Source organism: Bradyrhizobium sp. AZCC 1721 (genome assembly GCF_036924715.1).
GTDB lineage: Bacteria > Pseudomonadota > Alphaproteobacteria > Rhizobiales > Xanthobacteraceae > Bradyrhizobium.
The window spans coordinates 4,711,906-5,166,437 of the sequence record NZ_JAZHSB010000001.1; the positions used below are offsets into that span (position 1 = coordinate 4,711,906).

At 62.3% G+C, this 454,532-nt stretch carries 419 protein-coding genes, 12 pseudogenes and 2 riboswitches (2 of these 433 only partly in view); of the genes and pseudogenes, 187 read left to right on the plus strand and 244 right to left on the minus strand.

What is annotated here, in order from left to right; all coding sequences use genetic code 11:
* The 6 genes from V1273_RS22845 to V1273_RS34110 all read left to right on the plus strand — a co-directional run.
* A protein-coding gene (locus V1273_RS22845; RefSeq protein ID WP_334363495.1) for an ABC transporter ATP-binding protein crosses the window boundary here: on the plus strand, positions 1-344 show its end. Its footprint begins 1,297 nt before the window's first position; the window shows 344 of its 1,641 coding nt (coding positions 1,298-1,641); the start codon falls outside the window, past its left edge; it ends in the stop codon at positions 342-344.
* 230 nt (positions 345-574) lie between these two features.
* Complete coding sequence (locus tag V1273_RS22850) at positions 575-2,110, plus strand: M81 family metallopeptidase (protein WP_334410907.1); 1,536 nt, start codon at positions 575-577, stop codon at positions 2,108-2,110.
* Positions 2,111-2,115: 5 nt separating this feature from the next.
* The gene (locus V1273_RS22855) at positions 2,116-3,279 is read left to right on the plus strand and encodes a M20 aminoacylase family protein (protein ID WP_334410909.1); all 1,164 of its coding nucleotides are present in this window, start codon (positions 2,116-2,118) and stop codon (positions 3,277-3,279) included.
* A gap of 1 nt (position 3,280) precedes the next feature.
* Positions 3,281-4,705, plus strand: a complete 1,425-nt coding sequence (locus V1273_RS22860; RefSeq protein ID WP_334410910.1) for an amidase — start codon at positions 3,281-3,283, stop codon at positions 4,703-4,705.
* Positions 4,706-4,840: 135 nt separating this feature from the next.
* Positions 4,841-5,731, plus strand: a complete 891-nt coding sequence (locus tag V1273_RS22865; protein ID WP_334410911.1) for a crotonase/enoyl-CoA hydratase family protein — start codon at positions 4,841-4,843, stop codon at positions 5,729-5,731.
* Between the two features lie 86 nt (positions 5,732-5,817).
* Entirely contained in the window at positions 5,818-6,258 is a 441-nt protein-coding gene (locus V1273_RS34110; protein WP_442894166.1) for an esterase/lipase family protein, read from the plus strand.
* Positions 6,259-6,437: 179 nt separating this feature from the next.
* On the opposite strand, the gene V1273_RS22875 is transcribed toward V1273_RS34110, so the two are convergent.
* Positions 6,438-7,412: an NADPH:quinone oxidoreductase family protein gene (locus V1273_RS22875; protein ID WP_334410914.1), complete on the minus strand. Its 975-nt coding sequence runs from the start codon at positions 7,410-7,412 to the stop codon at positions 6,438-6,440.
* Complete coding sequence (locus tag V1273_RS22880) at positions 7,412-8,032, minus strand: 2-hydroxychromene-2-carboxylate isomerase (RefSeq protein ID WP_334410915.1); 621 nt, start codon at positions 8,030-8,032, stop codon at positions 7,412-7,414. Before V1273_RS22880 ends, V1273_RS22875 begins: the two co-directional genes overlap by 1 nt.
* A gap of 237 nt (positions 8,033-8,269) precedes the next feature.
* Here V1273_RS22880 and V1273_RS22885 point away from each other — a divergent pair, with 237 nt between their 5' ends.
* The gene (locus V1273_RS22885; RefSeq protein WP_334410917.1) at positions 8,270-9,292 is read left to right on the plus strand and encodes a methionine synthase; all 1,023 of its coding nucleotides are present in this window, start codon (positions 8,270-8,272) and stop codon (positions 9,290-9,292) included.
* A 97-nt stretch (positions 9,293-9,389) separates the two neighbouring features.
* On the opposite strand, the gene V1273_RS22890 is transcribed toward V1273_RS22885, so the two are convergent.
* The 3 genes from V1273_RS22890 to V1273_RS22900 all read right to left on the minus strand — a co-directional run bounded on the left by V1273_RS22890 (position 9,390) and on the right by V1273_RS22900 (position 11,449).
* Positions 9,390-10,007, minus strand: coding sequence for a hypothetical protein (locus V1273_RS22890; protein WP_334363507.1), 618 nt, complete (start codon positions 10,005-10,007; stop codon positions 9,390-9,392).
* 128 nt (positions 10,008-10,135) lie between these two features.
* Complete coding sequence (gene gpt, locus V1273_RS22895) at positions 10,136-10,654, minus strand: xanthine phosphoribosyltransferase (protein WP_334363508.1); 519 nt, start codon at positions 10,652-10,654, stop codon at positions 10,136-10,138.
* Between the two features lie 54 nt (positions 10,655-10,708).
* Positions 10,709-11,449, minus strand: coding sequence for a competence/damage-inducible protein A (locus V1273_RS22900; protein WP_334363509.1), 741 nt, complete (start codon positions 11,447-11,449; stop codon positions 10,709-10,711).
* Between the two features lie 219 nt (positions 11,450-11,668).
* Between V1273_RS22900 and V1273_RS22905 the strand changes: the two are divergent.
* The 3 genes and pseudogenes from V1273_RS22905 (at position 11,669) to V1273_RS22915 (ending at position 15,020) form a co-directional block, all read left to right on the plus strand.
* A pseudogene (locus V1273_RS22905) lies at positions 11,669-13,088 on the plus strand (circularly permuted type 2 ATP-grasp protein).
* 16 nt (positions 13,089-13,104) lie between these two features.
* A complete protein-coding gene (locus V1273_RS22910; protein WP_028349886.1) occupies positions 13,105-14,049 on the plus strand; it encodes an alpha-E domain-containing protein in 945 nt (314 codons plus the stop codon).
* Positions 14,050-14,180: 131 nt separating this feature from the next.
* Positions 14,181-15,020, plus strand: a complete 840-nt coding sequence (locus tag V1273_RS22915; protein WP_334410918.1) for a transglutaminase family protein — start codon at positions 14,181-14,183, stop codon at positions 15,018-15,020.
* Between the two features lie 115 nt (positions 15,021-15,135).
* Here V1273_RS22915 and V1273_RS22920 read toward each other — a convergent pair whose 3' ends face one another.
* Complete coding sequence (locus tag V1273_RS22920; protein WP_334410919.1) at positions 15,136-16,575, minus strand: ABC transporter substrate-binding protein; 1,440 nt, start codon at positions 16,573-16,575, stop codon at positions 15,136-15,138.
* Positions 16,576-16,746 carry a hypothetical protein gene (locus tag V1273_RS22925; protein ID WP_334410920.1) on the minus strand — a complete coding sequence of 57 codons (171 nt, stop codon included), beginning with the start codon at positions 16,744-16,746 and terminating at the stop codon, positions 16,576-16,578.
* A gap of 279 nt (positions 16,747-17,025) precedes the next feature.
* Between V1273_RS22925 and V1273_RS22930 the strand changes: the two genes are divergently transcribed.
* From V1273_RS22930 to V1273_RS22940, 3 genes are all read left to right on the plus strand, one after another.
* Positions 17,026-17,784: a proteasome-type protease gene (locus V1273_RS22930; RefSeq protein WP_028349888.1), complete on the plus strand. Its 759-nt coding sequence runs from the start codon at positions 17,026-17,028 to the stop codon at positions 17,782-17,784.
* A 13-nt stretch (positions 17,785-17,797) separates the two neighbouring features.
* Positions 17,798-18,562, plus strand: coding sequence for an SDR family oxidoreductase (locus V1273_RS22935; RefSeq protein ID WP_065747999.1), 765 nt, complete (start codon positions 17,798-17,800; stop codon positions 18,560-18,562).
* 103 nt (positions 18,563-18,665) lie between these two features.
* Positions 18,666-19,916 carry a NupC/NupG family nucleoside CNT transporter gene (locus V1273_RS22940; RefSeq protein ID WP_334381677.1) on the plus strand — a complete coding sequence of 417 codons (1,251 nt, stop codon included), beginning with the start codon at positions 18,666-18,668 and terminating at the stop codon, positions 19,914-19,916.
* Between the two features lie 51 nt (positions 19,917-19,967).
* Here the strand turns inward: V1273_RS22940 and V1273_RS22945 are convergent, their stop codons facing one another.
* Positions 19,968-20,513 carry a cupin domain-containing protein gene (locus tag V1273_RS22945; protein ID WP_334410921.1) on the minus strand — a complete coding sequence of 182 codons (546 nt, stop codon included), beginning with the start codon at positions 20,511-20,513 and terminating at the stop codon, positions 19,968-19,970.
* A gap of 154 nt (positions 20,514-20,667) precedes the next feature.
* Positions 20,668-20,955 carry an usg protein gene (locus tag V1273_RS22950; RefSeq protein WP_212422107.1) on the minus strand — a complete coding sequence of 96 codons (288 nt, stop codon included), beginning with the start codon at positions 20,953-20,955 and terminating at the stop codon, positions 20,668-20,670.
* Between the two features lie 381 nt (positions 20,956-21,336).
* Here V1273_RS22950 and V1273_RS22955 point away from each other — a divergent pair, with 381 nt between their 5' ends.
* The 4 genes from V1273_RS22955 (at position 21,337) to V1273_RS22970 (ending at position 24,915) form a co-directional block, all read left to right on the plus strand.
* Positions 21,337-21,651, plus strand: a complete 315-nt coding sequence (locus V1273_RS22955; RefSeq protein ID WP_334363520.1) for a co-chaperone GroES — start codon at positions 21,337-21,339, stop codon at positions 21,649-21,651.
* A gap of 90 nt (positions 21,652-21,741) precedes the next feature.
* A complete protein-coding gene (gene groL / locus V1273_RS22960) occupies positions 21,742-23,385 on the plus strand; it encodes a chaperonin GroEL (RefSeq protein ID WP_334363521.1) in 1,644 nt (547 codons plus the stop codon).
* A 401-nt stretch (positions 23,386-23,786) separates the two neighbouring features.
* Positions 23,787-24,254: a phasin family protein gene (locus V1273_RS22965; RefSeq protein WP_334410923.1), complete on the plus strand. Its 468-nt coding sequence runs from the start codon at positions 23,787-23,789 to the stop codon at positions 24,252-24,254.
* Between the two features lie 463 nt (positions 24,255-24,717).
* Positions 24,718-24,915, plus strand: coding sequence for a hypothetical protein (locus tag V1273_RS22970; RefSeq protein WP_334363526.1), 198 nt, complete (start codon positions 24,718-24,720; stop codon positions 24,913-24,915).
* A gap of 92 nt (positions 24,916-25,007) precedes the next feature.
* Here V1273_RS22970 and V1273_RS22975 read toward each other — a convergent pair whose 3' ends face one another.
* The 4 genes from V1273_RS22975 to V1273_RS22990 form a co-directional block, all read right to left on the minus strand.
* Positions 25,008-25,769, minus strand: a complete 762-nt coding sequence (locus tag V1273_RS22975; protein WP_334410925.1) for a Crp/Fnr family transcriptional regulator — start codon at positions 25,767-25,769, stop codon at positions 25,008-25,010.
* A gap of 610 nt (positions 25,770-26,379) precedes the next feature.
* Positions 26,380-27,537: a DUF2778 domain-containing protein gene (locus V1273_RS22980; protein WP_334363528.1), complete on the minus strand. Its 1,158-nt coding sequence runs from the start codon at positions 27,535-27,537 to the stop codon at positions 26,380-26,382.
* Positions 27,538-27,802: 265 nt separating this feature from the next.
* Positions 27,803-29,143, minus strand: a complete 1,341-nt coding sequence (locus V1273_RS22985) for an RtcB family protein (protein WP_334410927.1) — start codon at positions 29,141-29,143, stop codon at positions 27,803-27,805.
* Between the two features lie 401 nt (positions 29,144-29,544).
* Complete coding sequence (locus tag V1273_RS22990) at positions 29,545-30,240, minus strand: DUF899 family protein (protein WP_334363530.1); 696 nt, start codon at positions 30,238-30,240, stop codon at positions 29,545-29,547.
* A 288-nt stretch (positions 30,241-30,528) separates the two neighbouring features.
* On the opposite strand from V1273_RS22990, the gene V1273_RS22995 reads away from it, so the two are divergent.
* Both V1273_RS22995 and V1273_RS23000 read left to right on the plus strand, forming a co-directional pair.
* A complete protein-coding gene (locus V1273_RS22995) occupies positions 30,529-31,050 on the plus strand; it encodes a FecR domain-containing protein (protein WP_334410929.1) in 522 nt (173 codons plus the stop codon).
* Positions 31,051-31,061: 11 nt separating this feature from the next.
* Positions 31,062-32,957 (plus strand): CHASE2 domain-containing protein, encoded by a 1,896-nt coding sequence (locus tag V1273_RS23000; RefSeq protein ID WP_334410930.1) that lies wholly within the window; start codon positions 31,062-31,064, stop codon positions 32,955-32,957.
* A gap of 14 nt (positions 32,958-32,971) precedes the next feature.
* On the opposite strand, the gene V1273_RS23005 is transcribed toward V1273_RS23000, so the two are convergent.
* From V1273_RS23005 to V1273_RS23015, 3 genes are all read right to left on the minus strand, one after another.
* Complete coding sequence (locus tag V1273_RS23005) at positions 32,972-34,471, minus strand: glycosyltransferase family 39 protein (protein WP_334410932.1); 1,500 nt, start codon at positions 34,469-34,471, stop codon at positions 32,972-32,974.
* Positions 34,472-34,478: 7 nt separating this feature from the next.
* Complete coding sequence (locus tag V1273_RS23010) at positions 34,479-35,609, minus strand: glycosyltransferase family 2 protein (RefSeq protein ID WP_334363534.1); 1,131 nt, start codon at positions 35,607-35,609, stop codon at positions 34,479-34,481.
* Positions 35,610-35,853: 244 nt separating this feature from the next.
* The gene (locus V1273_RS23015) at positions 35,854-36,051 is read right to left on the minus strand and encodes a hypothetical protein (RefSeq protein ID WP_334410934.1); all 198 of its coding nucleotides are present in this window, start codon (positions 36,049-36,051) and stop codon (positions 35,854-35,856) included.
* Between the two features lie 216 nt (positions 36,052-36,267).
* On the opposite strand from V1273_RS23015, the gene V1273_RS23020 reads away from it, so the two are divergent.
* Positions 36,268-36,891 (plus strand): phasin family protein, encoded by a 624-nt coding sequence (locus V1273_RS23020; protein ID WP_334363536.1) that lies wholly within the window; start codon positions 36,268-36,270, stop codon positions 36,889-36,891.
* 204 nt (positions 36,892-37,095) lie between these two features.
* Positions 37,096-37,920, plus strand: coding sequence for a DUF72 domain-containing protein (locus V1273_RS23025; RefSeq protein ID WP_334410935.1), 825 nt, complete (start codon positions 37,096-37,098; stop codon positions 37,918-37,920).
* Between the two features lie 8 nt (positions 37,921-37,928).
* On the opposite strand, the gene V1273_RS23030 is transcribed toward V1273_RS23025, so the two are convergent.
* Complete coding sequence (locus V1273_RS23030) at positions 37,929-38,894, minus strand: Bug family tripartite tricarboxylate transporter substrate binding protein (protein WP_334410936.1); 966 nt, start codon at positions 38,892-38,894, stop codon at positions 37,929-37,931.
* Positions 38,895-39,037: 143 nt separating this feature from the next.
* Between V1273_RS23030 and V1273_RS23035 the strand changes: the two genes are divergently transcribed.
* Positions 39,038-39,502 carry a DUF488 domain-containing protein gene (locus V1273_RS23035; RefSeq protein ID WP_057843701.1) on the plus strand — a complete coding sequence of 155 codons (465 nt, stop codon included), beginning with the start codon at positions 39,038-39,040 and terminating at the stop codon, positions 39,500-39,502.
* Positions 39,503-39,681: 179 nt separating this feature from the next.
* Here the strand turns inward: V1273_RS23035 and V1273_RS23040 are convergent, their stop codons facing one another.
* From V1273_RS23040 to V1273_RS23065, 6 genes are read right to left on the minus strand one after another with little or no spacing between them, the layout of a single operon-like run.
* Positions 39,682-40,596: a PhzF family phenazine biosynthesis protein gene (locus V1273_RS23040; protein WP_334410937.1), complete on the minus strand. Its 915-nt coding sequence runs from the start codon at positions 40,594-40,596 to the stop codon at positions 39,682-39,684.
* A gap of 11 nt (positions 40,597-40,607) precedes the next feature.
* Positions 40,608-41,945, minus strand: coding sequence for an adenylate/guanylate cyclase domain-containing protein (locus tag V1273_RS23045; protein WP_334410938.1), 1,338 nt, complete (start codon positions 41,943-41,945; stop codon positions 40,608-40,610).
* 6 nt (positions 41,946-41,951) lie between these two features.
* The gene (locus tag V1273_RS23050) at positions 41,952-43,118 is read right to left on the minus strand and encodes an ABC transporter permease (RefSeq protein ID WP_334363543.1); all 1,167 of its coding nucleotides are present in this window, start codon (positions 43,116-43,118) and stop codon (positions 41,952-41,954) included.
* The gene (locus V1273_RS23055) at positions 43,115-44,059 is read right to left on the minus strand and encodes an ABC transporter ATP-binding protein (protein WP_334363544.1); all 945 of its coding nucleotides are present in this window, start codon (positions 44,057-44,059) and stop codon (positions 43,115-43,117) included. The genes V1273_RS23050 and V1273_RS23055 overlap by 4 nt, the downstream gene beginning before the upstream one ends.
* Positions 44,056-44,841: an HlyD family secretion protein gene (locus V1273_RS23060; RefSeq protein WP_334363545.1), complete on the minus strand. Its 786-nt coding sequence runs from the start codon at positions 44,839-44,841 to the stop codon at positions 44,056-44,058. Before V1273_RS23060 ends, V1273_RS23055 begins: the two co-directional genes overlap by 4 nt.
* Positions 44,838-45,545, minus strand: a complete 708-nt coding sequence (locus V1273_RS23065) for a TetR/AcrR family transcriptional regulator (protein WP_334363547.1) — start codon at positions 45,543-45,545, stop codon at positions 44,838-44,840. The genes V1273_RS23060 and V1273_RS23065 overlap by 4 nt, the downstream gene beginning before the upstream one ends.
* Before the next feature lie 618 nt (positions 45,546-46,163).
* On the opposite strand from V1273_RS23065, the gene V1273_RS23070 reads away from it, so the two are divergent.
* Positions 46,164-47,459 (plus strand): Spy/CpxP family protein refolding chaperone, encoded by a 1,296-nt coding sequence (locus tag V1273_RS23070; RefSeq protein ID WP_334363548.1) that lies wholly within the window; start codon positions 46,164-46,166, stop codon positions 47,457-47,459.
* Between the two features lie 60 nt (positions 47,460-47,519).
* On the opposite strand, the gene V1273_RS23075 is transcribed toward V1273_RS23070, so the two are convergent.
* Complete coding sequence (locus tag V1273_RS23075; RefSeq protein ID WP_334363549.1) at positions 47,520-48,608, minus strand: TRAP transporter substrate-binding protein; 1,089 nt, start codon at positions 48,606-48,608, stop codon at positions 47,520-47,522.
* 206 nt (positions 48,609-48,814) lie between these two features.
* Between V1273_RS23075 and V1273_RS23080 the strand changes: the two genes are divergently transcribed.
* Positions 48,815-49,768: a cyclase family protein gene (locus V1273_RS23080; protein ID WP_334410939.1), complete on the plus strand. Its 954-nt coding sequence runs from the start codon at positions 48,815-48,817 to the stop codon at positions 49,766-49,768.
* A 204-nt stretch (positions 49,769-49,972) separates the two neighbouring features.
* Here V1273_RS23080 and V1273_RS23085 read toward each other — a convergent pair whose 3' ends face one another.
* The 3 genes from V1273_RS23085 to V1273_RS23095 form a co-directional block, all read right to left on the minus strand.
* Positions 49,973-50,179 (minus strand): hypothetical protein, encoded by a 207-nt coding sequence (locus tag V1273_RS23085; protein WP_334410940.1) that lies wholly within the window; start codon positions 50,177-50,179, stop codon positions 49,973-49,975.
* A 237-nt stretch (positions 50,180-50,416) separates the two neighbouring features.
* On the minus strand, positions 50,417-50,767 hold the full coding sequence (locus tag V1273_RS23090; RefSeq protein ID WP_334410942.1) for a hypothetical protein: 351 nt from the start codon (positions 50,765-50,767) through the stop codon (positions 50,417-50,419).
* Entirely contained in the window at positions 50,764-52,080 is a 1,317-nt protein-coding gene (locus V1273_RS23095) for a sulfite oxidase (RefSeq protein ID WP_334410943.1), read from the minus strand. The genes V1273_RS23090 and V1273_RS23095 overlap by 4 nt, the downstream gene beginning before the upstream one ends.
* 387 nt (positions 52,081-52,467) lie before the next feature.
* On the opposite strand from V1273_RS23095, the gene V1273_RS23100 reads away from it, so the two are divergent.
* Complete coding sequence (locus V1273_RS23100) at positions 52,468-52,785, plus strand: hypothetical protein (RefSeq protein ID WP_334363554.1); 318 nt, start codon at positions 52,468-52,470, stop codon at positions 52,783-52,785.
* A 231-nt stretch (positions 52,786-53,016) separates the two neighbouring features.
* Positions 53,017-53,211 (plus strand): hypothetical protein, encoded by a 195-nt coding sequence (locus tag V1273_RS23105; RefSeq protein ID WP_334410944.1) that lies wholly within the window; start codon positions 53,017-53,019, stop codon positions 53,209-53,211.
* Positions 53,212-53,274: 63 nt separating this feature from the next.
* Here V1273_RS23105 and V1273_RS23110 read toward each other — a convergent pair.
* The 12 genes and pseudogenes from V1273_RS23110 to V1273_RS23165 form a co-directional block, all read right to left on the minus strand.
* Positions 53,275-53,409, minus strand: a pseudogene (locus V1273_RS23110) (DUF2000 family protein); the annotation flags it as partial.
* A gap of 65 nt (positions 53,410-53,474) precedes the next feature.
* On the minus strand, positions 53,475-54,341 hold the full coding sequence (locus V1273_RS23115) for an SMP-30/gluconolactonase/LRE family protein (protein WP_334363556.1): 867 nt from the start codon (positions 54,339-54,341) through the stop codon (positions 53,475-53,477).
* Positions 54,342-54,562: 221 nt separating this feature from the next.
* Positions 54,563-54,973, minus strand: a complete 411-nt coding sequence (locus V1273_RS23120) for a DUF2000 family protein (protein ID WP_334381653.1) — start codon at positions 54,971-54,973, stop codon at positions 54,563-54,565.
* 114 nt (positions 54,974-55,087) lie between these two features.
* Complete coding sequence (locus V1273_RS23125) at positions 55,088-55,477, minus strand: DUF4189 domain-containing protein (RefSeq protein ID WP_334368946.1); 390 nt, start codon at positions 55,475-55,477, stop codon at positions 55,088-55,090.
* Positions 55,478-55,715: 238 nt separating this feature from the next.
* Positions 55,716-57,320, minus strand: coding sequence for a molybdopterin-binding/glycosyltransferase family 2 protein (locus tag V1273_RS23130; RefSeq protein WP_334381651.1), 1,605 nt, complete (start codon positions 57,318-57,320; stop codon positions 55,716-55,718).
* Entirely contained in the window at positions 57,317-58,021 is a 705-nt protein-coding gene (locus V1273_RS23135; RefSeq protein ID WP_334381650.1) for an XdhC family protein, read from the minus strand. The genes V1273_RS23130 and V1273_RS23135 overlap by 4 nt, the downstream gene beginning before the upstream one ends.
* Positions 58,018-58,347 carry an XdhC family protein gene (locus tag V1273_RS23140; RefSeq protein ID WP_025589337.1) on the minus strand — a complete coding sequence of 110 codons (330 nt, stop codon included), beginning with the start codon at positions 58,345-58,347 and terminating at the stop codon, positions 58,018-58,020. Before V1273_RS23140 ends, V1273_RS23135 begins: the two co-directional genes overlap by 4 nt.
* 11 nt (positions 58,348-58,358) lie before the next feature.
* Positions 58,359-59,588, minus strand: coding sequence for a vWA domain-containing protein (locus V1273_RS23145; protein ID WP_442894103.1), 1,230 nt, complete (start codon positions 59,586-59,588; stop codon positions 58,359-58,361).
* A gap of 38 nt (positions 59,589-59,626) precedes the next feature.
* Positions 59,627-60,532, minus strand: a complete 906-nt coding sequence (locus V1273_RS23150; RefSeq protein WP_334381649.1) for an AAA family ATPase — start codon at positions 60,530-60,532, stop codon at positions 59,627-59,629.
* A 49-nt stretch (positions 60,533-60,581) separates the two neighbouring features.
* Positions 60,582-61,385: an FAD binding domain-containing protein gene (locus tag V1273_RS23155; protein ID WP_334363561.1), complete on the minus strand. Its 804-nt coding sequence runs from the start codon at positions 61,383-61,385 to the stop codon at positions 60,582-60,584.
* Positions 61,386-61,454: 69 nt separating this feature from the next.
* A complete protein-coding gene (locus V1273_RS23160) occupies positions 61,455-61,934 on the minus strand; it encodes a (2Fe-2S)-binding protein (RefSeq protein WP_028349934.1) in 480 nt (159 codons plus the stop codon).
* Between the two features lie 203 nt (positions 61,935-62,137).
* Positions 62,138-62,584: a CoxG family protein gene (locus tag V1273_RS23165; protein ID WP_334363563.1), complete on the minus strand. Its 447-nt coding sequence runs from the start codon at positions 62,582-62,584 to the stop codon at positions 62,138-62,140.
* 167 nt (positions 62,585-62,751) lie between these two features.
* On the opposite strand from V1273_RS23165, the gene V1273_RS23170 reads away from it, so the two are divergent.
* From V1273_RS23170 to V1273_RS23180, 3 genes are all read left to right on the plus strand, one after another.
* Complete coding sequence (locus tag V1273_RS23170) at positions 62,752-64,107, plus strand: 3-carboxy-cis,cis-muconate cycloisomerase (RefSeq protein ID WP_334410945.1); 1,356 nt, start codon at positions 62,752-62,754, stop codon at positions 64,105-64,107.
* Between the two features lie 17 nt (positions 64,108-64,124).
* Positions 64,125-64,907 carry a 3-oxoadipate enol-lactonase gene (pcaD, locus tag V1273_RS23175; RefSeq protein WP_334410946.1) on the plus strand — a complete coding sequence of 261 codons (783 nt, stop codon included), beginning with the start codon at positions 64,125-64,127 and terminating at the stop codon, positions 64,905-64,907.
* A gap of 111 nt (positions 64,908-65,018) precedes the next feature.
* Positions 65,019-65,411 carry a carboxymuconolactone decarboxylase family protein gene (locus V1273_RS23180; protein ID WP_334363568.1) on the plus strand — a complete coding sequence of 131 codons (393 nt, stop codon included), beginning with the start codon at positions 65,019-65,021 and terminating at the stop codon, positions 65,409-65,411.
* A gap of 202 nt (positions 65,412-65,613) precedes the next feature.
* Here V1273_RS23180 and V1273_RS23185 read toward each other — a convergent pair whose 3' ends face one another.
* Positions 65,614-65,775, minus strand: coding sequence for a hypothetical protein (locus V1273_RS23185; protein WP_171578229.1), 162 nt, complete (start codon positions 65,773-65,775; stop codon positions 65,614-65,616).
* A 276-nt stretch (positions 65,776-66,051) separates the two neighbouring features.
* Between V1273_RS23185 and V1273_RS23190 the strand changes: the two genes are divergently transcribed.
* The 7 genes and pseudogenes from V1273_RS23190 (at position 66,052) to V1273_RS23220 (ending at position 79,479) form a co-directional block, all read left to right on the plus strand.
* Positions 66,052-66,969 (plus strand): ABC transporter permease subunit, encoded by a 918-nt coding sequence (locus V1273_RS23190; protein WP_028349939.1) that lies wholly within the window; start codon positions 66,052-66,054, stop codon positions 66,967-66,969.
* Positions 66,969-68,301, plus strand: a pseudogene (gene livM / locus V1273_RS23195) (high-affinity branched-chain amino acid ABC transporter permease LivM). Before V1273_RS23190 ends, livM begins: the two are co-directional and overlap by 1 nt.
* A complete protein-coding gene (locus V1273_RS23200; RefSeq protein ID WP_334410948.1) occupies positions 68,298-69,131 on the plus strand; it encodes an ABC transporter ATP-binding protein in 834 nt (277 codons plus the stop codon). The pseudogene livM and the gene V1273_RS23200 overlap by 4 nt, the downstream one beginning before the upstream one ends.
* Before the next feature lie 148 nt (positions 69,132-69,279).
* Complete coding sequence (locus V1273_RS23205; RefSeq protein ID WP_334363571.1) at positions 69,280-70,014, plus strand: ABC transporter ATP-binding protein; 735 nt, start codon at positions 69,280-69,282, stop codon at positions 70,012-70,014.
* 291 nt (positions 70,015-70,305) lie between these two features.
* Positions 70,306-71,424 (plus strand): branched-chain amino acid ABC transporter substrate-binding protein, encoded by a 1,119-nt coding sequence (locus V1273_RS23210; RefSeq protein WP_334381644.1) that lies wholly within the window; start codon positions 70,306-70,308, stop codon positions 71,422-71,424.
* A gap of 260 nt (positions 71,425-71,684) precedes the next feature.
* A complete protein-coding gene (locus V1273_RS23215; RefSeq protein WP_334410950.1) occupies positions 71,685-77,969 on the plus strand; it encodes a HAMP domain-containing protein in 6,285 nt (2,094 codons plus the stop codon).
* A 16-nt stretch (positions 77,970-77,985) separates the two neighbouring features.
* Positions 77,986-79,479, plus strand: a complete 1,494-nt coding sequence (locus tag V1273_RS23220; RefSeq protein ID WP_334412254.1) for an HWE histidine kinase domain-containing protein — start codon at positions 77,986-77,988, stop codon at positions 79,477-79,479.
* A gap of 67 nt (positions 79,480-79,546) precedes the next feature.
* On the opposite strand, the pseudogene V1273_RS23225 reads toward V1273_RS23220, so the two are convergent.
* A pseudogene (locus V1273_RS23225) lies at positions 79,547-79,825 on the minus strand (response regulator); the annotation flags it as partial.
* A 290-nt stretch (positions 79,826-80,115) separates the two neighbouring features.
* On the opposite strand from V1273_RS23225, the gene V1273_RS23230 reads away from it, so the two are divergent.
* Both V1273_RS23230 and V1273_RS23235 read left to right on the plus strand, forming a co-directional pair.
* On the plus strand, positions 80,116-82,509 hold the full coding sequence (locus V1273_RS23230; RefSeq protein ID WP_334410951.1) for an MASE4 domain-containing protein: 2,394 nt from the start codon (positions 80,116-80,118) through the stop codon (positions 82,507-82,509).
* A gap of 69 nt (positions 82,510-82,578) precedes the next feature.
* Entirely contained in the window at positions 82,579-83,574 is a 996-nt protein-coding gene (locus V1273_RS23235; protein WP_334410952.1) for a P1 family peptidase, read from the plus strand.
* 12 nt (positions 83,575-83,586) lie between these two features.
* Here V1273_RS23235 and V1273_RS23240 read toward each other — a convergent pair whose 3' ends face one another.
* Positions 83,587-84,333: an EF-hand domain-containing protein gene (locus V1273_RS23240; protein ID WP_334410953.1), complete on the minus strand. Its 747-nt coding sequence runs from the start codon at positions 84,331-84,333 to the stop codon at positions 83,587-83,589.
* A gap of 261 nt (positions 84,334-84,594) precedes the next feature.
* Between V1273_RS23240 and rpe the strand changes: the two genes are divergently transcribed.
* Positions 84,595-85,296, plus strand: a complete 702-nt coding sequence (gene rpe / locus V1273_RS23245; RefSeq protein ID WP_334363579.1) for a ribulose-phosphate 3-epimerase — start codon at positions 84,595-84,597, stop codon at positions 85,294-85,296.
* Positions 85,297-85,578: 282 nt separating this feature from the next.
* A complete protein-coding gene (locus V1273_RS23250; protein WP_334410954.1) occupies positions 85,579-85,959 on the plus strand; it encodes a hypothetical protein in 381 nt (126 codons plus the stop codon).
* Between the two features lie 30 nt (positions 85,960-85,989).
* Here the strand turns inward: V1273_RS23250 and V1273_RS23255 are convergent, their stop codons facing one another.
* Positions 85,990-87,189: an NAD(P)/FAD-dependent oxidoreductase gene (locus tag V1273_RS23255; protein ID WP_334410956.1), complete on the minus strand. Its 1,200-nt coding sequence runs from the start codon at positions 87,187-87,189 to the stop codon at positions 85,990-85,992.
* A gap of 230 nt (positions 87,190-87,419) precedes the next feature.
* Between V1273_RS23255 and V1273_RS34115 the strand changes: the two genes are divergently transcribed.
* The gene (locus tag V1273_RS34115) at positions 87,420-87,809 is read left to right on the plus strand and encodes a GFA family protein (RefSeq protein WP_442894104.1); all 390 of its coding nucleotides are present in this window, start codon (positions 87,420-87,422) and stop codon (positions 87,807-87,809) included.
* A 42-nt stretch (positions 87,810-87,851) separates the two neighbouring features.
* On the opposite strand, the gene V1273_RS23260 is transcribed toward V1273_RS34115, so the two are convergent.
* The 5 genes from V1273_RS23260 to V1273_RS23280 form a co-directional block, all read right to left on the minus strand.
* On the minus strand, positions 87,852-89,522 hold the full coding sequence (locus V1273_RS23260) for a LuxR C-terminal-related transcriptional regulator (RefSeq protein WP_334410958.1): 1,671 nt from the start codon (positions 89,520-89,522) through the stop codon (positions 87,852-87,854).
* A gap of 155 nt (positions 89,523-89,677) precedes the next feature.
* A complete protein-coding gene (locus V1273_RS23265; RefSeq protein WP_334363585.1) occupies positions 89,678-90,274 on the minus strand; it encodes a TetR family transcriptional regulator in 597 nt (198 codons plus the stop codon).
* A gap of 346 nt (positions 90,275-90,620) precedes the next feature.
* Positions 90,621-91,229 (minus strand): hypothetical protein, encoded by a 609-nt coding sequence (locus tag V1273_RS23270; RefSeq protein WP_334410960.1) that lies wholly within the window; start codon positions 91,227-91,229, stop codon positions 90,621-90,623.
* Positions 91,222-91,896 (minus strand): hypothetical protein, encoded by a 675-nt coding sequence (locus V1273_RS23275; protein ID WP_334410961.1) that lies wholly within the window; start codon positions 91,894-91,896, stop codon positions 91,222-91,224. Before V1273_RS23275 ends, V1273_RS23270 begins: the two co-directional genes overlap by 8 nt.
* Positions 91,893-92,660, minus strand: a complete 768-nt coding sequence (locus V1273_RS23280) for a MotA/TolQ/ExbB proton channel family protein (protein WP_334410962.1) — start codon at positions 92,658-92,660, stop codon at positions 91,893-91,895. Before V1273_RS23280 ends, V1273_RS23275 begins: the two co-directional genes overlap by 4 nt.
* Before the next feature lie 204 nt (positions 92,661-92,864).
* Between V1273_RS23280 and V1273_RS23285 the strand changes: the two genes are divergently transcribed.
* From V1273_RS23285 to purB, 3 genes are all read left to right on the plus strand, one after another.
* Positions 92,865-94,235 carry a histidine kinase gene (locus tag V1273_RS23285; protein WP_334410963.1) on the plus strand — a complete coding sequence of 457 codons (1,371 nt, stop codon included), beginning with the start codon at positions 92,865-92,867 and terminating at the stop codon, positions 94,233-94,235.
* Positions 94,235-94,888 carry a response regulator transcription factor gene (locus V1273_RS23290; RefSeq protein WP_334410964.1) on the plus strand — a complete coding sequence of 218 codons (654 nt, stop codon included), beginning with the start codon at positions 94,235-94,237 and terminating at the stop codon, positions 94,886-94,888. Before V1273_RS23285 ends, V1273_RS23290 begins: the two co-directional genes overlap by 1 nt.
* Positions 94,889-95,022: 134 nt before the next feature.
* Positions 95,023-96,330, plus strand: a complete 1,308-nt coding sequence (gene purB / locus V1273_RS23295; protein ID WP_334381631.1) for an adenylosuccinate lyase — start codon at positions 95,023-95,025, stop codon at positions 96,328-96,330.
* 28 nt (positions 96,331-96,358) lie between these two features.
* Here the strand turns inward: purB and V1273_RS23300 are convergent, their stop codons facing one another.
* Complete coding sequence (locus V1273_RS23300) at positions 96,359-96,952, minus strand: TetR/AcrR family transcriptional regulator (protein WP_334363592.1); 594 nt, start codon at positions 96,950-96,952, stop codon at positions 96,359-96,361.
* Positions 96,953-97,104: 152 nt separating this feature from the next.
* On the opposite strand from V1273_RS23300, the gene V1273_RS23305 reads away from it, so the two are divergent.
* Together V1273_RS23305 and murI are read left to right on the plus strand one after the other, a co-directional pair.
* Positions 97,105-97,503, plus strand: a complete 399-nt coding sequence (locus V1273_RS23305) for a RidA family protein (protein WP_065728638.1) — start codon at positions 97,105-97,107, stop codon at positions 97,501-97,503.
* 172 nt (positions 97,504-97,675) lie between these two features.
* Positions 97,676-98,464, plus strand: a complete 789-nt coding sequence (gene murI, locus V1273_RS23310) for a glutamate racemase (protein WP_334363594.1) — start codon at positions 97,676-97,678, stop codon at positions 98,462-98,464.
* Between the two features lie 92 nt (positions 98,465-98,556).
* Here the strand turns inward: murI and V1273_RS23315 are convergent, their stop codons facing one another.
* Complete coding sequence (locus V1273_RS23315; RefSeq protein ID WP_334410965.1) at positions 98,557-101,397, minus strand: ATP-binding protein; 2,841 nt, start codon at positions 101,395-101,397, stop codon at positions 98,557-98,559.
* A gap of 307 nt (positions 101,398-101,704) precedes the next feature.
* Between V1273_RS23315 and V1273_RS23320 the strand changes: the two genes are divergently transcribed.
* The 3 genes from V1273_RS23320 (at position 101,705) to V1273_RS23330 (ending at position 103,874) form a co-directional block, all read left to right on the plus strand.
* A complete protein-coding gene (locus V1273_RS23320) occupies positions 101,705-102,124 on the plus strand; it encodes an organic hydroperoxide resistance protein (RefSeq protein ID WP_334363597.1) in 420 nt (139 codons plus the stop codon).
* 70 nt (positions 102,125-102,194) lie between these two features.
* Entirely contained in the window at positions 102,195-103,232 is a 1,038-nt protein-coding gene (locus V1273_RS23325; RefSeq protein WP_334368949.1) for an alpha/beta fold hydrolase, read from the plus strand.
* Between the two features lie 81 nt (positions 103,233-103,313).
* A complete protein-coding gene (locus tag V1273_RS23330) occupies positions 103,314-103,874 on the plus strand; it encodes a cytochrome P460 family protein (RefSeq protein ID WP_334410966.1) in 561 nt (186 codons plus the stop codon).
* Between the two features lie 111 nt (positions 103,875-103,985).
* Here V1273_RS23330 and V1273_RS23335 read toward each other — a convergent pair whose 3' ends face one another.
* Both V1273_RS23335 and V1273_RS23340 read right to left on the minus strand, forming a co-directional pair.
* Positions 103,986-104,456, minus strand: a complete 471-nt coding sequence (locus tag V1273_RS23335) for a GlcG/HbpS family heme-binding protein (protein ID WP_334363599.1) — start codon at positions 104,454-104,456, stop codon at positions 103,986-103,988.
* A 171-nt stretch (positions 104,457-104,627) separates the two neighbouring features.
* A complete protein-coding gene (locus tag V1273_RS23340; RefSeq protein WP_334381628.1) occupies positions 104,628-105,791 on the minus strand; it encodes a mandelate racemase/muconate lactonizing enzyme family protein in 1,164 nt (387 codons plus the stop codon).
* Between the two features lie 98 nt (positions 105,792-105,889).
* Here V1273_RS23340 and V1273_RS23345 point away from each other — a divergent pair, with 98 nt between their 5' ends.
* The gene (locus tag V1273_RS23345; RefSeq protein WP_334410967.1) at positions 105,890-106,786 is read left to right on the plus strand and encodes a LysR family transcriptional regulator; all 897 of its coding nucleotides are present in this window, start codon (positions 105,890-105,892) and stop codon (positions 106,784-106,786) included.
* Positions 106,787-106,821: 35 nt separating this feature from the next.
* Here V1273_RS23345 and V1273_RS23350 read toward each other — a convergent pair.
* Positions 106,822-107,600, minus strand: a pseudogene (locus V1273_RS23350) (ThuA domain-containing protein).
* A gap of 168 nt (positions 107,601-107,768) precedes the next feature.
* Here V1273_RS23350 and V1273_RS23355 point away from each other — a divergent pair.
* The 5 genes and pseudogenes from V1273_RS23355 (at position 107,769) to V1273_RS23375 (ending at position 112,721) form a co-directional block, all read left to right on the plus strand.
* Positions 107,769-108,548 carry an HpcH/HpaI aldolase family protein gene (locus tag V1273_RS23355; protein WP_334410968.1) on the plus strand — a complete coding sequence of 260 codons (780 nt, stop codon included), beginning with the start codon at positions 107,769-107,771 and terminating at the stop codon, positions 108,546-108,548.
* A gap of 190 nt (positions 108,549-108,738) precedes the next feature.
* Positions 108,739-109,518, plus strand: a complete 780-nt coding sequence (locus V1273_RS23360; protein WP_334410970.1) for an acyltransferase — start codon at positions 108,739-108,741, stop codon at positions 109,516-109,518.
* A gap of 212 nt (positions 109,519-109,730) precedes the next feature.
* Positions 109,731-110,350, plus strand: a pseudogene (gene rpsD / locus V1273_RS23365) (30S ribosomal protein S4).
* Between the two features lie 116 nt (positions 110,351-110,466).
* Complete coding sequence (locus V1273_RS23370; RefSeq protein ID WP_334381623.1) at positions 110,467-111,612, plus strand: alpha-hydroxy acid oxidase; 1,146 nt, start codon at positions 110,467-110,469, stop codon at positions 111,610-111,612.
* Positions 111,613-111,653: 41 nt separating this feature from the next.
* The gene (locus tag V1273_RS23375; protein ID WP_334410971.1) at positions 111,654-112,721 is read left to right on the plus strand and encodes a threonine aldolase family protein; all 1,068 of its coding nucleotides are present in this window, start codon (positions 111,654-111,656) and stop codon (positions 112,719-112,721) included.
* Positions 112,722-112,746: 25 nt separating this feature from the next.
* Here the strand turns inward: V1273_RS23375 and V1273_RS23380 are convergent, their stop codons facing one another.
* A complete protein-coding gene (locus V1273_RS23380) occupies positions 112,747-114,333 on the minus strand; it encodes a glycoside hydrolase family 17 protein (RefSeq protein ID WP_334410972.1) in 1,587 nt (528 codons plus the stop codon).
* A 268-nt stretch (positions 114,334-114,601) separates the two neighbouring features.
* Here V1273_RS23380 and V1273_RS23385 point away from each other — a divergent pair, with 268 nt between their 5' ends.
* Entirely contained in the window at positions 114,602-116,020 is a 1,419-nt protein-coding gene (locus tag V1273_RS23385) for a GH1 family beta-glucosidase (RefSeq protein ID WP_442894105.1), read from the plus strand.
* An 11-nt stretch (positions 116,021-116,031) separates the two neighbouring features.
* Here V1273_RS23385 and V1273_RS23390 read toward each other — a convergent pair whose 3' ends face one another.
* From V1273_RS23390 to grxD, 4 genes are read right to left on the minus strand one after another with little or no spacing between them, the layout of a single operon-like run.
* Complete coding sequence (locus V1273_RS23390; RefSeq protein WP_334410974.1) at positions 116,032-117,339, minus strand: serine hydrolase domain-containing protein; 1,308 nt, start codon at positions 117,337-117,339, stop codon at positions 116,032-116,034.
* Positions 117,320-118,603: a serine hydrolase domain-containing protein gene (locus tag V1273_RS23395; RefSeq protein ID WP_334410975.1), complete on the minus strand. Its 1,284-nt coding sequence runs from the start codon at positions 118,601-118,603 to the stop codon at positions 117,320-117,322. The genes V1273_RS23390 and V1273_RS23395 overlap by 20 nt, the downstream gene beginning before the upstream one ends.
* A gap of 42 nt (positions 118,604-118,645) precedes the next feature.
* Positions 118,646-119,200 carry an O-acetyl-ADP-ribose deacetylase gene (locus V1273_RS23400; protein WP_334384197.1) on the minus strand — a complete coding sequence of 185 codons (555 nt, stop codon included), beginning with the start codon at positions 119,198-119,200 and terminating at the stop codon, positions 118,646-118,648.
* Positions 119,197-119,535 carry a Grx4 family monothiol glutaredoxin gene (grxD, locus tag V1273_RS23405; protein WP_028349976.1) on the minus strand — a complete coding sequence of 113 codons (339 nt, stop codon included), beginning with the start codon at positions 119,533-119,535 and terminating at the stop codon, positions 119,197-119,199. The genes V1273_RS23400 and grxD overlap by 4 nt, the downstream gene beginning before the upstream one ends.
* Positions 119,536-119,837: 302 nt before the next feature.
* Here grxD and egtB point away from each other — a divergent pair, with 302 nt between their 5' ends.
* The gene (egtB, locus tag V1273_RS23410; RefSeq protein ID WP_334410976.1) at positions 119,838-121,088 is read left to right on the plus strand and encodes an ergothioneine biosynthesis protein EgtB; all 1,251 of its coding nucleotides are present in this window, start codon (positions 119,838-119,840) and stop codon (positions 121,086-121,088) included.
* 48 nt (positions 121,089-121,136) lie between these two features.
* The gene (gene egtD / locus V1273_RS23415) at positions 121,137-122,108 is read left to right on the plus strand and encodes an L-histidine N(alpha)-methyltransferase (RefSeq protein ID WP_334410977.1); all 972 of its coding nucleotides are present in this window, start codon (positions 121,137-121,139) and stop codon (positions 122,106-122,108) included.
* A 969-nt stretch (positions 122,109-123,077) separates the two neighbouring features.
* On the opposite strand, the gene V1273_RS23420 is transcribed toward egtD, so the two are convergent.
* Both V1273_RS23420 and V1273_RS23425 read right to left on the minus strand, forming a co-directional pair.
* Positions 123,078-124,256, minus strand: coding sequence for a low temperature requirement protein A (locus tag V1273_RS23420; protein ID WP_334410978.1), 1,179 nt, complete (start codon positions 124,254-124,256; stop codon positions 123,078-123,080).
* A 22-nt stretch (positions 124,257-124,278) separates the two neighbouring features.
* Positions 124,279-124,533 carry a BolA family protein gene (locus V1273_RS23425; RefSeq protein WP_025590827.1) on the minus strand — a complete coding sequence of 85 codons (255 nt, stop codon included), beginning with the start codon at positions 124,531-124,533 and terminating at the stop codon, positions 124,279-124,281.
* A gap of 185 nt (positions 124,534-124,718) precedes the next feature.
* On the opposite strand from V1273_RS23425, the gene V1273_RS23430 reads away from it, so the two are divergent.
* The gene (locus V1273_RS23430; RefSeq protein ID WP_334410979.1) at positions 124,719-125,078 is read left to right on the plus strand and encodes a DUF427 domain-containing protein; all 360 of its coding nucleotides are present in this window, start codon (positions 124,719-124,721) and stop codon (positions 125,076-125,078) included.
* Between the two features lie 142 nt (positions 125,079-125,220).
* Here the strand turns inward: V1273_RS23430 and V1273_RS23435 are convergent, their stop codons facing one another.
* Positions 125,221-125,394 carry a DUF1328 domain-containing protein gene (locus tag V1273_RS23435; RefSeq protein WP_028349982.1) on the minus strand — a complete coding sequence of 58 codons (174 nt, stop codon included), beginning with the start codon at positions 125,392-125,394 and terminating at the stop codon, positions 125,221-125,223.
* A 186-nt stretch (positions 125,395-125,580) separates the two neighbouring features.
* Here V1273_RS23435 and V1273_RS23440 point away from each other — a divergent pair, with 186 nt between their 5' ends.
* Positions 125,581-126,765, plus strand: a complete 1,185-nt coding sequence (locus tag V1273_RS23440) for an acyltransferase family protein (protein WP_334410980.1) — start codon at positions 125,581-125,583, stop codon at positions 126,763-126,765.
* Positions 126,766-126,920: 155 nt separating this feature from the next.
* Here V1273_RS23440 and purL read toward each other — a convergent pair whose 3' ends face one another.
* Complete coding sequence (purL, locus tag V1273_RS23445; protein ID WP_334410981.1) at positions 126,921-129,128, minus strand: phosphoribosylformylglycinamidine synthase subunit PurL; 2,208 nt, start codon at positions 129,126-129,128, stop codon at positions 126,921-126,923.
* Between the two features lie 161 nt (positions 129,129-129,289).
* On the opposite strand from purL, the gene V1273_RS23450 reads away from it, so the two are divergent.
* The 3 genes from V1273_RS23450 (at position 129,290) to V1273_RS23460 (ending at position 131,200) form a co-directional block, all read left to right on the plus strand.
* A complete protein-coding gene (locus V1273_RS23450; RefSeq protein ID WP_334410982.1) occupies positions 129,290-129,778 on the plus strand; it encodes a PaaI family thioesterase in 489 nt (162 codons plus the stop codon).
* Positions 129,768-130,709 (plus strand): DMT family transporter, encoded by a 942-nt coding sequence (locus V1273_RS23455; protein WP_334410984.1) that lies wholly within the window; start codon positions 129,768-129,770, stop codon positions 130,707-130,709. The genes V1273_RS23450 and V1273_RS23455 overlap by 11 nt, the downstream gene beginning before the upstream one ends.
* A 167-nt stretch (positions 130,710-130,876) precedes the next feature.
* On the plus strand, positions 130,877-131,200 hold the full coding sequence (locus V1273_RS23460; protein WP_334410985.1) for a hypothetical protein: 324 nt from the start codon (positions 130,877-130,879) through the stop codon (positions 131,198-131,200).
* Positions 131,201-131,247: 47 nt separating this feature from the next.
* Here V1273_RS23460 and V1273_RS23465 read toward each other — a convergent pair whose 3' ends face one another.
* Positions 131,248-132,201, minus strand: coding sequence for a tripartite tricarboxylate transporter substrate-binding protein (locus V1273_RS23465; RefSeq protein WP_334410986.1), 954 nt, complete (start codon positions 132,199-132,201; stop codon positions 131,248-131,250).
* An 8-nt stretch (positions 132,202-132,209) separates the two neighbouring features.
* Complete coding sequence (gene purQ, locus V1273_RS23470; RefSeq protein WP_334410988.1) at positions 132,210-132,911, minus strand: phosphoribosylformylglycinamidine synthase subunit PurQ; 702 nt, start codon at positions 132,909-132,911, stop codon at positions 132,210-132,212.
* Between the two features lie 150 nt (positions 132,912-133,061).
* Here purQ and V1273_RS23475 point away from each other — a divergent pair, with 150 nt between their 5' ends.
* Positions 133,062-134,078 (plus strand): magnesium and cobalt transport protein CorA, encoded by a 1,017-nt coding sequence (locus V1273_RS23475; protein WP_334381604.1) that lies wholly within the window; start codon positions 133,062-133,064, stop codon positions 134,076-134,078.
* Positions 134,079-134,102: 24 nt separating this feature from the next.
* Here V1273_RS23475 and purS read toward each other — a convergent pair whose 3' ends face one another.
* Together purS and purC are read right to left on the minus strand one after the other, a co-directional pair.
* Positions 134,103-134,345, minus strand: coding sequence for a phosphoribosylformylglycinamidine synthase subunit PurS (gene purS, locus V1273_RS23480; protein ID WP_334363627.1), 243 nt, complete (start codon positions 134,343-134,345; stop codon positions 134,103-134,105).
* 21 nt (positions 134,346-134,366) lie between these two features.
* Positions 134,367-135,134 carry a phosphoribosylaminoimidazolesuccinocarboxamide synthase gene (gene purC / locus V1273_RS23485; RefSeq protein WP_008974302.1) on the minus strand — a complete coding sequence of 256 codons (768 nt, stop codon included), beginning with the start codon at positions 135,132-135,134 and terminating at the stop codon, positions 134,367-134,369.
* A gap of 318 nt (positions 135,135-135,452) precedes the next feature.
* Here purC and V1273_RS23490 point away from each other — a divergent pair, with 318 nt between their 5' ends.
* Positions 135,453-135,776 (plus strand): DUF1476 domain-containing protein, encoded by a 324-nt coding sequence (locus V1273_RS23490; protein ID WP_334363628.1) that lies wholly within the window; start codon positions 135,453-135,455, stop codon positions 135,774-135,776.
* A 41-nt stretch (positions 135,777-135,817) separates the two neighbouring features.
* On the opposite strand, the gene V1273_RS23495 is transcribed toward V1273_RS23490, so the two are convergent.
* A complete protein-coding gene (locus V1273_RS23495; protein WP_334410991.1) occupies positions 135,818-136,738 on the minus strand; it encodes a LysR family transcriptional regulator in 921 nt (306 codons plus the stop codon).
* Positions 136,739-136,856: 118 nt separating this feature from the next.
* Here V1273_RS23495 and V1273_RS23500 point away from each other — a divergent pair, with 118 nt between their 5' ends.
* Positions 136,857-137,669 (plus strand): isocitrate lyase/PEP mutase family protein, encoded by an 813-nt coding sequence (locus tag V1273_RS23500; RefSeq protein WP_334410992.1) that lies wholly within the window; start codon positions 136,857-136,859, stop codon positions 137,667-137,669.
* Between the two features lie 144 nt (positions 137,670-137,813).
* Here V1273_RS23500 and cynS read toward each other — a convergent pair whose 3' ends face one another.
* The 4 genes from cynS to V1273_RS23520 all read right to left on the minus strand — a co-directional run bounded on the left by cynS (position 137,814) and on the right by V1273_RS23520 (position 141,692).
* A complete protein-coding gene (gene cynS / locus V1273_RS23505; protein ID WP_213285820.1) occupies positions 137,814-138,302 on the minus strand; it encodes a cyanase in 489 nt (162 codons plus the stop codon).
* A gap of 69 nt (positions 138,303-138,371) precedes the next feature.
* Complete coding sequence (locus tag V1273_RS23510; RefSeq protein WP_334410994.1) at positions 138,372-139,298, minus strand: ABC transporter ATP-binding protein; 927 nt, start codon at positions 139,296-139,298, stop codon at positions 138,372-138,374.
* Between the two features lie 5 nt (positions 139,299-139,303).
* Positions 139,304-140,143 carry a nitrate ABC transporter permease gene (ntrB, locus tag V1273_RS23515; protein WP_334410995.1) on the minus strand — a complete coding sequence of 280 codons (840 nt, stop codon included), beginning with the start codon at positions 140,141-140,143 and terminating at the stop codon, positions 139,304-139,306.
* 166 nt (positions 140,144-140,309) lie between these two features.
* Positions 140,310-141,692, minus strand: a complete 1,383-nt coding sequence (locus V1273_RS23520; protein ID WP_334363634.1) for a CmpA/NrtA family ABC transporter substrate-binding protein — start codon at positions 141,690-141,692, stop codon at positions 140,310-140,312.
* 167 nt (positions 141,693-141,859) lie between these two features.
* Between V1273_RS23520 and V1273_RS23525 the strand changes: the two genes are divergently transcribed.
* Positions 141,860-143,782 (plus strand): sigma 54-interacting transcriptional regulator, encoded by a 1,923-nt coding sequence (locus V1273_RS23525; RefSeq protein WP_334410996.1) that lies wholly within the window; start codon positions 141,860-141,862, stop codon positions 143,780-143,782.
* Between the two features lie 350 nt (positions 143,783-144,132).
* Entirely contained in the window at positions 144,133-144,594 is a 462-nt protein-coding gene (locus V1273_RS23530; protein ID WP_334410997.1) for a globin family protein, read from the plus strand.
* Between the two features lie 121 nt (positions 144,595-144,715).
* Here V1273_RS23530 and V1273_RS23535 read toward each other — a convergent pair whose 3' ends face one another.
* From V1273_RS23535 to V1273_RS23550, 4 genes are all read right to left on the minus strand, one after another.
* Positions 144,716-145,327 (minus strand): hypothetical protein, encoded by a 612-nt coding sequence (locus tag V1273_RS23535; protein ID WP_334410998.1) that lies wholly within the window; start codon positions 145,325-145,327, stop codon positions 144,716-144,718.
* A 141-nt stretch (positions 145,328-145,468) separates the two neighbouring features.
* On the minus strand, positions 145,469-146,347 hold the full coding sequence (locus V1273_RS23540) for a sulfurtransferase (protein WP_334410999.1): 879 nt from the start codon (positions 146,345-146,347) through the stop codon (positions 145,469-145,471).
* Positions 146,348-146,397: 50 nt separating this feature from the next.
* Complete coding sequence (locus V1273_RS23545; protein WP_334411000.1) at positions 146,398-147,522, minus strand: acyl-CoA dehydrogenase family protein; 1,125 nt, start codon at positions 147,520-147,522, stop codon at positions 146,398-146,400.
* A gap of 39 nt (positions 147,523-147,561) precedes the next feature.
* The gene (locus V1273_RS23550) at positions 147,562-148,104 is read right to left on the minus strand and encodes an OsmC family protein (RefSeq protein ID WP_065728603.1); all 543 of its coding nucleotides are present in this window, start codon (positions 148,102-148,104) and stop codon (positions 147,562-147,564) included.
* 227 nt (positions 148,105-148,331) lie between these two features.
* Between V1273_RS23550 and V1273_RS23555 the strand changes: the two genes are divergently transcribed.
* Both V1273_RS23555 and V1273_RS23560 read left to right on the plus strand, forming a co-directional pair.
* Positions 148,332-148,991: a TetR/AcrR family transcriptional regulator gene (locus V1273_RS23555; protein WP_334411001.1), complete on the plus strand. Its 660-nt coding sequence runs from the start codon at positions 148,332-148,334 to the stop codon at positions 148,989-148,991.
* 301 nt (positions 148,992-149,292) lie between these two features.
* Positions 149,293-149,697, plus strand: a complete 405-nt coding sequence (locus tag V1273_RS23560; RefSeq protein WP_334411002.1) for a DUF1330 domain-containing protein — start codon at positions 149,293-149,295, stop codon at positions 149,695-149,697.
* A 259-nt stretch (positions 149,698-149,956) separates the two neighbouring features.
* Here V1273_RS23560 and V1273_RS23565 read toward each other — a convergent pair whose 3' ends face one another.
* The 3 genes from V1273_RS23565 to V1273_RS23575 form a co-directional block, all read right to left on the minus strand.
* Positions 149,957-150,760 (minus strand): DUF2182 domain-containing protein, encoded by an 804-nt coding sequence (locus V1273_RS23565; protein WP_334411003.1) that lies wholly within the window; start codon positions 150,758-150,760, stop codon positions 149,957-149,959.
* 49 nt (positions 150,761-150,809) lie between these two features.
* Positions 150,810-151,442, minus strand: a complete 633-nt coding sequence (locus tag V1273_RS23570; RefSeq protein WP_334411004.1) for a DUF1326 domain-containing protein — start codon at positions 151,440-151,442, stop codon at positions 150,810-150,812.
* 212 nt (positions 151,443-151,654) lie between these two features.
* Positions 151,655-152,866, minus strand: coding sequence for a TrmJ/YjtD family RNA methyltransferase (locus V1273_RS23575; RefSeq protein ID WP_334411006.1), 1,212 nt, complete (start codon positions 152,864-152,866; stop codon positions 151,655-151,657).
* A 406-nt stretch (positions 152,867-153,272) separates the two neighbouring features.
* Here V1273_RS23575 and V1273_RS23580 point away from each other — a divergent pair, with 406 nt between their 5' ends.
* Positions 153,273-154,487: an NADP-dependent isocitrate dehydrogenase gene (locus V1273_RS23580; RefSeq protein WP_334363647.1), complete on the plus strand. Its 1,215-nt coding sequence runs from the start codon at positions 153,273-153,275 to the stop codon at positions 154,485-154,487.
* A gap of 49 nt (positions 154,488-154,536) precedes the next feature.
* Complete coding sequence (locus V1273_RS23585; protein ID WP_334363648.1) at positions 154,537-155,043, plus strand: DUF3455 domain-containing protein; 507 nt, start codon at positions 154,537-154,539, stop codon at positions 155,041-155,043.
* 150 nt (positions 155,044-155,193) lie between these two features.
* On the opposite strand, the gene V1273_RS23590 is transcribed toward V1273_RS23585, so the two are convergent.
* From V1273_RS23590 to alaS, 9 genes and pseudogenes are all read right to left on the minus strand, one after another.
* Positions 155,194-155,868 (minus strand): DUF2270 domain-containing protein, encoded by a 675-nt coding sequence (locus V1273_RS23590; protein WP_334363649.1) that lies wholly within the window; start codon positions 155,866-155,868, stop codon positions 155,194-155,196.
* A gap of 274 nt (positions 155,869-156,142) precedes the next feature.
* A complete protein-coding gene (locus V1273_RS23595; protein WP_334363650.1) occupies positions 156,143-156,466 on the minus strand; it encodes a septal ring lytic transglycosylase RlpA family protein in 324 nt (107 codons plus the stop codon).
* 822 nt (positions 156,467-157,288) lie between these two features.
* Positions 157,289-157,606 (minus strand): annotated as a pseudogene (locus tag V1273_RS23600) (DHHA1 domain-containing protein); the annotation flags it as partial.
* Positions 157,607-157,634: 28 nt separating this feature from the next.
* Complete coding sequence (locus V1273_RS23605) at positions 157,635-158,159, minus strand: hypothetical protein (RefSeq protein WP_334411007.1); 525 nt, start codon at positions 158,157-158,159, stop codon at positions 157,635-157,637.
* 49 nt (positions 158,160-158,208) lie between these two features.
* Entirely contained in the window at positions 158,209-158,925 is a 717-nt protein-coding gene (socB, locus tag V1273_RS23610; RefSeq protein ID WP_334411008.1) for a type VI toxin-antitoxin system SocB family DNA replication inhibitor toxin, read from the minus strand.
* Positions 158,903-159,451, minus strand: a complete 549-nt coding sequence (gene socA / locus V1273_RS23615; protein ID WP_334411009.1) for a type VI toxin-antitoxin system SocA family antitoxin — start codon at positions 159,449-159,451, stop codon at positions 158,903-158,905. The genes socB and socA overlap by 23 nt, the downstream gene beginning before the upstream one ends.
* Positions 159,452-159,469: 18 nt before the next feature.
* Positions 159,470-160,558, minus strand: coding sequence for a type II toxin-antitoxin system antitoxin DNA ADP-ribosyl glycohydrolase DarG (gene darG, locus V1273_RS23620; protein WP_442894106.1), 1,089 nt, complete (start codon positions 160,556-160,558; stop codon positions 159,470-159,472).
* 1 nt (position 160,559) lies between these two features.
* Positions 160,560-161,195 (minus strand): type II toxin-antitoxin system toxin DNA ADP-ribosyl transferase DarT, encoded by a 636-nt coding sequence (gene darT, locus V1273_RS23625; protein ID WP_334411011.1) that lies wholly within the window; start codon positions 161,193-161,195, stop codon positions 160,560-160,562.
* Between the two features lie 216 nt (positions 161,196-161,411).
* Positions 161,412-164,084, minus strand: coding sequence for an alanine--tRNA ligase (gene alaS / locus V1273_RS23630; RefSeq protein WP_334411012.1), 2,673 nt, complete (start codon positions 164,082-164,084; stop codon positions 161,412-161,414).
* 214 nt (positions 164,085-164,298) lie between these two features.
* A riboswitch (glycine riboswitch) is annotated at positions 164,299-164,389 on the plus strand.
* Between the two features lie 3 nt (positions 164,390-164,392).
* Positions 164,393-164,471, plus strand: a riboswitch (glycine riboswitch).
* A gap of 55 nt (positions 164,472-164,526) precedes the next feature.
* Between alaS and gcvT the strand changes: the two genes are divergently transcribed.
* The 3 genes from gcvT to gcvP are packed head-to-tail and all read left to right on the plus strand — an operon-like array spanning position 164,527 to position 168,965.
* A complete protein-coding gene (gene gcvT, locus V1273_RS23635; protein WP_334412255.1) occupies positions 164,527-165,672 on the plus strand; it encodes a glycine cleavage system aminomethyltransferase GcvT in 1,146 nt (381 codons plus the stop codon).
* A gap of 27 nt (positions 165,673-165,699) precedes the next feature.
* Entirely contained in the window at positions 165,700-166,065 is a 366-nt protein-coding gene (gene gcvH, locus V1273_RS23640) for a glycine cleavage system protein GcvH (RefSeq protein ID WP_334381582.1), read from the plus strand.
* Positions 166,066-166,076: 11 nt separating this feature from the next.
* Positions 166,077-168,965, plus strand: coding sequence for an aminomethyl-transferring glycine dehydrogenase (gcvP, locus tag V1273_RS23645; RefSeq protein WP_334411013.1), 2,889 nt, complete (start codon positions 166,077-166,079; stop codon positions 168,963-168,965).
* Between the two features lie 239 nt (positions 168,966-169,204).
* Here gcvP and recA read toward each other — a convergent pair whose 3' ends face one another.
* Entirely contained in the window at positions 169,205-170,296 is a 1,092-nt protein-coding gene (gene recA / locus V1273_RS23650) for a recombinase RecA (RefSeq protein WP_334381580.1), read from the minus strand.
* Between the two features lie 1,436 nt (positions 170,297-171,732).
* Between recA and V1273_RS23655 the strand changes: the two genes are divergently transcribed.
* The 3 genes from V1273_RS23655 to V1273_RS23665 all read left to right on the plus strand — a co-directional run bounded on the left by V1273_RS23655 (position 171,733) and on the right by V1273_RS23665 (position 173,292).
* Positions 171,733-171,912 carry a hypothetical protein gene (locus V1273_RS23655; protein WP_156434032.1) on the plus strand — a complete coding sequence of 60 codons (180 nt, stop codon included), beginning with the start codon at positions 171,733-171,735 and terminating at the stop codon, positions 171,910-171,912.
* 739 nt (positions 171,913-172,651) lie between these two features.
* Entirely contained in the window at positions 172,652-172,831 is a 180-nt protein-coding gene (locus V1273_RS23660) for a hypothetical protein (protein ID WP_213285841.1), read from the plus strand.
* A 218-nt stretch (positions 172,832-173,049) separates the two neighbouring features.
* The gene (locus tag V1273_RS23665; RefSeq protein WP_334363657.1) at positions 173,050-173,292 is read left to right on the plus strand and encodes a DUF6894 family protein; all 243 of its coding nucleotides are present in this window, start codon (positions 173,050-173,052) and stop codon (positions 173,290-173,292) included.
* Positions 173,293-173,304: 12 nt separating this feature from the next.
* On the opposite strand, the gene V1273_RS23670 is transcribed toward V1273_RS23665, so the two are convergent.
* From V1273_RS23670 to V1273_RS23680, 3 genes are all read right to left on the minus strand, one after another.
* Positions 173,305-173,640: a PilZ domain-containing protein gene (locus V1273_RS23670; RefSeq protein ID WP_334411014.1), complete on the minus strand. Its 336-nt coding sequence runs from the start codon at positions 173,638-173,640 to the stop codon at positions 173,305-173,307.
* Between the two features lie 211 nt (positions 173,641-173,851).
* On the minus strand, positions 173,852-174,082 hold the full coding sequence (locus V1273_RS23675) for a hypothetical protein (protein ID WP_334363660.1): 231 nt from the start codon (positions 174,080-174,082) through the stop codon (positions 173,852-173,854).
* Between the two features lie 82 nt (positions 174,083-174,164).
* Positions 174,165-174,440, minus strand: a complete 276-nt coding sequence (locus V1273_RS23680; RefSeq protein ID WP_334411015.1) for a hypothetical protein — start codon at positions 174,438-174,440, stop codon at positions 174,165-174,167.
* A 233-nt stretch (positions 174,441-174,673) separates the two neighbouring features.
* Here V1273_RS23680 and V1273_RS23685 point away from each other — a divergent pair, with 233 nt between their 5' ends.
* Both V1273_RS23685 and V1273_RS23690 read left to right on the plus strand, forming a co-directional pair.
* Positions 174,674-175,135 carry a PaaI family thioesterase gene (locus V1273_RS23685; protein ID WP_334411016.1) on the plus strand — a complete coding sequence of 154 codons (462 nt, stop codon included), beginning with the start codon at positions 174,674-174,676 and terminating at the stop codon, positions 175,133-175,135.
* Positions 175,136-175,325: 190 nt separating this feature from the next.
* Positions 175,326-176,354 (plus strand): IS110 family transposase, encoded by a 1,029-nt coding sequence (locus V1273_RS23690; RefSeq protein ID WP_334411018.1) that lies wholly within the window; start codon positions 175,326-175,328, stop codon positions 176,352-176,354.
* 456 nt (positions 176,355-176,810) lie between these two features.
* Here V1273_RS23690 and V1273_RS23695 read toward each other — a convergent pair whose 3' ends face one another.
* The 3 genes from V1273_RS23695 to V1273_RS23705 all read right to left on the minus strand — a co-directional run bounded on the left by V1273_RS23695 (position 176,811) and on the right by V1273_RS23705 (position 181,961).
* Positions 176,811-178,094, minus strand: coding sequence for an IS4 family transposase (locus V1273_RS23695; RefSeq protein ID WP_334411019.1), 1,284 nt, complete (start codon positions 178,092-178,094; stop codon positions 176,811-176,813).
* 330 nt (positions 178,095-178,424) lie between these two features.
* Positions 178,425-180,461, minus strand: a complete 2,037-nt coding sequence (locus V1273_RS23700; RefSeq protein WP_334411020.1) for a pyrroloquinoline quinone-dependent dehydrogenase — start codon at positions 180,459-180,461, stop codon at positions 178,425-178,427.
* 54 nt (positions 180,462-180,515) lie between these two features.
* Positions 180,516-181,961: a caspase family protein gene (locus V1273_RS23705; RefSeq protein ID WP_334411021.1), complete on the minus strand. Its 1,446-nt coding sequence runs from the start codon at positions 181,959-181,961 to the stop codon at positions 180,516-180,518.
* 232 nt (positions 181,962-182,193) lie between these two features.
* On the opposite strand from V1273_RS23705, the gene V1273_RS23710 reads away from it, so the two are divergent.
* Positions 182,194-182,589, plus strand: coding sequence for a hypothetical protein (locus V1273_RS23710; RefSeq protein WP_334411023.1), 396 nt, complete (start codon positions 182,194-182,196; stop codon positions 182,587-182,589).
* Between the two features lie 2 nt (positions 182,590-182,591).
* Here V1273_RS23710 and V1273_RS23715 read toward each other — a convergent pair whose 3' ends face one another.
* A complete protein-coding gene (locus V1273_RS23715) occupies positions 182,592-184,295 on the minus strand; it encodes a ShlB/FhaC/HecB family hemolysin secretion/activation protein (protein WP_334411025.1) in 1,704 nt (567 codons plus the stop codon).
* Between the two features lie 213 nt (positions 184,296-184,508).
* Here V1273_RS23715 and V1273_RS23720 point away from each other — a divergent pair, with 213 nt between their 5' ends.
* The 4 genes from V1273_RS23720 to V1273_RS23735 all read left to right on the plus strand — a co-directional run bounded on the left by V1273_RS23720 (position 184,509) and on the right by V1273_RS23735 (position 190,728).
* A complete protein-coding gene (locus V1273_RS23720; protein WP_334411026.1) occupies positions 184,509-185,627 on the plus strand; it encodes a FecR family protein in 1,119 nt (372 codons plus the stop codon).
* A 65-nt stretch (positions 185,628-185,692) separates the two neighbouring features.
* Entirely contained in the window at positions 185,693-188,419 is a 2,727-nt protein-coding gene (locus tag V1273_RS23725; protein ID WP_334411027.1) for an EAL domain-containing protein, read from the plus strand.
* Between the two features lie 173 nt (positions 188,420-188,592).
* Positions 188,593-189,783 (plus strand): GNAT family N-acetyltransferase, encoded by a 1,191-nt coding sequence (locus tag V1273_RS23730; RefSeq protein WP_334411028.1) that lies wholly within the window; start codon positions 188,593-188,595, stop codon positions 189,781-189,783.
* The gene (locus tag V1273_RS23735) at positions 189,784-190,728 is read left to right on the plus strand and encodes a cupin-like domain-containing protein (RefSeq protein ID WP_334411030.1); all 945 of its coding nucleotides are present in this window, start codon (positions 189,784-189,786) and stop codon (positions 190,726-190,728) included.
* A 6-nt stretch (positions 190,729-190,734) separates the two neighbouring features.
* On the opposite strand, the gene V1273_RS23740 is transcribed toward V1273_RS23735, so the two are convergent.
* From V1273_RS23740 to V1273_RS23750, 3 genes are all read right to left on the minus strand, one after another.
* Positions 190,735-191,373: an NIPSNAP family protein gene (locus V1273_RS23740; protein ID WP_334363669.1), complete on the minus strand. Its 639-nt coding sequence runs from the start codon at positions 191,371-191,373 to the stop codon at positions 190,735-190,737.
* Positions 191,374-191,527: 154 nt separating this feature from the next.
* Positions 191,528-192,193, minus strand: a complete 666-nt coding sequence (locus V1273_RS23745) for a DsbA family oxidoreductase (protein ID WP_334381570.1) — start codon at positions 192,191-192,193, stop codon at positions 191,528-191,530.
* Between the two features lie 257 nt (positions 192,194-192,450).
* Positions 192,451-193,272 (minus strand): helix-turn-helix domain-containing protein, encoded by an 822-nt coding sequence (locus V1273_RS23750; protein ID WP_334363671.1) that lies wholly within the window; start codon positions 193,270-193,272, stop codon positions 192,451-192,453.
* A gap of 100 nt (positions 193,273-193,372) precedes the next feature.
* Here V1273_RS23750 and V1273_RS23755 point away from each other — a divergent pair, with 100 nt between their 5' ends.
* On the plus strand, positions 193,373-193,594 hold the full coding sequence (locus V1273_RS23755; protein ID WP_334411031.1) for a hypothetical protein: 222 nt from the start codon (positions 193,373-193,375) through the stop codon (positions 193,592-193,594).
* 38 nt (positions 193,595-193,632) lie between these two features.
* Complete coding sequence (locus V1273_RS23760; RefSeq protein ID WP_334411032.1) at positions 193,633-194,031, plus strand: hypothetical protein; 399 nt, start codon at positions 193,633-193,635, stop codon at positions 194,029-194,031.
* Positions 194,032-194,153: 122 nt separating this feature from the next.
* Here the strand turns inward: V1273_RS23760 and V1273_RS23765 are convergent, their stop codons facing one another.
* On the minus strand, positions 194,154-194,288 hold the full coding sequence (locus tag V1273_RS23765; protein WP_334411033.1) for a hypothetical protein: 135 nt from the start codon (positions 194,286-194,288) through the stop codon (positions 194,154-194,156).
* The gene (locus tag V1273_RS23770; RefSeq protein WP_334411034.1) at positions 194,288-194,746 is read right to left on the minus strand and encodes a group III truncated hemoglobin; all 459 of its coding nucleotides are present in this window, start codon (positions 194,744-194,746) and stop codon (positions 194,288-194,290) included. Before V1273_RS23770 ends, V1273_RS23765 begins: the two co-directional genes overlap by 1 nt.
* Positions 194,747-194,842: 96 nt before the next feature.
* Between V1273_RS23770 and V1273_RS23775 the strand changes: the two genes are divergently transcribed.
* From V1273_RS23775 to V1273_RS23785, 3 genes are all read left to right on the plus strand, one after another.
* A complete protein-coding gene (locus V1273_RS23775) occupies positions 194,843-195,271 on the plus strand; it encodes an RrF2 family transcriptional regulator (RefSeq protein WP_334411035.1) in 429 nt (142 codons plus the stop codon).
* 28 nt (positions 195,272-195,299) lie between these two features.
* Positions 195,300-195,590, plus strand: coding sequence for a DUF6522 family protein (locus V1273_RS23780; protein ID WP_334411036.1), 291 nt, complete (start codon positions 195,300-195,302; stop codon positions 195,588-195,590).
* 89 nt (positions 195,591-195,679) lie between these two features.
* Positions 195,680-196,267, plus strand: a complete 588-nt coding sequence (locus V1273_RS23785; RefSeq protein ID WP_334411037.1) for a class I SAM-dependent methyltransferase — start codon at positions 195,680-195,682, stop codon at positions 196,265-196,267.
* A gap of 79 nt (positions 196,268-196,346) precedes the next feature.
* Here the strand turns inward: V1273_RS23785 and V1273_RS23790 are convergent, their stop codons facing one another.
* Positions 196,347-197,054 carry an SET domain-containing protein gene (locus V1273_RS23790; RefSeq protein WP_334411038.1) on the minus strand — a complete coding sequence of 236 codons (708 nt, stop codon included), beginning with the start codon at positions 197,052-197,054 and terminating at the stop codon, positions 196,347-196,349.
* A 156-nt stretch (positions 197,055-197,210) separates the two neighbouring features.
* Between V1273_RS23790 and V1273_RS23795 the strand changes: the two genes are divergently transcribed.
* On the plus strand, positions 197,211-197,813 hold the full coding sequence (locus V1273_RS23795; RefSeq protein ID WP_442894107.1) for a hypothetical protein: 603 nt from the start codon (positions 197,211-197,213) through the stop codon (positions 197,811-197,813).
* 526 nt (positions 197,814-198,339) lie between these two features.
* On the opposite strand, the gene V1273_RS23800 is transcribed toward V1273_RS23795, so the two are convergent.
* On the minus strand, positions 198,340-199,074 hold the full coding sequence (locus V1273_RS23800) for a TetR/AcrR family transcriptional regulator (protein WP_334363685.1): 735 nt from the start codon (positions 199,072-199,074) through the stop codon (positions 198,340-198,342).
* Positions 199,075-199,184: 110 nt separating this feature from the next.
* On the opposite strand from V1273_RS23800, the gene V1273_RS23805 reads away from it, so the two are divergent.
* The 4 genes from V1273_RS23805 to V1273_RS23820 all read left to right on the plus strand — a co-directional run bounded on the left by V1273_RS23805 (position 199,185) and on the right by V1273_RS23820 (position 202,477).
* On the plus strand, positions 199,185-200,588 hold the full coding sequence (locus V1273_RS23805) for a carotenoid oxygenase family protein (protein ID WP_334411040.1): 1,404 nt from the start codon (positions 199,185-199,187) through the stop codon (positions 200,586-200,588).
* Positions 200,589-200,874: 286 nt separating this feature from the next.
* Positions 200,875-201,453 (plus strand): hypothetical protein, encoded by a 579-nt coding sequence (locus V1273_RS23810; RefSeq protein WP_334411041.1) that lies wholly within the window; start codon positions 200,875-200,877, stop codon positions 201,451-201,453.
* A gap of 43 nt (positions 201,454-201,496) precedes the next feature.
* Positions 201,497-202,054: an inner membrane-spanning protein YciB gene (locus V1273_RS23815; protein WP_334411042.1), complete on the plus strand. Its 558-nt coding sequence runs from the start codon at positions 201,497-201,499 to the stop codon at positions 202,052-202,054.
* A gap of 126 nt (positions 202,055-202,180) precedes the next feature.
* Positions 202,181-202,477 carry a hypothetical protein gene (locus tag V1273_RS23820; protein ID WP_334411043.1) on the plus strand — a complete coding sequence of 99 codons (297 nt, stop codon included), beginning with the start codon at positions 202,181-202,183 and terminating at the stop codon, positions 202,475-202,477.
* Positions 202,478-202,627: 150 nt separating this feature from the next.
* On the opposite strand, the gene V1273_RS23825 is transcribed toward V1273_RS23820, so the two are convergent.
* The gene (locus V1273_RS23825; protein ID WP_334411044.1) at positions 202,628-203,302 is read right to left on the minus strand and encodes a DUF429 domain-containing protein; all 675 of its coding nucleotides are present in this window, start codon (positions 203,300-203,302) and stop codon (positions 202,628-202,630) included.
* Positions 203,299-204,966 carry a fumarate hydratase gene (locus tag V1273_RS23830; RefSeq protein WP_334411045.1) on the minus strand — a complete coding sequence of 556 codons (1,668 nt, stop codon included), beginning with the start codon at positions 204,964-204,966 and terminating at the stop codon, positions 203,299-203,301. The genes V1273_RS23825 and V1273_RS23830 overlap by 4 nt, the downstream gene beginning before the upstream one ends.
* Positions 204,967-205,180: 214 nt before the next feature.
* Here V1273_RS23830 and V1273_RS23835 point away from each other — a divergent pair, with 214 nt between their 5' ends.
* The 5 genes from V1273_RS23835 (at position 205,181) to V1273_RS23855 (ending at position 207,906) form a co-directional block, all read left to right on the plus strand.
* The gene (locus V1273_RS23835) at positions 205,181-205,711 is read left to right on the plus strand and encodes a hypothetical protein (protein WP_334363696.1); all 531 of its coding nucleotides are present in this window, start codon (positions 205,181-205,183) and stop codon (positions 205,709-205,711) included.
* Between the two features lie 79 nt (positions 205,712-205,790).
* Positions 205,791-206,267: a hypothetical protein gene (locus tag V1273_RS23840; RefSeq protein ID WP_334363697.1), complete on the plus strand. Its 477-nt coding sequence runs from the start codon at positions 205,791-205,793 to the stop codon at positions 206,265-206,267.
* Between the two features lie 160 nt (positions 206,268-206,427).
* The gene (locus V1273_RS23845; protein ID WP_334411046.1) at positions 206,428-206,613 is read left to right on the plus strand and encodes a hypothetical protein; all 186 of its coding nucleotides are present in this window, start codon (positions 206,428-206,430) and stop codon (positions 206,611-206,613) included.
* Between the two features lie 242 nt (positions 206,614-206,855).
* A complete protein-coding gene (locus V1273_RS23850) occupies positions 206,856-207,530 on the plus strand; it encodes an isoprenylcysteine carboxylmethyltransferase family protein (protein WP_334411047.1) in 675 nt (224 codons plus the stop codon).
* Between the two features lie 16 nt (positions 207,531-207,546).
* On the plus strand, positions 207,547-207,906 hold the full coding sequence (locus V1273_RS23855; protein WP_028348664.1) for a GFA family protein: 360 nt from the start codon (positions 207,547-207,549) through the stop codon (positions 207,904-207,906).
* A 52-nt stretch (positions 207,907-207,958) separates the two neighbouring features.
* On the opposite strand, the gene V1273_RS23860 is transcribed toward V1273_RS23855, so the two are convergent.
* The 11 genes from V1273_RS23860 to flgB form a co-directional block, all read right to left on the minus strand.
* Positions 207,959-208,666 (minus strand): glutathione S-transferase, encoded by a 708-nt coding sequence (locus V1273_RS23860; RefSeq protein ID WP_334411049.1) that lies wholly within the window; start codon positions 208,664-208,666, stop codon positions 207,959-207,961.
* A gap of 250 nt (positions 208,667-208,916) precedes the next feature.
* Positions 208,917-209,192: a hypothetical protein gene (locus tag V1273_RS23865; protein WP_334363701.1), complete on the minus strand. Its 276-nt coding sequence runs from the start codon at positions 209,190-209,192 to the stop codon at positions 208,917-208,919.
* A 229-nt stretch (positions 209,193-209,421) separates the two neighbouring features.
* Positions 209,422-210,051, minus strand: a complete 630-nt coding sequence (locus V1273_RS23870) for a lectin (protein WP_334412257.1) — start codon at positions 210,049-210,051, stop codon at positions 209,422-209,424.
* A gap of 202 nt (positions 210,052-210,253) precedes the next feature.
* Positions 210,254-211,258: a Tim44 domain-containing protein gene (locus V1273_RS23875; RefSeq protein ID WP_334363702.1), complete on the minus strand. Its 1,005-nt coding sequence runs from the start codon at positions 211,256-211,258 to the stop codon at positions 210,254-210,256.
* Positions 211,259-211,402: 144 nt separating this feature from the next.
* On the minus strand, positions 211,403-213,967 hold the full coding sequence (gene cckA / locus V1273_RS23880) for a cell cycle histidine kinase CckA (protein ID WP_334411051.1): 2,565 nt from the start codon (positions 213,965-213,967) through the stop codon (positions 211,403-211,405).
* Between the two features lie 148 nt (positions 213,968-214,115).
* Positions 214,116-215,189, minus strand: a complete 1,074-nt coding sequence (gene flhB, locus V1273_RS23885) for a flagellar biosynthesis protein FlhB (RefSeq protein WP_334363704.1) — start codon at positions 215,187-215,189, stop codon at positions 214,116-214,118.
* Positions 215,190-215,287: 98 nt separating this feature from the next.
* Entirely contained in the window at positions 215,288-216,058 is a 771-nt protein-coding gene (gene fliR, locus V1273_RS23890) for a flagellar biosynthetic protein FliR (protein WP_334363705.1), read from the minus strand.
* A 14-nt stretch (positions 216,059-216,072) separates the two neighbouring features.
* A complete protein-coding gene (gene fliQ / locus V1273_RS23895) occupies positions 216,073-216,336 on the minus strand; it encodes a flagellar biosynthesis protein FliQ (protein WP_057860162.1) in 264 nt (87 codons plus the stop codon).
* A gap of 142 nt (positions 216,337-216,478) precedes the next feature.
* The gene (gene fliE, locus V1273_RS23900) at positions 216,479-216,790 is read right to left on the minus strand and encodes a flagellar hook-basal body complex protein FliE (RefSeq protein ID WP_028348650.1); all 312 of its coding nucleotides are present in this window, start codon (positions 216,788-216,790) and stop codon (positions 216,479-216,481) included.
* A 16-nt stretch (positions 216,791-216,806) separates the two neighbouring features.
* Positions 216,807-217,232, minus strand: coding sequence for a flagellar basal body rod protein FlgC (gene flgC / locus V1273_RS23905; RefSeq protein ID WP_028348649.1), 426 nt, complete (start codon positions 217,230-217,232; stop codon positions 216,807-216,809).
* A gap of 26 nt (positions 217,233-217,258) precedes the next feature.
* The gene (gene flgB, locus V1273_RS23910; protein WP_334411053.1) at positions 217,259-217,669 is read right to left on the minus strand and encodes a flagellar basal body rod protein FlgB; all 411 of its coding nucleotides are present in this window, start codon (positions 217,667-217,669) and stop codon (positions 217,259-217,261) included.
* A gap of 435 nt (positions 217,670-218,104) precedes the next feature.
* On the opposite strand from flgB, the gene V1273_RS23915 reads away from it, so the two are divergent.
* From V1273_RS23915 to V1273_RS23930, 4 genes are all read left to right on the plus strand, one after another.
* The gene (locus V1273_RS23915; RefSeq protein ID WP_334411055.1) at positions 218,105-219,148 is read left to right on the plus strand and encodes a flagellar biosynthetic protein FliO; all 1,044 of its coding nucleotides are present in this window, start codon (positions 218,105-218,107) and stop codon (positions 219,146-219,148) included.
* Positions 219,145-219,900, plus strand: a complete 756-nt coding sequence (fliP, locus tag V1273_RS23920; protein ID WP_334363709.1) for a flagellar type III secretion system pore protein FliP — start codon at positions 219,145-219,147, stop codon at positions 219,898-219,900. The genes V1273_RS23915 and fliP overlap by 4 nt, the downstream gene beginning before the upstream one ends.
* Before the next feature lie 221 nt (positions 219,901-220,121).
* On the plus strand, positions 220,122-221,102 hold the full coding sequence (locus V1273_RS23925) for a GGDEF domain-containing protein (protein WP_334384194.1): 981 nt from the start codon (positions 220,122-220,124) through the stop codon (positions 221,100-221,102).
* 161 nt (positions 221,103-221,263) lie between these two features.
* Complete coding sequence (locus tag V1273_RS23930; protein WP_334363710.1) at positions 221,264-221,587, plus strand: copper-binding protein; 324 nt, start codon at positions 221,264-221,266, stop codon at positions 221,585-221,587.
* A 221-nt stretch (positions 221,588-221,808) separates the two neighbouring features.
* Here the strand turns inward: V1273_RS23930 and V1273_RS23935 are convergent, their stop codons facing one another.
* Positions 221,809-222,036 (minus strand): hypothetical protein, encoded by a 228-nt coding sequence (locus V1273_RS23935; RefSeq protein ID WP_334411056.1) that lies wholly within the window; start codon positions 222,034-222,036, stop codon positions 221,809-221,811.
* Positions 222,037-222,699: 663 nt separating this feature from the next.
* Between V1273_RS23935 and V1273_RS23940 the strand changes: the two genes are divergently transcribed.
* On the plus strand, positions 222,700-224,094 hold the full coding sequence (locus tag V1273_RS23940) for an FAD-binding oxidoreductase (protein WP_334411057.1): 1,395 nt from the start codon (positions 222,700-222,702) through the stop codon (positions 224,092-224,094).
* Positions 224,095-224,130: 36 nt separating this feature from the next.
* On the opposite strand, the gene V1273_RS23945 is transcribed toward V1273_RS23940, so the two are convergent.
* The 3 genes from V1273_RS23945 to V1273_RS23955 form a co-directional block, all read right to left on the minus strand.
* Positions 224,131-224,478, minus strand: coding sequence for a DUF1488 family protein (locus V1273_RS23945; RefSeq protein WP_334411058.1), 348 nt, complete (start codon positions 224,476-224,478; stop codon positions 224,131-224,133).
* 132 nt (positions 224,479-224,610) lie between these two features.
* Positions 224,611-225,927: a hypothetical protein gene (locus V1273_RS23950; RefSeq protein ID WP_334411059.1), complete on the minus strand. Its 1,317-nt coding sequence runs from the start codon at positions 225,925-225,927 to the stop codon at positions 224,611-224,613.
* A 142-nt stretch (positions 225,928-226,069) separates the two neighbouring features.
* Entirely contained in the window at positions 226,070-229,828 is a 3,759-nt protein-coding gene (locus tag V1273_RS23955; protein ID WP_334411061.1) for a tetratricopeptide repeat protein, read from the minus strand.
* Between the two features lie 397 nt (positions 229,829-230,225).
* Between V1273_RS23955 and V1273_RS23960 the strand changes: the two genes are divergently transcribed.
* Positions 230,226-230,447, plus strand: coding sequence for a hypothetical protein (locus tag V1273_RS23960; RefSeq protein WP_028348639.1), 222 nt, complete (start codon positions 230,226-230,228; stop codon positions 230,445-230,447).
* 5 nt (positions 230,448-230,452) lie between these two features.
* Positions 230,453-230,896, plus strand: coding sequence for a hypothetical protein (locus tag V1273_RS23965; protein ID WP_442893648.1), 444 nt, complete (start codon positions 230,453-230,455; stop codon positions 230,894-230,896).
* Positions 230,897-230,936: 40 nt separating this feature from the next.
* Here V1273_RS23965 and V1273_RS23970 read toward each other — a convergent pair whose 3' ends face one another.
* Genes V1273_RS23970 through fliL form a run of 4 tightly spaced genes read right to left on the minus strand, consistent with a single transcriptional unit; the run spans position 230,937 to position 233,865 of the window.
* On the minus strand, positions 230,937-231,722 hold the full coding sequence (locus V1273_RS23970; RefSeq protein WP_334381545.1) for a MotE family protein: 786 nt from the start codon (positions 231,720-231,722) through the stop codon (positions 230,937-230,939).
* A complete protein-coding gene (locus tag V1273_RS23975; RefSeq protein ID WP_028348637.1) occupies positions 231,719-232,156 on the minus strand; it encodes a DUF6468 domain-containing protein in 438 nt (145 codons plus the stop codon). Before V1273_RS23975 ends, V1273_RS23970 begins: the two co-directional genes overlap by 4 nt.
* Complete coding sequence (fliM, locus tag V1273_RS23980; RefSeq protein ID WP_028348636.1) at positions 232,153-233,355, minus strand: flagellar motor switch protein FliM; 1,203 nt, start codon at positions 233,353-233,355, stop codon at positions 232,153-232,155. The genes V1273_RS23975 and fliM overlap by 4 nt, the downstream gene beginning before the upstream one ends.
* Before the next feature lie 18 nt (positions 233,356-233,373).
* On the minus strand, positions 233,374-233,865 hold the full coding sequence (gene fliL, locus V1273_RS23985) for a flagellar basal body-associated protein FliL (protein ID WP_334363717.1): 492 nt from the start codon (positions 233,863-233,865) through the stop codon (positions 233,374-233,376).
* Between the two features lie 388 nt (positions 233,866-234,253).
* On the opposite strand from fliL, the gene flgF reads away from it, so the two are divergent.
* From flgF to V1273_RS24035, 10 genes and pseudogenes are all read left to right on the plus strand, one after another.
* On the plus strand, positions 234,254-235,018 hold the full coding sequence (gene flgF, locus V1273_RS23990) for a flagellar basal-body rod protein FlgF (protein ID WP_028348634.1): 765 nt from the start codon (positions 234,254-234,256) through the stop codon (positions 235,016-235,018).
* An 18-nt stretch (positions 235,019-235,036) separates the two neighbouring features.
* Positions 235,037-235,825: a flagellar basal-body rod protein FlgG gene (flgG, locus tag V1273_RS23995; RefSeq protein WP_065749261.1), complete on the plus strand. Its 789-nt coding sequence runs from the start codon at positions 235,037-235,039 to the stop codon at positions 235,823-235,825.
* Between the two features lie 10 nt (positions 235,826-235,835).
* Positions 235,836-236,918: a flagellar basal body P-ring formation chaperone FlgA gene (gene flgA / locus V1273_RS24000; protein WP_334381544.1), complete on the plus strand. Its 1,083-nt coding sequence runs from the start codon at positions 235,836-235,838 to the stop codon at positions 236,916-236,918.
* Positions 236,919-236,923: 5 nt separating this feature from the next.
* On the plus strand, positions 236,924-237,676 hold the full coding sequence (gene flgH / locus V1273_RS24005; RefSeq protein WP_334381543.1) for a flagellar basal body L-ring protein FlgH: 753 nt from the start codon (positions 236,924-236,926) through the stop codon (positions 237,674-237,676).
* 217 nt (positions 237,677-237,893) lie between these two features.
* Entirely contained in the window at positions 237,894-238,346 is a 453-nt protein-coding gene (locus V1273_RS24010) for a YidB family protein (protein WP_334381542.1), read from the plus strand.
* A 43-nt stretch (positions 238,347-238,389) separates the two neighbouring features.
* Positions 238,390-238,653 carry a GlsB/YeaQ/YmgE family stress response membrane protein gene (locus V1273_RS24015; RefSeq protein ID WP_334368958.1) on the plus strand — a complete coding sequence of 88 codons (264 nt, stop codon included), beginning with the start codon at positions 238,390-238,392 and terminating at the stop codon, positions 238,651-238,653.
* Between the two features lie 719 nt (positions 238,654-239,372).
* A complete protein-coding gene (gene amrS / locus V1273_RS24020) occupies positions 239,373-239,894 on the plus strand; it encodes an AmmeMemoRadiSam system radical SAM enzyme (RefSeq protein ID WP_334411062.1) in 522 nt (173 codons plus the stop codon).
* Positions 239,895-240,025: 131 nt separating this feature from the next.
* Positions 240,026-240,475, plus strand: a pseudogene (gene amrS / locus V1273_RS24025) (AmmeMemoRadiSam system radical SAM enzyme); the annotation flags it as partial.
* Positions 240,476-240,544: 69 nt separating this feature from the next.
* Positions 240,545-240,901: an Mth938-like domain-containing protein gene (locus V1273_RS24030; protein WP_334363725.1), complete on the plus strand. Its 357-nt coding sequence runs from the start codon at positions 240,545-240,547 to the stop codon at positions 240,899-240,901.
* Entirely contained in the window at positions 240,898-241,665 is a 768-nt protein-coding gene (locus tag V1273_RS24035; protein ID WP_334411064.1) for a C13 family peptidase, read from the plus strand. The genes V1273_RS24030 and V1273_RS24035 overlap by 4 nt, the downstream gene beginning before the upstream one ends.
* 173 nt (positions 241,666-241,838) lie before the next feature.
* On the opposite strand, the gene V1273_RS24040 is transcribed toward V1273_RS24035, so the two are convergent.
* Positions 241,839-243,434 (minus strand): ATP-binding protein, encoded by a 1,596-nt coding sequence (locus tag V1273_RS24040; RefSeq protein ID WP_334363727.1) that lies wholly within the window; start codon positions 243,432-243,434, stop codon positions 241,839-241,841.
* Positions 243,435-243,871: 437 nt separating this feature from the next.
* Between V1273_RS24040 and V1273_RS24045 the strand changes: the two genes are divergently transcribed.
* A complete protein-coding gene (locus tag V1273_RS24045; RefSeq protein WP_334363728.1) occupies positions 243,872-244,231 on the plus strand; it encodes a PRC-barrel domain-containing protein in 360 nt (119 codons plus the stop codon).
* A 108-nt stretch (positions 244,232-244,339) separates the two neighbouring features.
* Here the strand turns inward: V1273_RS24045 and V1273_RS24050 are convergent, their stop codons facing one another.
* A complete protein-coding gene (locus V1273_RS24050) occupies positions 244,340-244,789 on the minus strand; it encodes a hypothetical protein (protein WP_334411065.1) in 450 nt (149 codons plus the stop codon).
* 428 nt (positions 244,790-245,217) lie between these two features.
* Between V1273_RS24050 and V1273_RS24055 the strand changes: the two genes are divergently transcribed.
* Positions 245,218-245,646, plus strand: coding sequence for a ClpXP protease specificity-enhancing factor SspB (locus V1273_RS24055; protein WP_334381538.1), 429 nt, complete (start codon positions 245,218-245,220; stop codon positions 245,644-245,646).
* 4 nt (positions 245,647-245,650) lie between these two features.
* Here the strand turns inward: V1273_RS24055 and V1273_RS24060 are convergent, their stop codons facing one another.
* The 4 genes from V1273_RS24060 to V1273_RS24075 form a co-directional block, all read right to left on the minus strand.
* Positions 245,651-246,463, minus strand: a complete 813-nt coding sequence (locus V1273_RS24060; protein ID WP_334411067.1) for a hypothetical protein — start codon at positions 246,461-246,463, stop codon at positions 245,651-245,653.
* 131 nt (positions 246,464-246,594) lie between these two features.
* On the minus strand, positions 246,595-247,380 hold the full coding sequence (locus V1273_RS24065; protein WP_334381537.1) for a 2-keto-4-pentenoate hydratase: 786 nt from the start codon (positions 247,378-247,380) through the stop codon (positions 246,595-246,597).
* A gap of 68 nt (positions 247,381-247,448) precedes the next feature.
* Positions 247,449-247,814: an RNA polymerase-binding protein DksA gene (gene dksA, locus V1273_RS24070; RefSeq protein WP_141686941.1), complete on the minus strand. Its 366-nt coding sequence runs from the start codon at positions 247,812-247,814 to the stop codon at positions 247,449-247,451.
* A gap of 199 nt (positions 247,815-248,013) precedes the next feature.
* A complete protein-coding gene (locus tag V1273_RS24075; RefSeq protein ID WP_334411069.1) occupies positions 248,014-248,625 on the minus strand; it encodes an NAD(P)-dependent oxidoreductase in 612 nt (203 codons plus the stop codon).
* Positions 248,626-248,739: 114 nt separating this feature from the next.
* On the opposite strand from V1273_RS24075, the gene V1273_RS24080 reads away from it, so the two are divergent.
* The gene (locus tag V1273_RS24080) at positions 248,740-249,126 is read left to right on the plus strand and encodes a winged helix-turn-helix transcriptional regulator (protein WP_334411071.1); all 387 of its coding nucleotides are present in this window, start codon (positions 248,740-248,742) and stop codon (positions 249,124-249,126) included.
* Positions 249,127-249,316: 190 nt separating this feature from the next.
* On the opposite strand, the gene V1273_RS24085 is transcribed toward V1273_RS24080, so the two are convergent.
* On the minus strand, positions 249,317-249,730 hold the full coding sequence (locus V1273_RS24085; protein ID WP_028348621.1) for a flagellar assembly protein FliX: 414 nt from the start codon (positions 249,728-249,730) through the stop codon (positions 249,317-249,319).
* Positions 249,731-249,996: 266 nt separating this feature from the next.
* On the opposite strand from V1273_RS24085, the gene V1273_RS24090 reads away from it, so the two are divergent.
* The 4 genes from V1273_RS24090 to V1273_RS24105 all read left to right on the plus strand — a co-directional run bounded on the left by V1273_RS24090 (position 249,997) and on the right by V1273_RS24105 (position 252,515).
* Complete coding sequence (locus V1273_RS24090) at positions 249,997-251,121, plus strand: flagellar basal body P-ring protein FlgI (RefSeq protein ID WP_334374237.1); 1,125 nt, start codon at positions 249,997-249,999, stop codon at positions 251,119-251,121.
* On the plus strand, positions 251,121-251,459 hold the full coding sequence (flgJ, locus tag V1273_RS24095; protein WP_334381533.1) for a flagellar assembly peptidoglycan hydrolase FlgJ: 339 nt from the start codon (positions 251,121-251,123) through the stop codon (positions 251,457-251,459). Before V1273_RS24090 ends, flgJ begins: the two co-directional genes overlap by 1 nt.
* 19 nt (positions 251,460-251,478) lie before the next feature.
* Complete coding sequence (locus tag V1273_RS24100; RefSeq protein ID WP_334363738.1) at positions 251,479-251,976, plus strand: hypothetical protein; 498 nt, start codon at positions 251,479-251,481, stop codon at positions 251,974-251,976.
* Positions 251,977-252,134: 158 nt separating this feature from the next.
* Positions 252,135-252,515, plus strand: a complete 381-nt coding sequence (locus V1273_RS24105; RefSeq protein ID WP_334381531.1) for a hypothetical protein — start codon at positions 252,135-252,137, stop codon at positions 252,513-252,515.
* Between the two features lie 10 nt (positions 252,516-252,525).
* On the opposite strand, the gene V1273_RS24110 is transcribed toward V1273_RS24105, so the two are convergent.
* The 3 genes from V1273_RS24110 to V1273_RS24120 form a co-directional block, all read right to left on the minus strand.
* Entirely contained in the window at positions 252,526-252,891 is a 366-nt protein-coding gene (locus V1273_RS24110; RefSeq protein ID WP_334363741.1) for a hypothetical protein, read from the minus strand.
* A gap of 17 nt (positions 252,892-252,908) precedes the next feature.
* A complete protein-coding gene (gene flaF / locus V1273_RS24115) occupies positions 252,909-253,274 on the minus strand; it encodes a flagellar biosynthesis regulator FlaF (protein ID WP_057843972.1) in 366 nt (121 codons plus the stop codon).
* Positions 253,275-253,424: 150 nt separating this feature from the next.
* Positions 253,425-253,730 carry a hypothetical protein gene (locus V1273_RS24120; RefSeq protein ID WP_334381530.1) on the minus strand — a complete coding sequence of 102 codons (306 nt, stop codon included), beginning with the start codon at positions 253,728-253,730 and terminating at the stop codon, positions 253,425-253,427.
* 119 nt (positions 253,731-253,849) lie between these two features.
* Between V1273_RS24120 and flbT the strand changes: the two are divergent.
* A pseudogene (flbT, locus tag V1273_RS24125) lies at positions 253,850-254,279 on the plus strand (flagellar biosynthesis repressor FlbT).
* A 72-nt stretch (positions 254,280-254,351) separates the two neighbouring features.
* Here the strand turns inward: flbT and V1273_RS24130 are convergent.
* The 5 genes from V1273_RS24130 to V1273_RS24150 all read right to left on the minus strand — a co-directional run bounded on the left by V1273_RS24130 (position 254,352) and on the right by V1273_RS24150 (position 262,210).
* The gene (locus V1273_RS24130; protein WP_334411073.1) at positions 254,352-256,229 is read right to left on the minus strand and encodes a flagellar protein; all 1,878 of its coding nucleotides are present in this window, start codon (positions 256,227-256,229) and stop codon (positions 254,352-254,354) included.
* A gap of 7 nt (positions 256,230-256,236) precedes the next feature.
* Positions 256,237-258,117, minus strand: coding sequence for a flagellar hook-associated protein FlgK (gene flgK / locus V1273_RS24135; protein ID WP_334411074.1), 1,881 nt, complete (start codon positions 258,115-258,117; stop codon positions 256,237-256,239).
* Between the two features lie 44 nt (positions 258,118-258,161).
* Positions 258,162-259,973, minus strand: coding sequence for a flagellar hook-basal body complex protein (locus tag V1273_RS24140; RefSeq protein ID WP_334411075.1), 1,812 nt, complete (start codon positions 259,971-259,973; stop codon positions 258,162-258,164).
* Between the two features lie 188 nt (positions 259,974-260,161).
* Positions 260,162-260,662, minus strand: coding sequence for a peptide-methionine (R)-S-oxide reductase MsrB (gene msrB / locus V1273_RS24145; RefSeq protein WP_334363748.1), 501 nt, complete (start codon positions 260,660-260,662; stop codon positions 260,162-260,164).
* A gap of 63 nt (positions 260,663-260,725) precedes the next feature.
* Positions 260,726-262,210, minus strand: coding sequence for an NAD(P)/FAD-dependent oxidoreductase (locus tag V1273_RS24150; protein ID WP_334363749.1), 1,485 nt, complete (start codon positions 262,208-262,210; stop codon positions 260,726-260,728).
* Between the two features lie 94 nt (positions 262,211-262,304).
* Between V1273_RS24150 and V1273_RS24155 the strand changes: the two genes are divergently transcribed.
* The gene (locus V1273_RS24155; RefSeq protein WP_334363750.1) at positions 262,305-262,859 is read left to right on the plus strand and encodes a SixA phosphatase family protein; all 555 of its coding nucleotides are present in this window, start codon (positions 262,305-262,307) and stop codon (positions 262,857-262,859) included.
* A 158-nt stretch (positions 262,860-263,017) separates the two neighbouring features.
* Positions 263,018-263,443, plus strand: coding sequence for a universal stress protein (locus V1273_RS24160; RefSeq protein ID WP_334363751.1), 426 nt, complete (start codon positions 263,018-263,020; stop codon positions 263,441-263,443).
* 67 nt (positions 263,444-263,510) lie between these two features.
* Here V1273_RS24160 and V1273_RS24165 read toward each other — a convergent pair.
* From V1273_RS24165 to V1273_RS24190, 6 genes and pseudogenes are all read right to left on the minus strand, one after another.
* Positions 263,511-264,680: pseudogene (locus V1273_RS24165) on the minus strand (Bcr/CflA family efflux MFS transporter); the annotation flags it as partial.
* Between the two features lie 121 nt (positions 264,681-264,801).
* A complete protein-coding gene (locus tag V1273_RS24170) occupies positions 264,802-265,968 on the minus strand; it encodes a helix-turn-helix transcriptional regulator (RefSeq protein ID WP_334411076.1) in 1,167 nt (388 codons plus the stop codon).
* Positions 265,969-266,178: 210 nt separating this feature from the next.
* Positions 266,179-269,268 (minus strand): autotransporter outer membrane beta-barrel domain-containing protein, encoded by a 3,090-nt coding sequence (locus V1273_RS24175; protein ID WP_334411077.1) that lies wholly within the window; start codon positions 269,266-269,268, stop codon positions 266,179-266,181.
* Positions 269,269-269,501: 233 nt separating this feature from the next.
* Positions 269,502-269,696 carry a DUF1127 domain-containing protein gene (locus V1273_RS24180; protein ID WP_442894108.1) on the minus strand — a complete coding sequence of 65 codons (195 nt, stop codon included), beginning with the start codon at positions 269,694-269,696 and terminating at the stop codon, positions 269,502-269,504.
* A complete protein-coding gene (locus tag V1273_RS24185) occupies positions 269,683-272,760 on the minus strand; it encodes an autotransporter outer membrane beta-barrel domain-containing protein (RefSeq protein WP_334411078.1) in 3,078 nt (1,025 codons plus the stop codon). Before V1273_RS24185 ends, V1273_RS24180 begins: the two co-directional genes overlap by 14 nt.
* A 257-nt stretch (positions 272,761-273,017) precedes the next feature.
* The gene (locus V1273_RS24190; RefSeq protein WP_334381521.1) at positions 273,018-273,254 is read right to left on the minus strand and encodes a DUF1127 domain-containing protein; all 237 of its coding nucleotides are present in this window, start codon (positions 273,252-273,254) and stop codon (positions 273,018-273,020) included.
* Positions 273,255-273,433: 179 nt separating this feature from the next.
* Here V1273_RS24190 and V1273_RS24195 point away from each other — a divergent pair, with 179 nt between their 5' ends.
* Positions 273,434-274,774, plus strand: coding sequence for an aminotransferase-like domain-containing protein (locus V1273_RS24195; RefSeq protein ID WP_334411079.1), 1,341 nt, complete (start codon positions 273,434-273,436; stop codon positions 274,772-274,774).
* A gap of 2 nt (positions 274,775-274,776) precedes the next feature.
* On the opposite strand, the gene V1273_RS24200 is transcribed toward V1273_RS24195, so the two are convergent.
* Together V1273_RS24200 and V1273_RS24205 are read right to left on the minus strand one after the other, a co-directional pair.
* A complete protein-coding gene (locus V1273_RS24200) occupies positions 274,777-275,385 on the minus strand; it encodes a YdcF family protein (RefSeq protein WP_334411080.1) in 609 nt (202 codons plus the stop codon).
* Positions 275,386-275,455: 70 nt separating this feature from the next.
* Positions 275,456-276,088, minus strand: a complete 633-nt coding sequence (locus tag V1273_RS24205; protein ID WP_334411081.1) for a hypothetical protein — start codon at positions 276,086-276,088, stop codon at positions 275,456-275,458.
* Positions 276,089-276,159: 71 nt separating this feature from the next.
* Here V1273_RS24205 and V1273_RS24210 point away from each other — a divergent pair, with 71 nt between their 5' ends.
* Positions 276,160-276,594, plus strand: coding sequence for a hypothetical protein (locus V1273_RS24210; protein WP_028348602.1), 435 nt, complete (start codon positions 276,160-276,162; stop codon positions 276,592-276,594).
* Between the two features lie 19 nt (positions 276,595-276,613).
* Here V1273_RS24210 and V1273_RS24215 read toward each other — a convergent pair whose 3' ends face one another.
* Both V1273_RS24215 and V1273_RS24220 read right to left on the minus strand, forming a co-directional pair.
* Positions 276,614-279,016 (minus strand): EAL domain-containing protein, encoded by a 2,403-nt coding sequence (locus tag V1273_RS24215; protein ID WP_334411082.1) that lies wholly within the window; start codon positions 279,014-279,016, stop codon positions 276,614-276,616.
* Between the two features lie 171 nt (positions 279,017-279,187).
* Entirely contained in the window at positions 279,188-279,694 is a 507-nt protein-coding gene (locus tag V1273_RS24220; RefSeq protein ID WP_334363765.1) for a YciE/YciF ferroxidase family protein, read from the minus strand.
* A 386-nt stretch (positions 279,695-280,080) separates the two neighbouring features.
* Between V1273_RS24220 and V1273_RS24225 the strand changes: the two genes are divergently transcribed.
* Positions 280,081-281,136 (plus strand): lysylphosphatidylglycerol synthase transmembrane domain-containing protein, encoded by a 1,056-nt coding sequence (locus V1273_RS24225; RefSeq protein WP_334363766.1) that lies wholly within the window; start codon positions 280,081-280,083, stop codon positions 281,134-281,136.
* A 97-nt stretch (positions 281,137-281,233) separates the two neighbouring features.
* Positions 281,234-283,222 carry a hypothetical protein gene (locus tag V1273_RS24230; RefSeq protein WP_334363767.1) on the plus strand — a complete coding sequence of 663 codons (1,989 nt, stop codon included), beginning with the start codon at positions 281,234-281,236 and terminating at the stop codon, positions 283,220-283,222.
* Here V1273_RS24230 and V1273_RS24235 read toward each other — a convergent pair.
* Both V1273_RS24235 and V1273_RS24240 read right to left on the minus strand, forming a co-directional pair.
* Positions 283,219-283,827 carry a DUF2147 domain-containing protein gene (locus V1273_RS24235; RefSeq protein ID WP_334411083.1) on the minus strand — a complete coding sequence of 203 codons (609 nt, stop codon included), beginning with the start codon at positions 283,825-283,827 and terminating at the stop codon, positions 283,219-283,221. The genes V1273_RS24230 and V1273_RS24235 overlap by 4 nt on opposite strands.
* A 125-nt stretch (positions 283,828-283,952) precedes the next feature.
* Positions 283,953-284,981 carry an NAD(P)/FAD-dependent oxidoreductase gene (locus V1273_RS24240; protein ID WP_334363769.1) on the minus strand — a complete coding sequence of 343 codons (1,029 nt, stop codon included), beginning with the start codon at positions 284,979-284,981 and terminating at the stop codon, positions 283,953-283,955.
* A gap of 157 nt (positions 284,982-285,138) precedes the next feature.
* Here V1273_RS24240 and V1273_RS24245 point away from each other — a divergent pair, with 157 nt between their 5' ends.
* Positions 285,139-285,594, plus strand: a complete 456-nt coding sequence (locus V1273_RS24245; protein WP_334411084.1) for an acyl-CoA thioesterase — start codon at positions 285,139-285,141, stop codon at positions 285,592-285,594.
* 25 nt (positions 285,595-285,619) lie between these two features.
* Here the strand turns inward: V1273_RS24245 and V1273_RS24250 are convergent, their stop codons facing one another.
* Positions 285,620-285,940: a 2Fe-2S iron-sulfur cluster-binding protein gene (locus tag V1273_RS24250; protein WP_028348595.1), complete on the minus strand. Its 321-nt coding sequence runs from the start codon at positions 285,938-285,940 to the stop codon at positions 285,620-285,622.
* Between the two features lie 135 nt (positions 285,941-286,075).
* The gene (locus V1273_RS24255) at positions 286,076-286,453 is read right to left on the minus strand and encodes an Hpt domain-containing protein (protein WP_334363771.1); all 378 of its coding nucleotides are present in this window, start codon (positions 286,451-286,453) and stop codon (positions 286,076-286,078) included.
* A gap of 385 nt (positions 286,454-286,838) precedes the next feature.
* Here V1273_RS24255 and V1273_RS24260 point away from each other — a divergent pair.
* The 3 genes and pseudogenes from V1273_RS24260 to V1273_RS24270 all read left to right on the plus strand — a co-directional run bounded on the left by V1273_RS24260 (position 286,839) and on the right by V1273_RS24270 (position 293,170).
* Positions 286,839-292,239 (plus strand): annotated as a pseudogene (locus tag V1273_RS24260) (hypothetical protein).
* A 257-nt stretch (positions 292,240-292,496) separates the two neighbouring features.
* Positions 292,497-292,736 carry a hypothetical protein gene (locus tag V1273_RS24265; RefSeq protein ID WP_334384191.1) on the plus strand — a complete coding sequence of 80 codons (240 nt, stop codon included), beginning with the start codon at positions 292,497-292,499 and terminating at the stop codon, positions 292,734-292,736.
* Positions 292,733-293,170, plus strand: a complete 438-nt coding sequence (locus V1273_RS24270) for a PIN domain-containing protein (RefSeq protein ID WP_334411085.1) — start codon at positions 292,733-292,735, stop codon at positions 293,168-293,170. The genes V1273_RS24265 and V1273_RS24270 overlap by 4 nt, the downstream gene beginning before the upstream one ends.
* Before the next feature lie 53 nt (positions 293,171-293,223).
* Here V1273_RS24270 and V1273_RS24275 read toward each other — a convergent pair whose 3' ends face one another.
* The 3 genes from V1273_RS24275 to V1273_RS24285 form a co-directional block, all read right to left on the minus strand.
* Complete coding sequence (locus tag V1273_RS24275; protein ID WP_334411087.1) at positions 293,224-294,111, minus strand: MlaD family protein; 888 nt, start codon at positions 294,109-294,111, stop codon at positions 293,224-293,226.
* Positions 294,112-294,220: 109 nt separating this feature from the next.
* Positions 294,221-294,991: an ABC transporter ATP-binding protein gene (locus tag V1273_RS24280; protein WP_334381508.1), complete on the minus strand. Its 771-nt coding sequence runs from the start codon at positions 294,989-294,991 to the stop codon at positions 294,221-294,223.
* Positions 294,992-294,993: 2 nt separating this feature from the next.
* On the minus strand, positions 294,994-296,127 hold the full coding sequence (locus tag V1273_RS24285; RefSeq protein ID WP_334411089.1) for an MlaE family ABC transporter permease: 1,134 nt from the start codon (positions 296,125-296,127) through the stop codon (positions 294,994-294,996).
* A gap of 139 nt (positions 296,128-296,266) precedes the next feature.
* On the opposite strand from V1273_RS24285, the gene dgcA reads away from it, so the two are divergent.
* The gene (dgcA, locus tag V1273_RS24290; RefSeq protein WP_334411091.1) at positions 296,267-297,262 is read left to right on the plus strand and encodes an N-acetyl-D-Glu racemase DgcA; all 996 of its coding nucleotides are present in this window, start codon (positions 296,267-296,269) and stop codon (positions 297,260-297,262) included.
* Here the strand turns inward: dgcA and V1273_RS24295 are convergent.
* The gene (locus tag V1273_RS24295) at positions 297,232-298,431 is read right to left on the minus strand and encodes an MFS transporter (protein ID WP_334411093.1); all 1,200 of its coding nucleotides are present in this window, start codon (positions 298,429-298,431) and stop codon (positions 297,232-297,234) included. The genes dgcA and V1273_RS24295 overlap by 31 nt on opposite strands.
* A 76-nt stretch (positions 298,432-298,507) precedes the next feature.
* Here V1273_RS24295 and V1273_RS24300 point away from each other — a divergent pair, with 76 nt between their 5' ends.
* On the plus strand, positions 298,508-299,815 hold the full coding sequence (locus V1273_RS24300) for a hypothetical protein (RefSeq protein WP_334411094.1): 1,308 nt from the start codon (positions 298,508-298,510) through the stop codon (positions 299,813-299,815).
* A gap of 151 nt (positions 299,816-299,966) precedes the next feature.
* Here V1273_RS24300 and V1273_RS24305 read toward each other — a convergent pair whose 3' ends face one another.
* Positions 299,967-300,530, minus strand: coding sequence for an HdeD family acid-resistance protein (locus V1273_RS24305; protein ID WP_334411095.1), 564 nt, complete (start codon positions 300,528-300,530; stop codon positions 299,967-299,969).
* A 42-nt stretch (positions 300,531-300,572) separates the two neighbouring features.
* Here V1273_RS24305 and V1273_RS24310 point away from each other — a divergent pair, with 42 nt between their 5' ends.
* A complete protein-coding gene (locus tag V1273_RS24310) occupies positions 300,573-300,770 on the plus strand; it encodes a hypothetical protein (RefSeq protein WP_334411096.1) in 198 nt (65 codons plus the stop codon).
* A 193-nt stretch (positions 300,771-300,963) separates the two neighbouring features.
* Here the strand turns inward: V1273_RS24310 and V1273_RS24315 are convergent, their stop codons facing one another.
* Entirely contained in the window at positions 300,964-302,613 is a 1,650-nt protein-coding gene (locus tag V1273_RS24315; RefSeq protein WP_334411098.1) for an MFS transporter, read from the minus strand.
* Between the two features lie 73 nt (positions 302,614-302,686).
* Positions 302,687-303,685 carry a glutaminase A gene (gene glsA, locus V1273_RS24320; RefSeq protein WP_334411099.1) on the minus strand — a complete coding sequence of 333 codons (999 nt, stop codon included), beginning with the start codon at positions 303,683-303,685 and terminating at the stop codon, positions 302,687-302,689.
* Between the two features lie 290 nt (positions 303,686-303,975).
* Between glsA and V1273_RS24325 the strand changes: the two genes are divergently transcribed.
* Positions 303,976-305,754: a metallophosphoesterase family protein gene (locus tag V1273_RS24325; RefSeq protein ID WP_334411100.1), complete on the plus strand. Its 1,779-nt coding sequence runs from the start codon at positions 303,976-303,978 to the stop codon at positions 305,752-305,754.
* Here the strand turns inward: V1273_RS24325 and V1273_RS24330 are convergent.
* Entirely contained in the window at positions 305,751-306,785 is a 1,035-nt protein-coding gene (locus V1273_RS24330; RefSeq protein ID WP_334411101.1) for an AI-2E family transporter, read from the minus strand. The two genes, V1273_RS24325 and V1273_RS24330, sit on opposite strands and share 4 nt — an antisense overlap.
* Before the next feature lie 169 nt (positions 306,786-306,954).
* Here V1273_RS24330 and V1273_RS24335 point away from each other — a divergent pair, with 169 nt between their 5' ends.
* Positions 306,955-308,625: a caspase family protein gene (locus V1273_RS24335; RefSeq protein WP_334411102.1), complete on the plus strand. Its 1,671-nt coding sequence runs from the start codon at positions 306,955-306,957 to the stop codon at positions 308,623-308,625.
* Between the two features lie 69 nt (positions 308,626-308,694).
* Here the strand turns inward: V1273_RS24335 and V1273_RS24340 are convergent, their stop codons facing one another.
* The 4 genes from V1273_RS24340 to thiD all read right to left on the minus strand — a co-directional run bounded on the left by V1273_RS24340 (position 308,695) and on the right by thiD (position 312,694).
* Positions 308,695-309,684: a threonine ammonia-lyase gene (locus V1273_RS24340; protein WP_028348579.1), complete on the minus strand. Its 990-nt coding sequence runs from the start codon at positions 309,682-309,684 to the stop codon at positions 308,695-308,697.
* A gap of 53 nt (positions 309,685-309,737) precedes the next feature.
* Complete coding sequence (locus V1273_RS24345; RefSeq protein ID WP_334363787.1) at positions 309,738-310,796, minus strand: glycosyltransferase family 4 protein; 1,059 nt, start codon at positions 310,794-310,796, stop codon at positions 309,738-309,740.
* A complete protein-coding gene (locus tag V1273_RS24350; RefSeq protein ID WP_334363788.1) occupies positions 310,793-311,605 on the minus strand; it encodes a UDP-2,3-diacylglucosamine diphosphatase in 813 nt (270 codons plus the stop codon). Before V1273_RS24350 ends, V1273_RS24345 begins: the two co-directional genes overlap by 4 nt.
* A gap of 288 nt (positions 311,606-311,893) precedes the next feature.
* Positions 311,894-312,694, minus strand: coding sequence for a bifunctional hydroxymethylpyrimidine kinase/phosphomethylpyrimidine kinase (thiD, locus tag V1273_RS24355; protein ID WP_334411103.1), 801 nt, complete (start codon positions 312,692-312,694; stop codon positions 311,894-311,896).
* A gap of 132 nt (positions 312,695-312,826) precedes the next feature.
* Between thiD and V1273_RS24360 the strand changes: the two genes are divergently transcribed.
* Both V1273_RS24360 and V1273_RS24365 read left to right on the plus strand, forming a co-directional pair.
* Complete coding sequence (locus V1273_RS24360; RefSeq protein ID WP_334363790.1) at positions 312,827-313,072, plus strand: Lrp/AsnC ligand binding domain-containing protein; 246 nt, start codon at positions 312,827-312,829, stop codon at positions 313,070-313,072.
* Positions 313,073-313,331: 259 nt separating this feature from the next.
* Positions 313,332-314,120 carry a J domain-containing protein gene (locus V1273_RS24365; protein WP_334363791.1) on the plus strand — a complete coding sequence of 263 codons (789 nt, stop codon included), beginning with the start codon at positions 313,332-313,334 and terminating at the stop codon, positions 314,118-314,120.
* A gap of 33 nt (positions 314,121-314,153) precedes the next feature.
* On the opposite strand, the gene V1273_RS24370 is transcribed toward V1273_RS24365, so the two are convergent.
* Positions 314,154-315,080, minus strand: a complete 927-nt coding sequence (locus V1273_RS24370) for a c-type cytochrome (RefSeq protein ID WP_334411104.1) — start codon at positions 315,078-315,080, stop codon at positions 314,154-314,156.
* A 168-nt stretch (positions 315,081-315,248) separates the two neighbouring features.
* On the opposite strand from V1273_RS24370, the gene V1273_RS24375 reads away from it, so the two are divergent.
* Positions 315,249-315,671 (plus strand): CHRD domain-containing protein, encoded by a 423-nt coding sequence (locus V1273_RS24375; protein ID WP_334363794.1) that lies wholly within the window; start codon positions 315,249-315,251, stop codon positions 315,669-315,671.
* Positions 315,672-315,852: 181 nt separating this feature from the next.
* On the opposite strand, the gene V1273_RS24380 is transcribed toward V1273_RS24375, so the two are convergent.
* The 7 genes from V1273_RS24380 to V1273_RS24410 form a co-directional block, all read right to left on the minus strand.
* Positions 315,853-316,299 (minus strand): c-type cytochrome, encoded by a 447-nt coding sequence (locus V1273_RS24380; RefSeq protein WP_334381491.1) that lies wholly within the window; start codon positions 316,297-316,299, stop codon positions 315,853-315,855.
* A 104-nt stretch (positions 316,300-316,403) separates the two neighbouring features.
* Positions 316,404-318,713 (minus strand): xanthine dehydrogenase family protein molybdopterin-binding subunit, encoded by a 2,310-nt coding sequence (locus V1273_RS24385; protein WP_334411105.1) that lies wholly within the window; start codon positions 318,711-318,713, stop codon positions 316,404-316,406.
* A 164-nt stretch (positions 318,714-318,877) separates the two neighbouring features.
* Entirely contained in the window at positions 318,878-320,419 is a 1,542-nt protein-coding gene (gene murJ, locus V1273_RS24390) for a murein biosynthesis integral membrane protein MurJ (protein ID WP_334411106.1), read from the minus strand.
* 113 nt (positions 320,420-320,532) lie between these two features.
* The gene (locus V1273_RS24395) at positions 320,533-321,684 is read right to left on the minus strand and encodes a DegT/DnrJ/EryC1/StrS family aminotransferase (protein ID WP_334363798.1); all 1,152 of its coding nucleotides are present in this window, start codon (positions 321,682-321,684) and stop codon (positions 320,533-320,535) included.
* A 27-nt stretch (positions 321,685-321,711) separates the two neighbouring features.
* Entirely contained in the window at positions 321,712-322,728 is a 1,017-nt protein-coding gene (locus V1273_RS24400; RefSeq protein ID WP_334411108.1) for a Gfo/Idh/MocA family oxidoreductase, read from the minus strand.
* 172 nt (positions 322,729-322,900) lie between these two features.
* Positions 322,901-324,313: a mannose-1-phosphate guanylyltransferase/mannose-6-phosphate isomerase gene (locus tag V1273_RS24405; RefSeq protein WP_334411109.1), complete on the minus strand. Its 1,413-nt coding sequence runs from the start codon at positions 324,311-324,313 to the stop codon at positions 322,901-322,903.
* Between the two features lie 12 nt (positions 324,314-324,325).
* Positions 324,326-325,315 (minus strand): NAD-dependent epimerase, encoded by a 990-nt coding sequence (locus V1273_RS24410; protein ID WP_334411111.1) that lies wholly within the window; start codon positions 325,313-325,315, stop codon positions 324,326-324,328.
* Between the two features lie 182 nt (positions 325,316-325,497).
* Between V1273_RS24410 and V1273_RS24415 the strand changes: the two genes are divergently transcribed.
* Positions 325,498-326,457 (plus strand): lysylphosphatidylglycerol synthase transmembrane domain-containing protein, encoded by a 960-nt coding sequence (locus V1273_RS24415; RefSeq protein ID WP_334411113.1) that lies wholly within the window; start codon positions 325,498-325,500, stop codon positions 326,455-326,457.
* Between the two features lie 28 nt (positions 326,458-326,485).
* The gene (locus V1273_RS24420; protein ID WP_334411115.1) at positions 326,486-327,508 is read left to right on the plus strand and encodes a glycosyl transferase; all 1,023 of its coding nucleotides are present in this window, start codon (positions 326,486-326,488) and stop codon (positions 327,506-327,508) included.
* Positions 327,509-327,513: 5 nt separating this feature from the next.
* Here V1273_RS24420 and V1273_RS24425 read toward each other — a convergent pair whose 3' ends face one another.
* From V1273_RS24425 to rfaD, 5 genes are all read right to left on the minus strand, one after another.
* Entirely contained in the window at positions 327,514-328,707 is a 1,194-nt protein-coding gene (locus V1273_RS24425; protein WP_334411116.1) for a glycosyltransferase family 4 protein, read from the minus strand.
* A 57-nt stretch (positions 328,708-328,764) separates the two neighbouring features.
* A complete protein-coding gene (locus V1273_RS24430; protein WP_334363805.1) occupies positions 328,765-330,681 on the minus strand; it encodes an SDR family NAD(P)-dependent oxidoreductase in 1,917 nt (638 codons plus the stop codon).
* Positions 330,682-330,766: 85 nt separating this feature from the next.
* Positions 330,767-331,987 (minus strand): O-antigen ligase family protein, encoded by a 1,221-nt coding sequence (locus V1273_RS24435; protein ID WP_334412259.1) that lies wholly within the window; start codon positions 331,985-331,987, stop codon positions 330,767-330,769.
* A 65-nt stretch (positions 331,988-332,052) separates the two neighbouring features.
* Positions 332,053-333,525: a D-glycero-beta-D-manno-heptose-7-phosphate kinase gene (rfaE1, locus tag V1273_RS24440; protein ID WP_334411118.1), complete on the minus strand. Its 1,473-nt coding sequence runs from the start codon at positions 333,523-333,525 to the stop codon at positions 332,053-332,055.
* An 18-nt stretch (positions 333,526-333,543) separates the two neighbouring features.
* Positions 333,544-334,521: an ADP-glyceromanno-heptose 6-epimerase gene (gene rfaD, locus V1273_RS24445; RefSeq protein ID WP_334411119.1), complete on the minus strand. Its 978-nt coding sequence runs from the start codon at positions 334,519-334,521 to the stop codon at positions 333,544-333,546.
* 165 nt (positions 334,522-334,686) lie between these two features.
* Between rfaD and waaF the strand changes: the two genes are divergently transcribed.
* Positions 334,687-335,751, plus strand: coding sequence for a lipopolysaccharide heptosyltransferase II (waaF, locus tag V1273_RS24450; RefSeq protein ID WP_442894109.1), 1,065 nt, complete (start codon positions 334,687-334,689; stop codon positions 335,749-335,751).
* Here the strand turns inward: waaF and V1273_RS24455 are convergent.
* Positions 335,733-336,779 (minus strand): glycosyltransferase family 4 protein, encoded by a 1,047-nt coding sequence (locus V1273_RS24455; RefSeq protein WP_334411121.1) that lies wholly within the window; start codon positions 336,777-336,779, stop codon positions 335,733-335,735. The genes waaF and V1273_RS24455 overlap by 19 nt on opposite strands.
* Positions 336,780-336,906: 127 nt before the next feature.
* On the opposite strand from V1273_RS24455, the gene galE (V1273_RS24460) reads away from it, so the two are divergent.
* From galE (V1273_RS24460) to V1273_RS24470, 3 genes are all read left to right on the plus strand, one after another.
* A complete protein-coding gene (gene galE, locus V1273_RS24460) occupies positions 336,907-337,920 on the plus strand; it encodes a UDP-glucose 4-epimerase GalE (RefSeq protein ID WP_334411123.1) in 1,014 nt (337 codons plus the stop codon).
* Positions 337,921-338,024: 104 nt separating this feature from the next.
* Positions 338,025-339,845, plus strand: a complete 1,821-nt coding sequence (locus V1273_RS24465; RefSeq protein ID WP_334411124.1) for an ABC transporter ATP-binding protein — start codon at positions 338,025-338,027, stop codon at positions 339,843-339,845.
* A gap of 99 nt (positions 339,846-339,944) precedes the next feature.
* The gene (locus tag V1273_RS24470; protein ID WP_028348554.1) at positions 339,945-340,646 is read left to right on the plus strand and encodes a fumarylacetoacetate hydrolase family protein; all 702 of its coding nucleotides are present in this window, start codon (positions 339,945-339,947) and stop codon (positions 340,644-340,646) included.
* A 64-nt stretch (positions 340,647-340,710) separates the two neighbouring features.
* On the opposite strand, the gene fcl (V1273_RS24475) is transcribed toward V1273_RS24470, so the two are convergent.
* The 3 genes from fcl (V1273_RS24475) to V1273_RS24485 form a co-directional block, all read right to left on the minus strand.
* Positions 340,711-341,667 carry a GDP-L-fucose synthase gene (gene fcl, locus V1273_RS24475; protein WP_334411125.1) on the minus strand — a complete coding sequence of 319 codons (957 nt, stop codon included), beginning with the start codon at positions 341,665-341,667 and terminating at the stop codon, positions 340,711-340,713.
* The gene (gene gmd / locus V1273_RS24480; protein WP_334411127.1) at positions 341,648-342,733 is read right to left on the minus strand and encodes a GDP-mannose 4,6-dehydratase; all 1,086 of its coding nucleotides are present in this window, start codon (positions 342,731-342,733) and stop codon (positions 341,648-341,650) included. The genes fcl (V1273_RS24475) and gmd (V1273_RS24480) overlap by 20 nt, the downstream gene beginning before the upstream one ends.
* A gap of 92 nt (positions 342,734-342,825) precedes the next feature.
* Complete coding sequence (locus tag V1273_RS24485) at positions 342,826-343,500, minus strand: Crp/Fnr family transcriptional regulator (RefSeq protein WP_334363816.1); 675 nt, start codon at positions 343,498-343,500, stop codon at positions 342,826-342,828.
* Between the two features lie 303 nt (positions 343,501-343,803).
* Here V1273_RS24485 and V1273_RS24490 point away from each other — a divergent pair, with 303 nt between their 5' ends.
* The 7 genes from V1273_RS24490 (at position 343,804) to V1273_RS24520 (ending at position 351,040) form a co-directional block, all read left to right on the plus strand.
* Entirely contained in the window at positions 343,804-344,625 is an 822-nt protein-coding gene (locus V1273_RS24490; protein ID WP_028351612.1) for an ABC transporter ATP-binding protein, read from the plus strand.
* The gene (locus tag V1273_RS24495; protein ID WP_334411128.1) at positions 344,622-346,553 is read left to right on the plus strand and encodes a long-chain fatty acid--CoA ligase; all 1,932 of its coding nucleotides are present in this window, start codon (positions 344,622-344,624) and stop codon (positions 346,551-346,553) included. The genes V1273_RS24490 and V1273_RS24495 overlap by 4 nt, the downstream gene beginning before the upstream one ends.
* Positions 346,550-346,705 (plus strand): hypothetical protein, encoded by a 156-nt coding sequence (locus V1273_RS24500; protein ID WP_334411129.1) that lies wholly within the window; start codon positions 346,550-346,552, stop codon positions 346,703-346,705. Before V1273_RS24495 ends, V1273_RS24500 begins: the two co-directional genes overlap by 4 nt.
* On the plus strand, positions 346,702-347,595 hold the full coding sequence (locus V1273_RS24505) for a branched-chain amino acid ABC transporter permease (protein WP_028351614.1): 894 nt from the start codon (positions 346,702-346,704) through the stop codon (positions 347,593-347,595). The genes V1273_RS24500 and V1273_RS24505 overlap by 4 nt, the downstream gene beginning before the upstream one ends.
* A 6-nt stretch (positions 347,596-347,601) precedes the next feature.
* Positions 347,602-348,675, plus strand: a complete 1,074-nt coding sequence (locus tag V1273_RS24510) for a branched-chain amino acid ABC transporter permease (RefSeq protein ID WP_334411130.1) — start codon at positions 347,602-347,604, stop codon at positions 348,673-348,675.
* 58 nt (positions 348,676-348,733) lie between these two features.
* The gene (locus tag V1273_RS24515) at positions 348,734-350,014 is read left to right on the plus strand and encodes an ABC transporter substrate-binding protein (RefSeq protein ID WP_334411132.1); all 1,281 of its coding nucleotides are present in this window, start codon (positions 348,734-348,736) and stop codon (positions 350,012-350,014) included.
* 183 nt (positions 350,015-350,197) lie between these two features.
* Positions 350,198-351,040 carry an ABC transporter ATP-binding protein gene (locus V1273_RS24520; RefSeq protein ID WP_334411133.1) on the plus strand — a complete coding sequence of 281 codons (843 nt, stop codon included), beginning with the start codon at positions 350,198-350,200 and terminating at the stop codon, positions 351,038-351,040.
* A gap of 14 nt (positions 351,041-351,054) precedes the next feature.
* Here V1273_RS24520 and V1273_RS24525 read toward each other — a convergent pair whose 3' ends face one another.
* Positions 351,055-352,215 (minus strand): AGE family epimerase/isomerase, encoded by a 1,161-nt coding sequence (locus tag V1273_RS24525; RefSeq protein ID WP_334411134.1) that lies wholly within the window; start codon positions 352,213-352,215, stop codon positions 351,055-351,057.
* 89 nt (positions 352,216-352,304) lie between these two features.
* On the opposite strand from V1273_RS24525, the gene V1273_RS24530 reads away from it, so the two are divergent.
* A complete protein-coding gene (locus V1273_RS24530) occupies positions 352,305-353,528 on the plus strand; it encodes a phenylacetate--CoA ligase family protein (protein ID WP_334411135.1) in 1,224 nt (407 codons plus the stop codon).
* 4 nt (positions 353,529-353,532) lie between these two features.
* Here V1273_RS24530 and V1273_RS24535 read toward each other — a convergent pair whose 3' ends face one another.
* The 3 genes from V1273_RS24535 to V1273_RS24545 are packed head-to-tail and all read right to left on the minus strand — an operon-like array spanning position 353,533 to position 356,167.
* A complete protein-coding gene (locus V1273_RS24535; protein ID WP_334411137.1) occupies positions 353,533-354,630 on the minus strand; it encodes a DegT/DnrJ/EryC1/StrS family aminotransferase in 1,098 nt (365 codons plus the stop codon).
* An 11-nt stretch (positions 354,631-354,641) separates the two neighbouring features.
* Positions 354,642-355,109 carry an acyltransferase gene (locus V1273_RS24540; protein WP_334411138.1) on the minus strand — a complete coding sequence of 156 codons (468 nt, stop codon included), beginning with the start codon at positions 355,107-355,109 and terminating at the stop codon, positions 354,642-354,644.
* Positions 355,106-356,167 (minus strand): Gfo/Idh/MocA family protein, encoded by a 1,062-nt coding sequence (locus tag V1273_RS24545; RefSeq protein WP_334411139.1) that lies wholly within the window; start codon positions 356,165-356,167, stop codon positions 355,106-355,108. The genes V1273_RS24540 and V1273_RS24545 overlap by 4 nt, the downstream gene beginning before the upstream one ends.
* Before the next feature lie 307 nt (positions 356,168-356,474).
* On the opposite strand from V1273_RS24545, the gene gmd (V1273_RS24550) reads away from it, so the two are divergent.
* Both gmd (V1273_RS24550) and fcl (V1273_RS24555) read left to right on the plus strand, forming a co-directional pair.
* Positions 356,475-357,554 (plus strand): GDP-mannose 4,6-dehydratase, encoded by a 1,080-nt coding sequence (gene gmd, locus V1273_RS24550; protein ID WP_334411140.1) that lies wholly within the window; start codon positions 356,475-356,477, stop codon positions 357,552-357,554.
* Positions 357,535-358,491, plus strand: coding sequence for a GDP-L-fucose synthase (fcl, locus tag V1273_RS24555; RefSeq protein WP_334411141.1), 957 nt, complete (start codon positions 357,535-357,537; stop codon positions 358,489-358,491). The genes gmd (V1273_RS24550) and fcl (V1273_RS24555) overlap by 20 nt, the downstream gene beginning before the upstream one ends.
* Positions 358,492-358,913: 422 nt before the next feature.
* On the opposite strand, the gene V1273_RS24560 is transcribed toward fcl (V1273_RS24555), so the two are convergent.
* The 21 genes from V1273_RS24560 to V1273_RS24660 all read right to left on the minus strand — a co-directional run bounded on the left by V1273_RS24560 (position 358,914) and on the right by V1273_RS24660 (position 378,293).
* On the minus strand, positions 358,914-359,750 hold the full coding sequence (locus tag V1273_RS24560; RefSeq protein WP_334412260.1) for a glycosyltransferase family 2 protein: 837 nt from the start codon (positions 359,748-359,750) through the stop codon (positions 358,914-358,916).
* A 119-nt stretch (positions 359,751-359,869) separates the two neighbouring features.
* Positions 359,870-360,613, minus strand: a complete 744-nt coding sequence (locus V1273_RS24565) for a class I SAM-dependent methyltransferase (protein ID WP_334411142.1) — start codon at positions 360,611-360,613, stop codon at positions 359,870-359,872.
* Positions 360,614-360,658: 45 nt separating this feature from the next.
* Positions 360,659-361,432 (minus strand): alpha-1,2-fucosyltransferase, encoded by a 774-nt coding sequence (locus tag V1273_RS24570; protein WP_334411143.1) that lies wholly within the window; start codon positions 361,430-361,432, stop codon positions 360,659-360,661.
* A gap of 149 nt (positions 361,433-361,581) precedes the next feature.
* A complete protein-coding gene (locus tag V1273_RS24575; RefSeq protein ID WP_334411144.1) occupies positions 361,582-362,523 on the minus strand; it encodes an NAD-dependent epimerase/dehydratase family protein in 942 nt (313 codons plus the stop codon).
* On the minus strand, positions 362,510-363,646 hold the full coding sequence (gene rfbG, locus V1273_RS24580) for a CDP-glucose 4,6-dehydratase (RefSeq protein ID WP_334411145.1): 1,137 nt from the start codon (positions 363,644-363,646) through the stop codon (positions 362,510-362,512). Before rfbG ends, V1273_RS24575 begins: the two co-directional genes overlap by 14 nt.
* A 40-nt stretch (positions 363,647-363,686) precedes the next feature.
* Positions 363,687-365,081 (minus strand): glycosyltransferase family 4 protein, encoded by a 1,395-nt coding sequence (locus V1273_RS24585; protein WP_334411146.1) that lies wholly within the window; start codon positions 365,079-365,081, stop codon positions 363,687-363,689.
* Positions 365,082-365,093: 12 nt separating this feature from the next.
* Entirely contained in the window at positions 365,094-366,104 is a 1,011-nt protein-coding gene (locus V1273_RS24590) for a glycosyltransferase family 2 protein (protein WP_334411147.1), read from the minus strand.
* A complete protein-coding gene (locus tag V1273_RS24595; RefSeq protein WP_334363840.1) occupies positions 366,094-367,359 on the minus strand; it encodes a class I SAM-dependent methyltransferase in 1,266 nt (421 codons plus the stop codon). The genes V1273_RS24590 and V1273_RS24595 overlap by 11 nt, the downstream gene beginning before the upstream one ends.
* A gap of 5 nt (positions 367,360-367,364) precedes the next feature.
* A complete protein-coding gene (gene rfbF / locus V1273_RS24600; protein ID WP_334411148.1) occupies positions 367,365-368,138 on the minus strand; it encodes a glucose-1-phosphate cytidylyltransferase in 774 nt (257 codons plus the stop codon).
* A gap of 38 nt (positions 368,139-368,176) precedes the next feature.
* Entirely contained in the window at positions 368,177-369,013 is an 837-nt protein-coding gene (locus V1273_RS24605) for a methyltransferase domain-containing protein (RefSeq protein ID WP_334411149.1), read from the minus strand.
* Positions 369,014-369,071: 58 nt separating this feature from the next.
* On the minus strand, positions 369,072-369,821 hold the full coding sequence (locus tag V1273_RS24610; protein ID WP_334411150.1) for a cephalosporin hydroxylase family protein: 750 nt from the start codon (positions 369,819-369,821) through the stop codon (positions 369,072-369,074).
* Entirely contained in the window at positions 369,818-370,561 is a 744-nt protein-coding gene (locus V1273_RS24615; protein WP_334411152.1) for a formyltransferase family protein, read from the minus strand. The genes V1273_RS24610 and V1273_RS24615 overlap by 4 nt, the downstream gene beginning before the upstream one ends.
* Before the next feature lie 6 nt (positions 370,562-370,567).
* Positions 370,568-371,692: a DegT/DnrJ/EryC1/StrS family aminotransferase gene (locus V1273_RS24620; protein WP_334411153.1), complete on the minus strand. Its 1,125-nt coding sequence runs from the start codon at positions 371,690-371,692 to the stop codon at positions 370,568-370,570.
* Positions 371,693-371,718: 26 nt separating this feature from the next.
* Positions 371,719-372,279 carry a dTDP-4-dehydrorhamnose 3,5-epimerase gene (gene rfbC, locus V1273_RS24625; protein ID WP_334411154.1) on the minus strand — a complete coding sequence of 187 codons (561 nt, stop codon included), beginning with the start codon at positions 372,277-372,279 and terminating at the stop codon, positions 371,719-371,721.
* The gene (locus tag V1273_RS24630; RefSeq protein WP_334363847.1) at positions 372,276-372,977 is read right to left on the minus strand and encodes an FkbM family methyltransferase; all 702 of its coding nucleotides are present in this window, start codon (positions 372,975-372,977) and stop codon (positions 372,276-372,278) included. Before V1273_RS24630 ends, rfbC begins: the two co-directional genes overlap by 4 nt.
* 54 nt (positions 372,978-373,031) lie before the next feature.
* A complete protein-coding gene (locus V1273_RS24635) occupies positions 373,032-373,898 on the minus strand; it encodes a glycosyltransferase family 2 protein (protein WP_334411155.1) in 867 nt (288 codons plus the stop codon).
* Positions 373,899-375,158, minus strand: coding sequence for an ABC transporter ATP-binding protein (locus V1273_RS24640; protein WP_334411156.1), 1,260 nt, complete (start codon positions 375,156-375,158; stop codon positions 373,899-373,901). It lies immediately after the preceding gene.
* A 54-nt stretch (positions 375,159-375,212) separates the two neighbouring features.
* Positions 375,213-376,043 (minus strand): ABC transporter permease, encoded by an 831-nt coding sequence (locus tag V1273_RS24645; protein ID WP_334363850.1) that lies wholly within the window; start codon positions 376,041-376,043, stop codon positions 375,213-375,215.
* The gene (gene galE, locus V1273_RS24650) at positions 376,040-377,020 is read right to left on the minus strand and encodes a UDP-glucose 4-epimerase GalE (protein WP_334411157.1); all 981 of its coding nucleotides are present in this window, start codon (positions 377,018-377,020) and stop codon (positions 376,040-376,042) included. Before galE (V1273_RS24650) ends, V1273_RS24645 begins: the two co-directional genes overlap by 4 nt.
* Before the next feature lie 116 nt (positions 377,021-377,136).
* Complete coding sequence (nusG, locus tag V1273_RS24655; protein ID WP_334411158.1) at positions 377,137-377,655, minus strand: transcription termination/antitermination protein NusG; 519 nt, start codon at positions 377,653-377,655, stop codon at positions 377,137-377,139.
* Positions 377,652-378,293 carry a winged helix-turn-helix transcriptional regulator gene (locus tag V1273_RS24660; RefSeq protein ID WP_334363855.1) on the minus strand — a complete coding sequence of 214 codons (642 nt, stop codon included), beginning with the start codon at positions 378,291-378,293 and terminating at the stop codon, positions 377,652-377,654. Before V1273_RS24660 ends, nusG begins: the two co-directional genes overlap by 4 nt.
* A 543-nt stretch (positions 378,294-378,836) precedes the next feature.
* On the opposite strand from V1273_RS24660, the gene V1273_RS24665 reads away from it, so the two are divergent.
* On the plus strand, positions 378,837-379,988 hold the full coding sequence (locus V1273_RS24665; RefSeq protein ID WP_334368963.1) for a glycosyltransferase family 4 protein: 1,152 nt from the start codon (positions 378,837-378,839) through the stop codon (positions 379,986-379,988).
* A gap of 215 nt (positions 379,989-380,203) precedes the next feature.
* Here the strand turns inward: V1273_RS24665 and V1273_RS24670 are convergent, their stop codons facing one another.
* The 9 genes from V1273_RS24670 to V1273_RS24710 form a co-directional block, all read right to left on the minus strand.
* The gene (locus tag V1273_RS24670; protein WP_334411160.1) at positions 380,204-381,388 is read right to left on the minus strand and encodes an O-antigen ligase family protein; all 1,185 of its coding nucleotides are present in this window, start codon (positions 381,386-381,388) and stop codon (positions 380,204-380,206) included.
* A 663-nt stretch (positions 381,389-382,051) separates the two neighbouring features.
* Positions 382,052-382,990, minus strand: a complete 939-nt coding sequence (locus V1273_RS24675) for a glycosyltransferase family 4 protein (protein ID WP_334411161.1) — start codon at positions 382,988-382,990, stop codon at positions 382,052-382,054.
* A 230-nt stretch (positions 382,991-383,220) separates the two neighbouring features.
* Positions 383,221-384,150 (minus strand): NAD-dependent epimerase/dehydratase family protein, encoded by a 930-nt coding sequence (locus V1273_RS24680; protein WP_334411162.1) that lies wholly within the window; start codon positions 384,148-384,150, stop codon positions 383,221-383,223.
* Entirely contained in the window at positions 384,147-384,965 is an 819-nt protein-coding gene (locus V1273_RS24685) for a class I SAM-dependent methyltransferase (protein ID WP_334411163.1), read from the minus strand. The genes V1273_RS24680 and V1273_RS24685 overlap by 4 nt, the downstream gene beginning before the upstream one ends.
* 60 nt (positions 384,966-385,025) lie before the next feature.
* Positions 385,026-386,093: a glycosyltransferase gene (locus tag V1273_RS24690; protein WP_334411165.1), complete on the minus strand. Its 1,068-nt coding sequence runs from the start codon at positions 386,091-386,093 to the stop codon at positions 385,026-385,028.
* Between the two features lie 5 nt (positions 386,094-386,098).
* Positions 386,099-386,689, minus strand: a complete 591-nt coding sequence (locus tag V1273_RS24695; protein WP_334363862.1) for an acyltransferase — start codon at positions 386,687-386,689, stop codon at positions 386,099-386,101.
* A gap of 1 nt (position 386,690) precedes the next feature.
* Positions 386,691-388,526, minus strand: a complete 1,836-nt coding sequence (gene asnB / locus V1273_RS24700; RefSeq protein ID WP_334411166.1) for an asparagine synthase (glutamine-hydrolyzing) — start codon at positions 388,524-388,526, stop codon at positions 386,691-386,693.
* Positions 388,527-388,529: 3 nt separating this feature from the next.
* On the minus strand, positions 388,530-390,083 hold the full coding sequence (locus V1273_RS24705; RefSeq protein WP_334411168.1) for a lipopolysaccharide biosynthesis protein: 1,554 nt from the start codon (positions 390,081-390,083) through the stop codon (positions 388,530-388,532).
* Positions 390,084-390,555: 472 nt separating this feature from the next.
* Positions 390,556-391,584, minus strand: a complete 1,029-nt coding sequence (locus V1273_RS24710) for an acyltransferase family protein (protein WP_334411170.1) — start codon at positions 391,582-391,584, stop codon at positions 390,556-390,558.
* Positions 391,585-391,652: 68 nt separating this feature from the next.
* On the opposite strand from V1273_RS24710, the gene V1273_RS24715 reads away from it, so the two are divergent.
* Positions 391,653-391,973 (plus strand): peptidoglycan-binding domain-containing protein, encoded by a 321-nt coding sequence (locus tag V1273_RS24715; RefSeq protein ID WP_334411171.1) that lies wholly within the window; start codon positions 391,653-391,655, stop codon positions 391,971-391,973.
* A 290-nt stretch (positions 391,974-392,263) separates the two neighbouring features.
* On the opposite strand, the gene V1273_RS24720 is transcribed toward V1273_RS24715, so the two are convergent.
* On the minus strand, positions 392,264-393,205 hold the full coding sequence (locus V1273_RS24720) for an NAD-dependent epimerase/dehydratase family protein (protein WP_334411172.1): 942 nt from the start codon (positions 393,203-393,205) through the stop codon (positions 392,264-392,266).
* Positions 393,206-393,472: 267 nt separating this feature from the next.
* Between V1273_RS24720 and V1273_RS24725 the strand changes: the two genes are divergently transcribed.
* Both V1273_RS24725 and V1273_RS24730 read left to right on the plus strand, forming a co-directional pair.
* Positions 393,473-393,598 (plus strand): hypothetical protein, encoded by a 126-nt coding sequence (locus V1273_RS24725; protein ID WP_334411173.1) that lies wholly within the window; start codon positions 393,473-393,475, stop codon positions 393,596-393,598.
* Between the two features lie 180 nt (positions 393,599-393,778).
* Positions 393,779-394,720, plus strand: coding sequence for a class I SAM-dependent methyltransferase (locus V1273_RS24730; protein ID WP_334363867.1), 942 nt, complete (start codon positions 393,779-393,781; stop codon positions 394,718-394,720).
* A 173-nt stretch (positions 394,721-394,893) separates the two neighbouring features.
* Here V1273_RS24730 and V1273_RS24735 read toward each other — a convergent pair whose 3' ends face one another.
* On the minus strand, positions 394,894-398,100 hold the full coding sequence (locus V1273_RS24735; protein WP_334411174.1) for a M10 family metallopeptidase C-terminal domain-containing protein: 3,207 nt from the start codon (positions 398,098-398,100) through the stop codon (positions 394,894-394,896).
* 345 nt (positions 398,101-398,445) lie between these two features.
* Between V1273_RS24735 and V1273_RS24740 the strand changes: the two genes are divergently transcribed.
* Positions 398,446-399,639 (plus strand): CaiB/BaiF CoA transferase family protein, encoded by a 1,194-nt coding sequence (locus V1273_RS24740; RefSeq protein ID WP_334363869.1) that lies wholly within the window; start codon positions 398,446-398,448, stop codon positions 399,637-399,639.
* A 13-nt stretch (positions 399,640-399,652) separates the two neighbouring features.
* Here the strand turns inward: V1273_RS24740 and V1273_RS24745 are convergent, their stop codons facing one another.
* A complete protein-coding gene (locus V1273_RS24745; protein WP_334411175.1) occupies positions 399,653-400,327 on the minus strand; it encodes a GntR family transcriptional regulator in 675 nt (224 codons plus the stop codon).
* Between the two features lie 189 nt (positions 400,328-400,516).
* Between V1273_RS24745 and V1273_RS24750 the strand changes: the two genes are divergently transcribed.
* The 6 genes from V1273_RS24750 to V1273_RS24775 all read left to right on the plus strand — a co-directional run bounded on the left by V1273_RS24750 (position 400,517) and on the right by V1273_RS24775 (position 406,327).
* Complete coding sequence (locus tag V1273_RS24750) at positions 400,517-401,524, plus strand: TRAP transporter substrate-binding protein (protein ID WP_334411176.1); 1,008 nt, start codon at positions 400,517-400,519, stop codon at positions 401,522-401,524.
* Between the two features lie 16 nt (positions 401,525-401,540).
* Positions 401,541-402,056 carry a TRAP transporter small permease gene (locus V1273_RS24755; protein WP_442894167.1) on the plus strand — a complete coding sequence of 172 codons (516 nt, stop codon included), beginning with the start codon at positions 401,541-401,543 and terminating at the stop codon, positions 402,054-402,056.
* A gap of 27 nt (positions 402,057-402,083) precedes the next feature.
* The gene (locus tag V1273_RS24760; protein ID WP_334411179.1) at positions 402,084-403,364 is read left to right on the plus strand and encodes a TRAP transporter large permease subunit; all 1,281 of its coding nucleotides are present in this window, start codon (positions 402,084-402,086) and stop codon (positions 403,362-403,364) included.
* 54 nt (positions 403,365-403,418) lie between these two features.
* Complete coding sequence (locus V1273_RS24765; protein WP_334411181.1) at positions 403,419-403,895, plus strand: type II 3-dehydroquinate dehydratase; 477 nt, start codon at positions 403,419-403,421, stop codon at positions 403,893-403,895.
* A 12-nt stretch (positions 403,896-403,907) separates the two neighbouring features.
* A complete protein-coding gene (locus V1273_RS24770) occupies positions 403,908-404,567 on the plus strand; it encodes a hypothetical protein (protein WP_334411182.1) in 660 nt (219 codons plus the stop codon).
* A 575-nt stretch (positions 404,568-405,142) separates the two neighbouring features.
* Positions 405,143-406,327: a radical SAM protein gene (locus V1273_RS24775; RefSeq protein WP_334411183.1), complete on the plus strand. Its 1,185-nt coding sequence runs from the start codon at positions 405,143-405,145 to the stop codon at positions 406,325-406,327.
* Between the two features lie 46 nt (positions 406,328-406,373).
* Here the strand turns inward: V1273_RS24775 and V1273_RS24780 are convergent, their stop codons facing one another.
* From V1273_RS24780 to V1273_RS24795, 4 genes are all read right to left on the minus strand, one after another.
* On the minus strand, positions 406,374-407,885 hold the full coding sequence (locus V1273_RS24780; RefSeq protein ID WP_334411184.1) for a tripartite tricarboxylate transporter permease: 1,512 nt from the start codon (positions 407,883-407,885) through the stop codon (positions 406,374-406,376).
* A 36-nt stretch (positions 407,886-407,921) separates the two neighbouring features.
* Entirely contained in the window at positions 407,922-408,464 is a 543-nt protein-coding gene (locus tag V1273_RS24785; RefSeq protein WP_334411185.1) for a tripartite tricarboxylate transporter TctB family protein, read from the minus strand.
* Between the two features lie 61 nt (positions 408,465-408,525).
* Positions 408,526-409,629, minus strand: coding sequence for an S-methyl-5-thioribose-1-phosphate isomerase (gene mtnA / locus V1273_RS24790; RefSeq protein WP_334411186.1), 1,104 nt, complete (start codon positions 409,627-409,629; stop codon positions 408,526-408,528).
* Between the two features lie 41 nt (positions 409,630-409,670).
* A complete protein-coding gene (locus V1273_RS24795) occupies positions 409,671-410,546 on the minus strand; it encodes an S-methyl-5'-thioadenosine phosphorylase (protein ID WP_028347262.1) in 876 nt (291 codons plus the stop codon).
* Positions 410,547-410,637: 91 nt separating this feature from the next.
* On the opposite strand from V1273_RS24795, the gene V1273_RS24800 reads away from it, so the two are divergent.
* Entirely contained in the window at positions 410,638-411,288 is a 651-nt protein-coding gene (locus V1273_RS24800) for a class II aldolase/adducin family protein (RefSeq protein ID WP_213284853.1), read from the plus strand.
* A 5-nt stretch (positions 411,289-411,293) separates the two neighbouring features.
* Here V1273_RS24800 and V1273_RS24805 read toward each other — a convergent pair whose 3' ends face one another.
* On the minus strand, positions 411,294-412,280 hold the full coding sequence (locus V1273_RS24805; RefSeq protein WP_334411187.1) for a Bug family tripartite tricarboxylate transporter substrate binding protein: 987 nt from the start codon (positions 412,278-412,280) through the stop codon (positions 411,294-411,296).
* A gap of 253 nt (positions 412,281-412,533) precedes the next feature.
* Between V1273_RS24805 and V1273_RS24810 the strand changes: the two genes are divergently transcribed.
* Both V1273_RS24810 and V1273_RS24815 read left to right on the plus strand, forming a co-directional pair.
* On the plus strand, positions 412,534-412,905 hold the full coding sequence (locus tag V1273_RS24810; protein WP_334411188.1) for a hypothetical protein: 372 nt from the start codon (positions 412,534-412,536) through the stop codon (positions 412,903-412,905).
* Between the two features lie 46 nt (positions 412,906-412,951).
* Complete coding sequence (locus V1273_RS24815; RefSeq protein WP_213253380.1) at positions 412,952-413,281, plus strand: hypothetical protein; 330 nt, start codon at positions 412,952-412,954, stop codon at positions 413,279-413,281.
* A gap of 26 nt (positions 413,282-413,307) precedes the next feature.
* Here V1273_RS24815 and V1273_RS24820 read toward each other — a convergent pair whose 3' ends face one another.
* From V1273_RS24820 to V1273_RS24830, 3 genes are all read right to left on the minus strand, one after another.
* A complete protein-coding gene (locus tag V1273_RS24820; protein ID WP_334411189.1) occupies positions 413,308-414,105 on the minus strand; it encodes an enoyl-CoA hydratase/isomerase family protein in 798 nt (265 codons plus the stop codon).
* 36 nt (positions 414,106-414,141) lie between these two features.
* On the minus strand, positions 414,142-415,341 hold the full coding sequence (locus V1273_RS24825) for a pyridoxal-phosphate-dependent aminotransferase family protein (RefSeq protein WP_334411190.1): 1,200 nt from the start codon (positions 415,339-415,341) through the stop codon (positions 414,142-414,144).
* Positions 415,342-415,482: 141 nt separating this feature from the next.
* Positions 415,483-416,685: a pyridoxal-phosphate-dependent aminotransferase family protein gene (locus V1273_RS24830; RefSeq protein ID WP_334363886.1), complete on the minus strand. Its 1,203-nt coding sequence runs from the start codon at positions 416,683-416,685 to the stop codon at positions 415,483-415,485.
* Positions 416,686-416,819: 134 nt separating this feature from the next.
* Here V1273_RS24830 and V1273_RS24835 point away from each other — a divergent pair, with 134 nt between their 5' ends.
* The 3 genes and pseudogenes from V1273_RS24835 to V1273_RS24845 all read left to right on the plus strand — a co-directional run bounded on the left by V1273_RS24835 (position 416,820) and on the right by V1273_RS24845 (position 421,067).
* Complete coding sequence (locus V1273_RS24835; RefSeq protein ID WP_334411191.1) at positions 416,820-417,569, plus strand: GntR family transcriptional regulator; 750 nt, start codon at positions 416,820-416,822, stop codon at positions 417,567-417,569.
* A gap of 97 nt (positions 417,570-417,666) precedes the next feature.
* A pseudogene (locus tag V1273_RS24840) lies at positions 417,667-420,610 on the plus strand (FAD-binding and (Fe-S)-binding domain-containing protein).
* Between the two features lie 28 nt (positions 420,611-420,638).
* The gene (locus V1273_RS24845) at positions 420,639-421,067 is read left to right on the plus strand and encodes a GlcG/HbpS family heme-binding protein (protein WP_334411192.1); all 429 of its coding nucleotides are present in this window, start codon (positions 420,639-420,641) and stop codon (positions 421,065-421,067) included.
* Positions 421,068-421,273: 206 nt separating this feature from the next.
* Here V1273_RS24845 and V1273_RS24850 read toward each other — a convergent pair whose 3' ends face one another.
* The 6 genes from V1273_RS24850 to V1273_RS24875 form a co-directional block, all read right to left on the minus strand.
* Complete coding sequence (locus tag V1273_RS24850; protein WP_334411193.1) at positions 421,274-421,798, minus strand: D-glycero-alpha-D-manno-heptose-1,7-bisphosphate 7-phosphatase; 525 nt, start codon at positions 421,796-421,798, stop codon at positions 421,274-421,276.
* Between the two features lie 680 nt (positions 421,799-422,478).
* Positions 422,479-423,261, minus strand: a complete 783-nt coding sequence (locus V1273_RS24855) for an enoyl-CoA hydratase/isomerase family protein (protein ID WP_334411194.1) — start codon at positions 423,259-423,261, stop codon at positions 422,479-422,481.
* 66 nt (positions 423,262-423,327) lie between these two features.
* Complete coding sequence (locus V1273_RS24860) at positions 423,328-425,436, minus strand: molybdopterin oxidoreductase family protein (RefSeq protein WP_334411196.1); 2,109 nt, start codon at positions 425,434-425,436, stop codon at positions 423,328-423,330.
* An 84-nt stretch (positions 425,437-425,520) separates the two neighbouring features.
* Positions 425,521-426,273 carry a 3-oxoacyl-ACP reductase family protein gene (locus V1273_RS24865; protein WP_334411198.1) on the minus strand — a complete coding sequence of 251 codons (753 nt, stop codon included), beginning with the start codon at positions 426,271-426,273 and terminating at the stop codon, positions 425,521-425,523.
* Positions 426,274-426,279: 6 nt separating this feature from the next.
* Positions 426,280-427,653 (minus strand): MmgE/PrpD family protein, encoded by a 1,374-nt coding sequence (locus tag V1273_RS24870; protein WP_334411199.1) that lies wholly within the window; start codon positions 427,651-427,653, stop codon positions 426,280-426,282.
* Positions 427,654-427,658: 5 nt separating this feature from the next.
* Positions 427,659-428,720, minus strand: coding sequence for an ABC transporter substrate-binding protein (locus tag V1273_RS24875; protein WP_334411201.1), 1,062 nt, complete (start codon positions 428,718-428,720; stop codon positions 427,659-427,661).
* A 188-nt stretch (positions 428,721-428,908) separates the two neighbouring features.
* On the opposite strand from V1273_RS24875, the gene V1273_RS24880 reads away from it, so the two are divergent.
* From V1273_RS24880 to V1273_RS24920, 9 genes are all read left to right on the plus strand, one after another.
* Entirely contained in the window at positions 428,909-429,886 is a 978-nt protein-coding gene (locus V1273_RS24880) for a Bug family tripartite tricarboxylate transporter substrate binding protein (protein ID WP_334411203.1), read from the plus strand.
* Positions 429,887-429,906: 20 nt separating this feature from the next.
* Positions 429,907-430,377 (plus strand): (2Fe-2S)-binding protein, encoded by a 471-nt coding sequence (locus V1273_RS24885; RefSeq protein WP_334411204.1) that lies wholly within the window; start codon positions 429,907-429,909, stop codon positions 430,375-430,377.
* Positions 430,374-432,515 carry a xanthine dehydrogenase family protein molybdopterin-binding subunit gene (locus tag V1273_RS24890; RefSeq protein ID WP_334411205.1) on the plus strand — a complete coding sequence of 714 codons (2,142 nt, stop codon included), beginning with the start codon at positions 430,374-430,376 and terminating at the stop codon, positions 432,513-432,515. Before V1273_RS24885 ends, V1273_RS24890 begins: the two co-directional genes overlap by 4 nt.
* On the plus strand, positions 432,512-433,246 hold the full coding sequence (locus tag V1273_RS24895) for a molybdate ABC transporter substrate-binding protein (protein ID WP_334411206.1): 735 nt from the start codon (positions 432,512-432,514) through the stop codon (positions 433,244-433,246). Before V1273_RS24890 ends, V1273_RS24895 begins: the two co-directional genes overlap by 4 nt.
* Positions 433,247-433,348: 102 nt before the next feature.
* A complete protein-coding gene (locus V1273_RS24900; RefSeq protein ID WP_334411207.1) occupies positions 433,349-434,092 on the plus strand; it encodes a GntR family transcriptional regulator in 744 nt (247 codons plus the stop codon).
* Positions 434,093-434,139: 47 nt separating this feature from the next.
* The gene (gene dctP / locus V1273_RS24905; RefSeq protein WP_334411209.1) at positions 434,140-435,141 is read left to right on the plus strand and encodes a TRAP transporter substrate-binding protein DctP; all 1,002 of its coding nucleotides are present in this window, start codon (positions 434,140-434,142) and stop codon (positions 435,139-435,141) included.
* Positions 435,142-435,240: 99 nt separating this feature from the next.
* Positions 435,241-435,762 (plus strand): TRAP transporter small permease, encoded by a 522-nt coding sequence (locus V1273_RS24910; RefSeq protein WP_334411211.1) that lies wholly within the window; start codon positions 435,241-435,243, stop codon positions 435,760-435,762.
* A gap of 5 nt (positions 435,763-435,767) precedes the next feature.
* Complete coding sequence (locus tag V1273_RS24915; RefSeq protein ID WP_334363903.1) at positions 435,768-437,057, plus strand: TRAP transporter large permease; 1,290 nt, start codon at positions 435,768-435,770, stop codon at positions 437,055-437,057.
* A gap of 32 nt (positions 437,058-437,089) precedes the next feature.
* Positions 437,090-437,776 (plus strand): cyclase family protein, encoded by a 687-nt coding sequence (locus tag V1273_RS24920; protein WP_334363904.1) that lies wholly within the window; start codon positions 437,090-437,092, stop codon positions 437,774-437,776.
* Between the two features lie 15 nt (positions 437,777-437,791).
* Here V1273_RS24920 and V1273_RS24925 read toward each other — a convergent pair whose 3' ends face one another.
* From V1273_RS24925 to V1273_RS24980, 12 genes are all read right to left on the minus strand, one after another.
* Positions 437,792-438,526 carry a Crp/Fnr family transcriptional regulator gene (locus V1273_RS24925; protein ID WP_334368964.1) on the minus strand — a complete coding sequence of 245 codons (735 nt, stop codon included), beginning with the start codon at positions 438,524-438,526 and terminating at the stop codon, positions 437,792-437,794.
* A gap of 239 nt (positions 438,527-438,765) precedes the next feature.
* The gene (locus tag V1273_RS24930) at positions 438,766-439,185 is read right to left on the minus strand and encodes a hypothetical protein (protein WP_334363905.1); all 420 of its coding nucleotides are present in this window, start codon (positions 439,183-439,185) and stop codon (positions 438,766-438,768) included.
* A 58-nt stretch (positions 439,186-439,243) separates the two neighbouring features.
* Positions 439,244-442,438 (minus strand): ATP-binding protein, encoded by a 3,195-nt coding sequence (locus V1273_RS24935; RefSeq protein ID WP_334411213.1) that lies wholly within the window; start codon positions 442,436-442,438, stop codon positions 439,244-439,246.
* Between the two features lie 664 nt (positions 442,439-443,102).
* On the minus strand, positions 443,103-444,071 hold the full coding sequence (locus V1273_RS24940) for a Bug family tripartite tricarboxylate transporter substrate binding protein (protein WP_334411215.1): 969 nt from the start codon (positions 444,069-444,071) through the stop codon (positions 443,103-443,105).
* A gap of 112 nt (positions 444,072-444,183) precedes the next feature.
* Positions 444,184-445,023: a phosphodiesterase gene (locus V1273_RS24945; RefSeq protein ID WP_334411216.1), complete on the minus strand. Its 840-nt coding sequence runs from the start codon at positions 445,021-445,023 to the stop codon at positions 444,184-444,186.
* A gap of 8 nt (positions 445,024-445,031) precedes the next feature.
* Positions 445,032-446,093, minus strand: coding sequence for an ABC transporter ATP-binding protein (locus V1273_RS24950; RefSeq protein ID WP_334411217.1), 1,062 nt, complete (start codon positions 446,091-446,093; stop codon positions 445,032-445,034).
* Positions 446,090-446,875 (minus strand): ABC transporter permease, encoded by a 786-nt coding sequence (locus tag V1273_RS24955; RefSeq protein WP_334363909.1) that lies wholly within the window; start codon positions 446,873-446,875, stop codon positions 446,090-446,092. The genes V1273_RS24950 and V1273_RS24955 overlap by 4 nt, the downstream gene beginning before the upstream one ends.
* A gap of 4 nt (positions 446,876-446,879) precedes the next feature.
* Entirely contained in the window at positions 446,880-447,695 is an 816-nt protein-coding gene (locus tag V1273_RS24960) for an ABC transporter permease (RefSeq protein WP_334411218.1), read from the minus strand.
* A 37-nt stretch (positions 447,696-447,732) separates the two neighbouring features.
* On the minus strand, positions 447,733-448,740 hold the full coding sequence (locus V1273_RS24965) for an ABC transporter substrate-binding protein (protein WP_334411219.1): 1,008 nt from the start codon (positions 448,738-448,740) through the stop codon (positions 447,733-447,735).
* 169 nt (positions 448,741-448,909) lie between these two features.
* A complete protein-coding gene (locus tag V1273_RS24970) occupies positions 448,910-451,303 on the minus strand; it encodes a xanthine dehydrogenase family protein molybdopterin-binding subunit (RefSeq protein ID WP_334411221.1) in 2,394 nt (797 codons plus the stop codon).
* Positions 451,300-451,785 (minus strand): (2Fe-2S)-binding protein, encoded by a 486-nt coding sequence (locus tag V1273_RS24975; protein WP_334381340.1) that lies wholly within the window; start codon positions 451,783-451,785, stop codon positions 451,300-451,302. Before V1273_RS24975 ends, V1273_RS24970 begins: the two co-directional genes overlap by 4 nt.
* Positions 451,782-452,663, minus strand: a complete 882-nt coding sequence (locus tag V1273_RS24980; protein WP_334411222.1) for an FAD binding domain-containing protein — start codon at positions 452,661-452,663, stop codon at positions 451,782-451,784. The genes V1273_RS24975 and V1273_RS24980 overlap by 4 nt, the downstream gene beginning before the upstream one ends.
* A gap of 171 nt (positions 452,664-452,834) precedes the next feature.
* Between V1273_RS24980 and V1273_RS24985 the strand changes: the two genes are divergently transcribed.
* Positions 452,835-453,941, plus strand: coding sequence for an LLM class flavin-dependent oxidoreductase (locus tag V1273_RS24985; protein WP_334411223.1), 1,107 nt, complete (start codon positions 452,835-452,837; stop codon positions 453,939-453,941).
* A gap of 17 nt (positions 453,942-453,958) precedes the next feature.
* A protein-coding gene (locus tag V1273_RS24990; RefSeq protein ID WP_334411224.1) for a polysaccharide deacetylase family protein crosses the window boundary here: on the plus strand, positions 453,959-454,532 show its 5' portion. Its footprint extends 302 nt past the window's final position; the window shows 574 of its 876 coding nt (coding positions 1-574); the start codon lies at positions 453,959-453,961; its stop codon lies beyond the right edge, outside the window.

Sequence of the window (454,532 nt, forward strand, 5' to 3'; positions counted from 1 at the left end):
TCGCGATTGCGCGCGCGCTCGCGCTCGACCCCGACGTGCTGGTTGCGGACGAAGCGGTCTCGGCGCTCGACGTCTCCGTGCAGGCGCAGGTGCTCGAACTGCTCGACGAGATCCAGAAGCGGCTCGGCATTGCGTTGTTGTTCATCACCCATGATCTTCGCGTCGCGGCGCAAATCTGCGACGACGTCGCTGTGATGCAGCATGGCCGGATCGTCGAACAGGGCCCGGCCGCGCAGGTGCTGACCCACCCGCAGCAGGCCTATACCAGGGCATTGCTCGATGCCGCCCCCGGCCGCGGCTGGGATTTTGCCAATTTCCGGCCTGTGGAAGTGGCGGCGGAGTAGCGACGGCCCCTCCCCGTCATTGCGAGGAGCGAAAGCGACGACTTGTCCGCCGTAGCTCGAAGAGCGAAGGCGGAAGCAATCCATCCCTCCGCACGCGGTGAAATGGATTGCTTCCGCCCTTCGCTCGCAATGACGGTGGGGCGGCATGCAAAACGGAATTGCTTCACTCCTTGCGCTTGCCACGATGTCCCGCTTAACGTCCCCCAACCAAAAACACTTGCTGAGGCACTATGACACGCATCGCCGTCGGCGGCTTTCTGCACGAGACCAACACTTTCGCGCCGACCAAGGCGACCTATGCTGATTTTGTTCATGGCGGCGGTTGGCCGGCGATGGCGCATGGGCCTGATGTCCTCAAGGTCATGCGCAAGATCAATGTCGGCCTTGCCGGCTTCGTCGAAGCGGCCGAGGCCAATGGCTGGGAGCTGGTCCCGACCATCTCCGCAGCCGCCAGCCCGTCGGCGCATGTCACGACCGATGCCTTCGAGCGCGTCATGAAGGAGATGGTCGACGGCATCGCCAAAGCCGGGCCGATCGATGCCGTCTATCTCGATCTGCACGGCGCCATGGTGACCGAGCAGCATGACGATGGCGAAGGTGAAATCCTCGCGCGCGTGCGCAAGGTGATCGGCCCCGATCTACCGCTGGTCGCAAGCCTCGATCTCCATGCCAACGTCTCGCCTGAGATGATCGCGCATGCCGATGCGCTGATCGCCTACCGCACCTATCCCCACGTCGATATGGCCGCCACCGGCCGCGCCTGTGCCAAACACCTCGCGCTGCTGCTGAAGACCGGGCAGCGCCTTGCAAAAGCGTTCCGGCAACTGCCATTCCTGATTCCGATCTCCTGGCAATGCACCAACGACCAGCCGACCAGGAGTATTTACGAGCAGCTCGCAGCGTTCGAAAGCGACGCGGTGCCGACGCTGTCCTTTGCACCGGGTTTCCCGGCTGCGGATTTTCCCCATTGCGGGCCGAGCGTGTTCGCCTATGGAAGGACGCAGGCCGACGCGGACGCCGCCGCCGACAAGATCGTCGCGCTCGTCGAGAGCCATGAAGACGATTTCGACGGCCGCATCTATTCGCCCGATGATGGTGTGCGCCTCGCCATCGAGCTTGCGAAAACGGCGAAGAAGCCGATCATCATCGCCGACACCCAGGACAATCCCGGCGCCGGCGGCGATTCCGACACCACCGGCATGCTGCGCGCCCTGGTGCGCAACAACGCGTCCCGCGCGGCCACCGGCGTGATCTACGATCCGGAGTCGGCCAAGGCGGCGCATGCGGCGGGCGTCGGCGCCACCGTGATGCTGGCGCTCGGCGGCAAATCGGGCATCCCGGACGATGCGCCATACAAGGAAACGTTCGTCGTCGAAAAATTGTCGGACGGAAAATTCGTGGCGCCAGGCCCCTATTACGGCGGCCGCGACATGGACATGGGCCCCTCGGCCTGCCTGCGCATCGGCGATGTCAGGGTCGTCGTCGGCTCCTACAAGGCGCAGCTCGCCGATCAAGCGATGTATCGCTATGTCGGCATCGAGCCGACCGAACAGAAAATCCTCGTCAACAAGAGTTCGGTGCATTTCCGCGCCGATTTCGAACCGATCGCCGAAAAGCTCTTGATCTGCGCCGCCCCAGGCGCGATGCCGGCGGACACCGCAGCGCTGCCCTGGACGCGGCTGCGTCCGGGCATCCGCCTCAAGCCGAACGGCCCCGCCTTTGTCCCATTCGCTCCCTCACGCTCAAAATCCTCAGTCACGGGATAACCGACATGCCCATCATCGAACGCATCGGCGGCTATGCCGAGGAACTCACCGCCATCCGCCGCGATCTGCATGCCCATCCCGAGATCGGCTTCGAGGAAGTGCGCACCTCGGGCATCGTCGCCGAGAAGCTGAAGGGTTGGGGCATCGAGGTCCATCGCGGCCTCGGCGGTACCGGCGTGATCGGCGTGCTCAAGGGCAAGGGCGATGGCGGCAAGCGCATCGGCCTGCGCGCCGACATGGACGCGCTGCCGATGGAAGAAAATACCAACCTGAAATGGCGCTCGACCATTCCGGGCCGCTTTCATGGCTGCGGCCATGACGGTCATACCACGATACTGCTCGGCACCGCGCGCTATCTGGCCGAGACGAAGAATTTTGACGGCACCGTGCATTTCATCTTCCAGCCCGCCGAGGAAGGCCTCGGCGGCGCGCGCGCCATGATCAAGGATGGGCTGTTCGAAAAGTTTCCCTGCGACGAGGTCTATGGCCTGCACAACGCGCCGGATCTCAATCACGGCGAGATCGCGATCCTGCCCGGACCGGCGATGGCAGGCGCCGATTTCTTCGACATCACGATTCAGGGCTATGGCGCGCATGGCGCGATGCCGGAGCGCTCCAAGGATGCGGTGGTGATCGCGACCACGCTGGCGCAGGCCCTGCAGACCATCGTCAGCCGCAACGTCGATCCCTTGAAGTCTGCGGTGCTGTCGGTCACGCAGATCCATGCCGGCTCCGCCAACAACGTGATCCCCGGCGAGGCGAAGCTCGGCGGCACGGTGCGCGCCTTCGACGACGGCGTGCGCGCGCTGATCCGCGATCGCATGCGCAAGATCTGCGCCGGCGTTGCCGCCACGTTCGAGTGCGAGATCACGGTCGACATTCGCGACACGTTCAGCGTCCTCGTCAACGAGGAAGAACAATCCAGGGTCGTCGAAGCGGTGGCGAAGACCGTGGTCGATCCGTCCAAGGTGCTCACGCGCTCGCAGCCGAAGATGGGGAGCGAGGATTTCGCCGACATGATGCAGGTGGTGCCCGGCGCCTATTTCTGGATCGGCCACGACGGCTCGGTGCCCGTGCACAATGCCGGCTACGTCCTCGACGACAAGATCCTGCCGATCGGCGCCAGCATGTTCGCCCGCATCATCGAAACCCGACTCCCGGTAGGTTAGCATGCATAAACCAGCCCCCGAGGAAGAGGTCACCTCGCTGCACGACCTCTCCGCCACCGACCTGATCGCCGGCTATCGCGCCAGGCAGTTCTCGCCGTCGGAAGTGCTGGACGAAGTGATCGAGCATGTCGCGGCGTGGGAGCCGCACATCAAGGCGCTCTATTTGTTCGATCCCGACGGCGCCCGCGCTGCCGCGAAGGCTTCGACCGACCGCTGGCAGAGGGAAGAGCCCGCAGGCGCGCTCGACGGCGTGCCTGTTACCATCAAGGACAATATCGCGACCAAGGGCCAGCCGATCCCGCTGGGCGCCGCCAGTGTCAGGTTGGTACCGGCAGAGAAGGATGCGCCGCCCGCCGCGCGGTTGCGTGAATCCGGCGCCATCATATTCTCCAAGACGACGATGCCGGACTACGGCATGCTGTCGTCGGGCCTCTCCAGCTTCCACCCCCTCACCCGCAACCCCTGGGATCTCAGCAAGAACCCGGGCGGCTCTTCTTCCGGCGCGGGCGCGGCGGGCGCGGCCGGCTACGGCCCGCTGCATCTGGGCACCGACATTGGCGGCTCGGTGCGGCTGCCGGCCTGTTGGTGCGGTCTTGTCGCGCTGAAGCCGAGCCTCGGGCGCGTTCCGATCGATCCACCCTATGTCGGCCGGGTCGCAGGTCCCATCACCCGCACCGTCGATGACGCCGCGCTGATGATGTGCGTGTTGGCGAAGCCGGATCGCCGCGACGGCATGAGTCTGCCGGCTGACAGCAGCATCCACTGGAAGACGCTCGACAAGTCGCCGCGCAAGCTGCGCATCGGCCTGATGCTCGATCCCGGCGCCGGCCAGCCGCTTGAGAAGGAAGTGCGTGACGCAGCCGTCAACGCCGCCAAGGCGTTCGAATCCGCCGGCGCGATCGTCACCGAAGTCAACGGCATCCTGACGCGCGAGATGGTCGACGGGCTCGATAATTTCTGGCGGGCCCGGCTGTGGGACGATCTCTCAAAGCTTTCGCCCGAGGAGCGCGGCAAGACGCTGCCTTACATCCAAAAATGGGCAGAAGCCGGCGCAAAGCTTTCCGGCGTCGACGTCGTCAGGGGTTTTAACGCCACCATGGCGATCCGCGCCGCGGCAGCTAAGCTATTTCACGAACTCGACTACGTGATCTCCCCGGTGTCGCCGGTGGTGAACTTCCCGGCCGAGTTCGCAGCACCGATCAACGACCCCGACAGACCGTTCGAGCACATCTGCTTTACCGTGCCGTGGAATATGGCGGAAAACCCGGCGCTCTCGATCAATGGCGGATATGACGCCAAGGGCTTCCCGATCGGCGTGCAGATCATCGGCCGCCGCTTCGACGATCTCGGCGTGCTCGGCCTGGCCAAGGCATTCGAGGGCCTGCGCGGTGCGCAGCGGCCGTGGCCGTCGCCGCCGGGCAAGTAACTTGCCGCCGCGCGCCGATCGTCATGCGCGGGCCTGACCCGCGCATCCATCTTCTTCAAGAGGATGGATTGCCGGGTCAAGCCCGGCAATGACGAGATGGAATTCAAGAACAAGCATTACAGGAAGGAACACCCAATGGCGTATGAGACCATCAAGTACGAGGTCGACGATCAGATTCTCACCATCACGCTGAACCGGCCCGACAAGCTCAACGCCTTCAACGGCACCATGCAGCAGGAGCTGATCGACGCCTTCGACGCCGCCGACAAGGACGACAATGTCCGCGCTATCATCGTCACCGGCGCAGGCCGCGGCTTCTGCGCCGGTGCCGATCTTTCTTCCGGCGCCAACACGTTCGACCGCGACGCGCGGCGTGGCCCGGTGAAGCGGCTAGCGGGCGGCGCGGTCGATTACAGCGATCCCATGGTGCGCGATGGTGGCGGCCAGGTGACGCTGCGCATCTTCAAGTGCTTAAAACCGGTGATCGCGGCGGTGAACGGGCCCGCGGTCGGCATCGGCGTCACCATGCAGGTCGCGATGGACATTCGCATCGCGTCGGAGGCCGCGCGCTTCGGCTTTGTGTTCTCCCAACGCGGCATCGTGCCGGAGGCGGCCTCAAGCTGGTTCCTGCCGCGCATCGTCGGCATCTCGCAGGCGCTGGAATGGTGCTACTCGGGACGCGTGTTCCCAGCACAGGAAGCGCTCGCCGGCCGTCTCGTCAGCAAGGTGGTGCCCCCGGACGATCTATTGCCGACCGCACGCGCGCTCGCCAAGGAGTTCGCCGCCAAGACCGCGCCGGTCTCGGTGGCGCTGATCCGGCAGATGATGTGGCGCATGCTGGGCGCCGACGATCCGATGGAAGCCCACAAGGTCGACAGCCGCGGCATCTACGCCCGCGGCCGCTCGGAAGACGTCAAGGAAGGCGTCGTGTCATTCTTGGAAAAGCGCCCAGCGCAATTCAAGAACAAGGTATCGAGCGACATGCCCGACTATTTCCCGTGGTGGCAGGAGCGCGAATATAAGTGAGCGACCGGCCGGCTTCGGTCGACGCGACGCGAGACGGCGTCATCCTGCTGCATGGCATCAGCAGGACGGCGCGATCGTTTCGAAGAATGCAGACGGCAATCGAGGCTGCCGGGCTGACGGCGCTTAACCTGGACTATGCGAGCCGCCGAAGGGCGCTGGACGCGCTGGCGGAGGACATCCATCCTTCCATCCAGCGCTTTGCCGATTGCGTCGCCGGTTCCGTCCATTTCGTCTGCCATTCCATGGGTGGACTGCTGGCACGCGTCTACATCGCCCGTCACCGGCCGCAACGTCTGGGCCGCGTTGTAAATGATCGGCACGCCGAACAGCGGCAGCGAGATCGCCGACCGCCTGAAGAACTTCGGACCCTACCGCTCCTTCTTCGGACCGGCAGGACAGCAACTCGGCACCCAGCGCGACGCCGCCATCGAAGCGCTGTTTCCGCCGGTCGATTATCCCGTCGGCATCATCGCCGGAAACCGCTCGATCTATCCGATCGCCTCGGCATTCTTGCCGAAGCCGCATGACGGACGGGTGTCGGTGGCGAATACCAGGCTCGACGGCATGACAGGTCACATCGTGATCGGTGCGTCGCATCCCTGGCTGGTGGTGCGACCGATATCGGCAACGCACAGGATGCAGCCTGCGGTCAGATCGAAGGAACGTGCTTGCGATATGCCGAAGCGCGGTGAGAAAACCTCCGTTGTCATCCCATGGTGAGCGCCACCCTGCCGATCGCCTTGCGGTCGATCAACAGCCGCATCGCTTTCGCGTACTCCTCCAGCGGCAGCCGATGCGAGACGTTGGGGCGGATTTTTCCGGCCTCCGCCCATTCCGTAAGCGCCTTGATCCTGATCTCGCCAAGCGCAGGATTTCGCCGCACTGCTTCGCCGGCACGGATGCCGAGCACGCTCGCGCCCTTGATCATCAACAGATTGGTCTTGGCAAGCCCGATGCCGCCGGTAAAGCCGATGACCAACAGCCGCGCACCCCAGTTGATGCAGCGCATCGAGTTCTCGAACACCTCGCCGCCGACGGGATCGAACACCACGTCGGCGCCCTGCCCGTCGGTGATGCGCTTGACGGCATCGCGGAACGGCTCCTGGTCGTAGCGCACGAGATGATCGGCGCCCCTCGCTTTGGCGATCGCGAGTTTCTCGTCGCTTGACGCGGTCGCAATCACGGTGGCACCGAGCATCTTGCCGATTTCGACGGCGGCAAGGCCAACGCCGCCGCCGGCGCCGTGCACCAGCAGTACCTCACCCGGTTGAAGCCGGCCGCGATCGATCAGCGCGTGATAGGCAGTACCATGGCCGGCCAGGAACGTCGCGCCTTCGGCGTAGTCGAACGTCGATGGCAGCGGCACGAGCTGCGAGGGTGTGGCGATCGCTTCATCGGAATAAGCACCGTGCCGCATCTTCACGATCACCCGGTCGCCCACCGCAACTCCCGTAGCGCCGTTGATCTCGACGATATCGCCGGCGGCTTCGACGCCCGGCGTGAACGGCAGTGGCGGCTTGAGCTGATATTCGCCCGCCGCCATCAAAATATCCGGGAAATTGATCCCGGCGGCACGAATAGCGACGCGTATCTGTCCCGGCGCCAGCGGTGCAGAGGCAAAGGTTTCCAGGCGCAGCTTCTCGGGCGGGCCGAGCTCACGGCAGACGACGGCTTTCGGCATCAGGCGGCCCGCGCTTTCAGGCGCTCCAGCGCCTCGCGGATCAGCGGCATCCGGTCGTTGCCGAAATACATGTCGGTCTTGCCGACGAAGATCGTCGGTGAACCGAATCCGCCGCGCGCCATCACCTCGTCCGTGTTGGCCTTGAGCTGTTCCTTGATCGCCTGCTGGCCGATACACTCGAAGAATCTGACGGGATCGACGCCGACGCTCTCGCAGATATCCGTCAGCACCGAATCCTTTGAGATGTCCCTGTCATCGCCCCAATAGGCCTCGAACACGGCGCGCGCGAACGGCACCATGCGTTCGCCAGATTCCTGTGCAACCCAGATACAGCCGCGCATCGCCTTGACGCTGTTCACCGGAAACACCGTCGGCGGCATCTTGATCGCAAGGCCTGCGGAGCGCGCCCAGTCGGCGAGATCCTTCTTCATATAGCGCGCCTTCAACGGCACCGGCGTCTCGCGGGAGGCATAGACACTCGGATTGACGGTGTTGAAGATGCCGCCGACCAGGATCGGCCGCCAGGTGATCTCGACGCCGAGCTCCTTGGCGAGCGGCTGGATGTTATGAAAGGCGAGATAGGTCCAGGGGCTGGAGCAATCGAAGAAGAATTCGAGCATGGGGTTTCCTTTTGTTGATTCTCGAGCCTCATCCTGAGGAGCGCGGAACGCGCGTCTCGAAGGAAGGGCGCTGGAGGGGCCTCTACTCCGCGGCGGCTGCCTCGCGGCCGACCGGAAGCCCCAGTTCCTCTCCAGTATGATCGAGATTTTCCAGGCAATGGCGACTTTTGTTGTTCTGTACCTCGACCATAAGTCATGGCAGACAGGCGCTCAATCAGAACCCATCGGGAGGCTCCCATGCTGTTTCCAACCACGATCGCAGGCTCCTTGCCGAAGCCGGAATGGCTGGCCGAGCCCAACACGCTGTGGGCACCCTGGAAATCGAGGGGTGACGAGCTCGCCCGCGCCAAGCGCGATGCCACCATGCTGGCGGTGAAGCTGCAGGAGGATGCTGGCGTTGATATCGTCACCGAGGGCGAGCAGGCCCGCCAGCACTTCGTCCACGGCTTTTTGGAGAAGGTCGAGGGCATTGATTTCGCCCACAAGGTCGAAATGGGCATCCGCAAGGACCGCTACAAGGCGATGGTGCCGCAGGTGACAGCACCGCTCACGCTCAAGGGGCGTGTCCATGCGGACGAGGCCCGAGTCGCCCGCACCCATACCACGCGCAAGCTGAAATTCACCCTGCCCGGTCCGATGACCATCGCAGACACCGTCGCCGACCGGTATTACGGCGACAAGGTCAAGATGGCGTTCGCCTTTGCCGAGCTGCTCAACAGCGAGGCCAAGGCGTTGCAGGCGGATGGCGTCGACGTGATCCAGTTTGACGAGCCCGCCTTCAACGTCTTCATGGACGAGGTCTCCGACTGGGGCATCAAGGCATTGGAGCGGGCGGCCGAAGGGCTGACCTGCACCACCGCCGTTCACATCTGCTACGGCTATGGCATCAAGGCCAACACCGACTGGAAGCAGACGCTGGGCAGCGAGTGGCGGCAGTACGGGGATATTTTCCCGGCGATCGCCAAGAGCCCGATCCAGCAGGTCGCGATCGAGTGCCGCAACTCGAAAGTGCCGCTGGATCTGCTGGCGCTGCTGCCCGGCAAGGTCATCCAGGCCGGCGTGATCGACGTCGCCAGCGACACGGTGGAGACCGCGGAAGACGTCGTTCAGGTGATCGAGGCGGTGTCGAAATTCGTGCCGCTCAGCAACATCGTCGCTACCACCAATTGCGGCATGGCGCCGATGCGGAGAGATATCGCGGAGGCGAAGCTCGCGGCGCTCGGCGCGGGCGCAAGGCTGGCGCGGGAACGGTTGGGCTAACCCCGTCATTGCGAGCGAAGCGAAGCAATCCACCTCTCTACACGGGGATAGATGGATTGCTTCGTCGCTTCGCTCCTCGCAATGACGGGGATAGTCTTTATCCCATCGCGCTCGGATGCAGCACCGGTCGATATCCGGCGCCGAATGCACGCAACGTCGACGGCGGCGTCAATAGCATCGCGACGTCGAGCGCATCGACCGCCTCGCGATATCCCGCCATCGACCATTGCAGCGCCCTGCCCTGCACGATCAATAAAGACTCTTCGCCCCGCTGCACCATCGCGCCGTCAGGCAACTGCGCCACCGGCACTGGCGGCGGATGCAGCCGCTTTTTGCCGCGCTCCAGCCGCTCACCATGCAGCGCGGCATCGATCTCCCGCGCACGAATGTCCTTCGCACCATTGCCCACTTCCCACGCCGCGCGAAAGCGGTTGGCGTCGTCGCGGCGGCAGAAGAAGCATGGGCGGTGCCCGGCGGCGAAGGCGGTCGCCTCGTCGAGAAAGAACAACTCGGTCCAGCTCCGCCGGCCCATCACGGGCCGCCGCCACCCTCTGAACTCGCAGACGCAGGTGATCCAGGCCGGGCTCGACCAGCGCTTCTTCAATAAAGTTTTGGTCGCGGGATCGTGGATGATGCCGCGGTTACCGGTGAACATGCCGCGATACGGGGTCGCGATGATGTCGCCTGTGGGCGTGACGCGGTTTTGAAGGGGCATGTGACGCTCAAAAGCCTATCACCGTCATTGCGAGCGCAGCGAAGCAATCCATCTCTCCTCGCGCGCGGAAGCATGGATTGCTTCGTCGCTATCGCTCCTCGCAATGACGGCCAGACCACGGCATGCCATCACGGACGGATCGGCGGCTGGAACGACAGCGCAGTGTCCCAGGGAAAATGGATCCAGGTATCCTGCGATACTTCAGTGATGAAAGTATCGACCAGCGGCTTGCCTTTCGGCTTGGCGTAGACGGTGGCGAAATGTGCATCGGGGAGCATCTGGCGCACCAGCCGTCCGGTGGTACCGGTATCGACGAGGTCGTCGACGATCAACAGCCCCTTGCCGGTGCCGCCGCCAAGTTTGGCGACATCGGGCGAGACGCCCTTCAGCACCTGCAGATCGCCCTGCTTGTCGTGGTCGTAGCTCGCGACACAGACCGTATCGATCACCCGCAAGCCCAGCTCGCGGGCCACGATCGCAGCCGGCACCAGGCCGCCGCGGGTGATCGCGATCACGGCGTGAAACGGCCCGACCTCGTTGAGCCGCCAGGTCAGCGCCCGGCAATCCCGGTGAAACTGGTCCCAGGACACCGGAAAGGGCCGGCCGGCCTTCGCCTCGGCGCTCGGTTCGTAATTGTTGTCTGCCACGCTGCTTCGCCTTGTCGCTTCGTCTTGTCGCTTCGTCTTGTCCTGGCCTGTCTGCTACCGGGTGGTGACGTTCAATGCCGCCAGCATCTCCTTCACCGCGGCCATCGCGGCGTTGAGCTTGTCGGGATCGCGCGAGCGAACGACGAGGTTGGTGTTCGGCTTCTTGTCCTCGTCCATGAACGGATAGCTGCCGATGATGGTGTCGGGATGGGCGTTGGCGATCTCCCGCAACGGCCCGCCGATGTCGCCTTCGCGCGCATTGGCGCGTACCGAGTCCGACAGCATCCGCACGCCCGATTTCAGCTTGGGCGCGACGATGTCCATCATCGCCTGCATGATCGAGGGGATGCCGGCCATGACTATTACATTGCCGAGCTTGAAACCGGGCGCCAGGATGGTCGCGCTCTGGATCAGTTCGGCGCCGTCGGGCACACGCGCCATGCGCAGCCGCGCCTCGTTCAGATCCTGCTCGCTCCAGCGCTCGCGGAAGCGCGCCACCACCTCCGGATGATGACCGATCCCGACACTGAAGGCCTTAGCGACGCTGTCAGCGGTGATGTCGTCATGGGTCGGTCCGATGCCGCCGGTGGTGAAGACGTAGGTGTAGCGATTCCGCAGTGCATTAAGGGCGTCGACAATGTCGGTCTCGTCGTCGGCGACGATGCGGACCTCCTTGAGGTCGATCCCGATATTGGTCAGGTATTCGGCGATGAACCCGATATTCTTGTCCTTGGTACGGCCGGACAAGATCTCGTCGCCGATGACCAGAATACCCGCCGTGACGATCTCGCTCATGACTTCTCCCCACCTGCCCCGTACTTTGCGCAAGCAACGCATTGAAGTCACGGGGGTTTGCTGCCGAAATAAGCACCCGGCAGCCATTTTTTAGGGCAGCGCGGCCGGCTACCCACACGAAATGCCGCAAGCCAATGCATATCGCGCTGGCCCGAGCCTTGCTACCATCCTGTGAACTCATGCACCGTGCCGCATGGCTTCGAGAGATAGTCAGGATTTATGGCAGTTGCCTTCGATGAAATGAACGGGCCCGGCGGCGACCTCCGCCCGGCCTACCAGGAGCTCTCCCGCTGGCTGAAGGAGACGCCTCCGGATGCCCTGGAATATCGCCGCCAGGAGGCGGAACTGTTGTTCCGCCGGATCGGCATCACCTTCGCCGTCTATGGCGACGCCGAGGCGCAGGAGCGGCTGATCCCCTTCGACGTGATCCCGCGAATCATGTCGGCGAAGGAATGGGCCGTTCTGGAGAAGGGCCTGAAGCAGCGGGTCCGCGCGCTCAACATGTTCCTGCGCGATATCTATCACGGCCGCGACATCCTGCGCGCCAACATCATTCCCGACGACCTGATCTTCCAAAACCCGGTCTTCCGCCCTGAGATGAACGGCCAGAGCGTGCCGCATGACGTCTACGTGCACATCGCAGGGATCGATATCGTCCGGGTCGACGCCGACAATTTCATCGTGCTGGAGGATAACGCGCGGACGCCCTCGGGCGTCTCCTACATGCTCGAAAACCGCGAAATCATGATGCGGCTGTTTCCCGACCTGTTCGCCCGCCACCGCGTTGCACCTGTAGAGCGATACCCGGACGAATTGTTGTCGGCGCTGCGCTCGGTGGCGCCGCTCTCCGCCTCGGCCGAGCCGACGGTCGCGCTGATGACGCCGGGCGTCTACAATTCCGCCTATTACGAACACTCTTTCCTCGCCGACAAGCTCGGCATCGAGCTGGTCGAGGGCCGCGACCTCATCGTCAAGAACGACGAGGTGTTCATGCGCACCACAGAGGGGCTGAAACGCGTCGACGTGATCTACCGCCGCGTCGACGACGATTTCCTCGACCCCCTCACCTTCCGGCCGGATTCGGCGCTCGGCGTGCCCGGGCTGATGTCGGCCTATGCGGCCGGCAATATCACGCTGGCGAACGCAGTCGGCACCGGGATTGCCGACGACAAGGCGATCTATTCCTACATGCCGGAGGTGGTAAAGTTCTATCTCGGCGAAGAGCCGATTCTGAAGAACGTGCCGACCTGGCGCTGCCGCGAGCCAAAAGACCTGTCCTATGTGCTCGACAATTTGAGCGAGCTGGTGGTGAAGGAAGTGCACGGCTCCGGCGGCTACGGCATGCTGATCGGCCCGGCCGCGACGAAGGCGACGATCGAGGCGTTCCGCGACAAGCTCAAGCGCGAGCCGGAGGGTTTTATCGCCCAGCCGACGCTGGCGCTCTCGACCTGCCCGACCTGCACCGCCTCCGGCCTCGCCCCGCGCCATGTCGATTTGCGCCCGTTCGTGCTGACGCGGCAGCAAGCACGTCACCATCGTGCCGGGCGGACTGACTCGCGTGGCGCTGAAGGAAGGCTCCCTGGTGGTCAATTCCAGCCAGGGCGGCGGCACCAAGGACACCTGGATACTGGACGAATAGAGAGCGAAATCTTCGTATGCTGTCGCGCACTGCCGAAAACCTGTACTGGCTGGCCCGCTATGTCGAGCGCGCCGAATATATCGCGCGCACCATCGATGCGACCTTGCGAGTCACCGCGCTTCCCGCCGCCTATATCGGCAAGACCAATGAGTGGGAATCGGCGCTGCTGACGGCCGGGGTCAGCGCAAGCTTCTACGAGGCCTATCCGGAAGCCACCGAGCAGAACGTCGTCGAATATCTGGCATTCTCGCCTTCCAATCCTTCCTCGATCAAGAACTGCATCGAGGCCGCGCGGCTCAATTCGCGCTCGGTGCGCACCGCGCTGACATCGGAGATGTGGGACACCATCAACTCGGCGTGGATCGAATTGCAGGAAGTCTGGGGCAAGGGCACCTCCAGCCGCGAGGAACTGGCGCGATTCCTCCGCTTCGTGCAGGAGACCTCGCTGCGGTTCGACGGCTCGGCCTACCGGACCATGCTGCGCAACGACGCCTATTGGTTCTCGCGGCTCGGGCTGCACCTGGAGCGCGCCGACAACACCGCGCGCATTCTCGACGTGAAATATCACGTGCTGCTGCCCGAGGAAGAGCACGTCGGTGGTCCCCTGGACTACTACCAGTGGACCTCGATCCTGCGCTCGGTCTCCGCGCTAACCGCCTATCACTGGGTCTACCGCGAGACGCTAAAGCCGTGGCTGATCGCCGACCTCCTGATCCTCAACGACACGCTGCCACGCTCGCTGGCGAGCTGCTACAGCAATCTGGTGCGCAATCTCGACCAGATCGGCGTCGCCTACGGTCGCCAGGGCGCCGCCCAGCGCCACGCCCGCGGCGTCCGCAACCGGCTTGAACACAGCCATATGGACGATATCTTCCAGCACGGCGTCCATGAGTTCATCCAGGAGTTCATCGCGGACAATGCGCGGCTCGGTGAGATCATCACCAAGCAGTATTTGATTTGAGATTTCGGACGAACAAAACCAACCGCCGTCATGGCCGGGCTTGTCCCGGCCATCCACGTCTTGCTATGCCAACCGAAGAACGTGGATGCCCGGGACAAGCCCGGGCATGACGATCCGAACCTGGTCAAGCCATGCGCCTGCGAATTGCCCACTCCACCAGCTATCTATACGAGCCGCCGGCCACGGGCGTGATCCAGATCCTGCGGATGACGCCCGGCAGCCATGACGGGCAGTATGTCGCCGAATGGCAGATCGACGTCTCGACCGACTCTCGCCTCGACATGCACCAGGATGCATTCGGCAACGTCACGCATGTGCTCACCCAGGGGCCGATCGCCGACCTCACCATCCATGTCGAGGGCCTGATCGAGACCCATGACACCGGCGGCGTGCTGCGCGGTACCGACGAGCGCTTTCCGCCGAGCCTGTTCCTGCGCCAGACCGCGCTGACCGAAGTCAATCCGGCGATGGCGATCTTTGCCCGCGAGCTGCGGTCGGAGTCCGATGGCGACGTGCTCGGTTTCCTGCATGCGCTGATGGTGCAGATCAACGAGCACATGACATTCGACGAAGACCCCACCCACTCGGGCACCTCGGCGGCGGAGGCGTTCGCGCTCAGGCGCGGCGTCTGCCAGGACTATGCGCACATCTTCATCGCCTGCGCCCGATCCGGCGGCGTGCCGGCGCGCTTCGTCTCCGGCCATTTCCTGCGCTCCGACGGAATGGTGCACCAGCCGGCGGGCCACGCCTGGGCGGAAGCCTACGTGCCCGATCTCGGCTGGGTCGGCTTCGATGCCGCCAACGGCATCTGCACCACCGACGCCCACGCTCGTGTCGCAATCGGGCTCGACTATCTCGGCGCCGCCCCGGTACGCGGCACCCGCTATGGCGGCGGCACGGAAACGCTAACGGTGGCGGTCAAGGTCGATCGGGCCGGCCGGCCGGGGCAGTGGCAAAGCCAGTCGCAGTGACGGCCCCGGACCTTCCCCACCGTCATTGCGAGCGCAGCGAAGCAATCCATCTCGCCGCTTGCTGAAGCGTGGATTGCTTCGTCGCTTCGCTCCTCGCAATGACGGTGGAGGGATGTCACTTATCCAACCACACATCCTCGAACCGCAGGTTGTTGTACTGGCTATTATCATGCGGCCGGAAATTCTTCACGTAAGGCTGCCAGCAATTGCCGGCCGAGGAGTGCAGGATGATCGGCCGCGCGGCGTCCTCGACCAGTAGCCGCTCGATATCCCAGACGAACTTCCTGCGCTTTTCCTTGTCGAGCTCGCGCGATTGCGCCGCCAGCAATCTGTCGACCTCGGCATTGCAGTACTGGGTATAGTTGCGCTCCGACTTGCAGGAATAGTTCTCGACGATATTGCCATCGGGATCGTCGACGCTGACGCCGGTCAAGTTCAGCCCAATCGTGTAGTCTTTCTTCGCCAGCCGCGCGTACCAGCGCGGCGTATCGAGGATGTCGAGCTCGCCCGTGATGTAGATCTTCTTCAACTGGTCGATCAGGATCACGGCGGGATCGCGATAGGTCGGCAGGTTCCTGGTCTGGATCTTGATCTGCAGCGGTTTGGCGTCGCTATAGCCGAGCTTCTGCATGATCGCTTGCGCCTCGGCGATGTCCTTCTCGGTATCGGGGCCGTAGCCGGTCAGCGACGACACCATGTCCGGCGGCATGCCCCACTCGCCCGCGGGCTTGGCCAGCATTGCCCCGCCCATCCGCGCCAGTCCTTCCGTCAGGATCGTGTTGAAGGGTTTTCGGTCCAGCGCCAGCGACATCGCTTTGCGGATCTCCGGATTGTCGAACGGCGCATTGACGCGGTTGACCATCAGGTTGATCTGCACTCCCGTTGTCGTCATCTCGCAGATCGCGTGCGGCGCGCGTGCCTTCACATCCTTCATCAGGGGAATGCTGACGTCGGACGGAAAGGTGATGTCGTAATCGCCGGTGGCAAAGGCCAGCATCCGCGTTGCGCGGCTGTCGATCATCCGGAACGTGATCTCGTCGAGATATGGACGATCCTTCTTCCAGTAGTCGGGATTGCGTACCAGGCGAATCGACTCACCGCGCCTGAACTCAACGAATTTGAACGGCCCGGTGCCGATCGGCTTGGTGCGCATCACCTGCTGCGATACATGGCAGGGATAGACCGGCGAGAACGCGCTCGCCAGCAGCACCGGCAAGCTCGGCTGCGGCTCGCTCAACTCGAAGGTCGTCTCATGATCGCCGTTGATCGAGACGTCCTGCAGCTTCGTGTACCAGACCTTGCGCGGGTTGCGCTTGAAGTCCTGGGTCTCGGCCTTGCCGATCAGCATCCGCCAGGTGCACTGCACGTCCTTGGCCGTAAACGGCTGGCCGTCGTGCCATTTCACGCCCTGCCGTAGCTTGAACGTCAATTTCGTATTGGTGGAATCCCACGACCAGGTTTCGGCGAGTTCCGGAATGACCGTATCGATGCTTTCGTGGACCTTGGCGGGATCAAACACCACGAGGTTGTTGAAGATGGCGGCGAACGGCGTCACCTAGGCGATGGTCGCTTCCTCGTGCAGCGAGGTCGAGGGCGGATTGTCGTTGTGATAGAGCCTGAGCGTGCCGCCCTTTTTCTGCGCTGAGGCGGGAACCGCCGTGAGCAATGCGATGCAAAGCATCGCCACAGAGATGGTGAGTTCGCCCGACAGCCGGCTGGCGCGCATGATGGCCTCCCAATGCTTTTTGTTCTTGTGGGAGAGCCAGCGTGCCGGAGGCCGCGGACATAATCAATATTCGCAGGCTCGATAGTTGGAGGCGGCGCAGGCCTCAGCCAAGCCTCAGTCATGGCTTAGGCCTGCGACATCGTCCCGATCTGGGTTTGCGCCTTCGGATTGCCCGCTTCCGCCAGCGGGCGGATCAGCCGGATCGAATTGGGGTTGGATGGCCCCTCGAAATTGGCTACTAGTTGGCGCCGAAAAATCAGGCGCGTTCGGGGATCTGGAATGACCTATTGCTGCGGAATTCTGGTGCGGGACGGTCTCGTCATGATCGCGGATACGCGCACCAATGCCGGCCTCGACAACGTCTCGACCTTCCGCAAACTCCATATTTTCTCAAAACCCGGCGAGCGCATCATGGCGGTCGCCAGCGCCGGCAATCTGGCGATCAGCCAGTCGGTGCTGTCGACGCTCACCGAGGGCATGGAAGATCCGCACACCGGCGAGCTCGAAACGCTGATCAACGCGCCGACCATGTTCCAGGCCGCGCAACGCATCGGCCGCGCCATCCGCGCCGTGCACGCCACCGAAGGCGAGGCGCTGCGATCCGAAGACGTCTCCTTCGATGTCTCCTTCCTGTTCGGCGGCCAGATCAAGGGCTCGCGGATGCGGCTGTTCATGGTCTACACCGCCGGCAATTTCATCGAATGCACCACCGACACGCCTTACCTGCAGATCGGCGAGCACAAATACGGCAAGCCGGTGCTGGATCGCGCGATGCATTACGACGTCGAACTGTATGAGGCGCTGAAGACCGGCCTGATCTCGATGGATTCAACCATGCGCTCCAATCTCGGCGTCGGCTTGCCGATCGACGTGCTGGTGGTGCGCGCAGATGCTTGCGAGGCCGACCTCAACCACCGCATCGAGGCCGGCGAGCCATATTTCCACGACCTGCGTTCGCGCTGGTCGGCGGCCTTGCGGGCTGCACACCAGAATATTCCGAGACCACCCTACAAATCCGAAACAGAAACCAAGAACTGAAGGCGAGGAAACAATGGCCGAAGCAACCAACAAGATCGCGCTCGTGACCGGTGCCGGCACCGGCGTCGGACGCGCGGCATCGCTGGCGCTGATGAATGCCGGCTTCACCGTGGTGCTCGCCGGGCGTCGCATGGAGATGCTGGAAGAAACCAAGAAGCTCGGCGACAATGTCGGCAAGAGCCTGTGCGTTTCTGCTGACATGACCAAGCCCGAGTCGATTGCGGCCCTGTTTCAAAAGGTCAAGGACACCTACGGCCGGCTCGATGTTCTCTTCAACAACGCCGGCATGGGCGCGCCGCCGGTCAATTTCGAGGATCTCAGCCTCGAGCAGTGGCAGGCGGTGGTGAACACCAACCTCACCGGCCCGTTCCTGTGCACCCAGCATGCCTTCCGCATCATGAAGGACCAGACCCCGCGCGGCGGCCGCATCATCAATAACGGCTCGATCTCGGCGCACGCGCCGCGGCCCTTCTCTGCGGCCTATACGTCGACCAAGCACGCGATCACCGGCCTCACCAAGGCTTCCAACCTCGACGGCCGCATGTACGACATCGCAGTCGGCCAAGTCGACATCGGCAATGCCGCAACCCCAATGACCGACCGCATGGTCGCCGGCCCCGGTGTGATGCAGCCCGATGGCACGATGAAACACGAGCCGCGCATGGACGCGAAGGCGGTCGGCGATGCGGTGGCCTATATGGCGGGCCTGCCGCTAGATGCCAACGTGCTGTTCATGACCGTCATGGCGACCAAGATGCCGTTCGTGGGACGGGGCTGACTTTCGTGCCCCGGGCGCGGCACACCGCGTCCGGGATACGAGTTGGGCTTTCACAAATCGACAAGGTTGGCATAATCGCTCCCCAGGGGTTTCGGGGGGATTCATGCTGCAACTGCAATCGGCGTTTGGCGTGCTGGCGTTGCTGGCGATCGCATGGGCGTGCGGCGAGAACCGCCGCGCCGTGTCGCTCCGTCAGGTGGCGATCGGGCTGGCCGTCACCATCGTTACTGCGCTGGTGCTGCTCAAGCTGCCGCCGGTGGCAAAAGCCTTTGGCGCCATCAACGACGCCGTCGGCACGATCGCGGCGGCGACGCGCGCCGGCACTTCCTTCGTGTTCGGCTATCTCGGCGGCGGCGCGCTGCCGTTCGATCTCAAGGCGCCGGGCGCGGATTTCATCCTGGCATTTCAGGCGCTGCCGATCGTGCTGGTCATGAGCGTTCTGACCACGCTGCTGTTCTACTGGCGCGTACTGCCCCCGATCGTGCGCGGCATGGCGTGGCTGTTGGAGCGCACGCTCGGCGTCGGCGGCGCGGTCGGGCTATCGGCCGCGGCCAATATCTTTCTCGGCATGGTCGAGGCACCGCTGTTCATCCGCCCCTATTTGGCGCAACTCACGCGCAGCGAGTTGTTCCTGGTGATGACCGGCGGCATGGCCGGCATCGCCGGCACCGTGCTGGTGCTCTACGCCACATTCCTGGCACCGCTGATCCCGGACGCGGCGGCGCATTTTGTCATTGCGTCCGTGTTGGGCGCGCCGGCCGCGATACTGATCAGCCTGATCATGGTGCCGGAGACTTCCGACAAGCGCACTGGCGGTTCGCTCAGTGATCCCGACATGCATGCGTCCTCGACCATGGATGCAATCACCAAGGGCACTGCGGCCGGGCTCGAACTGCTGCTCAACATCGTCGCGATGCTCTTGGTGCTGGTGGCGCTGGTTTATCTCGTCAATGCGATCCTCGGGCTGTTGCCCGAGATCGGCGGCGCCAAAATTTCGCTGCAGCGGCTGCTGGGGCTCGTGATGGCTCCGGTGTGCTGGCTGATGGGCCTGCCCTGGCCGCAAGCCGTCACGGCCGGAAGCCTGATGGGCACCAAGACCGTGCTCAACGAGCTGATCGCCTATCTCGACCTCTCGAAACTCGGCACGGACGCGCTCGATCCGCGCTCGCGGCTGATCATGCTCTACGCGATGTGCGGCTTTGCCAACTTCGCCAGCCTCGGCATCATGATCGGCGGCCTCGGCACCATGGCACCGGATCGGCGCGAGGAGATCAATGCGCTGGGATTGAAGTCGATCGTGTCGGGTACGCTGGCGACGTGTTTGATGGGGGCAGTGGTGGGGGTGATGACCTAGCGGTCATTTCGGGGCGATGCGAAGCATCGCCCGGAATGACGACCGCGAGAGTCAACTCGCTAATTCCACCGTCTTGAACTCCGCCGGTAGGATCACCTCCAGCAACTCGACATCATCGGAATAATCCATGATCAGATGCTTGATGCGCGGCGGCTGGGTCCAGGCGCTGCCTTCCTTCATCAGCGTCTCGCCCTGCCCTTCCATATAGGTCTTCACCCAGCCCTTGAGCACATAGACCATCTGGAACTCGACGTCGTGGTAATGCAGTTTTGAAACTTCCGCCGGGTTGCACGGGCCGACCAAGCGGATGACATGCGCCTGCGCCAGGCCGTGGGTCGCGTCGGCAATCCCGAGGTCGCGGTACTTTGCATAAGTGCGCAGGCCGTCGGCCTTGAAATCTTCTTCGCGGTGATGGCTGATGGCGATGCGCTGCTTCGGCCGGGCTTTGGTCGTCGTCTTTTTCGCAGCGGAAATGCGTCCCTTGGACTTGATGGTCTTGCGCGCGGAGGACCTGGCAGCGCCTTTGTACCCCGCCCATTTCTTCCTGACGGCGGTTTTGGCTGCGGCTCTTGAAGTCGCCTTCTTCGGCTTGGACATTGCCTACCTCCCTCATTCGTTTGATGTCGGAGGCTAACACAAAACCTTTTTGTAGGGTGGGCAAAGCGCAAGCGTGCCCACCGTAGCGGGCGGAGTCAGATGGTGGGCACGGCGCAAGCGCACCTTTGCCCACCCTACGGCGCCGACCACAAAATCAATGCAGCCTGAATACCCCGTCGACTGCACGCAGCTCAGCCGGCTTGATCAGCCTGGAATGCGCCACCGTCACGGAATACAGCGGGCCATCAAGCTTTTCCTGCCAGAACGCGAGGAAGTCCTTCAGCGCCGGGAATTTCGGAAACAGATCGTAGTTCTGCCAGACATAGGTCTGCAGCAATGAAGGATGATCCGGCATCCGATACAGAATTTGCGCCGTCGTCAGCCCGTAACCCAGCACCTGCTTCCGGAAGTCGTCGGAAGCAACTCCAACCCGCGAGACCATGCCAAACCTCCATTGCTGGAAGCGCATTTCACGTGGTGGCCACACACCGAGCCACGCCGGCGGAGATGCGCTCACATGAGAGAAATGTGACGCACGATACCAACCCATCACAAGCCTAAATGTTTAATGAATTGTTGAAAATTCACGCGTTAGCAGCAGCTTACCGCACGTGCTAATACGGGTCCGGAGGCTTCCGCCGCCGCGTTAATCATGCCGAACAAAATTGGCAGACGACATATTTGAGTGCCAATTTTTCTGCTAGAAGCCCTTGTCCCCCGAAGAATACTGGCCTAAATCAGCCGCAGCCGGGTTGGCACTCGCTGGCCCGGACTGCCAAAATTCCAGAATTCTACAACATTCCCAGACGTTTAGGAGGACTGCATGAACTTCCGTCCGCTTCACGACCGCGTCGTGGTCAAACGCATCGACGCCGAAGAGAAGACCGCTGGCGGCATCATCATTCCGGACAGTGCCAAGGAAAAGCCCTCCCAGGGCGAAGTCATTGCCGTCGGCCCGGGTGGCCGTGACGAAGCCGGCAAGCTGATCCCGATCGACCTCAAGGTCGGCGACCGCGTGCTGTTCGGCAAGTGGTCGGGCACCGAGGTCAAGATCGACGGCCAGGAACTCCTGATCATGAAGGAGTCCGACATCATGGGCGTGCTCGACGCCACCTCGGCCAAGAAGAAGGCCGCCTAAGACATCGCCTGCCACGCTCACCCTGAGGAGCGCCCGCAAGGCGCCTCCCCGACAGGGTGAGAAACAAAGACTAACTCAGGGAAACCAAATATGTCAGCCAAAGAAGTCAAATTCGGCGTCGACGCCCGCGACCGCATGCTGCGCGGCGTCGACATTCTCGCCAACGCCGTGAAGGTGACGCTCGGCCCGAAGGGCCGCAACGTCGTGCTCGACAAGTCGTTCGGCGCTCCCCGTATCACCAAGGACGGCGTCACCGTCGCCAAGGAGATCGAGCTCGACGACAAGTTCGAGAACATGGGCGCGCAGATGGTGCGCGAAGTCGCCTCCAAGTCCGCTGACGCGGCCGGCGACGGCACCACCACCGCGACCGTGCTCGCGGCTGCGATCGTCCGTGAAGGCGCCAAGTCGGTTGCCGCCGGCATGAACCCGATGGACCTGAAGCGCGGTATCGACCTGGCGGTGGAAGCCGTGGTCGCCGACCTCGTCAAGAACTCCAAGAAGGTCACCTCGAACGAGGAAATCGCCCAGGTCGGCACCATCTCCGCCAACGGCGACGCCGAAATCGGCAAGTTCCTGGCTGACGCCATGAAGAAGGTCGGCAACGAGGGCGTGATCACGGTTGAGGAAGCCAAGTCGCTCGAAACCGAACTCGACGTCGTCGAAGGCATGCAGTTCGACCGCGGCTACATCTCGCCCTACTTCGTCACCAACGCCGACAAGATGCGCGTTGAAATGGACGACGCCTACATCCTGATCAACGAGAAGAAGCTCTCCTCGCTGAACGAGCTGCTGCCGCTGCTCGAAGCCGTGGTGCAGACCGGCAAGCCGCTGGTCATCGTCGCCGAAGACGTCGAAGGCGAAGCCCTCGCCACCCTCGTCGTCAACCGCCTGCGTGGTGGTCTGAAGGTCGCGGCCGTCAAGGCTCCGGGCTTCGGCGATCGCCGCAAGGCCATGCTGCAGGACATCGCGGTGCTGACCGGAGGTCAGGCGATCTCGGAAGATCTCGGTATCAAGCTCGAGAACGTCACGCTGCAGATGCTCGGCCGCGCCAAGAAGGTGATGATCGACAAGGAAAACACCACGATCGTCAACGGCGCCGGCAAGAAGGCCGACATCGAGGCGCGCGTGCAGCAGATCAAGGCGCAGATCGAGGAAACCACCTCGGACTACGACCGTGAGAAGCTGCAGGAGCGTCTGGCCAAGCTCGCGGGCGGCGTCGCCGTGATCCGCGTCGGCGGCGCGACCGAAGTCGAGGTGAAGGAGCGCAAGGATCGCGTGGATGACGCGATGCATGCGACCCGCGCGGCGGTTGAAGAAGGCATCGTGCCGGGCGGCGGCGTCGCCCTGCTCCGTGCCACCGAGCAGCTCAAGCGCCTCAAGACCCAGAACGACGACCAGAAGACCGGCGTCGAGATCGTGCGCAAGGCGCTCTCCGCGCCGGCCCGCCAGATCGCGATCAACGCCGGCGAAGACGGCTCCGTCATCGTCGGCAAGATCCTCGAGAAGGAGCAGTACAATTACGGCTTCGACTCGCAGACCGGCGAATACGGCAATCTGGTCTCCAAGGGCATCATCGACCCGACCAAGGTGGTCCGTGCGGCGATCCAGAACGCAGCTTCCGTCGCGGCTCTCTTGATCACCACCGAAGCCATGATCGCCGAACTGCCGAAGAAGAACGCCGGCGCCGGCGCCGGCATGCCCCCGGGCGGCGGCATGGGCGGCATGGACTTCTAAGCGACGAAGTCGTCCCGGACGCGGTGCACCGCAGAGCCGGGATCTCGCTCCACAAATGCAAAACCCCGGCAGAAATGCCGGGGTTTTTCGTTTGCGCGGATCCGGACCGCAACGGCGCGGTGTTTCTGCAACGTCACGCTGAAGCAAAACCTTCCCGCGGCTTAAGATATCCCGGTTATGCACAGTGCGGGTAAAATATACCAGCGTATGCGTTGACAATTTCAAAAAAACTTATTGCGAGAGTCGCAAACCGAACCGACAGTCCCGATACTCCTGGGCAAAGTAAAGTCGAGGGCTGGGCAAAATCCTCATCCACAATCTGATCGAACGCGGAGCGCGAGCTCTCGTGACGAAAGCGAACGTCGCGAGGAATGCTTTCGCTTGGGAAAGGTGATGTCGCCGTGAGTGAAAGTGAAATGAAAGTCACCGTGAACGGAACGAATATTCTCGGAATGCCGTGGTTGGACTTCTCCAAGATCGCCGCGCCTGGCGTGGTTAGCGAGCTTACCGAGCAGGGCTTCGCCCGCGCACGTGAAGGCTGCGAGAAAATCAAGGCCGCGTCAGAGGAAATGACGGAAGCGCTACGCGAGAGCTATTCGAGCAATGCGAGGGGCGCGACCGATTACGGGCTCAAGCTGTTCGAAATCTCAAACGCCAATGCCGCCTCCACGCTTGAATACTTCGTCCGTCTGTTCGGCAGCAAGTCAGCCACTGATGTTCTTAGCGTATCCGCGGCGCAAGCGCGCAAGGCGTTCGACACCGCTTCTGACCAGAACAGGGAATTGTGGGTGCTTGCCCAGAAGCTTGCGACGGAAACGGGTGAGCCGATCAGGAAGCACTTCACCAAGGTTCTCCACCAGGCCGGCTAAAAGACCGGCGTCCAATTCACATCCGAGACTACACCAAGGAGAGATCCGGCCGGTTGGAACACGTCCAAGCGATGAGCATACGGCCCACTACCCGATGCTCGATCAGGCGCGGTGCGCGATGCCCCCCAAGTAACCCGCACCGACAAGTGACGCACTCCAACCGGCCGGTGCTTTTTCAAACAAAGAAACCAATCTCTAGGAGGGCGATATGGGAATGGTCATGGTCAAATGTCCGCGGACCGGACATGCGATTCCCACCGGCATCAAGACTGATCGCGAGAGCTTTAGCCGCAGCGCAGTGTTTTTCTCACGGACCCGTTGCGTGATCTGCCACGCCGATCACGCCTGGTTTGCCCGTGAAGCCTGGGTCGACGAGCCGAGCATCCGTGTGCGGAATCGCAGCGCCGGCTCCCCGGCGTAAGCATCGAGGCAGATCAAGTGATGATCGCGATGGAGGGGCGCCATGCCGCGCATGCAAATCTCAACCGACACATCTACCTGGCTGCTGCAGGCAAAGGAATTTCTTGACGAGGCACGACGGCTGAAGCCGGGCCCTGAGCGCGATGAGCTGCGCCAGACAGCGAAGGTGCTGCGCGAGATTGCGAAGCTCGAGGCGACATCCGAGTCAGCGCTCGAACGTGATCGGCGGCAGAGAACCTGATCTGGCGGAGAAAATCCGCCCTTCGATGTGCGTTCCGGAATGCCGCAGCAGCAAGTCGCGACGCGGAAGGTCGAGCGGTCGCGGAAACGCGCTCAGATGGCTTCGCGCGATTTAATTCCCGGAATCCGCCGATCGTCGGGCAGAACCGCCGCGCGAGATCGGGCCGAATGGAGCGCGAACATCTCCTCGACTCCGAGATGCATGACGTTGTGGCATTCGCACGCGACCGTCGCGAGCCGCGCCGGATCGATCTCGATCAGGCCTCGTCGATCGGACTTGATCGCTCCGCACGCGCGCAACTTGCGCATCAGGAGCGTCACAGTCGTGCGTCGCACACCGACTATTTGTGATAGCGCCTGCTGGGTGAGCGGGAGCACATCATGGTCGACGCGGTCGCGAAGCTGGAGCAACCAGCGAGCCATGCGCGCCTCGACCGGGTGAAGCGCATTGCAGGCTGAACCGAGTTGAAGCTGCATCAGCATAGCCCTGACGTGAATCTGGACCGCGTGCCGGATCGCGGGGCTCCGGTTGAACGCGGCGTGAAATCGCGATGCGGGGATCCGAAAGGCGGTGCCCGCCGCACGAACGATCGCCGTCATATCTGAAGGTGACGGCCCGAGCACCGAAAGCATGCCTACTGCCCCCTCACGCCCGACTGCGGCGGAGGCGACCGTGTGTCCGTCCGCCATGTCGATCATCAGCGAGATGGCGCCGCTATGAGGGAAGTAGACGTACTCGATTGCGTCACCCGCTCGCGAAAGGACCGCGTCCTGATTGAGCGCGATCGTCTCAAGCTCGGGCTCCAGCAGATCGAAGTCCGATGCCGGCAATGCTGCAAGAAGGCGATTTCCCATTCCTCGGCGAGACGTCACCGCGGGGAACCCATGGTGAGGCGTCCGCGACCATCTCCGTCTGGCGCGTCGTGGAACGGGAGCTTTAACATAAGTTTGAAAATGCCTTCCTTACGCATACTCACTCAAACGTGCTCTCAATCTCTAACAACAAATTCCAAACGCTCGGGCGCGAGGCAGGCCGCTCGCGGCATCTCAAGAAGTTAGATGCAAATGGGCTACCGGACGCAACCGTAAAATGCGCATGGGTAACACCGTAAGCTTACGGGGATAGTATGGTTCCATTCCGGCCCACGGCAAGTCGCGGTCAAAAAGACTGTTCCATTTTTGAAACTGCCGATCCGTGCGCTCAGTGAGATCAAACCTCGGGCGCAATGCGTCGCGAGATCGCGAACTCATATTCAGTGTGTCGCCCCTGCGAACGCAGGGACCCATAATCACAAATGCGAATTGGGAAATGAAGCTGGAGCCCGCGATCGCATCAACAACCACGAGCAGTGGTTATGGGTGCCCTGAGTTCGCAGGGACGACACCCGATGTTAGGCTCTTGGGTAATGACGTCAATCCGTCCTCGTCATTGCGAGTAGCAGAGCGACGACTTGTTCGCATCCGCCTATTGGACCTTCACCAGCACGGCGAGCCGGCGGATGCCCTTGTTGCGATAGGCGTCGAGGAAGGCATAGTAGTCCTTGAACGAGACGCAGCCGTTGGACTGGCCGCTCGGCCCGAGCATGTAGCTGTGCGCGAGCAGTCCGTCGCGGCCGTAGATTTTTTCCTCGCCGCCGATCGGCGTCAGCCGCAGCGCCGGCACGCCGTGAAACAGCGCCTCGCGCGGCTTCAGTTCGTAAATGTGCGGCGGCGTCACGCCCTGCATCCGCACATGCGAATATTTGGGATCGTCCATCTTCGAGCCCAGTCCCGAATGCGCCTCGAGCTGGGTACCGTCGGGCAGATAGACCTTGCGCGCGGTGATGTCATAGACGGCAGTCTGGCGATCATAGGGCGGCGAGCCGCCCATCATCGGGTTCTGGCTTCGCGTATCGATGATGCTGCCGGTGACGTTGGCGTCGGCGGATGCGAAAGCGAGCAGCGAGTTCTGCGAAGGCTGCTTGCCCCACAGTTTTTCAACCATGGTCTGCTTGTCGTTGGAAGCAATCGACATCACGGCGGCCTTGGCGCGCTGTGCCATGTCGCGAACGGTGGAGCCGGATGCCTTCGCGGTCTTGGCTTCAGTCTCTGCCGGCGCCGGCGCAGGTGCGTTCAAGGCGAGCTTGGTGGCAGGGGCAGAAATCTTCGGCTTCGCCGCTTCCACGAGCTTCGGAGCTTGAACGGCTTTCGGCGCTTCGGCCGGCGGCGAAGCTTCCGCCAGTTTCGTCGGTTCGACGGGCTTAAATTCGACCGCTCTCGAGGGCTCGCCTTGCGCGGCGGCGGCTGCGAACCTTTCGTTGAACATCAGCGAACTCGCGACGTTCTCCGGGGCGGGCATCACCAGCGACTGTTGCGGCAGCGAGGCGAAAATCTCATTGAAGGCCGGCCGCACGGCATGCACCGCGACGGTGCTCGGGTTGTTGACGGCGGGCGCCTCGAAGCCGGCGTTGTTCACGGATGGATAGATGCTGGCGCCGAGCACGTTGGTGTAGACGGTCCAGGCGCAGCCCAGCACGAGGCCTGCGACCGCGATGCCGCCGACAAAATATTGGGGAATGCCTTTGCGGGAGGATTTCCCGCGGCTGCGGGCCGCAGGACCGAACGCACGCGTACGCTTACTCATTCACACAACGCCCAGAACAACAATTCCACCAAGTCCCCTTTGATGCTGCGTCCGGAGACGTTGCCTGCAGCATCTCGCAGAGGCACAGAGCGTCATTAAGGCGACTTTTAGTTAAATCCGGCTTAAACGCGGGCGGATGTAAGGCGGGCTCAAATCCATGGAACTATTGGAGAAATTTCCCCGCAATGATGCGGGCGCTGGTCCCCATCAGGGACACCCGGCGTGACGTAAACGCCGGATGTCCCATAACGGGCCAAGTTCGGCCTCAATCCTTGAATGGATCGAACTCGTTCTCGCCCGCCATCGCCACGGCGAACGGACGCAGCGTGTGCTGCACCCTGATCGAGCCGGCGTGCTCCGCGATCACCTCCGGCAATCGGCGATAGGCCATCGGGCTTTCATCGAGGTCCGCGCCGATCAACGCCACGCCACGCGATTGCAACCATGCGTCCATCTCGGCCCGCGTGAACCGGCGCTTGGCCTCCCTGCGGCCAAACAAACGGCCCGCGCCGTGCACGGTCGAGTAGAGCGAAGCCTTCGCCTCGTCGCTGTCGACACCTTCGACGATGACAGCGTCGTCGCCCATCGATCCGCCGATGAAGCCACGCTGTCCCGGAAATGCCGGGGTCGCGCCCTTGCGAACCACCCACAAATCCTTGCCGCCATGGTTCTCCCGCCACGCGTAATTGTGGTGGTTGTGAACCATGTCGGTGATCGCGCCGCCGATGATCCGACGCACGCGCTCGACCACCCATTCGCGGCCGGCATAGGAGTAGCGCCCGGCGAGTTGCATCGCCGCGATGTAGCGCCGCCCGATCTCGCTGTCCTCGTCGATGACGGCGGGCGGCACGTTCATGCCGTCCTTACCGCCGGCGGCCTCGAGATAGCGGGTCGCGCTGGTATGGCCGAGGCCACGGCTGCCGAAATGCACGCCGATCCAGACAAAGCCCTCCTCGTCGCGCATCAGGTCGACGTAGTGGTTGCCCGATCCGACGGTGCCGAGTTGCGACACTGCCTTCTGCCGATAGGCGCCCATGTCGGATTCACGCCACGCGTCATCATCGTCGAACAGTTCATGCTCGACCCGCTCGTCGTTGGTGCGACCGACGCCGAACGAAATCACGCTGTGCACGTCCCTGATGGTCGTGCCGACATTGCTTTCGATCTGGCTGAACGGCGTATCGAGGCGCACGGCCATGTTGCCGCAGCCGATGTCGAAGCCGACGCCGGAGATGCTGATCTGCTTCTCATAGGCAATCACGCCGCCGACTGGCTGCGCATAACCGAGATGGCCGTCCGCGCAAATGACGCCGGCGACGGCGTTGCCGACTGACATGCAATTGCGCATCTGCGCGATCGTTGCGTCCTCGTGCTTGCCGAAGATCTTGAGCGGGCTGTTCTGGTATTGCGCCGCCTGCGGCTTGCTGGCGATGTCAGTGGCAACAGCCTCCGCATCGCGCACGAGCTTTTCCTTGCGCGCGGCGTCGCGAAACAGGCACCAGGTCGGCATCGGCCGCTGACCGGGCCGGTCGATCTTGGCGTCGGGCTCGAGCCCCGCTTCAATGGCCAAAGCCCTCGCGCGCTCCTGGTAGGGATCGGATCGCATCTCATCCTCCTTCACAACAATACTTCAATCCGAAGGCCGTTCCGGACTCCGGTGCGTCCCGTGTCAGTCGCGACACGGGTCGGTTGGGACAGGGAGGAATTATGAGGTCTAGCTTGCCACGAATGGCACACCGCGGATCGTTCCCTGCCTCGACGGCAGGGGGACACCCGCTGCCGTTTTATGCTGGTAGTTTGCTTTGGTGGTACGATTCACCAATCGAATACACACCAATTGCGCACGTCAAAGCACGACCGCGCCGGACGACCGGCTGGCCTGCACAACGTGACGGATTGGTGTCTATGCGAAGCATCGTCTTTCCAATGATCGGCGGAAGCGCGCGATCACATACATCAATTTCCGGGTTTGTAAATAGCGCCTACAACGTCCGCGCGTCGCGGGCGCTAGTAGCTCAGCCGCGGATACCAGTCCTTGCCACGCCCTTCGGGCGTGGTGTCGAGAATGGTCCACAGCGGATCGAAGTCGGGCGCGCCGCGGGGGTCCTGTCCGGGATCGGCGGTCGACGGTCCCATTTCAGCGGACCAGAAATGGCAGATGCTGCCGTCACGCCGGGTGAACACGGTGTAGCCGGGCGCATCGGCATCCGCCGCGCTGACATAGTCGCGCGTGTAATCGCCCGACGCATCGGAATAGATCCTGTGCCGTGTCCAGCCGCGCGCCTTCTTCGCCTCGATCAATCGCGCGATCGGCGAGCGCGCCACGAACACGAAGGCGATGCGCTGTTCGACGTCGGGCAGCTTGCCTTCCCAGGTGCTCATGAACGAGGTGCACATCGGGCACAGTTGTTCGCGCTGCGGGCCGAACATGTAGCTGTAGATCACGAGCGTCTGCTTGTCGCCGAACAGGTCCGACAAGGTGGCCTTGCCGCCCTCGCCTTCGAATTGATAGTTTTTCGTCACCGCGCCGCCCGGCGGCAACGCCCGGCGCAATTCGGCGACCCGTTCGATGTGACGGCGCAGTTCAATCTCCTCGGCCAGCAATTGCTCACGGGCGCGGCGATATTCGGCGCTCTCGTTGGGAAAGCGCACGCTGTTTCCGCGGGCGAGGTCGGCGGCGGGTTTCAGGGCGGAACTGGACATGGCAACACCTCGGTTGTGGTCGAGTGGTTACAAGACGTTTCGCGCCTCTTCGATCCGACACCTGCGCAACGGAAATTTCGCTGTTCCTGCCGCAGTTTCGGTCCATTTTCGAGCCGTTTCTGTGCTGTTTTACCGGATCTTTTTGCCGAACCGCCGGATCGGAAGACTTCGCCGAACCTTACCCGCCGAAGGCCGACATACTATTGGCTTTGCATTGGATCGCGCGCTCGATACGGTGCCGTATCATCCTAGTCCTCTGTTTTCGCCGCACCCCAAAAGGGAGCCGCCATGACAATGCTGGCACGCGCCGGATCGATCGCCTTCGCAGGCATGCTGCTGTTCGCCGGAGCGGCGGCGGCGCAGCCGGCAAAATCAGGCTGCACGTCCGCATCGACGGCCCAGGGAACGCAAACACTGCATTGCCAGAACGCGATCACGATCGTGGCCGAAAGCGGCGCGAAGTTCGAACTCAGGGATCGCAACCGTGATGGCCAGGTCGATTCCGTCGAACTCAGTAACAAGGCCCTGCTGCTCGAAGTGCCGAAGAAGCCGGGCCGCGTCAGGCTCGAGGTGATGACGCCACAGGCGATTGCCGCGGTGCGCAGTACCAAATGGACGGTGGACGCCGAAGGTGCAAAGACATCGGTCTTCGTCGTCAACGGCCGTGTGCGCGTGGCGCGCCCCGCCGGCCGCGGCAGCGTCGTACTCGGCGCCGGTGATGGCGTCGATGTCGAGCCGTCGGGCGAGTTGATCATCAAGCGCTGGCCGCCTGCGCGCGTCGCGGCCCTGATGGCAAGATTAGGACAATAGAAGCCGAGCGGATGAGCCGTCGACGCCTTCATATTCTGGTTGTGTTGCTTTGCACGGGATTATGGGCAGGCGCGATATGGCTCGGCCATTCGGCCGGCCATTTGCGGTTTCTCGACCGGCTCGAGTCGGCATTGACCGACGTGCGCACGCTGGTGCGCGGCGTGAAGGCGCCGCCGGACCTCGTCACGATCGTTGCGATCGACGACACCGTCGTCAAACTCGTCGGCACCTATCCCCTGCCGCGCGCAGAGATAGCCAAAATCGTCGAGGCGATCGCGCGGCTGGAGCCCAAAGTCATCGCGATCGACCTCCTGCTGATCGACAAGGGACCGGCCGACGGCGATGCGGCGCTCGCGAAATCGCTCGCGGCGGGTCCGACGGTGCTTGCAGCGGCTGCGGTATTTTCGAACACCGTTCAGCCTTCCGCGGAGAACGATGGCCCACTGGCCGACCTGCCGAAGGCCAGCCGCTTCCTGCCGCCGCTGCCGGCATTCGCCGACCGCGCGGAAGTCGGTATCGCCAATGTTGCTACAGGCCAGACCGGCACGCCGCTCTCGGTCCCGATGCTGTTCCGGACACGCGACAAGATCGAGCTGTCGTTTCCGCTCCGTGTCGCATCGATCGCGATCGACCAACCGCTGACGATCGAGCCCGACCGCCTCAGGTTCGGCGATCGGCTGATCCCAACCGCCTCCCACTATGCGCTGCCGATTTCCTATTACGGACCACGCCAGACCATTCGCACGATCAGTGCCGCCAATCTGGTCGACGGCCAGATCGACAAGGAAGCGATTCAGGGCCGCATCGTCGTGCTCGGCGCGACCGCAACCGGCGCCGGCGACTTCTTTCCGACGCCGTTCGATTCACTGATGCCTGGGGTGGAAATCATTTCCACTGCGATTACGCATCTTGTCGCAGGAGACGGCCTCGTGCGCAACCAAACGGTTCGCATCGCCGGGGCGATCACGGCGATCCTGCTGCCGATGTTGCTGGTCGGTTTGCTGGTGTGGCGGCGAAACCCGATCGGTCTCGTGGCGGTCAGCGCGGTCGTGCTGGCATGGGCGACTGCGAACACGATTGCTTTCGCGCACGGCATCTGGCTCGACGCCGCGACGACCATTGCGGCAGCAGCGCCGCCGCTCATGCTGTTCGGCGCGGTCCAGCTATGGTCGGGCCGGCGCAGCGCCCAGCATCTCGCCGTGCAAAACAGGCTGCTCGAACAATTCCAGACGCCGGGCCTGCAGGAATGGCTAACACGCGATCCTGACTTCCTGCTGGCGCCGGTCCGGCAGAATGCCGCAGTCGTGTTCGTCGATCTCTCTGGATTTACCTCGCTCAGCGAAACGCTCGATCCGGATGCCACGCGGGGGCTATTGAAGGAATTTCACGCGCTGGTCGACAAGGAAGTGACGCGATGCGGCGGCATGATCACGAGTTTTCTCGGCGACGGCGCCATGATCCTGTTCGGCCTGCCGAAGCCGGCTGAGGATGACGCTACGCGCGCGGCACAATGTTCGATTGCGCTCTGCGTCAAGACCGAACGCTGGATCGAAGCGTTGCCGCCGCCGATCGCCGTGCGGATCGGCTTCAAGATCGGCGCGCATTTCGGGCCGATCGTTGCCTCCCGGCTCGGCGGCCGCAACCATCAGCACATCACCGCGACCGGTGACACCGTCAACGTCGCAAGCCGGTTGATGGAAGTGGCGGCCCGCCACGATGTCCGGCTGGCGCTCAGCGACACGTTGCGCATCGCAGCCAAACGCACCGGCGCGCGGCTGAAAACCGGAAGCCTTGCCGGTCCCGTCGAAGCGCAGATTCGCGGCCGATCAGGCTCGCTCGCGGTCTGGCTGTGGCGGAGCGAACGCCCCACGCTGGACCAACGCACGCATCGCGACGCCGCCGAGTGACTGGCCCACGCGTCCTATCGCAGTTCCGGCGGCGGCGTGCGGTCAAACACGTCGCCCTTCGGGCCATGCATGAGATGAAGCGCATAGGTCTCGATCACGAGCGGGCCGCGCTTACGTTCGACCTCACCGATCTTCTCGACGCGGACGAACTTGTCCTTCAACGGAGCATCGTCTCGGAGGACCTCGCGGACGTAGAGCAACGGACCTGCGAGCTGCGCCGCATCGGGCACGGGCATGTTGACCCAGCGGAAGCGCTGGCTGTGCTGCGTCACGCAGGTGCCCTTCGGCAGGTAGAAAGCGAGCCAGCCGGTGGTGCCATAGTCAGAGGCCAGCACGCATGTGGCTCCCATTCGCGCCCGCGCCGCCTCAATCGCATCAGCCGTCTGGCGCCAGCCGATGCCGATGCTGCGCACGGTGGCATCGCGGCGATAGCCCGACAGCATGCCGGTGTCGGCCTGCACGACCAGCAGCACAAACATAAGGACGCCACTCGGCACCGCCCAACGCCGGCAGAAGTCGACGAGGCGCTGCCAGCGCGGCTGCCATTGGACCAGATGCGCGGCGACGGCTGCGGCGACGGCGAATGCAGGATAGACCGGCGCAAACCAGTTGGCCTCGACGCGCGCATGCAGCGAATGCCAGACGAAATAGGCGACGATGATCCAGAACATCGCATTGACGAGTGCGCGCGCCGGCGGCGCACCGGCGCGGCTGCGGAACAGCGCGTAAAGCCCCATCGCGCCGAGGACCCACACCAGGGGCGTCGCAAACGCGATCTGCGTCGGAAGCAGCTCGGCGATGTAGACCGGGCGGAAATCCTCGATGCGCGCCCGCCCCATCTGCTTGATGAAGGACACCCAGTGGTGGTCGGCGTTCCACAGAATGACCGGCGCGAAGAGCGCTAGCGCAACGAGCCCGCCGAGATAAAGCCAGGGCGAGACCAGCCAGTGCCGCAGTTTGGGAACCGCGATCAGCCAGATCAGGATGGCAGGTCCGAAGAACAGTGCGGTGTATTTCGACAGCAGCGCGCAGCCGGCCGCTGCGCCGACCGCCAGCCACCACACGCCGCGGCCGGTCTGCAGCACCTTGGCGAGCGCAAACAGCAGGAGACTGGACGCCACCAGGAGCGGCGCGTCCGGCGTCACGATCATGGTGCCGACGGCGGCCATCAGCGTGATGTTCAAAAGGACCGCAGACGAGGCTGCCACGCGCCGGCTGCCAAACAGGATGGCGCCAGCCTGGTAGATCGCCCAGCTCATCGGCAGCGCCAGCAGGATCGAGACCAGCCGCACGCCGAATTCGGTATCGCCTGCGATCAGGGTGCCGAGCCGGATCACCACCGCGACCATCGGCGGATGATCGTAATAGCCGCCGGCCAGATGCTTCGACCACATCCAGTAATAGGCTTCATCGAAGGTGATCGGCGTGAACGCGGCAGCGATCAGGCGTAGCGCGATCAGCGCCAGGATCGCCAGACCCGTGTTGAGGGCAACCCGCGCCTCGTTCGAGGTCATCTTCCGATTATCGCCTGCGCCAGACGAACAGACCGGACATGGCGTAATTCCAGACCACGCCCATCAGCGCGCCGGCAAGCCCCGCAAGCCACCAGATCGGTTCCTGCTCGAAGATCGAGAACGCCACCCCGACGTTGGCAAGCAGGCCGACGCCGCACACCAGATAGAACAGCAGCAGGCCGCGCAGGATCGCAAATCCCTTCAGCCGCTGGTCGCGATAGGTGAGGAAATTGTTCAGAATGAAATTGCTGGTCATCGCGACCAGCGCACCAATGGCCTGCGCCTCAGCAAACCGGGCATTGAAGATTTCGTGCGCGATGAACAGCGCCACGAGATGTACGACAAGGCCGGTGCCCCCGACCATCGCGAACAACAGGAAACGCAGTGACACCACGTCATGCGTCAGCTTGGCCAGCACCAGCCCGAGGAAATCCAGCGCCACCATGGAGTCGAGTTTGCTCTCGCCATGCTGGCGCGAGCCGAAGGTATAGGGAATTTCGACGGCGCGCAGCTTGCCCTGCGCCGAGGCGACGATATCGAGCAGGATCTTGAAGCCCTGGGTCGAGAGCTGCGGCGCCAGTTGCTCGAAACGATCGCGGCGAATCATGAAGAAGCCGCTCATGGGATCGGCGATCTCGACCTTCAGCGTGCGCTTGGCGACCTCGGTCGCAAGCTGACTGGCGCCTGCCCGCTGCTTGTTGAAACTGTCGGCGCTGCCGCCCTCGATGTAGCGGCTGCCGACCACCAGTTCCGCCTCGCCGCTCCGCAGCAGCGCGACCATCTTCGGCAGTTGTGCTTCGTCGTGCTGCAGGTCGGCGTCGATCACCGCAGCATAGGGCGCGCTCGATGCCAGGATACCCTCGATGCAGGCACCCGACAGTCCGCGTCGCCCGATCCGGCGGATGCAGCGGACGCGGGAGTCCTTCCGCGCGAGCCCGCGCACCACTTCCCAGGTTCCGTCGGGGGAATTGTCGTCGACAAAGACGACTTCCCAGGCGATGCCCGCCAGCGTCGCCTCCAGCCGCCGGTACAGCACCGTCACGTTGTCGCGTTCGTTGAATGTAGGGACGACGACCGAAAGCTCAGGCAAACCGGCCTGCGACGGGGTTTCGGGGCCCGGTTTGATGGCGTCATTCATGGCCGCCAGCGTATATCCGCAGCCGCCTCACATGCCAAGGGTTCCGGAACAGCCACTCAATGGGGGAAAACGGCCTTAAAGAGGAGCCTTAAATGCCAACGACCACGAACAGAGGGCGCGCGTACATCCGGCGCAGCCAAACTATTCATGGTCGTTCCAGCGTCGGAGCCTTGAAGCTTCAACGTCGCCGTTGAATATAACATGGGAACACCGCCCGCGTTCCGCAAGGGGGGATCCGTCTCTCCTAATTCGGCACTTCCCGAATCACCGGGCCGCGCGGCGCTGGCGCAACAGGCGCCGGCTGCACCGGCGCCGGTTGCTGGATGCTGGCCGGTTTGGTGGGCTTTCCATACTGGCCGATCGGCCCGTAGGCGACGGCGACCACCATCACGATCGAGGCGACGATGGCTCCCAAAAGACCGGCGAATGACTGCGAATTCATACTCTACGTTCCCCTACGCCTGACCGGGAACTGATATCATGGAAAAAGCGCGTGGAGGAATAGTCCCTGCGTCGACCATTGAGAAAACACCCCATCGAGTCCACCTTTCAAAATCTGACCACGCGAGTGCCGCGCGACCGACAAGCAAGAACCGCGATTAGATCGCAAACATGGCGGAGTCTCGACCTTTGATTTGACAGGGAATAGGGGAAGCAGATGTCGAATACAGATCAGGGCAAGCCGACCGGGAAATCCGGACGGCGCAACCGGAAGGGAGAGCGGGGCAAAAAGGCCGCTCCCCAAGAGAACCCGACGGTGAGCCCAACGGCGAACCCGGCGCCGGTTGAATTGCAAAGCCCGGATCAGGATCCGCCGCTGCAGCCGGAGCCGGCTCACGCGGAAAGCCCGAAGGTCGATCAGCCGGCCGTCGACGAACCAGCCGTCGCCGCATCGCCGGAACCGCAGCCGACCGCGGCGCCCTCGCCGGCCGAGCCCGCGCCGGCCGAGGCCGCGCCAGCCGAGGCCGCATCGATCCAGTCTGCGCCCGCCGAGCCCGCTACGGAGCCTGCGCCGGTCAGCCTGCAGACCATCGCGAACGCCTATCGCGACTACACAAGGAAATCGCTCGAGGATTTCGGGTCCTTTGTCGAACAGCTCAGCGGCGTTCGCTCGCTCGACAAGGCGATGACGGTTCAAAGCGAATTTGTGAAGCGGGCTTATGAGACGTCAGTGGCCGAGTCGCAGAGGATCTGCGAACTCCACACCAAACTCGCCAAGCAATCGCTGCAGCCGTTTCAGGGCCTAGTCGGCAAGGCGCCGGAGAGACATAACAAGCCATAACAAGCCCTGGGCGCGTTGAAACTACGGCTCTTGCGTAGAGCGAAAGAGAGAGGCTCCGGTTATCCGGAGCTTCTTTTTTTGAAAAGCGCTCCACGAGACCGCGCGTTTGTATTCCGAAAGCCTTGCCGCCGCGGCGACAACTGGTCAATCGGAGCCGATTTGGCTAACATCCGTCAGCCCTCCCCCTGTCCGAAGAGTCTTCCAGTGAGCAAGGCCTCTAAGTCGACCGCAACCAGCAGCGGCAGCATCTATATCGGTATCGGCGGCTGGACCTTCGAGCCGTGGCGCGGCGTGTTCTATCCCGAGAAGCTGGCACAGGCAAAAGAGCTGTCCTACGCCGCCTCGAAGCTGACCTCTATCGAGATCAACGGTACCTATTACGGTTCGCAGAAGCCGGAGAGTTTTCGCAAATGGGCGCGTGAGGTGCCCGACGGCTTCGTGTTCTCGTTGAAGGGACCGCGCTTCGCGACCAATCGTCGTGTGCTGGCAGAGGCCGGCGACTCCATAAAGCGCTTCTACGATTCCGGCGTGATGGAGCTTGGCGACCGGCTCGGCCCGGTGCTCTGGCAATTCGCGCCGACCAAAAAATTCGACGAGGCCGATTTCGGCAAATTCCTCGAACTGTTGCCGCGCAAACTCGACGGTCGCGCGCTACGTCACGTCGTCGAGGTGCGGCATGACAGTTTCTGCGTGCCGGAGTTCATCGCGTTGCTGCGACAATTCGAGACGCCGGTTGTATTCGCCGAGCACGGCAAATATCCCGCGATCGCCGACATCGTCAGCGATTTCGTCTATGCGCGCCTGCAGAAGGGCAATGACGAACTGAAGACCTGCTATCCGCCGAAGCAGCTCGATGCCTGGGCGAAGCGCTTTCAGGCCTGGGCCGCCGGCGGCGAGCCCGACGACCTGCCGCGCGTCGAAAAGGCCAAGCCGAACAAGATGCCGCGCGACGTGTTCGCGTATGTGATCCACGAAGGCAAGGTGCGTGCGCCTGCGGGTGCGATGGAGCTGATCGAGCGCGTCAAATAATCAAACGCTCAGTCGAGCTTGATGCCGGCCTCGCGGATCAGTTTCGTCCAGGTTTCGTATTCGGACGCGACGAACGCATCGAGCTTGTCGTCAGGCAAATCCCACGGCTCGCCGCCGCTCTTCTCGAAGCGCTCCTTGAGTTCGGGCAGCGCGGCACGGATTTCCCGGCGCAGTTTTGCGATGACGTCCGGCGGCGTCTTTGCCGGCGCGAAAATGCCGAGCCAGGAATCGACGTCGAGGCCGGGCACGCCAGCCTCAGACATGGTCGGCACATCAGGCGCAAGCGGGCTGCGCTTCGACGACAGCACCGCAATGCCCCGCGCCTGCCCGGACTGCACGTAAGGCAGCCCGGCGGCCATCGAATCGAAGAACAGGTCGATGCGGCCCGCGAGCAGGTCGGTAAAGGCTGGCGGAGACCCCTTGTAGGGCACCTCCAGGAATTTGACGCCCGCAGCCTTCATGAAGGCAGCCGCTACCAGTTGCTGACCGGTGCCGACGCCTGCCGTCGCGACCGAGATCGAGCCGGGATTGGCCTTTGCGGCGGCGACGATGTCCGCGAGCTTGCTATGCGGTAAATCCTTGCGGCCGACCATGACGTAGCCGAACTTGTAAACCAGCGCGACCGGCACGAAATCCTTGCGCGGATCATAGCCGAGCTTGGAATAGAGCGCCGAATTGAATGCCATGTTGGAGAGCCCGCCGACCACCAGCGTGTAGCCGTCCGGCTCGCTCTGGCTTGCGGCCTGCGTGCCGACGACGGTGCCGGCACCGGGCTTGTTCTCGACCACGAAGGCCTGCCCCATCCGCTTCGACAGCGCATCCGCCAGATGCCGCCCGACCAGATCGTAACTGCCGCCGGGCCCGATCGGGACGATGATCTTCACCGGGCGATCGGGATAGCTTGTCTGGGCGTGCGCCGTGCCGCTAACGAGAAGCGCGAGCAGCCCTGCCAGCGTCCGGCAAAATCGGTTCATCGTGTCCCCCGTGCATGCGGCCTTCGACAGGCTCTTTGCAGGGACTATGCGACATGCCGCGCCCGGCGGCAACGCGTCATATGGAAATCATCCGCGCACGACCCTAGCTTTCCCGATGACAGATCAACGCACCGGACATCGACATGGCCCGCAAGACCAAACGCCTCTTCACCATCGGCTATGAGCAAACGCCGGCGAAGGCTGTGCTCGACGAGCTGGAAGCGTCGGGCGTCAAGCTCCTGGTGGACGTGCGCGCCGTTGCTTCCTCGCGGCGGCCGGGCTTCTCCAAAACTCAGCTCGCGGCCGGCCTCGACGAGCGCGGCATCTCCTATCTGCACCTGAAGGGGCTGGGAACGCCGAAGGAGGGCCGCGAGGCGGCGCGCAGCGGCAAGTTCGATCTCCTTCACAGGATCTATTCCAAGCACCTGAAGACCGCTCAGGCCAAGGAGGAACTCGACGAGCTTTCGGCGCTGGTGAAGCAATCGGGACCCGTCTGCATTCTCTGCTATGAGCGCGACCATTCTCATTGTCACCGCCAATGGATTGCCGAGATCATCGAGGATCGCGACGGCGTGAAGGTGGAAAATCTGGTCGCGCCGCAGGTGTAGTCAAACCGTCATTGCGAGCGAAGCGACCCTTCTACGCTTGCTACGCAAGCTTCGCAGGGCTCAAGTCCGCCGAAGCGCTTCTGCGCGAAGGCGGAAGCAATCCACTTCTCCGCACGGGATAGATGGATTGCTTCGTCGCTTGCGCTCCTCGCAATGACGGCGTAACCCGCAATCGCACCTTACCCTAGTCCATCCAGCCGGAACGTTCCCTCCATCATCTTCACGCTGCTGCCGCCGACGTGAATGGACGAAATCACGCCATTCTCTTTGCGGACGCGCGTCAGCAACAGGCTCGGCCGGCCCATGTCGATGCCCTGCCCGATCCGCAATTTCAGTTCGCCGTCCTTGGTGGGGTCGAGATCGGCAAGCAGCGCCGCGCAGGCGGCCGTCGCGCTGCCGGTGGCTGGGTCTTCGGACAATCCACTGGCGCCCGGATGAAACATCCGCGCCTGCAAGTCGCGTGGCGCTTCAGCGGCTGGCACGTCACGCGTATAGAAGTAGACGGCGTCGCTGCCGTCGCACGGGAAGGTTTTTGCGAACGCCGCGGCGTCCGGCCTGGCACGTCGCAGCGCTTCGCGAGAGGCCACTTCCACCGCGAGGAAGGCCAGGCCGACCGAGATGACCTGCGGCGGATGACGGTCGGTCTTGACGTCGCCAGCCAACAACGAGAGGCAGGCCGCCGCTTGTTCGACACTGACATGCGACATCCGTTTCAACGGTTGCGGCGCCGTGAATTCGGTGCTGACGACCTTGCCATGATCCGTCAGAATCTCGACCGGCACGAGGCCAGCCTTTTCCTCGAACAATAGCCGCGCCGGCGGCTTTTCTGCCAACGTCGCCAGCACAAAAGCGGTTCCGACATTGGGGTGGCCCGCGAAGGGTATTTCGCGGTTCACGGTGAAGATGCGAACCTGCGCATCGTGAGTGGGCTCGCGCGGCGGCAGCACGAAGGTCGTCTCCGAATAGTTGAACTCGGTGGCGATCGCCTGCATCTGTTCGGTCGACAGCCCGTCGGCATCGAGCACGACGGCCAGCGGATTGCCGCCGAAGGCGCGGTCGGTGAAAACGTCCACAGTGATATAACGCCGCTGCATTCTTTTTCTCCCTATGCCAACCGCCACACGGCCATCGGCCGCTCATAGCCCCTGACTTCCACCTCGCCGAGCGAGACCGCATCGCGGCACGCTTCGCCGAGCGCATCGCGAACCGCTTCGGAGATCAGGAATTGCGAGTTGAAGTCCTTGTTGAGCGCTTCGAGCCGCGAGGCGAAGTTCACGGTGTCGCCGATCACGGTGTATTCCTTGCGCCGGGGCGAGCCGATGTTGCCGGCGACCACCTCGCCGAGATGAATGCCGATGCCCATGCGCAGCGGCCAGCTAGTCACTTCGTTGAGCCGCCCATTGGCTTCCAGCATCTCGCGCGCCGCGGCGACCGCCCGGTGCGCCGGGTCCGGCGCTTGCAACGGCGCTCCGAACAACGCCAGGAATCCGTCACCCAAGAACTTGTTCACGATGCCGCCGTGGCGATCGAGGATGTCGACCAGCACGGCAAAGGCGCCGTCGAGCCGGTCCACCACTTCCTGCGGCGTACGTGTGCGCGCGCCGGCGGTGAAGCTGCGGAAATCGACGAACATGACCGCGACGCGGCGGGTGTCGCTGTCGGTCTTGGTGCCCTCGGCCATCAGACGTTCGACCACCTGTGGCGAGACGTGCTGGCCGAACAAATTGGTGATGCGGTCGCGCGCGGTCGCCGCCTTGATGCTCGCCTCGAACTGCCGCCGCAACTGGTGCCCGACCGCGCCGGCGAGCACGCCGCAGATCAGGATGATCAGGCTGCGCGCAGCGTGATAGTAGATACTGGGCTCGGCCTCTACGCCGGTCGGCGGGTGGTAGAACATCGCCATGCAAAACAATTGAACGGCGGCGACCGCGCCGGTGAAGGTGGAGAGCCAGAAGTCCAGCCGCAGCGTCGAGAGGATGATGAAGATGAAATAGGTCATCGGCACCACGAAGCCCAGCGCCGCGACCGACCCCATGCTGTTGATGTGCAGCGCCAGCGCGACCGTCGGCATCGAGGTCTCGATCAACGCGCCCAGATAGCGCCGGAATATCGGCAGGTCGCGCCCCTGACGCATGTGGCGGGCGATCGACCCATGCACCCATAACTCGAACAGGATGAACGGCACGATGATCGAATAAAGATAATGCGGCTTGAGATTGCCGTGCCACACGCGGCTCACCGCCTCGGGCGCAACCAGGTAGACGGTCCAGAGAATAAGCGCCAAGAGCGCTGTGGTTGCGATCAGTGCCTTGATGCGCAGCAGCTCGGTCGCCATCACTTCCTGCGTCAGCGCGCGCTGGAAGTCGGCCGACACCGCCGGCTCTTGATCGCTCTTCCCCTTGCCCCAGAACTTCACTGTCTTCTCCGGAATGACGATGCGCATATAATCTCAATCGAGCGTGCGACGGAAGCGTGTCACGGCGATGGTCATCGCCACCAGCATCAGTGCAATGAGTGCAATCGTGTCGTATTGCAGGTTGGAAGGAGCCGCACCCTTCAGCATGATGGCGCGGACGATGCGGATGTAATGGGTCAGTGGCAGTCCCTCGCCGAGATACTGCGCCCAGACCGGCATGCCCGCGAACGGAAACATGAAGCCGGACAACAGAATGCTCGGCAGGAAAAACATCATCGACATCTGCATCGCCTGCAACTGGTTCTGCACGATGGTGGAGAAGGTATAGCCGATCGAGAGGTTGGTGGTGATGAACAGCGTCGTCAGCGCCGCGAGCAGCGCCACGCTGCCGAGAATCGGTACCCCAAACAGCAAGGTCCCGATGCCGACGATCAGCGAGGCCTGGATGAAGCCGACGATCACGTAGGGAATGATCTTTCCGAACATCACCTCCACCGGCCTGATCGGCATCGACAACAGGCTCTCCATGGTGCCGCGCTCGATCTCGCGCGTCACCGACAGCGCGGTGAAGATCAGCATGGTCATGGTCAAGATGGTACCGACAAGGCCCGGCACGATGTTGAGCCGCGATTCCGCGGCCGGATTGTAACGGGCATGCGCCCTGATCTCGAACGGGAGCTGCGGCGGATCGCCGATGTGGAGGTCGTGCGCGAGCGCGCTCTGCACCACTGCACCGAGCGTGCCCAGCGCGGAGCCGGCCGCGACCGGATCGGTCGCATCAGCCGCGACAAGGAGCGCCGGACGGTCGCCGCGCCGCACCGCGCGCTCGAAGCCGCGCGGGATCTCTACCCCAAACAGCACCTTGCCGGACTGCAGCAGATCGTCGAATTCGGCGACGCTGTGTACTTCGCGGGTGAAGCGGAAATATTTGGTATTCTCCAGCGCCTTCAGCACCGAGCGCGCCAGATCGCTGTCCTCCTGGATCAGCACTGCCGTCGGCAGATGGCGCGGCGTGGTGTTGATGGCATAGCCGAACAGCAATAGCTGCATGACCGGGATCATCACGATCATCGCGAACGAGACCCGGTCGCGACGGAGCTGGATGAATTCCTTGACCAGCATCGCAAAGCTGCGCCGCCAGAAGCCGAAAGCAGGCTCCGGCACGCCGCGATTTTGGCTGGCAGCATCGGTTGCACTCATTGGAAATTGTCCTTTGAGCGGTTCATGAGATCGATGAATACGTCTTCCAGCGACGGCTCGCTGTCCTCCCAGCGCCATCCCCTCTTATCGCGATAAGGCGCGATGGTTGTCTGCAACGCGGACTTGTCGCGCCCCGAGACGTGCAGGCTGGTACCGAACGGCGCCACCATGTCGATGCCGGGCTTGCCGGCAAGCTCGGCCGCAAGCCCGTTGAGGTCGTCGCCGGAAACCGTGTAGGTCGACAACGCCGATTTCGCGATCACTTCGTCCACCGTGCCGTGCGCCAAGAGGTGGCCGTAGGCGATGTAGGCGATCTCGTGACAGCGCTCGGCCTCGTCCATGTAATGGGTCGAGACCAGCACCGTCAGCCCTTCGGCGGCGAGCGCATGGATCTCGTTCCAGAAATCGCGCCGCGCCTTGGGGTCGACGCCGGCCGTCGGCTCGTCCAATAGCAGCAGTTGCGGATTGGGCAGCGTGCAGGCGCCGAGCGCCAGGCGTTGCTTCCAGCCGCCGGAAAGTTCGCCGGCAAGCTGCTCCTCGCGGCCGCTCAGGCCGATCCGCCGGATCATGTCACGTGCAGCGCCCCGCGCGTCGCGCATGCCGTAAAGCCGCGCGACGAATTCGAGATTCTCGCGGACCGAGAGATCCTGATACAGGCTGAAGCGCTGCGTCATGTAGCCGACCAGACGCTTGATCTTGTCGGCGTCGCGGCGGATATCATAGCCGAGGCAGGTGCCCTCGCCGGCATCCGGCGTCAATAGCCCGCACAGCATGCGGATGGTGGTAGTCTTGCCGGAGCCGTTCGGCCCGAGGAAGCCGTAGATCGAGCCGCGCCTCACCTGCATCGAGAGGTCATGCACGACCTCGCGGCCGCCGAACGATTTTGATAGGCCCTCGACGTTGATGGCGATGTCGGGGCCTGATGCAGGCACTGTATTCATCGCTTGTCCGCCACCGGCGTCCGGGGATTAAGGAACACGCTGATCGGCTGGCCGACACGCAAGACGTCGGGCCGGCTCGGCCGCGCCTGGATCAGGTAGACCAGCTTGTTGCGCTCATCGAGGCTGTAGATCACCGGCGGGGTGTATTCCGCCGTCGTAGCGATGAAGTAGATTTTTGCGGTGAGATCGGGCGCGCAATTGTCGCAGGTCACCCTCACCTCGTCGCCGATCGCAAGCTTCGGCAGCTCCGTCTCCGGCACGAAGAAGCGAATCTTCATGTTGCCGGGCGGCATGATCGACAGCACGGGCCGTTGCGCCTGCACCATCTCGCCTTCGCGGAAATAGATCTGCTGGATGGTGCCGGCGACCGGCGCAAAGCCGCTCCGCCGCGCGAGGCGAGTCTGCGAAGTATTGACGCGGGCTTCCGCGACGCGCAACGCCGAGGTTGCCGAATCGAGGTTGGCCTGCGTGCCGGAGCCGGTCTTGCTCAGCGACGCCGCGCGATCATAGGTCTGCTGCGCATTGGCGAGCGTCGCCTTGTTCTGATTGAGGTCGGCCTGCTGCAAATCGTCGTCGACGGTGTAGAGCTGCATGCCGGGCTTCACCTCGTCGCCCTCGCGCACATTGAGTTTTGTCACACGGCCGCTTTCGTCGGGGCTGACAAAGATCATGTCGGCCTCGACCCAACCCTGAAAACCCGGGTCCCTGCGCTCGTTGCAGCCCGAGAGCACGGCGGCGAGCGCCAGCGCGGCCAGGATCGTTATCGTTCGCGACGAAGTCATGCCGTTCTCCGTTCGCCAAAAATCAGATCGAGATGCACCCGAAACATTTCGAGGGCATCCAGTGGCGCATGTCTGCTGAAAAGGCTCTGCCAGATCACGGCAATGAGCGCGGGCGCCACCATGATTTGCGGAAACCGCGCCAGGTTCTTGTGTTGAATCTCGCCGCGCGCGATGCCGAGTTCGATCAGCGCGCGCATGCCCGCAAGGCCTCGCGACACCACTTCGCGGTAATAGAAGTCGGCGACCTCGGGAAATCGCGGGCCTTCGGCAACGATCAGCCGCACAAGGTCGCCGCGTCGCGTGGCGGCCACCTCCTCGATGAAGGTTTTGGCAAAGCCCTCCACCATGTCGCGCACCGATGCTCCGGGCTGCGGCGGCGTCGCCCAGAGGCGGGTGACCAGCGGCACGATCGCGGTCCGGATCAATTCCTCGAACATCGATTCCTTGTCCTTGAAGTGCAGGTAGATCGTGCCCTTGGCGACGCCAGCGCGTTTGGCGATGTCGTCGAGCCGTGTCGCCGCAAAGCCGCGCGCGATGAATTCGTCCATCGCCGCCGCGATGATGGCCCCGCGCCGCTCGGCAGCGCGCTCGGCGCGGTTGGAGGCCGGCTTGGGTTTCGAGGAGGCCGGTGCCCTCGCCGCGGCCCGGCGCTCGGCCGGCTTCGGGGCGGATTTCCTGGCGCTTTTGGTGGCTTCATTTGTCATGCCCTATTTATGACTGACTGGTCAGTCATTGTCAATTTCGAACGGAGCCAAGGCTTTCACATGGACGTGACCCGGGCTGGAGATTCCTCGATCGCGCTGCCTCTTGGAGGATCTTGCGCCTAGCGGAAGGAGCGTCACATCCCATGCATGCGGGATGGGTCCTTGCGAGCGCCACAACGGGTCGTCATGCCCCGCGAATGCGGAGCATCCAGTACGCCGCGGCCTCTCGGTTCAATCATTGGCGTCTCTGGAATACTCGATCGTCCGCCGGAGCCTGTCATCGGGCGCGCATTCGCGCGACCCGTTGGCGGACAATGACAGTGAATGTGCGTCAGCGCTCTCGCGACGCATCGCATCTCTTTGCGCTTATTGCACACGAGACCGCGGGTGCAGCAAGCACCCGGCATTCCCTGCTCCCTCGTTCTCGAGGAGGGACGCCAAATTGGCAAGGCAGCGATCTACGCGACAAGGGGGCAGCCACGCGCTCAGTTCGGGTCGATCGAAGAGCCGCTGCCGTTTTTTAGCACGATGCCTTGGTTTGCATGATTGCTTACAAGGAACTTTCGGTCCTGTGCGGCGTCATAAGTGATGCGGCCAAGGCCTGGCACGGGAGGTGCCATGTCGAAGTTCAGCGTTACAGTGATCGCTGTCGTACTGGTGACCGCGCTGTCGAGTGCCGCCACTGCGAAAGGGCGCGGACATTTTGGTCTCGGCCCACTGAGCAGCGTGAAATCCGCATTCGCCCGCGTGCTTGCGCCAGGGCTGCTTCTTGGCCGCCCCAAGCATCATCGCCGGGTACATGTCCGTAGGATCAAAAACGCTCCCGTCGCTTTAAAAAACGCACCGGTCGCTTTACAAAACATCCCGTCCGCGACGAACCAGCCCTCCGGCGAGGAGGGGTTGGTTGTTGGCAGGCTATTCACCGACCCTGCGGCACGAAAGCAGATTGCCGCGACTGCCGCGCTTGCTCACTGGCATGGTGACCGTGACACTACAGACGGGTGGTGGTCGCATGGCCATGGCGGATATGGCTGGGTTGGGCCGCTGTTCTGGCCGTTCGCCTACAATGATATTTATGGTTATGCCATCTTCGGCGATGGCATGGGCTTCTGGGACTACGGCTACCCCGACATTTACGCCGGAATCTTTGGGCCTTACGGCAGTGACGAACTAGCTGCTTACATGACTCCGGATTCTTCCGGCCGAAGAGAACGAAGGATCCCGCCGCTGCAGCAGCTCTGCGGTGATGCCGGCCACGAAATTGCCGGTCTCGCCATTGATCAGATTCAGCGGGCGATTCAACCGACCGAGGCGCAACGGGCCGCTCTGGATCGTCTTGCCGACACATCTAACTCGGCCGCTCAGATCATTCAGGCATCTTGCCCGATGCAGCCCGCATCAACCGCGCCAGCCCGATTGGCCCTGATGCAGCAGCGCACAGCGGCTATTCTCACTGCAGTAATATCCCTGGAGCCGCTGCTAGGGGAGCTTTATGATCTGCTGAATGATGAGCAGAAAACACGGCTCAACGCGCTCGCTGACGATCAGCTCAAGACGGCGTCCGCAAACGGGGCCATGAAAGCGTCGGCCCAAGGCTGCGAAGCGTCCCTGCCGGCCGCGTTGCAATGGCCCGCTGGCGAGATCGAGGCCACGCTACACCCGAACGAAGCCCAACGCGATGCGCTTGAACGGCTGCGGCGTGCCAGCGCCAGAGCTGTCGAGATGCTGAGCTATGAATGTCATCCGAAAGATGCGATCACCCCACGCGCTCGCCTCGCCGCGATGGATGGTCGGCTCAGTACCATGCAACAAGCCATCAATCTGGTGAGCGACGCTCTGGAAGACTTCTATGCCACACTGAGTGATGAGCAGAAGTCTCAATTCGAGCTGATCGGACCAAAACGAGCGCCGTAATCAGACGGCTTCCTGGCGCCAAACCGACCAGCAATTCCAGTTCCCGACCGATCGGCGCGCTCACCCCTTGCGCATTTTTCCGAGCAGGTAGTTGTCGTAATAGTTCTCCGCGATCTGCGTATAGAACAGCACTTCCTTCATGTACGCGTCGTGGCTCTCCTTGGTCTTCTTGAACAGCGGGCTCTTCTCGGCGATCTCGTTCAGATGGTCCTGCGTGGCCTTGTAGCAGGCTTCCAAGACCGGCTGCGGAAATGCGCGCAGCTCCGCTCCATTGGCGACAAGCCGCTTCAGCGACGCAGGATTGACGCTGTCGTATTTTTCGATCATCCACGCGCCGGCTGCTGAAGCGGCCTGGTTGAGGATCGCCTGGTATGGCTTGGGAAGCGCATTCCACTTCTCCTCGTTCACGGCCATGTGCAGCATGGCCCCGCCTTCCCACCAGCCGGGGAAATAGTAATACTTCGCCACCTTATAGAAGCCGAGCTTCTCGTCGTCATAGGGACCGACGAACTCCGCGGCATCGATCGTTCCTCGCTCGAGCGCCGGATATACGTCACCGCCCGCGATCTGCTGCGGCACGACGCCAAGCCTTGCAAGCACATGGCCGCCCATGCCTGCGATGCGGAATTTCAGGCCTTTGAGATCGTCGACCGTCTTGATCTCCTTGCGGAACCAGCCGCCCATTTGCGTACCGGAATTGCCGCACAGAATCGCGTGCGCCTTGAAAGGCTTCAGCGCCTCGTTGCAGAGATCAGCGCCGCCGCCGAACGTCCACCAGGAATGCTGATGGCGATGGTTCATGCCGAAGGGCGCGCCGGTCGCGTAAGTCAGCGCCGGCTCCTTGCCTATGTAGAAATAGAGCGGCGTCTGCGCGATCTCGACGGTCGAGGAGCTCACCGCATCAAGCGCCTGCAAGCCGGGCACGATCTCGCCGGCCGCAAAGGTTTGAATCTGAAACTTGTTGTCGGTGGCATCAGCCACGTATTTCGCGAAAGTCTGCGCCGTGCCGAAGATGGTTTCGAGCGACTTCGGAAAGCTCGAGGTCAAACGCCACTTGATCTCGGGCGCTGCTTGCGCGATCGCAGGTGCCGCAACCAGCGTCGTCGCGCCGACCACGGCGCTGCCTTTGAGGAACGTACGGCGTTTCATGATGTGCTTACTCCCTTAAGGGAAAGCCGATTGGCGTGGGGCAAAGCGCCTTCCGGGTCCGTTTGATCTCATCATAACGGACTTCGAGGCATGCGTGAAAGCACAACCTCGTCAGGCGAATTGTCGCTTGAACCGCCTCAATCGGACCAGCATTATTTGTCCCAGGGGGTGCCGTCTCCAGAGCGCCCTCTCCTGGGAGGTTACTGATGAAAGCATTCACATTGGGTGCGGCGATCTCGTTTGCGTTCTCCGCCGCTGCCTACGCGCAAGCGCCAACCTGGACCGTTCCGTCCGAAAGCCAACGCTGTCCGTCGAAATGGGGCGCGGCCGACGAGCGCGGTTCGGCCAACCACCAGAAGCCCGCGGCCGTGATGAACGCGGCGAAGCTGATCAGGAACGGCGAGGTGATCGAGCTGGCGCACGTGCTCGGTCCCAGCATGGCGTTCTTCGGAACGCGACGCTTCGACATGCATACCAAGCGCACGTTCATGAACCAGTTCTCCAACATGCGCGGCTCGAACGAAGAGATCATCATTACCGAACTCGGCCAGGTCGGCACGCAGTTCGACGGCTTTGCGCACCAGACCCATCTCAATAGCTGGTACAATTGCCAGAAGGTCGACGAGAATAGCGATCGCACCGGATTCAAGAAGTTCGGAATCCATAATGTGGGCACGCTGTTCACGCGCGGCGTGCTGATTGACGTCGCGGGCTTCAAGGGCGTCGACATGCTGGGCGACAATTACGAAATCACTGTGGAAGATCTCGAAGGCGCCCTGAAGAAGCAGAACCTGACGCTGCAGCCCGGCGACGCGGTGATCATTCATACCGGCTGGGGCAAGCTCTACGGCAAGGACAACCCGCGCTACGTGAAATCCTGCCCGGGCATCGGCGTGCCGGCCGCGCTCTGGCTAGCCGCAAAGGACCCGATGCTGCTCGGCGCCGACAACTGGCCGGTCGAAGTTGCGCCCAACCCCGACAAGCAATTGTCGCTTCCGGTGCACCAGATCGCGCTCGTGGTGAACGGCATCCATCTGTTGGAGAATCTCAAGCTCGACGAGCTCGTGCAAAAGGGCGTCGGAGAATTCGCCTTTGTGATGCAGCCGCTCAAAATTCAGGGCGGGTCCGGCTCCACGGTGTCGCCGATCGCGGTGAGGTAACGAGTAGTGAACAAGTAGCCCGCACGCGCGAACGGGCCGCGCATTCGCGCGACCCGTTGGCTCATGCGGGCTACGCTTGCTACTCCTCGGTCGGGCCCGGAAGGAGGCGGCGAAGGCGCTGAGCTTCGCGCCACGTCGCAAGACCCTCCTTCCCAAGTCGAGCGAGCCTGGTTGCCAACTGCACGAGGATGAGTGTGATCATGGCTACCGGCCCGCTTTAGCAAGCAGACGCCCGGCCTGATGCTCGGCGTCGTCGGTCGGTTTGAACCCGCGGGCGGCAAGGTACTGCGCAACGACACGGTCAGCCCGCCGCTGACGGGCTTCGATTTGAACGCGCAACAATCGGGTGAAGAACGAGGGCTTTCCGGTCGGGGCAGAAAACCAGGCCCCAGTGGTGAGTACGTTCGCCATGGATGGCTCCTTTATCGGAGTTGTCCCTGGGCGAATTTCCTTCCCTGATGCGAGACATAGGTATTGGTGCCAACAAATGCGAGACCAAATACCTCGCACCCATGCATCAATTTTGCACCTTGCCGCGCAAAATGCCCGGCGCAATCACATGGCTGTAATATCAAATACGCATGTCCGCCGACCCAGGCGAATCATCTGATCTGCGAAATCACTGGGCGGAGTGCGAGTCGCGAGCGCTCACTTCGCGAACGGGTTCACCCAGCCTCCCCGGCCAGTGGACGCGCGCGGCGGATAGGCGGTCTCGAGATAGCTCAGGACCTTTTCGCGATCCCCATCGTCGAGTGGCGGCATGTTGTGGCGGCGGATCATCAGGTTGATCGAATCCTCCCACTGCGCGCGCGTCATGCCCTGCTCCGCCACCAGGCGGAAACCGTGGCAGGCGCTGCAGGCGTAGAAGGTCTCGTCGCGGCCGGGACCTGCGGGAAACTGCTCCGGACTTTCCTCGCGTGGCGCAAAGCTTGTCTGCGCCGTGGCCGGCACGATCCAGAGCGCGCCGGCCATCGCGAGCCACACCAAGCGCTGCATCATCCGACCAGCACGGCGATTCGGTGCATGGCGTTGCCGCCATAGCCTTGCGGATTCCAGAAGCCGGCCTGATGCGGCTGCATCGCGCCCTTGGAGTCGGTGGCGCGCGCCCAGATCTCGAAATAGCCGTCACTCGGCAGTTTCAAGGTCGCGGTCCAGCGCTGCCAGTCATACTTGTTCTTCGGTTTCTCAAGCTTGGCCCGCTGCCAGCTCGCGCCGAAATCGGTCGAGATATCTACCTGCTTGACGGTGAGATCGCCGGCCCAGGACGCGCCGCGCAGCTTCAGCTCCTTGGTGCCGGCCGCGAACTTCGCTCCGTTCGCAGGATTGGTGATGATCGAGCGCACCGGCATCGATTCCAGAATGCGGAAGTTTGCCGGATCGGCCTTGTCGCCGGGCACCATCGGCTTGATCGGGGTGCGGTAGGAAAACTCCGTCATGCCGGGGCCGTCATGCTCGCGGTCGCGGATGGTGATGCGCGTCAGCCATTTCTGCGAGGCCGAGCCTGACCAGCCCGGGACGATCAGGCGTACCGGCCCGCCATGGATGTTCGGCAGCGGCTTGCCGTTCATGGCCCAGACGATCATCGTGTTGGGGTCCATCGCCTTCTCCAGCCGCACGCCGCGCGAGATGGTCGGCTTGCTGGCATCGCCGGACAGATGAAGATCGGCCGCATAATGTGCGGTGTATTTTGCTGATGGCTTCAGGCCCGCCTTCTTGAGCAGATCGGCGAGCGGCACGCCGGTCCATTCCGCGCAGCCCGCCCCGCCATTGGTCCACTGGTTGCCACGTGCCGGCGGTGAGAACTGTGACCGGCCGTTGCCGCCGCATTCCAGCACCATGCGCCGCGTCACGGCCTTGTATTTCGACTTCAACTCGCCGAGCGTGATCTCTATCCTGTTGTTGACCTCGCCATCGATGGTGATCTTCCAGGCGTCGGGATCCTTCGCCGCCTCGGGGATCTGCCCGTTGTTGCGGATGTAGAATTTCTCGATCGGCGTGGTGTCGTCGTCGAGCAGGCTTTCGGGCGTCTCGGCGACCAGCGGCCGCTCGCCGAGCACGACCAGCCCCTCGCTCTTGCCAGGATATTTCAGGTGTTGCGGTCCCTTGGCCGGCGCGGGCGTGGCGGCCGACGGGGGCGCGGCCGGAGCGGCCTGCGCATGGGCCTGAGGGATTCCGCCGCCGTTGCGCGAGAGCGGCATCGCGCCTCCGATGACGGTGCCGATCGCAGCCAGTCCTGAGCTGCCCAAAAATCTGCGCCGGCTGGTATCGAAATTGTTGCCATTGGGCGCATCGCGCCCGGACTCCCGCGCCATGATATCCTCCCTCATTGCCCTATGCCGGGCTTTTTGGCCGCAGTTCCCTTCCGGAAACCCGGCTGGCGGGAGTATTCGCGGTTTGCGGCCCTGCCGCAAGATGGCCTGGAGGAGCCGCCGTGCAGGATCGTGCGCTTCGAGGCGTCCGGCATTGGCGTCAATTTGTCGCTCGACAGGGCCCACAAACCTTGCGAGATTCGCAAAATGCGACCGCCGCACGAGGAAGGCGGGACATGCTTGTCGTCAGACTCTTGTCGTCAGACTTGCATTGCTCGCAACTTTTGTACTGGCAGCAGTCATCATCACCGGTCGCTGAGGGGCAGTATCGTCGTCTATCGAGGCATCGCCCGATAGCCAAGTCAAAGTTGGAAACAGCGGAGACCTGCCATGACTAGTATCGAAGAAGCTCCGAGCAAGCTCGTTCTGAAAGCGGGCTCGACCACGGTTACGTTCGACAAGGATGCCGGCAAGGCGATACTGCAGAAAAAAATGCTGCTATGGAACAAGAAGCCTGTCGAGTTCCCGCTCTCCGAAATCGACGATATCGCGGTGAAGTCCGAGGTGGACGGTCTTTCAGGCGCACCAATCCACCACAGCGTTATGCACAGGCGTAATGGCGAGATCACCGTCCTGACAACCGAGGAAGCCAAGGACGCCGCCGAGACGGTCAAGAAGCTGCGTGGATTTGTCGGACTGCAGAGTTGAGGCGCAGCAGGACGGTTGCCGCTCGGTATCCGCTCTTGTGCGGACACGACGGCACGCTGCCTGACGGCACCATTTCGGCCATTGGAACAAGCTGACATTGTCACCGCTCCCGATGGGTGTCCGCTGGCGAAGGAACGTGAGTCGGAACGATGTCCGTTCGTCGGGGCTTGTAGCGGCGTGACCGATTGCCCGCCTCTTAGGCTCACACGGTCACATCCAAGGAGCAACAACATGACCCCACACATCTCCGAGGAACCTTCTGCCAGGTTGATCGACTGGAATTCCTTCGTCATCGTGGGCAACACAATGCCGCCTCGAGATCCTGAAGACGAAGACGACGAAGAGGAAGAGGAAGAGGAAGAGGACGAAGAGGAGGAGGAGGGCGCAGACGAAGCGCCGGTCATACGCGAGCCGGACGAAGACTAAGCGAGATGCCTGCGCATCAAAACGAACGCCCGCCGACCGCTCTGAGCTTGTCGGTCGACTGCTCTAGGTATGAAACTTCAGCCCGTCGACTATCTTGTCGATCACCTTGCGCTCGGCACGAACAGCGAACGCCGACCAGGTTGAGTTCGGCGCGGATCACGCCCTTAACCACCCGCGGTTGGCAGCGTCATGCGTCGACCATCGTGGCCGAAGCGCACTTCATCAGAAGCCACGCCCGGCTCAGCCTAGTCGCACGCCTGTTCTCAGCGTGTATCGACCCTGTAAGCCACAACAGTGCCCTCCATCATCATCGGGATCATGACGATGCCATCCGGCCCCATCCCGAGATCGGCGCTTCCCTTCGCAAGCGGAAGGAGGCGCGTCGCTGTGCCATTGCTCGCGATGCGGAACAACCCGCCGGTCATCCAATCGGTGACAAGAAAGCCGCCCTTGCCATCGGGTTCGACGCCGTCGAGATTGCCGACTGGTGCCGAGCTTCCTAGATCAGACACTTTCTTCGTCGCGAGATCGACCGTCTTCATGTGGCCGGGCACCTTCGTCGAGAAGTCGGGAGCCATCTTGCCCCACGACGCGACCACAAGCCGGCCCTCCTCGACGAGGAGGCCGTTCGGATTTTCGAGCGCGTCATCCTGCATCAGGAGAGACAGCTTGCCGCCGTCGAGCACCCAAATGCTGTTTGACACCATATCGGAAGCGTAAATCCGTCCACTCTTGTCAGCGGCGAGGTCGTTCAAAAACTTGGATCCGGGTGCCTCGAATCGGTTCGTGACTTCGCCCTTGGCGAGGTCGATTTCCGCAATCCGGTCCACATCTGCGACGTAGAGCTTGCCATTGGCAAGCGCGAGCCCGGTCGGACTATCGAGTCCCTTGACCCACTCGATTGTTACGACCTTTCCATCGGGCCCGAGCTTTGAAACGAAGCCGTTGCCATCCTTTTTCATCGGATCGCCGTTGACGTTCGACACATAGATGGCCCCCGCAGTTCGGTCGAAGACCGCCGATTCGGGGTTCTTGAAGCCACTCGCCTCCCACAGTTTCTGAGGTTCCGCGGCGCCGGCGCTGAAGGTAAGAACAGCTAACATTAGTGCGGAGAGCTGAGGTGTCCTCATGGTAGCCTCCTCGTGCTGCCCCGACGAACGAACAAGCCTGTTACGGCAGATGTTCCTCGGCTCTTCTTTGAAATTGCGCAGCCAGGTTAGTCGGGCAGATGCAGTCTGACTTGGTAGGTCAATCGCAGTGGCTGCCTTGAGGTCACTCGTTATTCTATTACCTCTTCAACGAGGCCAGCTTGGCGCAACGCTGGGCCAATAGCTCAGGCTTTCGAAAACGCCTAGCTGTGATACTTCAGCCCGTCGACGATCTTGTCGATCACCTTGCGCTCGGCGCGCATCGCGAGGCCGACGAGGTTGAGCTCGGCGCGGATCACGCCCTTAACCACCTCGCGGTTGGCGGCGTCATGCGTGGTTTTGAACATGTCCTCGGTGTAGACGGCGGGCGTGACGTTGCGGGCGAGCGCCCGTTCGAGCGCGCGGGACAGCGCCGGACGATCGGCGCCGTAGATCAGGACCGGCTGGCCGATCAGCGACAGATATTTGGTGCCTGAGCCGTCGCCATAGGGCTCACCGATACATTCGGGGAAAGCGGCGGCGATGCCGCCGGCCAGAAAGGACGCGACATTGAGCTTCTGCCAGGCTTCGAGATCGGTCCGGATCACGACCGCGATCTTGGTGTCGAATTGCATTGCTTTCCTCAAATCGTCATTCCGGGCTGCGCCGACAGGCGCAGATCCGGAATCTCGCACTCATTATATCGAGATTCCGGGTTCGATGCTTCGCATCGCCCCGGAATGACGAGATCACCCCTTGGCGTCGCAGGCCCAAGCGCGGATGACGCATTCCTTGCCGCCGAATTCGTAGCACTTCTTTGTCGCGGCGTTGAGCGAGCTCGAAATTTTGGGCTTCACCGCATAGCCGTGGGGACCGCAGGGATTGGTCATGTCGACGGCGAACGCAGCGCAGGCGCGTTTCATGGTGACCGCGGTGCAGGTGCCCTCGCACTGCTTCAGCGCCGCGGTGCGCGCGTCGGCCTCGGCGGCATAATCATAGGCCTTGCCGTAAGCGCCGCACTTGCCGATCGCAACCGCGCCGGCCGCCCATGTCTTGGTGATGTAGCTCGAGACGGCCAGTATCAGTGTCAATGCAACGACAAACAGCGCGCGGCGCTGTGCCGCGACAGTCGAAACAATCAAAATCCCCTCCCCCGAGGTAACGGGTAGAATCTAAGCCGGAGGGAGTTTCCACTTGGTGAACGGTTGATTGAGAATGGAAGCGTCAGTCTATCCACGTCGTCGTCCCGGCGAACGCTGAGGATCCATAACCACAGGATGACGTGTTGGGGCTAGGCTGTGGCCCCAGCTCGTCGCAACAATCGGCAGCGGTGGTTATGGATCCCGGCTCAAGGCCGGGACGACAGCGGTGGTTGCTTTACGACCGCCGCGCCGCCTCCAGCGCCTGCGGCGTGTCGATGTCGAGAAACGCGCTTTGACCCTCGACCGGCACTTCGGCCACGGCCTCAGTGTGCTTGGCGATCAGGTGACGGGCGCCGACGTCGCCGTCCAGCGTCATCAATTCCTTGAAGAAGCGGCGCGACCACAGCACGGGATTGCCGCGGCGGCCGTCGCTGACGGGGACGGCGATCAGGTGCCCGCGGTCCGGCGCAAACGTCTCGATCAACTGGTCGATCAGTGTTGCCGAGATCAGCGGCATGTCGCCGAGGCAGATAATGGCGCCGTCGGCGCTGTCGGGCACCGCGGCGATGCCGGCCTTCACCGATGAGGCCAGCCCGCCGGCGAAATCCGGGTTGCGGACGAACTTTACATTGAGGCCTGCCAAGGCCTGCTCGACCAATTCGGCCTGGTGGCCGGTAACGACGATCACATCCGTTGCCTTCGAGGCCAGCGCCTGCTCGGCGACGATGCGCACCAGCTTCTTGCCGTCGATCTCGGCCAAGAGCTTGTTGGGGCCGCCCATGCGGGTCGAACGGCCGGCGGCAAGCACGATGGCCGTGACGTTGCGGTTGGCTTCGGTATCGGCAACGGTGCGCGGCTGCGGCCTTGTCACGATTTCCATCAACAGGCCGCCGACGCCGAGGCCGGTGATTTCAGCGCGCGTGACCTTCAGCCCAGCGAGAAGCCGCATCAGCACCCAGTCAAACCCGTTTTCGACCGGCGAACGTGCGCAGCCCGGCGCGCCCAGCACCGGCACGCCGCCGGCGCTGCCGATCAGCAGCAGATTGCCGGGATCGACCGGCATGCCGAAATGCTCGATCGCGCCGCCGATTTCGCTGATCGCGGCCGGAATCACGTCGCGGCGGTCGGCGATGGCGGACGCGCCGAACACGATGACGAGCTCGGCGCCGAGGCCGAGCAATTCCTTGATCGAGGAAGCCAGCGCCGCCTCGTCATGCGGCACGCGCCGTTCGGCAATGATGCTGGCACCGGCCGGCGCCAGTCGCTCCGCCGTCACCCGCAAGGTCTTGTCGATGACTTTTGGCGAGAGCCCTGGCAGTAGCGTCGAGACCACGCCGACCCGCTTGATGACGTAAGGCGCAATCCGCAGCACGTCGCGGCCTGCCGCGGCCACGGCCGCGTCGCGCAACTTCGCTTCGACGCCGAACGGAATCAGTTTTACCGTTGCGATCATCTCGCCTTCGACCACCGGCTTGAAGGCCGACAGCGTGGCGAAGGTGATGGCTTCGTCGACGCCGTTGATGCGGTCGACCGCGGCGCGGTCGACCACCAAGACGCCGGCCTGTGCTGCGAACAGATTGGCGCGGCCGGTAAAGGCGCGCTCGACATTGACGCCCTCGCCCGCGACGGCCTGCGCGATGCTGGCGGCGGCTTCGTCTTCGGAGACGTCGCCCTCCTCAAGCCGCACCACGACGATTTCCTTGACACCCGCCTTGTCGAGCGCCTCGACTTCGGCAGGCCCGATCGTGGTGCCTTTCTTCAGCACCAGCGGCCCCTGCCGCAGCGTATGCACGGTGACGCCGCCAATCGCATCGGCCGGACTGGCGGGACCGAACTTCATGCCGCCTGCACCTTCGCGGTTTCTTTCGGCAGCCGCAGCTCGGCGGTGACCTCGGCCATGATCGCGACCGCGATCTCCGAGGGCGACACCGCGCCGATCGAAAGGCCGATCGGCGCATGGATGCGCGCAATGTCGGCGTCGGATGCGCCCTGCGCCTTCAGCCGCTCGGCGCGCTTGGCGTGGGTCTTTCGCGAGCCGAGCGCGCCGATATAGAAGCAGTCGCGCTCGAACGCGTGCAGCAGCGCCGGGTCGTCGATCTTCGGATCATGGGTCAGCGCGACGAACGCGGTGTAGTGATCGATGTTGAGCGGCGGCAGCGCCACATCGGGCCATTCCGCGATCAGCGGCACATCGGGAAAGCGCTCGGGGCTTGCAAACGCGGTGCGCGGATCCACCACCGTCACGTCGTAGTCAAGCGAGCGGGCGAGCGGCGCCAGCGCCTGGCTGATATGGACTGCGCCGACAATGACAAGTCGGGCGGTCGGCGCATAAACGTTGAGGAACAGCTTCTTGCCGCCGCTCTCGACCATACCGCTCTTGCCCATGCGGAGCTGTTTTGAAAGCTCGGCGCTCAGCGGATCGGTCGCGATGTCCTTGGCCTTCACGAGCCGCTGATCGCCATTGGCGACATCGGTGACCACGATGACCGGGCGGCGCGCGGCACGCTCGGCATTGACCTGAGTGAGGGTTTCCAGCTTCACGACTGCCCCACCTTTTCAACGAACACACGGATGGTGCCGCCGCAGGACAACCCGACATTCCAGGCGGTCTCGTCGGCAACGCCGAATTCGAGCATTTTGGGCTTGCCGCTGGCGATCACGTCGAGTGCCTCAGTGACGACGGCGCCTTCGACGCAGCCGCCGGAGACCGAGCCCAAGAACGTGCCATCGTCGTTGATGACGAGGCTGGAGCCGGCCGGCCTCGGGGCCGAGCCCCAGGTCTCGACCACGGTCGCCAGTGCAACACCGTGTCCCGCCTTCTGCCAGTTTTCGGCGGCCTGCAGAATGTCTTCGTCGCGATTGAGCATGGGATGCCCTTTCAAGCTGCTGAGCGGATGCGGCTCATGTGGTGCGGCGGGGGCGGCGCCGAAAGCGCCTCGATCAGCCCTTCCATCGAGGTCAAGTTATGCACCGGGCGGAATTCGTCAACGTGCGGCAGCATCATTTTGATGCCCTGCGCCTTGGCCTCGAATCCGCTGTAGCGCAGCAACGGGTTGAGCCAGATCAGGCGGCGGCAGGACCGGTGCAGCCGGTCCATCTCGAAGGCGAGCTTGGCATCCGCCTCGCGCTCCAGCCCGTCGGAGATCAAGAGCACGATGGCGCCCTGCCCGAGCACGCGGCGACCCCACAATTTGTTGAAGGAGTGCAGCGAGGTAGCGATGCGGGTGCCGCCGGCCCAGTCTTCCACCGAAGACGAACAGCTCGCCAAGGCTTCGTCGGGATCGCGCGCCCGCAGCGCCCGCGTCACGTTGGTGAGTCGCGTGCCGAACAGGAACACCGAGACACGCTTGCGCGCGTCGGTGATGGCATGGAGGAAATGCAGAAACAGGCGGGTATATTCGCTCATGGAGCCGGATATATCGAGCAGCGCCACGATCGGCGCCGGCTTTTCGATCCGGCCGAGCTTTCGGATATCGATGATCTCGCCGCCGGTGCGGAGACTGCTGCGCAAGGTTCGGCGCATGTCGAGGCGCAGGCCTTTTGCATCGGGCTGATAGCGGCGGGTGCGCAGCTCGGCCTGCGGCAGCTTCATGTTGGCGATGGCGCGGGTCACTTCCGCGATCTCGGCCGCGCTCATCTGGGCAAAGTCCTTCTTCTGCAGGATCTCCTTGTCGGAGACCGACAGCCGCAGTTCCTGCTCCTGGATTTGCGGTACGTCATCGCGCGCCGAGGGCTGCGCCAACGCCTCCTGCACGCGGCGCGAGGCCGGCGGCGGCTTCTTTTTGGCGTGATCGGGCAACGGCACCGAATCCAGCATGTGCTTCCAGTCCTCGGCGGCGCGGAAGAACAGGTCGAAGGCCTGCGCGAAGATCAGCATATGCTCGTGGCGCTTGACGAAGATCGCTTCCAGCGTGGCGTAGACATCGGCACGGTTGCCGATCTCGATCGCCTGCAGCGCGTCGAGGGCGTCGATCACGGCGCCGGGACCCACGGGAATCCCGGCAGCGCGTAGCGCGCGGCCGAAGCCGACGACATTGTCGGCCATGTGGCCGGTCGGGGGATTGAGGTGGTCGATGGTGGTCATGGTGCAACTAACCTCTGCCGTCATTCCGGGCTCGCGCCAAGAGGCGCGCCCCGGAATGACTGCTAATCGCTCGTCGCGTCCTTCAAAACCTTTTGCAGCGTATCGCCCTGCATGCGCGCGATGTCGTCCTGGTATTTCAGCAGCGCGCCGAGCGTGTCGCCGACCAGTTGCGGCGTCAGCGAGCGGGCGTCGAGCTCGGTCAGCGCGGTGGCCCAGTCGATGGTCTCGGCAACGCCCGGCGACTTGTAAAAATCCTGCTCGCGCAGCGCCTGCACGAAGTGAACGACCTGCTGCGACAGCTTTGCGGAAATGCCCGGCACGCGCGACTTGACGATCGCAAGCTCGCGCTCGGCCTCGGGGTAATCCACCCAGTGATAGAGGCAGCGGCGTTTCAGCGCGTCGTGGATCTCGCGGGTGCGGTTCGAGGTGATGATGACGATCGGCGGATGCGGCGCCCTGATGGTGCCAAACTCGGGGATCGTGACCTGAAAGTCGCTGAGGATTTCCAGCAGATACGCCTCGAACGCCTCGTCGGCGCGGTCGAGTTCGTCGATCAGCAGCACGGGCGCGCCGGCAACGTCCGGCTCCAGCGCCTGCAGCAGCGGACGCTTGATCAGGAAACGTTCAGCGAAAATATCCGACGACAATTGCTCGCGATCGGTATCGCCGGCAGCCTCCGCCAGGCGGATTGCGATCATCTGCGCCGCGCTGCTCCACTCGTAGACCGCGGAGGCGACGTCGAGCCCCTCATAGCACTGCAGGCGGATCAGCTTGCGCCCGAGCGCCGCCGACAGGACCTTTGCGATTTCGGTCTTGCCGACGCCGGCTTCGCCTTCGAGAAACAGGGGCCGACCCATGCGCAGCGACAGATAGGCGACCGTCGCCAGCGACCGCTCCGCGAGATAGCCGCGCGAAGTCAATAGCTCCAGCATCCCATCGACGGATTTGGGTAGCGTCGATGCACTCATGCGATGGCCAATCTTGATGCGCCGGAAATCGGCAAAATAACCGGCAAGCCTACTTCGCCGTCGCGGCTTCGACGGCGCGGCGCGTCAGCACGCCGATCAGATGCGCGCGATATTCAGCGCTGCCGTGTAGATCGCTGTTCAGCCCTTCGGGCGATGCCGAAATACCGTCGAGTACCTTGTGCGAGAAACGCTTCTTCAGCGCTTCCTCGAACTGGGTGGCGCGGAATACGCCTTCCGAGCCGGCGCCGGTGACGGCGACGCGCACGTCGGACGGGCGCCTGGCGACGAACACGCCGACCAGCGCATAACGCGAGGCCTGGTTGCGGAATTTGACGTAAGCCGCCTTCTTCGGCAGCGGGAACATTACCTTGGTGATGATCTCGTCGCTTTCCAGCGCCGTCGTGAACAGGCCCTGAAAGAATTCCTCCGCCTTCAGCCGGCGCTTGTTGGTGACGATGGTGGCGCCGAGCGCGAGCACCGCCGCGGGATAATCCGCCGTCGGGTCGTTATTGGCGAGCGAGCCGCCGAGCGTGCCCTTGTGACGCACTGCGGGGTCGCCGATTCCGCCGGCGAGTTCGGCGAGCGCCGGAATGGCTTCGCCGACGATCGGCGACGTCGCGACATCGGCATGCTTGGCGGTCGCGCCGATCACCAGCGAACGGCCCTTCATCTCGATCGCATCGAGCCCTTCGATGTGCGAGAGATCGACCAGATGCGGCGGGCTGGCAAGCCGCTGCTTCATGACCGGCACCAGCGTGTGGCCGCCGGCGATCACCTTGGCGTCTTCGTTCTTCACCAGGAGATTGGCCGCCTGCCGCACGGTCGCCGGCCGATGATATTTGAATTCGTACATGAGAACTTCCTGATCGCTACTCGCGAAGAAATCGATTAGGCGGACTTGTCGATTAAGCGGGCATGTCGGTTAAGCGGATTTGGCCATGGCCTTGGCGCCGGCGGCGATCGAGGTCACGATATTCTGATAGCCGGTGCAGCGGCACAGATTGCCTTCGAGCTCCTCGCGGATGACATGGTCCGAAAGGTCGTGGCCCTTGCGGTTGACCAGATCGACCGCGGTCATGATCATGCCAGGCGTGCAAAAGCCGCACTGCAATCCGTGATGCTCGCGAAAAGCTTCCTGCATCGGGTGCAGCGGCGCGCCGTCGGGCGCCAGGCCCTCGATGGTCTTGACCTCATGGCCGTCAGCCATCACCGCGAGCGTGGTGCAGGACTTGACCGCCTTGCCGTCGAGATGCACGACGCAGGCGCCGCACTGCGAAGTATCGCAGCCGACATGGGTGCCCGTCAGCCGGAGATTTTCCCGCAGAAACTGGACCAGAAGGGTACGGGGATCGACGTTGGCGTTTACGGGATTACCGTTCACGATTAGGGAAATCTTGGCCATCACCACTCTCTTGGGCCGCACTGCCGGAGCGGGCAACGCAGACGTTTATAGTCATTCCAAGGCCCATAATATGGGCCATCCCGATAATGAGCAACCTCAGGAGCCCCAACGAGCCCCTCTTCTGGGGCATGGCCTGAGTGACTTGACGGGGCTATCGGACGGGGCTTGCGGGATTGGACTCGCCAGAATCAGCCTCGTCAGAATCAGCCTTGTACGGCCTTGCCGAAATTGGCGAAGAATTCGTCGGCCAGCTTCTTGGCCGCGCCGTTGATCAGGCGCTGTCCGAGCTGGGCCAGCTTGCCGCCGATCTGCGCTTCGACGTTGTAGCTCAAGAGTGTGCCGCCGTCCTTTTCGGTCAGCGCCACCGTGGCGCCGCCCTTGGCGAAGCCGGCAACGCCGCCCTCGCCTTCGCCGGAGATCTTGTAGCCGTTGGGCGGGTCGAGGTCGCTCAGCATAACCTTGCCCTTGAAGCGGGCGGAGACCGGCCCGACCTTCATTTTGGCGATGGCGCGGAAGCTGGTTTCATCAGTCTTTTCCAGCTCCTCGCAACCGGGAATGCAGGCCTTCAGCACTTCCGGGTCGTTCAGTTTGGCCCACACGGCCTCGCGCGACGCCGCAAGCTGGACTTCGCCGTTCATCGTCATGGCCATGGGGGTGCCCTCCTGGATCGCGTCAATCTGATAGTCCCCAAGTAAAGCACGCCCGGGCCAAAAGGAAGGCCGCCGACGCAATGGGCGATGCATATTCGCAACCGCAGCAGGCGCGAACCCGACAAGGGGCATTGGCATTGACTGGCCGGAATGGTTAGGTCGCGTCAATGAGCACGTCCCTCTCCCCCTTGCTTGCCCCGATGCTGTCGAGCGCGGCGATGCGCGCCGTCTGCGACGACACGGCAAGCCTGCAGAACATGCTGGATTTCGAGGCGGCGCTGGCGCGCGCCGAGGCTGCAGCCGGGGTGATTCCGGCAAGCGCGGCCGACCCGATTACCAGCACGTGCCGTGCCGAATCATTTGACATCGCCGCATTGGCCGACGCGGCGACCAAGGCTGGCAACCTCGCCATCCCCCTCGTCAAGGCGCTGACCGCAAATGTCGCCAAATCGGACGCGGCGGCCGCGCGCTATGTGCACTGGGGCGCGACCAGCCAGGACGTCATCGACACCGCCGCCATGCTCGGTCTTCGTGCCGGCATCGATGCGCTGCTCGCCGACATCGATGGCGCGATCGCAGGCTTTGCCGGACTGGCGCGACGGCACCGCCACACGCCGGTCGTCGCCCGCACCTGGCTGCAGCATGCGCTGCCGATGCCGTTCGGACTGAAGCTCGCCGAATATGCCGCTGCATTGCACCGCTCGAAGCTGCGCCTGCAGCGCGTGCGTAGCGAGGGGCTGGCCCTGCAATTCGGCGGCGCCGCCGGCACACTCGCAGCCCTTGGAGACAACGGATTAGCAGTCGCGGAAAAGCTGGCCAAGGAACTGAAGCTGCCGCTGCCGGACGCGCCCTGGCACACCCACCGCGACCGCATCGCCGAAGCGGCTTCTGTATTGGCCATCGTCGCCGGCACTTGCGGCAAGATCGCGCGCGACGTGTCGCTGATGATGCAGACCGATGTCGGCGAAGCGTTCGAGCCCTCGGGCGAAGGCCGCGGCGGCTCTTCCACCATGCCGCACAAGCGCAATCCGGTGGCGGCAGCCAGCGCGCTCGCGGCCGCCACCGTGGCGCCCAATCTCGCGGCGACCATCCTTGCAGCGCAGGTGCAGGATCACGAGCGCAGCGCCGGCCCCTGGCACGCGGAATGGCCGACGCTGCCGACGCTATTGCTCGTCACATCAGGTGCGCTTGCAGCCATCGTGGACATCGCGGAAGGGCTCGAAGTCGATGCCGCGCGCATGCGCGCCAATCTCGACGCGACCGACGGGCTGATCATGGCCGAAGCGGTGGCGATGGCATTGGCCGAAAAGATCGGCAAGAGCGACGCGCATCACTTGATCGAGACGGCGAGCAAGAAGGCGGTCAAGGAGAAGAAACATCTGCGCGACGTGCTGACGGCGGATTCCAAGATCACCGCACAGCTCGGCGCCGACAGTATTGCAAAACTGTTCGAGCCGATGGCCTATCAGGGCGCTTCGCAAGCCCTGATCGACCGCCTGCTCGCTTCGCTGGACGACAAATAAGAAGCCGGAGAACTGCCATGCCGATGATCAACGCCGACGGTTGCCTGCTCAACGTATCCGTCGAAGGCCGCGACGGCGGACCGACGCTGATGCTGTCGAACTCGCTGGGCTCGACCATGCAGATGTGGGAGCCGCAGATGAAGGCACTCACCCAGGTGTTCCGCGTCATCCGCTACGACCGGCGCGGCCATGGCAAGTCGAGCGTGCCGCCCGGGCCCTACTCGCTGGAACGTTTCGGCCGCGACGTGCTGGCGATCCTCGACGATCTCAACATCGCGCGAACGCATTGGTGCGGCTTGTCGATGGGCGGCATGGTCGGGCAATGGCTGGGCGCCAACGCGCCCGACAGGTTCGGCAAGATCATCCTGTCCAATACCACCTGCTATTACCCGGACCCGGCGCGCTGGCACGAACGCATCAAGGCGGTGAAGGAAGGCGGCATCGCCGCGGTGGCCGATACCGTTATTGCCGGCTGGCTGACCGCGGACTTTCGTGAGCGCGAGCCGCAGATCGCCGCCAACATGAAGGCGATGATGCTGACCACGCCGGTCGAGGGCTACATCGCCTGCTGCGAGGCGCTGTCGACGCTAGACCAGCGCGAACTGCTGCCCAAGATCAAGAGCCCGACGCTGGTGATCGCCGGCCGCCACGACATGTCGACGACGGTCGCCGACGCCGAATTCATGCGCAGCCGGATTCCCGGCGCGAGCATGACCATCCTCGATGCCGCGCACATTTCGAATGTCGAGCAACCGCACGCCTTCACCGATGCGGTGATCGGTTTTCTGACGCAACGGTAGCTAACCAGAGACGTCATTGCGAGCGAAGCGAAGCAATCCATTTCACCGCTTGCGGATACGTGGATTGCTTCGGTCGCTTCGCTCCTCGCAATGACGGAGAGAGGTCTTACCATGGACGACAACCAACGCCGCGACGACGGCATGGCGCAGCGCCGCAAGGTGCTCGGCGATGAATGGGTCGACAAGTCGATCAAGAACCGCAACGCGTTCAATACCGATTTTCAGGACCTGATCACCCGCTATGCCTGGGGCGACATCTGGACCCGGCCGCATTTCGACCACCGCACCCGCCGCGTGCTCGTGATCGGCACCATGGTGGCGCTGGGACAGTGGGATGAATTCCGCCTGCATGTGCGCGCGGCGCTCACTGAGGGCGGCTTCACGCCGGACGACATCAAGGAAATCCTGCTCCAGCAGGCGATCTATTGCGGCGTGCCGGCAGCCAACCACGCCGTCAAGGAGGCGAACGCGATCATCGCCGAACTCGGTTTGCTGAAGAGCTAGCCCGGCACTATCCCGTGTCCCGGACGCGGCGCGGCATGAAGTGGCGCGACGCAGAGCCCGGACGCGAGGCGGCTGCATCTGGGTCCCGGCTCTGCGGCGCACCGCCAAGGGCGCTGCGTCGCGTCCGGGACACGGAAACGCCACGCACAAAAAGAAAAGCCCCACCTCTTCGGCGGGGCCTTTTCTGTCTGCATGTGCCCTTCTACTCTGGCATCTGCCGTGGATCCTGACTGGGTTTCTGGCCCTGACGGCCCGGATCCTGCTGCTGCTGGCCCGGCTTCTGGCCGCCGCCCTGCTGCTGCTGACCGGGCTTCTGACCCGGGTTCTGGTTCTGCTGGCCCGGGTTCTGGTTCATCTTGCTCATCGAGGGATCTCCGTTGTTGAGGCGTAGCCCGAACCAACGGAGAGCCACGGCATCGGTTGCAGCGGAACAGTGGTTCCGGTGGGATCATCGGAAGGCTATGCCATGTCCGGAGTGTGGCGCCGGAACCGCCTGCGCAAAAAACTAGCTCTGTACAAGCCAAATAAGCCGCAGCCGGCGCTGTTGCCGCCCCCAGTTCCCACTGTTAGAAAATGCCACGACGCGTCGTCATGGGCTGCCGGAGCTCTCGCCGCGTCCTCATGCAACAAACGGCAGCGCATGGATTATTTCGCCCAGCAACTAATCAACGGCCTCGTGCTCGGCTCGATCTACGGCCTGATCGCCATCGGCTACACCATGGTCTACGGCATCGTCGGCATGATCAATTTCGCCCATGGCGATATTTTCATGATCGGCGGCTTCATCGCCCTGATCACCTTCCTGATCCTGGTCTCATTCGGGCTTACCGCCATCCCGCTCATCCTCCTGGTCGTGCTGCTGGTGTCGATGGCGATCACTGCGCTTTACGGTTGGACAGTGGAGCGCATCGCCTACCGGCCGCTCCGGCACTCGTTCCGCCTGGCGCCCATGCTCTCCGCCATCGGTATGTCATTCGTGCTGACCAATTATTCGCAGGTCGCCCAGGGCGCACGCGTCAAACCGGTGCCGCCGATCATCACCGGCGGCTATACCCTGCATGAGGGTTCTGAAGGCTTTGTCGTGCAGCTTTCTAACATCCAGATCATCGTCGTCGTCACCACGATCGTGCTGCTCGCGCTGTTCACCTGGCTGGTATCGAGCACCCGGCTCGGCCGCGACATGCGTGCCTGCGAACAGGACCAGACTATGGCCTCCCTGCTCGGCGTCGACGTCGACCGCACCATTTCCATGACGTTCGTGATTGGCGCTGCGCTCGCTGCGGTCGCCGGCATGATGTACCTGCTCTATTACGGGCTGGTCGATTTCTTCATGGGCTTTGTCGCAGGCATCAAGGCGTTTACCGCGGCCGTGCTCGGCGGCATCGGCTCGCTGCCCGGGGCGATGCTCGGTGGTCTGCTGATCGGCTTGATCGAGACGCTGTGGTCGGCCTACTTCTCGGTCGAATACAAAGACGTCGCCGCGTTCTCGATCCTGATCGTGGTCCTGATCTTCCTTCCGACCGGCCTGCTCGGCCGGCCTGAAGTCGAAAAAGTCTGATGGGCCGCAGCGTGAGCGCACCCCCCGCCGCCCAAACCTCGCGCACCCCTGGCGCCGCCTTCATCCTCAAGAAAGCGCTGATCAGCGCGTTCGTGGCGCTGGTGCTGTTTTCGCTGATGATCGGCGTGCGTACCGAGGCCGGCCCGCAGGGGCAGTTGGTCTACTGGACGCGCTTCGACGACCTCGCCGTTATGGTCGCAGCCGTGTTCGGCGGCAGCATCCTCGTCGAGCTGCTGCGGCGATGGTGGGGACCGGTCGACGCCGTCAGGGTGGTGCCACCTTCGGTGCAAAGCGCGCTGTCGCTTGCCGGACGCCTGGTCGCGCCGGCGCTGCTGGTGTTCACGTTCCTGGTGCCGGTCCTCTTCTACGATGAGCGCTACATTCTCGACCTCGCCATCCTCGTGCTGACCTATGTGATGCTCGGCTGGGGGCTGAACGTGGTGGTCGGCCTCGCCGGCCTGCTCGACCTGGGCTATGTCGCGTTCTACGCGGTCGGGCGCCTATTCCTACGCGCTGCTCGCCACCAATTTCGGGCTGTCGTTCTGGATCTGCCTGCCGCTCGCCGGCATCCTGGCGGCCTTCTGGGGCGTGCTGCTGGGCTTTCCTGTGCTGCGGCTGCGTGGCGACTATCTCGCCATCGTGACGCTGGCCTTCGGCGAGATCATCCGCCTCGTCCTGATCAACTGGCAGACCCTGACCGGCGGACCGAACGGCGTCACCGGCATTCCCCGCCCGACCCTGTTCGGCATTCCGCTGACGCCGGCCGATGACGGGCTGGCGGCCTTGCTCGGCATCGAATTCTCGCCGACGCACCGCATCGTATTTCTGTTCTACATTATCCTGGCGCTGGCGCTGCTCACCAACTGGGTCACGATCCGACTGCGCCGCCTGCCCCTCGGCCGCGCCTGGGAAGCGTTGCGCGAAGACGAAGTCGCCTGCCGCGCGCTCGGCATCAACACCACCACGACCAAGCTGACCGCATTTGCAACGGGCGCGTTGTTCGGCGGTCTTGCCGGCGCGTTCTTCGCCACAAGACAAGGCTTCATCAGCCCGGAATCCTTCACCTTCCATGAATCGGCACTGGTGCTGGCGATCGTGGTGCTGGGCGGCATGGGCTCGCAGCTCGGCGTGGCACTGGCGGCGCTCGCCATGATCGGCGGCTTCGAGCTGTTCCGCGGGCTCGACCAGTACCGCATGCTGGTGTTCGGCATGGCGATGGTGCTGTTGATGATCTGGCGGCCGCGCGGCCTGGTCGGCCATCGCGCGCCGACCGTATTCCTCAAGCATAGCCAGGCGATCTCGTCCGACCTCGTCAAGGAGGGACACGGGTGAGCGGCGATCCGATTCTCTGCGTTGATCGCCTGTCGATGCGCTTCGGCGGCATCGTCGCCGTCAACGACCTCTCCTTCGACGCCGAGCGGCGCAAGATCACCGCGCTGATCGGGCCGAACGGCGCCGGCAAGACCACCGTCTTCAACTGCATCACCGGCTTCTACAAGCCGACCTCGGGCGCCATCGGCCTTACCCATGATGACGGCCGCGCCATCCGGCTCGAGCGGCTGAACGATTTCCGGATTGCCAAACTGGCCAAGGTCGCGCGCACCTTTCAGAACATCCGCCTGTTTCCCGGGATGACGGCGCTGGAAAACCTGATGGTCGCACAGCACAACGCGCTGATGCGCGCTTCCGGGTTGACGTTCCTCGGCCTGATCGGCGCGCCGTCCTGGCACCACGCCGAACAGGCCGCGATCGATCTGGCGCGGACCTGGCTCGACCGCATCGGTCTTCTGGATCGTGCCGACGATGCCGCCGGCAACCTGCCCTATGGCGACCAGCGGCGCCTGGAGATCGCGCGCGCAATGTGCACCCAGCCCGCCTTGCTCTGCCTCGACGAGCCGGCTGCGGGATTGAATGCGCGCGAAAGCGCTGCTTTAAGCGAATTGCTGCTCTCGATCCGCGCCGACCAGGGCACCTCGATCCTTTTGATCGAGCACGACATGAGCGTGGTGATGCAAATCTCCGACCACGTCGTGGTGATGGACCACGGCATCAAGATCGCCGAAGGCACGCCGCGCGAAATCCGCGACGATCCCAAGGTGATCGCGGCCTATCTCGGCGCCGACGAGGAGGAAGCCATCGCGGTGATGGAGAGCGGGACGTGAAAGTGGTTCCGCACATTTCCCGGATGCGGTGCAGCGTGCAACGCTGCTCCGCTGTTCCGGGATCCACCTTTGTGCGCGGGAGCATGGGTCCCGGTTCTGCGTCGCACCGCTCCGCGCTGCGACGCGCCCGGGACACGGAGAGCATCGCATGACGACGCCCCTGCTCGCGATCCGCTCGCTGCGGGCGGCCTACGGCAAGATCGAGGCGCTGAAGGGCGTCGATCTCGACATCAGCGCCGGCGAGATCGTCGCCCTGATCGGCGCCAACGGCGCCGGCAAGTCGACGTTGATGATGACGATCTTCGGCCGGCCCCGTGCCCGCGCCGGCCGCATCGAATTCGACGGCCGGGACATTACCGGCGTGCCGACGCATGAGATTGCGAGGCTGCGGATTGCCCAGTCGCCCGAGGGCCGCCGGATTTTTCCGCGCATGAGCGTGGCGGAAAACCTGCAGATGGGCGCCGACGCCACCGACTCAAGCGAGGCCGATCGGGCGAGCGGCCTGGAACGTGTCTTCGCGCTGTTCCCGCGGCTCAAGGAACGCATGACCCAGCGCGGCGGCACGTTGTCCGGCGGCGAGCAGCAGATGCTGGCGATCGGCCGGGCCTTGATGAGCCGGCCGCGCCTGTTGATGCTGGACGAGCCGTCGCTGGGGCTGGCTCCCCTGATCGCGCGGCAGATTTTCGATGCGATCCGGACCCTGAACCGGCAGGACGGCCTAACCGTGCTGATCGTGGAGCAGAACGCCAACCACGCGCTGAAACTGGCCCATCGCGGCTATGTCATGGTCAACGGCCTGATCACGCTGTCCGGAACCGGCAGCGAATTGCTGCAGCGCCCGGAAATCCGCGCCGCCTATCTGGAGGGCGGCCGCCGGGAGTAGCGAAGTGGGATATCTCCCCGGGTCGTCCCCGCGAACGCGGGGACCCATACGCCGCGGCCCACCCTTTAGGGGGACGGGGTAGCTACCTTCTGCCGCAGTCAGCGCCGGTGGTTATTGGTCCCTGCTTTCGCAGGGACGACAGCATTGCTGCGGCAAGATGCGGCGAAGCGACCGTGGATTTGCCCGAAATTTGCCGATGACTTCGCCGTAAAATCAGCCGACAATAGGCGTGATTTTGGTACCCGGCCTGCCGGGTGCTTCCTGAAATCGACTGACCTGCGAGGACACCTCATGAAATCACTGAAACTTATTGGCCTGGCATTGGGCGCATCGCTGGCGCTGTCGACAACGGCGCTGGCGCAGGACATCTCCATCGCAGTGGCGGGCCCGATGACGGGCGGCGAATCCGCATTCGGCCGCCAGATGAAGAACGGTGCCGAACAATTCGTGGCCGACATCAACGCCGCCGGCGGCGTGCTCGGCAAGAAGCTGGCGCTGCAGGTCGGCGACGATGCCTGCGACCCGAAGCAGGCGCGCTCGATCGCGGAAAAATTCGCCAGCGCGAAAATCCCGTTCGTCGCCGGTCACTTTTGCTCGTCGTCGTCGATCCCGGCGTCGGAAGCCTACGCCGACGGCAACGTGCTGCAGATCACGCCGGCCTCGACCAACCCGTTGTTCACCGAGCGCAAGCTCTGGAACGTGGCGCGCGTCTGCGGCCGTGACGATCAGCAGGGCCTGGTTGCCGCCGACTACATCGTCAAGAACTACAAGGGCAAGAACATCGCCATCCTCAACGACAAGACCACTTACGGCAAGGGTCTCGCCGACGAAACCAAGAAGGCGCTCAACAAGGCCGGCGTCACCGAAAAGTTGTTCGAGTCCTACAACAAGGGCGACAAGGACTTTAACGCGATCGTGTCGCGGCTGAAGCGCGACAATATCGATCTGGTCTTTGTCGGGGGCTATCATCAAGAATCCGGCCTCATTCTGCGCCAGATGCGCGACCAGGGCCTCAAGACGGTGTTGATGGCGGGCGACGCGCTGAACGACAAGGAGTTCGCCTCGATCGCCGGTCCGGCCGCGGAGGGCACGCTGTTCACCTTCGGTCCCGATCCGCGCAACAAGGCGACCGCGAAGGCGATCGTCGAGAAGTTCAAGGGCAAGAACATCGATCCCGAAGGCTACACCCTCTACACCTACGCCGCGATGCAGGTCTGGTCGCAGGCGGTGGCGAAGGCCAAGACGACCGAGCCGAAGAAGGTCATGGAGACCATCAAGGCCGGCGAATGGGACACCGTGCTCGGCAAGCTGGGCTTCGACGCCAAGGGTGACATCAAGGTGATCGACTACGTCGTCTACAAGTGGGACGCCAAAGGCAACTACGCCGAGATCCATCCGAAGGCCTCCTGATCCCTTCGACGATCACAACATCAAACGCCCCGGCCTACCGGGGGCGTTTTTATTTTCGGTTCCGAATAATTTTTAACCGGCTGGAACAATTAGGTTCCCACGGCATTGTGGAGGGTTGGGGCTGAGTTCCATGTCATTGATTTCACGACCTTAACCGTTATTCCAGCTTGATCTGCCGCAGGGCAGCGGGTCTATTTCGTGAAATTGCATCTCAGCCAATGAGATTTTGAGATTTTGCGCGAACTGGCCGAGGAGACACCATGAGTGATCTTTCCCCTGGAGCATCTCCCTCCGCTCGCCGGGTCGCCAAACCCAAACCACCCCACACCAACGGCACATCCGATCCGATGCAGGATCTGCTGCACGCGTTGCAGGCAATGCGCGCCGGCGATTTCTCTGTACGCATGACAGGCGATCATCTCGGCATCGAGGGCAAGATTGCCGACACCTTCAACGAAATCGTCGCCTCCAACCAGCGAATGGCGCAGCAACTGGAGCACGTCGGCCAGGTCGTCGGCCGCGAAGGCAAGACGCGCCAGCGCGTCAAGTTCGACCTCTCGAGCGGCTCGTGGGCGGACATGGAAGGCTCCGTCAACACGCTGATCGACGATCTGCTGTGGCCGACCCGCGAAGTCACGCGCGCGGTCGCCGCAGTGGCACAGGGCGATCTGCTGCAGACCGTGCAACTCAACGTCGACGGCCGCCCGCTGGGCGGCGAATTTCTGCAGTCTGCCACCATCGTCAACACGATGATCAAGCAGCTCGGCGTGTTCACCTCGGAAGTGACGCGCGTGGCCCGCGAAGTCGGCACCGAGGGCAAGCTCGGCGGCCAGGCCCAGGTGCCGGAAGTGACCGGTGTCTGGAAAGACTTGACCGAGAGCGTCAACTCGATGGCCAACAACCTCACCGGCCAGGTCCGCAACATTGCCGAAGTTACCATTGCGGTCGCCAATGGCGACCTGTCGAAGAAGATCACCGTCGATGTCCGTGGCGAGATCCTGCAGCTCAAGGAAGCCATCAACACGATGGTCGACCAGCTCCGCTCCTTCGCTTCCGAAGTGACGCGCGTGGCCCGCGAAGTCGGTACCGACGGCAAGCTCGGCGGCCAGGCGATTGTCCCCGGCGTCGCCGGCACCTGGAAGGATCTGACCGACTCCGTCAACGCGATGTGCGGCAACCTCACCGCACAAGTCCGCAACATCGCCAACGTTACTACCGCTGTCGCCCGTGGCGACCTCTCGCGCAAGATCACGGTCGACGTCCGCGGCGAAATACTCGAGCTCAAGGACACCATCAACACGATGGTCGACCAGCTCAACTCGTTCGCCTCGGAAGTGACGCGCGTGGCGCGCGAGGTCGGCACCGAAGGCAAGCTCGGCGGTCAGGCCCAAGTGCCTGGTGTGGCCGGCACCTGGAAGGACCTCACCGACAACGTCAACTTCATGGCTTCCAACCTGACGGCGCAGGTTCGCAACATCGCCGATGTCGCGACCGCCATTGCCGGCGGCGACCTTTCCAAGAAGATCACGGTGAACGTCTCGGGCGAAATCCTTCAGTTGAAGGAAACGCTGAACACGATGGTCGATCAGCTCAATGCCTTTGCTGGCGAAGTGACGCGCGTGGCCCGCGAAGTCGGCACCGAAGGACGGCTCGGCGGTCAGGCCAACGTGCTCGGCGTCGCCGGCACCTGGAAGGACCTCACCGAGAGCGTCAACTCGATGGCCTCCAACCTGACGGCGCAGGTCCGCAACATCGCCGAGGTGACGACCGCGGTCGCCAATGGCGACCTGTCTAAAAAGATCACGGTGGACGTCCGCGGCGAAATTCTGGAGTTGAAAGACACCATCAACACGATGGTCGACCAGCTCAACGCGTTTGCCGGCGAAGTGACGCGCGTGGCGCGCGAAGTCGGCACCGAAGGCAAGCTCGGCGGCCAGGCCAACGTGCGCGGCGTCGCCGGCACCTGGAAGGACCTCACCGACAACGTCAATTCGATGGCCGGCAACCTCACCGCTCAGGTTCGCAACATCGCCGAAGTCGCGACCGCGGTGGCGAAGGGCGACCTGTCGAAGAAGATCACGGTCAACGTCTCGGGCGAAATCCTTCAGTTGAAGGAAACGCTGAACACGATGGTCGACCAGCTCAACGCCTTTGCATCAGAAGTGACGCGCGTCGCACGCGAGGTCGGCACCGACGGCAAGCTCGGCGGCCAGGCCCAGGTGACCGGCGTCGCCGGCACCTGGAAGGACCTGACCGACTCCGTGAACTCGATGGCCGGCAATCTGACCGCCCAGGTGCGCAACATCGCGGAAGTGGCGACCGCGATTGCCGGCGGCGACCTCTCGCGAAAAATCACCGTCGACGTGCGCGGCGAAATTCTGCAGCTCAAGGAAACGCTGAACACGATGGTCGACCAGCTCAACCGCTTTGCGGGCGAAGTGACCCGCGTGGCGCGCGAGGTCGGCACCGAGGGACGGCTCGGCGGCCAAGCCAACGTGCCCGGCGTCGCCGGCACCTGGAAGGACCTCACCGACAACGTCAACTCGATGGCGGGCAACCTGACCGGCCAGGTCCGCAACATCGCCGAAGTGACTACGGCGGTAGCGAAGGGCGACCTGTCGAAGAAGATCACGGTCGACGTCAAGGGCGAGATTCTCGAACTGAAGAACACCGTCAACACGATGGTGGACCAGCTCAACGCCTTCGCCTCGGAAGTGACGCGCGTGGCGCGCGAGGTCGGCACCGAAGGCAAGCTCGGCGGCCAAGCCCAGGTGCCTGAAGTCGCCGGCACCTGGAAGGACCTGACCGACAACGTCAACTTCATGGCCTCGAACCTGACGGCACAGGTCCGCAACATCGCCGAGGTCGCAACCGCGATCGCCGGCGGCGACCTCTCCAAGAAGATCACGGTGGACGTCCGCGGCGAGATCCTGCTGCTGAAGGACACCCTCAATACGATGGTCGAGCAGCTACGCTCCTTCGCCGCCGAAGTGACGCGCGTGGCGCGCGAGGTCGGTACCGAGGGACGGCTCGGCGGCCAGGCCGTGGTGCCCGGCGTCGGCGGCACCTGGAAGGATCTGACCGACAACGTCAACCTGCTGGCGGCCAACCTCACCACGCAGGTGCGCAACATCGCGGAAGTCACGACCGCCGTGGCGCGCGGCGACCTGTCGCGCAAGATCACCGTGGACGTGAAGGGCGAAATCCTCGAACTGAAGAACACCATCAACACGATGGTCGACCAGCTCAACGCCTTTGCCGGCGAAGTGACCCGCGTGGCGCGCGAGGTCGGCACCGAGGGCAAGCTCGGCGGTCAGGCGCAGGTCCCGGGCGTCGCCGGCACCTGGAAGGACCTCACCGACACCGTCAACTTCATGGCGGCGAATTTGACCGAACAGGTCCGCGGCATCGTCAAGGTGGTGACGGCGGTGGCCAACGGCGACCTGAAGCAGAACCTGACGGTGAAATCGAAGGGCGAAGTCGCAGCCCTTGCCGACACCATCAACAACATGACCGAGACGCTCGCGACCTTTGCCGATCAGGTCACCAGCGTGGCGCGCGAAGTCGGCGTCGAGGGGCGGCTCGGCGGCCAGGCCAACGTGCCCGGCGCGGCCGGCACCTGGAAGGACCTCACCGGCAACGTCAACCTGCTCGCCGCCAACCTGACCTCGCAGGTGCGCTCGATCGCCGAGGTGGCAACCGCCGTGACCAAAGGCGACCTGACCCGCTCGATCCAGGTCGACGCCCGCGGCGAAGTGGCCGAACTCAAAGACAACATCAACACCATGATCGGCAACCTGCGGCTCACCACCCAGGTGAACACCGAGCAGGACTGGCTGAAGACAAACCTCGCAAGATTCACCAACATGTTGCAGGGCCAGCGCGAGCTGTCCACCGTCGGCCGGCTGCTGTTGACCGAACTGGCGCCGCTCGTCAACGCGCATATGGGCGTGATCTACCAGGTCGAGAACGCCGAGAGCCCGCAATTGCACCTGCTCTCGTCCTACGCCGGCGACGGCGCCCATCCGCATCCGCAAGTCGTTCAGTTCGGCGAAGGATTGATCGGCCAATGCGCCATGGACAAGCGCCAGCGGCTGGTGTCGGACATCCCTCGCGATACGGCGCCGGTGAATTCGGCACTGCTACGCGCGATCCCGAAAAACATCGTCGTGCTTCCGGTGCTGTTCGAAAACCAGGTGAAGGCCGTGATCGAGCTTTCCTCGATCTCGTCGTTCACGACGTCACAGATGACCTTCCTGGAGCAGCTCACCGACAGCATCGGCATCGTGCTCAACTCGATCGAGGCCACGATGCAGACCGAGGGCCTGTTGAAGCAATCCCAGCAGCTCGCCGGTGAACTGCAGACACAGCAGAAGGAATTGCAGCAGACCAACGAACAGCTCGAACAGAAGGCCCAGCAGCTCGCCGAACGCAACGTCGAGGTGGAACGAAAGAACCAGGAAATCGAACAAGCGCGGCGCGCGCTTGAGGAAAAGGCAACGGAACTTGCGCTGACATCGAAGTACAAGTCCGAATTCCTTGCCAACATGTCGCACGAGCTGCGCACGCCGCTCAACAGCATCCTGATCCTCGGCCAGCAGCTTACCGAAAACCCCGACGGCAATCTGTCGCTGAAGCAGGTCGAGTTCGCCCGCACCATCCACGGCGCCGGCACCGATCTTCTCAACCTGATCAGCGACATCCTCGACCTGTCAAAGATCGAATCCGGCACGGTGACGGTCGATGCCGAGGAAATCCTGACGTCGAGCCTGCTGGAGACCGTCGGACGGCCGTTCAAGCACGAGGCCGAAAATCGCCACCTCTCGTTCAGCATCAATGTCGACGAGACCCTTCCCCGCAGCATGGTGACCGACTCCAAGCGCCTGCAGCAGGTGCTGAAGAACCTGCTGTCGAACGCATTCAAGTTCACCGCGGAGGGCGGCGTGAAGTTGAACGTATCGGCCGCCCTTGGCGGCTGGAGCGCCGAGCACCCGATCCTCAATCACGCACCCGCTGTCGTCGCCTTCGACGTGACGGACACCGGCATCGGCATTCCCCTGGAAAAGCAGAAGCTGATCTTCGAGGCGTTCCAGCAGGCGGACGCCGGCACCAGCCGCAAATACGGCGGTACCGGCCTCGGCCTTGCCATCAGCCGCGAACTCGCGAGCCTGCTCGGCGGCGAAATTCATCTTCGCAGCGCGCCCAGCAAGGGCAGCACTTTCGTGCTTTACCTGCCGTTGCATTATTCCGGCCCCACCGTTGCGCCGCGCTCCCCTGCCTCGTCGGCATTCACACCCGCGCCTGCGCTGCAGGCGACACAAGAGCGCGCCGTCGAGCAATTGCCGGACGACCGCCTCGATCTCGCGCCGGGAGACAACATCCTCCTGATCGTCGAGGACGATCCGCATTATGCGCGGGTCCTGATCGATCTGGCCCGCGACAAGGGGTTCAAGGTACTGGTCGCGAGCCGCGGCGCCGAAGCGCTCGAGCTCGCCAAGCAGTTCCAGCCGACGGCGGTTTCGCTCGATGTGTTCCTGCCTGACATGCTGGGCTGGACCGTGCTGAGCCAACTCAAGCACAGTCCGCTGACGCGGCACATTCCGGTGCAGATCATCACGCTTGACGAAGACCGCCAGCATGCGCTGGCGCGCGGCGCGTTTTCCTTCGTCAACAAGCCGACGACGACCGAGGGCGTCAGCGCGGCGCTGTCGCAGATCAAGGAATACGCCAAGCCCCGCCGCAAGCGCCTGCTGATCGTGGAGGACAATGCCGCCGAGCAAATGAGCATCACCGAGTTGCTCGGCCATGACGACATCGAGATCCTCACCGCCGATACTGGCGCCGATGCCTTGTCGACGTTGCGGAACCAGCCCTGCGACTGTGTCGTGCTCGATCTGCGATTGCCTGACATGAGCGGCTTCGAGGTGCTTGACCGGCTTCGCAACGACGAAACTCTATCGAACGTGCCGGTCGTGGTGTTCACGGGGCGGGAACTTTCGGCCGAGGAGGATGCGGAACTTCACACCATGGCGAGGAGCATCGTGGTGAAAGGCGTCGAGTCGCCGGAACGCCTGCTCGACGAAACGTCGCTGTTTTTGCACCGTGTGATCACGGAATTGCCCGTCGAGAAGCAGAGAATGCTCGAAAAGCTCAATAGCTCCGATGAGGATCTTGTTGGCAAGACCGCGCTTCTGGTTGACGACGACGCCCGCAACATTTTCGCGCTATCAAGCGTTCTCGAACGGCGCGGGATGAAGGTGCTGACCGCGACGACGGGCCATGAGGCCATCGCTCTGGTCGAATCAAATCCAAATATCGCAATCGTGCTGATGGATATCATGATGCCGCAGATGGACGGATATCAGACCATCGGTGTCATCCGCGAAAATCCGTCCTTCAGCCGCCTGCCGATCATTGCGCTGACCGCCAAGGCGATGAAGGGCGACCGCGAGAAATGCCTCGAAGCCGGCGCTTCGGACTATCTCGCCAAACCCGTCAATACCGAGCAGTTGCTGCTCGCCATCCGAATGTGGTTGCACCGCTGACGGGCGTAAGCAGATGATGGATCAAGAGAAGGTAAACATTCTTCTAGTTGACGATCAGCCGGCGAAGCTGCTCGCCTATGAGGTCATCCTGAAAGAACTCGGCGAGAACCTGGTCAAGGCCTCGTCCGGGCGCGAAGCGCTCGAATTCCTGCTCAAGAACGATGTTGCCATCATCCTGGTCGACGTCTGCATGCCGGAACTCGACGGGTTCGAGCTCGCCGCCATGATCCGCGAACATCCCCGCTTCCAGAAGACGGCGATGATCTTCATCTCCGCGATCCAGGTCAGCGACATCGACCGGCTGCGCGGCTATGAGATGGGCGCGGTCGACTACGTTCCGGTGCCTGTGGTGCCCGAAGTGTTGCGCGCCAAGATCAAGGTGTTCGCGGAGCTCTATCGCAAAACGCGCCAGCTCGAACAGCTCAACGTCGAACTCGAGGACCGGGTTCGCGCACGCACCGCCGAACTCGAGGAATCGCACGCCAGGCTTCTGGAAAGCGAACAGCGCCGCAGTCTGGCGATCGCGGCCGGAAAGATGGGCTCCTGGGACTGGGACTGGGTCAATGGCGACTTTATGTGGGACGAAGGCCAATATCAGATCCTCGGCGTCGATCCCGGCAAGTTCGAACTGACGCCGGCCAATATCCAGGCGCTGCTTCACCCTGACGACGTTCATGAATTGCACGAGGCGTGGGCCAGCTTCGCCCGGGGCGCGAAATCATACGAAGCGGAATTCCGCATCATCCGGCCGAATGGCGAGGTGCGCTGGTGCGCGGGAACGGCGGCGGCAAGTACCGACAAGGGCGGCCGCGTCATCCGCGTCAGCGGCGTCACCGTCGACATCACCGAACGCAAGCAGGCCGAAGAGCGGCAAAGCCTGCTGGCGCGGGAGGTCGACCACCGCGCCAAGAACGCGCTGGCGCTCGCGCAATCCATCGTCCGATTGACGCGCGGCGACAATGTGAAAAGCTACGTCCGTTCCGTCGAAGGACGGATCAATGCGCTGGCGCGCGTGCACACCGTGCTCTCGCTCTCGAGCTGGCAGGGCGCCGAAATACGCAAACTGATCGATGAGGAGCTGGCGCCCTATTCCACCGGCGACCAGATCGACTTGTCCGGCCCGGAGATCCATCTCGAGCCGGCGACGGCTCAAACGGTTGCACTGGCGCTGCACGAGCTCGTAACCAATTCGGCGAAGTACGGCGCGCTGTCTGCGTTGTCGGGCCGGCTGTCGGTGTGTTGGGAAGACCAGGCGGGCCTTCTCAAGATCATATGGTCGGAGACTGGCGGGCCACATGTCGAGAAGCCGGTGTCGCGAGGGTTCGGAACCAGAAGCGTCATCGCCAGCATCGAGTCGCAGCTCGGTGGCCGGGCGGAATTCGACTGGCGCCCGGAAGGCCTCGTGTGCCGCCTGTCGGTTCCGTTGTCGCAACGGCAGTTTGGCGCCGATCCGGTTTCGATCCTTGAGGCTGCTGTCGATGGCAATGGTCTGCGACGCGCTGAGCGGTAAGACTGTCGATCGCACGCATCAAATCCGGCGGACGAAACGGCTTCTGCAGACAGATGACGTCGGAAAGTTCTGGCGTTTCGGACAGAAGGTCCAGCGCGGTCATTCCCGAAATCGCAATGACAGGCAGGTCCGGCACGCGGGCGCGCACCGCTGCAATCAGATCGGAGCCGTTAGTGCCCTGCAAAAAGATGTCGACGATCGCAAGGTCGAAGCTCGCATCTTCGAACAGCTTCAATGCGGATGCGGCGCTGTCTGCCTCGACGATTTCAAAACGATGGATACGCAGCACGATAGAAATCATCGTGCGGACGTCGGCCTGATCGTCAACAACAAGCACGCGGGGCATCGAAGCCTCCCGGGTCGATCGCACGAGCTTACGACGCGAATCCGTGGTTTCGGCGGTTCCGCAGTCTTTATTCGGCCGGTCGGTAAAGAGGTGGTTACCTCAATCGGCTTCCCTGCTGTTTCCTTCAGGTGATACGTGACCTTGGGTTGATTCCCGCCGCGGCGTCGCTAGCGTAGCTTGGCGGTGCGGTTCCTACTGGTATCATGTCCGGCCGCATCGGATGCATTGTTGTTGCGGGTCTTATAGCTTCTGTGATGGCGCGTTCGCTGCCAGTTTGGCCGGAAGACGATATGGGTAACGAGCGCAACATCTTTCTTTCCACGATGAAGGCGACGCGCAGCGATCGCACGGCTGCGCTGGCCGTGGTCGGCTTCTCGGCGGTGCTGTTCGCCTGCGCCGTGCCATTTGCCGGCGTGCCGCTTGCCCCGGTGCCCGCGTTCGTCGCCAGCTACCAGTCCGCATTGGCGATCAACGACCTGATCACCGCTGTCCTGCTGTTTTCACAGTTCGCGATGACCCGCTCACGGGGGCTGCTGTTGCTGGCGAGCGGATATTTGTTCACGGCGATGGCGGCCATCGTCCATGCCCTCACCTTTCCCGGCCTGTTCGCGCCCGGTGGGCTGCTCGGTGCGGGACCGCAGACCACCGTTTGGCTCTACATGGTCTGGCACGGCGTATTCCCGCTACTGGTGCTGGGTTATGCGCTACTGAGGGCGACGGACAACGAGGAGATACGAGGCTCGGCCGGCACGGCCGTCGTTACGAGCATCGTTGCGGTCAGTGTCGCGATGGCCGCATTCACCTGGCTCGTCACCGCCCAGCACGATCGTCTGCCGATCCTTCTAAGCGGCGGTCATTACACGCCCATCATGCTAGGCGTGGTCTCGACCGTATGGTGCCTGAGCTTCGCTGCATTGACGGTGCTGTGGCTTCGCAGGCCTCATTTCGTTCTCGACGTCTGGCTGATGGTCGTGATGAGCGCCTGGTTGTTCGACATCGCCCTGTCGGCGATGCTGAACGTGGCGCGGTTCGATGTCGGCTTCTATCTCGGCCGCATCTACGGCCTCTGCGCCGCGAGTTTCGTGCTCGCCGTGCTGCTCGTCGACAACGTCGGCCTGCAAGCCAAGCTCGCGCGTCTGCTCGGAACATCGCGTACGGAAAGCAAGCGAACGGAGCAGGCGCTCGACCAGGAGATGGAGGAACGGCGGCGCATATTCGAATCTTCGAACGACCTCATCCTGGTAAGCGATTCTGTGGGGAATTTGATCCAGGTCAGCCCGAGCGTCAGCGACATCCTTGGCTATCAGCCCTCGGAAATGGTTGGGCACAACGCGATCAAGTTCATCCACCCCGACGACCTCGAACACACCCGCAGGGAGATGCGGGCGGGGCGACGGGGACAAAGCAAGCGCAATTTCGAGACGCGCTATATCAGCAAGGAGGGGAAGACCGTCGCGCTGAACTGGACCGGCACGTGGTCGGAGCCGGTCCGCCGCCATTTCTTCATCGGCCGCGACCTGACCGAAAAGCAGGCTGCGGAAGCCCAATTGCGGCATGCGCAGAAGATGGATGCGGTCGGCCAGCTCACAGGCGGCGTGGCGCACGACTTCAACAACATCCTGACCGTGATCACCGGCACCATCGGCATTCTAGAAGAAGCGGTCGCCGATCAGCCCCAGCTCGCCGCCGTAACCAAGCTGATCGATGAGGCCGCCGAACGCGGGGCCAATTTGACCAAGCATCTGCTCGCCTTTGCACGCAAGCAGCCGCTGCAGCCCGTCGAAGTCGACGTCAATGCGCTGGTGCTGGAGGCGGCCAAGCTGCTGCACCCCACGCTCGGCGAACACATCGAAATCACGCCGCTACTGGCCGAGGATGCGTGGACCGCGCTGGCCGATCCGAACCAGCTCACCACGGCCGTCCTCAATCTGGCCATCAACGCGCGTGACGCCATGCCCAATGGCGGCAAGCTTGCGCTCGAGACCAGCAATGTCTTTCTCGACGAAACCTATGCGAGCATGCAGAGCGAGGTCACATCAGGCAATTACGTGATGATCGCAGTCAGCGACACCGGCTCCGGAATCCCGCCCGCGCTGCTCGAACGGGTATTCGAACCCTTTTTCACGACCAAGGAAGTCGGCAGGGGCACCGGCCTCGGGCTGAGCATGGTGTTCGGCTTCGTCAAGCAGTCGGGCGGCCACGTCAAGATCTACAGTGAGGAAGGCCACGGCACCTCCGTCAAGATCTATTTGCCGCGGGCAACGGGATTGCAGCAGACCGCGGCGGAAGCGCTGGTCTCGGGAAATATCGAGGGCGGCACCGAAACTGTCCTCGTCGTCGAGGACGATGCGCTGGTGCGGCGCTATGTGATCACCCAGATCGAGAGCCTGGGCTACACCACCCTGGAGGCAGCCAACGCTTCCGATGCGTTGCGCATCATCGACGATGTCCCGAACGTCGACCTGCTGTTTACCGACGTAATCATGCCCGGCATCATGAACGGCCGCCAGCTCGTCGACGAAGCGCTGAAGCGCCGGCCTGACCTCAAGACGCTCTACACCTCGGGATATACCGAAAACGCCATCGTCCATCACGGCCGCCTGGATTCCGGCGTGTTGCTGCTGGCGAAGCCCTATCGCAAATCCGAGCTTGCCCGGATGATCCGGCTGGCGCTTGCCAGTTGAAGCAAGCCCGGCGGCTGATATATCCGTGGATGGCACGCCAAAACGGATGCAGCCCCACGGACCGGCGCTTTGAAAAACCTGCTCACCGATATTTCCGGCGTTCGCGTCGGCCACGCCCATGACGCTAGCGTCGCCTCGGGCGTCACCGCGATCCTGTTCGACTCGCCCGCAGTGGCCTCGATCGACGTGCGCGGCGGCGGCCCCGGCACCCGCGAGGAAGCGCTGCTCAGCCCTGAGAGCACCGTCGAGGCAATCGACGGCATCGCGCTTGCCGGCGGTTCAGCGCTCGGACTGGATGCCGCCGGCGGCGTGCAGGCCTGGCTTGCCGAACAGGGGCGCGGTTTTCGCATCCGTGACGCAGTCATCCCGATCGTTCCGGGCGCGATCTGCTTCGATCTGCTCAACGGCGGCAACAAGGCATGGGGACGCTTTCCCCCCTATCGCGATCTCGGCTACGCCGCGGCCAATGCAGCGGCTGCCGATTTCGCGCTCGGCAGCGTCGGCGCCGGCCTTGGCGCGACCACTGCCAATTTCAAGGGCGGCCTCGGCTCCGCTTCGGCACAGACCGACGGCGGCGTGACCGTCGGCGCGCTTGCGGTGGTCAATGCGGTGGGCAGCGTGACGATCGGCGACGGCCCGTGGTTCTGGGCGGCGCCGTTCGAGAAGGACAACGAGTTTGGCGGGCGAGGACTGCCGCCCTCGTTCACGCCCGATATGCTGAGAGCCCGCCTCAAGGGTGCGCCGTTAGCCACTCCGTCGCAGAACACCACGCTGGTGGTCGTCGTCACCGATGCGGTGCTGACCAAACCGCAGGCCAGGCGGCTCGCAATGATCGCGCAAACCGGCATGGCGCGCGCCATCTATCCCGTGCATGCGCCGCTGGACGGCGACGTGGTGTTTGCCGCCGCGACCGGCAAGAAGCCGATCGATCCACTGTTCGGCCTCACCGAACTCGGCATGGTGGCTGCCAATACGGTCGCGCGCGCAATCGCGCGCGGCGTCCATGCTGCGACCGCGCTACCTTTTCCGGGTGCGCTCCCGGCATGGAGCGATCGGTTCGGTTAGAGCATGGTCCGCTCAGGCGCTGACCGAGAGCGAGGCGGTGGCCGCGGACGCAATCGCCTTGGCTTCGCGCTGAATCATCTGCTCGATGAAATTGTAGGACGATGTCGCTGATGCGGACGAGCTTCCGGAAGCCGGCGACGTCATCGCCACTTTCGAGCCATCCGCATAGGTCAGCGACGTCGTTACCGAACCGTCGCTGTTGGTGACGGTCGTGGTGGTGGCACCTTGCCATGTCTGGGAGACTGGATCGGAGCCTGATCCATCACTACCGCCCGCCTCATCGCGATCGCGATGATGGCCCTTGTCGGGCCGGAGCGCCGATGCCAGCTCCTTGATGCTGACCGAGCCGTCGCCGTCCTGATCGAGTTTTCCGAACACGCTATCGGCCTGCCCAATGTTGGTGCCGCCCGCGCCAAGCGCCTCTTCGAATTCCGTCTTGCTGATCTTGCCATCACCGTCGCCGTCGATCTGCCCGAACAGGTCCTTCAGCGCGGCGTGGCGGGTCTTTAAGGCCGTCCCCGATCCTCCCGAGGACTGGCTTTGCGCGTCAAGCAGCGCGCTCATGGTTTCCGGCGATATCGTCGAAAAGCCGTTGCTTGAGCCTGCCTCTGGACCGATCGAAGCCGGCGCAGTTGGGGACGACTGGCCGAAGCTTGCGAAGTTCTGGCTGAGGCCGGTGGTTGGCGCAGACGATTTCGACGACGTCAGCGCCTTGAGGGCATCGATGGCCGATGACGCGGCGCCCAGAGCAAAGAACATGGCGGAACTCCAACAATGCCGCGCGTAAAGCGGCCCACAGCTCGTGTTCCGTTTTCCTCAGCAAGCGCCATGCCATGAAGAAAAAGCCAATAAAATCGGGCTTTCCTTCACCCCTTCCGGTCCAGCGAAGTCGGCAATAGCTGCCCGCCGCGGCAGATTTTTCCGCCCACAGGAGACGGCGGCGCCGCGCATTGCCCCGGGCCCTCCTGCATGTTACGCGGGGCCGTTCCTCCTTCTCGCAAGCCTTTCGGGAAAACGCACATGTCCCAGCAGTTTGTGTCGCGTCCCCTGGTCATCGCACCGTCGATCCTGGCGGCGGATTTCGCCAAGCTCGGCGAGGAAGTCCGCGCTGTGGACGCGGCGGGCGCTGACTGGATCCATCTCGACGTGATGGACGGACATTTCGTGCCGAACATTTCCTACGGCCCCGATGTCATCAAGGCGATGCGCCCGCATACCAAGAAGATTTTCGACGCGCATCTGATGATCTCGCCCTGCGACCCCTACCTCGAAGCGTTTGCCAAGGCCGGCTGCGATCACATCACCGTCCACGCCGAGGCCGGCCCGCATCTGCACCGCTCGCTGCAGGCAATCCGCGCGCTCGGCAAGAAGGCCGGCGTCTCGCTCAACCCGGGCACGCCGGCGAGCGCGATCGAATATGTTATCGACCTGATCGATCTGGTGCTTGTGATGTCGGTCAATCCCGGCTTCGGCGGCCAGGCCTTCATCAAATCCGCGCTTAGCAAGGTCAGCGACGTCAGGGCTATGGCCGCGGGACGTCCGATCGACATCGAAGTCGATGGCGGCGTCGGTCCTGATGTCGCCGGCCAGTTGGCCGCAGCCGGCGCCAATGCGCTGGTCGCGGGCTCGGCGGTGTTCAAGGGCGGCACTGTGGACAGCTACAAAGCCAACATATCCGCGATCCGCAACGCGGCGGCGCTGGCGCGCGGCGAAGCGGTCTAGCCACCTCAATGTCGCCCCTGCGAACGCAGGGACCCATACCCACCAGCCTACATTGTTGAAAACGTAGCCGTCGCTCGAGTGCCCATTCCGCCGGCCGCGGCGTATAGGCCCCTGCGTTCGCAGGGGCGACGGCGATAACGTCGAAAAAGAGCCGGCAGGAAAGCCACACTCGGGCGCGCAGTGAGCCATGGAACCCGAAAGTCCACGCTCCGGCCACAAAGCTTCACGCATCTCGCCATAAACGCGGACCAGCATCCCGCTTTCCACGGACGGGACAGAAATATGATCAAGGCCTTCACCACAGCCGCAATGCTCCTGGTACTCGCGCCCTCTGCCGCGCTCGCGCAGCGCGCAGGCGACGCGGCCCTCGGCGCCGTGGCCGGCGCCGTCGTGCTGGGGCCGATCGGGGCTGTCGCCGGCGCCTTCGTCGGCTATACGGCCGGGCCTTCGATATCGCGCTCGTGGGGACTGGAAGGCTCGCGCTCGTCGCGGCACCGCAGACAGGCTTCAAGGGACAGCGTGCGAGGCGCCAGGGCGGAAGCGGTAGGCCCCGCATCCAATTCCGCCGGTCAGGCCGAACGGAGCAGCCGCGTCACCAGCTATCCCGTGCCGAACCCGCCGCGCTCCGGCACAACGCTGCCTCCGGTCCAGACACTCGATTGAGCGCGCGCCGTCTGATCGCGGCGTTACGTCCTAAGCGGCCGTAATCGCATTGACGTTTTCCGGCGCGAAGAACTCAGCAGGTGATATTGTTCCGGCATTCATCCGCGCGAACGCATCCATAGCTTTCTGATTGCCGTGAATCGCGCCAAGGAGGTGCTGCATATCCGGTGGCGGTGGTTCCAGCGTCGCCAGCATGCAGGTGAATTCATACATTGCCGCCACCCGTGTATCGCGCGCGCGATGGTACTCGCTCATCGCCGCGTCGAACGGCTGCGCTCCCGAGAAGGCCCTGTCGAGCGCGACCGCGCAGAGCTCGGCGTCATGGAAGGCGTCCATGATTCCTTGTCCGGTGATGAAGTCCCGGTTGTAGCCCGCGTCGCCCACGAGCACCCAGCCGGGGCCGTAGGGCTTGCGAAAGTAGTTCGGCACCGCCGCACCGACGAAGCGCGCTTCCCGCTTGGCTTCGTGCAGGCGGTCGGCGAACGCCGGCGCCAACGCGATGGTCTTCAGGTAATTCCCTTCGATGTCCTTCTTGCAATCGTCGAACCTTGCGTATGGCCAACCGACGATCACCATCGTCAGCCCGTCATGGGTTGGAGCGGCGGCAAATCCGGTCCCGTCACGGATATATTGCTCAAACTTGCCGAACATCGGTAGTCCGCTCCAGTAGGTGTAATACGCGACGAGCAGAATGGGTTTCTCGTCATAGTGCTCTGGCCGGACCGCCTCGGCCACGAACGAGTGTCTGCCGTCGGCGCCGACGACGATTTCAGCGCGCTCGGCGATAGGGCCGCCATGCTTCGAGCGGCCCTTGATGCCGACCGCCCGTCCGTCCTCGATCAAGATTTCATCCACGGCGAAGCCTTCGCGAACTTCCGCGCCGGACTGAGCCGCAGCATCGACGAGCAGCTTGTCGAGTATCGTGCGGCGCGGACAGTACGCAACCGGAGCTTCACTCGTGCCTGGCGCGCCCACAATCGTGAAAGGACCAAAGTCGAAAGCATAGCTGTCGATCGGCGGGCACCCGGTCGCAGTCAGACGATCGAGAAGGCCCCAACTGGACAGGGCACTTACGCCAAGGGGATGCAAGATGTGCGTAGAGACCGTGTCGCTCGGAAAAGTTGCGCGGTCGACCACGAGAACCCGATATCCTTTCCGGGCCAGCAGCATTGCGGTCGGCGATCCCGCGCAGCGGGCGCCCACTACGATTGCGTCGAATGCTTTGGTCATCGCGGCTCTCTCCTTGTGCTGACAAATCAGACGCGGGCTCGGCGCATCGCGGATCCGCGGCGTACCATTGCTGTGGTGCTAGAGAGAAACGGGAGCAGGCGCTTCGGGAGAACGCCCCAATCAGGCCCTTGCAATCGTATGGGTGATCTTCCCCATTCGCGGGCGCCGTAGGTATGGCACGATCGCGACGTGTTAAAGCCGGCGGCAAGCCGCCGGGAAGGAGAAACGATATGAGCGATACATTCGAGGGGCGTTGTCTCTGCGGTGCCGTACGCTTCCGTGCGGCTGGGCGCCCGAAATGGGTCCTGTGGTGCCACTGCGAGAGTTGCCGGCGCCATACCGGGGCGCCGGCATCCGTCTTCGTTGCCTTCGACGACTCCGCCGTCACGGTAACAAGCGGAGCGATCAGTAAATACAATTCATCGCCGGGCGTGGAGCGCGGGTTCTGCGCAAGGTGCGGCTCGACCCTGACCTGCGCGAACCAGCGACGGCCCAATGAGACACACTTTCATCTCGGCGCGTTCGAAGAACCCGAGAAGCTCAAGCCCACGGGAGAGGCGTTTGCAGGCGAAAGGCTCCCGTGGTTGCGCCCGGAAGCCGCGTCCGGCTCGCCCGTTTGACCGTCCGAAGCTGATCGAAACCTTCGACCTCAATCTCAGTGTTCAGATCAGCTTGTGTCGGCACGCAAAGGCCGCCGCCGCGGCTCGCGAGGGGACATCAAGCTTGGCGAGGATGTTGCTGACGTGCCGGTCGACCGTCTTCTCGCTTCGGGAGAGCCTGCCAGCAATCGCCTTGTTGGTTTCGCCGGCGGCGACCAGGCGAAGAACATCAAGCTCACGCGGGGTCAGGCGATACACATTGCTGCAAGCGACGCCCTTCGTCAGCGAGCCGATCTGCGTGAGATCGGGGCCGGCACCCAAACGCTCGAAAATGGTCCGGGCCGCGTCGAACTCCAGATCGGCAGCGTCCTCGTCTCCGAGGGCGCGGCAGGCCTGTCCCATCAGCACGCGCACGCGCGCAGCCGCGTAGGGCGCCGGGATCCCCTGCCACACTTCGAAGGCACGGCGCAGCGAACCGAGTGCGGCCCGCGCGTCCCCTTCGGCGAGGTCCACCGCTCCGCAGGCCTGCGCGGCAATTGCATCCGGCACGCTCGTATCGAAGCTCCGCGCAATGTCCTCGAGTTCTCGGCAGGCGTTGCGTGCGTCCTGAACGTCACCGGCGGCCAAGGTGATCTCGATATAGGCGGGCAGCAAACCCATGCGTTTCAGGCGGTTCGCCGTCGTGCCTGCGACGCGGCGAATGGCGGTAACGGCCGCGTCGGGCCGTCCCTGCACAAGGCGCAGCAACGCTAAGCCCGGTTGGGGCTCCAGGCCGAGCTGGCTCGCGCCTCGATACGCCTCTTCAGCCGCTGCAAACTCCCCTTTCAGACGATGGACCTCTGCCTGCCGGTAGAGCGCTCCGGCGGCAGCCCGCCGGTCGAAGCCCTGCGACCGCGCGCAGGCGCGCCGCGCTTCCTCGATCGCCTCAGGCCAGGCGCCCTGCAACTGCAGGATCTCCGCGCGATGCACTTGGCAAACCCCGGCGAAGGCGACCATATCGGGCTGGCCCTCGCACCACCGCGCCAGGGCGCCTGTCCATTCGCGGGCTCGGTCGAGTGCGTATACCTGCTGACAGGCCGCGATCACGCTGCAATACATCAAGCCAGTCACCAGCGGCGATAGCTCTCCAGCAGTGACCATGACCATGGTCTCATCCAAGAGCGCGAGTCCGGCTCCGAGCTGCGCCTGCTGCAGTCGTATGCGGCCCTGCTGGTGGCGGGCACAGGCGACGAGGTCCGGGTCGCCACAGCGCTCGCCGACTGCGGCGGCCTCGGCTGCAGCGGCGAACGCGGCCTCGTACTCACCAGATCCGAGGCGTTGCTCGACGACCGGCAGCAGCAAATAGCCCCGCTCGGCGCATTTGCGCGTGTCACGCTCCAGCAAACGTTGAGCACGGGAAAACCAGCCGCTCGCACGGCCCATCTCGCCGCGCATTAGCAGGCGAAAGCCGAGCCAGAACGCGCAACGGACGGCGCGAAGACGCCGGGGAGCATCCCGGTGCGTATTGTAGGCCCGTTCGAGCGCCTTGAGATAATCCTCGTCCCGGCCGACCAAGTATGCGGTCATCGCCAGCAGTTCGAGAGCTTCGGCAGTTAGCGAGGTTTCCTGGTCGGCGCGCAAGAACGCCTGGTAAGCGTCGGCCCAGGCGCGCTGTCGATAATATTCACGGGCCAGATCGAGGTCGCCGGATTTGCTCGCACCTCCGCGCTTCTGCTGGCCCGGACACCGCTTCATGCGTTTGCTCCAGTCCCCCAAGAGATAAGCGGACCCATGAGATTTGCCAAAGCATCATATGCGGAACAGTCGACAGGCAGGATGCCTTTCGCGCGAGTGGATTTCCGATGGCGGGAAAACGGGCTTTGTCTTGCAAGTCGGTTTCAGAAGGATCGTCAGTGCTTGCGCGGTGCTTCCAGCCCCTTGAGCACGAGCGCCAGCAGCGCATCGATCCGTGCCGGGGCACCCGGCTCGTTCCATTCCTCGGCATGGGCGGGATGGTGGAAGCGGCTGGTGGCGTCGAAAATGGCGCGCGCCGAAACCATGATGTCGGCGACCTCGAATTCACCCTGCTTCACGCCGTCGGAGAGGATCCGGGCAATCTGATCGACCAGGCAGTCCTTGTGGCAGCTCACGGATCTGCAGGCCTCCCGCGCCAACGCCAGGTAAGTCGCAAACATCTCGGGATCGTCGCTGAGCCGCTTGTGCTTGATCGAGAACATCGTGCGCAGCCACTTCTCCAGCCGGGCGGGCGCCGGGCCGGAAGCTTCTGCGATCTTCAGGAGCGGCGCGCTGAGACGGTCGAGCCAGCGCTTGGCCACCGCCTCGCGCAGCGAAGCCTTGCTGGGAAAATGGCGATAGACGCTGCCGTGGCTGACATCGAGCGCCCGGGCAACGTCCACCACCGTTGCTTTGGCCAGCCCGTAGCGGCGCAGAACGTCCTCGGTAACCTCCAGAATCCGTTCGGGGGTCAGAACCACGACTTCGTTCATGCGCGCACCTGCGAAACGATGTGACGGGTGGTCATTCTAATCCCCTTGCGATCCGCGTTGTAAATCCTTTGGCGGATTAATGTTTCACCGGTTCCAATCGCTCGGCCTGGGCGGCCAGATGGCGGGCGACGCTCTGATTGAGCCAGCGCTGGAGTTGGGCGGTGAGATGAATGAGATGGGCAGTCATGGCGTAGTCCTTTGCAAGTCCCCGGGCTCCGGGCCAACGAGCCGGGTGACGCCCAGTACCGGCGTCGGCAATGGATATAGCATCTCTCGCTGACAGATTTCAATATCTGTCAGTCAATAATCCGTGATTGACTGGCTTCCGGAGACCCCCGCCCCAAGCCTACTGCTCGTCCTTGGGCGGCATCCGCGGCGGGAGCAGCGGCGTAAACGACACTCCGTCGCCGTCGCGGGGAGCCGCGGCCAATCCGCCGCCCGTGGAGGGGTCGCCTCCCGACGTATCTATGATCGCCGCGGGCATGATGTACTCCCGGGCGGCTTCGAGCAGGCGGCCCCCGCCATCGCCAAAATCGGCGGCGCGGCCGCCTTGCGGCCGGCCAGCGGCGATCTCACTGGCCGCCTTGTCGGTCTTCTGCGCGAGTTTGTCGCTATAGGGAATGCGAAAGGCCCTTGGCACACCGCTCGGCCGGTTGCCGTCGTCGAGCGTTTCGACCCAGAGATAGATCGAGCCCGGATCGCCTTCCAGCGAGTGCGGCTCCACGATCCGGGCCTGCAACAGCTTGAAGCTTGCGGGCAGCCTGTCGATGCTGGCCCACCCCAGCAGGCCGCGCACGCCCATGAAGCTCGCAATGTAGAACGCGCTCGTCACCACCACGGCGACTGCCTTGGCCGACCAGGGCAAGCGCGCATAGACTAGGACAATCAGCAACAGCGCGCCGATCAGCGCATAGCTGAGAGAGAGCGTAAGGACGACATCTTGCAGGCTACTCACGGCGCGGCATCCTGACGCCGGTTTTCGGATCGAGATCCGCGCCATTGGCGCGGACGTTGCGGAACGTCTCCATCAGCGACTTATGCCGCTGCTGAACGTCGAGCACCTTGCCTTCGGCATCGAGCCAGAAGCGCAGCGCGGTCTTTTCCTCGCCGGTGTGGTCGAGCGTCAGCTTGTTGTCGAAGATCACCTGCGCGGTCGGATTGAGTTTTTGGACTTTCACGCTCACCGCGACGGGCTGCCCGGTCGTCGCCTGGAAATGCGAGACGTTGACGGTGTATTCGCCGGCGACGATGCCGCGCACGGTGACGATCTCTTCCCTGATCGGCGACGCAATCTTCTTGCCGTTGACGATGATGAAATTGTTGGCGCCGCCGCGGTCGTCGCGATCGAGCGTGAGGAAACCGGCTTCGCGGTGGCGATACCAGGCTATGTTGCCGGCGGGGTCCTGCACGAACAGATCGAGATCGTCGGGATGATTGTCCGGCCAGTCCATCGTGATGATGAACTCGGCCTTGGAATCGATTTTGCCGTCCTTCGCGTCCGGCGAGACTGCGAGCAGCGCCAGGAAGAACAGGAACGCAATCACCTGAAGCGCCTTGAACAGCATGACGCCCAGCGGATCGAAGGCCTCCTCGCGCGGATAGAGACCGAAATCATCCATCATGCCGGCGTTCCAAGATGGCGTTCCAGGGCCGGGGTGACGTGCGTCTCGGTCAGCATGACGGCATCGGAAAATACCCGCTGGGTCGCGGCATCCAGCATGTAGTACTGGATCTTCACGAGGATGGAGCCGATCAGGCCGGCTAGCGTCGTGTACATGGCCACCGCCATGCCGTCGCTCATCAGGCCCATCGATGATTTCATCGCGACCTTGTCGGCCGCATCGAGGGTGGCGATCGGCGCCAGCATGATGATGAAGCCGATGATGGTGCCGAGCAGCCCGAGTTTCATCAGCGTGTCAGACACGAACACGCCAAATCCGTTGGAGCCACGCAGCCGGTCGGCGAGCGAGCGGAGCAGCAGCGTCTGGTCGATGCGCCCGGCAGCCTGCGCGCTGGCCTTCTGCACCAGGCTGCGGATGTGATCCGTCACCAGCCCGCCCGGCAAGGCGCGCGCATCCTCGTCCAACCCCCTTGCGCCGCCCGGGACCGACAGCATCGCGCGGCAGCGTCGCGTGATCTCGCCTTCGCGCGCGATCGCACGCGTCCGCCAGAAGCAATGGAAGCAAGTGACGATATAGAGGACGGCAATGACGCTCGAAATGTAGGTGCGGTCTGAAATGATCATCAGATGGAGCAACCCGTATCGCCATAAGACGACCACGGCGAAAACAGAGAGCCCGGTGAAAATCATCCACAACAGGAGAACGCTGCGTTCCGACGTATCCGCGCCGGACGATGCTGTCTCGGCGCCAGCCGTTGCACTCATGCTGCGTCAGCTCCCTGGAATGGCGCGCCGCGGCCGGAAGGCCGCCTGCAAGCACGTCCCTTGGCTTTGATAGACCAGCGGTCACGACCGCGTCCAAAGACATATGCCCACGGTTGGTTGGGAAATTTTCCCGAATTAGAACGCACTGCATTGGCACGGGTTGGCGGTGCTGTTACGCTTATCCGCACCTTCGGGAGTGATCGCATGCGCCTCGTGCTTCAGCTCGTCGCCCGCTTATTTCTCGTGGTCATCCTGTGCCTGGGAGCGGCGACTATCTGGGCGACGATCGACGCGCATCGCAGCGTCGATCGTGCCACGGCCGCTTCCGCCGAGCGTGTCTCGGTGGCGCTGGAAGCGCTCTACTGGCGCGAATTGACGTTGCGCAGCAACAGGATGCGCGAGCAACTGCTGCCGGTGCCGGAATGGCGCACCATCGAAACGATGGGGCTGATCTCGCCGGGTATCTGCGTCCGGCTCGAGCCGGCGGGCGCGTTCGAGAAGCCGCTTTGCGGACAGAGCAAGGGAATCGGCCAAGCTCCGCCGCGCTGGTTCGCGGCCACCGTGCAGACACTGCTTGGGGATCACGCCGCGTTCGTCCGGCCGATCAGCGCCCGCGCGGCCAACGCAGGCAGCGTCTCGGCCGCTGCCGATCCAAATGCCGCCATAGCACTCGCCTGGCAGCACATCCTCGACAACATCCACGTCGCCCTGCTGATGGCGGTGGCGATCGCGCTGCTTGCCTCGCTGGCAATTGCGCACACGCTTGCGCCGGCGCAGCAGATCGTCGCCGCGCTGCAGCGGATGGCGCGCGGACAATACAGCACGTCGCTGCCCCGCTTCCGATCGATGGAACTTGCCATGATCGGACAGGCCGTCGGCGATCTCGGCGACCGCCTCGCGCGGTCGATGGAGGAACGCGCCGCGCTGACCCGGCGCCTGCTCGAAATCCGCAGCGACGAGCGGCGGGCGCTTGCCCGTGAACTGCATGACGAATTCGGACAGAACCTGACGGCGATCCTCGCTTTCGCCAACACGATCGAAGCAACCAGCGCGCGGGAAAAGGCGAGAAGCGAGGTCGCGCAGGACGCGCGGATGATCTCGCAAGCCACCCATCGCATCATGGCGTGCCTGCGCGATACGTTGAACCGCTTGCGCCATCCGCCCGCCGAGGAACTCGGGCTTGAGGCCTGCCTTGTCGATCTCGTCGATAGCTGGCGCTCGCGGAATGCGACGCAGCCGGTGATCCAGCTCGATCTCAAGGGCGATCTCGCCGACGTCCGCGGCGCCGTCGCTGCGACCGCCTATCGGGTCGCCCAGGAGTGCCTGACCAATTCCTTGCGGCACAGTTCGGCGCGGGTGATCGTGCTGCGGATCGAGCGGCGCACCGGCGCGGAAAACGCGCTGCTGGTCCACGTCGAGGACGACGGTGGCGGCGATGCGGCCAAGCTGGCCGGCTCTCCCGGCTTTGGCCTGACCGGCATTCGCGAGAGGGTCGCCGCGCTCGGCGGCTCGCTGTCGATCGCGGATGCGAATCGCGGGGTGAGCGTGGCCGCCACGATCCCGCTTGCAGCCTGATGACCGCGTCGCAGAGCAAAGGCATTTCGATCTTGCTCGTCGACGACCATCCTGTGGTCCGGCAAGGCTACCGGCGCGTGCTGGAGCACCAGGATGATTTCCAGGTGGTGGCCGAGGCCGACAACGCCGCCGACGCCTATCGCGCGTTCAAGGCGCACGCTCCTGACGTCGTGGTCATGGACATATCGATGCCGGGCGCCAGCGGGCTCGAGGCGATCAGGAATATTCGCGCCCGCTCCTCCGACACCCGCATTCTCGTCTTCAGCATGCATTGCGAGGCGGCGCAGGTGAAGGCCGCCTTCAATGCCGGCGCAAACGGCTACGTCACGAAGGGATCGGACCCATCAGCGCTGATCCGGGCGATCCGTTCGCTAGTCCGCGGCGAACAGGCGATGAGCGACGACATCGCCCGCGTGCTGGCGCTGGAAAGCCTCTCCCCCTCGGGATCGCTGCTCGATCAACTGGGCGAGCGGGAAATCGAGATCCTCAGGCAATTGGCCGCCGGCGCGACCACCGAGCAGATCGCCTCAAATCTCAATCTCAGCATCAAGACCGTGCAGAACTACCATTATCTGATCAAGACCAAGACCGGCATGCGGACGGACGCGCAGCTTGTCCGCCTGGCCGTGGAATGCGGATTGGCCAGCCTTTAGCGGCGGCCCGGTTTTCCCCGCTCGCGGCCGCCGTACGGGTGGCCTCCCCCGGCACGATTTGCTAAAGCACGGCGTAAAAACAAATCGGCCGGGAGCCGCCTCGTGCGCCTCGCCTGCCCGCTTCGGAGTTGTCGATGATCCCCCGCTATACCCGCCCGGAAATGGCTTCCATCTGGGAGCCGCAGACGCGTTTCAAGATCTGGTTCGAGATCGAGGCGCATGCGGCTGATGCGCTGGCGGAACTCGGCGTGATCCCCAAGGAGGCGGCGAAGACGATCTGGGCCAAGGCCAAGCATGCGACGTTCGACGTGGCACGGATCGACGAGATCGAGCGCGAGACCAAGCACGACGTCATCGCCTTCCTGACCCATCTGGCCGAAATCGTCGGCCCCGAGGCGCGTTTCGTCCACCAGGGCATGACCTCCTCCGACGTGCTCGACACCTGCCTCAACGTGCAGCTCACCCGCGCCGCGGACCTCTTGATATCGGACCTCGACAAGGTGCTGGCCGCGCTGAAGAAGCGCGCCTTCGAGCACAAGATGACGCCGACCATCGGCCGCTCCCATGGCATCCATGCCGAGCCTGTGACGTTCGGGCTCAAGCTCGCTTATGCCCATGCGGAATTCTCCCGCGCCCGCGAGCGGCTGGTCGCCGCCCGCAAGGAAGTTGCGACCTGCGCGATTTCGGGCGCCGTCGGCACTTTTGCGCAGATCGATCCGCGCGTGGAAGAGCATGTCGCCAAGGCGATGGGGCTGGAGCCGGAGCCGATCTCCACGCAAGTGATCCCGCGCGACCGGCATGCGATGTATTTTGCGACGCTTGGCGTGATTGCCTCTTCGGTCGAGCGGCTCGCCATCGAAATCCGGCACCTGCAGCGCACCGAGGTGCTGGAGGCCGAAGAATTCTTCTCCGAGGGCCAGAAGGGCTCGTCGGCCATGCCGCACAAGCGCAACCCGGTGCTGTCGGAAAATCTGACCGGCCTGTCGCGCATGGTGCGCGCCTATGCGATGCCGGCGATGGAAAACGTCGCCCTCTGGCACGAACGCGACATCTCGCATTCTTCTGCCGAACGCATGATCGGACCGGACGCCACCGTGACGCTGGACTTCGCGCTAATGCGGCTTGCCGGCCTGATCGAGAAGCTCCTGATCTATCCCGCCAACATGCAGAAGAACCTCGACCGCCTCGGCGGTCTCGTGCATTCGCAGCGGCTTCTGATCGCGCTGACGCAGAAGGGCGCCAGCCGCGAGGACGCCTACAAATACGTCCAGCGCAACGCCATGCCGGTCTGGCGCGGCGAAGGCGACTTCCAGACGCTGCTGAAAAAGGACCCCGACGTGAAGAAGCACCTGAGCGATGCCGAAATCGAGGAGCAGTTCGACCTCGGCTATCACTTCAAGCACGTCGACACGATCTTCAAGCGCGTGTTCGGCGAGAGCTGACAACGCACGCCGTCCGAACGCTTGACGGTCATCTCTCGGTCTGCAGCAAACCGACCGCGAGATATCGGAAAGCCTCGACAGCCTTTGCAAAGACGGCATGCGGATCGTTGGCTGCGGCAATCCAGAGCGAGGCGTTGAGCGCCGCTCCATTGATCAGCCGCGCGGCAGCTTCCGCATCCATCGGCCTCACCGTTCCTTCGTCGATAAGCGCCTGGATCGTTTGCGTCGTCGAGCGAAGACACGCAGTCTGGTTGGGCCATAGCGATGGATCGCCGAGCACGGCCGGCCCGTCTAGCAGCATGATGCGCTGGATCTCCGGCTCCAGCGCCATTTCGATATAGGCGACGCCCTCGGCGAGAAAGCCGAGCCACCGGGTCTCCGCCTGATTTTGTGCAGCGCGCATTCGCGCCACCATTTCCGCGTCGATCTGCTCGATCACGGCCTGCAGCAGACCCTTCTTGTCGCCGAAGTTGTGATAGAGCGCACCGCGCGTCAGGCCGGCCTCTGCGGTCAAATCGTCCATCGACGCCGCATAGCCTTTGGTCGCGAAAGCCTTACGGGCGGCCTGGATGAGCTTGGCCCGGGTTTCTTCCACCATCTGTGCGCGTCGCCTCGCGGCCACCGCTATCTCCGCAAATTACATACGCCCCGTATGCTAGTTGACATACGCCGCGTATGTAACTTATAGAAAACATACGGAGCGTATGTCAATTTAGGGTGCAAAAACAGCCGGACCCGTGGAGGTCTGGCTTGCCTTTGAACAGGAGTGACGTCATGGCCAAACGCGATGCAATCTTCCCTGCCGGACGGCAGGCGCTCTACGAGATCAACCGTTATTCGGCGGCGATCCGCTCGGGCGACCTTCTGTTCGTCTCAGGCCAAGTCGGCAGCCGCGATGACGGGTCGCCCGAGCCGGTCTTCGAAAAGCAGGTCCAGCTTGCCTTCGACAATCTCTCGGCCGTGCTGAAGTCTGCCGGTTGCACATTTGACGACGTCGTTGACGTAACCACGTTCCACACCGATCCGGCCACGCAGTGGGAGGCGGTCAATGCAGTTCGCTTGAAGGAGATCGGTGAGCCGCCCTATCCGAACTGGACCGCGGTGGGCGTGAACTGGCTGGCGGGCTTCGATTTTGAAATCAAGGTCATCGCGCGCCTTCCTCAGTCCACCTGACCCAATTGGCGGCGAGTGTCCCCGCTTACAGGAGGTCCTGGGTAGCCACCCCAGCAGTTTTCCGGCCTTGCCAAGCCGATTTAGGTGGTTCCAAGTTGTCACAACCGCCGTGACTCCCGCCGGCACCCTCGAAGCAACCTAACGGTAACCGCAAATCGGCTAAGGTCGCAGCGTGTCATCACCGCCGAAAATCCTCATCTTCGACTCCGGCCTTGGCGGCCTCACGGTCCTGCGCGAGATCGTCCGTGCCCGGCCCGATGCGCACTACGTCTATGTCGCCGACGACGCGTTCTTTCCCTATGGCCATCACGGCGAGGAAGAGATCATCGCCCGCGTGGTGCCGCTGGTCGGCGAGTTGATCACACGCCACGCCCCTGCCCTGGTGGCGATTGCCTGCAACACCGCTTCCACGCTCGTGATGTCGCACCTGCGCAACGCCTATAGCGTGCCGTTCGTCGGCACCGTGCCTGCGATCAAGCCGGCCTGTGCCAGCTCGAAGACCAAGCGCATCTCGGTGCTCGGCACCAAGGGCACCGTCAAGCGCGAATATACCAGGCGCCTGATCGACGACTTCGCGCAGGGCTGCGAAGTGACGCTGGTGGGATCGGCAGAGCTGGCTTCCCTTGCCGAAGCCGCACTCAGCGGCAACGACGTGCGCGACGAGGATATTGCGGCGGAGCTTGCCCCCTGCTTTGTCGGCAGTGGCGAGCATCGCACCGACACCGTCGTGCTGGCCTGCACCCACTTTCCGCTGTTGCTCGACCGGTTGACCAAGCTTGCGCCGTGGCCGGTCGACTGGATCGACCCAGCACCCGCGATCGCCCGGCGCGTGTCCGAACTGCTGGGGTCGCCAGGCCGGCAAAGCGATGACGTCGGAGCTGAGATGATCTTCACGTCCAACCGACCGCACACGCTGAGCCGGGCGCTGATGCCGTTCTTCGGCGGCCGCGTGCCGGCGTAGCGTCACCCGTTGGCGCATATTTTCAAAATCAGTTGAACGAAACCTGGCGCCCGCGGACAATAGCCATCCGGGTAAGTGGAGCGTTGCGGCCTTCACAATATCTCCAGCAGTTGCTTGGCGGCTCTGATATCCGCAGTATCCGAGCCCTCCACGAATTTCTCGAGCACGGGTAGCAGCAATAGTCTTGCTTCTTTGCGTCGGTCGCGCGCAGCGAAAAGCTCCGCAAGATCGATCGCGGTCCGCAACTCCCAAGCTACCGCACCCTGACGACGGCTAAGTTCGAGCGATTCCATGAAACAGCTCTCTGCGTCATCGCTTTTCGGCTGCGGCAGGGAAAGCAAGGCCTTCCCTTTCATTCGCAGCAGTTCGGGCATGTAGAAGCGATCTCCGTTTTGGTTGACCAGGTTTATCGCGTCATCGATCAAAACTGCGCTTTGCTCGAATTGGCCGAGTGACAGAAGACCTTGAACCAGCGCAATGTTAAAAGTCGTGGTGAGCAGTTCATAGCCTGCTTCGCGCAGCTCTTGAAGGCAGCCCATTATCGTCTGCACACCGTCCTTGGCATTACCCCGCAGGACAGCCAGTTCGCCTTTCACGCCTTTCCCTACCGCAAGGTAAGGCCCAAGGGATCTCGACCGGGCGAGAGCGATGAATCGATCGATACTCTCTTCCGCGGTTTCGAGATCTCCGGTCCAAAGAAAAATGGAGACCGCCCAGATCAGCGCAATGCATAGCGTTATGGGGTGATCCATCTGTGCGGCCTCGGCGACAGTCTGCCGCGCCAGTTGCAGTGCGTTCGAGGGGTGGCCCTGCAACCAGAGTTCCCTCGCGAGGGTTATGTTGGCACGATTTCCATGATCGAAGCCATAAAACGTGCTGATCCGTTCCGTACCGGGCCCCTCCGACACGACTTCAAGCATCTTCAGCGCTTCGCGATGATGACCAGCCAGATGGAGCGAGACCCCCAACAAGGAATGCGCCAGAGCGACAGCGGCAGGTTCTCTGAGGACTTTGGCCACCACCAGGCTCCGCTGCGCATATCGCAGGGCGGCATCGAACTGCCCCATGCGCTCGTGGAAGATGTGCATCCGGCCGAGCAGTTGGAGTTGGTTCAGGTCGTCACCACGCTCCTCGGCAATCTCGAGGCTCCTGCTCAACGCCGCGCGCGCGGCTTCGCTACTTCCGAGCGTAAACATCAGGGTCAGTCCTAAGGCCGCCTGGATGTGCATTTCGTCGACACTGCCACGTGGGAGATAATCTATCGACAGGAGAGCCCGCTCCGACCAGCGGCGACATTCGACAAGGAGCGACATCGCCAGAAAGATGGGTGCCGCCGCAGCCGTAAGCCCGATGCCAATCTGGATGTCGCCGTCGGCGCCGAAGCACCATTCCAACGCAGCGCGCACATTGTGAAGGGCTGAAAAGTGAATCGCTCGTTCGTCTGGGCTCGGCAATGTCTCCCATTTTTCACCGGCATGCTCCATCCAGCGTCGGTAGTAAGTGGCATGGCGGGCGGCGAGCGTGGCGTCGTTGATCTGCACCTCAAGCAAGTAAGCTCTCGTGGTATCCAGGAGGCGATAGCGCATCATGGCGCCGATGGGACGTGGTGCGACCATCGATTTTGCGACAAGGCTGTCGATGGCGTCAAACAGAACGGATCGGTCAACGCATTCGTCCGGCACAACCTCAAGCGCCGCATCGATCGTGAAATGCCCGGCGAAGATCGCGAGCCTGCGGAGCACGAGGCGCTCAAGATCGGACAAGAGTTCGTAGCTCCAATCCAGCGTGGCTCGCAATGTCCTCTGCCGCGGCAGAGCGGTCCGCTGACCCTGCCATAGCAGGCTCAGGCGCTCATCCAGAAGCTCCGCGGTTTGCTGCAAGCCGTAGGCTTCGACCCTGCCTGCGGCCAACTCGATCGCCAGCGCCATGCCGTCTAGCTTCCTGCAAATGTTAGCGACAATCGCAGCATTGGAATCGTTGAGCTCGATGCGTGCACCACCGGCTGTTGCGCGCTCCAGGAACAGTTGAACCGCGGGATAGTTACGGGTAACAGCGGCAGTCAGGCCGGGGACATCCGGCGGAACGGCAAGAGGCGCCAATCGATAGACCTGCTCGCCCTCAACCCTTAGAGATTCCCGGCTTGTAGCCAGAATGTGAACCAGCGGCGCGGCTTGAAATATTCTCGCAGCCAAGGGCGCGACAGCAGCGATGACGTGCTCGCAATTGTCCAGAACCAGCAGCATCTTTTTGTCGTGCAAATGGGCAAGCAGGGCCGGCACCGGATCGTCGGCCTGAACTGGCAATCCAAGCATGAGCAGGAGCGAGGTGGTCACGAGATCGGGATTGCTGAGAGCGCCAAGATCCACGAAGTGGATGGCATGGGAAAAATTCTCAAGCAAATCGTGAGCGACGGTCACCGCAACGGCGGTCTTCCCCACGCCGCCCGGACCGACGATCGTGACAAAGCGTGAAGCGATGAGCTTCTCTGAAAGCGCGACGACCGCATCTGCCCGCCCAACCATCCGTTGGAGCCGATTTGGCAGCTTGGCGGATGACGTTTCCACTTTCGGCGCCGAGCGCCCAGGCGCCGGGAGCGCCGTTTGCGAGACCGGCGCCACAAAGCAATAGCCTCGTCCCGACAAGGTGGTGATGTAACGCGCGCCGTTCTTGCCATCACCCAATGCCTTTCGGAGCGCAGCGATATGAAAGCGCAGGTTCGCTTCCTCTACGGTGGCGCCAGGCCAAATGCAGGCCATCAGATCCCATTTGCTCACGACTTCATTGGGACGCGACACAAGGGCGATCAGGGCATCGAAAGTTCTGGCCCCCAACGTCAGTGCGACGCCGTCACGTGTCAGAAGTCTCTCATGAGGCCTCACGGTAAATGGCCCGAACGATAGCGCCCCCGGCGCGGGCTCGGTCAACTTGGTCATTGCGCAATCTCTTCGATTTCAACGCATCGGATAGCCAGCGGACCGCGATCGAGCAAGATCGCCTTTGCATCGAGATCAGAACGCACATGCAGACCTACCGCAAGCCGGGTTCCAGCAAGGGGATCGGGTGGTGGATTCTCACGCAGCGCTAATGCTTGTGTGCGTCAGTTCGTCCCGCCGCGAGAAATTTCGTAGCAGCAACGGGTCTCACAACTTCTCACAAACGTAAACGGGCGTCCTGCCGGGACGGCTGCTAGGGCAATTGGGCGCCTCGCCGAAGGTTGCTGTTGTTGTGAAGGAGACCGTCATGCCCCCATCCGGAAAAGTGCTCTACACAGCTCGGACCCATACCACCGGGGGACGGGAGGACGGCGTGTCCCGTAGTTGCGATGGCCGTCTGGATGTGAGGCTCTCGCCTCCCGGTGGCGCAGGTGTCGGCACGAATCCGGAGCAGTTGTTCGCCGCCGGCTGGTCGGCCTGCTTCGAAGGCGCCATGGAAATCGCGGCCCGAAAGAGGAAAATCCCTCTTCCCAAGAAGTGCGCGATCGATGCGGAGATCGACTTGATCCTGGCCGCTGGCGCCTACTCCCTCAGAGCACGTCTCAATGTCAGCCTGCCGGGGCTCGATCGCGACGTTGCACGCGATCTCATCAACGAAGCACACGAGACCTGTCCTTACTCCAAAGCTGTCCGCGGCAATCTCAACGTCACCATCGACCTCCTCTGACAAGTTCTTCACCGATCCGGCCGATGTCGTCAGTCGGACCACCACCAACCATCCAAAAGGCAGAAGCAGCATGAATCATACTACCGACCATCATCGGCGCCAATTTTTGGGCGTCGCAGCAGCAACCGTCGCTGCCGGCCTCGGCGTTATCGGGGCCAGTGCCGAAGCGGATTTTTCACGATCGTCCGGATTGAAGACGGACACGAACACGTCGTTTGGTACGCTCAAGCAGATCAACGCCGGCGTCTTGAATGTCGGTTATGCAGAAATGGGCTCGACTACCGGCCCCGTGGCAATCCTCCTCCACGGCTGGCCTTACGACATTCATAGCTTCGTGAACGTCGCACCCCTGCTCGCCGAGGCGGGCTATCGCGTGATCATTCCCTATTTGCGTGGCTATGGTACGACGCGGTTTCTTTCCGCGGAAACAATGCGCAACGGCGAGCCTGCAGCATTGGCCATCGACGTCATCGACTTGATGGATGCACTCGGCATCAAGCAGGCGGTCATCGCCGGTTTCGACTGGGGCGCGCGAACGGCCGACATCCTCGCGGCGCTGTGGCCTGAGCGCTGCAGGGCGCTGATTTCCGTCAGCGGCTATTTGATCTCAGGCCAGGCTGCTGGAAACGTTCCGTTGTCGCCCAAGGCTGAATTGCAATGGTGGTATCAGTTCTACTTCGCGACCGAGCGCGGCCGTGTCGGATATGACAAGTATCGGCATGATTTCGCAAAACTGATTTGGAGGCTCGCGTCCCCGCAATGGAATTTCGATGATGCTACATTCGATCGAAGCGCCGTGGCCTTTGACAACAGGGACCATGTGGCGATCGTGGTCCACAATTATCGCTGGCGCCTCGGGCTCGCCCGAGGCGAAGGAAAGTATGAGCACATCGAGAACCGGCTAGCGACGGCTCCGATTATTACTGTACCGACGATCACGCTCGAAGGTGATGCCAACGGCGCACCTCACCCCGAGGCAAGTGCTTATGCCGGCAAATTCTCGGGCAGATATGAACATCGCCTCATAAAGGGAGGCATCGGGCACAACCTGCCTCAAGAAGCGCCGAAGGCATTTGCCAAAGCCGTCATCGATGCAGATGGAGCCTGAAGGTCTTTGAGCGCCTCGGTTCAGCCTGGCTGAACCGAGATACCCCCTTTTCAGCTTGATGGGACATGATGGAAGTCGACGATGCCCGAAAGAAGAGTATTTCCTTCATACCGAACCGTGGTCGTGCTTGCAGTGGCTCTCATCGCCGTTCTGCTCACATGCGTGCCATTCCTTGTGGCAATCGTTGCCGCGGAGGAACCAGTGAAAGAACCGAGTGTTACCGCAGATGCGTCACCGATCTTCGGCGTCACCGTTCCCTCGGGATACAGGCGCTGGGAGCTGGTGGCTCCGGCCGAAGAGGCGGCCCCCCTGGATGAACTTCGAGCCGTCGTTGGTAACAAGACCGCAATCGATGCCTATGGTGACGGAAAGCTGCCGTTCCCTGACGGCACCGTTCTCGTCAAGCTGGCTTGGAAGCGTGTTCAGTCCCCCGAGTTTGCATCGGCGTCGATTCCCGGAAGCGCCACGACGGTCCAGATCATGGTGAAAGATTCGCACAAATATGCAGCCACCGGTGGATGGGGATTTGGCCGATTTGTAGACGGCAAGCCGGTGGACGAGGCTCAACACCGCACATGTTTTGCCTGCCATGAAGCCCGCGCGAAGGGCCACGACTTTGTCTTTACGAGGCTTGCTCGCTGATTTGCAGCATGCCGTTCGTCGCCGCTGTTTGGAGCGATGCGTCTACCGGCCGGCACGGGGTACAACAGAACCGTGCCGGCGCTTGTACGCCGGGGTGCAGGATGCAATTCCTTATGTAGTCCCGAGTCCGGCCTTGGCACATTGCTCGTCCTGGTCGCCGGTGACGCCGCTCACTCCTACGCCGCCAGTGACTTTGCCATCGACCATGATCGGCAATCCGCCCGGCGAGGCGAAGACACCGGGAAGCGTGGCCGTGGCCGGCCCGCCCTTGTTGATCGCCTCCATGAAAACGCGTGTCGGGCGCCGATAGGTCGCCGCGGACCTCGCCTTACCGACGGCGATGTCCATGCTGCCCGTCTGCGTGTTGTCCATTCGTTCGAAGTACACGAGGAATCCGTGATTATCGACCACAGCGACAGCCACGTTCCACCCGTTCTTCTGGCATTCGGCGAGGACGCCGGCTGCGATCTTCTTCGCACCTGCGGCATTGACCGCGGTGCCGTAGTCAGGGCGCTTGTCCTGAGCGGATGCACCGGTGGCAAGGGCGACGAGTGCAGCGGCGACCAGAATTGTCCTCATCATTGTCTCCTCCCTTAGGTTTATTGTGCAGGGGACTATACCCGGGCGGATGAAAACGTCGATGTGACCTTATGGTCCCTCGCCGAATGATAATTGCGGACATCGCTGCGGAGCTTGCACCCTGCCTCGTCGGAGATGGCGAGGATCGCAACGACACCGCAGATCGCGTTACGCTCACTCAGCCAGATCGCGCATGACCTTGATAAGGTCCGACTTGCCCTCGAACCCGATTCCGGGAAGCTCGGGCATGACGATGTGACCGTTCTCGACTTTCACCCCATCCGGAAAGCCGCCGTACGGCTGGAAGAGGTCAGGATAGCTCTCATTGCCGCCCAACCCCAGTCCTGCTGCGATGTTAAGCGACATCTGATGGCCGCCGTGCGGAATGCAGCGGGACGGCGACCAACCGAATTGATTCAGCACGTCGAGCGTGCGCAGATATTCGACCAAGCCGTAAGACAGGGCGCAGTCGAACTGCAGCCAATCGCGGTCCGGGCGCATTCCACCGTAGCGCAGAAGATTGCGCGCATCCTGGTGCGAGAACAAGTTCTCGCCGGTAGCCATCGGGCCGGGATAGAATTCCGAGAGCGCTGCCTGAAGGGCATAGTCGAGGGGGTCACCGACCTCCTCATACCAGAACAGCGGATACTGGCGGAGCATTTTGGCATAAGCGATGCCGGTCTGAAGGTCGAAACGGCCGTTGGCGTCGACAGCCAGTTGGGCCTCGGAGCCGATCTCGGTCAGAACCGCCTCGATGCGGCGCTGATCCTCGTCAATGGATGCGCCACCGATCTTCATCTTCACGACGTTGTAGCCGCGATTGAGATATCCGCGCATTTCTGCCCGCAGCGCCGCATTGTCCTTGCCGGGGTAGTAGTAGCCGCCGGCGGCGTAGACGAAGACGCGAGGGTTGGCCTCGCGCCCCTTTTGCTCAGCGAGCAACCGGAACAGCGGTTTTCCCGCGATTTTGGCCGTCGCGTCCCAGACCGCCATGTCGAGCGTTCCGACCGCAACTGAACGCTCGCCGTGACCGCCGGGCTTCTCGTTGCTCATCATTACCGCCCAGAGCTTGTGCGGATCGAGGTTATCACCGGATGGGTTGAGGACGCTTTTGGGGTCTGCTTCCAGAATGCGGTTGCGAAAGCGCTCGCGGATGAGACCGCCCTGGCCGTACCGGCCGTTCGAGTTGAAGCCGTAGCCAATGACCCTGCGACCATCGCGTTCGACATCAGTCACGACAGCGACGAGGCTCGCGGTCATCTTCGAAAAGTCGATATAGGCGTTGCGGATGGGCGACGAGATCGGCTTGGTGATCTCACAGACGTCGATGATGCGCATGATGTTCTCCTTGGGGCGATCTGCTTCGATGGGTACTTCTGGACGGGCGGATTGGCCAATGCCATGATCGGTTCGCGTTATGCGCAAACGGCATCGACATGGATCTCGACTGGCTCAAAGACTTCCTGGCGCTGGCAGAACTGAAGAGCTTCTCGCGCGCAGCCGACGCGCGGAACGTAACACAGCCGGCTTTCAGCCGGCGCATACGCGCGCTTGAGGACTGGATCGGCACTCCGCTTTTCGTGCGGGGCGCTCAAGGCGCCAGCTTGACGCCAGCCGGCCAGCACTTTCAGCCGCTGGCTGCCGACATGATCCGTGGTTTGGAAAGGGCGCGACGCGATACCCGATCGGTGGGCGAGCGAAATACGATCGCTCTGTCCATCGCAGCAACGCACGCGCTTTCCTTCACGTTTTTCCCCGAATGGATTCGGAACCACCTGCGCTTTGAGGCCCTCGGCGCCCTCAACCTGGTTTCGGACAGCATGGAAGCTTGCGAAGAGATCATGCTCGGCGGAGAGGTGCATTTCCTGCTGTGTCACTATCATCCAGAGGTGCCGACGCGTTTCGAACCCGACCGCTTCCAGAGCGTGCGGGTCGGCGATGATTGTCTGGTCCCGCTCTGCGCGCCCTATTCCGACGGGCGGCCTGCATGGCCGCTCTCGGGCACATCGGCTCGACCGACACGCCTCCTCGCGTATAGCCATGCCTCCGGACTTGGCCGGATCCTCTCCGCCTATCAGATGAGCCGGGATGCGATCGCGCAAATGGAGACCGGCTTTACCTCACATCTCGCCGCGACGCTGATGACGATGGCGCGCGAAGGCCACGGGGTCGCGTGGCTTCCGCGAACATTGGCAGAACACGATCTGGAACAGGGACGGCTCGTTGGCGCGGGGCCACCGCAGTTCGACATACCGATAGAGATCAGATTATTCAGATCGCCCGACTGTCGCAATCACGCAGCAGACGAATTGTGGCATGCGTTGGCCCAATAGAAGCAATGAGCGGCGGTCGTGTCGATACTCGCTCGTTACTTTCGCATCGACCAGAGGATAGCGTTGGTGAGGAGCCGCTGGTAGCGGAAGTCCTGCCAGACTGACGGCTCGTGGCCCAGCGCCGTATAGAATGCGCGCCCCTCGCCGTAGAGGCGGGTCCATGCGAGAGGCCAACCATAGAAACGCTGATGCACGCCGCTCTTGCCGAGGTCCACCGAGTTTGGGTCAAGGCGCAGAAGCACACTTGATCCACGATAGTCGAAGTCGCTGATCTGGTAGATCTCGTCCTCGATCTGGAATGAACTCCCGAGAAACGCCACCAGAGGTCGCTGGGATCAACCACCTTGATGGTCACGGCCTGATGCCAGGGATGACCATTGAAGTAGCCGCCGACCAGATCGAGATAGTCCGGCCACGTGTAGAATGTGTCCGTCGCTGAATGAACACCGATGAACCCACCGCCCGAACTCACAAAGTTGAGAAGAGCCATCCTTTGTGCGTCGCTCATCGGAAGTTCTCCGGATGTGAAGAACATCACCGCGGCGTAGCGCGCGAGGTTTTCGGTCGAAAATTCAGACGGGTCTTCCGTTGCAATGACCTCAAAGGTACCCGAATTGCTTCCGAGCTGAGTCAGGATTGCCTTGGAAAGCGGCAGGACCTGATGCCGGTAGCCGGCAGAGTGAGTGAAATAGAGGACGCGCGCTTTCGGGCGCTGCGCATGCGCACCGAGTGGTCGCGCTGCCGCCGCGCCGCCAAGGAGCGCGATGAACTCACGTCGCCTCACAATCCGCTCCGCAAAACCATAGGCAATCATGTGCTGAAAAAAGATTAGCACAAATAGGACCAGCGCTGGCGTTGCTCCGCCTCTGGCGTCTGAAATGATGGCAAGGCGCAGAAACAATGTGGCTCGATAAGCGGTGAATTTGACCTTATGGTCCCCTCGCCTAATGATCAGTCGGTCATTTCAGCAGGGAGTTTCCGCTTGACCACCGCAAAGCCTGCGCCGCTCAACCGCCTCCGCCAGGCGTGGCGGGAGGGGCGCCCGACCTTCGGCGCGATCGCGACCATCCCCTCGATCCAGACCGTGCAGATCATGGCGCGCTCGGAGATCGACTTTATCATCGTCGACCTGGAACACGGCCCGATCGATCTCGGTTCGGCGCATGCGATGATCACGGCGACTTCTGGCACGCCCTGCGTACCGATGGTGCGGATAGCCGCCAACGAGCCCTGGCTGGCGAAAGCGCCGATGGACCTTGGCGCGCTCGGCATCAACTTTCCGATGATCTGCAGCCGCACTGAGGCCGAAAAAGCCGTGCGCAGCGTGCGCTACCCGCCGAACGGCGACCGGCTGTGGGGCCCGTTCCATGCGCCGTTCCGCTGGGGCGTGTCGATGGCGGATTACATGGCGACCGCGGACGACGACATGATCTGCATGGTCACCATCGAGCATGTCGAAGCGGTCGAGCGCATTGACGAGATCATGGCGACGCCTGGCATCGATGTCGCCGTGATCGGCCCCGGCGATCTCGCCACCTCCATCAATAAGCGCGGCCTGCCCGATGATCCCGAGGTCGTGGCGCTGATGAAGCGGGCCGAGGAAGGCATCCTCAGAAGTGGCGTACCAATCGGCGGCGTCGCGCGCACGGCCGAGCAAGCCAACAAGATGATCGACCGCGGCTACGTCGCGCTGGCGCTCGGCTTCGACTGGTCGCTGTTCCAGCGCGGCATCGCGGCAAGCCTTGAAGGGATCAAGCGATAGGTGCCGAGACGGCGGCAAGCCCTTCAAAGTTCTCGGGGTTCCTCGGGGGCACGGCGCCGCCAACGGGGCGATCCGGATTCGAACCTTCTGGCGTCAAAACGCCTTGTTCGTGCTAGATGAGGTGCTGGCAGGTCGCGGGGGCGGCCTGCCGGCTTTTTGATTGATCTATTGCGGAAACGCGGGCGGAGCGATGCGCGGAACGGTTCGAAAAATCACACTACCGCGCCGTCTGGTCGCCGACCTCATGCACGCCTCGAACCGCGTGCCCTTTGTTTCGCTCTCGCGTCCCCTCAATATTCGAGCCCTGCAGGAAGCCCGCGCGCAGGCCGCTCAGCGGCCGGGCTGGGCCGCGATTTTCGTCAAGGCCTTCGCGCTGGTGGCCAAGGAACAGCCGATCCTGCGCACCCTCTACGTCAAATGGCCTATGCCGGCCTTCTACGAACTGCCCCGCAGCGTCGCGATGGTGGCGATCGCCCGGGTCGAGAACGGCCAGGATTGCGTACTGCCACAAAAGGTCGCCGCGCCCGACGAAATGCCGCTTGCCGAGGTCGACGCCCTGATCCGGCACGCCAAGGTGGCGCCGATCGATGAGGTGCCGGCGTTCCGGAAGATCCTGCGAACCACGCGGCTGCCGCTGCCGCTGCGGCGGCTGTTCTGGGCGGTCGGGCTGAATTTCGGCCGCCAGCGGGCCAATTATTTCGGTAGTTTTGGGGTCACCTCGGTGGCCGCCTATGGCGCGGGCCAGCTCCATGCCATCAGCCCCGGACCCTTTGTCCTGAGCTATGGGGTGGAAAAGTCCGACCAGACCATCGATATCGTCTTGCGCTGGGATCACCGGATTACCGATGCCGCCCCGATGGCCAAAGCGTTGAACCGGCTGGAACAGGTACTGAACGGCGAAATATCAGCCGAATTGCGGGCCAATCGGCAGCAAACCGAACCCAAACCGGTCCGCGCGGTCGCGACTTGACGGCTCCCGGTCTCCGTGAGGTCCCTTGTTCGTTGACAGAACAGCGGTTTCTCCCTAAGAACCCGCTTGCTCGCGGGCCGGTTTCGGCCCGCGATGCGTTTCGCGACCCGTGGTCCTCCCCGAGCTTTCGAGGCGGACCTGTCGGCCCCGGCAACCCCGGGGCACAGGAGGGCGCGTTTCCTCAACACTCAAACTCTTAAGCAGAGGACGCGATGACAAAGCGCAGTGAGGCGAAATACAAGATCGATCGCCGTATGGGCCAGAACATCTGGGGCCGCCCGAAGAGCCCCGTGAACCGCCGGGAATACGGCCCCGGCCAGCACGGCCAGCGCCGCAAGGGCAAGCTGTCCGACTTCGGCGTCCAGCTCCGCGCCAAGCAGAAGCTCAAAGGTTACTACGCCAACATTTCAGAGCGCCAGTTCCACGGCGTCTATGTCGAGGCCGGCCGGAGATGAAGGGCGACACCGGTGAGAACCTGATCGGCCTCTTGGAGCGCCGTCTCGACACCGTGGTCTATCGCGCCAAGTTCGTCGCGACCATGTTCGCCGCGCGCCAGTTCATCAACCACGGCCACATCAAGGTGAACGGCCGCCGCGTCAACATTCCGAGCTACAAGCTCCGGCCCGGTGACGTCGTCGAGGTCAAGGAATCCTCCAAGCAGCTTACTCCCGTTCTGGAAGCAAGCCAGCTCGGCGAGCGCGATGTGCCCGACTTCATCGAAGCCGATCACTCCAAGATGACGGCGAAGTTCACCCGCATCCCCGCGCTGTCGGACGTGCCGTTCGCAGTTCAGATGGAGCCGCATCTGATCGTCGAATTCTATTCGCGCTGATCGGTTTTCAGTTACGAGATATCAAAGGCCCCGGTTTTGCCGGGGCCTTTTTGTATGCGAGTATGCGTCGTCTCAACGCCGAGCCTCGCCGTGGGCTGAATCAATGCGGGTCCAACATGCGCTTGCGCGACTGCCACAACTTTCATGACTTCCGCAGGCTGGCCCGGCGACGGCTGCCCGGCCCTATCTTCGATTACATCGATGGCGCGGCTGACGACGAGGTGACCCATCGCCGGAACACCGCAAGTTTCGAGCGTTGTGACCTGGTACCCAATGTCCTGCGCGGCGTCGAAAACATCGATATGTCGGTGACAGTGCTGGGCCAGAAGCTCGCGATGCCGATCTATTGCTCTCCGACCGCACTGCAACGGCTGTTCCACCATAGCGGCGAACGCGCCGTCGCCGCTGCTGCGGCGAAGTATGGCACGATGTTCGGCGTATCCTCGCTCGGCACGGTAAGCCTCGAGGAACTGCGTCAGGCGCACGACACGCCGCAGGTTTATCAATTCTACTATCACCGGGATCGCGGTCTCAACCGCGCGATGATGCAACGTGCGAAAGAAGCCGGCGTCCAGGTGATGATGCTCACCGTGGACAGCATCACGGGCGGCAACCGCGAGCGCGACAAGCGCACCGGCTTTTCGATTCCATTTCGGCTGACGCTTGCCGGGATGTATCAGTTCGGGATCAAGCCGGCCTGGGGCATCAATTATCTCACGCATGAGCGGTTTAAGCTTCCGCAACTGGACCAGCACGTCGACATGGGCAGCGGCGCGCTGTCGATCTCCAAGTATTTTACCGAGATGCTCGACCCCTCGATGAACTGGGACGATGTGGCTGAAATGGTCCGGCTATGGAGCGGGCAATTCTGCCTGAAGGGCGTCATGTCGGTGGCGGACGCCAGGCGCGCCGTCGAGATTGGTTGCACCGGCATCGTGCTGTCCAATCATGGCGGCCGGCAGTTGGACGGTTCCCGCGCGCCATTCGACCAGTTGGCCGAAATCGTGGACGCGGTCGGCGATCGAATTGACGTGATCATGGACGGCGGAATTCAGCGGGGCACCCATGTCTTGAAGGCATTGTCGCTTGGAGCCAAGGCCGTAGGCGTCGGACGCTATTATCTCTATCCTCTCGCGGCGGCCGGCCAGGCCGGCGTCGAGCGGGCTCTCGACCTGATGCGGTCGGAACTCGAGCGGGGAATGAAGCTGATGGGATGCACAGCGATCAATCAGCTCTCTCGCGAAAATCTGCGGTTCAGATAATTTCTGTCCCGCCATCAAGTCAAAAGAGACGAGAAACTGCCATGCACTACACCCCTGCCCCGCGCGATCCCAAGGCCGATCCCATCCGCATCAACCTGCTGTCGGACACCCAGACGCGGCCGACGCCCGCGATGCGCGAGGCTATGGCGCGGGCGGAAGTCGGCGACGAGCAGATTGGCGACGATCCGACCGTGAATTTGCTTTGCGAGCGCGTGGCTGACCTGCTCGGCAAGGAAGCCGCCGTGTTCATGCCGTCAGGTACCATGTGCAACGTCTCGGCCACTCTCGCCCATTGCCGGCCGGGCGATGAAATCCTCGCCCATGCCACCGCGCATATCATTGCCCGCGAAGGCGGCGCGCATGCAGCGCTCGGCGGATTCCAGATCATGCCGCTGCGGGGCGATGACGGGCAATTCACGCCCGAAACGTTCCGCGCCGCGCTGCACCCGCGCTCGCGCTACCAGCCGCCGCAGACCGTCGTCAGCGTCGAGCAAACCGCCAATATCGGCGGCGGCACGATCTGGAAGAAGGCGGCGCTGGATGAAATCGTCGAGATCGCCAAGGCGCATGGGCTGATCACCCATATGGACGGCGCGCGGCTGTTGAACGCTTGCGTCGCCACGAAAATATCGGCGCGCGACATGGCCGCGGGCTGGGATTCAGCCTGGATCGATTTCTCCAAGGGCCTCGGCGCGCCGATCGGCGGCGTGATTGCGGGCTCGCGCGCCTTCATCGACGACGTCTGGCGCTGGAAGCAGCGCCTCGGCGGCTCGATGCGGCAGGCCGGCATTTGTGCCGCGGCCTGCGTCTACGCGCTCGACCATCACGTCGACCGCCTCGCCGACGATCACGCCAATGCGCGTGCGCTGGCGCGGGGGCTGTCGCAGATCGACGGCATCGAGGTGCAAGAGCCTGAGACCAACCTGGTGTTCTTCAAGCCTGACAGAGCCGGCATCGCCGGCGACAAGATGGTCGAAGCCTTGCGCAAGCGCGGCGTGCTGCTCGCGATGATGGACGGCCGCATTCGCGCCTGTACGCATCTCGACGTCAGTGCTGCGATGATCGAGGAGACTGTCGGGCTGGTCCGCGAGATCGTACGCAGCGCGTAAGAAGCATCAGCCCGAGGGCGTGAACTTAGGCAACGGCTGATGTGCGCGCCCGCCACAACGCGCTGCCAAGCAGCAGATACACCGCGCCCGTCCACATGGCCTGCCAGTTCTGGAAGCCTTCGTTGAGGACGATATAGATCGCCGCCAAAGCGAAGAGTCCGGCAAACACGGCCTCAGAGAGCGGCCGCTCGCCGGATTTCGATCCGTTGAGAAACGCCAATGTCCAGAACGGCACCACGGCCATGGTCAGGGCGGCGAACGGGAAATCGCGCCAGCGCGCGTCGAATATCAGGCTGAGCGCGGTCTGCGCGGCAATCAGCGTCGTCACGATCAGCGTCACGCCCAGTATGTTGCTCATGAACAATGGGGTCAGGCTCTTGCGCGGCCCCAACACTTCAAGAAACGCCGGAAGCCCCCGCCCCGACATCAGCGCGTAGGTGGCCAGCAGCGGCGCTGTCACGGCCGCCGTCAGCAGAAAACCCTGAACTAGCCAACCGCCGAGCCCGTAGCTTTCCTGGAGCATCTTGTCGATGCTGATGCCCAGCAAGATCCCGCCAGCGGTCGCGGATGCGGTGACCGCGGCCCACGATGTCAACGGCGCCGCGGCCTGCTGGCGCTTCCGCGTGAACCCGGCAACTGCGAATACACAGAGGCAAAGCAGCAGCCCGCCTGCCATCTGCAGCTTCCAGAACGGGTAATTGCTGATGGCCACGCCGGCCGGATATTTCAGCTTGCGTTCGGCCCCGTCGAACAGTCCCCAATAGCCCCCCACCGTTCCTTCCCAGCGGCGCTTCCACGGCTCGTCATAGGCCTCGAACAAATTGACGCGGAAGTTATCGCGCCGTGCTCGCTCGAGAATCTCGGAAATGAAACGTGCCTGGTTGACGCGGGACGCCAGCGCGCCGTCGCGCATCCGCCCGTGGCTTGGCCAGCCGGTTTCGCCGATCAAAATCTCCTTGCCGGGAAAGGCTGCCGCCACTTGCTTGCGTATCTCATCTATATGCGCGGCCGCATCCTCGGCGCGCGGGGGAACGTCTTCCCAATAGGGCAGGAAATGGGCGGTAACGAAATCGACATCGGCGCCTACCTCGCGGTAGCGCAGCCAGAATTCCCAGACATCGGCATAGGTCACCGGAATGTCCACGCGCGGCTTGACCGACTGGATCGTTTGGCGAAGGTCGCCGACGGTCATGTCGCCGCGCAGCAGCACTTCGCTGCCGACGATGAGCGCTGCGACCGTACCGGGATGATCCTTCACCAGCGAGACCGCAATGTCGGCGAGTTGCGCGTTCTTCGCGCGATCACGTCCGATCCACAGGCCGAGCAGAACCTTCAATCCGACCCTGGACGCAAGCTCGGGCACCTTGTCCAGCCCGTTGTCGATGGAATAGGTGCGGATGCATTTGGAGACCTTGGCAAGCTCCTGCAGATCCTCCGCGATCTGCTCCGGCTTGACGATGAGCGTCGGATCGTGCGGCGTCTGATCGTTGCGGAACGGCGCGTAGGAAACGCATTCCAGCTTCGATGCATCATCAATCGGCGCGCGCGTCAGCGCTACCGGCGTGGCCAGCCACCACCACACCGCGACAACGATGCCGAGCGATAGAAACAAAAGCGCCAGCGGCGTGCGAAAGCCGATTGGTCCTGCTCCCCTAATAGGACGAATGGATGTGCCTGTTTAGCCCTGCGCGCCAGGCATGTCGACCCGCTGGTCGCGCCATGTGTACAATTGCGCGAGAGCACGGAAGCGGCGATATTGAGCCCTTCAAGAGTGAGCTTTGTTTGCGCAAAATTGATCGCGCCTGACGAGTGAAATGATGGCATTCAACAGATTTTCCCGGCGACAATTTGGCAGACTTGCGGGCTGGTCGGCTCTTGGCATGTCGATGCTGTCAGCCAAATCCAGCACGGCGCAATCGAATCAGGCGACCGGAACACAGAATCAGCGTCCGTCGTCGGATTTCCCGAGCGGCTTCCTGTGGGGCACGGCGACCTCGGCCTATCAGGTCGAGGGCGCGGTCAACGAAGACGGCCGCGGGCCGTCGATCTGGGACCGCTTTGCCCACACGCCCGGCACCATTTCCGATCGCAGCAATGGCGACACCGCGACCGACCATTATCGTCTCTACAAGCAAGACATCGAGATCATGAAGTCGCTGGGCGCAAAAGCCTATCGATTCTCGATCGCATGGCCGCGCGTCTTCCCGGATGGGACCGGACCGGCAAATCCAAAGGGCCTCGATTTTTATCACCGCCTTGTCGACGAATTGTTGGCCAACGGCATCGAGCCGTTTGCGACGCTGTACCATTGGGACCTGCCGCAGGCGCTGCAGGATCGCTTCGGCGGCTGGACTTCGCGCGACACCTCGAAGGCATTCGCGGATTACGCCGCCCATGTCACTGCCCGCTTGAGTGATCGCGTGAGGCATTTCTTCACGATCAACGAATGCTCCAGGCTCGTTCATCTCGGCCACGGCCTCGGCGCCGACGCGCCCGGCCTCAAACTGCCTCAATCAGGATTGAACCAGGTCCGTCACCATGTTGCGCTGGGACATGGTCTCGCCGTTCAGGCCATCCGCGCCCATGGCCGAGCCGGAACGAAGGTCGGTCCGGCGGAGAATGCCGTGAGCTGCATCCCCGCCATCGAAACATCAGCCAACATCCGCGCCGCCGAGATGGCGACGCGCGAGCTCAACGCGGGCTACCTGACCGTGATCCTCGAAGGAAAATATACTGAGGCGTATCTGGCGCGGTCCGGCCAAGACGCGCCGAAATTCACCGCTGAGGATCTCAGCGTCATTTCATCCCCGATCGATTTCGTCGGGCTGAACGTCTATATGCCGGACCACTATGTCGTTGCCGCCGACAACGAGCGCGGCTTCACGCTGGCGCCGTTTCCCGCCTCGTTTCCGCACATGAAAGCGAGCTGGCTCAGGCCCGGCCCCGAAGCCATCTATTGGGTGCCGCGTCATGTCGCAAAACTTTGGAACGTGAAGTCGATCTATATCACCGAGAACGGAACGTCGGGGAGCGACCAGCCGGCGCCGGACGGAACCATCTACGACGTCGACCGCATCATGTATCTGCGCAATTATCTCACGCAGTTGCAGCGCGCGACATCCGAGGGCGTGCCCGTGCTCGGATACTTCCTGTGGAGCCTGATGGACAATTTCGAATGGTCTGATGGCTATGAGCAGCGCTTCGGCATCTACCACGTCGACTTCGATTCCAAGCGTCGTACGCCCAAGCTGAGCGCGTCGTTCTATCGCGAGACGATCGCGAAAAACGCCGTGGCGTAATCAGGCGATTGTCAATCCTTGCGCAGACCTTTCCCAAGCGCCTCGTACATGATCGTCTTCAGCGCCAGTTGAATTCGCCCGCCTTGCGTCGGAGCCTGCACCATGAAGACAACGAGCAAGTCGTCCTGCGGATCGACAAAATAGAAACTTCCGCCTGCGCCATCCCACCGGTATTCGCCGAGCGGCCATGTCGTGTTTGGCGGCGGTGAGGTGCGCACGGCAAAGCCAAGACCGAAGCCGCTGGATGGGCCCGGAAAGTAAAAGGGATCATGAATGATCCTGGTTTCAGGACCGATCTGATCCGAGGTCATCTGCGCGACTGTCTCGGGCTTGAGGTACCGCTTGCCGTCCAGCGTACCTCCATTCAGCAGCATTTGCAGGAATCGGGCATAGTCGGCGGCCGTCGAGACCAGACCCGCGCCACCAGATTCCCACCGCCGCAGCACTGTCGGGTCTCCGATTCCGGCCACCCGAAAACGATCAACGGGAAATGGCTGGGCGATGCGCGGCCACTTCGCGTCATCTGCGACATAGTATGCGGTCTCGGACATGCCTACCGGATCGAACAGTCTCTGCTTCTCGAATTGAAACAGCGTCTGCCCCGAGACCACCTCGACGACGCGGCCGAGCACGTCGGTCGAGTGGCTGTAGTTCCAACGCGTTGCCGGTTGATCGGCGAGCGGCAGTACCGCAATGCGGTCAGCGAATTCAGCGTTGTCGAAGTCGCCGGCGTATAATCTTGGATTGGCATAGAGTTTCTGCACCGCGGTTTCGCCGAAGAAGCCGTAAGTGATGCCGGACGTATGCCGCAGCAGATCCCTGATCGTGATCGGGCGCTTCAGCGGCTCGAGCTTGAGCGGGTACTGTCCTGCTTCATCGGAAAGATCGACACCGACTTTCGCATCCGCAAAGGCACGAATGTATTTGGACACGGGATCGTCGAGGGCCAGCTTCCCGTCGTCGATCAGCATCATCGCGGCGACCGAGGTGACGGCCTTCGACATCGAATAGATCTGGAAAATGGTGTCCGGCGTCATCGGCTGGCTGGACGCAGGGTCCCGCACGCCGAAACATTCAAGATAGACTGGTTTGCCGTGCTGCTGGATCAGAAGCACCGCACCGGGAATCTTGCCGGCCGTGACCTCGCTGCGAACGTAGTCACCAATCCGGTCAAGGGCCGCTCGCGAAAAAGTTGGCGCGGCTGCCATTTTCGGCTCGGCCCGCGCCTCCTGCGGCTGGCCGCCGACCAGGGAAACCACAAGCACCGCCGCAGCAAGGCAACGCCCTGCCGTGGTGCCATCAGTTCTCCAGCGCTTCATAGACCAACTGCTTCAGCGTCCGCTGGATGCGCTGGCGTTCCGTCGGCGTCTGCTCGAGCAGCACGAAGAACATGTCCTGCTTGCGGTCGACCACGAAATAGCAGCCGCTGGCGCCATCCCATTTCAATTCGCCAAGCGATCCCGGCGGCGGCGGCTTGGCATTGCCCGGATCGGTGCGCACCGCAAGGCCGAGGCCCATTCCGAAGCCGTCCCCGGGGAAATAGAAATAGTCCCGCTCGACACCAGACCCGGGGCCGACATAGTCGGTCGTCATCAGCTTGAACGTTTCGGGTTTCAGATAGGTCTTACCCTCGAACGTGCCGCCATTGAGCAGCATCTGCGTAAAGCGGCGGTAGTCCGCCATCGTCGAGTACATGCCGCCGCTGGCGAATTCGATCTTTTTGACATTGGTCGGGTTGGTGTCGCGGCCGACGCGAAAGTTGCTGTCGTTGGGTACCGGCAGTGCCATCCGCTTCTGCTTCTCCGGATCGATGATATAGAAGCCGGTGTCGACCATGCCAAGCGGATCGAGCAGCCTTTCGCGCATGATCGTGAACAGGGATTTTCCCGACGCGACTTCCATCACCCGCGCCAGGATGTCGGTGGAATGTCCGTATTGCCATAGCGCGCCCGGCTGGTTGTGCAGCGGCAGTTTGGCGATCCGCTCGGCGAACCCGGCCAGATCGAAATCTCCGTCATAGATATTGGCGGCCGCATAGGCCTTGCGGACCAGGGTGTCGCCGTAGAAGCCGTAGGTGATCCCCGACGTATGCACCATCAGGTCGCGGACGGTCATCGGCCGGCTCACTGGCACCAGCTCGAGCGTCTTGGTGCCGTCCTCGGCCTTCTTCTCGACACCGACCTTCACATTCGCGAAGGACGGAATGTACTTTGAGACGGGATCGTCGAGCTTGATCGTGCCGTCTTCGATCAATTGCATGGCCACGACCGACGTGATCGCTTTCGTCATCGAGAACAGGCGGAAGATGGTCTTGTCAGTGATTGGCTTCTTGGACTCCACGTCCTGAACGCCGAAGGTTTCGTGATAGACCGGCTTGCCATGCTGCTGGATCAGGACGTTCGCACCCGCGATCTTGCCGGTCGCCACCTCGTTCTTGAAGAATTCGGTGATCTTCGTAAGCTTGTCCTTGTTGAAACGCGCGCCGGCGGGAATGTCGAAGGTGCCTTCGGCGCGGACTTGCGGCGTAACCGCCAGCATCAGCGCGCCGCAGGCAAGCGCGCGCAGCATTTGACGCAAGTTCATTGGAACCCCCTCCAGAATTCGGAAAGGAGTGTAGCTGCGGCGTCAGTCGGCGCAAGGGCTGCCAAAGGCTGCCAGCGCCTGTTCATGCAGCAGGCCGCCGTCAGGGGAGAAACAGCAGAAGATGACCCTTGTCACGGCAGGCGCCGCGGCCAGTCCATCGACGACGGTTGCGACGGCGATGCCCGCCGCACGGTCGGCAGGGAAGCGATAGACGCCCGTAGAGATCGCGGGAAATGCCAGAGAGGAGAGCGCATTGGTCTGGCAGAGTTCGAGGGAGCGCCGATAGCAAGAAGCGAGCAACCCGTCCTCTCCAACATTGCCGCCGTGCCAAACCGGCCCGACGGCGTGGATTACATGCCTGGCCGGCAACCGGTATCCCCGGGTGATCTTGGCGTCGCCGGTCGCGCAGCCGTTTAGCGTGCGGCACTCGGCAAGCAGTTCAGGTCCTGCCGCCCGATGGATCGCGCCATCGACGCCGCCCCCGCCGAGCAGGGACGAGTTCGCGGCGTTGACGATGGCGTCAACGCGGAGCGTGGTGATGTCGGCAACAATGACTTCCAGCCGCGCCTGGCCGACCTGGCGCGCCAGCCCGCTCAGGCGGAAGCCGCCGCGTTGACGGTGACGCCCTTGTCGACAAAGAGCTGCTGCAATTCACCGGCCTGGAACATCTCGCGGATGATATCGCAGCCGCCGACGAATTCGCCCTTGACGTAGAGCTGCGGGATGGTCGGCCAGTTCGAATATTCCTTTATGCCGTTGCGAAGCTCGGCGGATTCCAGGACGTTCAGGCCCTTGTAGCCGACGCCGATGTGATCGAGGATCTGGACCACCTGGCCTGAGAAACCGCACTGCGGAAACTGCGGCGTGCCCTTCATGAACAGCACGACGTCGTTCGACTTCACTTCGTTGTCGATGAATTGTTCGATGCTCATATTTGCTTCCTTTTGGGGCTCAGCCCCCTGCGGCGTCGCGTAACGGGCCGGCTCGTCCATGTAACCCGGATACTTGTCATATATGTAGCCCAAACCGTTGTTCATCCAAAGTAAAATGGCGAAGAGCTGGCATGCGCGGGGTCGCCTCAGGGCGCCCGGGCAACCGCAGCCCATAGAATGACAGCATTAATGTCATAGCGCGGGCAGGCTTTTTTCCCGCAACGGAACCCCTATCTAGGACGGACTGCCCGTCAGGAACCAGTTTGCCAGCCTAACGTTCTCTCCCTTCACTGGAGATACCTGTGACGAAACCAGTATCCGCCGCCGCGTTCGCCGCCCCTGCCCCGTCACTTTTCTCGGATTCCGCCGCCCTCGCCCAGAATTTGGTGGAAGCCTATCTGGCCGTCCGCGGCGAGACCGAGCGCCGGGCCGCTCCGTTGAGCCCCGAGGACCAGCTCATCCAGTCGATGCCGGACGCCAGCCCGGCCAAATGGCACCGCGCTCATACCACCTGGTTCTTCGAGCAATTTCTGCTCGGCGAGCACTGCGAGGGTTACCAGCCCTTCCACCCTGATTATGCGTTTCTATTCAATTCCTATTATGTCAGCGCCGGACCACGGCACGCCCGTCACCAGCGCGGCCATTTGACCCGCCCGAGCGCCGACGAGATCACCGCCTATCGCCGGCATGTCGATGCCGCCGTGGTCAAATTCTTCCAGACCGCCGGCGAGGAGCGCCTCACAAAACTGGTCCCGCTGGTCGAGGTCGGCCTCAATCACGAGCAGCAGCATCAGGAATTGATGCTGACCGACATCCTCCACGCCTTTGCCCAGAACCCGATCCCGCCGGCCTACGATCCATCCTGGCGCCTCCCGACAGCGCACCGTTCGGCAGAGGAGTGGACCACCCTCAACGAGGGCATCCACACCGTGGGCCACGCCGACGACAGCTTCCATTTCGACAATGAAAAGCCCGCGCACCGCGCCCTGGTCGGCCCGGTGAGGCTCGCCCGCAACCTCGTGACCAATGCGGAATGGCTCGCCTTCATGCAGGACGGCGGCTACGGCACGGCCACGCTGTGGCTGATGGACGGCTTTGCCACGGCGACCAACGAGGGCTGGCAGGCGCCCGGCCACTGGAGCCAGGTCGACGGCGAGTGGCGGATCATGACGCTCGGCGGTTTGCAGCCGATCGATCCGGCTGCCCCGGTCTGCCATGTCAGCTATTACGAGGCGGATGCGTTTGCCCGCTGGGCGGGCCGCCATCTGCCGACCGAAATGGAGTGGGAGGTCGCCGCCCGCGCCGGCCAGCTCAACGATGCCTTTGGCATCGTCTGGCAGTGGACTCGCAGCTCCTACTCCCCCTACCCCGGCTACCGCGCCATCGAGGGGGCGCTCGGGGAATACAACGGCAAGTTCATGGTCAATCAGCTCGTGCTGCGCGGCTCCTCGCTTGCAACTCCGGCCGGCCACAGCCGTATCACCTACCGCAACTTCTTCTACCCGCACCACCGCTGGCAATTCACGGGGTTACGCCTCGCCGATTACGCCTGACATTTTCGATCATCGAAGCGCGCCGGAAAGCGCGTTCAGGAGAGTATCATGAATGTGCATGCCGCCGCTTTGGCCCAAACGCACCCGTTCGACGAACAGACCTCCGCCTTTGCCGGCGACGTGATCGGCGACCTCTCGCAGTTCCCCAAGCGGCTGTCGCCGAAATATTTTTACGACGCCACGGGCTCTGAGCTGTTCGAGCAGATCACGGTGCTGCCGGAATATTACCCCACCCGCACCGAGCTCGGCATCCTGCGCAGCCGCGGCGACGAAATCGCCGCACTCATTCCGGAAGGTGCGGCCCTGGTCGAATTCGGCGCCGGCGCGACCACCAAGGTCCGCCTGCTATTGGAGCGCTGCGATTTTTCCGCCTATGTCCCGGTCGATATTTCCGGCGATTTCCTGAACGCGCAGGCCGGCGGCTTGCGCAAGGATTTTCCCGATCTCGGCGTTTATCCGGTTGCCGCCGATTTCACCGCGCCGTTCGAGCTGCCGGCGGAAATCGCAGACCAGCCCAAGGTCGGCTTCTTTCCGGGATCGACACTCGGCAATTTCGAGCCGCACGAGGCGCGCGCCTTCCTGCGCAGCGCACGCGACATTCTGGGCAAAGGCGCACAGATGATCATCGGCGTCGACCTCGAGAAGAACGAGCGGGTGCTTTACGACGCCTATAACGACGCCGCCGGCGTCACCGCGCGGTTCAATCTCAATGTACTGGTCCGCATCAACCGCGAGCTCGGCGGCAATTTCGACGTCTCCGCCTTCATGCACCGCTCGGTCTATAATCGCGAGCGCCATCGCATCGAGATGCACTTGATTTCCAAGAAGGCGCAGAGCGTGCGCATCCTGGGACGGAATTTTTCATTCCGTCCCGGCGAGAGCATCCACACCGAGTCGAGCTACAAATACAGCTTCGACCGCTTCACCGCGTTGGCGCGCGAGTCCGGCTGGTCGGTGCGGGAATCCTGGAACGATCGCGACCAGATGTTCTCCGTTCACGCGCTGGCGGCGTCGGACTGAGGATTAGAGCGTTTTCAAGCGAAAGCCTGCCCCGGACTTGATCCGGGGTGGACACCGGTTCGCGTCAAGAAAGCGCGTCAAAACAGGAATCTAGAGCCCGGTTCTGATTCAATCAGAACCGAAAGGGCTCTAGCCGCGGGTTTTGCAGCTCACGTCTTGCAGACGGACCGCCTGCGGTCCGGTCGCGGCCTGCGTGTCGGCGCAATGCGGGGAGCGACAGATATCCAATCATCGGACAATCGGTCTGCACCCAACAGCCACGCGTGAATGATCCGCCACTTGTCTTGCCCGCGGGACTGGAAATCCAGAAGCGGAGATCCTGCGTCCTGCAGTTCGTGGAAAAATTTCAAAGAATCTTTTCCAGTCGGTCCGTCCGGCTCGATCATCTGCGTCAAGATCCAGCGGTCCCACTCTTCAATAATGCGTACTCTTGCTTCACTCTGTTTCATAGGCGCGTATTCCCAGCCACGGCTCCCCCGTGGGCACTGACTGATCGCGCTGGTCAAGTTTGATGGAAGGTGCCTACGCCGCCGCGCGTCCCCGCACCTTGCCGGGCGCAGTATAACCAAACTTCTTAACAAGTATTCATCTTTATTACCCCGCCCGCAAAACGGTCCATCTGCGCTGTCGTTTCCCCTTCGAAATGTCCAACTTTTGACGCGGACTCAGCCGAGCCTCCGCGGCAGCATGGCTTGGGGTGAGTTCGTGCCAGGGGATTTCAGTCATGGGCAACGCATTTCCAGCGTCAAGCAACCACGGGCAACGTTCGGCATCTTCGTCTGTTCACAGTGATACGGACACGGGCTGGGATGAGGGAGCAGACACCGAGCGGGCAGCGCTTCGCGAGGAAAATGCGAGGCTCCGCGCTCTCGTCGTCCAACTGTCGGATCTCGTCCTCAGAAATGTCGTCGATCATCACAACTCGCCGCAACTGGTGCCGATGAGGCGGCCCAGGCTGGATTAAAGGCACTATTCTGCCGGGTCGGATCGCAGCGAGACCGTTTCCCACACCGCGACCGCGATCATGATCGCGGTGGTCAGGATCGACAGCATCAACGGCGACAGCTCGCTTGCGAACCAGGCGAGCGCGCAAAGCGCGATGATGCCCGCCCCGTGGGAGAGCTGAAGGAAGCCGCGAAAGCTCAGCTTGAACAGGATGGTCCCGAGCAGAAACAGCAAGGGGCCGCCGATCGCGCTCAGTACGGTCTTGAGATCGGAATGTCCGCCGGGGTGTTTCAGCACCAGTTCGTCCGCCACCGCCGCGACGATGATGCCGGCCACGATCGGCATGTGCAGATAGGTATAGGCGAGCCGCGCCAGCCTTCCCGGCTCGCTCGATTTTGAAAGCTGTTCGGAGCCGGCTTCGGCGCCGATGTGGAAATAGATCCACCACATCGCGATGCTGCCGAGGAAGGCCGAGGTGAACGCCAGAACGTTTTCGGTGGTCCAGGTGAGTTCGGCAAAGGTTGCGCCGATCACCACGACGGATTCGCCGAGCGCGATGATGATGAACAGCGCGCAGCGCTCGGCCATGTGGCCGCCTTCGATCATCCAGTCCGCGACCGAGGACGCGCCGTGGCGGGGAATCCAGAACCGCACCGCCGGCGAGATATATTCGATGACGAGCGCAATGGCCCACAGCATCAAGCGCGGCTGCCCTTCCGCTATCCCTCCGGCGATCCAGAAGACGGCCGACACCGAAAGCCAGGCGGCGATCCGGACGGCATTCATGCGTGCCCGCGGCCGCGACGGCGGCGTCGACAACCACAGAAATATCGTCTTGCCGACCTGCATCGCCGCATAGGCGATGGCAAACCATAAGCCGCGCTCGTCAAATGCCTTTGGGATGGACGTCGATAGCACCAGCCCGCCCAGCATCATCGCGAACAGCAGCAGCCGGACCGGGGTCTTTTCGGGATTGAGCCAGTTGGTGATCCAGGTAGTGAATACCCATACCCACCAGACCGCGAGAAACAGCAGCGTGACCTGCAATGCGCCCAGCGGCGTAAAGTGAGCCAGCAGCGTGTGCGAAATTTGCGTGACCGCAAAGACGAAAACGAGGTCGAAGAACAGCTCCGCGTACGTGACGCGGCTATGCTGGTGCGGCACGATCCGGCGAAACAGCGCGCCGTGTGCGTTGTCTGTCATCGATGCCCCCGCCGTCTGGGGACTACCTCTCCGGTACCCCGGGTCCGCCAGGTACCCCGGTCTGCAGCGCCAGCGCATGCAGCAAGCCGCCCATCTGCCCCTTGAGCGACTGGTAGACGATCTGGTGCTGCTGCACCCGCGACTTGCCACGGAACGACTCCGAGATCACGGTCGCGGCGTAGTGGTCGCCATCGCCTGCGAGATCGCGGATCGTCACCTCGGCATCGGGGATAGCTGCCTTGATCATCGACTCGATATCGTGGGCATCCATCGGCATTCCAGCATGTCTCCGTCAGGTGTTTCGAATCACGGCCGGCTCGCGCGACCGTGACGGCCAAACCTAGCGCGTACGCTCTTCTAGGTCACGCCTGGCGGCACTATATTCCGGGCCGAAGCGTTTGACACCGCGAGATCGCGTCGCGCCCGATCATTTCGGGCTGACCGAAAAAGAGGCTCAAAATCATGAAATTGCCCGGTCCCGACCATCCGATCACGATTACGGCAAACCCCAAGCGCGTCCGGGTCTCGGTGGGCGACGTGGTCATTGCCGATACCACCCGCGCGCTGACCTTGAAGGAAGCCAGCTATCCGGCGGTGCAATATGTGCCGCGCGAGGACGCCAATATGGCGTTAATGTCCCGCACCGAGCGGACCACGCACTGCCCCTACAAGGGGGACGCGAACTATTTCAGCATCAACGCCAACGGCAAGCGTCTCGAAAATTCGATCTGGACCTACGAGACGCCCTTCCCGGCCATGGCCGAGATCGCCGGCCGTCTGGCGTTCTATCCGGACAAGGTGACGATCGAGGAAGTGGCGTAGTCAGAGGCGATATCATTCCGGGGCGATGCGAAAGCATCGAACCATGGTGCGCAATTGCGCCCCTGAGAATCCTATTCCCCGGTGTGCAATTGCACCCCTCGGGTCGGGCGTTTTCGCGCCATCCCGGAATGACGGCATGGAGCTACACCCTGAATATCGTGAGCCCGAGGATCAGGAGCACCAGGAAGATCACGACGAAGACATAGAACAGGAAGCGGGCGATGTCGGCGGAGGCCTCCGAAATGCCGGTGAAGCCGAGGATGCCGGCAACGATCGACACCAGAAAGAAGATCAGCGCCCATTTGAGAATTGTCATTGCGTGCTCCGCGACCTCTGAGGCCGTACCAGAGGTGGCCCCTCAATTTCACCTGACCTAACGGCCGGTTGCAACGCCGGTTCCGATCAGCCCGGAGATGCGGGTTCGCCAGCGCCCCGATTGGGCCTTGCTGAATCAGGTTCCGGGCGGCAACATTTGGCCACACAGCCTGGCTGGGAGGCGCGCATGACATCGATTTCCACCATGGGGCATGCCGACGTGGGCGCAGTGCCCAAGGCCAAATCGCGAAACCTTTCGCTCGATCGCGCGCGCACCTTCCTGACGCTGGTGGTGCTGCTCCACCACGCCGTCATCCCCTATACCTATTTCGGTCATACCGATCCGACGTCATTCTTCGGCTTCGACATGATCGTGCTCGCCACTGACAGTTTCTTCATGGCGATGTTCTTTTTCCTGTCGGGACTGTTCGCCTGGTCTGGTATCGCCCGGAAGGGACCGCTGAGCTATTTGGCAGATCGCCTGCTTCGGCTTGGCTTGCCTTTCGTGATCTGCGCCTTCACGGTCATTCCGCTCGCCTATTACGCCATCTCCCTGCGGCACCATCCCGAGATCGGCTTTTCGGAATACTGGTGGAATATGATCACGAAGGGCCCGTGGCCGAGCGGGCCGATCTGGTTCCTTTGGGTCCTGCTCAGTTTCGACGTGGTGGCCTGCATCCTGTATCGGCTGTCACCCAACCTGCTCGATCCGATCAACCGCCTCTCGCTGCACGGTCGTCGCCGCCCCGCAGTGTTCTTCGCGGTCATGCTTGCCGTCACCGCCGCGTTCTACATTCCCGGGCTGGTTCACTATGGACATAGCAGTTGGTTCGAGTTCGGGCCGTTCTCGGTCCAGCACGGGCGCGTGATGCTCTATGCGAGCTACTTCTTTTTCGGCGCCGGCATCGGCGTTGCGCAAATGGATCGCGGGCTGCTCGCGGCAGACGGCCGAATGGCGAAGGTGAGCTGGGACTGGATGGTGCTAGCGATCGTTCCGTATTGCCTCTTGTGGGTGCTGATCTTCATCAAGCGCGAAATACTGGGCAACCCGTCGCCGTTGCCGGACTGGTATGAAGCGCTCTACGCCATCTGCTTCACCGTCTTCAGCGTGGCCATCATGTTTCTGATACTGGCCTTTTTCCAGAGGTTCAGGCAATCGGGCTCAGCCAAGCTACTCGATCCGATGCAGGCGGACGCCTACGGCATGTTCCTGGTGCACTACCCGATCGCACTGTGGCTGCAATACTGGCTGTTCGATTATGAGCTGCCGGCGATCGTCAAGGCCACGATCGGGTTCGTACTGACGGTACTGTTGAGCTGGGGGATCACGCGCGCGCTGCGGCAGATCCCGGGCGCGACGAAGGTGCTTTGAGGAAGCGACACCGGCCTCACACGTCATTGCGAGCCACCCGGTCGGCGCGAAGCGCCGCCGGATGACAGGCTCCGCGAAGTAATCCATCTCGCAGCAAGCGGCGACATGGATTGCTTCGTCGCTTCGCTCCTCGCAATGACGGGGAGAGAACGCGCCTACGCCGCCTTGCCGCTCATGTAGGCCGGCAGCCAGTGCTCGAACGCCGTTTTCAGCGCATCCACAGCGACCGGCGCTTCACCGGCAACCGCGATCGCATCGCCACCCGTGGTGCCGATCCGCGCACAGGGCACGCCGGCGCCCTTCATCTTCGCCAGCACCAGGCCGGCGTCGGCCGCGGACACCGTTACGATATAGCGCGCCTGATCCTCGCCGAACCAGTAAGCGTGCGGCACGATCGCGTTCGGCGCCGCCAATAGCTGCGCGCCGATGCCACTGGCAATCGCCATCTCGGCCAGCGCGATCAGCAGGCCACCGTCGGAGACGTCATGCACCGCGGTTGCCGTGCCGGCGTGGATCATGCCGCGGACCACGTCGCCGTTGCGCTTTTCGGCGGCCAGATCGACCGGCGGCGGCGCGCCTTCTTCGCGGCCGCAGATGTCGCGCAGGTAGACGGACTGTCCGAGCCAGCCTTGCGTATCGCCGATCAGGAGGATCGCTTCGCCGGCCGCCTTGAAAGCCAGCGTCGCCGACTTGGTGAAATCGTCGAGCAGACCGACACCGCCGATCGAGGGCGTCGGCAGGATGCCGCGGCCGTTGGTTTCGTTGTAGAGCGAGACGTTGCCCGACACGACAGGGAAATCGAGCGTGCGGCAGGCTTCGGAAATGCCCTTCAGGCAGCCGACGAACTGGCCCATGATTTCGGGCCGTTCGGGATTGCCGAAATTGAGATTGTCGGTGATCGCGAGCGGCCGGCCGCCGACCGCGGTGATGTTGCGCCAGGCTTCGGCGACGGCCTGCTTGCCGCCTTCGAACGGATCAGCCTCGCAATAGCGCGGCGTGACGTCGACGGTGAGCGCGAGCCCCTTCGGCCCGTCCTCGACGCGCACCACCGCGGCATCGCCGCCCGGACGCTGCACGGTGTTGCCCAGAATGACGTGGTCGTATTGCTCCCAGACCCAGCGCTTCGAACACAGCTCCGGCGTGCCGATCAGCTTCTCCAGCGCCGCCGAAATGCCAACTGGGGGCTCCACTTCGCGTGCCTGCAGCATCGGCAAGACCGCGGACGGGACGTGCGGGCGGTCATACACCGGCGCCTCGTCGCCCAATTCCTTGATCGGCAGATCGGCCATCACGTCGCCGCCATGCTTGACCACGAAGCGCTTGGTCGGCGTCGTGTAGCCGACCACGGCGAAATCGAGGCCCCACTTCTTGAAGATCGCCTCGGCCTCTTTTTCCTTCTCGGGCTTGAGCACCATGAGCATGCGCTCCTGGCTTTCCGACAGCATCATCTCGTAGGCGCTCATGCCGGTTTCACGGGTCGGCACCGCGTTGAGATCGAGTTCGACGCCGAGATCGCCCTTGGCGCCCATCTCGACCGCCGAGCATGTCAGGCCCGCCGCGCCCATGTCCTGGATCGCGATCACGCAACCTTTTTCCATGATCTCCAGGCAGGCCTCCAGCAAGAGCTTTTCCGCGAAGGGATCGCCGACCTGCACCGTCGGCCGCTTCTCGGCGGAATCATCGTCGAATTCGGCCGATGCCATCGAGGCGCCGTGAATGCCGTCGCGGCCGGTCTTGGAGCCGAGATAGACGATCGGCATGTTCACGCCGGAGGCTGCCGCATAGAAGATCTTGTCGGCCTCGGCGAGGCCGACCGCCATCGCGTTGACCAGGATGTTGCCGTCGTAGCGGGTGTGGAAGCGCACCTGGCCGCCGACCGTCGGCACGCCGAAGGAATTGCCGTAGCCGCCGACACCGGCCACCACGCCCGACACCAGATGGCGCGTCTTCGGATGCTCCGGCGCGCCAAAGGAAAGCGCATTGAGGCAGGCAATAGGCCGCGCACCCATCGTGAACACATCGCGCAAAATGCCGCCGACGCCGGTGGTGGCGCCTTGATACGGCTCGATGTAGCTCGGGTGGTTGTGGCTCTCCATCTTGAAGACCACCGCCTGCCCGTCCCCGATGTCGATCACGCCCGCGTTCTCGCCCGGGCCCTGGATCACCCAGGGCGCCTTGGTCGGCAAGCCGCGCAGATGGATGCGCGAGGATTTGTACGAGCAGTGCTCGTTCCACATCGCCGAGAAAATCCCGAGCTCGGTGAACGTCGGCACCCGCCCGATCAGCTTGAGGATGCGCTCATACTCGTCGGGCTTGAGACCATGGCTGGCGACGAGTTCGGGGGTGATCTGGGGCTCGTTCATAGGTGCCTTAATAGGAAGATCGACAGGGGGCGAAAAGGCCTTTTATGGCGCATTTCCGCCCTGTCCAGAGCTTTGCGGAGGGCGCCCTGCAGGATCGGCGTTTGCACATCGTTCCCGGATCGGATTTAAGGGCTGAAACATCCAATTGAAGGCCATTTTTAGTGAACGAGCTGCCCCAAAACGCATTCCGCAACCGCCCAGACCTTTACGTCGAAACCGAGGGCGAATTCGCCGGCTGGCGGACCTGGACCCGCGACAGTTTTGAGACCCATAACGGCCCGTTCTGGCACCGGATGGACGAAAACGGCCGCGTGCAATGCGCGTTCCGGGTCGAGAAGAAGCACCTCAACGGGCAGCGCAACGTCCATGGCGGCTGCTTCATGTCGTTCGCCGATTACTGCTTGTTTGCGATCGCCTCCTCCGTGCTGGAGGGGCCGGGCGTCACGGTTTCGTTCGCGTGCGAGTTTCTCGACGCGGCGCGCGAGGGCGAACTGGTCGAATGCGAGGGCGAAATCACGCGCGCCGGCGGCTCGCTGATTTTCCTGCGCGGCGTGCTGAAATCCGGCGAACGGTCGCTGTTCACCTTCTCCGGCACCATCAAGCGGGTGAAGTGGAAGAAGCCGACTGGCGCCGCCGCCGTTGCCACCTGACGCGCCACAGGCACGTCGCGGCTGGCGCGACTATGCATTACTACTCGCGCTGGCGTGCTGCTGGAGCTCGACCTATCCGCTGACCAAGATTGGCCTCGGCTCGATCCCGCCGGTCACCTTCATCTCGGTGCGGTCGCTGATCGCGGCGGGCTTCCTACTGGTGATCCTGCGTGCCCGCGGCTTGCGGCTGCCGACGAACGGCAAGGCCTGGAGGCTGTTTGCATTCCAGCAGACCATCAACTCGACCATTCCTTTCCTGATGATCACCTGGGCGCAGCAATATGTGGCGGCGGCGCCGACCGTGGTGCTGGCCTCGACCACGCCGATCTTCGCTTTCCTCATCACTTGGGCCATCACAAGGCATGAGCCGGCGACGCTGCTGAGGCTGATCGGCGCCATTCTGGGCCTGGCCGGTACGGCCGTGACCATCGGCCTCGATACGCTCGGCGGGCTCTCCAGCAACCTCTTTGCCGAAATGGTCATCTTGATCGCCACCATCTCGTTCGCCTGCGCCACGATCTTCGGGCTCAAGCTGACCGATTACGACCCGATGGTGGTGGCGGCGGGCTCGCTGTTGTTCGGCGGCACGGTATTGTTGCCGCTCGCGCTGATCGTCGATCATCCCTGGACCTTGCGGCCGACGGCCGAGGCGCTGATTGCCACCGCCGCGATGGGCATCTTCTCGAGCGCCTTCGGACTGATGCTGTTCTACATGTGCCTGACACGGCTCGGCACACTGACCACCAATGCGCAGGGATACTTGCGCATCCCGATCGGCGTCGGCCTGTCGGTCCTGCTGCTCGGCGAACCCGTGCCGCCGAACCTGGCGCTCGGCCTCGTGTTGGTGATGGCCGGCGTCGCTGCGATGACCATCCCACGCGGCCATTATCGCAAGTGGATCGAGCGCCTGCGCGGGAAGCCGAAAGGTTGATGAGGGCCGTCGGCGGAATCTAGCCGATGTTGCTTTTGGGCGATCGAAAGCCACTCCGGCCGAGCCTGCGGGAACGGTAGTGGAACAGCAATCAACCATGATTGACACACCGGAACGCATGCGAGTGCACCGTGTTGCGCCGTTACGCAGCAAGAAAAGGAGCAATCATGAAACTCGCAACAATCGGATTGGCCATGGCGCTGGCATTCACGAACACCCTCGCCCTGGCGCAAGCCGGCGGCAGCGGCGCAGGCGGAAGTTCGGGCACGGGTGGCACGGCGGCAGGTGGAGCGGCAGGATCCTCCACCGGCGGAACGACCGCCGGAAGTGGAACGGGCGGTAATGCCACCACCGGCATGAGCAACGATGCCGGCAGTGCAGCAGCCGGCCGAAACAGTACAGTGAACCCGTCCGGGAACACCCACATCAATCCCTCGCCGAGCGGCTCGACGCTGTCGCCGACGGGGCCGGGTTCGACTACCGGTCGATAACAAAAAGCCCCGCTCGGCGGGGCTTTTTTATCACATGATCGTCGGTGCTATTTCTTCTCTTCCAGCAGCTTTTTGTACTTCTCGACGTCGCGTGTCACCAACTGGCCGAGCACTTCGCTCGCGTGCTCGTTGGCGTCGGGCGCAACGGTGGAAAGATCGTGAAAACGCTTCTTCACCGCCTCGCTCTCGACGGCGGTTCTGGCGGCGGCGTTCAGCTTCGCAATGATCGCAGGCGGCGTGCCTTTTGGAGCGAACAGGCCGTTCCAGCCCTGCGCCTCGAATTCGGGAAGGCCGGACTCGGAGGAAGTCGGCAGGCCGGGCAAGGTTGCAAGCCGCACCGTTGAGCCGACGACGAGGCCCCTTACCAGCTTGTCATCGATCGCCTGCGACACCGACGCGGCCGCGTCGCAGACGCCGTCGATCTGGCCGCCGATCGCATCCGTCAGCGCCGGTGCCGCGCCGCGATAGCCGACCAGCGTCACGTCGATGCCGGCCGCCTGCACAAAGCTCTTGCAGATCAGGAAATTCGAGGAGCCGACGCCGGCATGGCCGAGATTGACCTTGCCGGGATTTTTCTTCGCATAGGCGATGAAATCCTGCAGGTTCTTGGCGGGGAAATCCTTGCGCAACGCGACGATACCGAAGGTTTTCGCAACGACCGCGATCGGCACGAAGGATTCCGGCGTGAACGGCAGTTTCGGATAGATCGTATAGGTCGCGGCGCTGGTGCCGGCATTGCCGATCGCGATGGTATAGCCGTCTGCTTCCGCCCGCGCGGCACGCGTCAGCGCAGTCGAGCCGCCGGCGCCCGCGACGTTCTCGATCACGATCGGCTGCCCGAGCGACTTGGTCATCTCCTCGGCAACCACACGCGCGATCACGTCAGAGGTGCCGCCGGCCGCGAACGGCACGATCATGGTGATGGGACGCTTGGGATAATCCTGCGCGTGGGCTGCGACGGCGCACAGCAGCGCCACAACGACAATCGTCAGGCGCGACACCAAGAACCTCACGCGGCTTTTTGCAGATGCGCGGCTAGCCCTGCGAACAGGCCGCGGCCGTCGGTGCAGCCCATGATGTCTTCGACGTGGTTTTCCGGGTGCGGCATCATGCCGAGCACGTTGCCGCGCTCGTTGACGATGCCGGCGATCGACTGCGCGGCACCGTTGATGTTGGACTCCTCGTCGACGATACCCTCGGCGGAACAATAGCGGTAAAGCACGCGCCCCTCGCCTTCCAGCCGCTTCACGGTCTCCTCGTCGGCTTCGTAATTGCCCTCGCCGTGCGCGACCGGCACGCGAATGACCTGGCCGGCATTGTAGCCGCGCGTGAACGGCGTATCCGAGCGCTCGACCCGCAGATGCACATCCTGACAGATGAATTTCAGCCGAGCATTGCGCATCAAGACGCCGGGCAGCAAGCCCGCTTCGCACAGGATCTGAAAACCGTTGCAGACGCCGAGCACGAGCCCGCCATCGGCCGCATATTTGCGCACCGCATCCATGACAGGTGCGCGCGCCGCAATGGCGCCGCAACGAAGATAGTCGCCATAGGAAAACCCGCCGGGCACTACGACCAGATCGGTCCCCTTCGGCAGCGCAGTGTCGGCATGCCACACCATCGCAGCCTCCTGCCCCGAGGCGAGCTTGAGCGCGCGCGCCATGTCGCGCTCGCGATTGATTCCAGGGAAGACGAGGACGGCGGATTTCATGGAGGTTCCCGGTTGGAAACGAGAATCGTCGGCAGAACCGCCGACCCGGCAGAGACATAACCATTTGACGCCGGTTTTTCCAGTGCTAGCGTCGCCAAAACGGCCCGCGCGGCAGCCGTGCTCAACAACAATCGCTCAGGGATGGAAGCCATGAATGTCCCGTCGCTGGCGACCGCAGAGACCGAACCGATGACGTCCGAAGGTGTCGTCGCGGCCGGTGTTTACGTCGATGGCCGCCGCGTCGCCAATATCGCCATCGAGGAGGCTTCGAGCTGGCGCAGCAAGCCCGGCCACGTCGTCTGGATCGGCCTGTATGAGCCGGATCTGGCGCTACTGAAAAGCGTGCAGCAGCAGTTCGACCTGCACGACCTCGCGATCGAGGACGCCAACCACGCCCATCAGCGGCCCAAGATCGAGCAATATGGCGACGGCCTGTTCATCGTGGCGCGAACGGCGCAACTGATCCAGGGCAGGATCGCGTTCGGCGAAACTCATTTGTTCGTTGGCGAAGGCTATCTCGTCTCGGTCCGCCACGGCGCATCGACCTCGTATGCAGCAGTGCGCGAACGCTGCGAGAGCTGCCCCCGCGCGCTGGCGCGTGGCGAGGACTATATTCTCTACGCCATCCTCGATTTCATCGTCGACAACTATTCCCCTGTCCTGGAAACCATCCACGACGAGGTCGAGAAGATTGAAGACGACGTCCTCGCCAGCACCATCACGCGGGCCCAGGTCGAACGGCTCTACATGCTGCGCCGGGATCTATTGCGACTGCGCAATGCGATTGGCCCCCTGGTGGAAGTCTGCCGCCGGCTCGAACACGACAACCTTCCGATGGTGCGTTCGACCATGCAGGCGCTGTTTCGCGATGTCACTGACCACGTCAGGACCATACAGGAGCGCACCGATTCAATGCGCGAGGTGCTGGCGTTCGCCTTCGAGGCAAGCCTTCTGGTCGGCCAGGCCCACGAGACGGCGGTCTCCAAGAAGCTGGCCTCGTGGCTCGCCATCATCGCCGTGCCGACGGCGTTGGCCGGAGTCTACGGGATGAATTTCAAGCACATGCCCGAACTGGAATGGGACTACGGATATTTCTTGGTGCTGGGGCTGATGCTCACCGCCTGCACCGGGCTGTACTGGCGTTTCCGCAGCGTGGGATGGCTGTGAGCGGCAAGCCCGCCGCTCACACCCTCATCCCAAAAGCTCGACCCGGTAGTTCTCAATCACCGTATTCGCCAACAGCTTGTCAGCGGCATCCTTCAATGCCGCCTCTGCCTTGGTCTTGTCCGAGCCTGATAGTTCGATGTCGAACACCTTGCCCTGGCGGACGCTGGCGACGCCATCGACGCCGAGCGATTTCAGCGCGCCTTCGATAGCCTTGCCCTGCGGATCGAGGATGCCGGACTTCAACGTAACGGTAACGCGTGCCTTCACGAGATTTGCCTCAGTTCTTCTTTAGCTCTTCACCAGCACCGGACCCGAACCGGCCGGGCGCTCGTTCTCCATCAGAATGCCCAGGCGTTTCGCCACCTCGGTATAGGCTTCAAGCAAGCCGCCGAGATCGCGGCGGAAACGGTCCTTGTCGAGCTTCTCGTTCGACTTGATATCCCACAGCCGGCATGAGTCGGGCGAGATTTCGTCGGCGACGATGATCCGCATCATTTCGTTCTCAAACAGCCGGCCGCATTCCATCTTGAAATCGACCAGACGGATGCCGATGCCCAGGAAGAGACCGGTGAGGAAGTCGTTGACGCGGATGGCGAGCGCCATGATGTCGTCGATTTCCTGCGGCGTCGCCCAGCCGAACGCCGTGATGTGCTCTTCCGACACCATGGGGTCGTTGAGCTGGTCATTCTTGTAGTAAAATTCGATGATCGAGCGCGGCAGTTGGGTGCCCTCCTCGATACCGAGGCGCTGCGACAGCGAACCGGCGGCGACGTTCCGCACCACCACCTCCAGCGGCACGATCTCGACCTCGCGAATCAACTGCTCGCGCATGTTGAGGCGGCGGATGAAATGGGTCGGCACCCCAATGTCGTTGAGGTGCTGAAACAGGTACTCCGAAATCCGGTTGTTGAGGACGCCCTTGCCCTCGATCACCTGGTGTTTCTTGGCATTGAACGCGGTCGCATCATCCTTGAAGTGCTGGATCAGGGTTCCCGGCTCCGGACCTTCATACAGGACCTTGGCCTTGCCTTCATAAATACGGCGTCGACGGCTCATTGGGATGTACCGTGTTTTGTTGAAATCCATGAAATTGGTGTGCTCCGGATGACAAGGGTTTGCGACCACGACGGAGCTGCCGTGAAGGCCAGGTCCTGAACTTAAGCGACCGGAAACAGAACAAGAACCTCGCCTGATGGCAACCTAACCGATTGGCCCATCCAGCACAATCGACCCGGCCCGATTGGGCCCAACTTATCCCGATTGCCTGCGGCTTAACGGACTGTTGTTTTACCGATTCGCCCCCTCTATCTAGGTAGTCCATCGGGCGGCGACAACGCGGCCTTATTTACCGTTTGCGGGGATTGGAACCGAAGAATGACCACTTTCGACAAGCGCGAGGAAGGTTTTGAGAAGAAATTCGCCCTCGATGAGGAGCAGAAGTTCAAGGCCGAGGTGCGCCGGAACAAGCTGCTCGGTCTTTGGGCAGCGGAGAAGCTCGGGCTGTCGGGCGATGCCGCCACCGCCTATTCCAAGGAAGTGGTCGCGGCCGATTTCGAGCAAGCCGGCGACAAGGACGTCCAGGACAAGGTGGTGAAGGATCTTACCGCCAAGGGCGTCGCCGTCACCGCGCAGGAAGTTCGCGTCAAGATGGACGAACTGATTGCGGTTGCCGCCGCCCAGGTGAAGGCAGGGAACTAAGCGCAGCGAATAGGAAGTGGCGAATGGCGAATAGGAAAATACTATTCGCCACTCGCCATTCGTGCCTTTCTGTATTCTGCACGCACGATCTCCAGCAACCGCCGCGCCGCCGCGCTCAGAAATCCACCGCGGCGCGTTACCGTGACGACGTCGTGGCTCGCCTTGAGATCGCGCACGCCGATGGTTGAGATCGTCTTGTGCCGCAGCTCTTCGGCAGCGTTGCTCTCCGATAATAGCGCGATGCCGAGCCCCGCTTCGACCAGCCGCTTCTGCGCAGTCAGGCTGTCGACTGGCGTCCAGTCGATTTCGCCGAGGCCGTGGGTCTGGAACAGCGCAAAGACATGCGCGGCCGTGATCTCGCGCCGTCCCGGTACGACCGGAAATGCGATCCAGCGCTCGCCGCGCAGATCGGCGAGCTTTGCGATCCGGCGGCCGGCGCGCGGATGATCCAGCGCGCATACCACCTGCAGCCGCTCGGAGAACAGCAATTCGCAGTCGAGGTCGCGCGAGCGATCGCGATCATAACGCAGGCCGATGGTCACCTCGCCGCGGCGGACCATGTCGCTGACCTCCACGCTGGTCGCGGTACGCAGGCTCAATTCGACCTCGGGACGCTCGGCCGCGAAGCGCCTGAGAACCGCCGACAGCCGCCCGCCCGCAAGCGTGCCGACGACGGCGAGCGCGACCGGTCCTAAATCCGGCCGCGCCAGTGCGCGCACCGCATTCTCCGCATCCTGGGCCGCAGCCACCGCGCGCTCGGCATGAGGCACCAGCACTTTTCCGGCGTCACTCAGCGTCGTGCGCCCCGCGATCCGCTCGAACAGCGGCACGCCGAGTTCCTGCTCCAGCAGCGCAATGCGCCGCGAAATCGCCGGCTGCGAGCGGTGCAGCGCTTTTGCGGCATTCGAAATGCCGCCGCGGCGATGGATGGTCAAGAAGGTGAGAAGCGCATCGCTGTCCATGCTTCATCCATGCAAAAAGCTGATGATGCGTAGAGAAATAACAAATTTGGCTGATGGTAGATAGCCCGCTAGTTTCGTCGTCAACCAGACCGGCCAACAAACGAGGCGGAGATTGCCGATGCGAAGTCAGACGGAAAAAGCCGAGGCGTTTCGCGCGCTGCATGCGCGCCCGGGCGCCTTCATCATTCCCAATCCCTGGGACGCCGGCACCGCCAAGCTTCTCGCCGCGATGGGGTTTGAGGCGCTTGCGACCACGAGCCTGGGGCTTGCCAACACGCTCGGCAGCGCGACCGTGAGCTTAGACGCCATCCTCGAGAATTGCCGAGCGATCGCGGAAGCCACCGACCTTCCCGTCAACGCCGACCTTGAAAACTGCGGCGCGGACGATCCGAAGACCGCGGCGAAGGCGATCGCGCGCGCGGCCGAAGCCGGCGCCGTCGGCGGCTCGATCGAAGATTCGGCCGGCGATCCGCAGAACCCGATCTACGACTTTTCGTTCGCGGTCGAGCGCGTGCAGGCCGCGGTCGAGGCGGCGCGCGCACTGCCCTTCCCGTTCACGCTGACCGCGCGGGCGGAGAATTTCCTGCACGGTCGCAAGGATCTCGACGACACCATCAAGCGTCTGCAGGCGTTCGAGGCGGCTGGCGCGGATGTCCTATATTCACCTGGGCTCTACGACATCGGCACCATTCGCACTGTGGTGTCCTCGATCAGCAAGCCGTTCAACCTGGTGATGGGATTTGCCGATCCGACGCTGACCGTTCCGCAACTCGCCGAGGCAGGCGTCAAGCGCATCAGCGTCGGCGGCGCGATGGAACGCTACGCACTGGCGGCATTCTTGAAGTGCGCGCGTGAGATGAAGGAGCGTGGCGCCTTCACGTTTGTGCGCGACATGGCGCCGATCAAGGAGGTGCGGGCGGCGTTTGTCTGACGGTCTCTCCCGTCATTGCGAGGAGCGAAGCGACGAAGCAATCCATCTTTCCGTTATGCCGCGAGATGGATTGCTTCGCGGAGCCTGTCATCCGGCGGCGCTTTGCGCCGACCGGGTGGCTCGCAATGACGGTGGAGGCAGACGTCACTCCTCCTTAAATCCATACTCCGGCACATTCCCACTCGCGCCGTAATATTTATACGGCAGGAATTTGCCGGACATCGTGATCTTGACCCGGTCGCCCTTGGGGTTGGCGACGCGCTCCAATGCCATGTCGAAATCGATCGCCGACATGATGCCGTCGCCGAATTCCTCTTCGATCAGCGCTTTCCAGGCCGGTCCGTTGACCATCACCATTTCGTAGAAGCGGTAGATCAAGGGATCGGTCGGCGGCATCGGCGTGCCGGTGCCGCGCATCGGCACCTCGTTGAGCATCGCAGTTTCCGCTTTCGACAGCCCGAACAATTCGCCGGCATTGGCGGCTTGCGGTTTCGTCAGCTTCATCTGGCCCATGATGGCGCCGACGATCAGCACTTCCGAATAGCCGCCGATCTTTTCGCAGATGTGCTTCCAACTCCAGCCCTTTTCGCGCTTGATGTCGAGCAGCTTCTCTGTGAGGTCTTCGCGCTTCATGCCCTATCTCCTTATGTACTCGTCATGCCCGGGCTTGTCCTGGGCATCCACGTCTTGTTTCGCATTGCCTTAAGCAGACGTGGATGGCCGGGCCACGCTCGGCCATGACGCCTCAATTGAATCCTCGCCTGCCGACGTCACGATGAGTTCCGGCTTGCCCGGCCGCACGACCGGCACGTTGCGCGGATCATGATCGGTCACGGTGGCGGCAAACGTCTTGCTGCGGCTGACCAGGAAATCGACGATGTGATTGCGCACCGCGTAATAGAGCGGATGGCGGTGCAGATCGATGCGGCCGCGATCCTTCGGCAGCGGATTTTCCACGATCTCGGCCAACACGGCGCCCGGACCATTGGTCATCAGAAAAATCTTGTCGGCGAGATAGATCGCCTCGTCGACATCATGGGTAATCATGAACGCGGTCTGCCCGGTCTCGAGGCAAATGCGCCGCACCTCGTCCTGCAGCGTACCCCGCGTCAGCGCATCCAGCGCCGAGAACGGTTCGTCCATCAGCATGATCTTCGGCGTGATCGAGAGCGCCCGCGCAATGCCGACGCGCTGCTTCATGCCGCCCGACAGTTCCGACGGCCGCTTTTGCTCGGAGCCGGTCAGCCCGACCAGATCGATGAACTTCTGCGCATGCGCCTTCACCTTTGCGCGGTCCCAGTTGCGCCACTTCGAGGTCACGGCATAGGCGACGTTGCCGAGCACTGTGCGCCATGGCAGCAGCGCATGGCTCTGGAAGATCACGGCGCGATCGAGGCTCGTCCCCTCGATCGCCTGCCCGTCGACGATAACCGCGCCCCCGCTCGGCTCGTCGAGGCCGGCGAGGATGTTCAAGACCGTGGTCTTGCCGCAGCCGGAATGGCCGATCACGCAGCCGAATTCGCCGCGCTTCATCGACAGCCAGAGATCCTCGAAAATCGTGGTCTCACCGCCACCCGCGCCCGGATAACGCCGCGCGATGCCCTCGATGGAAATGAATTTGTCGGTCATCGCCATCACTCCGGGAAAGTGACCATGCGCGTAAACCGCGCCAGGATCTGGTCGAGCAGCATGCCGACGATGCCGATCATGAGGATGGCGATGATGACGTTGGTGATCGAGAGATTGTTCCACTCGTTCCAGACGAAGTAGCCGATGCCGGTCCCGCCCACCAGCATCTCGGCCGCGACAATCACGAGCCAGGCGATGCCGATCGAAATCCGCATGCCCGTCAGAATCGTCGGTGCCGCCGCGGGCAGGATCACCGTGAAGGCACGCCTGACGGTGCCGACTTCCAGCGTGCGCGCGACGTTGATCCATTCCTTGCGTACCGCGGCGACGCCGAACGCGGTGTTCAAGAGCATCGGCCACACCGAGCAGATGAAGATGACGAAGATCGCCGAGATCGAGGAATCCTTGATGGTGTAGAGCGCAAGCGGCATCCAGGCCAGCGGCGAAATCGGCTTCAGAATTTGGATGAACGGGTCGATCGCCCTACTGATCAACGGCGACATCCCGATCAGGAATCCAAGCGGAATGGCGACGATCACCGCGAGCAGATAGCCGAGGCCGACGCGCGCGATGGAATAGCCGAGCTGGATGCCGAGCCCCTTGTCGTTCGGCCCGTTATCGTAGAATGGCTGCCTGAGGTGCTCCCACAATTTCGCGCCGACATCTGATGGACCCGGCATCGCCGATTTGCCCTGGGTCGCCGTCAGCCCCATCAGCTTGGCGTATTCGGGCGACATGGTGGTGGTCGCAGCCGTCGGCCGCGTGGCGAGATGCCAGATGCCGAGGAACGCCGCGAACAGCACGATCGAGACGACGGCGGCACGGAAACGAAGGGATGAGGTCATTGGGGATAGTCCCTCAGCATGTCGTCCCGGCGAACGCCGGGACCCATACGCTGCGCCGACTCTTTTAGGCACGATGTCGGAAACCTTCCTTCATTACTAACGCCGCGGAGTATGGGTCCCGGCGTTCGCCGGGACGACAGCGGCAAATGTGGTTGCGGCCCCTTCATCACGACGCCTTCCTGATCTTGAAGCTGGCGAGATAGTCCTCGGGCTTCGCAGGATCGAACGTCTTGCCCATCACCGAAAAGCTCTTGGTGGTGGCGGCGGGCGGCGTCAGTCCTGCTTCCTTCATCAGCTTGGCTGCGTCGGTGGCGAGATAGACCTGCGCGGCGATACCGGCATAGTCGATGTCGCCCTTGATCTGCCCCCAGCGCTTCATCTGGGTCATGATCCAGACCGCGAACGACTGCCACGGGAACGGATCGAAATCGACGCGGTTCGGCTGCTGGACGATGTTGCCGAGCCCGTCGGCGAAGGTGCCGGTCAAAATCTGCTCCAGCACGATCGGCGGCTGGTTAAGATAGTTCGCCGGCGCGATTGCCGCCGCGATTTCCTTGCGGTTCTCCGCCTTGTGCGCGTACGCAGTGGCTTCAATGATCGATTTGAGCAGCGCGCCATAGGTATTCGGCATCGTGGTGACGAATTCCTTCGACGCGGCGAAGGCGCAGCACGGGTGGCCTTCCCAGATATCCTTGGTCAGGATGTGGATGAAGCCGGCGCCGTCAAACACCGCGCGCTGGTTCATCGGGTCGGGCCCGAGAAAGCCGTCGATGTTGTCTGCCCGCAGATTGGCGACCATTTCCGGCGGCGGCACCGCGCGGATCTGCACGTCGGTATCGGGATCGATGCCGTGCTCGGCGAGGTAATAGCGCAGCAGGTAATTGTGCATCGAATAGTCGAAGGGTACGGCGAACTTGAAGCCCTTCCAGTCCTTCGGATTGCGCTTGTCCTTGTGCTTGATCGACAGCGTGATCGCCTGGCCGTTGATGTTTTCCACGGCCGGCATGGTGTAGGGAATTGGATTAGAGCCGGCGCCCATGGTGATGGCGAGCGGCATCGGCGACAGCATGTGGGCGGCGTCGTATTCCTTGTTGATGGTCTTGTCGCGAATGACCGCCCAGCCGGCGGTCTTGATCACTTCGACGTTCAGGCCGTTCTTGGCATAGAACCCCATCGGCGCGGCCATGATGATCGGCGTGGCGCAGGTGATCGGGATGAAGCCGACCTTAAGGTCTTTCTTTTCCAGCGGCCCGCCTTGCGCGAACGCTTCCGTCGCCGTCTTGAGCGGGAAGAACTGCGATAATGCCGCCGCTGCGGTTGCCGCGCCCACCGACTTCAAAAACGCGCGGCGCGCGACGTCCTGCGGGAAGATCGCGCGCATCACGGCGGATGCGACCACGCCTTCGTAGCGTTTCTGCTCGCTCTCGATGGCGGACTGGACCTGCAATTGGGCGGCCTGGTGCTCGGCTTCGCTGACATGCTGACCGCAGCTACAGCCACCGGCATGAAGACGGCGGTTGGGATCGAATGGATTGTCGAAGGTAGACATCAGCCCTCCTGCGCGACGTTGCACCCTAATTAAGCAAGGCACATGCCAGCCCCGTTCTGCGGCGATGGCTCTGAGATCACAGGGATTCTGCTGACATTGGCGATTACGAAAATTCGTGATACACGAAATGTCGTAGTTGAATTACGAGATTTCGGAGTATCGACTGGATGGATCTGGCCCTCGGCTCAACCGCCCCGCCGCAGGACGTCGAACTGCGCACCGCCGCGTTCGAGTTCGCGATCGAGCCCGCGCTACTGCTCGATCCCCATGCCGACCAGATCCTCGACGCCAATCCGGCGGCCTGCACCCTGCTCGGCTATGACCGCGCCTTGCTGCGCCAGACCAAGGCCAGCACGCTGCATGCCGGACAATTGCCGGCGCTGATCGTGTTCACGCAGGCCGTGCTCGACAAGGGCGCGTACTGGAGCAACGCGCTCACCCCGCGCCACGCGACGGGGCAAAGCCTGCGCCTGGAATATGCCGGCTCACTGGTGCCGGGCGAAGGCCGCTCGCTGGTACTGCTCACCATGAGCGATCTCGACGCCCGCCGCCGACGCTATGTCGACGCGGCGGCCGAAGACCACATGCGCGGCGGGATCGCGACCTGGCAGCGGGTCGAACGGGTGTTCCAGGATATCGAGCGCGAAAACCAATTGATCCTGCGCGCCGCCGGCGAAGGCATTTACGGCGTGAACGCGGAAGGAAAGACCACCTTCGTCAATCCGGCCGCCGAGCGCATGCTGGGCTGGGCTGCGGAAGAACTGGTCGGCAAGGAAATCCACCCGATCGTTCATCACACCCATCATGACGGGCGGCACTATCCCGATCACGACTGCCCGATTTACGCGGCGTTTCGCGACGGTGCCGTGCACCAGGTTGAGGGCGAGGTGTTCTGGCGCAAGGATGGCACGCCGGTCTGGGTCGAATATACCTCGACGCCGATCCGCGACCGCGGCGTCGTGGTCGGCGCCGTCATCGTGTTTCGCGACGTCAGCCAGCGCCGCGAGGCCGACGAGAAGCTGCATGCGGCGCTTGCCGAAGTCGATCGCCTGCGCGAGCGGCTGGAGCTGGAAAACGCTTACCTCCAGGAAGAAATCCGCATCGAGACCAACCCGCGCGGCATCATCGGCCAGAGCGAGGCGATCCAGAAGACGCTGCGCCAGGTCAAGCTGGTGGCGCCGACCACCGCCGCCGTCATGATCACCGGCGAGTCCGGCACCGGCAAGGAACTGATCGCGCGCGCCATTCATGAAGCGAGTAGCCGCCGCGACCGGCCGCTGATCCGCGTCAACTGCGCGGCGATCCCGCGCGAACTTTTTGAGAGCGAGTTCTTCGGCCATATCAGAGGCGCCTTCACCGGCGCGATGCGCGACCGCATCGGACGGTTCGAGCTCGCCGACGGCGGCACGCTGTTTCTCGACGAGGTCGGCGAAATCCCGCTGGAGCTGCAGGGCAAGCTCTTGCGCGTGCTGCAGGAGGGCAATTTCGAACGCGTCGGCGAGGAGCGCACCCGCGCGGTCGACGTGCGCGTGATCGCCGCCACCAACCGCGACCTCAAGCAGGACGTGCAGCGCGGCCGCTTTCGCGAGGACCTCTATTTCCGCCTCAACGTATTCCCGGTGGAATCGGTGCCGCTGCGCGAGCGGCGCGAGGACATTCCGCTGCTGGCGCAGCATTTTTTGACGCGCGAGAGCAAGGCGCTGAAATCCGACCTGCGCCTGTCGGAAGGCGATGCCCGCCGGCTTGCGCGCTACGACTGGCCCGGCAATGTCCGCGAACTGCAGAACGTGATCGAGCGCGCGGCGATCCTCGCCCAGAACGGTCGGCTGCGCATCGACCTGCCCGATGTATCGGGCACATCGCCCTCCTCCGGCGCGGCGCGCGAGAAAGCCGACACCCGTCCTGTGGTGATGACCTCATCGGAAATGCGCGCCCACGAACGCGCCAACATCCTCGCGGCACTTGAAGCCTGCTCCGGAAAAGTGTTCGGCCCCGGTGGCGCGGCCGAGATGCTCGACATCAAGCCCACCACGCTGGCCTCGCGTATCAAGGCGCTGGGAATTGCAAACGGGCGCGGCTTGGCTGGCTGATTAGGGCGTGTACTCATAAACCACGGGCTTCCCACGACAAGCGGAAGGCACCCGGCTTGACGGTGATCGGCGGCTTGTGACCCTAGGCAGACATTCGCGTCCAATTTTACGCGAGGTAACCGAAGCACCGTCACAAGAATTTCAACGCCGTTACGACCAGGAATACGCAGCAGGCCGGCGCTGGTCAGTCTGACCGCTGCTGCGACCCTCTGCTCCTTTGGGGCCGTTCGCAATATGAGAACGTACTGATCTCAACAAATCATTGTGCCGGTATCGAACCTTGCGCGTTAGCCCAGCACATATTTGCAGTGTTCCGACCAGATTATTCAAACGGATAGGAAAGTGCTGCCATGCCTTCTGAAACCAAAGACATGTCTCCTGAAACCAAAGAACTTCTCAAGTCGACCTGGGCAAAGGTGGTTCCGATCAGCGATATCGCGGCTGGTTTGTTCTATGAGAGACTGTTCACGCTCGATCCATCGCTGCAGCGATTGTTCAAGGATGCAGATATGAAAGAGCAGCGCCGGAAGCTGGTCCAGGCATTGAGTGCCGTGATCAACAGTGTCGATGACTTGCCGTCGTTGGTACCGACGCTAGAGATCCTCGGGCGAAACCATATTCGGTATGGCGTAGAGGATCGGCATTACGACACGGTTAGTGCAGCCTTGCTATGGACCCTAGAGCAGGGTTTGAAAGAGGCTTGGACGCCAGCGGCGAAGTCGGCCTGGGTGGTGGCATATAGCACCGTGTCCGGCGTCATGCGTGATGCGGCAGCCGCATCGCGAGAGAACGCGACCGCACAGGCAATCTGAATCTGGCATGTCGCCTCTTGGCCCAAAGGCGGTATGCATCAACGTTGGTTTGACAATCAATGTTGGCTTGATAATCGCCTTCCGAGAGTAAAGCGGACCTGACTTAATTACGAGTACATGCCTAGTAGCGGCGGCCGCCGACGGCGAACGACGAAGCGCCGGGCAGCGAGTTGAACTCGCTGTCGATCCGGCCCGACTGCTGGACGTAGCCGACGCCGAGCGACAGGCTGAGATTCGACGTCGCCTGGAATTCGACGCCGGCATTCACGCTGGAGATCGGCAGCGTGCCCGACTTGGAGTCGAATGGCGCGAACGGGCCGCCGATGCCGGTATTGTATTTCAGCGTGTCGAACCCGGCATAGAAGGTGACGGGCAAGCCGCTGTTCTTCAAGCTGTAGCCGAACTGCACGCCTTCGCTATAGAGCGAGCCGAAACCGCCGAACGCACTCTGGCTGAGACCGCTGAGGCCCATGCTGCTGCGCTGGCTGCCGACAAAAAAGCCGTTCGAAAAATTGTACCGCGCGTAGGACGAGCCGTTTCCGACGTCGCGAAAGTCGAAGCTCGGAAAATTGCCGTAAGCGTTCGGACTTTCGCCCGCCTCCCCGCTGAAACCCATCGGCCAGCCCGGGATCCAGTAATTCACCGGCGAGGCCTGGGCGTGAGCGGCGCGCGCCCCAAGGCACAGCGTCGCTGCGACCAATACGAGACCGAATTTGCGTGAAAACATCGACATCCGCGACCACCCGACTGCGCCGCGATTATATGCAGCGGATATCGGGAACGCCAGAGCGGCGCGGTGGCGGTTCCATCAGGTCGCAGGCCGCGATGTTGCAGTCCGATTCGTAGACTCAGACTGCAACGTCGAATACCGTCCTCACGCCGCCTTGGTGGTGAGCTTGGCCTCCGTCGGCAGCCCTTCCTCGATCGGCAGCGACGGATCGCGCGACCACTCGTTCCAGGAGCCGAAATACATCCGCACATCCTTCACGCCGGCGTTCTTCAAGGCGAGGAACGTGTTCGAGGCGCGCGCGCCCTTGAAGCAGTAGAGATAGACCGGCGTATTCTGCGTGATGCCGACGGTGGCGCATTCCGCCAAAATCTCGTTCTTGGACTTGAAGCGCGGTCCTTCCGCGGTCGGCTTCATCATGCGGTACCATTCGAGCCAGACCGCGCCGGGGATGCGTCCCTTGCGCGGGCAGAAATCCTTCCCATACGGAGAAGAGCTTTCGCCGATCCATTCGTCGATGTCGCGCACATCGAGCAAGGCGATACCGGGCTTGTCGACGGCGGCCAGCATGGTCTTGGCATCGATCAGGACGTCGCCCGCTTCAGGCAGAACCGAGAACGACGCCTTCACCGGCGACGGCACCTCCGTCGTGACAGGCAGGCCCGCCGCTGCCCAGGCATCAAAGCCGCCATGCAGCACCTTGACCTTGGGATAGCCGAGCATGGTCAGCAGATAGTAGCCGCGGCAGGACTGCCCGAAGCCGGAATTCATCGACTGCTCGTAGATGACCGCGGTCTCCTTGCCCGAAAGCCCGGCGGCGCCGAACGCATCGGCGAATTTCGTCTTCAGTTCGTGAATACCTTCCGGCGTCGAGGTCGCGAGATAGGTGAAGATTTCATGGACGTTGACGGCGTTCGGGAGATGCCCCGCGCCGTAGCCTTCCGGATTGCGGGTGTCGATGACGACACACGGCTCTTGCTTGAGGAATTCCGCGAGTTCGCCGGCAGTAATCAGAACGTCCGTCATGGCAGGCCTCTCCTGTTTCGTGGTTGCGGTTGGAATCGATCGGAAATCCCTTAGTGCTCGTCGCCGGCCAGCATCTTGCGCAACTGCTTGGTGGCGGGCGTGACGATGGCGACGAAATAGGCTTCGCGCAGCCGCCGCTGGGCGCGGTGGCTCTTCAAATAGCCGCGCGCGCCGCAATGGAGCATCGCGGCATGCGCAGCCGCGACGCTGGCGTCGCCGGCGCGCAGCCGCAGCGCAATGACGCGGCGCCAGTAGCTATCGTCGGAATTGTAGGGGTCGCGCGCCAGCGCCATCGTCTCCTTCTCGAACTCGGCATGGAGTTCGCGGAATTGAGTAGGCTGTTGCGGCAAATAGCGGTTGATATGGCTCAAGGGCGCGTCGACCTCGTCCATGATCTGGATGCAATCCTTGATCAGGCCGAGCGCCATGCCGGCCTGCAGCAGGATGAAACCGGCACGGATTTTCTTCACGAACGGTCCCGCCGGTTCGGCAAGGATCAGTTCATCCGGCACGAAGACATCCCGAAACTGTACCGCATAGGTGCCGGTGCCTTCCATCGCGAGAAATGGTTTGCATGGCTGCAGCGTGATCGCGGGATCGGAGCAATCGGCAAGGAACATCACGATGCCGCCGCCCTCGTCCTCGCGCTCGAAGATGGTGCCGAAGAAATGATCGGGACCGAGGTTCGACACCCAGGGCAGCGCGCCGCGCACGACGTAACCGCCCTCGACCTTGCGTCCCCTGAGTTTGAGTTTCTCGATACCGAAGAAGCTCTTCATCGGGTTGGAGAGCCCGGTGCCGCCAAGAATCTCGCCGCTGGCAAACTTGCCGGCGAATTTGGCAACGAGTTCTGGATTGTTTGAATTCGAGGCGTACCAGACCAGCGTGTTCTGGCACCACGCCATGAAGGCGGTGGCGCCGCAGACCTCGCCGAGCACCGCGATCGATTGAATGGCGCAGCGCAGGTCCGCCATGCCATCCGCTGGCCGGTGGCTGCCCCACGCGCCGACGTGCCCGAGACGCCGCAGCAACGCATCCGGATAGACGGTGCCCTCGTCGATGGCCGCGGCCTGGGGTGCGAGTTCTCTACGCGCAATCGCCGCGACCTGATCCACGATCGATGCCGCGGGAAGATTTTCGGCAACTGCGAGCCGCGATACCGCCACCGAACCCATGAGAACCTCCGCACCCCAGTGCTTGCTTGTTGCGACTGCTTATGCGCTGACGTCGAGATTGACCGGCCGCGTAAAGGTGTTGGCGACCGGCGACCATTTCTTGACATGGGCGACCAGCGCATCGATCTCGCTCTTCGGAATGCCCTCGCATTCCATGTCGACCTTGACGCGCACATCGGTGAAGCCGACCGGCTTTTCGCTGACGTCGCCGGTGCCCCACACCGCCGTGATATTGAGGTCGCCTTCGAGCTCGAGTTCGAGCTTGTTGACGATCCAGCCACGATGCACGGCGTTGGCGTGCAGGCCGACCGCAAGGCACGAGCCGAGCGCGGCGAGCGAGGCTTCGGAAGGATTCGGCGCGGTGTCGTCGCCGAGCAAGCCCGGCGGTTCGTCGACGATGTAGGGCGCGAGGTTGCGGATGTAGTTGGCGTGACGGAACTTGCCCTCCGCCACCGTCTTGCACTTCAAGGTCTTGATGACCTTCGGATTGGCCTTGCCGTTGGCGATGAGCTGCTCGAGCCCGTTTTTGTCGATCGGGGCCAGGCAGCCCGTGAGCACCGTTTTTTGAGCGACCGCGGTCATCATTTCTCTCCCTAGGGTTTGGATACCGAACGTTCTGTTTCCTGCATGAAGCGTGCCAGATCAGGCCGAAATCAAAAGCCGAACGTCTCTCGTCGCTTAGTGTGCCTGCCCGGAAATTGGTCAGCGCCGTGCTGCACAGGCGCGAAGCAATTGCCGCGTGCTTGCGATTATTTTCGGCGCAAAGATGCGGCTTGATGATTGCGCCGAGCTCCGATTAACTGCGGCGCATGGGCAAATCAGTTTCCAAGCGGAAAGCTGTCGCGGCGTCGGCCGCAGGCGACGAGGAATCCGCGCGCGGCCGCCTGCTCAATGCGGCGACGCATCTGTTCTGCAAGAACGGCATCAACGCCACCGGCATCGACGCGATCATCGACGAGGCCGGCACCGCCAAGACCACACTCTACAAATTGTTCGGCTCGAAGACCAACCTCGTCAACGCCGTGCTGGAAAGCGAAGGCAAGGCCTGGCGTGAATGGTTCATCGGCGCGATGGAGGATGGCGGCGGCGATGCGCAGGCGAAACTGAAGCGGATTTTTCCGGCGCTGAAGCGCTGGTTTGCCGAGGAGCGCTTCTACGGCTGCCCCTTCATCAATGCGGTCGCCGAGCACGACAAGGAAGCCAAACAGTTCCGCAACATCGCGCTGCGCCACAAAAAGGTGGTGCTGGCGCACATCGAAAAGCTCGCAAGTGAAATGGGTGCGTCTGAGCCGCAGGTGCTGGCCCATCAACTCGCGCTGTTAATAGACGGCGCCATCGTCGCCGCCATGGTCACGCGCGATCCCGCCGTCGCGGATACCGCGGGGCTTGCGGCGGGCTCGCTGTTTGGGCCGTCGAAGGTGAAGAAGCCGAAGCGCGCGGGTAACCCTGCGGAGCTTGTCGCCGTCTGAGGCAGGCTAGGGCGCTAATCATAGTCCGCTCTTGGAGCTAAAGCACATATGCGTTGGTCATGCCAGAATTGCGCCTTTTGACCCTGAGCAGACCTAGGCCAGATTGAAATCCCGCACCGCAGCGGGCCCTTCTCCCTTTTACCCGCCAATGAAGTGGTCTAGGCTTCTCGGCGAGCTGCCTTGAAGCGGGAGGTGCCGAGTTCTTCGCAGGTAAACGGGCAGCGATAGTGCCGTTCGGCCGGCATATTTCTGCGTGAGCCAGGCTTTTTTAGGGCTCAATCAAACAGCGCGGAGATCACTCATGAATACGAGATACAAGATGGGGTTGGCCATGGTGGCCGGCCTTGCACTCGGTGCTGCGGCGGTCCAGGGGCTGCACGCGCAAGGGAAGCCGCCCGTGTACTTCGTCGCGGAAGTCGACGTGATGGATCAGGAGGCCTATGGCAAGGAATATGCCCCGAAAGCGCAGGCCCTCATCAAGTCACACGGCGGCAAATTTCTTGCCATTGGAGGAATCGCTGGCGCAAACGCGAAACAAATAACTGGATTTGATGGCCAAACACCAAAGCGCGCCGTCGTCCAAGTCTGGGACAACATGGAAAAACTCCAAGCTTGGCGCAATGATCCAGAGTACAAGAAGCTACGAGAGGTCGGCGACAAATACGCGAAATTCCGCTCCTTCGCCATCGAGGGCACGCCACAATAGCGGACGCCCCATCACCGGAGTCGAGGGGCCGCCAGGCATCGGCGGCCTCTTCGTCATTGGAGAACCCAGGACCGCAAAACGCGGGGCTTGATGCCCCACTGCATATTCAGCAACTCGCCGAGGTGCTGGATCGAGTGAGGATCTTTGCTGCTGTGCAGGAGTTCCGTAGTTGGCACAAAGCAGACTGCTGAAGGCCAATCTTGGCTGTCCCCTTACCGATGGTAAAGCGACATCGCCAAATCCATTGGTCGTCCTGGTTTTATGAGTACACGAGCGACGCGGGCGCCGTGACGATCAGGCTGCGCGCCAGCACCACCCCGCCGGCCACAATCAGGCCCACACCTGCGATGCGGCTGAGCCATGGGCTGCGGGCCACCAGTTTCTCGAAGGCGACATAGATCGCCGCCGCCGCGATCCACACCAGGTTCATCACGCCGGCAACGAACAGCAGCGCCATCAGGAACCAGCAGCAGCCGACACAGTAGCTGCCGTGCCGAAAGCCCATGCGCAACGCGCCCATGGCGCCCGGTTGCCAATAGCGGCTGAGGAAGAACACCGGGCTCTGGCAGTAGCGCAGGCACGCGCGCTTGACCGGCGTGAGCTGATAGAGCCCGGCGGCAAGCAGGATGATCCCGGCGAGCATGCTGCTGGTGGTCGCCATCATGCCGGACAGCAGCCCGGCCTGGTCGAGTGCCCACTGCACCGCGACCGCGGCGAGGCTAAAGGCGGCCCATATCAGGAGATAGCCGGCGAGAAAGAGCCAGCTCGTGAAGACGGGATTTTCGATCGCCTGCCTGCGCTTGATTGCCGTAAACAGCAGCACCATCGGCGCGGCGCTCGGCACCATCATCGCGATCATCATCACCCACCACATCGCGAACATCAGCGCGGCCTGCGAGGGCGACCATGGCTCGGGGTCCATCGGCATGTCGGCCATGCTCATGTCGATGCCGGCGCCGGCGACCAGGTAGCCCCAGGCGAAGGCAACCACGGCAGCCATGCCGAAAGCCACGATCAGGCGATCGTGGCGCAAGGTCTGTTCAAGCGCAGAGGTCCCGGACATGGACTTAACCTCCGCCACGGAAACGGCACGTCGAAAGGTGCCTACAGCGCTAGGCCGCGACACCTTCCGGCGTCTGGACCACGTTGGCCAGCGAGCTGTGTGTGCCTTCGGTGTCGAACCTGATGGCGCCGGTCGAGCGGATGTTGGACGAGGCGACCTCCGCAGCCTTGTGTTCGAAGCCCTCGGGCATTACGACCTGGATGCGGTGGGGTTCTCCGGTCACCGGATTCTTGATCGGCTCGACCTCGGTCTCAAGCACGCCCTTGGCCACCATGCGCGCGACGCGTCCATCCTTGTCGAATGAAAACTCGATCGGCACAAACAACGGCTCATGCATTTTGGTCACGATCAGGCTGAGAATCTGGAACAGCGTGCCTTCGGCGGAGTTCTGGCCCGACATGATCTTGAAAAGCGCGTCGCGTTGTTCGGGTGTGGCGCGCTCGTCGATGATCGGCTGTAGCTGGCCGTTGCCCTCATGCAGCGCACCCGGAAAATGAACGGTCGCCGCGAAAACCAGGCCGTCGAGTTTCGTCTTTTCGAAATGCCCCTTGGTGATCCTCATGCCGACCAGGCCCTTGCAATAGCCGTGGGTCGGCCGCGCGTTGAAATCGCACGGACAGCCAAACGCGCAATTGCAGTTCTTGATCCATTCGCCTTCGAGACGCCAGTCAGATGTAGCCATCGCACACCTCCGATTTGCGTTGTCGATTGGACTGCAGTCGCTTGAGTGCGAGCTTACCTCGTTTGTGCCGCAAGGGACAGTGACCGGGCGGGCAAAGCCACCGGGTCGCGCGAATGTGCGCCCAGCGACGAGGCAAGGGTGCTCGCGGAGTGATGACAGGCTCTGTGCCCACCATTCAGGACAACGGTGCGGGACGGATGGTGGGCACGGCGCTAGCGCGCCTTTGCCCACCCTACCATTTTTTCCAGCCGCTCCAGCTCGGTCGCCAGATCCCGCTCGACATCGGCAACCCGCATCTCGATCACGCGGTAATCCCGTGCCTCCAGCCACGCCTTCCGCCCGGCGCGGTCGGCGACAATTGTTTCCGTCTCGTTCGGGTTGACCAGTTCGATCGCCAGGCGATGCACGAAGGAAACGAAGTCCGGAATGTGGCGCCCGACCGGGGTCTGGCGCTTGAACTGGCCGGCGAAGCGGCGGTCGCGGGTCAAGGCCTGCCATAAGATCCGCTCGGCATCGGTCGGGTTGCGCCGAAGCAGCCGTGCCAGGCCGCGCACGGTAGAGCTGTCGCCAGGCACCGCCGGCCCCTGCCCATGCTCGGCCAACAGCGCCCGCAGCCTTGTCGCCTGTTCACCGTCCAGCACGCCACCCTTGGCCGGTCCCTTGCGTCCCTCGGCGATTGCCATCACCACGCCGTGCAGGGTGTGCATGTCCTGCTTGGTCGGGTCCATCCGGGTGAAAATATTGCGCAGGTTGACCAGCATGGTTTCGCGCTTCTCGCGCGGGCGAAGGAATTCGACCTTGTCGAGTTCCCGAACCAGATTGTCGAAGAAGGCCTGCATCTGGTGCTGCGAGGCCGGCTCGGAGCGTTCCGGCATCGCGAACGGCAGGGTGCCGCCGGTCGACAGCTTGAACCACTCGTAGCCGATCAGCAGCACCGCCTGCGCCAGATTGAGCGAGGCGAAGCCGGGATTGACCGGAAAGGTGATGATCCGGTTGGCGAGCGCCACCTCCTCGTTCTGCAGGCCATACCGCTCGCGGCCGAACAGGATGCCGGCCCCACCGCCACTTCCGACATGAGCCACGATCTCAGCCGCCGCTTGCGCCGGCGCGACCACCGGCTTGGCCTGGTCATGCGCGCGGGCGGTGGTCGCGAACAGCAGTGTGAGATCGGCAACCGCCTGCTCCACCGTGTCGAACAACTGCGCCTGTTCCAAAATCTGGTCCGCGCCGGCCGCCGCCCGTTGCGCCGCGATGTTCGGCCAGCCGTCGCGCGGATTGACGATCCGCAGGCGCGACAGCGCAAAATTGCCCATCGCCCGCGCGGCCATGCCGATATTCTCGCCGAGCTGCGGCTCGACGAGGATCACAATGGGTCCGGCTAAGTCCAACCCAGACTTGGTTTTATCGGTGCCCGAACCGGACATTTTGACTTCACTTTCTGATTCAACTTCCTAAGCTGATTCAACTTCTGAAGGTTTGAATCGGCGCGCGACGCGCGCACGGTTCAAACTCTCATGCTTGCCCGTTTTAGAAAGGCGGCCGGAATTCCCCAGCCAGAGATCGGGTTAGTAGCGTTTCCGCTAGCTCGCTCAAAGCCTCAATTGGGCCTCATCCGGAACGTCGGCGCAGCGCTACCGGACGATGCTACGCATCGCCTAGGCCGCACCGCATCCAGGACACCCGATAGCCCATGCATTCCGCGCCTGAAAGATGGGCTAAAAGTCGGGGCCGCACCAGCTTTCGCCGGCCGATTTGCGGTGCTATAGCCCCGCCTATAATCACCCACCCCGCCCCAAATGCGCGGTTTTCCGAGAAAAGGCCCCCTCCATCATGGCAAAAATCAAGGTGACCAACCCCGTCGTCGAACTCGATGGCGACGAGATGACCCGGATCATCTGGCAGTACATCAAGGACAAGCTGATCACCCCGTTCCTCGATGTCGAACTGCTCTATTTTGACCTCGGAATGGAGTACCGCGACCAGACCAACGACCAGGTCACGATCGACGCCGCCAACGCCATCAAGAAGGTCGGCGTCGGCGTCAAATGCGCCACCATCACCCCTGATGAAGCCCGGGTGAAGGAATTCGGCCTGAAGGAGATGTGGAAGTCGCCGAACGGCACCATCCGCAACATCCTGGGCGGCGTGATCTTCCGCGAGCCGATCATCTGCAAGAACGTGCCGCGCCTGGTTCCCGGCTGGACCAAGCCGATCATCATCGGCCGCCACGCCTATGGCGACCAGTACCGCGCCACCGACATCAAGTTCCCGGGCAAGGGCACGCTGTCGATGAAATTCGTCGGCGAGGACGGCACCGTCATCGAGAAGGAAGTGTTCAAGACCCCGGGCGCCGGCGTCGCGATGGAAATGTACAATCTCGACGATTCCATCATCGATTTCGCCCGCGCCTCCTTCAACTACGGCCTGCTGCGCGGCTACCCGGTCTACCTCTCGACCAAGAACACGATTCTCAAGGTCTATGACGGCCGCTTCAAGGACATCTTCCAGGACATCTACGACCGCGAGTTCAAGAAGGAATTCGAGGCCAAGCGCCTCACCTACGAACACCGCCTGATCGACGACATGGTCGCCTCCGCGCTGAAATGGTCCGGCGGCTACGTCTGGGCCTGCAAGAACTACGATGGCGACGTGCAGTCGGATACGGTCGCGCAGGGCTACGGCTCGCTCGGCCTGATGACCTCGGTGCTGCTGACGCCCGACGGCAAGACGGTGGAAGCCGAAGCCGCGCACGGCACGGTGACCCGGCACTACCGCGAACATCAGAAGGGCAAGGAGACCTCGACCAATTCGATCGCGTCTATCTTCGCCTGGACCCGTGGCCTCGCCCACCGCGCCAAGCTCGACAACAACCCGCAGCTCGCAAAATTCGCCGACACGCTGGAAAAGGTCTGCGTTGCGACCGTCGAGGAAGGCTACATGACCAAGGACCTCGCGCTGCTGGTCGGCGCCGACCAGCGCTGGCTGTCCACGACCGGTTTCCTCGACAAGGTTGCTGCGAATCTCGAGAAGGCGATGGCGGCATAATCGGCTGACGATGGTGTTGGTCCTTCGGGGCCAACACCATGGATTTGCGATGCCGATTGTCCGAAACACCGCTCTCGCTCTGCTTTTGTCATCGGCGACGCTTTTGAGCGTGCATGCCCAGACACCTCTTCCCGACGCCGTCGCGGCGTCGGGAGAAAAAACCGTGCTCACCCTCCACGCCGAGGGCGCGCAGGTCTACGAATGCAAGGCCGCCGCCGACGGCAAGCTCGCCTGGGCATTCCGAGAGCCGATCGCGACGCTGCTGCTCGACGGCAAGACCGTCGGCCGGCACTACGCCGGTCCGAACTGGGAGCACATCGATTCCAGCGCCGTCGTCGGCAAGGCCGCGGGCAACGCCCCCGGCGCGACGCCGGACGATATTCCCTGGCTGAAGCTGGAAGTGACGTCCGGCCGCGGCACCGGCATTCTCTCCGGCGTCACCACGGTGCAGCGGATCAACACCTCGGGCGGCAAGCTCGAAGGCGCCTGCGACAAGGCCGGCAGCTATCGCAACGTGCCCTACTCCGCGGACTACGTGTTTCTGCGGAAAGGCTGAACGATTCTCCGCCGTAGCCCGCGTAGACCTTTCCACGTCATTGCGAGCGAAGCGAAGCAATCCATTTCGCCACAAGCGGAGACATGGATTGCTTCGTCGCTAGCGCTCCTCGCGATGACGGGGCACGACCAAGCCCGCGGCCATTGCCTGCTAGCCCATCGCCACCTTGTCGCCGCGGTGCTCGCGTTGGTCGAGCCACATCGTGCCGAGCGCGAACGCCAGCCAGCCGAAATTGTAGACAAGGCCAATTATCAGAACGACCCAGCCGGGAATTGGGCCGACTGCGGCGCGATCGACAAATTCCGCGAGGGTTGACGCGGGCGCCGGATGGATTGCGATCTTGCCGTAATAGGCAATCACCTGGACGGCGAGAATCCAGACGTAGTTGCGACGCAGCCGCCGCCCCGCCGCGCGGACAAATGAAATGTGGTGGCGGGGCGCGGTGTAGTCGTGGCCGAGTATCACCTGCCAGCTATCGTCGCGGGCTTCACCGGTGAATATCGGCGCGTAGAAATTCGTCTCCATCCATCGAGCTCGGGCGCGCCAGACATTGAAGTAGCGATAACGTCGCGCCTCCATGCCGAGAAACACGGCAATGAGCAGGCCTACGAGCAGGAGCGGCAGGGGTGAAGCTTCCGGGCTCGAAAAGGTCGTCGACAGGGCGATACCCATTGTGACAATCGCCCAGTTGGTCGTGTTGTCGAGCCGCGTTCTCCAGATTGTCGAACGGTAGACTTCGCCCCGGTAGAGATGAGCGATGGCGCCCATTTCGGCAGAATTGAAGCTGTGTTGGCGCTGTGTTTCGCTGGAAGCCGTAACAGACATGGCGGGACTCCGGTTGTCCGAACCGCGGATCACCGGCGTTGACCGGGAGCGTCCACATCATCAACGCCGATGAACCTATCCGGAATTGTGACGTCGCAACTATGCTCGCCCCGAGGCCGAATTGCCAGCAACAGGTCGAGCAATAGAACGGTGCACCGCAGTATCGCGGCCTAGCGTCCGCATTGGGTTGCGTGCGTGACTACAATGACGACGACATCGCGCAACCCGACAGGGCGCTGCTCACGGCGCAACTTCCCACCCGTGCTCGTCTACCTCAGCGGAGAGAAACTATCGTAGTCCCGGCCATGCCAAGTACACGCGCGGCCCCGGTGGACAGGTCTATGCATCGTCCCTTCACGAACGGACCACGGTCATTTATCCGGACGGTGACGCTTCGTCCGGTGGAATGTGAGGTGACTGTGACGTTAGAGCCGAATGGTCTGGCGCGATGCGCTGCGGTCATCGCATTTGGATTCATCCGCTCTCCCGATGCGGTTCGGCCGCCGCCGTAGCCATAGCGCGAAGCAATGCAGGTTTCGGCAAATACAGGCGCAGACAGACAGCTAAGCGCCAAGGCGGCGCATACCGGGCGGATCATCGTCAGCCTTCCAGGACCGAAGCTCAATGGGCCAACTGCCAACTTTTCGCGGGCCTCTGAGTTCCAGCAAGCGCGTCAGAATGACGAAAGCGGCACAGCATCGTTGCGGTAACAGGATCGTCTAAGCGCGTGATGCGCCCGGACAATCGGCGCCCTACCGCTTGGCCCCGAGATACGTCGTCCAGACGGCGCTGGCTAAGGTCTGTGATGTTTTGCGAGCGCATGCCTTTTCGACTTCGGCAACGATCGAAGACACACTGATTCTCGGCTGTGTTTGGCCACTCGCCGCAGCAACGTAATTGAGTCCCGTCCAGAAACCGTGAATCCAGACCGTCCCCTCCAACAGATGCTCTTCCGTAGACCGCCAGTGAGCGCAACTCATGCTCCCTGCTCCGATCATGTCGACTGAAACCTTGGCATCCTGCGCTGACGCTGTGCAGACCGACGCGCCGAGGACGATCGACGCAAATAGAGATGGCCTTATCATCCACCAGGTCATGCTGGCACCTCTCGCTCGAACGCCCAAAGTCGGCTGTCGCGTAAGTCCAGCGATCGGGTTGGCTACCGGAATGCCGCTACCAACGATGCCCGCAAGGTCCCGGCACCATCGAGGGTTCGATCAACGTGGATTCCTGCAGCATCACCAGGAATTAGGCTGCAGCGTGACAAATGCAGATGGCGTTAGCCCATTCTGCTGTTCCGCTTGTAGGCGGGATGGCTGGCGCCTGCTCAGCAAGTTGATCCATCATCAGCCATTGCATCGCAGCGACTGCGTTGGCGATCGCGGCCAAGGCGCCTATGATTGCACGCCTCGGCTTGCCCCTAAGCTCCCGCCATCGCCTGCTCGATCGCCGAGAGCGCCGCATTAGCCTTGGCGCCATCGGGCCCGCCGGCCTGCGCCATGTCGGGCCGGCCGCCGCCGCCCTTGCCGCCGAGCGCTTCCGAGCCCTTGCGCACCAGTTCGACCGCATTGAATCGCGCGGTGAGATCGGCGGTGACGCCAACGACGATGCCGGCTTTGCCGTCCTCGGTGACGCCGACGATCGCGACGACGCCGGAGCCGATCTGCTTCTTGCCGTCGTCGACCAGGCTCTTCAGATCCTTGGTCTCGACGCCCTCGACCGCGCGGGCCAAGAGCTGCTTCAACGCGTTTGACCGCCTTCTCGATTCACGACGGGTCCTCGATTCCTTTTCGGGCTTCGTGATCATTTACCCAAATATGGATGACCACGCCCCCTCCGTTTTGCGTGAACGCTGAACATTCTATCTTGGCCACATTTGGAATATCGAGTTCCTCTGCCCCATCTTTGCTCCTCAGCGCGGATTTATAGCATTTGCGTGATGCTGTTTCGAGCGTGTTGGCCGGTGAACCTGTTACCGCTTCTCCTCCTCGCGCTAAAATCTCAAACCAAGAGTTTGGGGGAAAGGCATTATCCCACGTGAGAGAAACTCCCGTGAGACGGTAGCTGGTGCAACTCAATACAAATCGAGGCCGGTCGAAGAACACGCCAGTGCCAGAAGGAGAAAAATGATCGAACCGCGCATTTGTGCGTTCAACGATGCGCGCGGCAATTTCTTTGCATCTCGCAGAGTCAACGCGGCGTTCTTTCGCGAGTGTTGCTTCGCTTAATCCGCCCAGTGTGCAACACACAACCAGGCTCCAAAGGCCGCGCATCATGCCTTTTGCCGACATGGGCGAATTGAACCTACTACCCATAGGCGTGCTGCTATAAAATCGGCAATTAAGAGAAAAGCCCCCCGCCACCTGCCCCGCGACGACGCGCGTCTGCCGCACGCTCTTCGCAGACTTCTCTCCACATTTCGTAAGTTTCGGAGACCATGTGGTCTAACTCGTCGAACGTGAAAAGCTCTACTCCTTGATCCAAAGAAACGACGGGCACTCTCGGCCCCTTCTCCGAAAGCGCGAACTGCACAATTGCCAGCGCGACATCGGCAAAGTCAGGATCGGCTGCTCGAATGCGTTCGTGCATCATTGAGAAAACGAACCTACGCCCCTGCGCAGTCAGTCGTTTCGCGCGGCGAGGGTCCAAGAATGGGATGATGGCTCGCTCGCCAACGGTCAAAATGACAGGCTGCCAAAAGACGACTTTCGTGCCGATTCCCAGTTGGAGCGGGAAAATATCATGGCGACGTCCGATAATCGCTTTCTCGCTGACGAAATCGAATAGCCCCTCCGCGACACGCAGATTAGCCCGCTCTTCCGCGTCGCTATCAGATCGCTTCCGAATAGTGGCCTGAATCTTTTCCCAAGGCGCGCGTGGCATCGGGCCAATGAGGTCAGATTGGACATTCAGGACGTCTGAGATTGTCGCTCTGACTGGGCTATAGGAATATGGAGGATGCCCCAGCCGCATTTGATCGAGTGCGCGCCTCTTCTCGTCTTTTGGAAGCGGAGCAATTCGGGCAAGGTCGATCTCAGGCAAAGGGCGTATCTTCACTAGGCTCTCCGGCGGAGGGATGGCTCCCAATAGAAACCTTATGATGCTTAAACCGCTCCCGAATCACATCGTCGGGAATACGCATCCCAAATGCCAGAGACGTTCTCCCTTTGTCCACCACAAAGTGCCACGGCGCGCCCTTGGCGTGGGAGATATCCACTAGTCTGCCGGGGGTCATTCGCCCGTAAGACTGCACGATTCGGCTTATGTGCCGAATGATGTCGGGATCGGAAGGCGGCGTAATGGCTTCTCGCGTCCCCTTCACGACATTCAACCGCGCCGCACGGAAGTTGATCGGCTCAGCGCCCGCGACCTTGAACGCTTGGTACGCGGTTGGATGCACGGGTCCGTACTCCCAGGCTTCGAAGTATCCGGAAACGAGTGGTCGCTTCTGTTCGATCAGGAAGATTGCATGTGCAAAGTACAGTAGCTTCTGGAGCGCAAGATTAGTCATGCGACGTTCCATGCGCTCGCTTTCATCGAGCATCAGGTTCGCTATACCGCGCGCGTCATACACTTCACCCATAAGCGTCGACTTCGGGCTTTAGTTGGGTTTAGCAGGCACCAAGCCTGATTCTGCCAGTGTCGATAGTGCGATCTCGATAGTGCGATCCTCGAACAGCTTCAGCTTACGTTGACCCGCCGTCTTTCCGCCGGGCCAACTCGCCAGCCGCTCGCGGATGGATGCTACATCGGGTTCAACCGCATCCTTGTCCAAAAGCCAGTCGACGGTAGAAAGAAGCTCCATTCCCAAAGGAGACTCAAATCCGTCAATCAAACTCGACGTCTTTTCTAGCGCTGGCCGATACTCTTTAGTCTCCGGCGACGTAAGATACGCAGCAACCTTATCACGCTTGGAGTCGTCGAAGTGAATGACATCAAACGGGCCTGCGTCTCCCAATCGCTTGTCGCAATGCAGGCAACTTCCGTCCAGGCCGTTTAGGAGGTGCTTCAGCTTCTCGGAGTATGGTCCGAATTTGTTCGCCGTGAACTGAAAGTCCATACGGTTCTCTAGACCAAGCTTTTCAACGTAACGCTCAAGAAAGTATCCGAGCTTCTGGATTTCGAGCAGCGTGCAGTCGAAACCGAGAATGGAATATCGTCGCACTAGCTCCGCAATGAGAGCGCGTGTCGGAGTCAGCGATTGTACACCTGTTCTCTTGGCAACATTCTGATATTTTGCGGTAGGCTCATAAACGATGACATCCACATCAGGCATCTCTCCTAGAGAGGCCTCGATTTCACGTCTCACATCCTTCCAATTAAGGCCACCATTGCCCGCTCCTAGCGGAGGTAATGCGATGGATTTGATATGCTTCTCTGCTATGACCCGTTTCAAGTCATCCAACCCCTGAACAATCCAATCCATTTGTGACGGAAATCGCCAGTGAGCTTTCGTTGGGAAATTGATTATCCACTTGGGGCCGAACATTTGCCGACGCTCAGTTACGAACATCTTGCCAAGTTGAACTTCCTTCAAACGACAAGCGTCTTCATAAGCTTTGAAATTCTCGGGATAGGCTTCCTTGAACATCAAAGCCACCCCTTTGCCCATCACCCCCACCGTATTGACGGTGTTGACGAGAGCTTCCACCTCGGACTCCAACAGGTTTCCTTGCGTAAAACGGATCATCTTAGAGATACCATGTGCGTCGTGTGAGAACTTTCAATTTCTTACCTTTCGAATCGGCGAGCGCTTGAACTTCGTCTCCAACCGAATCGTTGTAACAGGCCACGCCCATCAAGGCGCTTAACGGTACGTTCTTGTGCACCAACGCTTCCGCTTGATACTTTTCGAATTTCTCCACGTCGTACTTCTTAAAGTTTTTGACTTGAAGAACGGGCCAAATGATCCAATCCAAGTCGTCCAGATTGTCTGAGAACTGAGCCAGCTTCAGATAAGCGTGTCTATCTGTGAAGACGAAAGGAACTCCCTGCTTCTTCAGCAAATGCAGCGATGACACGAGTATGACGATGTCTTCTATCGGCTTTTTAGCGATACCATTGTACCCAGTCTTGATGTTGTAGAGCATTGGACTGAATGGCGTGAAATAGAACGGCACGTAGTCACTGAGCGTTCCACCCGGCCCGCATGGCACCGGGTGCGCAGCGCGTTTAGAGATCAATTCTTGATTACCGATCTCGGCGTATTTCGCAGCGCCTGCGGCGCTCTTGCACTTACAGCCACTGTCAATCACGCTCCCGATGTTATCGCGGTGGCAAATTCGAAAGATCAGCGCCTTTTCGGGATTCAGGAGGTCTTTAGACATTTGCCAAGAATACGCGCGCGACCTCACACAGCGAAGCACGCTTATGTTGGATTCACAGACCTTCCACCTGCTCCCCCCATCAGGACTGAGAACAAACTACGAACAGGTTAAGATTCGGTCAATAGGGCAAATAGCCCTATCGATCGGACGCGTCCCTTGCTGCCGTCCCGGCTCTCCGACCCAGCCGAAACGGCCTGAGCATTGGATTCAGCTAATTCAAGCTCCCGCCATCGCCTGCTCGATCGCCGAGAGCGCCGCATTAGCCTTGGCGCCATCGGGCCCGCCGGCCTGCGCCATGTCGGGCCGGCCGCCGCCGCCCTTGCCGCCGAGCGCTTCCGAGCCCTTGCGCACCAGTTCGACCGCATTGAATCGCGCGGTGAGATCGGCGGTGACGCCAACGACGATGCCGGCTTTGCCGTCCTCGGTGACGCCGACGATCGCGACGACGCCGGAGCCGATCTGCTTCTTGCCGTCGTCGACCAGGCTCTTCAGATCCTTGGTCTCGACGCCCTCGACCGCGCGCGCCAGCAGCTTGACGCCGCCGGCTTCGCGCACGCCGCCCGCTGCCGCGCCGTTGCCGGCGCCGCCGCCCATTGCGAGCTTCTTGCGCGCATCCGACAGATCGCGCTCGAGCTTCTTGCGCTCTTCCATCAGCGCCGCGATGCGCGAGGGCATGTCGTCGACACTGGTGCGCAGCTCGAACGCCGCCGTCTTCGCAATCGCCATCGTATCGTTGGCGTGCTTGCGCGCATGACGCCCGGTCAACGCCTCGATGCGCCGTACCCCTGAGGCCACCGCGCTTTCGCCGGTCACCGAGATCAGGCCGATGTCGCCGGTACGGCGCACATGGGTGCCGCCGCATAGTTCGACCGACCAGCCGAGCGTGTTCTGGCCGTGGGCGCGGGCCTGCTTGCCCATCGACACCACGCGGACCTCGTCGCCGTATTTCTCGCCGAACAGGGCGCGCGCGCCGGCCTCGCGAGCGTCATCCACCGCCATGATGCGGGTGGTGACCTCGTCATTCTCCAGCACAACCTCGTTGGCGATGTCCTCGACGCGGGCAAGTTCTTCCGCCGTGATCGGCTTTGGATGCACGAAGTCGAAGCGCAGACGATCGGGCGCCACCAGCGAGCCGCGCTGGGCGATGTGATCGCCGAGCACCTGGCGCAGCGCCTCGTGCAGCAGGTGCGTCGCCGAATGATGGGCGCGGATTGACGACCGGCGCGCATGATCGACCTCGAGCTGCAGCGCGGTGCCTACCTTCAGCGTGCCCTGCTCCACCGTGCCCAGATGCACGAACAGATCGCCCGCCTTCTTCTGGGTGTCGGTAACGTGGAACTTGACGCCCTCGCCTGTCAGCAGGCCGATGTCGCCGACCTGGCCGCCGGACTCCGCATAGAACGGCGTCTGGTTCAGCACGATCGCGCCGGTCTCGCCCGGCTTCAGGCTGTCGGCATCCTTGCCGTCCTTGACCAGCGCGGTCACCACGCCCTCGGCGCTTTCAGTGTCGTAGCCGAGGAATTCGGTGGCGCCGAGCTTTTCGCGCAAGGGGAACCAGATGGCCTCGCTGGCAGTATCGCCCGAGCCGGCCCACGATGCGCGCGCCTTCTCGCGCTGCCTATCCATGGCGTCAGAAAACGCCGCCTGATCGACGCTGATGCCGCGCGACTTCAGAGCGTCCTGCGTCAGGTCGAGCGGGAAGCCGTAGGTGTCGTACAGCGTGAACGCGGTGTCGCCGTCGAACATGTCGCCCTTCGTCAGGCCGGCGCTCTTCTCGTCGAGGATCGCAAGGCCCCGCTCCAGCGTCTTGCGGAAGCGGGTCTCTTCCAGCCGCAGCGTTTCCTCGATCAGCGTTTCGGCGCGCACCAGATCCGGATAGGCCTGGCCCATCTCGCGCACCAGCGCCCACACCAGACGATGCATCAGCGGCTCGCGCGCGCCGAGGAGCTGCGCGTGGCGCATCGCGCGGCGCATGATCCGGCGCAGCACATAGCCGCGGCCTTCGTTCGACGGTAGCACGCCGTCGGCCACGAGGAAGGCTGAAGAGCGCAGGTGATCCGCGATGACCCGGAACGACGCGACGTTCTTCTCGTCCGGTCCATGCCCGAGCGCCGAAGCGGCGGCATCGATCAAATGACGGAAAAGATCGGTCTCGAAGACGCTGTCGACGCCCTGCAGGATGCAGGCCATGCGCTCCAGCCCCATGCCGGTGTCGATCGAGGGGCGCGGCAGCGCGACGCGCTCGTCCTTCGTCACCTGCTCGAACTGCATGAAAACCAGGTTCCAGAATTCAAGGAAGCGATCGCCGTCCTCTTCCGGGCTGCCCGGAGGCCCGCCCCAGATATGTTCGCCGCGGTCGATGAATATCTCGGAGCACGGACCGCACGGGCCGGTATCTCCCATCGCCCAGAAATTGTCCGAAGTCGCGATCCGGATGATGCGGTCGTCCGAGAAGCCGGCGATGTTCTTCCAGTGGCGCGCCGCCTCCTCGTCGTCGTGGTAGACGGTGACGAGCAGCTTGTCCTTCTTCAGCCCGAACTCCTTTGTGATCAGGTTCCAGGCGAGCTCGATCGCACGCTCCTTGAAATAGTCGCCGAACGAGAAATTGCCGAGCATCTCAAAGAATGTGAGATGCCGCGCGGTGTAACCGACATTGTCGAGGTCGTTGTGCTTGCCGCCGGCGCGCACGCATTTCTGCGAGGTGGTGGCGCGCTGGTAGCCACGCTTCTCGACGCCGGTGAAGACGTTTTTGAACTGCACCATGCCGGCATTGGTGAACATCAAGGTCGGGTCGTTACGTGGCACGAGCGGCGACGACGGCACGATCTCGTGGCCGTTCTCCGCAAAGAAGTCCAAAAATTTCGACCTGATCTCGTTGACGCCGCTCATGTTCATCCAATCGGAAAAAAGGGCCGGGTCAGGCTACAACCAGCCTTTAACCTTCCGGCGGAACGCTTTTAGACAAGGCGGCCTGCGGTGTCCAGAAACTGTGCAGGCGGATCATAGGCTTGCCGCAGCACACAAGATGGGCGCGCAAGTCCCGTTGATAATGCTGCGGCTGCGTTGACAGGCTTGGCAGGGCTGTGTTTCCCTCTTATCTGTAAGACGTCACGTCGGGAGAGATCGGCTTAAGCGCCGGCGCCGAAGGAGCAACCGCCCCGGAAACTCTCAGGCAAACGGACCGCGTGACGAAATAGCATCTGGAAAGAGACGCCGGGCGGCATGCGCCCAGGGCGTCCGCCGACGGGATAATACTCTCAGGCACAGCGACAGATGGGGCTTTCTTTGGGTTTTTGGAGGCTGGTCTCCGGAACCCATGAGGGCCTTGACGATGCTGGCAAGCGACAAATCCCCCCTCAAACGCACACCGTTGCACGGGCTCCATGTGGCGCGCGGCGGCAAGATGGTTCCGTTCGCGGGCTATGAGATGCCGGTGCAATTCCCGGCCGGGGTCCTGAAGGAACATCTGCATACGCGAAGCGCCGCCGGCCTGTTCGACGTCTCGCATATGGGCCAGCTCGCGCTGCGGGCGAAATCCGGCAAGGTGGAGGACGCGGCGCTGGCGCTGGAGCGGCTGGTGCCGCAGGACATCTTGGCGGTTGCGCCGCGACGGCAACGCTATGCCCAGTTCACCAATAGCGATGGCGGCATTCTCGACGACCTGATGGTGGCGAATTTCGGCGACCACCTGTTTCTGGTCGTCAACGCCGCCTGCAAGGCCGAGGACGAAGCGCATCTGCGCGCGCATCTCTCGGATACCTGCATCATCGATTCGCTGCCGGACCGCGCGCTGATCGCGCTGCAGGGACCGAAGGCGGAATCAGCGCTGGCGAAACTTTGTGCAGACGTGACTGCAATGCGGTTCATGGATACCGGGCCGCGCAAGGTGGCGGGCTTCGACTGCTTCGTCTCCCGCTCCGGCTATACCGGCGAGGACGGTTTTGAGATTTCGGTGCCGGCCGAACAGGCCGAGGCGCTGGTGACGCTACTCCTGGACAATCCGGACGTGCTGCCGATCGGATTGGGCGCGCGCGACAGCCTGCGGCTGGAAGCCGGGCTTTGCCTCTACGGCCACGACCTCGACACCACGACGACGCCGGTCGAAGGCGCGCTGGAATGGTCGGTGCAGAAAAGCCGTCACAGCGGCGGCGCCCGCGCCGGCGGCTTTCCGGGCGCAGAAAAAATCCTCTCACAGTTTGAAAAAGGCGCATCGCGTCGCCGCGTTGGCTTGCGCCCCGAGGGCCGCGCGCCGGTGCGCGAAGGCGCGCTGCTTTTCGCAGATAGCGCTTCCATCGAGCAAGTCGGCAAGGTCACCTCGGGCGGCTTCGGCCCGAGCCTCAATGCGCCGGTTGCGATGGGCTATCTGCCGACATCGCTCTCCGCCAACGGGACGTTAGTTTTCGCCGAAGTGCGCGGCCAGCGCCTGCCGCTGCAGGTCGCAGCCATGCCATTCGTTCCCAACACCTACAAACGCTGAACCTGCAAACGCCAAAGGGAAGTTTTCATGACGACGCTGTTCACATCCGACCACGAATGGCTCCGCATCGAGGGCGATGTCGCCACCATCGGCGTCACCGATTATGCGCAATCGCAGCTCGGCGACGTCGTGTTCGTCGAATTGCCGAAAGTCGGCCGCGCCCTGAAGAAGGCCGAAGCCGCCGCCGTCGTGGAGTCGGTGAAAGCCGCTTCCGATGTCTACGCGCCGATCTCGGGCGAAGTGATCGAGGTCAACGAGGCGCTCGCCGCCGAACCCGCGCTGGTGAATTCCGACGCCGGCGGCAAGGCCTGGTTCTTCAAGCTGAAGATCGCAGACAAGAGCGAACTCGGCGGCCTGATGGATGAGGCCGCCTACGAGGCACACACGGCCTAAGGAAGGACGTCATGAACGCGCCGCTCAAGACCACCGCCACAGCCGCCACTGATTTCGTGCGCCGGCATATCGGCCCCTCGCCCCGCGACATCAGTGCAATGCTGGAGAGCGTCGGCGCGAAGAGCCTCGCCGAGCTGATGGGCCAGACGCTGCCCTCCTCGATCCGGCAGAAGAAGCCGCTCGATCTCGGCCCCGCGTTGAGCGAGACTGAGGCGCTTTCGCATATGCGCGAGCTCGCCGCGCAGAACCAGGTGTTCACCTCGCTGATCGGCCAAGGCTATTCCGGCACCATTCTGCCCACGGTGATCCAGCGCAATGTTTTGGAGAACCCGGCCTGGTACACGGCCTATACGCCGTATCAACCGGAAATCAGCCAGGGGCGGCTGGAAGCGCTGTTCAACTTCCAGACCATGATCTGCGACCTCACCGGCCTCGATGTGGCCAATGCCTCGCTGCTCGATGAAGGTACTGCCGCGGCGGAGGCGATGGCGCTGGCCGAGCGCGCCTCGCAAGTGAAGACAAAATCGTTCTTCGTCGATGCGGAAGTGCATCCGCAGACGCTCGCGGTGCTGCGTACCCGTGCCGAGCCGCTGGGCTGGAATCTGATCGTCGGCGATCCGCTAGCCGATCTCGAAGGCGCCAATGTGTTCGGTGGCCTACTGCAATATCCGGGAACGACGGGCGCGGTGCGCGACCTCCGGCCGGCGATCTCGGCGTTGCGTGCGAAGGGCGCGCTCGCCGTCGTCGCGGCCGATCTTCTGGCGCTGACGCTGATCGCCTCGCCCGGCGAGCTTGGCGCTGACATCGCGATTGGATCGGCGCAGCGGTTCGGCGTGCCGATGGGCTATGGCGGCCCGCACGCGGCCTACATGGCGGTGCGCGACGCGCTAAAACGTTCGCTGCCCGGCCGCATCGTCGGGCTGTCGGTGGATTCGCGGGGGCAGCCCGCCTATCGACTGGCGCTGCAGACCCGCGAGCAGCATATCCGCCGCGAAAAGGCCACCTCCAACATCTGCACCGCGCAGGTGCTGCTGGCGGTGATCGCTTCGATGTACGCGGTCTATCACGGTCCCGAAGGGCTGACGCATATCGCGCGCACCGTGCACCGCCGCGCGGCGGCGCTGGCAGCGGGGCTGACAAAACTCGGCTATGCGCCGGCGTCGCCGGCGTTCTTCGATACGATCACCGTCGCCGCGGGCGCGAAGCAGAGTGAAATCGTTGCGCGCGCGCTCGCCGAGAAGATCAACCTTCGCATCGGTGATGGCACGCTCGGCATCGCCTTGGACGAAACGACCACGCCTGCCACTGTGGAAGCGGTGTGGCGCGCCTTCGGCGGCAAGCTGTCCTATGCGGATGTCGAGTTGGGCGCGCGCGAAACGCTGCCCGCCGAATTGAAGCGCGACAGCGCCTTCCTTGTCCATCCCGTGTTCCACACCCACCGCTCCGAGACGGAGCTGCTGCGCTACATGCGCAAGCTCTCAGATCGCGACCTCGCGCTCGACCGCGCCATGATCCCGCTCGGCTCCTGCACCATGAAGCTGAACGCGACCACGGAAATGATCCCGCTGACCTGGCCCGAGTTCGGCTCGCTCCATCCGTTCGCCCCGCGCGAACAGGCGGCCGGCTATCACGCGCTGTTTGCGCGGCTGGAAAAATGGCTGTGCGACATCACCGGCTATGACGCGATCTCGCTGCAGCCAAATTCCGGCGCGCAGGGCGAATATGCCGGGCTGCTCGCGATCCGCGCCTATCATGCCGCGCGCGGCGAGCCGCACCGCAAGGTCTGCCTGATCCCCTCTTCCGCGCACGGCACCAATCCGGCGTCTGCCCACATGGCCGGCATGGAAGTGGTGGTGACGGCCTGCGACGCGCGCGGCGATGTCGATGTCGAGGACCTCCGCGCCAAGGCGGAGAAGCATTCCAAGAATCTTGCCGCCGTGATGATCACCTATCCCTCGACGCATGGCGTGTTCGAGGAGCACATCACCGAGATCTGCGACATCGTGCACAGCCATGGCGGCCAGGTCTATCTCGACGGCGCCAACATGAACGCGCAGGTCGGTCTCTCCCGCCCCGGCGATTACGGCGCCGACGTCTCGCATCTCAATCTGCACAAGACCTTCTGCATTCCCCATGGCGGCGGCGGGCCGGGCATGGGCCCGATCGGCGTCAAGGCTCATCTTGCGCCCTATCTGCCAAGTCATCCTTCAAATTGCCACCCCGCAACCGATGGCGCGGTGCCGCATCCCATCGGCCCCGTGTCGGCGGCGCCGTTCGGCTCGGCATCGATCCTGACCATCTCCTACATCTATATCCTGATGATGGGTGGCGAAGGCCTGACGCGCGCCACCGAAATGGCGATCCTCAACGCCAACTACATCGCCAGCCGGCTCGACCCGCATTTCCCGGTGCTCTACAAGAACGCCAAGGGACGCGTCGCGCATGAATGCATCGTCGATCCCCGCCCGCTGAAGACGACGAGCGGCGTCACCGTCGATGACATAGCAAAGCGCCTGATCGACTACGGCTTCCACGCGCCGACCATGAGTTTTCCGGTGCCGGGCACGCTGATGATCGAGCCGACCGAATCGGAATCGAAGGCGGAGCTGGACCGGTTCTGCGACGCGATGATTGCGATCCGAAGCGAGATCACGGAGATCGAGATCGGCCGCTGGAAGGTCGAAGCCTCGCCCTTGCGCCACGCCCCGCACACCGTGCACGACATTGTCGATGATGCATGGAACCGCCCCTACAGCCGCGCCACGGGTTGTTTCCCCGATGGCATCTCGCGCACCGACAAATATTGGAGCCCGGTCGGTCGCGTCGACAACGTCTATGGCGACCGCAATCTGGTGTGCTCATGCCCGCCGGTTGAGGATTACGCGCAAGCGGCGGAGTGAGGCTCATGTCCCGGACGCGGTGCAGCGCGCTAGCGCTGCTCCGCAGAGCCGGGACCCACACACGCGCAAAACGGATAGACCCGGATCAGCAGCGCACTGCGCCGCTCGAGAAGCGTCGCGCTGCGCAGCATCCGGGGAACGCAAAAAACAAAACGGGCACTGAGGACGTCGGCAACTCAACGTCCGCAGCACCCGTCCGTCACGTTTCAGGCCTTAACCCCTGAAGCGTTTCTCAAAACTTATTCGTCGTCCGCCGGCTCCTCGCCGTCGGCGTCGCGCTCGGCGGGACCTGCCAGAATCTGCTCGGCGATCAGGCCGGAGTTCTGGCGGATCGCCGTCTCGATCTTGGCGACCATGTCGGGATTGGCCTTGAGGAAGGCTTTTGCGTTCTCGCGACCCTGGCCCAGCCGCTGGCTGTCATAGGAGAACCAGGCGCCGGATTTTTCGACGATGCCGGCCTTGACGCCAAGGTCGAGGATCTCGCCCATCTTGGAGACGCCCTCGCCATACATGATGTCGAATTCGACCTGCTTGAAAGGCGGCGCCAGCTTGTTCTTCACCACCTTGACGCGGGTGGTGTTGCCGACGACTTCGTCGCGCTCCTTGATGGCGCCGATGCGGCGGATGTCGAGACGGACGGAGGCGTAAAATTTCAGTGCGTTGCCGCCGGTGGTTGTTTCCGGCGAGCCGTACATCACACCGATCTTCATGCGGATCTGGTTGATGAAGATCACCATGGTGTTGGACTTGTTGATCGAGGCGGTGAGCTTGCGCAGCGCCTGGCTCATCAGCCGCGCCTGCAACCCCGGCAGCGCATCGCCCATCTCGCCCTCGAGTTCGGCCTTCGGCACCAGGGCCGCCACCGAATCGACCACCAGCACGTCGATCGCGCCGGAGCGCACCAGCGTGTCGCAGATTTCCAGCGCCTGCTCGCCGGTGTCGGGCTGCGAGATCAGGAGCTCGTCGATGTTGACGCCGAGCTTGCGCGCATAGACCGGATCGAGCGCGTGTTCGGCGTCGATGAAGGCGCAGATGCCGCCCTTCTTCTGTCCTTCCGCCACCGTGTGCAGCGCCAGCGTGGTCTTGCCCGACGATTCCGGCCCGTAGATTTCGACCACCCGCCCCTTCGGCAACCCGCCGACGCCAAGCGCAATGTCGAGGCCGAGCGAGCCCGAGGACACCGTCTCGACGTCCATCGAACGGTCGTTCTTGCCCAGCTTCATCACCGAGCCCTTGCCGAACTGGCGCTCGATCTGGGAGAGCGCGGCAGACAGGGCCTTGGTCTTATCCATGGAGGATCCTTCAACGATACGCAGGGCAGTGGCGGACATAATACGTGCTCCTTATGGCGGGGATTCGCGAGCGGGACAAACGGCGGTGAGCAGCTTTTGGGATTCGATTTCGTCTAGGAACCCTTGTACCACCTTTGTTCTATGTTCGCAATATGTTCTTTTCACCGCGCCCGCAGGTACTGGCCTATTTCCGGCCAGTACTCAGGCCCTTGATCACGAAAACAGAAAGACCCCGATCAGCAAACCTGCTGCAAATGCCCAGAGGCCTAATGTGCAAGCCGAGACAAGGCGGACGAGATTACGGAGGTCCTGCGGGACCTCATGGGATTGGTCCGTCATTGCAGCCGTCCCCCTGAGCAGCAATTGGCTGGGGTCGTCCCTTTTTATGAACGGGCGGCATCCCGGCCGCCTAGGCACGCATTAAACCCCATCTCCGGTGCTGTCTGTCTGGCTTCCGACATTGGTGGTTTTCGGTGGCCTGATTTGAATTGGCGAGTGGCCTAATTCGGCCAGTACCGCCGCAGGATCCTGTCCGTATTTGACCCTCACGCCTAAGTTGATTTTGGGAGTGTCCTCGTTTGCCGTAACATCTCCAGCGCGAGCGCCTCATGAGCCCACTCACCACACTTGCCATCTACCTCGGACCCTTCGTCGTGCTTGGGATCGTCACAAGCCTTCTAATGAAGCGAAGGGCGGTTGATCTCACTGACGTTCAATCGCAGGCCGGGCCGAACCGGAGACCGCGCAAGGTGTTCCTCCTCGGAGGATGGCGGACTGAAGATTGAGGCCACCTCTGTTCTGCAGGCCCAAGTCCCTCGGCCTCGCGCAAATTGAAAGGGCCGCCTTTCGGCGGCCCCCAGCCGGTACAAATTGGTTCGGGATGAAAAGCAGCCCCGGCGACATCAAGCATAGAATTTTCCACACGCACTTTTGGAGTCCGTAACACCACGGTGTTTCCGATTCCGAAACTCAGGAATATCCGACCCAGCTCCCGGTGCGCCCTGACGAAGATAGCTGCTCCCCGCGCCTCGCCTTTCGCTGCCCGGACGGTCCCCCCAACTACGCAAACATACGGAGGTGACCCGGCGCCCAGCCTCTGCCTATCTCTCGCCAATGACGGGCCGACACATTCTTTTCACATGCCCACGGCTGAGCACGAAGGTGCAGCATTGGCTTCCGGCGACCGCGCCGGAGGACGAGCCCAATTCGTATGTGTCCGTCGTTTGCCTCGCCTGCACCCGGCTTCACTTCATCCATAAGGAAACCGGGAAGCTTTTGGGCGAGGACACCGCGCCCACTGCCTCGTGAGGTTGCCGCCCTCGGCGCCCAGCCCAACCCAGTCCGAACACACGATCCGGGTGAGCCCATCCGACTTAAGTATAGTTTTGCACTTTTCCCCGGAACGGATTTCGCCGCAGTGCGTAATTGCAGCGGGTGCGGCAGGTAGTGACGGGTAGTAACGGGGAACCAGTATTGTGCCGGGCAAGAAATACCTCACGGAACAAGCGGCAACCTTTCTCAAATTTGCAATGGCCACCACGGATCCGGAGATCGCCGCAGGCTTTCTCGATAAGGCCGCCGACCTTCGGGCCAGAAGTGAAGAGGCGCCGGACGCCAGCCCCCGGGCGCCTGATGTAGAGCAGCCGGAAGGCTAGCTCTCGCGATGAGGCCGCCGAACCGGCGGCCTCATCGTTATCCGACCTTGCAAATCGGGACGCGGTGACGTCGCCTACAATTTGCGGTGACGTCGCCTACAATTTTAAGCGTGCTTGCGGCTCCATCTGAACCGTCCTTCAAGGCGCTGGACGCTATGCCAGCGGCATGCAGATACGAATGACCGCCCCTGTGACCGTCCTTGCCCACGAACCCATCCTGCCGACGCTTCAACACCATGGCGCTCATCTCCTCACGTGGCTGTTGAACCTCAGCCGCACGCCGGAGCCCTCAAGGGTGCCGCAGCCGGTCCGGCCGGACGCGCCGTCGAGAACCCATATTCCGCCGCGACAGCCCTATCCATCGCGGCAGGAATAGGGAGCCCGCCCGCCGGGCGGCCGCGCCCTATGCGCGCAAATCGCCCGGCAAATTTGCCGTCGGGCGCGTTGAACCTTTTTCCTAACGTCCCCGACAAAATTCTTGCCTGGGACATTGCATCACTCGGGGAATAGGCCTGCGCCGCCAAGCGACCATACTCCGCTTGCGCGGCGCAGTGCTTTTTGCGCGCCGCGGAAATTAGGCTGGGCTAGGGAATTCGGTCACACCGATGGGGTTGAAGCCCCCGGTAGCGGATATCGGCCGTGCGCGTCGCGGCAAAGGCATTGCCTGCGGCAGGAACAATTACAATTTTAAGTCAGAGGTCCGGTTTGAAGCGGTCGGGAGCCGCAGCGGGATTTCTCTATGATCCACAAGGGCGTCGAATACACCGTGACGGCGGTCGCTCCGGGCATCTGGAAATGGCAATTCCGTATCGGCGACAGGGTCGTCACGGGCAAGACCGAAGCCAGACTCAATCTGCTTGCCATCCGGCGGGTCCAGCTTCGGATCGATCGGGAGCTGAAAAAAGCCGAACGGGAGTAACCCGCTCGGCTGCCGCTTCCGCAGGCCTTCCAGCCGGGGAAGTTTCCCTGCAACTGCATCAGATTAGACCTAAGCGATAACCCGGTTTATATGCCCGGCAACGCGCCTGGACCCGTAAAAACCCGGAGTTGATCTTTCGATATGCGAGGAATCCACTCCCCGCCGGATGGGGATCTCAGGGCCAACGGCGGCCCCATTTTACATTTGGTCAGCTTGCCATGCCGATCTTTTTCTTCAGCGTTCGACATGGCGAGGATGCATGCGTCTGCAATGACGGTGCGGAATTTGCCGATCACAACGCCGCGTGGAAGGAAATGACCGGGGTCTGCGGCGACATGATCGCGGACGTTTCCCGCAAGCTGCCCGAGAACACCGCGTGGCAGATGGAATTGCTGGATGAATCCAAAAAGCCGGTATTCCGGATTCGCCTGGTGGCCGAGACGCTGCAGGATCCTGACTAAACGAACGGCAAATTAGGCGTGGGCCTTCCGGGAAGCGGCATCGGGTTCACCTGGCAGCGCCACGCCGTTGCGCAGCTCCCGGGCGGAGACGAAGCGGACGCCGACCAATTCGCCCCTGCGCCAGATCAGCGTGCATACCCTGCGCACCTCGCCGCCCGACGTTAGAGAAAGGCCGAACACCTTGGGAACCGCGAGGTCGCCCACATCCAGGCAGGCGCCGTTCTCGGAAATGTCGAGGATGTAGCACTCGATCCATGGCGCATCCGGCGCCGGAATCAGGAATCCCGGCTTGCGCAAGTCGACCCGAACGAACTTGCGGGCACCAAGGTCTTTGCGGTCTCTCGCCATAATTTCTCCTGTCGGGTCGTCCTGTCGCAGTCTGCATCATTCCGGGCTGGTGTTCCGCACGCTCCGGAATGACGGTAGCAACGGCCGTCCGCCATTCTGGCCCGCTTCTGTCCGGGAACTACTAGGCGGAATACCTCAATACCGGGTTATCGGAATCCGGCAAAAATCGGAGGGTCGATGTTAAATTCCGGCGCCAGTGGAACCGCGTCACCTAATCGGCGCTGGCAAGCCGGCGCATGGTGAATTCGATGTCGCCACTGGGCAGCTCGCGCCAGCTTTCGACCGAGCTCATATAGGCCGCCTTGGGATAGCGGTTGAGGAAGTCGCGCGCCCTCGCCCTCGCCTCGTCACGCGGCAGCGTAAACGTCTCGCGCAGGTAGCCGTCGCCCAGCTTGCGCCGGCCGGCCATCCGGCTCGCGAGATCGCGCGGACGAAAGACCATGTCGTAACTCCAGACACGATAACGACAGGTCAAATATAGGGGTAGCGGCGAGCGAATCCTACCCGCCGCTTTGGCGGGGAAGCTACTGACTGCTGCTGCCGGTCTTGTTCTTCTTGGCGGGCGCCGCGGCCTTGGGCGTCTCGGTGCTGCGCACCGTGCCCCAGGGGTCGGAAGAGGTCTTGGCATCGGGAATCTTCCGCAAGGAATCCTTGTAAGCCTTCTCCTTGATCGCGTCCTGCTCCCTTTCCTCCGGCGATTTAGACTGGAGTTCCGGCATCAGGTTGATATTGGGAGTCATCTGTGCGTGGGCCGGCACCATCAACAACACCACCATTACGGCCGCGCTCAGCATTCTCATGACGCTCTCCTTTGCGATGCTTTCAGCGGTTTCGGCAAAGATACCACCGACGTAACCGCCAAGCCAAGCACGCGCGGACAAGCCTTTGGTTCGACGCCTGCAGGGTTTCAGGCGCTTGCGTCCAATCGCTTTGCCGATCGCGCCGGACTGTGGCAGCCCACGCCGCTGTTCCCTTCGCCGCAATGACCACTACAATGCGCCGACAACAAGATCGGACGAGGAAACGGACGTTCATGCAACAACAGCCACAAGCGGGCGAATTCGGCATCGCGGAAGCAACGCGCGTGCTCGGCGAGGTCTTTGCGCCATGGGTGATGGATCTCAACCTGTCGATCGAGCGCTTTGACTCTGCTCCGCCCGGCGATGCCGCCGACTGGCAGCCGGGCGCGATCCTGCGCCTGCCGTTCTCGGAGCGGCTGTGCCGCAATGGCGGCACGGTCTCGGGCCAGGCGCTGATGGCATTCGCCGATACCGCGATGGTGATCGCCAACCTCGCCGCCAACCGCGGCTACCGCGCGATGACAACGGTCGACCAGACCACGCATTTCATGCGCGCGGTCTCTGCCTCCGACGTGTTGGCCGATGCGCGCGTGGTCCGCCTCGGGCGCACCATGAGCTTCGGCCGGGTCACGCTGCTTTCTGCGACCGATAACAAGCCGGTGGCGATGGTCTCGAGCGCGTTCGCGTTGCTTTAGAAAATTGTAGGAAATTGTAGATGGGGTAACGGGCCCCGGTCCGCCTTCCAGGCAAGCCGCGCTTGCTACGGCGCTGTTGGGTAGCGCGCTTCGCGCGGCGTGCCTGGAAGGCGGGCGGTCGTCCCTGACATTGATGGTGTTACGGAGTCAGAGGGATGAGCCTCGCTCCAAGCATCAGGGAGAGACGATCATGGAGTATTATGCAGGAATCGACGCGTCATTGGAATGCTCGAGCGTGTGCGTTGTCGACGCTAGTGGCAAGATCGTGCGCGAGGCCAAAGTGGCGAGCGAGCCGCAAACCCTGATCGCCTGGTTCGGTTCGCTGGGCTTCGGCCTGGAACGGATCGGCCTGGAGGCCGGACCCTTGTCGCAATGGCTGTTTGCAGCAATGAAGGCAGCCGGCCTTGCCGTGGAACTGCTGGAGACGCGGCACGTGCGGAAGGCGTTCGAGGCGATGCCGGTCAAGTCGGACCGCAACGATGCCCGCGGCATCGCGCAACTGATGCGGCTGGGCTGGTTCCGGCCGGTGCATTGCAAATCGATGAGTGCGCAAGAGACTCGATCGTTGCTGACGGCACGCAAGCTGGTGCAATTGAAGCTTCTCGACGTAGAGAACAGTCTGCGCGGGATCCTGCGCGGTTTTGGCTTAAAGGTTGGCAAAACGAGCAGGCAGGGGTTCGCGGGACGGATCGAGGAACTCGTGGCGGGCCACCCGCACCTGCAGATGATCGCCAAGGCGCTGCTCGCGGTTCGAGCGGTGCTGCGGACCGAGTTCGCAACTTTCGAGAAGCAGGCCCGCAGGATGGCGCGATCCGACAAACAGGCGCGGCTGCTGACGTCAGTCCCGGCGGTCGGCCCCATCGTGGCGCTGACCTATGCCAGCGCGATCGACGATCCAACCCGATTCAAATCGTCAAAGCAGACAGGAGCCCATTTCGGGCTAACTCCCAAGAAGCATCAATCCGGCGAGACCGATTACACCGGCCGGATCAGCAAGCTCGGTGACGCCTCGGTGCGCACGGCGCTCTACGAGGCCGCCCACGTCATGCTGACCAATTCGGTCAAAGGCTGTTCGCAACTAAAGAGCTGGGCCATGCGGATCAAAAATCGTGCCGGCATGAGCAAAGCCAAGGTGGCGCTGGCGCGCCGGCTCGCGGTGATCATGCATCGCATGCTCGCCGACGGAACCCCTTTTAACGCCGCTGCTGCGGCAGCCTGACAGGAGAGACGCAACAGTTTTCGGGCGGGTCACGACACCAGGCCTTCTCGAAGCGAAGTCCCTTCGCCGGGACGATGGATCAGGTCAGGCCGTTGCCCACCAGGTCGCCCTCGTGAGCACGCCCAATGTAGATTGGCCGACCTATCCTCTTCCAACCCCATCAGGTGGCGGCCCCGCGCCGACCCCGTACAGAAGCGAGACCCCGGCGAGCGGACAACGCAAAGGGATTGACTAATCGAGGCCCGTTACAGAAGGGTGGGCAAAGGCGCCCTTGCGCCGTGCCGACCATCAAGCACCCGGTCTTCCCTGCGCCCTCTGATTGGAGAGGGCCAAACGAAGATGCAAAGCTCGGGCGGAACGCGCCGCGAGAACGCGAAATTATATCCACCGTCATTGCGAGCGAGTTGTTTGACGGTCGAATCCAAAATCCATCCTCACGTCGTCCCTGCGAACGCACTAGGGCATGCACACATTTCTGAGGCTCCATCCGGCGTGGAAGTATTCCAGGCCGTGTTTGAAGGTAATTGGACCGGGCGGTTTGGATGACGGGTAGCCGTCCCAGCCGCCGAGCCGACCGATGATCCAGGCAGCCCAGGCAAGGCTATCGGATGGATGCGGGTTGCTCAGGCGTATGGTTTTGGCCTCAAGCTGTGCGTTAAGGGCAGTGAGCGCCGCAACTTCATCGGCATTGAAGGCGAGGCTGGCGGGTTGCTTGCCGCGGCCATCGCGCGCGTGCAAGAGTTGGACGGTGATGACCGCCGCCTTGGCGGCGATGGCGACCAGCTTGAGGAGACGCTCGGCTGAGCCGATCTGACTGTCTTCGAGTTTGAAGCCTTGCGTCTTGAGGACGCGGAAGAACTGTTCGATCAGCCAGCGCCGCTTGTACCATTCGACGATGCGCCAGGCCTCTTCTTTGCTGGTTACCGGGTGGGTGGTGAGAAGCCGCCAATGAAGGGGCTCGACGCCAGCTTCGGGATTGGGTTCACGGACGTCGACCACATATAGCGGCAAGCTCTTAGGCAGATGGCGCAGGAACTTGGTCTGCGGTCGAGCCAGTTCGATCACACCAAAGCGCAGTTCGAGATTTGCGACACGCTCCGGCCGTTGCACTCGCGCGGGCAGCCAGACGGCACGCCGGTCTGTCACAGCTATGCGCTCAATGGCTGCGTACAAACTGGTGTCGTCCGCGAGCTTGCGATCATGCATGCTGCGGACGATCACATGGAAGTGTTCCTCAGCCGCGCTCGCATAAAGCGCGAAGATGTCGCTCTCGCGATCGCCAATCACGGTGACCATGGCAGCGCCGGCCAGCAACGGCTTGGCTGCAAGGGCGGTGCTGATCCAGCGCTGCGATTCCTTGTCCGACAAGTCGCGCCGGTCGTGTGAGACGGTGCGGCGGCCCTTGCGCGTCCACGCCTGGCCGCTCAACAGGCCAAGGCAGGTGCCGTCGTCGGCATCCACTGCCAGCAGGGGATGGAGTAGCACGCCGTGGACGTTGCCCTTGGCGGTCTCTCCGAGACCGCGGCGGCGCCGCGCCGTGGGATGGAAGTTGATCTCGCTGGTGTCCTGGATCGCCAATACGTGGCGGCCTTCGACCGCTGCGACTGTGCTTTCACCCCAGCTTTCGATGATCTGCTCCGTTGTCACCTTGGGATTGCGCAGGAAGCGGTTGAACCGCACCTCGAGCGCCCGATCGCCCTTCGAAAGTCGCCGCAAACACACATCTTTGCCCGCGACCATGCATTCGAGCAGCGCCGCCCCCCTTTATCAAGGCGGAGATCCCCGAACCGACCCAGCGTCCAATTAATCTGTGACAACATGCCGACACCTCTGCCAAAGCCGAAGTGCCGAAATAGGAATCACACGACTTCCCGATTCTGGAATCCTTGCAGCAGGCCTGAGTCAATCCGCCGCACCTGAACTAGATGTGTGCATGCCCTAGTGCGAACGCAGGGACCCATAGCCACCGGCCGAAGTTGTTTTGTGAGGTCGTAGTTAGCTTGTCGTTTCTAACAAGAACTGCCGCGGAGTATGGGTCCCTGCGTTCGCAGATGGAGTTGTTGCGGAAATCTACACCTTGACCACCCTGCTCCGCCGCCAGCGCCAAAGCACGATCGCCATCACCACGATCGCCAACCCGACCGCAATCGCCCCGCTCATAAATCGCCCACCGGGCCGGTCGATGGTGCGCGACCACAGCGAGGACGCCTCGCCCGGCCGCGCCAGGCGGAACGCCACCACGCTGTCGCCGATCGTGGTGCCGGACTCGGAATGACCGCCGGCGCCGATCGCGACATATTGCTCGCCCTTCCACATGTAGGTCATGGGATTGGCGACGCCCGGCACCGGCAACCGGCCCTGCCACAGCTCCCGCCCCGATCGGGCGTCGAAGGCGCGCAAATAAGCATCCATCGCGCCGGTGAAGACGAGGCCGCCGGCGGTGATCGCGACGCCGCTGACGAGCGGCGTGCCGAAGGGAAAAGCGATGCCGAGCGGCGCACGATCTTCCGTAGTGCCTACCCTCGATCGCCAGAGAATCTTGCCGGCCTTCAGATCGACCGCGACCATCTCGCCCCAGGGCGGCTTGTTGCACAACAGCCCGAGCGGCGACAGTGCAACCGCCCGCGTCATCGCAAACGGCGTGCCCTGTTGCCGTCCGAAGTCGTGACCGGGCGGCGGCTTGAAGCCATCGGCCATAGCGGCACGTGGAAGCAATTTGATAATGTGAATCGCCCGCGTCGTATTGGCGTAAAGGATCTGGCTGACCGGATCGAATGCGACGCCGCCCCAGTTCACGCCGCCGCCGGTCATTGGAAACACCACGGTGCCCTGCGTGGACGGCGGCGTGTAGAGGCCTTCGTTGCGGGCAGAGGCGACCTGCGCGCGGCAGGCTCCGCTGTCCCAGAACGGAATCAGGCCGAACACGTCGTCGGCCGAGATCTGTTGCGGCAGCAGCGCCGGGACGTGGGTCGGAAACGGCTGCGTCGGCGAGAGCTGCTCGCCTTCGGCACCGCCCTGCGGCACCGCGCGTTCCTCCACCGGCCACACCGGCTCGCCGGTATCGCGGTCGAGCACGAACACGAAACCTTGTTTGGTGGGCTGGATCACGACGTCGCGCAGGCCTTCACCGGTGTCGATGCGCGCCAACGTCGGCTGCGCCGGCAGGTCGAAATCCCAGACGTCGTGATGCACTGTCTGAAACGACCACACCCGCTCGCCGGTCTCCGCGCGCAGCGCCACCACCGAATTGGCGTAGTCGTTGTTGCCGGGCCGCTTGCCGCCCCAGAAATCCGGGCTCGGCGAGGACGTGGGCAAGAATACCAGGCCGCGCTCCTCGTCCACCGACATCGGCGCCCAGACATTGGCGTGGCCGGCAATGATGCCATCATGCACCAGCGGATCGAAGCTCCAGCGCGGCTGCCCGGTTCGCGCATCGAAAGCGTGCACCGTGCCCGGCGGCGCTTCGACGCGGCGATTATCTGCAATTGCGGAGCCGACGATGACGGTGTCGCTGATAATGACGGGCGCCGACGTGATCTGGAATTCGCCGGGCCACTCCAATGGACCGAGTGCGAACTTGATCTCGCCATTGTTGCCGAAATCGGCGCAGGGAACGCCGGTCCTGGCGTCGAGCGCGATCAGGCGCACGTCGTTGGTGCCCATGAATATCCGTGCGCGGCAGGCGGCAGTCTCAGCGGCGCGCTCGTCGAGCCAATAGGCAACGCCACGGCAAGTGTAGCGGTTGGCCGGGCGTTGAGCTGTCGAGATACCAGGATCATATCGCCACTTCGGCGCACCACTGCCGGGGTCGAGCGCGATGACCTCGTTGAAAGGCGAGCAGAAGATCAGGCTGTCCTCGACAAGCAGCGGCGTGGCCTGAAACTTGGTCCGCTTCATCGCCTCGACCGGCCGGCGATCGAGGTCGCCGGTGCGAAACTCCCAGGCGCGAACGAGACTGCCGACATTGTCGGGCGTGATCTGCTTGAGCGGCGAAAACCGCGATCCGCCGCGATCGCCGCCCCAATGCTCCCAGGCGCAAGCAGGAAGCGGATTACCCGCGCAGAAGATAGCAACGATCAAAGCGAACAGACAAACCGGATTTCGCATCCTGCCCCCGCAAGCGCAACCCACGCTTGCGGGATCGATTACCCTATTGGCACTTCAGTATCTACCCCGGCCGCCGTGGTCGCCATAGTTGCCGCCGCGTCCGCCGCCGAATCCACCGAGACCGATCCCGATGCCGATGCTGACCGGCGGCGGCGGTGGCGGCTGCTCGTAGACCACGCGCGGGGGCGGACGGCGAACGACCACAACGTCGTCATCCGGCTCACGCACACGCCGCGGCGGCTTGCGATCGACCCGCTTCGGCGGATCGGGCTCGATGCGTTTGACCGGTGCATTGACCTTGATCGGCTGCTGCGGTGGCTGGACGTTGCAGGGGCACATCGGCGCGGCGAGCGCGATGTTCTGCGGCACGGCTGCGTTGGCGGCCGCAACGGCCGGGGTGAAGTCGGGCCGGTTGCGCAGCCGCTCCTCCAGCTTGCGCGCGGTCGCGGCCAGATCGCTGTCGGGGAATCGCGTCAGGAACGAACGATATCCGGACGCGGTGTTGATCAGCACGGCGTTGTTCCACGCCACCATGCGCCGGTGCCGGACCAGCCAGTCCCGCGCCAGCCGTCCGAGCGACGTTTGCGGGTAGAGGCTGGCGAAGGCCTCATAGGCTTCGTCGGTGCCGTCGGCCACCATCAACTCGTTTGCCGCCTCGACCGGCTTGCCCTTCAGATCGCGCGTCCACTCGGCAACCGTCTTCTTCGGAGCTGCGGCAGGTTTGGATCCTGCGACCGACGCGCCAGAAAAGCGGAAATCCTCGGTCAGCGAAGAGCTGTCCCACGGGGTCTGCCGCCCATCGGTGACCTTGTTCACCGCAAGCCGCACCCGCTTGAAGGTCTCCTCGATCGGAATCCCCTGCTCCTTGCCCGCCACCAGCAGCGCGGTCGTATACGGGCTGTTGGAGCCCGAGCCGTCTTCCGCGACCGCGCCGGGCGAGGTCGAGAACGACAGGAACGTGCCGGGCGCACCAACCTTGGCATCGACCAGCGCAAGGCCGCTGCCGGCGGTCTTGAGATCGGGGAACGGATTGTTGCGGCAGGCATCGAGCATCAGGATGCGCATCCTGCTCGGCACCGATGTCAGCGTGTTCAGGATGTCGTTGAGGCGCACCGCCTGGATCGGAATGTCGGCTTCCCGCTTCGGATCGATATCGACCGGGACCAGAAAATTCTCGCCGTCGATCTGCAGCCCATGGCCGGCGTAAAACACCAGGGCGACCGTATCGGCGCCTTTCGCGGCCACCTTGCCGGCGAATTCGCTGACCACCTCCCGCATTTGATTCTGCGAAAGATCGGCCGCGGTCGAAACCTCAAAGCCGGAATCGGTCAGCAATTGCGTGACCGCCTTGGCGTCATTGGCCGGATTGGGCAGCGCGGGCACCGAGCGATAGGCGGATTGGCCGATCACCAGTGCGAGGCGACTTTCGGCGGAGGCCGAATGGGCGCCAAGCAGAACCGCCGCAGGAATCATCAGCTTGAGCAGCGCGTGACGGAACATGATGCCACCTCCCGACAATGCAGGCTTCGGATTGGTCACGGCCTCGAAGCCAAAGGTTCAAGCCGGCCGCGCCCTGTGAGACGTGATGGCGGCCCCATTCGACGGCGACGTTGTCGCAGGCCCGGAATCCCGCGCAGTGATCCAAATCACAGTCGCGAGATCGTTATGTGCACGGCAATCCCCTGTCCGAAATGGCGCCGCCGGGGTAAAACAACCTCCGATGCGGCGGATCGTGGTTCACATAGCGCTGGTAGCGGGCGCAGCGCTGACGCTTGCGGGTTGCGGTTTTGCCGACGTCCGCGCGCCCGTGCCCGACTTCATGCGCGGCAAGGCGCCGGACCCGCCAGCGCTGGGGACACCGCCCGACGTCAAGCTGCTGCTGCGGCAGAAGCTGGATTCGGTGTTCGTGGCGGCGTCGCAACCGACCCAGGTCCGCGTCTCCGAGCCACGCCCCAACCTCCGCGGCCCGGGCTGGACCGCCTGCGTCAAGGCCGAAGTGATTTCGGTGACCGGCAAGCCGCTGGGCACGCAGACCTATCGGATCGAAATTTCCGACGGCGCGATCGCCGATCGCCAAAAGGTCGAAGCCGAGGATACCTGTGCGACCGAGAGCTACGAGCCGGTGTAGCGCTACAGACACCGGGTCGTCGCCCGGACCGGGCAGAGCTTCAGCGCGCTGGTCAGCGAGAACAGCACGCGCGCGCCGCGGGTGGGATTATCAGGCGCGCGATAGCTGAGCGGCGCGGCGGCGCCGATATCGGCCTGCAGGCCTTCGGCGAGGAAGAAGCGAACGCCGCCACCGGCGGAGGTCAGCGAAAGGCCGTCGCTGAGCTGGTAGCCGTCATTCCAGGCGACACCGCTGTCGACGAAGCCGTAGAGCTGGTAGCCGCTCAGATATTGCAGGTTCGTCTTCTGGTCGAAGCGCAGTTCGAGCGAGCCCGCGAAACCGTTGTCGCCGCTGATCTCGGCGCTGCCATAGCCGCGGCCGAACGCAATGCCGCCGAGATAGAATTGCTGCGAAGTGAAGAGCGGGCCGGACGCCGCCTGGCCGGCGGCAGCGAGCTTCACCGACCATGCACCCGTCAGCGTCTGATAGCGCGTGAACCAGAAATTCAGCGCCGAGAATGTGCCGGACGCGCCGACGCGCGACAGGTAGTCGTCGTCGCGGTGCGAGGCGCCGAGAATGTCGAGGCCCTGGCGATAGTTCACCGTCAGATAATTGGTGCCGCCGAAATGGTCCTGCAGGCGGTAATCCGACGTGAGGCTCGCGGTGCGGATGCGGTCGGCATAGATCGGGCCGAACACATCGTTTTCAGTGGCATTGGTGAATCCGGCAGCCGCGGTCAGCGTCAGGCTGGACTTCTGCGACTGCAACGGAGCGATGCTGCCGCGAATTTCGAACGAATAGGTCTTGATGTTGTCGCTGTAGAGACGGCGGTAATCACCGGGCCAGACTTCGCTGTAATAGCCGGATGTACCGATACGCGCACCGTCAGTGCCGACGGGCACTTCGTAGGACAGACGGCCGAATGCGAGCTGCCTGGGATCGCCCGGCGTGGTCGAAAGGTTGAACACCAGCGAATCGCCGGGCGCCAGATAGGAATTGAACGCGGCTGTCCCATAGCTTTGCCATGGCCCCACCGACGACGATCCGAGATTGTCGATACCGAACGAGGTGAAGACGTGCCAGGTTTTCACGGACAGGATCAGGCGGAAATGGCCGCTTGTCGTGCCGATCTCATCGATTGCCGTGTCAATGATGCGCACGCCTGGGCGGCCATTGATCAGCAACAATTGCCGTTCGAGCGTTGCAAGCCGCGAGGGCCGCTCGGCCAATACGGCATCGAGCATAGGCCGGACGCCGAATTCGTCGGCGCCGTCCCCCTTCAGCGTCAGCTCCGCGATGCTGCCTTCGACGACCTGAATGCGAAGCTCGCCGCTCTGGACATCCTGCGGCGGGATGATCGCCCGGCTGAGGTGAAAGCCGGCGGCGCGATAGATTTCGCTGACCGCGCTCGCCATCGCCGCCAAATCGGCCTGCGACACCTTTTTCCCAATGTAAGGTTGATACGTCGTCACCAGCCGGTTCTGCGGTATCGCGACGGCGCCGCTGATCGAGACGTGCCGAAGCACGAACAGCGGCTTGGTGTCTCCCTGCCCCTCCGTCCCGGCGAATGGCGGCGACGGCAATCGAGGTCGCCCGTTCGCGCCCTGGCTCGATTGCTGGTCCTCGAAACGCTTTTCAGTCTGCCGCGGATCGTAACCGGGCTGATGCGCTTGCTGCGCTTGCGCCGGCAAACAGGCGAGCGAAGTCCACAGCCCGAGGCCAATCATCACCGCGCGGGATAAAGCTGAACAGGCCAGTTTCCGTAATTGTACTGATAAGGAACCGGGATCGTGGGTGAATTCTCTAGCCATCTGATTTTTAATAGAAAATTATGGTCAACGAATGGTTAATGGGTCACTCGCAGATGGCGGCTTCCGCTCACTCAATCTTGAAACATTTCCAATATCGTCCGGGACAAAGTGGCAATCGGAGAGAGCTTCATGCGTGCGATCGCTCACGCCTCGAGAACACTCGCGGCGATGTTCTTCCTGGCGACGGCTCCCGCCGCTTACGCGGCCGATGGCGGCGAGTGGACGGTCAGCAAATCCTCCGGTGAGGTCTGGCTCACCGGCAGCGGCGTGCAGCAGGCATCGATCAAGCAGGAAGACGCGGTGAAGCCGGGCGATACGGTTCGCACCGGCCGCACCGGTCGCGTTCTGTTGAAGCGCGGCGAGGAAATGATCATGGTTGGGCCGAATTCCGTGGTCGGCGTTCCCGCCCAGAAGAAGGAAGGGCTGTCGACAACGATCGTGCAGCGGGCCGGCTCGATCCTGCTCGACGTCGAAAAACGCAACGTCAAGCACTTCGAGGTCGAAACGCCCTACCTCGCCGCCGTGGTGAAGGGCACGCAATTCCGCGTCACCGTCAACGCCGGCAAGACCACCGTCGATGTGATCCGCGGTCAGGTCGAAGTCGCCGACTTCAAGTCGGGCCAGATCGCGCAAGTGATGGCCGGGCAGCACGCGACCGCGTTCGCGAACGGCAAGACCGGACTGTCGCTGGGCGGAGCCGGCGTCCTCGCTCCGATTGAGCACGGCAAGCCGCGCGCACCTACCATCGAGCGCGTGCCGGTGCCGCGCGGCGGCCTCTCCGCGCCACGCCATGCAGCCAACGGACAAAGCAAGCATGCGAACGCCCATCCCGCGAGGCATGGCGTCACTCGCATCTCCTCGTCGATCGGCGAAGTTCGGGTGAACTTCCATCGCGTTACCAACGGTCTCGCCCACGGCGGTTCGGCTTCGGTCGGCGCGGCGCGGGGCGCCTCCGAACCCAATACGGTCTGGAGTTCATCAACTCCCGGCACGGACATGGCCGCCGCCAACAATGGTCAGGGAGATAATGGCAACGGATCCGCCGCCAGTGCCGCCGGTCGAGCAAATGCAAGCGCGGTAGCGGCTGTCGCCGGGGGCAACAGCATTAGCGGCAATGGCAACAGCGGCAATGGTAACGGCAATGGCAATGGCAATGGCAATGGCGGCAGCGAAAATGCCGCCAACGGGAATGGCAACGGAGCCAACGGCAGTGGCCGTGGCAACAGTGGACACGGAAGAGGCCGCTAACCATACAATCAATTGCAAGAGAGCTGAACGACCGGTCAAACCCGAAACACCAGAATGGTGATCAAGTGAAACGATATCGGCCGCATATTTTCGTGATGATTGCGCTGGCAATCGTCCTGGCGGGCGGCTGGCACAGCTCGCTTCGCAACGCCCTGGCCGACCTGCGGTTCGCCTGGCAGTCGCGACAGGTCAGCGGCGACATCGTGGTGATCGCGATCGACGCATCGTCGATCGACAGGATCGGCGTCTGGCCGTGGCCGCGCCTGCTCCACGCCGAACTGATCCGGCAGCTTCAGAAGGCGGACGTCCAGGACATCGCACTCGATGTCGACTTCTCGACACCTTCGGATGCGTCGTCGGACCGAAACTTTGCCGAAGCCCTCGAGGGCGCGGGCGGATCGGTGGTGCTGCCCTCCTTCCAGCAGCCCCGCACCGACAGGACGACGCTTCATATCAATCGCCCGCTGCAGCAATTCGCCGAACATTCGTGGTCGGCGATCGTCAATGTCGAGGTCGGGCCCGATGGCCTCGTCCGGCGTTATCCGTTCGGTGAGAAGCTGGACGGCAAGTTCGTGCCGTCGATGGCTGCCGTGCTCGCCGGCCAGTACGCCGAAAAGCGCACACCCTTTTTGATCGACTTCAGCATCCGAACGGCCGGAATCACCAAAGTGTCCTTTGCCGACGTTCTGAGCGGTGACCCGGCGACACTGCAAAAACTCAGGGGCAAGAAGGTCGTCATCGGCGGCACGGCGCTCGAACTTGGTGACCGCTTCAGCGTGCCGAACGGTGTGATCCTGTCGGGCCCGGTGCTGCAGACGCTGGCTGCGGAATCGCTGCTGCAGAACCGCGCGCTGCAATGGACCTCGGGCGTCGTCACGGCGACCGGCCTGGCGTTGCTCGCCGTGCTGATGCTGTTCTCGTGGCGCCGCCTCACCGCCGGCAAGCGAGTCGCGCTGCTCGGCGCAACGGCGTTCACACTCGAGGCAGGCGCGTTCGCCCTGCAGGCGGCGTTCCCGCTCATTCCGGATACGTCGCTGTTTCACATCGCCATCATCGTCTACGTCGCGGCCATCGCCCTCGACGAAATCGACATCAGGGATCTGCTCGGCCGGGTCGCCGAGAGCCGCTTTCAGCGCGTGGCGATGTCGCTCGGCGACGGCCTGATCTGTACCGACTCCAACTATTTGATCACGGTGTGGAATCCGGGCGCGACCGCGATCTTCGGCTATCTGCCCGAAGAGATGATCGGTCGGCCGTTCGACGAGATTTGCGCACGTGACCAAGCCCCGGCCACATCCGCCTTCTCCATCAAGAACGTGGCACATCGGGCTGCCGGATCGGTGGTCGAGTTCGACGGACGCCGCAGCAATGGCGCGGTGTTTCCGGTCGAGGCCTCGTTCTCCGGCTGGCAAGGCACCGACGGATTTCAATTCGGCGCGATCCTCCGCGATATCTCGGTACGCAAGCGCGAAGCCGAGAGAGTCAGATATCTTGCGGAGCACGACACGCTGACGGGGCTCATCAACCGCAACACGCTTCACGTCCAGCTCGAGGCCAAAATTTCCGCGGCCGAGACGGACGGCCGCAAGGTGGCACTGCTGGTGATCGGCATCGACGGCTTCCAGCAGATCAACGACATGCTCGGCCACACCTGTGGCGATCTTGTGCTTCGCGCCATTTCGCAGCGACTGACGGCGGCCATTCCGACGGCGGGTCTGGTCGCCCGCTTGAGCGGAGACGAATTCGCCATCGCCGTTCCGACCAGCGACATCCGAGAAAACCTCAGCCGCTTCGCCGAACAGATCGGCGACGGCTTCGACGCGCCGCTGCTGGCCGGAAACCGTCACCTCCGCGTCAAGGTCAGCATTGGAGCCGCCGTTTGCCCAGGCGATGGGCGAACGGCGGACGAACTACTCAGCAACGCCCATCTGGCGCTGAGCCGCGCCAAGGCGACCAACCGCGGCGGCCACGTGCTGTTCGAAGACTCGATCCGCCGCGAACTGGAGGCGCGCCTGACGCTGGAAGCGGAGCTGGCGCTGGCCGCGGAGCGCAATCAATTCGAATTGTTTTACCAACCACAATTTCATCTGGCCGACGGCCGATTGATCGGCGCCGAAGCCCTGATCCGCTGGCGTCATCCCGTGCGGGGCCTGGTTTCGCCGGGCGAATTCATGCCGGTCGTCAACACCTCTCCGATTTCCGAGCGCATCGCCGAATGGGTTCTCCGAACCGCCTGCACCCAGGGAGCCGCTTGGGAACGCGCGGGACACAAGCTCCGCATCGGCGTCAACCTTTCGCCGTCGCAGTTGGAGTCCGGTGACCTCGCGGTCTCGGTTGCGCAGGTTCTGGCCAGCACCGGCTTATGTCCAACCAGCCTTGAGCTCGAGGTCACCGAAGACATCCTGCTCCACGATGAGCAGGGCGCGCTGAATACGTTCCTCGAGATTCAGGAGCTTGGCGTTCGCCTCGTCTTCGACGATTTCGGAACCGGCTTTGCCAGTTTGAGCTATCTGAAGAAATTCCCGCTCGACGGGCTGAAGATCGACCGCTCTTTCGTATTGGGCTTGCTGACCAATCCCGACGACGCGGCGATCGTTAGCTCGACCATTGGACTGAGCAAGCAACTCGGCCTGTCTGTCATCGCCGAAGGCGTCGAGGACCGCGCCACGGCCGACTTCCTGGTCAGGATGGGCTGCGAAGAGGGACAGGGTTACTTCTTCGGCAAGCCGATGCCAACTCGGGATTTTGAGGCCAAATTCCTGACCGCTCCCGCAGCCGCCGAGGTGGCGTGACGCCGAGCGGTTTGATCAGGCTGAACGATCGGTTAACGCGACACCTCAAATCCGAGCGTCGCAGCAACGCTATTTTCCACCTCTTTCCACTAGCGTCGCCCCGTGAACGCGATGAGCCGCCGGCGCCCTCAAGGTGTCGCCGGCATAAAAATCGCGAACGGGGATTCGGGGAAGTGGCCGATATTGCCGACATATCGACGGTGCGCCGTGCATCGAGCAAGGATGCGAATGCGCCAGCCATTGGCGAGGCGCTGACGCCGCTTACCGGCATCTCCGCGCCCCAATGGCGCGCGCTCACCGAAGGCGCCGCCGAGCCGAACGGCTATTACTTGCCCGAATGGGAATTGGCGGTGAATGCTTCGGCGCGGGGCCGCTCGAACGCCGCCGCGCTCGGCGCATGGTGCGATGCATCCACCTTGATCGGCCTTGTGCCCGTGATCTCGATGTGGCGCGCCTACAAGATCCCGCTGCCCGCTCTGGTCAGCGCCGATCCCTATGGCACGCTTTGCACGCCGCTGCTCGATCGCGAGATGGCGGAGGAAGCCGTCACAAGCATTCTGCGCCGGGCCAGGCGTGCCGGCGCGCATGCGCTGATTTTCCGTGCCACCCCGCTCGATGGCGCAGCCATGAAGGCCTTCACCAATGTGCTGCATCGCGGCGGCATGCAGCCGCTGGTGCTGCAGTCGCATGTCCGCGCCTGCCTCGATGCCACGGCTGACGCCGATACCGTGCTGCGCGACGCGCTCGGCGCAAAGAAACTGAAAGAACTCCGCCGCCAGCGCAACCGCCTCGCCGAACACGGCGCCGTCCATTTCGACGTGGCGCGGACGCCCGGCGAGATCGCTGCCGCCGTCGAAACCTTCTTGGTATTGGAAGCCAGCGGCTGGAAGGGGCAGCGTGGCACGGCCCTCGGCCAGCACGAGGGCGATGCGGCGTTCGTCCGCCGCGCCACTTCGGCGCTGGCAGAGACCGGCCAATGCGAAATCGTGACCTTGCGCGCCGGCGAAACACCGGTGGCGGCAGCGATCGTGCTGCGCCATCAGGATCGCGCCTTCTATTTCAAGCTCGGCGTCGACGAGCGCTTTGCGAAGTTTTCGCCGGGCGTGCAACTGACGCTGGAGCTGACGCAGCATCTTTGCGCCGATCCAGCCATTGCCATGGTGGATTCCACCGCAAATCCCGACCATCCTATGATCAACCCGATCTGGCGCGGACGACTTGCGATTGGCGACGTGTTGATTCCGCTGCGGCGGAACGATCCGGTAGTGGCGCTGATTCGCGCCGCGCTCCCCTTGCGGTCGGCAATCCGCGAGCCGGCGCGGCGTCTCGTCCATTTCGTCAGAAAGAGCCGGGAGAAATCCTAAATGAATACGCTCACCGCCATAGCGCCCGTCATTACGGCCGACCATGACGCGCTCCGCCGCGATTTTCCGCTAAAGCCGTTCGCGATCCGCCACAAGCTCGCCGGCCATCCGCTGCTGACGCTGCCACGCATCGCGCAATTGGCTTCCGAGCTGCCACGCGACCTGATCGAATATAATTCCGGCAAGGTCGCGATCAGCCAGGATCCGGATGCGATTCCCTCCGTCGACCTCGACCCCGTCGAAGTCGTGAAGAGCATTGAGACCGCCGGCGCCTGGATGGTGCTCAAGCGCATCGAGAATTCGCCAGAATATCGCGCGTTGCTGGAGGATACGCTGCTGTCCGTCGCCCGTGCCCGCGGCTTCAACAGCTTGGCTGACGCCGGCTTCGAGCAGGTCGAAGGTTTCCTGTTCGTGTCCTCGCCGAATTCGACCACGCCCTTTCATCTCGACAGCGAAGACAATTTCTTCGTGCACATCCGCGGCGAAAAATTCTTCACGATCTTCGACAATACCGACCGTTCGATCGTCTCCGACGACGAGATCGAGCGCTCGATGACCAAGCATCGCAACCTGAAATACGACGATAGCATTGCGCCGTTGGGCAAGGAATTCCACCTGTTCGCAGGCGATGGCTGCTATGTGCCGTATCAATGGCCGCACTGGGTGCGCACCGCTGGTTCGTTCTCGATCTCGATGGCGATCACCTGGAAGACGCGCGAAGTGCGGCGGATGAACGATCTGCACTTCTTCAATTCGATGCTGCGCAGCATCGGTCTGCCGCAGCAGCCGCCGGGCAAACAGCCGCTGCTCGACGCGCTCAAGCTGGCGTTCTATCGCACCGTGACGACCGCGATAAAGCCGCTGCGCGCCTCGATGGCGATGCGCCGCGTGCTGCGGCGGATCGCGCTCGGGAAACGCGCTAACTATTATTTGAAGGGGGTGTAACCAGCCTCACTGCAGCGGCGAATGCGGCGCCGGCAGCATGATGGTCGAGTGCATCTCGTCGAGAAATCCGGGACCCTTCCCGAGAAATTCCTGCCAGGCCGGATCCTTCATCGCGTTCCCGCGCGCTTCGGCGCGGGCGTTCAGGCTGGGATAGGCCCAGATGTGGCAGGCTTCGTTCGGCTGACCCGCTTCGGTGATCCAGAGGCCGACGATCTTTGAATATTTTTCGCGCTCTGGCAGCACGGCAGTGAACGCATCGAGCCATTGCTTGAGGCCGCCCGCCGGCTTGGCGCGGTAGTTGCGCAGTTCGTAGACATTGCCCGTCGATGCCGGGGCCACCGGAGGCCTCACCGCGTTCATCACGCGAACGTCCTGGCGGACCAACAACGGACGGATCAGCGGAACGTACTCGCCGGTCCAGCGCGGGTTTTTCGCAAGCTCGGCGCGCAACCGGGCGCGCTCGTCAAAACTATTGTAGCTCCACATGTGCAGAACCTGATTGAGCGGGCCGATCTCGGTCGACCAGTAGCCTTCGAGCTTGCCGTAATCGTCCTTGCGGATGTCGCGCGATATCGTACTCGCGGCCTTGATCATGTCGCCGAGCGTGCCGGGTCTTAAGGTGTAGGTGCGCAGTTCGTAGATCATGATTGCCTCCCCAAGCCTATTCTAGTTTCATCGCCGCGTTCCCCGGATGCTGCGCAGCGCGAAGCGGTCTGCTGCTCCGGGGACTTCCCTGCAACCTGGGTCCCGGCTCTGCGGCGCAGCGCTGTGCGCCGCACCGCGTCCGGGACACGCAAGGCTACTCCGCGGCCTGCGCGTTAATTTCGCCGGAAACTTGCCGGATCGCCCGGGCGAGTTGCTCGGCCGGCTGGGCGCCGGACACTGCATATTTCTGCGCGAAGACGAAGGTGGGAACGCCCGAAATGCCTTTGTCGGACGCTTCCTGCGCCTGGCCGGAGATCAGCGCGACGTCCTCATCGGTGGCAAGCCGCTTGCGCACATCGTCGGCGTCGAGGCCGACATCGGCCGCGGCCTGCACCAGCACGTTGACATCGGTGAGATCGCCGCCATCGCGAAAGTACAATTCCATCAGCCGCTGCTTCATTTCGGCTGCCTTGCCGTGCGCTTCCGCCCAGTGGATCAGCCGGTGGCAATCGATGGTGTTGGGCTGGCGCTTCACGAGTTCAGGGCGGTAGGTCAGCCCCTCCTCGCCCGCAGCGGCCACGACACGACCAGCGATGCCCTTATAGGCCTCGACCGAACCGAATTTTGCGGTGAGATATTCGTCGCGGCTGATGCCCTCGCGCGGCACCCAGGAATTGAGGAAGAACGGCCGCCAGCGCACTTCGACGGGAACATCCGGCACCAGCGCCAAGGCGTTCTCGATCCGGCGTTTGCCGATGTAGCACCACGGGCAGACCACGTCGGAGACGATGTCGATCTTGAGGGGTTTTAAGGTGCTCATCGGAACGTCCTCGCTGATTGATGTCCCGGAAGGTAGTCCGATCGGACAAGGAGACAAGGGCGATCCCCGCATGTCTCGTATCACTTCACCGGCGGGCCGTGGTCACCGATATGCTGCAGGGCAGCGCGACCACGGCCCTGTCGCTAGTCGGCGACTCCCCGGCGACCGCACAATGTAGGATGGGTAGAGCAGAGCGAAACCCATCAACACCGTTCATGACATTGATGGGTATCGCTCCGCTCCACCCATCCTACAAGTTACGTCAAACCGGCCGCTATCTGCCGCATCCGATCGGCCGTCAGATCGTCGGCGGGAAAGAACGTTTCCAGCGCCAGCTCCTGCAACGTGATGTCGACGGGCGTGCCGAACACCATGGTGGTGGAGATGAAACTCAGCACGTCGCCATTGTGGCGCAGCTTGAACGGGATAGCGACATTGTCGGCCGAGATCGGCCCCGAGCGCGCCGGCATCCGATAGGCCTTCAGCTCCTGATACAGTTTGAGCAGTTCGGGATCGGCCGTCGCCTCGCATTGCCGGTGCAGCCGCTCAAGGAGATGCGCGCTCCATTCGGCAAGGTTGACCGTGCGCGGCGCGAGCCCTTCGGGATGAAAGGCGAGCCGCATAATGTTGATGGGGTGCCCGAGCAAATGCGGCGGCAAACCTTCGAGCAACGGCGCCACCATGCGATTGGCCGTCACCAGATTCCAGTGCCGGTCATAGGCCAGCGCCGGATTGGGCTCATGCGCCTTCAGCACCAGATCGATCGCCTGCCGGGCTGACTTCAGCGCCGGATCATCCAGCGAGCGTTTCGGAAAGGCCGGGGCAAAACCCGCCGCGACCAGGAGCACGTTGCGTTCACGCAAGGGGACCTCCAATCGCTCGGCAAGCTTGAGCACCATTTCCCGCGACGGCGCGGCGCGGCCGGTTTCGACAAAACTGAGGTGACGCGCGGATATTTCGGCATCGCTCGCCAGATCGAGCTGGCTCAGATGGCGGCGCTGGCGCCATTCGCGCAAGTGATCGCCAATGTGTAGGGGTTGGGTTCGTTCGGCTCGCGCCGTGGCAGCATGTGCGTTCATGGTGGAAAACCTACCATGCGAATTTCATCCATTCCATTACGTCCAAGGTAATCGAAACGGGTCGCAGGTCGGGTCATTTTGGCGGCACAGGAGATGACCCATGCTGATGCTTTCGCTGTTCCGCTTCATCGCCGCCATGATCCCCTGGGTATGCAATCTGGTCACCTGGCTCGTGGCGCGTTCCCTGAACATGCCCGAGCCCCTGGTGCATGACACCGGCGTGTTCGTGTTCGTGCAGGTGCAGGCGATCGAGAACAGGGTCGGCAAGGCGCTCTGCCCGGTGCGGCTGATGCGTCAGCTCCGGTCGCTGCTGCAACGCTGATCCCTGCCACCAGTCATTCCCAAGCAAAGGAGAACGTCATGATCCATCCGTCCACCTTCCTGAGCCGCGCCCTGCTCGCTGACGCCATCTTCAGCGGCGTCGCCGCTGTGGCGCTAACGCTCGGCACCGGCACGCTCGCGCCGTTCCTCAATTTGCCGGAAGTCTTGTTGCGCGAAACCGGATTGTTCCTGATCGCCTATACCGCGCTGGTCGGCTGGCTGGCGACGAGGTCGACAGTGATGAAGGCGCTGGTGTTGTTCGTGATCATCGGCAACGCCGCGTGGACGCTTGGCAGCATCGCGCTGCTGTTCTCGGGCACGGTGTCGCCGAACCTGCTCGGTCAGGTCTTCATCGTGGCGCAGGCGATTGCAACCGGCGTGTTTGCCGAGCTGCAGTATATCGGCCTGCGGAAGAGTGGTGAGACGGTGACGGCGTAAAGTGGGCACCGTCAGGGGCGATGCGAAAGCATCGAACTATGGTGCGCAATTGCGCGCCTGAGAATCTCGAGATTCCGGGTCTGGTGCTAACGCACCAGCCCGGAATGACGCGTGCGAGCGCGTCAGCTCAACACCACCGCCACAATCATTCCGGCAAAAGTCAGTACCAGCCCGATGACCAGCATCGGTACCAGGCTGCTGCCCGAATACGGATCGGCCTGCTCCTTGTTCGTCACGATATGTGCACGATAAGCCATCACACTGCTCCTGCCTGATTGCGTCGAAATCTTTCACCGTTTGCGAGCATGACGCCGTTGGCGCCGGCGATACCAAGCTCGAGGCTCGCCGCAATCCGCCGCGCCCGCTCCACAAAATGCGCTTCCGCCTCCGGTGGGCAGACCTCGCGCGCGGTGGCCTCGAATAGCGCGAGCCAGCGATCGAAATGCGCGGCATCGACCGGCAGCGGGAGGTGTTTGGCCATTGGCGTGCCGTGATAGCGGCCGGTCATCAGCGCGACGGACGACCAGAATGCGCACATCTGCTTCAGATGCGGCTCCCAATCCTTGATGCGCGCCTCGAAGATCTGCCCCAGCACCGCGTCGTCGCGGACCTTGGCGTAGAAGCCGCGCACCAGGCGCTCGATCATCGCCTCGTCGATGCCCGTCCGCTCCATGATTTCGGCCGTGAGCCGTTCGCGCCGCTCCGGCCCTGCCACGATCGCTTCCAATCCGCCTGCCCTTAAATAGGTATTTCAAATACCTAATTAGACGGCTATAGTTGATTTGCAAGCAGATCTTTTGAGAGGGGCCCCATGCGCCTGACGTCGTTCACGGATTTTGCGTTGCGCGCCCTGATGCGGTTGGCGGGCGAACCCGGCCGCTCCTTCGCCACCAATGAAATCGCGGCCGAGTTCGGCATTTCCCGCAACCATCTGGCCAAGGTGGTGCGCGACCTCGCCGATAGCGGCTTCATTTCGACCCAGCGCGGTGTCGGCGGCGGCTTCATGCTGGCCCGCCCGGCCCACTCGATCACCATCGGCGAGGTGGTGCGCGCGCTGGAGGGGCCGCCGCTGGTCGAATGTTTTCGTGAGGATGGCGGCAGTTGCATGCTGAAGCCGCGCTGCCGGCTAAAGGCGAGGCTCGCCGCCGCGCGCGAGGCCTTCATGCGCGAGCTCGACGCCACGACGCTGGCGGAATGCGCCTACCCCGCGCCGGCCAGACGCAGTCCGGTGACCGCGTGAGGCCCGCACCGAAGCTCAGGACTTGAACATGAAACCGATCGAGTTCGAAAATGGCGTCGTGCAGATCGATGCCGCGATCGTCGCCGAAGGCCTCGGCCTTGCGCTGCCGCTCCTTCAGAAGGAGATGCGGGCGGGCAAGATCACGAGCTTTGCCGAGCGCGGCGTCGATGCCGATTTTGGCCGGCATCGACTGACCTTCCTGTCCGCACATCGGCGGTTTCGCGTGGTTGTCGACGAAGCAGGTACTATCGTTCAACGGTCGGCGGTCGACTTCGGCGATTCGTCGTTGCCGAAATCGGTGCGCAAGCCCGGCGGATAAACCGCCGCACGCTCAGAAAGCTGTGCAGGAAACAGATGACATCAGCGCAAGTCAGCGGCACGGAAGGATATGCCAGCGAAGCGGAACAGTTGTTCCTGCGCTACGAAAGCATTCCGGCGGCTGAAAATCACCGCCATGTCCTGCATCTGATACCCAAAGCCCCGGCCCGCGTGCTCGATATCGGTTCAGGAACTGGACGGGACGCAGGCTGGTTCGCAAGCTTCGGGCATCGTGTTATCGCCGTCGAGCCTACCGACGCCCTGCGTATCCCCGCCATGACGCTGCATCCCTCTCCTCTGATCGAATGGCTCGACGATAGCCTGCCCGACCTGGTCCGCCTGCGGGCACGCGGCGAGACGTTTGATCTCGTGATGCTGACTGCGGTGTGGATGCATCTCGACCAAACCCAGCGTCAATATGCGATGCCGAATCTGGCCTCGCTGATCGGGTCAGGCGGCACTATCACTATGACGATCCGGCATGGGCCCGTGCCGCCCGCGCGGCGGATGTTTGAAATCCCCGCCGAGGAGACTATCGCGCTCGCGCAGGCGCACGGCTTGCGCTGTGTCTTGAATGTGGCTTCTGAATCCCACCAGAAGAGAAATCGCGCCGCCGGCGTCACTTGGACAAACTTGGCGTTCGTGAAGGCAGACGCTTCGGGCTCATTTTCGCGCTAACTGAGCCCGGCTCTTCTCAAGACGCGCGTCGAAACAAAGGGCGAGAGCCTCGCTCCGATTCAATCAAGCCGAAGCAGCCCTATGCCTGGAGGGTCGGCGCCGGCGCGGAAACCGGCCGTTTCCTGGCAGCCAATTTCTTGCCGGACGCTCTGACACGGCTGCTGCCGTTCAGTGATGTCCCATTCAGCGACATGCCATTGGCCGAATGGCCGTTCAGCTTGAGCCTCTTCTTCGACGTGCGCTCGGCCTCTGCCTTCAATTTATCCTTCAGCTTCGCGTCGGCCTTGGCCAGTTTTTCCGCCTGCTTCAGCGCCTTCCGCTCGGCCTTCGCCTTCAGCCGCGCCTTCTCCGCCCGCGCTTCGGCACGCTTCTTCTTGCGCTTCTTCTCGCAGGCTGCGCATTTGCAGCCGATCGGCTTCAGATAGGCTTTGAAATAATCGGTACCGTAATCGTAGTTGATCTCCTCGCCCGGCTCGATGTTCTTGATGGCGCGGATGAACACCTTGCGTTTACGGGGTTTGACATCGGATTCGGCGTTCGGCCGGCAGGAATGGTTGATATAGCGGGCGATGTTCTTGCGCACCGAGCCGTCGATGGTCCAGCGGTCGTTCAGTTCGAACAAATACTTGTTCTCGATCGCGTCTTCTTCTTTCTTCTTCGAATCAAGAAGCGGCCCGAAATAGCGGATAATCTTGGTGCCCTTCTTGATCGGCTTGGTGGCGAAAAGGCCAAGTCCGGTGCGGGAGCGGCCGACGCGATAGGGTTTATTCGAAGGAATGGATGGCATGACGATTGGATAACTGCGCGCTCGAAAAACGAGGAATTGAAGCCGCCCTTCTAGGACGATTCCGCGGCGATGTCAGGTGTTTCGCGGCGTTTCCGTGAACCTTCCCCAGATTGCGCATGTCTGATCTTCGAGGTTCCAGAGCAAATGAGTGGCAGGATGAAACGTTCCCCACAATTGATCGCATTGGCCGCAGCTCTGTTGTCCGATCTGATGTCACCGGCGAACGCCCAAACTTTCAGCAGCAGCTACACGTCTACCGCGCCAAAGGACTGCCACACCGTCGGCAAGCCCGAATCCGACGGCAGCACGACGCAGGTCTGCCCCGGCAAATGGGGGCTGGTGGTACTGATCAGCGAGGGCGATCTGCGCGAAACCGTCTCGGTGGGACGAAACCGCGAGGCCGCCGCCAAGGAGCCGGCCGCGGAGGCCTGGTTCGGCCCCTTCAATTCGACCGGCCACACCGTCGAATGGCGGGCGGTCGACAGCAGGCCGTTCGCGATCATTCAGCGCTGGCTGATCGCCGATAACAACGACCTGGACAAGACCGGCAACCCGATCACGAAACCGATGCTCGCGGTGACACGGCTGCCGCCCGGACCGGTCTGCCACGTCGCCCATATCGACGGCCAGGCCAACCGCAATGCCAACGAGCTCGCGCGCCAGGCCGCGGACGAATTTGCGCGTGATTTCAAGTGCGGCAAGGACGAAGTGAAGGTGATTGGCGAGCGCGGCCGCGCTGTGGAATTGGCAAAGCGGTGATGGTAGACGCAGTCCGGCGCTTTCTTGCCGCATTAACGTCAAAGCTTCGGGCTTGAGTGCTTGAACCTTGTCAAACCTTATTATTTCACCGCATTACCCGGGGCAGCGATGCACATAAAACTCTTGGCACTCCTCATCGCCGGCATCGCCCTCTCCGGCTGCTGCGCCTCCGGAACTGGCTGCTCGACGCAGACCGCGGGCGCGCCGATTGCCTGGGACGGGTTGGGTGAACCGCCGACCGCAGATGGCGAACAAGCCGGGGTGGCCAAGCCAAAGCGGAGGACGGCGCGCAACCGCGAGATCATTCTGGGCCCGCTGAACGAAGCGTCTTCCAGGGACAGGTCAGCCGGATCGGGCGTCAAAGCGGCATACGAAGACTGGACGCGGCAGCCCAACGAAGACGCGGAAGCCGACGCAAGGCTCGCGCGGCAAACCAAGATTTGCAGGGGCTGCTGAGCGGCACGCCAACCGCAACCCGCCGCGCAGCTCCATCCCGCCTGCGAACTCCCGCAGAGCGGCCACCGTCTTACGCCCCCGGCGGTCGTGGCACTGTCGAGCGCAACATTGCATCCAGAAGCCGGTCGACGCCGGTCCCCTCGGGCAGCCGGTGCAGGATGTCCTTGAGCCTTCCATCAAGCAGCAGCGTGGTGAAGCCGTGCACCAGCGACCACGCGCGGGCAATCGCGGCGGCCTGGTCGAGCGACAAAGCCTCCAGCGCTTCGCCGGTGAGTTTTTCGTTGCGGCTGAGGCTCACCGCGGTGGCCAGTCCTTCGAAGGAGGCGGTCGCCGCCTCGTGCAGCGAGGGCCGTGTCATGTCGAGCCGCTCGGTACGGAACATCAGCCCGTACATGCCGGGGCGCGCCTGTGCATAGGCGACATAAGCCTTGGCGCGCGCCAGCGACTTCATGAGTGGGAGCGTTTCGGTGTTGTCCGCCGCGATCATCGCCGCGTTGAAGCGCCGGAATCCGATGGCGGCAAGCTCGCTCAGGAGTCCGGTGAGATCGCCGAAATGATGGGTCGGTGCCGCATGCGACACGCCGGCCTCGCGCGCAACCGCCCGCAGCGTCAGGCCAGACAGCCCGTCGCGTTCCAGCACCCGCTCCGCCGCGGCGAGCAAGGCGTCGTGCAGATCGCCGTGATGATAGGGCGTCTCGCCGGACGGACGGCGACGCCGGCTGGCCGGCCTTTCGGCTACAGTCTTCGCGGGCCTGCGCTTCGCGGCCGGGCGGTTCGTTTTGGTTGCTCTCGATAATCTTGCCATGCGACTTCTTATAACCGCAATTTTTACACTGTAAAGATTTTGCTTGACGGCGGCTCGCAGTATTCCTACTGATATCTTTACGATGTAAAGATAAAGCCGGAGGAAACGCGATGCTCGACCAGGTAACGACCGAGATGGCCCGGACCAATCTGGCGCCGATCCCGATGGAATGCGACGCGGCACACCTCAAGGTGACCGGCGAATTACCGCGCGAGCTTAACGGCACGCTTTATCGCAACGGCCCCAACCCACAATTCGACGCGCCCGGCGCCCACTGGTTCGTGGGCGACGGCATGCTGCACGCCTTTCATCTCGAGAACGGCCGCGCCAGCTATCGCAATCGCTGGATCCGCACCCCGAAATGGCTGGCCGAGCACGACGCCGGCCGTGCGCTGTTCGGCGGCTTCGGCCGCAGGCTGCCGGGTACGCCTGCTTCGGTTACGCAAGACGGCGGCGTCGCCAATACCAACATCATCTTTCATGGCGGCCGCCTGCTGGCCCTTGAGGAAGGCCATTTGCCGACCGAGATCGAGCCTGGCACCCTCAACCGGCTCGGTTATTGCGATTATGGCAAAGGCATCTCCGGACCGTTCACGGCGCATCCCAAGATCGATCCCGTCACCGGCGAGATGGTGTTCTTCGGCTACAACGCCGCAGGCCCCCTCACCCCCGCCCTCTCCTTCGGCTCCGTCAATGCCGCCGGCGTAGTAACGCGCTTCGATCGCTTCGAGGCCCCCTATGCGAGCATGGTGCACGACTTCATCGTCACCAAAAATCATCTGCTATTTCCGATCCTGCCGCTCACCGGCAGCATCGAGCGCGCCATGACGGGCCGGCCGCCCTATGCTTGGGAGCCGGACAAGGGCGCCTATGTCGGCGTCATGAAGCGCAACGGCTCCGCCAAGGACATCGTCTGGTTTCGCGCCGAGTGCTGCTACGTCTTCCACGTCATGAACGCGTGGGAGGACGGCGACCGCATCATTGCCGACGTCATGCAGTACGAGGAGCCGCCGCTGTTCACCCATCCCGACGGCACGCCCACCAATCCCGCCAAGTCGCGCGCCCGGCTGTGCCGCTGGACCTTCGATCTCGCAGGCAATACCGATCGCTTCACGCAAACCTGGCTCGACGGCATTACCGGCGAATTCCCCCGCGTCTGCGATCGAAGCGTCGGTTCAGCCAACCGGCATGGATGGTACGCCTGCGCCAATCCCGACCTGCCGACTTCAGGCGGATTGTCGGGCCTGGTACATGTCGACGGCAATGGATCGCGGCTTGGCCAGTACCTGCTGCCCGCCGGCGATACGATCTCGGAAGCAGTGTTCGTTCCACGCGGCGATGACGCCAGCGAGGGTGACGGCTGGCTGATGTCGGTGGTCTGGCGAGCCCGCGAAAACCGCAGCGACCTCGCGGTATTCAATGCCACCGATGTCGACGCCGGACCGGTGGCACTGGTGAAGCTCGGACATCGTGTCCCCGACGGCATCCACGGCAATTGGGTTGGCACGGCCTAAGCGCGCTATAGCCTCCGCGATGCCGGGGCGCGACGTTGTCGCACCCTACGTTGCAAGCGTCGGCCGAGTCGGCGGCATCAGGATCACGCTCGTTTTGCTGCTCGCCTGTGCCCTCATGTTTCTCTCGGTCGCGATATTGGGCGCCTGAAGCGCCCGCAAACCGTTGCAAAGACAATCACAGATCGTCGCGTCGTCGAATTTAGACAGTGTAAAGATTTCGCTTGACGAGTCCCGGACCGGCTCCTAGTGTATCTTTACGCTGTAAAGATTAGCCCGAGAGGCTGCCATGACAATCTTCCTGATCCTTGCCCCCTTCGGCTCCTTCGCCCTGCTGATGCTGGTGACGTCGGCCCAGGTCAGCCTGTTCGCTTCGGCCGCGATCTGCCTTGCTGTCGTTGCCATCGACGTCGCTCGCGGCCGTTCGATCAAGATGCTCGGCGCGAGTTGCGTCGTCGTTTTCGCCGGGATAGGCGCTTGGGTCACGCTGATCGATCCGAACCTGAGCAACTCGGCCGTCAAGCTGGCAACCGATGTCGGCGTGCTGGCTATCTCGCTGGCATCGCTGATCATCCGCAAGCCGTTCGTGCTGCAATACGCGCTGGAAGCCGTCGACAACGAGACGACCAAGCTGCCCGGCTTCATCAAGGCGATCTATATCATCACCTGGGCCTGGACCGGCGCATTCGTCCTGATGATCGTCGGCAACGTGCTGACGATCTATGTGCCGGGCTTCCCACTCTGGATCGGACTCGCCATCGCATTCGCCGCCCGCAACAGTGCCGCCTATTTCACGACATGGTATCCACAATATCGCAGGGCGAAGCATGGTGTCCCGCCGGCGAACGCCCTACCCGGCGCCAACTAAAGATACGCTTCCAACCGAAACACGATCAGCAGAGAGCAAACCGATGAAGGACGTATTCGCCAGACTGGGCGCCGACTTTTTCTCCACCATCCTATTCATCGCGATCTACCTGACGACTGACAACGTGCTGCTGGCGACTGCCGTCGCGATCGCTGGCGCAATTGCGCAGGTGATCTACTCCCGCATCGAGGGCAAAGAACTCGGTTACATGACATGGGCCAGCCTTGGGCTCGTCATCGTGCTCGGCAGCGCGACGCTTCTGACCCACGACCCGCGCTTCGTGTTGGCGAAACCCGCAATCGGGCATTTCGCGATCGGCGTCATCATGCTCAAGCGCGGCTGGATGTTGCGCTACATGCCCTCCATCGTGACCCAGACCATTCCCGAATACGTCACTTTCGCGGGTTACGCTTGGGCCGCACTGTGCTTCACACTCGCCGCCGGCACGATCGGTGTCGCGATGACCGGCGACATGAAGCTGTGGACGTTCTACGTGACCGTCGTGCTGGTCGGCGCCAAGATTGCCGCCTTTGCAGTTCAATACGTCGCGTTTCGTATTTTGGTCGGCAGCCGGCTTCGCGCCGCCGCCCAGCAAGCCTGAAAAACACGCGTCAAAAAGGTGCTTGAGGCGATTGGGCTTGTGTGGCGAGATAGGCTATACCGCGCACGAGTTTAGCGGATCTCGCAGGCCATTCCGGCTTGCCGTGGAAATGTCGGAGAGACAAAGATGGCCGTGGACGGAAACTGGAACATCACCATGAGCACGCCGATGGGCGAGCGCAAGGCGACGCTGTCGCTGCAAAGCGCGGGCGGCGCGCTGACGGGCACGCAAGGAGCGGACGGCAATTCCGGCGAAATCTTTGACGGCACCGTCAATGGCGACGACGTCGCCTGGAAGATCTCCATCACCAATCCGATGCCGCTCACGCTTGCCTTCACCGGCAAGATTTCCGGCGACACCATGTCCGGCGAAATGGGCATCGGCCCGATGGGCAGCTTTCCGTTCACGGGATCGCGGGCCTGACGGATGAGGAGGCCACAGCGCCTCCTCGCTTTGTCATCCATGTATAGGATCGTTCTGCTTTCGATCGCCGCCCTCGCCTCGCCGACGAGGCCGGCGATCGCGCAAACGCCGGCGCCCGAACCGAGGTGACGAATTGCAGCTAAGGTTGGGTCACGACCAGATCTGCATCGGCAGACCGTAAGCGTCACGTGGCGCTATGCCCTCCGGAAAGCAGCCGGCGGCGTCGCGTGCAGCAATCGCAACAGCACAGGCGTCAAGCACGTCGTCGCATTTTGCACCGGTACCGAAGCGTTCGTTAGTCAGCCACCTGTCGATAGCCCTGATCCCTCCCCGCTTCAGCAGCAGACGACGAAGGCGGATTCCAGCTTCCGACTTCTTCGACGGCAACGGCTTGCAATCGTTCAGGCGCAAGAAGACCAGTTCCGGGTGAGCCTCGCGAATGTCGTGCGAACGATTAGCCCGCACGAACGCATCCGACTCCATGATCTTCGACCCGAGGTGCCAGAGCTGGCGCGACACCCGCTTCTGGCCGCGCTGGAATGCATCTCGATTGGCTTGGTCGGGATCGGAGAATTCAGTCCATAGCCAGCGCCGCGCCCCGGTGAACACGCGCGATGAATGCGGCCGTAACCTCTCGCGGGCAAGGAGGTCGCAGGTCCGCTCGCCGTCATCGGTCATACCAATGGGGATGTCGATCGCGGCGCGATCAAAGCCGATGGACAGCGCACCGGCAATGTCGCGGCAGAACCTGATCTCACGAAGGTCGCCGTCAAGGAGCACGGCGACCCAGCCCTTGCTGAAACCGTCGAGGCCGAGCGCCCTCACCCCAGGTTCAATTCCCTGAAGAAGTCGTTGCCCTTGTCGTCGATGATGATGAAGGCCGGGAAATCCACCACCTCGATGCGCCAGATCGCTTCCATGCCGAGTTCGGGATATTCCACCACCTCGACCTTCTTGATGCAGTGCTCGGCGAGATTTGCCGCGGCTCCGCCGATCGAACCGAGATAGAAGCCGCCGTGCTTCTTGCAGGCCTCGCGGACCGCGACCGCACGGTTGCCCTTGGCGACCATCACCATCGAGCCGCCCGCCGCCTGGAACTGATCGACGAAGGAGTCCATCCGCCCCGCCGTGGTCGGGCCGAACGCGCCGGACGCGTAACCGTCGGGGGTCTTGGCGGGACCGGCGTAATACACCGGATGGTTCTTGAAGTAATCCGGCAGCGGCTCACCCTTCTCCAGCCGCTCACGCAATTTGGCGTGCGCGGAATCGCGCGCGACGATCATGGTGCCGGTCATCGAGACCCGCGTCTTGATCGGATATTTCGACAGCGTCGCCAAAATCTCCTTCATCGGCTGGTTGAGGTCGATCTTGACGACCTCGCCGCCGAGCGACTGCTCGACCGCGGGCAGATACTGCGCCGGGTTGTGCTCGAGCTCTTCGAGATAGACGCCGTCTTTCGTAATCTTGCCGAGCACCTGGCGGTCCGCCGAACAGGAGACGCCGAGCCCGATCGGGAGCGAGGCGCCGTGGCGCGGCATCCGGATCACGCGCACGTCGTGGCAGAAATACTTGCCGCCGAACTGCGCGCCGACGCCGAGTGACTGCGTCATCTTCAGAATTTCCTGCTCCATCTCCAGATCGCGGAACGCGTTGCCGTCGGCCGAGCCGTGGGTAGGCAGCGCATCGAGATAGCGCGCGGACGCGAGCTTTACTGTCTTCATGCAAAGCTCGGCAGAGGTGCCGCCGATGACGATGGCGAGGTGATACGGCGGACACGCCGCAGTGCCGAGCGTGAGCACCTTCTCCTTCAGAAACGCCAGCAAACGATCCTTGGTCAGAACGGAAGGCGTCGCCTGAAACAGAAAGCTCTTGTTGGCGGAACCGCCGCCCTTGGCCATGAACATGAACTTGTAGGCCGAATCTACTTCTGAAGACCCACCCTCGGCGTAGATCTCGCACTGCGCCGGCATGTTGTTGGCGGTGTTCTTTTCCTCATACATCGACAAGGGTGCAACCTGCGAATAGCGCAGGTTACGGCGCAAGTAAGCGTCACGCGCACCTTCCGACAACGCCGCCTCGTCGTCGCCATCGGTGATGACGTTGCAGCCCTTCTTGCCCATGATGATCGCGGTGCCGGTATCCTGGCACATCGGCAGCACGCCGCCGGCGGCGATGTTGGCGTTCTTCAGGAAATCGAAGGCGACGAACTTGTCGTTGTCGCTGGCCTCCTTGTCTTCCAGGATCGAGCGGAGCTGCTTCAGGTGGCCGGGCCGCAGGTAGTGGTTGATATCGCCGAAGGCAGCCTCCGACAGCGCCCGCAACGCCTCGCGCGACACCACCAGCATGTCCTTGCCAAGCACCTTCTCGACCCGCACGCCCTCGGTCGTGATCTTCTTATAGGGCGTGGTGTCCGGCCCCAACGGAAACAGCGGCGTATGCTTGTAGGGCGGAACGGGTTTCTGGTCGGGAAATGCGGTCGGGGCGTTCATGTCGATATCTCGGGTTGGAGCCGGTGGCAGCCAGAACGGCGCCGCGGCGGTAGACCCGTTCTAAGCATTTTTCGAGCAAAAGGAAGGTTTTGCTGGCCCGGCACACAAGGCCGAAGTCGGGCAATTTTCGGCCGCCAATCGGCGATTGAACCGTTCCCAGCCATCTCCAGACAAACCCGAGACTTTCGATACTCCCCAACCGATTGCGATGGTAATGAACTCCGCCACCACAGTGCCCGACGCAGCTTCCGTTCCGATCCGTCCCCCGCGGCTGCTTGGGCTGTATCTGTTTCTGATCATCATTGCCGCGATCGAAGCTTTCGACGGGCTCTCGCACGCGCCGGTCCTGTTCGGCGACATGTCGCAAGTTCCTGGCCATGGCGTCGGCGGTGCGATCATCAAGACGTATATTGCAAGCCATCCGGTGCTGGCGTTGGCGGCGCTGGGGTTTGCAACCATCGGAAGGCTGCGTTACGCCATCCTCGCGCTTGGCGCGCTCGTGCTCATGACCTGGCTGAATTTCATGCCCTCGGTGGTGCGGCACGGCTTGGATTTCCGTGGCGTCTCCGCCTTCGAGACGCCGGTCCGGATCATCGCGTTTCCGCTGATGGCCGCCTGCGCTATCACGCTTGCCGCACGCGGCGAGCGGCTGGGACTGGCCACTATGCTGGTCAGCATTCCAACGCTGTACGGCGTGGCCTCGGTGATCGCCTTCGGCATCGGCATTTTCCTCTACGGGTTCTGACACTCGCAAGATCGGATTGACTTCCGCCCGCGCTCCTTGCAGGAAATCCGGGCTTCAATGGTGCATGGGGGCATTCATAATGGCTTTGGGACCACAATTTCGCCGATCGACCTTGCTTGCCGCCACGCTGGCGCTGGTCGCCACGGCCGCTGCATCGCCGGCACACGCCGACCGCTGCGACGATATCGCCAAGGAATTGAAGAACCAGATCGACGGCCTCAAGATCAGCGTCAATACCGGCAACATGATCTATCTGACGCATCCGGCGGCGAAAGAGCTGTCGCTCGGCTGCCGCGGCCGCAATTACTCCAACGAGCTCTATGCCAAGACGGACCGCAAGCCGAAGCCACAATTCTTCGAACTGGTCGCCTCGGCCGGCGCCATCATTTTCACGATTCCGAAGCCCGACGTTGCGACCGGCTCCTCGCGCTGCATCAAGCGCATGGGCATCCTGCGCGGCGACAAGGTTTCCATGCGCTTCCGCCGGCTCAACATGGAATGCACGCGCACCAAGACCGAAGCCTCGATCGTGGTGACCCGCGGCAAGGACGAATAGGCCCAAGCCACTCCCGATCCGTCGCATTCTAACGATTCCGCGAGGCGTCTGTTCACCATTGGACGGGATTGACGGCATTGGCGCGGGATTGCCGGGCCGGATTCACCAACCGTTCGTTTCAACCCGGCCAGTGTGGGAGGCAACCAATAGGATGCTTCCGATGAATGTCTCTGCTGTCCCCGCAACGGTGGTGGTCAAAGCGCCCGAAGTCCCCGTGTTCAAGGCTCCCGACAAGACCCCCGACGTGCAGAACGGCGCTGCCGCCGACGGCACCCGCACGCCGAAGCCGACGCTGGTCGCTCCCCTGCCGCCGGGTCAGGGAACGCGGATCGACCGACTAGCTTGAGCCAACCATCCGGTTGTCGTCACCCGCCAACGGGTCGGCGCGTAGCGCCGCCCGCTGACAGGCTCCAGCGGGTGAACCAGTATTCCAGAGACGTCGCCTTGAGCCGATAGGCCGCGGCGTACTGGATACCCGCCTTCGCGGGGATGACAGGCGAAGGAAGCGGGTACCCTTCCCCATCAGCGCCGCAAGTTTGCCGAAAAAATGCGCGATCCTGTTGCGCGTGGGGCCAATGGAGCCCGCGCATGATCGCAAAACTTCTGCTGCAGAACACCATCGTCGTCGTCGGCATGGGCGCGCTATTGTTCGCCGCGGCCGGTTCGCTGGACTGGCCGGGGGCGTGGGTGATGTTGATCGCCAGTGCGATCCTCGGGCCTGCCTGCGGATTGTGGCTTGCCAAGACCGATCCCGCGCTGCTCGCCGAGCGCATGCGGCCGAAATTTCAGGCCGACCAGCCCACCGCCGACAAGATATTCATGCTGGTATTTGTCGCGGCGCTGCTGATGTGGCTCGTCGCGATCGGCCTCGACCGGCGGGCCGATGCCTCCGATGTTCCGCTGCTGCTGCAGGCGCTCGGCCTTGCGATGTTTTTACTCTCGATCGCGTTCATCATGTGGGTGTTCCGCGAAAATTCGTTCGCCGCTCCGGTCGTGAAGGTGCAGGCCGCGCGCCACCAACGCGTGATCTCGAGCGGGCCCTACGCCTTCATCCGCCATCCCATGTACAGCGCCGTCATGCTGTACTTCATCGGAATACCGTTGCTCCTCGGATCGTGGTGGGGTGTGGCGTTCGCACCGGTATTCGCCGTGCTGTTCGCCATTCGCGCCCGCATCGAGGAGCGCGCATTGGTCGAAGGGCTTCCAGGTTATGCTGACTACGCCGCCCGCGTGCGCTATCGTCTGGTGCCTGGGATTTGGTGAGAAGGATGACGGAGAGATGCCCGATAGCAAGACCTATACCGGCGGCTGCCATTGCGGGCAGGTACGCTTCGAATGCACCACCGATCTGGCGATGGTGACCGCTTGCAACTGCTCGATCTGCACCAAGAAGGGGCTGCATTTCACCTTCCTCGACCCGAAGAGTTTTCATCTCCGCGCCGGCGAGGAAAATCTGAAAGAGTACCTCTTCAACAAGCACGCGATCCACCACCAGCTCTGCGTCGATTGCGGCGTCGACGTCTTCGCACGCGGCAAGAAGCCCGACGGCACCGACGTGGTGGCGGTCAATGTGAGCTGCTTCGACGGCATCGAGCTGTCGAAGTTGAAGATGACGCCGGTGGATGGAAGGAATATGTGACGGCGGTGCGGTCTGAGGTATGGTGCTAGCGCACCATCCCGGAATGACAGCATCAAGTATCCAGCACCTTGTATCTCCGGAAAATACCGTCCTCGTTGAATGCAATCCTTCGATCGCTCGCCAGATACGCCTTGATGTTCGGCCGGACCGCGACGCGGTCGCGCAGATCGACGAGACAAGGAATTTCGCTCTCGAAGGCCTTCATCCGTTTCGGAAATGCATAGCGCAGGCCTTCGACGATCTGAAACAGCGACAGGTCGACATAGGTCAGGCGGCGGCCGGTGATATATGTCCCGCCATTGGCCTGCAGCAGATCTTCGAAATAGCCGAGATATTTCGGCACGCGCGCGTTCCAGAATTCATCGGTGCGTTTCTTCGCCGGGGCCTTCTGCTCCTCGTAGTAGAGCGAGGGACCGAGCGGATGATGGGTGTCGTGAACTTCCAGCACCAGATCCGCAATCGTGAGCTGTAGTTGGTGCACCCATAATCTGCCGGCTTCCGCCTTCGGCGCCAGCCCATGCCGTGATCCGAGATAGAGCAGGATGTTGGCCGTCTGCCCGATCACGAGCTTCCCGGCCTTCAGGAACGGCGGCGCGAAGGGCGGCGTTCCCTTCCCAACTTCCATCATGCGCGTCATCGCCGCCATGCCGTTGCCGTGGCGCGCCACGTCGGTATAGCCGACGCCCGCCTCTTCCAGCGCAAGACGCACATACTCGCCGCGGCCCTGAATGGTCGGCCAGTAATAAAGCTCGTAATGCATCGAAGGCGCCTCCTGGATCCGGACTGACAGGCCAAACAAATCATGCCGCCATTCGTTCGTCACGCCAGACACTGCGGAACTGGACTGGACGGGAAAGCTTCCGAAAGCCGCGCAAATAGAAAAAGCCGCCTCTGGGGCGGCTTTGATCGACAAACTCTAGAATTGACGGGCTTCAGCGCCGAGCGCCCGGGAAATTTGTCGACCCGAGCGACGCCCTCCTCGTCAGGTACCGGATCGGCCGCAAATGGCTTCAATCATCATCATCGTCACGGTGCCAGCGGCGCATAGGGCCGTAGCCTTCGCGAACGCCGTAGCGCTTGTATGTCGGTCGTCCGCGATCAGCGTCGATGCGGACGCTGCGCCGCTGATAAAATGTCCGTCCGCGGCCGTCGTCTGTGGTGATTGTATCGACGCGGGTGTGCACGCCATTCGACGAGTTAGAGCTGGAGTTCGACGATGTGTTGCCGGCCAGCGCCAGCGGCGTTGCCAAGACGGTAAAAGCCAACGCGACAAGGACTCGTTTCATTAAGGCCTCCGGATTCGGATTGGCAACTCGCCAAGCACTCAGGAGTTCCGCGATCGACAACCGGATTGCACGAGCAAGAAAATAGGCTGAACAAGCTCCGCGACATCGAGAGGGCACGAAGCATACCGATGTTGCGGAACTGTCATTGGACGTAACCTTCGTGCGAAGGACTTCGATTGGTCGATCCTGCTTGTGTCACTCGCCGCGCGAGCGCAAGACCGACCGCCGGTCAATTCGCCGCGAAGCAATAGAACAGCCCGTCGCCACCGGTGCTCTTCAGGTCGGCCTGCGAACAGCCGCCGTCGGACCCGCGCGAGGGATGCGACGAATTCCAGGATTTCGAGGCGTCGTCGTCGCGCAGTCCCACGCGATCGGAATGTCCGACCATTGCGGCGCCTTGCGTCGAACTCGTCCAGTTCCTGCAGGTGCGATCTTCGCCGGCGGTAAACGCGGTGCCGTCCGGCTGCGATCCCGTCAGCACGTCGTGGCGATTGGGCGTATCGCCGCGGCCATTGATGACCTCGCCCTTCTCGCTCAAGGCGGTCTGCTTGGTGAGGCCGTTGGTGCCGTGCAGTTCGGCGACATCCTTGGCAATCACAGTGCCTTTGGCGTTCTGCCACGGCCCCTTGCCGATACGGTCGCGCGCATTCACCGCGGGCGCACCGTCGGCGCCTTGCGTTGAGAGATAGGCGCGCCAGGTCTTGCCTCCGGCACCGGCGGCCTGCGCCAGCGTCTGGCAATGATTGTCGACGCCGGCAAGACCGCCGAGATTGCCGCCATTGCCGATGCCGTTGCTGGTCACGAAGAAGCTGGTATTGGCGGATTGCGCATGCGCAGGCTCGCTTGCGAGAATCGACATGGCGGCGAGGGCGAAGCACGCCGGCGAGATGATCCGGGCGAAGCTGTTCATTGAAGACCTCCCTGTTGTGGGCCGTGTCTCATCAACACGCGGCCGCAATCATTATTCCGGCAGGGGAAGCCCGAAATGGAGCATGCATTCCCGCAAAGAAAAAGGCGCTGCGGAACAAACCGCAGCGCCTTCTTCGTGTTGATGCAGGCGATCAGTTCGTCTGCTGGATCGCCGAGAGTTCCCAGTCGCCGCCGCGGCGGCGGGCGAAGGTCCAGACTTCGGTGGCCTCGATCGGGGTTTCGCTGCCCGCGACCAAACGGCCGGTGGTGCGCTCAAGGGTCTTGTCGACCAGCGAGAACCGCATCGCCACGCTGGCGTAATCGGTTTCGCCTTCGCGCCAGGCTTCCGCAAGGTCGCCCTGCAGCAGCTTGACGTCGGACACCTTGTTGACGTCGTTGCGGGCCTTGTTCTCCTCGAGATCCTTGGAGAAGTAGGACACCATCTCGGGCGTCGCCAGCGTATGCAGTTTGGCGACATCCTCGTTCGACCAGGCGGCCTGAACCTCGCCAAGCAGCCGCTCGAAGGCTTCATAGTCGGCCGGCTGGATTTCCAGCGCCGGCTGGCTCGAACCCAGCCCAAAGCCACCCAGTCCGGAGCGGAAGCTGGTCTGGGCACCAGGGCCTTCAGCAGGCCCACTGGCGGCAGGCGCGTTGGCATAGGCGGAGGCCGGCGCATTGCGGCGCTGCCACCACAACATGGCCAGACGCACCACGATCACGATCAGCGCGATCTGCAGCAGCAGGCCGATGATCGAGGACAGGCCGCCGAGGCCGGAGAACAATCCGCCACCGAACAGCATGCCGAGCAGGCCGGCGCCGAGGAAGCCGGCGGCGAGACCGCCGAGCATGCCCATTCCGGGCCGGTTGAAGAAGCCGCCTTTGTTAGCCGTGGCCGGCGCGCCCGCTGCAGGGGTGCCTGGCTGCGTAAAGGTGCGGTTCATGGGTTGCGCCGTGCCCGGAGCGGTGGTCGTGCTCGGGGGCGCCGAATAGGTCCGCGATCCCCGCGAACCGGAGCTGCCGCCGCCGCCAACGCGGGCGTCAGCCGCTTCGATTGTGATCGCCAATGGAACCGCCACCGACAGGACGATGGCCATCGCCCGTACAATTCCGCGCGCAGTCTGCGTGAAATTCATGTCTTTTTCCTCATTCCCCTCCATGGGGAAGTGCCCCTAAGATGGGCAGAGCCAGCCAAAAGTGAAGCAAATATCGGGAACGGCGGCTGCGGCCCTCAGTCGCGGGGATGTGACGATTTGGCCGTAAACTCGGCATTCACCATATGCAGCAGGCTTTCGGCGCGGATTTTATGAGGCCGTCATCGTCTGCTTGACCTTCTCGACCAGCGCGGAGAGCGCAAACGGCTTCGGCAGGAAGGCGAATTGTTCGTTCTCCGGCAAGCTCTTGTCGAAAGCCTCTTCAGCGTAACCTGAGACGAAGATGATCTTCAAATTCGGATTGCGCTTGCGCATTTCGCGCAGCAGCGTCGGACCGTCCATTTCCGGCATCACCACGTCGGAAACGACGAGATCCACCGCACCGTCCTTTTCGTCCAGCGCCTCCATCGCCTCGATGCCGTTGGAGGCCTCGATCACACTATAGCCGCGCGAACGCAGACCGCGCGCATTCAACGACCGCAAGCCGTCCTCGTCTTCCACCAGCAGGATGGTGCCCTGCCCGGTCAGGTCGGGCCGCGGCTTCGGCAGCCCGGCCGCCCCTTCCCTGGCCGCGCCATTGGCGGCGGGCGCCTCCGGCTGCGCTTCCAGCTCGGGCCGATGACGCGGCAGGAAGATGCGGAACGTGGTACCTTCGCCGGGCGTGGAGTCGACATAGACGAAGCCACCGGTCTGCTTGACGATGCCGTACACCGTGGAGAGACCGAGCCCGGTGCCCTTGCCGACCTCCTTGGTCGAGAAGAACGGCTCGAAGATCTTGTCGACGATGTCGGCCGGGATACCGGTGCCGGTATCGGAAATGTCGATCCGCACGTAATCAGCGGCCGGCATGCCCTTGTGCGAAAGCTGCGCGGCTTCGTCCACCGTCACGTTGGCGGTCCTCACCGTCAGTTTGCCGCCATCGGGCATCGCATCGCGCGCATTGACCGCGAGATTGACGACCACCTGTTCGAACTGCGAGACGTCGACCTTGACCGGCCAGAGATCGCGGCCGTGCACGAGGTCGAGCTTGACCTTCTCGCCGATCAGGCGGCGCAGCAGCATGGTGAGGTCGGAAAGCGCATCACCGAGGTCGAGCACCTGCGGCCGCAACGTCTGGCGGCGCGAGAACGCGAGCAGTTGCCGCACCAGCGTCGCCGCGCGGGTCGCGTTCTGCTTGATCTGCATGATGTCCTGGAACGACGGATCGGTCGGCTTGTGCGCGTTCAAGAGGAAATCGTTCGCCATCATGATGGCTGACAGCACGTTGTTGAAGTCGTGCGCGATGCCGCCGGCGAGCTGGCCGACCATGTCCATCTTCTGCGACTGATTGATCTGGTTTTCCAGCGTGCGCCGCTCGGTGGTCTCGAGCAGATAGACGATGGCCGCTTCGGTGTCGCGCTCGTCCTCCTCGACGGCGGTAACGAAGAACTGCCCCCAGCGCTCCTTGGCGCCGTCGAGCATGACTTCCACCGGCGCGATGTCGCCCTGCCCTTCGGCCGCCTGGTTGATCGCCGAGATCAGAAGGCTGCGGTCGCGCGCATTTACCGTGCGGAAGATCGACTTGTTGGCCGCGCCGTCCGAGCTCAGGCTTTGCGCGAGCTTGGCAAAGCGGGCGTTGGCGCGCACCACCGTGCCGCCGCGGTCCACCGTCGCAATCGCCATCGGCGTATGGTCGAAGAACCGCATGAAGCGGACTTCGGCTGCACGTTCGGGGTCGGAATGCTCGTCGCGCGTGCGGCTGATCACGAGCGTGCGCGACGAACCCGGCGAGCCGTCGGCGCCGAAGGCGAGCTTGTGGTAGAGCCGCACCGGCATTGTCTTGCCGCCGCGCATGCGCAGGTCGATGTCGAACACTTCGGTTTTGACCTCGCCGGGTACCGCCACGATCGAGGTCAGGAGCGAGGCGCCATCGCCGGAGACGATATCGTTAAGCTTCAACCCGCCGGATCCGATCTCGGCGAGATCGTAATCGAGCCAGTTCGCCAGCGTGGCGTTGACATAGATGACGTCGCCAGCCGGATCGACCGAGAAGAAGCCGCATGGCGCATGATCGAGATATTCGATCGCGTGCTGCAGTTCCCGGAACACATCTTCCTGACGCTCGCGGTCCCGCGTGATGTCGGCGATCGACCACACCGCGTATTTTGCTTCGCGCTTGCCCTGGCCGAGCGGGCGAACCCGCATCCGAAGCCAGCGGCCCTGCGCGCCGTCAGAGCCGGCGATGCGGACCTCCTCCTGCTGCCGCTTGCCTTCACGGGCGGCCTTGAGCAGGCGGAACACGGCTTCGGAGACGTCGGGATTGCCGATGAAGACGCGCTCGACCGGCCGCACGTCCTGCGCGGTGGCAGCTCCGGTCAGCGCCAGATAGGCGGCGTTGGAATAGACCACATGGCCTTTGGGGTCGGTCACCGCCAGCCCGTCATAGGCGTGATCGGCGATGCGGCCCATTACCGGATCGTCGGCGCCGCGGTCGGTGAAGCGGATGATACCGGCGGCAAAGGCGAACAGATTGAACAGGCCGACCATGGCCAAAAGTGCCAGCACGCCGAGAATATAAGGCTGAGCCTGGGCACGGCCGATGGTCATCAGGGCCACCGCCACCGCGACGATGCCGGCGGCCACCAGCAACACCAGCACGATGCTACCGCCCCGCCGCGCCGGCTCGTGGGCCGCGAAGGGCTCGGTGGGCGGATGGCTGTCGGTTTCGGCGGTCATCTGAAGAGGCACTGCCCGTCGGCAAGGAGGTGACGCGCGGGGTCGCGCGCCGCTCCTGAGTGCCTGAATCGGACCCGCAAGCGCAAGTCCATCAGGCGGTTATTTGACAGGTTGAAGGCATTTCAAGGCGTTTTTCCAGCGGTTCCCCTCACATTCCTCGGTTAGCAAACCCGTTCTTGAGGCGCATGACATAGCCGATGATCTCGGCCACCGCGTGATAGTGCTCGACCGGAATCTCCTCGTCGATATCGACGGTGGCGTAAAGCGCGCGCGCCAACGGCACATTCTCCACGATCGGTATGTCGTGCTTCTTGGCGATCTCCCGGATCTTGAACGCGATGTTATCGACGCCCTTGGCGACGCAAACCGGCGCCGACATGCCGCGATCGTAGGACAGCGCCACCGAATAGTGAGTCGGGTTGGTGATGATCACGCTGGCATTGGGAACGGCGGCCATCATGCGCTTCTTCATCCGCTGCACGCGCAACTGCCTGATACGGCCCTTGATGTGGGGGTCGCCTTCGGACTGCTTGAACTCGTCCTTGATCTCCTGCAGCGACATCTTCTGCCGCGTGTACCATTGCCGGTACTGGAAGAAGTAATCGGCGATCGCGACGGCCGCCAGCATCGCCACTACCGCACCCATCAACTGCAGCGTCAGGTTGGTGGTAACGTCGAGGATCGCCGAAGGATCGAACATCAGGAACGATTCCAGCCGATGACGCTCGGGCCACAGCACCGCCATCATGACGGAGCCGAGCGCGATCAGTTTGAACAGCCCTTTGGCGAAGTTCGCCACCGCCTGTTTGCCGAAGATGCGTTTCAGCCCCGCGCCGGGCGATACTTTACTGAACTTCGGTTTGAGCGATTCCGACGACCACACCAGCCGGTGCTGGATCATGTTGCCGGCGATCGCGGCAAGGGCCAGCATCAGCAGCGGCACGCCAATCGCGCCGAGCACGGCGTAACCCAGCGTGTTGCCGAGCGCGAGCAGCGCCGCGCCGTCGGCGCGAAGCTGGCCTGCATTGGCGATCAGGTTACGCAGCGGCATCAGAATGCCGCCGCCGATCGATCCCGCGAACGTCGACAATATCAGTGTGCCGCCCGCGATGATGAACCAGGTGTTGACCTCCTGGCTCTTGGCAACGTCGCCCTTGGCAAGCGCATCGTCGAGACGTTTTTGCGTAGGGTCTTCTGTTTTGTCGTCGGTATCGTCGGCCATCGTGGCATCCTAGCATTTTGTTTGAGCATGATCTCCGCGCAAACGCGTTCCGCGTTTGTCGCGAGCGAAAACCGGCACCCACTTTTCCGGATCATGCTCTATTTCAGCGGCGTCAATTCGTGCATCACGCCGATGAAGTAGTTGAGATAAGTCGCCATCATTCCGGTGAGGACGAGGGCGAAGATCAGAAAGCCCACCATGATCGACAGCGGCACGCCGACGAAATAGACCTGCATCGCCGGCATCAGCCGCGCCAGCACGCCGAGGCCGATATTGAAGACGAGGCCGAACACCAGAAACGGCGCGGAGAGCTGTATGCCGATCTTGAACGCGGTCGCGAAGGCGCGCGTGGCAAGCGCCGCCACGTCACCGCTCGGCATCAGCTCGCCCGGCGAGAAGATCCGGTAACTCTCGTTCAGCGCCGCGATGACAAGGTGATGGGTGTCGGTGGCAAACAGCAGCGTCATGCCGAGAATGGAGAGGAAGTTGCCGATCAGCACGCCCTGCTGCCCTTGCGTCGGATCGACGGCGGTGACGAAGCCGAGGCCGAGCTGCTGGGCGATTACCGAGCCTGCCACCGCAAGCGCCGCCAGCGTCACGCGCGCCGTGGCGCCGAGCACGATGCCGATGGCGATCTCGTGCACCAGCAGCACCCCGATCGCCGTCATCGAGGTCAGGTCGACCTGGTAAGCGGTGCGGTGCAGCGGCAGGATGATCAGTGTCAACAGCAACGCGATCGCGAGCTTGATGCGCACCGGGATATTGCTCTCGCCAAATCCCGGCAACAGCATCACCATGGCCCCCACGCGGGCGAACACCAGCATGAAGGTGGCGGCAAGGGCCGGCAGCAGCGATATGTCGACACGCATTTATCCACAATGCATCAACCGCCTATGATTCGCGACGATATCCGCATCATGTGACCGTGCAGCGAATCGGCCATGAACGGCAGGGCAAGCAGCAGCGTGACAAAGATTGCGAGGATCTTCGGCACGAAGATCAGCGTCTGTTCCTGAATCTGCGTCAGCGCCTGGAACAGCGACACCACGACGCCGACCACCAGGCCAATCACCATCAAGGGCGACGACACCACCACGATGGTCCAGATCGCATCGCGCGCCACGTCGAGGGTTTCGGCACCGGTCATAGCAAGCTTCCTTGTTCGAACTTTCGACCGTCATTGCGAGGAGCGAAGCGACGAAGCAATCCATCTTTCTGTGGCTCGATGGATTGCTTCGCTACGCTCGCAATGACGAAACTATCGCCCCGGGATGACGTCCCAGGGGACGTCAGATCGGCATCTTCATGATGTCTTCGTAGGACTGGATGACCCGGTCGCGCACTGACACCAGCGTCGAGACCGCGACGTCGGTTTCGGCGACCGCCGTCACCACGTCCATGACATTGGCTTTGCCCGCGGTCATCGCCATGGTCTGGGCGTCGGATTTCTTGCCGGCATCCAGCACGCTTCCCACCGCGTCCTTGAGCAGCGCGCTGAAGGACGGGCCGCCGGTGGATTGGCCGCCCTTCTCGGCACCGCCGGATTCCATGATGCGCGAAAGCGCGGCGTAGGCGTTTGCTGCAACGGTCGGTGAAGCCATTTTCTATGGTTCCTGTTCAAGCCTTGAGGATATCGAGGGTGCGTTGAATCATGCGGCGTGTGGCGCTGATGATGTTGAGGTTGGCTTCATAGGACCGCTGCGCCTCGCGCATGTCGGTCATTTCGACCAGCGGATTGACGTTCGGATATTTGACGTTGCCCGCAGCATCGGCCGCCGGGTTGCTCGGCTCGTGCTTGACGCGAAACGCCGACTGGTCAGCCCTGACCTTGCCGAGCGTCACCACGCGGGCGTCCAGCGTGCGGTCGAGCGCCGAGGAAAATGTCGGCACCTTGCGGCGATAGGGATCGCCGCCCGCCGATGGCGCGGTGGAGTCCGCATTGGCGATGTTTTCCGAGATCACCCGCATCCGCCCCGCCTGTGCGCGCAGGCCGGAGGTCGCGATGCTCATCGAGCGGGCGAAATCGCTTCCATCATCTGCCATGATCCGGTTCTCCTAATCGCGCCGCGTCAGCGCTTTCCGATGGCGGTTTTGAGCAGGCCGAGGCTGCGGCTGTAGAGCGAAGTGGCGGCCGCGTAATCCATCTGGTTGGCCGAGACCTTCATCATCTGGTCTTCCAGATTGACCGAGTTGCCGGCAGGCTTGGTCAAGAAGCCGCTCCTGCCGCCATCCCCCCTGAAGCTCTGGCGGCCGCCGGAGAGCCCGATATGGGTGGCACTGGTGCGCAGCATGGCGAGCGAGCCCATCGCGCCGCCGACATCGGTGCCCTTGTTGTCGAATTTCGGCTCAACCAGGTCGCTCGGCCTGAAATTCGGGGTGTTGGCGTTGGATACGTTTTCGGCGAGCACCCGTTGGCGTTCCTGGTGCCATTGCATCTTGGTGCGCAGCGCCGACAGGATCGGAAGATCGTTGATGGCCATCGAGCCGTTCCCCGTTAACCTCTGGCAGACGCCGCGAGGTAGGCAGAATTTGCCCGGTGTATGGTTAACGGCTGGTTAAAATCGCGCCTGGCGGCCATGGACGTCGGCCAATGCCCGCTGACAGCGACGAAATGAGCGCATTTTCGCCACGAAAACTGCGTTAACCAGCAGCAACCAACCCGGCGTGGGGCGCTCAGAAGTCGTTTTGGGTCAAACGATTCTTGGTCTATTAATTAACCCGGATGGCGGCGTTCGCCGTGGGGATTAAGAAATAAGGCCGATCTCGGGCATGATTCGCCGGTTGCGGATCGTTCAGGGCATGATCCCGCAAACGGGAACCGCTTTCCCAAAGGGAACATGCTCGGACCGGAAGACCTAAGACCGCACTCGTCGAAGCCAGCAGCAAGAGAACGGCCCGTGGCCGGGGACTAAAGAATGCAGACACTGACATTCCTCTTCGCATTCATCGCCGTTCTGGCGCTGATCGGCGTGGCCGCATGGCTGGTCCGCCGCTTCGCCAACAACCGCCTCGGCGCCAACACCCAGCGCGGGCGGATGCCGCGGCTTGCCGTGATCGACGCCGCCGCCGTGGACGGCCGCCGGCGCCTCGTGCTGGTACGGCGCGACAATGTCGAGCATCTCCTGATGATCGGCGGTCCGAGCGACATCGTGGTCGAACCCAACATCGTGCGCGCAATGCCCAATCGCGATCAGATGGCGCCACGCCCGGCGGTCGGCGAGCAGCCGCCGCGGATCGCGCCGCTGCCCGATGCCGCCTGGAGCGAGGAAGCGGCGAGAGCCGATTTGCGACCGACCGACGGCTTCGATCACCACGCCGAACCGCAAATGCCGGAGCCGCCGCCGCGACCCGCACGTCCCTCCTTCGCAGACGATCTCCGCCGGCCCGCGCCGCCGCCGGAGCGTCGTAGCGATCCATTGACGGGCTTTGCGCCGGAATCGATTACCGGTCGTCCCGAAGCGGCTCCGCCGCGCCTGACCCGCAACGAACCACTGATGCCGCGGCCGCAGCGCGAGTTGCCGCAGCGTGAGTTGCCCAAGGCACCGCCGGTTGTCCGTGAGGCGCCGCCAGCTCGTGAGGCACCGACGGTCCGTGAGGCAGCGTCAGTCCGCGAGGCACCGACAGGCCGTGAGGCGCCGCCTGTCCGCGAGGTACCTGCAGTTCGCGAGGCGCCGGTTCGAGCCCCCGAACGCGCCGCGCCGCCGCCGCCTCCACCCCCTCCACCCCCCGCGCCGTCGAGCGCCGACCAGAATCTCGCCGAGATGGCGCAGCGGCTGGAGGCCGCCCTGCGCCGGCCGGCCGAACCGGTGGCGCCGCCGGTAGCGCCGGAAACGCCGCCTGCCCGTACCTCCCGCAGCGAACCCCCCGCTCCTCCCACACCCGCTCCGCAGAAGAGCGGCTTCGAGAACCTCGAAGACGAGATGGCGTCATTGCTGGGCCGTCCGAAGAACCCTTCGTGAGGCCGGCGACTTCTCCGCGTAGAGTTTTATTTTTCTTAATCCTGACCGTCGCCGGATCGCTCGCCGATCCGGCGCTGGCGCAGGATATCAGCATCAATCTCGGCCAGGGCGGCGGCGGGGTGACCGAGCGCGCGATCCAGTTGATCGCGCTGTTGACGGTGCTGTCGATCGCGCCCTCGATCCTGATCATGATGACGTCGTTCACACGGATCGTCGTCGTGCTGTCACTGCTGCGCACGGCGCTGGGCACCGCGACCGCCCCGCCCAACTCCGTGATCATTGCGCTTGCGATGTTCCTGACCGCTTTCGTGATGGGCCCCGTCCTGCAGAGGTCCTATGACGACGGCATCAAGCCGCTGGTCGCCAACGAACTCGGCGTCGAGGAAGCGCTGCAAAAGGCCTCTGTGCCGCTGCGCGGCTTCATGCAGAAGAATGTCCGCGAAAAGGATCTGAAGCTGTTCGTGGACCTCTCGGGCGAGCCGCCGCCGGCGACGCCGGAAGACCTGTCGCTGCGGATTCTGGTCCCGGCCTTCATGATCTCCGAACTGAAACGCGCCTTTGAGATTGGCTTCCTGCTGTTCCTCCCCTTCCTGATCATCGATCTCGTAGTCGCATCCGTGCTGATGTCGATGGGTATGATGATGCTGCCGCCGGTCGTGGTGTCGCTGCCGTTTAAGTTGATCTTTTTCGTGTTGGTGGACGGCTGGTCGCTGGTGGCAGGAAGCCTGGTGCAGAGCTACGGTGGGAGTTAGCGGCCGATTTCTGCCGGTTCCGCGCAAAATAGGTCAGTATTGGTTACGTATTTGCAGCGGAGTTTCGCAGCGAATTTAAGGTGAGATTAGTTCCTTCGTGCACAATGGATGCCAGGAACTGACTTACCAAACGCATCACCGGATTAGAAATGGCAGGCCAGCCGATCGGCGACATGGACGTCGAATACGCCACGACGATTGCCGACCGGGCGATGCGGTTGATGTCGCAGCAGTCGGTCCCTCCCACCCCCACCAATTTCGCCGTCTGGTTCGAATATTCCCTGGGCAGTTCGCTGGCGCTGCGAAAGACCATCGACATTCTGATTGCGGGCAAGCGCAAATTCGACGCGGCAACCAACCACGAACTCTATGTTACCTATGTGGCGCAGGCCGGTGCCGATCCGTTTGGCGACCTTCCCGATCAATTGGGCGGGCTGATCGAGACCGCGCAGCAATTCCTCAACGCTGCCGTCACCGACAACCGCAGCCACATCGAGGCGCTCGGTGAAGTGTCTTCCGAGGCTGCTGGTACCGGCGATCCCCGGACGATCATTGCAAAACTGGTTGATGAATTGTCAAAGGCGACGGCCCGGGCCGCCAAGCTGGAGGCGAATTTCGCCGCCACGTCGGAGGAACTGGACAGCATCCGCGACTCGCTCAAAGCGGCCGAGCAACGCTCCAACACCGATGCGCTGACCGGGCTGGCCAACCGCCACTCGATGGATGAATTCCTTCGCCTCGCCCAGATCGCAGCGATGGAAAAGGACGAGCCGCTCAGCGTCTTCCTGATCGACATCGATCACTTCAAGAAGTTCAACGACGATTATGGCCACCAGGTCGGCGATCAGGTGCTTCGGCTGGTCGCCAAGGTCTTGCAGGAAGGCGTTCGCGAAGTCGATCTCGCCGCCCGCTACGGCGGCGAAGAGTTGATCGCGGTGCTGCCGGGCGCCGATCTGCAGGCTTGCACGGCCGTTGCCGAACGCGTTCGCCGGCGCATTGCCGAAGCGAAGCTGACACGCCGTGCGACGGGCAAGGAGATCGGCAGCATTACGGTATCAATAGGCGTGTCGCAATTCCGCCTCGCCGAATCCGCGGAAGCCATGATCGAGCGCTGCGACCGCGGGCTTTATCAAGCCAAGCGACTCGGCCGCAACCGCACGGTAACGGAAACCGAGCTCGAGCCCGAGGCCGGCGCGGCCTAAAGGCTTTATCCGTTCTGATTTAACAGAACCGCGCCTTCATCCTGTGTCGTTTGCAGAGTTGCCTTAATTCGTACGGGAGAAAAAGTCGCTATCCCGCTCCGGCGCGGAACTATTGCCGCAATCCCGGCTTATCGTGGACGCCCTACAGCCGGGAGTATTCCATGAAGATCGCAGGGATGATTATGGCTGCCGCCGCGGCCCTCAGCATCGCGGGGACGTCGGCTCTTGCCCAGCAACCGCGTACGGGAATGGTGACGAGAATAGACCGGATCAGCGGCACCATCACCATCAAGGATATGCCTGAAGGCACCACCGGCGCGAATACCGGCGCTGCAGCCGAAGAATTCAAGATCCAGGATGGCGCGCGGCTGAACGCCCTGCACGCCGGCGACAGGGTCACCTTCGCCGTGAACGACACGCCGGGGACCAAGACCATCACGAAGATCGACAAAACGGACGCGGTCACCAAGATCGAGAAGAAGTGAGGCGAGGCAGCATCCCACTTTGTGATGCATTGCTTCGATCAAAGACAGCGAGGCCCAGAGTGCCCTAAGGCAAATGACGTTTCCTTCGAAACGTCATTTTGCTTGGGGAGTCCGGGCCTCGTCGTCACCTGAGCCGCCCATCCGGATCAAGGAGCCGCTCGGCATAAACGTACCTCAAGGCAATCGGGCCGGTGTTGCCTTGATCTGCCGCAAATCACCCGCTAGCGCGCCGAGCGCTCGAGCGAAGCGCGAATTTCGGCGGCCGCCTGGTCGCAATACTCGTTCAACTTCTGGAATCGTAGCTGCAGCGCCAAGAGTTTGACGGCGCGTTTCGCCGGCCCCTCCCGATCATCATTAAACCTGTCTGCGGGCGATGGGCGGGACGCGGCGGCCTCTGCGGTTGCCAGCGCTGCTTGCATCGATGTGTCGCGACCGTTGGTGGAAGACATTTTGCACGCCTCACAAGGCGCAATCCGGCCGGACTCGGTCCGGTGGACTTTCCGTGGAGTAACGCGCCAGCGTTGCGAGTTTGCACCCTGCAGTGTGTTGGTTGGATGCCCGGCTGGGGTCGATTTGGTGGCAAAACACGGACGCCGGCGGCGAATGAGTGGCACGACCTCGTAGTCTTACGGACTTTCTGTCCACGATTAGGATGCAATCGGCAACCAGCATTGCTGAATTGAGTCGTTTGTTGCTTCAGCGATAGTTCGATATGCCCGCCCAGCCTTCAGACACCGGTCTGCCGCCGCGCTGCGAGATCTGCGGCGGTGGTACGGTCCAGATCGGAAAGCTGCCCCGGATCGGACTGCGTCCTCTCGTCTACGTTTATAAGTGCGACACCTGCAACCAGATCACTTCGATCGAGCCCGAGCGGCAGGACAGCCCCACCATCAGCCCTACCGTCACCCCGCCGATGCCGAAGTCGCGCGGCAAGAAGGCTCCGCACAGGGTCCCCCGGCGACAACCACACTGATCGCCGCCTTCAGAGCGCGACTTCCCTAGTTCCTGAAAACGCCGCGATTGCGGCCGGACCGGGTTTCATCTCAGGAATGCCGCATGTATAGCTTCGGCCAAACTCCACATCCAAACTCCACATGAAGAAGAGGCACGGCATGTCCGAGGGCTTCATTGACGAACTGCACAACGCGCTCGGCAAGGGCGCGGTGCTATCAGGCGCTGACATCGACGCGCGCTATCACCACGACCTCACCGGCAATCCGGCGCCCAAACCGCGCGCAGTCGTTCGCCCCAGAACGACGGAGGACGTCTCCGTGCTGCTGCGGCTCTGTCACCGCGAAGGCGTACCAGTTACGACGCAGGGCGGCATGACCGGGCTGGTGCGCGGCGCGCTGCCGAATGCGAACGAAATCGTGCTCTCGATGGAGCGCATGAACAGCGTCGAAGAGGTCGATGCCTCAGCCGGCGTCGCCATCGCGCAGGCCGGCACGCCACTGCAAAAACTGCAGGAGCGCGTCGAGCAGGACGGCCTGATGTTTCCGCTCGACCTCGGCGCGCGCGGCAGTTGCACCATCGGGGGCAACATCTCGACCAATGCCGGCGGCAACCGCGTCATCCGTTACGGCATGACGCGTGACCTGATTCTCGGCCTTGAGGTCGTCACCGCAGACGGCACCGTTCTGAAGGGCCTGCGCAAATACATCAAGAACAACACCGGCATCGACTTAAAGCAGCTTTTCATCGGCAGCGAAGGCATCCTCGGCGTCGTGACGCGTGCTGCGCTGCGTGTCTTTCCCGCGCCGGCGGAGCGGCAGGTGGCGCTGTGCGCCCTGCCCTCGTTCGGCCAGGTCATGGCATTCCTGAAGCTGGCGCGGCAAAGTCTCGGCGGCGAATTGACCGCATTCGAAGTGATGTGGAATGCCTACTACCGCCAGACCGTCGAGCGTGTGAAGGGGGTGGTTGGCCCGCTGCCGACCCACCATCCCTTCTATGTGCTGCTGGAGGCCTCAGGAAGCGACGCTGAACGCATTCGGGACGGCCTCGAGAAGATGCTGGAGACGGCGATGGGAGATAATTTGATCCTCGACGCCACGCTTTCGACCTCGAACGCGTCCGTGGCTGCGATCTGGCGCATCCGCGATTCCAGCGTCGAACTCGGTCGCAGCTTTCCATTCACGGCACGGATGGGGTTCGATGTCAGTGTGGCCATCGACAGGATGGAGGAATATGCGGATACGCTGGATGCACGCGTCAAAGCGATCGATCCGCAAGCCTTCACCATCGTGATGGGACACGTCGGCGACGGCAATTTGCATCCCAGCGTGTATCACGAACATACGCCTGACAAGCACGATGAGTTCGAGAAGCTGGTCTACGACCTCACGGGCGAGTTCGGCGGCTCGATCTCGGCCGAACACGGCATCGGCATCCTCAGGCGACCCTATCTGAAAATGAGCCGCACCGAAGAGGAGATCGAAACCATGCGCACGCTCAAGCGCGCGCTCGACCCGAAGAACATCCTGAACCCGGGGCGAATTTTTACGGTGTGAAGGCGCTTTTTGGCGATCGTATATCGAGCGTCAGGTCTACGAACTGATGCCGAGGTGATCGTCGGCCGCAGAAACAGGTGGCGGCCCGGCTGGCAAGTTGTCCGGAGCCGGCTGGGGAATATGCTTGGTGAATATCCGGATGACGCGGCCTTTGACGGGCGGCAGCTTGTCGAAGAGATCGGACGCGATCTCCTCCACCGCGTCCCGCAAGGCCACGAACTGCGCCTGCCTTGCGATGCTCTCGGTGCCCCTGACACCTCCGAGTTCATCCATCGCGGCATCGCTGATCTGGCATTCGACCGTCTCGCCGTCGTTCAGCATGGTGAACTTGAACGCAAGGCGTTCTCTGTCATGTCCAACAATTCTGTCCCGGGTCAACGGCATTCGACGATCAGCTTTGAACGGTAGGCGTGGCTAGAATCGGGTGAGAGGGCGCCGAAGCTTTCGTAATGCGCCAACACGTCAAAAATTGGCCGAAGCTGCGGCCAAATCCACTACCTTGCTACGTCCTCGGGCTCATTTTGAATAGGCGTGGTCGTCTGCGCCGCGGTATGGCTGTTGGGGCTCCCCCTCGTGCGCCGACCACCATTCCATCACGGCCCAAGCGACCTGGTCCCACAGCAGCGTCGGAAGATCGGGCACCGCGATCCTGACCACGTGGCGATTGCATGAGGTATCGCGAAACCACTCCGCTGCGCCGAAATCGAACCCGAAACTCCCTGCATGCCGCAGCGGCAATCCGGCTCTTCGCAGGTCGTCGCACAAATCCGCCGCCACTTGCTTCGTCTGCTTCTCGTCGAGCATTCGCTTCGGCGCCAGTGTGACATAGAGACCGTGCGCGAAATGCAGCTCCGCCGACGAGCCGGCAAGCCCGGATGCAAAACAGCGCGCCGTCCGCCTGCTGTTGCGCAAAATGGCCGCCATCCGCCTGTCAGTCAGAGCCCGATAGGCCTTCGTTCCGACGTAGGGCGGGAAATGCGCAGGCACCGCCGCGCCGCCGAACAGTCGCACGGCATTGCGCGTTTCGTTGGCGAGGTCCTCCAGCCGCTCCTGCTTGGCCGGGGCGACGTGCTTTTCGCAGGCGACGAAAACCGCCGAGCCGAGCCGGCCGTACTCCACCCCGAGGGAATCAAGCTTGGTATGGCTGCGCACCAGCGCGATCGGGACTTTCCAACGTCGTGCCCAGCTCACAACCCGGCGGATTCGCCCCGAGCCCGTCGAGAAGCAGGTCGTGTCGAAAATCACGAGATCGAGGCGCGGCCTTGCGCAATGGAGGGTCGCCTCGAATGCGGCAGCGGGCGTGCATGAATCGAACAGAAGAATTCGCGGTCGATTAGCACAAAAGGCGCCCTCGTCCGGAGAGCTTTTCAGCGGGACCAGGCGAAACTGACGTGTATGATTTTCGATCAGCTCGAGGGTCTCGCCATAGGCGCCAGGCAAAACCAGGATGTCCGCCTCAGATGCCAAGCGTGCGAAGGCCAGCAGCAGTGCCGATATCGCCGCCATCCCCGAGGACGTATAGATGGTCTGGTTCGCCGATGTCGAATGGTCGTAAAAGGATGGGCCGCGCACTTCGAGGTCTGCGCGCTGATAATCGTAGCTGAACGTGAACGGCCCAGCGCGCAGCCGGCCCGGATGTGCCCAGGCTGTTTCCGTGAACGCCCAATCGTGCAGCGCATGCTGGGCCTTCAGGGCTGCGGCGATGTGAAATTTTTGTTCAATCACCTCGACCACCGAGGTCGGATGCCGCAGCGCCAAAGGAGTGTCGAGGAAACCGTTCAGCAACGTGATTTCCTCGTGTTTCCTGTCGAGATAAGCCTCAAGTGTTTCCATGGCTGGCTTCGACCGACCCTGCCCTGCGATAACGTGCCGGAAGGGCATTGGGTCCACGCCACAGAAAACGCACGGTGCTCGGGCGAGCAAACCGTCTCCGACTTCAAACGGCGAGCAATTCACCGAGGGAACGAAGTTGGCGCTATCTTGCCGCGCCGATCCGCCTGATGCCGGCAATCGGCGGCAAGGCGCCGGTGTGAACCGGCTCGCCCCGCGAGATTTCCGGCGACAGCGGCGCGCGGGCGGTGGCATCGGGGAAGCGGATCCTCATTTCACGGATGAAGCCGTCGAGCGTGTCGACGCTGGCGGCCATCTTGGCAATCAGAGCGAATTCGGCGCTATTGGAGGCGGCCGGCTTGCTCGCGGTCTCGAATGCGAACCGATCGGCCTCGCCGATCATCAGGGGCGCGTATTTCTCGCGGAAACGGGCCAGGCCGATCGCATCCTCGGCCAGCGCATAGCCGACCACGGCACGGATTATGTCGCTCTTCTCGGCTGCATTCAGCGGTTTGAAATCCCGCCAGCGGTCGGCGTAGTACAATTCGATCTGTTCGGAAGCTTCCCGCCACTGCCGCGACGCCCAATAGATGTCGGAGCGCAGCCGGATCGCTTCGCGGCCGGTGAGGTTGGAGATGATATCGAGCGCGAGGTCGTGGCGACCGACATCGCTCTGGGCCCGCGCCTCCAGGAGTAGCCGCTGCTGACGCAATTCGCCGGACAGATCGGAGATCCGCGTCAGGCGCAGCGCCGTGATCGCCCGGTCCGGCTTGCGGTTGGCCAGGTAGACCATGGCAAGCCGGGCCGCCACCTGCGCGCGCGCGGCGCCCTCCAGGCGTTTGTCGACCTGGTACTGCAACAGTTCGGCGGCCTGGTCGAGCAGGTCGACGGCAGCCAGCCGGTCCGCGAGGCGCCGGATCATTTCGTCGCCGCGCCGGCCGATCGGCGTCAATTCGCGATACTCATAGAACATGGCGAGCGCATCGACCGGCTTCATGTCGTCGCCCTTCTGTCCGAGATAGAGGTCCGTGAACAGTGCGGACGCCGCATCCTGGCCCTGCCGCGACAGTTCGGAGTTGGGCTGCAGCTTCGTCGCGGTCTTGGCGGCGGAGAGCGCCTCGGCATAACGGCCGTTTTCGGCATAGAGCTGCGTCAGCTTATTCAATGCCTTCAACTCGATTGCGTCGCCGCGCCAGATCACCGACAAGGTCTCCAGTTCGCGTATCAACTCGGCCTGGCCGAGCTCGCCGCGCCGGTGCCGCAGCAGGGCCTGCAGCAGACTCGCCTCTGCCGATGCCTCCCGGTCGCTGGATTGCGCCGCGAACCTGTAGGCGTCGAGCGCGTCCTTGTCGTGCCCCAACGCCTCGGCAAGACGCCCGCGCAGCACGGCGATCTCGGGCTTCATCTCGTTGGGAATGCCGATCACTTCCAACTCGCTGCGCCGCCGCGAGGCCCCGCCATAATCCTTTACCTCGAGCGAGGCCCGCATCGCGTCGGTGATGATGATTCGCTGCAGTTCCAGCGGCAGCGCGGCGATCGAGAATTCGGCGTTCTTGAACTTTTCACGCGCGTCCACCCATTTTTCCTGGCGGGCGAACGCGAACCCTTTCCACAATTGGGAATCGTAGCCGTTGCCGATCGCTGGATTGGCAAGGTCCTTCAGCGCGTGTTCGGGATGGCCAATCAAGATGCTGGCGACCGCATGCACCATCAGCACGGCGTCGTCTTCGTTCCCCGGGTTGGTTTCGGAGAGGATGAGGTTGGTCACCCCTCTCGCCTCCTGATACATGCCGCGCGACATGTAGAAGTTCGCAAGTTCGAGGCGAGCGTGCGTCTTTTGCTCGGGCCTCGCGGCGGCCGCTGCCTTGATCAGCGCATCCAGCCGGGCAAGAAACTTTTCTTCCCGGTTCTTGCGCCATTCATCGGCGTCGAACAGCGGCCTGACCGCCGCGGTGGCGCGTTCGGCCGCGACGTCGGCGGACGACAGCGTCAATCCGCCGGGCCGGCCGAGCATCACCTTGTCGGCGCCGACCTCGGCGTTGATATCATCGGAATTCGGATGAACGACCACACCGTGCACCGATTCCAACAGCGACAGTTCGACGAAATCCTGCCGTTTGATGAGGCCACGGGTCGGTGGCGGCGCGGTCACGACCCACAGCGTATCGCCTGCGTCGGGATCGACCAGCCGGTGCATCGCGCCGGGATTGGCCAGCGGCACGGTGACATTGGCAAGCGCGGGATCAGTAATATTTCGCAGCACCATCAGCGGCAGCGGCGGTGTCTGCCCGCGGTCGGCGAAGGTCAGCGTCCACTCGGCGCCGTTGGCGCGGCCTTCGCTTTCGAGCGAAGGGATCTGCGGCCGGTTGAGGCGGATGCGGACGGCCTGACCCTTTTCCAGCGACAGCCGGCTGACATCGCCGATGATGGCGCCGCCCTTGCTACGGATCGGCTCGATATCTACCGGCTTGGTCTGGTCGAATACCAGCCATACCGTGTCGGCACGGCGAAACAGCGCAGCCGGGGTCGGCGCGGCAAAGGAGAACGTCACGCGCAGGCCGTCACTGTCACGCCTTGCCTCGACGACGGGGGTCTTGTCCTTGGCACCACTTTCCGGCGGCTCTGCGGAAGACTGAGCCTGCTTGGATGCCACGGGCTTTGGCGCCTCCGCCGCGGCGGCCTGCAACGGTTCGGCGGGCTGCGCCGCTTTCGCGACTGCCGCCGGAGGCGACGTCTTTTCCGGTGCGGCGGCCATCTTCTCGGTCGGAGGGATAGCGTTGCCATTGGCTGGCGGCGCCTTTTCGAGGCCAGGCATTGCGGCCTCCGCAGCGGCCGGTGCTTCATTCACCTGCACGGGCTTGATTTCGATCCTGGCCTGTTCGGCAATCATCTCCGACGTGACGGGCGGAATCTCGGCCGGCTGCTGTGGTGGCAGCGATTCCTTCATGGCCTTGTCGCGCGCGATCCGCGACGCAGGTCCTGGCTTGGCCGGCACGACCGGTTTGGCCGCGGCTTGCGGCTCGGCCAGCGCCGGCTTTTCCGGCTGCTGGAAGGCGACGTCGATCACATAGTTCTTTTCCTCGCGGAAGGAATGCACGTCGACCTCGCCGATCAGCAGAATGTCGACGGCGGAAGAATCAACGTCGGCGCGCTGGTTGATCGAAGCGATGTTCGGCGGCGCCGCCACCTTCGCATCCGCCAGGTCGAAATTGAGCACGCTGTTGAACTGCAGCGTCAGCTTCTGATCGTTCAGCACCGACGAGACGTTGACGCCGTCGGGCATATCGAACACGAAGCGGACGAAAGTCGGCTGCACCGAGGCGCGGACACGCACCGGCGGCTTCTTTTTCGCGGACGCCACCGCAAGCTGCGCGCGGAGCGCGCGCTCGGCGGCCCGCGCCCGCTCCGCCAGTTCGCGAACGACCGCGGCAGGAAGCGGGGGCGGCGGCCCGGTCCAGCTATCGGGCAGGAAGTCGACGAAGATCCGCTCCCCCGCCGTCATGGTGTTGACGGTTGCCCGCCGCGCCAGCGACAGCCGGATCGCGGTGCCGTCGGGATCGCGCCGCGCCGAGCCGACATAATCGGGGACCGCGTCCGACAGTTTGTCGACGGGAATATCCACCGGGCGCTTGAAGTGGATGATAATGATCGAACCCGCGGTCGAAACGTCGGATTCGACGTCCTCGGCCAGTTTCAATACCAGCCGCGCGAAGCCGCCTCCGGCCGTAAAGGTCGCCTCCCCTCGGACCGGATCGTCGGCACGGCTGGGCTGCGAAAGCGTCAGGCCGGCGAATAACAAAGCAACAGCAAGGGGCTGGCCGAGATAGTTGTGAAGGCAACGCCGCGCCGCCCGCGCCAATGCGCGGCCCGGCGACCCAGTTTCAGCGGCAGCCCTTCGCCCCATCCAGAAGATCTCGTGCCTCGATGAATTCTTCGGCGAAGCGCTCTCGCCCGCACGTTGGAATCTTGGATTGGCCGGCTTAAGGCTTTGTTAACGTCAACCAATTGATTTCATTGAAGGGACAATGGGCTACGGCCTCAATCAATTACACATCGTAATGGGTCGGTATCCGGACCTTTCTCCGGGTCACCGCTCAAACGTCGCGAGCCTCGGGCCGCAGCGATCACCATCACGCCCGTGCCATGATTGATCTGCATTATTTATCTCACGCAGCGTTGGAACTAACATCGGCGGTTCCGTCTTAGGGAAACAATGGACCCGGGAAGCGGGGCCGGCAGTCGATCAACCAACGCTCCCGGGTCGCTAACCTGCCTCAGGCAGCCAATTCGGAGTGCGTGAAATGGCAACCCAGATCGTGATGGATCGTACTGGCGACACCCGGCATACTTTCGACGTCCATGACCGCGCGGAGGTCGAAAAGGCCGAGCGGCGCTTTATGGAATTGACCGGCGCAGGATTTACCGCAGCGGTCCGAACGGGACCCGGCGAGCAACGGGTTATCCGCTCCTTCGATCCGACGGCGGAAGAAACGCTGTTTTATCCGCGTCTCGTTGGCGGCTGACGGCAGTGACCCAGCAGATCGTCCTTGCGATTTGCTCATTTGTGCTGGCTCTACTCGGTACGGTGCTGCTGTCGGCGCTCTCGCTGGCAGTGGCGCGGTCCGGCTCCTGCAGCAAATCGTTTCGCTTCGAGACTGAGGCGCGAGCCCTTACGCTCTTGAAGGATTGGCTATCGCCGAAGCAGCGGGCCTCTTACGAGCGATTCCGGTATTTCGACGTCGTCGGGAGCCACACCGGGACGCGCTACCGGATCCATCATGGGACGCAGACGAACATCGAGGAAATCAACGGCGCCGGCCAACATGTCTGCAAATGGTGCTTTGTTCCCGATGGCGACCTCGTCGCTGGCGATGTCATGCTGGCGCAGAAAATTGCCCTTGAAACCAACGAGCGCGGCGCGCTCGCCGTAGCTCACCGCTCGTTTGTCTCGTCAGGGCCGCGCAGGTTCTGACCGGACGCGTCAGTACCCTTCGCCGGGCAGCCATCCTGCGTCAGTTCGGCCTTTGCTGCAGGATTTTGCCTTCGATTTTCGGCAGCTCGGCCGTGGACGTGGACTTATCGGTGCCGGCGGCGCGGCGGGCCAGTTCGACCGTCAGCCGTTCGGCCGCTTCCGGCTGCATCAGGCCCAGAATGTCCGACATCTTCCGCGGCGCAATCTGGGAGGCGATTTCGTAGAGCACGGACATTTCCAGCCGATCGAACACCTTGGCGGCGTCCTTCGGCTTCATGCCCTCGTACATCGTGATGATGCCCTTGAAGCGGGCAGCGTCCTGTTCGGCCTTTTGCCCGCTCGCTGTCGAGATCCGTGCCTCGGTGGCCTTCATTTCCTCGACACGGCCCTCGATGCGCTTCTCGGCTGATTTCAGAAGGCTTTCGCGAATTTCGATTTCACGCGCGCGCTGCTCCAGTTCCTGGCGCCGCGCCTGCAGCCGTTCCAGGATGGCGCGCTCCGACGGCGACACCGATTGCGGGTTCTGGTCGGGAAACACCACGACGCCGTCGGGCTTCGGCGCCTCGGTAGCCGGCGCTGCCGGCTTCGGCGCCTCTTCCTTTTTTTCTTCCTTCTTGACCGAACCGGTGATGTCGGCGGTATCCGATATCGAGCCACCGGGGTAGCCCAGATTGTCCTGCGCCCAGGAGCGCTTGGTTGGCTGGCTGACCTGATAATCGAACACGTATCCGCCATCGATCACGAGGCCGGCGACCTTCAGCACTGCAAGGCCGAAGATCGCGACCAGCACGACCGGAATGACACGGATATCGCGAAACGATTTCATGCGGCGAGGCCACTGGCCTTTCGGCGTTCGGAGAATGCTTCAGCCGCCGCGGCTACCGCCTTGGCTGTTGAGACCCTGGGTGCCGCGGGTTCGGCTTCTTGCGAGGGCCGCGCCGCGATCGCGATCTTGGACAGCCGTCGAATGACGCCGTCGCCTTCGGCAAGCATGCCCTTCAGATGACCCGCCATCTGGGTCGCGGCGGCGAGTTGGCTGCCGAGATTCTCGTTGACGTCGCGCACGGTGTGCTTGAGGCCGCCGATCGCCCGCTCGGCGATTTCGGTTGCCGTGATCAGTTCAGCGATCGTGGCTTTCAGCGAATGCTCGTCCGCCTTCAGCCGCTTCAGCCGCTTGTTGAGCAGCATGCAGTAACCGATCGTGAGCAGTAGCAAAACCGCCACCAGACTCTCGATTACAATGCCAAGGAAATGACTCATTGTGCCTCCATCAGCTTGGTTTGCTCGTCGGCCTTCTCGAACATCGCGAAGGTGGTATTCGGTTTGCGCAATTGCTTGGTGACGCGGATGGCGACGCGGTCGCCGACCCGGCCCATCCGCCCTTCGGTCAGGGTGACGTTTCCGCAGCGGACCGACACCAGCGCATCGGGCCGCATCTCCAGCGGCAGCGTGTCGCCGACCTTCAGCTTCATCAAATGCTTGAGCGGAATGTCGGCTTCATACAGCACGGCATCGACCGATATCTCGGCCTGCGCCACTTCGGTGGCGAAGTGCCCTTCCCAGATCGGATCGCGGCCGAACTTTTCGCCCATGAACATCTGCAACAGAACCGGGCGGATCGGCTCGATCGTCGCATAGGGCAGCAGCAGTTCGATGTTGCCGCCGCGGTCTTCCATGTCGATGCGCAGCCGCACCAGGATCGCGGCGTTGGCAGGCCTGGAGATCGCGGCGAAGCGCGGATTGGTTTCCAGCCGGTCGATCGAGAACGTCACCGGCGACAGCGGCCGGAACGCCTGCTCGGCGTCTGAAAGCACCACCTCGACCAGCCGCTTGACGAGGTTGGTTTCGATCGTGGTGTAGGGCCGACCCTCGATGCGCAGCGAGGTCTGACCGCGGCGGCCGCCGAGCAGCACGTCGATAATCGAATAGATCAGGCTGGAATCGACCGTCGCAAGGCCGAAATTCTCCCATTCCTCGGCCTTGAACACGCTGAGCACGGCCGGCAAGGGAATTGAGTTCATGTAATCGCCGAAGCGGACCGAGGTGATGCGGTCAAGCGAGACTTCGACGTTGTCGGAGGTGAAGTTGCGCAAGCTCGTGGTCATCAGCCGCACCAGGCGGTCGAACACGATTTCGAGCATCGGCAGACGCTCGTAGGACACCATCGCGGAATCGATGATGGCGCGAATGCCGGAATGGTCGTCGAGATTGACATCGCCGACGGTGAAGCCGAGCAGATTGTCGATTTCTTCCTGCGACAGAACCCGCTCGCCGGAATTCTTGTTGCCGAATTCGCGGCCGCCATCCTCGACCATGGCCGCCCACTGCAGCGCCATGCTCTCGGAGAGTTCATTGGCGGCAGCCTCTTCCGCAGCCGCCGCGGGATCTTCGGAATCCAGCGAGGCTTCCCATTGCGCGGCAATGGCGTCCTGGTCCATCTGGTCTTGATTGCCGGCCATGATGCTAGATCCGCCCCATCACTGCACGACGATTTCCTTGAACAGCACGGCGCTCACCTGCTGCGGCGCCACCGCGTTGTTGACGCGCTTGGTTAGCTCTTCCTTGAGGCGAAACAGGCCCGCCGAACCGTTGATGTCGGAGGGACGCAATTCGCGCAGGTAGGTCTGGAACAGATCGGTGACGCGCGGCAGGTTCGGCTTGATCGCCTCGACCTGCTTCTCTTCCTTGATCTCGAGCACGACCTTGACGCGGAGATATTGCACCCGCTCGCCCGGGGCGCCGACCAGGTTGACCATCATATCGGGCACTTCGACGAAGGACGGCGGCTTCAACGGCGGCGCTTCGGCGTGCTTCTCCTCGCCGTGGCCGCGCATGAGGAAGAACCAGCCGGCGCCGGCGCCAAGGATGGCGACGAATCCGGCGACCGCAATGATCAGCTTGAGCTTGCCCTTTTTCGACGATGCGGCTTCTGCGCCGTCTACGCCTTCCGCCTGCTCGTTGTCAGCCATTGCCCCGCCCGCTTCGATTCCGGAAACGAACGCGGTTGCCACCAGCCTGGGTAACGATGCCCCCACAACGCGAAACAAAAGCCGCCAGCGCACACGCGCCCTCTACACGTGCAACGCTAGGGTAATAATGGTTAACGGAACCTTTCCATTCGCGCCCAACTGGGAAAAATCTGCCGGGCAAACATGGTCAACAAGACCTTTCTGCCGCCCCCTCCGCCCGCAGAAAAATGCCTAACCCCTTAAAAAATCAACCCTTCCGGACTTGGCACGGCTTTCGCTGAGTAAACGGCGTGGACCCGCCGGCTTGGGAGAGCCCAAAGGTTTACGACGGATCCGGATTACGGGCTTGGGAGAGCCTGCTTCGGATCGATCAAGGGGAGAACCACCGATGGAGAATATGCTTCTCGTCGGACTTTCGCGGCAGATGACGCTGGAACGGCAGTTGGATGTCGTTGCCAACAATGTCGCGAACATCAACACGACGGGCTTCAAGGCCGACCGCTCGCTGTTCGAGGAATATCTGCGCTCGCCGGCGCATGAAGACAATTTCGTGCGCGCCGACCGCCGCGTGTCCTTCGTGCACGACCGCGCCACCTTCCACGATTTCTCGGCCGGTCCCTCCGAGCAGACCAAGAACCCGCTCGACGTCGCGATCGACGGCAACGCCTTTCTGGTGGTGCAAACGGCCGCCGGCGAGCGCTACACCCGTGACGGTGGCCTGCAGATCAACAACCAGGGCCAACTCGTGACCGCGAGTGGCGATCCGGTGCTGGGGACCTCCGGTCCGATCGTGTTCCAGCCGACCGACAAGGCGATCAACATCGCCGCCGACGGCAATATCACGGTTCTTGAGGGCACCGGCAGCACCGACTCCATTCGCGGCAAACTGCGGCTGGTCTCCTTTGCCGACCCGCAGAAGCTCGTCAAGGAAGGCGGCAACCTCTACTCGGCGGGTCAGGGCGTCGCCGCCCAGCCCGACACCACTTCGCGGGTGCGCCAGGGCTTCATCGAAAAGTCGAACGTCAATTCGGTCCACGAAATGAGCCGCATGATCGAGATCACGCGCACCTACACGCAGATCTCGGCGATGCTGCAGCAGCAGCACGACCTGCACCGAACCGCAGTCGAGAAACTCGCCGACGTTCCGGCATAACACTTAAGGCATAGATCGATGCGCGCACTTTACACAGCAGCGACCGGCATGGCGGCACAGGAACTCAACGTTCAGGTGATCTCCAACAACATCGCCAATATGCGCACCACCGGCTACAAGAAGCAGCGCGCGGCATTCCAGGACCTGATCTATGACCATGTGCGCCGCGTCGGCGCGCAGGCTTCCGACCAGGGCACCATCCTGCCGGTCGGCGTCGACATCGGCGGCGGCGTCAAGACCGTCGGCACGCCGCGGCTGATGGGCCAGGGCACACTGTCGCCGACCGGCAACGACCTCGACGTCGCGATCCGCGGCGAAGGTTTCTTCAAGATCCAGGTGCCCGACGGCACCTATGCCTATACCCGCGACGGCTCGTTCATGATGGACGCGCAAGGCCGCGTCGTCACCGCCCAGGGCAACCCGGTGCAGCCGACGATCACGATCCCGCAGAATTCCTCGCAGATCACCATCAACGCGCAGGGTCAGCTCACGGTGATGCTGCCGGGCTCGACCACGCCGACGCTCGTCGGCCAGATCGGCCTGACCCGGTTCATCAACAAGGCCGGCCTCAATCCGATCGGCGACAATCTGTTCACGGACACCCCGGCCTCCGGTACGCCACAGGACGGCATCGCCAACACTGACGGCTTTGGCGACATGCAGCAGGGCAACCTCGAACAGGCCAACGTCGAGGTGGTGACCGAAATCTCCGACCTGATCGCCGCCCAGCGCGCCTATGAGATGAACGCCAAGGTCGTCAGCGCGGCCGACCAGATGCTGCAATCCACCTCAAACATGTTCCGCTAGAGGACTGGTCATGATCGCCCGCGCCCTCCTCCTGGCCGCCGCCCTGATCGCCGCATCGAGTACGGCCGCTGTCGCGCAGACCCGGGAAAGCATCGCGAACCGCAACGTGATCGTCACGCCCGTGCTGCGTGCCAACGTGCAGGTATCGGGCGACCTCGTGCGGATCGGCGACGTGATCGACAACGCCGGCAGCGCCGCGCAGATCGCGATCTATCGCGCCCCGGATCTCGGCACCACCGGCTCGCTGCCGGTAGCGCAGGTGCTCAACACGCTCCGTGCCCATCATGTGATCGGCGTCGACACCCGCGACCTCAGGGAAATTTCGGTAACGCGTCTGGCCCGCCTGCTCGAAGGCAAGGACATCGAGCTGCAGGTTGCACGCGCGCTGGAGCGCCGCAATGGTCTCGGCGACGCCGCCAATCTGTCGATGACCTTCGACCGCGATCCCGGCGACGTCAGGCTGGATGCCGGCTTTAGCGGTAGCCTGCAGGCGACCATCGTGCGCTACGACAATCGCAACGGCCGCTTCGACGTCACCTTTGAGATCGCCAACGAGAACGGCGCCGCTGCTGCCAAGCTGCGTTTTACCGGCACGGCGATCGAGACCGTCGAGGCCGCGGTGCTGGCGCGCAACGTCGAGCGCAATGAGGTCTTGAAATCGTCCGACGTGGTGATCGAGCGTCGCCCGAAAGCGGAAGTCGGCCCTGATGCCGCTGCGCGCGATCGCACGGTGGGCATGCAGGCCCGCCGCCAGCTCCGCGCCGGCCAGGCCATCAGGACCGCAGATCTCGCCAAGCCCGATTTGGTACAGCGCGACCAGAACGTCATGTTGATCTACGAGACGCCCGGAATCTACCTCACCATGCGCGGCAAGGCGCTGGACAGCGGCACCGAAGGTGACGTCGTCACCGTCATGAACCTGCAGTCGAAGCGCACGGTGTCCGGCACCGTAACTGGCCGTGGGCAGGTCTCGATCTCACCGCCGGCGCCTCGCCTGCCGCAGACCAGCGAGGCCACCTCCTCGCTCGGCAAAGCACCCGCACCCGTCGCCGTAGCTACCGTCAGTTCGCCAGTCGCTCCAAAAGCCGAGTAATGTAAATGTCAGTCACCCGTCTCAACCGTCTCGCTCTCTCCGGCGCCATGCTGTCGCTGGCCGCCTTCGCGAGCGGTTGCTCCTCGATCGACCGTCTGTCGCAGATCGGCGAAAAGCCGAAGCTGACCGAGATCGAAAACCCGACCACGCAGCCCGGCTACAAGCCGGTGCAGATGCCGATGCCGAAGCCGGAGCAGGCCTCCTATAACGCCAACTCGCTGTGGCGGAATGGCTCGCGTGCCTTCTTCAAGGATCAGCGCGCGGCGCGTATCGGCGACCTCCTGACGGTGACCGTCAACATCACCGACAAGGCCAACCTGTCCAACGAGACCCAACGCAGCCGCTCGGCCAAGGAAGACTCGGGGATCACCGATTTCATTGGGTCAAGCACGATCACGCAGGCAAACAAGATCCTGCCCGGCAAGATCCTGACCACGGACTCGACGTCATCGAGCGACGGCAAGGGCTCGGTCAACCGCCAGGAAGCGTTGCAGACCAACGTCGCGGCCGTGGTCACGCAGGTGCTGCCGAACGGCAATCTCGTGGTCGAAGGAAAACAGGAAATCCGCGTCAACTTCGAGATCCGCGAACTGATCGTCGCCGGCATCGTCCGCCCCGAAGACATCCAGAGCGACAACACCATCGATTCCACCAAGATCGCGCAGGCCCGCATCGCCTATGGCGGCCGCGGCCAGATCACCGACGTGCAGCAACCCCGTTACGGGCAACAGGTGATGGACGTGCTGCTGCCGTTCTAGTTTCTCCCGAGCTCCCACACTCCATCGCGAACCTAGGCGCGATGAAGTGTATCAACGCGGCCTCCGTCAGTCTCCCCTGGCGGAGGCCGTGGTCGTTTTGTGATCCAAGGAGATGCTTGCTCCAGCGCAAGCCGCCTGCCCCTCGTCGTCTTCCCATGTTGGAACCGAACCTACCCGCCGGCGTTCCTGACAGCAACCATCTGCATGGAGGCTAATCATGGGCCGCGGAATGCCATCGATGACTGCTCTGCTCGGGCTGCTCGCCATTGCGGGATATCAGAACCGCGACAAACTGGCAGAACTTCTCAAGGGCGTTGGGGGCCAGCCGAACACAGGCGGTGGACAGCAGCCGCTGGGCGGCTTGCTGGGCAATTTGAGCGGCATGTTGGGCGGCGCCGGGGTTGGCGGCCTGCTCAACGGCGGGATCGGCGAGTTGCTCGAAAGTTTCAAGCAAAACGGCCAGGGCGAGAAGGCTGAATCCTGGATCAACCAAGGCCCGAACAAGGATGTCTCGCCTCCGGAATTGAAGCAAGCGATCGGGTCCGACGTACTGGCACAACTCGAACAGCAGACCGGACTTTCGCAGGAGGAGATCCTGGCGAGATTGTCTCGCGAGCTTCCGGCAGCCGTCGACAAGTACACACCGGACGGCCGTTTGCCCGCAGCATGAGTTAATGGACGTGACATTGGGGCAAACAACAGGGAGCATCGAGATGGGCATACTTTGGACGATCATCATTGGCTTCATTGCTGGCGTGATTGCGAAATTCATTATGCCCGGAGACAATGAGCCCTCGGGCTTCATTCTCACCACCATACTGGGCATCGTCGGCGCTTTCGTGGCGACCTATCTCGGCCAGGCGCTCGGGTGGTACAGCCCCGGAGAAGGCGCGGGCCTGATCGGTGCGATAGTCGGCGCCATCATTGTACTCTTCGTCTACGGCCTCTTCGCCGGCCGGCAACGGCGAGCGATTTAAGAACTAGATCTGATGGTTTCATCGTCGGGCTTGGGTTTGGATCAGCGGAGCGGTCCGTCGTCCCCTAGCGAACTCAGGCACGAGACGATTCAACGCGGTCTCCGTGAGTTCCATTGGGCGGAGACCGCGATTCATCGCCGTGCCGCACCGGCGATTGAGTTGGAGCGACGACGCGGAGGGGTCCTGTCGATCACTAGAGCACTAGCTCGGGCGTCCGACATCATGACGCGGGGCGGTTCAGGCGACCGATCTGCAAGGCGAACCAGTTCGGATCGGCCTCCTGTCCGATTTCCCAGGCATCTCCGCCTATCTGTACAGGGTATTGTCCATCGCCTTCATTATCGCCGTCATGTTTTGGACGGTGTCCGCTGTGCGGCGCCGGCGCTCCAGGTTCCTGACACGTGCAGGCATCGTGATCGTGATGTGGACGGCTTCGATCGCGACGGCCGCCGGCGCCCACACCCTCGACGTGCTGGCGATACCTGATTCCCGCAGTGCCGATGGTGGGCCTCATGCTGTCCCTTTTCACCGTCGAACTGGCCGAAACGGTCGCATGCCGAGATTGTCGAACTTACGGTCTCCGCCGATCAGGAGTAAAATGACCCGACGTCCGCGGGCGCTCGTGCCCGGAGGCGGGCCGGCTAGACATCGTGGCAACTCTCCGTCACGCCCGTTGGCAAAAAGCTGAGGTTTGCCCATCGATCCACACGGCGAATTCCATGACCGATCCCGAGCGTTTGGAAGGTATTCCTGGCCGCTACTGGCACCGGCTCGAAGACGGGCGCATCCAGTGCGATGTCTGCCCGCGCTACTGCAGGCTTAACGAAGGCCAGCGTGGCCTGTGCTTCGTGCGTGGCCGGCAGGATAACCGGATCGTGCTCACGACCTACGGCCGCTCCTCCGGATTCTGTGTCGATCCAATAGAGAAGAAGCCACTGAACCACTATCTGCCCGGAACTCCTGTGCTGTCGTTCGGTACCGCTGGGTGCAACCTGACCTGCAAGTTCTGCCAGAACTGGGACATCTCCAAAGCGCGAGAGTTCGACCGGCTCCAGGACACAGCCTCGCCGGAAGATATTGTCGAGGCCGCGATTGCCACGGGCTCGCGCTCCATCGCCTACACCTATAATGACCCCGTCATTTTCCTCGAATATGCCGTGGACGTCGCAAGGGTGGCGCGCCGGCGCGGGATCAAGAACGTGGCGGTTACAGCGGGCTACATCGATGCGGCGGCACGGTAGGAGCTTTACACCTTCATGGACGCCGCCAATGTCGACCTCAAGGCGTTCACCGAGGCGTTCTACAATCGGCTGTGCACACCGGGCGTCTCGGCGCCGTCCTCGAAACGCTCGAGTATCTGAGACACAGGACGAAGGTCTGGCTCGAAATCACAACGCTGCTGATCCCGGGTCACAATGACAGCCCGGAGGAGGTGAAAAAACTGAGCGAATGGGTGATGACAAGGCTAGGACCTGACGTGCCCTTGCATTTCACGGCCTTCCACCCTGATTACAAGATGCTGGATCTGCCCCGTACGCCGGCCCTCACCCTGACGACGGCTCGCGACATCGCGCGCAAGGTCGGGCTGCAGTTCGTCTACACCGGAAATGTCCATGACGAGCGGGGCCAAAGCACGTACTGTCCGGGCTGTGGTGAGCGGATCATCGGCCGAGATTGGTATGACATCACCACTTGGCGACTCACCGGCGACGGCCGTTGCGGCATTTGCTCCACTGCAATCCCCGGCTTGTTCGAGGCACGCCCGGGCAACTGGGGACAGCGGCGCGTCCCGATTCGGATCGGCAGACTGGAATGCTCTTGAGCGAGATGATGCCGGCGTCGGGGCCCTCACTACCGCGTGTTGAAGCGGGAGCCTGATTAGGAGGTCGCGATGAAGATTGACAGCACGATATTTGGCGCGATTACGATTGACGGAAGGACGTATGAGCACGACGTGGTCGTTCGCCTTTCCGGCGAAGTTGTGAAGCGGAAAAAGAAGCTATCAAAGAAGCTGTATGGTACCTCGCACGTGCTTTCAAAAGACGAGGCAAAGTTTCTCTTCGAGAAGGGGTGCGACCAGGTCGTGATTGGCTCGGGTCAGATGGGTAACGTGCACCTATCGCCGGAAGCTGAAGCTTATTTCGAAAGAAAGGGCTGCGAGGTCGTGTTGAAGCCGACACCCGAGGCAATACGGATGTTCAACCGGTCGCGCGCAAAGAGAATCGGCCTCTTTCACGTGACCTGTTGAAGAAATGCCCTGGTGAAACCGTGAATCCACGTTGGATCAGCCGGATCGGCGCCCCGCTCATCGCTCTTGTTTTGACCGTTGCGTCGTCGGTTTCGACCGTGCACGCCGTTGAGGATGCTCGCAAGGTGAGCGTGGTGTCCTTCGGCCTTTTCGGCGATCAAGGCGTGTTTAGAAGCGAGGCGACCGGCGCGGCACGGGTCGTAGCGGGCCGTTTCGGGAACGCCCCGATCAACGTGCAATACAATTCGAAGAAAGGCGGAGGTGCAACGATCGAAGGCCTGGCCATGTCCTTGCAAGCGGCGGCCAACGGGATGGACGCCGACAACGACATTCTGTTTTTGATTCTCACCTCGCACGGTTCCCGCGCCGGCCTTGCAATCAAAGCGGGGCGGGTTACGCAAACGCTCACTCCGTCCAATCTCGCCTACATGCTGGCGCGGACTGGCATGCGATACAAGGTGCTGGTCATCTCGGCCTGCTATTCCGGGGTCTTTATCCCTCGTCTCGCGAACCCTGATACGCTGGTAATCACCGCGGCCGATGCCGACCATCCATCGTTCGGCTGCCGGGACAAAGCCAAGTGGACCTATTTCGGCAACGCCTTTTTCAATATAGCACTCCGGCAGGCTAAGAGCCTGAAGGACGCCTTTGTTGTTGCGCGCTCGCTCGTCAAAAAGCGAGAAGTGCGCGAGCGTTTCGAGCCGTCGAATCCCCTAATGGCAGGCGGCGAAAACGTGCACCCGTTGCTCATTGCGCGTCCTTGAGCGCCGGTCGCCTTCGCGGCCGACGCCTGTCTGCCGAAGAACCTCGTCCGTATTGATCTACTGACCGAAATGCGCCGCATGTCTGGCACTGGCCCCGAGCCGAGATTCTCTCGATTAATGCCTGGTCCGGTGTCGGATGCGCCTTACGCCACTCCTTGAGAATACAGAAGAACTCACGATGCCAGCGCGGTTAGAAGCATCCGCGCGAGATCGGCGCTGAGGTAAGGCTTCGGCAGCAGCAGCACGCCAGCATCGAGACGGCCGTGATGTACAAGGGCATTCTCCGCATAGCCAGAGGTATAAAGCACTTTGAGCCCTGGGCGTCTTTTGACCCCCTCGGTCGCGAGCTGGCGGCCATTCATTCCACCGGGGAGCATTACGTCAGTGAACAGCAGGTCAATGCGTTCGGGTCCATCGATGATTGCCAGCGCCTCGGCAGCATTGCCGGCCGCGAGCGCGTGGAACCCGAAACGGGTGATCTGCGCCACGACGTATTCGCGAACCAGCGGGTCGTCCTCGACAATCAAGATAGACTCATCGCTGTGTTCGCCCGCATACCCGCCAGTCTCGCCGGCGGGTGCCTCCGGGCCACCACCCGTGGCCTGCGGCAGGTACAGCTTCACGGTCGTGCCGTGGCCCTCTTCGCTGTAGATCTTGATGTGTCCATTCGACTGTTTAACGAAGCCATAGACCATGCTGAGGCCGAGCCCTGATCCCTTCCCGGCCTCCTTGGTGGTAAAGAATGGTTCAAACACCTTTTCGAGCAGGCTGCTGGGGATTCCGTCCCCCGTGTCACTTACTGCAATCATGACGTAGTTGCCCGGTCTAACCTCGCTGTTCACGCGAGCGTAGTTCTCGTCGAGCACCACATTCTTGGTTTCTAACGTCAGCTTCCCGCCGTTAGACATGGCGTCACGCGCATTTAGGGCGAGATTCAGGATCGCGGTCGAGAGCTGACTGGGATCAATCAGAGCCGGCGCGGAATCGTGCGCCAGCATCGATTCAATTTCGATGTGTTCGCCGAGGGTCGGCCGTAGCAGACTCGCTGCATCGATCACCAACGCGTTGACGTCGGTATTGCGCGGCTGCAGCGGCTGTCTACGGGAGAAGGCCAACAGATGCTTCGTCAGCTCAGCTCCCCTAGCTGCGGCTCCGCTAATCAGATTGGTGATCTGAGCGAGATGTGGACGATCCTTGACCGCATCGCTGAGGATCTCGATGGTCCCGGTGATCACAGTCAGAATGTTGTTGAAGTCGTGGGCGACGCCACCGGTGAGCTGGCCAATGGCTTCCATCCTCTGCGCTTGCCGGACCTTGGATTCGGTCGCCTCTTTCTCCTCAAAGCGCCTGACCATGGCCTCAGCTTCGCGGCGTTGCCTGACTTCCTCCTCAAGTGCCGCATAGGCACTCGCAAGCTGGATGCGCGTGGGCAGCACCAGGATCCGCGGCAGCAGCAGCAGTAGTGCTGCCGCGATCACGACGGAGATCAGCGCCAGCAAAGCTTTGGTCAGGGCCTCGATTTCATAAGCCGGCACCCACACAGTGTAGATCGACAGCAGGCGGGTCACTCCGCAGACCGCGACGAAGATCGCGAATGTCAAGAATACGCCCCGGAACATCAGCTCATGGTGGCGCCGCCACACGAAGAACGCGAGGACGAACGCCGTAGCAAAGAAGGCGCCGGCGAGTATCGCGTCGGAAATGACATTCAGCCAGATCAGTTCCGGCTTCCACAATAAGCACGCGCCGTGCGCGGTGAGCGTCGACATGTGGATAGCTCCAACAAGCGGCTGCAAACATGCAACCGCAATCCTCCGATCCGTCCGTCGGAGCGACGGAAATTATTCAGGTTTTTCGCCACCCGCACAAGCGCAGCGCTGACCTCGGCGAATGTTGCTGCGCCCGCACGAGAGCCATCAAACCCGCATGTTGCATTCCCGGGAACAACCAGGCGGAGGTTTCGTCGAGGCTCAACAGATTGGCTTTCGGAACGGCCCTCCGCTGGGCGTGCCGGCCAAGCCTCGGATGTCAGTGGCCTTTAGCGGACATGTCTGCCAGACCAACTGATGCCGATTTCGTGGGCAAACCGACATGCGGCTGGACGCGCCGCATCCACATCGATGCGTCGATGGGTAGCTGCCGCACTCCGGAACGTCTCCTCCCGCCCCTCGTTTTTCGTTCATCCATCTAGCCGGAGGAGAATCCCATGGCACTGGAGGCAAACGAAACCGGCAACCTGATCGGCAGCGACAAGGTCGAGGGAACTGCCGTCTATGGCGCCGATCGCAACAAGATCGGCTCGATCGAGCGCGTCATGATTGACAAGAAGAGCGGCCGAGTGTCCTACGCCGTGCTCTCCTTCGGCGGCTTTCTCGGCATCGGCGACGACCACTATCCTCTACCCTGGCAATCGCTGAAATACGATACCTCGCTCGGCGGCTACGTCACCGGCGTGACGGAAGCGCAGCTCAAGAGCGCGCCGCATTACGGCAGCGACAACGCCTGGAACTGGAGCGATCCGACCCGGACCCGCGCCGTCAACGACTACTACGGGATCGCTATGTAATCGCGGTTACGCCCTAACCTCCGAAAGGCCCGCCTTGATGGCGGGCCTCTTTCGCTTGGCAGGGGCGAACGCAAACGCAGAAGCCAGCGTTCGCCTGTCAGCGGAGAACTATTCCTGCTGCCTTGCGTTGTGAACTGCGAAAGGCGGAGCAATGGGAAAATTCTTCTTGATCGTTATCGCTGTCAGCGTCGCCGTTTTGCTGGCGATGAGCGCGTACGTCATCAGCCTGTGACAACGATACGGTTGCCAAACAACTCGATCAAACAGCGCCCGGCGTGGAATCGGCCACTGGTCAGCCAAAAAGCAGGCCCCGGCGCCTCTCGGGGGAAGATTGCGCCAGAGCCTGAAGGGTTGCCTCGTGTCCAAAAACACGATTGCATAATTTTCCCGACCAGAAATCGTTCCCCGCCCGAACGTTACTTCTTCATGGTTCCCGCGGGAGAAAGTAGCATCGCCCTTCTTGTCCACGGCGCCTGCGGTCTCCGCGCCCTGCGTACCGGCGTTCTTGGATGAGGGCCTGGAGTTGCTGGTCGTGGTGCCGATTGCGCCGTTCTTCATGGCGGCTCCGCCCGGTAGCAGCACCTCGGGGTGCGCAAGTTTGTCGCAGGGCGACATCAACGGAGCGAGCAACCGCGCGGACGAGCGGCGAAGGTTCTTCGAGCCCGGCAAAGTTTTGATTAACCATTAATTAATTCGCCGGCGACGATGGCAATGGATCCATGGCCGGGGAGACGGCCGGGGAAAGCACGATATAAGCCGGCTAGACTCATTGCGCAGGGCAGCGCCGGTGATCGGCACATCATTACCGTATGCTTACTACCAATACACACGGATGGCGGGTGCTGCGGGCATCTGGCGCTCCCGCTCCCTCTTTCTTTTTTGAGGGAACCCGTTAGCATGACCCGGCAAGCCGCGGGGACGCGAGCACACACCCAGTTGTCATTCGCCCGAGAAGCAGGCGATCGAGTATTCCAGAGACCGCAGTGATGGAAACGACAGGTCGCGGCGTACTGGCTACCCCGCAAGTGCGGGGTGTGACCATTTCTTGTGGGGCCATGCTGCTTCTCTTCCTCGTGATCCTGATTCCGGCCTCGCCTGCATTCGCCGAGCCGTGCAGCAAGCCGACGGCGCGCTCCAAGATTGCCGAGACGCTCCGCCTCGCCTCGGAGCAGCGGCCGGTCAATCTCACGTTTCGCACCGGTGCCGACGGCGTGAAACTATCGATCGGCCTCAAGACGAAATATCCCGACGATATGACCATCATCCTGCAGAATGACTTCGAGCAGTTGAACGTAAGGGATGACCGCTTCGATGTCCTGCTACGATTAAGGGGGGCTCGTGAACGGGTCACCGTCCCCTTCAATGCAATCAAATCATTCTGGGATAAGTCCGAGCTGAAGTGCTCCGACGGCTGATGCCTCACTCCGGCGTCGCGCGCCGGATCAGGGCGCAGAGCCCTGTCATCCGTGCGATCGGGTGTTCGACGAACAGGCGGCAGGAAGCGATAGCGCCCTTCAGCGTGTCCGGCGGCCCCGGCGGCTTCAGTTGCTTTGCGAGAGTCGCACCATGCGCGTGCCCGAGCGCGCGAGTCGAAAGCGTCAGCGCGTTCAGTCGCCCTTCCCGCTGCAGTGGCGCCAGCATCGTTCGCACCAGCGCTAGATAGGACGGCCAGTACGCCAGATGCCTGTACATACTCGCAATCAGTTGCGGCTGGGTGTCCTCGCCGAACGTATTCAGTTCGGCGACCAGCGTCGCCACCTCGGGGTCCAGCGCCTCCATCGGCGGCAGTTCCGGAATTTTGGTGCCAGGCGCCGTTGGCGCTGTATCGACGGGGCTCACGACATTGGCCGGGCACGGCTCATAATGCGCCAGCAACGCCGAGAGCACGACGAGCGCGAGCGCATTGGTATACTGATAGCTGTCGAGCACGTCACGAATCAGCGCGCGCTCGGTCTCGTCCACGCCTACGGCGAGCAAGGTGTCGATGGAGAAGCCGGGCCAATCCGGCAGCGCGATCGTTCGCCTGACAGCTTCGGCATGCAATGGCGCGTCGCCGAGATAGAGCGGTCGCATCGTCGCCCACGTCCATTCCAGCGCGCCCGGCATGGTCGCGAGGTTGCGCCAGATCAGGTTGACCACGCTGGTGCCGAGCACCTTGCGGATGTCGGCATAGATGTCTGCGATTTCGCCTCTCGCCTCGGATTCGAGAACCGACGGAACGCTCTCAGCCATCACTCTCACTCCGACCGCAGGGGGCAAAGCCAACGGTCGCGCGAACGCGCGCCCGATGACAGGCTCCGCGTACCCACCGACACAAAAAAGGTGGGCACGGCGCAAGCGCGCCTTTGCCCACGCTACGAGATCTACGCAAAAGTCGCGGTTACCGTCCCCAGCCCCTCCAACTCCATCTTCACGGCATCGCCCTGGTCGAGCCACACGGTTTTCAAAAGGCTGCCGGTGAGAACGATCTGCCCGGCATGCAGCCCCGTGCCCTCTTCGGCGAGATGATTGGCAAGCCAGGCCAGCGCGTTGTGGGGATGGCCGAGCACGTCGGCGCCGGTGCCGCGGCCCACCTCCTTGCCGTTGACGAGGGCACGGCCCTTGGCCGTGAGCAGGTCCGGCGCCTTGGTGCGCGCCACCGCCTTGCCGAGCACGCAGCCTGCGGCGAAGAAATCGTCCGCGACCAGCGTCGGCGCGCCCATCGTCTCCCATTTGACGTACCGGTCGTCGACGATCTCGATTGCTGGGTGATACGCCTCGATTGCCTCCATCACCCACTCCGCGGTGAACGGGGCTTCTGACGGAGCGAGACTACGTGCCAGCCGCACCGCGATCTCGCATTCGACGCCGACGCGGACATAATCGCCGAAGCGCAGCTTGGCACCGGAGTCATGCACGCCCTTGGCGAACACGCCACCGCCGCAAGGATGGGGAATGTCGAGATATTCCTGCATCACCGGGCTGGTGCAGCCGATCTTGTAGCCGACCAGCGCGCCGGTCTGCGGCAGCAGCAGATCGTGGACGGCGCGTTGGATCTGATAGCCTTCGGCTTCATCTGCAGGCGCTAGCTCAGGCGGCAGCGCGGCCAGCGGCGCGCAATTGCGGCGGGCGGTAGCGATGTTCTGTGCGGCCGCGAGAATCTTGTCCATCAGCGGCGGCTTTCATGGTTGCAGCCTGTTGCGCTGACCGCCCCTCGCGGTCAGCCGCCAGGCCCTGCCTATTCGTCCCGATAAACCTTCTCGCGCTTCTCGTGACGTTCCTGCGCTTCCACCGACAGCGTTGCAATGGGGCGGGCCTCCAGCCGCTTGAGCGAGATCGGTTCGCCGGTCTCCTCGCAATAGCCGTAGGTGTTGTCCTCGATGCGTTGCAGCGCCGCGTCGATCTTGGAGATCAATTTGCGCTGGCGGTCGCGGGCGCGCAGTTCGATGGCGCGATCGGTTTCGGAAGAGGCGCGATCAGCGAGATCCGGATGATTGACGTTCTCTTCCTGAAGTGTCTGCAGTGTGATCTTCGATTCCCTCAGGATCTCGTCCTTCCACGCCAGCAGCTTGGCGCGAAAATACTCGCGCTGGCGGTCGTTCATGAAAGGCTCTTTTTCGGAGGGTCGATAATTCTTCAACTTTTCCAAGGCCAGCCCATCTTCGCGTGCAAGGCGGGGCGGAAAATTGTCCGTCCGCGCGGGCCTTATATAGCGGCGGGTTGTGACAGACAATATGAGCCGTCTCCTTGGGGGTACCTCCCCCAAGGCCTTGCACAGGCAAAGTTATCGGGACCGCCTGGCGCTAGTAGCCGACTGTGAAGCGCTGGCGGATATGGGCGGGACGCTCGATCTCGTCGGCGAGTGCAACTGCGAAATCCTCGAAGGAAATCGAACTTTTGCCGTCGGCAGCGGTCAAAAGCTGGTCGGTCCCGAGGCGGAACTTGCCAGTTCGCTCGCCGGCGGTGAACAGGGCCGAGGGCGACAGGAAGGTCCAGTTGAGTTCCTTTTCGGCCCGGAGCAGATCGAGGAAGGCGGCGCCCTTTTCGGCTTCCGCCTTGTATGCCACGGGAAAACCCGGGGTAGTGACCAGCCGAACGCCCGGAGCCACTTCAAGACTGCCGGCGCCCCCGACCACGAGGTAGCGGCCAACCTTCGAATCCTTGGCAGCGCCGATCAGCTTGGCCGGGTCGCTGGCGAGAAAGTGGATCGAACTGATCGCGGCATCATGACCGGCAAGCAGCCGGGCCAGTCCCGCCTGGTCCATGGCATCGCCTGCGGTGGGCGTGACATTGGCCTGGGCGGCGATCTTTTCGGGATGGCGGGCGATGGCGGTCACGGTGTGGCCGCGGCGGGCGAGTTCGGCGGTGATGCGCGAACCGGCATTGCCGGACGCGCCGATGACGGCGATTTTCATGGAGGTCTCCCTTGCGATACGCAAACGTGGTATCCAATGGTGACTAGATAGCGAAATGACTGTAAGTGTTAAGAGAGCACTTTTGGGTCACCTGATTACGCCGGAGTAACCGCCGTGAAAGCCAGCGCCAAAACCCCGAACGCCTATTCGGCTCAATGCCCGACGCGGCAGATTCTCGATCGCGTCGGTGACAAATGGGCCGTACTCATCTTGCTTCTCATCAGGCATGAGCCGATGCGCTTCAATGCGTTACGCCGCACCATTGAAGGCATCTCGCAGAAGATGCTGAGCCAGGTTCTCAAATCGCTCGAACGCGATGGATTAATCAAACGCCGCGCGATCGCGACCGTGCCGGTCACGGTGGAGTATTCGATCACACCGCTCGGCGCGACGCTCGCCGATGCGGTCGATCCGTTGCGGGACTGGGCCGAGAAGAACCTGAAGGACGTGCTGAACGCACAGCGCCGTTATGACGTGGCGCGCAAGGATATGGCGGCGTGAATCAATCCACCGCCGTCATGCCCCGCTTCAAGCAGGGCATCCAGTACGCCGCGGCATTTCGGTCGAGCACGAACGCCTCTGGAATACTGGGTCGCCCGGTCCCGGCTACGCCAAGGCTTCGCCGAGGCTTTCATGTGTTGGCGCGCCGAAGCTTTAGCGGAGGCGGCAAGCCGGGCAATGACATCAGGAGCTAGAACCGCCCGGCCTTTGCCAGTTCGACTTCGACGCGCAGCTCGATCTCGGCCAGCACCGCATCGAGGCCGGGATCGCCGGAGGACGACTTCAGATTGGCAGCGGCATCGCGCAGCCGGTTCACCGTGGAAGCATCGAGATTGCCGGAGAGCAGGCCGATCTTGAGTTCGTCGAGCACGTCGAGCGCGCCCCTGCCCCGTGCCACCGAACGCTTGCGGCGCTCCGTCGGATCCTCGACGCCCTGCAGGGCGAGCAGCGCGTCGATGTTGCCGGCGGCTTTGGGCGCTACAGCCGCGCGCGGCTCCTCGGGCGTGGTCGGCGTCTCCGGCAACGAGAAGCCGGTCGAACTGGTTCGCCGCGTATGACTTGCGGGCGATCCAAGCGTGGTGCCGTTCGGTCCGTAGATGCGCATCGTGGTGATCTCGCCCTGAGAATGGGGCGACCTTCGCCTTCTTATGGTTAATGAGGCGTAAACGGCCCGGCAAAATCTGCCGACATGCGGCAGTTTCGCCCATTGTGGTGAAGCCACCGCGACCTCGCGCCTTCAACGAAGACCCAGCAATATCAAGGCATTGCATCGGAAACGCAGTGTGGCACAGCGCTCGCATAGTTAATGCCGGACCGTCGTCATGGGAGTGGCGCCTGCGGTCCGGTGGAAGACCTCGAGGGGAGCAAAGGATGCCCGGCATCCGTTCGGCAAGAGTGATTTGGGTGGCCTGCGCCGCGCTGTTGGCGCTGGCGCTATCGCCCTCGTCCGCGGGCGCGACGTCGCGGATCAAGGATCTCGCCAATATCGAAGGCGTGCGACAGAACCAGTTAATCGGCTACGGCCTCGTCGTCGGCCTCAACGGCACCGGCGACACGCTGAACAACATTCCCTTCACCAAGCAGTCGCTGCAGGCGATGCTGGAGCGCATGGGCGTCAACATCCGCGGCGCCACCATCCGCACCGGCAACGTCGCCGCCGTCATGGTCACCGGCAATCTGCCGGCCTTCGGCACCCAGGGCACGCGGATGGACGTCACGGTCTCCGCGCTCGGCGACGCCAAGAATCTGCAGGGCGGCACCCTGCTCGTCACCCCCCTGCTCGGCGCCGACGGCAACGTCTATGCGGTAGCCCAGGGCTCGCTGGCGATCTCCGGTTTCCAGGCCGAAGGCGAAGCCGCCAAGATCGTGCGCGGCGTGCCCACCGTCGGCCGCATCGCCAACGGCGCCATCATCGAGCGCGAGATCGAATTCGCGCTCAATCGCCTGCCGAATGTGCGGCTCGCGCTGCGTAACGCCGACTTCACCACCGCCAAGCGCATCGCGGCGGCTGTCAACGACTTCCTCGGCGTCAAGACCGCCGAGCCGATCGACCCCTCCACGGTGCAGTTGGCGATCCCCGCCGAATTCAAGGGTAACGTCGTCGCCTTTCTTACCGAGATCGAGCAATTGCAGGTCGATCCCGATCTCGCCGCCAAGATCGTCATCGACGAACGTTCCGGCATCATCGTGATGGGGCGGGACGTTCGCGTCGCCACCGTGGCGGTGGCGCAAGGCAATCTTACCGTAACAATTTCCGAAAGCCCGCAGGTCAGCCAGCCCAATCCGCTGTCGCGCGGCCGAACTGTCGTCACGCCGCGCACCGGCGTCAGCGTCTCCGAGGACGGCAAGAAATTCGCGGTCGTGAAGGACGGCGTCTCGCTGCAGCAACTCGTCGACGGCCTAAATGGTCTCGGCATCGGCCCACGCGACCTGATCGGCATCCTGCAGGCGATCAAGGCCGCCGGCGCGATCCAGGCCGACATCGAGGTGATGTGATGAACGGCATCGCCAATTCCTACGACAAGACCTCGCTGATCAACGGCCGCAAGGACCCGCTGCTTGCCGACGCCCTGACCAAGATTTCGCCGGAAGCGCAGAAAAAGACGCGCGCCAAGGCCGAGGATTTCGAGGCGATGTTCCTCAACTCGATGTTTTCGCAGATGACCACCGGCGTCAAAGGCGAAGGACCGTACGGTGACACGACCGGCACCGGCGTCTGGCGCTCGATGCTGACGGACCAGTATTCGAAATCCTTCGCCAAGTCCGGCGGCATCGGCATCTCCAACGATGTCTTCCGCACCTTGATCCTCCAGCAAGCCAACCGCGTCGGCTGATCCAAAGGAACCCCCCGACATGAATCAGCATCCTCAGGCCAGGCCCGCACCGGCCCCCGCGCCAGCAAGAGCGATCTCCACACCAACCGAGGCGCGCAAGCTCGCGGAAGAACTGATGGACGTGATGAGTGGGCTGCTCGGCATCATCGAGCGCGAAACCGAACTGGTTCGCGCCGGCAACGTGCGCGAGGCGATACGGCTGGAAGAGCAAAAGGGCGAACTGTCACGCCGCTACATGGTCGCGGTCGAGAATCTGAAGAACGCGCAAAAATATCTGGCGCAGGTATCGCCGGAATTGCTGACGACGTTGCGCCGCCATCACGACACCTTCCGCGCGATGCTGCAGATCAATCTCACCGTGCTTGCGACCGCGCACGCGGTGTCGGAGGGCATCGTGCGTGGCGTCAACGCCGAGATCCAGCGCAAGAACATTCCGAATACCTATACGGCTTCGGGACAACGGGCCGCGCCGGGACCGCGCAACATCACCCCGCTCTCGGTCAGCCGTTCGCTGTAAGCGATCGCGATCTTCGGTCTGCTACAATTTTCACTAGATTTGCGCGCCCACATCAAAGCGGGATTCAGCGTATTCCCTAACACCGTGTTGAGAGGTGCCCGGCTATATTGCGATCGATGAGGGGTTGGATTTGACTCGCAGCAAGCCTGGAGGCTGCCATGAGTACAGATTTCAACATCAAACCGGTGGGGGCACCGGTTGCCGCGCCGATCGTTCAGCACGTGAGCGAGGCGGCACAACATGCGGTCGCAACCGAACTGCCGGCGAGCCAGAGCGTCTCGGCAGTCGACTCAAGCGCGCGCGCCAGCATCGATTCCGCCGCGGTCCGCGTCTCTATTTCAAATCCAGCGGTATCGAACCAGGTCGTGATCGACCGCGATGCGCGCGCCGTGGTCTATCAGGTAGTCGACGTCAAGACGAGCCAGGTCGTGAAGCAGTTTCCCGAGGAAGCCGTGCTGCGCCGGCGGGCCTATTTCCACACGCTCGACCTGACCAAGGACGCCCCGACGCGGCTTCTCGCAACCGACCGCAAGGCGTGAGCCGACTTCTTCAGCTGGAGCGTGCGGCGTAGGCCTGGTCGAGATAGGTCTGGCCGCTCGCCGCATCGGTGACGACGTTCTTGATCTCCGCCTTGCCAAGCGCGGTCAGCGTAAACTTGGTGTCACCGATCCGGAACGAAAGGTCCTTGATCAGAACTTCCTGGAATTTATTGGTGCCGCCGCTCTGGTACTGCACCTTGGCGCGAAAGCCGGTGACGTTCGAGATCGTGAACTTGAACGTCTTGTTGTCAGGATACTTCCCGGTCCAGGTGCCTTCATAGAGCTTGGGATCGACCGCCACGTACGGAGTCTTGGACGGAACGGTCAGTCCCACCGTCTTGTAGTTGGCCGATATGATGCTCCAGAGGTCAGCCATCTTGGCATACTCGGCCGTTAGCTGCGGCCGGAGAGGCCGGCGGCGAGATTGCAATTGATGTCGATCAGCGACTTCAACTTGGCCGGATCCGGGTTCATTTGCATGTCGACAGTCTGCTTCATCACGAAGACGCCGATGTTCGCGATGTTCTGCCGCACTTCGATCGGTTGAGGGTTCTCGTTCGCTTCCACGGCGCTCATGAAGATCGACCAGAGCCGGCGGTTGAACAGCAACGCGTTGTGCATGGCCTTATCAGGGCCATTCCAGTTGGACTGGACTTCCTGGAGTTGTCGTGCGGCCTTCAGCAGTGCCTGCGCTTCAATTTCACGGGGGGACGTCGTCGTTTGCGATGTACGCGCGTAGGCTTGGGCTGCATTAGACATTCACGAACCTCGATGGGAGCGGTTGACAGCGGGACTGCAGAAAAACTGCCCAACTTTCATACAGGTTGCGCCTTTAAATATGGTTAGCAAGTGTTACCGATTGTGTCGGTAGCCCGGCAGAAATCCACATTTTCGTCAGCATGCCGGCCGTCAGGTTCTGATGGAATTAACATCGGAGCCCAAATTCTCACCTTCGGTGCTTTTCTTCATGCCGGGATTTTTCTTCTCGAGCGGAAAAGTTTCGTGACGGATCTGCACGATCGACAGGATCGCATCCAAGACTGACGCCTGCGTGCGAAGCAGCGTCGAAGCGCCGGCCGGGTTGGCAACGGCATTGTTAGTCGCCGTGTTGTCGATGAAGTTGGCGAGACCGACACCGGCCGCGTTGAAGCTGACGCCGGTGAAATCAATTCGCCGGGTTGGAATCTGCTCCGTATTCCTACTGGTCAGAGGCAAGAAAGCCCCGCCAAATGGGCACTATTTGCATGTTCACCATTGGTTAACCATCATCGGGAAGGATGCGAATCTGCCGGCGGGCAATCGACAACGCGCGAAAGCGTCAACGGAGAACAGGCATGGCCTTGAAAGTCGAGCTCAAACCGCACGAGCGAATCATCATCGGCGCATGCGTGATCACCAATACCGATCAGCGCGCCAGGCTGTTGATCGACGGCGACAGGATTCCGATCCTGCGCGAAGAAAGACATCCTCACACCAGAGACCGCCGACACGCCGGCCAAGCTGGTCTATCTCGCGGTACAGCTCATGTACCTGTCACCGGATCCGATGGCGCACCATCCAACCTATTTCAGCCTGGTACGCGACATCCTCACGACAATGCCGAGCGCATGGCCCTTCATCGAGGGTATCAACAACTGCACTCTGAACGGCGATCTTTACCACGCGCTGAAGGAAGCGAAGAAATTGATCGGCCATGAAGAGCAGATACTGGAAAGTGCCCGGAAAATGCAATCGCTCAATGAGCCGGATCGCAAATCCGCGTAGCCATCGCATCGCTCAAAAGTACAAAGGCCTCCGCGAAGGAGGCCTTTTGCTTTTGAAGCGAACAAGTTTTCTTCAGATCGGCAGGAACTTGGTCAGCGTGGTCTGGTACAGCATCGATGTCGTTTGATACGAGGCCTGCAGACTAGTCTGCAGCGCCAGGATCTTGGTCGCCACTTCGTCCTGGTTGATGCCCTCGATCTGGTCGAGCATGGTCTGCGCCATCCCCTTGAGCTGGGTCTGGCGGTCGGTCGAAGCCTTGATGGCGTTCTGCGCGCCGGCGAACTCCGCCTGCATATCCTGAATCGACTGTTGGCCGGTCTGCGGCGCCAGGTTTGCCGAAATCCGCTGTTGCAGCGCGTTCACCTGCGCCTTCGAATTTGGGTTGGCGGCATTGGTCGTGACCGCTGCATACACCGCGATGTTCTGCAACTCGTAGCGCAGCGCCTGCTCGTTGGCGCGCGCGCCGTATTGCACCGTGAAGGACTGGTCGATGCGCGCGATCGCCGTGCCGCGCGGCGGATCGGTGCCGACTTCGCCGGTGTACCACGAGACCGTGTTGGCGGTTGTGCCGCCGATCAGATTGGTGGCGGTGGCAAACGGCGGACCGTTCACACGCAGCGGCGCCGGATTTGCGCTCGCCGTGGCGCTGAAGCCCAGCGCCGCGAAGGCGGCCGCGTTCGAACTGGAAATCGTCAGGCTCGCGCCGTCACCACCATGCAGCGCAATCACGCCACCAGTGACGGTCGACGGGGTACCGGTGCCGGTGATCGAATCGATCTTGGCCAGCAAGGCCTGAACGCTGTCGGTGATGTTGAGCTGGTTGCCGGTCGCTCCCGATGCGACGAAGGTGATCGGCGTGCCGTTGACCGTGATGGTGTCGCCGGCCGCAAAGCTCGCAGCCAGCGAGTCCGTCCCCGCCAGGCCGGACAGCAGCGTGGCACCGGTGATCGGCGCCGGCACCGCGGCCTGGTTGTTGACCGCACTCCCGGTGACGGTTGCGGACGGATTGAAGAAATTGTCCGACGCCGCGATGGCGGACGCGGCAACCAACGCCGTGTCGCCCAGTGTCTGGATCGAAGAAGTCAGCGCCGCCTGCATGTTCGCGGTGGTTGCAACCGTATCGACGCCAATCAGAAACGAGCCGGCAGGCGGCGGATTGGTGGTCGTCGCGGTCAGCGCGATCGACTCCGTGGTGCCGTCGGGCAGGTTGAAGTTGAACGTGATCTTGTCGCCATTGTTCGGATTGACGGCGCCGAGATCGACGGTGGCGGCCGGCGGCGCGCCGGTCGGCTGGGTCACGGTCGCCCCGGTCAGTGATGAGCTGATCGCACCGAGCTTCAACCCGAACGATGAACCGTCCTCGGCGAGGCTGGTCACGGTGGTCGTCAATGGCGGCGACGCGACCGTCAGATGCGCCATGTTGCCGACGCCCTGATCGGCCTGACGGCGCTCGTTGATCAGTTGCTTCAGACCGGCCTGCGTACCCACGCCGTCGAGCATGACGTCGGCCGGCACCGTCGCTGATGTGTCGGTGGTGCGGCCGGAAAACAGATAGCGGTCGCCCGACTGGCTGTTGAGCAGCGACACCGCATTCGAGAACGCGGCCTGCGCCGTGATCTGGCCGGAAGTCTGACCGTTGTCGTTGAGCACGATGGTCGATGTGCTGGCAGCGCTCTTCACCGAAGTGCCGATGTCGACCAGGCCCTGCAGCGCCAGGTTAACGACGTTGAGCCTTGTATTGACGTTGGTTGCGGTGTCCTTGAACGCGTCGATGCTGCTGACCTGCGCGCGCAGGCTGAGCGCGAAGCCTCGATTGGCCCCCTGCCCGGCGTAGGTCGTCGAGACCCGGCCGCTGGCGAGCTGCTGCGTAAGATCATCGAGCTGCTTGCGGATGTTGAGGATCGAGGTCCCGATGTAGGATGTCCTGCCGTTAACGCCATCGATCGACATGATACCCTCACATGGCCTGGATCAGCGTGTCGTACATCTGCTTGATGGACGACATCACGCGCGCGTTGGCGGAATAGGCATTCTGCAGCGCAAGCAGATGCGCCATCTCGTCGTCGATATTGACGCCGGAGGCATCCGTCACCTTCTTCTGCAGGGTGTTCAGCACCACAGACTGACCGTCGGCGAGTTGCTTGGCCGCGGTCGCGGCTTCGCCCTGCTGGCTGATGAACTGCTTGGCGAAATTTGTCAGCGTGCCGGTGAACGGAGCGCCGGTAGTTCCGATACCGGTCTGCGGGGAATAGCGATAATTCCCCGACTGCAGTTGCGTGAGAATGAAGTCGGATCGCGTGGTGTCGCCCGAAGGCGTCAGCGGGCTCGTGGAAAACACAATGGTACGCGAGGGATCGCCGAGCAGCCCGAGATTGACGCTGATGCGGCCGGCGAGACCCGTCTGCTGCGACCCGTTGGCGGTGATCGCCCCGGAGAAGAGGCCGCCATTATCCGTGAACAGCGGAAGCTGTGGGTTGCCGCTGGTGAGCGACGACATTGTCGTGGTGACCGATGCCGCCAGCACGTCCGAACGGTTTGGCGCGCCGTCGTCCAGCACGCGCAGGGTCGAGCCCGACGGGTTTGAGAACTGCAGATCGCTCGCCCCTAGCGCTGCGTTGAGCTGGGAGACGACCGACGCCATACCGCCGGAAAAATCGATGCCAAGCACCTCGTCGTTCGGATCGAGCGTTGTGGTATTGCTCAGCGGCAGCACGCTCGGATCGTCGACACGCACGATCGAGAGATTATGCGTGATGCCGGTGGTGTTGTCCTTGTAGGTGACGTGAACGACGTTGCCTGACTGCAATCCCGTGAGATCGAGATCATAGCCGGCCTGCGGCAGGACGGACGCGGGAGCGGCAGTGCCTGCGGTCGTCTTGTCCGACAGCGCGCTCGACATCGCCGCCGCGAACTGGTCGATCTGCGCCTGCGCCTTCACCAGCGTGTTGTCGCGCAGCTCGAGATAGGCAGCGATCTTGCCCGAACGAATCGAGTTGGTCGACACCAGATCGTAGCTGCCGCCGTGCGGGAAGTTGATGGTGATGGTGCCGACGTTGTTCTTGGTCGGGTCGGGATTGTACAGCGTGTTGGGCGTCACCGTGCCCTGGGGATTGAACGAAAGCTGCGCCGCCTCGGTGCCGACCAGTTGCACGCCGGAATTCGTGAACACCGTCACCTGGTTGAGGTCGTTGACGACCGTTCTGATGTCCATCAGGCTCGACAACTGGGTGATGTATTGATCGCGCTGATCCAGCAGCGATGCCGTCGCAGCGTCCGTCTTGCCGTTGTTCTGGAGCTGATTGTTGATGAACGCGATCTGGGCCATCGCGTTGTTCGCCGTAATGATGGAATCGTTGATGCCCATCTCGGCGTTGGCGCGCAGAGCCTGGATCCCCTGCGTCGCCGCATTGAGCGTTTGCGCCATCGTCTGCGCGGCGCTGACGGCGCCGATCCGCGCCGACTGCGAGTCCGGGCTGGTGGACAGGCCCTGAAATGCGGTCAACAGCTTGTTGAACGCGTCCTCGATGGTGCCGGTTTCAGCCGGATTTCCGTAGACGTTCTGCAAATTTTGGAGGTAGGTCGAGCGGATATCGGCGTAGGCTGCACCGGAGGTTTCCGTGCGCAGTTGCGTCTGCAAGTACTGATCGAGCTGCCGGTCGACGCCGTGGAGCAGAACGCTCGAGCCGTAATCGCCGGTCACGCCGGCGGACTGGATGATCGATTTCCTGACGTAACCGGGCGTTTCCGCGTTGGCGACGTTCGATCCGACCAGCGAGATCGCAGCTTGCGTCGCGCGCAGGCCGGACATTGCGGTGGAGAGAGCTTGACTCAAACCCATGACTAATTGCCCATCTCAAATCGCGTCGCGAATGGCGCGTCGAACTATCGCAGCACGTTCAGGAGATCCTGCACCATCGTGTTGGAAGTCGTGATGACCTTGGTGTTGGCCGAGTACGCCTGCTGAGTGACGATCAGCTTGGTAAACTCGTCGGCGATGTCGGTGTTGGATCCTTCCAGCGACGAGCCGACGATGGTTCCGGCCTTGCCGAACAGCGCCTGTCCGGATGCGTCGGTGACTTCGAATGCGCCGCCGTTAACGCGCTTGAGGAAATTGGTGCCGTTGAACGTCGCGACCGAGATTTCGGCAAGGTCGAGGTTGCGGCCGTTGGAATAGTTGCCGACGATGCGGCCGTTGGTGCCGACGCCGACGGATTGCAACTGGCCGGCCGGGAAGCCGTCCTGCTGGATCTGGTTGACCTGCACGTTGCCGTTGGCGTCCGCGAACTGGGTGACACCGCCGGTGCCGAAGTTGATGACGGGACTGCCCAGCGCGACGCCGTTGACGACGGCATTGGTGAGCTCGATCGAAGGGATCGCCGGCGTCATCTGGCCTGAGGCAGAGAAGGTGAAATTGGTGTTGACGTTTTGCCACGCGACCTGAGTGCCGGTTGCGTTGGGATTGACCTGGTAGAACAGGTTCCAGGTGTCGGTATGGCCCGCACCGAGCGAGGCGCTGTCGACCTTGGCCCAACGGAACTGCAGGTTCACCGGAGCGCCCGAGACGTCGTAGGTCGTAACCGCACCACCCGCGATCGACTCGGCGAGGAACGTCGAATTGTCGTTGCCGACGACCTGACCGGTGCCGACGCCGCCGCCGCCGCCGCGCGTCGCCGTCACGGTGCCGGTAAAGCCGAGCGCGGCCCAAGCCGTGCTGTTTGAACTTGAGACCGAGAGATTGAAGGAGGTGCCGGAATGCAGCGTGATCGAGCCGCCGCTGATTGTGGATGCGACTGACGTTCCCTGGAGCACGTCGATCTTGCCCAGCAAGGTGCCGATGCTGTCGTCGACGTTGATCTGGTTGGGGCCGGCGGCGGTGCCCGACGCCATGAAGGTGAGGGTTTGGCCGTTGACCGTGATGGTGTCGCCCGCGACGAAGTTGGTGGAGATCGAGTTGGTGCCGGCCGCGCCGCTGAGCAGGGTCGCGGCCGTGTTCGCAACCGACGGCGTCGCTTTGTTGTTCTGGGTGGTGCCACTCCTGGAGGCGTCGGTATAGGGCGCCATAGGCGTGCCGAGCGCCAGCGGATTATGTCCGGAACTGTATGATCCGGGCACGATCAATTCCGATCCGGGAACGGAGACGTCATGCTTGGTCGTCAGCGGATAGCTGGCGAGGTTGGCGCGATAGTCGATCCTGGTGGTTTGCTGCGCCGGCAAGAAGTCGTTCTGGAATCGGAGAACCTGCGGCGAACTGCCGGACGGGTTGCCGGTGGTCGGGTCGATTGGCACACCCTGCAGGTAATAGCCGGCGCCGTTGACGAGATAGCCGCTTTTGTCGAGCTGGAAGTCGCCGCGGCGGGTATAGCGGTCGACGCCGTCGAACACCGGCGTGCCGTCGGTGAAGTTGCCAGGCTTTTGCACCGCAAAAAAGCCGTTGCCGTTGATCGCCATGAAGGTCGCCACAGAGGCCGTCTGCACGTCGCCCTGCACCGAGTTGGTGGAGCGGGATTGCGTGGTCACGCCGCCCGCGAGTTGCGCGGTCGCTGAGGTCTGTGGAATCAGATCGAGGAAGGAGGTGTCGACGCGTTTGAACGCCGTGGTCTGCGAGTTGGCGATGTTGCCCGAGACGTTTTCCAATGCGTAGGAGTTGGCGCGGAGGCCGCCGACCGCGGTGGTGAGAGCGCCGAAGATACCCATGACATTTTCTCCAAATTCGATCCGGGCGGCTCGCCGGTCCACGTAAACCCAGGCCGCGTCGGGAGAAGATGTCGCAAGCGTCGTGCCAAACAACAAAACCAATATAAATCAACGCTTTAAGAAAAAAGCCCCGGTCCAAAGACCGGGGCACATTTGCCGGGCGGGCAACAATTGCCGAGTGGTGGCCGTTACGAAGCCGACGGCCCCGCCGGGTGGAACACCAGAGCAAACCCGTCGATGCAATAGCGCAAGCCGGTCGGTTTTGGCCCGTCATCGAAGACGTGTCCGAGGTGGCCGCCGCAGCGGCGGCAATGCACCTCGGTGCGCAGAATGCCGTAGGTGCGGTCCTCGGTCTTGCCCAGGGCATTGTCGAGCGGCTGCCAGAAGCTCGGCCAGCCGGTGCCGCTGTCGTATTTGGTTTCCGAGGAGAACAGCGGCAGATCGCAACCGGCGCAGGCGAAGATGCCCTTGCGCTTTTCCTTCAGAAGCGGGCTCGAGCCCGGCCGCTCGGTGCCGTGCTTGCGCAGGATTTCATACTGCTGTGGCGTGAGCTGGGCACGCCATTCGGCGTCGGTCTTTTCCACCTCGAATTTCCCGGCGGCCTGCGCTGGCGTGGTGCGCAGCCAGCGGAAAGCGGCCAGGCCAAACAGGCCGGCTACGGATGCGAGCAGGAAACGGCGGTCGAACATGGAATTCTCCGTGCGAGGCGGGCCTAACGGTTCGCCATCAAGTACGGCCCGGAAGCGCCGAAGTTACACCGATCCGTCCCGGATCTTCTCACTTTCCTGCGAGGGAACGACCGACATCCCGCCGTCCCGGGCCTCTGCCGGCCGTGGCGGCTGTGGACGCACGGAGCGCGGCGCGACCGGCGGACGGCGCGGCGGCCTGGTTCCGGCCTGCCGGTTGGCCTCCGCCAACCGCGCCTCGCGCACCCGTTCCCGGGCGCGGGCGCCTTCGCGGTAACGGGCCAGCGCGCCCGCCGCCGCGGAATGGCCCCGCCCCCACAGGCCGATCAAATGGCCGGCTACGCGGCCGGTGGCGCCGCCCGCCCAGACCAGTTCGAATGGCGAGAACAGTTTCCAGCGGTCCTCACCCCACAGGATGCTGCGCGCGATGACCTGGCCGGCCATCGCCGAAGTGTTCAGCCCGTGGCGTCCGAAGCCGCTGGCAACCCACAGCCCTTTGCGCAACTGGCCGATCTGCGGCATGCCGTGCACGGTCACCCCGACCGCGCCGCCGAACACGTCTGATATCGGGACTTTGCCGAGCGCAGGGAAGATGGTGGCAATGCGGCGCTGAATGAGGGGGGCAAAGCGGCGCGGCCGCGCCTCCCAGGTGGTTTCCGGACTCGCCCACATCAGCCGGTCGCCGTCGATGATTCGGAAATGATCGATGCCGTCGCTGTCGGCCACCGAGCCCCTGAAGGCGATCACCTCGCCGAGCCGTTCGCCGAGCGGCTCTGTCACGGCGGCATAGCGCCAGACCGGCAGCAGCGTCTCAGACAGGCGTCGTAACGGGGCGCCGAGATGAACGTTGCCGGCCAGCACGATATGAGAGGCGCGCAGCCGCGCCGACGGCGTCACGATGCGCTTGCGAATGCCCGACGGATCGATGCTGACGACCGGGGTATCTTCGAAAATGCGCGCGCCTGCCCGCCTTGCCTGCGCGGCAAGGCCATCGATGTATTTGCGGCCGTCGATCTGGAACGCGCGCGGATAATAGATGCCGTGGAAATAGCGTGCCGTCCCGAGCTGATCGCGAACGCGATCGACCTGCCATCCCTCGACTTCAGTCTCGAAATCCTCGCTCAGCGTCTGCAGCCGGCTGATCAGCGTCTCGCCGGCATCGACGTTGGAAACCTCCAGCGCGCCTTCAGTGAGCGCAATTCCCGGCATCGCCTCTTCGGTTGCGGCGGCGCGAACGTAATCGGCGCCCTCCTTCGACAGCGCCCACAATTCGCGCGCGTCTTCGATGCCCACGCGCTCGATCAGGTCGCCGATCGGAAGACTGTAGCCCGGCATGACCGTACCGAGTTGATGGCCGGACGCGTTCCAGCCGACATGCCGGCCTTCGAGTACGGCCACGCTGGCGCCGCGTCGCGCGGCCTCCAGCGCTACCGTAAGACCGGCAAGTCCGGCTCCCACCACGCAAATGTCGACATCCAGGTCGAACGAAAGACGCGAGCGAAAAGGGCCGTCGTCGGGGCCGTTGGTCGCACTTGAGAAAGTCTCGGGCATGGCGTTTCTTACGGCCGGCTGCAGCGCTTGTCACCTCGTCCCAGACATGAGCTTGTAGATTAGTCCAGACTAAGACCGAATCGAGATCGCGCCAATGCGCCGTTTGATACTGCTGCGTCACGCCAAGACCGAACACGATGCGCCTTCGGGCCATGACCACGACCGCCGACTCGACGAGCGCGGACGGCGGGATGCCGTCGCTATCGGAACCTGGATCGGCCGGCATCCGCCTTTTCCCGACGCAGTTCTGGTTTCGACCGCGGTGCGGGCGCGGCAGACCTGGGAAATCGCACGCGACGCGATTAAGGATGCAGTGCGGGAACGGCCGCCGAAGCCGCAGGTCGAACTGCTCGATGAACTCTACGGCGCTGAGCCGACGCGGCTCCTGCGGATCATCCGCATGGCCGAGGTCACCGACCCCGCGCGCCTGATGCTGGTCGGCCACAATCCCGGCATGCATGAGCTGGCGCTGATGCTCGCCGGCAGCGGCGACGCGGCGGCGAAGAAGGCGCTTGAGGACAATCTGCCGACCGCGGGACTGGCGATCCTCGACTTTGCCACCGAGGACTGGAGCGAGGTGGCGTTCCGCCGCGGCAAGCTCGTGCGCTTCACCAGCCCGAAATTGCTGAAGCAGGCGCTGGACGATTGAGGTGCGCGGACATCCAGGCTCTCCCGTGCTAAACTCGCCACGATGCAGTTTTCGAGCGAGTTAAGAACAAGTTCGCGTAAAAGAAAGCGCGTCAAAACAAAGGGCTGGAGTCGGGTTCTGACAAATCAGAACCGGACGGGTTGCAGCGGGAGGCTCAGATGTTCAAGTCGATTCTCGTGCCGATCGATCTGGCTGATACCGATCTGGCCAAGCCCGCGATCGCGACCGCCGCAACGCTGTCGCAAACCTGGAGCGGCTCGGTACGATTGCTCAATGTGTTGCCGATGACGCCAGTGATGCTGGCGGAATACGTGCCGGCCGATTTTGACGTCCAGCAGCGCGCGACCTCGGAGGAAGCGCTCGCGATCGTGGCGCAGGAATCCGGCATCGAGGCGCCGCGCATTTCCACCGCAGTGCGGAAAGGCGGCATCTATCACGAGATCCTTGAAGAAGCGGCGGCGGTCAAGGCCGACCTGATCGTGATGACCTCGCACCGGCCGGCGATGCGGACCTATTTTCTCGGCTCCAACGCCGGCCATGTGGTGCGCTATGCCAAGTGCTCGGTGCTGGTGGTCCGCCATTAGGCCACCTGAGTACCGCGCGATTCTGGTGACCCTTCCACCCGTGCAGGACCAGCGCGAGAAGGGACGTCAGCGCCAGCACGGTTCCAAGCCCGATGGCCGGGTCGCTGGAGAGGATCGCCGCGAGCGAGGCGCCACATGCCGCCCCAGCCATTTGGGAGAAGCCGAACAAGGCTGCCGCCAGGCCGGCCTTACTACCGAATGGCGACAGCGCGGCCGCACTCGACAGCGGGCTCGCGATCCCCACCCCGAACAGAAAGATGGAAGCGGCGACGAGAAACAGCAGCAGCGAGTTCCTCACGACCATAGCCGCGAGAAGCAGCGCGACACCTCCTATAACGACCGATACCAGGCCGACCAGCGTCGCATGATAGGAACCGAACCGTGCCGAAAGTCTCGGCGCCAGCATACCTGCTCCAAACACCAGGAAAACAACGGCTGCATACAGCAGACCCAGCATAACCGGGGACAAGCCGAAGCCTTCGAGAAATATGCGTGGCGCGCCTGAGACAACGGCGTACAGGCCGGCCATCAAGAGACCTGCAGTCCTGGCAGGCGCAACGAACCGGGCGTCTCGAAGCAGGCCGAGATAGGAACCGGCAATGTCGAGCGGATGCAGGGAACTGTCGGAGGCCATCTTGGTTTCGCCGACGAATATCGTATACGCCGCCCCGGCGCAGATCGTGAAGATCGCGACAAAAGCAAACTCCGAGCGCCAGCCGAGAAGATGATCAAGCGCACTGCCCACGAGCGGTGAGAACCCCGGGGCAGCGGCCGTCGCGATCGTGATCGATGCCATCACCTTTGCCAGCGCCTGGCCATCAAACAGATCCCGGGCGATGGCGCGCGAGAGCACGGCAGCCGTACATGCGCCGCAAGCTTGCAGCGATCGGCCAACCAGGAGGCCCAACAGATCGCCCGCAAACGCGCACCAGATCGTTCCGAGCACGAAAATGCAGAGCCCGATCAGGATAGGCATTTGCCGTCCAAGTCGGTCCGACAACGGGCCCACAATCAACTGTCCGACGGCAAAAATCGCCAGAAAAACCGTAATGGTCGAAGTGACGGCCGCGCTGGAAACGCGCAGATCGGCCGCTATCACCGACAGCGAGGGCAGAAAGATATTCGTCGAAAGAATTCCCGTAGCTGCAAATGCACAAATCACTGCCCTGGACGCTATTGCTGGTCGCTGCCTGGGCGCGGTCGCAGGCAATTTGCTCAGAACGACTTCGATGCTCATGGCTTGCGTGCCTTCCGCCGATCGGGACGCTGGCCACCTTGAACAATTGATTGTTGGGTGTCGTCCTACGAATGCCGGAGAAACTCGCAAATCAACATCCGGGCCCGACCGAACGTCGCGCTCAGTCGGTCAGCGGCGTCGCATAGCCGGCGACGAGCTTGACGAGATCTGCCTGCCGCGCGGTGCCCGTCTTTTCGAACAGGCGGCTGACATGCGTCCTGATCGTCGTGTCGGCAACGCCAAATGCGATCGCGACTTCCGGGATACCGCCGACTTCGACGATCGCCAGCAACACGCGAAGTTCGGTCGGCGTCAGCTTGAACGCGCTGCCGATGGCTTGAGGCGCGGACGAGACCGCCAAGGCCGCCTTGCGAACGAACAAAGCCGCGGCAGCGGTATAGACAACACCGGCGCGGCGGCGTGCGCCCGAGGTCAGCGGCAGGGCATGGGCGACATAGCGCTCGCCATCGCTTCCGATCAGAGGAACGGCGATCCCCTTGTTGCCGAGCGCCGCATCGCCCTGCCCTGCAGCCGCAAAGACGTCTCGCAAGGCGCGGTCGACCTGCGCATCATTGGCTGCCAGCCGCCCGCCCACCGAGCTCAGAATGTCGCTGGTGCCGAGAATGGCGTTGCCGGCGGCATTGGCGTGAATGAGGCGTCCTGCCGCATCGACGAGATACATGCCCGCACCAAGCCCGTCGAGCGCATCGACGAATGTCGCCACCTCCGCCGCCTTGAACTCGAACAGCCGCCCGATCAACACGGCGCGCCTGATATGCGGGGCGATCAGCCTCATCTGTCGGCGCGCGTAGTCGTCGACCATGCCGTTTCGCTTGTGGCGGAACACTCCGAAGATGGCTGAGCTGATCACCGTCCTGTCGAGGACCGCGCTCAGGAAATCAACCAGGCCCTGAGGCTCGGCCCATTGTCGATAAAAGTCGGTCTGAGCATAGTCTGCGAAAGGCATCAGATCGGTGGTGGCAATCGGCACTTCGAGATCGCCGAGAAAGTGCCCCTCCGCAGCCGAATAGATCTGTCGAAAGAGGGCAACGGGCAACGGCCGCTCAAAGCCAACGCTGTGCGGTATCGCGGCGTGCGGCACTCCGACGTCCTTGCAGAAAAGTCCGGCGCCGGAGCCGCCGACAAAAAGGGCGACCCTTTCGAGGGTGCGCTGCCAAAGCGATGGATCAATGGCGGCATCATAAACGATGCCAATCAGGTCACTGAGCTGTTGCTGATTATGGAAAGCGCCTTCGGAGACCGACCGCAGATGTGACACTGTGTTCATTCCGAAACGCTTCCCGGTGCAGGCGTCATGATGCGCGCTTGCGTACTTGCGATGATCCGGGCTCATCGTCGCCTCAAATTATATTGATCCGGTCGCCGGGAATAACAGCCATCCTCCGAATGGAGGATGGCTGTTGGGGCTCAGGCCAATCGCGGTGCCGCGGCGCATCATTACGATCGCGCCTTACCGGCGCGGGATGGCCTGCCCCCGTCAGAAGGCGACGCGTATGCCACCCCTGGCAGTCCCGATGCGGCTCTGGTCGGACATCGCAACGCCTTCCACGGCGCCGAACAGAGCGACGTTCTTGGCGGTGTGGTAGTCGAAGCCGGCGCCGAACACCGCGCCCATCGTACTGCCCTTGCCCGGTGTCGCGAACGAAAGGTTTTGGCCGATCAGCACCGTGTTGACGGTAGTGTCGCCGACGCGTTGCTGCGCGATCACGCCGCCATGGACACTGGTCTTCAGGCTGTGATCGCCGCCGAAGAAGCTCGTCGTCTTCGACACTTCGAGTTGGCCGCGCTCCTCGAAATTCTGCAGGGTGCGGCTGCCCACCGTCAGCCCCTGCGCCGAACCCGTCTCGGAGTAGCCATCGAAGAAGCCGGCGACGTAGCGCACGCGCGCCGTCGGCGTCAGCACATAGCCGTTGCCGATCTGGTAGCGCATGCCATAGGCCAGTTCCGGACTGATGAACCAGCCGTCGTATCGCGCCTTCGCCGTCTCCGCAGCACCGTTGTTCAACACCAGCCGGTCCGACTTGTTGGAGGAGCTGCCGCCCTGCACCGTGAAATCGAAGAACTGAGCGGCCCATTCGAAGCGGCTGTAGGCGCCGGCGAACAAATAATCGGTATCGACATGCTGCGAGCCGAGATCGACCGACAGCCGTCCCGAGCCGCCGCCGATGAAGGCGCCGACCAGCCAATCCGGCCGCACCCTGCGGTCGATGCCGATCGCGCTGCTCCAGGCGGTGTTGGTGGCGCGCAAGGTGGCGGCCGTCTCGTCCTGGGTGCGCTGACCGCCGAAACTATTGGCCCATACCGTGATCGGCGCAGCGTTGCTCCAGCCGGCAGCGCTGGGAGCCTTGACGAAGCGCCCGGCATCGGTGCTCTCCGGCGCGTATGCCATCGCCATCATCGATCCGTTCGCCGACGGCGGCGCACCGTTCAGCCGGCCCTGCACCAGCGACGACACGCCGCCGGTGAAATCCATCAGCGCGCGATCGGCCAGCGCCAGCGCGGTCGGATCGAGGGTTGCGAGCGTCGTCCCGGCCGAGACCGCCGGATTGTTGTTGCCGGTGGAGAAGCTGGTGTTGAGGACACCGGTGAAATTTATGAAAGTTGGAAGCGCCACTGACGTCAGTGACGACACCCGGGTTTTGGGCGCGCTGATCGCAACGTTAACGATGTCGTCGCCAAAACCCATGTCGACCACGCCGACGATGCGCGAACCGGTCCGCAATGTCAGCGTGTCGGCGGCGGAGGTCAGCTTGATTGCGGTACCGCCAGTGCCGACGATGCTACCGGAATTGTCGATGGTGCTGCCGTTACCAAAGGAAAGGATGCCAACGTCGCCCGACACCGTGCCGGAATTGGCTATCGTGCCCCGGTCAACAAGGATGCCGCTAAGCGCTCCCGAAATGCTGCCGGAATTGGTGATGGTCGCAGCGTGTGCCGCCACACCGAACCTGCCTCCCGCAATCGAGCCGGAATTGATGCCCTTGACGTTGTCACCGAAAACAGCCGATTCGCCGCCAGACATGGCGCCCGAGTTGACGAGATCGATATTGTTCGCGCTGATCGCTCTATTGCTGCCGGAGATATTGCCGGAATTAGTGAGGTTGACGACGCCGGCCGAGAGCGCGATGTCGCGCGAGATGATGCTACCGGAATTGGTGACGTCGATCCTGCCATTACCGCCGTTTCCGGCGGCGATGCCGAATACGCCACCGGAGATGATGCCGCCGTTGTTCACGGTCGTGCGCGTGAAGGCAGTGATGCCGCTGTTCCCGCCCGAGATGGTGCCGGAATTCACCACGTTGGCGACGTCGCCTCCCCGAATGCCGGTGCCGTCTACAGCCGTGGCCTCGATGGTGCCCGCGTTCTCTACACTGGCGACACGGGCGGAAATGCCGAACTGCCCACCCGAGATGGTGCCGCGGCCGGCATTGTTCACGCTAGCGGTATCACCCTCGATGGCGGCGCTGCTTGCTCCCGCGATCGTGCCGGAGTTGTTCACGTTCAGGGAACCGAGGGAGACAACGCCTCCACGAGCACCCGCAATGATGCCGGTGTTGCGCGTCACGTTGATGTTGCCGCCATCGCGACTGACACTGACAATGCCAAAATTGTTGCCTGAGATGGTGCCGGCATTCGCTACGTTCGCGAGCGTCGTGACGTCGATGCCAGCGAATCCGCCCGAAATGGTGCCGGCGTTAGCCACATCCGCGAAGGTGAAAGTTCTGATGCCCGCCAGCCCACCCGAAATGGCGCCCGAGTTGTTCACAACGGCGGTGGCAGCCGCGATACCGTCCGCGTTGGCCGAGATTGTGCCCGTATTGACTACCTCGGCATTGGCAGCACCGATCCCGATGCCGACACCGTTTGTGCCCGGCGCCAAGATACTGCCGGCATTGTTCACCCGGGCGGTTTCGGCATTGATCCCAATCGCCCCACCCGAAATCGTGCCGGTAACCCTATTAATGGTATCGGCGAAGGTGGCGCTAATGCCGATACCGCTGACGCCGGTCGCCGTTATCGCGCCAGCATTGTCCACCTTGGCGGTGACAGCGCGGATGCCCTGCACCTCACCCGAGATGGTGCCGGTCGACCTGTTGATCACGTCGCCGAAGGTATTCGCAAGGATGCCGGCGCCGTCTGTGCGCGTCGCCAATATCGAGCCGGCATTATCTACTTTGGCAGTACCGGCGGCGATGCCCGCTTCCTCGGCCAATATGGTACCGGAGTTCGTCACGGTGGCGGGGCCCACGGCAATGATACCGGCTGTAGCGGCAATAGTGCCGAAATTATTAACCGTGCCGTCGTTAAATACCAAGCCAATGTCGGTTCCGGCCACCAGGCCACCAGACAGGACGTTGATGGTGTTGCCGCTATCGGTAAAGCTGCCGTAACCGTCAAAGCCATTTGCATTGGTCGTCGTCCCGGTACAGGTGACGGTGACATTGCTGGCCGGCGATGCCGGATCGCACGCGGCCTCGGCGCGGTCCACCGGTGCGGCCAGGGCAATCAACGGCGCCAGCCCGATTGCGTGTCGCAGCATAGAATGGGGTTGAGCCAACAATTTCATTTCCATCTCCAGATTCGTTCGATTTCGCGCTGATCGTTGGGGTACCGATCGCGCACGAAGTCCGCGTCCTACGAACCTGGGAGATGACGACCCGCTTCCTTTCTATTCGGGGTAATGAGCTATTTTAGCCACGCTGCGTGATCGCGCGTTGCGCGGTACGCGATCCGACAAACAATTTCGGCCCGGTCGATCGACCGGGCCGTTTGATGTGTAGAGCGATTAATCCGGGCACTTCACGTGATGCGCCCGAAATCCGGATCGACGCTGCCGCGCACGGCCGATTCAATCCGGCTGTGTTCGATCCCGATGTCGCGGAGCGCACGGTCGTCCAGTTCGCTCAGGGTTTGGATGGCGTAGCGGCGCGGGAAATTAATAATGATCACACATGGCCGGCGCGGGATGGCCTGCCCCCCGTCAGAAGGCCACACGAATTCCTCCCCTGGCAGTCCCGATGCGGCTCTGGTCGGACATCGCAACGCCTTCCACGGCGCCGAACAGAGCGACGTTCTTGGCGGTGTGGTAGTCGAAGCCGGCGCCGAACACCGCGCCCATCGTACTGCCCTTGCCCGGTGTCGCGAACGAAAGCCCCTGCCCGATCAGCACCGTGTTGACGGTGGTGTCGCCGACGCGTTGCTGCGCAATCACGCCGCCATGGACGCTGGTTTTCAGCATGTGATCGCCGCCGAAGAAGCTCGTCGTCTTCGACACTTCGAGCTGGCCGCGCTCCTCGAAATTCTGCAGGGTGCGGCTGCCCACCGTCAGCCCCTGGGCCGAACCCGTCTCGGAGTAGCCATCGAAGAAGCCGGCGACGTAGCGCACGCGCGCCGTCGGCGTCAGCACATAGCCGTTGCCGATCTGGTAGCGCATGCCGTAGGCCAGTTCCGGACTGATGAACCAGCCGTCGTATCGCGCCTTCGCCGTCTCCGCAGCACCGTTGTTCAACACCAGCCGATCCGACTTGTTGGTCGAGCTGCCGCCCTGCACGGTGAAATCGAAGAACTGCGACGCCCATTCGAAGCGGCTGTAGGCGCCGCCGAACAGGTAGTCGGTGTCGACACGCTGCGAGCCGAGATCGACTGCGAGCCGTCCCGAGCCGCCGCCGATGAAGGCGCCGACCAGCCAGTCCGGCCGCACCCTGCGGTCGATGCCCAAGGCGCTGCTCCAGGCGGTGTTGGTGGCGCGCAAGGTGGCGCTGGTCTCGTCCTGGGTGCGCTGACCGCCGAAACTATTGGCCCATACCGTGATCGGCGCAGCGTTGCTCCAGCCGGCAGCGCTGGGAGCCTTGACGAAGCGCCCGGCATCGGTGCTCTCCGGCGCGTATGCCATCGCCATCATCGATCCGTTCGCCGACGGCGGCGCACCGTTCAGCCGGCCCTGCACCAGCGACGACACGCCGCCGGTGAAATCCATCACCGCGCGATCGGCCAGCGCCAGCGCGGTCGGATCGAGGGTTGCGAGCGTCGTCCCGGCCGAGACCGCCGGATTGTTGTTGCCGGTGGAGAAGCTGGTGTTGAGGACACCGGTGAAATTTATGAAAGTTGGAAGCGCCACTGACGTCAGTGACGACACCCGGGTTTTGGGCGCGCTGATCGCAACGTTAACGATGTCGTCGCCAAAACCCATGTCGACCACGCCGACGATGCGCGAACCGGTCCGCAATGTCAGCGTGTCGGCGGCGGAGGTCAGCTTGATTGCGGTACCGCCAGTGCCGACGATGCTACCGGAATTGTCGATGGTGCTTCCTTTGGTGAAGGTTGTCCGGACGCCGATATCGCCCGAGATGGTACCGGAATTGGTAATGGCAGCACTAGCCGCAAAGATGCCGGTCTCCGCTCCCGATATGCTGCCGGAGTTGGCGACAATCGAATCTCCCGCGTCCATCCCGAATCTACCTCCGGCGATCCTACCCAAATTCACGACGTTGACGTTACCACCCAGAATGGCGGATTCGCCGCCCGACATGACACCCGAATTGACGAGATCGATATTGTTCGCGCTGATCGCTCTGTTGCTGCCGGAGATATTGCCGGAATTGTTGACGTTGATGGTGCCGGACGCGAGAGCGATGTCGCGCGAGGTGACGCTGCCGGAATTGGTGAGGTCGATCGTGCCATTACCGCCGTTTCCGGCCGCGATGCCGAACACACCGCCGGAGATCATACCGCCGTTTCGCACAGTCGCGCGCGTGAAGGCGGTGATGCCGGCGTTCCCTCCCGAGATGGAGCCGGAATTGATGACATCCGCGGTGGCTTGAGCGCGGATACCTTTGCCGCTCACATTCTCGCCCGATATGTTGCCTGCATTATTTACCCTAGTGGCGCCGGCGCTGACGCCGGCGTCATTTCCTAAAATGATGCCAGAATTGTTCACCGTGGCATCTGCGGCGCTAATCGCGATTCCGCCCGCAATCGTCGCGCGGATCAGGCCGGTGCTTGAATTGGTTACATCGACCGCGCTCCCGCTGCTGATCGCTTGTGTGATACCGAAGAGGTTGCCCGAATTAATCACCTTGTCCGGGCTACCGCCGATGGCCTCCACGCCCGTAATCGTGCCTGTGTTGTTGATGGCACCACCGGAAAATCGCACGGTCTGGCCAAACGATGAGATCAGGCCGTCGTTATTGATAGTGCCGTCGACAACAGCAATCGCAGATGTTCCTCCGAATATCCTGCCTGTCGCGAAGTTGTTGATAGTAGCACTAGTGATGGCATTGATGCCGATACCGGCCGCATCGGTCGCTGCAATGCGGCCCGCATTGTCGATCCTGACGGTGGCGGCTTCGATGCCAGCGTGAAAACCAGAGATGTTGCCGCTAACCCCGTTGGCCACATTGACCTCGGCATCAGACCGAATGCCAAACGCTGCAAGCCCAACAATGTCGCCTGTATTGGCAACGTTAAGAGATTTGAGGCTTGATATACCGTCGATATCGCCCCTGATGGTGCCGGTGTTGGAGATTTCGCCGATTCCGCCGTCCCTAAGAAAACTGACACCGGCACCTCCGCCCGAGATAGTGCCCGCATTAGACACCTTGGCTTGATCGACAATCAGAACACCATCACTACCGGTGATGGTGCCGCTTTGCGCGTTCGTCACCTCGCCGCTTTGCAGTTCAACGCCGACTCGCAGTCCGGAGATAATCCCAGAGTTGTTTACAGCCCCTAACAATGCCCAAAAAATTCCGCTGGAGCCTCCCGCAATGGATCCGGAATTGTTGACGGTTCCGCGGCTAAACGTCAGGCCATGGCGCGTTCCTGTCACCGAGGCGCCGGAAGCGACGTTGATGGTGTTGCCGGTATCGGTATCCGTGCCATAACCGTCGGTACCGTTGGCGTTAGTCGTGGTACCCGCGCAGGTGATGGTGGAATTGTTGACCGGCGACGTCGGATCACATGCCGCCTGAGCGCGATCGAACGCCGCGATTGGCGCGACCAGCGGCGCCAGCGCGATGGCGTGCCGCAACATAAGGTGGCTTGCGCGTAACAAGGTCATTTCCATCTCCAGATTCGCTCGGTTCCGTTGCGTTGATCGTTCACGTACCGATCGCGCACGAAGTCGGCGTCCTACGAACCTAGGAGACGGCCACGGGTCTTCATTCTATTCTGGGTAGTGGGATATTTTAGCCACGCATGCGCCATTGAACGCCGCCCGGGAGGCTCGCTCGGTTCAACGGAGCGGCGCACGACGCAAGTCGGCCCGATCGATTGACCGGGCCGTTGGCATTGCAGATCGATGAAGCCGAACGCGTCTCACATCATTCGCCCGTACATCGGATCGATGACGCCGCGCACGGCCGATTCGATTTGGCTGCGCTCGACACCGATGTCGCGAAGCGCGCGATCGTCCAGCTCACTCAACGTTTTGATGGCCTCGCGGTGCGCAAAATGAGTAACGATGCCGTTCACCCAGCGTCCGAGCAGGCCGAAAAATCCGACCGGGCCCTTCCGGGAAGCAGGCTGACCCGCCGTCTGGGATATCGTCGTCATCGTTCTTCTCCTTGCTTGCGAACGGCAAAGCGCTGCCGCCGGCGCAAACGCCGTCTAAGCGCCTGCACCTATTGAGTTCTGATTGCTTGCACCCCTCTCAGTGCAATCATGGGCTTGATGGGTCCAAAATGATCCGATACATTTCTCGGTGCAAGGAAAACATTGCTCTCGGTGCAATAATGTCGAAGTTCGAGTACTTAAAGCTTGCCGATACCGTCGCCGCCGAGATCGCCAACGGCGCGCTCAAGCCCGGCGATCGCCTGCCGCCGCAGCGCAGCTTCGCCTATCAGCGCAAGATCGCGGTCTCGACCGCGAGCCGCGTCTATACCGAGTTGTTGCGCCGTGGCCTGGTGGTCGGCGAAGTCGGACGCGGCACGTTCGTGTCTGGCGAGACGCGCCGCGGCATCGCCATGCCGGCCGAGCCGCGCGGCGCGCGTATCGATCTGGAAGTGAACTACCCGATACTGCCGACGCAATCGGCGATGATCGCAAGAAGCCTTGCAGGGCTGGAACGCCCCGAGGTGCTCGATCTCGCGTTGCGGCACTCGACCACGGCAGGCACTCTTGCCGCGCGGACCATTTCCGCCGAGTTTCTCTCCCGCGAGGACTGGTCGCCGGCCCCCGATCAACTCGTCTTCACGGCGAACGGGCGGCAATGCATCGCCGCCGCTCTTGCGGCGGTGGTGCCGAGCGGCGGCCGCTGCGGCGTCGAGGCGCTGACCTATCCGTTCATCAAGGACATCGCCGTCAGGCTTGGCGTGACGCTGGTGCCGCTTGCGATGGATGAGAACGGCGTTCGCCCGGACGCCGTGCAGAAGGCTCACCGCGAAGCGCATTTGTCGGCGCTGTACGTTCAGCCGACGATACAAAACCCGCTCGGCATGACCATGCCAGCGGCGCGCCGCGCCCATTTGCTGCGCGTGGTCGAGAAGCTCGGCCTCACCGTCATTGAGGATACGGTCTACGGCTTTCTTGACGAAGAAACCCCGATGGCCGCGCTCGCGCCGGATAACTGCATCACGCTCGACAGCCTGTCGAAGAAGGTGGCGCCGGGCCTTGCCCTCGGCTTCATCGTGTCGCCGCCGCGGCTGCGCGAACGCGTCATGTCCGCGGTTCGATCGGGCGGATGGACGGCTTCGGGATTTGCGTTTGCCGCCGGACAGCGCTTGATGGCGGATGGCACTGTTGCCGAGCTGTCACGCCTGAAACGCATCGATGCGGCACGGCGCCAGCAGATGGCGGCCAAATACCTCGCCGGATTCGATGTTCAGGCCAACGTCAAATCCTACCATCTCTGGCTGACCTTGCCCCAGCACTGGCGCTCGCAGACATTCGTCGCGGCCGCGGCCCGGCGCGACATCGCGTTGACCCCTTCGACTACCTTCGCGGTAAGTCCGGGACACGCCCCCAACGCGGTCCGCCTGGCGCTCGGCGCCCCCAGCACCGAACAGCTCGAACTGGCGCTGCGAACGTTGTCGGGAATGCTGACGGCGAAGGAAGACGTCGATACGACCGAGTAGAATTATCGGTCGCCCGCCGGGCTTGCCGGCCACTCGGCGATAAAGCCCCTCGCCTTGTACGGCTCGATCTTGTCCCATTCGTGGAGCATGCGGCGGCTGAATTCGGCGTCGGTGTGCCAGAGCGCCCGCGGCGTCTTGAAACTGTCGACCATGACCAGCATCTTTTCCACTTCCGGCCAGTGTCGGTGCAGCGTCATCGGATAGCGGCGCGCGGTCCAGGTATTGCCGAGACAGATCACGCTTCGGATGTTGGCAAGGCCGAGCGCAGCGTCGATGATCGGCAGCGAAAGAATCACGTTTTCGCCGGTGTTCATCGCGCGGTCCTCTCTCAGGATGATATCGGCCGGAACGCCCCGCGCGATCATGGCATCCGCAATGACCTCGCATTCCGACAGATCCAATCCCGGCGTCACACCGCCGCTCACGATCGCCCAGCGAAAATATCCGTCGCGCCACAGCCTGCAGGCTTCATCGACGCGCTCCTCGACATCCTCGCGCGTTCCGAATACGAACAGCAGATCGGCCGGCCGTAACGGCGTCTCGATCAGATGCCGCGTGTTGATCGCGGCAATCTCAGCCTCGGTTGGCGATCGCCTGTTTCGATCCGTCACGGCAGTTCGTTTGATAGCGAAAACGGTCCGATCATGATGCCGCGCGTCACGCGTCCGGCGAAGTCACATTTCATTTCGCCGGATTGCGAGGCGGCGGCGGGAGCAATGTCTCGGGCAGCTCATCGAACGTGTAGAGCCGCGGCTTGTTGCGCCAGATGAAGCCGCCCATCTGCCATCCGAACAGGGCGGCGAACCCGACCAGAAACAAGGCGCCCGCGAATTCACCCGTAGCGACTGCGCGCGCGAGCAATCCTGCGATCGCGATCGCGACCAACGCTAATAGCAGACAGCCGCCGGCATAGGTCATCGGCCCGATGCCGCCGACCAACGCGACCGTGCCGCGCGCGGCCTTCAGGCGCGCATGCAATTGCTCGATAAAGGCGCGGTAATCGCGGTCCTGCGGCGTCATCAGCACGACCGTGTGCCAGCTTGTCGAAAAAGCGGTGATGCGCTGGCCGCTCTTGTGTTCGATGTCGGCGCGAAACCGGCGTGACTGCATCGACATTGGCCGGTAGGAGAGACGCACAGCCACGATATCGACGTACGGCCAGATCCCGGCCTTTCCCCTCGCCTGCCACGACAGCCCTTCATCCCTGAGTTCGAATTCATGCGCCGATCCGACCAGCGATGCCTTGTAAACATAGCGGGTTCCGGGCGTGCCCTCCCCTGCTGTCGTGGCCTGTTCCGTTAATGAAGGGGGCAATTCAAAAATCCCGTTGTCGGTTGAGTGCGGCCTGCTTGCGCGGCGAGCTGGCTTTACCTTACAAGCGGGCCATGGCCGATACGACTTATTTTCCGCGTCGCCTGATCCTGGCCGGCGCGATTGTTTCCGGAGTGCTGCTGGCGCTGGCCGTGCACATGTTGGGCGCGCGTTACGGGCTCGATCTCGGCGGCCTGTGGCGAACCGACACAAGCGAATTCATGCCCGCGGGCGCGGCAATCGCGTGGTGGCTGATCGCGACCGTGGGCTTTTCCGGCGGCTATTTTACCGCCAACCTGATGCACAGCGCGGCCTCGGGCCAAATTCCGCAGCGGATGCGACAGTTCCTGATCGCAGTCGGCGTACTGATCCTTGCCGGCGCCGGACAAGCCGCCTCGGCGCCGAGCCCGGTCCCGACCGTGTCGGGCGTGCTCGCCGGCCTTGCGGCCTTATGCCTCGGCGCGGTGATGGCATTCTGCGGCGCGCATTTCGCGCTGCGCAAGGCTTAGAGAAGCAAGACTTGAGAAACTAAGCGACGACCCGCGCCCGTGGCTTCGATAGCATCGTTTCCACCTCGGCAGCGGGGCGCGGCGGGCTGAACAGATAGCCTTGCGCCTGCGTGCAGCCCTCCTGGCGCAAGAGGTCGAACTGCGCGTCGGTCTCGACGCCTTCAGCCGTGGTGATGATACCCAGGCTCTTGCCGAGGCCGGTCACGGCGCGGACGATCGCCATCGAATCATCGCGCGTCGCCAGTTCGGTGATGAACGAGCGATCGATCTTGATCTTGTCGAACGGAAAGCTGCGCAGGTAACTGAGGGACGAATATCCGGTTCCGAAGTCGTCGAGCGAAATCCGGACGCCGAAGGCGCGAAGCTCGTGCAGAACCGAGAGCGTGGCCTCGCTGCTCTGCAGCAGCACCGATTCCGTGATCTCGAGCTCGAGCCGGTGCGCCGGAAGACCCGAGGCTTTCAGCGCCTCCGTCACCGTCGATACCAGATTGGGATTCTTGAACTGCACCGGCGACAGATTGACGGCGACGCCGACATCCTGCGACCACTGGGCCGCGTCGAGGCAGGCTCGGCGCAACACCCAGTCGCCGATCGGCACGATCAGGCCGGTTTCCTCTGCCAGCGGAATGAAGTTGGCCGGAGAGATCATGCCGCGGAGCGAATGATTCCACCGCACTAGCGCTTCGAAACCGACGACGACATCTTTGGCGACGTCGCGGATCGGCTGGTAATAGACTTCGAATTCTCCGCGCTGCAGCGCGGCGCGCAAGTCGAGCTCCAGGAGCCGCCGGGCCTGCGCACGCGCGTCCATCCCGGTCTCGAAGAAGCGGTAGGTGCCGCGGCCGTCCTCCTTGGCGCGGTAGAGCGCGAGGTCGGCCTTCTTGAGGAGCTCGTCGGGGTTCTTGCCGTCCTCCGGCGCCAGCGAAATACCGATGCTGACCCCGATGACGAGTTGATGGCCGGCAATCTCGTAAGGCGCGGAAACCTTCTCCACCACGTGGCTGGCGAGCAAGGAAACGGCGGACGGGTCGCAATCGTTGCAGAACTGCACGATCGCGAATTCGTCCCCACCCAGCCTCGCCACCGTGTCGTTCTCGGTGATGCATTCGCTGAGGCGGCGGGCGACTTCTTTCAAGAGCGCATCGCCGACCGGATGGCCGAGCGAATCGTTGATGTCCTTGAAGTGGTCGAGATCGAGACAGAGCACCGCAAGCTGATCGCTGCGTTTGGCGAGCCGCAACGCCTTTTCGAGCTGCTCGCGGAACAACGTCCGATTCGGCAGATTGGTCAGCGCGTCATGGCGCGCCATGTGGGAAATCTGTTCCTGGGCAGCCTGCCATTCGGTGATGTCCTCGAAGGTCGCGACCCATCCGCCGCCCTTCATCGGCTGGTCGACGACGCGGAGCGAACGTCCGTTGCGGCCGATCGACTTGGTCACGGTGTTGCCGGCCTTGGCATCCGCTACCACCGCAGCGAAGAATTCATCGGGATCGCCGTCCCATTCGCCGACCGATTTCAGTTCGCGCAGAACGTCGATCAGCAACCGGCCTTGCAGTGGCATGCCGGACCGGTCCATCAACTCGACGTAGCGTTGGTTGAACAGCAGGATGCGGCCGTCCGCATCGAACATGCAAAGTCCCTGCGACATGTTGTCGAGCGCGGTGTCGAGCAGGACTTTCTGTTGATGCAGCTCGCCCTTGGCGCGGCGATCGATCATGGCCGCCAGCAGCGACAGCCCGAGGATGGCGAACGCCGCCACCGCTGTCAGGAAGGAAAGCGCGGTCGGTGAAATCGACAGCCCGTCGGTCCCGAGCGTCGGGTCGGGAATCAGTGTGACGGCGCCCATCGCCGTGAAATGATGCGAAACGATGGCAATCGTGAGCAGCCCGGTGGCGCCCATGGTATAGACGGGATCATCGCGACGCACGGCAACAAGAAGCGCCATGGCGGCAAACACGCTGCCAAAAACGATCGAGGCCACAACGATGCCAGGCGACCACACAATGAACGCCGGAAGCTCGAGTGCGGCCATGCCGGTATAATGCATCGCGGCGACGCCCGCGCCAATCACGGCACCACCAAACGCAACCACCGGCCACCGTGCGCTCGACAGCGCAATGCACAGACCGACAGCGACGATGCCTATCGCGAAGACCAGCGACAACAGCGTAATGGGAATGCTGTATCCGGCTCCGGCGCCGGGATCGTAGGCCAGCATCGCGACGAAATGGGTGGCCCAGATTCCGCAGCCGCCGACCGCTGCGTCGAGGCCGATCCAGATCGCGCGCGTACGGCCGCGCGAGGCCCTGGCACGATGAAACAGACTGATGGCGACTGCGCTGGCGAGCCAGCAAATGGCACCGGCGAGCACGACCAGACGCCAGTCATGCTCGGCAGTGAGGCAAGTTAGGACGCGGTACATACAGACCCCCGAAGGCCTGTAACAGCACCCTATTGGTATATTTGGCGTAACCGCCGCGACGCAGTTGCGCGGATGGTGAACAAACGCTTTTTGGCATGCCAGGCATGCCGGCACGGAGACGCCGCGCGAGCCACTTGCCCGCGCGGCGTTTTGCCTCAATGGCGCGATGAATCAGCTTGCGGCTCGCAGGTTAACCTTGCCTTCCGCCAGCGAGGTCAGCTTCTTGTCGACCGTCTTTTCCTCATCGAGCGTCTTCTGCAGGATGCTGGCGCAATCGTTGCGGCCGAGCTGCCGTGCCCACGCGACCAGGCTGCCGTAACGGGTGATTTCGTAGTGCTCGGCAGCCTGCGCGGCGTTGATCAGGGCCGCGTCCAACACGGCCTTATCAGCGATCTCGCCCGCGACATCATCGGCTTCCTCGATGATGCCGTCGATCGCCGGGCAATCGACCGCCTTCACCTCGGCGCCGTGCATACGGAATATCTCTTCGAGGCGCTGCACATGCGTCTTGGTTTCGTCGAGATGGCTCAGGAATCCTTGCTTGAGCTGCTTGTCGGTGGCCTTTTCGGCCATTTTTGGCAGCGCTTTCACGAGCTGCTTCTCGGCATAGTAGATATCCTGCAATTGATGGACGAACAGGTCGTTCATGGTCTTGATGTCTTTGGTGAACAGTCCCATTGCGGTTCTCCTTCATTTGGGAACACGCAGGGCGCAGGCCTCGTGCTGGCCGGGCGCGCGCTTCATGTTCGGTGCTGTTAGAGGCTAACTTGCTTGCGAAAAGGACGTTCCTGAAAGCCGCGAAAACGCCGCGATGGAACGGACGGAACGGCGCGGCAAAAAGTGCCCGCGGAACCGACCTCGTTGCGACTCAAATTCGTTAACGCCGCGACATATGTATGGCGTATGACAAAGGCGGCGAACGACGCCAAAAGGCATGCTTGTCAAGGGCTGCACAACGGCCCGGTTTTGGCTTATGGGTTTCGCGCACGGTGCCTCTGACCGTCGACTGTCACCCGTCGTGACAGGCCCCATCTTTACGTACTGCCGCCCCGCCGGGAGGATGAATGCATCGGCTGCTGACCGCGCTCAGGCGTGGCTTCAAGGAGAAGGTCGGCTGGAAACGGCTGGGAATTGTCGCGAGTCTTCTCATCATAGCTCTTGCGATCACCCATCTGGTGCGCACCCTCAAGGGCGTCGACACCGGGGTCATTCTGACTGCGCTGACCGAAATCGCACCGCATCGCATCGCGCTGGCTGCGCTGTGCGTGGTGGGAGCGTTTTGCACGCTGACTTTCTATGATTTCTTTGCCTTGCGAACCATTGGCAAGACGCACGTGCCCTATCGCATCGCCGCGCTGTCGAGCTTCACGAGCTACACCATCGGCCACAATATCGGCGCCACCGTGTTTACCGGCGGCGCGATCAGGTTCCGGATCTATTCGGACTACGGTCTGACGGCGATCGATGTCGCAAAAATCTGCTTCCTCTCGGGCCTCACCTTCTGGCTCGGCAATCTGTTCGTGCTCGGCCTGGGCATGGCTTGGCATCCCGAGGCGGCGTCGGCGATGGACCTGTTGCCGCCGGCCATGAACCGCTTGATCGCGATCGGCTGCCTTGCCGGCATCGCCGCCTATTTCGTCTGGCTATTGATGGGCGAGGGCCGCCGCGAACTCGGCCAGAACGGCTGGAAGGTCGTGTTGCCCTCCGCCCGGCTGACGCTGCTGCAGATCCTCATCGGCGTCGTCGATCTCGGCTTCTGCGCGCTGGCGATGTATCTGTTGATGCCGATGGCGCCGCACATCGATTTCGTTTCGCTGGCGGTGGTATTCATCCTGGCGACGCTGCTCGGTTTTGCCAGCCATGCGCCCGGCAGCATCGGCGTGTTCGACGCGGCGATGCTGGTGGCGCTGCCACAGTTCGGCAGGGAAGAATTGCTGGCGACGCTGGTGGTGTTCCGGATCCTCTACTTCCTGATCCCCTTCGGCATCTCGATTTCGATCATGGGGACGCGCGAAGTCTGGCTCAGCGTGGTGCAGCCCTGGCAGGAACGGCGCCGGCTCAGCGAAGCCTGTACGGCCAAGGCCAGGGTGCGGCAACCGATCAAGGGCCGGCAACCCTGAAGCTGGTAACGGCGTCGTTATCTGCGCCGTCTGGTGTTTTGGGCCGGAGCTGCCTCATTCTCTTATTTCTGCCTTACCACTAACGTCAAACGACGCCATGGCTGGAATTCTCCTACGTTCGATGATGTCGGCCGCGCTGCTTGCCGGCGTGCTGACTGGAATAGTCACGTCCGCGGCGGAAGCCCAGACCGCCGGCGGCTACGGGCCGCTGCAGATTTCCTGGGAGGTGCGTAACCGCTTCCGCCTGTTCCGCGAGGAGCGGGATTTCCTGCTGCATGCCGAAACCGGACGCGGCCGCAGCGTGCTGGCTTCGGAGCAGGTGCTGGCGATCCAGAGCGACGGCCGCGGCTGGGCGCGCAACACCGTGAACCGGCTCTGTATCGATCTTGCAGGCCGCGTCAGCGAGCCCTGCACGCGCGACAACACCAAAGAAAGCTATCTGACGCCGATCGATCATCCGGTCGTGATCCGTCTGACGGGCCCGGTGCCGGTCGGCGCGACCTGCGCCTGGACGGTCGACGACGGCGACGGCCCGCAAACTTCCACTTTCGACTGCGCCGAACCGGTCAATCTCCGCGTCCGCTATGGCCGCACCACAGTCGTGACCGCCGACATATCCAGCTCCGAGGGCAGTCAGCGCGCTTTCACCGAGATCGCGGTACGCGACATCTTCATCGCGGGTCTCGGCGACAGCATCGCGTCCGGCGAGGGAAATCCGGACCGTCCCATTGCGCTCGCTGATGAAGGTTTTTGCTTCCGCTCCTATCTCGGAACAGCGGCCTCGCAATATTACCGGCCGAGCCGCGCGGGGTATAAAGGCGGACGGGCCTGCGAGGCGCCCGATTCCCTCGCCGTATTGCAGCGGCAGAGCGCGCTCTGGTTCAACCCTGCCTGCCACCGTTCGCTGTACAGCTATCAGACCCGGACCGCACTGGCCCTTGCCATACGATATCCGCACATCGCGGTGACCTATCTGCCGCTGGCCTGCACGGGCGCCACGATTGCCGATGGGCTGTTCGGCTCGCAGCGCGCCCGCGACTGCTTGCCGTCGAAATCGGGCGGTGCGTGCCAGGGCACCGTCAACGGGCAACTAGCCGAACTGCGTGAAGCCGTGACCGCCGCGAAGCGCCGCCAGCCGGACCGCCAGCTCGACCTGGTGCTGCTGTCGATCGGCGCCAACGACATCTATTTTTCCGGCCTTGTCGCTGACGTCATCGTGGACACGACGACCGAACGCGCGCTGTTTCGGCGCAGCGGCGTGATGGCCTCGGTGGACGACGCACGCAGTGCGATGACGCGGGACCTGCCGCAGGGCTTTGCCAAGCTGCGCGAGGCGCTGAAGCCGCTTCTCGGCGGCGACCTGTCGCGGGTGGTCTACACCGCCTACGCCAATCCGACGCTGTCGAATGGCGGCGCGCCCTGCCCCGGCGGACGCGCCGGCTTCGACATTCATCCCTCGTTCAATGCCCAGCCGCAGCGGCTGGCGGCCGTGTCGAACTTCGTCGAAAGCGAATTCCTGCCGCAGTTGCGAGCGCTGGCGCTCTGTGAGGGCGGCATCCTGTGCCGCAATCCGCGCGCCGACCGCATGACCTTCGTCGACAGCCATCAAGCCAGTTTTGCCAATCACGGCTTCTGCGCACGCGCCGAAAACGACCCCGAATTCGACCGGCAATGTTTCTCGGCGACCGGCGACAGCTTCGATCCCGATCTCGTCACGGCCGCCAACCAGCCGATGCTGTGCGGCCGCAGCGCCGGCGAGTACCGCGCCTATCTACCGCGGGCGCGCTGGATCCGCGACGCAAACGACAGCTACTTCGCGGCGATGACCTACCCGCAGGGCCTGCCGGCGTCGCAGCAGCCATCCGATATTCATGATGCGACCTGGGGCGTCTTGTCCGCGGTCTATGGCGGCGCGGTGCATCCGAGCGCCGAGGGCCACGCCGCGATGGCCGATGCCGCCGTGCCGGCGGCCGCGGCCGTGCTGCAGCTCGATGCGGCGGTGCCTGAAGTCACCTCGCAACCAATGCAGCCGATACCGGTTTTGCCGGGCGTGCCACGTCCGCCAGGCAGAACCGGATTGAACTAGCGCGCAGGTGCAGTAACTGGCGCCGGCGCCATTGTCTTCTTGGGCACTGCCGGGGCCTTTGCCGAACCTGCGGGTTGCTTCGTGACCGCGGCATGCGCCGGCAGATATTTTGCGATGACAGCAGGATCGACCTGCGCCAGCGCCGTATCAGGCAGCCGGGTCCATACTTCATCCTTGCCGAACAGCGAAATGCCGAGATAGCCGCGCATCGTCAGCGTCTGCCCATCGGGACTGAGCGTCATCTTCGCCTTGTAGATCTTGCCATCGCGCGGATCGAGCACGTTGCCATTCTCGTACTTCAATCCCTCGCGCTTCATGTCGCGGATGAAGGAGAGCCCGAGCCACGGCGCATCCTTTCGATCGTCAGTGCATTTCGAGCAGGTCGGATTGGGAGCATCGCCGGGTTCGGAAAAGAGCTTGGCGAACGCGCCTTCGAAGGTGCCGTTGCGATCGACGACGAGAAACCATCCGACCGGCTTGCCCTTCTCGACCTTCTCCCACAGCCCGGCGGCAGAAGGTTCCGCCGGCTGCGCGGCGAGTTCACCGGCGAACGCGAGCCCGATCAGAAGCGGGAGTATCAGTTGAAATCCGGCCAGCTTGCGCATCGTCATCACCTGATCAATTCGCTAGAGGAATGGCCGCAGACTAAGGCCATTTCGCGGACGGTTCCAGCGACGATCGCCGCGCGCCCCGACAAAGCTCCGCGAGCCCAACTGTCATTTTTTGGGAATCAGCTGACCCCGAGTTTCTTCTGCAGGCTCGACGACGAGGTGGTGTACTGGAACACCAGCCGCTTGTCCGGATAGACGTAGCGGTGCGCCTTCTGCGCCATCAGCGCGCCCTCATGAAATCCGCACAGAATCAACTTGAGCTTGCCGGGATAGGTGTTGATGTCGCCGATCGCGAAGATGCCGGGAACATTGGTTTCGAACGCCGCGGTGTCGACCGGCACCAGATTGTTCTCGAGCGCGACGCCCCAGTTCGCAACCGGACCGAGCTTCATCGTCAGCCCGAAGAACGGCAGCATCGTATCGCACTCGATCCTTGAGACCGCGTTGTCGTTGCCCTTCATCATCGCCGCGGACAGCTTGCCGCCCTCGCCTTCGAGCGACGTCACCTGACCGATCTTCAGATCCATCTTGCCGCTCGCGACCAGCGCACGCATCTGCTCGACGCTGTGCGGCGCGGCGCGGAAATCGTCGCGCCGGTGCAACAGCGTCACGCGCTTGGCGATCGGATGCAGATTGAGCGTCCAGTCGAGCGCGGAATCGCCGCCGCCGACGATCAGGATGCTCTTGTCGCGGAACTGCTCCATCTTGCGCACGGCATAGAATACCGAAGTGCCCTCATACGCCTCGATGCCCGGCACCGGAGGACGCTTCGGCTGGAACGAACCGCCGCCCGCGGAAATCACCACCACCTTGCACTCGAACACCTTGCCGGCATCGGTGGTCACGCGGAACAGCCGATCGCCGATCTTCTCGATCGTCTCCACCATCTCGTTGAGATGGAAGGTCGGACCGAACGGTTTGATCTGCTCCAGCAGTGCGTCGGTGAGGCCCTGCCCGGTGACGAAGGGAATGCCGGGAATGTCGTAGATCGGTTTCTCCGGGTAGAGTTCGGCACACTGGCCGCCGATCTTGTCGAGGATGTCGACCAGATGCGCCTTCATGTCCAACAGGCCCAATTCGAAGACGGCGAACAGGCCGCACGGACCTGCGCCAATAATCAGCACATCGGTTTTGATCGCTTCGCTCATATCAGCTTCTTTTCGGTTGAACCTGGCGAAATGCCGCATCTGTCTAGCCAAGGCAGCGGCAACAGGAAAGCCAAATATCGCGCTCCTGGCCGCGGCAACCCCTTGCCGTCACTCGACAAGTGGGCTGTAAGGAAACGAGACTTTCGGAGATGGCCCCGTGAATGCCCACTTGCGTCCCGACGCGCCCCCGCGTCTGGAGGATTTTCCGTACCGATTGTCGGACAACGTAAGATTTGCCGACCTCGACCCCAACCAGCACGTCAACAACGCAGTCTACGCGACCTATTTCGAAACCGGCCGCGTCACGCTGATGAAGGACCGCAGCTACGGGCTGATGCCGGACGGCGTCACCTGGATCATGGTCCGGCTCGACATGCATTTCCGCGCTGAATTGCGCTGGCCTGGCACGATCGAAATGGGACTGGGCGTCGTCAAGTTCGGCCGAACTTCGGTCACCTTCGATCAGGTGGTTTTCTCCGAAGGCAAATGCGTTGCATCGGCGCAATCGGTTTCGGTGCTGCTTGACGAAGCTACGCGCAAGCCAACGCCATTGACGCCGGAGATCCTGGCCAATTTTGAGCGCTGGATTCGCCGCGGAGCAAGACCGGCATGATGCGCGCGGTGACGTCTTCCAGAGTTCAGGCCTGCCGTTCCGGCGTCGACACCACGAGGCCGTCGAGGTCGTCGCTCACCTTGATCTGACACGACAGGCGCGAGTTCGGCCGCACGTCGAAGCCGAAATCCAGCATGTCTTCTTCCATCGGAGTCGGCGCGCCGACCTTCTCGCGCCAGGCCTCGTCGACATAGACGTGACAAGTTGCGCAGGCGCAGGCTCCGCCGCATTCGGCTTCAATGCCTGGAATGGCGTTGCGGATCGCGGCTTCCATCACGGTCGCGCCGTTCTCGACTTCAATGGTTCGTTTTTCGCCCGTGTGGTCGATAAAGTGGATTTTGGCCATGATCGCTCGTGCTGCCGGATAGGTAAGGAGTCCCGGCAGTCCTATAACGGGTCGATCCGCGCAGCGCCAGCGGTCGGGAAGAAAACCTGAGGCAGCATTTTACCGGGATTTTGGCCGATCCGGACCGCTTTCCGATCAGGAACGATGCAGAACCGCTTCGATCGCTGCCCGCGCCTGCGCAACGGCCTCGTCCAGTTCGGCGAGCGGCGCTGATGCATTGGAGCCACCAGCGATTGCCGCCTCCAGCCGGGCTGCAGCGTCGGCGACCGCAAAAGCGCCGATCGCACGGGCCGAGCCCTTGAGCGTGTGCGCCAGCGTCCCGGCATCCGCAGGCATGGCGGCGAGCCTGTGCACCAGTCTTGCCGATTGGGCCGAGAACATCGTCAATACCTCCCGCTCGAGGCCAGCATCGCTGAGCGTCATGCGGTCGAGATGTTCGAAATCAATCGGCCCGTCGCCGGGAACCAGCGGTGGCGATGGCATCCATTCTACCCGTTCGAGATGAAGCGGCATGGCAAGGTCCGGATCGCCCTGCCGCGTGATTCCCGGAGGGCATTTTGGTCAGCCAATCACGACAGCAGTTAACGGAACGTTCTCGGAATGCGCCGCAACTTTGCCTTGCTTTTGTCGACAATCCGCCTTGATTCCAGATTCGGTTCCAAAAAATTGTGTATCCTTAGGGCCTTAAGGAACAAAGCTGTTAACGATGATTAAGAATGTCTTAATCACGGCCATTTCATTCGTATCGCTCAACCAATAGGATGTTCGCGGATGAGCGGACAAGCTGCCGGCGGGCATGCTTGCGGTCCGCGGGGGATTATGAATCCGGCTTCGAGCTTGCGGGGGCATTTTTGCCAGAGCGGCCGGATGCGTAAGTTTAAGAGGGCTCGGACTGCACATGGCGAACAATCCCAAGAAGGTCAAAGATCCCACTGAAGTCGCGCTCTCCGCCATTCAGGAAGCGCTCAACATCAGCGATACGACCGTCGACCCCAGCCGAAATTCGATCGGCGGCGAACTCACGCAGCCGATCATGCCCACCGCCGCGCCGCCCTATTCAGAAACGCAGTTCGACACGCGTGCAGGCGCCGAGCGGCCGGCGTTTGATTCGATCGAAGAGCCGCGCGGCCCCCGCCGCGCCGCCAACGACGATCGCGAAACCATCGGACAGATTCTGCAGGCGATCCAGAAGAACCATCCTGCCCGCAGCGTCTACACGCTTGCCACCGTGTTTGGCGGCGTCTGGGTGCTCGGTTGCGCCCTGCTAACCGCCAGCTTCCTGCCCTCGCTGCAGGCGGCGATCGGACAGAGCGGCGGCGTGCTGGTGCTCGCCGGGCTTGCGGCGTTGTTCTTTGCGCCGGTGCTCTTGTTCTACTTCCTCGCCAGCCTTGCCTGGCGCGGCCAGGAAATGCGGATGATCGCGCAGTCGATGGCGCAGGTCGCGATCCGCTTCTCCGAGCCCGAGGGGGCCGCCGCCGATTCGATGGTGACTGTCGGTCAGGCAATCCGCCGTGAAGTCGCAGCGATGGGCGACGGCGTCGAGCGCGCGATCGCGCGCGCCGGCGAGCTGGAAACGCTGGTCGCCAATGAAGTCGCAGCGCTGGAGCGCGCCTATAGCGACAACGAAGTTCGCATTCGCGCGCTACTGCAGGACATCGCCCATCAGCGCGACAATCTGGTCGGCCAGGCCGAGCAGGTTCGCAGCGCCATCTCCGGCGTCCAGATCGACTTGCGCCACGACATCGCGCTGATCTCGGACGCGATCGCCTCACGCGTCGACGAGGTCGCAAAAAGCATCACCGGCGCACTGGAAGAGCGCGGCCAGCACATCACGAGCGCCTTGAGCCATGCCGGCGACAACATGATCCTCGCGCTCGGGGAGCGCGGCGGCGACCTGCTTGATCGTCTGGAAGAAGCCAGCGCCGAGACCACGCGTGCCGTGCTTGACGCTTCCGAGCGGCTGACCACCAGCCTCAACTTCAAGACCGGGCACGTCCATGACGAGTTCGTCGATCTGGCCGATCGCGTCCATGAGATGCTGAACGAGCGCCTCGATCGCATCACCAGCGAATTCGAGCAGCGCTCCTCGACCATCGTCGACGGCATCTCGGACCGCACCGAGCAGGTCCACGACTCCCTGAAGAATTCGTCCGACTCGCTCTTGCTCGAACTCGAGTTGCGCTCAGGTGATCTCGTCAGCAAGATCGACGACGCCGGCAACCGCCTCGCGAGCCGCATTCTCACCTCCGGCGACAAGGCCAGTGACGCGCTGGACGTGACCGTGAACACGCTGGTTGCCAAGGTGATCAGCCAGACCGAGAACGCGCACGACAGCCTCGCCCTGCAGATGAACGCTTTCGACGAGCTGGTGAAGAACCAGGGCTCGGAACTTTCGGAAAAGTTCGCCCGCGACAGCGGCACGCTGGGCGCGCTGATTACGCGGCACATCTCCGAATTCGACCGCACCGTCAAAACCTTTGGCGGCGAGATCGTTGAGCGTATGGGCCAGCGGACCCAGGAGATATCAGACAACCTGAAGAATTACGTCGACACTTTCGACACCCGCCTGGTCTCGAACAGCGGCGAGATCACCGCTTCGCTCGATCAGCGGCTGCTGCAGTTCGAAACCCAGCTCGGCACCCGGGTCAACAGTCTCGACGCTTCGCTCGACAACAAGATCAAGTCGTTCGACGAGACCATCGACGGTCGCCTGAAATCGCTGGAAACCACTTTCGACACCCGCGCCAAATCCGTCACCGAAACCATCGACGGCCGCCTCGGCACGCTGGCAACCTCGTTGACCGATGGCGCGGCGCAGGCGATCCAATCGATCGACCAGCGGCTCACCCTGCTCACCTCCTCGCTGACCGAGGGCACTGCACAGGCGATTGCCGCGGTCGACCATCGCATTGCCAACGTCACCGAGACCATCGACTGTCGCAGCGCCCATTTGACCGACATCATCCAGGCGCGATTCCAGGAAATTCATCAGGGCATCGAAACCCGCGTCGGCGACATTGCCAACGGCGTCGAGACCAGGGTCGGCGGCATCGCCAGCGACATCGACACCCGCGTGGCGCAATTTGAGGATCTGCTCGGTTCGCGCATCGAGGCTGTGGCCGGCCGGATCGAAAGCAGCGGCCGCCAGGCCAGCGAAGATCTGATGTCGCGCGCCGAAATGCTTTCCTCCGGCATCAAGTCGCATGTCGAGGACGCCGAACGTTCTCTGACCAACCTCGTGGTCAATACCTCCGAGACCATCCAGACCGGTGCACGCAGTGCGCAGCAGGCGCTGCTGACGGTTTCCTCCGATGTCGGCGCGCAGCTCAAGCTGACCTCGGCCGAGGTCGAGGCCGCCCTCACCGCGGTCGGCACCGGCGCGGCCACTTCGATCCTGGCCAGCGCCAAAGATGCCCAGACCACGCTGGTGTCCGCGTCCTCCGAGGCTGCCGCCCAGATCAAATCTCTTGCCGCCGACGTCGAACGCACCCTCTCGGCCGCAGGCGACGCCACCGCCGCATCGGTTCTCGCGCGGCGCGCGCGAGGCGCAGACCACGCTGGTGACCGCGTCCGCCGACGCCGCAAGCCACGTCAAGTCGCTCGCCATCGACGTCGAGCGCTCGCTGTCGGTCGCCGGGACGGCAACCGCCGAAGCCGTTACCGCAGGTGCCCGTGAAGCACAGAGCACGTTGGTCGCCGCCTCTACCGAGGCCGCCAATCAGGTCAAGTCGCTTGCAGCCGACGTCGAGCGTTCGCTGTCGGTCGCCGGCACGGCAACCGCCGAGGCCGTCACCGCGGGAGCCCGCGAGGCGCAGAGCACGCTCGTTGCCGCCTCCAACGAGGCCGCCAATCAGGTCAAGTCGCTTGCGGCCGACGTACAGCGTTCGCTCTCGATCGCCGGGACGGCGACCGCCGAGGCGATCACGGCAGGCGCCCGCGCGGCTCAGAATACCCTGATGAACGCGTCCGCCGACGCATCGACCCAGGTCAAGGCGCTCGCCGCCGACATGGAGCGTTCGCTCTCGATGGCCGGCAATGCCACCGCTGAATCGATCACGTCGGGCGCACGCGAAGCCCAGAACGCGTTGATCACGGCATCGACGGAAGCCGCCAACCACGTCAAGTCGCTGGCGATCGACGTCGAACGCACGCTGACTTCCGTCGGCACCGACACTGCGGCCTCCATCCTCGGCACCGCGCGCGAGGCCCAGAACTCGTTCTCTGCGACCTCTGCCGAGGCAGCTAACCAGATCAAGGCGATCGCCGCCGACATGGAGCGTTCGCTCGGCGTCGTCACCGCCAGCACGACCGATACCATCCAGACCACCGCGCAGAACGCGCAGAGCGTGCTGGTTGCCGCAACGAACGAGGTCAGCTCCAAGGTCAAATCGACCTCGGCCGATATCGAACGTTCGGTACTCGCCGCGAGCAGCAATTTCGGCTCGACGATGACCGGCAAGACCGACGAAATCGTCACCTACGTCCAGCAGCAGACCGACCGTCTGGCGCAGATCGTCGACAGCCGCCGCGGTTCGTTGGTCGAGGCGCTCAGCGCCAGGACCACGCAACTGACGACAGACATCGACCGTGTCACCGGCGACGCCCTGAAATCGATCGAAACACGCGGTCAAGCGTTCTCGCAATCGATGTCGACCCACGGTTCGGAAGTCGCGCGCACGATTACCACCGCAGGCGATCTCGCCACCGGCGCGGTAGCCAAGTCGCTGAAGGACCTCGAACAGGCGTCGCGCTCGGCCATCGACCAGTCGCGCCAAGTATCGATCGCCGCCGTCACCGAAATGCAGGAGACCAGCAAGATCCTGCGTACCGACACGGTGGCGCTGTTCGAGCGGCTGCGTGAAGGCAACATCCTGCTGCAGGAAGTGCTCACCGGCGCCCACGACAATCTCAACTCGCTGGAACGCGCGCTGGTGACCCGCGTGGCCGACTTCGTATCCGCGATGAACGATGTCACCGCGCGCAACGGCGTCGCGACCCAAACGCTGGAAGACCAGTTGACCGTGTTCAACTCCAAGACGACGAAGGCGCTGGAGGATCTCGGCGCGCTGTCGAGCGAGTTCGAGAAACACGGCAAGGAACTGGTCGAAGCAGCCGGCGTGGTCGAACAGGCCAACCGCTCCACCTCGACGTCGGTCGCTGACCGCAAGTCGCAGCTCGAATCGCTGGTGACCACCATCGACCTGCGGACAACCGACCTCGACCAGCGGCTGTCGCGCTTCACCGGCCTGCTCGACGAATCGCTTGCGGCGGCGGAAGAACGCGCGCGCGATATCGCGCGTGTCGTGGCGGAAACCGCCGGCGCAGGATCGGCCGCGATTAGCCGCCAGTTCGAAGCCGTGCGCGCTGCGGCCGAAAACGAGCGGCAGCAGACCCTCGACGCCATGAATGATCTGTACCAGCAGAGCACGCACGAAACCGATGCGATGTTCAAGCAGTCGACCGAGAAGTTCGCTGCGATGGTACAGTCCATGAAGCAGATGGCCGCCGAAATGCATCAGGAGCTCGAGGCGACGCGCAACGAGCTGCGCCGCGGCGTGCTCGAGATGCCGCAGGAAGCGGCCGACAACACCGCGCAGATGCGCAAGGTGATCGTCGACCAGATCGAGGCGCTTGCGGAGCTCAACCGTATTGTCGCGCATCATGGCCGCGGTCTCGACGTCGTGACTTCCGGCCGCGCCAGCGTGCAACGCCAGGAAGAGCCCGTGATGGCAGCGGCCGCCGGCGGCCGCAACGAAGTGCGGATGCGCGACGCCGGCAGCGCATCGACGCTACCGCCGCCGGATCTCGGCATGCCCGCCCCGCGCCGCGCCGAAGCCCCGCCGGTCAGTCCGGTGAGCCAGGATGCCGGACGCGGCGATGGATGGCTGTCCGACCTGCTCCACCGCACCGACGCAGGTACAGGACGTGAGGCTCCCCGTGGCCGCCCGCCGCAAACCCCGGTCAATCCGCTGGAGTCGCTGTCGCTCGACATCGGCCGGCTGATGGATCGCAACCTCGCCGCCGAAATGTGGGATCGCTACCAGCGCGGCGAGAGCAAGGCGTTCAGCAAGCGCCTCTACACGCCGGCCGGCCAGAAGGCGTTCGATGAAGTCGCCCGCAAATATCGCGCCGACCGCAGCTTCAAGCAGACGGTCGATCGCTATATCGCCGAGTTCGAACGGCTCTTGGACGAAGTTGCACGCGAGGATCGCGGGCCGCAGGCGCTGCGCGGCCACCTCACCTCGGAGACCGGGCTGGTCTACACCCTGCTCGCTCACGCAGCGGGACGGCTGGGGTAAGGCTCAGACCATTCTAGAACGCGAAACGGAGGCAGTGATGCCTCCGTTTTTCTTTTCAGCACGGATGAAGGGTACGACCGACGGCCTCGCAAGCTTGCAGTGCGACCGACCGATCGACACCCTCGCTACTCCCCACCTTGCAGCACGTCTCGGCTCTGGATATATATCTGGAAATATCTAAATGGAGTGCCGCTTTGGCCAATACCGCACAGAAGAGAGCCATACGGAACTATCGGACCCGGCTGGTCAAGCGCGGCATGGCGCGATTTGAGGTTCTCGGCCTCGACGCCGACCGCGACCTGATCAGATCCCTGGCCAGACGCCTGGCGGAGAACGATTCCGACGCCGCACGGATTCGGGCGGCTGTAACCCAGACCGTGGCAGGCGAACCTCCAAGGAAAGGTGGCATCCTCGCCGCATTGCGCCGCTCGCCGCTGGTCGGGGCCGACCTCAATCTCGCCCGTACGCGCGAAACCGGCCGCAAGGTCGTCTTGTGACGCGCTATTTGCTCGACACCAACATCATCAGCAATGTCACGCGACCAAATCCGTCCGCATCGCTTCTCACATGGATGTCGGAGCAGGTTGACACCGATCTATTCACCTCCGCGCTCACCGTTGCAGAAATCCGACGTGGGCTGCTGCAAAAGCCCTCCGGAAAGAAGCGCGCCCTGCTGGAAGCCTGGTTCGCGGGCCCTGAAGGTCCGCTAGCGTTGTTTGCCGGCCGCGTGCTCGCCTTCGATGAGAAAGCAGGCCTGATCTGGGCGCGGCTTATGGCCGATGGCACGGCCAAAGGGCGGCCACGCAGCGCGCTTGACATGATCGTAGCCGCGATAGCTGAGGCCAACGGCTGCGTCGTCGTGACCGACAATGAAAAGGATTTTGCCGGATTGAAGTTCATCAATCCGCTTCGGGCCCTGAGAACACGATAAACAGCGCGGTCGCACCCGATCGCTGCTTGAGCCTCGATAAGCAGACTAGTGGCCTACTGCCGCTTCTGCCCGCTCGGTGGCCTCGCCGGTGGCGCCGGTGTCGGCGGCGGCGCCGCCGCCTGGCTGTTGCTGCTGCTCCCGCCGCCGAAGATCACTCGGGTCGGATTGCGGTCGAAATTGTTCACGGCGCGGCTGATGTCGGAGAGGGTGCGGCGGCCATCGGCCATCAGCGCTCCCGACCGCTTGTCGAAATCCTCGGCCAATTCGCGGATCGACTTGACCATGAGATTCAGTTCGCCGCCGGCAGCGCCGCCTGCGATGGTGTTGAGCCCGAGCATGAGACTGTCGGCTTTGCCTATGACGCCATCGACCTTAAGCATGACGTTGTCGATCTTCTCGGAGTTGCGCGCGAGCGCTGCCGTAAAGGTCTCGAGGTTTCGCAGCGAGTTCTTCACCGATTCCTGATTATCGGCGACAAGCCGGTTGACGTTCTGCAGCGTGGCGCGGATCGACTCCGTGACATCCTGCAGCGCGCTTGGGTCGGCGGTCAGCATCGGCACTCCATCCTCATCGAGCGGCACAGCAGGAGCGGTCTCCTCGCCGCCCTTCAGCGAGATCGCCGCGACGCCGGTTAGCCCCTGGAATTCGAGACCGACGAGCGTGTCTTTCCGAATCGGCGCGTTGTTCTCGACCATCGCCAGTGCGACTACGCGCCGCGGATTGTCGAGTTTGACCGAGACAACCTCCCCTATCCTAATACCGTTAAAGTTGACGCTGCCGCCGTTGCGCAACCCGGACGCCGGGCCTTCGAACACGATGCGGATCGGGCTGCGCTGCTTGGTGGTGTGCAGGCTCTGAAACCACAGCACGAAGCCGAATGCGGCGGCGATCACCGCCAGCGTGAAGGCCCCGATCAGGACGTAATTCGCCCGCGTTTCCATAATTCAAGGTACTCCGAATCAGATCTATCCAGCGTCGGCGATAGACCCGTCATTTATCTCATGTTTGAGCACGATCTGATCCGAAAAACCGATCACACTTTTGGGGCCCCTAGCCCATCACAGCGCGGGCGCGCTTGCCGTGAAAATATTGCCTCAGCCAGGGATGCTGCGAGGCCTGCATGTCGGCAATCGATCCTGCAGCAATGATCTTACCGTTCCCTAAAACCGCGATGCGGTCGCAGGCCGTATAAAGGCTGTCGAGATCGTGAGTTACCATGAAAACCGTCAGGCCCAAAGTACGCTGCAGGGTGCGCACCAGCTCGTCAAAATCCCCGGCGCCGATCGGATCGAGCCCTGAGGTCGGCTCGTCCAGGAACACCAGCTCGGGGTCGAGCGCCAGCGCGCGCGCCAGCGCCACGCGCTTGATCATGCCGCCCGACAGTTCCGACGGATAGCGATCGGCGACTTCGGGCCGCAGGCCCACCATGCCAAGCTTGGCCACCATGATCTCGTCGAGCAGCCGCTGCGAGACGTTGAGATATTCGCGCACCGGAAACTGGATGTTCTGCCGCACGGTAAGAGAAGAAAACAGCGCGCCTTGCTGAAACAGGATGCCCCAGCGGCGCTCGACGCCGCGGCGTTCGGAGGCGCTCGCCGCATCGAGATCGACGCCGAACACCTCGATGCGTCCACTGAGCTTGGGCACGAGGCCGATGATGGTGCGCGTCAGCACCGATTTTCCGGCGCCCGACGGGCCGACAAATCCCAAGATCTCGCCGCGCTTGACGTCGAGGTTGAGTCCGTCGAGCACCCGCGTCTTGCCGAACTGCACGGTGATGTCGCGGACCCGGATGATGGCGTCGGAGATTTCGTCCGCCATGGTCACATTCCGATCGACGCGAAGAAGATGGCGAACACGCCGTCCATCACGATCACGAAGAAGATTCCCTTCACCACCGAGGACGTCGTGTGCTGCCCGAGCGATTCAGCGCTGCCCTGCACGGCCAGTCCCTCGACGCAGGCGACGATGCCGATGACAGCCGCCATCACCGGCGCCTTGATGAGACCAACGACGAAATGGTCGATCGAGATGGCATCGCGCAGCCGCAGCAGGAAAGCCTCGGGCTCGACCCCGCCATAGAGCCACGCCACCAGCCCGCCGCCGTAAAGCGCCGCCATCGCGCCGAGGAACGCCAATATCGGCAATGCCAGCACCAGCGCCAGCATCCGCGGCAGGATCAAAACCTCAATCGGATCGAACCCCATGGTGCGCAGCGCGTCGATCTCTTCCCGCATCTTCATCGAGCCGAGCTCGGCGGTGTAGGCCGAGCCCGAGCGGCCGGCTACCATGATCGCCACCAGGAGCACGCCGATCTCGCGCAGCACCAGCACGCCCAGCATGTCCACCACGAAGATGTCGGCGCCGAATTTGCGGAAATGGAAAATGCCCTGTTGCGAAATGATACAACCAATCAGGAACGTGATCAGCACCACGATCGGCACCGCGCGCCAGCACACCTGCTCCAGGTGATGGATGGTCGAGGTCAAGCGGAAGTGGCGGGGACGAATCAGGACACGGGCGGCCGCGGCGAGCACCGCGCCGAGCATATCGATCAACCCGATCAAAGTGCCGCCGATGCCGGCGACCGCGCGGCCGATCTGCTCCAGCATGCCTGATATCGTCAGTCGGTCGGTCTCGACGATTGGCTCGGCCTTCACCCGCCGCACCTCGTCGACAAGGCTGGAATAATTGGCCGAAAGCCCGGCGATCTGGGCCTCGACGTCGCCATGGGTCAGGCTGCGGCGCAGCCGCTCGATCAGCCAGGCGCCAAACGTGTCGAGCTTCGACACCTGCGAGACGTCGATGGAGATGTTGGGCCGGGTGCCGCTGAGCTTCTCGGCGTCGGCGACCATTCGTTCCAGCACCGGCGCAAAGCGCGCCGTCCAGGAGCCGGCTGCACACAGCGCCAGCCCGTTGCCCCTGGCTATCCGCTCCAATGTCGGGTCGCCGCTCACCAATGCCCACCCCTCGGCCGATACCGATGCGAATCCCTTGGGTTCCGCACGCCGTATTGCCTTGTCGAATCTGTCCCTAACCAGCCATAGTTGGTAGCGGCGGGCAAGCTTGCGGTTCAGAAAATTGCCAGATTTTAAAATGACTTCCGGCCTATCTCGAAAGCTTGCCGTCAGCATCGAACGCTGGCCCATCGCAGGCGCGTTCACGATCAGCCGCGGCGCCAAAACCGAAGCGGTCACCGTCGTCGCTGCCGTGAGCCACGGGGACTGTGCCGGGCGCGGCGAATGCGTGCCCTACCCGCGTTACGGCGAGACGGCGGAAGCGACGCTTGAAGCCCTTAATGCGATGCAGGAACCGCTTGCCAAGGGACTGGACCGAGCGGCGCTGCAGGCGGCGATGCCGGCCGGCGCCGCCCGTAACGCGCTGGATTGCGCGCTATTAGACTTCGAAGCCAAGAGCTCCGGCCAACGAGTCTGGACCCTGCTCGGACGGCCGGCGCCGCGCCCTTGCACCACCGCCTTCACGATTTCGCTGGGCACGCCGGAGGCGATGGCGTCGGCAACGGCCAGGGCCGCGCATCGGCCGCTCCTAAAGATCAAGCTCGGCGGCGATGGCGATGACGCGCGGATATCAGCGGTTCGCAAGGCGGCTCCCGATTCCGAATTGATCGTCGATGCCAACGAAGCCTGGACGGCGGACAATCTCGAATACCACCTCGCCGCCTGCGCCAACGCCGGGGTCACGCTGGTCGAGCAGCCGCTGCCGGCCGGGCGCGACGAGGCGTTGGCCCGCATCAAGCGCCCGGTCGCGGTCTGCGCCGACGAAAGCGTGCATGACCGCGCCTCGCTCGAAGGCCTGCGCGCGCGCTATGATGCTGTCAACATCAAGCTCGACAAGACCGGCGGGCTGACGGAGGCGCTCGCGATGGCGGATGCCGCCCAGGCACTCGGCTTCGAGATCATGATCGGCTGCATGGTCGCGACCTCGCTGGCGATGGCGCCGGCCATGCTGCTCGCGCAGCAGGCGAGATTCGTCGATCTCGATGGCCCCCTGTTGCTGGCGCGCGACCGCGACGGCGGCCTGCGCTACGACGGCAGCCTGGTCTATCCGCCGGAAGCCGCCTTGTGGGGCTGATGCGCGAGCCGGTCCCGCGCGAGCCAGACCACCAGCCCGCCGAGAGCGGCCATCGCCGCCATCACGTAATAGATGCCTTGTCCCCAGGTCTCGTAGATCGTGCCTGACGCGACCGAGGCGAGGCCGGCGACGATGCCGCCGCAGGCGGCCAGATAGCCCTGTGCGCGCGCCATCACGTGGCCGGGCACGTGATGCAGCATCAATCCCATGATGCCGACCTGCGTCAGCCCGAAACTCAGCGCATGCGCGAGCTGGACGATCGCAAGGACAGCGAGCGGTAGGTCCTGCGCCGTCAACACCCAGCGCGCGGCCGCGCTCAGCGCCGCGATCACCACCAGCATCGACGGCTGCAGGGTGAACCGCGGCGACAGCGCGAACAGCACGATCTCGGCGATCACGCCGAGCACCCACAGAACCGCAATTGTCAGCCCGTCGAACCCCGCTTGATGCCAGGCAATCGACGCGAAAATGTAATAGGCGGCATGGCTGCCTTGGATCAGCGCCGACGCCACGATGATCGCGAGAAAGCCGCCGTCGCGCAGCAATGCGCTCGCGCCCCCGGTGACCGGGCGGGCGCTCTTGACGTCGTCCAGTGGCTGCAACGCGAGGCTGGCGAGCGCCCCGAGCGCCGCCGAGCCGGCGATGATCCAGATCACGTTTCGGGCGGCGATGAGGTCGAGCAACATTCCGCAGACCAGCGCGCCCAAGACGAAGGCGGCGGAGCCCCACAGCCGCAACGGCCCATAGTTGAGGCCGTAGCGCTTCACTCCCCGTAACGCATAGGCATCCGTGAGCGGCACCATAGGTGTCCACAGGCAGCAGGTCAGCGCGTAGATCAAGAACACCAGCACCGGCAAATGCTGGGTGCCCAGCACGAAAAAGCCCAAAGCGGTGGCGAAGGCGGTCAAGATGATGCCGCCGCGCAAGGCCTGCCACCGTTCCGCAAGGCCCGTCACCACCGGAAGGGCGGTAAATCGGCTCACCGGCGGCACGGCCGTGATCAGCCCTATCCAAAACGCATCGATCCCGACTGCCTTCAACCATACCGTGAAAAACGGCAGATGGGTGCCGGTCATGCCGAACAGCGTGCCGTAAAACAGCGCCACCCGGGTCGCGAATCGCTTCGATGCACCTTGAGAAGCGATGGGGATTTGTGATTCGCTTGGCATCAATTCAATTGCGATTCGGTCAATATCGTGTTGTTTCGTTATCGCAATGCGCGCCGATTTGCGCGAAGAGTTTGACATGGCCGACGAAGCATTCGCCCTCTCGCCGATCTCAGCACGCGCCGCGCTGCCGAGCGAGGAGGACTATGCTGCAATCGCCGAAGCCTTCATGGAGACTTCGCGAGGCCGCTGGTTCCTGACCGAATACGCCAAGCGCAACCGCAATGCCGACACCCGCATGGTGCTGGACGCGGTGGCGCGGATCGAGCAAAGCCTCACCGCCCAGCGCGAAGAGACCCTTCAGCGGGAAGCAAACCTCCAGCGGGAGGAAGGCCTTTCGGCGCAGCAGGCGGCCGAGGCCGTCGCAGCGGCTGCCGCGGCGCAAGAGCGCCTGACCGAGGCGCTAGCCGCCATCCGCGGCGCCGTCGAGGCGGCCGAGGAATCCGCGGTCGAGGCGCTCGACAGCCTCGCGCTGGAGCAGCGACTGGCCCCGGTCCGCAAGGGCGCGCGGGTGCTGCGCGAAATCGCCTGGCGGTTACGGGAAATCGGCAATGACGGGCGAATTTGCGACCTGATCGATTCGCAGGTCACCGTCATCGAAAAGGGCACCGAACAGTTCTCATCCGAGGAGGCGCGAGCAGCGCTGCGTGCGGCCTTCGCCGCCCTCCAGGGCCGGCTTGTGGAATTCGGGGACGACGACCAGTCGCCAGCGCCGGCTGCCGAGTCCGAGGCGGCGGCGCCTTCCCCGACCGCGCAGGAAATGCCGCCGGCGGCGGAGACAGCCTTCGCGCAGGAAGCACCGGAAACTGCCGAGACGCCGTTCGCTTCGATGGCCGCATCCGCAGAAGCCGTGCTAACGCAAGCGGAAACGGCGCTGGCTGCCGAAAGCGCCACGGCTCAAGAGGCCTCGGTCCAAGATACCTCTGTGCAAGACACGACCGTCCAGCACGCGGCCGCCCAAGATGCTGCTGCCCAAGACGCAGCTGCCCAAGACAACTCCGTCCAGAACGCCGACGCCCAAGACGCTGATGCGCAAGACGAGGCGCTCCTCGACATGATCGCGATGGAGATGGGCGCACCGGATCCGATCAGCGACGAGGAGATCGCCGAAGCGATAGCCGAGCAGGTCCGCTTGGCGGAGCCTCCCAAGATCGTCGCCGAAGCGCGCGAACCGGTCGCCACACCGTCGCCGCCGCCGGTCCAACAGACGATTCAGCCGCCTCCGCCGCCCGCTGCCGCACCGGCACCCGTCGCGGCAGTAGAAGTGTCGCTCGGCTCGACCCTCATCGCGAGCGGCATACTGCGAAAGCCGGTCACGGCGCCCAACGACCCGCTGGCGCCGATCCGGCGCATGAGCCAGGCCGAGAAGATCGCGTTCTTTTCGTAAGAGCTCTGCGCCGCCGCCTGGAAACCGCGCCGGCTTCCATGACGCGTCCGCAGCAAAGTGGGGCACCAGATCGCCCGGACGTCCCTAACAGAAAAAGGAGCGAGATGACGATTCGAAGAAAAGCCATCTCGCTCTAGTAGGCAGGGAGGAGCTACGCGCTTCGGGTGGTAGGCTGCCACGCATAAGCCAACCACCCGATGCCATGGGAAATCAGATCGACGCCGAGCAGCAATCCGAGGACCCACAGGCCGGTCATCGGAAATCCAGTCAGAATGATGAGGCCAGCCACTATGCCGAACGCGCCGGATAGCAGCATGATCCAGCCCGCCTCTCGCCAATGGCTGATGCTGATCAGGATGCGGACGAAACCGGAAATCACCAACACCAGGCCCAGGACGTAGGTGAGAATCAAGGCGCTCGCGACCGGCTGACCAACCAGCACGACGCCAAAGGCGATGTACAGGATGCCGAGAAGCATCTGCCATACGAAACCTCCCCATCCCTTGGTCCAGAATGCATGGACGATCTCGAAGGCGCCGGCGACGATCGAAACCCAGCCGATGAAGATGGTGCTGATCACGGTGACGAGCATGACGTCGCCAAGAATCAGGAAGCCGGCCAGGATCAAGGCGAGTCCAAGCAGAACACAGATCCAGAACGGCGGCGCAGGCAGGTTGGTGACGCCCATCGGCGAGCTGTTGTCAATTGTGGTCATGGCAGTCTCCTCACTTCACGTCTCATCGCACCCTCGAGCAGCGTGGCCATCACCGCCATCGCCAGCCGCAGACGCGACGGCCGCGGTGCCACCAACAGACCCAACGGCGGCGCCGACGACGATGCCAGTGATGAGGGCGACGCGACGGCCGCGTGGGCGGCCGTCCAGGCGGTCGTCGCGGTGGCCGTCCAGCCGGTGATCCAGGCGGCCGCGTGCCAGGGCCTTGAGTCTCGAGCTTGAAATCTCCGGCGTCCTTTCCAGGATCCTTCTGCACCGCGAACGGCGCCGCCTCGGCCATGCCTGGTGGCAGGCTTGTGGCCAGGCCGATGGTCACGGTACCGCACACCAGAGTCCGCAGCGCAGTGCGACGGTCGATTGCATCCATTGTTGTTCTCCTTCTTGGGACGCCCCTTTCCTCGCATGCTCGTGCTGATCAGCCGGACCTCAATCGGTTACCGGGCGCATCACTTGGTATCTCGCCCGGCAGGTAATTTGGAAGCCGGCCCGCCGGGATGATCGCCAACAGCGCAAGACCGGCCATGATCAGCAGTCCGATCTTCAGGGCACGCAGCCGCGCTTCGGTATTCACGCGCACCGCTTCCTCGACCTGCTGCGGCGTCGCGGTCGTTCCTTCCATCACGCTCCGCAGCCGGTCGTTGCTGACGAAGGTGATGTTGTCGAGATCGACTTGGCTCTGGATCTCCTTCGGCAGCTCGGGGCTGGCCGCGATGCTGCTGAGCGCGATCGCACTCAACAGACCGACCAGAAGTGCACCCGCCACCGCCGTTCCAACCGCAGCGGCAAGATTTTGCGTGGTGCCGCGCAGCGACCCGACGTCGCCTGCGAGTTCCTTGGGCGAGGCGGTGACCAGCACGTTGAACAACAGCGTCACCAGCGAACCCTGCCCGATCCCGAACAGAACCAGGCCGATCAGCACAGGAACCTCGCTCCAGTCGTTGCGCACGACAATGGCCAACCACACCAGACCAACCGTACACAGCAGGAAGCCGGAGCGGCCGATCTGCCGCGGCGTAAGCCGGTCGTAGACATTGACGATAAGCATCGCCGTGAAGAACACCGTCAGATTGAACGGCATCATCGCAATCGCAGTCGCAAGCGGCGAGCGGCCCTGCACGATCTGAATGTACAACGGCACTGAGAAATTGAGCGCCGCCTCCAGCGCGACCACGGCAAACAGCGCATAGACCGCACAGCGCTCTTCCGGCGAGTCGATCACCTCGAGCGCCAATAGCGGGGTCTTCCCGGCGGCCTGACGCCGATGCGTCCACATCAGGAATGCCTGCCCGAGCACCACGCCGAGAACGATCATGATCGGCGCCGGCGAAAGGCCAAGCAGGTCGAACGGCGCATTGGCGGTGGCCAGCGCCAGCCCCCATCCGTTTAGATTGTTGAAGCCGAAACTGATGAGCACGATCGCCGATGCCGCCAGAACCACACCGAAGAAATCGATATGCACATCCGGGCGGCCATAGTCTCGCTTGAGACGGAAACTCAGGAGGAACACAATCGCGGAAACCGCGATTAGGATACCGAATGCCGGGCGCCAGCCGATATAGGTGCCGAGCACGCCGCCGATGACGAACGCCAGCACGCCGGCCGCCGCGCGCGCGGAGCCGAGCGCACCCACCGCCGTCGCCTGCTGCCTTCCCGTGTAATTCTCGGCAATCAGCGCCACCAGCGACGGCACGATCACGGCGCCGGCCGCACCGCAGAGCGCTTGCGCTGTGATCATCAACGTCGCCGTGGGGCTGAATGTCATCAGTATCTGCGACGCGCAGAACAGGATGACGGCGAAGCGGAACACCTGCAACGCGCCGAACCGCTGCGCGAGCTTTGCGCCGAGCATCACGAAACCGGCCACCAGCATGGAATAGGCCACGATGCCGGTCGCAACAGTCGTCGGCGGGACGCCAAAACTCTTCACCATCCCGCCGAGCGCTACTGGTAGCGAGGCGACGTTGTAGGACATGATCATCTGGCCGAGCGCGATGGCGATCATCGGTACCCATGACTCCCGCGCACCTTCCCGGATTGCTCCGATCGACATCGAGTGCGTCGCCATGGTGTCCTCCCGAGCGGCTCGGTTCCGGATCGATCGAGCTATCGGCTCGATCAATCCACTCTTTGCATCTGCTTCAGTTTTCCGGTTGCGATACGAACAGATCCATTCCCAGCCGCTGCGACAGGAATTTTGCCGCGAACTGCCCCTTCACGCTGTTGCCGGCCGCGTCGAGCGGCGGCGCGAAGGTACCGAAGCCGCCCTTGCCGGGAGAGACCGCGACGATGCCGCCGCCGATCCCGCTCTTGCCCGGCAGGCCGATGTCGTAGAGCCAGTCGCCCGACGTCTCGTATAGGCCAGCAGTGATCATCACGGTGAGCACGTAGTGGCAGACCGCAGCATCCACTACGCGCTGCCGGGTGACCGGATTGACGCCGCCGTCCGCCAGCGTCGCGCCCATGACCGCCAGATCGCGCGCACTCACATTCAGCGAGCATTGTTTGGTATAGAGATCGGTTGCCTGCTTGGCGTCGCAATAGATGCGGTCGTAGCTCTGCAGCAGCCGGGCGATACTGCGGTTGCGATAGTTGGTTTGCGACGCCGAGGCGTACACCTCTTCATTGAGTGCAAGCTCGCGGCCGGCAAACCGTGACAGCCCGTCATGAATGAATTGCCATTGGCCTTCAGCCGTCAGGCCCGGCACGAGGCTGGTGGTCGCGATCGCGCCCGCGTTGACCATCGGGTTGGTGCGACCACCGCCCTGCTCGATGGCCGCGAGGGAGTTGAAAGGCAATCCGGTGGCGTTCGCCCCAAGTCTTCTGCGCGCCTCTTCCGGGCCGATCGTCTCGCAAACAAGCGCGAACACGAACGGCTTCGATACGCTCATGATCGAGAATTCATACTCGGTGTCGCCGGCCTCGTAGACACGCCCGCTGGTGCCGACGACGCAGACCCCGAACAGCTCTCGCGGCACCCTGGCGAGCGCCGGATAGACTTGTGAATTCTGTCCGTCTCCGTTCGACTTGAAGCGCCGGTACGCCTCCGACACCAGCTCTTGCACCAGTTCGGGTTCTGGCAGGTGTCCTGTCGAGATGTAGGGGCGTTCTGTGGATTCCGAAATCGAAGGTGAGTCCATCGGACTCCTCCATCCGGCTCGACATGCTGCGCGCAGATGATCGAGCCGTTCGGCAACACGAGTTACATGCTGATAGACAGTCTGCGTCGACCGTCTCAGCTTCGTCTGACTTGCACGCACCGTAACGCTCGAAAGTGCATCGAGTCAATTACACAACCTTAAAGTACGTCTGCGTCGGGTGTGTTCCGCTACACAACTTTGTGACAAATCACGCGAACGCCGATGGCTCCATATCGACAAACCTCCGCGAATTAGCGACCAATTTGACCGAGCTAATGCGGTATTGAGCAATGACGAAGCCGATCTCCGAGCGACACGTCACCAAAGCCGCAGAGAACATGCTGGTCGATCCGCGCAACGGCGATATCGAGGATGATGCCGCCAGTCCGGGGCAGCGGTCGCTGCTGGCAATCGCCGGAAGCCTGCTGGTCGAAATCAGTTTGCCGAAGCTCTTGTTCGCCTGGACGATCTTGCTGTTGTTGCCGGCGGTGTTGCTCGGTCTGGCGCCGTTGCTGGCTTCGGCCTGGTTCTCCACCTTGTCGGAACAGCTTGCAGCCCTGACCGAAATCGGCGCGGCGCTGGTGCTGGCTGCGATCGTAGCGGCGGGATGGATCGGATGGCGTCCGCTGCTTCGGATCGCCGAGATCAATTTCTGGTCGCTCAATGCACTCGCGGTACAGCCCGGCTATGCGTTTGTGCGCGAAGCCTTGCGTCATCTGGCTGAGCTGATCGCGGGAAAAAACTTCACTCCTGCCGGCCGGGCGCGCTTGCGCAGCGCCAATTCGGTTGGCGCCGGCATCTTGTTGTCGGCATGCGCGGCGATGATCGCGATACTCGCCTGGCCTGCCTCGCGGTGGGCTGGTAACTGGAGCGATCTGCTCTTGCTGCATCGGCTCGCCGTGCCCACGCTTGCGAATGCCGTCGTACTGATGGCGGGCTATCTGGCGGTCGCATCGCTGGTTTGGGGTTTTGCCGATGCCAGCATGCCCCAACCGCTCGATCTTGCAATGTTCGATGCCGCCTCGGCCGAAGGCCGGATCTGGCGTGTCGCGCATCTGTCGGATATTCATGTGATCGGCGAGCAGTATGGCTTTCGCATCGAAAGCGGACGGGCTGGCCCGCGTGGAAATGGCCGGCTCAATCGAATCCTCGCGCGGCTGGCCGCCATCCATGCCAGCAATCCGCTCGATCACGTTCTGGTCACGGGCGACATGACCGACGCCGGTCGCGCCAGCGAATGGGCGTTAATCCTCGAAGCACTGGCGCGCCACCCGGAGCTTGCCGCGCGCACGATCCTGTTGCCGGGCAATCACGACGTCAACATCGTCGACCGCACCAATCCGGCCAGGCTCGACCTGCCGTTCAGCACCGGCAAGCGGCTGCGGCAAATTCGGACGCTGTCGGCGATGGCGGCCGTGCAAGGTGAACGGGTGCACGTCGTCGATGCCAACGGAAGACCGGCCGCTACGCTGCAACAGGCGCTGGCGCTGCACCGTGACGCGATCTTGGCCGTTGCGGAGTTTGGAGGTTTGCGCCGTGTCGCCGCGCTGCACAGCCTCTTCGACGACCAGTTTCCGATGATCCTGCCGCCGGAACCGGAAGATGGCCTCGGAATAGCCATCCTGAACTCGAATGCAAAGACCCACTTTTCCTTCACCAACGCGCTCGGACTGGTCTCCGTCGAACAGGCGCATCGCCTGGAGGCAGCCATCGGATATTTTCCACGGGCGCGCTGGATCGTCGCATTGCACCACCACCTGGCGGAATATCCCATGCCGGTGAAAGCATTTTCCGAGCGCATCGGAACGGCGCTGATCAACGGCAGTTGGTTCGTCCGCAGATTGGCAGCGCTGGGAGATCGCGCCGTCGTGATGCATGGCCACCGTCATATCGACTGGATCGGCGCATGCGGCGGGCTAAAAATCATCTCCGCTCCGTCGCCGGTGATGGGTGCGACCGACGCTGCGGCGACGTACTTCTATATTCATTCCCTGACGGCCGGCCAGGATGGCCGGCTGGGGCTGTTGCCGCCCGAGCGGGTAGAGATCGCGGGCGAGACAGCCGACTAGGGCTTGCCGGGTTTCTCCGGCTCCGATCCGCCGAGCAGATCAGCAATCCAACGGCTCGACGGATGCTGGGCACAGAAGGTGAGTATGGCGAGCGTGATGGGCACGCCGATGAAGGTCCCGAACAGGCCCCACAGGAACGTCCAGAAGAAGATCGCAAACAGCACCACCACCGGCGAGATCGACAACAGGTTGCCGGCCACCCGCGGCTCGATGTAGCTGCCGACCGCGAACTGAATGATGTTCAGGCACACGAATACGCCGAGCACCGCCGGCCAGGTCTCGAACTGCGTCATCGCCAACAGGGTTGGAAACAGTGTCGCGACAAACGGGCCGATGAACGGAATGTAGTTCAGCACGAACGCGATCACGCCCCATTCGAACGCGAATGGCAGCCCGGTAATCCAGGCGAAGCTGCCGACCAGCAGGCCGGTGACCGCGCTCATCTGCGTCCGCACCAAAAGGTACTTTCGGAATTTCGCCGCGGTCGCTTCGCTGCCGTCGAGCAGCACGCGTGCTGAGGCACGGTTATCCAGCCGTTCGATGTTTCGCCTGATGCTCTCGACTTCGAGAAGCCCCAGCATGACGTAAACCAAGGCAATCACCCAGAAGCTGAGCGTCGTGTTCACCCGTCCGGTGACATATTGCGTGGCGCGCAGCAGCCAGCTTACGTTGAAATGTTCAGCCCACAGGCCCGCAACCGAGACGCCGTGGCCGTCCAGCCAATTTACGGTCGCCGCATAAAGGGCCTGGTAGCGCGCCAGGTCGGCGAGCAGTGATTGCCCTACCCGACCAAATCCCCAGGCTGCGAGCGAGGCGAAGCCGAGGCAGATTGCCACGGTGGCGATGATGGTGATCGCCAGCGCGGCAAGTTTTGGCATCCAGGACTGCAACTGCTTCTGGATCGGCCACACAATCGCAATGATGAACAATGCCGCCGCAAGCGGCGCGAACACGCTGCTCGCCTGAGCCAGCGCCGCCATGACCAGCACGGCTGCGATGATTCCTGTGGTGGTCTTTAGCCCGAAGCCCATTTTGGGTTCCTTCGACCGTTCAGCAACCCGAGATTGTCAGCGGTATCGTGCGTCGGCAAGCGTGGAAGCGCCGCGCGCTGCAACCGTGATCGCGGTCACGTACGACGGCCCGCACCCGGCTTAGCGTCCCAGCAAATCTCGCAACGAGGTCTCGCCTGAGGAGGCAGCCATGTCCCGCTTTAAGTCATCGCTATTGGGTGCCGGCCTGCTGGCAGGCCTGCTCGGCTTCGCTGGTGCGGCGTTGGCTGAAGCCCCGAACGTCGACATCCGCAACGGCATGCAAACGCCGCCGGCGGACCAGCGCGTCGCGCTGGTGATCGGAAATTCGAATTACCAGATCGCGCCAAAGCTCGCCAATCCCGGTAATGACGCGCAGTCGATGGCGCAGCTTTTGAACTCCGCCGGCTTCGAGGTCACCCAGGCCACCGACCTGACGCGCAGCGACATGGTCAAGGTCGTGCAGGACTTCTCCACCAGGGTCGCCGAGCGCGGCCCCGGCACCGTCGCCATGATCTATTATGCCGGTCACGGCGTGCAGGTGGCGGGTGAGAACTATCTGCTTCCGGTCGATGCGAAGATCGCTTCGCCGTCCGACCTTGACGGCAATTCGGTCCGGCTGGTCGATGTGATGGGCACGCTGGAATCGATCCCGAGCCGGATGCGCATCGTGGTGCTCGATGCCTGCCGCAACAATCCGTTCCCCGAGATCAACGACGCCGGACGGGGCTTGGCAATCGTCGATGCGCCCCGAGGCTCGATCGTCGGCTACTCGACCGCACCGGGTATGGAAGCGCAGGACGGCGACGGCAACCACAGCCCGTATACGTCAGCTTTCCTGAATGTCGCACGCGAGCCGAACCTGCCGATCGAGCAATTGTTCAAGCGCGTCCGGCTCGAAGTGAACAACACCACGTCCGGAAAGCAGACACCGTGGGAAAGTTCGTCGTTGACCTCCGACTTCTATTTCTTCGGCGATACCGCGGTCGCCGCAGGCCGCGCGCCGGATCGCCGCCCGATCATCCAGGCCGCGTCGAATCTGCCGTCGCGTTCGGTGCGCCAGGCTTACGACTACGTGCTGTCGGAAGGCTCGCCCGAGCACTATGAGGAATTCATCCGCCTTTACCCGCACGATCCGCTGTGCGACCACATCCGCCTGCTGCTCGGCAATTTGCGGATGGCAACGGCGTGGCACAAAGCGGTGGTCGCCAACTCGCCGTTCGCCTACAAGACGTTCCATGACAATTATTCCAACAGCCCCTACGCCAAGTCCGCGCTGAAGCTACAGGGCGCGCCGAAGGCCGTGCCACTGATGCAGTTCACGCATCTGGCGAAGCAGTCCCCGACATTTAAGCCGGGCAACATCGGTAATTCACCCATGCTCGGCATCTCCAAGCACAATCTTGGTGCCCAGGCCCACATGCCGGTGCCTTCCAAGATCATCACGCTGCCTGCCAAGGGCACGGCAACGAAAAACCCGGTCAGTGGCATCAACAACGGCAACACGGGCAAGGTCACGACCCTGCCTGGCAAGCTCACTGGCAATAGCAGTGGTATTGGCGGAAAGGCCACGACCCCGCCCGGCAAGATCAACCCGATCCCTGTCAATGCCGGCAACGTCGGCAAGGTCACGACCTTGCCGTCCAGGATTCATAACAAACCAATGCGGGTCACCAAACCCATCACGACCAGGCCCATGATGACCAGGCCGATGATGACCACCGCGCCGCGTCGGTTCAGCGGCGGCATGGGCGGCGGAGGAGGTTTCAGCCAGCGCTTCGCCTCAAGCCCGTCCCGCAGCTCGTTCGGCGGGTCATTCGGCGGCGGCGGCTTCAGGCGCTGAATAAGGAGCTCCGGACAACAAAAAGCGAGCAGAGCACATGCTCTGCCGCTTCCGTTTAAGATGTGATGATCAGGCGACCAGCTTGGCGAACAGGTCCGCGTCGACATTGCCACCGGAAAGCACGATGACGACGTTCTTTCCCCTGGCATCGATGCGGCCGGCCAAGAGTGCGGCGAGGCCGACAGCCCCGCCTGGCTCGACCACCAACTTCAATTCCCGGTAGGCATAGGCTACCGCCGCGCCGACTTCCTCGTCGGATGCGGTCACGCCGTTTGCGAGCAGCTTGCTGTTGATCGAGAAGGTGAGTTCGCCCGGCATCGCCGCCATCAGCGCATCGCAGATGGTGCGGCCGGCGGCGTGATGGGCCTCGCGATGGCCGGCGCGGAGCGACAAGCCGTGATCGTCATAGTCCTTGGGCTCGGCGACGATCACCTGCGCTTGCGGAAATTTTGCCTTCACGGCCGTCGCGACGCCGGCGATCAGCCCGCCGCCGGAGGCCGGCGCTACCACGATATCGGGCACGAGCCCGAGCGCTGTCATGTCCTCGGCGATTTCGCGGCCCGCAGTGCCCTGCCCTGCAATGACGAAGGGATCGTCATAGGGCCGGACCAGCGTCGCACCGCGTTTGCCGGCGATGCCGTTGGCGATCGCTTCGCGGTCCTCCTTGTCGCGGTCGTAGAGCACCACCTCGGCGCCATAGCCCTTGGTGCGCTCGCGCTTGGTGATAGGCGAGTCCGCCGGCATCACGATGGTGGCCTGCATGTTGAGGATCTGCGCCGCCGCTGCCACGCCCTGGGCGTGGTTGCCGGAAGAGAATGCGACCACCCCGCCGCCGCGCTTATCCTGCGGAATCGAGGCCAGCTTGTTGAAGGCGCCGCGGAACTTGAACGATCCGGTCCGCTGCAGCATTTCGGGCTTCAGAAAGACCTTGGTCCCGACGCGCTCGTTGAGAACGGGGAACGACAACAGCGGCGTCCGCACCGCGAACGGGCCAACCACTCGCGCCGCCGCATCGATATCTGCAGCACCGACCGGTGCCGTTGAGGCTTTTTCCGTCATGCGCACTTTGTATCGCGCAAGCGGACCGGCGGGCAATACAGATTCAGGTGATATCAGGCGGCGAAATGCGGGTCCTCCGCCACAAATTCGGCCAGCTCGCCTTCCGGCCGCAGGGGACCAAGATTGAGGGCATGATGGACGAAAGCCCGTGCCGAGGCTTGCCAGCTATGGGCGGCAGCAAATTCCACGCATTCTTTCCGCGAAATCTGCAGCGCCTCCAGGCAGGCCGCGCGCAAATCCTCGTTCAGCACGCCAACCGGCGCCGAGCCGATCACGTCGCGGGGACCGTTGACTGGAAAAGCCGCAACCGGCAGACCGCTGGCCAGCGCCTCCAGCAGCACCAAGCCAAACGTGTCGGTCTTGCTGGGAAAGACGAAAACATTGGCCGCCGCATAGATTTCGGCCAGTTCCTCGCCATGCCGCGCGCCGAGGAACACGGCGTTAGGATATTTGCGCTCCAGCGCCATCCGGGCCGGCCCATCGCCGACGATGAGCTTGGTGCCGGGCAGATCGAGATCGAGGAAGGCTTCGAGATTCTTCTCTACCGCGACACGGCCGACGCTGAGATATACAGGCATCGGCAGGCAGAGATCGGCGCTGCGCGGATGGAACAGCGAGGTATCGACGCCGCGTGACCACAGTACCACGTTACGAAAGCCACGCAGGCGCAGCTCAGCCGCCAGCGCCGGCGTCGCCGCCATTACCGCCCGGCTCGGCCGGTGGAAGGCACGTAGCGCCCACCAAACCCAGGATTCCGGAATCGGCGAGCGCGCCGACACATATTCCGGAAACCGGGTGTGAAAGCTCGTGGTGAACGGCAAGCCGCGCTTGCGGCAATAGCGCCGCACCAACAGCCCGATTGGCCCCTCGGTCGCGATATGTATGCTGTCGGGCCTTGCCGCTTCGATCAGTTGCGCGATCTTGCCGGGAAGCGGCAGAGCCAGCCGCAGGTCGGGATAGCTCGGCATCGCAAAGGTGCGAAATGATTGCGGCGTCAGAAAGCTCACCTCGACGCCAAGCCCCGTGGCCGCCTCCGTCATCGCGGTCAGCGTGCGTACTACCCCGTTGACCTGGGGATGCCACGCATCGGTCGCGACCAGGATATGCGTCATGCGGCGCGCGCCGCGACGCGGGGAACTGGCGCCGCCCTTCGCTGCGGATCGGTCCAGGTGATGATCTCGAACCGGCCGTCCTCGTGCTCGGCGAGCGCGGTGCAGCTTTCCACCCAGTCGCCGCAATTCATGTAGCGGATGCCGTGCTCGTCGCGGATGGTCGCGTAGTGGATGTGGCCGCAGATCACGCCGTCGGCGCCGTGCCGTCGCGCCTCGCCGGCCAGCGTCTGTTCAAACGCGCCGATGTAGTTCACGGCGTTCTTGACCTTCAGCTTCGCCCATTGCGACAGCGACCAATACGGCACGCCGAACATGCGGCGGAAGAAGTTGACGAGGCGATTCATCTGAATGGCGAAGTCGTAGGCCTTGTCGCCGAGATGGGCGAGCCAGCGCGCGTTCTGCACCACGAGATCGAAGATATCGCCGTGGATGACGAGATAGCGTTGGCCATCGACGCCGGTGTGAATGGTGTTTTCCACCACGTCGATGCCGCCGAAATGCGTGCCGTAATAGTTGCGCAGGAACTCGTCGTGATTGCCCGGCACGTAGATGACCTTGGCGCCCTTGCGCGCCTTGCGCAGCATCTTCTGCACGAAGTCGTTGTGCGATTGCGGCCAGTACCAGCTCGACTTCAGCGCCCAGCCATCGACGATATCGCCGACGAGATAGATGGTGTCGGCGTCGTGGCTTTTGAGGAAGTCCAGCAAACGGTCGGCTTGCGAGCCGCGGGCGCCGAGATGGACGTCGGAGATGAACAAGGTACGAAAGCGCCGTTCGGGGCTCTCTTCACTCAAGGAGTCACTACCCATACCTGTCCCCTGACAGATTTCTGTGACAGGGCGATGACTGTTCACGCCGCGATATTCCCGCGAGAATCAATGCCGCGCCCCACAACTTGCGGATAGCAGCGCGATGCGACAGACAAGCGACATTGGAGAGGCAACTTCTCGACGTTGTCTCTGCCTCGTGCGCAATCGCGCATTAACCCATCATCAACAGGGTCAATTATCGTGGAAGATTAACCATCCCCGTAATTCAACGGATGCGCCGCGGCGCAAGAAGTCCCTGCGTGATTGCGCACCAGACAAGGACGGCAGCTAATAAAACTTATGAAAATGGTGGATCGGGCCGTGACCGCGGCCGACGCTGAAGCGATCTGCCGCCGCAATCGCAGCGCTGACCCACGCCTTGGCGTTACGCACGGCGGTTTCCATGCCCTCGCCCTTCGCGAGTTCCGCTGCAATCGCCGAGGACAATGAGCAGCCGGTGCCATGGGTATTTTTCGTCGCAATGCGCGGCGCGGCCAGCGCGATGGTGCCGCTCGTGCCGATCAGATAGTCGATGCACTCGGCGCCCTCCCCGTGGCCGCCCTTGATCAGCACCGCCTTGCAGCCCATGGCCAGCAATCGCCTGCCTTGGCTTGCGACGGCGGCCTCACCCGTAGCCACCGGTTCGTCGAGCAGCGCGGCGGCCTCAGGCAAATTGGGCGTAATGACCGAAGCTAACGGAATGAGTTTTGTCCGCAGCGCCTCGACCGCTTCCGCAGCCAGCAGCCGGTCGCCGGAGGTTGCGACCATCACGGGATCGAGCACAACATGCTTCGGCGACCAGCGCTTGAGGCCGGCGACGATGGCGTCGATAATCGATGGCTGCGCCACCATGCCGATCTTGACCGCTCCGACGTCGAGATCGGAAAACACCGCATCGATCTGCGCGGTCACGAACTCCGCCGGCACCTGATGGATGCCGCTGACGCCTTCGGTATTCTGTGCCGTCAGCGCCGTGATCACGGAGGCGCCGTAGACGCTGAGCGCGGCAAACGTCTTCAGGTCGGCCTGGATACCGGCGCCGCCAGAGGAATCGGAGCCGGCGATGGTCAGCGCGATCGGCGCCGTCATCGCAAGCCTCGTGCAAGTCGTAGGTTGAAGGCCATGTAATGTCCTACCGCGCCATGGCATGGGCAGCAAGCTGGCTTGCCATTATCGGCGGTTTTTGGCCTATTGGGACCAACCAATTCGGAGACGACAGCGATGGTTCCCTTCTTCGTCCAGTTCAAATGCAAGCTCGGCCAATCCTATGCCGTCGCCAATGCGCTTGCGGAGGCCGAGATCGCTTCGGAGATCTATTCCACTGCCGGTGACTACGATCTGCTGGTCAAGTTCTACGTCGATAAGGACACCGACATCGGCCATTTCGTCAACGAGAAGGTGCAGGTGATTCCAGGGATCCAGGACACCCACACCATCATCACCTTCAAGGCGTTCGGCTCGGGTTAGGCATCGGCCTGCCTCCCCAAGGCCGCGTCCCTGGCGCGGCCGATAGGTCCGCCTGTGATGGAGGAGCTGCCAGCCCTGCCCGCCTGCCACGCCAATTGAGCGCCCCACCGCAATGGATGGTTAACGACGTTAACCATGGCATGCTTTTGCCATAAGGGGATCATGCTACCGCCTTGATATTTTTGATTATCTAGGGCGTCGTCAATCGGAAGTTCCGCGGCGGGGACGGTCCGAGGGGGAAACGGTCGCGAGTACCACCATGGGGACGCTGTACGATTTGCTCGGAGCGCTTCCGAGTGATGACGCCGAGGAATTGCGGAAGGCATTCCGCAAGGCAGCGAAGGCGACTCATCCCGATATCAATCCCGACGATCCCGATGCTGCGCTGAGGTTTAGGGAACTCATGCGCGCCTATGACATCCTGACCGACACCGAGCAGCGCGCGACCTACGATCAGTTGCTCGCCATTGCGCTGCAGCCGCCGGCCACCAAGGCAATCCAGACATACGAGACCGTACGAAAGGTCGCCTCCAACACGATGGCGGCAACGGTCATTTCCGCGGTGCTGGTCGGCGGCTACACGGTGTTCGGATTGTTTTCAAAACCGCCGGGCGCCGCAGAAATCGCAGATGGCGTGCAGCAGGTTGCCGCGCTGCAGCCCGACGCTACCGCGCAGGACGGATCCCGTGCCCAGCGCGAAGAAGAACTTTCAACCGGCAGCGTGGCCCCCATCGCTGCCACGGCACCCGCCGCAAAGGAAGCCCGCGCCGCGCCGCTCGGCCGCTTCGAGCCGGTCCCGGCCTTCGCCACGTACAATCTCGGGGTCCAATATTATCCGCGCTTCGCAGCCGCCTATTTCGATCGCGGCGGCGTGCTGTATCGGGTGGGCGATTTCGATCGCACACTCGGTGACGTCGCTTTGACCAAGCGCTCCACGGATTTGAAGCGGACCAAAGCCGCCACGCCGCCCGTGCCGCGTAAGCCGCTGTCGATCGTGCCGACCTTGCCGGAGCGGCGCCAACCGATCACCGCAGCCGTGACGCCCTGACGACGCGCGAACTCGCGTCTCACGTAAGAGCTCTCAGCCTTCTTTCGCTTTCTTCGGCCGCGGCGGTCCCTCAACCGGCGCCAGCGACTTGACATACTCCGCGATGGCATCGCGATCTTCCGGCGGCAATTGCGAGGTGTTCTTGATCACGCGGACCATCGATCCGCCTGCGCTGTCGCCATCCGGCGTTTGCCCAGTTTCGAGGAAGTAGGCGATATCCTTCGCGCTCCACTCCTCCAATCTTTTCTGGGTGATGTTGGGTACCCAGCCCTCTCCTTCCGGATTGGGCCCGCCCGCGAAGCGCTGCGCTTCGACGATGCCGCCAAGGATATTGCGCGGGCTGTGGCACTCGGCGCAATGACCCATACCGTTGACGAGGTAAGCCCCGCGATTCCACGACGCCGAATGTGAGGCGTCGGCTACGTGAGGCTTTCCGTCCATGAACAACCACTTCCAGACGCCGATGTTGCGGCGGATGTTGAATGGAAACGGAACGTCGTGATCGCGCGTCTTGCCGGTCACCGCTGGAAGCGTCTTCATATAGGCAAAGAGATCGCGAACGTCGTCGACGGAAGCGTTCTGGTAGGACGTATATGGAAAGGCCGGAAAATAATGCACGCCGTCCGGCGACGTCCCCTTGAGCACCGCGGTCACAAAATCCGCTTCGCTCCACCGGCCAATACCGTAAGTGGGATCGGACGAGATGTTAGGGACGTAAAACGTCCCGAACGGTGACGGCATTGCAAGCCCACCGCCCAGCTTCAGCCGATCGGGCTGGTTCGGAACGGCATGGCAGGAGGAACAGCCCCCGGCATTGAACGTTGCAACGCCGTTGGCAAGGTTCGGCGCGCGGGGAGGAAGTGAGGCTGGGGCAACGACCGCCGGGATCGTGAGCCACCAGAAAACACCGGCGCCGGCGACGCCAGCCAAAATCAAGCCAAGGAGAATTCGTCGCAGCATTCACTGATCCGTTGTCAGGGAGTCTAAACTCAACAACCAGTATGGACGCACTTTGCGCCATAGGCTTCTGCGAAATTTCGAGCCTTTGTCTGCATCTCGGGAATAAATTCGCAACGGCGTTGTTTTGAGGCTGACATCGCCGTTTTGACGTCCACAGGGAGAAACACCATGTCGAACAAGACCATGCTTGTCACGCTTGCGTTGGGGGCAGCGATTGCTTTTGCCGGATCCGCGTCTGCCGACAAGATGAAGGCGACACTCGACGGCAAGTCCCAGGTGCCGCCCAACACCAGCACCGCCAAGGGCACCGCCGACATCGACTACGATCCCGCCAGCAAGAAGCTGAGCTGGAAGTTGAGCTATTCCGGCCTGTCCGGCCCAGCGACTGCCGCACATTTCCACGGTCCCGCCGAAGCCGGCAAGAATGCCGGTGTTGCGGTCGCCATTCCCAATGCGACGTCGAGCCCGGTCGAAGGCAGCGCGACGCTGACCGATGCGCAGGCCGCAGACCTAGTGGCCGGCAAGTACTACGTCAACATTCACACCGCAGCCAATCCGGGCGGTGAAATCCGCGGCCAGGTGACCAAATAAATCAAGTCACCAAGTAAATTTGGTGACGAAGTAGGTAGGTTCGAACGCGAGTAAACAAGAAACAAGGGTAACACAAAAGGGCGGACGCTTGGCGGCGTCCGCCCTTTTGTGAGGTCACAGCCTGATCCGGAAAAATGTGTAGCGGTTCTTCGAGAAGATCATGCTCAAAGTTGGAATGCGATCAGCCCTTCTTGATCCGGTATGTCTCGTGGCAGCCGCTGCACTGCTTGCCGATGACAGGCAGTTCCGCCTTTAGCGTGTCGAGATTCTTGACCTTGCCTTTGGCATCGGCGACGACCTTGGCGAAGCTCTTAATTTGGGACTCGAAGCCGGCCTTGTCTGTCCAGATTTTCGGCGAGGGGTCGTAATCACCCTCGAACTTGACGCCTTTCATGCTCTCGGGGAACAGCGTCGGAAGGTTCTTGGCGGTGTCATCGAACTGGGCCAGCGCGGCATTGACAGTCGACTGGTCGTAAGGCTTTTCGCCTTTGACCATCGCCGACAACGCGCCTGCGTTCTTGCCATTGTCCTTCATCATGGCCTGGGTCCGCTTGAGCTGGTCCTGCTGTGCAACGACTGCACCGGCACTGAATGCAAGCACGGCTGCGACGACGACGATCCGCTTCATTGGCAAAATTCCCTTCAATTCGGGTTTGTTCCGGCCCCAAGATGGTGCAGACCGGCTGTTTGCAAACACCGCATTTGGCGCATCATTCCGCATGCGACAAAATATCAGAGATTATGCTGTTTCTGCGCCTCGCGGATTGCGATCCAGACCCGCTCGGCCGTGGCCGGCATGTCGATGTGGTCGATCTTGTACTCGCGCCATAGGCCCTCGATGATCGCGTTGACCACCGCGGGGCAGGAACCGATCGCGCCCGCCTCGCCCGCGCCCTTGACGCCGAGCGGATTGGTCGTGCATGGCACATTGTGCGTTTCGAAATGGAATGACGGGCCGTCGGAAGCGCGCGGCACCGCATAGTCCATGAAGGTGCCGGTGACGAGCTGGCCATCGGTTGCGCTATAGACCGCGTGCTCCATCAAGGCCTGACCGATGCCCTGCATCGCCCCGCCATGCACCTGACCGGCGAGCAGCAGCGGATTGAGCGTGACCCCGAAATCGTCGACGATGACATAGTTGACGATTCTGATGATGCCGGTGGCGGGATCGATCTCGACTTCGGCGAGATGCGTGCCGTTCGGGTAGGTGCCGTCGGCCTGCGCAAACGTCGCGCTGGCATTCAGTTTCGACGGATCGACGCCTGGCCGTTTTGCGAGGTCGGCGAAGCTGATCGAGCGATCGGTGCCGGCGATGCGCACGACGCCATTGCTGATCTCGAGGTCGCCGGCGCTGGTTTCCAGCGCTTCGGCCGCGATCTCCTTCAGCTTGTTGCCGAGTTCGCGCGTGGCCCGCTCGACGCTGACGCCGCCGGTCGGAATCGATGACGAGCCGCCGGTACCGAGGCCCGTAGGGATCTTGTCGGTATCGCCCTGCAGGACGTGAACGCGCTCCGGAGCTACGCCGAACTGTTCGGCGACGAGCTGCGCATAGGCCGTCTGGTGGCCCTGCCCGCTCGACTGCGTGCCGATCAGGATGTTGATGTCGCCGTTGGGATCGAGCGCGACGTTGGCGGTCTCCTCGCCCATCGTGCCGCATATCTCGACATAGCAGGACATGCCGATGCCGCGCACGAGACCTTGCTTCTTCGCCGCCTTGGCGCGCTTCGGAAATTCCTTCCAGTTGGCGACTTCCATCGCGCGCTTCATATGCGCGGTGAAGTCGCCGGAATCGTAGACCTTTCCGGTTGCGGTCTTGTAGGGCATCGCCTTCGGCGGAATGAAGTTCTTGCGTCGGATCGCATCCGGCGTCATCCCAAGCTTTCGCGCGGCCGCATCGACCAGACGTTCGACCACATAGGCCGCTTCGGGGCGCCCGGCGCCGCGATAGGCGTCGACCGGCACGGTATTGGTGAATACGGTGCGGACGCGGCAGTGGAAGGCCTGGATGTCGTAGAGCCCGGGCAGCATGCCGGCGCCGCCATGCGGGATGTAGGGCCCAAAGGTCGAGAGATAGGCGCCCATGTCGCCCATCAGATCGACGTCCATGCCGAGGAATTTGCCGTCCTCGGCCAACGCCATCTTAGCCGTCGTGACGTTGTCGCGGCCCTGCGCGTCGCCCATGAAGTGATCGGAGCGATCAGCGGTCCATTTGATGGTCTTGCGCAGCTTGCGCGCCGCCACCGAAATCAGCGCATATTCGCGGTAGGGAAACAGTTTTGTGCCGAAGCCGCCGCCGACGTCTGGGCAGATCACCCGCATCTTTTCCATCGGAATCTTCAGCACCATGCCGCACAGGATTTCGCGCAGGCGATGGCTGCCCTGGCTGCCGATGGTCAGCGTCAGATGATCGCGCTTGGCGTCGTATTCGGCGACCGCCGCGCGCGTCTCCATGAAGTTGGTGATGACGCGCGGGTTGACGATCGATATCTCGGCGATCGTATGCGCCTTGGCAAAGGCGGCCTCAGCCGCCTTCTTGTCGCCGATCGATACGTCGAACAGCACGTTGCCGGGCTTGTCAGGCCAGACCAGCGGAGCGTCTTTCTTCACGGCGTTGACGACGCCGACCACCGATGGAAGCGGCGTCCAGTTGACGTCGATCGCTTCGATCGCGTCACGGGCCTGGTCGATGGTGTCGGCGACCACGAAGGCGACGGCGTCGCCGACATGGCGCACCTCGTCCTTGGGAAGTATCGGATAGGGCGGGCCGGTGAACGGATCGACTTCCAGGTTGAACAGGCACGGCAGGTCGCCGAGATCCCTGACGTCGTCGGCGGTCAGGATCGCAGCCACGCCCGGCATCCCGCGGGCCTTGGTGACGTTGAGGGTGAATTTCGCGTGCGCATGCGGCGAGCGCAGCATCAGCGCGTGCAACGCCGGCTGTGGCGAATGGTCGTCGGTATAGCGGCCCTTGCCGCGAATGAGCGCGTCGTCCTCCTTGCGAAGGACGCTTTGACCGACGCCGAACTTGATGGGAGCTGCCATCGTCTCTCCAATTCCCGGTGTTTCGAGCGGCCGCCATATTGCAGCGGTTGTCGGCTCAGCGCAAACCGCTTTCGCCCGACGAATTCGTGATCGCGGCGCAATGCGGATCACGCGGCGCTGCGTCCGGGCGCGCTCGCCGGAATTTTTCGTTTAACTATAGAGATTTAGCGCGAGGATTGGCGATCGCGGAGGAGCGAAAACAGCCACCCCCTGCCGAACAGCAGCATGATTGCGACCCCGTACACGAACGCGCCGGCTGCAATCAGCAACGCCAACACGGTCTCATCGCGGAACGTGTGCATCTGCGCAAAATAGACGCTCGCGAATCGCGCGGTGGCCCACAACGAGGCACCGAGCACGACACCGGCCGCGGCGAACTTGGCGAGCGACGTCATCCAGGCGCGGTCGAGTTCGAGGTAGCCTGCCCGCACTGCGAAGGCGAGCACCAGCAAAAGATTGACCCAGGCCCCAATGGCGGTGGCGAGCGCCAGGCCGATTTGCGCCAGCGCGCCCATCAGCGCGACCTTCAGCGCGACGTTGACGGCAACGCCGGTCAGCGCCGCCTTGACCGGCGTCGCGGTGTCCTGCCGGGCATAGAAGGTTGCTACCGCACTGCGGATGGTCACGAACGGGATGAGTCCGATTGCGTATGCGGCCAGCGTGGCGCCGGCAGCCACCGCATCCGCGTTCGAGAACGCGCCGCGCGCAAACATCGCGCGCATGATCACGTCAGGCACGGTGAGGAAGGCGGCGACGAAGGGCACCGAAAACAGCAGCGAGAATTCGAACGCCCGCCGCTGCGCGGCGGATGCACCGGTGATATCGTTCGCCGTGAGGCGCCGCGACATTTCCGGCAGCAGCACGGTGCCGATCGCGATCCCGATCACGCCGATCGGCAACTGGTTGAGACGGTCGGCATAATACAGCGCCGAAAGCGCGCCTGCCGGCAGAAAGGTCGCGATGATCGTATCGGCGAACAACGCGATCTGCGTTCCCATCGAGCCGATGGTCGCAGGCCCCAGCGCCCGGAAGAACGCACGCACGTCTTCGTCGAATTTGACGAAAGCGAATTTCGGCAGGATGCCGGTCTTGGCCGCGTCGCCAGCCAGCAGCAGGAATTCAAGGATGCCGGCAAGCAGAACGCCCCATGCGGCGGCGTAGCCAGCGCCCGGAAAGAACGCCGCCAGCGCCAGCGTCGCCATCATCGACAGATTGAGGAAGATCGGCGCGGCGGCAGCGCTGGCGAAGCGATGCATCACATTGAGCATGCCGCCGTACAGCGTCACCAGCGTGATCAGCAGCAAATACGGAAACGTGATCCGCGTCAGCGAAATCGCCAGTTCGCCACGCGCCGGATCGTCCTTGAACCCCGGCGCTAGAATGGCGATCACTTCCGGCATGAACACCCAGGCCACAACCAGCAAAACAACCTGCGCGGCGAACAAGAGCGTGAAGATCCGATCGGCAAACAGTTTTGCCGATGCTTCGCTTTTGCCGTGCAGATGCGCATAGGCCGGCACGAAGGCAGCGTTGAAGGCACCTTCGGCGAAGATCGCGCGAAAATGATTGGGCAGCCGCAGCGCCACGAAAAACGCGTCCGCGAGGGGGCCTGCGCCGAGAATCGCGGCGAGCATGATATCGCGCGCGAATCCGGTCAGCCGCGAAAGCAGCGTATAACCGCCGACGGTGAAGATGCGTCCAAGCATGCGCCGCTTCTAGCGCATATTCGCAAAACGGGGAAATCAGTCCGCTAGCAGCTTAGCCTTGATGTTGACCGAAACCGGCCACCACCTTGCTGACGCTGCCCTTCGGGTCGGGTTCACGCCTGAAGCGCGCCGCGTACCGCCTTGATGACCCGCTCCTGCGTCGGCTCTTCGAGATAGGCATGTATCGGCAGGCTGATGACGTCGGCGGACAGGCTCTCGCACGCCGGCAGTCCGCCATCCGCGACCGGGAAATCGCGATAGGCGGTCTGCTGATGCATCGATTTCGCGTAATAGATCGCGGTCGGAATCCCATGCGCTTTGAGGTCGGCAGCGAAGCGGTCACGGTCCGTGCCTTTGGGCAGGCGGATCGTATAGCAGGCCCAGATCGAGCTGCAGCCGCTGGCAAGACGGGGCACCGTCACGACATTGCCGAGCCCCCGCGCATAGCGCTCCGCGACCACATTGCGCGCCGCGATCTCGTCCTCGAAGATTTTTAGCTTCTCGATCAGAATCGCAGCCTGCATGGTGTCGAGCCGCGCGGTAAGCCCGACACGGACGTTGTCGTATTTGTCCGAGCCCTGGCCGTGGACGCGGATGCTGCGCAGCGTTTCGGCCAGCGCATCGTCGTCGGTGAAGATCGCGCCGCCGTCCCCGAAGCAGCCGAGCGGCTTTGCGGGAAAGAAGCTGGTGGTGGTCGCCAGACCGAAGGTGCCGAGCCGGCGGCCCTTGTAGGTGGCGCCAAAGCTCTGGGCGGCGTCGTTGAGCACGAACAGGCCCTCGGCTTCGGCGATGGCGCTGATCGCGTCCTGGTCGGCCGGCTGTCCAAACAGGTCGACCGGAATGACGGCGCGCGGATTCAGGCCACGCTGCCGCGCCGTCGCGATTCCGCGCTTGAGCGAGCCGGGGTCGATGTTGAAGGTCACCTCATCGACATCGACGAAGACGGGCGTGGCACCGGTCAGCACCACCACCTCGCCGGTCGCGCAAAAAGTGAAGGACGGACACAGCACGGCATCGCCTGGGCCGATATTTTTCGCCATCAGCACCATCAGCAGCGCGTCGGTGCCGCTGGCGCAGCTCACCACATGCTTGGCGCCGCAAAATTTTGCCAGCGCGGCTTCCAGCTCAGTGACCTCCGGTCCGTTGATGAACTGGCAGTGATCGAGCACGCGGGCAACGGCCTCATCGATCGATTTGCCGAGCCGGCGGCGCTGCGCAGCGATATCAGCGAAGGGAACGGGTTCTGGGCGCATGTGCTGGTTCATGGAGTCTTGCTCGGTTCTGGAAGGAATTCAGCCGGCGATACGGCGCGGCCCCTTGCGCGCGGCGGAGGCCGCGGGCTTGGCGGGCTGCTCGAGGCAGCGAATGGCGATTTCAAGACTGGCGACGCCCTCGTCGCCGGAAACCGCCGGCATATTGCCGGTGCGGACGGCATCGAGGAATGCGATCAGCTCGGCGCGTAGCGGTTCGTCATGACCGACGGGCAGATGCCGCATCGAGTAGCTGCCGTCGGGCTTGAAACCGAAGCACTCGGTCACCTGCCGTGTCAAAAGATCGCCCATCACATATTTGCCGCGGGTTGCGACCGTAACGCTACGCGCCTTGAACGGGGTCAGCCAGTTGGTGTTGATATGGGCAAGCACGCCGGAGGCGGTGCGGAATTGCAAGAGCGCGATGTCCTCGCGCTCGGCAACCGCGCTGGAAAGCTGCGGCTGCACCTCGACGATATCGGACTCGGTGAACCAGCGGATCAGGTCGATATCGTGGACGGCGAGATCGATCACGACGCCAACATTGGACATCCGCGGCGGAAACGGCCCGACACGGGTGATGCCGATCGAAAGAATGTCCTCGCCCGAGATCGCCTGCTTGATCGCGGCGACTGCCGGATTGAAGCGCTCGACATGGCCGACCATCAGCGTCACGCCGGCACTACGCGCCGCATTGACGATGTCCTGCCCTTCCTCGACGGTCGAGGCCACCGGCTTCTCGACCAGGAGGTGGATGTTGCGGGTAATGCAGGCGAGCGCAATCTCGTGATGGAGATGGGTCGGCGCCGCGATCGTCACGGCATCGACGCCCTCGTCAAACAGCTCGTCGAGTTCGGCGAACGCACGGCAGCCGGCGAGCGCGGTGGCGCGCGCGCGGTGTTCGGGTAACGGATCGACAATGCCGACCAGCATCACGCCGGGTAGACCGGCCAGCACGCGGGCATGGTTGCTGCCCATCACACCCGCGCCGACTACGCCGACGCGCAAGCCGCGTTTTGCGTCGGCCTTCGCGTCGAATGCGGACCCTTTGGAACTCATGTTTTGTCGACCCCAAGCAGATTCTAGGCAGATTCTAGGCAGAACCGCGCCGGTAGTATCCCCGGCGGTTCTCTAGCACGCCATCACAGATGTGGCGAACGCGATCGGCGGTTTTCGGACACGTTTTGATTCAAACAATTACAACCGTCGACTCGGTAGAACTACGGTCTGCTCAACTGCGCTGGTAGTCGTCCTCGATGCGGATGATATCGTCCTCGCCGAAATAGCTGCCGGTCTGGACCTCGATCAGCTCGAGCTGGATCTTGCCCGGGTTTTCTAACCGGTGCACCGCGCCGATCGGGATGTAGATCGATTCGTTCTCATGCACGGTCTTGACCAGTTCGTTGACCGTCACCTGCGCCGTTCCGCGCACCACGATCCAGTGCTCGGCGCGGTGGTGGTGTTTCTGCAGCGACAGCCGCCCGCCCGGCTTGACGATGATGCGCTTGACCTGATGCCGATCGCCATTGTCGACCGACTGATAGGATCCCCAGGGCCGATGCACCCTGATGTGGTCTTCCGTCACCTGCGGCGCCACTGTCTTCAGTCTCGCGACCAGCCGCTTCAGCCCGTTGGCGTCCTTCTGCCGGCTCACCAGCACGGCGTCCTGGGTTGCGACCACCACGAGGTCGTCGACGCCTTCGAGCGCAACGAGCGCGCGATCGGTCGATACGTTGCAATTGCGCGAATCCTCAAACACGGCTGCGCCGCGCGCCGCGTTGCCCTCGCCGTCCTTGCCGGACAATTCCCACACCGCATGCCAGGAGCCGACATCGGACCAGCCGCACGCGACCGGCACGACCGCGGCACGCGAGGTCTTCTCCATCACCGCATAGTCGATGGAGATCGATTTCGCCGATCCGAACGAGGCCTCGTCGAGCTTGACGAAGCCGAGGTCGGTGCCTGCCTTCGTCACTGCATCAGTGACGGCTTGGACGCTGTCCGCATCGACCTTGCCATACTCATCCGACAGCACGGCAGCGCGGAACATGAAGTTGCCGCTATTCCAGAGATAGCCCGACTTGACGTAATCAGCAGCGGTTGCCGGATCGGGCTTCTCGACGAACTTCGCGACTGCGCGAACCTTGCCGGAAATGACCTCGCCGGGATTGATGTAGCCATATTCGGTGGCGGCGCGTTCGGGCTGCACGCCGAACGTCACGATGTGCCCGGCTTCCGCGGCAGCCAGCCCTTCGCGGCAGGCGGCGCGGAAAGCGGGCGTGTCGCGCACCACGTGGTCGGCGGCGAGCGCCAGCACGATGGCACCCTTGTCGCGCGCTTGCGCAAAGGCAGCGCCGGCCGCGATCGCAGGCCCGGAATCGCGCCGCATCGGTTCGAGAAGCACGTCGGCTTCCAGTCCGATCTCCGCCAGTTGCTCGAGCACCATGAAGCGATAGGCGTTGTTGGTGATGATGACGGGCCGTTCGAACAGACCGGCATCCGAAACCCGCAACAGCGTATCCTGGAACGTCGAACGCGCGCCGAACAGGGACAGGAACTGCTTGGGATGAACCTCGCGCGAGGCCGGCCACAGCCGCGTTCCGGCGCCGCCACACATGATGAGAGGAATAATTCGTCGGTTCATCGGCGCCTCAAATCAAATCCTGTAGTAGTCGCGATACCAGGCAACGAAGTCGCGAAGCCCTTCCTCGATCGAAGTCTGCGGCCTGAAGCCGGTGTCGCGCATCAGTTCGGTTACGTCAGCAAAAGTCTCGGTCACATCTCCGGGCTGCATCGGCAGCATCTCCTTGACCGCCGCGCGGCCCAATTCCCGCTCTAAAACCGCTACCACATGGGTCAGCTCTTCCGGATGATTATTGCCGACATTGTAGACTTTTGCCGGCGCCCCGGCGCCCTGCCCGCCGTCGCGCGGGGCCTGGTCGACCAGCCGCAATACGGCACGCGTCACGTCCTCGATATAGGTAAAGTCGCGTCGCATCCTGCCATCGTTAAAGAGCCTGATCGGGGTACCCTCCACGATCGCCTTGGTAAACAGGTAAACCGCCATGTCGGGCCGTCCCCATGGCCCATAGATGGTGAAGAACCGCAGGCCCGTTACCGGAAGACGGTAGAGATGGCTGTAGGAATGCGCGATCAGCTCATTGGCCTTCTTGGTGGCGGCATAGAGGCTGATCGGATGGTCGGTCTTGTCCTCCACCGAAAACGGTAGTTTCGTATTGGCGCCGTAGACCGATGAGGACGAGGCGTAGACCAGATGGCCGCATCCATGATGCCGGCAGCCTTCCAGCACGTTGACGAAGCCCGCTAGATTGGCATCGACATAGGCGTGCGGATGATCGATCGAATAACGCACGCCGGCCTGGGCTGCGAGATGCACCACGCTTGGAAAGCGGTGTTTGGCGAACAGGTGTTCCACTGACGTGCGACTAGCGAGATCGATCTGCTCGAATGTGAAACCCTGCTCCCGGCGCAGAACCTCCAGCCGCGCCCGCTTCAACGCCGGATCGTAATAGTCGTTGAGATTGTCGAGCCCGATCACGGCGCGGCCTTCGGCCAGCAGCCGGCGCGCAACGTGGAAGCCGATGAAACCCGCAGCTCCGGTGACCAATATGGGTTGATCCGGCATCGTATCCTTGGAAGGCGCCGCTCGATGGCTGAAATTTCTGTCGCCAGGCCTCTTTACCTGCGTTGCCGAGGCCACCGCAACACCTACCAGTCCCGCTATTGCCAGATCGGCCCGAAAACCATACCAAGGCGCCCGAATTGCATCGCTTTTTGCACCCTCTTCTCAAACCCGGCACGGGCGAGATGCGCCGAATCCTGCTTTCGACATTGAAGATACTGGTCTCGGCGGCGCTCTTGTATTTTTCGTTGCGCAAGGTGGACCTCGCCGACCTCGCGGCCCGCATCGACGTTTCCAGCCTCGGCTGGCTCGGCGTGGCGATTGCCGTGACGTTCCTGCAGATATTCGTCGGCGTGTTGCGATGGCGCGAGATCGGTGCGGAATGCGGCGCTCCGCTGCCGACCCGGCAGGCGATGCGCTTCAACGTGATCGGGATGTTCTTCAACCAGACGCTACCGTCCTCGATCGGCGGCGACGCGGTCAGGCTATGGCTTGTCGCGCGCAACGGCGCCGGCTGGCGGGCGGCGACCTATTCCATCTTCGTCGATCGTGCCATCGGCCTGATCGCGCTCGCGGTCGTCATTGTTGCGAGCCTGCCGTGGAGCTATCGGCTGATCACCGATCCCCATGGCAGGTCGGCGCTGCTGTTCGTCGATTTCGCGGCGCTTGCCGGTGGCCTCGGATTTCTCCTGCTCGGCAGGCTGCGGTGGCCGTGGCTGAAGCACTGGTGGGGCACCCATCACATCCACGCCTGCTCGGTGATCGCCAATCGCGTGCTGTTCAGCCGCACTCACGGCCCGAAAGTTGCGGTGCTGTCGCTATTGGTGCACGTGCTTGCCGTCGTCATCGCCTGGTGCGTGGTGCAGTCGATCGCCGCCCCCGTTGTGTTCGGCCAGATCTTCCAGCTTGTTCCGCCCGTCATGCTGATCACCATGCTGCCGATCTCGATTGCCGGCTGGGGCGTCCGCGAAGCCACCATGGGGCTGGCGTTCGGGTATGCCGGCCTGATGGCCAACGAGGGCGTCAACATCTCCCTGCTCTATGGCGCGGTATCCTTCATCGTCGGCGCGATCGGCGGCCTGGTCTGGATTTTCAGCGCCGAGAAAGCCGCGCAGGGCGTAACGCCGATCGAAGTTCCCAAATAATTTTCGAACAACATGCCGCGCGGGTAGAATGGCCAATTCGCAACTATTGCTGTCGTTTGCCACAGTAGTGCCGGCTGCGCTGTTGTCGGCCGTCCTGACATGGGCGATCCGGCCGCTGATGGTGCGGATAGTGCTGGCAAAACCGAATGCGCGCTCTTCCCATCGGGTTCCGACACCGCAGGGCGCGGGCGTCGCGGTGATCGCGGCCACGCTGATCGCGGCGGCTGCGGTCATCGCGCTTGCCGACGCGGCGGAGATGAGAATTCCCGTCGCCGTGTTCGGCGCGACGCTGTTCATCGCGGCCGTCGGCTTCGCCGATGACGTCAACTCAATTCCCGTGGTGCCGCGACTGTTGCTGCAGGGACTGACCGTCGCGGCGGTGATCTTGGTCGCCCCCGACAGCTTACGGATCGTTCCTGCCTGCCCGCTCTGGCTCGAGCGCGGCCTCCTGATCCTCGCAGGGCTGTGGTTCGTGAACCTCGTCAACTTCATGGACGGGTTGGACCTGATGACGGTCGCCGAGATCGTGCCCATCACCGGCGCACTCGTTCTGCTCGGCTGGCTCGGCGGACTTCCGGCGTCAACGATGGTCGCCGCCGCAGCACTGTTCGGCGCGATGCTCGGCTTCGCGCCCTTCAACCGGCCGGTAGCAAAAATCTTTCTCGGGGACGTCGGCAGCCTGCCGATCGGCTTGTTGGTCGGCTGGTGTCTCTTGCAACTCGCCTGGCATCAGCAAGTGGCAGCGGCGCTGCTGTTGCCGCTCTATTACCTCGCCGATGCGACCGCCACGCTGCTGCGGCGCGTCGCGCGGCGCGAGCCGTTCTGGGCCGCGCATCGCACCCACTTCTATCAGCGCGCCACCGACAACGGCTTTTCGGTATCGCGCGTGGTGAGCGAAGTGTTCGCGCTCAACCTCGTGCTGGCTACGCTGGCGGTCGGCGCGGCCATGACCTCGTCCGCTGCGATAGCCGGCCTGTTACTCGGTGCTGGAGGCGCCGCGACGGCGCTCTTGATGCACCGTTTCTCACGCCGTCAACCGTCTCGCGTCTGATCCGGCTACTTCTGCGCGAGTTCCCGGATTAGCCCGCAATAGTCGTCCATGGCGATCTCAAAATCGAAGCGCTTGGAGATTTCAGCTGCGCGCTCGGCCCGTTGCGGGTCAATGGAAGCGGCGGCACGACCGACCGTTTTCGCCAGTTCATCGGCCTTGCCAGGTTCGACGACCCAGCCGACATCGTGCTCGGTCACCGTCAACGCCGCTTCGGCATCCGCTTCGGAAACCAGGATCACTGGACGGCCGATCGCCAGCAGATTGTAGAATCGGCTCGGCACCGATATGCCGGCAACGTTCTTGCGATACGGAATGATCCAGGCGTCCGCGGCCGAAAGAAAGGCCTCCAACTGCTCGTCCTCGACGCGGTCGACCAAGGTGACGTTGGGAAGTTTTGCCTCGGCCTGCAGGGCCTTCAACTGGTCGAACCCGATCCCCCAGCCCGACAGCAGGAAGTGTATATTCTTGTCGTCGCGCAGCAGGCGCGCCGCTTCGAACACGATGACGGGATCGTGGGTAAAGCCGAGATTGCCAGACAGTCCGACGACGAAGCGGGCGGAAAGCGAGCGGCGGTACGGATTGTCCGGGTCGATCGCGCGAACGCCACGTGCAAGTGTCGCCCAGTTCGGAATGAAGCGGATCTTGTCACTTGTCATTCCGCCATAGCGCAGCAGCAGCTTCTCGGTGTCGCGGCCGATGATGACGACGGCATCGAGCGCGCGAAACATCGGCGCGTTCAAGGCGCGCATCGCTTTCGCCACGATCGACTGCGGCTTCAACAAGCCAGCCATGACGAGGACGTCGGGATAGAGATCGTGCATGATCAGCGCTGATCTCGCGCCTTTCAATCTGGCCGCGGCGGCAAAAGCGTAAGGCAGCATGAAGGGCGCCGGCACGGTCAGCGTGACGTCGCCGCGCCGCAACCTCGCCAGCAGCACGAAAAACATCCGGACCGTGAACAGCAATTCGGCCACGGCGCGCCTTCCCAGCGCGCCCTTGCCCGGCATCCAGTTCTTGACCTCGACGACCTCAGGCTTGCCCGCTTGCGCCGAGATCGCGGAGCCCGCCGTTCCCGACAGCACCGTCACCTCGGCCTCCTGTGCCACGTGGTCGGAAATCGCGGCCATGATCGCCGCCGTCGTGCTCGGATCGGGCGGATAATGCTGGCTGACGACGACGACTTTTCCGGACTTCTGCATCATGGCTTCCGAAGGGGCACGAGTGGCCGCGGGGACGGACCAGGCGAGGCAGCAAAATCAGGCGGCGTTCGATCCGAATTCCGGCACGGCATCCTTGAGCACCGCACGGATGGTGGAGCGGTCATCCCGCGCGATTGCATCCTCCAGCGCCGCAAGCCATTTGCACAAGGTCTGCATCGGCGGCTCATTCGGCTTCGCCGCCATGATGCCGGCGACCCCGATCTCGACCGTCGGCTCCTCGGTGGCGAACAGGATCTCGTTCAGCCGCTCGCCCGGCCGTATGCCGGTGAACACCACCTCGATGTCGACGCCCGGTTCGAGGCCGGAAAGGCGGATCATCCGCTCGGCAAGCTCCACGATCTTCACCGGCTGCCCCATGTTGAGGACATAGACGGAGACGTCGGGCCGCGCCGGCGTCAGCGCGTGCGTGGCTGCAGTCAGCACGAGATCGCAGGCTTCGCGGATCGTCATGAAGTACCGGACCATGTCCGGATGCGTCACCGTGACAGGACCGCCGGCCTCGATCTGCGCCTTGAATTTCGGCACCACCGATCCGTTCGATGCCAGTACGTTGCCGAACCGCACCGAGATCAGCCTCATGTGGGGCTTGCCCTCCGATTGCGTCATCAGGTCGTGGTCGAGCGCCTGACAATACATTTCGGCGAAGCGCTTGGTCAGGCCCAGCATCGAGACCGGCTCGATCGCCTTGTCGGTCGAGATCATCACCATGGCTTCGGCGCCCGCCGCCCGCGCGGCATCGGCGACATTGACCGATCCGAAGATGTTGGTCTTGACGCCCTCGCTCCAGTCGCGCTCGAGGATCGGCACGTGCTTCAGCGCGGCGGCATGGAACACGATATCGGGCTTGAACTCCCGCATCAGGTTTATGATCCGGTCGCGATCGCGGATGTCGGCGATTCGGCCTTCGATGGCGGCATTGGCTGCGCGTGCCGTCAGCGCTTCCGTGACTGCGTAAAGCGCCGGCTCCGAGTGCTCGATCACCAACAGCCGCGCAGCGCCAAAGGTCGCGACGCGGTCGCATATCTCCGAACCGATCGAGCCACCGCCGCCGGTGACGATCACTGCCTTGCCCTTCACCAGCGTTTCAAGCCGCGCGTAATCGATCTTCTCGCTTGGCCGCAGCAAAAGGTCTTCGACGGCGACATTGGTCAGCCTCGGCACGTCGCCGCCTTCGAGCGACGGCAGGCGGCTGACGAATAGCCCGAGCCGCTTGGCCCGCATCAGAACCGCCTCGGGATGCGCCTCGGGTTCGAACGCCGACGGCGTCATGACGACCCGCGAAATCGGCTTTCCCCGTCCGGCATAATCGCGGACCACGTCCTCGACGTCGTCGATCCCACCCAGCACCGGCACGTTGCGGATCGACTGCCCGCGGTCCGCGGCCGAAGGCGACAGCACGCCAACCGGCCAAAGCTGCTTGACTGCGCCGCTCTCGATCGCGCGCAACAGCACCTCGGCGTCGGCGGCGCGGCCAATCAACAGCGTTGCCGATGCGCCTTCGGTCCGGGCATGGCGGCGAACCCGCGTGTAACGGAAATAGCGATATCCGAAGCGGAGTGCGCTCAGCGCGAACACTTGCAGGAACCAGTAGAGCACGATGGTGATACGGCCGAACAGCACCGGCGCCTTGCCGTTCGATGCGGCGAAAATGAAGGCGTAGTCCAGCACGATAAGCGCGACCGCCAGAGTGGTCGCCACGCGCAGGATATTCAGTGCATCAGGAAGCGAAATGAAACGCCATTTCGTGGTCGTCAGATTGAAGACGTAGCAGATAACGATGCTGAAGGCGACGAACAGCGGTAGAATCTTCAGCAGCGGCGGCAGCCGGTCATAGAAGGCCTCGCCTCCCTCGAACCGCAGGTAGAAGCTCGCGAGCAGCGCAAGCGCGGTCGCCAACCCATCGTGCGCTGCGATCAGGTAATTGCGACGGGTCAATTGCGAAAGAGGCGTCATTCCATTGGCCGGCTGCGGAGACGATCGGGCTTCGCGGGGCGTTCCTCGCCCGCTGATATCTTATCTGCGGCGTGCATGCCAGCGATCATGGCCGGGCTGTTCCGGAAGATTCCGCCGCCTCTGACCTGGCGCGCAGCACCATGCCTCCGGCAACTCCGACGCCCAGCACATACATCCAGCCTTCATGGAAGTCGAAGATGTGGGAGTTGAATAGCGAGGTGAAGATATTCTGCACTACGACCAAAAGCCCGATCCAATTCGCAAGCCCATCGCCACGGAACAGGAGCAGGTGCAACAGCCACATCGCGTACAGCATGACGACACCGACAATGCCCCATTGCACTGCGACGTTGAGCGTCTGGTTATGGGGGTTTCCGATCACTTCGCTGCTGGCCTGGTATGAGCCGTGCGTGGCGACGCGCTCGAACAGGCCGCGCGTCGCGCCCGTGCCATGGCCGATCAGCGGTGCCTCGGCAAAGAAACCGAGAGACTTCCGCCAGAACTCGAGCCGCAGCCCGATCGATGTCGGAATGTTTTGTTCCTTGTAGAGCTGGTATTCCCGTGTAAACGTCTCCGCGGTCCGGCGCAACGCCGGCGAGGTCTGCCAGGCAACGGCGGCGAGCGCGGCCGCTACGCACAGGATGATGACGATGCTGCGCCACCTCAGATGCAACAGCGCAAACACCGCGAACATGATCGGCACCGTGACCAATGCCGTGCGCGACACCACCAGGAACGCCATGTTGACGAAGAAGCCGAAGGCGATGGCGGTGAGCAGCACGGCCAGCGCAGTCCGCTTTGCCCGCAGCAGCATGATGACCGGATAGGCCAGCGCAACCGCGCACAGCGTGAATTCCTGACTCTGGGCGATGTAGTTCTTGACAAAGATGCCGCGTGCGGCGAGCTCCGGCGTCCGCAACGAAAGTTCGGGACGCAAAAACACCAGCCAGGACATCAGCATCAAGAGCGTGCACGAAGCGAGGAACGCCACAAACACCCACGACCCGCGCGCCGAGCGCTCGAAATGATAGAGCAGGACCGGAAGTACCAGGAGCTTCGCGGCCGGCCCCACGGCATAGAATCGCGCGCCCCAAGCGGCGTCCGACCACAGGGTTCCAACAAACGCCAGAACGAACAGGGCGATCGGCAGCGCAGAAATCGGGCGCTTCAGCGAGGCAAGAAAGCCCTTCAACTCGACCGTCGGCGCAACCGTGGCCAGAAGCACAGCGCCGAAAATGCCGACCAGCGAAGTCGACCATGGCAGCGACAGCGCAAGCAGGACCGCGACGACGTCGCTCACCTTCATCCATGCGGCCGGATCGCGCCAGATCGGCAGCGCCTTGGCGATCGGCGACGAAGCTGCGTTCGCGCTCACGCCTTGCCTCCCCGGGCGCGGCCGACCAGCGACGTCGTGCTGTGGCCCGGCAGGATATCGACGAGCACGACCTCGCCGCCGGTAGCCTCGACGATCTCGTGGCCGACGACCTGCTCGCGCGTATAATCGCCGCCCTTGACCAGCACGCTCGGCCTCACCCGCGTGATCAGGTCGATCGGCGTGTCCTCCGCGAAGATCGCGACGAGATCGACCGCCTCCAGCGCTGCCAGCACTTCGGCGCGCGCCCGCTCATCCTGCACCGGGCGCCCCTCGCCCTTCAATCGTTTCACCGAGGCATCGCTGTTGAGGCCGACGATCAGGCGGTCGCAGGTGCCGCGCGCCGCCGTCAGCACTTTGACGTGGCCGGGATGCAGAATATCGAAGCAGCCATTGGTGAAGCCGATGCGCAGCCCCTGCCGGCGCCACTCCGCCAGAGGCATCGCGAGATCGCCGCCTGCCGGCACGATCTTCTCTTCGGCCGCCAGCGACGCATGCGGCAGGATTTTCCGCCGCAGCTCCGCGGGCGTGACGGTAGCGGTGCCCTTCTTGCCGACCGCGACCGCGGCCGCCGCGTTCGCCATCCTGAGCGCCGTCTCCCAATCGGCCTGGGCCGCAAGCGTCAACGCCAGCACCGCGGCAACCGTGTCACCCGCGCCCGAGACGTCGCGTACCTTGACCGGAAGCGCCGGCACATGGATCGCCTCGCCGCCGCGAACCACCAGCGTCATGCCGTGTTCGCTTTGCGTTACCAGCATGGCCTCGCAGTCGGCAAGGTACATCGCGTCCTGCGCTGCCTCGGCAATGTTCTGGTCAGTGTCGGCGCGGCTGCGGGTCGCTTCGGCAAACTCCTTGCGGTTGGGAGTCAGCAGCGTGGCGCCGCGATAGATCGCGAAATTGGCGCTCTTGGGATCGACGACCACGCGCTTGCCGAGCTTTTTCGCGGCGTCGATGATGTTGCGGATGACGCGCGCCGTCAGCACGCCCTTGGCATAGTCGGACAGCAGCACAATGTCGGCGCGGGGCATAAGCGGCAGGATCGCATCGATCAGCCGCTGCTCGACATCGGCCGAGGCCGGCACGGCCTGCTCCCAATCCGCGCGCAGCATATGGGTGGAAAAATGCTCGGAGACGAAGCGCACCTTGCGCGTGGTCGGACGGGAAGGATCTGATACCAGCACGGCCTCGATCAGGCTTTCCCGCGCCAGATCGCCCTTCAGCTTCGCACCCGCCTCGTCTTCGCCGATCAGGCCGGCAAAGATGCAGCGTGCACCGAGCGAGGTGATGTTGCGCGCGACGTTGCCGGCACCGCCGACATTGGTCTCGCTACGCTGGACCGCGATAACGGGCGCCGGTGCTTCCGGCGAAACGCGTGACACCTCGCCATAGACGAACTCGTCGAGCATGAGGTCGCCGACGCAGAGCACGGTCTGACGGAGTATCGCCTGGCTGAGGGCTTCAAAATCGAACATCTGTCTACCTGGTGCCCATCAGCGAAAGCGATCGGGACGATTGAGAAAAGCCTTCACGTAGGTCTCGACCGCGTCTTCGAGCGCGGTGAAACCACCATTATACCCGGCATTCAGCAGCTGATCGACTTCGCTCTGGGTGAAGTACTGATAGCTGCCGCGGATCTGCTCGGGCATGTCGATATACTGGATGTTCGGTGTGATGCCGAGCGCGGCATAGGCCGACAGTATCAGATCGCGAAAGCTGCGCGCCGTGCCGGTTCCGACGTTAAAGATGCCGCTGACCGATGGCGTCGAGAGCAGCCACATCGTGACGCGCACGACGTCGTCGACATAGATGAAGTCGCGCCGCTGTTCCCCGTCGGCGATCCCTTCCCGATGCGACTTGAACAATTGCACCGGACGGCCGGCCTTGATGTCGTCGAAGCGCCGCGCCAGCACGCTCATCATCGTGCCCTTGTGATATTCGTTGGGGCCGAACACGTTGAAGAACTTCAATCCCGCCCATTGCGGCGGCAGCCGTTCGCCGCGCGCTGAGCGTTCGGCGACCGCCATGTCGAACAGATGCTTGCTCCAGCCATAGAGGTTCATCGGCCGCAGCCGCTTCAGCGCGTCCATTGACTGGTCGTCGCGAAAGCCACTGCTGCCGTCGCCATAGGTCGCGGCCGAGGACGCGTAGATCAACGGCGTGGCGTTGGCCGTGCACCAGTCGAGCAACCGCATCGACAGGCGGAAATTGGTCTCGATCACCAGGTCGCCGTCGGTTGCCGTGGTCTCGGAAATGGCGCCGAGATGGACGACCGCCTCCAGCCGGCGGCCCTTCAGCCAGTCCATCAGTTCAGAAGGCGGCACAAAATCGGCCAGCCGGCGTTTGGCCAGATTGCGCCATTTGCCGTCATGGCCGAGCACGTCGCACACGGCAACGTCCCGGCCGACGTCATTCAACGCAGCCACGACGTTCGACCCGATAAAACCGGCACCCCCGGTCACCAGCAACATGCCATCCCCTGCCATGATTGTTCGCGCGAAAGCTTTGCCTCACTCCCGCGCGGCAGGCAACTTTGCTCCGCGGCGGATCGAAGACCGAATCGACCGGCTTTACGTGTCGCCTTGGAGCGGTTACCGACGGGCCGGCAATTGGTTAGCGGCGAAACAAGCCAAGATATGAATTTCAATTCACTAGATGGGATCGAAATGGAAGATAGCGCCGACACCAGGCCTATCCTGATCGTTCCCTATATGTGGATTGGCGATTTCGTCCGCGGCCATACGGTGGTGCGGGTATTGAAGCAGCGCTGGCCGAACCGCCCGGTCGACCTCCTGGTGACCCCCCTTTGCGCACCGCTGGTTGACTATATGCCCGGCGTCCGGGCGGGCATTGTCTGGAACCTGCCGCGCAGCCGGCTTGCGCTGGCCAAACAGCGGGGGCTCGCCACCGAACTGCGCGCCCGCGGCTATGGAACCGCCCTCGTCCTGCCCCGCACCTGGAAGGCGGCGATTGCGCCCGCGCTGGCCGGGATTCCCGAGCGCGTCGGCTTTTTCGGCGAGGCGCGATTTGGCCTGATCAACCGGATGCGCTGGGGCGAAAAGGCCCTGCCCCGCTTTATCGACAAGAATGCCGCGCTGGCGCTGCCCGATAGCGCACCGCTGCCGCCGGAATGGCCCGTGCCGCAGCTCGTGGTTCCGCCGGAGGAAACCGGCCGCTGGCGACAGGCCAACGGGCTCGGCACTGGTCCCGCCGTAGCGCTCGGCCCGGGCTCCGTCGGCGCCTCAAAACGATGGACCTACTATCCGGAAGCCGCGCGGCTCCTGATCGAGCGCGGCCTCGACGTCTGGGTGGTCGGCGGTCCCGGCGAAAAGACCCTGGCGCAGGAAATCGTCTCCGTCAGCGGCGGCAAGGCCCGCGACCTCACGGGGGCCGATTTGCGCAACGGCATACTGGCGATGGCGGCGGCGAGCGTTGCGATCTCGAACGACTCCGGCCTGATGCACATCGCGGCTGCGATCGGCACGCCGACCATGGGCATTTTCGGCCCCACCAGCCCCTATCTCTGGGCGCCGCTGAACGGCCTTGCCGCCACAGTGTTGCAGACCAAATCGAAGCTATCCTGCCAGCCCTGCCAGCGCACAGTCTGCACCATGAACGACCACCGCTGCATGCGCGACATTGCGGCGGCCGAGGTGGCCGACATCGCCCAGCGCGTGATGGCTCAATCGAGCGTGCGATAGACTGCGGCGATCGCATTAGCCTCCGCCTCAAGACTGAACTTTTCCAGCACGCGCGCACGCGCCCGCTCGCCCATCGCCTGTGCCGAGGCCGGATCGCGCATCAAAGGCTCAAGCGCCGCGACCAGCGCCTCAGTATCGCCCGGCGGCGTCAGCACGCCGGTCACACCGTCCTCGACCACGAACTCCGCTGCGCCTGCCCGCGCCGCCACCAGCGCCGCGCCTGCCGCCATCGCCTCGATCAGCGTCAGGCCAAAGCCTTCGTTGCGCGAGGTGAACGCGTAAATCGTCAGCCGCTGATACCAGTGCTGTACTTCCTCGATTTCGAGCTCGCCCGTGATGACGATGCGCGATTGCAGCCCGGCCGCCTCGATCTGTCGTTTCAAGCCATCGGCAAAACCCTGCTGCTCCGGCACGACCGCGCCGACGATGACAGCGGTGAAATCCGGGTAGCGCGGCAGCAACCGGCACATCGCCTCGACGAACACATCCGTGCCCTTTTGCGCGCGCACCCGCCCGAAGCAGCCGATCGCGTAATGTCCCGGCAGTTTCGCCTCGGCAAACGCCGCTGCGCGATCTGCCGGCGGTGTGTAGGCGTTGGTATCGACGCCGTGCATCACCACCGTCGCCTCGCGCTTGAGAAAGGACGCTGACAGCTCGGAGGTCGCGATCACGGCATCCATCTGCCGGATCAGCCAGCGCGTCAGCCAGGTGTGATGCCGCTGCGCCGCCGAGGTGAAGACCAGTTTCAGCGGCCAGCCCAGCGCACGCAGCAAGACGCCGACAATCATCTCGTCGTTGCGCCGCGCGTGCCAGATCACGGAGTTGCGGCGGCGCCAGAGTTTCAACAGATCCGCAAAACCCATCCGCGCGATGCCGTCGGGCGCGTGCGGCCCGAGCCATGCTGCGCGGTACATCTGCGCGAGCTTCGGCGCCACCATCCGGTTGGTCGCCGTCACGCCCGAATAGCGCCTGTGCAGATTCGGCACGATGAGCTGCAGATCACTGGCCAAATTGTTCTCGATCGGCACGTCCGGCTCCGTTTCGGCCAGTTCCTATACGCAACATTAAGCATAGTGGCCAGTTCGCCGGCGCCGAAACCCCCTCTTCACCGCGAGCCCCTAGCATCGCCTACAAATAAATCGTGAGAGGTGACCCATGACCGTGCTCGTCACCGGTGGCGCCGGCTATATCGGAAGCCATACGGTTCATGCGCTGGTGGACGCCGGCGAAAGCGTCGTCGTGATCGACAACCTGTCCACCGGATTTTCCTCACTTTTGCCCCGCCCCGTGCCGCTGTTCATCGGCGACGCCGGCGACGAAAACCTCGTCGAGGGCGTGATCGCCCAGCACCGCGTCGAGAGCATCATTCATTTCGCAGGCTCCGTCGTGGTGCCGGATTCGATGCGCGATCCGCTCGGCTATTACCGCAACAACACCATGACGACCCGCAGCCTCTTGAATTCAGCGGTGAAGGCCGGCGTCAGCCGCTTCATCTTTTCGTCAACGGCTGCCGTCTATGGCAATCCGGACCAGGTGCCGGTGCCGGAACATGCGCCGACGCGGCCGATGTCGCCTTACGGCTCATCCAAGCTGATGACTGAAATCATGCTGCATGACGTCGCCGGTGCCCACGACATGAAATACGTCGTGTTGCGCTATTTCAACGTCGCCGGCGCCGATCCGAACGGCCGCTGCGGCCTCTCGACCGTCGGCGCGACGCATCTGCTCAAGATTGCGGTCGAAGCCGCCACCGGACAGCGCGCCAAGGTCGACGTGTACGGAACCGACTACCCGACGCCGGACGGAAGCTGCATTCGCGATTTCATCCATGTCAGCGATCTCGCGGAGGCCCATCGCGCCGCGCTGTCATACCTGCGAGGCGGCGGAAGCTCGATCACGCTGAACTGCGGCTACGGCCGCGGCTATTCGGTGCTGGAAACCATCGAGGCCGTCCGCCGCGTCTCGATGCGCAATTTCGCGGTTCAATATGCGCCGCGCCGCCCCGGCGACATCGTGACCATGGTTGCCGATACCAGCCGCATTCGTTCGATGCTGGAGTGGACGCCGCAATACGACAATCTCGAAACCATCGCCGGCCACGCGCTGACCTGGGAAAAGCGGCTGTTCAGCGAACGCGGAGGCCTTCCGCAGCGTGCGGAATCGGCCTGAAATCAAGCGCTTATTTGGCTTGAAAAACCCCGCTTTAGCAGGCAAGGAGGCATCGCAGCAGCCCTGACGCGCCGGGCTATCCAGGCGCCGTCAATGGAACGCGGATGACCGAACTTCCTACAGAAACTCCGAAGAAAATCACCGACGACCCATATGGCGCGGCGATCCTGATTCGGCGCCTCGTCGCTGAACAGGGGCTCGCCTACTGGCGGCGCTATCTGCTCGCCTTTTCGCTGATGGGATTAGCGGCGGTGACAACCGCGGGTTCCGCCTATCTGCTCGGCGAGGTCATCAACAAGGCCTATGTCGACAAGGATGTGCGCGGCATTGCGCTCTTGTCGCTGGTCACCGTCGTCATCTTTACGATCAAGGGTGCGGCGACCTACGGACACACCGTGATCCTGTCACAGATCGGCAATGCGATCCTCGCGAATAACCAGCGCCGGCTGTTTGCCAAGCTGATGAGCGAAAACATCGCGTTCTTCTCCGAGCGGCATTCATCGGAATTCCTGGCGCGGCTCACTGCTGGCGCCACCGCGGTGACGCAGGTGCTCAATCTCCTGATCAACGCCATCGGCCGCGATCTGCTGTCGCTGATCGCACTCGTCATCGTCATGGTGATGACCGATCCCCTGATGGCGCTGCTCGGTTTTGCGGTGGCGCCGCCAGCGATGATCGTACTGCGCAAGCTGGTGAAGCGCATCAAGGGTCTTGCACACAACCAGTTCTCCGGCACCGCCGACATCATGGAGACGATGCAGGAATCGCTGCAGGGCATCCGCACCGTGAAAGCCTTTACGCTCGAACAGGCGATGCGCGAACGGATCGACGCCAGCATCGCCGCGGTCGAGCGCAACGCCAACAAGATGGCGCGCGTTTCCAACCGCTCCAGCCCATTGATGGAAACCCTCGGCGGCTTCGCGATCGCGGGCGGCCTGATGTATGGCGGCTATCGCGTGGTCGCGATGGGCGCTTCGCCCGGCCAGTTCTTTTCATTCCTGACCGCGTTCCTATTGGCCTATGAGCCGGCCAAGCGGCTGGCGCGGCTCAACATCGAGCTCAACAGCAACCTGATCGGCGCGCGCAAGTTGCTCGAAATCGTCGACAGCCCACCGAGCGAGCCTGACGACAGTGACAAGCCGACGCTGAAACTCACTGACGCGCGGGTCGAGTTCCGCGACGTGACCTTCGGCTACCGGCCAGGCGAGCCGGTCCTCAATCGCATGAGCTTCGTCGCCGAGCCTGGCAAGACCACCGCGCTGGTCGGCCCGTCCGGCGGCGGCAAGTCAACGGTACTTGCGCTGCTGCTGCGGCTCTACGAGGTGAACCAAGGCGAAATCCTGGTCGACGGCCAGAACATTTCCGGCGTGTCGCGGCGCTCGCTGCGGCGGCAGACCGCCTATGTCGGGCAGGACGTCTATTTGTTCCGCGACACGATCGGCGCCAACATCGCCTTCGGCAAGGAAGGCGCCAGCCAGGACGAGATCGTGGCGGCCGCGAAGGCGGCCTGCGCGCACGATTTCATCATGGGCTTTCCACTCGGCTACAATACGCCGGTCGGCGAGCACGGCACGCAGCTATCCGGCGGCCAGCGCCAGCGCATCGCAGTGGCCCGGGCGCTGATCAAGAACGCGCCGATCATTCTGCTCGATGAGGCCACCGCGGCGCTCGATTCCGAATCCGAGAAAGCCGTGCAGGAGGCGATCGAGCATCTCTGCCGGAACCGCACCACCATCGTGATCGCCCACCGCCTGCACACCATCATGCATGCCGATGCCATCCTGGTGGTCGAGGCCGGCGAGATCGTCGAGCGGGGCGAGCATGACGATTTGCTGCGCCGCGGCGGGCGCTATGCTTCCTTCTTCCGCCTGCAGCAGCGCGAAGCCGGTCCGGCCAGTCTGGCGCCGGTCAGCGCAACCGCGTAAAAGCTAGAGCATGATCCGGAAAAGTGGGCACCGGTTTTCCGAAAAGATCATGCCCAACTAGAAGACTCCGGAATTCCACCGTAACCCGAGACCCTTTTCATGACCGCAGCCTCCTACGTCATATCAGCAGCCCCGCAGCCCACGCTTCCCGTCGTCGGCGAGACCGGCTCCTATCCGGTTCGCCGCATCTGGTGCGTCGGGCGCAACTATCTCGAGCACATCAGAGAGATGGGCAATGACGAGCGTGCGCCGCCGTTCTTCTTCGCCAAGCACGCCGACATGCTGGTGCCCGACGGCGCCACGATTCCCTATCCGCCGCTGACCAAGGACCTGCATCACGAAGTCGAACTGATCGTCGCGATGAAGAGCGGCGGCCTCAACATCCCGGCCGACAAGGCGCTCGATCATGTCTACGGCTACGCCGTCGGTATCGACCTAACCCGCCGCGACCTGCAGATCGCCTCGCGCAAGAAGGAGCGGCCGTGGGAAGTCGGAAAGTCCTTCGACTATTCCGCGCCCTGCTCCGCTATCCAGCCCGCATCCAAGATCGGCCATCCTGCCAAGGGCAAGATCTGGCTGACGGTCAACGGCAAGGAAACGCAGAAGGGCGACCTCACCGAACTGATCTGGAGCGTACCCGAAATCATCTGGCAGCTCTCGCAGCAGGTGAAACTCGCCGCCGGCGACATTATCATGACCGGCACGCCGGCCGGAGTCTCGCAGCTCAATCCCGGCGACAAGATCGAGTGCGGCGTCGACGGCGTCGGCACGCTGAAGGTGAATATAGGCAAGCCGGAATAGGCCGACGGTACTTTCGACATCAAGAAGCCCCGGATACATCCGGGGCTTTTTATTGCAGGAAGGCCTATTTCTGCGTCACTGCGTGCTCGCTGAGATAGGCCTGATAGGCAAGCCGGATGCCGTCCTCGAGCTTCGTGCTGGCGCGCCAGCCGAGTTTTGCCAGGCGGCTGACGTCGAGCAGCTTGCGCGGGGTGCCGTCCGGGCGCGAGGCATCAAAACCGATCGCCCCGGTATAGCCGACGGTCGAAGCGACCACGCGGGCGAATTCGGCGATCGTGATGTCCTCGCCGGTGCCGATATTGACCAGCTCGCGATCCGAATAGGTCTTCATCAGGTGGATGCAGGCATCCGCCAGATCGTCGACATAGAGGAATTCGCGCCGCGGCGTCCCGGTGCCCCAGACCACGACTTCGTCAGCGCCGGCAACCTTGGCTTCGTGGAAGCGGCGGATCAGGGCGGCGACGACATGGCTGTATTCGGGATGATAATTGTCGCCGCGCCCATAAAGGTTGGTCGGCATCACGTTGATGAAGTCGGCGCCGTACTGGCTGCGATAGGCCTCCACCATCTTGATCCCGGCGATCTTGGCAATCGCATAGGGCTCGTTGGTCGGCTCCAGCGGCCCCGTCAGCATCGAATCCTCGCGCAGCGGCTGCGGCGCCAGCTTGGGGTAGATGCAGGAGGAGCCGAGGAACATCAGCTTCTCGGCGCCATGGACATGCGCGGCATGGATCACGTTCGAAGCAATCGCCAGATTGTCGTAGAGGAATTCGGCGCGCAGCGTGTTGTTGGCGACGATGCCGCCGACCTTGGCGGCCGCCAGAAACACCACCTGGGGCCGGTTGGCGGCAAACCACGCATTGACCGCGGCCTGATTGCGCAGATCGACCTCATTGCGCGGCGTCGTCAGCAGTTCGACGTCTTCCCGCGCCAGCCGGCGCACCAGCGCGGCGCCGACCATGCCGCGGTGGCCGGCGACATAGACGGTCTTGCCCTTCAGCTCAAACGGCAGGCTTGCCATTGGCGACCTCCCGCCGCGCGTCTGCGAGATCGTTCGCGACCATCTCCTTGACCATCTGGGCGAACGACGTCTTGGGCTTCCAGCCGAGTTTCTCGCGCGCCTTGCTGGCATCGCCGACCAGAAGATCGACTTCGGTCGGCCGGAAATAGACCGGATCGATGCGGACCACGGTCTTGCCGGATTTGGTGTCGACGCCGGCCTCGTCGACGCCCTGGCCGCGCCACTCGATGCGGCGGCCGACCTCGGCGAACGCCAGTTCGACGAATTCACGCACCGAACGGGTCTCGCCGGTCGCCAGCACGAAATCGTCGGGCGCATCCGCCTGCAGGATCTTGTGCATGCCCTCGATATAGTCCCGTGCATGGCCCCAGTCGCGCTTGGCCTCGAGGTTGCCGAGATAGAGCGCCTCGTCGAGGCCGGCCTCGATGCGGGCGACGCTGCGGGTGATCTTGCGGGTGACGAACGTCTCGCCGCGGATCGGGCTCTCGTGGTTGAACAGGATGCCGTTCGAGGCAAACATGCCGTAGGCCTCGCGGTAATTGACCGTGATCCAGTAGCCGTACAGCTTGGCGACGCCGTAAGGCGAGCGCGGGTAGAACGGCGTGGTCTCCTTCTGCGGCACCTCCTGGACCAGGCCGTAGAGCTCCGAGGTCGAGGCCTGATAGAACCGCGTCTCCTTCTCCATGCCGAGGATGCGGATCGCCTCCAGCAGCCGCAGCACGCCGATGGCGTCGGCGTTGGCGGTGTATTCCGGGCTTTCGAAGCTGACGCCGACATGGCTCTGGGCGGCGAGGTTGTAGATCTCGGTCGGCCTGATCTGCTGCATCAGCCGGATCAGGTTGGTGGAGTCGGTCATGTCGCCGTAGTGCAGCAGGAACGGCACCTTGCGGGAATGCGGGTCCTGGTAGAGGTGGTCGATCCGCGCGGTGTTGAACGAGGACGACCGCCGCTTGATGCCGTGGACCTCATAGCCGAGGCCGAGCAGATATTCGGCCAAGTAGGCACCGTCCTGACCGGTGACGCCGGTGATCAGCGCCACGCGCCGCTTTAAATCCTGAGCCGCCATATCTTCTCCAAACCCGTCCGTCGCGCAGGCCATAGCACTCGACCTGCGTCAAGTCTATCGCCAAAGCCGTTTGAAATCAGGCTCTTAGGCACCTAATCGCCATGATGGCGCAAGCGTTCGAGTTCGATGATGGTGACGCCGCCATATTCGAGCCGCAGCAAGCCCTCCTTCTCGAGCCGCTTCAGGCACTGGTTGGCGTTTTGCCGCGAAATACCGGAGAGCGCTCCGATTTCCTCCTGCGTGATCTCCAGGTGGCGCGTCATGTCCGGATAGAGAATCGGGTTGAACAGCGAGGCGATGGAACGTGCGACGCGGCTGGTTGCATCGAGCGTGCGGCCATGTTCCACCGCTCCGATGAACTGGCCGAGCCGCTCGTTGAGCTGTCGGACCAGAAAGCGGTTGAACGCGACGCTGTTCTCGAACAGCCAGAAGAAGGTGCTGCGGTCCATCAGCGCCAGCCTGGTGTCGCGCAATGCCACCACGTCGTAACGGCGCGGCTCGCCCTTCAGCACCGAGCCTTCGCCGAACCAGGCACCGGCCGTGAGGCCTGCGAAGGTCGCGGCCTTGCCCCCGCTCGACACGGTACTCATCCGGGCAAGACCTGTGACGATGCCGGTCCAGTAGTCGAAGGGATCGCCGCGCATGAAGATATGCTCGTTGGCGCGATAGGATTTCTCGACGATGCCGGCACGGGCGACCTCGATTTCCCGCTCGTTCAGTTCACGCGACCAGGCCGCGATGCGTTTGAGGTTATCCGCAGCAATCATGATCGCATCGACCGTCGCGCCCCTATGCTTGTTGCACTGCAACAGAAGTGTTGCCTGGCAAAATTTCCCGACGAATTGTCAGGCAAAAGACATTTCAAACTATCGCATTGCCCTAAGGAGGGCCACCTTGGCGGGTGTGCCCCTGGCACCACCGGTTGGGGTGCGGCGTTACCACGCGTGAGGCCGGCCGTGATCGGCATCGTTGGTCGGATGGCCGGAAGGTCACTCCCGGATGTAAGATTGCGGGTGTAGTTGCGAACGATAGATAAAGAGCGCGGCAAGCGCCTTATCTGGAGGGAATGAGTGGCTCATACGTTGGAAGTGCGCGGCGTGTCGCTGCGCTTCGGTGGCGTCCGTGCACTGACCGAGGTCTCGTTCGGCGTGAACGAGGGCGAATTGTTCTCGATCATCGGCCCGAACGGCGCCGGCAAGACCTCCATCGTCAATTGCATTTCCGGCCGCTACAAGCCGACCGAAGGCCGGCTATTCTACCGCGGCAAGGATATCACCGGCCTCAATCCGAACGCGCGGCCACAGCTCGGCATCGGCCGCACTTTCCAGAACCTGGCGCTGTTCCACCACATGAGCGTGCTCGACAACATCATGGTCGGGCGGCACCACCTCTTGAAGAACAATTTTATCACGGGCTCGCTCTACTGGCTGACCGGCGCGCGGCGCGAGGAACTCGAGCACCGCCGCAAGGTGGAGGAGATCATCGATTTCCTTGACCTGCAGTCGGTGCGCAAGGCGACCGCCGGCACCCTGCCCTACGGCCTGCGCAAGCGCGTCGAGCTGGCCCGCGCGATGGCGCTGGAGCCGCAATTGATCCTGCTCGACGAGCCGATGGCCGGCATGAACTTCGAGGAAAAGGAGGACATGGCGCGCTACATCGTCGATCTCAACGAAGAGTTCGGCATGACCGTGATGATGATCGAGCACGACATGGGCGTGGTGATGGATATCTCCCACCGAGTCATGGTGCTGGATTTCGGCCGCAAGATCGCCGAAGGCGATCCCGCCTCTGTCCTCGCTGATCCGCATGTGAAACGTGCCTATCTCGGCGAAGAGGATGAGGTCCTCGTCGACCCCGACGACACGCCGGCGCCTCGGGAGAGCGTGGCATGATGGATTACGCCGGGCGCGCCGCCCTAGCCGATACCTTTCCAAAGCTGCTGCGCCTCAACGCGAGGGAGCACGGCGGCGAGATTGCGCTGCGCGAAAAGGATCTCGGGCTGTGGCGCATCTTCACCTGGGGCGATTACCAGACCCGCGTGCACGATTTCGCGCTCGGCTTGGTCGAACTGGGTCTTGGGCGCGGCGACGTCATCGGCATCATCGGCGACAATCGTCCGGACTGGGTGGCCGCTGAAATCGCAACCCATGCCATCGGCGCCATGAGCCTGGGTCTTTATCGCGACGTGCTGGACGAGGAAGCGGCCTATCTGCTCAGCTACGGCGAGGCGAAACTGGTGTTCGCCGAGGACGAGGAGCAGGTCGACAAGCTGCTGGCGCTCGCCGATCGCGCGCCCAACCTCAAGCACATCGTCTATTCCGATCCACGCGGCATGCGGAAATACGACGATCCGCGCCTGATGGAAGCCGGGAAGCTGGCCACGATGGGGCGCGACCGCGCCGCGCGCGAGCCCGGGCTCTACGACCGGCTGGTGGATGCGACGCGCGGCGAAGACGTCGCGATCCTCTGCACCACCTCAGGCACCACGGCCAATCCCAAGCTGGCGATGCTGGCGGCTGGCCGCGTCCTGAAACACTGCGCGACGTATTTGGCCTTCGATCCGAAGGGGCCGGACGACGAATACGTCTCAGTGCTGCCGCTGCCCTGGATCATGGAACAGGTCTACGCGCTCGGCAAAGGGCTGCTGTGCCGGATGAAGGTCAACTTCGTCGAAGAGCCCGAGACCATGATGCACGATTTCCGCGAGATCGCGCCGACTTTCGTGCTGTTCGCACCGCGGCTCTGGGAATCGATTGCCGCCGATGTCCGCGCCGGCGTGATGGATTCCTCGCCGTTGAAGCAAAAGCTGTTCGACATCGGAATGAAGACAGGGCTCTCGGCGCTCGCGCAGGGCAAGCATTCGATGTTCGCCGATCAGCTCCTGTTCCGCGCGCTGCGCGACCGCCTGGGCTTCACGCGGCTGCGCTCGGCGGCAACCGGCGGCGCCGCGCTCGGGCCCGACACCTTCAAGTTCTTCCAGGCCATGGGCGTGCCGCTGCGCACGCTCTATGGCCAGACCGAATTGCTGGGCGCCTACACGCTGCATCCGGCCGGCAAGGTCGATCCGGATACGACCGGCGTGCCAATGGCCGCAGACATCGAGATCCGCGTCGACAACCCCGACGTCAACGGCGTCGGCGAGATCGTCGTGCGCCACCCCAATATGTTCCTCGGCTACTACAAGAATCCGGAAGCCTCGGCCGCCGACATCAAGGACGGCTGGATGCATTCTGGTGACGCCGGCTATTTCAACAATGATGGCCAACTCGTCGTCATCGACCGCATCAAGGATCTCGCCGAGACCGCGCGCGGTGAGCGCTTCTCGCCGCAATATCTGGAAAACAAGCTAAAATTCTCGCCCTACATCGCCGAGACAGTGGTGCTCGGCGCCGGCCGCGACGCGCTGGCGGCGATGATCTGTATTCGTTATTCGATCATCTCGAAATGGGCGGAGAAGAACCGCATCTCGTTCACGACCTATACCGACCTCTCCTCGCGCCCCGAGGTTTATGCGCTGTTGCGCAAGGAGGTGGAAGGCGTCAACGCCACGCTGCCGCCGGCGCAGCGTATTTCCCGCTTCCTGTTGCTCTACAAGGAGCTCGACGCCGACGACGGCGAATTGACCCGTACCCGCAAGGTCCGCCGCAGCGTCATCAACGAGAAATACGCCGATATCATCGACGCGATCTACGCCGGCAAGAGCGACATTCCCGTCGATACCGTGATCCGCTTCCAGGACGGCACCACCCAGCGCATCCGCACCACGCTGCGGGTCGTCGATCTCGGCGGGCCTGCGCCGCTGGCGGAGGCCGCGGAATGAAGCTGACGTTTGCCGGTGGCGCCGCAAAACTGATCGTCATGCGCGGGCTTGACCCGCGCATCCATCCTCTTCGGAAAAAGTGCTTCTTCAGGCGATGGATCGCCGGGTCAAGCCCGGCGATGACAGCTTGCACGTCTGGTGACTTCGCATGAACACCCAGCTTCTGATCCAGCTTCTCGTCAACGGCCTCGTGGTCGGCACGCTCTATGGCGTGGTCGCGATGTCGTTCGTGCTGATCTACAAGGCGACGCAGGTTGTGAACTTCGCGCAGGGCGAGCTGCTGCTGGTGGGCGCCTGGGTGTGCTGGTGGCTGCTGACCAAATATCAGGTGCCGTTCTACCTGGGCATGCCGATCACGCTGGTGTTCATGTTCCTGTTCGGCATCGCGATCCAGATCGTCATCCTGCGCCCCATGATCGGCGAGCCGATCATTTCCGTGATCATGGTGACGATCGCGCTCTCGACCGTGTTTTCGGCACTGATGAAATGGATGTTCGGCGTCAATCTGCAGCCGTTTCCGCGCATCTTCGAGACCCAGAACGTCAACATCCTCGGACTGCAGGTGCAAACCGTCTATCTGATGAGCCTTGCAGTCTCGGTGGCAATGATGGTGGGCATGGCGTGGTTCTTCCGTCTCTCCAAATATGGTCTGGCGATGCGCGCCACCGCGTTCAACCAGCAGGTGGCGCAGTCGCTCGGCATTTCCGTCAAAAGCGTATTCGCGATGGCCTGGGCGATCTCGGCGACCGTCTCCGCCGTCGCAGGCGTGGTGGTGGCCGTCGTCAATGGCGTCTCGGCAGGCCTCTCCGCCTATGGCGTCAAGGTGTTTCCGGCGGCGATCCTCGGCGGCCTCGACAGCGTTGGCGGCGCCGTGCTCGGCGGCATCATCATCGGTCTGCTGGAGAACGTCGCGCACTTTCTCGACAGCGAATATCTGCACTGGGGCAATCTCTACGAGATCGCGCCGTTCTATGCGCTCATCATCATCCTCATGATCAAGCCGTACGGCCTGTTCGGCACCAAAGACATCGAGCGGGTGTAAATCATTATGGCAGGCCAAACCCTCATTCCCGCCGGCGATTTCCGCACCAGCTATGCGGCGGATACCACCGTGTTTCCGACCACGACCAGCCGCAACGCCATGATCGCCGGCATCGCGCTGATTTGCTTTGCGCCACACGTCGTCAACGAATACATCCTTAGCCTGCTGATCCAGATCGGCATATTCGGCATCGCCGCGCTCGGGCTCAACATCGTCGTCGGCTTCACCGGCCAGATCTCGATCGGTCATGCTGCCTTCTTCGGTTTCGGGGCCTTTACCTCGGCCTATCTCTCGAACCGGTTCGGCATTCCCGTCTTCTTCTGCATTCCGCTCGCCGGCGTCGTGACGGCCGCGGTCGGTCTGGTCTTCGGCCTGCCCGCGGCGCGACTGAAAGGGCTTTATCTCGCGATCGCGACGCTGGCGGCGCAATACATCCTGCTCGACTTCTTTGCCCGTGCCGAGTGGTTCACCGGCGGCAGCGTTCCCGCCAGCGCCGAACCCTTCTCGATCTTCGGATACATGCTGCGCGGCGATAAGCAATATTTTTACGTCGTGCTGGCCTATGTCGTCGTCTGTTATCTGCTGGTCACCAACCTGATCCGTTCGCGCGACGGACGCGCGCTGGTCGCCGTGCGCGACCATTATCTGTCCGCCGAGATCATGGGCATCAACCTGACCAAGTACCGGACGCTGTCGTTCGGCCTCGCCGCCTTCTTTGCCGGCGTCGGCGGCGCGCTCTATGCGCATTACAATCAGGTGGTCTCCAACGAAGGCTTTGGCATCGATCGCTCGATCATCTTCCTCGCCATGATCATCATCGGCGGGCTCGGTTCGATCATGGGCACGCTGATGGGCACCGCCTTCATGGTGCTGCTGCCGGAATCGATGGAATGGCTCAGCGTCGCGCTCCGCGACAGCCCGATCGATCAATTTCTGGGACTAAAGAACAATATCGCTTTCTTGCGCGAGATGGCCATCGGCCTGATCATCATCATCTTTCTGGTGTTCGAGCCGGATGGACTTGCGCATCGATGGCGGCAGATCAAGGCATACTGGAAACTCTACCCGTTCTCGCATTGAGGTCGGAACGGGACGAACAACGAGAAGACCTCGAGAAGTAACCGGGAGGACTATGTCCATGACGATGAAGACTCTGTTGAGCACAGCCTCGCTTGCTTTGCTGTTGGGTTCTACCACTGCATCGGCCCAGGCGCCGGTCGCGCTGGGACATCTCACCGACTATTCAGGACCAACTTCGGACGTCGGAACGCCGTTCGGACAGGGTGTCGCCGACACCTATGCATGGATCAACAAGAGCGGCGGCATCAACGGCGCCAAGGTCAACCTCGATACCGTCGATTACGGCTATCAGGTGCCGCGCGCCATCGCCCAGTACAAGAAATGGTCGGGCGCCGACAAGGTCGCCGCCATTCTCGGCTGGGGCACCGCCGACACCGAAGCGCTGACGGGTTTCCTGGCCCAGGACAAGATCCCGGATATCTCGGCATCCTATGCCGCAGCACTCTCCGATCCGACCGGCGCCGGCGGAAAGGCCAAGCCGGCGCCCTACAACTTCTTCTATGGACCGAGCTATTCGGACGCACTTCGCGGCATGCTGACCTGGGCCGCCGAGGATTGGAAAGCCAAGGGCAAGCCCGGCAAGCCGAAATACGTCCACATGGGCGCCAACCACCCCTATCCGAACGCGCCGAAGGCGGCTGGCGAAGCGATTGCCACCGACCTCGGGTTCGAAGTGCTGCCGCCGATCGTGTTCGCATTGACGCCCGGCGACTACAGCGCGCAGTGCCTGACGCTGAAGAGCTCTGGCGCCAACTACGCCTATCTCGGCAATACCGCCGGCTCCAATATCTCCGTGCTCAACGCCTGCAAGGCGGCCGGCGTCGACGTGCAGTTCCTCGGCAACGTCTGGGGCATGGATGAGAACGCCGCCAAGGCTGCCGGTGCTGCCGCCGACGGCGTGGTGTTTCCGCTGCGCACCGCGATCGCCTGGGGCGGCAACGCGCCCGGCATGAAGACGTTCATGGAAATCTCCAAGATGTCGGACGCGGCCGGTACCGCCTACCGTCCCGTGCATTACCTCGCCGGCGTCTGCACCGCGCTCTACATGAAGGAAGCCGTCGAATGGGCGGCCAAGAACGGCGGCGCCACCGGCGAGAACGTCAAGAAGGGCTTCTACCAGAAGAAGGATTGGGTGCCCGCCGGCGGCGAAGGCATCTGCAACGCCTCGACCTTCACCGAGAAGGATCACCGTGGCACGCTCAAGGTCGATCTGTATCGCATGATGGTCGCAGGCGCGACCGACGCCCCCCTCAACGAACTCGTCAAGAACGGCGGCATCAAGATGGAGAAGGTGAAGACGATCGACCTGCCGCGCAAGCCCGAGTGGCTCGGCTGGTGAGGTCGGGAGGCGCCTGTAGTCGCCTCAACACTCAACTGTCATCCCCGCGAAAGCCGGGATCCAGTACGCCGCGGCTTCTCGATTGATCGCAGGCGCCTCTGGAATACTGGATCACCCGCATACGGGTGATGACGGCGGTGGGTGGAGCGGACCCGCTCCACCAACAACGCCAGGATCGGAAAAATGACTGAAGCAACCGAACTCAATCGTCCTGCGAAGACTGCCGCGCAAGCCGCCGGCCCGCTGCTCAGCGTCCACAACATCGAGGTGGTCTACGACAAGGTCATCCTGGTGCTGCGCGGCTTGAGCCTTGAAGTGCCGAAGGGCGCGATCGTGGCGCTGCTCGGCGCCAACGGCGCCGGCAAGTCGACGACGCTGAAGGCGATCTCGGGCCTGCTCAAGACTGAGGACGGCGAGGTGATCCGGGGCGAAATCGTCTTCGATGGCGAGCGCATCAACGGCATCGACCCCGACAAGATCGTCCGCCGCGGCATCTTCCAGGTGATGGAAGGCCGCCGTATCATCGCGGACATGACGTCGATCGAAAATCTGAAGCTCGGCGCGTTCACGCGCACCGACAACGAGATTGCCGCCGACATCGACATGGTGTTCAGATATTTCCCGCGGCTCAAGGAGCGTACCGGGCTCGCCGGCTATCTCTCCGGAGGCGAACAGCAGATGCTGGCGATCGGCCGCGCGCTGATGGCGCGCCCCAAGATGATCCTGATGGACGAGCCGTCGATGGGCCTGTCGCCGCTCCTGGTCAAGGAAGTGTTTGGGATCATCAAAGCGATCAACCGCGACCTCGGCGTCACCATCCTGCTGGTGGAGCAGAACGCGCGCGCGGCGCTGTCGGTCGCGAGCCACGGCTACATCATGGAACAGGGCAAGGTGGTGCTCGACGGCACCGCTGACGAGCTGCGCGACAACGAGGACGTCAAGGAGTTCTATCTCGGCGGCGCCGGCGACCAGCGCAAGAGCTTCAAGAACCTCAAAAGCTTCAAGCGGCGAAAGCGGTGGTTGTGAGCGCCGTCCCACGCTTAGCCGAGCACCTGTTCCGCTTCCGCTATCGCGCTGAGAACATGATAGAACGAAGACGCAGGAATGGTGGCGACCAGCGAGTGGCCGTCGCGGTCGAATTGGTCGTACCAGCCGCCCGTGACGGGATGGCTGAGATAGTGCCGTTCGAGCCGCGCCAGCGCCGCGCGCGCTTCATCGGCCGCTCCCGCTTCCCCTGCCTCGGCCTGCGCGATCCAAGCCTTGGCAATTTCCGTCTGCGGCCACAACCGGCGCGTATGCCGCCTGATGTTGCCGCGGGCGTCGCCCTCGTCGATCAGGCAGCCGGTCGCCTCGTCGCGATAGCGCAGCGCTGTTGCCAGCAATTCGCCGCGATAGCGCCCGGTCGGACAGCCGGTGATGCGCTCAAAACCTTTCAGCAGCCACGCCCATTCCGCCTGATGTCCGGGCTCGACGCTGACCGGCTCGATCTTCGACCAGTCTTCCTCGAAATACTCGCCAAGCACCTGCCGCTGCTTGTCGTAGAGGTTGGCCAGAAACAGGCTGAAGAAATTTCCGGCCCTGTTCTGGAACACGAGGTCATGTGTCGCGTCGAACGCCGCGATCATCGCTTCGAACAGATGCATCTGCGGGTTCTGCCGCCGCGGCATCGATACCGGCAATCCTTCGTGAACCCCGCCGTGCGGCGAACGAAGCTGCGTCTCGACGAAGTGGCACAGCGCGTCGATCTCGGCGCGGATCTGCGCATCGCGATTGAGCGCGTAGACGGTTGCCAGTGCCAACAGCACGAAGGCGTGGTCGTAGGAATCTCGCAGCGGATCCAGCACCGCGCCATCAGGCTGCAGCGTGTGCACAAAGCCCGGCTTGCCGTCGGGGGCTTTCGCCTTCGCCAGCAGGTGCTCCAGCCCTTTGAGCGCGATCGCGCGCCCCTGCGGATACCAGCCCATCTGCGCCGCCTTGGCGAAGCAATAAATCTGGCGCGCCTGTACAAAAACCCGGCGCGGCACCAGGCGGTCTGCACGGCCGTCCGGATCGAGCCGATCGATAAAGCCGCCCGCTCTGTCGTCCCACCCCTCGGTCGACCACAGCGGCAGGCAATGATCGACCATGCGAAGCTTCAGCTTGGCGACGATATCGGCCGAATCCAGCGTGTCTGCCGCCGCAGCGGTATCTCTTTCAGCCATTGCGTTCCCTGGAACATCAACACCGGTAGAAGCCGTCTGATAGCACGTCAGAGGCGGCACGCAATCGGCCCTCACCTGAGGCATCAGCCATGACCGACCACTACGACGCCCTTGAAACGCGCGAGCCGGGCATACGCGAGGCGGAGCTGTTTTCAAAGCTTCCGGACGTCCTGCGCAAGGCGCTCGCCGCGCCGGCCTATGCCGAGCGGCTGAAAGGCATCGATCCCGCCGCCGTGACCAGCCGCGCCGCGCTTGCTGAGTTGCCTGTGCTACGCAAATCGGAACTCCCTGCCCTGCACAAGGCCGCGCCGCCCTTCGGCGGGTTTGTGGCGGGGCCGCTTGGGTCGTTCGGACGGCTGTTTACCTCGCCGGGACCGATCTTCGAGCCCGAGCCTGTTCACGTCGACCCATGGCGTGGCGCGCGGGCGCTGTTCGCGGCGGGCTTTCGGCCCGGCGACGTGGTGCTCAACACCTTCAGTTACCATCTGACGCCGGGCGGCTTCATTTTCGATGCCTCGGCGCGAGCGCTGGGCTGCGCGGTGATTCCGGCCGGCCCCGGCAATACCGAACAGCAGTTTGAACTGATCGAGGCCTATCGGCCGGTCGGCTATAGCGGCACGCCTGATTTCCTCAAGATCCTGCTCGACGCAGCGGCATCCGCCGGGCGCGACGTCTCCTCGATCAAGCGCGCGCTGGTATCAGGCGCGGCGTTTCCGAAATCACTGCAGGACGAAGTCAAGGCACGCGGCATCGACGCCTATCAGGCGTTCGGCACCGCCGACCTCGGCCTGGTCGCTTTCGAAACGCCGGCGCGCGAAGGCATGGTCGTCAACGAGGACCTGATCATGGAGATCGTGCGCCCCGGCACCGGCGATCCCGTCGCACCCGGCGACGTCGGCGAAATCGTCGTCACCTCGCTCGATCCGAAGCATCCCTGGATCCGGCTCGCGCTCGGCGATCTCACGGCGGCACTGCCGGGCGCAAGCCCATGCGGGCGCACCAACATGCGCATCAAGGGCTGGATGGGTCGCGCCGACCAGACCACCAAGGTCAAGGGCATGTTCGTCCGCCCCGAGCAGATCGCCGAGATCGCCAAGCGCCATCCGCAACTCGGAAGACTACGCCTCGTCGTCACGCGGTCCGGCGAGAACGACCTGATGACGCTGAAGGCGGAAACGGCTTCGCCCGGTGAGGCGCTACAGGGCGAACTCGCGGCAACGCTGCGCGCGGTGACGAAGCTCGGCGGCAATGTCGAGCTGGTTGGCGCAGGCGCGCTGCCGAATGACGGCAAGGTGATCGCCGACGAGCGCTGAGCGCTCAAAACTTGCGAACCAGATCGATCACTTGGTCCTGCTGCGCCCGAGTGATCTCGGCAAACATTGGTAGCGACAGAATACGTTCCTGATCGCCAAACGCATTCGGAAACTGCTCCGGGCGATGGCCGAACCGCTGATACGCGGCCAGGAACGGCAGCGCCGTCGGATAGTTGATCGCCGTCTGCACGCCGTTCGCGTTCAGATGCGCCGCCAGCGCGTCGCGGCGCGGATGCTTGATCGTGTAGAGATGATAGACGTGGGTGCGGTCAGGCGCGACCTGAGGCACGATCACATCCTCGATCTGGTTGAGGCCGGCATCGTAGGCTTTCGCCGCATCCTGACGCGCCTTGGTCCACTGCGAGAGATGCGGCAGTTTCGCCGACAGGATCGCAGCCTGCATGCCGTCGAGCCGGCTGTTGATGCCTTCGATATGATGTTGATGCTTCACCAGGCCGCCGTGCCGTGCCAGCATCGTCATGTGTTCGGCCAATGCATCATCGTTGGTGACGACCGCGCCGGCATCGCCCATCGCGCCGAGATTCTTGCCCGGATAGAACGAATAGGTCGCGGCCGCGCCAAACGTGCCTACCTGCTGGCCCTTGTAACGGGCCAGATGGGCCTGCGCGCAATCCTCGATCACCCAGAGCTTGTGCTTGCGGGCAATCGCCATGATCGCGTCCATGTCCGCCGGCTGCCCGTAGAGGTGTACGGGAATGATACCGACGGTGCGCGGCGTGATCGCGGCCTCGACCGCCGCCGGATCGATTGTGAAGGTCGAGCCATCGGTGTCGCAGAACACCACGGTGGCGCCGGCATGCGTGATCATTGCGGACGTGCTGATCCAGGAATGCGCCGTGGTGATCACCTCGTCGCCCGGCTTGACCTTCAGCGCGGCCATGGCGAGATACAGCGCATCGGTGCCGTTGGCGCAGGACACGCAATGCTTGACGTCAACGGCAGCGGCGAACTCCCGTTCGAACGCGTCGACGTAGGACCCGCGAATGAAGGCGTTGTCGCGGATGACGGAGGCAATCGCGCCATCGATCTCGCTCTTGATGGTCTGATACTGCAGTTGCAGATCCGCAAAAGGCACCGGCATCGGTCTTCTTCCTACTTGTCCGCCAGCAGCCGGCGCGCCGGGTTGCCGGCATAGGTCCCCGGCGACGTGATATCTCTGGTCACAACGGAGCCTGCGCCGATCACGACGTCATCGGCGATTCTCACCGGCATGATGGTGGCGTTGGAGCCGATCGAGACGCGGTTTCCGATCACGGTCTCGCGCCATAAATCCCTGTTGCCGCGGGCCGGGCCGCCGGTCGAAAACGTGTCGTTCACAAACATCACCCCGTGCCCGACAAAGCAGTCTTCCCCAATCGTGACCAGTTCGCAGATGAAGGCGTGAGACTGCACCCGCGTCCGAGCGCCGATCACGACGCCTTTCTGGATCTCGGTAAACGGCCCGACAAAGCAATCGTCGCCGATTTTGCAGCCATACAGATTGCACGGATCAACGATCCTGACGCGCGCGCCGAACTCGACGTCGCGCACGCCCGCCTGATTTATCTCCGGTCGGTTCACGACACGACACCGAGCCGGCCCAGCCGAGGCGCGAAGCGAAGCGGCACCTCGGCGCCCGTCTCGATTGATTCGTAGAGCGCCGAAATCAGCTCCAGGCTCTTGCGCCCTTCGAGACCATCAACCAGCGCCGAACGCTGGTTCACCAGACAGTCGATCACGTGCTGATAATATGCCTGGTGGCCGAAGCCGTAGACGTTCGGCGGATTGACGGAAAACTTCTCGACCACGTCCTTGTCCGACGCAAGTTCCTCGACAAAGCGCCAGTGCCGGATCTGGTTGACGGCGAAACCCGCGATCTCGACCGTTCCTCTCTCTCCGAGGATCGACAGTGATCCTTCGAGGTCGGTAGGACGTGCAGCCGTGGTCGCCTCGATGATCCCGAGCGCGCCGTTGCGGAACTTCAGGGTGGCAACCGCGGTGTCCTCGGCCTCGATCTTTGCCAGCGCAGTCACGGCGCGGGCATGAACGCTGATGACGTCGCCGAAGAACCATTCCAGCATGTCGATGTGATGGCTGGCCTGGTTCGAGAGCACGCCACCGTCATAGGCCCAGGTGCCGCGCCAGGCATCCTGGTCGTAATAGGCCTGGTTGCGGCACCAGCGGACGCGCACCGTGCCGAGAATCAGACGGCCGAAGCGCCCGGCCTCCAGCGCCTCGCGCGCCTTCACCACAGGAACGTTGAAGCGATTCTGCTTGACGACGAACAGCTTGACGCCGGCCTCGTCGCAGGCGCGGACCATGTCGTCGGCGTCCTGAAGCCGCAGCGCCATCGGCTTCTCGACGATGGCGTGCTTTCCGGCCTTCGCGCAGGCGATGACGTGGGCGGGATGCATCCCGCTCGGCGTCAGCACCGCCACCGCGTCGATATCGTTCCGGGCGAGGAATTCGTCCGTGTCATAGATCGCCGGGACACCGAACCTCGACGCGATCGCGTCGGCGCGGTTGCGAACGGTGTCACAAACGGCAACGAGCCTGGCTCCGTTGATATGGTTGCCGCCCAAAAGTTCTGAGTGACGTTTGGCAATGCGTCCGCAACCCAGGAGGCCAAACCTGACCATCAATGCTCCCTTTTTTCCATCGAGCAGCAATCCAAGGGGAAGCACAAGGACTATATTGTCTGAGCAACACAAACGCTATTTGGTAAACCACTCAAGTCCACATTGCTCTGGCTCAGCCCCCACACTGCCCCTTTCACCTCATTCCAATTCACTTCATTTCAACAATTTCTTCGGTCATGGACATCCGAGATGTCAAGATGTTATGAGCCGCAAGCGGGCGCTCCGGACCTGATCGCGGCCCATTTGGAACCGGCAGCGACATCATGCCAAACGCAGGTTGTGTTGGCGGACCTATGGAGAAGTACTGGTGAACGCCTCAAAACGTCGTGTCGCGCTGATCACCGGCGTCACCGGTCAGGACGGTGCCTACTTGGCCGAATATCTGCTCGGCCTCGGCTATGAGGTCCACGGCATCAAGCGGCGGTCGTCCTCGTTCAACACCGCGCGGATCGACCACCTCTACCAGGACCCGCATTCCCGCAAGGTGCCGTTCCTGCTGCATTACGGCGACATGACCGACTCCACCAACCTGATCCGGCTGATGCAGCAGATCAGGCCGACCGAGATCTACAACCTCGCCGCCCAGAGCCATGTCGGCGTCAGCTTCGAAAGCCCGGAATACACCGCCAACGCCGACGCCATCGGCGTGCTGCGGCTGCTGGAGGCGATCCGCATCCTCGGCATGGAGAAGGAGACGCGGTTCTATCAGGCATCGACCTCGGAGCTCTACGGCCTGGTCCAGGAGGTGCCGCAGAAGGAGACCACGCCGTTCTACCCGCGCTCGCCTTACGGCGTCGCCAAGCTGTACGGCTACTGGATCACGGTCAATTACCGCGAGGCCTACGGCATGTTTGCCTCGAACGGCATCCTGTTCAACCACGAGAGCCCGATCCGCGGCGAGACGTTCGTCACCCGCAAGATCACCCGCAGCGTCGCCCGCATCGAGGCCGGCCTCGACGAGGCGCTCTATCTCGGCAACCTCGAGGCCAAGCGCGACTGGGGCCATGCACGGGACTATATCGAGGGCATGCACAAGATCCTGCAGGCGGATGCGCCCGACGATTTCGTGCTGGCGACCGGCGAGACCCGTTCGGTGCGTGAATTCGTCGAACTGGCGTTCGCCGAGGTCGGCCGCCGCATCGAGTGGCGCGGCCAGGGCGTCGACGAGGCCGGCGTCGACACCAAATCCGGCAAGACCGTGGTCCGCATCGATCCGGTCTATTTCCGGCCGACCGAGGTCGATCTTCTGGTCGGCGATGCCAGCAAGGCGCGCGAGAAACTGGGCTGGAAGCCCAAGACGTCGTTCGCCCAGATGGTCAAGGAGATGGTCGCGAACGATCTCGCAGACGCGCGGCGGGAGGTCGCCAATGGCAAGCCTGCCGTTTGAGCTGAAGGGCAAGACCGTCTATGTCGCCGGCCACCGCGGCATGGTCGGCGCCGCGCTGGTGCGCCGGCTGGCGCGGGAAGACGTCGAATTGCTGACGACGCCGCGCAATGAGGTCGATCTGCGCAATCAGGCCGCGGTCAATGCGTGGTTTGCCGCCAACCGGCCCCAGGTGGTGTTTCTGGCGGCCGCCAAGGTCGGCGGCATCGTCGCCAACAACACGCTGCGCGCCGAATTCCTCTACGACAATCTGGCGATTGCTTCGAACGTGATCCATGCCGCGCATGTCCATGGCGCCGAGAAGCTGATGTTCCTCGGCTCCTCCTGCATCTACCCCAAGCTGGCGCCGCAGCCGCTGCGCGAGGATTCGATGCTGACGGGGCCGCTGGAGCCGACCAACGAGCCCTATGCGATTGCCAAGATCGCCGGGATCAAGATGGTGGAGGCCTATCGCAGCCAGTACGGCGCCGACTTCATCAACGTGATGCCGACCAACCTTTATGGGCGCGGCGACAATTATCATCCCGAATACAGCCATGTCGTCGCCGCCCTGATCCGCCGCTTCCACGAAGCCAAGGTTGCCGGCGCTGACAAAGTCGTGGTCTGGGGCACCGGGACGCCGCGGCGCGAATTCCTCTATGTCGACGATCTGGCGGATGCCTGCATCCACCTGATGAAGACCTATTCGGATCGCGAGCTGGTCAATATCGGCAACGGCGAGGACATCACGATCGCCGAATTCGCCCGCGTGGTCGCGGCTACCGTCGGCTACACCGGGGCGATCGGCTTTGATACCTCGCGCCCGGACGGCACCCCGCGCAAGCTGCTCGATGTCAGCCGCCTGGCAAAACTCGGCTGGCGCGCCAGCACGAAGCTCGAAGATGGGATCAAGCTCGCCTATCAGGCCTACGTGAGCGAATCGAAATTGACCACGAACTAGTCACTTCTGTGGCGAGAGCCACATCTCCGCTATCACCAGCTAACTTTAACGGTCCGGAAGAGTGGAGAACTGCTTGCAGAAACCGGAAGTGGAAAAGATTGGTAGTGAGCAGCTAATCTAGTCTCTCCACTTTTGATTTCCTGGTCAGACGCGAGAAGCACCTCTGAGCGCATGTGCCGCAACGATAGCTGCGCGCGCAAGAATCCATCCGCATCTTTAGTCCCGACCTCTCCGCCCGCGTTATTGGAGGTGTGCATCTTCTGTTGCCGATGCGACTAGCAAACGATCTCGCTCAGAAATCGCGCTCAGAGGAACGAGTTAGGGACAGGCGCCCCGCCCGCCTAACAAGCGGCACGAGTTCACGCCGAAACCGGCCTGAGATACCTACCATTTCGGCGCATCAGGTTGGGGCCCAGCTAGGTTCAAAGAGAATTCAGATGTTCTTGGACGCTCTTCCACCTGAGCATCGTAGAATGGGAAACCGGCTTTAAGCGCTTCCGCTGCATCGGCCGGTTGATTCCCGAGCCGACAGTGGCGACGTCCACTGCCCCTTTGATGACGTGGCCAGCAATCCCGGCAAGGGCAGGAAGGATTTTCCCTTCCCGAAGGCCGTAACGCCATGACGCGCCAATGAGTGCTGCGCGCCCAGGCAACAATTTCCTGAGCGTGAGTCGGTCCTGGCGATACCCGAGTAAGATCGTGTCGAGCCCGGCAAACTTACTGTGCCGGAAGTTTCGTAGCAACAGATCCTGGTCCTCGGCATAGGTAGGCTTGGAATCATATGGATGGCGGCGGAACCAAGCCGTTCGTCCGCACCAAGTTGGGTGAGGAAGAGGAAAACCGACAAACGGTCGCGCGATTATGTCCTTATGGGTGCGCCCGATCGGCATTTCGCCAATGAGCTCGCCGCTGCTGGTGAACACCACCGCCCCGCACCCGAGAAGATCGATCTGCGGGTCACGCTGCAGTCGCTCAATCTGGTGGACCAATCGGTCCGGGAAGCAAATATCATCCGCATCCATGCGAGCAATAAATTCGCCTCTGCTTAGGGCTACCGCCTGATTGAGCCGCAACGCAAGTCCGGCAGAACAATGCTCGCGAACGATTCGAATGCGCTCATCGCCGAAGCCCTCAACGATTGCACTACTCTGATCACTGGAGCCGTCGTCCACGACGATCATCTCCCAATCCTGCAGTGCCTGCAGTTGAACCGACCGGATCGCGTCTGCTACCGTCGATGCGCTGTTCCGCATCGACATAATGATAGAAACGAGTGGGAGGTGTGCCACAGTGTTGACTTTTGTGTGCACGTGCAAAGCGTACGCGCTGGGGTTTAGAATTCAAAGCGATACTATGCGGCTACCGACAAGAACTCGTCTCAAATGCTCGCAAGCAACGTCATACCTGGCAACCCAAGCCCGGAGTTGATGACCTTGAAGCGGGACGGGTACTTTGCAACGATTTCGCAGATGGCGCGCGCGGGTCCGACGTTATACTTCGACTCTGCCGATTGGAAGAACGTATCGTGCGCAAGAGCGCTGGCGTCCGGCACAGTCGAGAAGATCCGGTCCAGCTCGGTACGAACGGACTCGTAGGCGTGATCGCCATCGACGAAGAATAGCGGCCGCTTCGGTTGCCCGAGTTTCTGCCAAAGGTCGAGTGCAACCTCAACGCCGTTGCCCCGATGCAGATGGACCTTGTCTAGACCGCGAACGAGGAAGCCGTGCTCCTGGCCGGGATGTTCGACGTGAGTGGCGTCCGGCGGCAGATCAATCGAATGAATTTCATATCCGAACTTGAACGCCCGGTCGCATTCGTAAAAAACCCTGGCGGAAACGCCAATATGCGTTCCCCAATCAAATATCACTGACGGCTTCAGCCGGCACGCTGCGGCAGTCATGAGCAGCAACTCGTTAACCGGGTATGGGTGGACACCCACCACAGGCACGACCCTTTCCAGCAGAAAGCCCGACAGACTCCAGAGATCAACCTCGAACTCGGCCGCGCCGGGATTCCGGACAGGATCAGGCCAGGAGCGTGTCAGTTCCGGTGTTGTTGCGTCTGCAATTTTTTTTGCTTTCCGACGTAACAAATGAATGATCGAGCGAGCTGTTAGTGGCACTGCGATACTCTCGTTGCGAGTTGAAAGAGTTATTGTCGCGAATGATCAGACCAAGACCCACCCGGGGGGGTAAAGATCATGTGTATTGAGCTTCTTCAATTCATTCGGCGCAAACCAGGCGCGCGGCGCGATGACGACCTTGTCCGGCGAGCGATTGAGCCAAGCGCCCCACCAGCTAAAGGAACTGTTGGCGATGATATGGTGCCGGCAACGTGCCATCAGTGCCATGTCCTCCCAAGGCCGCTGCGGATCGCCCCGGACATGGACCAGCCGCGATTTCGGCACGAAATTCAGAACCTCCTCCGCCGCGGTCGGATCATCGGAAAACACGAACAATGTCGATTCCTGACCGATCCCCGCCTCGAGCCGATCGAGCGCCTGGCGATAATACCGTTCGCCCAAGATGCCGTGGAATTCTGCGGTTCCGGGATTGAGGTAGTCGCCCCGGCGGACATGCGTCGATACGGATAGCCGGCTGCATTCGATGCGGGCGAGCACTTCCGCGGCCGCGTCGCTCAAGGGTTCTCGGGGAGAAAACCAGTCGCGCAACCTTTCAGCGATGCAGCCAAAGTAACGCTCGCTTTGGAAATAGCCAAACAGCACAGTTCGTGGGCCAAGCGCTTCGAAAGCCGGGTCGTAGTGGAAATGCGGCTCTCGATACTCCTGTGGCGAAGATGCAAGTTTAGGCAGGCCGGCCAAGCCAAGCAGCCTATCGACTCGCCCTTTCCACAGTGCGCGCGCAAATTGCTTTTGATCTTTCTCCGCGGCCTTGGACTGGGCCAGCGAAACGACTGTCTCCGGCACGCGCAGGCGCTCCAACAGGAAGGAGCGGTCCGAATAATTACGGAAACCGCTGAGGTCAAGCGCAAGTCCGACGCCATGGCGTTCGGCGAGCGCCTTGCCGGCTGCGTACTGAAACATCTGATTGCCCAGTCCGCCAATCAGGGACACCGTAATCACGTGGCCGTTCATCCTTGTCCCTGGGACCGGTAATGTGTCGCGACCGCAGCGCGGACACCTTCATCTAGTTCTGTCGAGGGCTGCCAGCCGAGTTCTGAACGAAGCAGATAGGGCGAGCCAACCAGCCAGGGTTCGTCATCCTTCCGCATGTCGATCGCACCGAAGCCAAGCAGCGAAGCATCCGCATGCATTGCCGCTGCGACGCGTTCGGCGAACTCCCGCACTGAATGGCCGCGGCCCGTCGCAACGTTCCAAGTCGCGATACCGCCTTGCTCGCGGCAATGCGCGTCGGCGCGCAACAGCGCTTCGACAACATCGTTAATGTAGACAAAGTCGAGGATTTGCGTTCCGGTCGATATCGCCACACGCTCGCGTTTTATCAATCCGCTGAACAGCGTCGGCAGCAGGCGATGAGGCGCTTCACCCGCACCATAGACTTTGAAGAGCCGCAACAGCCGGAACCCGGTGCCGCTGCCGTTAGCGATCGCGCTTGCCATGAGACCGCCGGCGGCTTTTGACGAACCATAAAGCTTGCCTTGCTCCAGCGGCGAGCTTTCCGTAAGAAGGTCCTGGCTCGAAGGGCGGCCGTATTCCGAAAAGGTACCTGCCATGATCATCCGAGCGTGCCATTCAGCGCATAGCCGGACCAAAATAGCAGGCAACCCGACGTTGATGGCCATCATTTCACCGATGTCGCGGTGGTTCGGTCGGACGCCATAGGCGGCCAAATGGAATATCGTCTCGACAGGCGCGTGAAGCACCCGCCGCAAACCCCGCTCGCTGAAATCATCGGACGTAATGACACTGACACGATCGCGCCACTCCAGCGGCAGTGCGCTGGACGATCTTGCCAGAACGGTCACGCGGCTGCCCTCCGATAGGAGGCGAGCGACGAGATGAGCGCCAATGAAGCCCGTGGCACCAGTGATGAGAGCGCTAGCAGGCGGCATGATTCCTCAGGGCGTTGCGATAGTGTTCAATCTGCCGAACGGTAATGTTCGAGGCCTCCGCCGGATTGGCCGCAAAATCGCGATACCAACCAGCGGTCAGCTCGACGGTGTCCTCAAACAATAAGGGAGGCGTCCAGCCTAGCAGGGTCCGCGCCTTGGTACTGTCGAGATGGAGGAAGCGCGTTTCGGGGAAACTGCCGGATGCATAACTAACTTCCGGTTCAGTCCAGACACCGCCGAGTTGCTCGACCAAATCCCGAACGGTCCGAGCGGCCTCGTCGCGGGGACCGAAGTTCCAATTATCCGCGGCCATGCGATCTCCACTCAACAGACGGGCTGCAAGGACAAGGTAACCGTGAACAAGGGCCATCACATGCTGCCAAGGACGAACCGCTCCCGGATTGCGCAACGAAATCGGCTGGCCTGCGGTCACAGCGCGGACAAAGTCTGGCACGATTCGATCGGCAGACCAGTCTCCGCCGCCGATAATATTGCCGCCCCTCGCGTTCGCGATCAGCACACCGTTGCCCCGCTCGGCCAGCGTCGCACGATAAGAGGCTGCAATCAGCTCGGCGCAGGCCTTGGAAGCGCTATATGGATCCTTCCCGCCGAGCGGATCCTGTTCGCGATATCCCCATGGCCAGTCCTGGTCGTGATAGACCTTGTCAGTTGTGATGCAGACGACCGCCTTGACACTAGACGTGTTCCGCGCCGATTCGAGCACGTGCGCAGTTCCGATCGCGTTGACGGCGAACGTTTCGACCGGGTCAGCAAAGGAACGGGACACCAGCGGCTGTGCTGCCAGATGGATGATCACTGATGGTCGGTGGCGCTCGATCGCTTCACGCACCGTGGTGAGATCCCGGATGTCACCAATGGTCGAGTCGATTCCCTCAGCCACATTTGCTGCAAAAAACAAATTAGGTTCGGTAGCAGGTTCAAGCGCCAGCCCGGCAATCTTGCAACCGATAAGCTTGAGCCAGCTCACAAGCCAGCTGCCCGTAAAGCCGCTGTGCCCCGTTACGAATACCCGCTCTTCTTTCAGCGGTACTTCGAAGTCGAGCAGATGAGGATCGATTGTCATCGAACGCAACATCTCATGAGAAGAAACAAAGCGAAGCACCAGCGTTGACCGACGGGCCCCTCTTGATGGATAGACCTTCTCATCCGTTGACCGCCCTCTCAGTCGCTTCAGGGTACATCAGCGACACTACTGTTTCTCCACGCAAAACGCGTTCATAGGAATGCGCTATCTTCGACCAGGTGAAGCGTTCGCGCCAAGCCCGACGGCCGGCGTCACCGAGTTCGCGCAGACGGTCCGGAGCATGGATACCCTTCTCCATCTCGCGCGCCAAGACCGATGGGGAAACCTTGATATATCCGCGATCGTCGGCATCGGCAGGGCACAGCCATCCACCTCCCGTCCAGCGAACGATTTCGCCGGCATTTCCGGCGGGCACGGTGAGAAACGGCGTTCCAGCCGCAGCAGATTCGAACAAGACCAGCGGCGAGTATTCGACTTTTGACGCGAAAACAAAGAGATCAGCCTCGAAGAAGGCGTCAACGACCTTGTGACGCGGCAGATCGAGGCGGAGCACGGCTTTTTTGGCGGGAGCGGAGCGTGGAGCAGAAGTGTTGGGCTGCGGGCTATCCGTACTCGCCGGCAGCGCCGGAGCAACTGTCGCAATCCTGGTCAGCTCATCCGGCGGCTTGGGAAAGAGTCGGTCGATCACGCCTGTCATTCCCGCCTCGCGGAACAGCCGAACACCCTTCCGCATTGAGTTCAGGCTGGCAAAGCGCTGTAAGACAGCCCGGAAGTGATCGCTCCTGAACCGGGTGCCTGGCGGTGGCCAGTTGCCATTGAGAATCAACGTTGCATCTCGACCAGCAGTATCGACCTGCGCAAAGGCCTCTGCGACAGTCTCGTGGCCCTTGGCGTTTACGGGCGCGCCCACGGTCAGGAAAACCAGATCGGTCGTGGGGATGCCAAGCTCTCGCCGCAAGCGGCCGTCTCGGCGCGTTTCGCGTGCGAACTCCGCTTCGCTGGCTCCGTTGGGAATGATCGAAAAGCTCGTGATCCCGCTTGCCCGGGCGAAATCGATGTCGCGATAGTGCTCTGCGTAGAAGATGAGATGATCGAACTTTCGCAGAATATCCGGAAGCTGCTGGAAATAGCTCTTGAAGGAGGGCTCATAGAAACTGGAGAAGCCGCACGGAACGAACACCTTCCGCGCCTTGATCTGGTCGAGGACAGGCCACAGCGCATCGAAACTCCACTGCTGTGCCGCCTTGATCAAAATGGCATCGCCATCGAAGCTGGTTAGTAATTGCCGGTACCGATCAACTTCCCCTCGAATACCGGTTACAAGATTTCCGCTCACCTCAAAGTCGTGGATGTGGACGCCATTGTGATGTTTCGTCTTTCGATCGGGATGGACGCGCGTCGCCACACTCACGTCGTGCCCTGCTGCCGCCATCCGCTCGGCGATCTGGCGCATAACTACCTGCACCCCTCCCTGGTGGGGCCAATAGCTCTCGCAGCAGAAGAGAAGCTTCATCGTTAATTCCCCTCAACGCGCGGCCGGTATCAAACGGCGCAAATGGTCTCGGATATTACGCGCTGCACGCCACACCAGGCCATAGCCCGGCTGCTGCCGAAGCATGAACCGATGGCGGATTTGAGCCTGCGCGTGAAGTATCCGTTGCGCGAGTTCAGGCTTGGGTTGCCCTCCACCGATCCTATGTCCCGCCTCCGCCAGGACGGCGCACATGCCTTCAACGTCCGGTTTCGGCGAAACCAGGGCCTCTGCTCCGTGAACGAGCGCGGCAATGTCCACGTGAACCTGTTCAGGCTCCGCAACTCCGGTTGCGTACGCCAGATTCTCCGACGAAATTGTGACGAGCTTCTGCAGAAATGGCTGGGCGCCGGCCCGCGACATGCTGGAGGGAACCTCCCGGTAAATAGTCAACCGCTCGGGCAAATTGGCTACGCGATATTGTCGCGAAATGCGGGACCACAGTTCATAGTCTTCGGGCGGCTGCCGCGCAGGATCAGTTGTGTATACCCCGACACGATCGAGCGCCGATTTTCGTATCATCACCGAAGAGTGCACAAAGGGATTGTTGAAGATAAGATCAAATCGAAGGATCTCGTCTTCCGTAGGGTGGTCATGAAAACGGCCGCTTGGTTTGTCGCCTACCCATATCTCGGCACGCGTGCCGATCAAGGCGTGCTCAGGATGGCTCTCCAGAAACTGGACCTGCTTGGCTATCCGGCTCGGATCCGCGAGATCGTCATGGTCCTGCCTCGCGACATACCGCCCTCGTGCTAGCGAGATACCGCGGTTGAGCGCTCCGGCGAGACCAGCGTCGGTCTGATGGAAAACGCGAACGCGTGGATCGGTAATGCTGTCCAAATAGGGGCCGGTCTCGTCGGTCGAGCCATTATCAATCGCGATTAGCTCGAAGTCGGCGAACGACTGGTCAAGAATCGTCCCGAGCGCCTGCGGTAAATCACGGCCGCCGTTCTTCACCGACAAAACAACGCTGACCGTCGGGTAGCCCCCTTGGCTATTCATCATTTGTGTTGCCCTGGCTGTTCAGGATCAGGGGCTCGGGCACAGGAATGATGAATCGGCCCGTCCAATCGGGGATCTGATTGATTTGCGCTACGATTTCCTCCCGCAGGTTCCACGGCAGAATGAGAACGTAGTCGGGCCGCCGTTTTGCGATCTCATCGGGAGCGAGAACCGGGATTCGTGTTCCCGGCAACAGCAGACCTTGCTTATGGACATTGCGATCGACAGTGAAGCCGATAATGTCGCGACCAACTCCGCAGTAGTTGAGCAGCGTATTGCCCTTCGCAGGCGCGCCATACGCCGCGATCGATTTTCCTTCCTCGATCAGCCCAATCAACAGGCGCAGCAACGACCGCTTCAGCTTCCGAACGCGATGCCCGAAGGCCTCGTACGTGGCGAGGCGGTCCAGTCCCGCCTGGATCTCTTCCTGCTTCAGTTGCTTGATGGCCTCGGACGCGACGACACGACCGGCATGCGCGACATAGAGGCGAAGCGATCCACCATGGGTCGACAAGCGCTCCACATCGATGAGCTGCAATCCATGCCGCCCGAATAAGGGTTCCAGCGCCAGTAGCGACAAATATGAATAGTGCTCGTGGTAAATGGTGTCGAACTCGACGTTGCGGATCATTTCGAGGACATGCGGAAACTCGAACGTCGCTACCCCCTGCTCACTGAGCAGAATTTTGAAACCGGCGACGAAGTCGTTGATGTCGGGCACGTGGGCAAGCACGTTGTTGGCGATGATCAAGTCCGCAGCACCGCCCTCTGCGCGCAACCTCGTGGCCGCCCTCGAACCAAAGAAAGCGACCTCGGTCGGCACACGCCGCAAATCCCGCGCCGCTTTAGCGCAGTTGGCTGCGGGATCCACACCGAGGCAAGGTATGCCTCTCTGAACGAAATACTGCAGCAGATACCCATCATTGCTGCCGACTTCGACGACGCGGGAGCTTGCATCGAGCGCGAAGCGAGCGATTGCCCTTTCGACAAATGCGCGTGCGTGAGCGAGCCAACTGTCCGAAAACGACGAAAAATAAACATATTCGCCGTGAAAGTGCGTCTCCGGCGTCTCGAAGTCCTCAAGCTGCACCAACCAGCAGCGATCACACACAAAGCTCTTCAGTGGATAAAATCGTTCACTAAACGAAGCCTGATCGGCACGAACAAACGCATTCGAGATCGGCGTCATACCGAGGTCGATGAGCACCGCTGTCAGCGGCGCGCCACAAGACCGACATGCCGGCGGGTTTGCAGCCATCCAGTTCAGTTCCACAGCCGCCAAGGCGCGCGACCAGCCTGCCAGAGCTCCTCAAGCATCATCTTGTCGCGAAGCGTGTCCATCGGCTGCCAGAAGCCATAGTGCCGATGAGCGCATAGCTGTTCGTCCCTGGCAAGCGCCTCAAGCGGGGTCGACTCCCACGATGTCTTGTCGCCCTCGATCCGGTCGATCACCGCGGGGTTGAGTACAAAGAAGCCGCCATTGATGTAGGCATTGTCGCCAGGCGGCTTCTCGACGAAGGATTTCACCGTCGATCCGTCGATCTCCAACGCACCATAACGTCCTGGCGGCCGCACAGCAGTCACCGTCGCCTGTTTTCCGTGACTGCGGTGAAAGGCAATGGAAGCCGTGATATCGATATCGGACAGACCGTCACCGTAGGTGAAGCAGAACGGCTCCTGCGGATCGAGGTATTTGCGCACCCGCTTAAGGCGGCCGCCGGTCAACGTCGTCTCGCCGGTATCCACGAGCGTGATCCGCCAGGGCTCGACGCTGCTCTGATGATAGGTCACGTTATTCTTCGTCGCATCGATGGTGACATCGGAATGATGCAGCACGAAGTTCATGAAGTATTCCTTGATCATGTAGCCCTTGTAGCCGAGGCAGATCACGAAATCCGTGAGTCCGTGATGCGCATAGAGCTTCATGATGTGCCACAAGATCGGTCTTCCGCCGATTTCGATCATCGGCTTAGGTCGCACCAAGGTCTCTTCGGAGATTCGAGTGCCCATACCACCTGCGAGAATGACAACTTTCACGATCCACCTGCCTATTCAGTTTGCGCGGCCGCGACTCTTCAAGCTTGAGAATTGACTTGCTTCCGCTTTGCTTCCACGTGGAAGCCAATCGTGAATTCCTTCAACAGAATTTTCTTATCGAGTTCATAAAAATAGCGCGGCAGAACGTCCCCTATCAGGCGGACAAATTCCTCTTCATACCCCCCGTGATCGAGATTAAGTCGATCAAATTGCCAACTAGATCTGGCACATTCCTGAGCCAAGTGCGCAAAAAATCCGTGGTTCGGCTCGATCGAAACAATCTCGCAACCAAACTCAGTCAGAAACTTGCGATACCAATGGTCAGTATAGCCTCCGTAGAAATGATAAGGCTCCTGATGAAGTCCTGATCCCAGAGGCGCGGTCAGGAATAGTCTCCCACCCGGTTTGGTAATTCTTATCATTTCGCGGAGCGATTCGATCGGGCGTGGAACGTGCTCCAGAACTTCAGTGCACAAGATGACGTCAAAGCTGGCGTCCGGCACTGGAACATCTGTGATGTCCGAAACGTAATCAATGTGAGCGTACTGTCCTTCGGCGCCCTTGTAGCCGTTATACTCCGCAAAATCCTGAGTCTCGTATTTGCAATGCTCGAACAGGTTCCGATAGGGCGCTGTGCCCGCGCCAACGTCCAGAACACGCGATCCTGGCAAGACGGATCTCGCGCGGTCAGCCACCCATTTATCCCGCGAACGCGAATTAAATTCGCGAGCCTCGGCTACCGAGACGGTTGCTCTCTCTTCAAGAAGAGAGAGCATCGCTTGGGCCCTGTATACAGCGCTAAGCTTCCGCAAGAAAGCCCACTTCGAGTCCTTCAGGTCGCTAACGAATTGTCCGATGACGGAGGTGCTGGTCACCCTGCTTATATCCTTAAATGTTGCGCACGCTTCATACGACCACTGGCTCCGATCAGAGCTAACTGACGCGCTTGAGGTACCCGTCCGGTGCCACGGTGATCAGCAGCTTATGCTGTATGCTCTTGTCGATCTCGAATTCCGGGTGAAGCTTGAGAAATTCCCATACCGCGGTTTTCGCATTGTTGCCCCTGCTCCACGGCCTATCGGAGAACGTATCATCGGGCATATCTTCAATTACCGTGTCGAAGACGACACAATAGCTTCCGATCGACGCAAGGCGGGCATAGGCATCAAGTTCGGCAAGCACATGATCGTGGGTATGATTGCTATCGAGAAGAACGAGTACGCTCTTCTTGCCCGCGGTCCTGGCGCTGACCTCGGCCACCACCTCAGGCGCAATACTCGATCCCTCAATCATCGAAATGCGCCGGGCCATCGGATGAGCTTCGATTGCCGAGCGGTTATGCGCGCGAATGTCGATATCGATACCAAGCACTTGCGCGTCTTGCGGCCCGCCCGCCATTGCGCTTAATTCCAGCATCGAAGCAGAGAAGATCAAGGAGCCACCGTGCGCGATGCCTGTTTCGATGATGAGATCGGGCTTGGTCGACCAGATGATCTCCTGAACCGCGAGAACGTCTTGCGGATATTGAATGATGGGGCGCCCCATCCACTCGAAATGATAGGAATATTTCGCTCGGTTGGCGCGATCCATCCATGATCGCGTGACACGGGCCAGCTCGGGGTCATCGCCCATCTGTTCGATCTCAAGCGCGCATTCGCGCTTGAACTTCGGATACTCGCTCATCTAGACTTCCTTTTGATCTCGACACGGACCTCGTAGACGTCGTCGCCGTCCGAGAACGTACATGCCGGGTAGCCGGGAAATGTTCTGGCCCGAAGAAGGTTGAGCAAGTCGCGCGCCAGATAGGGCTTTTCCAGAAGGATCGAGCTGGCCGGCTCCAGCTCGGATCCACGATGGAAAGTGCCCGCGGCAAGGTCCTGTGGCCACGCCTCGAAATCCAGACAGCGGAGCTTGGGATATGTCGCCTGGACAAGCTGCAGCACCGCCTCCCTCGCCTTCCGATACAGCGATCCACCGGTGTCCTCCCAGTCGTAGGGGACCTCGAGTTGCGCAACGATATCACCGCTGTCCACGCCCTCGTCGACCATGTGCAGGCTCACCCCAAAGGGCACCCGATCGACAATCGACCAGAAGTTATAGTGCTTACCCCTGCCGTGAGGCAGAAGGCTCGGATGGGTGTTGATAAACCCGCGACGAGGTAAAGAGATCAGCGGCCGTCGAATGATTTTTGGCCACCACGCCAACAGACCGAGATCGAAAGAGAGCCCTTCGCTTGCAGCAAAATCCGACACCTGACTGGACGACTGAAACACTAGGCACTGAATTTGCTCACGGCGCGCCATTGCCGCAAGGTCGTTTTCCGCAGTGGTGACGATCAAAGCAAGATCGTCGCGAAAACTGGCGATAAGCCAATGCGCAATCTCCAACCCTACGTGACCATCCGCAAGCAGAAGAAGCTTCATACGTATTCAATCGCCCTGCAGCACATTGGTAATCACCGCGATCACCCGATCCTGATCCGCTGCGGTCATGTCGTGATAGCTCGGAAGGTTGATCGCTCGCGTCGGGATTCCCCATGCGTGCCGGTTGCTCCGCACCTCGTCGAACATGGGCAGCCCCGACAACGGATAGAAAAACACGCGGGCATCGATATTGTCCGCGGCGAACGCGGCAGCCAGCTTCTCGCGCGTGACCCCGGTAGACTCATCGAACACAGCGGTCGGCATCCAGGCGCCGTTGACGATGTTGCTGGATTCCGGGTTGATCCGCACGCCGGCAATGTCCCGTAGGCGATCGCGGTAATAGTGAAAGATTTCCCGCTTCCGGCAAATCAACTCGTCGATCCGCTCCATCTGTGCGCAGCCGAGCGCCGCCTGGATGTTAGACATTTTGTATTTGAAGCCGACAACGTCGGGCCAAAACTGCTTCGGTTGCGTGGGCGATCGGCCGTGGTTTGAAAGTGTCAGAACCCGCTCGTAGAGCTCAGGATCGTTCGTCACGAACATCCCCCCCTCACCGGTCGTGACAGTCTTGGTACCATGAAACGAGAATGTGCCGAACCGGCCCATGCTTCCTGCGCGCTTGCCGAAATACTCGGAACCAATCGCTTCCGCAGCGTCCTCAATGACGGGAATACCGTGCGACTCTCCAATCGCGAGCAAACGCTCCATGTCGCACAGATTGCCATAGAGGTGAACCGCGAGGATGGCCTTCGTCCTCGGCGTAATCGCGGCCTCGACCAGCTCGGGATCAATGCACCAGGTGTCCGGTCGAATGTCCACGAATACCGGCTTCGCACCGAGATGAATGATCGGGGCGGCCGAGGCAATCCAATTGGTGTCTGCCATAATTACTTCATCGTCCGGGCCGATCCCCAGCGCCGCCATTCCCAAATGCAGCGCGCCTGTGCAGCTCGATGTGGCGATCGCGCGGGAAGTGCACAGGTGATCCTTGAACGCGGCTTCGAAGCGGTTGATGTAATCGTAGCAACGTTCGCCCCAGCCGTTTGCGGCGGCATCGGCTGCATACCGAACCTCAAGCTCGGTTATCGAGGGCTTGGTATAGAGAATGCGCGATGGCTCGGATGAGGCCATGTTGGTTTGCTCCGAAATTCGGACTATCACAGTCGTACCCCGATAAACGACGACGGCAGCAATCTGTCGCGTTCCGAAATGACGAAGTCAGAAATCGGCCAATTGATCGCCAGCGCGGGATCGTCAAATCGAAAGCCCGCGGCGGCGCCGGGCACGTAGGCCGGCGTGATTTCATAGTCGACTTCGGTACCGTCTACCAATGTTTGAAATCCGTGGGCGAAACCCTTCGGGATGTAGAGCATCGTGCGATTGTCGGCACTTAGCCCCTCGCCGTGCCATTGGCCATAGGTTGGCGAGCCGTCCCGTAGATCGACCATCACGTCAAAGATTGCGCCACGCGTGCAGCGCACGAGCTTGGTCTCAAGATGGGGCGGCGCCTGGAAATGCATTCCGCGCACTGTCCCCGCCCGGGCGTTCAATGAGATCGAGCGTTGCACCAAGTCGCTCTCTAGACCTTGAGCGCGAAACGTATCGGCACAAAACCGGCGCGCAAACGCTCCGCGCTCGTCCACAATCGGCTGCGGTTCGATACGATAGGCTCCAGCAAGCTTGAGCGAAGTAAAGATCATAAAAGCTGCAAAGCTCACGATCTCTTGCTACCGGTTTTCCATCGACCGAGATCGACAAAAATCGTGTTAATGTACGTATCGCCGAACGCGAAATAGCCGTTGTCCGACATTAGCTGCGCGATTCGCGTATCCTTCACTTCTTCGCGCGTTTCGCTGTATTGAAGCGTTTCAACACAGATGATCGCCGGTCGGTACTTGTTAAGATTCAGCGTCGACAGCACATCAAAATCGAGACCCTCGACGTCGATCGACACCAATGTAGGCTCCTTGTCAAGAAAGCGATCCGCGAAAATATCGTCGAACGTGATCAATGGAACGGGGAGAACCTTTTCGATACGCTGGGTCCCCATGGCTTCGTATCGCTTGGCCTCCGCTTCCGAGAACGTGTTCAAGGTTCGCGTGCTCATTACAAAGAACTGAGCCACACGCGCCGACGTCACGCCGACGCCTGCTTCTATGCACACGTCGCGCGGCCTTACGCGCTTTATCGAAGCCATCAGTTCAGGATCCGGTTCGACCAGCACTCCCTGAAACCCCCGCCTATAAAACAGATAAGTGTTACTGAACTGGCTAGGATGGTGCGCACCGATATCAAGATACGTCACCTCCTCGATCTGCATCGCTTTGGCAACAAAATCGATAATCAGGTCCTCGCCGGCCTGAGAATAGGAATGCTTCGCGTCGCGCCAGCGCCACGGCTCGAACAGCTCAATCATCGAAAAGCACCGCCAATCGCAAGGACGCGCGCAGTCTCCCCAAATTGGCGCATGTCACGAACTTCGGGTCGCATGATAGCTTCTAAGTGTACGCACCAGCCGCAACAACCTCAAGAGTAGCCTGACTTTTTCCAGGTTCGACAAACGCGAACAGCGCGCAAGAGCGATGGCGGAATGCAAGAAAAATGGCCAAAAGTCTAACCCGTTTTTCTTGGCATCTGCATACTTGACTTCGTACGTGGGTGCATCAACACCGGCACCGTAGAGATTTTGATCGATCGTTCGAAAGTCGTTTTCGAGGATGATGCGAAGGACGACATAACAATCGTAAAAATCAAAATAGCTACCTTTCAGGGTAAAAAGAATCGACCTGCGGGGATGAAGCCCGTAGAAAAGGCTGGGCTGCATGATCGAAAAATAATTCTCCACGTTCTGGAACACCTTCGCATTTGGCGACAGCTCGGGAATCGGATTCTCTTCGCAAACATTTCGTGCCCTGAAGAGCGTATTGAACTTGGTCATGACAGAGCACGACGGGCTTGCAGCGGCAAGACAGGTTTCGACGAACCTTGCATCCCATTCGTCATCATCGGCCGCCCACATGAAGTATTCTCCCGACGCATTCGCAAGGACGAAGCGGAAGTTAGCAATCGGTCCGATGTTGGCGGGTTGACGGAAATACTTTATCCGCGCATCGACCTCGGAGAATTCTTGAACAGCCCTCTCTGTTTCCGAACCGGGTGAGGCGTTATCCGACACCAGGATTTCGAGATTCGAGTAAGTCTGACCGCAGATGAGCTGCAATGTCCGACGCAGACCCGCCGGCCTATTGAAGGTCGGAATCCCTATGGACACCAGCGGCCTGTTTCCGCCGGACAAATCGACAGCGGAAGAATTTGGGGCCATGACGTAACCCTGCATTCATTTTTCTCGAACGAAATCCCATTCGAGGTCCGGACGAACCACGCCTGGAAATTCCTGAATGTAATCGTTTCTACTTGCGTCAAACAAATCGTCGATGACGTGGAAGCGAAGCGCGTCCCGCTCGAAGAAATGAATAACGACCGGGCTCATTGAGCTCACCGCGACCCCGACAACAAACAGGCCGTTGTTGAGAAAGCGCGGCGGAATCCACATTAGCGATCGATAGATTCCGCGCGAAATTACGTCATTGTTGGGCAGCGAACTCACGAACGCATATTGGTCCTGCAAGAAGATATGGAAATTTGGGACAAGTCGGTGTCCATCTTGCAGGACCTCAAACGTCATCTCGATTCCTACCGGCTCGTCGCGACCTATCGCATCAACCTCATCAAATGTGCTGTTTACAACCCGAGCGCCGCACAGCCGAACAATGTCGTTGCCTGGACGCGCAGCATTTTTCTCGTAACCCAGTGCTGGTCCGCTGCTGGCCCCTTCCGAAAAATACAAGTCGGCAATTTTATGCGAGGGTCCGAGTGCACGGATTTCGCCGTGCTCGAGAAGAATGCACTGACTGCACAAGCTCGTTACCGTAACCATGCTGTGACTGACGAAGACAACTGTTCGCCCATCACTGGTCACATCCCTCATTTTGCCGAGGCATTTCTTCTGAAATTCAGCGTCGCCAACAGCTAGCACTTCGTCAACGATGAGAATTTCAGGATCCAGATGTGCCGCAACCGAGAATGCAAGCCGAGTTTGCATACCGCTGGAGTAACGCTTCACCGGCGTATCGATGAAAGCTTCGACTCCCGAAAAATCGACAATCTCGTCAAACTTGCGAGCGATCTCTGCACGGCTCATGCCGAGAATCGCACCGTTGAGAAACACGTTTTCGCGCCCGCTGAGCTCGGGGTGGAAGCCGGTGCCAACCTCAAGCAGTGTACCGGTGCGGCCGGTTAGTTGCACCTCGCCGGTCGTAGGCGCGGTAATCTGAGCGATGATCTTGAGAAGCGTGCTCTTGCCTGAGCCATTGCGCCCTATAATGCCAACAACCTGTCCTTGCTCGATTGTAAATGAGATATCCTTGAGAGCCCAGAAGGGCTCTACCTCGCGCCTAGCGGGACTGTTTCCCTGCTTTCCGCCGACAAGCCCCCGTCCCCACTCGGTGAGCATCTCGGCGATTCGAGTATGCCCTGCCGAGTGAACACCTCGGAAGTATTCCTTGCTGACGCCGCGCACTTCGATCGCTTTCGTCATGACGTGGAGCCGACCGGTCTCGAAAAGTTAAGTAACGTCCCCTGAGGTCCGGAATCAGATGCGATCAATGAGATTGCCTTCCATTCGTCGAAACAATTCCGAGCCGCCCCAGAGCAACAGGACCGTCAGAGCTCCGAACATTCCAATCCCGATGAGGGATGGAGCATTGGTGCCAAGCACCACCCAACGCATCGTGTTCACCATCACAGCAATTGGATTCAGTTCGTACAGCCAGCGGATGCGTTCCGGAACCAGCGATGCCGGGTAGACGATTGGGCTCATATACATCAAGACCTGCATGATCGATGGTAACGCGATGCCAACGTCGCGATAAACTGCGTTCATCGGAGCGACCCAAAGCGCGATCGCATAACCGAAAAGCCCGACGACAACAATCACGAGAGGTGCGAAGAATACAGTCCAGCTCACATGCGCGCCTACAAGCTTCGCAATTATGACCAGGACCAGGATTGCAATCAGCGCGTCAAGCGCGGCAGCCAATGGCGAGACTAGGGGAATGATCAACCGCGGAAAAGAGACTTTCGTGATCAGCGCGCTGTTCGCGACTAGGCTACCGCCTCCCTCTGCTACAACCCGATTGAAGTATTGCCACACTGCAATGCCCGCAAAGGCGAACAGCGGATATGATTGTTCCTGCACGGGAATACGCACGAACACAACGAATACCGTAGTGAAAATGACCGTGGTCAGCAGCGGCTGCAGCACCACCCACAATAATCCTACGACGGCTTGTCGGTACCGAACCGATATCTCGCGGCGCACCAGCACCATCAAGAGTTCGCGGTGCGCCCAGATGTCAGCCAGATCCTCGGCGAAAGACCGTTCGCTATGCGGCTTGATGACTTTGATTGTCGTAGAGGTCATTGAACTGTCAGCTTCCGTTCCCAGGCGAGCGCATGCCTGACGATTGTGTCGAGATCGTCATAGGCAGGCACCCACGACAACGCCCGCCGGATCAGCGCGTTGTCGGCAACAATGGCGACCGGATCGCCCGCACGCCGTGGCCGCGGGATCGCGGCAAAATCGCTGCCTGACACACGTTTGACGGCCTCGATGATTTCGCGCACGGAATAGCCGTGCCCGTAGCCGCAATTGATCGTCACGCTTTCGCCTCCGCCGCGCAGATAATCAAGGGCCTTGATATGGGCGCTCACGAGATCGCAGACGTGGATGTAGTCGCGGATGCAGGTGCCGTCGGGCGTCGGATAGTCGGTTCCGAAGATCTCCATTCCGTTCCGGACGCCCAGGGCAGCTTGCACTGCGACCTTGATCAGATGAGTTGCCCCGCGGGTCGACTGGCCGATCCGCAACAATGGATCGGCGCCGGCGACGTTGAAATACCGCAGGATAGCGCAGGTCAAGTGGCTTGTAGACGCCACATCGCCCAGCATTCTCTCCGTCATCAACTTGGATGCGCCATACGGCGACATTGGTTGGGGGATGAGGTCTTCGCCCACCAAGCCCGCCGTGGGACTGCCGTAAACTGCAGCGGTTGATGAGAAAACGAAATGCCGCACGCCACCGCGCACTGCGGAGTCGATCAGCTTAAGCGAATTCACCGTGTTGTTTCTGTAGTAAGCGATCGGATTAGCGATTGACTCAGGTACGACCGAAGACGCAGCGAAATGCATAATCGCGCTGACCCCATGTTCCGCGATGATCGTCGATACGAGACTTTCGTCTCCGACATCGCCGACAATGAGCTGCACCTGCGCCGGAACGGCCTCTCGAAAGCCGGTCGACACGTTATCGAGTACGACAACCGCGCGCCCCTGCTCGACGAGCCCCTGCACGACGTGGCTGCCGATGTAACCCGCGCCACCCGTTACGAGAATTGTCATTTGCCAAAAAATCCCATGCTACCGCACTCCGGGTGAATCGACTGTCACCCGGATGCTCCGTTAAGGAGCGAAAGACAAACTACGGCGCTCGGGCACCGCCCGATACGCGACCGCTCTTAGAAGGCGGCTACGACCATATCCGCGTCAAGAAGGACGCGGACCTTGCGACCAAGCATCTCGAGCAAAATAGAGACCCGATCACGGTCTGCCATTGCGTTGAACGAGCCAGCACTGTCCAGGAACGCACCGGCCAGCACGCGAACCCTGTCTCCGGGTGCAAAGGCAGGTTGCGATTCCAGCCTAATGAATCCCTGCTCGTCCTCACGCGCCTTGAGCTCAGAGACAACTCCTTCTGGCACCGCTGCCGGGCCGTCGCCATGGCCCACCAGACCTGTCACTCCGTACGTCGACTGAAGCGATCGCCAGCGCTGCGTCGCTATGTCGATCGCGACGAAGAGATAACGCGGAAACAACGGCTTCGCTATGATATCGAGCTTGCGCGCGTGGCGCCGCCGCTTCTGATATCGTGGCAGGTACACGTCAAAGCCCTGACGCAAGATGTGCTGCGCGGCCTTATGTTCACTATTGACCTGCGTCTGAACGACATACCATTGAATCCCGGGCGCCCGGCTCATGCGCGACTCCCCGTTTCAGCCGACGATCGCAGGCCAAGTAGAGCCGGCACCATGACTCGATCCGCGCCACAGGCGGCGACCGCATCGTCGAACGCCGCTTGCGCGTCTGTCAGATCGGTCACCAACACTGCGTCGAATTCTCCCAAGATATCCGCGTAGGAGCGGATCAGATCGACTCCCGCAAACTTGCCGTCCTCGCCGCCCCGATCGACGATAGCGACGACGGTTACGGCAAGCTCCGCGGCACAAAGAATGGCAATTTCGGCAAGATCGGACCTTCCAGCAAGCACAACACGGTTGAAATTATTGGTCCTTGCTGTTGCCAAGGCGCGGGCACAATCCTCTTTGGCAAGGCGAAAGAACGAAAACGAGTCTGAGAGATACTGGATCGTCAGCCGCGACTTCTCGGCAAATCCGGTCGGAGTTAGATAATAGACGTAACGCCTGGCTGGCGCATTGTGCACCTTGACCAGTCCCTTCTTGATGCAGCGCTTCAGGTACACGTTGACGAGGCCGAGCGCGACACCGAGTTCGGCCGCGATGTGACGCTGCGATTGCTCGCCGTTCTGGTGAACGGAGGTTAGAAGATTGAGCAGAATGCGCTTGTTATCTTGTTCGCTGTGCAGCAAGCGGTCCATCGTCGTCTCTATCGGGCCATTGGAGATACTCGTACCCTGTTCACGGCGTGAACGTCAAGGCCCTCGTTCACGGAATGAACACAAACATCTACTTGTAAATGCTTGGTTTTCTGACCCGAACAGAGGACCTCACCTTTCGCACTAGGCGCGTGAGGCCTGAATGCGTGAGGCCCTGAATGGTGGTCGCGGGCGCCGACTTCGAAATTTGACGAGAGTGACCTTGCCCCAGTCTTATCCAGTCCTGAATTCGTGCTGGCTGTTGGAGTTGCCCGGCTGGGCGGTGGCTGCCTCGGGAGCTGACGCGAAGCCCTCGATATCCGTACAACTGCCACAGCCCCCCAACAAGCGGCACCGAGACTCGCTGGCGCGACATCCCTCATCAACCTCTTTCAGTAGCATTCCTTGCTACGCCGGTACCTACGTGCTGTCCGGACCGCTCTCGAACCATTGCTCGGACGGCCGACAGTGACTAAGAAAGCGACCGACGCCGTCCTTTTCGGTTCCAGTCTCTCGTCAAGCTACCTCGATGCCCCCCGTGTACACATGACCGTTGGCTGCGCCACTGATCCGCGACGTATATTGTACGTTACAAATGAGGACTGGGCTTTCTTGCTGGGCCGACTACTCATGGCTCGTGCGGCGAAGAAAGCTGGCTTCGAAGTTCATGTCGCAACGCGAACTAACGAGCATGGTCCCGCGATTGAGGCAGAGGGCTTCATTTTGCACAGCATTCCATTCAGCCGTGGGCGACTGTCTGCGATTGCTGCAATCCGCACAATCTTGGCACTACGACGCCTTGAAGGCGACATTAGACCGGACATCGTACACCAGTCTGGGTTGCAGTGCTGCTTCTACGGTACGATTGCCGTGATTGGGCGCAGCATCTCACAAGTGAATGCGTTCACTGGACTTGGGTATATCTTTACGTCGACAGCTCGGAGGAAGCGCATTCTAAAGGCCATCATCGGCTGGATGCTGCCTCCGCTCTTGAACCGCCGAACCAGCGTAGTTTTGGTTGAAAATTCGGATGATCGAAAAGTTCTCGCCGATCTAGGAGTGGACGAGAAGCGCCTTGTCGTCATCCCCGGATCGGGCGTAGACACCGATCTCTTTCAGCCGCTGCCCGAGCCTGAAGGACCTATCACCTTCGGCTTCGCAGGACGATTGTTGGCCGATAAAGGCATTCGAGCCTTGGTATCGGCTCACCAAATTCTGAGGGATCAAGGACACGACTTCAGGCTCGTGATTGCCGGCAAGCCAGATCCTGCGAATCCTGCATCAGTCTCTTATGAGGAAGTCGAAGAATGGAGTAGACGTCCTGGGGTCACTTGGCTGGGACACATCGACGACATAGCCTCGCTTTGGAGGCGCTGCCATTTCGCAATACTGCCGTCCCACCGAGAGGGCCTGCCCGTTAGCCTTTTGGAAGCAGCCGCGTGTGGCCGAGCACTGATAGCAACAGATGCACCAGGTTGCCGCGAGATCGTCATTGACGACGACACCGGATTGCAAGTGCCCGTTGAGAATCCTGCAGCATTAGCGAATGCTATTCTGCGCCTCGCCAACTCGGCACAACTCCGAACACGGTACGCTCGGTCAGCCCGCAATCAAGTAGTATCCAAACATTCGGCAAAAATCGTGGGAGCTTCGATTGTGGAGCTTTACAACGAACTTACACTTCCGGCGCACGGTTGAGCTGCACGGCGTTGCCATTGCCCCACAAAAATCTCGGGTTAACCCAACTGCATCTCGGACCATTTCCGCCAAGGATCGCGCGGGCTCTTCCCGGACGCATGCGATGTTCGGTAGCTCGTACCCTCTTCGTCAACGGATAGATGATCCCGTCTCTTACGTCGAAGTTGTAATGTGGCATCGCTTCATTCCAACTTGCCCTGGCAGGTCGGGATATCTCACGCGGAGGCCCCTGTCACTGGAGATGATTGTTCCGTGAGCCGGGCAGCGTAGCCTAGGAACAGGAACAGCAGGCCGGACGATACCAAACTGCCGTAGGCAAGGTCGTTCACCAGCACAAAAACCAACGCGCTGAAAACAAAGGCGCCTTCACGGTCCATTCTCGCTACCGTCCAGATCCGGCGTAGCGCAAACACAATCATCAGCACAAGCGCCGCTCCACCGAGCCAACCGAACTCGACCGCAGCCTGCAGGACAACATTATGCGGGAACATCTTCAGGCATGACGTGCGCTCGAACGAAGAGAGGCCGTGTCCGAACAAACCAGCATCCGGCATCCTTGAAACCGCGGAGCGCAGCAATGTCTTTCGCATCTCGACCGTGTTATAGGACTCAGCACATTCTTCCGCTTCAGATCGCGTGTGACCGTTGAACGGATCAATCGCGGCGCGAAGGGATCCCATCGAGGTTTGATGCCGTGCGGCAAACCCGATCGTGCCCGCCAAGACAAAGAAACCAACGATGACTGAGACGGCCACCCGCTGCCTCGACCGAGCCACCAGTAACGACGCCAGCAACGCAATCAACAGCGCGACGAATACAAATCGAACCTGCGCCGCAGCGAATATCACGATCGGACCGCAGGCAATGACACATGCGAAAATCGCCCGGTGGATTGTCAGTTTTTCCGACGTGGCAATCACGATCAGCAGGAAACCGAGTGACATCAGAAAGACCGTCGGGGCATGCCCGAAACCGAGTACGACAGGACGCCCGCGCAAGTCTACCGCCGCCCCATAGAGAGACCCCGCGACCACAATCGCCCCAAGCAGAACAATCGAAATCGTTATGGCTGAAAAGGCCCCGAACGGCTTACCTAAGGGCACGGCACGGCAGGCCGGATAGGCGGCAAGTGAAAGCGCAAACAACGCAGCATCCCGCGCCGGCGGCAGACCGTTGAGCGCCACAGAGACCGCAACAGTCGCAACAAAGGCCGCAAACAGAACGTCGATCTCGCGGAGCACAATTCCCCGGTAATGACCGAACAGCCCGATCACCACCGTCGAGCCAACCAGCACGGCCGCCGTCAAAACCGGGTTGCTGGTCGAGCCCAGCGCCCCATTGATCAGGGCGAGGATCGGGCCGCTCGAAATCAGAATCGCAAACGGAATTCGCCACGTCATGCCACAGCCCCGGTTACCCCATCCCGACCCGTCGGCAGTTTTGACAGTCGCCTCATGAGTAATATTGCAGCGCCGCAAAGCAATAAAGGAAAGTGACCAGGCTATCCAGATTTGATTTTGTTCCTCGATCAGGCGCTTTTCGACAAACTGTCACTCGATCTCAGTCAGGTTGGTTTGTAATAGGTTGCGGTAGCGCTGAATGGCGGGGAACATGAAACACAACAGGGAGGCGCTGGCCGCACATGCTCACCGACTGTGGCGATGATAACAATGGGCGCGAGACTTCGGTCCCACGCCTGATTGTTGGCCGACGCTTGGCCTAGTCCGACCCCATTCTCGACACCGTCCTGGGCAAAGCTTGTGCCGAGTGACGGAGGGGACGATGTGTAACAACGCGGAAGAATATCGCCGGTGGGAGCGCGTTTGTCTGGAGCAGGCCGAGCTTTGCCAACAACCGGAGGCTCGGGCGGCCTACCGGAGCTTGGCCGGCAACTACCGCCTCGCGGCCGCTAAGATCGAGGCCCAAATCGCCAGCCCCATAAGTTTGTGGTCCAAAATTTGGAGAACACCCTATTTCTCAAGATTGGTAGGCCGAAAGGACTACGTGTCCCGCACTCTACCTATGTAGGGCTGCGCATCGACTTGACCGCTCGCTGCGAAGCGTCACCGCAGAGAGGCCTGCATCGCACGCTGAACCGTATTGCCAAAATCCGCCGCAAAGGCCGCCACGCGATCGTCCTGATACGGAACCAGGTTTCGAATTATTGAAACTTCTGAATCCTGCGATACCCGCATCAGGTGATCGGCGAGGGTCGCGGGATCATCCGTCCCGAAATAGCTCGCCGTGTCGTTGGTCTGTTCGCGGTGGACGTCAAGATCAGACAGTATCATCGGCACGCCAAACGACTTCGCTTCCTCGACGGTTGTGCTCCATCCCTCCGATCGCGACGGATTGATCAGCCCGGTGCACGCCCGCAGCAACGCGTAAACGTGCGAAAGCGGAATCATTCCCAGATGACGGAAGCGTTTTTCGAGCCCCCGACTTCGGACCCCCGCCATGACTTCATCGAAATAGCCTCGCTCGCGCCGATCTTCGGTGCTGCCCGAGGCGCACACGACCGCATCGAACCCTCGCTCCGCCAGGATGGCCAGCGCATCGACGACCACCTGGTGATTCTTGTGCGTGTAGAACTGATTTGGCAGGTAGAAATATCTTTCAGGCAACTGATACTGCGCAACGATCTCAGCCGGATTTGCGCTCAGGAACGCCGGCGACGGCCCGGTCGCGAAACGAACCACACAGACCTCGTTCTTCGCTCCGGGATAGAACTTCCGGAAGTCGCGATGCGAGCTTTCGCTGCTCAGCATGACGGTGCGCCCCGATGCAATCTGCATTCGGAAGCCGGCTTCGCGACGCCACCGCGCCGCCGCCGGAAAAAGCTGCGGCAATCGTCGATGCTGAAAATCGGGAAACCAGGCAATTGCGGGATAAGGCAGTCGCCAACCAAAGAAGCGGGCAGCTTCGAAGACGGCATCGATGCGATGCGTCCGGAATTCGGCCACCGCCTCCCGGTCCAATCCCCATGCCAGCGCGGCAGCCAAACCGGCACGGCCGTCGAACTCCGCCGATCGCACCACCTCCACACCAGGTATCGCGGCAAGCGGCGCAAGATCGGCGTCATCGCCACCGGCCCCGGCAAACAGGATGGGCGCAAACTCGCCGCCGCGGAACTTGCTCAGCGCCTGAAATAGATTGCTTTGATAGTTGTAACCGCCGGCCCAGAGCCTGCGGGGAATATGCGTAAAGGCGAGACGCAGCGGCGACCCCTCGTTCACCGGCTCTGACCCTTGAACCACGAGACATAGTCCGCAAAGCCCTGTTCAGCCGGGATCGTCCAGTCGAAGGACAGGGCGCGGAGCGTTGCGTCGTCCGCCAGCAGACTTGACGGATCGCCGGCGCGTACAATGCCCGAAAACTGTACCGATACGCTTCCGCCCCAGCATTCTGCAAGCATGGCGGCAACCCGTGCCACGGTCGTTCCAAGCCCAGAGCCAGCGTTGATCACTTGAAAGGTCTCCGCCTGCGGCGTTCCGCCGATCACGGCCAATAGCCGCGCGACGTCGCGAACATCGGTCCAGTCCCGTACCTCCGCACCTGTTCCTCCCAACACCAGGTTCCGTTCACCAGCTTGCAGGCGGGAGCAGATGTCCCATGGCAATTGCTTGCGCAAGTTTGGTCCGTAGACCGAGAACAGCCGCGCCACCGTGCTGCGTATGCCAAAGCTGACGGCATAACTTCGGCACAGTTGCTCCATCATCAGCTTGTGCTGCCCATAGGGCGACATCGGAAGCGTTGCGGCATCCGCCGCAATTGCACCCCCATGACCGTCTCCATAGACTGCCGCGCTCGACGCGACGATCAAGCGACAATCCCTGGCGGCCCCGCGCAGCCACTCCAGCAGCCTGGCCGTACTCGTAACGGTGCGCGAAAAATCCTCAAACGGCTGCGCGATCGACAGCCCGACCGACGACCCGCCGGCCAGATGGAAAATCGTCGACGGCAGTCCGGCGCGCTCCGCAAGCGCATTGAGATTGGCCGCATCGATTTCGCCGTTCAGCCAATGCTCCAAGCCGATGCGACGCCGTTCGGCTTCGCCGATCGCGCCGTGACCGATGCCGTGAACGCGATAGCCCCGATCGGCCAGCGCTCGAACGAGATGCCGGCCGATGAAGCCATTGGCGCCGGTAACCCACACGTTCATGTTTTTGCCTTGTGACAGACGAACGAATAAAGCCGGCCGGGCCGGCGATCAAAGCGCTCTGCCATCGAAAGCAGCGACGTGAAGACACTCCTGGAAGCGAGCGCGGCGCGCCAAACGGGCCTGACCGGAATCTTGTCCGTCAATCTTTCCACGACGGCCGCCCGCAGCGTCTCGATTGTATGGGGAAACAGATTGATCGGGCTCTTGAGCGGCGAGAGCACCTCGATCGCAGCAAATCCCGCATTCCTCAACGCGCCGGTATATCGATCGAGAAGATGCGCGTGCTCGCCGCCATAGAGGTGATGCAGGGGATGTTGATCGAGGAATGCCCCGAGATCGGATTCCCTGCTGATCACGTGTTCGCGCGCGGCAATGAGCATTCCTCCGGGGCGAAGCACGCGGAACATTTCCCGGCAGGCGCTGTCGAGATCGCGCATATGGTGCAGCACGGCCCGCGCGAACACGACATCGAACACGCCGTCAGCGAACGGGAGACGCTCGGAAAACTCCTCGACCACCTCGATCGGCAAGCCAGCCTCCGCCGCAAGCCCGCGGATCGCCGCCGTCCCGACCACGCCGCTGGGGTCAGGCTCGAGCGCAGTGACCGCAAATCCGCTTCGCGCCAGCGCGTAGCTCGCAATTCCGCGCCCGGCGCCGACGTCGAGCGCCTTGCCGGTTCGATTCTCCAAAAACTTAGAAACCGCCTGCCATTCGGCACAGGCAAAGTAACGCTCGGCCGCATCGATCAGAGGGTCGTCATAGAACGCGTCGAGCACAAGCTGACGCTGGTCCGGCTGATTGCGCAGCCAAACCACGGCATCTTCCCATGTCGTGAATGGCTGCTCCACCATAAGTTAGCTAACCCAGCGCGCCATTCAGATCAGATCCTGAAATTTCGCCCATTGCAGTTGTTTGCTATAGCGCTCCTTTACCATAGCGCAACCCGCCTGAGCGATGGATCTGGCCAGGGCTTCATCTCTCATAAGCTTGTCGATCAATTCCGGTATTTGTTCGGGCGAGGAATATTGCAACATGGTTTCGCCATTAACGAAGCCTTCCGGATAGCGCCCCGCGTCGGTCAGAAGGACCGCTCCGCCCCCTGTCGCTTCAAAGCATCTCATATTGCCGCGATCCTCTCCCGCCATGTCCACGGCGCCGTTGAAAACGATCCGGCTCTTGGCGATCGCGGCATAGGCATCGCGGCCATACAACGGATCGGCGCGAATCTTCCGAATTTCGTCCGGATGACGATATGAGCGCAGCGCCGGCAGAGGGGGAAGAAAATTTGCCAATCGGGTAAGGCGCGAATCTTCGAGATAAAAGCGTGCCCGAACACCGGGCGTTGCAGCCGCCGCCCGAAGAGCCCGCCTGCGCTTGACGTGATGGCGCGAGAATCCGCCGATGAAGATGAGATCGAGTTCATCACTTCGAGCTGCGGCATAGGCATCCATCACCGGATCGTGCGCCGGGAAAAAATACGCGACTCGACAGCCCTTTTGCCGCCAACTCTCGAGAATTGAAGGAAAGTTGCATACGATCAGGTCGTATTTCGACAGGTCTGCGTTTCCGGATGGCGCAGCGCGCCAGCCAACCGATTTCTTCACACAGCCCGGCAATTTCGCGACAAACTCGCTGCCGTAACGGATCGGGTCAAGATTGTAGAACACTTCGGTGCGATGTTGCTCGATCTGCGCGAGCAGAATTTGCTCCAGATTTTCTGTCTGCAGACCGTTCTCTTTCGCCCAGAGCAGTTGCAGGTCCTTGTCGTCTCCGTTGGTATAAAATGCGTCCGGGCAGTTAGTCAGTACGGGCAGAAGGATATGGGATGCCGTAAATCTGGTATCCAGAAACTGCGCTCGTCCGGCGGCGAAACTTTGATACGGCAAGCGGCGACGATGGGCCTGGAATCCGCGAGACAAGCCGTTGTTCTGGAAGACACGCATGACACTCAACCCTCGGCACTTGCATCTGGCGGGGAGCTTAATGTCCGGATCACTCTGGCCGGATTCCCGGCAGCCAACGTGTACGGCGGAACATCCCGGGTGACGACCGAACAGGCTCCGATTGCGGCACCCTCTCCAATCGTGACTCCCTTCAGCACACTCACGTTGAATCCGATCCAAGCCCTATTGCTCACCACCACTGGCGCGTGCGCGATCTTCTCCCAATCTTTCCGGCCGGCACTCCATTCGCGAACGTCGTTCCGGCGGTCTATCCAATCGATGCTGTGGGAATCGTGGTCCACAATCGTAATCCCCCATGACATGATGACGTCGTCGCCGATGGAGAGGCTTCGATAGCAGACCAGGTGGCTTCGTCCGATAAATGTGCGGCTTCCGATCTGAATTTTGCCTCCCGTTTCCTCGAAACTGATATCAGCGTGGACGATCGAATCTTCTCCTACCGACAACGCGTTGCCTGCCGCGCGCCTGATGCGGCGCCACGCGATCGTCGACCCACGTCCGATACTTACGGCCCCGGAAAGCCGGCTCTTCCAGCCAAGGATGGCGTCGATCAGGCCTATCAGGATGCGCCGCATGCTAAGACCTCGCCAGCATCCATTTCATGTTCAGATACGGCCAGATGCGGCCGGCCGACTCCCAATCCCACTGTTTCGAGAAGGTCAAATGGCCAACGGTCCGGCGCAAGCGTTCCTCGTCCACCAACTCGGCAAACGCCGGCACCTTCTGGTCGAGCAAACCCGCGGTCCAGCCGGCCAGAGGTCCGTTCAACCATTCGGGCATCGGCGAATTGAATCCGACCTTCCGGCGCCCCATCCGGATGGACTCCGGCATCAGGTTAGCCATCGCCTTTCGTGCAACGACCTTGGTATAGCCATTCGATGACTTGCTGGATTCCGGCAACGCCATCGCATAGGTGACCAGACGCCAGTCCATGAACGGCATGCGGACCTCAATGCCGTGAGCCATTGACAGGCGGTCGAAGTTTCGCAGGATGGTCGGCAGCACGGTGCTGTGAAACATCCGGTAGAGCCGTCGGTTCAATGCCCCCCAGTCGCCCGGCAGCACGTCGTCTTCTCCGACCAGCGGGAGCTCCACCGGCACGTCGCGCAGACCGTCACGCAGGAAATAGTTTCCCTGGCGTCGGATCATCAGCGCGCGCAGCAGATCGACACCTCGCCTCGCCAGCGCCGAACTTGAGCCAAGTGCGGCAGCCGCGTTTCGCATCCAGAACGCTCCCGATTGCCCCTCCTGAAGATAGGCCCCCATCAACTCGTCCGCGCCATGGCCGTCCAGCGACACTGTCACGTTGTGACGCTTGAGTTCTCGATAGATCAACCAGGCCGCGCTTGGAAGTCCGATATAGACGTCATCATTGTCGTCGAGGATCTGGTCGAGTTCGGTTAGTGCGTCGGCCCGCCCAATCTCCAGGAATGTCGGCACGACCTCCGCCCACGCCGCCGCCTCCTCCGCCATCGGCCGCTCGTCATTTGAGGCGCCGGGAAAGGTCGCCACAAAAGCGTGGCGCCACGAGGTGCTGTCCCGCGGACCCATGCCGGCCTTTTCGTGCGCGGCCATGGTGCTGATCACAGCCGACGAATCGAACCCTCCCGACAGACAGGTCCCGATCGGCACGTCGCTGCGCATCCGAAGCGCGACCGCGTCCTGGAACAGTTCGCGAAAGCGCTCCACCCGTTCGGCTTCAGTGTTCGGGACCACCGGCAGGTGATCCACCGTCCGCCACCAACGCCGGACCTCCAGTTTGCCCTGGCGCAGCGACATGCAATGTCCGGCCTGAAGGCGGCGCACCTCCCGGCAAAGGGTCCGTTCGCTTCCTTCGACTCCGAAAGCATCAAGCATAAGTCGCCGCGCCACGTCGATATCCAGCGACACGTTGATCAGGCCGCTTCGCACCAATGCGCGCTGCTCGGATGCAAAGACAAAGCGTTCCGATGTCAGCGCATACAACAGCGGCTTGATGCCGAAGCGGTCGCGCGCCAGAAACAGTTCTTCGGCTTTGGTGTCGAAGATCGCCAGCGCCCACATTCCGTTGAAGCGCGTCAGCATGCCTTCCCGCCACGCTTGCCATGCGGCCAGAATGACCTCGGTATCGGACTGGCTGCGGAAGATTGCCCCCTGCGCCTCAAGCTCGCGCCGCAGTTCGAGGAAGTTGTAGATCTCGCCGTTGAACACGATCACATGGCGGCCGTCGCCGGAGACCATCGGCTGAAAGCCTCCCTCGCTGGGATCGATGATGGCGAGCCTGCGGTGGCCGAACGCCAAGTTGCGGTTCGCGCTGAACCAGCTTCCCTCGCCAAAGGGTCCGCGATGCGCGAGGAGATTCGTCAGTCGCGAGATTTCCGACGGTTCGACCGCGTTGCCGCGAAGGTCTATGATGCCCGCAATTCCGCACATTCGTCAGATCGCCTTGAGGGACAGGAAGCGGCTGGCGATGACGCGGAGATCCCGCCAGCAGGCCGCGCCGTAGGGACCGGCGCGTGAGATCGCGACCGCGACGACGAAGATGATGCCAGCCGCCAGCAGATAACAGCTCCCCACGTACCACCAGCCAATTGCCTGGTCGAGTTGCGCATTACGGAAGCCATATCGCAACGCCAGCGCGGTTGCGATGCCGACGCCAATCGGCATCAACACGAAGTGGGTCAGACGCGACCGCATACCGGCGAGGCCGAAATGCCGGCGCAGCAAGATCACGACGGTGACCATTTGAGCGATCATGCCAATGCAGGCGCTCCAGCCCGCCGCCTGCCATCCGAAATACGGCAAAGCGATCGCACTGGTCGCTACCGTGAACACGCCCGTGAGCAATGAGATCACGGCATTCGAACTCGACCGCCCTTGCGCCAGAAGATAGAAAGCAAAGACATTCGAGCTCGACCCAAGGATGCCGGCGATCGACAGTATCACCAGCACACGCTGGGCCTCGGCAGCCACTTCGGCGCCGGTCCACAGATGAAGCAACGGGCCGGCGACGGGGATAAGGCCGCCAAGCGCACTCGCGGCGAGCACATTGAGTATCCAGGACGAGCGGAACAGGAGATCGGCCTTGCGATCGTCAGTCTCCTTCTGTAGAGCGCTGAAGAACGGGAAGAGAATTTCGCCGACCTTCAGGACGCCGATATACACCGCCTCCTCCAGCCGCTGCGCAATCGTATAAAAGCCGACGAATTGCGGCTGCAGCAAAGCTCCGAGCAAGTAACGATCCGCCTGTGCGGCAATGAGCGCGCCACTCTGTGCAGCCAGTTGCCAGCCACCCAGCTTGACGAGGTTGCTGAGCGACCCGCGATCGATCGTCGGGCGCGCGAGCCACTCGCCTACGACACGTCGGGACCATCCGAAGGCCAGAACAAGGCTCGTTGCAAAACCCAACGCCTGACAGCCGAGAAACGTCGAGGCTTGAGGCCAGCGCGGAATCAACAACAGCATGGAGCTTGTTGCGACCACGGTACTGATGATGCTGATCGAAGCAACCCTTCGATAGTCCTGGCGCGCCGTGAACAAGGCCAGGAAGACAGCGGACAGGCACTGGCACAACCATCCGGCACTGGCCAGCACAAATGCGAGTCCCAGATCATCCGCGGACGGCCCGCTCAGGTGAAATCCAAGCCGCGCAAGCGGTGCCCCGGCCAAGGCGAAGATCATCACAATCGCGCCGCCGGTTGCCAATGCCAGCATCAATGCGGTTGCGAATAAGCGTCGCGCATCGTTGCGCTCGGACGGCTCCAGCCGCAGGGCGAGCTCCCGCGTCGCCGACAATGCAAGCGCGTTGCTGAACGCCAGCGCGGGCGCAACACATGCGGTCACCAGACCAGCGACGCCGAACGCTGCGACACCGAGGCGAAACACCACGAACGGAAGGATCACGAGATTCAGTGCTACGGCCACGACAAAGGCGATCGCGTTCCAGGCAGAATTACTCAGTAGATCGGTCGGACTTTTTCTCAATCCCATATTAGCTATCGGGCCATCGCACTTTGCTTAGCTTGCTCGTCAGATCGACCGCCAACGTCCTCAAGGCATCGCGACATCGATCAGCAAATGAGCTCAGCTACCCGATGACTGAGGAGCTAGGCCGTGCCGCGAAGAACAAGAAGCGCACTTGCTGCCTAGTTGAAGAGTGGACAGAGAGCGATCGCGGAGTGTTTGGTTTACCCTGCCGCTGTCTATCTACAGGAGCTGCTAAGCGGCCGCAATGCAGTCCCCGTAAACCATTGAAATAGCAGGATTTAGCACTGTCGCTGGTACGGCATTTGCGGTCCCAATTACTTCTGCGCCGCTATGGGGTCAAGTGACGGTGTGAACGATGCGTCGATCGTGAGGCGCGCAAACCAGGCGCAGACCACGACTACCAGCGATTCTTGTTCACGAACACCGCTGGTGGCGCTGCAAATGCAAATCCCGGCTTTGTCCAGTGCGTGGGAAATCAGTGAGATGTCATACGGATTACTTCAACGGCCGGTGTTCTGGCTTTTAGTTTGTTGCGCAACTTGGCGAGCAGTGGCTTTTCTATCCATAGGTGAGCCGCTATTCCGACGAGCGCAGCCGATGCAATCGAGAACAGCATTACGCTAGGTGAATCCTTTGCTGTCGGTAACGCAAGATCGCGCAAGTATGGTCGTATCTGCTCGAACCAGGTCGTGTGTAGAAGGTAGATGGAATAGGATGCTGCGCCCAACAGGAGCGCGGGCTGCCACGTAATCGCAAGGCCGGCGCTCTCCGCGAATAGCGCTGCCGCCACCACGGCGATCGGAGCGATCCAGATCCACTGATCTACGAAAGCGGGGCAGAGCGGGTAGACGAAGTGCAGGCCAAACCAGACCGCGATCAGGCTGCTGCAGCCAATGGCTGCGGCGCGTGGGGTAAAGCGGCCGAGGATCGACCAGACGTAGTACAGGACAATCCCGTAAACGAAATAGGTGACGTAGGAGTGGGCGTAGAAATGCAGCAAGAACACCCGCTCGCCGGTCGCCCTGTCGAGCGCGATCACTGAAATCACGGCAATGGCCGTCAGCACGGGCGCCCATCGCCGGCTCAGCGTCAGCATCACCGCGAAGACTGCATAGAAGTAAATCTCGAAATTGAGGGTCCAGCCGATCCCGAGTACCGGGAACTTCTCCCACGGGATGAACAGGAACGAGCGGATTGTGTCGACGATCAGCGCTGGCTCGCCCGTCAGCCAGAATGATGGCCAGACGATGCGGAGCCTGTGGTTCGTCAGGATCATCAGGAACGTCGCGATCCAGTAGAGCGGGACGATCCGGATCAGACGCTTGAACAGAAAATCCTCTTCGCCGTTCTGCGTGATGTAGCTCATGATGAAGCCTGAAATCACGAAGAAGATGGCAACGCCCTCAAAGTCCGTGTGAAGGTTGCCTGCGAGCCGGTAGTCGGTGTGATAAAACACCACGCCCATCGCAGCGACAGCGCGCAAAAATTGAAGATTAGCAATCAAGTGATCCCCCCACCTCAAGCGGGGCGGGAGCATAGCCGACCGCGTGCACTCAATCAAAGGAAACTCTGATGGACTTTTGCGACCTGCAGTCGCGGCTTGCGGCCGCGCACCTCTATGACGGCGCCGTCGACGGCCTGCTCGGCGGTCTGACCAAGGCGGCGATCAAGGCGTTTCTGCTGCAGCAGGGCGTCGACGGTTTCGATCGGTGGCCGATCGGACGCCTGGTCGCCGCGCAGCAGTTGATCTGCCGGATCGACGGTATCGAGACCGGCAAGATCGACGGCCTGGCCGGGCCGCAAACCAAATATGCGTTTCAGGTCTGGGACGCGCGATGCGAACTGCCGGCGATAGTTGTCCGCTCCTGGTTAGGCAGGCAGCTCGCGAGCTAATCGATAATCCTGTGAAAGAACTTCGGGCTCATGCTGCTTTGCGGCGTGCTCGCGGCTGCGTTGGCGGCCGTATAAAGGCGGTCAAAGTGGCATTCCGATTGAAGGTCAGCAGCGCCCGACGTCTGGACGAAATTGATGTTGGCGACCTCGTGGGGCGTTCAGCGGCGATCGTGCAAGGACCGTTCGGCGGCCGAACATCGTGTCGCTCCTGATCGGAGCGTTAACGGTAGCACTACTTCTGCACATTCTCTTGGAGACGACAATCCAGAGCCGGACGGCTTTTCGATAGGTCAGTGATCGGGCTCGCGCAATGCCCGTCTCAGCCCCTCATCGAGCGTGATCGGCGGCCGCCAGCCCGTCGCATTGGCCTTGGAAAGGTCAAGCTCCAGGGAGCCGAGGAGGCTCTCTTTGACTTCCTTGCGGCCGCTGACCCTGAGCAGCGCGCTCAGCAGCGGTCTCGGGATGTGAAAAAGGCGCGCCGAACCACCCGCCGCGTGTGCAAGCCGCGTGATGAATTCCGGGGTGGAAACCTGCTCCTCATCCGCTAGGAGGAAAACCTCGAACTTTTGCTCTCGGCGCGGAAGCCGATGCAGGATAAACGACGACAGATTGTCTACGGCCAGGAACGCACGACGATTGTGAATCCCCGCAAACGGAAGCGGGATGCCAAGTCCGACGGCCTTCTGCAGCAGCGCGAAATTCCCTTTTGCGCCGGAACCGTAGATCAGCGGCGGTCTTATGATGGTCAAGGACATCTCGACGCCTTGCGCCAACGTCTTCAAGCCGGCTTCGGCGGCTGCTTTCGACATTCCATAAAGGCCGCGCGGCATCAGATCGTCGTCCTCGCGAAACGGGGCGCGACCGTCACTGCTGCGGCCGTGCACCAGAATGGTGCTGACAAAGATGAAGTGGCGCACACCGGCGTTCAATGCGCTGCTCGCAAGGTGCAGCGTGCCTTCAATGTTGACATTGCGATAGACTTCGACTGCGCGCTCTTCATGTGGACGGTGGACATGGGCCGCAAGGTGAACCACGGCGTCTACGCCAGCAAGCGCGTGTTGCCAATTGGTCGTGGCGTCGATCGATTCGACCACGACTTCGCCCTCGCGTCCTGATGGCTTGCGAACGCCGCGGCGCACAACCCATCCATCGCGCGCCAGCGCGAGCGCCAGATGCCAGCCCACGAAACCGCTCGCACCGGTTACCAGGACGACGCCTCGCCCATCCGTCATGACATCGACCCTGCTCGTTTCGGATTGCGCAAAGCAGCCCCTAATTCAATATGGCATAGCTCGTCAAGGCGCGATCGAGACTGAGGTTGCCGGCGATCGCAACCGCGCGTTCAGCCGTCGAGACATCTTGCGACAGACACGCAGCGCGTATCGTCTTATCAATTGAATTTGGCATGGCCTGTGGGAGTTCAATAAACGAAGGCCTTAATCCACCTGTCCATGATCAATCGCAAGCACTATCAATCCCGTTTCGGAAACCGATGGCGGATGATGCTGAAGCTTGACCGTGGAAGTGCGTTTGGTTTCCCCAACAAGGGCAACGCCAGAGACCATCATGTTGGCCAGATCGGCATCGATCTCGGGATGATCATCAACGCCACAGACCGGGAGTAAACGTGGCGAAGGTCGCATGTGGAGTCTGACGATCGCTTGCCGTGAATGGACAAAGGCCCCAGCTCGTCCAGCTCAGCAGCCAAGCGATCGACACAACAGCTACTACAGTGACCTGCGCTGACTTGCTCAACTTAAAGTTTGCTGATATTGGTCCCACTCGGATCGAGGAAAGGACCTGGCATGAAGTTCTTATCGTCCGCGTTCCAACGCATGTTCGCTCCAGGTGATCCCGATGCGGCGATCAAGGCAAACCCACGTAATATTTCCGCGTGGATCAGATTGATCGACACGCGTGCCCTGTCCGGAAGCTTGAGCCCCCACGCTATGGCCCTGATCAAATCCCATGACCTTTATCCGACTGGGCATGCGGTCAACTATTTCGCAGCAGATATTGCCAAGAAAGGGGGAGAGGCCCTTGAACGCCTGGCGGCCGATCCGACCAAGAATGTGGAGCCTGCGATCGAGGAACTCGTAAAGTGGAAGACGGCCATCCAGTGCGGCCACTCGCACGACGTGTCCAAGGGCTACTTCATCGATGCAGAGCCGGCTATGGAATTGCAGTGGAATCAAATCATCTTCCCCTTGATTAGGGATCTCGATTTTACCACGGTGCTCGACCTCGCCTGCGGACATGGCCGCAATTCCGAGTTTCTACGCCGACACACCAAATTCTTGCACCTCGTCGATATCAACCAAACGTGCATCGACGCCTGCCGCACGCGGTTCGGTGACACCAAAGACGGGACGCGGTTCTATTATCATGTCACCGACGGCAATCATCTCAAGATGATCCCGAACGACGGCATCACTCTCGTCTACACCTGGGATTCGATGGTTCATTTCGACAAGTTGATCGTTCGCGACTATCTGCTCGACATCAAGCGGGTTTTGAAGCCTGGCGGATCGGCGTTCCTACATCATTCGAACTTCGGTGAGATGGCTCCCGACAGCAACTGGGCCACAAACACCGGTACGCGGTCCGACATGTCCGGCAAAATCATGCGGGAGTATGCTGCTGCACTCGGACTTGATGTCGTGCTTCAGAAGATCCAGGGCCGCGCGGAAGGTTGGGGTGAGGACGGACTCGATTGCGTCTCGATCCTGCAAAAGAGGGGCGTTTAGTGACGAGTTAAAATACGGCCAACAGTTGCGACGTAAAGTGTCTCGAAAGATGGCCAGCCTTCGGCATACCGCAGAACGTCTGCGCTTCGCGTCTTCGCAAATTCCGCAACTCCGAATTTTTCGACTCGCCCCTCCCCGTTTGCCGGATTCCGCCGCGGGCGCATGGTATCCATCTAAATAAACTGAAAATCGGAAGCGTGCAGATTGGAGAGGAGCACGTTGTGCAGCGTCACCAGATTCTGTGCATCTTGTGCTATCACTACGTCAGGCCCGAACTGCTGCATGTGGCTCTGCACAGCACCCATGTCGGCAAAAACCGCGTGATCGAACTGGATCGAATCCACGCCGGCCGCGGTGTTTGATCCGAAGTCGGATCGAAAAACGAATATATCGGGGCCACCGCCCGCGTTTAGAATATCGTTGGGGCTGCCGATTAGCGCTGTTGGGCCGACCCCGCTTGAAGTGAGCGTCTGACCGCCGAGGTGCCCGTCCAACACATTGGCAAAATGGCCGGCTACGCCGTCGCCGTTCAGGTCCTGCTGGAAGGAGGTCTCGAGCGATTGCAGCGCGGTGTTGGTCCCCGACACGAAGGTGAGAGTATTGGTGATATAGTTGCCGCTGCTGTCAGTGCTCCACGCATTGTACTGACCGGTACCGGCATTTTTCCATACCACATCATAGCCGGTTGCGGTCTGCTCCGCGCCGATCGGCGCCCAGCCCGCCCACATGCCCGCAGTCACCGGCGCGCCTCCGAATTTCAAGACGGGACCAGAACCGGCCTGGTGGAGGAAATAATTGCTGCCGATCTGGGTCAGGCTGGTCGAGCCGGCCGACTCGATCACCACAGTGGGGGCGCCGATTGTGCCGTCGCCGTTGAGGTCCTGCTGGAATGAGGTCTCGAGCGATTGCAGCGCGGTGTTGGTCCCCGACACGAAGCTGAGAGTATTGGTGATATAGTTGCCGCTGCTGTCAGTGCTCCAAGCATTGTACTGACCGGTGCCCGCGTTTTTCCATACTACATTGTAGCCCGTTGCGGTCTGCTCAGCGCCAATCGGCGCCCAGCCCGCCCACATGCCCGCGGTCACCGGCGCGCCTCCGAATTTCAAGACGGGACCAGAGCCGGCCTGGTAGAGCAAATAATTGCTGCCGATCTGGGTCAGGCTGGTCGAGCCGAACGCCTCGATCACCACAGTGGGGGCGCCGATTGTGCCGTCGCCGTTGAGGTCCTGCTGGAAGGGGGTCTCGAGCGATTGCAGCGCGGTGTTGGTCCCCGACACGAAGGTGAGAGTATTGGTGATATAGTTGCCGCTGTTGTCAGTGTTCCACGCATTGTACTGACCGGTACCGGCATTTTTCCATACCACATCATAGCCGGTTGCGGTCTGCTCCGCGCCAATCGGTGCCCAGCCCGCCCACATGCCCGCGGTCACCGGCGCGCCTCCGAATTTCAAGACGGGACCAGAACCGGCCTGGTAGAGCAAATAATTGCTGCCGATCTGGGTCAGGCTGGTCGAGCCGAACGCCTCGATCACCACAGTGGGGGCGCCGATTGTGCCGTCGCCGTTGAGGTCCTGCTGGAAGGGGGTCTCGAGCGATTGCAGCGCGGTGTTGGTCCCCGACACGAAGGTGAGAGTATTGGTGATATAGTTGCCGCTGCTGTCAGTGCTCCACGCATTGTACTGACCGGTACCGGCATTTTTCCATACCACATTATAGCCGGTTGCGGTCTGCTCCGCGCCGATCGGCGCCCAGCCCGCCCACATGCCCGCGGTCACCGGCGCGCCTCCGAATTTCAAGACGGGACCAGAACCGGCCTGGTAGAGCAAATAATTGCTGCCGATCTGGGTCAGGCTGGTCGAGCCGAACGCCTCGACGACGACTGGCGTTGTCACGATCCCAATAAGATCCACGGTGGATATTGCTGCATTTCCCGCGAGATCTATAGCGAAGTCAGCAATCCCATCTCCATTCACGTCACCTTGTAAGGTTATCATGCCCAAGGAGTTATCATAAACGTAGTTCAATTCTCCGGCAGATCCACTGAACGATGCTGCGCCTGTGAAATGGAATAGATCAAGCGCGCCGGTCGAGGTTATCGCATCGATTCCGCTGAGATCGATGTGGTCGGTGCCTGTCGTGAAATCCGTGATCCGATCATGCTGGCCGCTCGCGGCCGAGCTGTCGCCAAAGGCAAATACGAACGTGTCGGCGCTGGCGCCGCCGGTCATATTGTCCTTGCCGCTGCCGCCGATCAGCCTGTCGTTTCCGCCGCCGCCGGCCAGCGTATCGCCGCCACCGCCGCCGGATAGCGTGCAGCCGAAGCCGCTTGCGATCAGCGTGTCATTGCCGCTGCCGCCGATGGCCTTCTCGATGATCGCGCTGAGCGCGATGCCGATATTGTTGACGAGGCCGCCGACCGAGGAGAAGGCGCCGGAGTGCAGATCGATGGTCTGGGCCGACGAATAGCCGGAGCAATCGAGCGTGTCGTTGCCGCCGCTGTCGTAGATCGTCAGTGCCGGCGCCGAAGCGTAGTTGCCGAAACTGAATACCGCGCCCGCATTGCTGCTGAAGCCATAGACGGTGTCGCCGGTTCTGGTCGAGGTCGCCGCCCCGTAGATCGAAGCCATGGCGTAGATGTCCGCCATCTGCGGCGTGACCACGTAGCGGTACGAGCTCCCGGAATAATTGTGCTCGCCGAAATACGACATGATCGAATATTGCCAGGTGTCGTTGGCATAGATCGCATTGGTCGAATACGACGCGCTGCCGTTGTACGGCCCCTGGTGGCCAAGCCCGAGCGCATGGCCGATTTCGTGGACGTAGGTCTGGTAGGCGTAGCTATCGATGCCAGTCTTGCCGTCGTTGGCGCCGCCGTCGGTGGTGACCCAGTCGGTGCTGATGTTGATGATCTGGTAGGAGATCGCGCCGCTCCCCGACCACTGGCCACTGCTATAGGCCTCCATCGTGCCGTTGTGGGTGAACGTGATGTTCGCGGAGCCGGAGGTTTGGACGAAGCTGATGTTGGCAACGTCGGACCACGCCTGCAGTGCCGATAGCGCGAGGAACTGCTCCGCCGAATTCAGGCCGTTGATGTTGTAGGTGATGGTGTTGGAAGCAAAGTGATGGGCGACGTTGTTGTTGTATTGCCAAAAGCCATTGACGAGGTAGTTGGCGAGCGTCGCGATCGACGCGACCGGCTTCGCCGCATACACCTCGCCGCTGGACACGCTGGCGGCATCCAGCGCCAGCGGGTAAGGCTCGCCTTCGTCGCCGAACTCCTGATCCTGCGTCTCGTCAGGTTGGAGCGCGCGGTCGCCGGCCCCGGGCGCGAACGGCTGGAAGGCCCAGATCTCATCGGAAAGCAGATCATTCTTCTTCATCGATCGGGCCTGTCAGCAGGTCGTTCGCGCGAGAATCGCAAAAGCACACGGAAGGCTAGAGTCGCCTTCATTAACGCTTGTTTACTGGCCGGCTTTGTCGCCTCCCTGCTTTACGCTGCATTACGGCGAAAAGCAGAATCCGCGGTCCCGCCCCCGTAGTCTTCCGGGGTGGGATTCCGGCTCTTCGCGCTAGCCGTCCCGCCGATCCAATAAAGGAACCTTGCTGCTGCCAACGATTGGCCTCGCCGGGCGCCGAACAAGCAGTTGGAAATCAGCGCGAGATTTGTTTAAGTCGGATCGGGCTGCTCCCTCCCAACGCGAAAACCAAAAAAACAAGGTTTCTCAATGCCTTTCCCACGCGCTTCGCAGGCCCTTTCCCGCTTCACCGTGCTCGATCTGACCCGCGTCCGGTCCGGGCCGACCTGCGTGCGGCAGTTGGCGGACTGGGGCGCCAACGTCATCAAGATCGACGCGCTCTTGGAAGATAGCGGCGGCGAGCAGCCGGGCGGCCCGCGCCATGGCTCGGACTTTCAGAATCTACACCGCAACAAGCGGGCCATGACACTGAACCTGAAGGACCCAAAGGGCCTCGAAGTGTTCAGGCGCCTCGCCGCCAAGGCCGATGTGGTGGTCGAAAATTTCCGCCCCGACGTGAAGGCAAAACTCGGCATCGATTATGAGAGCCTGCGCCAGGTCAACCCGCGCCTCGTCTATGGCAGCATCTCCGGCTTCGGCCAGGATGGCCCCTACCACAAGCGGCCGGGTTTCGATCAGATCGCCCAAGGCATGGGCGGGCTGATGTCGGTCACCGGCGCGCCGGGCCAGGGCCCGATGCGGGTCGGCATCCCCGTCGCCGATCTCACGGCCGGGCTGTTCTGCGCCCTCGGTATCCTCACCGCGCTGCTGGAGCGCGATGTTTCCGGCGAGGGTCAGTGGGTGCAGACCTCGCTGTTGCAGGCCCAGATCTTCATGCTGGATTTCCAGGCCTCGCGCTGGCTGATGGAGAAGGAAGTCGCCAAGCAGGCCGGCAACAACCATCCGACCTCGATCCCGACCGGCGTCTTCAAGACCTCCGACGGCTATATCAACATCGCGACCACAGGCGGGCGGATCTGGGAACGCTGTGCGCAGGCGATCGGCGCCCCCGAACTGATCACCAACCCCGATTACGCCACCGCGCCCGCGCGCTCCAAGAACCGCGACGCGCTGAACGAAGCGATCGGCAAGCTCACCGAAAAGAAGTCGACGGAAGCCTGGGTCAAGGAATTGAACGAAGCCGGCGTGCCCTGCGGCCCGATCTATTCCATTGACCAGATGTTCGAGGACGCCCAGGTCAAGCACCTCGGCATCGCGCAACACGTGCCGAACGACGAGAACCGCCACATCCAGCTCGTCGGCCAGCCGGTGACGCTGTCGCGCACGCCAAGCAGGATGGCCGCGCGCCCGCCGGAATTCGGCGAGCAGACGGAAGAGGTGCTGGCGGAGTTCGGCTTCGGCAAGGACGAGATCGCGGACCTCAGACAGCGCAAGGTGGTGTAATCCGCCCTACTTTTTACTTCAGCGTTGCCGTCGCGAGCGCGTGCTCCACGCAATTGTTCACGTGCGCGCGCAGCGTCTCAGTCGCGGTCTCGGCGTCGCGCTTCAGCGCGCTATCGAGCAGCGCCTTGTGCTGGGCGGCGGGCTCGCTGCCGCGGTAACTGAACGCCACCATCTGATAGCGGAAATATTTGTCGAACACCAAGGCGTGCGTCTCCATCAGCGTGCGCGAGCCGCAATTGGAGATCAGCGCCTGATGAAATTCACCGTCATAACGCTTCCACTGCTCGAGCTCGCCCAGGCCGGTTTCCATCAACCGCTCCGTTGATGCCAGCTTGTGATGTGCGGAAACCACGCGCCCTTCCCACTCGACATCGGCATTGGCGAATGACACGCCCATCGCGTGCTGCTCTAGCAGCAGCCGAAGCTCCGCGAGCTCGCGGAGGTTTTCGGCCGAGATCGACGCCACCTCGAAGCCGCGCCTGCCCTCGGCCAGCACAAAACCTTCCGCCGTGAGCCGGCTGAGGATTTCGCGCAGCGTAGAGACGCTGACGCCGTAGTCCTCTTTGAGACCTTCCAACCTGAGCTTCTGCCCCGGACGCAGGCGGCCGAACACGATGTCGGTGCGGATGCGGCGATAGCCGTCATCCCCGACCGCTTCCTGCTCTTCCGTTCGCTCGACCAGTGTCATTGCCAATCCATGCGCCAGGCAGCCAACCGGCAAGTGCCACGTCAGCCGATTCCGCTCAAGTGCTGCGTTTTATCCTATATATCACATTTCATATGATAATTTAGAAATTATACTTTGACTTTGTATTTCTCATATGAATACTCCCCATCGCGACGTTCAAAGATCGCGTACCAACGGGGAGAAACCGCCATGCGGATCGGATTGCTGTGCGCTGCTGTCAGCGTTTGCGCGCTCTTGGGGACACCGGCTTCCGCCCAAGTGCTGGAACGCACCATCCGCTGGGGCCATCTCAACAACACCGATCATCCGATCAGCTTTGGCGTGAAAAAATTCGCCGAAGTGCTGGTCGCGAAAAGCGGCGGCAAGCTGAAGATCCGCGAGTTTCCGGCCTCGCAACTTGGCAACGAGATGCAGCAACAGTCGGCGGTGCGCGGCGGCACGCAGGAAATTCTCTCGGCGTCGACCACCTCGCTCGCCGGCGTCGTCAAGGATCTCGGCCTGTTCGACTTCCCCTTCACCGTCAGCACGTTCGAGCAGGCCGAGGCTCTGGCCCAGGGCGCATTCGGAAAGGCGATGCTGGAGTTGCTCCCCGAGAAGGAACTGATCGGGTTGGGCTACTGGGGGCTCGGCTTCCGCAACGCCACCAACAGCAGCCGCCCGATTGCGAAGGTCGAAGATTTCTCAGGGCTCAAGCTGCGCGTGATTCCGAACCCCGTCTATCTCGAAACCTTCAAGGCGCTGAAGGCAAACCCGGTGCCGATGGCGTTCGGCGAATTGTACACCGCGCTGGAAAACAAGACGGTCGACGGCCAGGAGAACCCCTACAGCGTCATCCTGTCGAACAAGTTCTACGAAGTGCAGAAATACGTTTCGGCTACCAACCACACCTTCACCCAGAACGTCATCATCGTCAGCAAGAAGTTCTGGGACGGGCTGTCGGCGGAAGAGCAGAAAATGCTGCGCGACAGCTTTGCCGAGACGCGCGAATATCAGCGCGATCAGACCAAGCTCGCCGCGGAGAAAGCGCTGGATGAACTGAAGGCCAAGGGCATGCAGTTCAACGAGATTGCGCCTGCCGAATACGCCCGCATGCAGGACGCCACCAAACCCGTCGTTGAAAAATTCTCGGCCGAATATGATCCCGCCCGCGTAAAGCTATTCACGAGCGAAGTCGCGCGCATCCGTGGCGCCAAGTAGGCCCGTCATGGGCACCATCGAGCGGCTGATCGACCTTTACTGCCGGCTGCTCAAGCTCGCGATCGCGATCTGCCTCGCTGCGATGGTCGTGCTGGTCTTCACCAACGTGGTGCTGCGCTATCTCTTCAATTCAGGGATAGCGACGTCAGAGGAACTGTCGCGCTGGCTTCTCGTCTGGCTGACCTTCCTCGGCGCCATCGTGGCGCTGCGCCTGCATGCCCATCTTGGCGTTGACACGCTGGTCCGTGCGCTCCCGCCGCGCGGCAAGCTCATTTGCTTCGTGGTGAGCTATCTGTTGATGCTCTACGTGGACGCGCTGCTGACGCTCGGAAGCTGGAAGCAGGCGGCGTTGACCTTCGGCGACAGCGCGCCCGCCTCAGGCATTTCGGTCGGACTGTTCTTTTATTCTTCCGGGCTCGTATTCGGCGTGTCGGCCGCCGTGATCCTGCTGCTCGATCTCGTGCGGGTGATGAGCGGATCCGCGTCGGAACAAGATCTGATCGCTGTGAAGGAAAGCGATGAGCACACCTGATCAGCCTTCGATGGCGGGGAGCCGGGCATGACGCTTGCGGTCTTCACGTTCTCTTTGCTCGGCGCGATGGCGCTGGGCATGCCCATCGCCTTCGCGCTGATCATCTGCGGCGTCGCGCTGATGCATTCGCTCGACATTTTCGACTCGCAGATCGTTGCCCAGAACATCATCAACGGCGCCGACAGCTTTCCCCTGATGGCCGTGCCGTTCTTCATGCTCGCCGGCGAGGTCATGAACCGCGGCGGCCTCGCTAGGCGGATCGTCAATGTCGCGCTCGCGCTGGTCGGGCACGTCAAAGGCGGCCTCGGCTACGTCGCTATCCTCGCCTCCTGCGTGCTGGCGTCGCTGTCGGGCTCGGCTGCGGCCGACGCCGCGGCGCTGGCGGCGCTGCTCGTCCCCATGATGGTCGCGGCTGGTCACCGCAAGATGTATGCGGCGGGCCTCGTCGCCGCCGGCGGCATCATTGCGCCCGTGATCCCGCCGAGCATCGGCTTCGTGCTGTTCGGCGTGGCCGGTGGCGTCTCGATATCGAAACTGTTCCTCGCCGGCATCTTCCCCGGCCTCATGCTCGGTGTCGGATTGTGCCTCGCCTGGTGGTGGGTCGCGCGCGGAGAAAATATCGAAAGCCCGCCGCGCAAGTCGCTCCGCGAGATCGTCTGGGCCTTTGTCGACGGCTTCTGGGCCCTGATGCTGCCCGCGATCATCATCGTGGGCCTGCGGTTCGGCGTGTTCACGCCGACCGAAGCCGCCGTTGTCGTTGCCGTCTACGCGCTGTTTGTCGCGACCTGCATCTACCGCGAGCTCAAGATCGGCGAACTCTACGAAGTCTTCGTCTCGGCTGCACTCAGCACCAGCGTCGTCATGTTCCTGGTCGCGGCGGCGCTGGTGTCGTCCTGGCTTATCACCGTTTCGGAAATCGCCACCCAGATCGTCGACCTTGTCCGTCCCTTCATGGGTAACCAGACGCTGCTGATGCTGGCGATCATGCTGCTGGTGGTCATCGTCGGCACCGCGCTCGACATGGCCCCGAGCATCCTGATTCTCACCCCGATACTGATGCCGATCGTCAAGCAGGCCGGCATCGACCCGGTCTATTTCGGCGTGCCCTTCATCATCAACAACGCGATCGGCCTGATCACCCCACCCGTCGGCGTCGTCCTCAATGTCGTCTGCAGCGTGTCGCGCATCAGCATGGAGGACATCGTCAAGGGCATCTGGCCATTCATGATCGCCCAACTGATCGTGCTACTCCTGATGGTGCTGTTTCCATCAATCGTCACCGTGCCGGCGAAATGGTTCGCCGGCTGACATGTTGCCGCGATCGGCTACACTGCCCCGTCATTATCCCGTGAAAGGCATTCCATGCGCATCATGATCCTCAATGGCCCGAACCTGAACATGCTCGGCATCCGCGAGCCGCATATCTACGGCTCGACCACGCTCGATGCCATCAAGACCTCCTGCGAGGAGTTCGCCGCCTTCACCGGCACGCAACTGGCGTTTCACCAGTCGAACCACGAGGGCGAGCTGGTCGACCTGATCCAGTCCGCGCGGACCTCGGCCGACGCCCTCATCATCAATCCCGCTGCCTACTCCTTCACTTCGATTGCGATGTTCGACGCCATGAAGATCTTCGAGGGGCCGATCTACGAGGTGCACATCTCCAACATTCATGCCCGCGACGAGCTGCACCGCCACTCCAAGCTTTCGGCAGCCGTGAGGGGCGTGATCGCGGGCCTCGGCCCCTATGGTTACATCGTAGCGATGCAGGCCGCACTGCAGGGGGCCGGCCAACTGCCCGCGGCCCTTCCGGCCGCCATGCGCATCGGACCAAAGTAAGGGAAGCCCGACATGCAGGGATCCGGTTATCTCGCGATCTGGAGCGATCTGACGCCGCAGGACGAAACCGACTGGGCGCACTGGATCACCCGCGAACACGCCGCCGAGCGCGTCGGCATCAACGGCTTCCTGGCCTGCCGCATCTTCCGCGCGCTGGGCGCGTCGGTGAACCGCTACTTCATCCTCTACGAACTCGAGGACGAGCGCGTCGTCGGCGGTCCGGACTATCTGGCGCGGCTGAACGCGCCGACGCCATGGTCGCAACGCATCATGCCGCGGCTCGGCAATTTCGCGCGCGGCGGCGGCCGTGTCGCGGCGTCTGCCGGCACGGGCCAGGGCGGCATCGTCGCGCCGCTCCGCCTCGACAACGCGCCATCCTGGGATGCCGCCACGCTTGTCGCTGAGCTCGCTCGCCTCGACAGGATCATTGCCGCACGCGTGCTGCTCACCGACATCGCACAGACCTCGATCAAGACTCGTGAGAAAGGCATGCGAAGCAACGACGGCTCTTTCGCCGTCCTGCTGCTGATCGAGGGACTGGACGAGGCTGCCGTCCGCGACGCCCTTCATCACCTCCGCAAGATGCTTCCGGCCGAGGATCACGGTGCAATCGACAGCCTGCCGCTCTACCGGCTGGCGTTCAGCCTGCCGAAGTGGCTCCTGCCGGGCTGAAGCGCAGACGATGAAGGCAGTTCGCTTTGCGTTCGAAGCGGTTGCCAAGGCCTTACCACATTTCCGCTACAATAAAGGGGCATACTTCTTGTCCTGCTCAACCGGTTTGAACACCGGCCTTTCGTTCGATCCCTCGGCTGCGTCGCGAAAAGAGGAGCATGACCATGGCGATAACGACGCTGAAGGTTTTGGCGAGCCTGCTGCAACTGCACGGCCCAGGCGCGACAGTACAGAGCGATCATCAAGGCATCGACGCACTGTTGAGTGACCTGCGCGGCCAGGGTACCGACCCTGTGGCAACCGAGGTTGCCTTCAGACGAGGGGCATTTGCCAAAGGACCGCGTGCAGGCGCCTTTCGCAGGGCTGGATATGCTCCGGGCGCGGGCGCGTTCCGCAGAGGGGGGTTTGTCCGAGGATACTAGACCATAGCGTTTTCGAGCGAAGTGGACGCCGGTTCGCGTGAAGAAAACGCGTCAAAACAGGAATCTAGAGCTTCGGCTCTGATTCAATCAGAAAACCGAAAAGCTCTAGTCGAAGGCTAGTCGTCGTTTCATCCAGTCCATTTCGGTGCCGGCATGTCGGCTGATGATTCAGATTCCGCCGCCTTTCAGGAACAGCCTATCACGCAGTTGCTGGTCAAGGTAGCGACAAGATGCAACATTGATTGCTCCTATTGCTATTGGTTCCGCGACGCGGCTGTCTACGATAAGCCGAAGCTGATGAAGACCCACGTGCTGCATCAACTGCTGCAGCGCATCGAGCAGCATGTCGCCAGACACTCCCTTGTCGATTTTCCCATCGTTCTGCACGGCGGCGAGCCCCTGCTGTGGGGCGTTGAGAATTTCCACCATTTCGCCGCGGCCTGTGAGGACATTTCATCACGAACAGGCTGCGAAATACCGATCTCGGTCACAACCAACGGCGTGCTGATCGATGATGAGTGGCTGGATTGCTTCGAGACGCGCAACATCTCGGTCGCGATCAGTCTTGATGGACCGGCACATATTCACGACATTCACCGCCGCACGTTTCAAGGCACAGGTACCCACGCTGCGGTGGAACGCGCCACCCGCATGCTGCTGTCACGCGACATTGGCGTAGTGGCATTGGCCGTCTGCAACCCCGCCTACCCGCCGGCGCAGTATGTCGATTTTTTCGCTGCTTGCGGGATTTCAAACTATGACATCATGATCCCCGATGCGACGGTGGATGAGAAGCTGGCATCCATTGCCTCGTTCTACAATGGTCTGCTCGACTTGTGGCTGGCGGCCAATCGCAGTGCACCGACAACCAATATCCGGATCATCTCCGACATGATCACTGCCCTGCTCGGCAACGCTTCGCCCACCGAAGGCGTAGGCCACAAGCCCATCGAACTCTGCACCGTCATGACCGATGGCACCGTGGAAGCTCACGATGTGTTGCGGATCGCAGGCGATGGATTCACCCAGACCAAGTTCAACATCTTCGATCATGCCATCGACGAAGTCAGGAACGAGCGTCGCTGGAAGGCGGCGCGCGATGCTTCAATCCATCTTTGCGCGAAGTGCCGACAGTGCAAGTTCATGAACGCCTGCGGCGGCGGCTATCTTCCGCATCGTTTCTCCAGGCAAAATGGTTACGACAATCCGTCGGTCTATTGCGACGATCTCTATTCGATGTTTGAGAACATGCAATCCATACTCGAAAGCCATCTCTACGTCAGCAAGCCAGGTGGCGAACGCATCAACGTCCGCGAGGCGAGCCACGCACTCGGTTAGGGCGCGCACTCGCGCGACCCCACGGGCTGGCAACGACGGCGTCTTGCTACGCCTTCGCCGGCCGCAACATGCGCGTGACGCTGGCGAACGCCTTGTCGATGACGGGCCAGAACAGCAACACGATCGCCAGTGTCGTGATCGAGCCGACCAGGCCATTCGACCAGAACACCTTCAAATCGCCGCCGGCGCCGATCATCGACAGGCGAAACGCATCCTCGGCGCGGTTGCCGAGCACCAGCGCCAGCGTGAACGGCGCGAGCGGAATGCCGATCTTCTTGAAGACGTAGCCGACGACGCCGAAGCCCAGCATCAGCCAGATGTCGAAGATCGCGTTCTGGATCGCGTAGGCACCGATCGCGCAGGACACCACGATCATCGGTGCTACGGCGGCGAACGGGACGCGCAGGACGGATGCGAAGATCGGCACCGTCGTCAGCACCAGCACGAGGCCGACGACGTTGCCGAGATACATCGACGCAATCAGGCCCCAGACGAAATCCTTGTGCTCGACGAACAGCAGCGGCCCGGGATTGAGCCCCCACACCATCAAGCCGCCGAGCAGGATCGCCGCGGTGCCCGAGCCCGGGATGCCGAGCGCGAGCATCGGCAGCAGCGCCGCGGTGCCGGAGGCGTGCGCCGCGGTCTCCGGCGCGAACACGCCCTCGATGCGGCCCTTGCCAAAGCTGTCCCGGTCCTTGGAGAAGCGCTTGGCGAGGTTGTACCCCATGAAGGACGCCGCAATCGCGCCGCCCGGCGTAATGCCGAGCCAGCAGCCGATGAAGGACGAGCGGAACAGCGTCACCCAGTATTTCGGCAGGTCCTTCCACACCGACAGCACCACGCGCAAGGAGATGCCGGCGGCGTGGCCGCGCAGCGCCAGCCGCTCCTCCATCGTGAGCAGGATCTCGCTGATGCCGAACAGGCCGATCACCGCGACCAGGAAGTTGACGCCGCGCAACAGCTCCGCCGAATCGAAGGTCATGCGCAACTGGCCGGACACGGTGTCCATGCCGATGCCCGCGAGCAAGAGACCGAGCGACATCGAAATGACGGTCTTGTGCTTGGCCTCGCGGCCGAGCCCGACAAAGGAGCAGAAGGTGAGCAGATACACCGCGAAGAATTCGGGCGGTCCGAATCTCAGCGCGAACGAGGAGATCATCGGCGCCAGGAACGTAATCAGCATCACCGCGACCAGCGAGCCGATGAACGACGAAGTGAAGGCCGCGGTCAGCGCTTCCGCCGCCCTGCCCTGCTGCGCCATCGGGTAACCGTCGAAGGTGGTCGCGACCGACCAGGCTTCGCCCGGAATGTTGAACAGGATCGAGGTGATGGCGCCGCCGAACAGCGCACCCCAGTAGATGCAGGACAGCATCACGATCGCCGAGGTCGGGTCCATCGTGAACGTCAGGGGCAGCAGGATCGCGACGCCGTTCGGACCGCCGAGGCCGGGCAGCACGCCGACGAAAATGCCGAGCACCAGCCCGGTCATCATCAGGAGCAGCGTCTTCCAGGTCAGCAGCACGGCGAAGCCGTGCATCAAGAGGCCCAAGGCTTCCATTTACGGGGCTTCCATGGCTTGTGTCCCACCGACCGGTTAGCGGCCGAGCGCCGCTTCGAGCGGGCCCTTTGGCATGATGACGTCGAAGGCGACGTCGAAGGTCACGAACATCGCAGCGGTGAACACGACGGCGGTGAGCAGCGACTTCCACAACGCGATCTTGCCGACCAGACGCATGAAGCAGGAGATCAAAAGGAAGCTTGCGACATAGAGCCCGAGGAATTGCGTGGCGAGGCAGAACAGAACCGTCGGCACGAACACCGCCATCACGCGGCGAAGCTGCGCTTGCGTCACGAAGGATTCGGAGGCTTCCCGGCGCGACAGGAACGCCGCAACCAGGCCGTAGAGGCTGGCGCCACCGAGGATGATCGACAGGTAGAACGGAAAATAGCCGGGCTGCGGACCGGTGGATTCCCAGCCCGCGCCCGTCCGCCAGTTGTCGTACCCGAGCGTCAGCGCAAGCGCGAGAAGCAGAAGGCAGACGGCCACGTCGACCACCCGAACGCTCGCCATCTGAGGCGAGTCCGCCTCCGGCGCGGTCGGATCCTCGACGACAATTTCGATGTCGGTATTGGACATGGAGACGGTGCCCCCCCGGTACGACAGCCCTAAACGGGGATACGTGCCGACGTCGCCGGCGTCAATGTCCGGCGCTGCGCTCCGGAAATGCGCTCGCAAGTGCAGCACGATCGGGCCGCAGCAGGCCGCGTTCGGTGATCAAACCCGTCACCAACCGCGCCGGCGTGACGTCGAAGGCGTAATTGGCAACCGGCGAGCCGTCGGGAACCACGCGCACGGTCTCGACGCGCCCGTCAGTGGTGCGGCCGGTCATGGTCGCCACCTCCTCGGTGTTGCGCTGTTCAATCGGAATCTGCCTGATGCCGTCATCGATGCTGAAATCGATGGTGGGCGACGGCAGTGCAACATAGAACGGCACGCCGTTGTCATGGGCGGCGAGCGCCTTCAGATAGGTGCCGATCTTGTTGCAGACATCGCCACTGGCCGTCACCCGGTCGGTGCCAACGATCGCGAGGTCGACCATGTGGTGCTGCATCAGATGGCCGCCGGTGTTGTCGGGGATCACCGTGTGCGGCACGCCGTGGTGCCCGAGTTCCCAGGCAGTCAGCGAAGCGCCCTGATTGCGCGGCCGGGTCTCGTCAACCCAGACATGGACCTTCAGGCCGCTATCGTGGGCGAGGTAGATCGGCGCCGTGGCCGTGCCCCAGTCCACCGTCGCGAGCCAGCCGGCATTGCAATGGGTCAGGATATTGATCGGCTCGCCCGGCTGCTTCGTTGCCGCGATCTGTTCGATCAACGCCAGACCATGCCGGCCGATCCCCTGGTTGATCGCGACGTCCTCATCGGCGATTTCGCCGGCGCGCTGGTAGGCTGCCGCGACGCGTTCCGACGCCGGCAGCGGCCGAAGCAAGCGCGCCATCTCGTCGAGCGCCCATTTCAGGTTGATCGCCGTCGGCCGTGCCGCCAGCAGCATGGCATAGGCGCGATCGAGCGCCGCATCGGAAGCGTCAGTGCGCATGGCGAGCGCCATGCCGTAAGCCGCAGTCGCGCCGATCAGCGGCGCGCCGCGCACCAGCATGGAGCGGATGGCCTCGGTCGCATCCGCGGCGCTCGCGATACGCGCCACCACGAATTCATGCGGCAATCGCCGCTGGTCGATCGCGCTGACCGTCCAGCCGTCGTCCTCGAGCCAGATGCTGCGAAAATGCCGGCCATCGACCTTCATGTCCTACGCCCTTCGCGTCGTGCGCCCGCTGGAAGACATCCTCACGACCGTAGCACCCTTCCGGCCACGGCATCGAGCTTGGCGAGCAATTCTGCATCGCGCGCTTCCGGCGCCGTGATCAGGGCGGTGTCCAGCGCCTTGTCCGAGCCGATCGGGCACGGCTCATGCTCACGCGGGAAATCCCGGGCGAGACGCGCAACCAGCGCCTTGGCCTTGCCGGCATTCGAGTTCAGCACGCGAATGATATCCTGCACGGTGACCGCCTCATGATGAGGATGCCAGCAATCGTAATCGGTGACCATCGCCACGCTGGCGTAGCAGATCTCGGCCTCGCGGGCGAGTTTTGCCTCGGGCATGTTGGTCATGCCAATCACCGAATGACCCTGCGCCTTATAAGTCTGGCTCTCCGCGAGGCTGGAGAACTGCGGCCCTTCCATGCAGACATAGGTGCCGCCCCGCACCGCCGCGATCCCCTCAGCCTCGGCCGCTGCCGCCAGATGCACATGCAGCCGCGGCGAAACCGGATGGGCCATCGAGACATGGGCGACGCAACCCTTGCCGAAGAACGAGCTCTCACGGCGATAGGTGCGGTCGACGAACTGATCGACCAGCACAAACGTGCCGGGCGGCAGTTCCTCCTTGAAGGAGCCACAGGCCGACAGCGAAACCAGGTCGGTAACCCCTGCCCGTTTCAGCACGTCGATATTGGCGCGGTAGTTGATGTCGGAGGGCGAGAGCACATGCCCCTTGCCATGGCGCGGCAGGAACGCGACCGGCAGCCCGGCGATGATGCCGCGCATCAGCGGCGCGGACGGCTCGCCCCACGGGCTGTTGATGGTTTCCTCGCGGACATCCTCGAGCCCCGGCAGGTCGTAGATGCCGGATCCGCCGATGATGCCAAGCACGGCACGCGTCATGACTTCTCCCACTTACGATTACACGGAAGATGTTCGACTATACTGCGCCGCAATAATCAAGCATTGTCGCACGGTTGCAAGAGGCCACAAAATGCCGACCAGGAACGACCGGGAAAAACGTCAATCCATCATCGATGCCTGCCTGCGCATGACTGCACTCGGCATCAATCAAGGGACGTCGGGCAATATCAGCCTGCGCCACGGCGATGGTATGCTGATCACCCCGACCAGCACGCCCTACGAGGCGATGAAGCCCGAGCAGATCGTCTACATGCACCTCGACGGCAACCACGATCCCGCCCAGCGCCCATCAAGCGAGTGGCGGTTTCACCGCGACATCCTCAAGGCCCGCCCGGAGGTGCAGGCGATCGTCCACGCCCATCCGCCCTACTCGACCATGCTGGCGATCATGGGCATGGAGATTCCGCCGGTGCACTACATGGTGGCCGTCGCCGGTGGCGACACCATCCGCTGCGCGCCGTATGCGACCTTCGGCACCCAGGAGCTCTCCGAACACGCCGTCCGCGCGCTGGAGGGACGGCTGGCCTGCCTGCTCGAACATCACGGCATGATCGCGATCGGGCCGTCACTGGCAAAGGCGATGTGGCTTGCAGTCGAGGTCGAAACGCTGGCGCGGCAATATCACGGCTGCCTGCAGATCGGCACGCCGCCATTGCTGTCAAGTGCGGAAATCGAAAAAGTCCGCCTCCGCATGGCCGGATACGGCCACGCGGAGGAGTAATCGCGTTACTTCGCGACGAAGCCCGCTTCCTTCATGAGCGAGGCATTCAGCTTGTCGTCCTCTTCGAGGAATTTCAGCATGTCCTTGCCGGTCAGGAAGATCGGCTTGAGCGCCTGCTTCTCCATATAGTCCTTGTATTCCGGCGTCTGCGTCACCTTCTGGAACAGGTCGACATAGAACGCCTGCTGCTCCGGCGTCACCTTGCCGGGCAGGAACATCGCGCGCAGCATCAGGTACTGCACGTCGAGCCCTTCCTCCTTGCAGGTCGGGACGTCGTTCCAGGACTGCGTCTCCGTGACCTTGGCTTTGTAGGAAATGCGCTCCTTGTCGAACACGCACAGCGCGCGGACCTGTCCGGCGCGCCAGACTTCGAGGTTTTCAGACGGGTTATTGACATTGGCTTCGGTGTGCTTGCCGACAAGCTGCGTCGCCGCCTCGCCGCCGGACTTGTAGGGCAGATAGGAGAATTTTGCGCCGGTCTTCTGCTCCATGAAAACCGTCAACACATGGTCCTCGCGCTTGGAGCCGGTGCCGCCCATCTTGAACGGCGAGTTCGCCGCCTTGGCGGCGGCGATGAAATCCTTCACCGTCTTCGGACCCTCGGCATTGTCCCACAGCACGAACTGGTCGAGCGCGACCACCGACACCGGCGTCAGGTCACGCCAGTTGAACGGGATCTTGGCCGACAGCGGCAGCATGTAGATCAGGGAATAGGCGACCAGCACCTTGTTGGGATCGCCGTCGCTGGATTTCATGTACATCAGCGCCTCGGCGCCGGACGCCCCGCCCTTGAGCGACACAACCATCGGCTGCTTCATCAAATTGTTCTTTTGGATCGCCGCCTGCATCATCCGCGCCATCTGGTCGGAGGCACCGCCGGCGCCGGCCGCGACCACGATTTCCACCGGCTTGGTCGGCTCCCAAGCGGCAAACGCAGGGGTGGTTGCGATCAGGGCCGTCAAGGCGGCCGCGGCTTTGAGGATCTGTCCCACGAGTTTCTTCCCTATGTATTTGCAAGACCTGGAAAATCAGATCTGTCTGGTTGCCACATCTTGCGAGCGAACCGATCAGAGTTCAAGCTGCACCGCAATGTGCCGCCCATGACCTTGGCATCAGGTGCAAATCCTTCCTGTAAGAGGGCCTCAGCTACCAACAGCCGAATCCAATCTCGCCGCTTTTCCATTGTGCGGCGGCGAGCGGGCCCGTTTAATGCACGCTACAAGAAACAGGAGGAGGAGAGACTGAATGAGAAGGATTTTGGTGACTGCCCTCATGGGTGCGGCGCTGACCCTCGCGGGGTGCGGACGGGATCCAGGACCGAAAGGAGATACCGGCCCACAAGGACCGGCCGGGCCGCAGGGCGTGCAGGGCTTGCAAGGCGTGCCCGGCCCTCAAGGGCAACAGGGTCCCCAAGGGCCACAGGGACCGCAGGGTGTACCCGGTCCGAAAGGCGATCCCGGACCGGCTGGCGCTTCCATCAGGTCGGTTCAGGCCAGCGGCGAGGTCGGCTGCGATGCAAATGAAAACCTGGTGTCGGTGTTCTGTCCGTCAGGCGGTGTCCCCGATGGCGCCAAGTGCGGCACCGGTCCGGCCGTTGGTCTTTGTCTCAAGAAGTAGCGCCCGGTTGCGCTACGATCCGACGAATAATGGTCGGCGAAAAAGCATGAAAGCGTTCGCGATTGGTTTTCTCCTGGCTTGCCTTGCCACCACCGCGGACGCCGGCTCCTCAATAATTGGTGCGGGCTCTCAAACCTGCACGGCTTGGACCAACCGCAAGAAGAATGCGGTCGTCAAAGGAAGCTTTGAATCCTGGCTGGTTGGATTTATCAGCGGCCTGAACATCAGCGGCGAGCGGGACATGGTGGGTGGCGGCGACTTCGATGCGATCATCGCGTGGATGGATCAACGTTGCCTCACCACGCCCTCAGACAGAATAGGTATCGCGGCGCTCGACCTCGGTATGGAATTGGCCAAGAAGGCCGCCAAACCATAGTGCGCGGTTCTGAACGCTTGGGTACCCTATTTGCCCTTCCAGTTCGGCGAGCGCTTGTTGAGGAACGCGTCCATTCCCTCGCGGAAGTCCTCGCTCATATAGGCGCGAAGGATCAGGTCCTCGCCCTCGTCACGCGTCAATGTCCGCCGGATGCGGCGCACCGCTTCCTTGGTGACTTCGATCGTGATCGGCGCATGGCTCGCAACGAGCTTCGCAGTCTCGTCGGCGCGGCGCTGCAACGTTGCGACATCGGGCACCACCTCATTGAGCAGCCCGAGCGCCAACGCTTCCGGCGCTTCCACCAGTCGCGCCTTGAAGATCAGGTCCTTGGTCCGCGCGGGGCCGACCAGCGAAACCAGCCTGGAGATATTGGACATCGACAGGCAATTGCCGAGTGTACGCGCGATCGGAAAGCCGATCCGCGTTGTCGCGGTACCGATGCGGATGTCGCAGCACGCCGCAATCCCGGCCCCGCCGCCAGTGCAGGCGCCGGCAATCGCCGCGATCGTCGGCACCCGGCAGGCCTCCAGCGCACCGAGCACGCGGTCGATCCGCGCCTCATAGTCGAGCGCGTCCTGTGCGGTCTTGAAGGCGCGGAACTGCGAAATGTCGGTGCCCGATGCGAACGCCTTGTCGCCGGCGCCGGTCAAGATCATCGCCTTGATCGAGCGATCGTTGTTGATGGTCTCGCAGATCGCCGCCATCTGCTCGTACATGGCAAAGGTCAGCGCGTTGCGCGCCTGCGGACGGTTGAACGTCAGCCGGGCGATGCCGTCCTCGACGGAATAGATCAGGTCTTCGGTCGAAGCTACCGGAGCGTTCATAGCAGCTCTCTCTATTTTTGTTTCGGTCAAACAGGCTCAGGCAACGGCGGCCTTCGGCATCGCCACGACGTCGCGTCCCTTGAGCACTTCCATCGCCGCCAGCACGCCACCGCCGCGATGCGGCACCTTGGCGAGATCGAGACCCATCTCGACACCCGCCAGCGTGCCCATCAGCATCAGGTCGTTGAAGTGTCCGATATGGCCGATCCGGAACACCTTGCCCTTGATCTTGTTCAGGCCGGTGCCGAGCGACATATCGAAGTTTTCCAGCACGACCTTGCGGAAGTTGTCGGCGTCATGGCCTTCCGGCATGACGACGCCGGTCAGCGCGGGCGAATGCGCGCCCTGCTCCTGACATTGCGTTTCCAGCCCCCACACCTTGATGGCCGCGCGCGTCGCGGCGCTGTGGCGCTTGTGGCGGGCGAAGACATTCTCGAGGCCCTCCTCCTCGAGCATCTTGACCGCTTCGCGCAGCCCGAACAGCAGGTTCGTTGCCGGCGTGTAGGGCCAGGTGCCCGCCATGTTGATCGCGATGACTTCCTGCCAGTCCCAATAAGAGCGCATCGCGGGATTGGCCTTCGCCACCGCGAGCGCCTTTTCCGAGATGGCGTTGAAGCCGAGACCCGGCGGCAGCATCAGGCCTTTCTGCGCCCCAGCGACCGAGACGTCGATGCCCCAGGCGTCGTGCTCATATTCCAGCGATCCCAGACCAGAGATGGTGTCGACCATCAAGAGCGCGGGATGGTTGACGCGGTCGAGAACCTTGCGGACGTCCTGCGGATGGGTGACGCAGCCGGTCGAAGTCTCGTTGTGGACCACGCATACGGCCTTGACCTTGTGCGCCTTGTCGGCCGACAGCCGCGCCTCAATCTGCTCGAGGTCTGCGCCATGACGCCAGTCACCGGGAATGAAATCCACGTCGAGCTTGAATTTGTCAGCGATGCCGCGCCACAACACGGCAAACTGCCCAGTCTCCGCCATCAGCACTTTGTCGCCCGGCTGCAGCGTATTGACGAGTGCCGCCTCCCATGCGCCCGTGCCGGACGACGGATAGATGATAACCGGCTGTTTGGTGCGGAACACCCGCTGCATGGCCGCCAGCACGGCATGACCAACCTCGGCGAACTCGGGACCCCGGTGGTCCATGGTCGGCATGTCCATGGCGCGCAGCACCCGGTCCGGCACGTTGGTCGGTCCCGGAATCTGCAGAAAATGCCTTCCAGTATGCACAGTCATGGGCGTCCTTCCCGGTATTGCCTTGGCGTTTCGAGCCGCTCGAATATCACCATTCGGCGGGCTTGTCGCCCGCCGGACGCAGCACGTCAATGCGCAAGGAGCAGGGCTGGAGCGGCGTCGCCGGCAGGCGCGACCCGCTGGCTAGCTGCCGACGACCTTGAGATGCGCCGGGGAATTGCCTTGGGGACGCTGCTCCAGATACTTCATCGCGGCATCGACCCCGCCGGCCCGGTACGGAATGCCCGCGACCGACAATCCCATCTCCACGCCCGTCAGCGCAGCGAGCAAGGTCAGCTCGTTGCATTCGCCGAGATGACCAATGCGGAATACCTTGCCAGCCACCTTCGACAGTCCGGAGCCGAGCGACATGTTGAAGTTGTCGAGCACCACCTTGCGGAACTGGTCCGCGTCATGCCCCGGCGGCATCAGCACGGCGGTGAGCACTGGGGAAAAGTCCCTTGGCTCCTGGCACAGCACCTCCAGTCCCCAGTGATTGACGGCGGCACGCGTAGCAGCGGCGAGCCGCTGATGGCGCGCGAAGACCTTGTCGAGCCCCTCCTCAAGCAACATCGCAACGGCCTCGCGCAGGCCGTAGAGCAGGTTGGTCGCCGGGGTATAGGGAAAGAAGCCATTCGCATTCGGCTTCAGCATTTCCTCCCAATCCCAATACGACCGCGGCATTTTGTTGGTCTTGGCTGCAGCGCGGGCCTTGTCCGAGATTGCGTTGAAGCCCAAACCGGGCGGCAACATGAACCCTTTCTGCGAGCAGCTCACGCTGACGTCGACCTTCCATTCGTCGTGCCGGTACTCGACCGATCCCAGCGAGGAGATGGTGTCGACCATCAGCAAGGCCGGATGACCGACCCGGTCCATCGCGGCGCGGATTTCGCCGATCCGGCTGGTCGAACCCGTCGACGTTTCGTTGTGGACGACCATCACGGCCTTGAGTGCATGCGATGTGTCGCGCGCCAACCTTTCTTCGATGACCGCCGGATCAGCGCCACGACGCCAGTCGCCTGGCAAGAAGTCGACGTCAATTCCCCAGCGTCCCGCCATCTGGCGCCACAGGGTCGCGAAATGGCCGGTCTCCACCATCAGAACCTTGTCGCCAGGCGATAGCGTGTTGACGATGGCGGCTTCCCAGGCCCCTGTCCCCGACGACGGGAAGATCACCACCGGTCCCGAGGTCTGGAAAATCTTCTGGCTGCCGCCGAGCACGGCCCGCCCGAGTTCGGCGAACTGGGCGCTGCGGTGGTCGATCACGGGCATGTCCATCGCGCGAAGAACGCGGTCCGGGACCGGACTGGGCCCTGGAATCTGCAGAAAATGACGTCCTTGCTGCATGAAAACCTCCCACTAGGCCCCGCCTCTTGATAGTGCCGGCCTCATTTTGCATTCATCTTTTATCTTTTCAATGCTAATTTGGCATTCGATCTGAAACGTCGACGCCGCAGATTTGGCAAACTACGGTTATGCAAATGAAATCAATGATTCCCGAAGATGGGGCGCCGATCGCCCAATCCGCGTCCGGCAGCGGCGCCGACCGGCAGGAACCATCACTGCACGGGGAAATTTTGCTGCGCCTTCGCGACCATGTCGTTGAGGGCAACATTCCGGAAGGCGCGCGGGTTCCGGAGCGGCAGCTTTGTGAAATGCTCGGCATTTCAAGAACGCCGCTGCGCGAGGCGCTGAAAGTTCTGGCCGCAGAGGGCCTGATCGAGCTCCTGCCCAACCGCGGCGCGCGGATACGTCAGCTCAGCCAGCGCGACCTGGAGGAGCTTTTCGACGTGATGGCCGGCCTGGAAAGCCTGGCCGGGCGCCTAGCCTGCGAAGCCATCACCGACGAGGAAATCGCGGAAATCGAGCGGCTGCACTACAAAATGTACGGCCATTACCTGCACCGCGACATGCACGGCTATTTTCAGATCAACCAGCGCATCCACGAGAGCATTGTCGCCGCTGCGCGCAACGAGACCCTGCGCACGGCCTACGCCAACTTCGCCGGCCGGATTCGCCGTGTCCGCTACTCCGCCAACTTCGCCCGCAAGCGGCAGCGCTGGGCGGAGGCCATGCGCGAGCACGAAGCGATCCTGGATGCGTTGCGTCGCCGCGCCGGAAGCGAGCTGAGCGATATCCTGTTCGAGCATTTGCGTAACAAGCGGACCGCCGCTATCGAGCACTTGGCTGAAGCACGGGACGCCACCGCAGCCACGGCTGCGGAGGGCTAATCTTGCCGATTATGAATTCATAAGCTGGTTCATTCGATGAAAAAGTGCATAACCGTGTCGAAGGGGTAGCCCCCTCTTGGATCACTTTGGATTTGGGATGAAGAACGCCTCAACGCTCGAGCGACGTTTGCGGTCAAACATGGCGGGCGATGTCCTGTTCGACGTCTTCAACCGCGGCCGCTACGCAACTGACGCCTCCTTCTATCAAATCCTGCCGCTCGGCGTGGTGGTGCCCCGGACCATGGACGAGGCGATGCGGGCACTTGCCATCGCAAGCGATGAGGGCCGGATCGTCACCCCGCGTGGCGGCGGGACGGCGCAGTGCGGCCAGACGGTCAACGACGGGATCGTTGTCGACTTCTCCAAACACCTGAACCGCATCCTGTCGCTCGATGTAGAAAACCGCACCTGCGTGGTCGAGCCCGGCATCGTGCTCGATGATCTCAACCGCCAGCTCAAAAAGCACGGGCTCTGGTTTCCGGTCGACGTCTCGACCGCCTCCCGCGCCACCATCGGCGGTATGGCCGGCAACAATTCCTGCGGCGGCCGTTCGCTGCGCTACGGCACCATGCGCGACAACACGCTGTCGATGGATGCGGCGCTGGCCGACGGCACGCTTTTGCATTTCGGCGAGGTGCCGCGGGATCTGGCGCGGGTGAATTCGCCCCAGAGCGGGCTTGCGCTGTTCCGCGACATGCTCGATCTCGGCGAGCGCGAGGCCGCCGAGATCTCCGAGCGGTTTCCAAAGGTGCAGCGCCGCGTCGGCGGCTACAATCTCGATGCGCTGGTGCCGCGCAATGCGCCCAACAACATGGCGCACCTGTTGGTCGGCTCCGAAGGCACGCTGGCCTTCACGACGCAGGTTGAGCTCAAGCTGTGGCCTGTGATCCGCAACAAGGTGCTTGGCGTCTGCCATTTCGGCAGCTTCTATGAGGCGATGGATGCCGCCCAGCATCTGGTGAAGCTGCGGCCGATTGCCGTCGAATTGGTCGACCGTACCATGATTGCGCTCGGCCGCGAGATTGCGATGTTCCAGCCGATCATTGCCACGGCCGTGCGCGGCGATCCCGATGCGGTGCTGGTTGTCGAATTCGCCGAGGAAGATCAGGCCGAGAATTTGCATCGGCTGAAGCAACTCGGCGAACTGATGGCCGATCTCGGCTTCGGCTGGGACAGGCCACAACGCAAATGGGGCGGCGTGGTCGAGATCACGGAGCCAGGCTTGCAGACCGGCATCGCCGATTTCCGCGCCGCCGGCCTTAACGTGATGATGTCGATGAAGCAGGAGGGCAAGCCGGTCTCCTTCGTCGAGGATTGCGCCGTGCCACTGCCGCACCTCGCCGACTACACCGAGCGACTCAACGCCATCTTCGCCAAGCACGGCACCCGCGGCACCATGTATGCGCATGCCTCCGAAGGTTGTCTGCATGTGCGGCCCGTCCTCAATTTGAAGCTTGAGAAGGACGTCAAGGCGATGCGCGCCATCGCCGAAGAAACATTCGAGATGGTTCGCGAGTACAAGGGCTCGCACTCCGGCGAGCATGGCGACGGACTGGTTCGCTCCGAATTCCACGAAGCGATGTTCGGCTCGCGCATTGTTGCCGATTTCAGGGAGGTCAAGCAGCGCTTCGATCCGGACAATTTGCTCAACCCCGGCAAGATCGTCGATCCGCCAAAAATGGACGACCGCTCGCTGTTCCGCTATCGGCCGGACTATCGTGTGGCTGAGCTCAAGACCGTGCTCGACTGGTCGGCTTATCCGGGCGCCGGCGGCGGCTTTCAGGGCGCGGTCGAGATGTGCAACAACAACGGCGCCTGCCGGAAGCTCGAGGGCGGCGTGATGTGCCCGTCCTACCGCGCGACCCGCAACGAGAAGGACGTTACGCGAGGCCGCGCCAATACGCTGCGACTGGCGATCTCGGGACAGTTGGGTCCTGACGCGCTGGCCTCCGACGAGATGATGGAGACACTCAAGCTCTGCGTGTCCTGCAAGGCCTGCCGCCATGAATGCCCGACCGGCGTCGATATGGCCAAGATGAAGATCGAGGTGCTGGCTGCACGCGCGGCAAAACATGGTCTTTCGTTGCGCGACCGGCTGGTCGGGCATCTGCCGCGCTACGCGGACCTGGCGTCCCGCTTCGCTTCGATCGCCAACTGGCGCAACAGCAGTCCGATATTGCGCAAATTGTTCGAAAAATTTGCCGGCATCAGCGCGAAGCGCGCCCTGCCCGCGTTCCGCCGCGACGTGTTCAGGCCGGAAGCCGAGATCTTCGGTCCGGCAGATGGCCGCGAGATCGTGCTGTTCGCCGACACGTTTAATCGTGTTTACGAGCGGGAGAATCTCGACGCTGCGCTACGCGTTCTGGTCGAAGCCGGATACCGTGTCCACTTGCCGAGACCGACAGATCGCGCCCGGCCGCTGTGCTGCGGGCGGACCTTCCTTTCGGCGGGTCTGGTCGATCAGGCGCGCAGCGAGTTGAACCGGCTGGTCGCCACCTATGCGCCGTTCGCCGCGCGCGGCGTGCCGATCGTCGGGCTGGAGCCAAGCTGTCTCCTGACGCTGCGCGACGAACTGCTGTCGCTGCGCTCGGACGATGACGCCAAGAGCGTCAGCGCGCATGCATTGCTGTTCGAGGAATTCCTGGTTCGTGAGGCAGAGGCCGGCCGGCTCAAGCTACCGCTTGGCGCCATGCCGGCGAAAGCGTTGGTGCATGGCCACTGCCACCAAAAATCGTTCGGCGCGTTCAAGCCGGTCGAGAAGGTGCTGCGTCTCATTCCCGACCTCGGCGTCGAAACTATCGAGTCCAGTTGCTGCGGCATGGCTGGCGCCTTCGGCTACGGCGCCGACACCTATCAGGCCTCGATGGAGATGGCTGAGCTGTCGCTGCTACCGGCGGTGCGCCCGCGCCGATACCGCCACGCTGATCGTTGCTGACGGCACCTCATGCCGCCATCAGATCAAGGATGGCACCAACCGTGCATCACTGCATGTCGCCCGGGTGCTCGCGATGAGCCTCGACAGCGCGCAATCCAACCGTTAATCCTGCCTAATCGCAAAGGAATTCATTTATGGCTGAGCTCACTCTCGACGTCGCCCGCAAGATTCTCGATGCCGCGCTTGCCAAAGGCGTCGAGAAGAAGCTGAAGCCGCTGGTCATCACCATTCTGGACGCCCGCGGCTGCGTGAAGGTCACGGCGGCGCAGGACGGCACCAGCCTGATGCGGGCCGAGATTGCGCACGGCAAGGCCTATGGCGCGCTCGCAATGGGCATGGGATCGCGCGCATTGTTCCAGCGGGCCCAGGAGCAAGCTTATTTCGTCGGCGCGGTGAATGCGCTGGCACAGGGGCGCCTAGTGCCGGTGCCGGGCGGCGTGCTGATCATGGACGGCACGACGTTGCTCGGCGCAATCGGCGTCAGTGGCGACACGTCCGATAATGACGAGACTTGCGCGATCACCGGCATCGAGGCCGTCGGACTGAAGGCAAATGCGGGGTAACGGTCGGGCGTCGTCGATTGATCTCATTTAGCTGACGCCTCGCGCGTTGCGAGAACGCTAGCTCACCGCAATCGAAACGACATCGGCTTCCGCCGCACCGTTGCGGATTTCGATCGCGAAAGACGATCCGCACCGGTCATAGGGATTCGGCTTAGCGAGCGAGCGCGGAGTGTCCTCCGCGCCGGCCTCGATCGACACATCTGATGCTACAACGAATGCAGATCCCTGTTTAGCGCCAATATCGATTTCAAAAACTGCGCTAAGTTGTGCCCCGGAAACAAATACCCTTTTATGCCAGCAGCCTGCGCTGCTTCTAGATCGGTGGGCTTGTCGCCTATCAGAATGCTGCGACTGACGTCCACCGGAAAGCGCTCCACGAGATCCTTGATCATCCCTGGTGCAGGCTTGCGTCGCGGACTTACTCGACGGTATCGCTCTATCGCTGCCTCGGGATGGTAAGGGCAGTACTCGAATGCATCTATGTGCGCACCGATCTTGGCCAGGTCATTTTCCATCCACTTATGCAACGCTTCTACGTGAGTTTCCTCGTAAAGACCTCTAGCTACTCCCGACTGGTTAGTAATCACGAACACAAAATATCCAGCACCATTAGCAACTTTGACCGCTTCGCGCGCTCCCTCAATCCATTTCAGCCGACTAATCTCGAAAACATAGCCGTGGTCCTCATTGAGCACCCCATCTCGATCAAAGAAAATCGCTGGTCTTTTCATTTCATCGCCTAAGAAAAGCAGGAAAGGATTTTGGTGAAGATCGCTGATGCATTTGTTGATGTTCGAGGACTTTGGCTGGCAATTACCCGAGGGAGCCCCCCTCGGGGAATGAGATTTCAAAGCACGATGTCGTTGGAATAGCGAGGTATTATTTCCCATATTCTGAGCGGAGCCGGGGTCCGGGATTCGACTAATTTCGAGCAAGGAACTTGCGACAATGTTGCATGAGAATCGACACTTAGCCTTCCGCTGCGCGCTCATAGCTGCCCCGGTGTTGTCCGTGAGCCGCTATGGAACCGTCCTAATCGCGACAGAATTCGGCTCAGGTTCCACTTCAATCTGTTCCCGTGCCTACCCTTTCGAGTGCCGACTATGCGTACCCTTGGTATTTCCGCGATCGTCATCGCTGTAGCCCTTGCCACACTTTCGATCATTTTCGTCGGACTGGCTCACGACAATGGGTGGTCGGGTGGCCCCGCCTGCTCGATGGCGGCGAGCCTTTGCCGCCAGCCGTCCCTCTTGGCCATCCCGGTATTGGCGACCATGGCTTGGGGTCTAATGTTGATGACAGAGAAATAAGGCCGCTTCGGTTTGCGGCCTCTTGAGTCCCCTGACGGTCTCAGCCTCCATTCCTTGCGTGGTCGAAGGCGTCAGCTTGCCTTCGCGGACTTACAATCGAGCTATTTGGCGGGCCACGCAGGCTTTCGCTTCTCGCTGAAAGCCCTCAGCCCTTCCTTGGCGTCTTCCGTCATCGCCAATAGCGCAATCTGGCTTTCGGTATAGGCGATGCTTTCGTCGAACGACATCGAGGCGATCGCCCGCATCGCATATTTGCCGCGCCGGATCGCCGTCGGCGACTTGTCGACGATGCGGCTGACCAGCCAGTCGACCTTGGCGTCGAGTTCGGCCGCCGGCACCACGTAGTTCAGGAGCCCGGCAGCCAGTGCCGCGTGCGCATCAAACGGCTCGCCGGTCAGCGACCACTCGCTGACCAGCCGCTTCGGCGCGATGGACTGCAGCAAGCTCAATACCTGCATCGGGAATACGCCGACTTTCACCTCGGGCAAACCGAAGATGACGTGATCGGCGGCGACCGCCATGTCGGTCATGCACAACAGCCCCATACCGCCGGCCATGCAGACGCCCCCGACCCGCGCGATCGCGGGCTTGGTGGCATTTTGCGACAGCCTCAGCAAATCGGCGTAATCGACATTCGGCCGCGAATAGTCCATCGCAAAGGCCGCACCACTGTTCTGCAGGTCGGCGCCGGCGCAGAACGCCTTGTCACCTGCCCCTGTCAGGACGATGACGCGGACGTCCTTGTCGTCATGCGCGTCGCGATAGCCGCGGGCGATGCCAGCGACCACATCGGCATTGATGGCGTTGCGCTTGTCCGGGCGGTTGATGGTGATCCAGAACGCCTGCCCGCGCTTTTCGTTTATCACACTCGTCATGTCGGTCATTGTCCCGCTCGCCTTTTTGCCGTGGCAAGCATTTGCAGCAGGATGACGGTGGACTGCAAGAGCGATCTAACGCTTGCGCCCACTGGCTGACGTCGCCTTTTTCACCCAGACCTTGTTGTCATGAAACGCCGCGCCGCCGACCGGCGCGACGGCTTCGGCCCCGGTCAGCATGTTGATGCCCTGACCACCGATATGAGCCTTGTTGGGATGAATGGATTCCGCGACCAGCACGCCACGGCGCAGGCCATCGAATAGCCGCGCGGTCAACGTCGTTTCGCCGCGCGTGTTGCCAAGCATGACGGCATCGCCGTCAGCAATCCCGAGTGACGCCGCATCCTCGGGATGGATCATGACGGTCGGACTGCCCTCGCGCGCGATCGACGACGGGGTTTCGTTGAAGCTGGTATTGAGGAAGCTGCGCGACGGACTGGTGGCGAGCCGGAACGGATGCGCCTCATCCGCTTCCTCGATGACCGTCCAGTGGTCCGGCAGCGACGGCATCTGCTCCCACGGACCGAGGCCAGGCTTGCCGGACGGAGGATTCGCCCAATCGGCCTTGAAGTGGAACTTCTTGTCCGGGTGCGCAAAACCGTCGAGATAATGGGAGGTTCGAAAATCCGGTTGGATATCGCGCCAAATATCCGCCTCTAGCGTCTCGATATCGCCGTGACCGCTCTTCTTCAGCGTCGCGTCGATCAGTTCGCGCGGCGTCATCTCAAATCCGGGATGCACGGCATTGAGGCGGCGGCCGAGGCCCTGCAGCACCTCATGGTTGGAACGGCACTCGCCGGGCGGATCGATCAGCTTCGCGCCCACTGAAATATGCTGATGGCCGCCGCCGTAATAGAGGTCATCATGTTCCATGAACATGGTGGCTGGAAGCACGATGTCGGCCATGACCGCCGTCTCGGTCATGAACTGCTCATGCACCGCGACGAACAGGTCCTCGCGCGCAAAGCCCCGGCGCACCAGCGCCTGTTCGGGGGCCACCGTCACGGGATTGGTGTTCTGAATCAGCATTGCCTTGACGGGACCGCCGCCTTTCAAGGCGTCGGCATCGCCGGTGAGGATGCGTCCAATTTTTGATTGGTCGAGCCAGCGGGTCGTGGGATCGATCGCATCGTGGCCCTCGATGATGGATTCGTTGAACTGCCAGATCGAAGCATTGTTGAAGAATGCGCCGCCGCCTTCGTATTGCCAGGCACCCGTCACCGCCGGGATGCACAGCGCCGCATGCATCTGCGTGGCACCGTTGCGGCTGCGGGTGAAGCCATAGCCGAGGCGGAAGAACGCGCGCTTGGTCTGGCCGACCAGGCGCGCAAACGCCTCGATCTCCTCGACCGGTACGCCCGAGATGTTCGAAGCCCAATCCGGCGTGCGCGTCGCCAGATGCGCCTCGAGTTCGTCGGGGCAGTCGGTATAACGATCCATATAGGCGCGATCCGCGTACCCTTCGCGGAACAGCACGTGCATGACGCCGCAGGCGAACGCGCCGTCGGTCCCCGGCCGAAGCAATATCTTGATATCGGCCTGCTTCATGGTGTCGTTGTTGTAGACGTCGACCGCCGCGATTTTGGCGCCGCGCTCCTTGCGGGCACGTGAGGCATGCGTCATCACGTTGACTTGGGTGTTCACCGGATTGGTGCCCCAGATCACGACGAGATCGGAGACGCCCATCTCGCGCGGATCGACGCCGGCGATTTTGCCAGTGCCGATGGCGAAACCGACACGCGCGATGTTGGCGCAGATCGTCGAGTAGAAGCGCGAGTACTTCTTCACATGCGCCAGGCGATTGATGCCGTCGCGCATGACGAGCCCCATGGTACCGGCATAGTAATAGGGCCAGACCGACTCAGCACCGAATTCACGCTCGGCCTGATCGAACCGCGCCGCGACTTCGTCCAGCGCCTCATCCCAGGAAATCCGCGCAAACTGACCGGAGCCCTTCGGTCCGGTGCGGCGCATCGGGTAGAGCAGCCGGTCGGGATGATGAATGCGCTCGGCGTAGCGCGCCACCTTGGCGCAGACGACGCCCGCCGTATAGGTCTGCTGCTTGGAGCCGCGGACCCGGCCGATCGAGCGCCCGTCGATCACTTCGATATCGAGCGCACAGGCCGACGGGCAATCGTGCGGACAGGTGGAATGGCGGATATCGACCTTGGCATGCTGGTTCATGCGTTTCTAGGTAACATCAAACACCGCGGTCGCCGAGAGGGTTTGTCCGACAGTACGTCTGCAAAAACGGCCTTTAGCCATGCATCAGGCGCCCAAATAGGCGCCGCCATTCGTATGGATCGCCTGCCCGTTGATGTAGCGCGCGCCAGACCCGCACAGGAAACGCACGGTTGCGGCGACGTCTTCCGGCAGTCCCCGATTGCCGCTGATGGTCTGATGGGTCAAGTGATGCGCCGGCTCCGGCTTATCCTTCGGCCGCGGCGTGCCGATCAGGCCGGGAACCACGCAGTTCACGGTGATGCCGTCATCAGCGAGGTCGTGCGCCAGCGCGCGGGTCAAGCCGATGATGCCAGCCTTCGCCGTCACTACATGCGCGCGATTTTTTGCCCCCGTGTGCGCGCTGAGGCCACCGATATTGACGATGGTCCCCGCGCCGGACTTTCGCAACGCCGGCAGGCAGGCCTTCACGCAGTGGAACGCGCCATCGAGTGTCACGTCGAGGATTTCGCGCCACGCCGCATAGTCCATCTCGGCGAACGGCTTTTCGCGCCGCAGCGCGGCGTTGTTGACGAGGATATCGATACGGCCGAATTGCTGCACGGCGGCATCCACCATGGCCTGCACTGCGTTAGCATCAGCGACGTCGCCGATATGAACCACCGCCCTGCTGCCGGCGGCCTCGATCTCCTGGGCGACTGCCTCCGCTTCGGTGCGGTTGCTGCGCGCGTTCACCACGACGAACGCGCCGCCCTCCGCCAGCGTCAGCGCAATCGCGCGGCCGATATTGCGGCCTGCGCCGGTGACAATGGCGACTTTGCCGGCGAGTTCTTTGGTCATGAGCCGCTACCCGCGCAATGAGGAAAGATCGATGTGGCCATCATACAGCCCCGCCATCAGCTTCAGCGCCGCGTCGCTTTGCGCGGCGCTCCAGCCGCCATGCTCGGCGTTGAGCAGGAACTTGTCGGTCACGTCCTGCCGCGTCAACGGCTCCTGCGCACCGCCGCGCAGGTACGGCTGCCGCTCTTCCACCACGCTGCCGTCGCGGAGCGTAGCGCGGATGTGGCCGGTGTAGTTGTTCGGATAGGGATTGTCCGGGTCGATCACGAATTTCACCTTGGCGGCCAGCGCCAGCACTTGCTGATCGCGGATCGCGCTTTCGGTGAACGCGGCAAGCCCGACCCCGCCATGCACGAAGCCGGTGGCCAGCAAATAAGGCACGGCGAATTTTGCGGCATACCCGTTGTGCGGATGCTGCTTGTCGGCCAATGGCTCCCACAGCCGATGCACCGTGCCCTCTGCCACCTCGCAGACAATCTCGGCGATATCCTCCGGTCTTACGCCACGTGCGGCCAATCGGCGCGCGCAATCGACATAGGGCTGCGCCATCGTTCCGCATGGATAGGGCTTGAACGCCAGTGTGTCCGTGACCCAGCGCGTACCGAAATCGCCGGTTAGTGCGGCGTAATCGCCCTCCGTGGTGTGCGCGAAGCCGTGGAATAGGCCGTGCACACCCTCGAACACCGTGCGCGGCCCGACGAACCCTCCCCGCGCCAACAGCGCCGCGCGGATGCCTGATTGCGCCGCCCATCCGGCATGCAGCCGTTTGGTCCAGGCGCCTTCGGCGAGGTATTCGATGATGCCGCCGGCCATGCTGCCGGCAATGCCGAGCGCATCGACGATCTGCCTGGCGTTGAGGCCAAGGACAGCACCGACGCCGGCGGCAGCGCCCATCGCGCCGAAGACCGCAGTCGGATGGAAGCCGGCCTTGTGAACCGCTTTGGGCACCACGAGACTCAGCCGACACAGCACTTCGGTGCCCACCGCAATCCCGATCAGCGCCATTCGGCCATCCGGGTTGTGCCGCTCGCAGACAGCAAGCACTGCCGGGACAATCACCGCGCCGGCATGCACCGGACCACCCTCAAAAGTGTCGTCGAAGTCCTCGCCATGCGCGGCGGTGCCGTTGACGAAGGCGGCGCCGGCCGCACTCAGCGTGCGCTTGTGCCCGATCGCCGTGCAGGGACCATCATCGTCGCAACCGGCCAGCGCACTTCCGACGTAGTCCTCGTTGCGCGCGGTAACGCACAGGCCGACCACGTCGATCAGCAGGTCCTCGCATTTGCGGACGGTTTCAGCCGGTAACGCACCAGGCTTCAGTGCGGCGATCCTTTCGGCAAGCGTTTCGGCGACCGAAATCCTGGGCAGTCCGGAGGCCATCCCGGTCAAATGCGAAAGATCTTGGTGTAGCGCGCCTTGATGGCCTCGCTTTCCTTCTCTACTGCCGCGGCGTCGTCCTTCATGGTCTTGATGTCTTTGAGCGGCTTGCGCCCTGCCTTCTCGACGGTTTGAGAATGCACCGAGCGCAGGCCACCGACATCGATGATCAATTGCTGGGCCTCCCGGCTGAGACTGAACGACTGGAACAGTCTTGCCGCATTGGGATTGGGTGCATCCTTGAAGACACCGTTCGGTCCGATGATCAGCGGCGAGCCCTCCGTGGCATAAATCGGCTCGACCGGACGACCCGCTTCCCTCATCTGGAAGATGTTGTATTCGTTGCCGTCGGCCATCACGGCGCGCTCGCCTAGATCGAGCTTCTTCGGCGGATCGGCCGACGACTGCACCTGCATGATGTTCTGCCTGGCGAGCTTTTCGAAGAAGCTCCAGCCGAGATCGCGCTGCATCTGGTAGGTCGCGGTCATGATGGTGCCGCTATAGCCCGGGTGTGCCTTGACGATCTTGCCTTTCCATTTGGGATCGAGCAGATCGGCAAAGCTCTTCGGCGCGTCCTCCGCTTTCACCAAGTTTGTGTTGTAGGCAATGATGCTGAGCCAGACGCGGAAGCTCGCAAACTGACCGTCCGGATCCTTGTGCTCGGCCGGATAGAATTTTGCGACGTCTTCCGGCACGTAAGGCGCCAGAATGCCGTCACGCTTCCAGACGATGAAATGCGCGGCGTCGGATGAGTTCACGATGTCGACGGCGTGGATGTTGCTGGAATATTCCTGGCCGATACGCTGGAACAAGCGCTCCGCGCCGGTGCGCTCGACACGCACCGCAATATCAGGATATTTCGCCTCGAACGCCTTGGCCAGCTTCTCCGCAACCGGCAAGTCGGTCGAGGTGTAATAGATGACCTTGCCTTCCTTCTTCGCCGCCTCGATCAGCGCGGGTGTGACCTCTTCCGGCGGCGGCGCAGCCGCCATGACGCGCGTGGAAAATGCTGCGCTTGCGAGAACGGCGCCCGTGCCCTTGAGCAGGTTGCGTCGCGAAATCGAATTCATTGGCGCTCCCATCTACATTTTGTCAGGCCTGTTCTGCGGGGCCTTTCCCCGGGCTCGTTCTTGCTGGGTCCGGTACACCGGAGAATACCCTTTATTCCGAAGGCGCGCAGCGACTCTTTCGTCGACAGCTCATTTGCGTTGCAGCTAGACTTGGCGCAACGAACAGAACACAAGTTCGAGGGATGGAGATGACAAGCCCAAGGATTACATTGGCGCTGGCTGCAACTCTGCTTGCAATATCGTCCCCAAGCGCGCCAGCGCAATCGCAGGATTATCCGTCGCGGCCGGTGAAGGTGATCGTGCCCTTCGGCGCCGGAGGGCCTGCCGACGTCACCGCCCGGCAGATCGGCAGCATCCTGCAGGAAAGCTTTGGGCAGGCCTTCGTGATCGAGAACCGCACCGGCGCCGGCGGCGTGATCGGCACGCAGGACGTCGTCAAGTCGCCGCCAGACGGCTACACGCTGCTGATGATGTCAAACACCCAAACGGCGAATGAATCGCTGGTGCCGCAACGCAAATACGAATTGATGCGCGACCTCGAGCCGATCGCACCGGTCAACTATTCCGACCTCGTCATCGTGGTTCACCCTTCCGTGCAGGCGAAGACGCTGCAGGAATTCATCGCGCTCGCCAAATCGCAGCCCGGCAAACTGAACTACGCTTCCTCCGGCCAGGGCACGCCGTACCATATGGCAGGCGAGTTGTTCAAAGCCATGGCCGGCATTGACCTCGTGCATGTGCCTTATCGTAACAGCGGCGAGGCGCGCAGCGGCGTGATCGGCGGCCAGGTTCAGATGATGATCGACGCAGTTCCGGCGATGGCCCCGAACGTCGCGGAAAACCAGGTCCGCGCGCTGGCGACGACCGGCAAGACGCGATCGACCGTTCTTCCCAACGCGCCGACGGTGATCGAAGCTGGCATTTCCGGCTACGAGGCCACCATCTGGCTCGGCTTGATGGCGCCCGCAGGCACGCCAAAGCCGATCATCGACAAGCTTGGTACGGCGGTAAACGCGATGGTGAAACGGCCCGATATCGTCAAGCTCTGGACCCGGCAGGGCGCGGTTCCGATGTCGATGACGCCTGAAGAGTTCGACAAATTCCTGCGCGGCGATATTGTGAAATGGGCGGAAGTGGTCAAGAAATTCGATAAGCCGCCGCAATAGAAGCTGCGAGAGAAGGTTCGATGCCGAGCGTTCGATTTCGCCTCAACGGCGCCGAGACCGAGGTTGACGCCGATCCGGAGCGGTCATTGCTGGACATTCTGCGCGGACAACTCGGTATGACCGGACCGCATTTCGGCTGCGGCGCCGGCGAATGCGGCGCCTGCAACGTCATGGTCGGCGATCGTGCGATATCGGCCTGCGATACGCCGCTCTGGTCGGTGGCGGACAAGGATGTCACGACGATCGAAGGGCTGGGAACGAGCGAGCGGCCGCATCCGTTGCAGCGTGCCTTCATCGCTGAGCAGGCGCTGCAATGCGGCTATTGCGTTTCCGGCATCCTGATGAGCGCGGCGGCGCTGCTAAAGCGAAATCCGTCGCCGGCCAGCCGGGAGGTAAAGCAAGCGCTCGACCGCAATCTCTGCCACTGTGGCTCGCATAATCGCATGGTACGGGCGGTGCTGCGCGCGGCCGAAGAAATGGCGGCCGAATGAACCAGCCAGCGCCCGCTCCCTCCGCGCCCGGCTTGCCGGTAAGCCTTGCGGCGAACCCGAAATTATCGTCGTGGCTGAAGTTCTCGAGCAGCGGAGAGGTGACGGTCTCGCCGGGCAAGGTCGAGATCGGGCAAGGCATCGTGACGGCGCTGGCGCAGATCGCCGCCGACGAACTCGATATCGATCTATCTCGCGTGCAGATGATCCGGGCGTCGACTGCCGTCAGCCCGAACGAGGGCGTCACATCGGGAAGCCTTTCCATCCAGCAATCGGGCCGTGCGCTGCGTCATGCCTGCGCCGAGGTTCGCTATATCTTCCTTCAGCAGGCAGCCGAACGGTTGGGCGTCGGCATCGACACCCTCCATATCGAGGACGGCATCATTTCGGGCCCCGGCAATGTCAGGACCAGCTATTGGGAACTTGCCGATGAGGTTTCGCTCGACCGCGACGCTACACCCGGCGTAACGCCCAAGATCGCAACGAGCCGTATGCTGGCCGGGCATTCGGTCCAACGGATCGACATTCCGGACAAGGTTCTTGGTCGGCCGCGGTTCATCCACGACCGCGCGATGGCGGGAATGCTGCACGGACGCGTGCTGCGTCCGGAGCATGCGCGCGCGAAACTCCGGGATTTGAGCGAAGATGGCGCCCGTGCGGTTGCCGGTCTCGTTGCCATCGTGCGCGACGGCAGTTTTGCAGGCGTCGTCAGCGAGACCGAGCATGATGCGGAGGCAGCCCTCAATGCGTTGCGCAAGGGCGCGACCTGGTCCGCCGGCGAGCCGCTGCCAGACGAAAACGACCTCGCAAGCTTTCTCAAAGTGCAACCGTCCGAATCCACTATTATCGGCAAGAAAACTGCCGCAGCACCCGGCACGGTGACGCGGACGATCAGGCGGCAATATACCCGCCCTTATATTGCTCACGCGTCGATCGCACCCTCCTGTGCCATGGCGCAGTGGGACGGCGATCGCGTTCATGTCTGGACGCACAGCCAGGGTGTCTATCTCCTGCGCGCCGATCTAGCGCTGGTTCTCAATCTCCCGGTCGAGAACATCACCGTTGAGCATCTGGAAGGCGCGGGCTGCTACGGCCACAACGCCGCCGACGACGTCGCGCTCGACGCAGTGCTGCTCGCCAAATCCGCCGGCGGCCGGCCGGTCCGGGCCCAATGGTCGCGCCAGGGCGAAATGTCGGATGCGCCGTTTGGCGCAGCGATGGCGATCGAGATCGAGGCCGATCTTGATGCGCAGGGTGAAATTATCGACTGGCGACATTCCATCTGGAGCAACGGCCATGCGGCGCGGCCGGGGCGCGCGGCCCAGCCCGCCTTGCTGGCAGCGTTCGAACTGGAAAACCCGTTTCCACGCATGGTCTCGACCAATCCGCCGCAGGCCAACGGCGGGGGTGGCGATCGGAACGCGGTCCCGCTCTATGATTTTCCATCCTGGCGCATCGAAAGCCACCGCCTGACAACCATGCCGATACGCACCTCCGCGCTCCGGACGCTTGGTGGGCAGGGCAATGTGTTTGCGATTGAATCCATCCTCGATGAAATCGCAGCCGAGCGCGGCGAGGACCCGGTCACATTCCGGCTGCGCCACCTGCGGGATGAGCGGGCCACGGACGTCATCCGCGCCGCGGCCGCGCGCGCCGGGTGGAAGCCCGAGAAGCAGCCCGGCATTGGGCACGGCATAGGCTTTGGCCGCTACAAGAACACCGGCGCCTATTGCGCTGCGATCGCCGAGATCGAGAGCGCCGAGGAGATCAATGTCAGGAAGCTGACGCTGGCGGTCGATGTCGGCGAAGCGATCAATCCGGATGGCGTCATCAACCAGATCGAAGGCGGCGCGATTCAAGCTACGAGCTGGGTGTTGAAAGAGCGCGTGCGCTTTGACCGAGAACGCATCACCAGCACGAGTTGGACGGAGTATCCGATCCTGCGCTTCAGCGAAGTGCCCGACGTCGAGGTGGAGGTCATCCAGCGGCCGGATATGGACCCGGTCGGTGCCGGCGAGGCCGCCCACGGCCCGGTTACAGCGGCCATTGCCAACGCCGTGTTCGACGCACTCGGCGTGCGGGTGCGCGATTTGCCCATCACGCGTGACAGGATCATCGCGGCGATGGAATTGAGCTTATGAGCAGCTTGAACCTCCTGAGCGGCGGCGCCGCACAGGGCCTGGTCGGAAGCCTGGCGCCAACCTTCAAGGCTAACACCGGATTCGATATCGCGGGCGAGTTCGGCGCGGTCGGCGTCATGGCCGACAAATTGCGCAAGGGCACACCGGCCGACATCGTCGTCCTGACCGCGGCATTCCTCGCCAAACTGGCGCAGGAGAAGCTGATTGTTGCCGCTTCGATAGCCGATATCGGCCTGGTCGAAACTGCCCTCGCCGTTCGCGCCGGCGATCCCCAGGCTGTCGCCAAGGACGCTACCAGCTTGCGCGAGGTTTTGCTCGCCTCCGATGCGATCTTCGTGCCGGACACCAAAGCTTCGACAGCCGGAATTCACGTTGCGAATGTTCTTCAGCAGCTCGGCATCGCCGATGAGCTCGCCGCCCGACTCAGGATTTTCCCGAATGGCGCGACGGCGATGCGCGAACTGGCGACGTCCAAGGCACGGCGCCCGATCGGGTGCACACAATCGACCGAGATCATCAGCACGAAAGGCGTAACCCTATCCGGTCCGCTGCCGGCGGGTTGCGAACTTGCAACGATGTACACGGCTGGTATCACGACAGCCGTCGCCCACCCGCAACAAGCCCAGCACCTGATCGACTTGTTGATTGGCGACGGACAATATGAACAGCGCAAACGTGCGGGCTTCATCAGCGGCCCCAATTGGGTCGCCACTGCTCTGACCTCCGGATGAGCCTCTGCGGATCACACCCAACACGAAGAAATAGGTGCGCAGCACGATTTTTGGTTTGTCAAAGCCAATTCATATACTAATATATCAATTGAGAAAGCCGCCATGCCCGCCCGCGTATCGAAAAAGACTGATCCAAAGGTTCGCCGAATTGCTGCCGGCACGCGCCGAAGCGGCAGACCGCGCGCGGCGACGGCAGCATCCAGGATCTATTCCGATCTTCGAGGCGAACTGGTGTCGCTGCAGCGCCGGCCCGGCGAAGCGGTCTCGGAGGCGCAGATCGCGCTCTCCTACGGGGTGAGCCGCACGCCCGTTCGCGAAGCGATCCTCAAATTATCGGATGAAGGGCTCCTGGAAATCTATCCCCAGTCCGGCATCTTCGTTTCGCGCATTCCGGTCGCAGCACTCCCCGAGGCCATCATCATCCGCAAGGCACTGGAGGAGACCACCGCCAGGCTCGCGGCGGAACGTGCGACGTCGAGCCAGAAACTGGCGCTTCGGTCGATCCTGGAGCGACAGCGCGAGGCCAGCGCGGCCGGAGACAGCGAGACGTTTCATCAGGCCGATGAAACGTTTCATGCTACAGTCGCCGATGTCGCCGGCTATCCCGGAATCTGGAAGTATATCCAGCAGGTGAAGGTTCACGTCGATCGCTATCGTCGGCTAACCCTGCCCCAGCGCGGGAGGATCGCAAAGGTCATCGTCGAACACGAGGCCATCCTGACTGCGATCGAGGCGCATGACGCGGAGGGCGCAAGGCGGGCAATGGAAATCCACCTCGAAAGCCTTCTCGAGAACATCTCGGCTACTCAACATATCAATCCGGAGTACTTCGACGAGCGACTGTAGAGTTCGAAAAGTCCATAAAACGATAAACAAACATCAGGAGGAACAACATGAAACGACGCGACTTCATCAAGTTGAGCGCAGGACTCGGGGCTACCATGGCGACCGCGATGCCGCTTTCATCGGCATTTGCGCAAACGAAAATGGTGCTGAAAGCATCGGACGTTCATCCGCTGGGCTATCCGACGGTCGAAGCCGTGGTCCGGATGGGCAAGAAGCTGGAAGCCGCTACCAATGGCCGGCTGACAATCCAGATGTTCCCATCGATGCAGCTCGGTGGCGAAAAGGAAATGATCGAGCAGGCCCAACTCGGCGCGCTGCAGTTCGCCCGTATTTCGGTCGGTGCCGTCGGCCCTGTCGTGGACGACGTCAACGTCTTCAACATGCCGTTCGTCTTCCGTAACTCCAAGCACATGGAGAAAGTGATCGACGGCGAGATCGGCGACGAATTGTTGGCGAAGATTTCCGCGAACGAAAAGACCGGCCTGATCGCGCTGTGCTGGATGAACGCCGGCTCGCGCAACGTCTATAACAACAAGCGACCGATCCGGACCATGGCCGACCTCAAGGGCCTCAAGGTCCGCATGATGGGCAATCCGCTGTTTGTCGACACCATGAACGCGCTGGGCGGCAACGGCGTCGCGCTGGGCTTCGATCAGGTTTTCAGCTCGATGCAGACAGGCGTGGTAGACGGCGCGGAGAACAATCCGCCATCGTTCATAGCGCAGAACCATTATCAGGTGGCCAAGTATTTCACGATGACCGAGCACCTGATTATTCCAGAGCTTCTGGTGTTCTCGCGGATCTCCTGGCAGAAGCTTTCGTCCGACGATCAGGCGCTGATCAAGAAATTTGCGAAGGAAGCGCAGCAAGAGCAGCGCGTGCTCTGGTATGAAGCGGAGAATGCCGCCATAGAAAAAATGAAAGCGGCGGGCACCGAGATCATCACCGATATCGACAAGAAACCGTTCCAGGATGCGGTCAAGCCGGTCTGGGACAAGTACGGCGCGAAGTACGCCGCGATGGTCAAGCGTATCGAAGCGGTCCAATAGGTACGGCTCGCGAGCGGCGGGTGGCCGGGCGACGTCCGTTCCGGCCACTCCTGCGAGTTACAGAGGCGATTTGAAGCGCCGCTATTCTCCGAGGTCAAAATGTCCAACTCTGCGGCCGGAATTTTCCGGCGTGTGAACGATGCGGTTTACTGGACCGGCGCCGTGATCGCGTGCGTGGCACTCGTGCTGGTCTCGGCTGTCATCCCATGGGCCGTCTATACCCGATATATCCTCAACAGCGCCTCGTCATGGCCCGAGCCAATGGCCGTGCTGCTCACCGTCGGCATCACCTTCATCGGCTCGGCGAACTGCTACCGCCAGCGCATTCACATGAACATGACTGTTGGCACCGACCTGCTGCCGCCACTGCTGCGGCGCGCCTCACTGTTCCTCAGCGAAATATTGATGGGCGTGATTGCAATCTTCATGGTCATTTGGGGACTGCGGCTGGTCCGTACCACCTGGGACAATTCGGTGGATGAGTTTCCATGGCTCTCGGTCGGCATCACCTATCTTCCGATCGTGGTCAGCGGCGCCATGATGCTCCTGTTCGTCATCGAACGCCTGACAATTGGCCCGCCGCCGCGCGACGGCGCTGACGCCCACGTACCGGTCGAGTAATTGCCATGGATATCGCGGTTCTGCTTCTCAGCATGTGCTTGTTCTTCGCGATCGGCATGCCGATCGCCTACGCGCTGGCGCTGTCTTCGCTCGTCGGTGCGCTCTGGATCGATTTGCCGGTCGGCGCGGTCATGCAGCAATTTGCCAGCGGCGTCGGAAAGGTCTCGATGCTGACCATCCCCTTCTTCGTGCTGGCGGGCGCCATCATGGCCGAGGGCGGCATGGCCAAGCGGCTGGTCGACTTTGCAGCCGTGCTCGTCGGATTCACCCGAATTCGGGGCGGCCTCTCGCAGGTCAATATCCTTGCGACCACGATCATGAGCGGCATCTCCGGATCGTCGGTCGCCGACACCTCCGCGATCGGCTCTGTGATGATTCCCCAGATGGCCGACAAAGGCTATCCGCGGGTCTTCGCGACCAACGTGACCATCAGCGCCTCGCTGCAGGCGATCATCGTCCCGCCGAGCCACAATTCGGTGATTTATTCACTGGCGACCGGCGGCGTGGTGTCGATCACCAGCCTATTCCTGGCCGGCGTGCTCCCTGGCCTACTGCTCGGCTTCTCGCTGATGGTGCTCTGCCTGTTCTACGCTTATCGCGACAAACACCCGAAGGGGGAGCCCGTACCGATCCGCCAAGCCGCCAAGATGCTCGGCGACGCAATGTGGGGGATCGTAACGTTGGCCATCGTGCTGGGCGGCATCCTTACCGGCGTCTTCACACCGATCGAGGCGGGCGCGGTTGCCTGCGTCTGGGCGTTCTTCGTCACGATGTTCATCTATCGCGACTACAAATGGTCGGAGTTGCCGCTATTGGTCTACAAGACGCTGCAAACCGTGGCCATGGTGCTGACGCTGGTGGCAACAGCCTCATGCTTCGGCTATGTCGCCGCGCTGATGCAGATGCCGGCCAAGATGACCGAGTTCTTCGTCGCCATATCGAGCAACAAATACGTGCTGCTGATGTGGCTGAACATCATGCTGCTGGTTCTGGGGACGGCGCTCGATCTCGCGCCCTTGCTGTTGATCTGCACCCCGATTCTGCTGCCGGTCGTGAAAAGCTTCGGCATCGATCCCGTACATTTCGGAATCGTCATGCTGCTCAATCTCGGCATCGGCCTGCTGACGCCGCCGGTAGGGACAACGCTGTTCGTCGGGTGCGCCATCGGCAAGGTTTCGGTCGACGAGGTGATGCGCGGCATCTGGCCGTTCTACTACGTGATGTTTACGGTTCTGATGATCGTGACCTATGTGCCCTGGCTGTCGCTGGCGCTGCCGAGGGCGTTCGGGTTCTAGAACAGACGCAGTTCGCGTCACGGAGACTCCGCGTGAAGATCGTCGACCTCAGCCGAGAGCTCTATCACCGCACGCCGAGCTATCCCGGCCATCCTCCCGTCATGCATGGCGTCTGGAAAACCCACGAAGAATCCTTCGCCGAATCGGGCAATGTGCACGGGCTGGCGTCGATGTTCATTTCCATGGTGGACCACGCCGGCACCCACATCGACGCGCCCCGACATTTCGGCAAGAGCGGCGTATCAATCGATGAATATCCGCTGGAAAAGTGTATCGTGCCCGGCATCTGCGTCGACCTGCGCCACATTGCACCGCGCGCCGAAATTAGGCCTGCCGATCTCGAGGCGGCGGTGGCGAAGGCCGGCGTGCCGGTGCCGAAGGGTGGCACCGTCCTGCTCTGCACCGGTCACCACGAACGGACATTCCCCCGCAAGGAATATTCGACTGACAATTCCGGCGTGAACGTCGCCGCCACCGAATGGCTGGCGCAGCAGGGCGTCGTGCATTTCGGCATCGATTCGATGCGGCCGGGGCCGGAGGGCAAGGTTAATGCCCTCGTCCACAAGGCCTGCCTCGACCTCGACATCACTCACATCGAGAGCCTGTGCAATCTCGAAGCGCTGTTGGGACGCGGCCAGTTCACATTTATCGGCCTGCCGATGAAGTGGCGCGGCGGGACAGCGTCGCCGATCCGCGCGGTTGCGGTGTTCGACCTGTGAAGGAAAACGAGAGGCCTATTCGCCTTCGCTTCCGGATCCGGCATCGGCCAGATCACGAAGCATCTCGGCATTCAACACAACGATGGCGCCATGCTCGAGGCGTACCCAGTCGCGGGTCGCCCAGGCGCGCAACTGCTTGTTGATGCTCTCCCGGGTCATGCCAACCATCTCGCTGATCTCCTGCTGGGTGATCGCGATGGTTCGACCCTGCTGCGCAGGTTTGTGTTTTTCGGACAGGCGCAGCAACGCGCTCGCCAGTCGCGCGGGCAAATTCTGCAGGATAATCTGCTCGACCTGATCGCTGGTCCACCGCAACCGCCCGCAGAGCAATTCGATGAACTTCATCGCCAGCCCCGGCTGCTCCTTCACGAAGGGGATAAACTCCCGCCTATCGATGACGAATAGCTCGCAATTGGAGTTTGCGATCGCGTCGGCCGAGCGAACCCCGCCGTCGAGCAGTGCGATTTCGCCGAAGATTTCTCCAGGCTCGATGATGTTCAGGATCGCGCTGCGGCCATCGGGGGAGGAAATACTCATCTTCACCGTACCCGAAATCACCGCGTACAGGCTGTTGCCGGGGTCCCCCTTGGAGAACAGCGTGGCGCCCCGCTTCAACGTGGAATGTTTGGCATAGCGGCAGAGCTGCTCGAACGCCGCGGGCTCGAGGTCAGCAAAAAACGGGTGCTTGCGCAGCACCGACAGTTTGCCGTTCGAAAATCCGTGAGCTTCACCCGTCCTTTGTTGAGGCACGACAGTCAAACTCCAGGGAACACGGGATTGCCCCCTTCCGTAATCAACGCGGACCGGCTTTTCAACCGGAAAGCGCCTCCGGCCCGGCGATTTGGCGGCGGGAAACAAGACCAATGCCCCTATAAACGGCGGAACCAAGGCCGGATCGCACTGCCGTCGCAACCTAAGGCTGGCCTGCAGCAAAAAAGCCAGCAAGATCTGGCGATCTTGCTGGCTAACCTAGTCAAACCGCTGAAGGGTTATTTCAGCGAAGAATTCGGGCAAAGCATGTGAAGTCCAATATGCATGTGGCCATTGTGGGCAAAGACCCGAACCTTCAGGTCATGCGTGCCATCGACATTCTCGCCAACCTTCAGCACCAGCGGCAGCGGCTTGGGCGATCTCAGATTGGTCGCAATGATTTCAGTAATCTTGTCGCGGATCGCCTTGGGAATTGCGCCGGAATGCTTTTCCCACCTGTCGTGCCCTTCAGTTGATCCTGATTGGTCGGCCCAGTTTTCCTTCTTCGGCACCAGGAATTTGGTAAATTTCCCGAATGAATAGGGGCCGTTCTTCTTTTCGTACTCTTTGAATTTCTTCGCAGTTTTGCTGATATTCTTCGGGCTATACAATTCGTTGATGTGTTCTTCAAATTTTCCGCTGTAAACTAGTCCCGCCATTCCTGTGCTCCTTAAAGGTCGACGATAATCGCCGTGGCCGTAACGTTGCCATAATATGTCAAATATCCGAGAACTTGGAGAGCGCGGCCTTAGCACGTTGTAAATGTACCGTCATTCTTGATTGGTCGAAGAGGCTGATGGCCTGCGCAAGCTCCTCCCTTGCCTCGTCCGTACGGCCGGAGGCCGCCAGGAGCCGGGCGCGCACTCCCTTGGCTGCCCCCAGCAGGGGCAAGGCTTCGAGTTTGGCGGTGAATTCGATGGTGCGTTGCAGGCAGCCCATGGCCTCCTCAAGCATGTGCCCGCCCTGGGACGCGAGAATATTCGCCTCCGCGCTCGCCGCCAGCGCTTCGATACCCGCATATCCCTTCTGTCTTGCGCTGGCCTGGCAGGCACGCAGGAGCGATAATCCATGCTGGGTATCGCCGAGCTGACCATAGGCAGCGCCGAGATACGCCGAGATGGCGACCTTGCTGGTTTCATGCCCAAGCTTGTCGGCTTCATCCTTGGCCTGCAAAAGGACCTCCGTCGCGCGCTCGGCAAATCCCTGCTGCGAGTAAAGACTTCCCAGCGCGCTCATGATGAGAGGCCGAAACAAGCGCGCCTCGCTTTCGCGCGAAACGCGCAAAGCTTGATCAAGGGCGCTCTCTGCCTCCTCAAGATCGCCGCGCATCATCTGCACGACGCCGCGACCATAGTCGGCCGCGATCATGTCATAAGGACGGTCGTTTGTTTCCGCCAGAATACCTGCCTCCTCGGAGCAATGCTCGGCCTCGTCAAATTCGCCCAACCATGCGTGAACGATGGCGCTCATCATTCGGCACAGCACCAGTAGGCTGGATCCCGTCGTTCCCGGCGGGACGTTCTCCGGTGCACTCGCAAGCAGTGCAGTTGCCTTTGCAAGATGCCGTCGTGCATCCCGAAATCGCCCGGCGAGAAAATACGATTGGCCGAGGCCGTATTCGACTAGGCAAAGCCAGGGCGTATCGTTCATCCGGTTGGCTAAGGCGACGGCTTCTTCGGCCACCACGATCGCTTCGTAGGGCGTTCCGTAGAAATTCAACGCCGCCGCCCTCATCGCTATCGATGCAAGCCGTCTTTCTTCATCTCGAATTTTCTCGGAGCGTGCTTCAGCATCGCGGCACAGCTCGAACCATCGCTCGATTTCTCCAAGCGCCGCAAACGCCAGCCGGGCTTCAATGCGGAGATCAATTGCTTGCTGTTCGCGCGGGATCGAGGCCGGCTGCTTGTCAATGGCGTCCATCGCAAACTGGAAATACCCGGCAGCGTCACGGAACGCTGATCTGGCAAATGCCTTCCTCGCGGCCAAATGGCCATATCGGTCAACCTTGCTCCAATCCTGGGCCTTGATCGCGTGATGGCAAAGCGCTTCCGCAACGTCTTCCTCGCGCCCAGCCGACGTTGTTTCCATAGCCGTTAGAATCCGGCGATGCAGCACCTCGCGCTGCGAGCGGAGGATCGATTCGTAAGCGACCTCGCGAATAAGATCGTGCGCGAACACATACTCAACCGATGAGGCAGATCGCACCTCCTCCAGGAAGTCCAGGACCTCCAGGGACCAGAGTTTGCTTTGTAATTGCGCCGCCGGCATCTCGGTCACGGCAGCGAGCAGGTTTGGCGATATGCGGGGTCCGAGGACGGAAGCAAGTTGCAGAAGCGCCTTGTCTTCTTTCGGCAGGCGATCAATGCGCGATGCGATCACTCCCTGGACGGTGGGAGGAATTTCGAGAGTGTCCCAGGATGCGCCGGCGCCATCAGCGGCACCGCGACTGGCGAGCTGCCGGGCGACTTCCTCGATGAAGAGCGGTATCTGCCCGGTGTGGCGGAGGATACGGGCCTTGATAGCATCGAGATCGGCAGCAGTGCCTAGCAAATTGTCGAGCAGTACGTTTGCCGAAGCCGCGTCGAGCGACCGAAGCCAGATCCGCAGTACGTCCAGGCCTTCAAGCCAGCTCGGCGCATATTCGGTCCGCCAAGTCAACAGCACCAGCAACGGCCGGGTGGCCGCAAGCGACACCAGAGCTTCAACGACGGCCTCGCTCTGGCCATCGATCCAATGCAAATCCTCCAGCAACAACACCGTCGGCTGGGACGAAACTACTCGCTCCAACGTGTTGCGAACTGCATCGACAATGACACGCCGCCGCAGCAAGGGTTCTAGATCGCGCCAGCGTGGATCCCCGACGGGCTGATCGAGTACAGAATCGAGTGCCGCTGGCCAAAGCTCAGCGTGAGCCGGCGGGAGGTCATCGCTTGAGCCGACTTGCCCCGCGAGGGCGAAATTCTCTCGCTGCAGCGCGCTCTGAACAAGCCTCTTCACCAAGGCGTAAGGAGCTGCTTGTTCGAGCGGATTACACTCGGCTTCGACAACCTGCCAATCAGGTTGCCGCAAGGTGTCCACGAATTCATGGACCACGCGGGACTTTCCTATTCCAGCCGTTCCCACCACGGCAGCGATCTTCCCCGAAGGGCCGACTGCCTGTGCCGCGCGCTCCAGTTGCGAAATCTGCTCGTTCCGGCCGACAAAGGACGAAAGACCGCTCGTCGAACGGGCCCGCCAGCGGCTGAGACCACTGACTTCGACGACCTCGTAACAGGGCACCAGTGCGGGAAATCCCTCCATCCGTTTCGGCGGCAGTGCGTTGAAGGTCACAATTCCGGTCGCCAGATTCTGGCAGGATTCTGAGGCCAGGATCTGTCCGGCGTTCGCCGCGCTTTCGAGCCGCTTCACCAGATGGACGGCGGGCCCGCCTGCTTCATAGATCGAAGAAAAGTCCGCTTCGATGACATGCGCAACGACATAGCCGGAATGAACGCCGACTCGGACGTGAAGCGCCGGATCGTTCAGCAGCTTGATACGCCTGACGAGTTCAATAGCTGCATGACAGGCCAAAACGGCGTGATTATCGTCCGCATGCGGTGCGCCAAATAAGGCAATCAGCCCGTCACCACCTTCCTTGCTGACGATACCGCGGCTGCGACGAACTGCCGTGCGCATCGCGACCAAGGCAGGCTCGAGCCGGGAAATCGCTTCTTCAGGATCGAGCTCCGAAATCAGATCGGTCGAACGCTGCAGGTCGGAACAAAGCACGGTGAGGAATTTTCGCTCGCCAGCAATGCGGCCATGCGCTTCGGATACGAACGGGCTCACCGGATGGTTGAGCACCACCGCACCGCATGCAGAGCAAAACAGATCGCCAGCTCTCAGCGTTGACGAACAGACCTGGCAAGACACCCTCAGCTTCCTCCATCCACCTGTGTCAGACTAGCGAAAGATCGTGGGCGAACAAGCCGTTACGTCGTCAATCCAGATCGGCGGCGTTCTGGCAGGTAAGCCACGATGCGTTGGATTTTCGGGCTGAGAACGATCAGAAGACACTTGAGTTAGCACAACGAGGACTTTCGTAGCAAACAGCCCATCACGCAACTAACAGCTGCAAGCCCGGTCATGTGGCACAGAGCGTGTCCTCCGATAAACCTTTCCTCGCATGCACGAACTAGCTGTTTGGACGCCAAATCGCGCACAGGCCGCATAGGTTAGACCCGGCGCGCTTAGGCCAGCGCCCGAGGAGAATACCCAAGAAGAATTAGCGTTACTGGGCACGGCAGCTCTCCTTACCGCTGCGGTTGCAGCGCCGGCGGCCGCGCAGGAGGTGATCTACAATCCCGGCTACTGTGCACAATTCTATCCGAATGCAAATTGCCAGAACAAGGGACCTGACAGTCCCTACGCGGGCGACCACCAGCTACGCAGTCAGATTCGCGGAGCTTATGCGTGGGGAGCCGGTCCCTGTGCGATGGGCGCCGACTACTATGTCGGTCGCAACGGCCGCCGTTACGCCTGCTATTGATTACAAAATAGGCTGCCGACCCTGGCGCTGTGGCGCATTGGTCGGCAACTATTCCTTGGCGATTCCCGTTTCCCTGATCACGCGCTCATACTTCGCGAACTGATCGCGCGTCATGGCGCGCAGCTCTTCCGCTGAACTGCCGCGCACGGCGAAACCCAGCTCTTCAAGCCTGCGGCGCACGTCAGGATCGCCAACCGCCTTCAGCACCTCGGCGTTCAGGCGGGCAACAATATGCTTCGGGGTACGGGCGGGAGCAAGAATTGCGAACCATGAATTGAAGAAGAAGCCGGGCAGACCGGATTCCGAGACGGTCGGCACATCGGGAAATTGCGACAATCTCCTCTCGGTGGTTACCCCGATCAGCTTGAGTCGGCCGCCGCGCACGAGCGTTGCGACCGTGCCGAGGCCCTGGAAACCTACGGGAATCTGGCCAGCGGCGATGTCGGTTGCGGCCTGGGTGGCGCCCTTGTAAGGCACATGCGTGAGCGATATGCCGGCGGCCGACGCGAACATCGCCATCGCCAGATGCTGCGGACTGCCCGGCCCGCCCGAACCATAGTCGATCTTGCCAGGCGTCGCCTTCGCGGCCGCGATCAGATCTGCTGCGTTCTTGAAGCTGGCCTGATTGTTGGCCACCAGCCCCCACTCCACCGTCGCGACCAGCGACACCGGCTCGAAGTCCTTCAGGATATCCCAGCGCATCTTGGACTGCAGGTTCGGCACCATCGTCATGATGCTGTCGTTGAACCCGCCAATCGTGTAGCCGTCCGGTTCGGCGCGGGCGACGGCCTCCGCCCCGATCAGGCCTGAAGCGCCCGGCTGGTTCAGGATCACGATCTGCTGGCCCATATTGTCGGCCATCTTCTGGGTGACGATCCGCGCAGCGACGTCGACCGCACTTGCCGCGGCCAGCGGCACGATCATCTTGATGGGCCGGTCCGGATAGTTCCCCTGCGCCATCGCATGATGGCCTAGGAGCAAGGCAAGCGCTGGAATCACCAGATGAAGCGGCTGCATCATTCCCCCCAATATGAGCGGCACCAACCTTAGGAATGCGGCCGCCATTTTGGGAAAGATTGCGCCCGATGTTCGGCTTATGCAATCGGTCCGGCCGGGGAATGCCGCACGGCTACAGCAGCTTCCCATCTGGCCCAAAAAACGGATGTGGGCCGTCGAACGTGCCTATCGGCACTTGATGGGTAACGACCGTGCCGAACCCCTCACCCGGAAACCAGCTATGGAGATGAAAGGCCGGCGGCTCCACCTTGAAGGAAGGTTCGCGCAGTTCGGCCAGATCAAGATCGACGGCATGGTTGGGGGCGGGACAGATCGTGGTCGGTACGCCCGCAAACGTGGTCAGTGCCGCGCGGTGCACATGTCCAGTTGCGATCAATTGCACGCGGGGATGACGACGCACGATCGGCGCGAGTTCGCTTGCATTGAGGAGATTCTGACGGTCCATGTGCCAAATTCCGGCCTTGAACGGCGGATGGTGCAGAAACAGCAGCGCCGGCCGGTCTGGCGACGAAGCCAGCATCGCGTCAAGCCATTGCAACGTGAGCCCATCGAGTTCGCCATGCGGCTTTCGGTGTACGCTTGAATCCAGCAACAGCAGATCGAGCCCCGCAACCTCGATCCTCTGATTGAGCGGCCCTGATACGAAGGCATAGGACGCGGAAGGAAACGCGGCACGCATCAATTCGCGCGAGTCGTGATTGCCGGGAATGCCGGCGTACGGAAGCTTGAGCGGCGCCAGCAGCCGATTGAGATATTGATACTCCTCGGCCGTCGGCGTGTCCGCCAGATCACCGGAGACCACTACAAAATCGGGCGCAGGCCTGAATTCGTTCAGGGCGGCAACGCAACGTTCGAGCGCCTTTGCAGTATCCACCTTGCCATAGGCAAGTGCTCCCGGCGGCTTGATGTGCAGATCAGAAATCTGGGCAATATGAACCGGCATTGGCGACATCGACTTTCTCAGCTTTCGGGCGGCAACAGACGGACGGCGTCTGGCGAAATCGATAATCCGATCCGTTCGCCGGACTTGGCCCGGACCGTATTCGGCGCATCGACGGTGAACGACCTGTTAGACACGCCGCTGACCACCAGCCGTTGCCTGTCACCAATGAAGCTGACGCTGTCGATGATGCCTGAAAGCGGCGCGCTTTCGGCTGCCACCACGCGTATGGTCTCGGGGCGAATCATCGCCACTGCGGCCGGTAAATTCGCATCGCCGTCAATCGGCTGACGTCCGCCCGGCAATACCAAGTGACCATTCTCGACGGCCGCCTCGAGGATATTCGCCGCGCCGATGAATTCGGCGACAAAGCGACTGTTCGGCGTGAAGTAGATCTCGCGCGGCGTGCCGATCTGGGCAATCTTCCCCTTCTGCATGACCACGACACGGTCGCCGAGCTCCATGGCCTCGGACTGATCATGCGTCACGTAAATCGTGGTGATGCCGAGCGCGCGCAGCAGGCGGTTCAGCTCGCCGCGCAGCCGGTCACGCAGGGCGGCATCGAGCGCCGTCAGCGGTTCGTCGAGCAACAGGATGCCCGGCCGGATCGCTACCGCGCGCGCCAGCGCCACCCGCTGCCGCTGGCCGCCTGAAAGCTGGTCGATCCGGCGGTGCTCCAGCCCGGAGATATTGGTCAGCGCCACCAGTTCGGCAACGCGCGCCGCCCGCTCCTTCCTCGGTACGCCGCGGATATTCAATCCATAACCGATATTATCGGATACGGTCATATTGGGGAAAAGCGCATAGGACTGAAACACCATGCCCACGTTACGCCGCTCTATCGGCACCGCCGTCATGTCTTTGCCGTCGAACAGTACCCTGCCGCCTGCATCGGGCAGTTCGAGGCCGGCGATAATGCGCAGCATGGTGGTCTTGCCGCAACCGGAGGGGCCGAGCAGCACCAGTGTTTCACCACGGGCGATCTCGAGCGTTGCAGGTTCAAGCGCGCGCGTTCCGTCGGCGAAGGTCTTGCCGCAGGCCTCGATACGCACCGAGGCGCCGTGTCCGGCCTGCGCACTCATCTCTTCTGTTCCTTCTCGGCAAACAATTGCATAGCGACCAGCAACGGAATGATCATCACGAAGAAGATCAGCGTATAGGCCGAGGCCACTTCCAGCCGCATCGAGGCATAGCTGTCGGCGAGCCCGATCGGCAATGTCTTGGTCAATGGCGTGTGCAGCATCCAGGTCAGGTTGAATTCACCGAGTGACAGCGTCACCACCATCAGGCTGCCCGCCAATATGCCGGGCAGAGCATTGGGGACGATCACGTCGCGGAAGCGCCGCCACGGCGATGCGCCGAGCGATGCCGCACCCTCGTCCAGCGTTTTGATGTCGACTGTCGCGAACACAGCCATCACGGATCGCACCATGAAGGGCATCGTGAAGATGACATGGCCCGCGAGAATGAACAGCCAGGAGCGGCGAAAGTCGCCGAAACCTCCATAGGTCAGGAGCAATGCCAGTGCGATGGCCAGGCCAGGGATCGCCAACGGCAGGGTGATGATCTCCTCGACGATCCGCGACAGGCGCCCTCCCCGCACATGCAAGGCATAGGCGGCTGGAACGCCTGCGACGAGCGCCACTGCAAGAGTTGCAAATGCAACCACGAATGAAAGCAGGATGGTGCCAGCATAAAGCTCCCATACCTGCACAACCCATTGCAAGGTCACGCCGGATTGGATGCCGCGGAAGTAGTTCACGGTGACGCCGGCGGAGATCGACAGAATCGCGGGCACCACCAGGAATCCGGCTACCAGCAGGGTGAAGATGAACTGGCCGATGAAGATCAGGCGATCACGCATGGTCTCATCCAGCCGCCGCAACGGCACTTCCGCTGAAGGAGCGGGCAAGCGCAAGAATAAGCCAGGTAATGACGCCAAGCCCGACCGACAGCGCGGCCGAGATCGAGAAATTCGCAGCCAGCGTGAATTCGGTATAGATCAGCATCGGCAGTACATCGATGTTCGTCGCCAGCGTAAATGCCGTTCCGAACGCCCCCATCGCGGTCGCAAACGCGATTGCGCCGGAGGCGACGAAGGCCGGCGCCAGGGCCGGCAGGACGACATCACGCTGCACGGCCCAAGGGCTCGCGCCGAGCGAGCGCGCGGCCTCTTCCAAGCCTGTATCAAGCTTCTGCACCGCGGCCATGATGGTGAGGATGACGCGCGGGATGGAGAAATACAGATATCCAAGAAACAATCCGTAGATCGAATAGGCAAAGACAAGCTTCTCGCCAAACACGCGGTTCGAGAAATCGCCGATCAGGCCCTGTCGACCGGCGAGAAGAATGATCATGAAGCCGACCACCACGCCAGGAAACGCCAGAGGAAAGGTCAGCATCGCAATCAGAATGGCGCGGCCGGGGAAACGATGCCGCTGCAGGAACATCCCGGCGACCGTCGCCACGATCAGGGTCACAATGGTGGTCGCGGTAGCTAGCAAGACCGTGTTGAGGAGGGTCGCCCGGTAACGCGGCTCGGTCAGGATCGCGAGATACCCCGCGAGCCCCTGTGGTCCCGCTGCTCCGGTTACAACAAGCCGCGCCATCGGCAACAGGAAAAATGCCGCCGTCACTACCGCAAGCGGCAGCAGGCATAACCAGACAAAAGACCTATGCGACATCGGAAAATGGTGCCCCGGCGAGAGGCGCCATATTGCCTCAGCGAACCTCGGCGAGATAGCGATCGACAAAGCCTTTTTGCACGTTTTCCATCTGGCCCCAGTCGACGTTCTTCGCACGCGCATATTCGCTGTCATGCAGGAATTTCTTCTTCACCGCCTCGGGCAGATCGATCGGCCGCGCCGGCCGAAGGTAGGCGTTGGTCCAGATCGCCTGTCCCTTGTCCGACAAAAGATAGTCCAGCACCTTCTTGGCCTTGTCCTTATTGGGCGCGTTCTTGACGAGGCCGGCGACATAGGGAAACACCACCGACCCCTCGCAGGGGATCACGAATTCAAAATTGCCCTTCTCGGAGTACTTCGCGCGATAGGCGTTGAAATCATAATCGAACAGGATCGGCATCTCTCCGGAGACGACGCGGGCGTAGGAAGTCTGCTTGGGGACAATCGGGTCGTTCTTCCGCAGGTCCTTGAAGAAGTTAATCGCAGGATCGAAGTTCGCTTCGGAGCCACCGAGCGCCAGATTGATCGCGACCGCGCCGACATACCCGACGGCGGCCGACGACGGATCGAGATAACCGACCATCCCTTTATAGTCGGGCTTCAGGAGATCCTTCCAGCAGGTCGGCACCGGCTTGCCGCCAAGCGCGTCCTTGTTCACGAACAGGCCAAGCGTGCCGGAATGAATCGCGGTCCAGTGGCCGTCGGCATCCTTCAGGCCGGCGGGGACCTGGTCCCATTTCGCCGGTTTGTAAGGCTCAAGCGCATCCTGCGCCTTGGCCTTCATACCAAAGGTAACACCGAAATAGCCGATATCACCCACCGGGTTATTCTTCTCGGCAAGTATCTGAGCAAGCGCTTGGCCGGAATTCTTGTTGTCGTGCGGGATATCGTAGTTGAGGTCGGCTTTGAGGGCCTTGAGCATGGAAGCCCAGTCCGCCCATTCCGGCGGGCAATTGTAGCAAATGACGTCGGCCGCTTTGGCGGATTGCCAGGGCGCGATTAGCAACAGCGCCAGCAAGGCAAGAACAAAACGGGCGGTCTTCATGGGAAACTCCGGGTTAGGGCGGCAATTGACGATCTCATCACCAATCGGTGTGACGTATAGGCCGCGTATGAAGGTTTTGCGACACAGCGTTTTGCGGAGAAGGCCGCAGCGCCGCCCGGCGCGCCATCAACGTCCGCCCTGCCCCCTGATCAAATTTATCGCGGTCGCATTAGATGCGTCCCAAGGCGCTCAGAATAACCTGAGGCGTCAGGGGGATTTCCGTGATGATTGTCCCAAACGGTCTGAGCGCGTCGTTGACCGCATTGGTCACGGCGGCCGCCGCACCTGCCGTGCCGGCTTCCCCTGCGCCCTTCGCGCCCAGTTCCGATTCGAGGGTCGGTGAAACCACATGTCCGACGTCGATGTCCGGCATTTCACCGGACATCGGAACGAGATAGTCGGCCATATTTGCGTTGGTGAGTTGGCCACGTTCGTCATACACGCATTTCTCGAATAGCGCGGCGCCAAGCCCCTGCACCACGCCGCCTCTGATCTGCTCATCAACCAGTTGCGGGTTGATGATCGTGCCGCAATCCTCGACCACCCAGTGCTTCAGCAGCTTCACAAAACCCGTATCGGGATCAAGCTCCAGCCATGAGGCCTGAACGCCATTGGTGAAGGCGAAAGGATATTCGCGCGGGACAAAGTGCCTGGTCGCCATCAATTCGGGCTGAATGCCCGGCGGCAGCGTGTCGGGGCGGAAATAGACAATTCGCGCGAGCTCGCTCAGATCGATCCGCGGCGCGCCATCGACGACATTCACTACCGCGTTGTTGACAATATCGAGTTCGCTTGGCGTCGATTGCAGGACGGCAGCCGCTACGTCGAGGATGTTCCTGCGCAGTACCTTGGCGGCTTGAAGCGCGGCCTCTCCACCGATACCAGCGCCGCGCGAAGCCCAGGTGCCGCCACCATACGGCGTATTGTCGGTGTCGCCCAGGATTACGCGGACGCGATCCATTGAGACGCCAAGCACGCTTCCGACGATCTGTGCGGTAAGCGATTCCGATCCCTGCCCCTGCTCGGTGATACTTGTTTGGCAGATCACTGACCCCTGCGCATCAAGCCGCACCGCGACACCGTCCTGCGAGGATATCTTCGCACCGCCTACGCCATAAAACGCTGCACTCGGATTGGTAACTTCGATGAAGCTGGCGATGCCGATGCCACGATGGATGTTCTTCCTTCGCAGGGCGGCCTGCTCAGCGCGCAACGCATCGTAGTCCATCATTTGGACGAGCTTGGCGAGCGCCGCATGGTGCGACAACTGCTCGAAGCGCAGACCTGATGGCGAGGCGCAGGGGTAGGCGTCGTCGGCAATCAGATTGCGGCGACGGATTTCAACCGGATCCATGGCAATCTTCATCGCCGCCAGATCGACCAGGCCCTCCGTCACCGAGCAGGCAATCGGATGGCCAACTGCACGGTACTGGCACATCACGTTCTTGTTCTGGAATACGACGCGGGCACGGGCACGGTAATTCCCGGTCACATAGGGCCCGCCGACGAGATTGACGACCTGATTGGCCTCGATCGCGCTGGTGCGCGGGTACATGGAATAAGGCCCGATGCCCGTAAGATCGTCGATCTCGAATGCCATGATGGTGCCATCGCGCTTGACGCCGATCTTTCCCTTGCAGCGATGGTCGCGGGCATGAATATCGGTGTTGAAGCTCTCGACCCGGTCGGCGACGAACTTGACCGGACGCCGCAGAAGTTTGGATAGTGCGTAGGTCGCCATCTCGTCGGCATAGATATGGACCTTGATACCGAAGGAGCCGCCGACGTCCTTGCAGACGACGCGGACCTGTGATTCCTTCAAGCCAAGATGGAGCGCCGCGATATTCTGCACCATATGCGGCGCCTGCGTGCCTTGATAGATGGTCAGCCTGGCTTCCGCGGCGTTCCAGTCTGCCACCACCGCGCGCGGCTCCAGCGTCACGCCGGTGTGCCGTCCGAAAACGAACTCTGCTTCGACCACCTCGTCGGACTCGGCAAAGGCCTGACCGACGGCGCCCGCATCGTGAATGCGCTCGAACGCCAGGTTGTCCCCAAGAGAGGCGTGGATCACAGGCGTTGCCGGATCGAGCGCAGCACGCATATCCGTTACGGCGTGCAGCTCCTCATATTTAACCAAGACATGCTCTGCGGCGTCCTCGGCCTGTGCGCGGCTGGCCGCCACCACGGCAGCGACCGCTTCACCCTGCCAGCACACCCGGTCGACAGCGATCGCACTTTGCGGGGCGGATTTGAGTCCCTTCAGATGCGAAAGCACGCCGACCCACGGCGTGATGACGGTCGATAGCTCCCTGCCTGAAACGACAGCGATCACGCCGGGCATCTGCTTGGCCGCTGAGGTCTCGATGCCAACGATCCTCGCGTGCGCGTGCGGCGACCGTAGGAACACGGCATGCGCCATGCGCGGCAGCTCGATGTCACTGACATAGAGCCCACGTCCCTGCATCAGCCGATCGAGGTTCGGCCGCGGCACTGCCTTCCCGATATACGAGTTCGGGCGATCCAGCACAGAAAGTGTTTGAGGATTTGCCCGCTCCGATGTCATGGCCGGCGTCCCGTGCGCGCCCACGCTGTGCTCTCGATGGCGTCAACGATTGCCTGGTAACCCGTACAGCGACAATAATTGCCGGAAAGATGTTCGCGTATCCGCTCTCGATCCGGACACGGCGATTGCTTCAGCAGATCCTGCGCCGCCATCAGCATTCCCGGCGTGCAGAAACCGCACTGCAGTGCGTTACGCTCCCGGAATGCTGACTGCAAATCGGCAATTTCGCCGCTATCGGACACCCCCTCGATCGTCTCGATCGCTGCATTGTGCGTCTGAACCGCGAGCATCAGGCAGGAGCGGACGATGTCGCCGTTGACGCGGACCGTGCATGCCCCACACACGCCATGTTCGCATCCGACATGCGTGCCGGTCAGCTTGAGATGCTCACGAAGAAAATCCGCCAAATTCAGGCGCGGCAGTACATTCGCTTCGACGAGCTCTCCATTTACACTCAACGCAATCGCAACCGTAGCCGTCACGCTGATGCTCCCGCACGAAGATCCGGCCGGGCAAGCAGTAACGACACGCAGCGCGTCAACAGAACCTTCGCCAGATGCCGACGCATGGCGGGTGTCGCCTGTTGATCGTCCAGCGGATCGAGTTCATCGTCCAATGCAGAAGCTGCCTCAGACAACACCGCAGGTGTGATGGCGACATCGACCAGCTTGCTGGCAGACTTGGCCAGCAACGGGCGATCGCCGACGGCAAAGAAGCCAAGTCGAAGATCGGCGAAGCGCCTATCCTTGATGGAAGCCTGCGCTGCGAGGCCAACAATGGCGTAATCGCCATGCCGACGGGCGAACTCATGAAAGAAATGCGTCGCGTTCTTTGAAGTCACCGGCAGCTCGACGGCAACCAGCAGTTCCTGCGGAGTAAGCGCGGTTTCGTAGATCCCGATGAAGAACTCGTTTGCCGCAATCCGCCGCTCGCCGCCCCGTCCGCGGGCAATGATGGTAGCGCCAAGCGTGAGCATGCAGACCGGCAGTTCCGAAGCCGGATCAGCGTGCGCAAGGCTTCCCCCAATCGTGCCGCGATTGCGGATCGCGGGATGGGCGACATGTGCGACCGCATCCTTCAGCAAGGGAGCATGGGCTGCTATTTCGGGGCATTTCAAGAGATCGGCGTGACGTGTCAGCGCACCTATGGTGAGGACGCCTCCCTTAACCGAGAGCCCGCGCAACTCGGTCAGCTCGCCAATATCGACAATGAGCTCCGGTGCGACCAGGCGCAGATTCATCGCCGGCACCAGGCTCTGGCCGCCCGACAACACCTTGGCCCGTTCGCCATACGCGGTCAGCAATTCCAGCGCATCGGCGACGCTGGTTGCGCGGGCATAAGCGAAAGCCGAGGCTTTCATTTTTGGCGTGACCTCCCCGGCCAACTATCGGCATTTTCGCGGAATTAGACGGCTGTGATCGCCAAAGGTCAAGTTTGTTGGATGATTATTTCGACTTTGAGCTTGTTTTCGAGCAACGAACGACGCACGTTCTGTGCAAACAAAAAGCCTGCCTTTGGGGAAGAGCGGACCATGAAGCTTGGATTCTTTACGATGCCGATCCATCCTGTCGACAAGGATTGGCGGCTTTCGCTCAAGGAGGATCGAGAGGCTTTCCTGCTGGCCGATGAACTCGGTTTCACCGAAGGCTATGTCGGCGAGCACACTACCGACAGAGCCGAGAACATCACGTCCTGCATCGCATTCATTGCATGGCTCGCCGCGGCAACCAGCAAGATCAAACTTGGCACCGGCACCGTCAACATGCCGAACGCTCATCCGGCAGCGATTGCAGCCTCGATAGCGATGCTCGATCACATGCTCGACGGGCGACTGATCTTCGGCATCAGCCCGGGCGGTCTGCTGTCGGACGCGGAAGTGTTCGGCAATCTCGAGGCGGACAGGAATGCCATGTTCCTGGAGGCGATCAATCAGGTACTTCAGATCTGGGCCAGCGAGCCGCCCTACAATCTGCAAGGTCAATTCTGGAATATATCGGTGCAGAAGACTCTGATCGAAGACATCGGCCAGGGCTTCATTCCGCGCCCACTGCAGCGGCCGCACCCGCCGATCGTGGTCACTGCGGTGGCGCCGTTTTCAAAAGGTGTGACGGAAGCCGCCGCGCGCGGTTGGGAACCAATCTCGGCAAATTTCCTGATGCCGGCCTGGGTGAAGAGCCATTGGCCGAAATATGTGGAGGGATGCGAACGCGCCGGCCGTCCTGCGGATCCAGCGAACTGGCGCGTTGCCAAGAGCGTGTTCGTAGCCAAGGACGCAGCTACCGCAAAGGCTTATGCCACCGATCCAAACGGACCTTATGTCTATTATTATCGCTCGTTGCTTACCAAGCTGAAGCGGAGCGGTCGCATCGAACTGTTCAAGACCCGCCGCGATCAGTCGGATGACGAGGTGACGCTGGAGTCGATCTGCGACAAACTGATCATTCATGGCACGCCGGACAGCGTGACGGATCAACTGCTGGCTTTTCAGGAAGAGACCGGCCCCTTCGGAACGTTGCTGTATGCCGGCAAGGACTGGAGAGATCGCGAACTAGGCCGACAGTCGATGGTCCTGATGGCCGAACAGGTCATGCCGAGGATCAATGCTGGCGTGTCCGGCGATTCCAAAGCCGCTGAATAATCCGCGGGGAGCTTGTCGTGGCGCTGAGCGATCGCATTCCCTATCAAGCACAAGTCGACAGGCCGAAGCTCACGCTTCCCGGCGGCAAGAAACTCGCGGTATGGGTCATCCTCAATGTCGAGGAGTGGCGGATCGAGAACGCGATGCCTCGCACCGTGCTGAGCCCGCCGATGGGCCAGCCGCTATTGCCCGACGTGCCGAACTGGTCCTGGCATGAATACGGGATGCGCGCCGGCTTCTGGCGACAGCTCAAGGCGCTGACGGATCGCAAAATACCCGTGACGTTGGCGCTCAATGCCAATGTCTGCAACGCCTACCCGCGTGTCGCCTCCGCTGCGCTCGACGCCGGCTTTGAATTCATGGGTCACGGTTTCGTGCAGGGGGCGATGCACAAGGTCGAGAATCAGGCGGATGCCATCAAACGATCGGTCGAGACAATTTCGAAATTTGCAGGCAAGCCGCCGCGATCATGGGAAAGCCCCGGCCTCACCGAGACCGAGGAAACCCTCGATCTGCTGCGCCTCAACGGCATCGAATACGTCGCGGATTGGGTGATCGACGATCTGCCGCAGGACATCGCCACGCCCCACG

What these genes read in the sequence shown, in the direction of transcription:
- V1273_RS22850 (WP_334410907.1), top strand. Translation starts at nt 575, where the DNA reads ATGACACGCATCGCCGTCGGCGGCTTTCTGCACGAGACCAACACTTTC.
- V1273_RS22855 (WP_334410909.1), top strand. Translation starts at nt 2,116, where the DNA reads ATGCCCATCATCGAACGCATCGGCGGCTATGCCGAGGAACTCACCGCC.
- V1273_RS22860 (WP_334410910.1), top strand. Translation starts at nt 3,281, where the DNA reads ATGCATAAACCAGCCCCCGAGGAAGAGGTCACCTCGCTGCACGACCTC.
- V1273_RS22865 (WP_334410911.1), top strand. Translation starts at nt 4,841, where the DNA reads ATGGCGTATGAGACCATCAAGTACGAGGTCGACGATCAGATTCTCACC.
- V1273_RS34110 (WP_442894166.1), top strand. Translation starts at nt 5,818, where the DNA reads ATGCAGACGGCAATCGAGGCTGCCGGGCTGACGGCGCTTAACCTGGAC.
- V1273_RS22875 (WP_334410914.1), bottom strand. Translation starts at nt 7,412, where the DNA reads ATGCCGAAAGCCGTCGTCTGCCGTGAGCTCGGCCCGCCCGAGAAGCTG.
- V1273_RS22880 (WP_334410915.1), bottom strand. Translation starts at nt 8,032, where the DNA reads ATGCTCGAATTCTTCTTCGATTGCTCCAGCCCCTGGACCTATCTCGCC.
- V1273_RS22885 (WP_334410917.1), top strand. Translation starts at nt 8,270, where the DNA reads ATGCTGTTTCCAACCACGATCGCAGGCTCCTTGCCGAAGCCGGAATGG.
- V1273_RS22890 (WP_334363507.1), bottom strand. Translation starts at nt 10,007, where the DNA reads ATGCCCCTTCAAAACCGCGTCACGCCCACAGGCGACATCATCGCGACC.
- V1273_RS22900 (WP_334363509.1), bottom strand. Translation starts at nt 11,449, where the DNA reads ATGAGCGAGATCGTCACGGCGGGTATTCTGGTCATCGGCGACGAGATC.
- V1273_RS22910 (WP_028349886.1), top strand. Translation starts at nt 13,105, where the DNA reads ATGCTGTCGCGCACTGCCGAAAACCTGTACTGGCTGGCCCGCTATGTC.
- V1273_RS22915 (WP_334410918.1), top strand. Translation starts at nt 14,181, where the DNA reads ATGCGCCTGCGAATTGCCCACTCCACCAGCTATCTATACGAGCCGCCG.
- V1273_RS22925 (WP_334410920.1), bottom strand. Translation starts at nt 16,746, where the DNA reads ATGCGCGCCAGCCGGCTGTCGGGCGAACTCACCATCTCTGTGGCGATG.
- V1273_RS22930 (WP_028349888.1), top strand. Translation starts at nt 17,026, where the DNA reads ATGACCTATTGCTGCGGAATTCTGGTGCGGGACGGTCTCGTCATGATC.
- V1273_RS22935 (WP_065747999.1), top strand. Translation starts at nt 17,798, where the DNA reads ATGGCCGAAGCAACCAACAAGATCGCGCTCGTGACCGGTGCCGGCACC.
- V1273_RS22940 (WP_334381677.1), top strand. Translation starts at nt 18,666, where the DNA reads ATGCTGCAACTGCAATCGGCGTTTGGCGTGCTGGCGTTGCTGGCGATC.
- V1273_RS22945 (WP_334410921.1), bottom strand. Translation starts at nt 20,513, where the DNA reads ATGTCCAAGCCGAAGAAGGCGACTTCAAGAGCCGCAGCCAAAACCGCC.
- V1273_RS22950 (WP_212422107.1), bottom strand. Translation starts at nt 20,955, where the DNA reads ATGGTCTCGCGGGTTGGAGTTGCTTCCGACGACTTCCGGAAGCAGGTG.
- V1273_RS22955 (WP_334363520.1), top strand. Translation starts at nt 21,337, where the DNA reads ATGAACTTCCGTCCGCTTCACGACCGCGTCGTGGTCAAACGCATCGAC.
- groL (WP_334363521.1), top strand. Translation starts at nt 21,742, where the DNA reads ATGTCAGCCAAAGAAGTCAAATTCGGCGTCGACGCCCGCGACCGCATG.
- V1273_RS22970 (WP_334363526.1), top strand. Translation starts at nt 24,718, where the DNA reads ATGCCGCGCATGCAAATCTCAACCGACACATCTACCTGGCTGCTGCAG.
- V1273_RS22975 (WP_334410925.1), bottom strand. Translation starts at nt 25,769, where the DNA reads ATGGGAAATCGCCTTCTTGCAGCATTGCCGGCATCGGACTTCGATCTG.
- V1273_RS22980 (WP_334363528.1), bottom strand. Translation starts at nt 27,537, where the DNA reads ATGAGTAAGCGTACGCGTGCGTTCGGTCCTGCGGCCCGCAGCCGCGGG.
- V1273_RS22985 (WP_334410927.1), bottom strand. Translation starts at nt 29,143, where the DNA reads ATGCGATCCGATCCCTACCAGGAGCGCGCGAGGGCTTTGGCCATTGAA.
- V1273_RS22990 (WP_334363530.1), bottom strand. Translation starts at nt 30,240, where the DNA reads ATGTCCAGTTCCGCCCTGAAACCCGCCGCCGACCTCGCCCGCGGAAAC.
- V1273_RS22995 (WP_334410929.1), top strand. Translation starts at nt 30,529, where the DNA reads ATGACAATGCTGGCACGCGCCGGATCGATCGCCTTCGCAGGCATGCTG.
- V1273_RS23000 (WP_334410930.1), top strand. Translation starts at nt 31,062, where the DNA reads ATGAGCCGTCGACGCCTTCATATTCTGGTTGTGTTGCTTTGCACGGGA.
- V1273_RS23005 (WP_334410932.1), bottom strand. Translation starts at nt 34,471, where the DNA reads ATGACCTCGAACGAGGCGCGGGTTGCCCTCAACACGGGTCTGGCGATC.
- V1273_RS23010 (WP_334363534.1), bottom strand. Translation starts at nt 35,609, where the DNA reads ATGAATGACGCCATCAAACCGGGCCCCGAAACCCCGTCGCAGGCCGGT.
- V1273_RS23015 (WP_334410934.1), bottom strand. Translation starts at nt 36,051, where the DNA reads ATGAATTCGCAGTCATTCGCCGGTCTTTTGGGAGCCATCGTCGCCTCG.
- V1273_RS23020 (WP_334363536.1), top strand. Translation starts at nt 36,268, where the DNA reads ATGTCGAATACAGATCAGGGCAAGCCGACCGGGAAATCCGGACGGCGC.
- V1273_RS23030 (WP_334410936.1), bottom strand. Translation starts at nt 38,894, where the DNA reads ATGAACCGATTTTGCCGGACGCTGGCAGGGCTGCTCGCGCTTCTCGTT.
- V1273_RS23035 (WP_057843701.1), top strand. Translation starts at nt 39,038, where the DNA reads ATGGCCCGCAAGACCAAACGCCTCTTCACCATCGGCTATGAGCAAACG.
- V1273_RS23040 (WP_334410937.1), bottom strand. Translation starts at nt 40,596, where the DNA reads ATGCAGCGGCGTTATATCACTGTGGACGTTTTCACCGACCGCGCCTTC.
- V1273_RS23045 (WP_334410938.1), bottom strand. Translation starts at nt 41,945, where the DNA reads ATGCGCATCGTCATTCCGGAGAAGACAGTGAAGTTCTGGGGCAAGGGG.
- V1273_RS23050 (WP_334363543.1), bottom strand. Translation starts at nt 43,118, where the DNA reads ATGAGTGCAACCGATGCTGCCAGCCAAAATCGCGGCGTGCCGGAGCCT.
- V1273_RS23055 (WP_334363544.1), bottom strand. Translation starts at nt 44,059, where the DNA reads ATGAATACAGTGCCTGCATCAGGCCCCGACATCGCCATCAACGTCGAG.
- V1273_RS23060 (WP_334363545.1), bottom strand. Translation starts at nt 44,841, where the DNA reads ATGACTTCGTCGCGAACGATAACGATCCTGGCCGCGCTGGCGCTCGCC.
- V1273_RS23065 (WP_334363547.1), bottom strand. Translation starts at nt 45,545, where the DNA reads ATGACAAATGAAGCCACCAAAAGCGCCAGGAAATCCGCCCCGAAGCCG.
- V1273_RS23070 (WP_334363548.1), top strand. Translation starts at nt 46,164, where the DNA reads ATGTCGAAGTTCAGCGTTACAGTGATCGCTGTCGTACTGGTGACCGCG.
- V1273_RS23075 (WP_334363549.1), bottom strand. Translation starts at nt 48,608, where the DNA reads ATGAAACGCCGTACGTTCCTCAAAGGCAGCGCCGTGGTCGGCGCGACG.
- V1273_RS23080 (WP_334410939.1), top strand. Translation starts at nt 48,815, where the DNA reads ATGAAAGCATTCACATTGGGTGCGGCGATCTCGTTTGCGTTCTCCGCC.
- V1273_RS23085 (WP_334410940.1), bottom strand. Translation starts at nt 50,179, where the DNA reads ATGGCGAACGTACTCACCACTGGGGCCTGGTTTTCTGCCCCGACCGGA.
- V1273_RS23090 (WP_334410942.1), bottom strand. Translation starts at nt 50,767, where the DNA reads ATGATGCAGCGCTTGGTGTGGCTCGCGATGGCCGGCGCGCTCTGGATC.
- V1273_RS23095 (WP_334410943.1), bottom strand. Translation starts at nt 52,080, where the DNA reads ATGGCGCGGGAGTCCGGGCGCGATGCGCCCAATGGCAACAATTTCGAT.
- V1273_RS23100 (WP_334363554.1), top strand. Translation starts at nt 52,468, where the DNA reads ATGACTAGTATCGAAGAAGCTCCGAGCAAGCTCGTTCTGAAAGCGGGC.
- V1273_RS23105 (WP_334410944.1), top strand. Translation starts at nt 53,017, where the DNA reads ATGACCCCACACATCTCCGAGGAACCTTCTGCCAGGTTGATCGACTGG.
- V1273_RS23115 (WP_334363556.1), bottom strand. Translation starts at nt 54,341, where the DNA reads ATGAGGACACCTCAGCTCTCCGCACTAATGTTAGCTGTTCTTACCTTC.
- V1273_RS23120 (WP_334381653.1), bottom strand. Translation starts at nt 54,973, where the DNA reads ATGCAATTCGACACCAAGATCGCGGTCGTGATCCGGACCGATCTCGAA.
- V1273_RS23130 (WP_334381651.1), bottom strand. Translation starts at nt 57,320, where the DNA reads ATGAAGTTCGGTCCCGCCAGTCCGGCCGATGCGATTGGCGGCGTCACC.
- V1273_RS23140 (WP_025589337.1), bottom strand. Translation starts at nt 58,347, where the DNA reads ATGCTCAATCGCGACGAAGACATTCTGCAGGCCGCCGAAAACTGGCAG.
- V1273_RS23145 (WP_442894103.1), bottom strand. Translation starts at nt 59,588, where the DNA reads ATGACGGCAGAGGTTAGTTGCACCATGACCACCATCGACCACCTCAAT.
- V1273_RS23150 (WP_334381649.1), bottom strand. Translation starts at nt 60,532, where the DNA reads ATGAGTGCATCGACGCTACCCAAATCCGTCGATGGGATGCTGGAGCTA.
- V1273_RS23155 (WP_334363561.1), bottom strand. Translation starts at nt 61,385, where the DNA reads ATGTACGAATTCAAATATCATCGGCCGGCGACCGTGCGGCAGGCGGCC.
- V1273_RS23160 (WP_028349934.1), bottom strand. Translation starts at nt 61,934, where the DNA reads ATGGCCAAGATTTCCCTAATCGTGAACGGTAATCCCGTAAACGCCAAC.
- V1273_RS23165 (WP_334363563.1), bottom strand. Translation starts at nt 62,584, where the DNA reads ATGGCCATGACGATGAACGGCGAAGTCCAGCTTGCGGCGTCGCGCGAG.
- V1273_RS23170 (WP_334410945.1), top strand. Translation starts at nt 62,752, where the DNA reads ATGAGCACGTCCCTCTCCCCCTTGCTTGCCCCGATGCTGTCGAGCGCG.
- pcaD (WP_334410946.1), top strand. Translation starts at nt 64,125, where the DNA reads ATGCCGATGATCAACGCCGACGGTTGCCTGCTCAACGTATCCGTCGAA.
- V1273_RS23180 (WP_334363568.1), top strand. Translation starts at nt 65,019, where the DNA reads ATGGACGACAACCAACGCCGCGACGACGGCATGGCGCAGCGCCGCAAG.
- V1273_RS23185 (WP_171578229.1), bottom strand. Translation starts at nt 65,775, where the DNA reads ATGAGCAAGATGAACCAGAACCCGGGCCAGCAGAACCAGAACCCGGGT.
- V1273_RS23190 (WP_028349939.1), top strand. Translation starts at nt 66,052, where the DNA reads ATGGATTATTTCGCCCAGCAACTAATCAACGGCCTCGTGCTCGGCTCG.
- V1273_RS23205 (WP_334363571.1), top strand. Translation starts at nt 69,280, where the DNA reads ATGACGACGCCCCTGCTCGCGATCCGCTCGCTGCGGGCGGCCTACGGC.
- V1273_RS23210 (WP_334381644.1), top strand. Translation starts at nt 70,306, where the DNA reads ATGAAATCACTGAAACTTATTGGCCTGGCATTGGGCGCATCGCTGGCG.
- V1273_RS23215 (WP_334410950.1), top strand. Translation starts at nt 71,685, where the DNA reads ATGAGTGATCTTTCCCCTGGAGCATCTCCCTCCGCTCGCCGGGTCGCC.
- V1273_RS23220 (WP_334412254.1), top strand. Translation starts at nt 77,986, where the DNA reads ATGGATCAAGAGAAGGTAAACATTCTTCTAGTTGACGATCAGCCGGCG.
- V1273_RS23230 (WP_334410951.1), top strand. Translation starts at nt 80,116, where the DNA reads ATGGGTAACGAGCGCAACATCTTTCTTTCCACGATGAAGGCGACGCGC.
- V1273_RS23240 (WP_334410953.1), bottom strand. Translation starts at nt 84,333, where the DNA reads ATGTTCTTTGCTCTGGGCGCCGCGTCATCGGCCATCGATGCCCTCAAG.
- rpe (WP_334363579.1), top strand. Translation starts at nt 84,595, where the DNA reads ATGTCCCAGCAGTTTGTGTCGCGTCCCCTGGTCATCGCACCGTCGATC.
- V1273_RS23250 (WP_334410954.1), top strand. Translation starts at nt 85,579, where the DNA reads ATGATCAAGGCCTTCACCACAGCCGCAATGCTCCTGGTACTCGCGCCC.
- V1273_RS23255 (WP_334410956.1), bottom strand. Translation starts at nt 87,189, where the DNA reads ATGACCAAAGCATTCGACGCAATCGTAGTGGGCGCCCGCTGCGCGGGA.
- V1273_RS34115 (WP_442894104.1), top strand. Translation starts at nt 87,420, where the DNA reads ATGAGCGATACATTCGAGGGGCGTTGTCTCTGCGGTGCCGTACGCTTC.
- V1273_RS23260 (WP_334410958.1), bottom strand. Translation starts at nt 89,522, where the DNA reads ATGAAGCGGTGTCCGGGCCAGCAGAAGCGCGGAGGTGCGAGCAAATCC.
- V1273_RS23265 (WP_334363585.1), bottom strand. Translation starts at nt 90,274, where the DNA reads ATGAACGAAGTCGTGGTTCTGACCCCCGAACGGATTCTGGAGGTTACC.
- V1273_RS23275 (WP_334410961.1), bottom strand. Translation starts at nt 91,896, where the DNA reads ATGATGGATGATTTCGGTCTCTATCCGCGCGAGGAGGCCTTCGATCCG.
- V1273_RS23280 (WP_334410962.1), bottom strand. Translation starts at nt 92,660, where the DNA reads ATGAGTGCAACGGCTGGCGCCGAGACAGCATCGTCCGGCGCGGATACG.
- V1273_RS23285 (WP_334410963.1), top strand. Translation starts at nt 92,865, where the DNA reads ATGCGCCTCGTGCTTCAGCTCGTCGCCCGCTTATTTCTCGTGGTCATC.
- V1273_RS23290 (WP_334410964.1), top strand. Translation starts at nt 94,235, where the DNA reads ATGACCGCGTCGCAGAGCAAAGGCATTTCGATCTTGCTCGTCGACGAC.
- purB (WP_334381631.1), top strand. Translation starts at nt 95,023, where the DNA reads ATGATCCCCCGCTATACCCGCCCGGAAATGGCTTCCATCTGGGAGCCG.
- V1273_RS23305 (WP_065728638.1), top strand. Translation starts at nt 97,105, where the DNA reads ATGGCCAAACGCGATGCAATCTTCCCTGCCGGACGGCAGGCGCTCTAC.
- V1273_RS23315 (WP_334410965.1), bottom strand. Translation starts at nt 101,397, where the DNA reads ATGACCAAGTTGACCGAGCCCGCGCCGGGGGCGCTATCGTTCGGGCCA.
- V1273_RS23320 (WP_334363597.1), top strand. Translation starts at nt 101,705, where the DNA reads ATGCCCCCATCCGGAAAAGTGCTCTACACAGCTCGGACCCATACCACC.
- V1273_RS23325 (WP_334368949.1), top strand. Translation starts at nt 102,195, where the DNA reads ATGAATCATACTACCGACCATCATCGGCGCCAATTTTTGGGCGTCGCA.
- V1273_RS23330 (WP_334410966.1), top strand. Translation starts at nt 103,314, where the DNA reads ATGCCCGAAAGAAGAGTATTTCCTTCATACCGAACCGTGGTCGTGCTT.
- V1273_RS23335 (WP_334363599.1), bottom strand. Translation starts at nt 104,456, where the DNA reads ATGATGAGGACAATTCTGGTCGCCGCTGCACTCGTCGCCCTTGCCACC.
- V1273_RS23340 (WP_334381628.1), bottom strand. Translation starts at nt 105,791, where the DNA reads ATGCGCATCATCGACGTCTGTGAGATCACCAAGCCGATCTCGTCGCCC.
- V1273_RS23345 (WP_334410967.1), top strand. Translation starts at nt 105,890, where the DNA reads ATGGATCTCGACTGGCTCAAAGACTTCCTGGCGCTGGCAGAACTGAAG.
- V1273_RS23360 (WP_334410970.1), top strand. Translation starts at nt 108,739, where the DNA reads ATGCGCGGAACGGTTCGAAAAATCACACTACCGCGCCGTCTGGTCGCC.
- V1273_RS23370 (WP_334381623.1), top strand. Translation starts at nt 110,467, where the DNA reads ATGCGCTTGCGCGACTGCCACAACTTTCATGACTTCCGCAGGCTGGCC.
- V1273_RS23375 (WP_334410971.1), top strand. Translation starts at nt 111,654, where the DNA reads ATGCACTACACCCCTGCCCCGCGCGATCCCAAGGCCGATCCCATCCGC.
- V1273_RS23385 (WP_442894105.1), top strand. Translation starts at nt 114,602, where the DNA reads ATGTCGATGCTGTCAGCCAAATCCAGCACGGCGCAATCGAATCAGGCG.
- V1273_RS23390 (WP_334410974.1), bottom strand. Translation starts at nt 117,339, where the DNA reads ATGAAGCGCTGGAGAACTGATGGCACCACGGCAGGGCGTTGCCTTGCT.
- V1273_RS23395 (WP_334410975.1), bottom strand. Translation starts at nt 118,603, where the DNA reads ATGAACTTGCGTCAAATGCTGCGCGCGCTTGCCTGCGGCGCGCTGATG.
- grxD (WP_028349976.1), bottom strand. Translation starts at nt 119,535, where the DNA reads ATGAGCATCGAACAATTCATCGACAACGAAGTGAAGTCGAACGACGTC.
- egtD (WP_334410977.1), top strand. Translation starts at nt 121,137, where the DNA reads ATGAATGTGCATGCCGCCGCTTTGGCCCAAACGCACCCGTTCGACGAA.
- V1273_RS23420 (WP_334410978.1), bottom strand. Translation starts at nt 124,256, where the DNA reads ATGACAGACAACGCACACGGCGCGCTGTTTCGCCGGATCGTGCCGCAC.
- V1273_RS23425 (WP_025590827.1), bottom strand. Translation starts at nt 124,533, where the DNA reads ATGCCGATGGATGCCCACGATATCGAGTCGATGATCAAGGCAGCTATC.
- V1273_RS23430 (WP_334410979.1), top strand. Translation starts at nt 124,719, where the DNA reads ATGAAATTGCCCGGTCCCGACCATCCGATCACGATTACGGCAAACCCC.
- V1273_RS23435 (WP_028349982.1), bottom strand. Translation starts at nt 125,394, where the DNA reads ATGACAATTCTCAAATGGGCGCTGATCTTCTTTCTGGTGTCGATCGTT.
- V1273_RS23440 (WP_334410980.1), top strand. Translation starts at nt 125,581, where the DNA reads ATGACATCGATTTCCACCATGGGGCATGCCGACGTGGGCGCAGTGCCC.
- purL (WP_334410981.1), bottom strand. Translation starts at nt 129,128, where the DNA reads ATGAACGAGCCCCAGATCACCCCCGAACTCGTCGCCAGCCATGGTCTC.
- V1273_RS23460 (WP_334410985.1), top strand. Translation starts at nt 130,877, where the DNA reads ATGAAACTCGCAACAATCGGATTGGCCATGGCGCTGGCATTCACGAAC.
- purQ (WP_334410988.1), bottom strand. Translation starts at nt 132,911, where the DNA reads ATGAAATCCGCCGTCCTCGTCTTCCCTGGAATCAATCGCGAGCGCGAC.
- V1273_RS23475 (WP_334381604.1), top strand. Translation starts at nt 133,062, where the DNA reads ATGAATGTCCCGTCGCTGGCGACCGCAGAGACCGAACCGATGACGTCC.
- purC (WP_008974302.1), bottom strand. Translation starts at nt 135,134, where the DNA reads ATGAGCCGTCGACGCCGTATTTATGAAGGCAAGGCCAAGGTCCTGTAT.
- V1273_RS23490 (WP_334363628.1), top strand. Translation starts at nt 135,453, where the DNA reads ATGACCACTTTCGACAAGCGCGAGGAAGGTTTTGAGAAGAAATTCGCC.
- V1273_RS23495 (WP_334410991.1), bottom strand. Translation starts at nt 136,738, where the DNA reads ATGGACAGCGATGCGCTTCTCACCTTCTTGACCATCCATCGCCGCGGC.
- V1273_RS23500 (WP_334410992.1), top strand. Translation starts at nt 136,857, where the DNA reads ATGCGAAGTCAGACGGAAAAAGCCGAGGCGTTTCGCGCGCTGCATGCG.
- cynS (WP_213285820.1), bottom strand. Translation starts at nt 138,302, where the DNA reads ATGAAGCGCGAAGACCTCACAGAGAAGCTGCTCGACATCAAGCGCGAA.
- V1273_RS23510 (WP_334410994.1), bottom strand. Translation starts at nt 139,298, where the DNA reads ATGACCGACAAATTCATTTCCATCGAGGGCATCGCGCGGCGTTATCCG.
- ntrB (WP_334410995.1), bottom strand. Translation starts at nt 140,143, where the DNA reads ATGACCTCATCCCTTCGTTTCCGTGCCGCCGTCGTCTCGATCGTGCTG.
- V1273_RS23520 (WP_334363634.1), bottom strand. Translation starts at nt 141,692, where the DNA reads ATGTCTACCTTCGACAATCCATTCGATCCCAACCGCCGTCTTCATGCC.
- V1273_RS23525 (WP_334410996.1), top strand. Translation starts at nt 141,860, where the DNA reads ATGGATCTGGCCCTCGGCTCAACCGCCCCGCCGCAGGACGTCGAACTG.
- V1273_RS23530 (WP_334410997.1), top strand. Translation starts at nt 144,133, where the DNA reads ATGCCTTCTGAAACCAAAGACATGTCTCCTGAAACCAAAGAACTTCTC.
- V1273_RS23535 (WP_334410998.1), bottom strand. Translation starts at nt 145,327, where the DNA reads ATGTCGATGTTTTCACGCAAATTCGGTCTCGTATTGGTCGCAGCGACG.
- V1273_RS23540 (WP_334410999.1), bottom strand. Translation starts at nt 146,347, where the DNA reads ATGACGGACGTTCTGATTACTGCCGGCGAACTCGCGGAATTCCTCAAG.
- V1273_RS23545 (WP_334411000.1), bottom strand. Translation starts at nt 147,522, where the DNA reads ATGGGTTCGGTGGCGGTATCGCGGCTCGCAGTTGCCGAAAATCTTCCC.
- V1273_RS23550 (WP_065728603.1), bottom strand. Translation starts at nt 148,104, where the DNA reads ATGACCGCGGTCGCTCAAAAAACGGTGCTCACGGGCTGCCTGGCCCCG.
- V1273_RS23555 (WP_334411001.1), top strand. Translation starts at nt 148,332, where the DNA reads ATGGGCAAATCAGTTTCCAAGCGGAAAGCTGTCGCGGCGTCGGCCGCA.
- V1273_RS23560 (WP_334411002.1), top strand. Translation starts at nt 149,293, where the DNA reads ATGAATACGAGATACAAGATGGGGTTGGCCATGGTGGCCGGCCTTGCA.
- V1273_RS23565 (WP_334411003.1), bottom strand. Translation starts at nt 150,760, where the DNA reads ATGTCCGGGACCTCTGCGCTTGAACAGACCTTGCGCCACGATCGCCTG.
- V1273_RS23570 (WP_334411004.1), bottom strand. Translation starts at nt 151,442, where the DNA reads ATGGCTACATCTGACTGGCGTCTCGAAGGCGAATGGATCAAGAACTGC.
- V1273_RS23575 (WP_334411006.1), bottom strand. Translation starts at nt 152,866, where the DNA reads ATGTCCGGTTCGGGCACCGATAAAACCAAGTCTGGGTTGGACTTAGCC.
- V1273_RS23580 (WP_334363647.1), top strand. Translation starts at nt 153,273, where the DNA reads ATGGCAAAAATCAAGGTGACCAACCCCGTCGTCGAACTCGATGGCGAC.
- V1273_RS23585 (WP_334363648.1), top strand. Translation starts at nt 154,537, where the DNA reads ATGCCGATTGTCCGAAACACCGCTCTCGCTCTGCTTTTGTCATCGGCG.
- V1273_RS23590 (WP_334363649.1), bottom strand. Translation starts at nt 155,868, where the DNA reads ATGTCTGTTACGGCTTCCAGCGAAACACAGCGCCAACACAGCTTCAAT.
- V1273_RS23595 (WP_334363650.1), bottom strand. Translation starts at nt 156,466, where the DNA reads ATGATCCGCCCGGTATGCGCCGCCTTGGCGCTTAGCTGTCTGTCTGCG.
- V1273_RS23605 (WP_334411007.1), bottom strand. Translation starts at nt 158,159, where the DNA reads ATGTCGGCAAAAGGCATGATGCGCGGCCTTTGGAGCCTGGTTGTGTGT.
- socA (WP_334411009.1), bottom strand. Translation starts at nt 159,451, where the DNA reads ATGGGTGAAGTGTATGACGCGCGCGGTATAGCGAACCTGATGCTCGAT.
- darG (WP_442894106.1), bottom strand. Translation starts at nt 160,558, where the DNA reads ATGATCCGTTTTACGCAAGGAAACCTGTTGGAGTCCGAGGTGGAAGCT.
- darT (WP_334411011.1), bottom strand. Translation starts at nt 161,195, where the DNA reads ATGTCTAAAGACCTCCTGAATCCCGAAAAGGCGCTGATCTTTCGAATT.
- alaS (WP_334411012.1), bottom strand. Translation starts at nt 164,084, where the DNA reads ATGAGCGGCGTCAACGAGATCAGGTCGAAATTTTTGGACTTCTTTGCG.
- gcvT (WP_334412255.1), top strand. Translation starts at nt 164,527, where the DNA reads ATGCTGGCAAGCGACAAATCCCCCCTCAAACGCACACCGTTGCACGGG.
- gcvH (WP_334381582.1), top strand. Translation starts at nt 165,700, where the DNA reads ATGACGACGCTGTTCACATCCGACCACGAATGGCTCCGCATCGAGGGC.
- gcvP (WP_334411013.1), top strand. Translation starts at nt 166,077, where the DNA reads ATGAACGCGCCGCTCAAGACCACCGCCACAGCCGCCACTGATTTCGTG.
- recA (WP_334381580.1), bottom strand. Translation starts at nt 170,296, where the DNA reads ATGTCCGCCACTGCCCTGCGTATCGTTGAAGGATCCTCCATGGATAAG.
- V1273_RS23660 (WP_213285841.1), top strand. Translation starts at nt 172,652, where the DNA reads ATGATCCACAAGGGCGTCGAATACACCGTGACGGCGGTCGCTCCGGGC.
- V1273_RS23665 (WP_334363657.1), top strand. Translation starts at nt 173,050, where the DNA reads ATGCCGATCTTTTTCTTCAGCGTTCGACATGGCGAGGATGCATGCGTC.
- V1273_RS23670 (WP_334411014.1), bottom strand. Translation starts at nt 173,640, where the DNA reads ATGGCGAGAGACCGCAAAGACCTTGGTGCCCGCAAGTTCGTTCGGGTC.
- V1273_RS23675 (WP_334363660.1), bottom strand. Translation starts at nt 174,082, where the DNA reads ATGGTCTTTCGTCCGCGCGATCTCGCGAGCCGGATGGCCGGCCGGCGC.
- V1273_RS23680 (WP_334411015.1), bottom strand. Translation starts at nt 174,440, where the DNA reads ATGAGAATGCTGAGCGCGGCCGTAATGGTGGTGTTGTTGATGGTGCCG.
- V1273_RS23685 (WP_334411016.1), top strand. Translation starts at nt 174,674, where the DNA reads ATGCAACAACAGCCACAAGCGGGCGAATTCGGCATCGCGGAAGCAACG.
- V1273_RS23690 (WP_334411018.1), top strand. Translation starts at nt 175,326, where the DNA reads ATGGAGTATTATGCAGGAATCGACGCGTCATTGGAATGCTCGAGCGTG.
- V1273_RS23695 (WP_334411019.1), bottom strand. Translation starts at nt 178,094, where the DNA reads ATGGTCGCGGGCAAAGATGTGTGTTTGCGGCGACTTTCGAAGGGCGAT.
- V1273_RS23700 (WP_334411020.1), bottom strand. Translation starts at nt 180,461, where the DNA reads ATGCGAAATCCGGTTTGTCTGTTCGCTTTGATCGTTGCTATCTTCTGC.
- V1273_RS23705 (WP_334411021.1), bottom strand. Translation starts at nt 181,961, where the DNA reads ATGTTCCGTCACGCGCTGCTCAAGCTGATGATTCCTGCGGCGGTTCTG.
- V1273_RS23715 (WP_334411025.1), bottom strand. Translation starts at nt 184,295, where the DNA reads ATGATTGGCCTCGGGCTGTGGACTTCGCTCGCCTGTTTGCCGGCGCAA.
- V1273_RS23720 (WP_334411026.1), top strand. Translation starts at nt 184,509, where the DNA reads ATGCGTGCGATCGCTCACGCCTCGAGAACACTCGCGGCGATGTTCTTC.
- V1273_RS23735 (WP_334411030.1), top strand. Translation starts at nt 189,784, where the DNA reads ATGAATACGCTCACCGCCATAGCGCCCGTCATTACGGCCGACCATGAC.
- V1273_RS23740 (WP_334363669.1), bottom strand. Translation starts at nt 191,373, where the DNA reads ATGATCTACGAACTGCGCACCTACACCTTAAGACCCGGCACGCTCGGC.
- V1273_RS23745 (WP_334381570.1), bottom strand. Translation starts at nt 192,193, where the DNA reads ATGAGCACCTTAAAACCCCTCAAGATCGACATCGTCTCCGACGTGGTC.
- V1273_RS23750 (WP_334363671.1), bottom strand. Translation starts at nt 193,272, where the DNA reads ATGAACGCACATGCTGCCACGGCGCGAGCCGAACGAACCCAACCCCTA.
- V1273_RS23755 (WP_334411031.1), top strand. Translation starts at nt 193,373, where the DNA reads ATGCTGATGCTTTCGCTGTTCCGCTTCATCGCCGCCATGATCCCCTGG.
- V1273_RS23760 (WP_334411032.1), top strand. Translation starts at nt 193,633, where the DNA reads ATGATCCATCCGTCCACCTTCCTGAGCCGCGCCCTGCTCGCTGACGCC.
- V1273_RS23765 (WP_334411033.1), bottom strand. Translation starts at nt 194,288, where the DNA reads ATGGCTTATCGTGCACATATCGTGACGAACAAGGAGCAGGCCGATCCG.
- V1273_RS23775 (WP_334411035.1), top strand. Translation starts at nt 194,843, where the DNA reads ATGCGCCTGACGTCGTTCACGGATTTTGCGTTGCGCGCCCTGATGCGG.
- V1273_RS23780 (WP_334411036.1), top strand. Translation starts at nt 195,300, where the DNA reads ATGAAACCGATCGAGTTCGAAAATGGCGTCGTGCAGATCGATGCCGCG.
- V1273_RS23790 (WP_334411038.1), bottom strand. Translation starts at nt 197,054, where the DNA reads ATGCCATCCATTCCTTCGAATAAACCCTATCGCGTCGGCCGCTCCCGC.
- V1273_RS23795 (WP_442894107.1), top strand. Translation starts at nt 197,211, where the DNA reads ATGAAACGTTCCCCACAATTGATCGCATTGGCCGCAGCTCTGTTGTCC.
- V1273_RS23800 (WP_334363685.1), bottom strand. Translation starts at nt 199,074, where the DNA reads ATGGCAAGATTATCGAGAGCAACCAAAACGAACCGCCCGGCCGCGAAG.
- V1273_RS23805 (WP_334411040.1), top strand. Translation starts at nt 199,185, where the DNA reads ATGCTCGACCAGGTAACGACCGAGATGGCCCGGACCAATCTGGCGCCG.
- V1273_RS23810 (WP_334411041.1), top strand. Translation starts at nt 200,875, where the DNA reads ATGACAATCTTCCTGATCCTTGCCCCCTTCGGCTCCTTCGCCCTGCTG.
- V1273_RS23815 (WP_334411042.1), top strand. Translation starts at nt 201,497, where the DNA reads ATGAAGGACGTATTCGCCAGACTGGGCGCCGACTTTTTCTCCACCATC.
- V1273_RS23820 (WP_334411043.1), top strand. Translation starts at nt 202,181, where the DNA reads ATGGCCGTGGACGGAAACTGGAACATCACCATGAGCACGCCGATGGGC.
- V1273_RS23830 (WP_334411045.1), bottom strand. Translation starts at nt 204,966, where the DNA reads ATGAACGCCCCGACCGCATTTCCCGACCAGAAACCCGTTCCGCCCTAC.
- V1273_RS23835 (WP_334363696.1), top strand. Translation starts at nt 205,181, where the DNA reads ATGAACTCCGCCACCACAGTGCCCGACGCAGCTTCCGTTCCGATCCGT.
- V1273_RS23840 (WP_334363697.1), top strand. Translation starts at nt 205,791, where the DNA reads ATGGCTTTGGGACCACAATTTCGCCGATCGACCTTGCTTGCCGCCACG.
- V1273_RS23845 (WP_334411046.1), top strand. Translation starts at nt 206,428, where the DNA reads ATGAATGTCTCTGCTGTCCCCGCAACGGTGGTGGTCAAAGCGCCCGAA.
- V1273_RS23850 (WP_334411047.1), top strand. Translation starts at nt 206,856, where the DNA reads ATGATCGCAAAACTTCTGCTGCAGAACACCATCGTCGTCGTCGGCATG.
- V1273_RS23855 (WP_028348664.1), top strand. Translation starts at nt 207,547, where the DNA reads ATGCCCGATAGCAAGACCTATACCGGCGGCTGCCATTGCGGGCAGGTA.
- V1273_RS23860 (WP_334411049.1), bottom strand. Translation starts at nt 208,666, where the DNA reads ATGCATTACGAGCTTTATTACTGGCCGACCATTCAGGGCCGCGGCGAG.
- V1273_RS23865 (WP_334363701.1), bottom strand. Translation starts at nt 209,192, where the DNA reads ATGAAACGAGTCCTTGTCGCGTTGGCTTTTACCGTCTTGGCAACGCCG.
- V1273_RS23870 (WP_334412257.1), bottom strand. Translation starts at nt 210,051, where the DNA reads ATGTCGATTCTCGCAAGCGAGCCTGCGCATGCGCAATCCGCCAATACC.
- V1273_RS23875 (WP_334363702.1), bottom strand. Translation starts at nt 211,258, where the DNA reads ATGGAGGGGAATGAGGAAAAAGACATGAATTTCACGCAGACTGCGCGC.
- cckA (WP_334411051.1), bottom strand. Translation starts at nt 213,967, where the DNA reads ATGACCGCCGAAACCGACAGCCATCCGCCCACCGAGCCCTTCGCGGCC.
- flhB (WP_334363704.1), bottom strand. Translation starts at nt 215,189, where the DNA reads ATGGCCGACGATACCGACGACAAAACAGAAGACCCTACGCAAAAACGT.
- fliR (WP_334363705.1), bottom strand. Translation starts at nt 216,058, where the DNA reads ATGCGTGTCGACATATCGCTGCTGCCGGCCCTTGCCGCCACCTTCATG.
- fliQ (WP_057860162.1), bottom strand. Translation starts at nt 216,336, where the DNA reads ATGACCGGTGCCGAAACCCTCGACGTGGCGCGCGATGCGATCTGGACC.
- fliE (WP_028348650.1), bottom strand. Translation starts at nt 216,790, where the DNA reads ATGGCTTCACCGACCGTTGCAGCAAACGCCTACGCCGCGCTTTCGCGC.
- flgC (WP_028348649.1), bottom strand. Translation starts at nt 217,232, where the DNA reads ATGGCAGATGATGGAAGCGATTTCGCCCGCTCGATGAGCATCGCGACC.
- flgB (WP_334411053.1), bottom strand. Translation starts at nt 217,669, where the DNA reads ATGGCCATCAACGATCTTCCGATCCTGTCGGCGCTGCGCACCAAGATG.
- V1273_RS23915 (WP_334411055.1), top strand. Translation starts at nt 218,105, where the DNA reads ATGCAGACACTGACATTCCTCTTCGCATTCATCGCCGTTCTGGCGCTG.
- V1273_RS23925 (WP_334384194.1), top strand. Translation starts at nt 220,122, where the DNA reads ATGTCGCAGCAGTCGGTCCCTCCCACCCCCACCAATTTCGCCGTCTGG.
- V1273_RS23930 (WP_334363710.1), top strand. Translation starts at nt 221,264, where the DNA reads ATGAAGATCGCAGGGATGATTATGGCTGCCGCCGCGGCCCTCAGCATC.
- V1273_RS23935 (WP_334411056.1), bottom strand. Translation starts at nt 222,036, where the DNA reads ATGTCTTCCACCAACGGTCGCGACACATCGATGCAAGCAGCGCTGGCA.
- V1273_RS23940 (WP_334411057.1), top strand. Translation starts at nt 222,700, where the DNA reads ATGTCCGAGGGCTTCATTGACGAACTGCACAACGCGCTCGGCAAGGGC.
- V1273_RS23945 (WP_334411058.1), bottom strand. Translation starts at nt 224,478, where the DNA reads ATGCCGTTGACCCGGGACAGAATTGTTGGACATGACAGAGAACGCCTT.
- V1273_RS23950 (WP_334411059.1), bottom strand. Translation starts at nt 225,927, where the DNA reads ATGGAAACACTTGAGGCTTATCTCGACAGGAAACACGAGGAAATCACG.
- V1273_RS23955 (WP_334411061.1), bottom strand. Translation starts at nt 229,828, where the DNA reads ATGGGGCGAAGGGCTGCCGCTGAAACTGGGTCGCCGGGCCGCGCATTG.
- V1273_RS23960 (WP_028348639.1), top strand. Translation starts at nt 230,226, where the DNA reads ATGGCAACCCAGATCGTGATGGATCGTACTGGCGACACCCGGCATACT.
- V1273_RS23970 (WP_334381545.1), bottom strand. Translation starts at nt 231,722, where the DNA reads ATGAAATCGTTTCGCGATATCCGTGTCATTCCGGTCGTGCTGGTCGCG.
- V1273_RS23975 (WP_028348637.1), bottom strand. Translation starts at nt 232,156, where the DNA reads ATGAGTCATTTCCTTGGCATTGTAATCGAGAGTCTGGTGGCGGTTTTG.
- fliM (WP_028348636.1), bottom strand. Translation starts at nt 233,355, where the DNA reads ATGGCCGGCAATCAAGACCAGATGGACCAGGACGCCATTGCCGCGCAA.
- fliL (WP_334363717.1), bottom strand. Translation starts at nt 233,865, where the DNA reads ATGGCTGACAACGAGCAGGCGGAAGGCGTAGACGGCGCAGAAGCCGCA.
- flgF (WP_028348634.1), top strand. Translation starts at nt 234,254, where the DNA reads ATGGAGAATATGCTTCTCGTCGGACTTTCGCGGCAGATGACGCTGGAA.
- flgG (WP_065749261.1), top strand. Translation starts at nt 235,037, where the DNA reads ATGCGCGCACTTTACACAGCAGCGACCGGCATGGCGGCACAGGAACTC.
- flgA (WP_334381544.1), top strand. Translation starts at nt 235,836, where the DNA reads ATGATCGCCCGCGCCCTCCTCCTGGCCGCCGCCCTGATCGCCGCATCG.
- flgH (WP_334381543.1), top strand. Translation starts at nt 236,924, where the DNA reads ATGTCAGTCACCCGTCTCAACCGTCTCGCTCTCTCCGGCGCCATGCTG.
- V1273_RS24010 (WP_334381542.1), top strand. Translation starts at nt 237,894, where the DNA reads ATGGGCCGCGGAATGCCATCGATGACTGCTCTGCTCGGGCTGCTCGCC.
- V1273_RS24015 (WP_334368958.1), top strand. Translation starts at nt 238,390, where the DNA reads ATGGGCATACTTTGGACGATCATCATTGGCTTCATTGCTGGCGTGATT.
- amrS (WP_334411062.1), top strand. Translation starts at nt 239,373, where the DNA reads ATGACCGATCCCGAGCGTTTGGAAGGTATTCCTGGCCGCTACTGGCAC.
- V1273_RS24030 (WP_334363725.1), top strand. Translation starts at nt 240,545, where the DNA reads ATGAAGATTGACAGCACGATATTTGGCGCGATTACGATTGACGGAAGG.
- V1273_RS24040 (WP_334363727.1), bottom strand. Translation starts at nt 243,434, where the DNA reads ATGTCGACGCTCACCGCGCACGGCGCGTGCTTATTGTGGAAGCCGGAA.
- V1273_RS24045 (WP_334363728.1), top strand. Translation starts at nt 243,872, where the DNA reads ATGGCACTGGAGGCAAACGAAACCGGCAACCTGATCGGCAGCGACAAG.
- V1273_RS24050 (WP_334411065.1), bottom strand. Translation starts at nt 244,789, where the DNA reads ATGAAGAACGGCGCAATCGGCACCACGACCAGCAACTCCAGGCCCTCA.
- V1273_RS24055 (WP_334381538.1), top strand. Translation starts at nt 245,218, where the DNA reads ATGGAAACGACAGGTCGCGGCGTACTGGCTACCCCGCAAGTGCGGGGT.
- V1273_RS24060 (WP_334411067.1), bottom strand. Translation starts at nt 246,463, where the DNA reads ATGGCTGAGAGCGTTCCGTCGGTTCTCGAATCCGAGGCGAGAGGCGAA.
- V1273_RS24065 (WP_334381537.1), bottom strand. Translation starts at nt 247,380, where the DNA reads ATGGACAAGATTCTCGCGGCCGCACAGAACATCGCTACCGCCCGCCGC.
- dksA (WP_141686941.1), bottom strand. Translation starts at nt 247,814, where the DNA reads ATGAACGACCGCCAGCGCGAGTATTTTCGCGCCAAGCTGCTGGCGTGG.
- V1273_RS24075 (WP_334411069.1), bottom strand. Translation starts at nt 248,625, where the DNA reads ATGAAAATCGCCGTCATCGGCGCGTCCGGCAATGCCGGTTCGCGCATC.
- V1273_RS24085 (WP_028348621.1), bottom strand. Translation starts at nt 249,730, where the DNA reads ATGCGCATCTACGGACCGAACGGCACCACGCTTGGATCGCCCGCAAGT.
- V1273_RS24090 (WP_334374237.1), top strand. Translation starts at nt 249,997, where the DNA reads ATGCCCGGCATCCGTTCGGCAAGAGTGATTTGGGTGGCCTGCGCCGCG.
- flgJ (WP_334381533.1), top strand. Translation starts at nt 251,121, where the DNA reads ATGAACGGCATCGCCAATTCCTACGACAAGACCTCGCTGATCAACGGC.
- V1273_RS24100 (WP_334363738.1), top strand. Translation starts at nt 251,479, where the DNA reads ATGAATCAGCATCCTCAGGCCAGGCCCGCACCGGCCCCCGCGCCAGCA.
- V1273_RS24105 (WP_334381531.1), top strand. Translation starts at nt 252,135, where the DNA reads ATGAGTACAGATTTCAACATCAAACCGGTGGGGGCACCGGTTGCCGCG.
- V1273_RS24110 (WP_334363741.1), bottom strand. Translation starts at nt 252,891, where the DNA reads ATGGCTGACCTCTGGAGCATCATATCGGCCAACTACAAGACGGTGGGA.
- flaF (WP_057843972.1), bottom strand. Translation starts at nt 253,274, where the DNA reads ATGTCTAATGCAGCCCAAGCCTACGCGCGTACATCGCAAACGACGACG.
- V1273_RS24130 (WP_334411073.1), bottom strand. Translation starts at nt 256,229, where the DNA reads ATGTCGATCGATGGCGTTAACGGCAGGACATCCTACATCGGGACCTCG.
- flgK (WP_334411074.1), bottom strand. Translation starts at nt 258,117, where the DNA reads ATGGGTTTGAGTCAAGCTCTCTCCACCGCAATGTCCGGCCTGCGCGCG.
- V1273_RS24140 (WP_334411075.1), bottom strand. Translation starts at nt 259,973, where the DNA reads ATGGGTATCTTCGGCGCTCTCACCACCGCGGTCGGCGGCCTCCGCGCC.
- msrB (WP_334363748.1), bottom strand. Translation starts at nt 260,662, where the DNA reads ATGTTCGACCGCCGTTTCCTGCTCGCATCCGTAGCCGGCCTGTTTGGC.
- V1273_RS24150 (WP_334363749.1), bottom strand. Translation starts at nt 262,210, where the DNA reads ATGCCCGAGACTTTCTCAAGTGCGACCAACGGCCCCGACGACGGCCCT.
- V1273_RS24155 (WP_334363750.1), top strand. Translation starts at nt 262,305, where the DNA reads ATGCGCCGTTTGATACTGCTGCGTCACGCCAAGACCGAACACGATGCG.
- V1273_RS24160 (WP_334363751.1), top strand. Translation starts at nt 263,018, where the DNA reads ATGTTCAAGTCGATTCTCGTGCCGATCGATCTGGCTGATACCGATCTG.
- V1273_RS24170 (WP_334411076.1), bottom strand. Translation starts at nt 265,968, where the DNA reads ATGAACACAGTGTCACATCTGCGGTCGGTCTCCGAAGGCGCTTTCCAT.
- V1273_RS24175 (WP_334411077.1), bottom strand. Translation starts at nt 269,268, where the DNA reads ATGAAATTGTTGGCTCAACCCCATTCTATGCTGCGACACGCAATCGGG.
- V1273_RS24185 (WP_334411078.1), bottom strand. Translation starts at nt 272,760, where the DNA reads ATGACCTTGTTACGCGCAAGCCACCTTATGTTGCGGCACGCCATCGCG.
- V1273_RS24190 (WP_334381521.1), bottom strand. Translation starts at nt 273,254, where the DNA reads ATGACGACGATATCCCAGACGGCGGGTCAGCCTGCTTCCCGGAAGGGC.
- V1273_RS24195 (WP_334411079.1), top strand. Translation starts at nt 273,434, where the DNA reads ATGTCGAAGTTCGAGTACTTAAAGCTTGCCGATACCGTCGCCGCCGAG.
- V1273_RS24210 (WP_028348602.1), top strand. Translation starts at nt 276,160, where the DNA reads ATGGCCGATACGACTTATTTTCCGCGTCGCCTGATCCTGGCCGGCGCG.
- V1273_RS24215 (WP_334411082.1), bottom strand. Translation starts at nt 279,016, where the DNA reads ATGTACCGCGTCCTAACTTGCCTCACTGCCGAGCATGACTGGCGTCTG.
- V1273_RS24220 (WP_334363765.1), bottom strand. Translation starts at nt 279,694, where the DNA reads ATGGGACTGTTCACCAAAGACATCAAGACCATGAACGACCTGTTCGTC.
- V1273_RS24225 (WP_334363766.1), top strand. Translation starts at nt 280,081, where the DNA reads ATGCATCGGCTGCTGACCGCGCTCAGGCGTGGCTTCAAGGAGAAGGTC.
- V1273_RS24230 (WP_334363767.1), top strand. Translation starts at nt 281,234, where the DNA reads ATGGCTGGAATTCTCCTACGTTCGATGATGTCGGCCGCGCTGCTTGCC.
- V1273_RS24235 (WP_334411083.1), bottom strand. Translation starts at nt 283,827, where the DNA reads ATGCGCAAGCTGGCCGGATTTCAACTGATACTCCCGCTTCTGATCGGG.
- V1273_RS24240 (WP_334363769.1), bottom strand. Translation starts at nt 284,981, where the DNA reads ATGAGCGAAGCGATCAAAACCGATGTGCTGATTATTGGCGCAGGTCCG.
- V1273_RS24250 (WP_028348595.1), bottom strand. Translation starts at nt 285,940, where the DNA reads ATGGCCAAAATCCACTTTATCGACCACACGGGCGAAAAACGAACCATT.
- V1273_RS24255 (WP_334363771.1), bottom strand. Translation starts at nt 286,453, where the DNA reads ATGCCGCTTCATCTCGAACGGGTAGAATGGATGCCATCGCCACCGCTG.
- V1273_RS24265 (WP_334384191.1), top strand. Translation starts at nt 292,497, where the DNA reads ATGGCGCGATTTGAGGTTCTCGGCCTCGACGCCGACCGCGACCTGATC.
- V1273_RS24275 (WP_334411087.1), bottom strand. Translation starts at nt 294,111, where the DNA reads ATGGAAACGCGGGCGAATTACGTCCTGATCGGGGCCTTCACGCTGGCG.
- V1273_RS24280 (WP_334381508.1), bottom strand. Translation starts at nt 294,991, where the DNA reads ATGGCGGACGAAATCTCCGACGCCATCATCCGGGTCCGCGACATCACC.
- dgcA (WP_334411091.1), top strand. Translation starts at nt 296,267, where the DNA reads ATGACTTCCGGCCTATCTCGAAAGCTTGCCGTCAGCATCGAACGCTGG.
- V1273_RS24295 (WP_334411093.1), bottom strand. Translation starts at nt 298,431, where the DNA reads ATGCCAAGCGAATCACAAATCCCCATCGCTTCTCAAGGTGCATCGAAG.
- V1273_RS24300 (WP_334411094.1), top strand. Translation starts at nt 298,508, where the DNA reads ATGGCCGACGAAGCATTCGCCCTCTCGCCGATCTCAGCACGCGCCGCG.
- V1273_RS24305 (WP_334411095.1), bottom strand. Translation starts at nt 300,530, where the DNA reads ATGACCACAATTGACAACAGCTCGCCGATGGGCGTCACCAACCTGCCT.
- V1273_RS24315 (WP_334411098.1), bottom strand. Translation starts at nt 302,613, where the DNA reads ATGGCGACGCACTCGATGTCGATCGGAGCAATCCGGGAAGGTGCGCGG.
- glsA (WP_334411099.1), bottom strand. Translation starts at nt 303,685, where the DNA reads ATGGACTCACCTTCGATTTCGGAATCCACAGAACGCCCCTACATCTCG.
- V1273_RS24325 (WP_334411100.1), top strand. Translation starts at nt 303,976, where the DNA reads ATGACGAAGCCGATCTCCGAGCGACACGTCACCAAAGCCGCAGAGAAC.
- V1273_RS24330 (WP_334411101.1), bottom strand. Translation starts at nt 306,785, where the DNA reads ATGGGCTTCGGGCTAAAGACCACCACAGGAATCATCGCAGCCGTGCTG.
- V1273_RS24335 (WP_334411102.1), top strand. Translation starts at nt 306,955, where the DNA reads ATGTCCCGCTTTAAGTCATCGCTATTGGGTGCCGGCCTGCTGGCAGGC.
- V1273_RS24340 (WP_028348579.1), bottom strand. Translation starts at nt 309,684, where the DNA reads ATGACGGAAAAAGCCTCAACGGCACCGGTCGGTGCTGCAGATATCGAT.
- V1273_RS24345 (WP_334363787.1), bottom strand. Translation starts at nt 310,796, where the DNA reads ATGACGCATATCCTGGTCGCGACCGATGCGTGGCATCCCCAGGTCAAC.
- V1273_RS24350 (WP_334363788.1), bottom strand. Translation starts at nt 311,605, where the DNA reads ATGGGTAGTGACTCCTTGAGTGAAGAGAGCCCCGAACGGCGCTTTCGT.
- thiD (WP_334411103.1), bottom strand. Translation starts at nt 312,694, where the DNA reads ATGACGGCGCCGATCGCGCTGACCATCGCCGGCTCCGATTCCTCTGGC.
- V1273_RS24360 (WP_334363790.1), top strand. Translation starts at nt 312,827, where the DNA reads ATGGTTCCCTTCTTCGTCCAGTTCAAATGCAAGCTCGGCCAATCCTAT.
- V1273_RS24365 (WP_334363791.1), top strand. Translation starts at nt 313,332, where the DNA reads ATGGGGACGCTGTACGATTTGCTCGGAGCGCTTCCGAGTGATGACGCC.
- V1273_RS24370 (WP_334411104.1), bottom strand. Translation starts at nt 315,080, where the DNA reads ATGCTGCGACGAATTCTCCTTGGCTTGATTTTGGCTGGCGTCGCCGGC.
- V1273_RS24375 (WP_334363794.1), top strand. Translation starts at nt 315,249, where the DNA reads ATGTCGAACAAGACCATGCTTGTCACGCTTGCGTTGGGGGCAGCGATT.
- V1273_RS24380 (WP_334381491.1), bottom strand. Translation starts at nt 316,299, where the DNA reads ATGAAGCGGATCGTCGTCGTCGCAGCCGTGCTTGCATTCAGTGCCGGT.
- V1273_RS24385 (WP_334411105.1), bottom strand. Translation starts at nt 318,713, where the DNA reads ATGGCAGCTCCCATCAAGTTCGGCGTCGGTCAAAGCGTCCTTCGCAAG.
- murJ (WP_334411106.1), bottom strand. Translation starts at nt 320,419, where the DNA reads ATGCTTGGACGCATCTTCACCGTCGGCGGTTATACGCTGCTTTCGCGG.
- V1273_RS24395 (WP_334363798.1), bottom strand. Translation starts at nt 321,684, where the DNA reads ATGAACCAGCACATGCGCCCAGAACCCGTTCCCTTCGCTGATATCGCT.
- V1273_RS24400 (WP_334411108.1), bottom strand. Translation starts at nt 322,728, where the DNA reads ATGAGTTCCAAAGGGTCCGCATTCGACGCGAAGGCCGACGCAAAACGC.
- V1273_RS24405 (WP_334411109.1), bottom strand. Translation starts at nt 324,313, where the DNA reads ATGAACCGACGAATTATTCCTCTCATCATGTGTGGCGGCGCCGGAACG.
- V1273_RS24410 (WP_334411111.1), bottom strand. Translation starts at nt 325,315, where the DNA reads ATGCCGGATCAACCCATATTGGTCACCGGAGCTGCGGGTTTCATCGGC.
- V1273_RS24415 (WP_334411113.1), top strand. Translation starts at nt 325,498, where the DNA reads ATGCGCCGAATCCTGCTTTCGACATTGAAGATACTGGTCTCGGCGGCG.
- V1273_RS24420 (WP_334411115.1), top strand. Translation starts at nt 326,486, where the DNA reads ATGGCCAATTCGCAACTATTGCTGTCGTTTGCCACAGTAGTGCCGGCT.
- V1273_RS24425 (WP_334411116.1), bottom strand. Translation starts at nt 328,707, where the DNA reads ATGCAGAAGTCCGGAAAAGTCGTCGTCGTCAGCCAGCATTATCCGCCC.
- V1273_RS24430 (WP_334363805.1), bottom strand. Translation starts at nt 330,681, where the DNA reads ATGACGCCTCTTTCGCAATTGACCCGTCGCAATTACCTGATCGCAGCG.
- V1273_RS24435 (WP_334412259.1), bottom strand. Translation starts at nt 331,987, where the DNA reads ATGAAGGTGAGCGACGTCGTCGCGGTCCTGCTTGCGCTGTCGCTGCCA.
- rfaE1 (WP_334411118.1), bottom strand. Translation starts at nt 333,525, where the DNA reads ATGTTCGATTTTGAAGCCCTCAGCCAGGCGATACTCCGTCAGACCGTG.
- rfaD (WP_334411119.1), bottom strand. Translation starts at nt 334,521, where the DNA reads ATGTTGCTGGTGACCGGGGGTGCCGGTTTTATCGGGTCGAACGTCGTG.
- waaF (WP_442894109.1), top strand. Translation starts at nt 334,687, where the DNA reads ATGAATTTCAATTCACTAGATGGGATCGAAATGGAAGATAGCGCCGAC.
- galE (WP_334411123.1), top strand. Translation starts at nt 336,907, where the DNA reads ATGACCGTGCTCGTCACCGGTGGCGCCGGCTATATCGGAAGCCATACG.
- V1273_RS24465 (WP_334411124.1), top strand. Translation starts at nt 338,025, where the DNA reads ATGACCGAACTTCCTACAGAAACTCCGAAGAAAATCACCGACGACCCA.
- V1273_RS24470 (WP_028348554.1), top strand. Translation starts at nt 339,945, where the DNA reads ATGACCGCAGCCTCCTACGTCATATCAGCAGCCCCGCAGCCCACGCTT.
- fcl (WP_334411125.1), bottom strand. Translation starts at nt 341,667, where the DNA reads ATGGCAAGCCTGCCGTTTGAGCTGAAGGGCAAGACCGTCTATGTCGCC.
- gmd (WP_334411127.1), bottom strand. Translation starts at nt 342,733, where the DNA reads ATGGCGGCTCAGGATTTAAAGCGGCGCGTGGCGCTGATCACCGGCGTC.
- V1273_RS24485 (WP_334363816.1), bottom strand. Translation starts at nt 343,500, where the DNA reads ATGATTGCTGCGGATAACCTCAAACGCATCGCGGCCTGGTCGCGTGAA.
- V1273_RS24495 (WP_334411128.1), top strand. Translation starts at nt 344,622, where the DNA reads ATGATGGATTACGCCGGGCGCGCCGCCCTAGCCGATACCTTTCCAAAG.
- V1273_RS24500 (WP_334411129.1), top strand. Translation starts at nt 346,550, where the DNA reads ATGAAGCTGACGTTTGCCGGTGGCGCCGCAAAACTGATCGTCATGCGC.
- V1273_RS24505 (WP_028351614.1), top strand. Translation starts at nt 346,702, where the DNA reads ATGAACACCCAGCTTCTGATCCAGCTTCTCGTCAACGGCCTCGTGGTC.
- V1273_RS24510 (WP_334411130.1), top strand. Translation starts at nt 347,602, where the DNA reads ATGGCAGGCCAAACCCTCATTCCCGCCGGCGATTTCCGCACCAGCTAT.
- V1273_RS24515 (WP_334411132.1), top strand. Translation starts at nt 348,734, where the DNA reads ATGACGATGAAGACTCTGTTGAGCACAGCCTCGCTTGCTTTGCTGTTG.
- V1273_RS24520 (WP_334411133.1), top strand. Translation starts at nt 350,198, where the DNA reads ATGACTGAAGCAACCGAACTCAATCGTCCTGCGAAGACTGCCGCGCAA.
- V1273_RS24525 (WP_334411134.1), bottom strand. Translation starts at nt 352,215, where the DNA reads ATGGCTGAAAGAGATACCGCTGCGGCGGCAGACACGCTGGATTCGGCC.
- V1273_RS24530 (WP_334411135.1), top strand. Translation starts at nt 352,305, where the DNA reads ATGACCGACCACTACGACGCCCTTGAAACGCGCGAGCCGGGCATACGC.
- V1273_RS24535 (WP_334411137.1), bottom strand. Translation starts at nt 354,630, where the DNA reads ATGCCGGTGCCTTTTGCGGATCTGCAACTGCAGTATCAGACCATCAAG.
- V1273_RS24545 (WP_334411139.1), bottom strand. Translation starts at nt 356,167, where the DNA reads ATGGTCAGGTTTGGCCTCCTGGGTTGCGGACGCATTGCCAAACGTCAC.
- fcl (WP_334411141.1), top strand. Translation starts at nt 357,535, where the DNA reads ATGGCAAGCCTGCCGTTTGAGCTGAAGGGCAAGACCGTCTATGTCGCC.
- V1273_RS24560 (WP_334412260.1), bottom strand. Translation starts at nt 359,750, where the DNA reads ATGTCGATGCGGAACAGCGCATCGACGGTAGCAGACGCGATCCGGTCG.
- V1273_RS24575 (WP_334411144.1), bottom strand. Translation starts at nt 362,523, where the DNA reads ATGCCGCCTGCTAGCGCTCTCATCACTGGTGCCACGGGCTTCATTGGC.
- V1273_RS24585 (WP_334411146.1), bottom strand. Translation starts at nt 365,081, where the DNA reads ATGAAGCTTCTCTTCTGCTGCGAGAGCTATTGGCCCCACCAGGGAGGG.
- V1273_RS24590 (WP_334411147.1), bottom strand. Translation starts at nt 366,104, where the DNA reads ATGATGAATAGCCAAGGGGGCTACCCGACGGTCAGCGTTGTTTTGTCG.
- V1273_RS24595 (WP_334363840.1), bottom strand. Translation starts at nt 367,359, where the DNA reads ATGGCTGCAAACCCGCCGGCATGTCGGTCTTGTGGCGCGCCGCTGACA.
- V1273_RS24610 (WP_334411150.1), bottom strand. Translation starts at nt 369,821, where the DNA reads ATGAGCGAGTATCCGAAGTTCAAGCGCGAATGCGCGCTTGAGATCGAA.
- V1273_RS24615 (WP_334411152.1), bottom strand. Translation starts at nt 370,561, where the DNA reads ATGAAGCTTCTTCTGCTTGCGGATGGTCACGTAGGGTTGGAGATTGCG.
- V1273_RS24620 (WP_334411153.1), bottom strand. Translation starts at nt 371,692, where the DNA reads ATGGCCTCATCCGAGCCATCGCGCATTCTCTATACCAAGCCCTCGATA.
- V1273_RS24630 (WP_334363847.1), bottom strand. Translation starts at nt 372,977, where the DNA reads ATGATTGAGCTGTTCGAGCCGTGGCGCTGGCGCGACGCGAAGCATTCC.
- V1273_RS24635 (WP_334411155.1), bottom strand. Translation starts at nt 373,898, where the DNA reads ATGCAGGGTTACGTCATGGCCCCAAATTCTTCCGCTGTCGATTTGTCC.
- V1273_RS24640 (WP_334411156.1), bottom strand. Translation starts at nt 375,158, where the DNA reads ATGACGAAAGCGATCGAAGTGCGCGGCGTCAGCAAGGAATACTTCCGA.
- V1273_RS24645 (WP_334363850.1), bottom strand. Translation starts at nt 376,043, where the DNA reads ATGACCTCTACGACAATCAAAGTCATCAAGCCGCATAGCGAACGGTCT.
- galE (WP_334411157.1), bottom strand. Translation starts at nt 377,020, where the DNA reads ATGACAATTCTCGTAACGGGTGGCGCGGGTTACATCGGCAGCCACGTC.
- nusG (WP_334411158.1), bottom strand. Translation starts at nt 377,655, where the DNA reads ATGAGCCGGGCGCCCGGGATTCAATGGTATGTCGTTCAGACGCAGGTC.
- V1273_RS24660 (WP_334363855.1), bottom strand. Translation starts at nt 378,293, where the DNA reads ATGGACCGCTTGCTGCACAGCGAACAAGATAACAAGCGCATTCTGCTC.
- V1273_RS24665 (WP_334368963.1), top strand. Translation starts at nt 378,837, where the DNA reads ATGACCGTTGGCTGCGCCACTGATCCGCGACGTATATTGTACGTTACA.
- V1273_RS24670 (WP_334411160.1), bottom strand. Translation starts at nt 381,388, where the DNA reads ATGACGTGGCGAATTCCGTTTGCGATTCTGATTTCGAGCGGCCCGATC.
- V1273_RS24680 (WP_334411162.1), bottom strand. Translation starts at nt 384,150, where the DNA reads ATGAACGTGTGGGTTACCGGCGCCAATGGCTTCATCGGCCGGCATCTC.
- V1273_RS24690 (WP_334411165.1), bottom strand. Translation starts at nt 386,093, where the DNA reads ATGCGTGTCTTCCAGAACAACGGCTTGTCTCGCGGATTCCAGGCCCAT.
- V1273_RS24695 (WP_334363862.1), bottom strand. Translation starts at nt 386,689, where the DNA reads ATGCGGCGCATCCTGATAGGCCTGATCGACGCCATCCTTGGCTGGAAG.
- asnB (WP_334411166.1), bottom strand. Translation starts at nt 388,526, where the DNA reads ATGTGCGGAATTGCGGGCATCATAGACCTTCGCGGCAACGCGGTCGAA.
- V1273_RS24705 (WP_334411168.1), bottom strand. Translation starts at nt 390,083, where the DNA reads ATGGGATTGAGAAAAAGTCCGACCGATCTACTGAGTAATTCTGCCTGG.
- V1273_RS24715 (WP_334411171.1), top strand. Translation starts at nt 391,653, where the DNA reads ATGGACTTTTGCGACCTGCAGTCGCGGCTTGCGGCCGCGCACCTCTAT.
- V1273_RS24720 (WP_334411172.1), bottom strand. Translation starts at nt 393,205, where the DNA reads ATGACGGATGGGCGAGGCGTCGTCCTGGTAACCGGTGCGAGCGGTTTC.
- V1273_RS24725 (WP_334411173.1), top strand. Translation starts at nt 393,473, where the DNA reads ATGATGCTGAAGCTTGACCGTGGAAGTGCGTTTGGTTTCCCCAACAAG.
- V1273_RS24730 (WP_334363867.1), top strand. Translation starts at nt 393,779, where the DNA reads ATGAAGTTCTTATCGTCCGCGTTCCAACGCATGTTCGCTCCAGGTGAT.
- V1273_RS24735 (WP_334411174.1), bottom strand. Translation starts at nt 398,100, where the DNA reads ATGAAGAAGAATGATCTGCTTTCCGATGAGATCTGGGCCTTCCAGCCG.
- V1273_RS24740 (WP_334363869.1), top strand. Translation starts at nt 398,446, where the DNA reads ATGCCTTTCCCACGCGCTTCGCAGGCCCTTTCCCGCTTCACCGTGCTC.
- V1273_RS24745 (WP_334411175.1), bottom strand. Translation starts at nt 400,327, where the DNA reads ATGACACTGGTCGAGCGAACGGAAGAGCAGGAAGCGGTCGGGGATGAC.
- V1273_RS24750 (WP_334411176.1), top strand. Translation starts at nt 400,517, where the DNA reads ATGCGGATCGGATTGCTGTGCGCTGCTGTCAGCGTTTGCGCGCTCTTG.
- V1273_RS24760 (WP_334411179.1), top strand. Translation starts at nt 402,084, where the DNA reads ATGACGCTTGCGGTCTTCACGTTCTCTTTGCTCGGCGCGATGGCGCTG.
- V1273_RS24765 (WP_334411181.1), top strand. Translation starts at nt 403,419, where the DNA reads ATGCGCATCATGATCCTCAATGGCCCGAACCTGAACATGCTCGGCATC.
- V1273_RS24770 (WP_334411182.1), top strand. Translation starts at nt 403,908, where the DNA reads ATGCAGGGATCCGGTTATCTCGCGATCTGGAGCGATCTGACGCCGCAG.
- V1273_RS24775 (WP_334411183.1), top strand. Translation starts at nt 405,143, where the DNA reads ATGTCGGCTGATGATTCAGATTCCGCCGCCTTTCAGGAACAGCCTATC.
- V1273_RS24780 (WP_334411184.1), bottom strand. Translation starts at nt 407,885, where the DNA reads ATGGAAGCCTTGGGCCTCTTGATGCACGGCTTCGCCGTGCTGCTGACC.
- V1273_RS24785 (WP_334411185.1), bottom strand. Translation starts at nt 408,464, where the DNA reads ATGTCCAATACCGACATCGAAATTGTCGTCGAGGATCCGACCGCGCCG.
- mtnA (WP_334411186.1), bottom strand. Translation starts at nt 409,629, where the DNA reads ATGAAGGTCGATGGCCGGCATTTTCGCAGCATCTGGCTCGAGGACGAC.
- V1273_RS24795 (WP_028347262.1), bottom strand. Translation starts at nt 410,546, where the DNA reads ATGACGCGTGCCGTGCTTGGCATCATCGGCGGATCCGGCATCTACGAC.
- V1273_RS24800 (WP_213284853.1), top strand. Translation starts at nt 410,638, where the DNA reads ATGCCGACCAGGAACGACCGGGAAAAACGTCAATCCATCATCGATGCC.
- V1273_RS24810 (WP_334411188.1), top strand. Translation starts at nt 412,534, where the DNA reads ATGAGAAGGATTTTGGTGACTGCCCTCATGGGTGCGGCGCTGACCCTC.
- V1273_RS24815 (WP_213253380.1), top strand. Translation starts at nt 412,952, where the DNA reads ATGAAAGCGTTCGCGATTGGTTTTCTCCTGGCTTGCCTTGCCACCACC.
- V1273_RS24820 (WP_334411189.1), bottom strand. Translation starts at nt 414,105, where the DNA reads ATGAACGCTCCGGTAGCTTCGACCGAAGACCTGATCTATTCCGTCGAG.
- V1273_RS24825 (WP_334411190.1), bottom strand. Translation starts at nt 415,341, where the DNA reads ATGACTGTGCATACTGGAAGGCATTTTCTGCAGATTCCGGGACCGACC.
- V1273_RS24830 (WP_334363886.1), bottom strand. Translation starts at nt 416,685, where the DNA reads ATGCAGCAAGGACGTCATTTTCTGCAGATTCCAGGGCCCAGTCCGGTC.
- V1273_RS24835 (WP_334411191.1), top strand. Translation starts at nt 416,820, where the DNA reads ATGAAATCAATGATTCCCGAAGATGGGGCGCCGATCGCCCAATCCGCG.
- V1273_RS24845 (WP_334411192.1), top strand. Translation starts at nt 420,639, where the DNA reads ATGGCTGAGCTCACTCTCGACGTCGCCCGCAAGATTCTCGATGCCGCG.
- V1273_RS24850 (WP_334411193.1), bottom strand. Translation starts at nt 421,798, where the DNA reads ATGAAAAGACCAGCGATTTTCTTTGATCGAGATGGGGTGCTCAATGAG.
- V1273_RS24855 (WP_334411194.1), bottom strand. Translation starts at nt 423,261, where the DNA reads ATGACCGACATGACGAGTGTGATAAACGAAAAGCGCGGGCAGGCGTTC.
- V1273_RS24860 (WP_334411196.1), bottom strand. Translation starts at nt 425,436, where the DNA reads ATGAACCAGCATGCCAAGGTCGATATCCGCCATTCCACCTGTCCGCAC.
- V1273_RS24865 (WP_334411198.1), bottom strand. Translation starts at nt 426,273, where the DNA reads ATGACCAAAGAACTCGCCGGCAAAGTCGCCATTGTCACCGGCGCAGGC.
- V1273_RS24870 (WP_334411199.1), bottom strand. Translation starts at nt 427,653, where the DNA reads ATGGCCTCCGGACTGCCCAGGATTTCGGTCGCCGAAACGCTTGCCGAA.
- V1273_RS24875 (WP_334411201.1), bottom strand. Translation starts at nt 428,720, where the DNA reads ATGAATTCGATTTCGCGACGCAACCTGCTCAAGGGCACGGGCGCCGTT.
- V1273_RS24880 (WP_334411203.1), top strand. Translation starts at nt 428,909, where the DNA reads ATGACAAGCCCAAGGATTACATTGGCGCTGGCTGCAACTCTGCTTGCA.
- V1273_RS24885 (WP_334411204.1), top strand. Translation starts at nt 429,907, where the DNA reads ATGCCGAGCGTTCGATTTCGCCTCAACGGCGCCGAGACCGAGGTTGAC.
- V1273_RS24890 (WP_334411205.1), top strand. Translation starts at nt 430,374, where the DNA reads ATGAACCAGCCAGCGCCCGCTCCCTCCGCGCCCGGCTTGCCGGTAAGC.
- V1273_RS24895 (WP_334411206.1), top strand. Translation starts at nt 432,512, where the DNA reads ATGAGCAGCTTGAACCTCCTGAGCGGCGGCGCCGCACAGGGCCTGGTC.
- V1273_RS24900 (WP_334411207.1), top strand. Translation starts at nt 433,349, where the DNA reads ATGCCCGCCCGCGTATCGAAAAAGACTGATCCAAAGGTTCGCCGAATT.
- dctP (WP_334411209.1), top strand. Translation starts at nt 434,140, where the DNA reads ATGAAACGACGCGACTTCATCAAGTTGAGCGCAGGACTCGGGGCTACC.
- V1273_RS24910 (WP_334411211.1), top strand. Translation starts at nt 435,241, where the DNA reads ATGTCCAACTCTGCGGCCGGAATTTTCCGGCGTGTGAACGATGCGGTT.
- V1273_RS24915 (WP_334363903.1), top strand. Translation starts at nt 435,768, where the DNA reads ATGGATATCGCGGTTCTGCTTCTCAGCATGTGCTTGTTCTTCGCGATC.
- V1273_RS24930 (WP_334363905.1), bottom strand. Translation starts at nt 439,185, where the DNA reads ATGGCGGGACTAGTTTACAGCGGAAAATTTGAAGAACACATCAACGAA.
- V1273_RS24940 (WP_334411215.1), bottom strand. Translation starts at nt 444,071, where the DNA reads ATGCAGCCGCTTCATCTGGTGATTCCAGCGCTTGCCTTGCTCCTAGGC.
- V1273_RS24945 (WP_334411216.1), bottom strand. Translation starts at nt 445,023, where the DNA reads ATGTCGCCAATGCCGGTTCATATTGCCCAGATTTCTGATCTGCACATC.
- V1273_RS24950 (WP_334411217.1), bottom strand. Translation starts at nt 446,093, where the DNA reads ATGAGTGCGCAGGCCGGACACGGCGCCTCGGTGCGTATCGAGGCCTGC.
- V1273_RS24955 (WP_334363909.1), bottom strand. Translation starts at nt 446,875, where the DNA reads ATGCGTGATCGCCTGATCTTCATCGGCCAGTTCATCTTCACCCTGCTG.
- V1273_RS24960 (WP_334411218.1), bottom strand. Translation starts at nt 447,695, where the DNA reads ATGTCGCATAGGTCTTTTGTCTGGTTATGCCTGCTGCCGCTTGCGGTA.
- V1273_RS24965 (WP_334411219.1), bottom strand. Translation starts at nt 448,740, where the DNA reads ATGAAGACCGCCCGTTTTGTTCTTGCCTTGCTGGCGCTGTTGCTAATC.
- V1273_RS24970 (WP_334411221.1), bottom strand. Translation starts at nt 451,303, where the DNA reads ATGACATCGGAGCGGGCAAATCCTCAAACACTTTCTGTGCTGGATCGC.
- V1273_RS24980 (WP_334411222.1), bottom strand. Translation starts at nt 452,663, where the DNA reads ATGAAAGCCTCGGCTTTCGCTTATGCCCGCGCAACCAGCGTCGCCGAT.
- V1273_RS24985 (WP_334411223.1), top strand. Translation starts at nt 452,835, where the DNA reads ATGAAGCTTGGATTCTTTACGATGCCGATCCATCCTGTCGACAAGGAT.